A 461373-nucleotide genomic window follows, 5' to 3' on the forward strand; every position below is an offset into this window, starting at 1 on the left:
GACAAGGGCAACACGGTCATCGTCATCGAGCACAATCTCGACGTGATCGCCGCGAGCGACTACATCATCGACATGGGCCCCGAAGGCGGCCGAGGTGGCGGCACGGTTGTCGCTGCCGGCACACCTGAGGAAGTGGCTCAGGTTGAGGCAAGCCACACCGGGCGCTACCTGGCTGCCATGCCGGAGATCGCGAGCCGCATTGGCTGATCCGAGTCAGTATCGGCCGAAACCGGGTGAGATCCCCACGCTTCCGGGGGTCTACCGATTTCGCGATGACGAACGGCGGATCATCTACGTCGGCAAGGCGAAGAATCTGCGCAATCGGCTGAACTCCTATTTCGCCAATCCCGCGGGCCTGCACCCGCGGACTTTCACTATGGTCCACACGGCTTCGTCCGTTGAGTGGACGATCGTGGAAAGCGAAGTCGAGGCGCTGCGCCTGGAATGGACGTGGATCAACGAATTCAAGCCGCGGTTCAACGTAATGTTCCGCGACGACAAGTCTTACCCTTACCTGGCGGTCACTGTGAAGGACCGGTACCCGCGGGTTTTCGTCACTCGCGGCAAACGCCGCAAGGGTGTCAAGTACTTCGGCCCGTTCACTGCCGTGTGGGCGATCCGCGAATCGCTGGATCTGCTGCTGAAGGCATTCCCCGTTCGCACGTGCGCAAAAACAGTTTTTGACCGTGCCGCGCGCTCGGGCAGACCGTGCCTGTTGGGCTACATCGACAAGTGCTCCGCTCCGTGTGTTGACCGGATTACCCCAGAGGCGCATCGGGAGCTTGTCGACGGTGTTACAGAGTTCATGTCCGGCAGCACCGGGAAGATCATTTCGACGCGCAAGCGGGCAATGAAAGAGGCCGCCGGCGAACTCGACTTCGAAAGAGCCGCGCAGCTGCGTGACGAAATCGAGGCTTTAGAAAAAATCGTCGACAAATCCTCCGTCATGCTGTCGCAGAACGTCGACACCGACATCTTCGGACTGACGGTCGAAGAACTCGAAGCATCAGTCCAGGTGTTCCACGTCCGCGGCGGCCGAATCCGCGGTCAGCGCGGGTGGATCATCGAACGCATGCAGGACCTCACTGCAGCCCAGCTGACAAGTGACTACCTGCGGCAGGCATACCTGGACGTCGAAGCCGATGCCATTCCGAAGGAAATCCTCGTCGATACCCTTCCGGAAGACCACACGGTGCTGGAAGACTGGCTCGGCGAAACGCGCGGTTCGAAGGTGACGATCAGGGTTCCCGAACGCGGGGAGAAGGCCGCAGCGCTCACAACCGTCATTGCCAACGCCGAGCAGGCGCTTGAACTGCACAAGAAACGGCGGTCGTCAGACCTGACAACGCGCAGCCAGGCGCTCAATGAAATCCAAGAGAATCTGGGATTGGAAGAAGCTCCCCTGCGCATTGAGTGCATCGACAACTCGCACTTCCACGGTGAGGACGTCGTCGGTTCACTCGTGGTGTTCGAAGACGGCCTGCCGGTCAAGCGGGACTACCGCAGGTTCTCGGTGACAGGGGACGCGGCCCGGGACGACACCTCGGCAATGTACGACGTCGTGTCCCGCAGATTCAGCCGGTACCTGGAATCCCTGGCCAGTGAAGACGAGGATCCCAAGTTCGGCTACCGACCCTCGCTGCTCGTGGTCGACGGCGCCCTGCCGCAGGTGTCGGCTGCCAGACGAGCACTCGATGACCTTGGTTTGGTCGACATTACAGTCGTCGGCCTGGCCAAGCGGCTCGAAGAGGTATGGGTGTCGTGGGATGACTTCCCCGTCATCTTCCCTCGCAACTCGGAAGGCCTGTTCATGCTGCAGCGCATCCGCGACGAAGCGCACCGCTTCGCCATCACCTTCCAGCGCAGCAAACGAAAGATCACCGCCTCGGCACTCGACACCGTCGAAGGCCTTGGTGCCGCCAAACGCACTGCTCTTCTTGACCACTTCGGCTCCGTCACGAAGATCAAAAAGGCCAGCGTCGAAGAGCTGACCGAAGTCAAGGGGATCGGCCCCGCTTTGGCCGAGCGCATTGTGGCCGCGTTCAGAAAAGACTGAAAGAATCAGGCGGGGAAGCAATAAGGAGAACGCATGACCACCAATCAGCGTGACACTGTGCTCGTCGTGACGGGCATGTCCGGTGCCGGACGTTCAACCGCGGCGAAGGCCCTCGAAGACATGGGCTGGTACGTTGTGGACAATCTGCCGCCGCAGATGATCAGCGGTCTTGTCGACCTTGTAAGCCGAGTCGACGGCGACGCCCCGAAGGTCGCGGTCGTTGCCGATGTCCGAGGGCGCGGCATGTTCACAACGCTCAAAGACACGCTGCGTAACCTGCATGGCCCCGAGGGCATTCGCATTCTCTATCTTGACGCCAACGACGACGCCCTTGTGCGCCGCTACGAATCTGTTCGCCGCCCTCACCCGCTGCAGGGGGACGGCACGATTGTCGACGGGCTCCAAGCTGAGCGCAGCGAGCTTGAACCGGTGCGCTCCAGCGCTGATGTCATCATCGACACGTCCGACCTCAACGTTCACCAGCTGAGCGATGAAATCCGCCGTCTGTTCGACAAGGACGGGTCATCTGCTTTGCGCTTGACCGTTATGAGCTTTGGATTCAAATACGGCACCCCGAAAGACGCCGACTACGTGGCCGACGTGCGCTTCCTGCCGAACCCCTTCTGGGTGCCGGAACTCAAATCGCTGCGCGGAACAGATGAGCCGGTCGCCGAATACGTTCTCACACAGCCTCGCGCCCAAGACTTCATTGACCGCTACGTGTCGGCCCTGGAAATCGTCATTGACGGCTATTTGGCCGACCACCGTCCCTACGCGACGATCGCCATTGGCTGCACCGGCGGCAAACACCGCTCTGTCGCTGTGGCCGAAGCCATTCACCGTCGCTTGGCGGAACTGACGAACGCGTCCGTCACTCTGCGCCACCGTGATCTGGGGAAGGAATGACATGGAACCCCCGGTCACAACAGCGGAGCTTCCGCTGTATCTGAAGCATCCCGCCAAGCGCTCCGGCCCGAAGGTCGTGTCTTTCGGCGGCGGTCACGGCCTGTACGCAGCCCTGCGGGCGTTTCGCCTGCTGACGGAGGACCTCGTTGCGGTTGTCACAGTCGCTGACGACGGTGGTTCCTCCGGACGTCTGCGTCAGGAGTTCGGCGGTCTGCCGCCGGGGGACCTGCGCATGGCTCTGGCCGCTCTGACGGATGACAGCGAATGGGGCCGCATCTGGCGCGACGTTATTCAGCACCGCTTCGCTTCCACGGGTCCCCTCGACGGCCACTCGGTGGGCAATCTTCTCATTAGCGCCCTGTGGCAGATCCATGGGGACGAAGTCGACGGCCTCGACTGGGTGGCCCGCCTGCTGCGCGCTCACGGCCGAGTTCTGCCCATGTCGTCGCTGCCGCTGACGATCGAAGCCGACGTTGCCGACAGCCATGGCTCAGTCGGTGTTATACGCGGGCAGTCTCAGATTGCCTCGAGTCAGGGGACCGTGTCTCAAGTGCGGCTCGATCCCGCCGCGCCGCCGGCGCGGTCGGAGACAATTGCCGAGGTGGAGCAGGCCGATGTTCTCAACCTCGGCCCCGGATCGTGGTACACCTCGGTCATGCCGCACCTGTTGGTGCCGGAACTGGCCAAGGCGATCTGCACCTCGTCAGCTGTGAAGTCGCTCACCCTCAACCTGCCGGGAGCATCAGCAGAAACCCGGGGGCTGAGTCTGACTGACCACCTGGAATCGCTGAAAGAGCACGCGCCGGGATTGCACTTCGACTACATTCTGGTCGACGAAACAGCAGCCGCGGAGGAAAAAGGTCTGCGAGAGGCAGCGGAAAAGCTCTTTTCGGCAACGCTGTGGGAGCGTCCACTGGCCGCGCGTATCCGCGGCCAGCACGACACGCTGAAGCTGGCTGCCTGCTATCGCGATATGTTTGTCAACGCCGGTCTGAAGACCGATGAACAGTGGTGACTGAGGAAGGAACCCCATGTCCCTGACCGCAAAGGTCAAAGACGAACTCACCCGGGTGGAAGAACGCCGTTCGCCCGCCCGCAAAGCTGAGGTCGCGTCGACGCTGCGCTTCGCGTCGGCTCTGCACATTGTGGCCGGTTCAATCGTCATCGAAGCTGAACTCGACACTGCGGCGGCAGCCCGCCGCCTGTACGGCGAAATCGCAACCCTCTACGGTGCATCGCCCGAAGTCGCCGTCATGGGAGCCTCGGGCCTGAACAAGCGCGAACGCTACATCGTGCGCGTCACCGCCGAAGGGCCGGCACTGGCCCGCCAGACGGGCCTGATCGACAACCGCGGCCGCCCAGTCCGGGGCCTGCCGCCGGCCGTTGTCAACGGTTCCATCAACGATTCGAAGGCCGCATGGCGAGGTGCGTTCCTCGCTCACGGTTCGCTCACCGAACCGGGCCGGTCATCAGCTCTCGAAGTCACGTGCCCCGGACCGGAAGCGGCACTGGCCCTCGTCGGTGCTGCTCGCCGCCTGGGCATCATCGCGAAGGCCCGCGAAGTCCGCGGAGTCGACCGGGTGGTCATCCGTGACGGTGAAGCAATCGGCGAACTTCTTGAAGCCATGGGCGCGACCGAGGTGCGCAAAGAGTGGGAAGAAGGTCGCCAGCGCCGTGAAGTCCGCGCCACCGCCAACCGCCTGGCGAACTTCGACGATGCCAACCTGCGCCGCAGCGCCCGTGCCGCTGTCGCAGCCGGCGCCCGCGTTGAGCGAGCACTCGAGATTCTCGGTGACGATGTTCCCGATCACCTCCGCTACGCTGGGAAGCTGAGGCTCAAGCACAAGCAGGCCTCGCTGGAAGAGCTCGGCCAGCTGGCCGATCCGCCCATGACAAAAGACGCCATTGCCGGCCGTGTTCGCAGGCTGCTGGCCACCGCGGACAAAAAGGCTGAAGAAATGGGCGTTCCCGACACGAAGGCCAGCCTCACCCCCGAAATGCTCGACGACGTCTGACCACCACCTCGTACTCACGGAACCCTGCACACGCGAAAGGCAGACACCATGACAGTCCGCATCGGAATCAACGGGTTCGGCCGCATCGGCCGTTCCGTCCTGCGCCAGATCCTCGCCGGGAACACTTCGCTCGAAGTGGTTGCCGTCAACGACCTCACCGACAACGCAAGCCTCGCCCACCTGTTCCGCTACGACACCGTGTGGGGCCGCTTCGGCGGCACCGTAGAACACACCGACGACGCACTCATCATCGATGGCAAGACGATCCACGCCAGCGCCCACAAAGACCCGTCTGACATCCCGTGGGGTGAGCTCGGCGTCGACATCGTCATCGAAGCGACCGGCAAGTTCCGCAAGCGCGACCAGGCCCAGAAGCACATCGACGGAGGTGCTAAGAAGGTTCTTCTGTCAGCTCCGGGCAAAAAAGACGACGGCATGTTCGTCATGGGCGTCAACCACGAAGACTTCGACCCGCAGAAGCACCACGTGTTCTCGAATGCGTCATGCACCACCAACTGCTTGGCTCCGCTGGCGAAGGTCCTGCACGAAGAGTTCGGCATCGAATCCGGCATCATGACCACGATCCACGCCTACACGGGTGGTCAGGCTCTCGTCGACGGGCCGCACAAGGACCTGCGCCGTGCACGTGCTGCCGCTGTCAACATCGTGCCGACAACCACCGGTGCTGCAAATGCCGTCGGCAAGGTTCTGCCTGAACTCGAAGGCAAGCTGGACGGCTTCGCAGTCCGCGTGCCGGTCGTCACGGGATCGCTCGTCGACCTGACGTTCCTCCCCAGCAAGGCCGCCACGGTCGAAGAAGTCAACGCTGCGGTCAAAAAGGCCGCCGAGGGCCCGCTGAAGGGAATTCTCGGGTATACGGAAGACCCGATCGTGTCCTCGGACATCGTGATGGAAGACCGCTCCTCGATCTTCGATGCTCAGCTCACCCGCAAAGTCGGCGACCAGATCAAGGTCGTTTCCTGGTACGACAACGAGTGGGGCTACTCCGAGCGCCTGGTCGATCTGACAAACTACGTAGCCGAACGCCTCTGAACAACGGCACTGAGAAAAGGACACTATGCAGACTCTCACCAATCCGAGCGACTTCGCCGGCAAGCGCGTCATCGTTCGTTCTGACCTCAACGTGCCGATGGACGGCGACACCATCACCGACCCCGGCCGAATCGAGGCCTCCGCTCCGACCATCGCCTCGTTGGCCGAAGCGGGTGCTCGCGTCATCGTCATTGCGCACCTGGGCCGTCCAAAGGGCGAACCGAACCCCGAGTTCAGCCTTGGTCCGGTAGCCCCGGCACTGGCTGAGGCCATCGGCCGTCCGGTGCAGTTCGCCACGGACACCGTGGGTGAAGACGCAGCAGCCCGCGCTGGCGCGCTGGCCGACGGCGAAGTCCTGCTGTTGGAGAACCTGCGCTTCAACCCGGGCGAAACATCGAAGGACGATGCCGAACGCGGCGCCTTCGCGGACCAGCTGGCAGCCCTGGGGGAGGCCTTCGTCTCTGACGGTTTCGGTGTTGTTCACCGCAAGCAGGCCAGCGTGTTCGACCTTCCTGCACGCCTTCCGCACTTCGCGGGCGGTCTCGTCGCCGCTGAAGTCGAAGTGAGCGAACGCCTGCTGCACGATCCCAAGCGTCCCTACGCGGTTGTCCTCGGCGGTTCGAAGGTGTCGGACAAGCTCGGCGTTATCGATTCGCTCATTGATCGTGCTGATTCGCTGCTGATCGGTGGCGGTATGGTCTTCACCTTCCTCAAAGCCCAGGGCTTCGAGATCGGGTCTTCGCTGCTGGAAGAGGACCAGATCGACACCGTCAAGGGCTACCTCGAAAAGGCCGAAAAGGCCGGTGTTGACATCGTGCTGCCCACCGACATTGTCATGGCGGAAAAGTTCGGTGCGGACGCGCAGCATTGGGTTGCACCGGTTGACGCACTCGAGGACACCCCGGCCGGTGCGGATGCTCTTGGCCTCGACATCGGGCCGGAATCCGCGGCGCACTTCGCTGAGATCATCAAGCAGGCCAAGACCGTCTTCTGGAACGGTCCCATGGGAGTCTTTGAAATCCCGGCTTTCGCGGCCGGCACCAAGGCGGTAGCCGAGGCGCTGACCACCGTCCACGGTTCCGAGGCCGATGGCCGGCTCACAGTTGTCGGCGGGGGAGACTCCGCCGCGGCGGTGCGCTCTCTCGGCTTCTCCGATGACGACTTCGGCCACATCTCGACCGGCGGCGGTGCGAGCCTCGAATACCTCGAAGGCAAAGAACTGCCCGGACTGACAGCACTCAACTGAAAGCACAGTAATGACCCGCAAACCACTCCTGGCCGGCAACTGGAAGATGAACAACGATCATCTCGAGGCGATCGCCTCGGTCCAGAAGCTGGCATGGTCGCTGCGCGACGCGCGCTTCGACGGCTCGACCGCTGACATCGCAGTGATCCCACCGTTCACCGATATCCGTTCGGTGCAGACACTCGTCCAGGCCGACAAGGTTCCAGTGTCTTACGGGGCACAGGACCTCTCAGTTCACGACGAAGGCGCCTACACCGGCGAAATCAGCGGTCGTTTCCTCAGCCAGCTGGGCTGCGAGTACGTTGTCGTCGGCCACTCCGAGCGCCGTGCACACCACGGTGAGGACGACGCGCTCGTCGGTCAGAAGGTTCGCGCCGCGCGGCGCCACGGGCTTACGCCGATTCTCTGTGTGGGCGAACCGCAGGAAGTCCGTGCAGAGGGAAGCCACATCGAGTACACCCTGTCGCAGGTAACTGGGGCGCTTGAAGGACAGTCTGCGGACGACCTTGAAGGACTCGTCATCGCCTATGAACCCGTGTGGGCTATCGGCACGGGCGAAACCGCAACGGCTGAGGACGCCGGCACGATGGCTACGGCCGTCCGCGGGCTCTTGAGTGACTCCTACGGGGATGCATTCGCGCAGTCGGTGCGCATTCTGTACGGCGGTTCCGTCAACCAGGACAATGTCGGCGACATCATGCGCCAGGCTGATGTCGATGGTGCCCTTGTCGGAGGAGCGAGCCTCGATCCGACAGGTTTCGCCACGCTGTGCCTGAGCGCTGTACGAGCCACGGCTGACTGATAGGATATCCGGCGTGACTATTCTGACGTGGATTCTGACAGGCGTACTCGTGCTCTCGAGCTTCATTCTTGTGCTGTTCATTCTTCTGCACAAAGGCAAGGGCGGCGGCATGTCCGACATGTTCGGCGGCGGCATGAGCGCCAACCTTGGTGCGTCCGGTGTCGCTGAAGGCAACCTCAACAGGTTCACCGCGCTCACCGCGATCGTGTGGGTTGCCGCCATTGTTCTTCTGGGACTTATCGTCCGTTTCCAGTAAGAGGGCTGATCTCTGAAGCGCCGCTGCCCGTGTGGCAGCGGCGCTTTTGTGCTGTCCGGAGGCTTTCTGCTCGGGCTTAAGTCCGAGGTGCCGCCCCGGCTGGGGGCAGAACATACCTCGGCACTGGACCTCCGCCTCGTGAGTATCCCGCACATGATGAGGCAGCTGTTACTGGCACCCCGCCTCGGCAGCGTCCCGCAACAGCGGCCACCGCGGTTGGTACAGGAACCAAATCTTCACTTCCGGCACCGGCTGCCCACGCTTCAGCAACAGAAACTCCCGTCAGCAGTTGTTGCTAAGGCGCAGACTCCGGCTGCCGGGAGTTTCTGCGCGGCTAAGGAGTGGATCTGCTGCCGATGGGAGGATTCCAGGTGAGGGGAATGGCGCGGAAGGCGCACGTAGGAAGTTTTGACGAACGACTGAGGGCCCCGCAGCACATGGCTGCGGGGCCCTCAGTCGTTCAGGCGGAAAGCTCCGCCGTGCGTTTCAAGCTGTTGTTACAGCTTGGTGTGCTTGTCTTCGCGTCCTTCGCGACGATCAGCAGTGATCTTGCGGAATGCCTTGCGGACACGCGACTGTTCTTCGCGTTCTGCCTTCAGACGAGCGTATTCCTCGTCGATCTGCTGCTGTGTCGGTTCGTGGTCGCGCAGACCCACCTGCAGGTCTTCCGGGATCTCGTCGAGGGTGCCGGCCTTGACGCGGGCTCGGTAGACCCAGATTTCCTTCTTAGCCCTGCGTGCCAGGAAGTAGATGCCCAGGAGGTTCGGGAAGGCCATGATGAACAGCGTGGCGTCGGAAATGCCGACAACGCTTTCCAGGGTCATAGCCGAACCGATGACGACTGCGAGGATCCACACGATGTGGAAGGCGAGGACGGCAGCACGGCTCTTCTTGGTGAGGAACCCGATCGCAACCTCGCCGTAGTAGGCGTAGGACAGCACTGTCGAGAAGCCGAACAGAACGGCAGCAACGGTGACGAAGATCGGGAACCACGAGGTGACAGTGGCGAATGCCTCGGTGGTCAGGACGATGCCGTCGCCGCTGGCGTCACCCTGGTAGACACCGGTGACGGTGATGGCCAGACCGGTCAGGGTGCAGATGACGACGGAGTCGACGAACGGCTCCCACAGGGCGGTGAAGCCCTCAGTTGCGGGGTGGCGAGTCTTGACTGCTGCGTGGGCCATACCTGCGGTACCAACACCACCGACGTTCGAGAACAGAGCTCGCTGAATACCGACGATTGCGACACCCACGATACCGCCGGTCACACCTTCACCCGTGAATGCGCCGGTGAAGATGGCGCCGACAGCGCCCGGCAGGTACTGCACGTTGATGACGAGGATGATGAGGACACATGCTACGTACATGACACCCATGAGCGGGGTGATAGCCGAAGTCCACTGTGCGATGCGGCTGATGCCGCCGAGGATCACAATACCGGCGAGGATCGCCATGATGAGGCCGATGATCCACAGGCGACCGGCGAAGAACGATTCCTCGCCGCCGGTGGCGTTCTGTACGAGCATGGCGACCTGGTTGGCCTGGAACAGGTTGCCTGCGCCGAACACGCCGACGAGGGTTGCGATGGCGTAGAAGTAGCCGAGGAAGGAACCGAAGCCCGGCATGCCCTTTTCGCGCAGACCGTTGCGCAGGTAGTACATGGGGCCGCCGATGACTTCGCCCTTGTCATCGACTTCGCGGTATTTAACACCAAGGGTTGCTTCGACCATCTTCATAGTCATGGCGAGGAAGCCGAAGATGATGATCCACAGGACAGCGCCCGGACCGCCGATCGTAATGGCGACAGCCACACCGGCAATGTTGCCGAGCCCTACCGTACCGGAGAGTTCGGTGGCAAGAGCCTGGAACGATGACACCTGGCCGGGGTCCGTCTTTCGGGTCAGGCGGCCCTGAACCACCTTGTAGGAGTACTTCAGGCCGGTGAACGGCTGGAACCGGAAGTAGACGGTCAGGAAGATAGCGCCGGCCATAAGCCAGACGACGATGAGCGGAATCTCGACGCCGCCGACACTCGGCGCGTAGAAGACCACCTTGTTGAGCCAGTCTGAGAACGGTCCCAGAATGCTCTGAATGGTCGCGTCGACGGACTCGAGTGACGAGCCCTCTTGTGCCAGGAAATCTGGTCGTGAGCCAGAGATCATAATCTCTCCGAAGTTCGGGTACATGGTCTCAGCTGTGAATTCACAGAGTCACTGTGATCCACGCCATGAACTCACCTTAGGGGAAATGCTGAGAGAATGCACAAGTTCCGACCAGGAAGGTTCTGATTCCGTTATATTTCCAGGCCTAGAGACCGGCCGAGCTGCTCCCAGCCGTCAGTCCGCAAGTGTAGGCGAATCACGGGACGTTCGGCACGCCGGAGTGCGTCTGCGTCGCCATCGGCTTGGGCTCGGAGAAGCTGTGCAAACGTACAGTCCTTGCCCGGAACGGGAAGGTCATCTCCGACACGGTCAGCCGTGATCTGGATGAACGCACCGTTATTGCGTCCGCCCTTGTGGTACTGGCCCGTGGAATGCAGGTACGCGGGGCCGTAGCCGAATGTTGTCACAACACCGGTCAGACGGAAAACTGCTTCGCGAAGAGCGCCGATCGCAGCAAAGCGGTCCGGATCGACGAAAGCCTGGATGGCCAGATAGCCGAACTCCGGCACTGCATCGGTCAATGCGCGAACGGCACCGCTGATGCTGCGCACGCTGCCCAGTGTGTGTTCATCACCGTAGACGTCGATGTTTTCATAGCTGAAGACCAGATCCATGCTCTGCACGGATTCCGGATCGGCAAGCGCTGCGCGGGCAGAGACTTTAGCTGATTCGACGTCAGGCTGGTCGAAAGGGTCAACAGCCGTCGAGAAGGCAAGGAGGGCGGTTGTGAACTCCCACAGGTAGAGTGCGCCGCCCAGCGAACCCGAGACCGCGCCGAAATGACCAGACACGGGGGCTGGCGGTTCCGTGTATTCAGCGCCGCTCGAGGCCAGCACGACAGTGCTGACATCCGGGCCGGCATTCTGAATGAGTTCCGAGGCCGGATCTTCAACCGCGATCGGCAGCAGACCCCTGCCGTTTTTGCCGAGTGATTCGCCGATGAGCTGCTCAATCCACGCGCCCAGACCAACACCTGTCTGATCGGCAAGGACGAGCTTGTCAACATCGCGGGCATGCGCACTGGAAAGGAACGCTGCCAGTTCCATTGCCGGGTTGTCTTCGTCGCCAGCGAGGACAGCTGCGCACTTTGCGGCTGAATCCACCAGTGAACGCGGATCACCGCCGGCAAGAACCGCCGGCACAAGTCCAAAGGCCGTAAAGGCCGAATAGCGTCCCCCGACATCGGCGGGAGCCGTGAATACCGCGGCAAAGCGCGCAGCGTCATCGAGTTCCGAACCTGCGTCGGTGATTGCGACAAGGCGCTCAGCCGCATCGAGCCCAGCGTCGGCACAAGCCGCCTCAAAGGCAGCCAAGTGTGACCGGGTTTCGACGGTTGTGCCGGACTTCGAGGCGACAATGAGCCCCGTGTGCTTGAGATCATCGCCGAAAGCTCGGCGCACAGCGGCTGGTGCGGTGCTTGTCAGGAAGGTGAGCTCCACCTCGAGAGCCTTGGCGATAACAGCCGCACCCAGTGACGATCCTCCCATACCGGACAGGACGAAACGGTGCACGCCTCGCTTGGCGAGTTCGTGTCGCAGCTCTTCTGCGCGGGCGATCTCCGGGTGATCTGAAGCGGGCAGGTCAACCCAGCCCAGACGGTTCTCTGCGGTCTGTGCGCTGGAATCGCCCCATAGGTGCGCGTCACGCGCGGCGAGGCGCGACGCGGCGCGAGCTTCCGTGAGGATCGCGAGTTCGTGTTCGTAGGATTCAGCGGAGGCGGGGGAGAGGACGACCTTCATCGCAGACCCTCCTCGACCGTCTGCACGAGCTCAGCCCAGCTGTCGTCGAACTTCTGCAGGCCCTCTTCTTCCAGAACCCGCATAACGTCGGCGTAGTCAATGCCCGCAGCGGCCAAAGCGTCAAGAACGCTGCTGGCTTCGGCAGCAGTGCCGGTGACGGTGTCGCCCTTGTCCTCGCCGTGATCGGCGTAGGCGCGCAGGGTCTTCTCCGGCATAGTGTTGACCGTTCCCGGGGCCGTGAGCTCTTCAACATAGAGCGTGTCGCGGTACTCGGGGTTCTTCGTGCCGGTCGAGGCCCACAGCGGACGCTGGCGGTTGGCACCGGCTGCTTCGAGCACAGCGAACCGCTCCGAGCTGAACTGCTCTTCGGCAATGCGGTAGGCGGCACGGCAGTTGGCGATGCCGGCTTTGCCGCGCAGCGCCATAGCCGCGTCGGTCCCGATGTTCTCCAGCCGCTTGTCCACCTCGGTGTCTACGCGAGAGACGAAAATCGAGGCGACCGAGTGGATGGTGCTCAGGTCGTGGCCTGCTTCTCGCGCCCTCTCAAGGCCGTTGATGTAGGCCTCAACCACCCGGCGGTAGCGATCGAGCGAGAAGATCAGCGTGACATTGACGCTGATGCCCTCAGCCGTGACCGCGGTGATGGCCCGCAGGCCCTCGGGGGTTGCTGGGATTTTGATCATGACGCCGGGCCGGTCGATCATGCGGTGCAGCTTGCGCGCGCATTCAGCTGTGCCCTCGGCATCGTGAGCGAGCGTCGGCGGCACCTCAATCGACACGCGACCGTCACGACCACCCGTTGCGTCATAGACCGGCTCGAGGATGTCGCAGGCGAGCTGGACATCCCGAACGGTCAGGGCATCAACGGCATCCTCTGTCGAGGTGCCGCTGGCCTTGAGCTCGCTCAGCTGGTCTTCGTAGCCGCTTCCTTCCGCAAGTGCGGCTGCGAAGATCGTCGGGTTCGTGGTCACACCGACGACGGAGTCTTCCGCCACGGACTTCGCGAGCGAACCGGATTCGATTCGCGTGCGCGAAAGGTCGTCAAGCCAAATGGATACGCCGTTTGTGCTCAGTGCTTCAAGGCTCACTGTTCCCCCTTGGCCGCGCGGATGGATTCGCGGGCGGCGGCGACAACAGCGTCGGCGGTGATGCCGAATTCCTGGTAGAGGCGCTTGTAGTCGGCGGATGCGCCGAAGTGTTCGAGTGACACGGCTCGTCCGTCCGTTCCGAGGTAGCGGTGCCAGCTCATGGCCGAACCGGCTTCAACCGAAACGCGTGCGCGGATGTGTGATGGCAGAACGCTGTCGCGGTAGTCGGAAGGCTGTGCGTCGAACCATTCGTGGCTGGGCATCGAAACGACGCGCACTGCCGTGCCGTCGTGGCGCAGCTGCTGGGCTGCTTCGAGCGCCAGCTGCACTTCCGAACCGGTAGCCATCAGGATGACTTCAGCGTCAGCGTCGTCGGAAAGCACGTAGGCGCCCTTGGCGGTGTTCTCGGCACCTGCCAGTTCCGTGCGGTCGAACACCGGCAGGTTCTGCCGTGACAGCACGAGGCCGGATGGTCCGTCGGTGCGTTCGAGGATCTTCAGCCACGCGAACACTGTTTCGTTGGCGTCTGCGGGGCGGACAACGTCGAGCCCGGGGATGGCGCGCAGGGAGCTGAGGTGCTCAACCGGCTGGTGGGTTGGTCCGTCTTCGCCCAGGCCGATGGAGTCGTGCGTCCACACGAACACGTTCGGCAGGTTCTGCAGAGCTGCCAGGCGAACGGCAGCGCGCTGGTAGTCGGAGAACACGAGGAACGTGCCGGAGTAGGGGCGGGTGGGACCGTGCAGGGCAATGCCGTTGCAGATGAGGCCCGCTGCGAACTCACGAACGCCGAAGTGCAGGTTGCGGCCGTATTCATTGCCGCTGAACATGTCGGAAGAGCGGTCTTCCGGCAGGAAGGACGGGTCGGCCTTGATGAGGGTGTTGTTCGAGCCCGCGAGGTCGGAGGATCCACCCCAAAGTTCGGGCATTGCCGCACCGAGCGCCTGCAGGACCTGACCCGAGGCTGCGCGGGTGGCGATGCCCTTGTCGTCGGCGTCGAAAGTCGGCAGGGTGTCTGCAAGACCTTCGGGGAGTTCGCGAGCCTGCAGACGGTCAAACAGTTCGGCGGCTTCCGGATTGGCCGTGCGCCACTGCTGGAAGCGCTCGTCCCATTCCCGCTGTGCTTCGCGGCCGCGCTCAGCTGCCTTTCGGGTGTAGTCGAGGACCGCTGGGGCGACCGCGAACTTCTCTTCGGGGTCGAAGCCCAGCATCTTCTTAGTCTGGGCGATTTCGTCATCGCCCAGTGCGGCGCCGTGCGAAGCACCCGTGTTCTGGGCGTTCGGGGCGGGCCAGGCGATGATGGTCGACAGGCGGATGAACGACGGTCGGTCGTCTTCCTTGGCAGCTTCCACGGCGAGGTGGAGGGCGTCGAGGTCTTCGACGTAGGTGCCGTCTTCCTTGACCCAGGAGACGTGCTGAGTGTGCCAGCCGTATGCGGCGTAGCGCGCTTCGACGTCTTCTGTGAACGCAATCGAGGTGTCGTCTTCAATCGAGATGCGGTTGTCATCCCAGATGACGATGAGGTTGCTCAGGCGCTGTGTGCCGGCAAGCGACGATGCTTCGCCGGACACGCCTTCCTGTAGGTCTCCGTCACCGGCGATGACGAAGATGTTGTGGTCGAAAACGCTTTCGCCCTTCGGAGTCTCCGGGTCGAACAGGCCGCGTTCCCGGCGTGCTGCCATTGCCATGCCAACAGCACTGGCAATACCCGAGCCCAGCGGGCCGGTGGTGATTTCGACACCAGCAGTGTGCCCCACCTCGGGGTGGCCGGGAGTGAGCGAACCCAACTGACGCAGTTGCTTGATGTCGTCCAGTTCCAGCCCGTAGCCGGTGAGGAACAGCTGAACGTACTGCGTGAGGCTGGCGTGGCCGGCCGATAGAACGAAACGGTCGCGGCCCACCCAGTCCGGGTCGGCGGGGCTGTGGGTCATCGCGTATTGGTACAGGTAGTGCGCTGCCGGGGCGAGGCTCATCGCCGTGCCCGGGTGGCCATTGCCGGCGGCCTGAACGGCATCAGCGGCGAGAAGTCGAGCGGTGTTGACAGCAGCCTGATCTTCGGCAGACCAGTTCAGCGGGCTCATGCGTAGGTTCCTCCTGTTGACGTGCGTCCACACCAACTGTAACGGGCGTGCGCACCGGGTGGGAGCTGGTATTCACAGGCACAGCAGATAGAATGAGCGGACGCTGGGAAAATCCAGTGAGAATCTTCGCGTCGATTAACAGGAAGTGAATGCGTGAGCGCTCATCAGCAGCACCAAGCAGAACGTCCGCTGCAGCGTCTTCGGGATGAACAGCGACCGGCTGCTTCGGTTGAGAACCGCAGCCGCTTCATGGCGTTCGTTTCGCTCACCAAACCCCGCGTTATCGAGCTTCTGCTCGTTACGACGGCGCCGGTGATGTTCCTTGCCGAACGCGGACTGCCCAACCTGTGGCTCATCATCGCCACCCTGATCGGCGGTTCGGCGGCAGCCGCATCGGCGTCTGTTTTCAACTCGATTTTCGACCGCGATATCGATGCCCGCATGGCGCGCACCGAAACCCGTCCGCTCGTCACGGGTGAAATTTCGGTGAAGGAAGCAACGATCTTCGCCTTCACGCTGGCCATCGGCTCGATCCTGTGGATGGGCGGCTTCACCAACTGGGTTGCGGCCGGTCTGACCGCCGCCGCGATCCTCCTGTACGCCGTCTTCTACACCATGATCCTCAAGCGCCGCACCACCCAGAACATCGTCTGGGGAGGCGCCGCTGGCTGCATGCCGGTTTTCATCGGCTGGTCAGCTGTCACCGGTTCGCTCGACTGGGCTCCCGTCGCGCTGTTCCTGGTGGTGTTCTTCTGGACTCCGCCGCACTACTGGCCGCTGGCCATTAAGTACAAGGCGGACTACGAAGCTGCGGATGTTCCGATGCTTCCGAACAAGGTTCCGCCGAAGACCGTCGGCGTGCAGATGATCGGCTACACCGTGGCCATGATCGCAGCATCCCTGGCAGTTATCCCGCTGGCGCCCATGGGGCCGCTCTACGCGGTTGTCGCTCTGGGCTCCGGTGCTTGGTTCCTGTGGGAGTGCATCACCTTCCTCAAGCGCGCCAAGAAGGGTCTGAGCGGAACCCAGTTGAAGGCAATGCGCGTGTTCCACGGATCCATCACCTATCTGTCGATCCTGTTCCTGGCAGTTGCCATCGACCCGTTCCTCAACCCGTTCATCGGCTGATGTTCTGAAAGCTGAAAGAGCGGGGCCGGTGAGAATCAGTTCTCACCGGCCCCGCGTTTTTCTGTCTGCTGTTGGTGGGCTCTGTTGACGAGGATGGCGGCCGGTGTTCAGGAGACTGCTGTGAAAGCAAGGGTGCTCACGCCGCTATCCGAGTAGTGCGCTTCGCGCTGCGATCTTTGACGGACCCACTCCTGAGCCTCAGTCTTCCTCAAAACCTGCCGCGTGCAGTGATGCGTAGAGGCCGCCAGAGGCAATGAGTTCGGCATGCGATCCCTGTTCGACAATCCGACCTTTGTTCATGACGACGATGACATCGGCATTGCGGATGGTCGACAGACGGTGGGCGATGACGAAGCTCGTCCGTCCGGCCTGCAGGCGGTTCATTGCCTCCTGCACGAGCACCTCTGTTCGGGTGTCGACGTTCGAGGTCGCCTCGTCGAGGATGAGGATCGTCGGCTCGGAGGCGAAGGCGCGCGCAATCGTGATGAGCTGGCGCTCACCGGCCGATATGTTGTCCGCCGTCTCCGTGATGACAGAGTCCAGCCCGTCGGGGAGGTGCTTGGCGAAGCGATCGACATAGGCGGCCTCGGCCGCAGCCTCGATGGCCTGCCGGTCGGCGTTCTCGTTGCCGTATGCGATGTTGTCCCGAATGCTTCCCTCGAACAGCCAGGTGTCCTGCAGGACCATTCCGATCGGCCGGCGCAGATCCGTCCGGCTCATATCGCGCACATCCCGGCCGTCGATGCGGATGGCTCCGGAGTCGACGTCGTAGAAGCGCATGAGCAGGTTGACGACCGTCGTCTTGCCTGCGCCGGTGGGCCCCACGACGGCGATCGTCTGGCCCGGCTCGGCGGTGAGGGAGAGGCCCTTGATGAGCTCCGCCTCGGGATCATAGGAGAAGTCGACCTCATCGAACTCGACCCGACCGGCGGTCGGGGAGAACGGCTCGGCATCGGCGTTCGGGGTCTCCTCGGGTGCGTCGAGCAGCTCGTAGACGCGTTCGGCGCTGGCGGCCGCCGACTGCAGCCGCGAGGCCATGCCGCCCAGCTGCCCGAAGGTCTGGGAGAACTGGCGGGAGTACCAGACGAACGCCTGCACGACGCCGAGCGTGAGGGCCCCTCCGGCCACGAGGGCCGCGCCGAGGATGGCAGTGGCCACGAAGACGAGGTTCGACACGAAGAGCATCGCCGGCATCATCGAGCCCGACAGGATCTGGGCGCGCACACTGGAGGAGTAGACGTCCGCGTTCATCTTCTCGAACTCCTCGCGGGCAGTCGGAAGGCCGCCGTGGACGCGCAGCAGCGACAGGCCGGAGATCGACTCCTCGACATGCGCGTTGAGCTCGCCGGTCGTGGTCCACTGCTTCTTGAACTGCCTCTGGCTGGGCACGCCGACTAGGGCGAAGATGATCGCCGTCAGCGGGATCGCGGCAATCGCAACGAGCGCCAGCTGCCAGGACAGGGTGAACATGACGGCGAGCACGCCGACGAAGGTGATGACGCTCGTGATGATCTGCTGCAGGTTCTCATTGGCGACCTGCGTGAGATTGTCGAGGTCGTTGTTGAGCCTGGAGAGGACATCGCCGCGGCGCTGGCGGTCCGAGTACGACAGGGGCACGCGGTGGAGCTTCGCCTCGACGCGCGTGCGCATGCCGCTCATGACGGTGTTGACCACGCCGATGCTCACGCGCCCGCCGATGTAGGTGAACAGCGACGACAGCGCGTAGACGGCCACGCCCAGCATGACGAGCCGGCCGATGAGGCCGAAGTCCATGCCGGCGCCGGGCACGACGTCCATCGTGTCGAGGACGGCCGCGAGATCGGACTGCCCGCCGGCCTGGAGCTCCGCGGCGGCCTCCGCCGTCGACTGTCCGGGCGAGGTCTTCGACGACAGATAGCCGGCGAACACGGCATCGGTCGCCAGGCCGAAGACATACGGCGCGGCGATCGTGAGCACCGTTCCGATGAACAGCGTGATGACGGTGATGACCATCTGGCCGCGGTGGGCGCCGAATTCGCCGATCACGCGGCGGACGGTCTTCCAGAAGTGCGTCGACTTCTCGTTCGGCGGACGCTCATCGCTCATGGCTGACTCCCGTCTGCGATTCGACGATCTCGCGGTAGACCTCGGAGGACTCGACGAGCTCGCTGTGCGTGCCCACCGCGACTGCGCGGCCGGCGTCGAGGACGACGATCTGATCGGCCTTCTCAGCTGTGGAGCAGCGCTGTGTGACGACGACCTGCGTGCGTTCCCCGGACGCGTCGATTCTGGAGCGCACTGCGGCCTCCGTGGTCGTGTCGAGGGCGGAGAACGAATCGTCGAACATGAGGATCGGGCTTGTGCGGACGAGCGCCATGGCGATCGCCAGGCGCTGCCGCTGTCCGCCCGAGAGGTTGGTGCCGCCCTGGTTCACGGTGAACTCCGTCTGGCCGTCGAGCCGCTCGACGTACTCCCACGCCTGCGCGGTCTGCAGAGCCTCGCGGATCTCGGCGTCCGAGGCGGTCGGATTGCCCTTGCGCAGATTGCCCGCGATCGTGTCGGCGAAGACCTGCGGCTTCTGCGGCACATAGCCGAACTGGGCGCTGCGGGTATCAGCAGTGAGATCGCCAGCCGGCACGCCCCCGATGCGAACTGAGCCGCTCGTCGGCTCGAGCAGGCCGACGATGAGCTGCATGAGCACCGTCTTGCCGGAGCCCGTCGCGCCGATGACGGCGGTCGTGGTTCCCGGTGCAGCGGAGAAGGACACGTCGGAGACGACGGGCGCCTCGGCCCCGGGGAAGCAGAAGGTGACGCCGGCGAGCTCGAGGGCGCCCGGGGCGGGCAACTCGTCGACGTCGCCGGAGCGCGTCTGCGCCGGCTCCGTCTTGAGCACGTTCCAGATGCGGCCGGCCGCGACTTCGGCGCGCGGCAGCATCATGGCCAAGAACGAGGCCATCATGACGCCCATGAGGATGAGCATGAGGTACTGCGTGAACGCCATGAGCGTGCCGACCTGCGTATCGCCCGATTCGACGCCGAGGGCGCCGAACCAGATGATCGCCATCTCGCCGAGTCCGACGACGAGCATGATGAGCGGAAAGAGCGTCACGAAGTACTTGCCGACGGTCATATAGGCATCCGTCATCGACCTGTTGACCTCGGCGTAGCTCTGCTTTTCGCGGTCCTCCTTCACGAAGGCCCGGATGACGCGCAGGCCGGACAGCTGCTGAGCCAGAACCGAGCCCATGGCGTCCAGCCGCTCCTGCATGGCGCGGAAGCTCGGCACCATGCCGCGGATGGCCCACACCATGACGATGACGAGCAGCCCGACTGTCACGAGAACGGTCCAGGACAGCTTGACGTCCTGGGTCATCGCCATGATGAGTCCGCCGGCGGCCATGAACGGGGCCATGATCGTGATCGACATGGCCATGGTGAGGAACTGCTGGACCTGGCGGACGTCATTCGTCGAGCGGGTCACGAGGCTGGAGGAGCTGAACTCCGCCAGCTCCTGGAATCCGAAGGACGAGACCTTGTCGAAGAACGCCGAGCGGATCCGCTGCGCTCCCTTGAGCGAGGCGTAGGCGCCGCAGGCGATCGCGAGGACGTTGGCGATGACCTGCCCAAAGGTGACGGCGAGCATGATGCCTCCCAGGCGCCACACCTCGGCGGTGTTGCCCACGGCGATGCCGTCGTCGACGACCCGCGCGTTGAGCGCCGGCAGCGCAAGGGATGCGGCGATCTGCAGGGCCTCAAAAAAGAGCAGGCCCAACAGCGCAGGCCAAAGGGGCAGGGCAAAGCTGCGGAAAAGACGCAGAAGCATGCGTCAAGCTCGGCTGTCTGCGGGTTCGAGAATGTCGTCGGCGGGGTGCGCTGGAGCGGCCTTCCACGAATAGTTGGACATGATGGCGAAGACCGCGGCCATAATGACCAGCGTCAGCCCGAACATGTGAACGAGCACAATGCCAATCGGCAGGCCGGTGAAGTACTGCACGTAGCCGATCAGGCCCTGAAGCACTGTGACGACCAGCAGGAAGTCGATGGCGCGAGCCTGGGGGACTGCTCCTTCTTTTGCCGCGATAACGCGAGTCCACACCGCGGTGATCACCATGAGCCACACCGGGAATGCGTGGAAGCGCGCCATCCATACGGTGGGCAGACCGTTGCGGGCGGATTCGCGGTCGCCCGCGTGCGGGCCGGCTCCGGTGGTGAGAACACCGAATACAAGGACAACGACGAGCAGAGCAACAATAACCCACATGAGCTTGCGCAGCTTCTCCGGGCCAACGGGGCGACGCGGACCGGGTCCGGAATACACACGCACAATCAGGTACGCGGCGACCGCGACCGATGCGGCCGATGGAATGAAATGGCTGGCGACAACCCATGGATTGAGTTTGCTCAGCACTGACAGACCGCCGATGACAGCCTGGACCGGCACAACCATGAGGAGTGCAAATGTCGACCACGCAAGTTCGGGCCGTTCGCGCCGCCACGGCCAGACCACGATGAGCGCAGCCAGGCAGATGAGGCCCAGAACAACACCCAGGACGCGGTTGCCGAACTCAATGAAGCCGTGAATGCCCATCTCCGGGGTGTTGGTGAGCGATCCGGGTTCGCACATGGGCCAGTCGGAGCATCCCAAACCGGAGCCTGTCAGGCGCACAGCGGTCGAAGTGACGATGATGCTCACTTGAGCGATGAGAACAACCCATGCAGCCACGCGAATGCGGCGAGGGAGAGTCGTGGTGTTCTGCGGCTGGGCCGCGGAAAGATCAGAGGCGGAGGTCGACATAGGGCCTATTCTCTCACCTGTCGTCGAAGGAGAACCAACGGCGAGCCGCTGCCGCTGCAATGACCGCCCAGACAGCGAGAACGAGCAGGCTCATCCAATCGAAGCGTCCGTCGATGATTGCGCTGCGCAGAGCAGAGCCCAACGCCCCAGACGGCAGGAAGCCGACGATTGCACCCCACGCGCCCCCGTGATCGATGAGCAGTCCGCCCCCGCCTGCCATGGCGGCCCACAAAAGGTTCGCAAAGGCGAGCACCGCCTCGGGCCTCATGGTGCCCGCCATGAGCAGACCCAAGCCGACGAAGGCCGCTGTTCCCACGACAGCGCTGATGACAACGGCTGCGATGTTGATGTTGGCGTCCAGGCCGAGAAATGCCGCGCAGGCGAAGGCGAGTGCGTACTGGACGACGGTCACGCCGAGTACTGCGATGATCTTGCCGGCCACGAGTCCACTTGCGCCCAGCGGGGTGGTGGCGGTGTGGCGCAGAACCCCGTAGCGGCGCTCAAAAGCAGTTGCGATCGCCTGACCCGTGAAGGCGTTGGAGGCAATCGACACACCGAGCACGCCTGCCAGCGCGACAGCCGTGTGGTTGCTTCCGGTGTAGCCGAAGACTTCGAGTATGTCTGTCAGTGACAGGGTGAACAGGATGGCCAGAGGCAGCACGATCGACAGGATGAGCTGTTCGCCATTGCCTAGGATTGCCTTGGCTTCAAACACTGCCCGAGCTGCTATCCGGCGAAAAGCCGGTGCGGGCTGCTGGTGGAGCTCGTTGGACTGTGTACCGGGTGTGTGCGCGCTCACCGCAGGCTCCTTCCCGTCAGCTGGAGGAAGACATCCCCCAGGTCACCGGAGCTCATGGACAGGCCGGTCAGCTCTGCTCCGCTGGCTGCGATCTCCGCGGTAATCTGGCTGAGGTCGTCGGCACTGAAGGTGCCGGCTGAGTTCATAGCCGTTGCCGAGGTGGGGCTCAAGCCCCAGCGGGACCGCAGCTTTTCGCTGAGCTTGCTTGGGGGAGCGTCCGCGAAGGTCAGGCGCAGGGCAGAAGCACGACCGGCAGTGAGTTCCGATGGTGTTCCCTCGGCGATGATTCGTCCGTGGTCGACGATGTGGACGTTGTCGGCGAGCTCTTGCGCGTCGGACATGTTGTGGGTGGTCAAAACGACAGCGGTTCCACTGTCGGCGAGGCTGCTGACGATTTCCTTGACTGCCAGGGATGCCTGCGGGTCGAGTCCCGCCGTCGGTTCGTCGAGGAACACCAGGCTGGGCCTGCCGATGAGTGCTGCGGCCAGGCCCACTCGCTGTTTCTGTCCGCCGGAGAGCCGACGGATGGACCTGTCGGCGAAAGAGCGGATTCCAAGCTGATCCATGAGCTCGTTCGGGTCAGCAGGATCTGCGTACATGTGAGCCAGGTGTTTGAGGATCGCCGGCGGCTTTGCGGCCATCGGCAGCCCACCATCCTGCAGCATGACCCCGATCATGGCTCTGGCCTGAGTCTCCAGAGGGCTGAGGCCGAAGACTTTAACGGTTCCGGACTGCGGGCGAAGAAGGCCCGTGCACAGTGAGATGAGTGTGGACTTGCCGGCCCCGTTGGGGCCCAGAACCGCGGTCGTCATACCCGGTTCAACAGAAAGCGAAATTCCGTCGACGGCAGGGCTGCGGCCGTAGGAATATCGCACATTGCGGACTTGGAGAGCTGTCACAGGCGTCCACTGTAGCCGGCGCGCCGATCGATCCGGGAGGATGCCCTCGCCCAGCGGTTGTGGAACAATTTAGGGCACATTAATGTTATTGAATGGTGATGAGGCGAAAAGCCTCGCAAATCAACACTACAAGGCAGGTTATGTCTCAGCAGAGTTCGCAGGCTGTGCTGCGCACCCGTGCGCGGGTGCTGCAGGCGGTGTTGGACCACGGGCCGATCACCGCTGCCAGTATCGCCCGCCAGCTCGATCTGACCGCCGCTGCCATCAGGCGGCACCTCGACGCTCTGACAGACGAAGGGGCAATCGAGGTACGCGAACTCGCCGGTGCGAAGACCGGTCGGGGACGGCCGGCACGGCACTACGTGGTCTCGACCGCGGGGCACAGCAGGATCAGCCACTCCTATGACGAGCTGACCGTGGAAGCACTCGAATTCCTCGAAGATAAGCTGGGGGAGGGCGCGATCGAAGAGTTCGCCAGGCAGCGAATCGGCGAACTCATGGAGCGTGTCGAAGCGCGCGTCGGCCGGCGATCGGCAACCGTGGCGGGACGCTCACGCGATCTCGCCGCAGCGCTGGACGACGAAGGCTACGCGGCATCGGCCATTCCGGTGGCGGTGGGAACACCGCTGGAGGCCATGCAGCTGTGCCAAGGGCACTGCCCCATACACAAAGCTGCCGCAAGGTATCCGCAGTTCTGCGAAGCAGAGCTCGATGCCTTCTCTGAATTTCTGGGCGTAGACATCAGGCGCCTGTCGACGCTCGCGGCCGGCGGCCACGTGTGCAACACACACGTGCCGACCTCGGACGTCAACAGACCGCTGATCGATGCGCCGGATCAAAACCAAGGAGGAGCAAGGTGACTGACACCACTGAATCCAACTGGATTCTGGAAGCCAATCCCGAACTGAAGGACATCGGGAACGCCTACGAATACGGCTGGCGAGATTCTGATGAAGCAGGCGCCAATGCTCAGCGCGGGCTCAATGAGGATGTCGTCCGCAACATTTCGAAGCTGAAGGACGAGCCCGAATGGATGCTGCAGCGCCGCCTGCGCGCGCTCGAGCTCTTTGAGAAGAAGCCGCTGCCGCAGTGGGGCCCGGACCTGGGCGACATCGACTTCGACAGCATCAAGTACTTTGTGCGCTCCACCGAGGAGCAGGCGCAGACGTGGGACGACCTGCCGGAGGACATCAAGAACACCTACGATCGCCTGGGAATCCCTGAGGCTGAAAAGCAACGCCTGGTCGCAGGTGTTGCCGCCCAGTACGAATCCGAGGTCGTGTACCACAAGATCAACGAAGAGCTGGAACGCCAGGGCGTCATCTTCGTTGACACGGACACCGGTCTGCGGGACTACCCGGAGATCTTCGAAGAGTACTTCGGCACCGTCATCCCGTCTGGTGACAACAAGTTCTCCGCGCTCAACACCGCGGTGTGGTCCGGCGGTTCGTTCGTCTACGTCCCCAAGGGCGTTCACGTCGAAATTCCGCTGCAGGCCTACTTCCGCATCAACACCGAGAACATGGGCCAGTTCGAGCGCACGCTCATCATCGCCGACGAAGGTTCGTCGGTGCACTACGTCGAAGGCTGCACCGCTCCGATCTACAAGTCAGACTCGCTGCACTCGGCGGTCGTCGAAATCGTCGCCAAGAAGGGTGCGAAAGTCCGCTACACGACCGTCCAGAACTGGTCGAACAACGTGTACAACCTCGTGACCAAGCGCGCGATCGCCGAAGAGGGCGCCACCATGGAGTGGATCGACGGCAACATCGGTTCGAAGGTCACCATGAAGTACCCGGCCATCTGGCTGACCGGTGAGCACGCTCGCGGTGAAACCCTGTCGGTTGCCTTCGCCGGCTCCGGTCAGGATCAGGACACCGGTTCGAAGATGGTGCACGCCGCTCCGAACACGTCCTCGAACATCGTTGCGAAGTCCGTTGCCCGCGGCGGCGGCCGTTCCGCATACCGCGGACTCGTGCACGTCTACCCGAACGCGTCCGGTTCGGCCAACAACGTGCTGTGTGACGCCCTGCTGGTGGACAACCATTCGCGTTCGGACACGTACCCGTACATCGACATCCGCAACGACGATGTCACGCTGGGCCACGAGGCAACCGTGTCGAAGGTGTCGGCAGACCAGCTGTTCTACCTCATGAGCCGCGGCCTGGACGAAACCGAGGCCTACGCCATGATCGTCCGCGGCTTCGTCGAGCCCATTGCGCGCGAACTGCCGATGGAATACGCACTCGAACTCAACCGCCTTATCGAACTTCAGATGGAAGGCGCGGTCGGCTGATCACCTCAGCGAAGACCACGCCGACTGTCAAAGGAGAGAAATGACCCAGACCTCGAGCAGCACCGCTTCCAAGCAGGTGCCTGCCACCACTCGTTCGCAGCGTACGCGCAGCTTCGACATTGCCGATTTCCCGGCGGTAACCGGCCGGGAAGAAGAATGGCGCTTCAGCCCGGTCAAGAAGCTTGACGCGCTTCTCCAGAATCAGACCGGAAGCGGTTCGCTGGGCCGTGAAGAGACGTTGCCCGAAGGCGTCACCGTCGAGAGGATCACGCTGGAGCGTGCTCGTGAACTCGGCGCCGTGGCACCGGAAGACCTCCCGGCTGTCGTTGCCGCAAACCAGGCTGAAGCCGTCACCCACTACTCGGTGGAAGCCGGCGCTGAAATCAGAGAACCCGTCCGCATCGACCTCACGGGTGAAGGCGGCCTCGTCCACGGCCACACCCTCGTGACCGTCGGCGACAATGCCCACGTTGATTTCATCGTCACCCACAGGGGTGCTGTCGACTACAGCGAGCTCATCACGACCGTTGTGGGCGACGGCGCAAACGTCGACTTCATCGAACTGCAGCTGTGGGACGACACCGCCCTGCACGCCGCGCAGCACGATGCTGTCGTCGGCAAGGACGCGTACTTCAAGCACGTGCAGATCACGCTCGGCGGAAAGATCGTGCGTCTGAACACCAACGTCCGCTACTCCGCACCCGGCGGGGAAGCCGAAATGTACGGCCTGTACTTTGCCGATGCCGGACAGCACTTCGAACACCGCACCTACGTGGACCACAACACCCCGAAGGCCGTGTCGAACGTGCTCTACAAGGGAGCCCTCTACGGCAAGGATGCGCGCACCGTCTGGATTGGCGATGTGCTCATCCGCCCCGAGGCCCTTGGCATCGACACCTACGAAATGAACCGCAACCTGCTGCTGAGCAAGGGTGCACGCGCCGACTCGGTTCCGAACCTGGAAATCGAAACCGGCGAAATCGAAGGCGCCGGTCACGCATCGTCGACCGGCCAGTTCGACGAAGAGCACCTGTTCTACCTCATGAGCCGCGGCATTCCCGAAGACGAAGCACGCCGCCTTGTGGTGCGCGGCTTCTTCAACGAAATCATCCAAAAGATCGAAAACGAGGAAGTCGAAGACGTCCTCAACCAGAAGATCGAAGAAGAGCTCGCCCGGAGCATGGCCGAATGAGCGGCAAGCCGGCACTGAAATCGGACGAGCTCGCAGTCGGCACCGCTGTCCGCGTGGTGATCGACGACGTCGAAGTGTGCATTGCGCGCACGGAAGACGGTGCGGTCCACGCCGTCAACGACGTCTGCACGCACGGCGAAGTATCGCTTGCCGAAGGCGAAGTCTCGGGCTGTTCGATCGAATGCTGGCTGCACGGCTCGGCCTTCGACCTCACAACGGGCGAGCCGCAGTCACCGCCGGCTTTTGAACCAGTCGCCGTCTACGCCGCCGAAGAGCGCGACGGCACGATCTTCGTAGACATCAACTCGACGCACTGAAAGCAGGAAACATGTCCATTCTCTCTATCCGCGACCTCCACGTCAGCGTAGAAACCGACGAAGGCCCCAAGGAGATCCTCAAGGGCCTGTCTCTCGACATCAACTCGAAGAAGACCCACACCGTTATGGGCCCCAACGGCTCGGGTAAGTCGACCCTGGCCTACGCTCTGGCTGGCCACCCCGCCTACACCATCACCTCGGGCACGATTGAGCTCGACGGTGAAGACATCACCGAAATGGAAGCCGACGAACGCGCCAAGGCCGGCCTGTTCCTCGCAATGCAGTACCCCGTGGAAGTTCCCGGCGTGACCGTCACAAACTTCCTGCGCTCGGCCAAGACCGCCATCGACGGCGAGGCGCCGAAGCTGCGCACCTGGTCGAAGGAACTGGGCGAAGCAATGGAGAAGCTGCGCGTTGACCCGGCGTTTGCCACCCGCAACGTCAACGAAGGATTCTCCGGCGGTGAAAAGAAGCGCCATGAAATCCTCCAGATGGAGCTGCTCAAGCCGCGCTTTGCGATCCTCGACGAAACCGACTCCGGTCTGGACGTCGACGCCCTGCGCATCGTGTCCGAAGGCGTCAACCGCGCCAAGGAGAACACGGACGTCGGCATCCTGCTCATCACCCACTACACGCGCATCCTGCAGTACATCAAGCCGGACTTCGTGCATGTGATCGTCGACGGCAAGATCGTCGAAGAGGGCGGCCCGGAACTGGCCGAGCGTCTGGAGAACGAAGGCTACGACCGCTTCTTCCAGAACGCCTGATCCAACAAGGAGGACAGTGTGACCGAAGTCATCGACTCGCCGAGCAACGCCTCGGCAGAAGAAGTCACAGAAGCGCTCCTTGACGTCGTCGACCCGGAACTCGGCGTCAACGTCGTCGACCTCGGGCTCGTCTACGGGGTTGTTGTCGAAGAAGACGGCACTGCTGTCATCGACATCACCCTGACCTCGGCGGCATGCCCGCTGAGCGACGTCATCGAGGACCAGATTGCCCAGGCTCTCGACGGGATCGTCCCGGCGTTCCGCCTCAACTGGATCTGGATGCCGCCGTGGGGTCCCGAGAAGATCACGGAAGACGGCCGCATGCAGATGCGCGCTTTGGGCTTCAACATCTGATCATCTGATGTTTTGGGGGCGGGTAGAATCTACCCGCCCCCACACTTATTTCTAGGAGTTCTGTGACGATCATCGCCGCCGTTGACGGTTCCGCTCTTGGCAATCCCGGTCCCGCCGGGTGGGCCTGGTACATCAGCGAGGACCAGTGGGCCTCGGGTGGGTGGCCCAAAGCGACGAACAACCGCGGGGAGCTGCAGGCTGTCATCGAACTGCTGCGGGCCGTTGAGGATTCCGGCTCGGATGTTCACGTTCTGTGCGATTCGCAGTACGCCATCAACTCCATCACCAAGTGGATGGCCGGGTGGAAGAAGCGCGGATGGAAAAAGGCCGACGGCAAGCCCGTGCTCAACGACGATCTGATGAAGCAGCTGGACGAACTCATGTCTGCCGCTAAGTCTGCGGGCCGTTCCATTACATACGAATGGGTGAAGGGGCACGCCAATCATCGGATGAACGAACGGGCTGACGACCTCGCCCGCGCCGCTGCCGGCGCATACCAGAACGGCACGGAACCCGACAGTGGTCCCGGTTTTGCGGGAATTGTCGGAGACACCCACAAGTCCGCCGATACCCGGGCAGAAGAGAACTCCCCAGAAGGCACCTCGGAAGCCGGCACCTCGGCAGCCGGCAGCGCGGCCTCGGAAAAATCAGCCGAAGACACCGTGCGCATCTGGGCCGATGTTCCGCGGGACCTCGCCTCCGCAATTGCTGAACAGGCACGCAGCGAGGGCGTCCGGCCGCAGGACTACCTGGCGGGCCTCGTTGAGAAGGCGGTCCGTGGATGATCGCCGCTTCCGGTCTTGAAATCACCGTCGGAGCACGCGTGCTCATGTCCGATGTCACCTTCCGGGTGGAAAAGGGCGACCGGGTTGGTCTGGTCGGGCGCAATGGAGCGGGCAAGACAACCTTGACGAAAGTGCTCATGGACGAGGTGCCGCCGAGTGCCGGACAGGTGTTCCGGTCTGGTTCGGTCGGCTATCTGCCGCAGGACCCGAGGACCGGCAACCTCCGCATGACGGGCAAAGAGAGGATCCTGGCAGGACGTGAGCTCGATGTGCTCGCCAAACGCCTGCGCCGGACCGAAGAGCAGATGTCCTCGCCCGACCCGGACATTGCATCGAAGGCAATCGACAAGTACCCCCGGATTGAAGACGAGTTCATCGCGGCCGGAGGCTACGCGGCAGAGTCCGAAGCCCTTGCGATCGCAGCTAATTTGGGGCTGGACGCTGAGCTTTTGAAACAGGAGCTTGAGACTCTGTCCGGTGGTCAGCGGCGCAGAGTGGAGCTTGCCCGCATCCTGTTCGAAGCGCCGAAGACCATGATCTTGGACGAACCGACCAACCACCTGGATGCCGAAAGCGTTCTGTGGCTGCGGGACTACCTCGCCAAATACCCCGGTGGGCTGATCATCATTTCGCACGACCTCGATTTGATCGACGAGGTCGTCAACAAGGTGTTCTTCCTTGACGCCACGCGTCAGTGCATTGACATCTACTCGATGGGCTATCGCCAGTACCTCAAACAGCGCGAAGACGATGAGCGGCGCAGGAGGCGCGAACGCGCCAACGCTGAAAAGAAAGCGGCGGCCCTGCACGCCCAGGCCGACAAGATGCGCGCGAAAGCCACGAAGACCGTCGCCGCGCAGAACATGGCCAAGCGCGCCGACCGCCTGCTGGCCGGCACACAGGGGGAGAGGCAGCGCGAAAAGGTCGCAGACCTCAGGTTCCCCGAACCTGCCAAGTGCGGCCGAGTTCCGCTTGAAGCCAAGGGCTTGTCCAAGGCCTACGGTTCAACAGAGGTGTTCACGGGTGTTGACCTCGCTGTTGACCGGGGGACGCGGGTGGTCATTCTCGGCTTCAACGGCGCCGGCAAGACAACCCTTCTGAGGCTTCTGGCTGGCGTAGAAGAACCCGACAGCGGTGAAGTGGTCGCCGGACACGGTCTTAAGCTCGGCTATTTTGCGCAGGAACACGACACTCTGGACCTCGACCGGACGGTCCTGGAGAACATGCAGTCAGCCGCACCAGACTCGTTTGACGACACGAAGGTGCGCACCGTGCTCGGTTCGTTCCTGTTCTCCGGGGACGACGTCGACAAACCGGCTGGAGTCCTGTCCGGTGGTGAGAAGACTCGTCTGGCCCTCGCGTGCCTCGTGGTGTCCTCAGCAAACGTGCTTCTTCTTGACGAGCCGACGAACAACCTCGACCCCCAGTCGAGGGTCGAGATTCTCTCAGCCATCGAGCGTTACGAGGGCGCGATTCTGCTGGTGACGCACGATGCGGGCGCAGTTGAGGCTCTTAACCCCGACAGGGTGCTGCTTCTGCCGGACGCAGACGAAGATCTGTGGAGTGACGACTACCTGGAGCTTGTCGAGCTGGCCTGAGTTGCCCTTGCGCGGCTGGGTGCGTTTGGGCCTGTGTTCGGCCGAGCATCTTGCTTCAGCCCCAGCCCTGAGAATCCAATGCGGCGTCCTCGTCGTCTTCTGCCGAACGGTCGCGGCGACCTGACTTCACACGGCGTCGGCCGTCGCCGTAGCGACTTCCTGACGCCCGCACTCCGTGGGCGATAGCTGCCTTTTCCAGGACAACGTAGTCGGTGTTCTCTTCGGTCTTGCCTTCTGCAATTGCTTTTCGCTCCCGCACCAGCGCGACGATGAGAGCGCCGAGGGCCATGAGTCCGAACAGAATCCACTGCATCGTGTAGGACAGGTGGGAACCCGGGTCGACAGACGGCTTCGGCAGCGTCTGCAGGGACTGTTGCGCCTGCGGGTTTTCGGAGCCCACCTGGAGGTACAGACCCGTGTAGCCGCCCTCGTAGCCGTTCATGACCTTCGGGTCGAGCTGCTTGACGGTGCCGGGTGTGTTGTCGTCGGCATCGCCTTCTTCTGCCGGGCGGATCCAACCGTCAACCGTGACGGTGCCAGAAGGGGGAGCGGGGACGCTGCTCGGATCCGGATCGCTGGAGCTGGCGGTCCAGCCGCGCACAACCGCAACAGGACCGGCTTCGGTATTCAGGGGTGTCACGACGAAGTAGCCGGGTTGGCCGCTTAAGGGCCTGTTGCGCGCCAGTACCGTGCGCTCAGCGTCGTAGGTTCCGGTGACGGTCACGTGTTTCCAGTCGTCGTCATCCGGCAGTTGATCCGATGCCGATGGCACCGCGGCGTCCAGCTGCTGTGGTTGGGCACTGTAGTTGGCTTCGATGCGCTGGATTTCAGCGTTTCGGGCTTCCCGGCGGCTGTTCTGCCAGTTGGCCAAAAGCGCACAGGCAATGGCGAAGATGATCGCAATGGCGATGTAGCGAAGCCATTTTGCGGAGAAGATGAATCCGTAGCGCACTTATCCAGCTCCTGGGGGGATACGATCTGCGGGCACAGTTTCACGCAGAAATGATCGAAGTGTGAGGAATTCTTCGAGGGTTTCTCGATGCAGACTGCAGGCCAGCCACACTTTGCGGCGTTCGTCCGAGTGCAGTTTCGGGTTGTTCCACAGGAGCGCCCACGACGCCAATGCTGGGCAGCCTTTGGCTGAGCACTGCAGGTCAGTCATCGTCGCCCTCCACGATTTCGCCATCGATGATGATCGGAACGTCGACATCAGAGTGGTCCGGTTGGCTTCGTTCGCCGGGTGAGCCGAGTGAGGCGGCCGTCGGCACGGACGGCTCGGCGTCGGTTTGCTGGTAGCGGCTCTTGACAGCGTTGGCTATGAGAACTGCGATCCACGGCAGAACAACGGCGCCGGCGACGAGCGCCCAGCGAAACCAGCCGTGTGCAAAGACCGCCCCGACAAAGCAGACCATGCGAATGGCCATGAGAATCAGGTATTTGCGGGTGCGGGCGTTGAGATCAGCTTCGTGAGATTCGCTGGCCGAGGTGATGCTGACCGCGGGCCTGCTCTTCACGTTTCCCCACCTTTCAAACGGACTACAAAAGCATATCGCTCCTTTGTTGTGCAGCCACGCCCCACTGGGCTTTAGGCTAGGTTGGGAGAGATTGACTTCAGACTGAAAGGATCAGCGTGGCTGAACCCCGTGTTGTTCTTGTAACCGGCGGAAACCGCGGCATCGGTCGCACGATCGCCGAACGTTTCCTCGCCCAGGGCGACAAGGTCGCCGTCACCTCGCGCAACGGCGATGCTCCCGAAGGAGCTTTCGCAGTCGCCGCAGACGTCACGGACCTCGCGTCGCTCGAAGCGGCCTACGAGGCTATTGAAAAGGAACTGGGCGCGGTTGACGTTGTTGTGGCCAATGCCGGCATCACGCGCGACAACCTGCTGATGCGCATGTCGGAAGAGGACTTCGAGCAGGTCATCGACACCAACCTCACCGGCGTGTACCGCACCGTCAAGCCGGGCATCACCAACATGATCCGCTCACGGTTCGGCCGCATCATCTTCATCTCCTCCGTTTCCGGTCTTTACGGCGTGCCCGGCCAGTTCAACTATTCGGCGGCCAAGGCCGGACTCGTGGGCATGGCACGTTCACTCACCCGCGAACTCGGTGCGCGCGGCATCACCGCAAACGTCGTAGCTCCCGGCTTCATCAAGACGGACATGACGGACGAACTGCCTGAAAAGCAGCAGAAGGAATACCTCGACACCATCCCGGCTAAGCGCTTCGCCCTTCCCGAAGAGGTCGCGGGCGTCGTCGCCTGGCTCGCATCGGACGATGCCGCCTATATCTCCGGCGCCGTCATTCCGGTCGACGGCGGCCTGGGCATGGGCCACTGACAGCAGAATCCTAAGAAAGGAACACCATGGGAATTCTTGAAGGCAAGCGCATCCTCGTCACGGGTGTGCTCACCGAATCGTCTATCGCCTTTTCGGCGGCCCGCCTGGCCCAGGAACAGGGTGCCGAAGTCATCCTGTCCTCCTTCGGCCGCCAGATGAAGATCACCTCGATCATCGCTGAACGTCTGCCGAAGCCCGCCGAAGTCATCGAACTCGACGCAACCAACGAAGACGACCTCGCGGCGCTGCCCGAACGTCTGGGCGGAAACATCGACGGCATTGTCCACGCAATCGCATTCGCCCCGAAGGACGCACTCGGCGGTGTTTTCCTCGACACCCCGTGGGAGTCGGTGTCAAACGCGCTCCACGTGTCGGCGTACTCGCTCAAGGCCATTGCCGTGGCAGCTCAGCCGGTGCTCAACAAGGGAGCATCGATTGTCGGCCTGACTTTCGATGCAACTGTTGCCTGGCCCGCATACGACTGGATGGGTGTGTCCAAGGCCGCCCTTGAATCCACCAGCCGCTACCTGGCCCGCTACCTGGGTGAGCACGACATCCGCGTCAACCTCATTTCGGCAGGCCCGCTCAAGACGACCGCAGCGAAATCCATCCCCGGCTTCGAGGCTTTCGAAGACGTGTGGGGCGACCGCGCACCACTCGGCTGGGATCAGAGCGACACGGAACCGGCCGGCCGCGGCATCGTCGCCCTGCTGTCCGACTGGTTCCCCAAGACCACCGGTTCGATGATTCACGTCGACGGCGGCCTGCACTCGACCGGATCCTGAGGCTGGGGCCATGCCGATTCTGATCTTCGCCCGCCACGCGCACGCTTCGCACGAACCCGGTCCGGACTATGGACGTCCGCTGACTCAGGAGGGCCGTGATGAGGCTCGCAGGGCTGGTGAATTTCTTGCTGATCTGCCGATCGACAGTGCCATCGCTTCGAGCGCGCGGCGCATAGCGGAAACCGCGCAGCTCATCATCGAACAGCTGAACGCTGAGCCTGAGCTCCGCCTGGATGACGCTCTGTACCAGGCGCAGGTGCTGGACTGGCGGGAAGCTGTAGCGACGATTCCGGCGGAGTCACAGGCGGCGATCATCGTGGGCCACAACCCCACCGTCGCCGATGCCGTGGCTGAGTTCTCAGGCCGTCCGGTTGAGAAGTTCCGCCCCAGCTCTATCGCAGTATTCGAGTTCGACAGCTGGGATGATGCGGCAGGAATCCTCCCTCAACCGCAGATCCGCGATTTCGTCCAAAGGGCGTGATTCAGCAGGTATGACAGCGGTTTGAGATCGACTGCATATAGACAGATGAGGCGGTGAGCACTCCAAGCTAGGTGCTCACCGCCTCATCTGTGTTGGCCTCTGCTCAGCGGTGCGAAGGTCGAATCGGTTAGAGGCTCATGCCCGTAAGCCCGGGGTAGACCGCGTCAAGGCGCCGGGTGCGCAGCTGGGCATCCGCGTGCTCCACGAGTGCCGGCTTGGCACAGAAGGCGATTCCGAAGCCGGCGGTTTCAATCATGTCGATGTCGTTTGCGCCATCGCCGATCGCCACGGTGCGGGCAATGTCGAGCCCTTCGTCTTCAACGATTTCCAGAAGTCGGCGGGCTTTCGTCTGCCTGTCGACTATCGGCCCGCTGACCCTGCCGGTGAGAACACCGTCGACGATCTCCAAGCCGTTGGCGGTGACATCGTCAATGCCGAGGGGACCGGCGATCTGCTCGACGATCGCGGTGAAGCCACCAGAGACCAGCGCGATGTGGCATTCGGCATTGTGCAGGTTCGCAACGAGCTTTTCTACACCCGGGGTCAGGGTGACAGACGCGGCGACTTCGTCAAGGGCTGAGGCCGGCACGCCTTTCAGCTGTTCGACGCGGTGAATGAGAGATTCGGCGAAGTCGAGCTCACCGGCCATCGCGCGCTCCGTCACGGCTCGCACCTCGGCTTCGCGGCCGGCGTGGGCTGCGAGCTTTTCAATGACCTCTTCGTTGATGAAAGTCGAATCGACGTCCATCACGACAAGCTCCGGGCCCAGCAGGCCCAACGGCAGCGGGACGGCCCACAGATCGCCGCCGGGGTACTGCTCCAGCAGTTCGCGGGCAACGATATCGCGTTCGTCTTCGTCAAACAGATCCGAGTGTACGAAGAGACCGCCGTCGTCGGTGATGATGCTGAGTCGATCCATGCCGCGATTCTATGTGAGTGCATCCGGTCTACTGAGCTCGGGTAACAGACCACACGACGGCCGCTGCCGCAGCGTGCAGGCGGGCCAGCAGCGCTCCGAATTCCGGCGGCTGCATGGTGTGGGGAGCCAAAACCGGTGACAGCAGTGAATGGATTTCGCAGGCTGTGACGAGACTTGCCGCCCACCTCGGCTCCGGCAGAAGGTCCCCGATGTTGTCTGCCAGGCGGCCCAGCGCCATGTCCGCCTGCCAGTCTCGCCACGGCGCCTGCCGCAGGTTCTCCGGCAGTTCGTCTCCCAGCCGCTCAACAAGAGCCAGCCACTCCATCGTGCATTCGCGCAGCTCCCGCACCGCCTCGGCAGCCGAAACAGTGCCCAGAGGAGCAGAAGACACGGCAGCAGTGGGAATCACCTGGGCAGCTCCGTCGGCATTGAGCACGACGATGGCGCGCGAAACACCAGCCTGTTCAAGGACTGTGACGCTTGAGACCCGAGCCAACAGACGCCGGTGCTCCCGATCGGTCCGCGGCACCCGGTGGGGAAGCGTGGGGTGGATGAAAACGGTGTGTGCCGAGTCGATGCCCTCCCGTCGCAGCTGTGCGGCCCACAGAAGAAGCCCCTGAGGCGTGTCAGAGCCGAACACCGGGTCGTCGACGATGAGGGGAACCGGGGTGCTGGCCGAGGCGTAGGCATCGACAATCGTGTCCGGTGAACGGCGCTGGGAAAGCAGGCTCTGCAGCGCCGCGGCGAAGAACACAGCCGAAGCATCGGGAGAAAGGGGATTCATCCGCCCGAGTATAGGTGCCAGTGCGTTAGAGTCTGATACATGAGCACTGTCCTGCAGCTAGACAACGTCGGTGTCCGCCGAGGAGCCAACCACCTCCTCTCTGATTTCTCCCTCACGGTTGAAGAAGGTCAGCACTGGGCTGTTCTCGGCCCCAACGGCGCCGGAAAGACAACCCTTTTGGAGCTTGCGGCCGGACGCATGCATCCCACGGAAGGCACCGTCGACATCCTCGAGGAGCGCCTTGGACGCGTTGACGTCTTCGAGCTGCGCCCACGGATCGGCTACACGTCATCGCAGCTGGCAAAGCGCATTCCCGGCAGCGAAAAAGTTCACGATGTCGTGCTCACCGCCGCCTACGGCGTGCTGGGCCGCTGGGTCGAAGAGTACGACGAGATCGACCTCGACCGTGCTGATGACCTCCTGTCGGCCTTCGGCATTGCCGGCTTCGGCACCCGCCGCTTCGGCACACTGTCAGACGGCGAAAAGAAGCGCGTGCAGATTGCCCGTTCGCTCATGACCGACCCCGAACTCCTGCTGCTGGACGAACCGGCAACCGGTCTTGACCTGGGTGGACGCGAAGAGCTCCTGCAGGCACTGACTGAGATCATCGGCTCGAAGTACGCGCCGACCACCGTCATGGTGACCCACCACGTTGAAGAGATCCCGCAGTCGATGACGCACGCTCTGCTCATCCGCGAAGGCGGTGTCGTTGCAGCCGGCGACATCAAGGACACCATCACAGAAGCCAACCTGTCGGAGACATTCGGCCTGCCCATCCAGCTCACCGTCACCGAAGGGCGCTTCCACGCGCAGGCACGCCTGAGCTGATGGGTTCATTCACCCTCGTCGAGGCCCTGCTCATCTTCTCGGCGGGCCTCGGCGCCGGAGCAATCAACGCTGCTGTCGGCTCCGGCACGCTCATCACATTCCCGGCTCTCGTCGCCTTCGGCGTCCCACCGCAGACAGCGACTATGAGCAACGCACTGGGTCTTATCCCCGGCAATGTGGCCAGCTCCTTCGGCTACCGCAAGCAGATGGCCGGCTACGGCAAACAGGTGGCCGCTTGGCTGCCCGCGTCGATCCTCGGTTCAATCGTCGGCGCGCTGTTGCTGGTGGTTCTGCCGTCAACGACCTTTGAAGCTGTCGTTCCCGTGCTCATCGTGCTTGCGGTCATCATGGTGATCGGCCAGCCCTTCCTCAAGAGGGCGCTTGCCAAACGTGCCGCAAAAGCTGGCCGCACAGCTCCGGCCAAGCCGGAAGACGCCTCGAGCGCTATGAAGGCGGCAGTCCTTGCCGCGATCTTCTTCACCGCGATCTACGGCGGCTACTTCGCTGCCGCGCAGGGTGTTCTGCTCGTCGGTCTCCTGGGTGTGCTCACGGCGTACTCGCTGCAGCAGATCAACGGCTTCAAAAACGTTTTGGTGCTCGGTGTCAACACGGTTGCGGCGATCGTCTACATGATCGTCGGCTTTGACAAGATCAACTGGACGGCCGTGCTCTTGGTGGCAGCCGGTTCGCTCATCGGCGGATACGCGGGTGCGAAGTTCGCCCAGAAACTGCCAGACCCGCTGTTGCGCGGCATCATCGTCGTCCTCAGCATCATCGCTTTCTTCCGCATCATCCAACTGTGAACACGCCGGCCAAACGCGATATCGACGACGCGCAGATACAGCAGATCCTCCGTGCTCACGGAATCGACGAATCTCGCGTTGTTCGCTCCGCCCACGCGCCTGCGTCGCTGCTTGCGGACTATACGGATCTGACGGACGTTCAGCTGCGCAGCAAGCGGGAACCGGCCGAGGGCCTGTTCATTGCAGAGTCCTCCAAAATCGTCACGCGGGCTCTCGCGGCCGGTTACGCGGCACGTTCGTTTCTTCTGCGGCCCAACTGGCTGGAGGATCTCGCGCCGCAGCTGGCTGGATCAGACGCTCCGATCATCCTGGGGACGCCCGCAGAACTCGAGAGAATCGTCGGTTTCCACCTGCACAGGGGTGCCCTGGCCTCCATGGAACGGAAACCTCAGCCGGAGCTTAGGGAAATCCTTGGCCGGGCTGAGCGGATCGTGGTGCTGGAGGACATTGTCGACCACACCAATGTCGGTGCGATCTTCCGTTCCGCGGCGGCTCTGGGTGCCGATGCGGTTCTCATCAGCCCACGATGCGCCGACCCCCTGTACCGTCGGTCGATCCGGGTGTCGATGGGCACCGTGTTCTCGGTGCCGTGGGCGCGGATCGACCCCTGGCCGGCAGGTATCGACCTGCTGCGCGAACACGGCTTCACGACCGCGGCTCTCGCTCTGCGCGACGGAGCGAGCAGCGTTCGCGAGTTCGCCCGTGCCGGGCATGCCAAAACCGCGCTGATCATGGGCACGGAAGGCGCTGGGCTCAGCCGCCGGACGATCGAAGCCGCCGATGCCTGCGTCATCATTCCTATGTCTCACGGAATCGATTCGCTCAATGTAGCCGCGGCAGCAGCCGTGGCTGTCTTTGCACTCCAGGAGGATGCCGATGGCTGAAATCACGCGCGATGCCGCTGCCGAATCTCTGGTTGAAGGCGGGGTGACGGGAGAAGTCGCCACTCCGCGAGAGAACAACCTGTCGCACATCCACAGGTTCTTGGCGCAGGAGCGCAACTTCGACTTCGGTGTGCCGCTCATCCAAGACTGGGATTACGACTCCGTGTTTGACGTCATGGTCGCCCGCTGCGGTATCCGCCCGGAACGCGATTACACGGAGGGCGTTGACACGATCTCCACTGAACTGTGCCTTGATGGGCTGGATCGTCTGCGCGCTGCTGTATCCGAAGTCGCCGGACGCGGCGGGCGAATCCTGTTCGCCACGGGCCACCCTTCTGGTCTGCTGCCGGTTCACGAAGCCACGGCCGCCTGGGCTGAACAGTTGGGTGCTGACATTGTGTGCCTGAACCAGTTCATTCCGCTGCAGTCTGAAGGCGGTGACGTCCGCCAGATCGGCGCTGTGTGGCACTGGCACATTCACGGCGGTCTGCCGCACACCCACCTGGCAGAGCCCATGCACGCTCTGCTTGACGCACTGGAAGAAGCGGGCCAGCCCATGCCCGACCTCGTGGTTGCCGACCACGGCTGGGCGGGAGCAGCGGCCAGCAGGGGACTTCGCACCGTGGGCTATGCCGACTGCAACGACCCGGCGCTCTTCGTTGCCGAAGCTCAGGGACAGGTGGAAGTCTGTGTGCCGCTGGATGACAACATTCCTCCGTACAACTACGCGGGGCTCATTCGCTGGCTGACTCGGTGAGGCAATCCTGAAACACCATGGACCGCTGGCACGCCCGTCGCTTCGGTTCGCTTTGCAGGGGATGAGCCGGTATAGTTTCATAGGTTGACGCCTCAGCGTCGATCAATCCGAATTTGAGCAGCTGGCAGGCGACTCGGTCGCACCAGGGGCTCTGACGAATTCAAAGGAAAGACTTATGCAGAAGGACATTCACCCCGAATACCAGGCGGTTGTCTTCAACGACCTCGCTTCGGGCAAGAAGCTCCTGACCCGTTCGACGGTCAAGAGCGACAAGACCATCGAGTGGGAAGACGGCAACACCTACCCGCTCGTCGACGTTGAAATCTCGTCGGAATCGCACCCGTTCTACACCGGCAAGCAGCGCATTCTCGACTCCGCTGGCCGTGTCGAAAAGTTCAAGGACCGCTACAAGTCCTTCGGCAAGCGCAAGTAAGCAGCGCCGAAAAAGCCGCCGGATCCCTGCGTGGGACCGGCGGCTTTCTGCTTTCCGGACGCGAACCCTGGAATGCGCGCTTGCCGAACACCGCCTGCGAGGTGGATCTCACCTGATGGGCGGGACTGCTTCAGCTGACGGTGACGGCGACATCCGGGTGCGGCCAGACGCGGGCTGCCGGATGGAACATCGAGTTGACGCCCATAGCATTGGGCATGGAGCGGGCAATCCCGTGGGCAACCTTCACCTTGGCGCTGACGACCGCGTCGAGTGGTTTGTGCCCCAGCGCGAGGCCCGCAGCGATGGAGGACGCAAAGGAGCATCCGGCGCCGTTGACGAGTTCGTCATTGACCTTACGCGAGCGCAGCACGTGGACTTCCGAACCGTCGTAGAAGACATCGACGGCGTCGGATCCGGGGAAGCGGGCGCCGCCCTTGACGACGACGCTTGCAGCGCCGAGTGCGTGCAGCTGTTTGGCGGCGGCGGTCATGTCCTCAACAGAGTCAAGGGAGTCGGCCCCAACCAGCTTTGCCGCTTCGTCCAGATTGGGCGTCATGACCGAGGCGGCGGGCACGTAGGTCTCCAACATCATCTGGGACAGATCGATCACACCCTTGCCGGTGCCCTTGTAGGTCAGCACGGGATCGAAGACGTACGGGGCGTCAATGTCGCGCAGGCGCTCGGCAAGCATGGGTGCCGTGTCAACACTTCCGAGCATGCCTGATTTGACGGCGTGGAAACGGTGGATGCCGAGCGTGGAATCGAACTGTCGGATCACGCTTTCGGGCGTGGTGAAGTCAATAGTGTGATCAAAGCCCTCCGCCGGATCGAAGGTGACGATGCAGGTGAGGACAGATGCGCCGAAGACCCCGTATTCGTTGAACATCTTGAGGTCCGCGGCAATGCCGGCGCCACCGGAAACATCGGATCCGGCAACTGTCAGCGCGCGTCGATGCGTCATAGTCTGTCTCCTTCTGACGTTCAGCTGCCGCCGGGGTAGCCCAGCTGGCGCCAGGCTTCGTAGGCGGCGATGGATGCGGAGTTGGCGAGGTTGAGGGAGCGGCGACTGGGCAGCATGGGGATGCGCACGCGCTCGTCAATCCGCGGGTCGTCGGCAACGCTCTGCGGCAGGCCCGTGGATTCGCGACCGAAGAGCAGGACGTCGTCTTCGCGGTACTCAAGGCTGCCGAAGTGCTTGTCGGTGTGGGTTGTGAACGCAATGATGCGCCGGCCGGCCAGCTGTTCGAAGGCGTCGTCGATATTCGGGTGAACCGTAACGTGCGCGAGGTCGTGATAGTCCAGTCCTGCGCGGCGCAGCTTTGCGTCAGACAAATCGAAGCCCAGCGGTTCCACCAGGTGAAGATGAGCTCCCGTCACAGCGGCCAGACGGATGGCGTTGCCCGTATTGCCGGGGATTTCGGGAGTGTGGAAGACGATGCTGAGCTTCATAGGGCCACCAGTCTATTCGAAAATCCATTTGCGCTATTAGAACACACGTTCGATACTGGAGGTATGTCCGTTCACGCCGTGCCCGCTGCACTCGCGCAGCTTCGTCGTCTGCCGGGCGTGAGCACTGCTCGCGACCTGGCGGACGCTAAGCTCACGTTCCCCGTGGTCTCTGCTCTGCGCTCAGTGTTTCCTACTGGGCTTCCGCGCGGCGAGGTGACTGAGATCGTCGGTCCGCAGGCTCTGTCGCTGGCACTGGCCGCCGTGGCTCGTCTGAGCGCGGAGGACCACTGGGCGGCCGCCGTGGGGGTGGGGGAGCCCGCTGTGCAGGCGATTGCCGACTACGGGGTTTCGCTCAGCCGCTTCGCCAGCGTTGAGGTCGACGCTCGCGACTGGCTGCGGGCAGTGTCGATTCTCGTGGAGTCCTTTTCCGCGATCATCGTCCGTCCGGGCTTTTCTCTCACACCCACCGAACAGGCGCGCCTGCGAGCGAAAGTGCGTGAACGCAGCATGAGCCTCCTGGTGGTGGGCAGCAGCCGACAGCCGAAGGGAACCGCGGACCGCACGGTGTCTGTCTCTGCTCCGCGGTGGGCGGGCCTGGCCCAGGGCGCGGGAACGCTGAGCGAATGCGCCGTCACGGTCGACCACGGTCGCGAACGCGTCCACCTGCTGCTGCCCGGAGCATCCGGCCGCGCTGAGGAAAGGGGCATCCGCCTTGTCTGATGCTCACCGCAGCGGCACCGCGGGCTCAGCGGTCCAGAAGCAGCCGGCTGAGCCCGGCGGAACACTGCGCACACTCGTGCTTCACGTACCGGACTTCACCGCCGTCGCCCATGCCGAAGCCGCCGGTGTTTCGCCGAGCACCCCAGCGGTTGTTCTGCACGCCGGGCGGGTCATCAGCGCAGACGCACAGGCCAGGGCCGCGGGTATTGCCGTGGGGCTGAACCGACGAGCAGTCGGCCACCGCTGCCCGCAGGCTGCCGTACTCAACTACAGCGAAGACACCGAACAGCGGCTTTTTGCCCGCAGCGTGGGAATCCTCGAAGACCGCATGGCTCGCTTCACCCTGCTTCGACCAGGCACCATCGGCGTTCCCGTCAGCTCTTTCGCCCGCACCCACACGGAAGACACCGCTGCAGAAGAGCTGCTGACGGCGCTGACCGACGCCACCGGCTGGGAAGTGCTGGCAGGCATTGCCGATTCACCGTTTGCAGCAGTTCTTGCAGCACATCGCTCACACCGCGTTGAACCAGGGCAAACAGCAGAGTTCCTCGCACCGCTGCCGGTCAGCACACTGGCAGAAGCCCACCCGGAGCGCTACGCGGACTTCACACAGCAGCTGGGCCGTCTGGGACTTGGAACTCTGGGCGATCTCGCAGCACTGTCAGCTGACAGCGTCTACACGCGCTTCGGCTCTGTCGGTCAGACAGCCAGGCTGTTGGCGGCGGGACTGACCGAATCTCTTCCAGCCACGCACCTTCGGACAGCCGATGTGACCGTCTCCTGTCCCATTGAACCGCCCACGGGCCGAACCGACGCACTGTCCTTCTACGCGCGCAGTGCTGCCGCAGACCTCTTCCGTCGTGTTCGCAGCACCGGGCTGGTGTGCACGCAGGTGACAGTCGTCCTCCATGCTTCCGGCGCAGAGGCCGAACAGCGCACGTGGCGACTGCCGGACATGGACGAATCGCACATCGCCGACCGTGTCCGCTGGCAGGCTGACGGCTGGCTGGCCACACGAGGCGGGAGCGCAGAACCGCAGGCCTCGACGGCTGCCAGCCCACCTGATACGGGTGACGGAACAGATGACGGCATCAGCCTCATCGAACTCACAGCGGCTGAACTCGTCCGACCGCTGGAAAACACCGCGGACCTCTTCAGCACGCGTTCAGGGGACGTCAGCCGCACACTCGAGCGTCTACAGGGCCTCTTCGGCCCCGACGCTGTACGCGTACCGCACGTGCAAGGCGGCCGTGAGCCCAGCGAAACGAACCTGTGGACCCCGTGGCAGCAGACACCTCGGCCGCTCAGGGACAGCCGGGCACCCTGGCCCGGTGCTCTCCCGGCACCCCAGCCGACCCTCGTCGACACAGCTGACATCGACCTTCTTGACGCCCACGGCAGCACTGTCGTGGCCAGACCCTCGGGGCTGGACAGTCCACCGGACAGGATTGTGTGGCCGGGCGGGGAGCACAGTCGTGTCATCGCCTACTCATCGGCGTGGCCGGTCGAAGCCGAATGGTGGGACCCACCGGGACAGTACCGGGTGCGTCTGCAGGTGCTGACCGACGACGACCGCGCCCTGCTGCTGAAAAAGGAAAACGGCCAGTGGTCAATAGCCGGCAGGTACGAATGAGCGGCTTCAACCCCCGCACACCGTGGTCAGAACTCGAACGCCGCCTATCAGCCACAAAGCCCGACCCCGCGGCCAGCCGCCCCGTCGGCGCCGGCTGGCCCGCCGCCTCGTCAGCGGAGCCCGCTCAGGCCCAGGCCGCACCGGCAGTGCGCACGGCTCCACACTCCGTCCGCTATGCCGAACTGCACGCGCATTCGGTCTACAGCTTCCTCGACGGAGCATCGCAGCCAGACGAACTGATAGCTGAAGCATCCCGGGTGGGACTGAGCGCAATGGCGCTGACAGACCACAACAGTCTCGGCGGTGCCGTGCAGTTCGCTCAGGCCGCCCGCGAACACGATGTCCCCACGGTGTTCGGTGCGGAACTGTCGCTCGGACTGCAGGAAAAGATTCCCGGTCAGATCGACCCGGAGGCTCACCACCTGCAGGTGCTCGCCGTCGGAGTGGAGGGGTACCGTCAGCTCTCAGCGGCGATCACCCGAGCCAATATGCGCGGCGAAAAGAACCGGCCGGTGTTCGAACTCGAAGAACTCGCCGCTCTTGAGGCCGACTGGAAGATCCTCACCGGCTGCCGCAAAGGGCATTTGGGGCGGGCACTCAATGATCCCGACGGGGGAGCTGCGGCGCTGCGACGGCTTGTTGACCTGTTCGGCCGCGATCGGGTCGTCGTCGAGCTCACTCGCTTCGGACTGCCGGGCGACGATGCGCGCATAGCCCACCTGCAGGAGCTCGCCGCCCAGTTTCGTCTGCCCGCTGCGGCAACAAACGCAGTGCACTACGCCGACCGCACAAGATTCCACGATGCGCAGGTGCGGGCCTCCATCCGCTCGCGCCTGCCGCTGTCTGAACTGGCCGGGTGGCTGCCTCCAACAGCCTCGGCCAGGATTCACACACCCGCCGAAATGCTGGCGCGCTTCGGCCACGGCCCGGTCACGACTGCTGCAGCCATCGGCGAGGAATGCGCGTTCGAGCTGCGCGCAGCACGCGCCGGACTGCCCAGCCCACCCGTACCAGCTGGGAGAACAGACACCGAGCACCTGCGCGACCTGGTGATTCAAGGAGCCCGGCAACGATACGGCAATCCGGAACAGGCACCTCGGGCGTGGGAGCAGATCCACAGTGAACTCGACGTCATCGATTCCATGGGACTGGCCGGCTACTTCCTCATAGTCGAAGACATTGCGCGATTCTGCCGTGAGAACAACATCTTCTGCCAGGGGAGAGGGTCAGCGGCGAACTCGGCGGTGTGCTTTGTCCTCGGCGTAACCGCCGTCGACGCCGTCCAGTTCCAGCTGCTGTTCGACCGCTTCCTCAGCCCCGAGCGTGCGGGCTACCCGGACATCGACCTCGACATCGAATCCAGTCGCCGCGAAGAGGTCATCCAGTACACCTACCGCACATACGGGCGCGACCGTGCCGCACAGGTGGCCAACTACATCACCTACAGGCCCCGCTCAGCCATTCGCGATGCCGCACACGCCCTGGGCTACAGTCCCGGCCAGCAGGACGCCTTCACGAAGGGCGTCAGCCGCTGGCGAACCCTGCCTCCCGCAGACGAATCCCCGGCTCCGCCCCAAGTGCTCCAGCTTGCGGAGGGTCTGCTGGGCACACCGCGTCACCTGGGGATCCACTCCGGCGGCATGGTGCTTGCCGACCGCCCACTGGGCGAAGTCGTGCCCATCGAACAGGCTTCTATGCCCGGCCGCACCGTCCTGCAGTGGGACAAAGACGACTGCGCGGCAATGGACTTAGTGAAGTTCGATCTTCTGGGACTCGGCATGCTCGGTGCCCTGCACGAAATGGTCGACCTCGTTCAGCAGCACACGGGAACACGCATCGACAGGGCACAGATACCCCAGGAGGACGGGGTCTACGACATGCTGTGCCGGGCCGATGCCCTGGGCGTGTTCCAAGTGGAGTCACGCGCTCAGCTGGCCACACTCCCCAGACTCAAACCCCGCAACTTCTATGACCTCGCGGTACAGGTGGCGCTCATCCGCCCCGGCCCCATCCAGGGTGGATCCGTCCACCCGTATATTCGCCGCCGGCAGGGTCTGGAGGACGTTGACTACATTCACCCCAGCACGCGGCGGGCACTGGAAAAGACGCTCGGCGTTCCGCTGTTTCAGGAACAGCTCATGCAGCTGGCAATCGATGTTGCGGGTTTTTCGGGAACGGATGCCGATGAGCTGCGCCGCGCCATGGGTGCTTCCCGCAGTCAGCGGAAGATGCGCGAACTTCAGCAGCGCTTCCACACAGGGTGCAGACAGCGAGGGATTGACGAACAGACAGCGCAGGTCATCTTCGACAAGATCGCAGCGTTTGCCAACTACGGCTTTCCCGAATCCCACGCTCTGTCCTTTGCCGGCCTGGTCTATGAGTCCGCGTGGTTCAAATACCGCCACCACGCGGCCTTCACAGCTGGGCTTCTGCGCAGTCAGCCGATGGGCTTCTATTCGTCGCAGTCGCTCATTTCCGACGCCCGGCGCCACGGCATTGCCATCCGCCCGGTGCACATCAATCTTTCCGCTGCACGCACGGATCTCGAGGCGGATGCTGAGTCTTCCGGCGGGTTCGCCATCCGCTTGGGACTGGATGAGGTCAAAGGCGTTGCCGATGCTGCTTCTGCCCTAGAGCGGGAACGGCAGGTGGGGGAGTACACCTCGATCGTCGATGTCGCCGAACGCACCGGGGTGGGGGTGCGGGTCCTTGAGGCTCTTGCCACGGCCGGGGCTTTTGACTGTTTCGAGGTGGATCGCCGGCAGGCACTGTGGACGGCCGGTGCTTTGGGACGGGCGGGACCGCAGACGCTGCCGGGGACCGCACCGGCTGCACAGCCTCCCACGCTGCCGGCTATGGACGACTTCGATGTCACGCTCGCGCAGCTGTTCTCTACCGGAATCACGGTCGAGGGCTATCCGACGGAGCACCTGCGCGCGCAGCTTGCTGCTCGCGGCTGCTGGTCGACGGCGGACGTGCAGCGTGCCGCCCAGGGCCAGCGCGTGACCGTTGCCGGAATTGTGACGCACCGTCAGCGGCCGAGTACGTCCCAGGGCATCACCTTTATCAACCTGGAAGACGAATTCGGCATGCTCAACATCGTGTGCACCCGCGGGCTCATCCGCCGTTTTTCACCCCACGCGCTGACCCGCAGCGCAATTGCCGTCACGGGGCTCATCCAGCGTGCGGGAAGCGTCATCAGCCTCTACGCCCACAGCATCGTGCCGCTGGAAGTCGACGTCCCCATCCGCTCCCGCGACTTCCAGTAGAGCCGCAGCTTTGGGCAGAAACCGGTCCTTTTGGGTCGAGCAGGACAGGTTCATGACGCGAACAGACGACTCTATGACCGAATGTGACGAGCCGTGACGCAGACATGACGAGACCGCGGCCGCGGGCCAGAAGCCGAACCTAGCGTGAGCATCAGCATCCCAGACCACACCAGATCCGGGAAAAGACTTAGGAGATTCCCTTGACTGAACAGGCTTTTGAAACCCGTCAGATCCACGCCGGCCAGGTAGTGGACAGCGAAACCGGCGCACGTGCGCTGCCCATCTACCAGACCACCTCGTTCGTCTTCGACTCCACGAAGACCGCTGCAAACCGCTTTGCCCTTGCAGAGCTGGGCCCCATTTACACCCGCCTGACCAACCCGACGACCGAAGCGGTTGAAAACCGGATCGCGAGCCTCGAAGGCGGCGTCCACGCGGTTCTCGTGTCCTCGGGTCAGTCGGCAGAGTTCCTGTCGCTGATCAACATCGTCGAGGCCGGTGACCACATCGTGTCCAGCCCCAGCCTCTACGGCGGCACCTACAACCTGCTCAATGTGACCCTGCGCAAGCTCGGCATCGAAACGACCTTCGTTGACGACCCCAGCGACATCGACGCGTGGAAGCGTGCCGTGAAGCCCAACACCAAGGCCTTCTTCGGCGAAACAATCTCTAATCCTCGTTCGGACGTGCTCGACATCCGCGCCGTTTCCGATGTCGCACACGAAGCCGGTGTGCCGCTCATTGTCGACAACACCCTTGCCACCCCGTACCTGCTGCGCCCCATCGAGCACGGTGCTGACGTTGTCGTCCACTCGGCAACCAAGTTCCTCGGCGGACACGGCACCTCGATCGCCGGTGTCATCGTCGACTCCGGCAACTTCGACTACGGCAAGAACCCAGAGAAGTTCCCCGGCTTCAACGAACCGGACGACTCCTACAACGGTTTGGTGTTCGCCCGTGACCTCGGGGCTGACTCGCCATTCGGCGCGAACGTGTCCTATGGCCTGAAGATCCGCGTCCAACTGCTGCGCGACCTCGGCACTTCAGCGTCGCCGTTCAACGCGTTCCTCCTGCAGCAGGGTATTGAAACCCTGTCTTTGCGCATGGAGCGTCACGTAGAGAACGCCACGCGTGTCGCCCAGTGGCTCGAAGAGCGTGATGACGTCGAATCGGTGTCCTACGCGGGACTGGAGTCCTCGCCGTGGCACGAACTGGGCAAGAAATACCTGCCCAAGGGTGTCGGCGCGGTTCTTGGCTTCAACATCGGCGGCGGCTATGACGCAGCGGTGAAGTTCGTTGAGGCACTCGAACTGCACAGCCACGTGGCCAATATCGGCGATGTCCGCTCGCTGGTCATCCACCCGGCTTCGACTACCCACTCGCAGCTGAGTGAAGAAGAGCAGCTCGCAGCGGGCGTCAACCCCGCATTCGTTCGCCTGTCGGTGGGCATTGAGGGCATTGACGACATCATCGCCGACCTCGAGAAGGGCTTTGCCGCAGCCCGCGGCTGATCCACGATGACAGTCACCAGTGTGAACAGAGTTCTTGAGATCGACGGCTTCACCCTTGAATCCGGGGTTCTCGATCACATCAGCCTCGCATACGAAACATTCGGCACGCTCAACGCTGAAAAGTCGAATGCGGTGATTGTCGAACATGCTCTCACCGGTGACTCCCACGTGACGTCCGGCCGCACGGATTCCCGTGCGGCCGGCGCCGCGCCCGGGTGGTGGGAGGAACTCGTCGGCCCGGGGCGACCTATTGACACTGACCGCTTCTTCGTCATCTGCACCAACGCTCTCGGCGGATGCACCGGCACTACGGGTCCGCTGTCAACAGCACCTGACGGCCTGCCCTACGGCGGACGGTTCCCGCGGGTCAGCATCCGCGACATGGCGCGTTTGGAGCTTCTCCTGCTGGACCACTTGGGCATTGATCACCTGTACGCCGCGATCGGCGGTTCGATGGGCGGAGCACGTGCTCTGGAACTGGCGCTCGAAGCGCCGGAGCGGGTGCAGCGGCTGACGGTTCTTGCCGCGCCCGCCTATTCGGAGGCCGACCAGATCGCCTGGGCTCACGCGCAGGTCGCCGCCATCACTATGGATCCTGACTACGCAGGCGGTGACTACGCTGCGCTGGGCTCGGTGCCTGAAAGGGGTCTGGGCTTGGCCCGCCAGATTGCCCACCTGACCTACCGCAGCGACGCGGAGCTCAACTCGCGTTTCGGTCGGAATCTCCAGCACATGTCTGACGACCCCTATTACGCCGTGCAGTCCTATTTGGACTACCACGGGGACAAGCTCGTGGGTCGTTTTGATGCTCAGGCGTACATTCTTCTGACGGAAGCGCTGCGCGACCACGATGTGCGCCGCGGTCGTGCTGACACGCTCAATGAGGCCCTTGCGCGCTACACGGGTCCGGCATTGGTTCTGTCGCTGTCGACAGACCGGCTGTACCCGCCGAAGCAGGTGAAGCTCATCGCCGACAACCTGCCGGGGCAGGTTGAGTACGCCGAGATTCCCACGGACGTGGGCCACGACGGCTTCCTCACGGAAGCTCGCGCGGTCGGTGCGTACGTGTCGCAGTTCCTCAGCTGACGAGGCGGAGCAGCCTTTTCGGCTTCACCAGCGAGGGGTTGAGGGCCGGTTCACTTCCACATGACGAAGTCTGAGGCCTGAGGGTCCGGATCGTACTGCGGAGGCGCTGTCATATCGAGACGCCAGTCGCCGGCGTCGTCATCCCAGACGAGCCGGTAGGTGAATGCACCCTTGGTGGTGTCTTTCGTCGCGTAGAGAGTCACTTCCGCGCCAGCTTCTGTGTAGCTTTCAATCCGAAACCCCTCGGGCTGCATGAATATGCCGTTTTCGCCCTGCAGCTTTTCGGCTTCGAGCTGCTTCTTCGCTTCGGGTGAATCCGCTGCGGCCTCTATTTCCTTGCCGATGGAAAATGCGGCTGCGAGGTTGGCTGCTGCGTAGGCAGCACCTGTCGGGGAATGGGCGAAGCACCTTGGCATTGCGCCGTCGTGGTCGAGCGGTCCGAATTCGTCTGACGTAGGAAGCGTGAAAGGTGAATCGCCATACGACTCCCACGTGGTGTTCGGTGCAGCGCTGGGACTGGCCTGATCATCCGAAAGGCCCGAACAGTCGTTTCCCGTCGTCTCGGCCTGCAGCTTTCCCGTTGCCGTTATGGCAACAACGATGATCACGAGCACTGCGACAAGCCCGAGCGCACCAACACCCCACGCCCACGGTTTGATTCTGCGGGTCTGTCGGCTGCTGGTGTGCTCGGTGGCCATTGTTCTCCTCGATTCGCTTCCAAACCGGCCGTCAGTACGATGCATACGACATTAACGGCAGCGGTGGACGCTGTCAGACGCCTTGCCGCAGCTCAGCGCTCTGCTGATTTTTCTTTCAGCTGCGCTTCTCGCTGCTGTTTGCGACGATAGATGTCCTTTTCATCCTGCGGCATGTTTCCGCTGCGCTTGAGCTCGGCGTAGTAGTCCCGTGTTTCCTGCTGGCGCTGTTCTTCGGCACCGTCGGCAATCGGGCAGCGACGGTGTTCGGGGCCATAGCCGAACGCGGCAACAGCATCACCGGCGTTGGCGGCGAGTTTGCGCACCAGACGGTTGATGGTCGGCTCGATCTGGCGGGCACGGTTCATGGACAGACGTCCGTTGGCAATGTGCCATCCGGCGTGAGCGCTGATCAGCTCGAGGCCGTAGAGGTCGCGAATGCGGCGCAGGAACTTCGCTTCTGCCGGGTTGTCCTTCGGATCGACGGAGTGCATGAGGTCATTGAGTGCGCGCCACTTGTGCAGCTCAATGAATGCGCGTGCGGTTTCGATGAGGTCGTTCTGGTGGTCGTTGAAGAGTTCGGCGGCGTCGGTCGAGCTCATCTTGTTCGCCGGTCGGAGGTTCGCTGCCAGTTCAGTCAGCGTCACCTCTGCTCGGGATGCCAGAAGAGCTTCTTGCAGGCGGCCGGACCGGATGCGCTTTTCGTTCATTGCCGGGGTGAAGAGGTCCCCGATGGTCGAGCTGACATTGGCAATGCCGGAGCGGAAGAGAGTGCGCTCAGCGGCGTAGCTGCCGACGTAGCGGGCAATGCCGCCGACGTCGAGGTCGCGCATTTCGCTCGCGTAGTCCGTCAGGAGGCGCTTGCCGACCAGCTGCAGCAGGACCGTGTTGTCACCTTCGAAGGTGGCGTACACGTCGAGGTCGTGGCGCAGCCCCACGAGCCGGTTTTCGGCCATGAAGCCAGCACCACCGCAGGCTTCGCGTGCTTCCTGGATGATGTCGAGGGCTTCCCAGGTGGTTGTGGCCTTCAGTCCGGCGGCCAGCGTTTCGAGTTCCGCTCGGGCTTCTTCGGTGTCGTCCCGTCCGGAGAACACCGCGTCGAATTGGTCCAGAAGGCGCTCGTATGCGGCTTGGTTGGCCCAGATCTGTGCGAGCTTCGGCATGAGTCGGCGCTGATGACGGCGGTAGGAAAGCAGTGTGGATTCTTCCGCGGCGTCTGGTGATTGGAATTGGCGCCTGGCGCGTGCGTAGCGCACTGCGATGTCAGCGGCCAGTTTCGCCGCCGTGTTGGATGCTCCGACAAGGGAGACACGGCCCTGCACCAGGGTGCCGAGCATTGTGAAGAAGCGCCGGCCGGGGGATTCGATGGGCGAAGAGTACTCGCCGTCTTCTGAGACGCTTCCGTAGCGGTCCAGGAGGTTGGTGCGGGGGACGCGCACGTGGTCGAAGGCAAAGCGGCCGTTGTCGACACCGGGAAGTCCGCCCTTGTATCCGTCGTCTTCGATCGAGATGCCCGGCAAGGGGTTGCCGGATTCATCGCGTACGGGTACGAACAGTGCGTGTACGCCGTGATCAACCCCGGCGGTGATGAGGCGGGCGAACACGACTGCTGCCTGTGCGTGGCAGGCCGCGTTGCCGATGTATTCCTTGTAGGCCGCACGGAAGGGGGTGTTGATGACGAATTCCTGTGTTTCAGGGTCGTACTCGGCGGTTGTGGCGACCGCCGCGACGTCGGAGCCGTGGCCGATTTCCGTCATCGCGAAAGAGCCCAGAAGGCGGCCTTCTATTGCGTCGAGCAGCCAGGCATCGTGCTGTTCTTCATTGCCCAGGTGCTGAATGGCGCCGGCGAACAGTCCGATCTGCACGCCCGCTTTGATCTGTAGGGAAGGACTGACCGTGACGATCTCTTCGAACATTGTGATGTGCTGGTCGTGCTGGTTCTCGCCGCCGAGTCGCTCGGGCAGGGGAGTGCGCGCGATGCCCGTTTCAACCAGCTTCTGCAGGCTTTCGCGCGTTGCTTCGCGCTTTTCCTCCAGCGTCCAGCTGTCTTCGAGCAGAAGGCCGTCGCCTCCTGCGAATGCACGGCCGGCGGCGCGAGATTCTGCACGTGTCCCATCCAGCAGGGCTGAGAGGACTTCAACGTCGAGTGTCAGGCGGTCTTTGCTTCTCATGATTCTCCTGGAAGGGTGCGGGCTGATGCGTACAGCCAGTCGGTCAGCGTGGCGGCAAGATGATCGTGGGAGGGAAGGCTGTCAGCCGGCAGGTCAGCAGCGGGCTGTGCGGGGGCCTGGGCTAGCCAGTGCTGGGTGGCGGAGTGGATGAACCCGAGCGCGCCGTAGGACCATGCCAGTCCATCAGGTCCGGCCAAACGCAGCCGGGAGGCGATGAGCTCTGCAATGCCCTTCATAAAAGGGCTGTCAGGGCTTACCGCTATATCGCAGAAGCGGTAGACATTGGGGGATCCGGCTGCGAACTGGGCGAACGCAAAGACCATGTCGCGCAGTTCGCCTTGCGGGCTGCCCTGCCCGCCGGTGTCGAGGCTGCGCTCTATGCGGCCCAGAGCCCATTCGCCCATAGCGCGACGCAGGCCGGTGCGATCACCGAAGTAGCGGTAGAGAACAGTTTTTGACGTCCCGATCTGGGCGGCGATGTCGTCCATTGAAAGATCGCCGTGGGCATCGACCGCTTTGCGCGCCGATCGAAGCAGGTCAGCACGCCTGCGGGCGCGGTGAGCGTCCCATCGTGCTGCGCGGCCGTCGCGTCTCTGCGGTTCCATACCGCCACAGTATCAAGTACTGTTCGTATCAGATAACTCTTCAGGAGGTTCCCGTGTCACAGACTCCGGCCGCAATTCTCGGCGGCAACCGCATTCCTTTCGCCCGCGCCAACCGTGAGTACGCCGAAGCTTCCGTGCAGGACATGCTCACATCAGCCATCGACGGTCTCAGCGCCCGCTTCGGCCTTGCAGGACAGACCCTTGGGGCTGTTGCCGGTGGAGCCGTTCTTCGCCACTCACGTGATCTCAACATCACACGCGAGGCGGTGCTCGGCTCAGCTCTCGCACCTCAGACTCCCGCTTTTGACCTGGGGCAGGCCTGCGCCACGGGCCTCGAATCCGTCGTCTCGATCGCCCAGAAGATCAAGGTGGGCCAGATCGAAGCCGGCATCGCATCAGGAGTTGACTCCGCCTCGGACGCTCCGATCGCAGTCAGCGAGGGCCTGCGCAGGGCACTGCTCGAGGCTTCCCGGGCACGCACCCTGCCCGCCCGCCTCAAAGCGCTGGCGAGCATTCGCCCTGCCGACCTCGCCCCCGCGCCACCGAGCAACACCGAACCGCGCACCGGACTGTCGATGGGTGAACACCAGGCCCGCACAACCGCCGCGTGGGGCATCAGCCGCGAAGACCAGGACATCCTCGCAGCCGCCTCGCACCAGAACCTCGCCGCGGCATGGGAACGCGGTTTCTTCGACGACCTCGTCACCCCGTACTTGGGGCTCACCCGCGATGGCAACCTGCGCCCAGACTCGACCCCGGAAGCGCTGGCAAAACTCGGCACGGTCTTCGGGCACAGCCTCGACACTCCGGCAACCATGACCGCCGGCAACTCGACACCGCTGACCGACGGCGCATCGACGGTTCTTCTGGCAAGCCCGGACTGGGCTCAGGCACACGGCTTCGAGCCGCTTGCCTACCTCAAGGACGCCGAGGTCGCGGCAGTCGACTTCGTCACCGGCAACGAGGGCATGCTCATGGCACCCGCCTACGCAGTTCCGCGCCTGCTGGACCGCAACGGGCTGACCTTCGCTGATTTCGACTTCTTTGAGATCCACGAGGCGTTCGCGTCGACCGTTCTGTGTCACCTGGCCGCGTGGGAATCTGAAGAGTTCTGCCGCGAACGCCTGGGTTTGGAATCGCCACTCGGTGTGATTGAGCGCAGCAAGATCAACCCGAACGGATCGTCGCTGGCCGCCGGACATCCGTTCGCGGCAACCGGTGGACGGATCGTCGCTTCGGCGGCCAAACACCTGAAGGAAATCGGCGGTAAGCGCGCACTCATCTCCATCTGCGCGGCCGGCGGTCAGGGACTCGCAGCAATCGTGGAGGCATGACATGGCTGATAAGTACATCGAAATCGCAAATGGCCCGCTGGCCGGGATCGTCAAGAAGCTCGGCCTGCCATCGCCCGTGAAGCTGCGTCGCTTCGATTCTGGCGCGGCCTATCTGAAAGAACCGATTCTTCTGGTGGGCGCCGGCCGTGCAGCAGACACGCTGGCACAGCTGCTGGAAGACAACGGCTTCCTCGTGCATCGAAGCTTTGATCCGGCCTACCGCTACGGCGGAATCGTCGCCGACTACACGCAGATCGAAACACCAGCAGACCTCGCAGAGATCACGCTGGAAATTGGCTCTGCTCTGAAGCGGCTGGCCGCATGCGCCCGGATCATCACGATTGCGCACGCCCCTGACACCAGCGCATCTGCAGAGCTCAACTCTGCACGCCAGGCCGTCGAGGGCATCACGCGTTCGCTGGCACACGAAATGCTGCGCGGTTCAACGACAAACGGCATTCAGCTGGAAGGCGTGGGCCTCGATGCCCCGAGCGTCCGGGGCGCCCTGTGGTTCCTCCTGTCGTCGAAGTCGGCCTATGTGTCCGGTCAGTTCCTGCGCGTGAACTCGACAGCCGGTACGTCGATTGACGCCGAACAGTTCGCTGCCACCGGGCAGGCCGGCCCCCTGGCAGGGAAGACGGCTGTCGTTACGGGTGCCGCCCGGGGCATTGGCGCAGCGATTGCGAAGACCCTCGCCCGCGACGGTGCCGACGTCGTCGGCGTTGACGTCCCGCCGGCCGGCGATGCTCTCGCAAAAACCATGAACTCGATCGGCGGGCGCGCCTGCGCACTCGATGTCACTGCTGAAGACGCCGGTGTGCGCCTTGCTGAGGCTGTTGGCGCTCCCGTGGACATCCTCGTGCACAACGCCGGCATCACCCGCGACAAGCTGCTGGCGAATATGAATCAGCAGCAGTGGGATTCGGTTCTTGCGGTCAACCTTGAATCCCAATTGCGGATCAACTCCCAGCTGGCCGATGCGTGGGGGAGCGAACCACACGTGGTGAGCCTCGCCTCGACATCGGGAATTGCCGGCAACCGCGGTCAGACGAACTACTCTGCGTCCAAGGCTGGTGTCATCGGCATTGCCGCGGCGTGCGCGGAAGACTTCGCCGCTCGCGGCGGAAGCATCAACGCGGTGGCGCCGGGCTTTATTGAAACCGATATGACCGCGGCGATGCCGTTTCTCACCCGCCAGGTGGCCAGGCGCCTGTCCAGCCTGCAGCAGGGCGGCCTTCCCGTCGATGTCGCTGAGGCCATTGCATTCCTTGCAAGCCCAGCTGCCGGCGGCATCAACGGGCAGACGCTGCGCGTTTGCGGACAGAACATGGTCGGTGCGTGATGAGCGCTTCAACCTACGCGAAGGCCGCTCTGACTGCATTGCGTCGAGGGCCGCAGAAAGCAGCCGCACCCGCGCGAACAGTGACCGAGGAACATCGCATCGACCCTGCCGCGTGGGCTCGTTTCCAGCGCGTCACGTCCGGGCCCGTTGGCAACAGCGTCAGCCCCGCCTATCTGCACACGCTTGGGTTCCTGCCCTCACTTGAGCTCATGGCTGACAGCCAGTTTCCTCTGCCGGTGCTCGGCATGGTCCACGTCTATAACCGCTTTGAGCTTCTCGCACCCGTGTGGGTGGGTGACGAACTGACCGTGGAGACATCCGTTTCCGCTCCCCGCCGGCACCCCAAGGGTGCCGTTGTGGACATCAGGGTCACGGGCCGCCGAGGTGGAGCCCCGGTTTTCGAAGAAACCTCGGTTTATCTGGCTAAGGGTGCGGAACTGATCGATGCTGATGAAGGCGAAGCGATTCCGCGGATTGAATGGCAGGCGGACAGCCTGCCGACAGCTCAGTGGAAGCTCGATCCTGCTATCGGCCGCAGCTATGCCGCGGTGTCAGGGGACCGCAACCCGATTCATCTCAGCGGTGTTGCCGCAAAGGCCTTCGGCTTCCCGCGGCGCATTGCCCACGGAATGTACACGGCCGCGCGTGCGCTCAATGCGACTGATGTCGCAAGTGAAACATATGTGTGGGAGATTCAGTTCGCCAAGCCTCTTCTGCTGCCAAGCACGGTTGATTTCAGCCTGCAGCGGGCTGGAGAAAGCGTTACAACGGCTGTCACCCGCAAGTCCGATGGGGCGCCTCACGTGATCTCCAAAATCACCCCGTTGGGCGCGTGAATACACGGCGCAACCGGTGACGCACAGTCGATTTTGCAATCGTCTTACCAGGGTGTAGAGTGTCAGCTGTTGCCCAGCGCGGGTGGCGGAATTGGTAGACGCGCTAGCTTGAGGTGCTAGTGGCCATTTATACGGTCGTGGGGGTTCAAGTCCCCCTCCGCGCACAGCGAAACAAGGCCCGGAACTTAAGGTTCCGGGCCTTGTGCTTTACACGGCTGAATTGCATGAGCCCTCTTGTGCCCCGCGGTACGCTTAGAAATCAGCTGAAAGAGCGCTGGGATGAACGGAGAACGCATGACAGAAGCGCATCTCGAATCGGAGCTGACCACCGCTGCGGTTTTGGCAGCCTACGCGCGCATCCACCGGCTGCAGGCCCATGTGAGTGTCCGCGTCCTCACCCCTGAAGTGCGCGCTCTTCTCCTGAACCGCTTCGAACAGCAGGGCACCCCCACAGAGAAGATCAGCGAAGTTGAGGGCCTCATCGCAGCGGCCCAGCAGCACATCGGATCGGACGAGGCGAAGCCGCTCAGCGCTGTTTCCTACGACAAGACCCGCAGGCAGTTTGTTTCGCGTCTTGTCCGCGCCGGCAGTGCGGGAGTCCGCCTGTGGCCGCCCACCAGCCAAACCGTGCGCGCCCAGCTTGGCGGCCAGCAGTGGAACACAGCCATGCGCAGCCTTGGCATTCCCATTTCCTCGCGAGGCAAAGCTCCCGGGCCTACACGCTTCAGCAGAGATCAGTACGTGCGGGCTGTGACGGACTTTATTGCAGAATCTTCGACCGATCAGTCCTTCCGGGCATACGGTGAGTGGGTGGCTCGCCAGAACGCCGCGGGAGCGCACCGCCCCTCAGGACCGGCGCTGCGCAAATTCTTCGGCAGCTGGTCCGCCGCAAAGGAAGCACAGGCTGACGAAACACAGGAGTAACCCATGACCATCGACTTCTCCGCCGCTCAGTCCGAAGTTGTGCAGATCTGTTCGGATCTCATCAAGATTGACACGCAGAACTGGGGTGAAGGCAAAGCCAACCCGGAACGGCCCGCCGCCGACTACATCGCAGAGAAGTTCCACGAAGTCGGGCTTGACTCCGAAATCTACGAATCAGCCCCCGGCCGGGCCAATCTCGTGGCACGCATCAAAGGCAAGAATCCTGATCGCCCAGCACTCGTCATGCACGGGCATACGGATGTCGTCCCCGCTGACGCCTCGGAGTGGAGCGTTGACCCGTTCGGCGGCGAAGTCAAGGACGGTCTTCTGTGGGGCCGAGGTGCCGTCGACATGAAGAACGGCTGCGCCATGATCATTGCCGTAGTGCGCCAGATGATGCGCGAGAACATTGTCCCGGACCGTGACATCCTCGTGGTCTTCTTCGCTGACGAAGAAGCCGGCGGAACGTACGGCTCCGGCTGGATGGTCGATAACCACCCCGAGGTGTTCGCAGGCGCTGCCGAGGCGGTTTCGGAAGTCGGCGGCTACTCCGTTGATGTGCGCGGTGAGAAGATCTACTTGGTCCAGACCGCCGAAAAGGGCCTGCAGTGGCTCAAACTGGTAGCCAAGGGCTCCGCCGGACACGGCTCGCAGCGCAACGACGACAATCCGATTGTGAAACTCGCCGAAGCTGTGGCGCGGATCGGGCGCTACGAATGGCCCGTCGAGATTCCTCAGGCGACCCGTGAGCTGCTCAAGGGCGTCGCCGACCTCACCGGGATCGAATACACGGAAGACAATTTCCCAGCGCTGCTGAAAGAACTCGGCTCGGTCGAAAAGTTCGTCGGCCCCACATTCGCGACGAGCGCCAATCCGACCGCTCTCGGTGGGGGATACAAGCACAATGTCATCCCCGGTTCCGCTGAGGCGCTTATCGACTGCCGTCCGATTCCCGGCCGGACGGAGGATGCGCTTCTCACACTGAAAGAACTCGCAGGCCCTGACGTGGACATCGTTCCAGTCGTGCAGCACGTGTCATTGGAAACGCCGTTCGAAGGCGATCTGGTCGAGCAGATGAAGAAGAGCGTCCACGCCTACGACCCTGAAGCTCACGTTCTGCCCTACGCGCTGTCTGCCGGTACTGATAACAAGGCTCTGAGCTTTTTGGGGATCACCGGCTACGGTTTCATTCCGCTGCGTCTGCCGGCCGACCTTGACTTCCCCGCAATGTTCCACGGGGCTGACGAACGGGTGCCGACCGAAACGCTGGAGTTCGGCACCCAGATCCTGGGAGATTTCCTCGTCAACGCGTAACCACCACGCGTTTGCCCTTTAAGCCTGACGGACGGCGAACACAGGCTCAGCCCTCGACGTCGATTCTTGCGCGCACTGCCCGGCGGCCGCCGAAAACCGGCCTGCCGGGCAGTGTTGCAATGACAACTCCGAGTACGACCAGCGCAATCGAGGTCAGAGCGGTAATCGTGAACGCCTGTTCATTTCCGGCCAGCGCATCAATGATGAGCGAACCGCCCATATTGCCGACCAACGTGGACAGGCTCAGTATGAGCACACCCAGGCGGGGAACGATGAGAGCGGACACCAGGATGAAGGCAACGCCGAACACACCACCGGAGTACAGCAGAGGTTCGGGCGGGAAACGCAGCGGGGGAGTGCCGGAGGCGAACACCACAGCGCACGCAACGGCCAGAGCCGTAAAGCCGACAACGAAGTTCATGGTTGTCGCAGCAAGTGCGGAGCCCGAAGCGGCTGACAGCCTGCCGTTGAAAGCGTGCTGCAGTCCGGTGAGAACGCCCGAGGCAAAGGGAACGAGCGGAATCCACCACTGCAGTCCGGACGTGACGGCTCCCGCACTCATGATTGCAACACCGGCCAGAACAACAGCGACGCCTACTAGACGGCCCAGAGTGATGGGCTTCGGTCCGCCGGCCGGCAGCCGCGTGCTGTCGACGACGAGCGCACCGAGCAGCTGCCCGGATGTGAAGCTCATGGTGAATACGGCAACGCCGAAAGCGGGAACCGTGACACCCTGAGCGATGACGATCGTCGCTCCGCCGAGCCCGCCCAGGCACATCCACCAGGGGAACTCACCAGAACGCAGAAGTTTGATGGTCGTGGCAATGGCCCGGCGCCCAGCCGGCAGGGCTGCGGTGACTGCCGCAATGATGATGAGTCCGCCGCCGAAAGACACTGCCGCACTGTAGATCCAGTGACCGATTTCAACGGTGAGTTCGCCGTTGTACTTTCCCTGCAGGGAAACAGCGAGTCCGGTCGCAATCGCCGGAAGAATGTAGAGGAGATTTGCGCCGGACCTCATGCGGTGCGCACGACCGTCATAACGCGGCGACGAAGCCAAACGGTCTTCTGCCCACCCATACCGACGACCGTCCGTGCCAGCTCCCACCGACCGGTGTCGGCAGCTTCGGTCAGTGCGCGCAGAGATTCGCTGCGCGAAATCTTCGGGTGAAATGTCACCTGCCGCATTTCGTATTCGACTTCTCGCTTCACCTGGGCTTGTGCTCCTTCCCTGGGGTGGCCGTCACTGTATCATCGCGCTAGCCTGATTCTATGGTGAAGATCATCTTCGCGCGCCACGGACAATCGGAGGCAAATCTCGCTGGCGTACTCGCAGGCCGGCGGGGCGCCAATCCGCTGACTGCTGCTGGCCGTCAGCAGGCCTGTGCCGCGGCTGATCTGCTGCCTTCCAGCATCGCCCTGTGGAAGGTCTCTGAAGTAGCACGATGCGCCGAAACGGCTGATCTGCTGATGCGCACCCATGCGAAGAACCACGACTCTGCCGTACCTGCCGCCGCCGTCATGGGGGAATTCTCAGAAGTCGACTACGGGGATTGGTCCGGCCGTCCCCTTGAAGAACTGCGCAGACTGCCGGAATGGGAACGCGTCCAGAACACTCCGCAGGACATGGTGTTTCCCGGTGGGGAAGCACAGCACGACGCCTGGCTTCGCACCCGCCAAGGTGTTGAGAAAGTCCTCGACGAACTTCGCGAACGCAACAGTGAAGCCGTCGCAGTTGTCGTCACTCATGGAGACATCATCAAAATGGCCGTCGCAGACGCCTTGGGGCTGCAGCTGCAGAACTTTCAGCGAACAGCAGTCGCACCCGGTTCGCTGACGACAATCGACTATGCGAGCAGAGTTCCCGTGCTCACCGCACTGTCCGTGACACCAGCCGGAAGAACCGGCCAAGCGAGCACCCTCGGGGGAGGAGCCTGAAAAGCCGACCGGCACCTCGTGATCAGGAAGCCGCGAGAACTCCCGTGCCCAGCAAAACGTAGATGACCAGACCCAGCGCAATGCGGTACCACACGAAGATCGCAAACGACTTCGTCTGCACGAATTTCAGGAAGCCGACGATGACGGCGTAGCCGACTGCAAAAGACACGACGGTGGCCAGCAGGGTGGGTCCCCAGCCGATTGTCATCGACGCAGTCCCGTCTACTTGATCCTTGATCGCTTTGAAAAGACTGTAAACACCGGAGGCCATGACGGCCGGGATTGCCAACAGGAACGAATAGCGTGCCGCTGCAGGACGCGTGAAGCCCATGATGCGACCGGCCATGATCGTGCCGCCGGAACGCGATACACCGGGCACAAGAGCCAGTGCCTGCGCAAAGCCGAACGTGAGGCCCTGACCCCAGTGCATGGAGTCAAGCGTGTTGACCCGCTTGCCGAAGGCATCAGCAAGGCCGATGAAGATTGCGAAGACGATGAGCATCGTCGCGACAATCCACAGTGAGCGGAACGTCGAGGTGATCTGATCTTCGAACAGCAGGCCCAGCACACCAATCGGGATCGAGCCGATGATGATCAGCCAGCCGAGCCGCACCTCGGGATCACGCCGGTCGTGCTTGCCGAACAGGGCTTTGAACCACTTGGTGATGATCGTGACGATGTCATTCCAGAAGTACACGAGAACGGCCAGCTCAGTGCCGATCTGGATAATTGCGGTGAAGAATGCGCCCGGTTCACGGCCGGGCATGAGGAATTCGCCGACGATCCTCAGATGTGCAGACGAGGACACCGGCAAGAACTCGGTGAGCCCCTGCACGATTCCCAAAACGGTCGCCACTAGCCAGTCCATGCGATCCCTTCGAAAACGACAGTCGGTCCTGTCAGTCTGAGCAGGCCCTACGGGACTCTAACGGACAAGGCTGGCCAGTGCGCGGAAACGCGCCCGCGGTCGGCTTAGAGCTTGCACACAGTTGACCGGCGGCGGTCAGTCGTCGTCTTCGTCATCCTCGTCGTCGTATTCTTCGTCGTCATCGAAGTCGTCGAAGTCATCGTCGAAGTCATCAAAGGTGCCGTCTTCGCGGGCGTCCTCGATGTCGTCGAAAAGCTCAAACGGAGTCACTTCGTCGTAGGCGACGTACAGGGCGTCTTCGTAGATTTCATAGGCGTCAGCCAGCGCCATGTAGGCGGCTTCGACGCGTTCGTCGGTGTCGGAGGTCCGGTTGACTGAGGCCGCGTAGTGTTCGCGAATCGCTGCGATGAAGGCTTCGAGGGCGACTTCCGGTTCTGAGCTCATGGCTCCATCGTAACCGCGCGGGGCCGAAGCGACTACCCTGTTGACCATGGCTGAAAGCGAATATGTTTTTCCCGCCCCCGAACGGTTCATAGTCGGCACCGTCGGCCTGCCGGGAGATCGCTCTTTCTACCTTCAGGCAAAGGACGCCGACAGGGTCGTTACGGCAGCTGTCGAAAAGGAGCAGGTGGAGCTCCTTGGTGAGCGCATCAACGAGCTTCTGGACATGGTGCGGTCACGCTCCGCCGACGGCTACATGATCCCGGCCGGTCCGGATCCGGCAGATGCTGACAACGCCAACCTCGAAATGCCGGTGGAACCCGAATTTCGCGTGGGCACCATGAGCCTGGGGTGGGACACGCGTCGCCGGCATTTGGAAATCGAGTGCTCGGCCATCAGCTTCGGGCACGACGACGAGGACTCCCAATCGCCTGTCCTGCGCGTTGTTCTTTCCGCCGAAGCCGCTCGCGAGTTCGCTCGCCGTGCCGACCAGGTGGTCAACGCGGGCCGTGCTGACTGCCCCTTCTGCTCGCTTCCGCTGGATCCAGGCGGTCACCTGTGCCCGCGGGCCAACGGGGTGCCCAGGTGATCGAATCGGCGTTGGCCGAAGCACACATGACGGTGCTCGGCCGGGTGCCCGGCGCCTCGAATGCGGTTTTTCTGTGCCTGCTGGAAGGGGACTTCGGAACCGGCCCCACCGTACGCCGAGGCATCTACAAGCCGGTGCGCGGCGAAAGGCCGCTGCACGACTTTCCCGCAGGAACACTCGCACGCAGGGAAGTGGCCGCCTACCGCTTGGCTCACCACTTGGGAATTGACGAGGTGCCGCCGACGGTCTTTCTTGATGACGGCCCGCTGGGGCCAGGGTCTCTGCAGGCCTATGTGCTTTCAGACGGCGACGACGAACCGCCCGTGACGATCTGCCTGCCCTCTGAGCTTCCCGACGGCTGGCTCCCCGCTGCGGCAGGTGAAACCGAAACGGGCGAACAGGTGGTCATCGCCCACAGTCCCGATGAGCAGATCCTGCGCCTGGCAGTGTTCGACATCGTTGCCAACAACGCCGACCGCAAGGGCAGCCACATCCTTTCCGGGGCATGGGATCCGCTGGCGGAAGCTCAATTCTTCGGAATCGACAACGGCCTTACGTTCCACACGGAGCCAAAGCTGCGCACGATCCTGTGGGGGTTTGATCGAGTACCGGTGCCGGGCGACCTGTGCGAAGCGCTGGATTCTATCGCCGGCGCAGTTCCCGCTGAGCTGTCAGAGCTCCTCACTCCGGACGAAAACCGAGCTCTCGCGCTGCGTGCCGGACAGCTCGCAGGCAACGGCACCATGCCGTCGATGCCACAGGACCGAATTCCGATTCCCTGGCCCCCGGTGTAGACACATGACGGTTATGCTGGGTGGCGTGAAACCTTGGTCAGCTCCCGCAGTCCCGTCCCTGTCCGACTTCCCAGTCCTGCCGGCAGCTCCAGCCGACAGCACTGTCTACAGCACTTCGGCCAGGGGCCCCGTCAGCGGCCTCCTCGTAGATGGGACGGCCCGGCTCTACGTGTGCGGCATCACTCCCTACGATGCAACGCACCTGGGCCACGCATCGACCTACGTCACCTTCGACGTCCTGCTGCGCAGCTGGATTGATGCTGGAGCTGATGTCGTCTACGTCCAGAACACAACGGATATTGACGACCCCCTCCTTGAACGCGCTGAGGCGACCGGAGTTGACTGGCGCGAACTGGCCGACAGCCAGATTGAGCTGTTCTTTTCTGACATGGAGGCGCTGCGCGTCATCCCGCCGAAGCACTACATCGGCGCTGTCGAATCGATTCCGGACGTTGTTGAAGCCGTAGAAAAGCTGCTTGAGCGCGGCGCCGCCTACACCCTGGACAACGGCGACGTCTACTACCGCATCAGCACGGAAGTCGAACCGCCGTTCGGTTCGGAATCGCACTACAGCCGCGAACACATGCTTGAAATCTTCCCCGAACGCGGGGGAGACCCAGACACACCCGGCAAAGAAGATCCGCTCGACGCTCTTCTGTGGCGCGCTGCCCGCGAAGGCGAACCGCAGTGGCCCGGCGGCAAACTGGGACCGGGCCGCCCAGGCTGGCACATCGAATGCGCTGTCATCGCCGGCAAGTACGCGGGGTACCCGCTGACCGTGCAGGGCGGAGGATCAGACCTCATCTTCCCGCACCACGAAATGGGTGCGGCTCACGCAATCGCCCTGACGGACACACCGTTTGCCGATGCCTACATGCACACCGGCATGGTCGCCTACGAAGGCGAAAAGATGAGCAAGTCCCTGGGCAACCTGGTGCTTGTGTCGAACCTGACAGCCGCCGGAACCGACCCCATGGCCATCCGCCTGGCGATTCTCGGCAACCACTACCGGTCGGACTGGGAGTACAGCGACGGTGTGCTGGCCGCCGCTGAGAACCGCTTGGCAGCCTGGCGCGCAGCAGCCGGCTGTGGAAACTCGTCTGATCCGGCTGAGGTCGTTGCCGAGATCCGCCGCGAACTGGCGGACGACCTCGACACGCCCAACGCGCTGTGCGTCATTGACGACTGGGCGGCTGCCCGGCAGACCGAAGCAGATGCGGACGAGAACACTCAGGCTGTCGTCGCCGCAGTTGATGCTCTCCTGGGCATCAAGCTCTGACTTCTGTCCCTGAGGCCTATCAGCGGTCCTCTTCGCGCCTGCGCAGCAGTTTTTCGAACTCCCGGGCAATGTCTTCGCCGTCGTGCTCGGTCGCGAGGTCGTACTCTTCTTCCATCATCGCGATCCTCTTGGCAAGGTCCGAGTCTGATTCTGCGAACATGTCGACGCTGTCCGACCAGGCTCGGGATGCTTCGGTCAGGTCCTCGGGGTCGAACGTCATCCCGGTGATGTCTTCGAGCGCGGACAGAAGGGCCAGTGCCGCCTTCGGCGATGGTGAAAGAGCCGCGTAGTCGGGGATCTCGCATGTCAGCGAGACTGTGGGAATTCCCTTTTCGTACAGGGCCACGGCCATGACATCCTGCAGGTTCGCTGTTCCTTCGTATTCCGCCGTCTGGACTTCTGAGATGTCCACGATGTCCGGGTCCTCTGATGTCAGCCGGACTGGCAGGCTGCGCGTGTGCGGGACAGCGGCTGGCTCTGAGGCCAGGAGCATAACGACGTCGCTTTCTGGGCGCAGCGGCATCAGCAGGTCTTCGATGAGCTCTTCCCACATGTCGAGCGGCGTCGGCCCTGTGACCAGCAGGGTCTGCACAAACCTGCCGGCTCGCTCGATTGAGCCTTCGATGCCGACGACCTGCGGATGAACGACGACGGGCTCCCCTTCGGAGCGGATGATGAACGGCGGGTACTGCGTGCGGTCATAGCTTTCTGCCACGCTGACATCGATCAGGTGATAGTCGTCCAGGTGCCGTTTGAGGATGTCGATGACGACTGCCGCAGCGTCGTCGGGGCTGTTGGGCCCCTGCAGGCCGACGATCACGATCTGTCCGTCTTGACTCGGAAGAAATGCCATGTGACCAGCCTAGTCGTGTTCACCGGGGTGTTGCCCGAAAGCCGCGCAGAGCTCTTAGGGTTGAAGCATGGAATTCTCTGGAGTCCTATGGGACATGGACGGCACTATCGTCGACACCGAACCGTACTGGATCGAAGCCGAACATCGGCTGACTGCCGAATTCGGCCTCCCGTGGTCACAAGAAGACGGGCTGAAGCTGGTGGGCAATGCCCTTACGGTTTCAGCGCAGGTGTTCATCGACCTCGGCGTTCCGCTTGAGCCGCTGGAGATCATCAATCGGCTCACGCGCGATGTCATTGCCCAGGTGCAGGAGCGCGTGCCGTTCCGTCCCGGTGTGCGGGAGCTGTTTGCACAGCTGCGCGAAGCGGGGATTCCGTCCGCAATGGTCACGATGTCGTTTCGCCCCCTGGCTGATGCTGTTGTCGCCAGCCTGCCCGAGGGCACCTTTGATGCTGTCATCACCGGTGACGAGGTTCAGCACGGCAAACCGCACCCGGAACCCTACGAGGTGGGAGCGAAGGCCCTCGGTCTGCGCCCGCAGGAGTGCATAGCGATTGAGGACTCCCTCAATGGGGCACTCTCAGCTTCAAGTGCTGGGGCACACACGCTCGTCGTGCCGTGCCACGTTGACATTCCCGAAGACCCGCGCTGGTCGATTGCCCAGAGCCTGGAAGGCCTGTCGCTGGCAGAGTTTCAGCGAGCGGCTATCGCCCGGCAATCGCAGTGATTTCGGGGGTTTCCGGGGCCCGTCCGCCCCAGGCGGGGCAGATGTCTTTGAAGTGACACCACCCGCACAAGGGCGATTTCTTCGGCCGCCAGGTGTCCGTCAGGGCAGCCTGCACGATGTCATCCCAAATGTGCAGGATCTCCGCTTCCGTCCTCTCAATGTCCGACATCTGTGGGCGCATGGCTTTGATGGTGCCGGAGCCTAGGTACATCAGCTGCAGCGTGTGGGCCAAAGTGCCGTCAGTGCGGTGCTTGAGGACGCCGTAGAACCGCATCTGGAACTCCGCTTCCCGCGAATACTGGGGCTTGGGCTCCTTGCCGGTCTTGTAGTCGACGAGTCGCACTTCGCCGCCGGGAGCCACGTCGACCCTGTCAATGAATCCGCGCAGCAGCAGTCCGTTGTCCAGCTTCGTCTGCACAAACTGCTCACGTCCCGCCGGTTCCAGCCGGTCTGGAAGTTCGAGGGTGAAATAGCGGTCAACGAGTTCACCTGCCTGCGCGAACAGCCTCAGACGAGACGGTTCGTCGGGAAAGAGCTCTGCGATCTCCGCTGTGTTTTTGCTCTCAAGTTCGGCAAAGCTCGGCTCGATGAGCGATCGCCCTGCTCCAGAAGTCCTCTCTTCAGCGGGCAGGTCGAAGAGCCCCTCAAGCACCGAGTGGACGAGCGTTCCCTTGAACGCGGCTTCACTCGGCGGTTCGGGAAGCTTGTCGATTGTGCGGAATCGAAACTTCAGCGGACACGACACGAAGTCGTTGGCGCGTGACGGTGAAAGAGCATTGAGCGAGACCATGACCACAGCCTAGTAGGCACGCGGTCGAAGGTCGCGATGTTGTCGACTCCGGCAGTTAGGATGGCGCATATGTCTCAAGCGAATGCGAGTAAGGACGGCACAGCCGGCGGCCTTGTGATCGGCCGCGCCCTCGGCGCGCCCATTGTGCTGTCATGGACGTGGTTCATTGCCGCGATCCTCATCACGGCCCTTCTGGCGCCCTTCATTCGCACGCTATCGCCCAGCATGAGCGTTCCGACGTCGATGTTCGTCGCGTTCCTCTACGCGATCCTTCTGTTCACCTCGGTGTTTCTGCACGAATTCGCCCACGGTGTTGCAGGCACGCTCGGCGGACAGAAGGTGTCCGTCATCGAACTCAACGTGTGGGGCGGCTTCACCAAGTTCGAACCCAAAATCGACGACGACGCGAAGCGCACTGCGATGACGAGCTTCTACGTGTCGATCGTGGGCCCCGTCGTCAACATCATTCTTGCCGCAGGCGGCTGGATCGGCATGAATCACTCCAGTCCGGGAAGCATCCCGTGGCTGCTGTGTGCCGCCCTGACCTTTGCCAATGTGGCACTTGGCGTCATCAACCTGCTGCCCGGCATCCCGCTGGACGGCGGGTGGGCCCTGCAGGCGCTCATCTGGCGGTTCACCGGCAGCCAGTTCCGCGGCACCATGATCGCCAGCCTCATCGGCCGGATCGTGGCGGTCGGATTCGTCGTCGGCGCTGTCGCATACCCCTACACGGTGGGATCCAAACCGGACCTCGTGACCGTCATCTGGACGACAGCAATTGCGGTCATGCTGTGGGTTTCGGCAGCTGATGCCGCGGCTCACGCCAAACGCGCCCGCCGCATGGAAACCTACGATCTCGACCAGGTCATCCAACCGGCAATCGCAGCGGCCTTCGACGCTGATGTAGAAGAAACACTGCGCGCCGCAGACGCCGCGAGAACCGCTGACGGTGCAGCGCTGGTGGTGATCCTCGACCGCTCAGGTCTGCCCACCGGTCTGCTCAACAGGCAGCTTGCAGAAAGGTCGGCAACGACCGTCGGCGGCCCCGGCAGCGCTGTGGTCGGCGATTTCTCCAGTCCGCTGGGTGCGTGGATCGGCGTGCCGCGCGGAATTTCCGCACCGCATCTTCTGGAATCCCTCACCCACAGGCCCAAAGCGCAGTTCTGCCTCATCATGGAGGGTTCGACGCTTGCAGGCATCATCGATCTGCAGGAGTTCTTCCACGAGCTTCTCGAAGACTGAGACTGCACCCGAGGGGCCCTCACAGCAGAACCTGCCCGGCTAGACTGGGGAATCATGAGTCTTGAATCCGCACCCGTTCCGGCCGGCGCCGATGACCGTCGGGGTCTTCTCAAAGCAGGAGACAAGGTCCAGCTGACCGACTCCAAAGGCAGGATGAACACCATCGTCCTCAAACCCGGCGGAGAATTCCACACTCATCGCGGGATCATCGCCCACGACGACATCATCGGCGCACCCGACGGTGTGACCGTGCAGAATTCCGTCGGCGTTGAATACCAGGTTCTCAAACCCCTGTATTCGGACTTCGTTCTCTCAATGCCGCGCGGTGCCGCGATCATCTATCCGAAAGACGCCGCCCTGATCACCGGTTTCGGTGACATCTTCCCCGGTGCCCGGGTTGTCGAGGCGGGTGTGGGCTCTGGTGCTCTCACAATCGCCCTGCTTCGAGCCGTGGGCGATTCCGGAAGCGTCCACTCCTTTGAGCTGCGTGAAGAATTCGCGCAGATCGCCGAGGGCAATATCTCTGATTTCTTCGCAGGCCCGCACCCCGCGTGGAACATCACGGTGGGAGACCTCGCAGAAGAGCTTCCCAAGGCCTACGGACCGGGCGAAGTCGACCGCGTCGTGCTCGACATGCTCGCCCCCTGGGACTGCCTGGACGCTGTGACAGAAGCACTTGTGCCCGGCGGAGTGCTCGTGGTCTACGTTGCGACGGTTACGCAGATGTCCCGCACCGTGCAGGCGCTGCAGGAGTCGGGCAACTACACAAAGCCGCACGCTTTGGAGTCAACCGTCCGCGACTGGCACCTCGACGGCCTGGCAGTCAGGCCCGAGCACCGCATGATCGGCCACACCGGCTTCCTTGTCTTCGCCCGTCGCGTGGCACAGGGAACAACCCCGCTGCGCCGCACAAAACGCGGCCAGCAGGCCGAACCGGACCAGAAGGATCTCGACGTGTGGTTCGGTCCCGAAGTCACCGACGAATCCGTTGGGGTCAAGTACCCCACGCCGAAGAAGATCCGCCGTTCCGTCCGCGAGGCGGGTTCCCGGCTTGACATTCTCAACAGCAGCGAAGGAGAGCTCAATGGATGATTCGACAATGCGACAAGAACTGTCGAAGGTCCGTCAGGACGCAGCTGGCCTCCGCCAGCAGCTGTTCTCAGCTTCCCAGCGCAACGAACAGCTCAGCACAGCACTCAAAGCTGCTCGGGCTGAACTGGACAGGCTGAAGACCGAGGCCGAAAGGATTGCCGAACCGCCGAACTCCTACGCAGTAGTGCTCGGCACCGTGCGCGAAGGCGATGTCGTCTTCGCCGACGTCCACTACGCGGGCCGTCCCATGCGCCTGTCTGTAAGCACGGAAGTTCCGCTGCGCGACCTCACGCCGGGTCGACGCGTTCGCCTGACTGAAGGCCTCGTCATCGTCGAAGCACTCGGCTTTGTTGACGAAGGCTCGGTGGTCACAGTGCGTGAACTCATCGACGACACCCGCGTGCTCGCTGCGACATCCACGGACGAAGAACGGGTCGTGACACTGGCTCAGCCGCTGCGCGACAAGCCCGTTCGAGTGGGGGATTCGCTCGTCTTCGATTCCCGCAGCGGGCTGGTTGTCGAAAGGCTTGAAAGGGCCGAAACGGCATCCCTTATGCTGGAAACCGTTCCGGACATTTCGTACTCCGACATCGGCGGCCTGTCCGCACAGATCAGCGAAATCCGCGATGCTGTCGAACTGCCCTTCGAGCACCCTCAGCTGTACACCGAGCACGGACTCAAGCCGCCCAAGGGCATTCTGCTGTACGGGCCGCCCGGCAACGGCAAGACTCTCATCGCGAAGGCTGTTGCAAACTCGCTTGCCCAGCGTCGCGGCGGAGAAAACACCCGCTCGTACTTCCTCAACATCAAAGGTCCGGAGCTGCTGGACAAGTACGTCGGCGAAACCGAGCGTCAGCTGCGCACCATCTTCGCCCGCGCCCGCGAAAAGGCCACGGCCGGTTCGCCAGTCGTCGTGTTCTTCGACGAAATGGAAGCCCTGTTCCGCACGCGCGGAACAGGCAAGTCCTCCGATGTCGAAACCACGATCGTGCCGCAGCTGCTGACCGAAATCGACGGTGTTGAACAGCTGGACAACGTCATCGTGATTGGTGCGTCCAACCGCGAAGACCTCATCGACCCCGCCATCCTCCGGCCCGGACGACTCGACGTGAAGATCCGCATCGAACGTCCCGACAGGGAAGGCGCGAAGGACATCTTCAGCAAATACCTGACAGAGGACCTGCCGGTCGCAGAATCCGAGATCACGACGACAAAGGCCGCCGCCGTCGAAAGCCTCATCGAACGCTGTGTTGAGGAAATGTACGCCGAGACCGACCGCAACCGCTTCGTCGAAGTGACCTACGCCAACGGTCGGCGCGAAATGCTCTACTTTGCCGAGTTCACCTCGGGAGCCATGATCTCCAACGTCGTCGATCGGGCGAAGAAGCACGCCATCAAGGCCTACCTCGACCTGGGCGAACACGGTATTACGTGGGATCACCTGTACCGGGGCATCCGGGAAGAGTTCAGCGAACACGAAGACCTGCCGAACACGACGAACCCAGACGAATGGGCTCGCATCTCCGGGAGGAAGGGCGAAAGGATCACACACCTGGTCCTGGCAGCCGATGTCGCCGACCGGGAAAACCGTGCGGACAGCGGTGCCGGCAGCGGCACCTCGTCCGTTCAGACCGCCAGGGGAGACAGCAGCCTCATCTGAAGAACTGCCCCTGTGCTTTCTTCAGCGTTTGGCTGATCGCCCGCCGACAGCGCGGGCGATCACACGCCAGCCCACCAGCGTCAGGAAGTTCAAAGCGGAGGCCACGATGATGAACGGCCCGGCGATTCCCGCACCCACTGCAAAGCGGACGATCATGCCGAGCAGGATCGTCGTCGACCAGATCGCAACACCGGTGCGCATGGGTGCCAGGGGAGCGGTCCAAGCCGCGCTGAGAATCCACGCACACCCAAGGCCCACCAGGAAAGGCCACGAGGTCTGAACAACACCGTCGACCGTGAGAACCTGGGCGTGGGTGTAGAAGCCGACAGCCGCAAAGGCGATCACCAAGATGATGTCGGCGACGAGTGCAGTGAAAATATGAGAAGAACGCTTAGCCACAGGCCACAGTCTACGAAAGGCAGTGAGGCACAATGATCACCGTCCAGCGGATCATGGGCTCAGAAACCGAGTTCGGCATTGTCGCCGTCGGCGGTCGCCCGCAAGCGCCCATGCGCGACTCCGCGCGTGTCGTCGATGCCTACGCGGGCCCGCGCGGCCTGAAGTCCGCGCAGAGTTTCTGGGACTTCGGTTCGGAAACACCGCTGGCAGACGCACGCGGCTTTCTCATGAACCTTGCCGACGCGCACGAATCGCAGCTGACCCACCTGCCGCAGGCGCAGCCGGAAGCGCAGTACTTGGCCAATGTTGTGCTGGAAAACGGAGCGCGCCTCTATGTTGACCACGCTCATCCCGAGTATTCATCGCCGGAGGTCACCAATCCGCGCGACATCGTCACGTGGGACCGCGCGGGCGACCGAGTAGCAGAAGAGGCCGTCAAACAGCTGCTGACAACGGGGCAGCCTGTCGACCTCTACAAAAACAACACGGACTCCAAGGGAGCCTCGTACGGTACACACGAAAACTACCTCGTCGACCGCAACACCGATTTCGAGAAGATTGTCGAAGGGCTGCTGCCGTTCTTCGCCACGCGGCAGATTTTCTGCGGAGCCGGCAAGGTCGGCATCGGCAGGGAAGGCGAAGAACCCGGCTTCCAGATTTCTCAGCGGGCAGACTTCTTCGAAGAATGCGTGGGGCTTGAAACGACCCTGCGCCGGCCGATCGTCAACACGCGCGATGAGCCGCACGCTGACCCTGTCAAATACCGGCGCCTGCACGTCATCATCGGCGATGCGACCCTCGCCGAAGTCGCCACTTTCGTGCGCTTCGGCTCTACGAGTCTCGTGCTGAGCCTGATCGAACAGGGTCTGGCACCCGTCATCGAGCTGGCTGACCCGGTGGCCGCACTGCAGACGGTGTCGCACGACTTAAGCCTCAGCGCTCCGCTTGAACTGGCTGATGGGTCGACCATGACTGCACTCGAAATTCAGCGCGCGTTCTATACTGCGGCTGCCAATGCAGCAGATCCGAGTGACGAACAGACCGCGCAGGTGCTTGCGGAATGGGACCGCTTGCTCACAGGACTTGCAACCGACCCCATGAGCCTGGCCGATTCGATTGACTGGGTTGGCAAACTGGCGCTCATGAACAGCTACCGCCAGCGTGAGGGCCTCGACTGGAACAGCCCGAAGCTCGCCCTCATCGACGTGCAGTACACGGACGTCCGCCAGGAGAAGGGACTGTTCTACCGCCTGGAGCGGGCAGGACGCTTCCGCAGGCTCACGACTGACGAAGAGGTCGAGCGCGCCATGACGACACCACCGGAGGACACGCGCGCCTATCTGCGCGGCACGGTCGTCGACCGGCTGCGCGAAGACCTCGTTGCCGCCAGCTGGGAGTCAATCGTCATGCGCCGGGGCGATTCTGCAGTCAGAATCCCCATGAGCGAACCGCTCAAGGGCACACGCGAACTTCTTGAAGAGCGGCTGAGCAGGGCCGTTGACACCGACAGCCTGTTGGCTGCACTCGGTGTCACTACAATCGACAACAACAGCACAGACGACTACGGGATGTGAACAATGGCTGGTCAGGATCAGATTCACAGGCACTCAGGCGGAGCAGAAGGACCGGAAGAACCCGGCGATCTGAACGTCGGCGGAGGCCAGGCACAGATCAACACGCAGGGTCTCGACGACATCCTCGATGACATCGACTCCGTACTGGAGACCAATGCCGAAGACTTCGTGAAGAACTTCGTGCAGAAGGGCGGACAGTGACAGGTCTGTCATCCGCCTATCTGAGCACCGCCTCGAACTCCTTTGTTGAGTTCGCACGGACTGTTGCCCCGCACGTGCTGCCTTCGGGTGACCTTCCAGTGTCGGACAGCATCGCCCCGCACGCTACGACCATCGTCGCACTGACAACGGCAGATGGTGTGCTCATGGCCGGCGATCGCCGAGCGACCATCGGTTCGCTCATTGCCAGCCGCACCATGGAGAAGGTTCACCGGGCCGATGACGCCTCGGTTGTCGGCATCGCCGGAACCGCGGGGATTGCGCTTGAGCTCGTCCGGCTGTTCCAGTTGGAGCTCGAACACTACGAAAAGATCGAGGGCACGGTCCTGTCCCTTGACGGCAAAGCCAACCGTTTGGCTTCAATGCTGCGAGCCAATCTCGGCTTCGCACTGCGCGGTCTCGCCGTTGTTCCGCTGTTCGCCGGTGTCGACCAGAAGGCAGAAGGCGAAACTCCCGGCAGGATCTTCTCGTTTGACGTCACGGGCGGCAGGTACGAAGAAGAGGACTACCACTCGGTGGGCTCCGGTTCGACTTTTGCCCGCGGTTCGCTCAAAAAGCGGTGGAAGCCAGGCTTAAGCGAAGAAGCCGCTGTCGAGGTGGCAGTCGAAGCCCTTTTCGACGCCGCCGACGACGATTCGGGAACCGCCGGACCAGACCTCATCCGCCGCATCGGGCCGACCATGATGGTGGTTGACTCCGACGGTGCCAGGGAAGTCGAAACTGACGTCATTTTGGCCGCGGCAGCTGAGGTCGCAGCACGCCGAGGAGGCGGATCGGCATGAGTATGCCCTTCTACGTTTCACCCGAACAGCTCATGAAAGACCGGGCCGAGTTTGCCCGGAAGGGGATTTCGCGCGGCCGCTGCGTCCTTGTTGCCCGCTGCTCAGACGGGATTGCGCTCGTTGCCGAAAACCCGTCGACAACACTGCACAAGATTGCTGAAATCTACGATCGAATCGGGTTCGCAGCAGTCGGCAAGTACAACGAGTTCGAGTCGCTGCGCCAGGCCGGTGTGCGCTATGCGGACCTGCGCGGATACTCTTACGACAGGGCGGATGTGACTGCGCGAGGGCTGACAAATGCCTACGCCCAGACGCTGGCCTCTGTCTTCACAACCGAATCGAAGCCTTTCGAGGTTGAGATCATCGTCGCCGAGCTCGGTGCTGATGCTGACGACGACAGGATCTACAGGCTGTCCTATGACGGTTCAGTTGCGGATGAGGCCAGTGCGGTCATCATCGGCGGGGACTCGGAAGCGCACAGCCAGAAGCTGGCTGAAATCGACACGACCGCCATGACGAGTGCAGAAGTCCTGCGGTGGGCAGCCAGCGCTCTTGGTGCTGACGCTCCGATTCCCGCCCAGCACATCGAAGCGGCACTGTTGGACCGCAACGCTGAAGGGCACAGAACATTCCGCCGGCTGAACACAGAGATCGTCGAGCAGATCATCGGGGGAGAAGCATGAAGCGCATCTACGGCATCGAGACAGAGTACGGTCTGACCTACTCCGCCGGCAGCGGCAGGCACCTCGGCCCCGAAGAAACCGCACGCTACCTGTTCAAACCGGTCGTCAGCAGGTTCCGTTCGTCCAACGCCTTTTTGGCCAACGGCGGTCGCCTGTACCTGGACGTGGGATCTCACCCCGAATATGCGACTGCGGAATGCTCAACGCTCGATGAGCTCATTGCGCAAGAAGAAGCCGGCACCCTGCTGCTGACGCAGAATCTCGAGACCGCTCAGCGTGAACTGACGGCTGACGGGCTCGACGGCACGGCGCACATGCTGAAGAACAACCGCGATTCGGCGGGCAATTCCTTCGGCAGCCACGAAAACTTCCTCGTGCGCCGCACCATGGACTTCACGCGCCTGACCACCTCGTTGCTGCCGTTCCTCGTGGTCCGGCAGCTCATTGCAGGTGCCGGCTGCGTCATTCCCGCTCGCGCCAGCACCGATATGCCCGCAGCTGACTCCCAGCGGGCGTCGCTCAGCGGCCACGCGACAAAGGTCGAACCGCTGCACGGCGATATCGTCTACGGCCTATCCGGCCGTTCCGACGTCATGTGGGAGGGCGTGTCATCAGCAACCACGCGCTCCAGGCCGATCATCAACGCCCGCGATGAACCCCATGCCGATGCCGAAAAATACCGCCGACTGCACGTGATCGTCGGCGATTCCTCGATGTCGCAGACCACGACCGAACTCAAAGTCGGATCGGCAGGTCTCGTGCTTGACCTGCTGGAAACCGGTGTGCCGCTTGCAGACCACACTCTGCGCAATCCCATCCGAGATATCCGCACCGTGGCCCGCGACCTCACCGGCACTGCTCAGCTGGAGCTGCGCTCTGGCGAAACCACGACCCCACTTGAGCTGCTGGGCTTCTACTGGGAGCACGCCCAGCAGCTCGCAGACAGGGGCGACCACAGCCTCGGCAGCGACGAAACCGCACAGCGCGTACTCGACCGGTGGAAGCGCGTTCTCGAGGCAGTTGAAAGCGGTGATTTCAGCTCGGTCGACACTGAAATCGACTGGGTCATCAAGAAGAAGCTCTTTGACCGCTACCTCGAACGCGAAGGCCTAAGCCTGAAGGATCCGAAGATCACGCGTCTCGACTACGCCTACCACGATGTCACCCCCGGCATTGGCCTGTTCCCGAAACTAGAACAGGCCGGCTTGGCTCAGCGCTCGGTGTCTTTGGAAGACTCCCAGCGGGCAATGAGCACACCGCCGCAGAGCACTCGAGCCAGACTGCGCGGTGAATTCATTGCACAGGCGTTGGAACACCGCCGTGATTTCACGGTCGACTGGGTGCACCTGCGACTGAATGACCAGACTCAGAAGGCCGTGGTTCTCCGCGATCCGTTCGCAACTGAGGACGACAGGGCTCGCGCCCTGACAGAGGCTCTGGCCGAACCGGTCATCTGAGCCTGAGGACACTCAGCCGAAGCCCAGACTCGCCCCACTAGGATTGGCGTGAGCTATCGAAAGGGATGTATCTACGTGCGCAGACAGGTGATCGGTTCCGCCGCCATCGCAGCTCTTCTTCTGACAGGCTGCTCTAAGGGCGACGATCAAACGGCCGAAAGCACAGCCACCGAACAGGCACAGGATGCCAAAACAACGAGCCTCGACGGTGTCAAGGTCAGCGGTAAGCAAGACGAAAAGCCGAAGGTTGAGTTCGACGCTCCCTTTGCCGTCGAAAAGGCCGAATCAAAGGTCTACACGGAAGGCGACGGCGACGTCATCAAGGATGGCGAACAGGTCACCGCCCACATGACGACCGTCGACGGCAGCGATCCGAAGAACAAGCAGACCACCTACGACCAGGGCAAGCCCTCCGGCTTCCCCATGGACGAAGAGCAGGTTGCCAAGGAACTCGTCGATGCTCTCGTCGGCCAGAAGGTCGGCTCCCGCGTTGTTCTCGCCACCCCGGGTGAAAACGGACCGAGCATCCTGTACGTCATCGACGTTGTGAAGACCGAAGAGCTCAAGACCCGTGCCGAAGGCAAGGAGCTTCCGCAGAAGAAGGATCTCCCACAGGTCAGCCGCGATAAGAACGGCAAGCCGTCGATCAGCAAGCCCGAGGGCGATCCGCCGAAGAAGCTCGTCGTCGAACCGACAATCGAAGGTGACGGCCCCAAGGTCAGCAAGGACCAGGAAGTCACGGTTCAGTACTCCGGGTGGCTGTGGGATGACTCCTCGAAGACCTTTGACTCGTCCTGGGATCGCGGTCAGCCGGCCACTTTCCCGCTTGACGGCGTGATCAAGGGCTGGACCGAAGGTCTTGAAGGCCAGAAGGTAGGTTCGCAGGTTCTGCTCATTGCACCGCCGGACAAGGCCTACGGCGAAGCCGGCAGCCCACCGAACATCGGCCCAAACAAAACTCTCGTGTTCGTCGTCGACATTCTCGCCGCAAACTGATTGGAGATACTCGTGTCCCGCACTAAACCCGAAGTCGAATTCCCCGGCGAAAGCGCCCCAACAGAACTCGAAATCATTGACGACATTGAGGGTACCGGCCGCGAAGTCGAGGCCGGCGACACCGTCAGCGTTCATTACGTCGGCGTCGGCTTTTCCACCGGCGAACAGTTTGATGCCAGCTGGGACCGCGGTCAGCCGCTGAACTTCCGCGTCGGCGTCGGCATGGTCATTCCCGGCTGGGACCAGGGTCTGCTCGGTATGAAAGTCGGCGGCCGTCGCACCCTGCGGATTCCCTCTCACCTGGCCTATGGCAGCCAGGGCGTGCCCGGCGTCATCGCACCGGGTGAATCGCTTATCTTCGTCTGCGATCTCGAGGCCATCGCCTGACGATGTCCGATATCGACCGTCCGAAGACCGGCCGCGCGCGTCGGCAGACTGAGCGCCTGCTCAACCTGCTCATCGCGCTGCGGTCGGTTTCCGGTTGGCTCGACCGCGATGTTCTGCGCCAGACAATCGCGGACTACCGCGACAAAGACGATGAAGCCTTCGACCGGATGTTCAACCGCGACAAGAAGGCACTGCGGGATTTGGGCATTGAGATCAGCACGACCGACTGGTCCGACCCGTTCACCGGCGAGTCCGCCTACGGCTACCGGATCAGCGACGAAGACTACCTGCTGCCACCCATCGATCTGAGTCCCGAGGACATTTCGCTTCTGGCTGCCGCACTCGACGTCATGCGCAGCTCCGCTGTTTCCGGTGCGGCAGTCGCAGCCGTGAACAAGCTGCGTGGCCAAGCCGCCCCTCCGGCAGGAAGCATCGACACGGCCGCGGCTTTTGACCTGCGTGCTGTTGATAGCCGCTATGCCGAAATCATGGAGTACGTGGCTGACCGGCGCCCCATGCGCTTTCAGTATCGAAAGCCCGGCTCAGCCCCTCAGAGGCGGGAAGTCGTTGGATATTGCCTGCTGACCCGCGGTGAGAAGACCTACGTCGTCGGCTACGACCTCGAGCGCAAAGCGCAGCGCGCCTTCCGCCTGTCCCGCATTATCGGACGCATCACGCCACTGGCCGAGTCTCTTCGCGACGCAGTGCCGGAAGACTTCGCGGTCAGTCCCCGCGCGGTCGGCGAGACCGCGCACACCGGAACCCGCACGCAGAAAGCCGTGCTCCGCCTCGTGCCCGGCAAGGGCCGGCCCCTGCGTCTGAGGGGTACAAAAACCGCCGACGGGACGTACGAGGTGCCGTTTGCTGATCTGCAGTCCTTCGCCGAAGAGCTGCTCGGGTTCGGCGACAGCGTCAGCGTTGTCTCCCCGCAGGAACTGCGCGAAGCCCACGTGAAGCTAGCTCAGGCCACCCTGGCGGCACTGGAGTCGGTTGACAACGGGGGAGACGCGCATGTGTGAAGCAACTCAGAGACTGTCGCGCCTGTTGGGGCTCGTTCCTTTCATCACGGCGAATCCCGGTACTCAGCTGGAAGACCTCGCCGCCCACTTCAACGTCCCTGTTGAAACGATCGAAGACGATCTTCAGCTGCTGTTCGTCAGCGGTCGGCCCGGCCACATGCCGGACGACCTCATTGACGCTCGTTGGGGACCCGACGGCGTTTTCATTGACAACGCCGCGGAAGTCGATGCCCCTGTGCGGCTCAGCGGTGCGGAAGCCTCGAGCCTTGTTGTAGCGCTTGACTATCTGCAGGCTGCTCACCCTGACGTCGCGGGCATCGAAAACCTGCGCGCAAAGCTGCAGTCAGCCGACCGGTCGGCTGAGCCCGTTGTCGACGTGCCCGCCGTTCCGGATGACCTGCGCCGCGCCCTGCAGAGTTCTTCAGCTTCCGGCACGCCCATCGTGATTGACTACTACGTCACATCTCGGGACGAACTCACCCGCCGCGTCATCCGTCCCCACGGACTGCGGCTGGCCGGCCGCTGGTACCTCGACGCCTACTGTGAAACCTCCGGGGGAGAGCGCACGTTCAGCGTCGACAACATCGAAACAGCCGCTCTGGCAGACGGCGCCGCCGACATCGCTCCCGCACCCCAGAAAACAGAAGAACCCATTGACTACCGCTTCGGCTTCGCCTCGGCAGCGGCGTGGATACTCGACGAGTTCGCCTTTCGCGACGTTGAGTTCGACGACGCAGCAGGCATCGCCTACGGCACCATCACGGTTCTCTCTCAGGCGTGGCTGGATCGTCAGCTTCTGCAGTGGGGCCGTTGGATCCGCTCAATCGACCCGGTGCCCGATCTGGCCGACACGCTCGGCATTCTGAAGCGCGTTATCGAACAAGGCGAAGCAGGCGAGTACACTGGTGGGGCACGCTGACAACTAAGGAGCACATGTGAGACCCGGAATCTGGCAAATCGTCATCGTCGTTCTGGTGATCGTTCTGATCTTCGGCGCTTCCCGCCTGCCCGGTGTCGCCAAGAACGTCGGCAAGTCGATGAAGATCTTCCGCGACGAAATGAAGGACTTCGGCAAGGACGAACCGAGCGTCTCAGCTCCCAAGGACCCCAGTTCCATCGAATCAAAGAACGCACAGCCCGGCAGCTCTGACAGCGCCGGCGAACAGGCATCGGCGCAGACCGAAGCGGACGACGACAAGCGAAAGTGAGCCCGCGCAAGCGCCTGCCGCTCAAGGGCAATCCGCAGAAGCGGATGAAGCTCCTCGATCATTTCCGGGAGCTTCGCAACAGGGCGATAGTGGCAGCCGTTGCCCTGCTCATCGCCTCGGTTCTCGGCTGGTTCCTCTACGACGACGTTCTCGGTCTTCTGCAGAAGCCGCTGGATGACATTGCAGCAGCGGATGGTAAAACCGCCATGCTCAATTTCGCCGGCGTTGTTTCGCCCTTCGACATGAAGATCAAAATCTCGATCTTCATCGGCATCATTCTTTCTGCCCCGGTGTGGCTGTACGAAATCTGGGCGTTCATCATGCCCGGGCTGCACCGCAAGGAGAAGCTCTACACCATCGGCTTTCTCGGCACCGCGCTGCCGCTTTTCTTAGCCGGCGGCGCCCTTGCGTTCTTCGCTCTGCCCAATGCGGTGCGCACAATGGGCGGACTCGTGCCGCAGGGAACCTCGTACATCGTTCCCGCACAGGACTACCTGTCGTTCGTCACCGTCGTCATCATCGCCTTCGGTGCTGCCTTCGTGCTTCCTGTCCTCATGGTGGGGCTCAACATGCTCGACCTGCTGTCAGCCAGGACCATCCGCCGGTCCTGGCGGTGGCTGGTGGTGCTCGTCTTCGTCTTCGCCGCTATTGCCACACCCACACCGGATGCCGTATCGATGTTCTACCTGGTCATCCCGATGCTGTTCATGTTCTTCCTGGCATGGCTCATCTGCGCGATCATCGATCGGGGGCGGAAGAAGCGCCGGATCGCCGACGGCACGTGGGTCGAACCTATTGACTGAGTAGACTGGGGGACATGGAATCCAACCTGTCTCCGGCTGACGCATATTCACAGTTTCTTCAGCGCCAGAGCGAAGCGGGTTCACCACTGGAGGCTTTCCGCCGTTCCCTGGACTACGAACTCGATGACTTCCAGCTGCGCGCATGCCGCAGTCTGCAGGATGATCACTCTGTTCTTGTTGCCGCACCCACGGGTGCTGGTAAGACTGTTGTCGCTCAGTTCTCGATTGCGCTGGCTGTTGCCCGCGGAGTGCGTGTCTTCTACACCGCGCCGATTAAGGCTCTGTCCAACCAGAAGTTCAATGAGCTCGTTGAGGCGTACGGGGCTGACCGCGTTGGTCTGCTGACTGGGGATACGAGCATCAACCGCGATGCGCAGATCGTCGTCATGACGACCGAGGTTCTGCGCAACATGATCTATTCGGGCACTGATCTGTCTGAACTCGGTTTCGTGGTGCTCGATGAAGTGCACTACCTGGGGGACAGGTTCCGCGGACCGGTGTGGGAAGAGGTCATCATCCACCTGCCGGCTCACGTGTTGCTTGTCAGCTTGTCTGCAACCGTGTCGAACGCGGAAGAGTTCGGTGCCTGGCTGGCTGAGGTTCGCGGCACCACTGACATCATCGTGTCCGAACACCGTCCGGTTCCGCTGCACAACCACGTGGCCGTCGGCACTGATCTGATGCCGCTGTTCGCGCCGAACGGCAAAGACATCAACAAGGGTCTCGAGGCGGCTGTCCGCCCGTACTCCGGTTTCGGCTCCCGCCGTGACCGCCGCCGAGGCGGAGCTCGGCACCGCTTCATGCGCCCGGCTCGGGCTGCTGTCATCGCAGAACTCGACAAACTGTCGCTGCTGCCGGCCATTTTCTTCATCTTCAGTCGCAAGGGGTGCGATGAAGCGCTCGATCACTGTTTGGCCGCGGGTCTGGACCTGACCACGAAGAATGAAAAGCGCAAGATCGCTGCTGCCTTGGAAGAACTCGAAGAGTCCCTGGTCGCCGAAGACCTCGGTGTCCTCGGCTTCCGTTCTTTCGCCGCCGGTCTCATGTCCGGTTTCGGCGTCCATCACGCCGGTCTCATCCCGCAGTTCAAGGAGCTTGTCGAAAAGCTGTTCGTCGAAGGACTCATGCGGGTTGTGTTCGCAACCGAAACGCTGGCTCTGGGCATCAACATGCCGGCCCGTTCGGTGGTGCTCGACAAGCTCAAGAAGTTCAACGGCGAATCCCACGTGCAGATCACGCCGGGGGAGTACACGCAGCTGACGGGCCGTGCCGGCAGGCGCGGCATCGACATCGAGGGGCACGCGGTCACGGTGTGGCATCCCACGATCGAAGTCGCGGACATCGCCTCCCTTGCTTCTAAGCGAACCTACGCGCTCAACAGCCGCTTTGTGCCCACCTACAACATGGCTGCGAACCTGCTTGCCCGCATGACTCACGATGACGCACGGAAGGTGCTGGAAACCTCGTTCGCCCAGTACCAGGCCGACTCATCCGTTGTGGGGCTTGCCAAACGGGTGCGCAAAACGGACGAAGCGCTTGCCGGCTACAGGGAGGCCGCACAGTGCGACCGGGGTGATTTCTCGGAGTACTTCGGCTACCGCCTTTCGATTGCGCAAATGGAGAAGCAGGCGGGCAAGCAGCGCACAAAGCTCAAGCAGCGCGACGTTGTCGAATCTCTGTCGCACCTGCAGTTCGGCAGTGTCATCCTCCTGCCCTCGCGGCTGAAATTCGGCGCATGCGTTGTGCTCAATCCCATGCACAACGACCACACTGGCCTGCGTCTGCCGACCGTGCTCACGAGCGCCGGCAAGGTGTGGCACCTGCGCCCGCACGAAGTCACAGAACCTGCGGTGAGCCTCGGCAAAATCAAAAGCCCGCGAAAGTTCAATCACCGCAATCCGCGTGAACGCAACCGCCTGCTCGACATCCTGGATCAAGCCATTGAACAGGGACGCGTCAAAGATCCGGCCACTGTTCAGGTGCGCAAGACCAAGGGCCCTAAGGTCGGTTCGGAGGATGTTGACGCGCTGCGCCAGCAGATGCGCGCCCACCCGTGCCATGAATGCCCCGAACGCGAACAGCACGCCCGGTGGGCCGAAAGGGCACACCGGCTTGAACGCGACCGAGCGAAGCTCACCAGCCAGATAACATCGCGCACCTCGTCAATTGCCGAGGTGTTCGACCGAGTCTGCTCGGTTCTGCGGACCCTGGAATTCCTGCCGGATGACACCGCGATTCTGCGGCGCATCTACGGTGATCGGGACCTGCTGATCGCCATGTCGGTGCGCGCCGGACTGTGGGAGGGTCTGACAGAGCCGGAAGCTGCGGCAATGGCGTCGTGCCTCGTGTATGAAAGCAGGCGCGAGCTTTTGACCCATACGCGCATGCCCACTCAAACTCTGCGACAGTGCGTGGGCGCTTTGGAAGACCTGTGGCGCACACTCGCAAAGACCGAAAGCGATGCTCGAACGGCAATCACCCCAGAGCCTGAATCCGGGATTGCCGTGCCGATCTACAGGTGGACAGACGGCAAGAACCTTGCCGCAGCGCTCGAGGGCACAGACATCTCGGCCGGTGACTTCGTCCGCTGGGCCAAGCAGACACTCGACGTTCTGGGCCAGATTGAGAACGTGGTGGGCCCTGAATCAGCGGAGACGATTGCTCGCGCTGCGGACGCCATGCGCCGCGGCGTGGTTATGGACCACTACTAATATCAGCGGCGAATCCGCTTGACCACGGACTCGATGTCGGAGCCGAAGGTCGATTCAGCAGCAACATAGGTCCACGTTGACGACGGGCGCTTCATTCCGACGGCAGGAAGGTCGACCCCATCAGAGGTGAATTCGACTTCCTCGAGCACGTCCTCGGTGCTTGCCATGACGTCTGACCAGAACTGGCTGAACTGAGCCATGGATTCCTTGTTGAACGCTTCGTGCGGACGTTCTTTTGCCAGTGTGCGCAGGTGAATGCCTTCACGCAGATCATTCAGAAACGCCAGGTGGGCAACCCAGCGGTCGTCGATCTGGAACAGGAGAATATCGCGCAGCGCCTCACGAACAGCGCCGTCGCCTGCGGACTTGACATCGTCACGGTCTCTGACTTTCTCCAGCAGCTCATCAATGCCGTAGTCCTCCGTGAGCACAGCCTCGCGGCGGCTGAGCACCTGTTTGCGCTGCTTCGACATGAGGTCGTTGAAGCGCCTGGTGTCACGGTGGACGCCGGTGTTTTCACCTTCAGCCATGCGCTGGGCGTGTTCGACCAGTTGGGCCGCTTTGCGCGACTGGATGAAGCCGGTTTCGTCGCCGTCTTCCACAAAGCGCTGGATTTCGGGAACGCGGGTGAGCAGTTCGTCTTCCAGGCTGGTGAAGAAGACTGATGTTCCCGGGTCGCCCTGGCGGCCGGAGCGTCCGCGCAGCTGATCGTCTAGACGTGATGAGTCATAGCGGCCAGCGCCGATGACGAGCAGACCGCCCGCGTCGCGTGCCTCGTCGTCAGCTAGGCGAATATCGGTTCCGCGGCCTGCCATCTGGGTAGAGACGGTGACAGCGCCGGATTCACCGGCCCGGGCAATGATGTCTGCTTCGCGTGAATCGTCTTTGGCGTTGAGAACCCTGACCTCGACTCCGCGCTGCTTGAGCCTGTGCGCGAGGCTTTCGGATTCAGCAACCGAACGGGTGCCGATCAGGATCGGCCGACCTTCGCGGTGCTCTTCGAGAACCTGGTCGACAATAGCCCGCTCTTTGGACTCCTGGTACGTGTACAGGCGATCTGGCTCATCAATACGGATGACGTCCTCGTTGGGCTCAACAGCACTGATTTCGAGGTCGTAGAACTCTTTGAGGTCATCGCCGACGGCCAGCGCAGTACCCGTCATACCGCACACGGTGCTGTAGGTCTGGATGAGCTCTTCGACTGTCATCTGGTCGAGAATTTCACCGGATGACGACGTTGTCAGGCCTTCCTTGGCTTCAACGGCGGCCTGCAGGCCATCTGGCCAACGCTGCAGGTCAGCAACGCGGCCTCGGGAATCCGAAATCAGCTTGATGCTGCCGTCAACAACGAGGTAGTCGACATCCCGGTGGACAACGGCCAGTGCGTACAGGGCGAGGTTGACCGCGGCCAGCGTTTCCGCATCGTCACCGTATAGGTCCACGCCAAGGGCTTCTTCGACGGCGTCGATGCCGGCTTCCGTCAGGGACACAGCGGTGCGATCGTGAGACAGTTCGTAGTGCTTGCCGGCCTCCAGCCCGGCAACAAGGCGCGTGATCTCGGCATCGACCTGCTCGACGCTTGCGGTGCCGGCCAAAACCAGCGGGACCCTCGCCTCGTCAATGAGAACCGAGTCGGCCTCGTCGACGATCACGACATCACGCTGGGCAATGCGGGGCTTCTGGCCCTGAGTGAGGAAACGGTCGCGCAGAGTGTCAAAGCCGACTTCCTGCACCGAGGCGTACACGACTTCCTGCGTGTAGGACTTTCGGCGAGACTCTTCCGAATCAGATTCGCCCACCGATGCTGCGGTCACACCCAGCAGGTCGAACAGGGGACGCATCCACTCGACGTCACGGGCGGCCAGGTAGTCGTTGACGCTCACCACGTGAACGGTGCGGCCCTGAAGCGCGTAGCCGGCTGCAGCCATCGCGCCGACAAGGGTCTTGCCTTCACCCGTGAGCATCTGCACGACCATGCCGTCGAGCAAGCCGATGAGGCCTTTCAGCTGTGTGAAGTAGGGCCGTTCGCCCAGCGCCCGGTCAGCAGCTTCTCGCACAAGCGCCGCGTAGCGGGTGAGTGATTCGCGGCGGTCCTCCAGGGTGAACAGCTTCGCTGCGGTTTCTGCCAGTTCTTCATCCGGCAGATCCGCGTACTCATCGCCGTAGCGATCGAGGTCGTTCTGGGCTTTTGCGAACCAGCCGACGCGTTTGTCTGCCTGCGCTCCGGGGCGGCCCAGCAGTCGGTCGAAAAAGCCCATAGTCGTTCCTCTCAGCTTTAGATTTCCAGAGGCCAATCGGGGTTTATCGTAGCGTGGCGCCCTTTGGAACGCAGAAACTCTTCTAGATCAGCTGCCTGTGCGCGCTTCCATTCGATCTGTGCTGCGTGCAGCTCTTCGCCCGATCCAGAAGCCAGCAGCTGATGTTTGTCCGCCATGGCCCACAGAATGCAGCCGGCGGCAGTCGCATCGGCCAGAGCGTCGTGGTGGTTGTCCAGCTCGACGCCCCACACGGTACACAGGTCTGCGAGCGTCCGCTTGCCCCTGCGGAAACGGTCCACTTCCCGATCAAGGACCAGGGTGTCGAAGATCGGCGGCAGAACATCGGCAACGGGTGTGGGAAGTCCCAAGCGGCGGCGTTCAGCTTCGAGCACCGTGAGGTCGTAGACGATGTTGTGTCCGACAACGCTGCCGCCGCGGCGGCGAATGTTCTCAAGGCAGGCGATCACTTCGGCAACAACGGCGGTGCGGTCTGCTCCGTGCTTACGCGCGTAGTCACTGGTGATGCCGTGCACGCTGCTCGCGGCCTCGGGAATCTCAATTCCCGGATCGGCCAGCCACGTGCGGATCTCCAGCGGCTCGATGCCGCCTTCAACCTTGCCCAGGCGCACACAGGCGGCCGTGACGATGTGCACGGTGTGCGGGTCCAGTCCTGTGGTTTCGAGATCGAAACCCCACAGTTCGGACGTGGTCCAGGACGGGCCCGTGAAGGCGGGGAGCTGGTTCTTGCTCACCCGTCGGTCAGCAGCCGGCGAGGGGCCTGCGGGTGTCGGCGGCACCTCGCCACCCAGTGTCTTCAGAAGGCGGGCAACGGCCCGGTCTGTGCTCCACTGGGTGCCGAATGCTCGCAGTGCTTCGCGGTTCATGCGCTGCGGCACCGCCGCGGCATCCTGGGCGGCGTACAGGACGTCGAGGTCTTCTAGAACCGTCATGACCTTTTCGGCTCGGCGCACTGCGTCTTCGTTCTCTAGGAGAGCTGCAGCGCGCTTGGGGCTCAGACCGTGGTCTTTTGCTCCGCTGGCTGCCGCACGGAAGAGTTCGTCCAGGCCGCCGTAGCCGGCCAGCAGCTTTGCCGCGGTCTTTTCGCCGATACCGGGAACTCCGGGCAGACCATCGGAAGGGTCCCCGCGCAGGGCGGCCATTTCGCGGTACGGAGCCCCACCCTTAACCCCGTATTCGGTGGGTACATCCGCATATGTCAGCGGTGCCCACTGGCCCTTCGGACGGGGCCGATGCAGCTGGATTCTGCGGTCTTCGCGCAGCACTGAAATGAGGTCTCGGTCGGGGGAGACCACCACCAGTTCGTCGTCTGGACCCATCTGGGCGGCAAAGGATCCGATGATGTCATCAGCTTCGGTACCCGGAATCTCAAGAACCGGTATCCCCGCCAGTCGGAGGGCTTCGCGGATGAGGGGGATCTGCGGTTTGAGGTCGTCGGGAGTTTCCGATCCCGTCTCTTCGTCCTGTACGCGCTGAGCTTTGTACTCCGGGACGATGGCTGTCCGAAAGGCCGGTCGCCAGTCGCCGTCCATGGCTGCGACGATCCGCGTGGAGCGAAGATCGTCAGCCAGGCCCGCAATTGTGTCCAGCAGGCCGCGCAGAGCCCCGACCGGTGTGCCGTCTGCGGCTGTGATGCTCGAGGGCAGAGCGTAAAAAGACCGGTAGTACAGGGCGGGGGTATCGAGAACGACGAGTCTGCTCACGCGGCTCAGCCTACCCGAGCCGCCATCACACGCCGGGGGAACGTCTGCAAGAATCGCAGGGTGGTGAATTTCGTTCTGTACAACGGTGATGTCTACAGCAGTGCCGACCCCTTTGCGACGGCCGCGTCTGTCAGCGGTGACGTCGTGGACTGGGTGGGCGGCGATGAGGCCGCGCAGGCGATGGGCTCTGAGCTCATTGATCTGCACGATGATTTCGCTGCCCCGGCCATGATCACAACGGTCGACCTGCGCAGCGAAGAAGCGACCCCGCGTGATTTTCTTGCGGCTGGAATCGTGTCTGTCCACGCAATCGGCACCGACGAGCAGCTTAGGACCTTCGCAGAGCATGCTGGTCCGCTGCGCGTTGTCGGCTACAGCCTCGACGGCACGGGGGACCGACGTGCTCACGTTGGACTGCCGGACGACCGCCCTGACGCAGCCGTGTATGTCATCCTTGATGACCTCGAAGCCCTGAATAGCTATATCGGGTCTCTGGCAGACGCGGACTTCAAGCGCCACGCGGCCCTCAATGGCTGGCGCGTGTTCGCCAATGTGCAGATTCCCGAAGACTTCGCAGGCCCGCTCGGCCAGTCGCCCCTTCCGCTCACTGTGGACCCGCGCACTTTTGCCCAGCCGGTCGGTGCTTTGCTGCGCGAGGGCGCACAGGTGAGCTTCGCCTCGTCATGTGAACCGTGGGAGGCCATGCGGCAGGCGATTTTCGCCCCCGGTTCCACCGTCAGCGGTCGTGCAGCATTCAACTGCCTGACGCGCTTTGCCGAACGTGCGCTAGGCAACTTCGGCGGGGGAGTGATCGCGCCGGGCAGCCGTGCGGACATTGCACGGTGGAAGGTTGAGAACCTGGTTGTTCAGGCTGCTGACGAACGCGTTGCGGCGTGGAGCACAGACCCGCGTTCAGGAACGCCCGGGTTGCCGGATCTGACCCCGGGCACTCCGCTTCCGGAGCTCGTGTCGCTGTGGAGCGCAGGCAAACCGGTCGTACTGGACTCCTGATGCACGTACTCGTCTGCATCCCCACGTACAACGAACGCGAATCGCTGCCGAACACGCTGAAGGCGATATTCGAATACTCGCCTGATGTCGATGTTCTGGTCATTGACGACGGTTCCCCGGACGGAACAGCCGACTGGGCTGACGAGCTCGGCGATGACCGCGTGCACGTTATGCGCCGAACCGAAAAGGCAGGCCTGGGACCGGCCTATGTTGCCGGCTTCACGTGGGCGCTGGCCCACGACTACGACGTCATCTGCCAGATGGATGCCGACGGTTCTCACCGGGGCCGCGACCTGCCTCTGCTTCTCAAAGCCGTACGAGGCGGAGCTGAGTTGGCCATCGGATCTCGCTGGGTGCGCGGGGGAGAGGTGGTCCACTGGCCGCTGAACCGCAATGTGCTTTCCCGCGGAGCCAACCTGTACGCCAATGTGGCGATCGGGCTGCACGTGGCCGACGCGACTGCTGGCTTCCGCGCCTATTCGCGCAATTTGCTGCAGCGGATCGACTTGGCCGGTGTGCAGTCCCACGGCTACGGCTTCCAGATCGATATGACCGTCCGTGCCCGCCGTGCCGGGGCAAGGATTGTCGAGGTGCCCATCATCTTCGTTGAACGTGAGCTGGGAGCTTCGAAGATGTCAGGCAGCATCATCAGCGAGGCTTTCGTCAATGTTGCCCGCTGGGGTCTGCAGCGCCGCAGTCAGCAGGTGCGCAGCCTTCTGCGTCGCTGACTGAACAGAGCAAGCGGAAGCCCGGCGGCACCTCGTGAGAAGAGTACGGCCGGCGGGGGAGCAGACCAACAGAAGAGGGCCCGAAGCAGTATTCCTGCTTCGGGCCCTCACACGTTTAAGCGGGCGGGCGTTCAGACCTCGGGGGCCTTCTCGCCGCGGCGAATAGCCAGGCGCTCCTCCAGGATCACCTGGAGCTCTTCCATCGACCGGCGCTCCATGAGCATGTCCCAGTGAGTGCGGGCGGGCTTAGCGTCCTCTTCTTCGACTTCGGACACGCCAACGCGCATGCCGATGCCGTGAGTACCGGAATCCCACGTGTCCGGAACATCTGCGTCCGTCGAGAACGGAACTTTGAACCGGTGGCCGTCTTCGCAAACGAATTCGACAAGCTGACGAGGTGCCGGCTCGACACCGACTTCCGATTCCAGGGACCGGGAGCCAAGCTGGGTGCCCCGCAGGCTGCGTTCGCTCATGTGACTGAACCTCTCACTCGGTGGGCGGGTATTCAAGCAGACAACAAGTCTAACGCCGCCGAGTATTCCCGGCACACACGACCCGTTAAGGCCAAGGTGACACAATCACATGTATGAACGACGCCCCGCGCACGCACCGCGAACCGATCGAACCCGACGGCGTGTGGACAAAAGAAGAACAGTCCAGCTTCAAACGCGCCCACATGACCTATCTGAAAGCGCGCACACGCGCTGAGCGCACGGCACAGTCGGTGTCCAAGTTCGCCGGCCAGGCGAAAACAGCAGGGGAGAGGCTCAAGAGCGCCGGATCAGCTGCAGCGCGCACAGCAAAAACAGCCGCGGGTGCAGCAGCCGTTGACGGAGGACTCATCGACAGGGTCAGCGACAGCATTGATACGACGGTCGAACGCATAGGAAAGATGAGCGGAGCTTCAACCGACGGTGTGAAGAGCGGAATTGCCGGAGCGCGCACGAAAGCTAAGTCTGCCGCACGGCGTTTTTCCGGCACAGATCACAACGAGGACCGCGCGTAGAGCTTGCTTCGTAACCTGTTTGTTACCTAAACTTACCTCTCGTTACAGATTCGCAACGAGAGGTGACACTGTGCCGAAGGCTTCGAAGATCCTGCGCGCATCCGACATTCTGCGCGCCAGCCGCCGACGTCCGGTTCTTGCAGCCATCGCGGTTCCAACTGCCGCAGCAGCTGCGATTACGGCTGCCGGTTTCGCCGCCGCTCCCGGAGCTGCAGAAGAACCTCAGGCCTTCGAGAGCAAGGCAGCGCCCGAAGCAACGACAGACGACACTGCCGACAAGCAGCGGAAGGACGCCCAGGCAAAGGCCGAAAAGGAACAGAAGAAGGCTTCCGGTTCCATGACCCTGCCCGCACCCGAAAAGTCCGAATCGGACGCGGGGGAGAAGGCCAACAGCTCCTCTGACAAGAGCGGATCAAGCAAGAGCGCGTCCAGCAAGTCTGAACCAAAGGCCAACACCAAGGCATCCGGATCGGGTGGCACGTGCAAGGCCTCGTACTACTGGCAGGATCAGATGACCGCCACCGGTGAGCGTTTCAACACAAACGACCTCACTGCCGCGCACAAGTCACTGCCGTTCAACAGCCGCGTAAAGGTGACGAACAAGGCAAACGGCAAGTCCGTCACGGTTCGCATCAATGACCGCGGACCGTACGTTGCAGGCCGTTGCCTCGACCTTTCGACCGCGGCAATGAAGGCTGTTGGCGGAACAGGAGCCGGCGTCATCACTGTTTCCTACCAGGTGCTGTAAACCGCCCTTTCGGGAACGTGCTCAAACACACCCCAGCTCCGTTACCTTTCCGTTACGAATTGATATAGCATTGCGTTATCGTTCCGAAACTTTCATCTGCGATTGGAAGATCTGTGAGCAAACACCGCGCTGAAGGCACCAAGGCCTCCGGAAGCATTTTTGACCTCTTTCGCCGTTCGTCCAAGCGTGGGCGCTACGGGAGCGAACCGAAGTCTGCCGCTGGAGTTCTCGCCTCTGCAGGCCGCCGCCCGGTCCTGGCAGCAATTGCCGTACCGACCGCAGCTGCGGCAAGCATCGTTGCAGCCGGCTTCGCTGTAACGCCAAGCGCAGAAGACGAACAGACCCAGTTCACCCAGAATGCGGCTCCGGCAGCAGACGCACCCGACACCTCGGCTGCCGAAAAGGCTGCCAAGGACGCCGAAAAGCAGCAGAAAGACAGCGCGCGTTCTCTGTCCGTCAAGGAAGAAGAGCCGGCTGAAGACACCCAGTCGGGCAGTGCAGGCAGCTCGAACTCCGCGGGCAGCTCCGGCAAGTCCGGCAGTACCTCCAAGAAGAGCGGCAACAAGGCCGGCTCAGGTGCCGCTGCCAGCGACAGCGGCAAGCCGAAGAACACAAAGGCATCGGGCAAGGCCGGTTCGTGCCCAGCTTCGACCTACGGCCAGGGTGACGGCTTCCACGGCAGGAAGACCGCCAACGGCGAACGGTTCAATCGCAACGCAATGACCGCAGCACACAAAACGCTGCCGTTCAACAGTCGCGTCAAGGTCACGAATACAAGCAACGGAAAGTCTGTCACCGTCCGCATCAATGACCGCGGACCGTACCACGGCAATCGCTGCCTGGACCTTTCCACCGCCGCAATGAACCAGATCGGCGGCGACGGAGTTGCTACCGTCAAGTGGCAGGTTCTCTGACATAACGCATACAGAAAGCGGCGCAGCGCAGTGCGCCGCTTTCTGTATGTCACGACAGGCTAAGCGCAGTGCGCCGTGTCCCGCACAGCAAGCAGACAATCCGGTCTGAGCTCAGAGACTTCGCCAGCGAAACAGTCCTGTGACGCCACCTTTGCCATAAGCGCCGATAATATACATTATGTTAAGTAAAGATTGAGAGGCCGCTTCCCCGATGTCGACGACAGTCATCACCGTGCTTCTCGCAGGCTCTCTGGCAGCCGGGTGGATTGATGCCGTTGTCGGCGGCGGCGGACTCATTCTGCTGCCGCTCATCATGATCATGGCGCCGGGGCTGACGAACGCTCAGGCACTTGGCACCAATAAGTTCGCCGCGGTCTTCGGCACGACGAGTGCCGCGATTACGCTGGCTCGCCGCATTCCAACCGCTCTCGGCGCTCTGCGCTGGGCTCCCCTCGCTCTGGTTGGCGCAGCCATCGGCGCTTTCATCGCCGCAAGCGTTGATCAGCACATCATGAGGCCGATTATCATCGTCGTCCTCGTTGCTGTCGGATTCTTCGTTCTGCTGCGTCCATCCTTTGGCCGTGACAGCGAACCACGCATTATGTCAAAGCGCTCGTGGACAGCAGGTGCAGCGATCATTCTGGCCATCGGCATCTACGACGGCGCATTCGGGCCCGGCACCGGCCTGTTCTTCATCATGTCTCTCACGGCGCTCATGCGCGGAGATTTTATGACAAGTGCAGCCTGGGCGAAGGTCCTCAACGTCGCTACCAATCTCGGCGCGCTCATTGTGTTCGGGCTGCGCGGTGATGTCCTGTGGCTGCTGGGCCTGGGCCTCGCCGTAACGAACATCATCGGCGCCCGCATTGGCGCGCGCATGGTGCTCGGTCGCGGCGCCGGCTTCGTCCGCATCGTGATTCTCTGCGTTGTCGTCATCCTGGCGGGCAAACTCACCTACGACCAGTTCTTCGCCTGAGCCGCTCCCCTGGCTTACCTACACTCACAATAGTCGGTGCGACCATATTGCCAGTCGCCATCGGCGCACTGATCTCATCGATCCGCCCTCCAACCGCACCAAAGTCGGCTCCAAGTTCCGGCGGACACTGTAAGCGTAAGCCATCACAAACGTGGATAGTACGTGAAAGCCGAAAACCCGGTCGACCAGCACAACGATTTCGCTGACAACTACGGTCGTAAGGTCGTAACGCCCGGGCTTGAGGACCCTCGCAACTCAGAAAACTTCGGCAGGTGGTGGCATCGCTGTCCTACGGCTTCGACAAAGTCGGGGACCGAAAGCCAAACTCGTATCATCGTCGCGGATCGCTAACTGGGACCCATCCATCCTTGTTGATGCACATTTTTGGAGGCGGTAAGTATCGGAATCACAGATTCGTTTACCGCCCTACGGTCTGGGCAACGCGGATGGCAGCGCTTTCAGCAGGGTATTCCATTGCCCCGATAGCTATCGTATTCTCGAGTAACAATTCAGACGTTTAAGCGATGGGATATAGGGGCGCAGCTTGGCAAGATTAAGCAATCATAGCCCTCTACACAGCCCAGTGTGCCGTGAACATCCGGAGGCGAAGAGCTCATGATTCTGCAAAGAAGAATTGTGTGGACGTTTATGTCTGCGCTGGCAACGGGCGCGTTTCTGGCGAACATGGCCTTACCCGCGCAAGCAGAAGGTGTGCAGGTCCGAGATGCTGAGTATACTCTCGACGCATTGTCGAGTCGCGATCTTGTCATCGGTGGTATTGATTCCGTAAAGAGTTCGACACGTAACGGCACGCCAAACTTCGACATCGAGGATGGGGTGCAAATAGGCACATTTAAAGGCGATAGAACTGTGATCGTCGACGCTTCTCTCGTGGCGCATGGAGCACTCGCGGTAGTCGACACAGAGCAAGTTGATCTTTCTTGGGAGGGCGTCGACGCCACACGAAGGTATGCCGTGTTTCGCGACAACGAACTGCTTGCAGAAACGTCTGAACGGTCTTTCCGAGACTCGAACACTTCGCCAGGCGCAATTTATCACTATCGTGTGGAGACCGTTGTCCCTGAGGGGACGGCTCTTCCTACCTCGGAAGATGCGACGATTCATGGATTCGACGTCATCGTTCCTGACTCCCCGGACCTAATGGCAGAGGCAGCGGAATACAACACCAAAATTAAAGCAATGGCCGCGCGTAAGGGATCGACGGTGCGATATCGGACGTTCATTCCGCAGGCAAAGCTCAGCGCACCACTGGTAGGTTGTGGTAGCTACCGCAGTCTGAGCGGGCACAAGTTCGGTGGGGATAACCGGGGTTACAATGCCAGTTATGGGACTTCTCGCACGAGTATGACGGCGAATGTACGGTGGGACGGCCGGGGACTCGTTAGCAGTTCCAATAAAGTAGGCGCAACGAAAGTATACAATTCGAAGGGCAAGCTTGTAGCTACGAAGACGGCATCTGCCAAGGACATGTCAATTAAGCAGCTCGGAAAGACAAAGTCAGCCGTCGATCTCCGTTTCAGGCTAAAAGCAGGAAACCCATTTTGCAAGCACAACTCGATTCAGGGCGCGTTTACGATCACGATCACTAAAAATGGCTCCTACAGGATAATTTCTGGCAGCCATCGTCAAATGCCGAATCACGAGGTGTATGTATCCTCAACCACCGGAAAGTGGAAGACTGTCTACAAGCGAAAGTACGCAAGTGCTGCGTGCCTGGTTCGTTGGGCCTGCCCAGAGGCTCAGATGGTGGGTTATGGAAGCTATTGATCGACCACACAGCTCTGGGCTTGTGCTGCGACGCCGTTTCATCATGGTCAGTGCTCTCGCGGGCGGATTCACAATACAGACACTTTACAGCTTTGGGTTCGCCGCGTATCTGAACATCCCAGAGGGTCACCGATGGCCGCCTGTCGTTGCCGCCGGTCTCATGACCCTGGTCCTCGCGGTCGGCGCCTGGGGACGCGAAAGAAAAATGGCTCGCATCGCCAAAACTGCCGCCATTTCGGCCGTTGCGTTCATTCTCTCGAACGCTCTGCTCGCACAGATCGATGCCTTAGTTCAGGCCCAGATTTTCATGAGTGTGAGCCATGTGGTGAGCGATGTGCTCATGAGGATTTTCTACTTCTTCATTCTCACGGGCGAAGCATGGTCATCGTTCTTCATCTCGATGGCTGTAGCCGCCCTTATCACTACTCCAGCCGCGCCACCTTCCCACACCCGCAGGTAGACACGAGAAGGCCACAACAACAGCCCCTCCATCTGCAACCGGCCAAGCTTGCTGCGCGTGTTCCCTTCCGTCAATGAGTAGATCAGCACACAAGTATCAGTTATCGGTGCGCGGCATCCAGATCCAGCCTTCGCGCAGTGCAGTCTGTCTGTGCTCTTCCGGAGGCTCATAAGCCTTGCCCGTCACCACCGTGTGTGCTGACAAAGCGGCGAGAACAGCATCGAGCGCGTTGTCATCTGCCACACAGAGATCCTTGTGCTCGCGACTCATGACGAGGCGGAGGGACCCAAGAATCTCTTCTCTCACCTGCGCATTGGCGGCACCTTTGTAGCCACGGTGCTTAAGCCCGTGCTGGAAGAGGAAGCCTGCCGGATAGACCTCGCAGATCCGCCCTGATCCATCGCGCGCCGTGTCGATCCCCAATAGCTTCAGCTGCGCTTCAATGCCGCTCCACCGCAGTGCCGGATATGCGATCCTGTCAGTTGACACACTCAGCGGGCGCAGACCGAAATCCTCTTTGAGGACTCTGTCAGTCAGCCGCAGAACCGCCTCTGTCCGCCAGTCAGCACACTGCTGCGGCCCACCAGCGTGGTGAGCACTGACCAGGTCAACGAACCTGTCCGGCCAGCCGAGCGGCACATCGACCCCGGTCTTCACCGACCGCCGGATGGCTTCGATGATGGCGCTGTCGTGGGCACCGACCTCGAGCTGCTCAACTCGAAGCGCTGAGGAGTCAGCAGACACAACCGCAAGACCTGTCTGGGCAGTCTGTGAAGCAAGGTCGACCCCAGCAATAAACACTGTCATTGCTTCTGCGCCATGTACGTCAAACACATGTACGGAAGATCAAACGGCTCACTCACCGGATGTTCTTCGGTCAAATAGCCGCGCAGGTTGCCCTCGACACGCGCGCGGACCGTGTCATTTGAGCGCAGCCAGTACGTACGCGTTGCTGTCAGCGCAACCGTGTCGTCAATCGTCATCGGCACACTGAACTCATCAATGCGCGCTTCGACCGTACCGAAACCTGCTCCAAGTTCGGGCCGCCACTGCGGGCGATAGACATCACCGGCGTGCATGATGCGTGACAGTCGTAGAACCCAGTCAACCCGCACATCGAGCTGGTTGAGAACTATGGCCGCCACTCCCCCGGGTTTGAGGACCCTCGCGAACTCCGCTGAGGCCGCCTCGGCATCAAACCAGTGCCACGCTTGAGCAGACACTACGAGGTCGAACGATGCATCAGAAAAGGGCAGCTGTTCTGCCCGAGCGGTTGTCGACGGCAGAGGGTTGATCTCCAAGAGCGCCGAGTCCGGATCGGCTGCGTGAACGTCAAAGCCACGCTCAGCAAGCGCCCGACCGTATTTCCCGGTACCGGAACCAACGTCGAGCACCCGAAGTCCCGCAGGATCAGCGGGCACCTCTCCCCCGTCCTCGGCGGCAGCAGCCAGCGCGCGGTCAGAGACAGCGCGAACGGCCGTATCGGGATAGCTGGGTCGAATGCGCTCGTACTCGTATGCCGAAGCACCGAACAGAGTGCCGCGTCCTTTAGCATCGCGGCGAATCTTCGGGCTTGCCATCAGACCTCGGTCAGAATGAATTCCGCCCCGGCGTCCTCGACGGCTTCCCGGATCGCCTGCACCATGCCGTCCGAAATGGGAATGCCGTTGACGGAGCGGTCCTCCACCGAGCGGTGCTCAGGATCACCGGCAACCTGCACGGGTTCGTCCGGGTCAACGGGCTCCATACCGCGCAGGGTGTCCCGCAGAACGCGTGCGTACTCTTCGGCGTCGGCACCTTCACCGAACGCGCGCGGATCAATCGCCAAGAAGAAGTAGCCAATCGACTGGCGTCCGGCGACATCACCCGGCTGGTCGGAACCGGACAGGGCAGCCGAGAGCAGCTGCACCATCGTGGCAAGCGCGTAGCCCTTGTGCCCACCGGCGCTGTTGCCGCCAACCGGAAGAAGCCCAATGTCGGAGCTTTCCGGGTTCAAAAGAGCGTTGTAGACCTGCATGCCGTCCGTGACAACCTCACCGCTGCCATCCGTTGCCCATTCACCGGCGAGTGGCTCATCCGCGTAGGCGTAGACCTTGACCTTGTTGCCGGGCACAACGGTGGTGGCCATGTCAACGAAAATGGGCTCTTCGTCCTTCACCGGGTGTGCGAAGGCAATCGGATTCGTTCCCATGAGCGCATGCTTGGCGCCGGTCGGCTTCTGCATGGCCGAACGCGTCGAACACGTTGCAATGCCCACCATGCCCCTGCGAGCAGCTCGCAGGACATACTGTCCGGCAGCCCCGAAGTGATTCGCATTGCGCACCGACCCGATGCCCACTCCGAACTTCTCTGCCGCTTCGATTGCTGCGTCCATCGCGCGCACGCTCACCGGATGACCGAAGCCATGGTCGGCGTCAAAAACCGAAACCGCACCGAACTGGTGATCCAGGCGCTGTTCGGCCTTTTCATTCAGGGTGCCGTCGGAGATCTCCTGCCAGTACAGGGGAAGCATCGAAATGCCGTGCGAGTCAACACCCGACAGGTCGGTGGCAAACATGATCTCTGTGCACACCTGCGCCTGGTCTTCTGCCAGTCCAAAGGCTTTAAGCCCAGTGAAGATCTGCTCTTTGACGGATTGCGGGGTGTAACGACGCATAGGAGGCCTTCCTCAGCTGGGGTTGATTCAAGCGGCACACGTGCGGTGTGTGTCGGTTCGCTGCAACCCAGCCTATCCGGTGTCTGCGGCGTACCAATGGGAGCCTAAAATGAACCGAGAGTGTATATTTCCTGGGTTTTCTTCTTAAGAACCAGAAAGGCCATGATGGACGTTTCCCTTGAGCAGGCACAGGCTGACTACCGCGCGTTCGCCGCTCGCGGCCTCAATCTCGACATCACCCGAGGCAAGCCGGCACCCGAACAGCTTGACCTGTCGGCTGATCTGCTGACGAACGTCACGGGTGACGACTTCACCTCGCCTTCGGGAATCGACACCCGCAACTACGGCGGCCTTGACGGACTGAAGGAACTCCGCGAAATCTTCGGTGAGCTCTACAAGGTGCCCACCGAGCAGATCTTGGCGCAGGGTTCGTCATCTTTGACGCTTGAGTACATGACCCTGGACTTCGCCAAGCGCTACGGCACCCCCGCGGGTGCCCCGTGGACGAATGCCAAGATCCTCTGCCCCGTTCCCGGCTACGACCGCCATTTCCAGTTGGCAGAAGCCCTCGGCTACGAGCTCATCGCAATCCGCACGGACGATGAAGGACCCGTCATGGACGACGTCCGCCGCTATGTGGCAGACCCAGATGTCCGCGCCATGTGGCTCGTACCCATGTACTCCAACCCGACCGGCACATCGATCAGCGAAGCCAGGGCCCGCGAACTCGCTGAAATCAAGGCGGCAGCAGACGACTTCACCCTCCTGTGGGACAACGCCTACGGCCTGCACCACCTGTCAGATGACAACCAGGCACCCATGGTCGACATCCTGTCCCTGTGCGCCGAAGCAGGCCACCCCGACCGCCCCTGGATCTACGCCTCGACATCGAAGATGACCTTCGCAGGCGCGGGTGTGGCGTTCTTCGCCAGCTCCCCCGCCGTCATCGAGTGGTACCGCACCCACATGGGGGCCGCCATGATCGGCCCGGACAAGATCAACCAGCTGCGCCACCTGCGGTTCTTCCGCGATGCCGACGGCGTTCGCGAACACATGCGCCGCCACGCAGAGATCATCCGCCCGAAGTTCGAAGCCGTGCTCACCGCGCTTGAAAACGGTCTGAGTTCCGACGTCGCGTCATGGACGCAGCCGAACGGCGGCTACTTCATCACCCTGCGCGTCCCCAACGGCACCGCCTCAAAGGTTGTGAAGTACGCGGCCGAAGCCGGTGTAGCTCTCACCCCCGCAGGCTCCACCCACCCGCACGGGCTTGACCCCAACGACGCCTACATCCGGATCGCGCCCTCAATGCCGAGCCTCGAAGACGTCACCGCCGCAGCCGAAGGCCTGGTCGCCTGCGTGCGCCTGGCCGCAGCCGAACTCGGCTGAACCCTCCCCCAAGAAAGAACGAGGCGGAGCTCACTTTGGTGAGCTCCGCCTCGTTCTTCTTGTTCCCCAGTCAGCGGTAGTCGTAGAAACCGCGGCCGGTCTTCCGGCCGAGCAGTCCTCCGTCGACCATGCGCGACAGCAGGACCGGCGGCTTGTCGGCGGCAGCACCGGTTTCTTCATAGATCGACTGGCCGACGAACAGGCACGTGTCCAGCCCGATGAGGTCAGCAAGCGTGAGCGGACCCATGGGGTGGGCGGCACCGTTCATCATGCCGTTGTCGATATCTTCCTTCGTTGCGTGACCGGCTTCGTACATGCGGATGGCGGCGAAAAGGTACGGGATGAGCAGAGCGTTGACGATGAAGCCGGGGCGGTCGTCCGAGCGGATGGGCTTCTTACCCAGAACGTCAATCGAGAACTTCTCAATCGTGTTTGCAACCTCCGGATCAGTCAGCACGGAGCTGATGATCTCGACAAGCGGCTGCACCGGTGCGGGGTTGAAGAAGTGCAGACCGAGAACCCGCTCCGGACGTGAGGTCACCTGCGCGAAGCGGATGATCGGCATGGACGAGGTGTTGGACGCAAGAATCGCGTTCTTATCGGTGACGATGCCGTCGAGTTCAGAGAAGATCGACTTCTTGATCTCTTCGTTTTCACTGGCAGCTTCGATGACCAGCTGACGGTCGGCCATGGCCTGCAGATCAGTTGTGAAGGTCAGGCGGCCGAGAGCCGCGTCGGCGTCTTCCTGGCTGAGCTTGCCGCGCTCAACGCCCTTGGCGAAGGACTTCTCGATCCGGCCGCGGCCGGCTGCGACAGCTTCGTCGCTGATATCCCGGACGACGACGTCCAGACCCGAACGAGCGAGGACCTCGGCAATGCCCGAGCCCATGAGGCCGGAGCCGATGACACCTGCTTTCGTGATTTCCATTGTTCTCCTTTCGAAGACGAAAGGCGGCGACCCTTTACGGGCCGCCGCCGATTTCAGCTGCCGAACCAAGCGGAATTGCGAATCTGCTTCATCGCCTCTTTCCGCCGTGGCCCGGGCAGTGTCTGAACGTACACAACGCCGTTCAGGTGGTCTGTTTCGTGCTGGAGCATCTGCGCGAACACCCCATCACCGCGCAGTTCGACCGGGTTGCCTTCAGCGTCGAAGCCCTTCACGGCCGCATATTCCCAGCGCGGGGTGGGAAACTGCAGACCCGGGATCGACAGGCAGCCTTCGCCGATGTCGCGCTTCTCGCCCGACGTTTCGATGATCTCGGGATTGAAGATCGCACCGGTGCGGCCGTCGACGTCATAGCCGAAGGCTCGAAGGGCAACCCCAATCTGGGGCGCTGCCACGGCGGCACGGCCGTCGGGCAGCGACGAGTCGATGAGGTCTTGCGCCAGCGCCCGAGTTGCCGACCCGAATTCGGTGACGGGCCGGCACTCAGTGCGCAAGACGGGATCTCCGAAGAGCCTGATGGCTCGTTCAGCCATCGATGACCACCACGAGGTCGCCACCCTCAAGCTGCGCGACCGGTTCGATGGCCACACGCGACACGGTGCCGTCGATCGTCGCCGTGATGGAGGCTTCCATCTTCATCGCTTCGATCGTGGCGACCGTCTGGCCTGCCTTGACCTTGTCGCCTTCGGCAACCTGGAGGGTGACGACACCCGCGAACGGGCTGGCCACGTGACCCGGGTTGGATTCGTCGGCGCGTTCTGCAACCGCGATGTCAACGTCAACCGAACGGTCGCGGATCGACAGCGGGCGCAGCTGGCCGTTGAGCGTTGCCATGACGTTGCGCATACCCCGTTCATCCGGCGAGGAGATCGCCTGGATGCCGACGAGCAGAGCCTTGCCCTTTTCGATGACGACGGAGTGTTCGTGACCTTCGCGAACGCCGTACAGGAATTCGTTTGTCTCCAGCACCGACAGGTCGCCGTACTGGTCGATCATGCGGCCGTATTCCTTGGTCGGCTGCGGGAACAGCAGACGGTTGAGCGTGTCCTGGCGTGTCTTGCCGGGCTCACGCAGGAGCTCAGCTTCGTGCGCCTCAAGGTGCTCAGCAGGCTTGACGTGCTTGCGGCCTTCCAGCGCCTTGGTGCGGAACGGCTCGGGCCAGCCTGCCGGCGGGTCGCCGAGGTCACCGCTGAGGAACCCGATGACGGAGTCCGGGATGTCGAAGCTCTGGGGGTTCTCCGCGAATTCCTTGGGGTCGGCGTTGACTGCAACGAGGTGCAGTGCGAGGTCACCGACCACCTTCGAGGAGGGAGTCACCTTTACCAGGTGGCCCAGGATCTTGTCGGCTGCTTCGTACATGAGCTCGACTTCTTCGAAGCGTTCGCCCAGGCCGAGTGCAACTGCCTGCTGGCGCAGGTTCGACAGCTGGCCGCCGGGGATTTCGTGGCGGTAGACGCGACCCGTCGGTCCGGGCAGGCCGGATTCGAACGGCTTGTAGACGTTGCGCACGGCCTCCCAGTACGGTTCGAGGTCCTGCACGTTGGCCAGGTTGAGGCCGGTGTCGCGCTCGGTGTGCTCGAGGGCTGCCACGAGTGCCGACATGGGCGGCTGGCTCGTGGTGCCGGCCATCGATGCGGAGGCTGCGTCAACAGCGTCCACGCCGGCTTCCGATGCGGCCATGAGGGTGGCCAGCTGACCGCCGGCGGTGTCGTGGGTGTGCAGGTGCAGCGGCAGGTCGAACTCACTGCGCAGCGCGGTGACCAGCTTGGTGGCTGCGGCGGGGCGCAGCAGGCCTGCCATGTCCTTGATTGCGAGGACGTGGGCGCCGGCTTCGACGATCTGCTCTGCAAGGCGCAGGTAGTAGTCGAGGGTGTACACCTCTTCATTCGGGTTGAGAAGATCCGAGGTGTAGCACAGCGCGACTTCGGCCACTGCCTTGCCGGTGCCGCGGACAGCCTCAATTGCCGGGCGCATCTGTTCGACGTCATTGAGGGCATCGAAGATGCGGAACACGTCGATGCCGGTGCGGGCGGCTTCGTCGACGAAGGCGTCGGTCACTTCGGTCGGATAGGGCGTGTAGCCGACGGTGTTGCGGCCGCGCAGCAGCATCTGGAGGTTGGTGTTCGGCATGGCCGAGCGCAGCTTCTCCAGACGTTCCCACGGGTCTTCCGCGAGGAAGCGCAGCGCGACGTCGTAGGTGGCGCCGCCCCATGCTTCTACCGAGAGCAGTTCGGGCAGCATCCGGGCGATGTACGGTGCGACAGCTTCGAGGTCACGGGTGCGCACACGGGTCGCCAGAAGCGACTGGTGGGCGTCACGGAACGAGGTGTCAGTCACCTTGAGTTCCTTGGCATCACGCAGAGCCTTTGCCCAGCCCTCGGGGCCGAGTTCCCGGAGGCTGTTGCGCGACGACGCGGGTGTTTCTTCGGAAAGTTCCAGCTGCGGGAGCTTTTCAGAGGGCTTGAGGTCAACCGGTGACGGGCCGTAGGGCTGGTTGACGGTCACGTCGGCGAGGTATTCGAGGACCTTCGAACCGCGGTCAGCGCCCACGCGTGCTTCCAGCAGGTGGGGGCGCTCTTCAATGAAGTTGGTCGACAGGTCACCGCGAATGAACGCGGGGTCGTCGAGAACAGCCCGGAGGAAGCCGATGTTCGATGCGACACCGCGGATGCGGAATTCGGCAAGTGCGCGACGCTGGCGGTTGACCGCAACGTCGTAGGTGGCACCTCGTGCGGTGCACTTGACGAGCATTGAGTCGAAGTGGGCCGAAACCTCGGCACCCGCGTAGACGGTGCCGCCGTCCAGCCGGACGCCCGCACCGCCGGCCGAACGGTACGCGGTGATCGTTCCTGTGTCAGGGCGGAAGGAGTTTGCGGGGTCTTCCGTAGTGATGCGGCACTGCACGGCCGCACCCTTGTAGCTGATCTTGTCCTGAGTCAGGCCGAGTTCTTCCAGGCTTGTGCCCGCGGCAATGCGCATCTGCGCCTGCACGAGGTCGACATCGGTGATCTCTTCCGTGATCGTGTGCTCAACCTGGATGCGCGGGTTCATTTCGATGAAGGCGAACTTGCCTGCGCGCGGGCCGGCGGTTTCCAGCAGGAACTCGACGGTTCCGGCGTTCTGGTAGCCGATCGAACGGGCGAACTGCAGCGCAGCGTCGTGCATTGCGCTTGCGATTTCCGGGTCGAGGTTCGGCGCGGGGGCGATTTCGACGACCTTCTGGTGGCGACGCTGGATAGAGCAGTCGCGTTCGAACAGGTGAACTGCGTTCGAGTCGTTGTCAGCAAGAACCTGGACTTCGATGTGGCGGGGCCGCTGAACGGCCTGCTCAATGTAGACGGTCGGGTTGCCGAACGCACCTTCGCCTTCGCGCATGGCGATCTTTGCGGCCTCAACCAGTTCGGTGCGGTTGTCAACACGGCGCATACCGCGACCGCCGCCGCCGGCAACTGCCTTGACGAACAGCGGGAACTCCATGTTCTCAGCGGCTTCGAGCAGTTCGTCGAGGTCAGTCGATGCCGGGGTTGCATCGAGCGTGGGAACTCCCGCTTCGCGTGCTGCGGCGATGGCCTCAACCTTGTTGCCGGCCATCTGGAGCACATCGGCACGCGGGCCGATGAAGGTGATTCCCTCGCGGTCGCAGGCACGAGCAAGTTCCGGGTTCTCCGACAGGAACCCGTAACCGGGGTAAACGGCGTCTGCTCCGGATTCCTTGGCCACGCGAATGATCTCGTCGACGTTGAGGTACGCCCGAACCGGGTGCCCTTCGTCTCCGATCATGTACGCTTCGTCAGCCTTGAGGCGGTGCTCCGAGTTGCGGTCTTCGTAGGGGAAGACGGCGACTGTGGACGCGCCGAGTTCGTAGGCTGCGCGGAATGCGCGCACCGCGATTTCACCGCGGTTGGCTACCAGGACTTTCTTGAACATCAGGCAAGCTCTATTCCGGTTGTGCCCCTTAAAGGGCGGCCTCCAGTTTGTGTCTGAACTACTGTACCGAATGCGGTAGTGATCTCCGTCATGCGGCTTGCACAGGTCTATGTCCGTGCCACCCTCTACGCTTGTGCCCATGCGGATCCTTCACACTTCGGACTGGCACATCGGACGGACGTTCCACGGCATGAACACCGTTCCGCACTTCCTTGAGTACGCCGACTTCCTCATTGAGACCATCAAAAGCAGCTCGGTTGATGTGCTGCTTGTCTCCGGCGATGTCTTCGACCGGGCCGTTCCGCCGCTGGACGCTCTGGAGGCCTACGAAACCACGATGGCTCGGGTCTTAGACACCGGTGCAGTCGCAGTGTTGACCAGCGGCAATCACGACTCCCACCAAAGGCTGGGGGTCGGCCGCCGACTCATGGAATCCTCCGGGCTGTACATTCGCACGTCCCTTTCCGACATTGAACGACCCGTTGTGCTCGGCGACGACGGCGACCGCACAGTCGTATACGGAATCCCCTACTTGGAGCCTGCCCTCGTCAGCGGCGTCTTCGACACCTCGCGCACACACAGCGCAGTTCTCAATGCAGCAATAGGGCGCATACTCGCCCACCGTGCGCAGCACTGTCCGGACCACACGGCGATCGTCATGGCACACGGATTCATCGCCGGTGCCGAACCCAGCGAATCCGAAAGATCAATTGAGATCGGAGGTGTGGGCAGGGCAGAAGCGGACCTCTTCACGTGGGCTGACTATGCCGCCCTCGGCCACCTGCACCGCCCACAGACCGTCGCACCGAACGTGCGGTATTCGGGTTCGCCCCTCCCCTATTCCTTTTCCGAGGCCGGCACAGACAAGCTCATGTGGCTCTACGACACCCGGTCCGGAGCGATCGATTCTGTGACGATCCCGGAGATCCTGCCGATCGCTTCTCTTACGGGCAGCGTCGAGGAGCTGCTGGTAAAAGCACCCGATTACCAGGACCACGCGATCGAGGTGCGGCTGACCAACACCACGGTCCCGCAGGGCGCTTTGGACTCACTCCGGAAAGCATTTCCGCAGCTGCTCAGCGTCCAGTGGATCAACCTCGTGCAGACCACGGCGCCACGGGGCAGGAAAAAAGAGACTATTGACGACGCCGAGGTGTTCGCGCAGTTCTGCAGAGCAGCCGCCGGTCGATCCCCTTCGGAATCCGAACGTGAACTGTTCGCCAACGCGATGCAGTGGGCTCAGGAGCGGACTCGATGAAATTCCATTCGCTGTCCGTGGAAGGCTTCGGCGCCTTCAACCAGCGCCAAACAGTCAACTTCGACGCTCTCGCCGATGACGGCCTGTTCCTCATTTCCGGCCCCACGGGCTCAGGCAAGACCACCATCCTCGACGCTGTCACGTTTGCCCTTTTCGGCCGTGTTCCCGGTGTGCGCAATGATGCAGGCGAACTGCGTTCCACCTACGCCGGTCCCGACACGCCCACGACCGTCGTGCTCGATTTCACAGCGGGCGGACGCAGGTGGAAAGTTGAACGCAGCCCAAGCTACGACCGACCAAAACTGCGCGGCGAAGGCACGACGAAAGAAAAGCCGCGGGCATATCTGTTTGAACAGCGCGGTAAGGATTGGACGCCCGTGGCTTCCGGCAGCCGCCAGGTGGGCGAAGCCCTCGCACCGGTCATAGGCCTCACAGCAGAGCAGTTCACCAAAATCGTGCTGCTCCCCCAGGGAGAATTCACGGCCTTCCTCAGAGCTGACACAGCTGAGCGAGAACCCCTGCTGCGCAAGCTGTTCGGAACAGAGCGCTTCAGCTCCGTCGAAGACTGGTTCCAACAGCGGTCACAAGACGCAAGGCAGAAATTCGACGACATCATGCGGCACCGCTGCGATGTCATGAAGACCGCAGCTGAACAGTGTCTCGACCGCCTGGCAGTGCCAGACGACCAACGGCCGGGCTTCGTTGACGTCGTCGCTTTTCTGGCTGCTGCGAAAACAGCTGCAGTCGAGCACGCAGAAACAGCGACCATCGCTGCCAGAACCGCTGATGAAAGCCTTGAGCTTCACAACAACCGTGCCCAAGAACTGAAAAGCGCCGCCGTAAAATCCGAGGCTCTCGAAGAGCACCGGCGGTTGGAAGCTGAGCATGAGAACCAGCGGGAGGCTGTCGAGGCCGCCCGCTGCGAACTCGAACGCAAGAAAGCGGCGGATCGCATCATGCCGAGCCTGCGCGAACAGAGAAAAGCTCACCGAGCGCTTTCAGATGCTCAACAGCAACACGAACGGGCACAGGAAGAACTGAAAGCTTCACTAGGCCAGGTTGAGGATCTCGCACAGTGCGAATCCGTCACAAACACCGCTTACTCCGCAGCAGGCAGCCTGGCCCGCAGTCTGCGCAGGCGGGAAGCGCTCGAAGCTGAGAGCAGACGATGCCGCGAAGCGCTCGAGGCCGCGCACGAAGAGCTGAAGAAAGCCCAAGCGGCCCACACCGAAGCCGCCCAAGCCGACACGGCGGCGCAGAACGAACTCGCGGAAGCACCCGATCTCGCCAAGCTCGAAGCCGAACACCAAGACATCGCGACGCACGCCGACAGTGCGCTCAATGCCCACAGGCGACACGCTGAAATGCAGGACCTCGTCCAGAGCGCACAGGCGGTGCTGCGCGAGCGTGAAGACACCGTACGTGATGCGACAGAGCACTTTCGGAAAGTCCGGGGCCTGCGCCTGAGCGCAATAGCGTCTGAACTTGCCCGGGACCTGCGTCAAGGACACGCATGCCCAGTGTGCGGATCGGAAGAACACCCGAGTCCGGCCCGGGCGGCGGGCGCAGAGAACTCACGGGATGCAGAAGAACGGGCCGAACGAGCAGCTGATCGGGCGCAAACGGCACTCGACGAGGCACGCACTGCCGTTTCATCGGCCCAAGCGCAGCAGGCTGCCGCGGAAGAGGCCGTGCAGAATGCGAAGTTCACCGACCCCGACGAAGCTCGGGGGGCTTTGGACAAAGCCGCCGCTGAACTGCAACGCGGACGCGAAGTTCAGCAGAAACTCAAGGGGGCAGCAGAACGCGCGGCTCTGCGCTTGGCATCTGCTCACGAACGGCTGACAACCGCGCAGCAGCAGACCGATGCGGCCAGGGAGCGCTTTACGGATGCTGACTCGCAGATGGATGCCATGTCACAGACGCATGATTCGGTGTTCGCTCCCGACATCCGCGCCGCAGGGGTCGAGGTCCCGGACACTGCCGAGGCTGCATCCGCCGTTGCCGAGGCCCTCAGCAGACGAATGTCGCTCATCCGCAAGCTGCAGACTGCCGAAGACCACGTGCAGCGCGCCGAGCGCGAGTTCACCCAGCGTGCGGCTGACTACGCCGCCCAGCTCGAAGCATCCGCATTTGCGGATGACCACCAGCTTGAGAAGGCGGCGGCTTCCGACGCCGAGCAGCTCGAAAACGTGCTGACGGCGAATGAATACCGAAACACCAAACTGCACGAAAACCGCAACAGCGACTGGTTCGCGGAAGCTCAGACGCTGCCCAGCGCACAGGAATGTCATGATCGCGCCGCGGAGGCAGCCGCAGCTGCTGACACCTGGGCTCAGCAGTCACAGCGGCTGCACCAGCGCCTAGCTGTCGTCGCCGACCGTCTGAATTCCCTGGAAAGACTCCTCGAGCGCTTCACAGCCGAATCCGATCATGAGCGCCGCGCAATTGATCGGCTGAAAGAAGAAGTCCAATTGTCGGACCTTGTACGCGGCACAGCGCAGCATTCGAAGCTGCCTTTGAGCTCGTTCGCGCTTCTAGGACTGTTCGAAGCGGTCACACGCAGCGCCTCAGACCGACTCAGCGCCATGACCAGCGGGCGATACCGTCTGTCAGTGAATCCTCTTGGGCAGAGAAAGGAACGCAAAGCGGGACTCAGCCTCGTCATCCACGATGCGTTTTCCGAAAGCGAACGAGACCCCCGTTCCCTGTCGGGCGGCGAGTCATTCATGGCCGCGCTGGCTTTGGCGCTCGGCCTGGCAGACACAGTTGCCGAAACAGCAGGAGGCCTTCGTCTGGACACCCTCTTCATTGACGAAGGCTTCGGCAGCCTCGACCCCGATTCACTGGACGCGGTGCTCACCGTGCTCGACGAACTGCGCACGGGAGGTCGCTGTCTCGGGGTTATCTCCCACGTCGAATCCATGCAGCGGGCAATACCAGCAAAGATCATCGTCGACCCGGGTCCTGCCGGTTCCAGCATCCACACCTCCGGGCTGAAAGATTCCCCGGGCGCCTCCAGCATGTAAGCAGCAGAATCGGATAACGTGGAACTGTGCTTGTCCTCAGTATTTCCAGTCTCAAAGGCGGCGTCGGCAAGACGTCGGTAACTCTCGGCCTGGCTTCTGCCGCGCAGAGCCGCGGAATCCCGACCCTCGTGGTCGACATGGACCCCCAGGCTGACGCATCGACGGGTCTCGACGTCCCGATTTCCACGCCGCTGGACATCGCGGATGTCCTTGCCGCACCGAAATCAAAGCTCGCACGCGAAGCGATGGTGCCCAGCGGATGGACCGACAAGGGGTCCAGCCGGCTCGACGTCATCCCCGGCTCACCGCGTGCCGCCGAATTCGATCGCCCCAGTCTGTCAGAGCGCTATCTCAAGAGGCTGCGCGATGCACTTGACCGGGTGTCGGACGTCTACAGGCTGGTCATCATCGACTGCCCACCATCACTCAACGGACTTACGCGCACGGCCTGGACAGCCAGCAACCGGGTTCTCGTCGTCACTGAACCCGGCCTGTTCTCTGTCGCTGCGGCTGATCGTGCACTGCGCGCCTCAGATGAACTGCGCAAGCGCACAGCCAAAGACCTGCAGCCTCTGGGCATTGCGCTTAACCGCGTGCGTCCGTCGTCGCGCGAACACAGCTTCCGCATCAACGAACTCAAGGACATGTTCGGGCCGCTGGTGATCAACCCGCCGCTTCCCGAACGCACTGTTCTGCAGCAGGCACAGGGTTCTGCCCGACCGATTCACCAGTGGCCTGGGCGTCCCGCCAGCGAACTTGCTCGCGCTTTTGACAAGATTCTCGATCGTGCGCTGCGCAGCGAAAACATTCGGGGACGACGCCCCGCTGAAGAACCCCCGGCTGTGCCAGACGCACCGACTTCGAACACAGCCGCCCAGACACCACAAAGTGCTGGTGCCGGTTCTCATGCCCAGCCTGCAGACCCGAAGCTCGACAAGCCCAAGGGGACGAACACTGCACCGTCCGCCCCTGCTGCATCGCAGACGCAGAACGTAGGCACCGCGCCCGTCGGAAATTCCACCAAACCGGAAGCCCCGCAGTCCGACAAGCCGGCGCCTGCAGGCACCTCCGCCAAGCGGGAAAACCAGCCGGCCGACAAGGCCGCACCCACAGCAAAGCCCGGTACAGAAGAAAAACGCGGTCCTGCGACGAAAACTGGCCCAAGCCAGAAACCCGCCGCCGAAAAGCCTGCTGAAACCGCCAAGGCGAAAGGCCAGGCTGAACAGACCCAGCCGGCGGAACAGACAGCGCAGACAGATAAGTCCGAACCCGCGAAACTGACCGGCCCGCGCCCCGACGGCACATACCCCAGCCGTCGTGAACTTCGCCAGAGGCGCGCAGACTGACGCACACCCAGACACAGCACAACAGAGGCGGCCAGGATATGTTCTCCTGGCCGCCTCTGTGTATCAGGCCTTCAGTCCCCCAGGGCGCAAATCAGCTTGACTTGCGCGCCCTCCGAAGTGCGAGTTCGTCAATCGGCAGCTGTGCCTGTTCGGGCCTTTCGCTGGGAAGTTCAGACAGTGTTCCTTCGACTTCGCGCCATACCTGGCCGACGGCGATGCCGAACACGCCCTGACCGCCCTGGACGAGGTCAACGACTTCATCAGCGGACGTGCACTCAAACACCGACGCGCCGTCGCTCATCAGGGTGATGCGCGAGAGATCATCGATTCCGTGTTCGCGCAGGTGCCCCACGGCGGTGCGAATCTGGTTAAGGGCGACCCCGGTATCAAGAAGGCGCTTGATGACCTTGAGCACCAGAATGTCGCGGAAAGAATACAGGCGCTGCGAACCCGATCCGGTTGCAGTGCGAATAGAGGGAACGACGAGGTCCGTGCGTGCCCAGTAGTCGAGCTGACGGTACGTGATGTCAACGACACGGCACACCGTGGGACCGCGGTAGCCCGCGTCTTCGTCGAGCTCCGGAAGATCGTCGTCAAAAAGCAGCCCTTGGGCTGCGCGCGGAATCGGCTTGACCGATTCTTCTGTTGAGTGGCTCACGCCATCTCCTCCTTAGACCCCTGGGGGAAGTAAGGGCACGTTGTCGAAGTCCTCTGAGTTTACCGCATAGGACAGACACGAGCCCGGGGCTGCCTTCAAGAAGAACCTATGTGCTGGGCGGAGTCGTTTCAAACATTTAGAAGATAACGTTTCTGCGTGTCGTCGTTATCCTAGGAATCGAAACTGTGCTCAGCCTTCCCGTTCGGGCTGCTTTTCCGCAAGCAGCCTGGTTTTCACCGTGGAAGCGTACTTGTCTTCGTACTGCTGCCCGGACAGGCGCAGAATCTCGTACATCACCTCATCGGTGATCGAACGCAGCAGGAACCTGTCGTGCTCAAGATCCTGATAGCGGCTGAAGTCCATCGGCTCACCGAACACCACGCCCACACGGCGCAGCTTGGGGATGACGGTACCGGTTTTGAGCACCTTGTCCGTGCCGATGACAGCAACCGGAATGACCGGCACACCAGCCTCGAGAACCAGGCGGGCAACGCCGGTACGACCGCGGTAGAGCTTCCCGTCGGGACTGCGCGTGCCCTCCGGGTAGATGCCCAGGAGAGCCCCGCTCTTGAGAACTTTCAGACCAGCCTGCAGCGACGCCTCGGAAGCGGATCCTCCGCCTCGGTCCATGGGGAGCTGATTCGTGGCCTTGAAGAACCACTTGGTGAAGAAGCCGGTGATTCCGCGGCCCATGAAGTAGTCCTTCTTAGCCAAGTAGACAACGGGACGCGGTGCAACGAGCGGCGTGAAGATTGAATCGACAAACGAAAGGTGATTTCCGGCGATGATCGCCCCGCCCTCGGTCGGTATGTTCTCGAGGCCGCGAACCCAGGGACGAAAAAGAGCCTTGAGAAGCGGACCGACGAAGATCCGCTTAAGCAGCCAGTAGAACACTCAGAGCCTTTCGGGACGCACCGCGCTTGTTTGCGCTTCCGAGTATAGGACCTTTGCGACCCTCTGCTGTGGCATCCTGGAAACATGACCGCCCAGCACGCAACAGACTTGACGCAGCCCCTCCGCCTGAACGGCTCAGGTGACGTCGGGATTCTCGCCGTTCACGGCTTCACCGGCTCCCCCGCCGCGATGAGACCACTTGCGCAAGCACTCCACGCCAGCACCGGCGCGCCGACCTCTGTTCCGCTGCTGCCCGGACACGGCACGAATCTGAAGGACATGGCTGCCAGCACGTGGCAGCAGTGGAGTGAAGCAGTCGACCAGGCCGCTGACGAACTGCGCACCGAGTGCGATGAAATCGTCATCATCGGATTGTCAATGGGCGGGGCCCTCAGTCTGCACACTGCGGCCAAACGCTCAGACATTGCACACGTCGGTCTCATCAACCCGGCCGTCTATGTCGACAGCCCCTTCGCGCCTTTTGCCGGTGCGCTGTCCACATTCATCAAACGGGTGTCGGGGATTGAGAACGCAATCAACAAGCCCGGACAGGACGAACAGGCGTACCCGCAGGTGCCTCTGCCAAGCGTCGGTGAACTGTACCGAGGTATCCGGGTCGTGCGCTCCGAACTGTGGCGGGTGCACGCACCGATCACCTATTTCCTATCCGGGACCGACGATGTGGTGGAACCGCGTTCGTGGAACTGTGTGCGCCAAGGTGTGCGCGGACCGATGAGAACCGTTCCGCTGCCCATGAGCAATCACGTTGCAACCCTCGATTATGACGCAGGCAAGATCGAAGAAGAGCTGACCGCCGTCATCCGTCAGCTGCAGGAGGAATCCCGTGGCGCGTGACGAAGACGGACCCGAGTGGGATCGGCTGAACCAGGATGAGAAGGTCACCGATGAGCAATGGGACTCGATCATGTCCGGCTACAGCGATTTCGACGCGGTCAATTCCGAGGTCCCTGCTTCAGAAACTGCCGACTACCTCGCAGAGCAGGATGGCTGGACGGCTCCCCCAGCGCCTAAGATCGGCATTCGCGCAGCTCGGCCAGGGCTCGTCGTATCCACAGCCGCATTTCTGCTCGGGATCATCGGGCTAGTCCTGACCGCGCTGTTCTTTCGCTCGGCACCGGGACTTGTGACCGCGTTCTTCATCGTGTGTGCCGCAGGAGGCGCGGTTGCATTGATACTGTTCCTCCCCCAGTCCCGCACCGACCGCTTTGACGACGGCGCGCAGGTGTGAATCTCCGTGTCAGTGCCAAGTGAGACGATTCCGGAATGAAGGAATTTCCCGGCTTCGATCTCCCGGAACCCGCACGTTCCGGCCAGCTGAGCATCGCCGACATCGGCACTGATCTAAGCGACGTCACGTTCACGGTGCTCGATTTCGAAACCACCGGAGCAGACCGCGCCGGCGGCAACGTCACAGAGATCGGCGCCGTCCGCGTTCGCGGCGGAAGAATCGACGGAGAATTCCAGACACTCGTCAATCCAGCCGGCCAGGCCATATCGCCGTTTGTGCAGCGACTGACCGGCATCAGCAATTCCATGGTGGTCACAGCACCGGAAATGAGGGCGGTGCTGCCGTCGTTTTTGGAATTCGCACGAGGCACGGTCTTAGTTGCCCACAATGCGCCGTTCGACATCGGCATTCTCAGGCGAGCCTGCGAAGAACACGAGTATCCGTGGCCTGGCTTTCCCGTCGTCGACACACTCACACTCGCCAGGCGCCTGCTTCCCAAAACGGAAGTGCGCAATCACAAGCTCGGGACACTCGCACAGCACTTCGGCACAGCGACTGACCCCGAACACAGGGCACTCGCAGATGCTCGAGCAACGACGGAGCTCCTCCACCACCTCTTCGACCGTCTGGGCGGCTACGGTGTCACAACGCTCGAAGAACTGCTGTCGATCAAGCCCAAAGGGCTTGGCCGCAGGCGCACGAAACTGCACTTGGCAGAAAATGTTCCCTCAGCTCCCGGCGTCTACATGTTCCTCGACGGGGCGCGCCGTGTTCTCTACATCGGAAAATCACGCGACATGCGCTCGCGTGTCCGCTCGTACTTCACTGCCGGAGAAACTCGAGGGCGCATGACGGAAATGGTGACAGCCGCACAGGAAGTCACCACAATCCCCTGCGCAACAGAAATCGAGGCCGCGGTGCGCGAAGTGCGGCTCATCGGCGAACTCGCCCCTCCCTACAACCGGCGATCGAAGAGACCAGAACGCCAAACGTGGCTGAAGTTCACCGACGAGGCGTTTCCCCGGCTGTCAGCAGTACGCTCTCGACCACCCCGAAATCTACTGGTCGCCGGCCCTTTTTCGTCGCACAAGAGCGCACTCCAGGCCAAGCAGGTGTTGGAACAGCTGTATCCCCTGAAAACCTGCACTCAGAACCCCCGGTCCGAAAAGTTCAGGCCGTGCGCAGCCAGCCAGGTCGACGCGTGCGGCGGCCCATGCTCTGGTGTAACGGACGAACAGGCGTACCAGGACGCCATAAGCGGGCTTGAGCAGTTCGCAGCGGGTAATACGTCCGATTTCAGCCAACAGCTGCGTGGAAGGCTGCGGCAGCTGTCCCAGAATCAGCGCTTTGAAACTGCCGGGGAAACACTGGATGCGGCAGTGCACATGCTGCGCGTCCAAGCACGGGCAGAAGCAGCAGACCTGCTTAAGGACACCGAGCAGATAACCGCTGCGCGCCCGCAACCTGACGGAAGCTGGGAACTGGCGCTCATCCGCTGGGGACGGCTGGCCGCATCAGAAACTGCTGCAAAAACCTCTGGCGTGCTCAGCGCGGCACAGGCGATCGAAGCGACAGCCGCCCACGTTGAACCTGATCAGCACACGCTGCTGGAAGAGCACACGCTTCTGTCAGGGTGGCTGTACGCAGAGGGAACCGTACTCATCAGTTCCACGGCACCTCTGCTTTTGCCGCGAACAGGTTTCAGCTATGCCTCAGCGCAGCTGGGCTCAAGCGGACGCGGCGGCTGACTCTTCAACCAGCTGGTCGAGCTTCGCCGCGGCCTTTCCGGCATCAAGCGTTTCCTGAGCACGCTGGAACTGAGCCGACAAGCGGTCGGCAAGCGGCGCCTCGGCGTCATCAGAAGCGGCCACGAGCGCCGCCGCGGCATTGAGCAGCACAGCATCTCGCACAGGCCCGGCCTCGCCGTCCAGGGTGCGGCGGATAACGGAGGCGTTGTATGCGGGATCGCCGCCGCGCAGGTCGTCCTTGGTCACACGCGCAATGCCCAGCGACGTCGCATCGAATACCGAGTGCTCAATCTGTCCGCCGCGCACTTCCCACACGTCGTTGACTGCGGTGTTGGACAGTTCGTCAAGACCGTCCTGCGAACGGAAGACCAAAGCGGAATCGCCGCGTTCAGCAAGCACACCCGCAATAAGCGGCGCCATAGCAGGATCCGACACGCCGATGGCGGTCGAACGCGTGCCGGCCGGATTGGCGAGCGGGCCGAGGATGTTGAACGCACTGGGCACTGCAATCTGCTTGCGCACAGGGGCGATGAAGCGCATAGACGGGTGGTAGACGTTCGCAAACAAGAACGCCATGCCGACTTTCTGGGCAACCGCTGCAGTCTCCTCCGGGGTCAGGTCCAGGGCCAGCCCAAGGTGTTCAAAAACATCAGCCGACCCCGAGGCCGAGGAGGTGGCCCGGTTTCCGTGCTTTGCCACCGGCACCCCGGTTCCGGCGATGACGAACGAAGCTGTCGATGAGATGTTCACCGTCTTGGCCCGGTCGCCGCCGGTGCCGACGATGTCGACATAGCCGTCGAGACCTTCGATGGAAACGGCGTGCTCCATCATCGCCGACACAAGACCCGTGATCTCTTCGACGGTTTCGCCCTTGCCGTGGTGGGCTACCAGGAACGCGGCCATCGTGACGTCGGGGACGTCACCGGACATGATCTGGTCCATGGCCCACGCCGCGGTGCCTCGGTCCATGTGCCGGTGATCCATGAGTCCCACAATGAGGTCCGACCAGTTACGCACGTCCTTCATGACGCTGCTTTCGTTCGCGGTGAAGGGAACGGTCATAACTGTGCCTTTCTGCTGGGCAATCTGTACGGCGGGACAAACGCGGTCAGTCTATCGGCGTGAAAGGTACAGCATGTTCCCGGCCTGGCACGCACGCAATCAGATGATGAAAAGCCAAGGATTCTGAGCTCTCCATGCCGCGACTCCCATACCTCATAAAACAGGCACTTGGTCGTGGCTGGTGAACGAAACGGGTGAAACTATCGCCAAACATAAACAGAACCTAATGTGAGTGATACGCACCACAGTAGTGCGACACGCAGGCAAGGCCGGGTGCCGCATCGAGTAAATCTTCACAAACCGCGCCAACTCGCCGAAAGATGGGTATTGAAATCTCAATTAATGAGTGAATCCTGAGTGAAAGATGAAATTCACCTGCGGACTGGGTAATAATCGTGGTGTGTCAACTGCAGCTTCATCTCAAACAGCGCCGGTTCATCCCGTGATCAGCAGGCCGAACACGACAACCATCGGGTTCATCGTGTGGCTTGCGAGCGAGCTGATGTTCTTCGCCGCGCTCTTCGCCATGTACTTCACGATCCGCTCCGTGGTTCCCGACATGTGGGCAGCGGAAACGCCCAAGCTCGAAGTGCCCTTCGCGCTCGTGAACACTTCGATCCTGGTCCTGTCTTCCGTGACCTGCCAGATCGGCGTTCACCACGCTGAGCACTTCAAGCCTCGCCGCCCGGAGGGCAAGGGTCTGTTCGCCATCGGCCAGTGGGGCATGATCGAGTGGTACTTCCTCTCGTTCATCCTCGGCTCGATCTTCGTCGGCGGTCAGGTCATGGAGTACGCAACGCTCGTCTCCGAAGGCGTAGCAATCAACTCGAACGCCTACGGCTCCGTCTTCTACATGACGACCGGATTCCACGGTCTGCACGTCATCGGCGGACTCATCGCGTTCCTGTTCGTCATCGGACGCGCCTACGGGGCTAAGCGCTTCGGCCACCGCGAATCGACGTTTGCAGTTTGTGTTTCCTACTACTGGCACTTCGTCGACATCGTTTGGGTTGCGCTGTTCGCAATCATCTACCTGCTCCAGTAAGCGGACGACCCGCACACCCGCAGCGAAAATTTAGTAAAGGACAAGACTCGTGAAGTTTCTTGCAGAACGCCGCCGGCACCCCATGGCGCTCGTTGTTCTCCTGCTGGTCGGACTGCTGTTCACCGGCGGGGCATACGCGCTGTTCACCGGCGGAAGCGATGCCAACGCAGACGAATACTCCGCTGACCAGATCGACGCCGGTCAGAAGCTGTTCGTCACGAACTGCGCAACCTGCCACGGCATGAACGCCGAAGGCACTGAAAACGGACCCAGCCTCATCGGCGTGGGCGCATCAGCGGTCGACTTCCAGGTTGGCACAGGCCGCATGCCGCTCCAGATGCACGGCCCCCAGGCTCCCGTGAAAGCCCCGCAGTTCGACCAGGACGAAATCGACGACATGGCTGCATATGTCGCCTCGCTTGGTCCTGGCCCGGCAATTCCCGATGCTGAATACCTCGACGCCTCCAAGGGCGACGCTGCAGCAGGCGGCGGCCTGTTCCGCACGAACTGCGCCATGTGCCACAACGTGGTCGGCGCCGGTGGTGCTCTGACCCGAGGCAAGTACGCTCCGAACCTCAGCGAAGTTTCCGAGCGCCACCTCTACGAGGCAATGCAGACCGGCCCGCAGAACATGCCGATCTTCAACGACGCAAACCTCACCCCCGAAGACAAGCGCGACATCATCGCCTACATCGAAGACACCAAGAAGCCCTCCCCGGGAGGCTTCAAGCTCGGAGCCCTCGGCCCGGTTGCTGAAGGTCTCTTCATCTGGTTCTTCGGACTGTCCGCAGTCATCGGCATCACCGTGTGGCTCACCGCCCGGTCGAAGTAAGCCAAGCCCTTATCCGTTTCGAGTACTAGACGAGGATGCACATGACCTCGAGTCACAACACTGGCACCACCGGCCAGCTTGAGCCGGTGAACGGGTTTGAGAACCCCGGCCTGCCGCAGCACAACCCCAGGATCACCGACGCTGAACCACTGGCCGAAAAGGCGGCAGAGCGTCAGGTAGCCCTGTGGTTCCTGCTGTCGATGATCGGAACCATCTGGTTCATCGTCTCCTTCTTCCTGTTCGGACCCAAGGGAGAGGAACCCACCCACGCAGGCCTGCGCCTCCAGACCCTCATGCTGGGTCTCGGCTCGGCTGCTGCGCTGTTCGGCCTCGGCATCGGCATTGTCCACTGGGCACGCACGCTTCTGCCCGACGCCGAAGTCGTTGAAGATCGCCACTCGATTGCCGGTTCTGAAGAAGACCAGGCTATTGCTCTGGAAATCCTCAACCAGGCAAAGGAAGAGTCGGGTATTGCCCGCCGTCCGCTTCTGCGCAACATGCTCATCGCGGCCGTTGCAATCGCTCCCCTGCCTGCCGTCCTCGTGCTGCGCGACCTCGGTCCGCTGCCGGGCGACAAGCTGTTCACCACCCTGTGGAAGAAGGGCGTCCGTCTGGTGCTCGACCCGGGCGGTGTTCCCGGTGAAGGCGAAGAGCGCGCGATCAAGCTCGCTGACGTCACGATCGGCTCGGCTTACCACGTGGTGCCCGAAGGCATGCACAAGTCGGAAGAGCCGCTGAACGAAAAGGCCAAGGCTGCTGTTCTGCTTATGCGCATCAGCCCGGACGAACTCAACACTGAGCCCGGCAAGGAAGACTGGGGCGTTGACGGAGTTGTCGCATACTCCAAGATCTGCACCCACGTTGGATGCCCTGTCGCTCTGTACGAACACCAGACGCACCACCTGCTGTGCCCGTGCCACCAGTCAACCTTCGACGTGACTCAGCACTGCAAGGTCATCTTCGGCCCTGCTAAGCGTCCGCTTCCGCAGCTGCCGATCGAAGTCGACAGCGAAGGCTACCTGGTCGCCCAGAGCGACTTCCACGAGCCCGTTGGTCCGACCTTCTGGGAGATCAACACGAGGGAGACTGACGCCTGATGAGCAACACACTCACTGACAACAAAGCAATGATTGCCGGTGGCCGCTGGGTTGAATCCCGCACCGGCGCTTCCAAGGCCGTCAAGGAGTTCGGCCGGAAGATCTTCCCGAGCCACTGGTCGTTCATGCTCGGCGAGGTTGCACTCTACAGCTTCATCATTCTGGTTCTTACGGGAACCTTCCTGACGCTGTGGTTCCGCCCCACCATGGGTCACGTGATCTACGAAGGTCCGTTTGTCCCGCTCAAGGGTGTACAGATCTCCGAGGCATACGCATCGACCCTCTACATTTCGTTTGAGGTTCGCGGCGGTCTGTTCATCCGTCAGATGCACCACTGGGCAGCTCTGCTGTTCATGGCTGCTCTTTCGATCCACGCGATGCGTGTGTTCTTCACCGGCGCTTACCGCAAGCCCCGTGAGATCAACTGGATCATCGGTGTCGGACTCATCGCCATGGGCATGGCAGCCGGCTTCACCGGCTATTCGCTGCCGGACGACCTCCTGTCGGGTAACGGTCTGCGAATCATCGACGGTCTGCTGAAGTCCATTCCGCTGGTGGGAACGTACATTTCGTTCTTCCTGTTCGGCGGGGAATTCCCTGGCGAAGACATTGTGTCCCGCCTGTACTCGATGCACATCATGGTCGTGCCAGCACTGCTAATCGCAATGATCGGCGCGCACCTGATGTTCGTTGTGATCCACAAGCACACCCAGTGGCCCGGAGCCGGACACACCAACCGCAACGTTGTCGGCGAACCCGTTCTGCCCACCTTCGCGGCTAAGGGCGGCGGCTTCTTCTTCATGATCTTCGGCCTTCTGGCTCTGATCTCCGGTGTGTTCACAATCAACGCCGTGTGGAACTACGGACCGTACGACCCCTCCCCTGTTTCGGCTGGTACCCAGCCTGACTGGTACATCGGCTGGCTCGACGGATTTTTGCGAATCTTGCCCGGTTGGATGGAGTTCTACGTCTTCGGCTACCCGATCTCCGTCAACATCAACACCGCGCTTCTTGCAACCGGAGTCCTGTTTGTCGGCATGATCGTCTGGCCGTTCTTCGAGCAGTGGCTGACAAAGGACACGCGCGAACACCACGTTCTCGAACGCCCGCGCAACAACCCCACGCGCACCGCGTTCGGTGTTGCTGCCGCCATCTGGTACATCAACCTGTGGGCAGCAGCTTCCGGTGACCTTGTTGCAGTGTTCTTCCACATGTCGCTGAACGACATGATCTACATCTTCCGAGCGCTGTTCTTCCTTGGACCGATCGTCGGCTACATCGTGACGAAGCGCATCTGCCTTGCCCTTCAGCGCAAGGACCGGGAGATCGCACTGCACGGTTTCGAGTCGGGTGAAATCATCCGTCTGCCGCACGGTGAGTTCCAGGAACGCCACAAGCCGCTGTCTGAGGACCGGCTGTGGAAGCTGACCGCCTTCGAAGCTCCGGGCTACATCCCCGCGCAGCCCAACGAAGACGGAGTCATCACCAAGGCGGAGAAGCGCCGCGCACGTGTTGCACGCTTCTTCTACGAAGACCGCGTTGCTCCCGTCACGAAGGCAGAGCTTGACGCTGCACACCACGACCACGAAGAGGTCGAAGCAGCTGACAGCAAAGAGCTGAACTGACAATAGGCAACTTAAGCCCCGCAGCCATTGAGGCTGCGGGGCTTCTGCTTTGTCTGCCGGCCTCAGATCGCGCTCTCCGCGCCGGGGCGTTCGTCAATAACACATGCCCGTCGCCGGGGTGTTGGCCGCACTATCGACTGTTGGGGGTCACTTGGATTCAAGTGTCATTCTTACGACAGTTGTTACCATCAAATTCAGGTCCCTACAGGTCCATCCAGCTGACTTGCTGCCATCTGCTAGAGACGCCCGGCTAAGAGCTGATTGTGCTCAAGGTCAAGGCCCGGATCATTATTCACTCGATATCCCGGCTTTTTGTGTGTGGGCGGCTGATGTGGTGGGCTATTGTTCCCTGCTTTTCGCCCCCAATAGGTACCCTATCCCCAAGCCGGAGCATGCGCAGGTCGGGGCTCAGATGAGGCGGCTCCGTGCGTTTCTGCCTCTATATGTGCCCTAGTCTGTAGAACCAACTGAGACCTGTGGTTTGTTTCTTGCCAGCACGGTTGTTGCATGGCTGCCTATATTCCGCGCCCCACCTGTTAGCAGCAAATCCACGCTTTAGCCGCATCGAGACTCCGTTCAGCAACAGAAACTCCCGTTAGCAGTTGTTGCTAGGGCGAAGAATCCGGCTAAAGGGTGTCAGGTCGCCAGAAAGGGGCCGTGAATGGATGCCCAAAATATCAGCGGCCAAGTTCTCAGCGGCAGAAGCGACGCCGTACTCGGCCCCGCAGACGGTGTCGGCTTGGGGCGGAGAGGATCTGGTTGATAAACCCTTGCAGCATCTGACGCATCAGAACCGGGGAGGCCTGTGCCAGCAGATCGTCCAGATAGGTTGTCGGGTCGATAGAATGTGGAGCAGCGTTCATCGTTACTTGCCTTTCGGTGAGATGTGGTAGTTGAGTCGAAAGGTTACTGACGGTGGCCGCCCCTATATTTCCCAGGGCCCACCATCAGAAAGCGTTACACCACACTAAGGGACGCAACCAATATGTGCCCTAATCTGTAGAACCTACTGAGACCTGTGGTTTGTCTCTTGCCGGCACGGTTGTTGCATGGCTGCAAATACCGCGGCCCACCCGTCAGCAGCAAATCCACGCTTTAGCCGCATCGAGACACCGTTCAGCAATAGAAACTCCCATTAGAAGTTGTTGCTAAGGCAAAGAATCCGGCTAAAGGGTGTCAGGTCGCCAGAAAGGGGCCGTGAATGGATGCCCAAAATATCAGCGGGCAAGTTCTCAGCGGCTGAAGCGAACGCTGTCCTGAATTCAGACAGACGTGAAGGCATCTTAGAGCTGACACGAGCAGCAGTGACAGTCTCGAAGACTCGAGGCGGCCTTTATGTTCGCGACGTTGTTTCCGAGGCTGTTGGTGTGCTCACTGCGCTGAGGGATCGTCTGACAACAGTGAAGCTGCGCAATCACAAAGACCACACGTGGGAATTAAGAAGCACAACAAAGCGCCCCCGTGCACAATGCACGGGGGCGCTTCAGTCAGAGTTGATCAGTGCGCGTGGTTGCCGCGATCGTACTCGTATACGAGTCCGATCAGCGATACCAGGCACAGAACGCCACCGAAGGGCATGATCCACCAGCCGACTGCAACCCCGAGGAAGCAGATGCCGATGCCTGCAGCCAGGGCCAAAGGCCACCAGCTCCACGGGCTGTAGAAGCCGTACTCGTAGGATTCATCGCTGATCTCGGCAGATTCGATGTCCTGCGGGTGCTTGCCCATCTTCTTGTCCTCCAAGAAGACGAACGCACCGATCATGAGCGACATCAGACCGACAAGCAAGATAGCTGGAAAGCCGACCAGTTCCTTGAAGTCCGTCAGGTAACCGTAGACGAACGCAACAGGAATGAAGAAGAAGATTCCTGCACTGAAAATCAGGCCCGAGATCCTCACTTGGTGCTCCTTTCGGGCAGCGAGTATGCGTCACTGGGGTGACCAGCCAGTTCCAGAAGTTCTGGGTGGTTCGCGTCGAATGCCGGGCGTTCCGAACGGATGCGGGGCAGCGACGTGAAGTTGTGACGCGGGGGCGGGCAGGAGGTTGCCCATTCGAGCGAACCGCCGTAGCCCCACGGGTCGTTCACAGTGACCTTAGGCGCCTTGCGTGCGGTGATCCATACGTTCCAGAACCAGGGGATCATGGAAGCTGCAAGGATGATCGTGCCGACGGTCGAAAGCTGGTTCTGCCAGGTGAAGTTGTCCTGCGGCAGGTAGTCAGGGTAACGACGCGGCATGCCCTCAACTCCAAGCCAGTGCTGGATGAGGAAGGTGCCGTGGAAGCCGATGAACAGAATCCAGAAGTGGATCTTGCCGAGGGTTTCGTTGAGCATCTTGCCGGTGAACTTCGGCCACCAGAAGTAGAAACCTGCGAACATCGCGAAGACGACGGTACCGAAGATCACGTAGTGGAAGTGAGCCACAACGAAGTAGGTGTCTGACACCTGCTGGTCCATGATCGGGCTTGCCAGAACGACGCCGGTGAGACCACCGAAGACGAAGCTGACGAGGAAGCCGATCGACCAGAGCATCGGGGTTTCGAAAGTCAGCGAACCGCGGAACATCGTAAAGATCCAGTTGAAGATCTTCACACCTGTCGGAACCGCGATGAGCATCGTCATGAACGCGAAGAACGGAAGCATGACTGCACCGGTGACGTACATGTGGTGAGCCCAAACGGTGACCGACAGGGCTGCAATCGCGATTGTCGCGTAGACAAGCATCTTGTAGCCGAAGATCGGCTTGCGGCTGAAGGTCGGGAAGATCTCAGACACGATGCCGAAGAACGGCAGTGCGATGACGTAGACCTCAGGGTGACCGAAGAACCAGAACAGGTGCTGGTAGAGAATCGGTCCGCCGTTTTCCGGGCTGAAGATGTGCGCGCCCAGAACACGGTCTGCAGCAACAGCGAACAGAGCGGCAGCCAGCGGCGGGAACGCCATCAGAACGAGAATACCGGTGATCAGAACATTCCAGGAGAACACCGACAGACGGAACATCGTCATACCCGGAGCGCGCATGGTGATCACGGTCGTAATGAAGTTCACGGAACCGAGGATCGTGCCGAAGCCCTGGAAAGCGATGCCGAGCGTCCACAGGTGACCGCCCAGTCCGGGGGTGAATGTCGTGTTGCTCAGCGGAGCGTAAGCCGTCCAACCGAACGATGCTGCACCCTGCGGAGTCAGGAACCCGGAGCAGGCGATGAGCGAACCGAAGAGGAACACCCAGAAAGCAAATGCGTTCAGTCGCGGGAATGCGACGTCGGGAGCACCGATCTGCAGCGGCATGATGACGTTGGCAAAACCGGCAAACAGCGGCGTTGCGAACATCAGCAGCATAAGCGTGCCGTGCATGGTGAACAGCTGGTTGTACTGTTCCTTCGTTTCGATGATCTGCATACCGGGTGCAAACAGCTCAAGACGGATGAGCACGGCCATAACACCGGCGATGCAGAAGAAGAGGAACGACGCGATCAGGTACATGTACCCGATGGTCTTGTGGTCGGTGGAGGTCAGCCAGTTGACGATGACCTTGCCCTTACTCACCGGAACCTTCGGTGCAGCACCGAGGTCGACGGGGCGATCAGCTACCGCCGTCATTTGTCAGCACCTTCTTTCTGGTATGGGTTGGAGTACCAGTGTGTGCGGTCGAATTCTTCGCCGAGTACACCGGTGTTGCCCTGTTCACGGAGCTCGTTGGTGTAGGCCAGGTATTCGTCCTTGGACACAACCTTGACGTTGAAAAGCATTTCGGAGTGGAACTCACCGCAGAGTTCAGCACACTTGCCGAGGTATTCGCCTTCCTTGAGGGCCTTGAGGTGGAGTGTTTCCACACGGCCGGGGGTCATGTCGCGCTTCTCGAGGAACGCAGGGACCCAGAAGGAATGAATGACATCGCGCGAACGGAGCTGGATCTCAAGATCCGTGTTCGCCGGCAGGTACAGCGTCGGTGCTTCTTCACCGGGCTTTTCAGTACCGTCCAGGTTTACCTGAACACCTGCGTAGTGGACGTCCTGCGAGGTGTAGTTGAAGTCCCAAGCCCACTGCTTGCCGACAACCTCGATCTTCTCTTCGCCCGGCGTCTTGTCATTCGTGGTCTCGTCGAACAGCGCCATGTTGTGGAAGAAGAAGCCGACAACAAGGATGATCGGAATGACCGTGTACATGATCTCGACGGGCATGTTGTACTGCAGCTGCACCGGCAGTCCGCGATCGTTCTTACGACGGCGGTACGCGACGATGCAGAAGAGCATCAGACCCCATGTGATGGCGCCTACGGCTAGAGCAGCAATCCAGCCTCCGGTCCACAGTGCGGTGTACGCGTCTGTGTGGGACGTCGCGCCTTTCGAAGCGGCGGGCAGATAGCCCAGCTCCGGCGCACCGTTGGAGCAGCCGGCGAGGAGGGCAGAAGAAGCCAGGGCGCCTGCGACGCCCACCTTCTTCGCCCAGGCCTTCGGAGACCTGCGTGCTGACTGATTCGGAGAATCCACGTGCAGCCTTTCGGATACCTAACGGATGAATCCTGCGTGTTGGACGGCGCTCATAGGTGCGACCCCAACCGACGGAAGTCACCCAACTCTGACTTTGTCTTAACCACCCTACCGCTAACGGGGGTGAAATTTCATACTCACCTGCTCATTGCATGAGAAAATCCTGTGTGCGAAGACCGCGAAGCCGCATTTCTACGGCTTTTGCGTACTCGAGCTCAGGGATTTCCGACACGCCGAGCGATTCTAAGTGTGGCGTGGACCACTGCGCATCGATGAGCCACTGCCCTTCCTCACATCTGTCCTCCATGTGGCGAACGAGTCCGACGAGGGCCGCTTTGGAGGCATCGGTTTCCCTGTGGAACATGGACTCACCCGCAAATATGCTTCCCAGGTCAAGCCCGAACAGCCCGCCGATGAGTTCGCCATCGCGGTCCCACACATCGACGGATTTCATCCATCCTGTTCTGGCCAACTCCGTGTACACGGCTTTTATGTCGTCGGTGATCCACGCACCCGGGCGCGAGGGGTCGGCACACCCGACCAGGACGTCGTCGAACGCCTCGTTCCACGTAATGCGCATTCCCCGCATCGACTTGCGAAGGCTCTTAGAGACCTTGAGCTCGCCCGGCAGAAGCACACCGCGCGTTTTGGGCGACCACCACCCGCAGCCGTCTGAGCCCGCATCGCCGAGTTCCATCGGAAACAGTCCGGCACGATAGGCAGAAACAATTCGGCCGATCTCCAGCTGCGGTGAAACAGCTGCGAGATCGGCCGGTTGCATTCCCATTGACGAAGGTGCGTCAGTGGAAAGAATCCCCGCAGGCACACGAGCCAGCGGCATTGGGGTTGTCGATCGTAAAGCCCTGCTTTTCGATGGTGTCCGAGAAGTCGATGGTGGATCCGTCGAGGTAGGGAACGCTCATGCGGTCGACGATGACCTCGACGCCGTCGAAATTGCGCACTGCGTCCCCGTCGAGGACGCGCTCGTCAAAGTACAGCTGATAGATCAGGCCGGAGCACCCTCCAGGCTGGACAGCAACACGCAGGCGAAGGTCGTCGCGGCCTTCCTGCTCGAGGAGGCTGCGAACTTTGTCGGCTGCCGCTGAAGAAAGATCAACTCCGTGCGACGCCTGTTCCGTAACAGTCATATTCACTCCAATTCATCGGCAATGCCTACGGTACGTATGGAAACGGCTGGGGCAAGCATAGTATTCCCGGCCGACAACTCGGATCAGGCCCGTTCGCCAAGCCGCTTGAGCAGAAGAGCCTCGGACACAATAGCCCGCTTGAAATCAGGCAGGTAAAGACTTTCGTTGGCACTGTGGGCGCGAGTGTCGGGGTCTTCAATGCCGGTAACGAGGATCGAGGCGTTCGGGAAGACCTCGAGCAGGTCCGCAATGAACGGGATGGAGCCGCCCAAGCCCATCTTCACCGCTTCTTCCCCGAAGCCATCGGTCAGCGCTTCGAGTGCCTTGCCGAGAACCAGGTCAGATTCGTCCGCCTGCCAGGGGCTGCCGAACTCGGATGCGCCGAACTCGATCTGCGCGCCGAAGGGCACATGTTCTTCGAGGTGCTTGCGAAGCTTGTCGAGGGCATCTTCTGGGTCCTGCCCCGGCGCCAAACGCATCGACACTTTCGCACCGGCGCGAGCGTGCAGAGTGTTCGAGGAATCAGCCACGCTCGGCATGTCCATCCCAATGACGGTAAGTGCCGGCTGCGACCACAGACGCGAGGCGAGTGAGCCGCGCCCGATGAAGTCTGTCCCGGGCAGGACACCGGAATCGCGGCGCAGGTCTTCCTCGCTGTATTCAACAGCGGCCTCTTCAGAGGCGACGAGCCCCTCGACCGCCGGCGAACCGTCCTCGTTGTGCAGGCTGGACAGCAGGCGGATGAGGGCGAGCGGTGCATCCGGCGCCACTCCCCCGTACATGCCGGAGTGAACCGAGTGCTTCATCGTCGTAACGGTGAACTCGAGCGACGCCATGCCGCGCAGGCTCGTGGTCAGTGCGGGTTTGCCCTCCGCCCAGTTGCCGGAGTCGGCAACGATGATGACATCAGCAGCCAGCTTGTCCCGGTAGCGCTCAATGAAGTCTCGGAAGCTGGGAGAGCCGGCTTCTTCTTCACCTTCAATGAACAGAGTCACACCGACATCAAGTTCGTCCGCCAGCAATCGCAGCGCAGTCAGGTGAACCAGGATGCCAGCTTTGTCATCTGCCGAACCACGACCGTAGGCGCGGTCACCCTTCACCGTCAGCTCAAACGGTTCGGTATCCCAGTCATCGCGACTGCCAGCGGGCTGTACGTCGTGATGCGCGTACAGCAGAACCGTGGGCTGCCCTTCCGGAGCCGCACGGCGAGCCACTACCGCTGGATACCCCTCGCTGCCGTCCTGGTTGGCACCGCGCAGGATCTCAACGTTGTCAAAGCCGACTTCTTCGGCGAGCTCAGCTGTGAGCGCCGCTGAATCAGCTACGTGCTGAGGATCGACGTTCGGCCATGCGACCGACGGCACAGCGACGAGTTTGGTGAGGTTGTCAAGGACTTCCGAGTAAACGGCGTCCAGCCGCTCGTGCAGAGCCTTGGACAGGGCAGTTCCGTGCTGTGAAGATTCAGAAATGGTCATGCTCCGATACTATTAGCGCCGTACAGCCACAGGAAGCAGCGCGCACAATACACGCGCGGAAAGCATTATCAGGAGACGAACCAGGCATGTCGGACAAGCCAGAATCCAACGAGCAGCACCGGGACCCCGAGGCGAAGAAGAACCGCCCCACACCGTCCCGTCGCCAGCAGGAACAGGCTCGCCGTCGCCCTCTCGTTCCCGAAGACCGCAAAACAGCCAAGGCTGAGGCCCGCGCCGAAATGCGCCGTGAGCGCAACTACATCCGCGAACGGATGATGGAAGGCGATGAGCGCTATCTCCCCGCCCGTGACGTCGGCCCCCAGCGCCGCTACATCCGCGACTATGTCGACGCCCGCTACTCCTTCGGCGAGCTGCTCATCCCCATTGCGCTTGTCATCCTGCTGGTGAGCCTGTTCATTCAAAACGTTCAGGTGCAGGCCTATTCGACATACGTCATCTATGTGCTTCTGGGCCTCGTCGTGCTCGATGGCTTCATCATCCACTTCACCCTGAAGAAGAAGATGTCGGACAAGTTCGGAGCCGAAAACCTGCAGCGCGGCAATACCTTCTATGCGATTATGCGGAGCATTCAGCTGCGCATGCTTCGCACTCCCCGCGCACTCGTCGGCCGGCGCGAATACCCCAACTGACAACCATGCCGGCTGCAGCTGACCCGCAGCTGCAGCCGGACATTCAGCGGCCGAGAATCTTCTGTGCAAGGCGCGGACCTTCGTAGATGAGGCCCGTGTACACCTGCACCAGATCTGCACCTGCCGCAATCCTGGCGAGGTAGTCAGCACGCGACTGCACTCCCCCAACAGAGATGACGGTCATGTCCTCCGCGACCCGCGAGCGGACCAAACGCAGAACTTCAAAGGACCGCGCGGCAGCCGGGGCTCCCGAGATCCCGCCTGCTTCCGCCTCGGCAAGTTCGCGATCCGCACCGGTGAGTACCGAACGGTCCAGAACGGTGTTGGTGCAGATAATCCCATCTAGGCCGACCTCCGATGCGAGATCGCAGACAGCCAGAACATCGTCATCGGCAAGGTCCGGTGCGATCTTGACCAGCACTGGAACATGACCGAGCGTCGAACGCACATCAGATGAGTCAACCGCCCGTGTTTCTTCCAGAACCGCAGTGAGGATCGGACGAAGCGCCTCGACCGTCTGCAGATCCCGCAGTCCCGGTGTGTTGGGCGAGGAGACATTGATCACGAGGTAGTCGGCGTACTTCGCAAGACGCGACGCCGACACCCGGTAATCATCAGCCGCCTGCTCCAAGGGAACAGTTTTCGTCTTGCCGATGTTGACCCCGATGATGGGACGGCGATCTTCAGGAAGCTCAGCAATCTGCCGACGTGCACGCTGCAGATTGCGCTCCGCCTGTTCAGAACCGTCGTTGTTGAAGCCCATGCGGTTGAGAACGCCCTCCGACTGGGCCAGGCGGAACAGCCGCTTCTTCGGATTGCCGGGCTGGCCCTCAGCAGTGACAGTGCCCACCTCAATGTGGCCGAAGCCCAGCCGGGACATTGCCCGGACGCCCACGCCGTTCTTGTCGAACCCGGCGGCCAGCCCCAGACGATTGGGGAACGTCAAGCCCATGACGGTGGCCGGTTTCGGTCGCACACCGAACAGGGAGCCGATGAGATCTCCGCCCCCGGGAAGAGAATCAAGTAGGTTAAGAAGTGAGAAGCTCGCGCTGTGCGCCAGCTCCGCGTCAGAGCGGACAAGAACTGAGCGGTAGAGGGCTTTGTACATAAAGCTATCTTTACCGCCTGGCACGCGCGGGAACAAATGAAAGCAGAAGAAAGGTTTCGCATGACCCAGTCGATTCCATCCGCAGCAGGACGCACCGCGGCCGCGCACAAGGCCAAGGCCGATGTGCTTGTGGTCGGGCTGACCGCTGAGGGCACCGTTCTAGCAGAAGACCTCAAGCCCGCTCTCGCCAAGGACCTCGAGAAGGCCGCCGTCAGCGTCGACGCGTCCGGCCGACTCGACTCGACGGCGCGGGTGCCCGCACCCGCTGGAGTCGCGGCAGATTCTGTCGTGCTGGCCGGACTTGGGGAATTCTCGCCGGCTGACCTGACTGAACCGACCAAGGCAGATGCGGCCCTCGATGCTCTGCGCCGCGCTGCCGGTTCAGCTCTGCGCAGCATCACGAAGGCCCGTTCGGTCGCGCTCGCTCTGCCCAGCCCCGACGCCGCGGTTGCCGAAGCGATCGCAACCGGTGCCGTGCTCGGCGCCTACCGCTACGGTGCCTACCGTTCCGAAGACAAGGCGAAGACCCTTGCAGCCGGCATTGAAGTGCTCACGGCGAAATCCAACCTCAAGGCTGTTGAGCGCGGTGCCGTCATTGCACGCGGCACCTGCGGTGCACGCGACTTCGTCAACCAGCCGCCGCTTGACCTTTACCCGGAAACGTTCGCCGCTGAGGTCGTAAGGCAGGCGAAGGCCGAAAAGATCAAGGCAACCGTTTGGGATCCAGCGAAACTCGAAGCCGAGGGCTTCGGCGGACTCATCGGAGTTGGCCGCGGTTCAAAGCGCGGACCCCGCCTGGTGAAGCTCGAGTACGCACCCCGCCGTGCTTCCAAGCACCTGGCCCTGGTCGGCAAGGGAATCACCTTCGACAGCGGCGGCATTTCCCTGAAGCCCGCTGCAAGCATGGAGGACATGAAGTCCGACATGGGAGGCGCCGCAGCCGCAGCTCAGGCCATCATCACGATCGCCCGCCTGCAGCTGCCGGTCAAGGTCACCGCCTGGCTCGCCATGGCTGAAAACATGCCCGGTGCTGACGCACAGCGACCCAGCGACGTCATCACCATCTACGGCGGCAAGACCGTCGAGGTGACCAACACCGACGCAGAAGGCCGTCTGGTGCTGGCCGATGCCCTTGTTGCAGCAGGCAAGGAGAACCCGGACCTCATCATCGACATCGCGACCCTCACCGGCGCGCAGATCGTCGCCCTGGGCAACCGCACCTCGGGCGTCATGGGCCGGACGAATGCCCGCAACGCAGTAGTCCTCGCCTCCGAGAAGACCGGCGAGGCCATGTGGCCGATGCCCTTCCCGGAAGAGCTTCTGAGCTACTTCGATTCGGAAACCGCTGACATCAAGAACTCCGGCAAGCGCCCCGGAGGCATGCTCAGCGCCGGCGTCTTCCTGCAGGAGTTCGTCGCTGACGAACAGGATTGGGCACACATCGACATCGCCGGACCGTCGTTCAACTCGGAATCGCCGTGGGGCTACACCCCAGCCGAAGGCACCGGCGTTCCGGTTCGCACACTCGTCCAGGTGGCCGAAAACCTCGCCTGATCGCACCCGTCCCCGGTTTGACAGTGGTCACACTGCCGAGCCGGGGCGGGACTTTATCGGAATTAAGTGAAAAGATAGGACTAGCCGCCACAGCGGTCCTCAACCGACCATTTTGCTAGGAGCACATTTCGTGAGCGATTCGCAAAACAACTACGACCTCATCGTTCTCGGCGGTGGCACAGCCGGCTACGCCGCGGCACTCCGCGCGACGCAGCTTGACATGAAGGTCGCTCTCATTGAGCGCGACAAGGTCGGAGGCACCTGCCTTCACCGCGGCTGCGTCCCCACCAAGGCACTCCTCCACGTTGCCGAAGTCGCAGACTCGACACGCGAAGCCAGCGTGTTCGGCATCGATGCCACCCTCAACAACATCAACGTCGAAGACGTGCTGAAGTTCAAGAGCGGCATCACCGACAAGAACCACAAGGGCTTGCAGGGCCTCATCAAAATGGCCGGCATCGACACCGTCATCGGCGAAGGCAAACTGACCGGCAAGGACACCGTCACCGTCTCCACCGACGAAGGCGATGTCGAACTGACGGGCAAGAACATTGTTCTGGCCACCGGTTCGACTTCCCGCACACTCGGCATCGAGATCGGCGGCAACGTTCTCACCAGCACCGAAGCTCTCAACCTCGACCGCGTTCCCAAGTCCGCAATCGTGCTCGGCGGCGGCGTCATCGGCGTTGAGTTCGCAAGCATCTGGAACTCCTTCGGATCCGACGTCACAATCGTCGAAGGACTGCCGAACCTCGTGGCCAACGAAGACGCATCCGTTTCCAAGGGCCTCGAGCGCGCATTCAAGAAGCGCAAGATCAAGCAGAAGCTCGGCGTGTTCTTCAAGGAAGTCGAGCAGACCTCCGACGGCGTCAAGGTGTCCCTCGAAGACGGCACTGAACTCGAAGCCGAGGTTCTGCTCGTGGCTGTCGGCCGCGGTCCCGTGACCGAAGGCTTCGGCTTCGAAGAGCAGGGAGTGAAGCTCGACCGCGGTTTCGTCACCACGAACGAGCGCCTGCACACCGGTGTCGGCAACATCTACGCCGCCGGCGACATCGTGCCCGGCCTTCAGCTTGCACACCGCTCCTTCGCGCACGGTATCTTCATTGCCGAAGAGATCGCGGGCAAGAACCCGGCACCGCTGGATGAAACCGGCGTTCCGCGCATCACCTACTGCGACCCGGAGATCTTCTCCGTCGGCCTCACGGAAAAGAAGGCTGCTGAGAAGTACGGCGAAGACAAGATCGAAAAGGTCGAATTCCCGCTTGCCGGCAACGCCAAGTCCGCCATCCTCAACACGCAGGGATTCATCAAGATCATCCGCGAAAAGGACGGCCCGATTGTCGGCGTTCACGGACTCGGCGCTCGCCTGTCCGAGCAGGCCGGCGAAGCCCAGCTCATCGTGAACTGGGAGGCCTTCCCCGAAGAGGTCGCATCGCTCATCCACGGACACCCCACCCAGAACGAAGCCATCGGCGAAGCAGCGCTGGCGCTTGCCGGCAAGCCGCTGCACTTCCGCTGATCGAGCCATAGGGAGACTGACACAATGGCCAACACCGTAAAGATGCCCGCCCTCGGCGAATCGGTGACGGAAGGCACCGTCACCCGCTGGCTGAAGGAAGTCGGCGACACCGTCGAGGTCGACGAACCGCTTCTCGAAGTGTCGACTGACAAGGTCGACACCGAAATCCCCAGCCCGTACTCCGGCGTTCTGCAGGAGATCCTGGCTGAAGAAGACGACGACGTCGAGGTCGGCGGCGACCTCGCTGTCATCGGCGACGGAGAAGGCTCCGGCGACTCCGCTGAAGACGACTCCGCTGACGAAGAACCAGAAGCCGAAGAGCCAGAAGCCGAAGAACCAGAGACGGACGAAGACCCAGAAGACGACGCAGCCGAAGAAGAGGACGAAGCTCCCGCTGCGAAGTCGGACGACAAGCCCTCCGGCGGTTCCGGTGAATCGCAGGAAGTCACCATGCCGGCTCTCGGCGAATCGGTGACGGAGGGCACCGTCACCCGCTGGCTGAAGGAAGTCGGCGACACCGTCGAGGTCGACGAACCGCTTCTCGAAGTGTCGACTGACAAGGTCGACACCGAAATCCCCAGCCCTGTCGCAGGCACCGTGCTTGAACTGCTTGCTGAAGAAGACGACGACGTTGAAGTCGGCGCACCCCTGGCGCGCATCGGCGACGGCGACGCTTCGGCTTCGGATGACAAGCAGGACGACGCTGACGATGTCGACCAGGCTGAAGACTCGGCTGACGACGCTGACGATGCCGACCAGGCTGAAGACTCGGCTGACGAAGCTGACAACGCTGACGAAGCCGATGTCGAAGAAGAAGCCATCGAAGAGTCCGAAAAGGACCTGTCGAAGGAAGAGCCCAAGAAGGCACCTGCCTCTGAGTCGACAGCATCGGATGACGAAGCCCAGACCGCTGCTGCCAAGCAGGCTGCGGGCGAATCGAGCAGCGCACCCAGCCGCTCCGCCGAGTCCGCTTCTTCGGCCGCACAGACCGTGACGTCGGGCCAGGCCCCGTACGTCACGCCGCTGGTGCGCAAGCTTGCACGCGAAAAGGGCGTTGACCTTTCGACCGTGCGCGGAACGGGAGTCGGCGGTCGTATCCGCAAGCAGGATGTCCTTGCCGCACAGAGCACCGCCAGTGCCTCTGCCCCGGCTGCGTCTGCTCCTGCTGGCCGCGAACCGTTCGTCATCGAGGTTTCGGAAGAAGCCAAGAAGCTTCGCGGAACCACGCAGAAGGCGTCGCGCATTCGCCGGACCATTGCACAGCGCATGCGCGAATCGCTGCAGAACTCCGCTCAGCTCACCCAGGTGACCGAAGTCGACATGACTGCTGTTTCGGCTCTGCGCAAGGCAAAGAAGGAAGAATTCCAGCAGAAGCACGGCGTTAAGCTGACGTACCTGCCGTTCTTCGCCAAGGCCGTAGCAGAAGCCCTGCAGGCGTACCCGCGTGTCAACGCCACGTTCGATGTCAAGGCTGGAGAGATCTCCTACCCCGACTCTGAGAACCTCGGCATTGCGGTCGACACCGAACGCGGTCTGCTGGTTCCGGTCGTCAAGAACGCCGGTGACCTTTCGATCGCAGGCCTGGCCAAGGCAATCGACGACGTCGCGTCCAAGACTCGCGATGGCAAGATCAGCCCTGACCTGCTGTCGGGCGGCACCTTCACCATCACGAACATCGGTTCGTTCGGTGCTCTGTTCGACACGCCGATCATCAACCACCCCGAGGTCGGCATCCTGGGCACCGGTGCTATCAAGCGCCGCCCGCAGGTCGTCAAGACCGAGGACGGCACCGAGGCAATCGCTATTCGCGACATGGCCTACCTTCCGCTGACCTACAACCACGAACTGGTTGACGGTGCGGACGCCGGTCGTTTCCTCAAGGCCATCAAGAACCGCCTTGAGAACGGTTCGTTCGAGGCCGATCTCGACCTCTGATCGATCCTGATCGAACCTGAATAGAAGCGCCCGCGGAGAAGTCCGCGGGCGCTTCTGCTTGGCGGGCACCTGGCTGGCGGCTTAAGACTCAGTTCTCGTGAAGTTCCTCCGTGCGGCTGACCTTCCATTTGCCTTCGTGCTTTTCCAAACTCACCCGGATCCGCGCTTCGGGAACAGGCGCTCCGCCGACCTCGGCAGAGACAACGGCCCGGACAGTCGCGGTCTCTGTAGTGCTGTCCTCAACTTCGCACTCTGTGACGTTCATCGTGACGTTCATGGGCTGAGCGGGTTTGTCTTCTGATTCCGCATCGGCTTTCGCAGCGTTTGATCCTGGCACTGTAAGGCCTGCGAGGTCTGCTGGCTTGCCGCCGGCGAACGCAGCTGCCCGCGCCTGTGTCAGGTCTTTGAAGCCCTCACAGGGCCCACTGCTGTCTGGAGCAGCATCCGAGGTGTCTTCCGGCTCGCCGCTTTGTTCTGCCGGCACGGAGGGCTCATCCTCCGCCTTAGGGCTGCGCGGATCTTCGCCGTGCTTCCCCTGGTCAACCGCCGCTGTCGGCTCGGTCTGGTCCGGCTGCGCACCACCGATGATGAGCGCAATGCCGGCAGCCACTGTCGCCAGCGCTGCAGCACCGATAACACCGGCACGCACACCTCTGCGGATCTTTCCACCCGGTGCAGCCGCGGTGGGTTCTTTTCTTTTCGGCCCGGATCGCTTCGCTGTCTTCTCCGGTTTCCAGGCTCCACGACGAGGTGCCTGTGATCCTCGATTCTTGCGCGCGCGTTCTGTGTCCCCTCGGAGGGCTGCTATCGCGGTGTCGCCAATCCCCTGTTCAGCTTTCTCCTCAGCGCCTGTCTTCGGGCCCGTCTGCTCCGGGACGTTATTCACAGCCGCTGTGACCGGGCGCAGTCCAGCGGTCGGTGGATCATTGACTGGAACTCCAGGTTCGCCCGGATAAAAGGGCAGCCGCTCTGCCCCTCGGTATCTGCGCACTGCCTCAAGAAGATCTCCTCTGGGAAGATCACCTGTTTCGCCGTCCAGCAACAGCGCATCAATGAGATCGACAAGTTCCGTGGGCAGGTTGTTGTCGCGATTCTTCAAAGGCACAGCAGTTTCAGTGAAAGTCACGCCCTGCGCGGCAGCGTACAGAAGTTCGCCCAGCTCCCGAGCTTCTGATTCCTCCCCTGGAACCTCGATGCCCGGCAATGCGCAGACGGAACCGTCATCGGCAAGCGCCAGGCTTGCCCGCGAAATCGGGATCGAGCCATCGGTCCCGCCTGTGGCCTCAATCGTGCCGCGCAGAAGACACACGAGCTCTTCCGCTCCCAGAGGTGCCAGACCGAGAAGCGCGTCCTCGAGCATGCCGCCTCGACATCTGGGAATGAGCAGCCCCGCAACCGGCTCCATGTCAGGGCCCAGAACCGAAACCGGCCTCCCGGCACCAGCGGCCGTGTCTGCTGCACACACGAACCATTTGACCTCGTGGGCGTTGAACACGCGCCACAGTCCGGGACGGACCTCGGCATCGTAGATCCATTCGCACACCTGCATATCAGCCTCCTTAGGCAGAAATTCGACCACGTCGGCAGACGGACCGAAACCCCCAAACCGCAATCTGTGGATAACTGTTGCGGTGCTTTTGCCGCTTGGGCCCTCGTCGGCATATGGTCATGGAATGGCTTGGGACATCGAACATCTGGGTTTTGCACCCGAATTCGTTGACTACAGAGAAGCGCTGGAAGTCCAAAGGCGGACGCACGCTGATGTTGTCGACGGCAAGAAGAACTCCACCTTCCTCGTGCTGGAACACTCCCCCGTCTACACAGCGGGCAAACGCACTGAAGACCACGAACGCCCCCGCGACGGCACGGAAGTCATCGACATCGACCGAGGCGGAAAGATCACCTGGCACGGTCCGGGGCAGCTGGTCATCTACCCCATCTACCGCCTGAATGACCAAAAAGAGGTCCGCCTTTTCGTCGACCAGATCGAAAAAGCGGGAATCGAACTGCTCGCCGAGTACGGAATCACCGCGCAGCAGGTTGAGGGCCGATCCGGTGTGTGGATCACCGAGGGCCCGGGACCGGACAGGAAGATCCTCGCGATCGGCATCCGCATTCACAACGGCGTGTCGATGCACGGCCTGGCTTTGAACTGCTCGAACGAGCTCGCCGGCTTTGAAAACATCGTCCCCTGCGGCATTCCTGACGCCGCGACCACTAGCATTTCCATCGAAACCGGCACCCAAACAACTCCGGAACAGGCTGCCCAGCGCCTGCTGGAGCTGCTGGACAAGCACATCACCGCCTGATCCCCACGAAAGGCCAGGACATGACAATCGCCCCGGAAGGACGCAAGCTGCTGCGAGTGGAAGCTCGCAATTCGCAGACTCCCATTGAAGACAAGCCGAAGTGGATCAAAGCGAAAGCTAAGATCGGCCCCGAGTTCTCGGAACTGAAATCGCTTGTCCGCACGGCAGGCCTCAACACCGTGTGTGAGGAAGCGGGTTGCCCCAACATCTTTGAATGCTGGGAGGACCGCGAGGCCACGTTCCTCATCGGCGGTGAGCAGTGCACCCGCCGCTGCGACTTCTGCCAGATCGACACCGGCAAACCCGCTGACTTCGACGCTGATGAACCCCGTCGCGTCGCTGAGTCCGTGAAGACCATGGGTCTGCGCTATTCGACCATCACGGGTGTTGCTCGCGATGACCTTGATGACGGCGGCGCGTGGCTGTACGCGGAAACGGTCCGCCTCATCCACGAAATCGACCACGGTGACGTTCACGGCACTGGTGTCGAGCTGCTCATCCCCGACTTCAACTCTGACGATGACCAGCTGGCCGAGGTCTTTTCGTCACGTCCCGAAGTGCTGGCACACAACATTGAGACGGTGCCGCGCATCTTCAAGCGCATCCGCCCCGGTTTCCGCTACGAGCGCTCGCTGTCGGTCATCACGAAGGCCCGCGAGGCCGGCCTGGTCACAAAGTCCAACCTCATCTTGGGCATGGGCGAAACGAACGACGAAGTGGTCGAAGCGATGAAGGATCTCCACGAAGCCGGCTGCGACCTGCTGACGATCACGCAGTACCTGCGCCCCAGCGCCCTGCACCACCCCATCGACCGGTGGGTCAAACCGCAGGACTTCGTTGAGCTGCGCGACATCGGCGAAGAAATCGGCTTTGCCGGAGTCATGTCCGGTCCGCTGGTCCGTTCGTCCTACCGTGCCGGTCGTCTGTGGGCTCAGGCCATGCGCCGTCGCAGTCAGGAAATCCCCGCTCACCTGGCTCACCTTGACAACGAAGCTCCCGCCCGTCAGGAAGCTCAGGCGGTGGTGGATACTTTCGGCCCGGGCGACGAGGTAAAATTCTCCTGACCCATCATTGGTTGATCATTTTTCGCAAGCAAACAGAAAAGCAGAATGTCTCAGACTGAAGAACCACGCCGCCGCGGACTTTTCCGCCGGCGTCCCAAGGACCCTTCGAAGCCCGGTCGCATCGGCCAGATGCGTCAGGTCTTCAAACTTGCCCGCAAACACTTCCCCGCTGTTCCGTGGCTTATGCTCGCCGCGATCCTGGGCTTGGGCGGCATTGGCTTCCTCGTGGGCTTCTTCCTGCTGCCGCCGGTGTGGCTGTGGACCATCATCGGCCTGTTGGGCGGTCTGACGCTGGCGATCTTCATTCTCGGCCGCTACGCCGAGACCGCGGCCTTTGCAGAAATGAAGGACCAGCCCGGCGCTTACGGCGCGGTGCTCAACACGGTCCGCCGCAGCTGGCTTGCCGACGACCAGCCGGTCGCCGGTGACCCACGCACCAAAGACCTGGTGTTCCGCGCCACCGGCCGAGGTGGAGTCGTGCTGGTTTCGGAAGGTCCGGCTGGCCGTGTGTCGAAGCTGCTGGCCAAGGAGCAGAAGCGCCACGAGCGCATTCTGCCTTCCGTTCCCGTGCACGTCATCCAGGGCGGTGAGGGCAAGAACCAGGTTCCCATGAACCGACTGGTCTCGACCGTGTACAAACTGCCGAAGAAGCTGACGAAGGCCGAAGTGCTTCAGGTGCGCAAGCGTTTGGCGGCTCTGGGCACCATGTCGACAAACCAGCCGATTCCCAAGGGCATCGACCCCAACCGCGCTCGCCCCAACCGCCGCGCACTGCGGGGACGCTGATCTCAAACACAAGAAGCGCCGACCACGTTGGTCGGCGCTTCTTGTGTTCTGAAGAAATCCACACCGGCTGCCGTCGGCTTCCCAGTGGCTGCACGTTCGGCTGAACGATCATTGCTCGGCAGGCAAAGCAGTTTGTGCGACATGCCCGAGCGAGTGGTCGGCTATGTCAGTCAGAGCCGCACAACGGCGGTGTCGGCCGCGAGGTCGTGCAGGCCGCGGTTGTCGGGGTTGTACAGAAGACCGGGGATGATGAGCAGCTGCAGTGCGATTCGAACGAGCAGCCGCAGGGGGTTGGGTCGGCGTCCGTGGCGATTGATGATGCGCACTCCACAGATCCGCTGGCCGATGGTGTAGCCCAGCAGCGACTGCAGCAGCAGGGATTCGATGATGAAGATCAGGTGGGGCGCGAACATGAAATCAGGCGCCAGCCAGCGAGCAATCAGGGCGCACAGTGCCCAGTCGATGAAGAGGCTTCCGACCCTGCGGATCAAAGACGCTGTTGATCCCGGACCGGTTTCGGGAAGGCCTAGGCGCTGCCCCGCGTAGGTTCCCTCTTCGAGTTTCGGCCCCTGGAGCCACGAACCTAAACTGTCTCTGTCGAACACGGAAACGAGTGTAGCCGCTAAGATGAAAACACCGGCGGCCAGTACCGCACCGTCGCGACGACTCAATACAGGAGAAAAGTTGTTTTCCACCGCAAGCGAGCTCGTTTCGTATATTCGCGACAACGAGATCGATTTCGTCGACATCCGATTCTGCGATCTTCCCGGAGTAGTTCAGCACTTCAATCTTCCCGGCAAGGCCTACACGGAAGAAGTGATTGAAGAGGGCCTGCTCTTCGACGGTTCGTCCATCCGCGGCTTCCAGTCGATTCACGAATCCGACATGAAGCTCATCCCGGACGTGACGAGCGCTTACATCGATCCGTTCCGCAAGGCAAAAACCCTCGTGGTCATCCACTCGATTGTGGATCCGTTCACGAACGAACCGTACTCGCGTGACCCCCGCCAGGTAGCGGCAAAGGCCGAAGCGTACCTGAAGTCAACCGGCATCGCCGACACTGCCTTCATAGGTGCCGAAGCCGAGTTCTACCTCTTCGACTCAATCCGCTACGACAATTCAGCCCGCACCAGCTTCTACGAGATCGACTCCCTGGAAGCCGCGTGGAACACCGGAGCTGCTGAAGACGGCCACAACCTCGGCTACAAGACGCCCTACACCAGCGGCTACTTCCCCGTTCCCCCGCGCGATAAGTTCGCGGACATCCGCGACGAAATGTCGCTGACGCTGGAGCAGATCGGCTTCGAAATGGAGCGTGCTCACCACGAAACCTCGACGGCTGGGCAGCAGGAGATCAACTACAAGTTCGACACCCTGCAGAAGGCCGGCGACCAGCTGCTGGACTTCAAGTACGTCATCAAAAACGTTGCTGCGGCCAACAACAAGACCGCCACGTTCATGCCGCGCCCGCTTCTGGGCGATGCCGGTGCCGGTATGCACTGCCACCAGTCGCTGTGGAAGGACGGCAAGCCGCTGTTCTACGACGAAACCGGATACGCGGGCCTGTCGGACCTTGCGCGCTGGTACATCGGCGGCCTCATTGAGCACGCCGGCGCTGTTCTTGCGTTCACCAACCCGACCATGAACTCCTACCGTCGTCTGGTTCGCGGTTTCGAGGCGCCGATCAACCTGGTCTACTCGGCTCGCAACCGTTCGGCTGCCATCCGCATTCCGATCACCGGTACGTCGCCGAAGGCCAAGCGCCTGGAGTTCCGCGCACCCGACCCATCGGGCAACCCGTACCTGTCCTTCTCCGCTCAGCTCATGGCCGGCCTCGACGGAATCAAGAACCGCATCGAACCGCCGGAGCCGATCGACAAGGACCTCTACGAGCTTCCGCCGGAAGAAACCGAGAACATCAAGATGGTTCCGAACTCGCTCGAAGGTGCCCTCGAAGCTCTCGCGGAAGACCATGAGTTCCTCATGGAAGGCGATGTCTTCACTCAGGACCTCATCGAAACCTGGATCAACTACAAGTACGAAAACGAAATCGACGTTGCACGTCTGCGTCCGACGCCGACGGACTTCGAACTGTACTTTGATCTCTGATCGTCGCCTGTGATGTGAATGGCCCGGCATCTGCTGGGCCATTCGCGTTTTGTCAGTCGGAGCTGGTCCAGCTGAGCGTGTACCTCAGTCTGTGGGGTCGTCTCCGTAGAAGATGACTTCCATTGTCGAACGCGCCCAGCGGGTGACCCGCAGATAGTCGTCGACCAGCAGCTGCGCGCTTCCCTGCGGATAGCCCATGAGCCTGGCCGCGGCTTCGAGTTCGCGGATATCGCTGGGCAGACTGTCGCTGGGTTTGCCCCTGTAGAGCGTGATGGCGTTGCGTACTTCCGTTGCCATTAACCAGGCGGTCCGCAGCACCTCGTGATCGGACGCCGACACAAGCCCCTCATCACGTGCAGCGGCCAGGGCGGGCAGCGTCGAGGTTGTGCGCAGCCCGGGGTATTCGGCGGCGTGCTGCAGCTGCAGCAGCTGCACAGTCCACTCGACATCGCTCAGCCCGCCGGTTCCCAATTTCACGTGCTGACGGCGATCAGCACCGCGCGGGAGTCGTTCGTCTTCCATCCGCGCTTTGAGCCGACGCACCTGCATGATGGAGCGCACCGGGAGAATCTGCGGATAGCGCAGAGGGTTGATCATGTCGACGTAGTCGCTCATGAGGTCGTTGTCACCGGCTATCGGGCGGGCACGCAGGAGCGCTTGTGCTTCCCACGGTTCGCTCCACGCTTCGTAATAGCGCCGATAGGACTCAAGCGTTCGGACATAGGGTCCGCTGCGGCCTTCAGGACGCAGATCGGCATCGAGTTCAATGGCCGGGTCCTGCTGTGCGCTTTTCAGCGCCGAGGTCACTTCGAGAGCGACGCGACGGGCGTGTTTTGCCAAAGCCTCGCGGTCGTCATCGCCCATGGTGTGTGCGGGACGGTAGACAAAGCACACGTCGGCATCAGAGAACACCCCGATCTCGCGGCCGCCCAGGCGTCCCATCGCGATGATCGCAAAATCGTAGTCATAGATTCTATGCTCAGTGTCCAGGTCACGCCGCACTGACAGAAGCGCTGCGTCAATGGCTGTGCTCATCACGTCAGACAGGGCCTGTGGGACAGCGCTGCGGGGAATGACCTCGAGAATGTCGGCGAGGATGATCCTGAGCTTTTCGCGTCCGTAGACGGCGCGCACGCCTTCCACTCCCCTGCCTCTGCCGACCAGTTCACACATTTCCTGGCGCAGCGAGTCCAGCGGGGTCGGCTGCAGCATGTCCTGATCAGCAAGCCAGCGCACTGACCCGTGGTAGTGCATGATGTGCGATGCCGCGTACTGCGACAGTGACAGCACACGGGCAAGCGCTTCTGCGCCCTGCCCGGAGTCACGCAGCAGCTTGAGGTACCACGTTGATGAGCTCAGCTTTTCCGACAGCCTGCGGTAGGCAAGCAGACCGGCGTCGGGATCAACACCCTCCGACAGCCAGCCGAGCATGGCCGGCAGCACTTGTCGATGCACGCGCGAAGCACGGCTGACGCCGGCTGAAAGGTCGTGGATATGCCGCATGGCTGAGTGCGGGTCGACGAAGCCGAAGGCGCGCAGGCGGCTTTCCGCGGCTTTTGCCGGCAGCGAGGTCACTGCGCCGGTCCCGACGGCCGCGTCGAGGATCGGACGGTAGAAAATCTGTTCGTGAAGAGCGCGTACGCGCCGGGAATAGTCGTCGCGTTCGCGTTTGAGCCGTACTTCTGTCCGGTCGCCGGTCGGGTAGACCATGCGCGCCAGTTCGCGGAGTGCTTCTGGTTTGTCAGGCAGAACTGCAGCACGGCGCATGCGCGGAATCTGCAGGCGGTGTTCGACAACCCGCAGGAATGAGTAGGCCTCTTCCATCAGCGCGGCATCGTCCCCAGACAAATAGCCGCCCCGTTCAAGGCTGCGCAGGGCCTCGAGGGTGTTCGGTTCGCGGATGTCGTGGTCTTCCGTTCCGTGCACCAGCTGAAGCAGCTGGGCGGAGAATTCGACATCGCGGAGCCCGCCGGGCCCCAGTTTCAGCTGCCGGTCAGCTTCATCGCGGTCGATGAGATCGACAACTCTGCGTCGCATAGCCCGTACTTCCGGGATGAAATCGTCCCGGTGGGCGGCGGTCCACACCTGGGGCAGACACGCCTCGGCCCACTGCTGTCCGAGTTCTTCGGATCCGGCGACGGGACGGGCTTTGAAAAGAGCCTGGAACTCCCAGTTTTCTGCGATGTCGCTGTAATAGCCTGCAAACTCGTCGACAGTGCGCACAAGCGCTCCCGCTTTGCCCTCCGGCCGAAGAGCTGCGTCGACTTCCCACAGGGCGGGTTCTGCTCCAGCAGCCGAAATGAGGTCGATGATCTGCAGGGCCGCTGCCGAGGCGCAGCTGCGGGCGCATTCTGCCTGTTCGCCGTCCGCTGTGGTTTCCGGGCTGAAGGCGAAGACCACGTCAACATCAGATACGTAGTTGAGTTCGCGGGCGCCGCATTTGCCCATGGCGATAACAGCAAGTTCAGCGCACCCGTCGGGTATTGAATCCCCCGCGGCGAGGTCGTGTGCCGCCATGAGGGCACCCTCAGCCATTTCCGTCAGGGTCCGGCTGACAGTGTCGAAGTCTGCGGTCGGTTCGTGACTGCCGAGGTCTGCGGCTGTCAGCTGGATGAGTTCGTCCCGGTACGCTCGGCGCAGGGCGATTCGGCCGTCTTCGATTGAGAGCAGCTGACCGTCGGCGTCGTACACCGAACGGGCAATGCGCTTACGCGCCTTTCTCCTGCGCTTTGACCGCAAGAAGTCTTCGTCTTCGGCCAGCAGCCGCAGCGACTCAGGCCACCGCACAATGTGGTCAATGCAGGCCTCAGAACTCCCGGCCAACCGAACAAGTCGGTCGAGCAGATGCTGAGAATCCTGCACGAGCCCACCGAGGTCGACCTCGGCTGCCGCTGCCGCCTCGGCGACCCGCACCAAGCCCAGCGAAACAGAACCGGGGTCACCGGTGAACCGGGCGAATTCCCTAATCGCCGATTCGTGCCCTTCCAAACCGGTCAGTTCGCAGAACTGGCCAAGGAAGCGCTCAAAGCGCGAGTCGAATTTACCGCGCTGCGTGCGTGTCGGGTCCTGCCGCCGGCTGAGATCGAACCTGCGAATCATGTTTGGGTGTAGAGCCCATCGAGTTCATAGGCGGTCACCTGCGCGCGGTAGTCTCTCCATTCCCGCGCTTTGTCACGCAGGTAGAAGTCGAATACCTCTTCGCCCAGAGTGTCAGCGACGAGTTCGCTGTTCTCCATGCAGCGAAGAGCTTCCGACAGGCTCGCAGGCAGCGGTTCAATGCCCATGGCGCTGCGCTCGCGTCGGCTGAGATCCCACACGTCGTCTTCGACTTCCGGAGGCAATTCCATGCCCTCCTCAATGCCTTTCAGTCCCGCGGCCAGCAGCACCGAGTAGGCCAGGTAGGGATTGGCGCAGGAGTCCATACCGCGGTACTCGATCCGAGCAGACGATTCCTTGCCGGACTTGTACTGCGGCACCCGTACAAGTGCAGTGCCCGTGCGACCCCAGCTGATGTAGGACGGGGCTTCATGCCCGGTCCACAGGCGCTTGTAGGAGTTGACGTACTGGTTGGTCACCGCCGCGATCTCAGGGGCGTGATGCAGCAGGCCTGCCGCGAACTGCCGGCCGGTGGTCGACAGCTGGTATTCAGCGCCGGCCTCAAAGAACGCGTTGTCTTCACCTTCGAACAGCGACAGGTGCGTGTGCATCCCGTTGCCCGGATGCTCGGCCAGGGGCTTGGGCATAAACGTGGCGTGCACGCCCTGGGAAATCGCGACTTCTTTCACAACCGCTTTGAAGGTCATGACGTTGTCGGCCATAGTCATCGCGTCGGCATAGCGCAGATCGATTTCGTTCTGCCCGGGGCCGGCTTCGTGATGCGAGAACTCGACGGAAATGCCCATGGATTCCAACATCTGCACTGCACTGCGCCGGAAGTCGTTCGCGGTGCCGCCGTTGACGTGATCGAAGTATCCGGCGTCATCGACCGGCACAGGAGGTTTGCCGTCCAGTTCGGCCGAACGGAACAGGTAGAACTCCATTTCCGGGTGCACGATGAAGGTGAAGCCGCGCTCGCGCGCCTTCGCCAGGGTGCGCGCCAGAATATTGCGCGGATAAGAAGCGGCAGGTTCACCATCGGGAGTCAGCACATCGCAGAACATCCGACCGGTCGGCTCGACCTCACCTCGCCATGGCAGGAGCGAATACGTCGACGAGTCTGGGCGCAGAACCATGTCGTCTTCGATGACCCTCGAAAAGCCTTCGAGCGCCGAACCGTCGAAGCCGATGCCCTCGGTGAATGCTCCGTCAAGTTCGTCGGGAACAATCGCAACGGACTTCAAGCGGCCCATGATGTCGGGAAACCACAGACGCACAAACCGCACGTCACGGTCATCGACATCGCGCAGAACCGCTTCCTGCTGTTTGGTCAGCCCCATCAGCGCCAGTCCTCGTCGTCTTCTTCCCATTCGCGATTGCGCTCGCTGGCTGTTGCGAGTGCCGCCTGAGCTTCGGCTTCGCTGTCATAGGGGCCCAGCCGGTTCTCAAAGGAGCTCTTCCGTCCCTTTTCAACTTTGCCGGTCTTGGTGTTGAACCAGTATTTCTCTTCTTCGTACGACATAGCGCACCTCCCTGTGCTCAACTCTAGCTGTCTACAATGATGTCATCATGACGAATTCTGCTCCGCTTGGAACTCTTACAAAGGGAACCGTGGCGCCCATGCGCTCCGTTCCAGCCCACATCGAACGTCCCGAATATGTCGGCAAGGCCGAACCGAACGAAGGTCGCGGCAGCAATTTCTACACACCTGAAGAAATCGAGCTGGTCCGCGAATCGGGCCGCATCGCTGCAAACGCCATGGCCGAGGGCGGCAAGCTCGTTGAGCCCGGCCGCACGACGGACGAAATCGACGTTGTCGTCCACGAATACCTGCTGGACCACGGCGCCTATCCGTCGACTCTTGACTACCGGGGCTTCACCAAGTCGGTGTGCACATCGATCAACGAGGTCGTCTGCCACGGCATCCCCGACTCCACCGTGATTCAGGACGGTGACATCGTGAACCTCGATGTCACCGCCTACAAGAACGGCATGCATGGCGACACGAACTTCACGTTCGTGGCCGGCAACGTCGACGAAGAGTCCCGCCTGCTGGTTGAACGGACCCACGAATCGCTCATGCGCGGCATCAAGGCCGTCAAGCCGGGCCGTTCAATCAACATCATCGGCCGGGTCATCGAAAAGTACGCGAAGCGCTTCGGCTACGGAGTTGTTCGCGACTACACGGGTCACGGGGTCGGGCGCGAATTCCACTCCGGTCTCATCATCCCCCACTATGACGCCGCTCCGAACTACGCGGACGAAATCCAGCCGGGCATGATCTTCACAATCGAGCCGATGCTCAATCTGGGCACCATCAACTGGGAACAGTGGGATGACGGCTGGACGATTGTGACTGCCGACCGTCGCCGCTCCGCCCAGTTCGAGCACACTCTCGTGGTGACAGAAGACGGCGCGGACATCCTTACGCTTCCCGATGTCGAACTCGTGGCCGGCCGTGACTGATCGCGGCGAGCTGCGCGGTTCGGCAGGAGCACACTCCTGTGCTTTGGGCATTGACATCGGCGGCTCGTCTATCAAGGCCGGGCTGGTCGACCTCGAACGCGGCCGGATCATGGGCGAGCGTGTCGTTGTGCCGACGCCGCATCCCGCCACTCCCGAAACTCTCACGAATGCAGTCCGCGGTGCGGCAGCCCAGGTGCTGGCACAGCAGCCGGGCGGCACCTCGTCACCAGAATCCGGGTACGAGGCACCGCTGACTCCCCCTGTTCCCGCCGGGGTCGCATTCCCCGGGGTGGTCAAAAACGGCGTTGTCACCTTCGCGTTCAATCTTGACGATTCATGGCTTGGAGCGAATATTGAGCAGACCATTGGGGCAGCGCTTGGCCGTCCGTGTGTTTTTCTCAATGACGCTGATGCCGCCGGCATTGCCGAAATGACCTTCGGCGCTGGTCGCGACTGGCACGACAGGACCGTTCTCATGCTCACCTTGGGAACCGGCATCGGTTCGGCGCTGTTCACCCGCGGCAGGCTCGTGCCGTTCACCGAACTCGGCCACGTTGAGATAGGCGGCGAAGACGCAGAGCTCAGCGCATCCGCAAGCGCAAAGGTGCGGTTTGGCATGGACTACCCCACGTGGGCTGCGAAGCTCAGCCGGTACTGCTGGGAAATGGAAAAGCTCATCAACCCCGACGCGTTCATCTTCGGCGGGGGCATTTCGCAGGATCATGCCGACTGGCTTCACCTGCTCGACCTTCAGACGCCCGCTGTCCCGGCGGCAATGTTCAATGATTCAGGGATCATCGGCGCGGCGGTCCACGGTGCTGACGTTGCCGAAAGCATCGGTCGCAAAGCATTACAGCGCTGAGTCCCGGCGCCAGCTTGTGTAGGGACAGGCCACCGATAAGCCGGGTTCTGTTCCCAGGCGGAAGCCTGGACGACGGTCATCTGTCTAGGACCTGCATTGCTGCAGGCCTCAAGCAATCCACCCGACGGCACGACGAGCAGCCGTATAGCCGTCTGCACGATCTTGCTCCCGGTGGGGTTTACCCAGCGGCCCGCGTCACCGCGGGCCCTGGTGGTCTCTTACACCACCTTTTCACCCTTACCAGCACGCTGGCGGTTTAGCTTTCTGCGGCACTTTCCCGCGGGTTTCCCCGGGTGGCTGTTAGCCACCACCGCGCTCTGCGGAGCCCGGACTTTCCTCGGCCGGGCACGAGGCCCGAACGCGACCGTCTGGTGGCCTGTCCTCGGCCAAGTGTATATGTGCGGGCTTTTAGAATGAGCATCATGTTCATTCTTCTGCCGCCGTCCGAAGGCAAAACACCGGCGCAAGACGGAGCGCCTGTCGACCTGTCGTCTCTGTCCTTACCGGAACTCAATGAAACGAGGCGTGAGGTGCTTGCCGAGCTGCAGAAAGTCAGCGCCGCGCCGGACGCCCTTGATCAGTTGGGTGTAGGTGAGCGCATTGCCGGCGAGGTGGCGCGCAACATTGATCTAGACACGGAACCGACGGCACAGGCTCTGACGGTCTATACGGGTGTCCTGTTTGAGGCACTCGATGTTTCCGCTGTGCTGCAGGCCCCACGCGAACGAGTCGAGCGGGTGTTCATTGCCTCAGCGCTTTTCGGCATGGTCGGCGCACTTGATCACATCCCCGCCTATCGGCTGTCGATGAAGACCTCACTGGGTGATCTGGGACCACTGGCGAAACTGTGGAAGGAGGCGCTGGGGGAACCGTTGGCCGAGCACTTCGGAGATGCGCCGGTGCTCGACTGCCGGTCGGGCGACTACCGCAGGCCGTGGCCGGGCATTCCTGAAAACACCGTGGCTGTCAATGTCGTCAAAGAGGTCGCCGGCAAGCGCACAACCGTGTCCCACTGGGCTAAGCACACGCGCGGCCTGGTTGCGTCCCACCTGCTGCAGCGCAGTGAACCGATGCCGTCTTCACCGGAAGCCATTGCTGACGCTGTTGCCGAACAGTTCGAGGTCGAATACGCCCCGCCCCGCGGTAAACAGTCGGCAGTGCTGACGGTCGTACTGCCTGACGCCTGAGGTTCTGCCCGACGCCTGAAGCTGCGTGACGATAAGGATCCACGCTTTCAGGCCTGAACGATGAGGCCTTCGCAGTCCTCGCACTGAAACGCCCAGGTGCGCTCGGCATTGCGCACCGCATCAGCCTGCACTCCGGACAAAGCTGCACCACAGGCTCCACAGGCTCCTGCCGCGAGAACTCCGATACCGGATGAGCGGATGATCGACGCTGCCTCAGCCGGAAGCTCGGCGAGTTTGGCCGTGGCCTGTTCTACCAGCTGCGCGTGCTCGCCGTCCAAGCGAGCCGCTTCTTCCTGCCTGCGCTGACCTTCGGCTTTTCCTTCCGCAGCGACCTCTTCGGCACGTGCGCGCAGCTTCTGCAGCTGGGATTCGGCAGATTCGGCGCTGTCAAGAGCCTGCAGTTCTCTGTCTTCCGCGTGGCCGACAGCAGTACGCACAGACTCGATGTCCGCCTGCAGTGCAACGAGGTCCCGGCTTGTCAGGCCGACTCCGGCATTGAGCTTCACCTCCATGCTTTCGGCTTTTGACCGCCCATCGGCAGCTTGCGCAGCGGCCGTGCGCGCTTCTTTCTGATGACCCTCGATTTCGGCGCGCAGATTTGTGGCTTTCGCGGCAAGCGCTTTGTGTTCACCGGCCAGTTCCTGCAGGCGCGCCACGCGCTCTTCTTGTTTTGCCTCGGTGCGATTGCGACGAATCTGCGCGCTCAGTGATGCGTAGTCGAGCGCGGCCGCGTGCTGCTGTGTGCTCAGTTCCACTGCCACTCCTCGGAGTCGGGAAGAACGACTGCTGTCCACGGGTCAGAGCACACACCGGACACAGTCACTTCAACACTGTGTCCACCTGCCCGCAGGGCTTCGTCGAGCTGTACGGCCGCGCGCGGGATCCACGCCGATTCGGCCGAGTAGTGCGAAATGTCGATGAGGTGCTCAAGCGGGCCTCCCCGGGAACCCGTATCGAGGGCTTCCGATGCGGGGTGATGGCGAAGGTCCGAGGTGATGTACAGCTGGGCTCCCGCCTTGCGTGCCTCACCGAACATGGAGTCTCCCGCTCCTCCGAGAACGGCAACACGCGTAACTTCCGCACCGGGGTCACCCCCGATGGCGATGCCCCGGACAGACAGGTCAACTCCCTGTGCCAGGCGGACGGCAATATCCTCAACTGTCGTCGGTTCCACGGTGCCGACCCGGCCCAGGCCGACCCCCGCCTCGGCATCGGGGTTCTGCACAAGGGGTTCGACTTCCCGCAGCTGTAGGATCTCCGCGAGGACATCGGACACCCCGCCAAGAGCTGAATCGGCGTTCGTATGGGCATTGAACTGTGCGATGCCAGACCGGATCAGCGTATGTACGGCACCGCCCTTCAGCGTGTCGGCAGCGACTGATGTCACGCCGCGCAGCAGCAGCGGGTGGTGGGTGAAGAGGAAGTCCGCACCGAGCTCAACGGCTTCTGCGATGACTTCATCCGATGGGTCCAGCGCGCAGTGCACGTGCGTCACGGGGGCTTCTGGGTCTCCTACCGCCAAACCAACGGAGTCCCAGTCTTCCGCGAGGTTGTTCGGCCAGAGCTGTTCACAGACGTTCATTACATCGCGCACATTCGTCATGCCTTCAAACTAGCGCATTGAGCCGGCGAAAAAGACACCCCAAGAAAATTGAATGATCGTTTGAACTATGCCACGATTCATCTATGACACAACTCACAGAAGAGAATCGCTCCGTCATCGGAGACATCGTCAAGCGCAGCGCCGCGCGCTCCCCCAAGGACACCGCCATCGTCTTCCAGGACCGCACCTGGACGTACAGTCAGCTCGACCAGGCAGTGACAAACATCGCCCGCTTTTTTGTTGAGCACGGCCTTGAAAAAGGCGACCGCGTAGCCGCCTACAGCAAGAACTCGGACATCTTCGCCATCGTCTTCTTGGCCTGTGCACGCGCCGGACTCATCCACGTGCCGGTCAACTACCAGCTGACGAAGGACGAACTCGACTACATCCTGTCGGACTCGGACCCCAAGCTGATCCTGGCCGAAGAAGCCCTCATGCCGTTCATCGAGGAAACCGAAGCCGGACAAAAGCGTGAGCGCATGCTCATGGAAAGCCTCGTAGAACCGGCACTGAAAGTCGACGGCCCGGCTCGCGATGGCGAGTTCTCCCCTGTCGACACCGACCGCGTGCAGCTGCTCTACACCTCGGGAACCACGTCGTCGCCCAAGGGTGCTGTCATGACGCACCGCAGCCTCATGCACCAGTACCTGTCGGTTCTGACATCCCTGGACATCACCAGCTCTGACCGTTTCGTCCACGCTCTGCCGCTGTACCACTCGGCTCAGATGCACGTGCTGCTGATTCCCGCCCTCATCCGCGGCGCATACAGCATCATCGTGCCCACACCTGTTCCGCAGCAGCTGCTCGAGCTCATCGAAAAGGAGCGCATCACCGCGTTCTTCGCCGCCCCGACCGTGTGGGTTGCGCTGACCAACAACCCGGACTTCACCACGCGCGACCTTTCGTCGCTCAAGAAGGCCTACTACGGCGCATCCATCATGCCCGGCCCTATTATTGAGCGCCTGCAGAAGCAGCTGCCGGAGCTCGGCCTGTACAACTGCTTCGGCCAGTCCGAAATGGGTCCGCTGTGCACCGTTCTGCGTCCTGAAGAGCACGCCGACCGCCCGGCCTCAGCAGGCCGCCCAGCGCTGTTCGTTGAGACCCGAATTGTCGACCTCGACGGCAACGACGTCGAAGTCGGCCAGCGCGGCGAAATCCTCTACCGCTCACCCCAGCTGGCCGAAGGCTACTGGAACAAGCCGGAAAAGACCGCCGAGGCCTTCGTGGGCGGATGGTTCCACTCCGGTGACCTCGTTGTAGCTGACGAAGAGGGCTACATCACGGTTGTCGACCGCGTGAAGGACGTCATCAACACCGGTGGTGTTCTCGTGGCCAGCCGCGAAGTCGAAGACGCCATTTTCTCGATGGACGGCGTGGAAGAAGTCTCCGTTGTCGGCATGCCGGATGAAAAGTGGATCGAGGCGATCACCGCCTACGTCGTCCTCACCGACGCCGGCCGCGAAAGCCTGACGGAAGAAGCCGTGATCGAGTACGTCAAGGGCAAGCTCGCAGGCTTCAAGGTTCCCAAGGCTGTGCACTTCGTGGACGCTCTGCCGAAGAACTCGGCGGGCAAGATCCTCAAGCGCTCACTGCGCGAAGGCGCGCACTCGTGACCTGAGGCTCAAACCCAAGCGGGGATGTCCTGAAAGGGCATCCCCGCTTCTGTTGGAGGCAATGAGAAAACCCGCTCTCGACGTGTAAGTCGATGAGCGGGTTTCTGTCTGTCGGGATAGCGGGATTTGAACCCACGACCTCCTCGTCCCGAACGAGGCGCGCTACCAAACTGCGCCATATCCCGTGATTGGCAACGGGGACAACTATAGCCCACCGCGGGCTGATTGCGAAATCGCGTCTTCGACCTGCCATGATGGACCCCATGAGCTTGTCTGTTCACCGCATTGCCGATGCCGCGGTCGCCATTCTCACTGACTACGGCATGGGTGACCTATCTATGCGCAGGCTTGCTCGCGACCTCGGGGTCGGCCCTTCCGCTCTGTATTGGCACGTGAAGAACAAACAGGAGATCTTCGTCCTTGTTGCCCGGCGCATCGCCGGTGAAATTGATGAGGCCCTCGGAGACGGCACAGACCTAGCCCCGACCGAAATCCTGCTGCACATGCACGATGTTCTTCTGCGCTACCGCGATGGCGCCGACATCTTTTCTCTCGCCTACGCCCATTCGGGTAATTCTGTTCTGCCCACCGCTGTCCGAACCCAGATCGCTGACGAGGCGGAGCGCCACTCTTCTGTTGTTCTCACCTGTGGGACGGTCGCCTTTGAGCAGAACCGCTCCCTGTTCGATTCGACGGCAGGACCGGCTGACAGCCGGGCGGCTCTTGCCGCCGCTCTGACCCGAATTGGCAGGAACGCCGACTGACTGTATCCTTATCCAGGTCAGGGCCTATAGCTCAGTTGGCTAGAGCATCTCGTTTACACCGAGAGGGTCGGGGGTTCGAGTCCCTCTGGGCCCACCGCTACAAGAAAGTCGGGATCCGCGAATTCGTGCGGGTCCCGGTTTTCTTTGTGCCCGCTTCAGCTGCTAACGGGTCATTTGTGGGTCATTTCTGACCAGAACCGGCGTTCTTGATTGGAGCACGGCCAGAAGCCATGCCGTGTCGTTCAGGCAATACACAGGAAAACATCCCAGCGTCGGCTGCTTAGATCACTACCGTTGTGTTCACGGTCACTCTTTCGGGGAGCCTCCCCGGGCCGAGAGGAGTAGCCTGTGAACCCCTCTTCAACAAATACAGTAAAAAAGAAGCGCACGGGAGCGCTGTTCGGCCCCGGTCTTATGATCGCGGCTTCGTTCATCGGCCCCGGAACAATCACCACAGCAATCGTCACCGGCGCAGACTTCGGCTTCACACTCGCGTGGTCTGTCCTCTTCTCGATCATCGCCACCCTTGTTCTGCAGGAGATGTCGGTCAGACTCGGCCTCGGCGCCGGACTCGGGCTCGGCGAAGCTATGCGGCGTGCATTGGAGAACCCCGTCCTGAGAACGCTGATGATCGTGCTCGTCGTCGCTGCAATCGGAATAGGCGGGGCTGCCTACGCCGGCGGTGACACAACAGGCACATCGTTGGCCGTTTCAGCGGTTGCGCCAGTAGACCTCAGGATCATTGTCGGTGCAATCATCATCGCGATCTTCGCCCTGCTCATCACCGGCAGCTACAAGATCATCGAGCGGGTTCTCATGGTGATGGTGGTCATCCTTGCCGTCCTGTTCGTCATCACCGTCTTCGTCGTTCAACCTCCGATCGGCGACATCCTCAAAGGGATTTTCGTCCCCTCGATGCCTCCAGGGTCCGCGCTGACTGCAATTGCACTCATCGGAACCACCGTGGTTCCCTACAATGTCTTCCTCCACGCCAGCCTCGTACAGGAAAACTGGGCGAATGTTCCAAAGGAGACAGCGCTGAAAGAAGCCCGCATTGACACCGTCGCTTCGATTTCCTTCGGCGGGCTCATCACTTTGGCGGTGATGGCAACCTCCTTTGGCGCGCTGTTCATGCACGGTATGAGCGCAGAAACGGCTGAGGACCTCGCGGTATCGCTGGAGCCGCTGCTGGGAGAAGCTGCCACATGGGTGTTCGCACTCGGCCTGTTTGCGGCCGGCTTCACGTCCGCCCTCACCGGTCCGCTCGGGGCGGCTTATGCCATTACGGGGATGCTCGGCAAGAGCACAGATATGAAAAGCCCGCTGTTCCGCGCAGTGTGGATCGCGGTGCTCGCCGTCGGCGCAATCATCGCTCTGACCGGCTTTGAGCCGATTCAGCTCATCGTCATTGCGCAGGCGGCCAACGGCCTGCTCCTGCCGATCATCGCCATCTTCCTGCTGGTGACAATGAACAGCAAGAAAGTCGTCGGCGAACACGCAAACGGCGTATGGGCCAATATCTTCGGCGGTGCAGTGACTCTGATTGTCATAGGGATCGGCAGCTACCAGCTGGCTGACCTTCTGGGGCTGCTGCCCGGCTGATCGAATCTCTGTCACAGGCGAGGTTGGGTGCGGTACGGGCCGCGTCCAGCCTCGTCACTTCTGGCACTCGGGGCACCAATAGAGTTTGCGCCCCTCCATTTCTGTCATCGCGACGGGAGTTCTGCACACACGACACGGCAGCCCTGTGCGGCCATAGACAAAATGGCGGAATTCACTGTAATCCACTGCGCGCTGCCGACTAGCGCCTCGCAGTCTCGTGCGGGTGAGCATGACACCCGTTTCAACACCCACGGGCAGCAGGCGAACCCAGTCGCGCCACAGCGCAGCAACTTCGCCATCAGTCAGCTCGGTGCCGGGTTTGAACGGGCTGAGCCCAGCCCGGAACAGCATCTCAGCCCTGTACACGTTGCCGATACCGGCAACAACAGACTGGTCCATGAGCAGACTGCCGATCGGACGGCGTCTGCGCACATTCTGCGCAAACCTGCGTCCTCCTCGAGCGTTCCCGTCGACCAGCGGGTCCGGTCCGAGAGATGCCAGCTGGGCCTCCACCTCGTGAGGAGCGAGAACCTCGCACACCATCGGGCCGCGCAGATCAGCGCACACGGACTCGGTCAGCAGGCGCAGACGCACCTGGCCGACCGGCTCGGGCGGCCACACAGCGTCGAGCTCCTCCGCCCTTTCGACCTCACCGGCACGCACCCGCCGAGGTGCCCCCAGCGATCCTGCATACTCCCCTGTCTGCCCGGCACGGTCAGAGGCGCCGGCAGCGTACAGAAAATCCCAGGCACCGTAGATCCCCAGGTGGACCCGCACGGTGCGCTCACCCTCGAAAGGCAGGAACAGGTGCTTGCCAACGGCATAGCACTCCCCCAGCTCACTGCCGCTGATGAGCGCGGCACCGTCGGAAAAGCGTCCCTGGGGTGACGAAGCGGTCACCGTGCGCCCGCCGAAATCAGCGTTGAATCGGCGGGCAATGCGGTGAATCGAATGGCCCTCAGGCAAGCGCGGCCTTGATCTTCTCGGCAGCTGCCGCGATGTCTTCGGCCTCGGTCGAACCGTGCTTGTTGTCCAGGCGGAAGTCGTCGATCGAGTTCGTGGGCCACACGTGAATGTGCACGTGCGGAACTTCAAAGCCCTGGATCATCACGCCGACGCGCTCACAGGAGAACGCCTTCTTCTGCGCCTTGCCGATCTTCTGGGCAACCGCCATGAGGTGGGCTGTGAGGTCTTCCGGCATGTCGAGCCAGTGGTCAATCTCTTCGCGCGGGATGACGAGCACGTGTCCGTCAGTCATCGGTGTGATGTCCATAAAGGCAGCACAGCGGTCGTCTTCGTAGACGAACGTGCCGGGAATGTCACCGTCGAGGATTTTCGTGAAGATGGACGCCATAACCCCTCCTTGGGAAGAACGACAGGTTCGTCACCACCCTAACCGCTCAGGCGGCAGCGAAGCAGGCTCAGAAGCTCCCAGCAGGATTGAGGAAGCGACTGAAGTCGCGCTTGCTGCCAGTCAAAGAGTGCTCCGTGTCGACCACAGCACCCTCGCCATCCAGAAGAAAGGTCAGTCGGCGTGCAAAGCCGCGCTGCTCATCGAAAGCCCCGAAGGCCCTCGCGGCTGCACCGTGGGGCCAGAAGTCAGACAGAAGAACAAAGGGCAGCCCGAGGTCCTGCGCCCACGCAGCCAGCGTGTACTTGGGATCGCAGGAAACAGCGACGACCTCTGTGCCGCCGGAAAGCAGACCCTCATACATTCCGGCAAGCTCACGCATTTCGGAACTGCACACGGGCGAGAAGGCAAAGGGAAAGAACACCACGAGAACGCGATCAGCGTCGGCCCGGCGCCTGCACTCGTCCAGGGAAAGCTGCTCACCGAAATGGGAGGCCAGAGAAAGCGAAGGTGCCGCCGTACCCACCTGGGGTCCGACGGCACCGGTTTCCACAGTCATCAGTCGAAGTTCTTTTTGCTCATCAAGCACACGGCCGACCAGTCGGCCGCCGCACGGACCGTTTTCGTCACGTGCATACCGGCCACGGGAGCGGCATCGTTGATGTCGACGGGGTCAATGTGACCCGCACGACCGGCCTTCGGGGTCAAAAGCCACACAACACCGCCGTCCTTCAGTGTTGTCTGCGCGTCGACGATGCCGTCTGTCAGGTCATCGTCATCGCTGCGCCACCACATGACGATCACGTCGAAAACATCGTCAACATCGCCGTCAATCATCTCTTCGCCGGTAACTGCGGCGATGTCATCGCGCAGCTGGAAATCAACGTCATCGTCGTAGCCGATTTCCTGAACATACTGTCCGCTCGACAGAGACAGAGGGTTAGCAACCTGTGCTGCCTGAGCGGAATCGAGCGTCCTTCCTGAGGGAGTTGTACTCATGGCTTTATTCTCACCAGAAACGCCGCGTTTCGCCAATCACAGGGCCGACACCCCGACAAAATGCGCGAAATTGGCCATTTTGCACAATCTGCGTCCAGAAGGGTGGAGCATTTCACACCAAGTTCGGCACCACCCGGGCTCGATGTGCAATAGCCTAGACACATATCCGAAGTCCCTTAAACGCGAGAGGAATTGCTTTGGACAACAAGAACAAGGGCCCCATCCTCAATGGTCTCCCCGCGAATGTCCCGGACATCGACCCACAGGAGACGCAGGACTGGATCGACTCCCTTGACGCGCTTGTAGAAGAGGGCGGCACTGCCCGTGCCCGCTACATCATGCTCAACCTCATCCAGCGCGCTCGCCAGCAGCGAATCGGCGTTCCCAGCCTGACTGCCACTGACTACGTCAACACCATCGGCGCTGAAGACGAACCGTGGTTCCCGGGAGACGAAGAAGTCGAACGCCGCTTCCGCAGGTGGATTCGCTGGAACGCAGCCGTGCAGGTCCAGCGCGCACAGCGCGAGGGCATTGGCGTCGGCGGACACATTTCGACGTATGCCTCAGCCGCGACCCTCTACGAAGTGGGCCTTAACCACTTCTTCCGCGGCAAAGACCACCCCGGCGGCGGCGACCACATCTTCTACCAGGGCCACGCTTCCCCCGGTATGTATGCACGCGCCTTCCTCGAAGGCCGCCTCAGCGCCGAGCAGATGGACGGCTTCCGCCAGCAGTCATCCCACTACGTCAACGGCAAGCCCTTCGGTCTGCCCTCCTACCCGCACCCGCGGCAGATGCCGGACTTCTGGGAGCACCCCACGGTCTCCATGGGCATCGGCCCCCAGGCCGCCATTTCGCAGGCGCAGTTCGACCGCTACCTGCACAACCGCGGCATCAAGGACACCAGCCAGCAGCACACCTGGGCTTTCCTCGGCGACGGCGAAATGGACGAGCCCGAAGCACGCGGCATGCTCCAGTACGCCGCATACGAAGAGCTCGACAACCTGACCTTCGTCATCAACTGCAACCTGCAGCGCCTCGACGGCCCGGTCCGCGGCAACGGCAAGATCATCCAGGAACTCGAATCCTGGTTCCGAGGTGCCGGTTGGAACGTCATCAAGGTCATCTGGGGCCGCGAGTGGGACCCGCTGCTGGCCAAGGACCGCGACGGCGCCCTGGTCAATCTGATGAACGCCACCCCGGACGGCGACTACCAGACCTACAAGGGCGAGTCCGGTGGATTTGTCCGCGACAACTTCTTCGGTCGCGACCCCCGCACGAAGGCCATGGTCGAGGACTACACCGACCAGCAGATCTGGAACCTCAAGCGCGGCGGCCACGACTACCGCAAGGTGTACGCGGCATACAAGGCAGCGCTTGAGCACACCGGCCAGCCGACCGTCATCCTCGTCAAGACCGTCAAGGGCTACTCGCTCGGACCTCACTTCGAGGCCCGCAACGCGACCCACCAGATGAAGACGATGGCGCTCGAAGACCTCAAGGCCGCTCGCGACCACTTCTCCATCCCGATCTCCGACAAGCAGCTCGAAGAGAACCCGGAACTCCCGCCGTACTACCATCCCGGTGAGGACGCACCGGAGATCAAGTACCTCCTCGACCGCCGTCACGAACTCGGCGGCTTCACCCCCGAACGCCGCTCGAAGTACGTCGACATCAAACTGCCCGACGACAAGGTCTTCGAACCAGGCATGCGCGGCTCCGGCAAGCAGGAAATCGCCTCGACCATGGCGTTTGTCCGCATCCTCAAGGACCTCATGCGCGACAAGGAGTTCGGCAAGCGCGTCGTGCCGATCATCCCTGACGAAGCCCGCACTTTCGGCATGGACTCCTTCTTCCCCACGAAGAAGATCTACAACCCGCACGGCCAGAACTACATTTCGGTCGACCGTGACCTCTTCCTGTCCTACAAGGAAGCGACCGACGGCCAGCTGCTGCACATGGGCATCAACGAATCCGGTTCGACAACCGCTCTGACCGCCGCGGGCACCAGCTACGCCACGCACGGCGAACCCATGATTCCGTTCTACATCTTCTACTCGATGTTCGGATTCCAGCGTTCGGGCGACCAGTTCTGGGCGGCCAGCGACCAGATGGCACGCGGATTCATCCTCGGTGCCACCGCAGGACGCACCACCCTGACCGGTGAGGGTCTGCAGCACGGCGATGGACACTCCCACGTCCTGTCTTCGACCTTCCCGTCAATCGTGTCCTACGACCCGGCCTACGCCTACGAAATCGCGACCATCATCCGCGACGGTCTGCACCGGATGTACGACCCCGAAGACCCGCGCCAGGATCCGAACGTCATGTACTACATCACGATGTACAACGAACCGATGGTCCAGCCGAAGGCACCGGAAGACCTCGACACCGAGGGCATCATCAAGGGTCTGTACAAGCTCAAGGACGGCAACAAGACCGAAGGCCCGAAGGTTCAGCTCATGGCCTCCGGCGTTGGTGTGCCGTGGATCCTCGAGGCCCAGGAGATCCTGGAAAAGGACTGGGGAGTCAGCGCGGACGTGTGGTCTGTCACCTCGTGGCAGGAGCTGCGCCGTGACGGCCAGGAAGCCGACGACGCTCGCCTGCTCGATCCGGAGGCTGAACACCGGGTCCCCTTCGTCACGCAGAAGCTGCTGGGCTCGGAGGGTCCGGTCATCGCCACGAGCGACTTCACCAGGACCGTTCCGGACATGATCCGCCAGTACGTGCCGAACCACTTCACGAGCCTCGGAGCTGACGGCTACGCGATCTCCGACACGCGTCCGGCAGCCCGCCGTTACTTCCTCATCGACGCTCACTCGGTTGTCGTTCAGGCCCTCATCAGCCTGGCAGACACCGGCGAGATCGACATGTCGAAGGCTGCGGAGGCCGCTAAGAAGTATGGACTCGACGACCCGCGCAAGGGTGTATCGGGCACCACCGGCGGCGACGCCTGATGAGCACAGCCGCGCGGCAGTGATTCCGCCGCAGAAGGGGCCGGGGCCACTCCCCGGCCCCTTTTGTGTATCAAATACAAGACTTTTGTCGTTATGGCGCTATTGTTGTGCTCATGCCCGACCATGAAGCACCTGGCGCGAAGACCGCTGCTCGCGCTGACACGATTCGCCGCCTCGAGGCCGGTCAGCGCACGCTGTCGAACCTGACGCTGAAGCGCATTGAGGGACGCCTGCGCTGGTTCTCCCAGCTGTCCTCGGCTGACAAAGGCTGGGTCGTGGTGCTTGCGAACTCGGGAATTTCGTCATTCATCGAGTGGTATCGCAATCCCACCCGGCACCTGCGGGTCATCAACGACATCTTCAAATCCGCACCGAAGGAACTCGTCCGGTCGGTTTCGCTGCAGCAGACTCTGCAGCTGCTGCGCGTAGTCGTCGAAGTGGTCGAAGAGCGGGTGAGCGATCTTGCGCGCGCTGGCGAACAGGCCGAACTGCGCGAGGCGGTGCTCATCTATTCGCGCGAAATCGCCTTTGCCGCCGCCGATGTGTATGCACGCGCCGCCGAGGCGCGGGGCAGCTGGGACGCTCGACTCGAAGCGATGGTCATCGACGCTCTCGTTCGCGGCGATTCCGTTGACGAACTGGCCAGCCGCACCGCCGCTTACGGCTGGAACTCTGAGGGCTCCATTCGCGTCATCATGGGACGCGCGCCGCGCCGCAAGGACCGCGCCTCGATCGAAGAAGTGCGCGCAACGGCTAAGAAATGGGCCGAAGACGCGCTGGTCGGCGTCCATTCCGACCGACTGCTCATTGTGCTCGGCGGTGTGTCTGACATCGAAGCGGCCGCTGAGGACCTATCGCCGTTCTTCGGACCGTCGGACATCGTCATCGGCCCGGAGGTCAGTTCGTTCGCCGAAGCGGGAACGAGCGCATCAGCGGCCGTGTGGGGTCTGCGCACAGCACGCGCCCGGCCCGACACTCCCCGTCCCGTCTTTGCCGATGATCTTCTTCCCGAACGCGCCATGGCAGGTGACCGCAGCGCCGTGCGCGCCCTTGTGACTTCCTACTACGAACCCCTGGCAACAGGGTCCGGCCAGCTTCTGGCAACCGCCGCCGCCTATCTCGAATACGGCGGTGCGCTGGAAACAACCGCGCGGGCCCTGGATGTTCACCCGAACACCGTCCGCTATCGACTCAAGAAGCTCACAGAAGCTCTTGGGATCGATCCGACCGAAGCGCGGTCGGGCTTCGTCATACGGATCGCTTTGGTGTATGGCCACCTGCACAGCGCAGGGCAGTTGTACGCCCACGACAATTCACGCTGAGGTTTCAGCCAAATACACTATCGTCATTGCGCAGTCGAGAAAGTTGGAGAGCTTTGCTAGTTGTTGCCTGCCCGGGTCAGGGCGCCCAGAAGTCCGGATTCCTCACGCCTTTTATGGAGATCGACAGCTTTAAGCAGACGATCGCCAGCGCTTCCGAAGCGGTCGGCCTTGACCTTATTGCCCACGGCACCTCATCGGATGACGAAACCATCAAGGACACCGCTATTGCGCAGCCGCTCCTTGTTGCATCCGCAATCGCCTCGGCACGCGAAGTCCTCGGCGACACCGCACCCAGCTTCTACGCGGGACACTCGGTGGGTGAAATCGGCGCCGCCGCACTCGCGGGCATTCTCACCGATTCTGACGCCATGAACTTCGTCGGCGTCCGCTCCCGGGGCATGGCCCAGGCTTCCAAGGCCGTGCCCACGGGTATGGCTGCTGTCATCGGCGGAGTCCAGGATGACGTCCTCGCGGCAATTGAGGCTGCGGGCCTTCAGCCGGCCAACGTCAACGGCGGCGGACAGATCGTCGCCGCCGGCGCCCTTGAGAACATCGACAAGCTCAAGGACAACCCTCCGGAGCGCACCCGCGTCATCCCACTGCAGGTGGCCGGTGCATTCCACACCGACTTCATGGCATCGGCACAGCCTGAACTGCAGGAACTGGCCGATTCACTCAACCCAAACGACCCGACCGTGTCGATCCTGTCGAACCGCGACGGCCGTCCGGTCGAAAACGGCCGCGAGTACGTCCAGTCCCTGGTTTCGCAGGTCACCTCGCCCGTCAGATGGGACCTGTGCCAGCAGACTCTCGTGGAGGCCGGGGTCACTGGTCTGCTCGAACTCCTACCCGGTGGAACGCTGACCGGAATTGCCCGACGCGGCATGAAGGGCGTTGAGACCTTCGCTTTGACATCGGCCGATCAGCTCGACGAAGCACGCGCCTTCGTCGCCGCCCACGCCTAAGAAAGGGATCAACGTGGCAACTCTCAAGACCGCGACCCCGCAGGGATATTCCCGCATCGCCGGCATCGGAGCCGGTCGATCGAACGTCGTCGTACACAACAACGACATCGTCGGCCCCATCGATTCGTCTGACGAATGGATTCAGCAGCGCACCGGCATCGTCACGCGCCGCCGCGCCGACAAAGATACGAGCCTCATCGACATGTCCCTGGAGGCATCCAAGGAGGCAATCGCGAACGCCGGGCTTACGCCCGAAGACATCGGCGCGATCATCATCGCGACCGTAACCTTCCCCTACCCGACGCCGTCAGCGGCAGCAAAACTCGCAGCTGAACTGGGCACCGGCCCGATCCCCGCCTGGGATATTTCAGCCGCGTGCGCAGGATACTGCTACGGCATCGCCCAGGCCGACGCTGTCGTGCGCTCGGGCATGGCCGACAACGTCCTCGTGGTCGGCGCTGAGAAGCTCTCCGACTGGATCGACCCGACAGACCGGTCGATTTCCTTCATCCTCGGAGACGGTGCGGGAGCTGCCGTCGTGCAGTCTTCCGACACGCCCGGCATTTCACAGTCGGTTATCGGATCAAACCCGCAGAAGTGGGACACCATCAAAATGCACGCATCGTTCTTCGAATACCGGGACGACCGCGAAGTTGGATTCCCCACACTGCGCCAAGACGGACCGTCTGTTTTCCGCTGGGCCGTCTACGACATGGTCGAGATCGCCAAGGAGGCGCTCGATGCCGCCGGCGTTCAGGCTTCCGACCTCGCCGCATTCGTGCCACACCAGGCGAACATGCGGATCATTGACAACCTGGCAAAGCAGCTCGGCGTTCCAGACTCCGTCGTGATCGGCCGAGACATTGCAGAGAACGGCAACACATCATCGGCGTCCATTCCGCTGGCAACCCACCGCCTGCTGAAGGAAAACCCGGAGCTGTCCGGCGGCCTGTCCCTGCAGATAGGCTTCGGCGCCGGCCTGGTGTACGGAGCCCAGGTAGTGCAGCTCCCCTGATTGACTTGGAGACCGCTGAGTCACGGGACACAGCGCGCCTCCTGACGTAATATCGATTCGGGCATTCGTCGAATCAATGTCACACGACTGCAAGCAGTCAAAGAGAAAGAGGAAACTATGGCTAACACCGAAGCAGAAGTCCTTGCAGGACTCGCAGAAATCGTCAACGAAGAAACCGGCCTCGCCGTCGACGCTGTTGAACCGCAGAAGTCGTTCACCGATGACCTCGACATCGACTCGATCTCGATGATGACCATCGTCGTCAACGCTGAGAAGAAGTTCGACGTCAAGATCCCGGACGACGACGTCAAGGACCTGGAAACCGTCCAGAACGCTGTTGACTACATCGTTAAGGCTCAGCAGGCCTGATCTCCCTAAGCCGCCGGGCTCGCACGAGCTCGGCGGCTTACCCCCCAAGATTCGACGAGGTAACCACATGACTTCCACAGTTGTCGTCACCGGCATCGGCGCTGTCTCCCCTCTGGGCGGCACCGCCGAAGAAACCTGGGAATCAGCTCTCGCCGGCACGTCCGGTGTCAAAGCACTCGACAACGACTGGCAGGAAAAGTACGACATCCCTGTCAACTTTGCGGCTGCCGTCGATCCGGCAGTTGTCGAAGACAAGCTCACACGAGTCCAGGCCAAGCGCCTTGATCCCTCCAGCCAGTTCGCACTGATCTCCGCCAAAGAGGCTATGGCTGATGCCGGCTTCAGCGAAGAGGGCGCCGAAGTCGATGCTGATCGACTCGCCGTTTCGTGGGCCACGGGCATCGGAGGCGTCTGGAGCCTGCTCAACGGCTGGGACACTCTGCGCGAAGAGGGCTCCCGCCGCGTTATGCCGCTGACCGTCCCCATGCTCATGCCCAACGGCCCCGCCGCTGCCATCGGCATGGAATACCACGCCCACGCAGGTGTGCAGACGGTTGTCTCCGCGTGCGCTTCGTCCACCGAAAGCATTGGCCACGCCTTTGACGTGCTCAGGTCCGGCCGCGCTGACGTCGTGATTGCAGGCGGTTCAGAAAGCGCCATTCACCCGTTCACAATGTCGGCCTTCTCATCGATGCGCGCCCTTTCGCGCCGTACCGATTCGCCTGAAACCGCATCGCGTCCCTACGACGTCGACCGTGACGGCTTTGTCATGGGCGAAGGCGCTGGCGCTCTCGTGCTGGAAACCAAGGAGCACGCAGAAGCGCGCGGCGCGAAGATCTATGCGGAGCTCGGCGGCTGGGGCGTCACCAACGACGCGCACCACATCACCGCCAACGAACCCGAAGGCAAGTACGCCCTGCGGGCCATGCGCCAGGCGCTCGAATGCGCCGAGCTCAAGCCTGAGGACATCAAGCACATCAATGCCCACGCAACCTCGACGCCGGTCGGCGATGTGCCGGAATCCCTGGCTATCAACGCACTGCTCGGCGAGCACACACACGATGCTCTGGTGACCGGCACGAAGTCCATGACCGGCCACCTGCTCGGCGGTGCGGGCGCTGTTGAAGCGATCTTCACCGTCCTGGCTCTGCACAACCGCGTGGCCCCGCCGACGATCAACATTGAGAATGTCGATCCGAAGATCGATCTCAACATCGTCCGCGATAAGCCGGCAGAACTGCCCGACGGTCCGATCGCCGCACTGTCGAACTCGTTCGGCTTCGGCGGTCACAACGCCGTCGTACTTTTCAAGAGCGTCTGATCTTCAGCAGCTGACTGTTTCGGGGTGGGTATCACTGCGATACCCACCCCGAATTGTTTCTGCCACAGGGCCTAAGCCGACGCGCGGTCAGCGGCTCTGATGGCTGAATGAGAGTCCCCCCGGCCGGACTTGAACCGGCGACCAAGGGATTATGAGTCCCCTGCTCTAACCAGCTGAGCTACAGGGGGTCAGAACATCGACAGCATAGCAGTGCGCACACCGGGACGGTATTTCTCTTCTTAGCGTTTTGCACTATCATGGCTAGGAACCTCTTGGCGTTTCGATTCGTGGGGAAGACGTTTTCGGAACGATCAAGGAGGCAAAGTGAATAACACTCAGGGCGTACTGTTCGTCCACTCTGCACCGCGTGCGCTGTGCCCTCACATTGAATGGGCCGCAGGCGGTGCTATTGGTGCCCAAGCAAAGTTTGACTGGTCACCGCAGCCGGCAGCTCCTGGTCTGTTGCGGGCAGAAGTCTGCTGGGCAGCCCCGGCTGGGTCAGGCGCTAAGATCGCGTCTGCTCTCAAAGGCTGGGCCAATGTTCGCTACGAAGTCACCGAGGAAGCGTCTCCGGGATTCGACGGCGCACGGTGGAGCCATACACCGGACCTCGGCATTTTCCATGCGCTGACCGACGTCCACGGCAACATTGTCGTCGGCGAGGACATCATCCGCGCTGTCATGGCACGCTCCGCCGGAGACTCCGAGCGCATGCAGGCCGAACTGTCCCTCGCCCTGGGCCAGGCCTGGGATGACGAGCTCGAAGCTTTCCGTCGCGCCGGAGAAGGCGCACCGATTCGCTGGCTTTCCCGCGCAGTCTGAATTAAACGCTCCACCGAGCACCACTCCGCCCGGTTCCGTTGGCTTTGCCTCTTGGCCAACGGAACCGGGCGGTGTTTGCAACCGAAGTGTTCTTGGTCTTCAGCGCTTCTGCAGGCGAATGCGGGAAAGAACTGACCGCGCGGCGTCGACGCTGGTGTAGCGCTCGGTCGTAATGAACAGGTCGAATTCGCGGCGACCGTCCGAGCCCAGCTCGTTGCGGCGGTGCGCACTGACCATGCTCGACCAGTCCGGCCCGACAACGATGACCGCGTATTCGTCGCGCAGCGCATCGGAATGGTCAACCGGTCCAGACCGGACACTCGGCATCGGCGATTCTTCGAAACCACCCGATAGGACCGCAGCAAGCCCCGCAGTCCTGCCAACAGACCGATACACCTGTTCGACCTTGTCGGGCAGCTTCTCTTCTTCGCCGAACACACCGACGACGAGCGCTGAAGATCCCGCCGAGGACGCCCGCTGCAGCAGCTGCACCATGTGCTCGATCATGAAGTCGTAGTCGACGACCAGCGGATCAGTCTGCAGCCCCAGCGCGATTGAATAGGGCGTACCCTGAATCTGTTTGTTGCGGGTGTAGTGCCCAGACAGCGCATCTTCGGGAGGGATGGTCACCGGGTTCGGCTTTTCCGTAGGCTCGGCGTACAGTTCCCCCGTGGCGAACCGCGCACCAAGCGCATTCACCATGATGAGGTCGTCCTCGGAATCAACACCCTCGGCAACAACGACCGCCCCGGTGCGTTCAACGTGGGCTCGCAAGAGCATATTGAGCTTAGCCAGGTGTTCTTTGTCTTCTATTTTGAGCACGCCCGGGTGGAGAGCCACCACCGCGGGATTGACCAGCGGCAGATAAGCCGTTGTAGCAAGGTCGAGCCCGACGCCCGATATCCCCATCGACCAGCCCAGCTGGCGGGCGGAGCGCACAGAACGCAGCACTGACCCCGGCTGAGCGGCGATGCTCAACGGGTCGAGCTGCAGGATGATCCGAGCGTCGCGATCCGTGCGGTCTTCAAGAGTGACGAGCGATTCCGGTTCAGCGTTCACAAACAGTCGCGTGTGGGATTCAAGACCCGCGGCTTCGGCATCCCGAAGAGTCTGTTCGCGGATGGACGAATCGATGTCCCCCACCATGTGCGAATCGCGGACGGCCCGTCGCAGATCTTGGGGGCTGATCGGTGCTCCGTCGGTGTCTGCACTGTGTCTGACGCGGTACCCGGCGTCCATGCCGGTAATGACATCAACGACTGGAGAAAACAGCGAACGCACTCCCCCGGAGCGCACAAGCTCTTCGAGGTCCGGACCTCCGATGGCGTTGGCATCGTGTGTCACTGGCGCTACTCCCCTTTTCCTTTTGCGGGCGCTGCCAGTGTCTCACACACAGGCTGCCGCGGTCAGAAAACCGTCACGTGCGCGCAAACTTCGCACAGGGTTCAGCTGGAAGATACGGTCTGGCGGCCCGGAGGCTGACTGCCGCCCCGGCGGCCCGAAACGATCACATCCCAGACGGCCACCGCGGCGGCCGCACTCATGATGACGCCGATGACGGTGAAAGCAGTGATGAACGCAGCGTCCCAGCCTGCAGTCGCCTGGACCGCGAACAGGGTTCCGGTGATGGCGGCGATGCCCACTGCCGTACCGACCCTCTGCCCAGTCTGGAGCACCCCGCCGGCGGCTCCGGAATCCCGGACCGGCACCTCGAGCAGGGTGAGAGTCTGGTTGGGACTGACGATGACGCCCTGTGCCGTGCCCAGAACAGACAGCGGGAGCATAAGCCACCAGATGCTCACGAGCCCCGCCTGAGCAAGCAGAACAACACCGATCGAGCCGGCAACGCACACAATGGCGATCACCATGCCCCAGAGAACCAGGCGTCGACCGTAGGCGAAGACCCTGCGGCCGGCCCAGGCAGAGGTCCCGATGGTTCCGAGTGCTCCCGGAAGTCCAATAAGACCAGCCTGCAGCGCGGTGAAATCGTGACCGCCCTGCAGGAACACCGCAGACACAACCCAGATGCTGGTCGTGCCCATGAAATACAGGCCGATGAGCAGTGAGCCGTTTGCGAAGCTCGGGATCCGGAAGAGGCTGAGATCAACCATCGGTTCGCGCCCGCGGGCCTTGTAGCGCTTCTCCCAGGCAACCCAAACGCCGATGAGTGCAAGGCCCACAAACACGAGCGAGAACACCCAGGCACCGAGTGCGCGCTCCATGAAGGGCAGCATGATCAGCAGGATCGCCAGCGCGAAGAGCACTGTTCCAACCGGGTCCATGTCGGCGCGGGACTTTCCACGACCGTCAGTCTCGGCTGTGTCAGCAGCACTCGTCCACGCACTCGCCGGGAACAGGCGAAACGCTGCAAAAGCCCCGATGAGCGCGAAGGGAACGTTGATGAGGAAGGACGCACGCCAGCCCCAGCCGTCACCGAAAGCAGCCATGAAGACCCCGCCGAGCACAGGACCGATCGCCACCGAAATGCCGACCGTCGAACCGAAGTAGCCGAATGCGCGGCCGCGTTCAGGGCCGGAGAAATACTGCTGGATGATGCCGACGGTCTGCGGATTCAGCAGTCCGGATCCAAAGCCCATGAGGACGCGGGCAATGTTGAGCACGATGTCGTTCGGCGCCAATCCGGCAAGCAGCGACGCTGCGCCGAACAGGATCGAACCGATGACGAACAGGCGACCGCGCCCATACACGTCTCCAGCACGCCCGGCTGCAACCAGAAGCACGCCGAAAGACAGCGTGTAGCCGGACAGAACCCACTGAAGAGCCGATGACGGCGCGTCAAGATCCCGGCCTATGCCCGGTAGGACGACGTTGACGATCGACACGCTCAGCAGCGACATGAACACCGGAATGAGCACTACCAACAGAATCTGCCTCTGCTGCTGTGTCAGCTTTCCGGAACTCACCCTGTGCGCCGCCTTTCGTCATTCAGCAGGAGGATCTGCTGCCTTCGGTAGTCAGATGGAAACCGGTTCCCGAGGTGGAACTCAGTTTTTCGAGTTTCTTCAGTTCTGAAGACAACCCGAGTAGATCTCTTCAAAGGTATCGAGAGTTGCTGAGATATCGTGACGAGCCGCAATCTTCTGCGCGGCCAGGCTCATAGCCTCGCGCTCATCAAGAGGGGCCGTGGCGATTTCAGTGAACGCCTGCGCGTATCCGTCGATGTCCCTCGGTGCGATGAGTCGACCGTTGACTCCGTCCTCGCAAAGGTGCGGGAGGGCCACCGCATCTGCAAGAACCACGGGAACACCCGTAGCCAGAGCCTCGAGTGTTGCAATCGACTGCAGTTCAGCGGTTGAGGGCATGCAGAAAATGTCTGCTCGCTGGTAGGCGGCCACGAGTTCAGCATCGCTGACCTTCCCGCGCAGAACCACGCGATCAGCAACTCCAAGCTTGTCTGCAAGGTCCGCCAGTACTCTTTCCTGTTCGCCCGCGCCGATGATCTCAGCCCGCAGGTCCAGCGCCGGATCAGTCTTGGCAATTGCCTCGATGATGTCCTCGATGTGCTTCTCAGCCGACAGACGACCGACAAAGAGGATTGTCGGCGAGGTGCCGGCCCTGTCCTCTGCTGGGTCGGCAGGGTGGAAGTGGGACAGGTCGATGCCGCAGGACACTGCTCGGATCGGCTTGTCAAAGCCGTGTTGGTGGAGCAGGTCCGCGGCCAATTGGGTGGGAACCGTGATGTAGTCAGCAGACTGGTATTTCTTCTTCAAGTCCCACCATGCGGCCTTCTCGGCCGCAGCGACGATCGCCCCGGGCGCACTGACGTATGGCGCGACGTTCTGGGGCATGAAGTGGTTGGTGCCCACAATGGGGATGTGACGGCGACGCGCCGTCGTAAAAGCACGCCGTCCGATGACGAAATGTGCCTGGGTATGGATGATGTCGGGCTGAATCTGGTCGATCAGCCGGTCAAATGCCGGCGCGACGTCCCAGGGCATGCAGATCATCCACGTGGGATGCAGCGGCCAGCGCAGAGATTTGATGTAGTGGACCTCAACGCCGCAGTCGTCCGCTCGGTGGTAGGCCATGCCCGAGGGTGAAGGGCAGATGACGTGGACTCTGTGCCCGCGTCCAGCCAGACCTTGGGCGAGCTGCTGGGCGAATGTTGCAGCGCCGTTGACTTCCGGGGCGTAGGTTTCGGCGGGAATGACGATTGTGAGGGGACGGTTCATGCTCGCTGTGAGGTTGGGGACGGGGTGCTCTCGTCACGCTCTCGGCGTTCAAGCACATCGGGGTGAAAGCGAGCGAGGACGATAACTCCCAAGCACGCTACCAGTCCGGCCGCAACCATAATCACAGGAACCCACAACGGTGCGGCAGCGGCCTCATCGAGTACGACAACACCGAGGATCACCGCGACGATCGGGTCGATCACCGTCAGGCCTGCAATGACGATTTCCGGCGGTCCCGAAGCGTAGCCGGCCTGCACAAACCACGAACCTATTCCACCGCACGCGGCAACACACAAGAGGTTGCTCCAGGTCACCGCCGGCAGTCCCCCGGCAAGGAACTGAGACGCGCAGATATGCGTATTGGTTGCCACACACGCAAAGAGAATGGCCGCGCTGACCACGTTGAACAGCTGATGCGGTCGGCGCTGAACAAGGCGGCCCACAACGGTGATTGCGAGAAGTGCCGCTGAGACCCACACCATTGGGAGGGCCTCAGCACCGAATCTGACGCGAGACACGGCAAAGAGCGAAGAAACTCCTACAAAACCGGCGACACCGGCGACACAGAGAAGAACCGACGTGTAGACGCGCCTCTTGAACACCAGACCACGAGCGAATCGGGCGATGAGGACGGAAACGGCCAGCGAGATGGCACCGACGGGCTGAACAACCATGACGGGGGCAAGAGCAAGGGACAGGACACCGGCGGTGACGGCGATGACCATGATCGCGGTGCCCAGCAGCCACCTGCCCGATTTGAACAGTTGGAAGAATGAGCGAATGCCGAAGCGCTCGGAGTCGTGCGATGTCGTTACACCGGAGTGCTGCACAGCCGCACCTGCGGCAAGTCCTACCGCAGATACCAGCGCAAACCCCAAGGCTGCCCAAATGATCACTCCAGCACTGTACAGGGTTCGAGTGCAGACCCGCTGAGAGAACTGGCGGGGAGGAAAAACCGAAGACGAAAAAGCCCCGATCCTGGGATCGGGGCTGAAGCGCTCCTCCGGCTGGGCTCGAACCAGCGACCCTTCGATTAACAGTCGAATGCTCTGCCAACTGAGCTACGGAGGATTAGTGCTCTTCTTGAGCACAAGTCATAACTCTAGAACACCCTGCGCACAGATGCAAATCCATCCCACGGCAGCCAGCGAGGTCCACCTCGGGAGCGGTCAAGAGTTCGCCCTGCAGAGCAGAGTTCGCAGGAAATCCAGCACAACCACATGAGGAGCAAACCGCCCGCCACCGGCGAAAACTCGCACTATCTAGGGAATGTTCAAGCCGACGCGCCGGTCATTTCATAAATTCCTTGTGACAATGTTGCAGTTTTGTCATATTATGGCTTCTTGAAACTCAACAGCCTAGGCTTCGACCTTCTTCCTCCTTCGAGTCGGGCCGTTAGTTTTTATACGGGGAAACATGTCTCTTTTGAATAAAGTGACGGTCGCCGCAACAGCGACTGTCATGCTATTCGGCACGGGCATCGCATCCGGTTCCGCGGTCAGCGCTGCCCCCGCTACTTCCCAGGGAGACACTGGCGAGACCAGCAGCCTGGGTGGTACGCAGATTTCAACCGAATCTGAAGAAGCCGGACCGGCGCAGATGGCCTCCGCTGCCACTGAGCACGCACAGCTGCTCGGCAATGCGACCGGTGAAGTCAAGTGCGTCATCAAGGACAACGGCTGCTACCAGGCGTTCGCGCAGGGTGCGCTGTTCTTCTCACCTGTGACGGGCGCCGAACCAGTCGTTGACAAGATGTGGCAGCAGTACCGCGCCAACGGCTTTGAAAACGGCTCGTGGGGCTACCCACTCGACGCACCCGTCACCAACGAAGACGGTTCCGTCACCCAGCGCTTCCAGGGCGGCGTTAAGGAGGTTGCGGCTCCCGCACCGGAGCCTGCACCGCAGCCGGAACCTGAAACGCAGCCGGCACCGGGCGGCAACACCGACAACGGCCAGGAACAGAGCCCTGAACCTTCTTCCGAAGCTTCACAGGAGCCTTCGGAAGCACCGTCGACGCAGGCACCTGAGCCCGCACCGTCGACGCAGGCACCGCAGCCGGCGCCCAAACCCTCACCGAAGCCGGAATCGAAGAAGCCTGCTCCGAAACCAAAGCCGAAGCCGAAGCCTAAGAAGAAGGATTCGAAGCCCAAGAAGTCGAAGAAGGTTTCTGAAGACCAGCTGCGCAAGAACATCATCAAAGAAGCGCGCAAGGGAATCGGAACCCGCTACGTGTGGGGCGGCACAAGCCCCACGAAGGGCTGGGACTGCTCGGGCTTCACTCAGTACGTGTACAAGAAGAACGGAATCAACATTCCGCGAGTGTCCGGCGCACAGCGCAGCGCCGGCAAGGTGGTCAAGGCATCTGAGGCCAAGCCCGGCGACATCATCTGGGTACCCGGTCACGTCGGCATCGTGTCCGACAAGAAGGGCAAGATGATCGACGCGGGTTCACGCCGCACCGGCACATCCGAGCGCAGCTACGCCTGGATGGTCAAACGCGGAGCGAAGTTCATCCGCTACATCTGATAAGCGCAGGTCAGCTCAGCTGACACCGCGTTGAAAGACACAGAAAGAGCCGCAGACTTAACTGTCTGCGGCTCTTTCTATCTGCCTGCGCTTCCGCAGTGGTGTGTTCCGTCGGCGCTCAGCCTGCGGAGACGATCTCCGCTCCTTCTGCGCGCAGCTCGACCTTGCGGATCTTGCCCGAAACCGTCATGGGGAAAGACTCACGGACTTCGACATAGCGTGGAATCTTGTAGTGGGCCAGTTTGCCCTGAGCGAATTCGCGTACATCTTCCGCTGTCAGTGTTTCCACTCCTTCGCGGAGGATGACCCAGGCCATGAGCTCTTCGCCGTACTTGGGGTCGGGCACACCGACCACCTGCACATCGCGAATTGACGGGTGCGTGTAGAGGAACTCTTCGATTTCGCGCGGGTAGACGTTTTCGCCGCCGCGAATCACCATGTCTTTGATTCGTCCCGAAATGTCGAGGTATCCCGCTTCGTTCATGATCCCGAGGTCCCCGGTGTGCATCCAGCCATCGGCATCGAGCACCTCGGCGGTTTTGTCGGGCTGATTCCAGTAGCCCTTCATGACGCAGTAGCCGCGTGTGCACACTTCGCCCTTCTGCCCCCGGGGCAGGGTCTCCCCCGTCACGGGGTCGACGACCTTGACTTCCGTGTGCGGCATGACCGTCCCGACGGTTTCCGTGCGGGCTTCGAGTGAATCATCAACTCGGGTCATGGTCGACACGGGCGCGGTCTCCGTCATTCCGTAGCAGATGGCGACTTCGGACATGTGCATCCGTTCGATAACGGCCCGCATGACTTCGACGGGGCACGTGGATCCCGCCATGACGCCTGTGCGCAGCGTCGAAAGGCCGTAGTCGTCGAAGTTCGGCAGTTCAAGTTCGGCGATGAACATCGTCGGCACGCCGTACAGCGATGTCGCTTTCGTTTTCTCCACCGCTCTCAGGGCAGCACTCGGGTCGAATCCTGCGCTTGGAATCACAGCCGTGCTTCCGTGGCTGAACGCTGCGAGGATGCCGATGACCATGCCGAAGCAGTGGAAGAACGGCACGGGAAGGACGACCGTGTCCTCTTCTGTGTACGCTAGGGTCTCGCCGATCAGGTAGCCGTTGTTGAGGATGTTGTGGTGGGTGAGCGTCACACCTTTCGGGAAGCCGGTTGTTCCCGAGGTGTACTGCAGGTTGATCGGCTCGTCACAGCTGAGTGTGTCCGTGATCTGGCGAATGCGGGTGCGCACTTTGGCACCTTCGTCCGCCAGGAGCCTCTCCCCGGCTTCGAGAAGTGCGGAGAACTTTTCCTCCGGCGCGATCTCGTGTTGTTTCATCGGTGTTGCGGTCGGTTCGTGCGATGTGTCGACGTAGACAACCGACAGGTTCTCAAGTTTTGCGGCGACCGCCCTGCTCACTTCGGCGAAGTCGATGTGAGGAGGTGCCGATACCTGGCTGATGAGCATCGTGGCACCGGAGTGCTCGAGGATGAACTCAAGTTCGTGTTCCCGATAGGCCGGGTTGATGTTGACGATGATGACGCCGAGTTTGGCCGCCGCGTACATCGTCAGCACCCATTCGGGTATGTTCTGGGCGAAGATCCCGAGGCGGTCGCCCTTTTTCAGGCCGCGTTCCATCAGGGCGGCGGCCAGGCGGTCAGCATCTTGATCCAGTTCCGCGTAGGTCCACGACCTGCCGGTAGGAAGGTCAACGAGCGCCTGCAGGTTCGGCGTCTTTTCTGTCTGTGTGGCGAAATTGCCGGCAATCGTGTCTCCGAGAAGCCCTGCTGATGCGGGGCCGGATGAATATGACAGGGTCACGACTCTGTGCTCCTTGCTGTTGTTTTTCACACGCCTGTGTGCGATGCGCATCACTTTGCCACAAACGAGGCACTGTTTCTACAGACACCCGCGGCCACCCGGATGTTCGCACCTATCATGGGGGTATGGGCAAAGTCATAGTCCTCGGTTCGATCAACATCGACACGGTCATCCGCGCTCCCCGCTACCCCAGACTGGGTGAAACACTCATGGCGAACAGCGTGCGCACCATGCCCGGCGGAAAAGGAGCCAATCAGGCTGTTGCCGCACACCGGGCGGGCGCTGAAACGCTCCTCTTGTCCTGTGTTGGTTCGGATGCCCAGGGGGCCTTCTACCGCAAACACCTTCAAGCTTCCGGCCTGAGTACGGAGTTCGTGCGCACCACCTCGGGGCCCACCGGGTCGGCGACGATCGTCGTCGAAGATTCCGGCAACAACGCGATTCTGTTTGATCCGGGCGCGAACGCCGCGGTCGGCGAACCGGAGATTGAGGTCATTCTTGAGCACGCACAGCCCGGGGATGTCCTGACGATCGTCTTGGAAATCCAAGACCAGGTGGCTTTGCGCGCCCTCGCAGCCGCTCAAGAACGCGGCGTGACAACCCTGCTCAACCCCTCCCCCTGGACGCAGGCAGCCCAGAGCCTCGCCGACTCCGCTGACATCGTGATCGTCAACGAACAGGAATCAGCACGACTCAACCGCGTTGACGAAAGGGTGTGCATCACCTTCGGCGCTCAGGGCGCTCTGTGGCGCGGCATTCACGCACCCGCGCGCCGAATAGAGGCCGTCGACACAACGGGCGCGGGCGATACGTTCGCGGGAACACTGGCCGCAGCCGTTGCCCGGGGACTCTCGACCGAAGAGGCTTTGCAGGCTGCAACAGAAGCCGCGACCGACATCTGCGAACGCGATGGCGCGCAGGACTGGCAAACACTGAGCAACTAAAACTTTGCCCGGCGTTCATTTAGCGTTAACGTAAACCTTGTCATCCTTCGGTTCCACACCGACCCACATCCGCCTGAGCACGCTCTGCGGTGACGGGTCCTTCACCGCGCGGAGCCGATCTCGCACATAAGCGGAAGAAGACAGTGGATTTCGTCGTACTCATCGTCGTGCTCGTCATCGCCTTGGCGCTGTTCTTCGATTTCACCAACGGCTTTCACGACACGGCCAACGCAATGGCGACCCCGATTGCAACAGGGGCCCTCAAACCGAAAACAGCCGTGGGACTCGCAGCGATCCTCAACCTCATCGGTGCGCTCCTGTCGACGGAAGTCTCCAAGACAGTCTCCGGCGGCATCATCAACGAGGACCGGATAGGCGGGGATCTGTTCCCCTCCCTCATCTTTGCCGGACTGATCGGCGCCATCTGCTGGAACATGCTCACGTGGCTCTTGGGCCTTCCCTCAAGTTCGTCGCACGCCCTTTTCGGCGGACTGATCGGCGCGACGATGGTCGGTATCGGGTTCACAGCCGTCAACGTCGGCGGCGTCCTGTCCAAGATCGTTCTGCCAGCCATCCTCTCGCCGCTGACAGCCGGCATCATCGCCTTCGTCGCGACCAAGGTCGCATACGGCGTTACCCGTCGCTACGACAAAAAGCCCTCGGGCCGTGATGGCTTCCGCTGGGGGCAGATCCTCACTTCAAGCCTCGTTGCACTCGCCCACGGAACGAACGACGCGCAGAAGACGATGGGCGTGATCACCCTCGTCCTTATCGCGGTCGGCTGGCAGTCGTCTGCCGATCACGATCCGCAGATGTGGGTTGTCCTCGCCTGCGCCTTCACAATTGCCCTGGGTACGTACATGGGCGGCTGGCGAATCATCCACACGCTCGGCAAGGGCCTCACCCAGGTGCGCCCAGCCCAGGGATTCGCCGCGGAGTCCTCGACAGCAGCGACGATTCTCGCCTCGTCCGCCCTCGGCTTCGCACTGTCAACAACCCAGGTCGCATCAGGCTCTGTCATCGGTTCGGGCATGGGCAGGCGCGGTTCAACCGTGAAATGGTCCATGGCCGGAAAGATCGTGCTCGGCTGGCTGGTCACTCTGCCGGCCGCAGGCCTCATCGGGGCTCTTGCCGCGATCTTCGTTGTTCTTCTGGGCAACATCGGTCTTGTCATTGACTTCATCGCAGCCACTGCAATTGTTCTCGGCCTCTACCTGTACTCGAAGCGCGACAGCGGCGAACCCGACGAAGCACTGTCACACGATGTCGCCGATGCCGGTTTCGCGGTGGATGTTGACACGGATCTCCCGCCCACGCCGCGGCAGGCACGTGCGCAAGAGCGCCGCCGCGCCGAGCGGCTGAACCTCGACGGCGACAGCGGAAAGGAAGAATCGTGATCACAATCGACTGGGGCGCATTCCTCCTGGTGTTCATCACCGCTTTGGCGGGAGCCGTGTTCCTCGTGGGCTTCTATGCCCTCGGGCTGCGTCTGCTTGTGGCCGGCGGCAAGCCTCCGGTGGTTCACCCGGCAGAATTTCCCGATGCCATCACCGTGATGTCACCCAAGCAGATCCGCAAGGCGGAAAAGAAAGCAGCCAAAGCAGCCAAGAAGGTGCCGCTGTCGCCCGGTGCGCAGAAGCTCGTGCTGCTGTGCGCCTACTGCTGCTTTGCCCTGTGCGCAGCCGTCATCGTCTTCGGTGTGCTGCTGCTGTTGATGTTCCGCTGATACTCCCGCTCCTCCAGGATTTGTGACGGTGGAGCCGATAGGGTGAGAAGCATGGCCGAAAACTCACCTCACAGCACCAAGCAGGGGCGCAGTCGCACCGCCTACATCATCATCGCCATTATCGCGGTGGCTGCCTTCATCGCGGTTGTCGCGCTCGCACAGTTCACGTCCGGCGGCACGCCCTCCGGTGACGAGCAGGCACAGCGCAGTGCCCCCTCCGCCTCGTCCGCCGATGGGGACAATGCGCAAGAAGGCGACTCATCGGAAGGCGCGGAAGCCGCCGCAGCCGGTGCCGAGGGCGAATGGGTCCGCCGGGACGCAGACGACTCCGCCGCTGTTGGCGATGTTGACGCTCCCGTCGTCATCACCGAATGGACCGACCCGCGCTGCCCGTTCTGTGCGCACTTCCACAACAACATCCTTCCGGACCTGCAGAAGAAATACGTTGACACCGGCAAGGTGCGCTTCGAATTCATAACCGTGGCGTTCTTCGGCGAACAGTCCGCGGCAGCCGGCTCAGCTATGGAAGCTGCCGGCAAACAGGGCAAGTACAGCGAGTACTCGGATGCCCTCTATGCGGCCGCGCCCGACAAGGGCCACCCTGATCTTCCGGAAGACAAGCTGGTGGAGTTTGCCGAAACCGCTGGTGTTGGCGATATCGAGAAGTTCCGCAAAGACATGAACGACCAGGCGCTCATCGACAAGGTCAATGACGAAACTGCGAAGGCTCAGCAGTACTACGGAATCCAGGCAGTGCCCTTCTTCGCATCGTCCGATGGCGAAAGCGCCCTGCGCGGCGCCCAGCCGGTAGAGAACTTTGAAGAATTCATCGACGAGCAGCTGGAGAAGGCCGAAGCTCAATGAGCCTGGGGCTTCTTGGAGCTTTTGCCGGCGGAGTTCTCACACTCTTGAGCCCGTGCTCTGCAATGCTCCTGCCGGCATTCTTTTCCTACGCTTTCACGTCACCAAAAGAGCTGCTGGGAAGGACCTTCATTTTCTACCTGGGGCTGGTGACCACGCTCGTCCCGCTGGGAATTCTCGCCGGTTCAGTCGGCGCCTTCGTCACGATCCACCGCGAAGCTGTCGTGGCGGTGGCCGCCGTCGTGGTCGCCATCATGGGTGTTCTCACAGCTCTCAACGTGAATCTCCCGTTCATGCCCTCAGGCGTGCAGAGTGCAGGGCGTTCATCCGCATCGGTCTATCTTCTCGGTGCTGTGTACGGGGTGGCGGGTGTCTGTGCGGGGCCTATTCTCGGAGCTGTTCTGACGGTCGCCGCGGCAAGCGCATCCGCGCTGTGGGGTGGCCTGATCCTTGTGTTCTTCGCTGCCGGCATGGCTCTGCCTCTTGTACTGCTGTCGGCCCTGTGGACGCGCCTGCCCGCTGTCCAGAAAATGGTCCGCCCGCGACCGGTTTCGTTCGGACCCATCACAACCACGTGGACGAACCTGATCGGCGGTCTGCTCATGGTGGCACTTGCCGCACTGCTGTTCTTCACAAGCGGCACGGCCAAGCTGACCGGCTTCCTCGGCGCAGGAACGCAGGCGCGCATTGAAGGGTGGGTTCTGCAGAATTCATCAGCCGGCGTCGAGTTCGTCATCCTCGGTGCCATTGCCGTCATCACTGCAGTAATCGCCGTCGTTGTTCTCAAACGCCGCGGTCCGCGCAATGACTGACTTCACGGGCCGTCGATTTTGCATTGGTCCGATGCATGGTCTAAGCTAGTACCTGTTGCCCAGACGGGTTCTGGGGGATTGGCGCAGTTGGTAGCGCGTCTCCATGGCATGGAGAAGGTCAGGGGTTCGAATCCCCTATCCTCCACTCGAGAAGCTTTGAGACAGCACTCGTAAGAAAGCCTCCGGTTCACCCGGAGGCTTTTTCATTTCCCCTTCTGCCACTCTGCACTGACTGTGAGCCACTGCCCTGCATACCGGATTCCTAGGCTCACCCTCAGGCACTGGATATCACTCCCCTGCATTTCACTGCCATGGCAACATCCTGGTTCTTCCCGCAGACCCCTGGTCATATGCGCATTCATCTATAAGACTGGTGACTGCGGCCAGATCCGCCTAATCCGCAACCAACAACGACGTTCATCATCGGATGAGTTAGGAAATTGCCATGTCAACCATGAAAGCGGCGGTTGCCGAAGAGTTCGGTCACAACCTCAATGTCTCTGACTCCAATCTGCCAGAACCCGGCGAACACCAGGCGCTGGTGAAGCTCATCGCTTCCGGTGTCTGCCACACAGACCTGCACGCCATGGAGGGCGACTGGCCGGTCAAGCCCAGCCCGCCTTTCATTCCCGGCCACGAGGGTGTCGGCATCGTTGAGAAGCTCGGCCCCGGCGAACACACGGTGAAAGTCGGCGACATGGTCGGCAACGCCTGGCTGTGGAGCGCGTGTGGGCACTGCGAACACTGCCGCCAGGGATGGGAAACGCTGTGCGAGCAGCAGGAGAACGGCGGCTATTCCGTCAACGGCTCCTTCGGTGAGTACATGCTCGTCGACACCCGCTACGCCCCGGTCATTCCCGAAGGAGCTGACCCTCAAGAGGTCGCACCCGTGCTCTGTGCCGGTGTGACCGTGTACAAGGGCCTGAAGATGACCGACACTCGCCCCGGACAGTGGGTTGTCATCTCCGGCATCGGCGGTCTGGGACACATCGCTGTCCAGTACGCGGTCGCGATGGGACTGCGCGTGGTCGCCGTTGACATTGCCGAAGACAAGCTGGCTCTGGCTCAGAAGCACGGCGCTGAGGTCATCGTCAATGCTCTGACAGAAGACCCCGCTCAGGCCATTCAGGACAAGATCGGCGGAGCCCACGGTGTGCTTGTCACCGCCGTCCACGAGCAGGCCTTCAGTCAGGCGATCGGCATGTCACGCCGCGGCGGAACCATTGTGTTCAACGGTCTGCCGCCGGGCGAATTCTCCGTGTCGATCTACAACGTCGTCCTGGCTGGTCTGACGATCCGCGGTTCGATCGTCGGCACCCGTCAGGACATGGTCGAAGCTCTCGACTTCTACGCCGCCGGCAAGATCAAGCCGACGTACTCCACGCGGCGCCTTGAGGAGATCAATGACGTCTTCCAGGAGATGCGCGACGGCAAGATCGAAGGCCGCGTGGTCATCGAATACTGATCACTCCCCTGCCGCAGTCAGCGGCAGCCAAGATTCACGAGGCGGAACTCAGGTTCCGCCTCGTGTTCTGTTGGCGGGGGCTGCCGACGGAGTGCAAAGTCCAGTCGCACGGCATGAAATCCAAGAGATTTCACAGGCGCATCGAAGCCAAGACGGTAGAATTGGCGTACGTCAACGACGAAGTTGGCAGCCGCGACAGCCGATCGAATGATTCCGAGGTTCGCGGCAGACCAAGCAAAAGAAGGAGACATCATGACTAAAGCCAATATCGGCTTCTGGCTATCGTTGGCAGCCTTCATCGTACTGTTCGGCGCATTCATTGCATCAGGGACCATTTCAGGAATGGAACGCGATGCGAATATCTACGGCGGGCCGTCCGAGCTGATCTTTCCCATCTCCGGAATCGGAGCACTCATTGCCGCCGGAGTCGCCATAATGTGTGCCGTGAAAGGCCGCTTCTTCAAAAACAGAGGATAACAACAGCCAACCCTCACGAGGCGGAACTCACGTTCCGCCTCGTGATCTGTTTAGGGACTGCTGCAGAAAAGGAGACCGGAAAACTCGACTCTCTGCTCAACGCCTGGAAAGCTTAGAGCCAGCACTCATGGAAACCGCGGCTCGTCCGGAGCTTCGTACCTTTGCCCTTGCTCTCGAACGGATCTTCACAAACGCCACGGCGCTGACAAGCAGCACACCGCTGACAGCCGCCATGAGCGGAGCTGTGGGCAGGTCGAGCACATAGGCCGTCCAGAAGCCCGCCACCGCGCTGATGACAGCAATGACGAGGCTCAGTGCGATGACGACCGGCAGACGATTGCCGAACAGGACCGCAACCGCCGGCGGCACCACAACGAGCGCGACGACGAGAATAGCGCCCGCGGCATTGAACGCCACCACGACAGTTACGGCCACGAGAGCCATGAGCGTGTAGTCAACCGTTCTAACAGGCAGACCCATGGTGCGAGCCAGAACCGGATCGAAAGTCGCCAGGGACAGCACCCTGTAGGTGCAGGCGATGAAAATCGCCGTGACAGCGAAGACTCCAAGAAGCATGAGCGCCGTCTGCGGACCGAGGTTCACTCCCCGGACAAGCACGTGTTCACTCGGCAGAGCCATAAGGTTCAGATCACCCGTCAGCACGGTGTCCTCGCAGATGTGCACCGACTTCAGGCTCGTGGACAGAAGAATCACTCCACCGGCGAAAAGAGCGGGAAAAATGAGCCCCTGATCGGCGCCTCGTGCTATCAGTCCGGTCCGGCGCAGCCATTCAGAGCCGAGCACCACGATCATGCCCATGGCCGAAGCGGCTGCAATCATCCACGGCGAATGGGTTGTGCCCGACACAATCGCCCCGATGACAACACCGGGAAGAACAGCGTGAGACATCGCGTCAACGAGCATTGACTGGCGCCGCAGCACCAAGAACACCCCCGGCAGAGCACATGTCACCGCGGTGGCAACAGCCAAAAACACGGTCGCCGCTGCAATGCTCATCTGCCATTACCTCCCACAACAGCCAACCGGGCTGCATTCCGCCGGGCACGCATGGCCCTGCCGATAACCGAGCGCCGCGGGGCAAAAAGAACCGACACGAGGAAAACTGTGAAGAGCACCAACACCACAATCGGGCCTGTCGGCACTCGCCCGAAGCTGACAGCGGCATAGGACCCGACGGCGCCGGCAGCGCCGCCGATCGAACCTGCGAGCATCACCATAGATCTGAGGCTTCCCGTCCACTGGCGAGCAGATGCTGCCGGCATAATCGCAAACGCCACCATGAGGATGAGCCCCACTGACTTCACGCCGATGACGACGGCAACTGTTGTCGCCACCCCCAGTATTGGCCCGAGCACGGCTGACCGATAGCCCAGGGTGTGGGCAAAGACCGGATCGAAGGTGAACAGCCCAAAAGCACGCCAGCCGATGATGACCGTCAGCAGCGCCGCACCGCCGCACACCGCGATCACAAGCAGGTCTTCGTGCGTTGTGGTTGCGGCATTGCCGAAGATATACGTTTCAATTCCCCCACGGCCCGGCAGCGACGACAGCGACGCCGAGCGCAGCAGCACGATACCGCTGCCGTAGAACAAAGCGAGAACTCCGGCCATGGCTGCATCTGAGCCCAGGCGGGTGCCGCTGATCCAATTCACGGCAAACGCCGCAAGAGACGAGGAAATCACCGCGCCGATCGTCAGAGTCACCATCGACCTGCCTGACACGCCAAGTACGGCAACCGCGATGACAAAGGCCGCAGCAACGCCGAAGACCGCCGAGTGCCCGATGACATCGGCAATGAGAGCCTGCCGGCGGAGATACAGAAAACAGCCCATCGCACCCGAGAAGGACCCCACGAGAACAGTTCCGATGAGCATGGTACGGAACGTGTAGTTCAGCAGAAGCTCACTCGGTGCGACGAAACCCGCGGCCAGCAGATCAGCGGTCTCCACTGGGACCTCCCTCCGCTGTGATGATGGTCCCGAAACCGTAGACCGAGCTGAATTCCCGACTTACGAGCACCTCGTCAACAGGCCCGCTGAGCACACAGTGGCCCTTGTTCAAAACGGCGGCGCGAGTGCAGAAATCGCGGACTGTCGTCAGGTCGTGGTGGACAACAACGACTGTCTTGCCGGATGCGCGCAGCTGGCGAATGACCTCGAGGACGACTTTTTCGCTCGACGCGTCGATGCCCGCCAGAGGTTCGTCGAGGAGAAACAGGCCGGGGTCCTGTGCGAGGATGCGGGCCATAAAGGTTCGCTGCTTCTGCCCGCCGGACAGTTCAGAGATCTGCTGTCCTTCGAGATCCGCAATCCCCATGGTGTTCAGAGCTTCATCAACCCGCTGACGCCGGCTGGCGTTGATGCGGCCGAACAGCCCGACTTCGCCGTACAGGCCCATCGTGACGACATCGCGCACTGTTGCCGGGAAATCCCAGTCGATATCCGCAGATTGGGGCATGTAGCCCACGTGCCTGCGCATCTGCGAAAGCGACCCACCGAAGAACTGCACCGTACCCGCCAGGGGTTTGAGCAGTCCCAGTGCTGCTTTCAGAAAAGTCGACTTGCCTGCACCGTTGGGGCCCATGATGGCAAGCACTTCCCCAACGGGAGCCGCGAGATCAACGCCGTCAAGTGCGAGCTTGTCGTGATACGCGGCTGTCAGTCCGCGCGCTTCCAACGCTGGGGCTCCCGCAATGGGTTCAGCTTCCCGAGCTCTGTTTGTCATCGATGCTCCGTTCAGCTCAGGGCTTCTGCAATTGCATTTGCGTTGTGTTCAAAAACACCGAGATACGTGTCAAGCGGGGCGGATTCGCCCAGTGAGTCTGCGTAGAGCTCCTTATCGGAGATCTCGACCTCCCACCCCTTCGCTTTGACCGCCTGCTTGAGGTGTTTGATCGCCTCTGGGCTCTTCAGGTTGTCCTGGAAGATGACCGGCACCTTGTGGTCGGCAATCGTCTTTGCAAGTTCATCAATCTCAGCAGCCGACATTTCGGATTCGGATGACACGAAGTCTGTTGCGTAGATTTCCATGTCGTAGGTCTTGCCCAGGTAGTTGAACGCATCGTGTCCGGTCACAAGGACGCGATTCTCTTTGGGAATCCGCTCGAGCTTTTCTTTCGCATCCGCCGCAACTTCATCGATTTTCTTGTTGTACTCTTCCGCGTTAGTCGTGTACTGATCCGCGTTTTCGGGGTCGATCTCACCGATCTTCTCTGCCGAGGCCTGCACAACCTGCTTCCACAGGTCGGGTGAGTTCCACACGTGCGGGTCATGGCCTTCGATCTTGCCGTCCTCTTCCCACGGCAGCAGCTCAGATTCGTCAAGCTGTCCAGCCGCGGCAAGCTGCTTGTCGCCGAGCTTGTCCAGCTGATCCATCATCTGGTGCTCCATGTCGCGGCTGGTCCACAGCACGACGTCGGCTGAATCGAGCTTCTCGGTGTCGCGAGTGGTCAGAGGCTGAGTGTGCGGGTCTCCCCCGGGCTTGACGAGCACGGTGACATCGGCGTCGGGGGCGATGTTCCTTGCCGCGTCCCCCAAGTAGCCGGTGGTGGCAACGATGCTGAGCTGCCCCTCTTCACCGTTGCCCGTCGTGGAGGGGGCACAACCTACCGCACTCATTGCCAGTACCGCACCTGCGATGCCCGCCATTGCGCGCTTGAACCCGAGTCGCTTCATTTTCTGCCTTTCGTTGCCGCGAATCACGCATATATTAATTTCGCTTAACACATATTAGGATGACCTAATGCCACGAACAAATAAGTGTCCGTTTATGCAGATCCGACCTGAGTCGAGCGCTCCCAAAACTCACGAGGCGGAACTCACGTTCCGCCTCGTGTTCTGCTTTCGGAGACTACAGTTGGCATATGGCACTCGAACACACACAGGTCGCCCTCCAACTGCCCTCGGGGCGGGAACAAGCACACATCTGGACCACCGGAACACCGTCACAGCGCCAGCCGCTGCTGTTCATTCACGGTTTTCGAGGCGATCACCACGGCCTGCAGTTCATTGCCGAAAACATCAAAGGCCGACAGTCGTTCATTCCCGACCTGCCTGGCTTCGGTCAGACCCCTCCCCTGCCTGGCAAACAGACGCTTGAGACCTACACGTCATTTGTTCGCGGTCTTGCCGACTGGATTGAAAACCAGACAGGGAAGCAGCCTGTTCTGGTGGGCCATTCCTTTGGTTCGATCGTGGCGGCACACACTGCAGCTGAAGCACGAGCGCCCAGACCCCTCGTGCTCATCAACCCAATCGTCAGCCTGCCCGACCGAGGACCGGGCAGGCTGCTCACTGTGACGGTCGACAACTACTACCGCATTGCCGAAGCCGCTCCTGAAAAGATCGGCAATTTCCTGCTGAAGAACCGACCGACAGTGCGACTCATGAGCGAAGCCATGGCTACCAGCCGCGACCGCGACACCCGTCGTTTCATTCACGACCAGCACCAGCAGCACTTCAGCAGCTTCAGCGACCGCAAATCACTGGCAGATGCCTACTGGGTATCAACCCACCACACGGTCCGCGAGGTGGAAACGCAGCTAACTATGCCCGTATTGGTCATCAGCGGCAGGGCGGACGCCATCGCTGCGCCCAGGACCACCCGCGCGTTCGTCAAGCGCCTGCCGAACGTCGAACACCATGAGTTCCCTCGTGTGGGCCACCTGGTGCACTATGAAAGACCGGCCGAGACCGCCCGGTTGATAGAAAACTGGCTAGACTGAGGGCACACGCGCAGACATCAGGAGGAACCATGTCGGTAGTGAAGATCAACGTTCTGTCAGTGCCCGAAGCACAGGGCGAAGAACTCGAAGCCCGCTTCGCTAAGCGAGCCCACAGTGTCGACCAGGCCCCGGGCTTCGAAGGCTTCCAAATGCTCCGCCCCACAGCGGGAACCGAGTCCTACTACATCGTGACCCAGTGGGACTCCGAAGAGTCCTTCCAGGCGTGGGCTGCCCAGCGCACCCACCGCGGACCCAATGAGTCCCTTTCCAAACAGGAAGGCCTGCTGGAGTTCGAAATCGTCGAATTCGACTGAAGACTCGACTGACACTCCCTAAGCTCTAACAGACCAAAGCCGGCGTCCTTACGAGAACGCCGGCTTTGTCATGTGTGCGGGCTGTTCTGCGTTCGCTGTTTCTGTCGTGTGTGCTGACAGGCGTCGGGTACACGATTCCCGATGGCGCAGAGCTCAGCAGCCGGGATCAGTCGTAGGGCTTGAACTCATCGACGTCTGCGGCATCCCGCAGACGACCGGGTTCGGCCAGACGGTTGACCACAGTTTTGCGGCTGACAGGCGAACCGGACACGTAAACGGCACGCGACAGCACGTTCGAGGCGACACTCGATACGACGATCAGGGACAGGAAGCCCAGGATGGCCATGATCAGGTGCAGAATCTTAAAGCCCTCAGTGCTGAGCGTGAAGACATAAGCCGAGGCGAGGATCATCGGCATGGCCAGGCCGGTGCCCGGCGAGAACACATTGATCCGACTGAGAGCATCGCGCGCACGGAACATGGCAATAACGGTGCCCAGCAGGATGAGGCTTCCCCCAATCCCGAAGATGCCCACGAGAACGACGGCGAGGGTTTGCATCAGCGGTGCCCCCTGGTGAGAATTCGCGAAAGCGCAATTGTCGACAGAATGCCCAGCAGCGACGCCAGGAAGATCACATCTAACAGAATAGAGAGGTTCACGAGCATCGCGATGAACACCAGAATGCCGACCGCGCAGAAGTAGACGAGGTCACCGATGATCGCCCGCGAACCGCTTTCCTTAGCGGTGAGAACACGGATGAGACCCAAAACGATCGTGCAGGCGAGAATGCCGATGCAGATCCAGATGATGACAGTCACTGCTGATCGCTCCTTCGCGGAGGAACTTCGCCGCGCAGGGCTTTGAGCAGCCTGTCCTCCATGTCGTAAAGGCCGTCGAGCACTTCCTGTTCGGAGTCCCCGAACAGCGAGTGGACGAACAGCGTCGGCGGCGTCTTCGACGTGCCGGATGCCGTTGCGACCACGAGGGTGCCCGGCGTGATCGTGATCGACTGGGCCATTGACGTGATTTCAAAATCGGTGACGCAGCGCAGCGGCAGCTGAACGATCATCGGGTTGCCGTAGGGTTTGCGCGGCAGGTTTGACAGAACATCCCACGTACCCAGGAGGATCTCCTTGAAGATCCACAGGGCGTAGGCGAACAGGCGCAGAGGCTTCATCATCGTCCCAGCACCGCCTCGACGTAGGGAGCGTAATCAAGCATAGATTCGGCTGCGGCGTTTGTGACTTCGGCAAGAGCGCCGGCGCCGAAGAACAGAGCAACGGACACGACGATGAGCGACGCGCCCGGAGCCAGAAGTTTGGCGGGGATCCGCACGTCAGCGGGCAGGTCTGTCAAGGCCGCGCGACCGGTGCTCGAAGAGTCTGGACGGTAGCTGCTCATAGCGCCACCCCAGAAGGTGTTGCGCCACATGCGCTGCAGGGCCAGCACCGTAATGCAGGCGCCAAGCACGATAACCCCAATGAAGGTGAAGCCGAGCGGTCCGGGGTTCTCTGCCGCTGAGCGCACGATGCCGAGCTTGCCCCACAGGCCAGATGTCGGCGGCAGGCCGACAAGAGAAAGCAGACCCAGTACGTAGAACACCGCAGTCCAGGGATCGCGGAAAGCCAGGCCAGACAGGCGGCGGAAAGCGCCTGTACCGTAGGTCTGTTCAATCGCTCCGGTCAGCAGCAGCAGACCGGCCATCGTGATGATGTGGTGGACCATGTAGAACATACCGGCCGAAAGCGATGCAACTGTCAGCAGAGAAGCACCGATGAGGATGTGGCCGACACCGTCGGTCATCATGAACGCAAGCACATTGCGCATGCGGTTGATGCCCCATGCCGACAGGGTCGCGGTCAGAATCGTGACAACGGCGACGATCGCAAGAGGGATCTGCCACGAGTTCGTCGAACCGTAGGCCACGGTGTACACGCGGTATATGCCGTAGAGGCCGACCTTTGTGTGCAGAGCCGAGAACAGGGCCATCATGCCAGCAGACGTGTCCGGGTAGGACCGAACGAGCCATCCGTGGACGGGAACAAAGCCCGCTTTGATGCCGAGAGCAGTCACGACAATTGCCAGGCCCAGACCGCCCTGGGCAGTAATGTCACCGTTCATGCCCATCTGCGCGAGCACGGCGATGTTGACGGTGCCCAGTGCGGCATAGACAAATCCAACGCCGATGACCAGAAGCGTCGAGGTCAGCAGGTTGACCATGACGAACATACGGCCCACGCCCAAGCGCTTCCACGTACCCGTCACAGCGATGAGGGCATAGCTGGGAAGAACCATGACCTCAACCATGACGAAGAAGTTGAAGAGGTCGCCGGTGAGGAACGCTCCGGTGACGCCGGCCATCATCATGAGCACAAGTGACGGCAGGAACCTGTACTGATCTTCGCCGGTCACGACGAGGAACCAGCAGCACACCACCGCGGCAAGTGACGTGACCAGCACCATGAGAGCTGAGAACGCATCGACAACAAACGGAATGGCCAGACCGCCCTCATAGGCGCCGACGTTCTCTGCGTAGACGCTCCCGTCGATCGTCGCCATCAGCATGTACACAGCGGCTGCCGCATTGATGAGCGGAATGCCGAGCATTGCGACGATGTCGAGCCAGCGGCGACGGATGAGAACAGTCAGGGCGGTGCCGAAAAGCGGCAGCCCAACAAGAACTGTGAGAAGAGCGGCACTCATGCTTCGCCCTCCCTGAGTCCCTGCTTCACCTCGGCAAGAGCCGAGTCGCTCAGCAGTTCGTCCTCAGTGACATCGCCTTCGCGGATTTCCCCGGTTTCGGGGATCGTCTTCTGGTCGTCATCGTGGCCGAGAACAGCCAGAGCAAGCATGAAGATGGTCACCGCCAGCGTAATGACGATCGCAGTAAGCACAAAGGCCTGCGGCAGCGGGTCAGCCGCATCAGCCGGAAGGGACCGGCCGCCCAGCGGTTCGTGGCGCCACGCAGAAACGCCGGAAGCCAGGAGTGCAAAGTTGGCGGCGTGCGAAACGAGTGCCAAGCCGAAAACGGCGCGGACCATCGACCGCTGCATCATGAGGTACACCCCGCCGGCGGTCAGGATTCCGATGGTGATCGAAAGAATCACTGTCGGCCTCCGTTCTTCTGGTCTGCTTCCTGCTGATCAACAACGCCCAAGCTCCTGCCGGGCCGCAGGCGCTGCCGGGCTGTCGGCCTTTGCGCCCGGACTGCGTCGAGCGGACCGGAGAGTTCACCGTGAACCATTTCGTCTGTGCGTTCGCGCGTACGTTCGAAGTCGACGTCACGGTGCATACGACCACCGGTGAGAACGTCCGAACCGGCCGGCGTGAAGGCGGAGTCCGAGGTGCCCAGCAGGTTGAAGGACACGAGGATGAGGCCGACAACCGCGAGGTAGACACCGACATCGAAGATCATCGACGTGGTCCAGTGCTGCCCAGCGAAGTGACCGTGGGCTGGCTCGAGGAACGAACCTGTCATCACCAAGTTGAGGAAGCCGGTCATCACCGCAGTCATGACACCGCCGCCGATCAGGTACAGCGGCAGGCGCGGCGGACCGATAGCACGGTCGTTCGATGTGGCCATGTAAGCCAAGCCGATAATCGCTGAACCAACCAGAGCGGCAATAAAGCCGCCACCGGGCTCATTGTGACCGCGCATGAAGATGATGAACGAGGTCAGTGCAAGAATCGGTGCCGCAACCTTGAACGTCAGGCGCAGAGCAACGAGGTTGGGCCAGGCTTCGAAGACCGCGCGGTGCGCGACGGTGCCCTTGGGCCGCACCGCAACCCACGGCTTGCGCGGAACTTCCGCGATTTCGGAGGCCGGCGGGTCGATGTAGCGGTCCCGGACGGACGACATGACAGCGACGATCGCGATGCCGGCCATACCGAGAACAGTGAGTTCGCCGAGGGTGTCCAGGGCACGGAACTCCACGAGGATCGTGTTGACGATGTTGTCACCACCGGAGATTTCGGGAGCTTCGTGGAGGTACTTCATGGCGATCTCGGACCGCTCGCGACGACCGGACACAAGGAACGTCACAAGCGCCATGGCGCCTCCGACGACAACGGCGAAGACAGCACGGCCGAACTGCTTGCGCTTGGGGTAGCGCCAGAAGGTCTTCGGCAGCTTCTGCAGAACGAGCATGAAGACGATGATCGTCATGGCTTCGACCAGCAGCTGAGTCAGCGTGACATCCGGTGCGCCAAGAGCCATGAGCTGCACGGTGGCCAAAATGCCGACGGCGGAAAGAGAAATCGTGGCGGTCAGGCGTGAACGCGCCATACAGACCGACAGGACCGCAAAGCCGATGACGAGCATGAGCACAACGTCCATTGTGCGGTTGAGGTTCTTCTGCAGGGGCGGCACACCACCGGAGGCGAAAACGGCAATCGCTCCGCCGTAGACGACAATCGCAAGCAGCGTAAACGAAGCTGTGAGGTGCGGCAGCGCGCGTTCGGAGCCGATGAAGCGGTTGAGAACCACACCACAGCGGCGGAAGACACCCTGAATGCCGCGCAGAACCTGCGCGGTGGTGATGGGCGGGCCGGACTTGGCAAAAGCGGCAAACACCCTGCTGCGGAAGGCAATGACAACCAGACCCGCGATGATGATGACGATGCTCGCGGCAAGTTCCAGATTGAATCCGTGCCACAGGGACAGGTGCACATCTGCCGATTCACCAAGAGACGAAGCCACACCGGGTGTGAGGAACCGTTCGAGGCTGCCAAGAGTGAACACGAGCGGAACGGATGCGAGGATCGGCAGGGCAGCGAAGGTGAACATGACCGGGTCGGACGGGCTGAGCTCAGACTTGTCGACTTCCGGACCGTCAATGAACGCACCGAACACTATCCGCACGCAGTAGGCGATCGTGAAAATCGATGCCAGTGCCGCTGCGATGAGCGCAACCACACCAGCGACCGAACCCGCTGACAGCAGACCGGAGAAGATCGCCTCCTTCGACACAAAGCCCATCAGAGGCGGAATGCCAGCCATGGAGGCCGCACCGATGACGGTGACGGCAAAACTGAAGGGAGCAATACGCGCAAGCTTCGGAATGGAGCCGAAGATCCGCGTGTGCCCGATGTGGTCGATGACGCCGACCATCATGAACAGGCCCGACTTGAACATCGCGTGGGCAACAACGTGCAGAAGACCGGCGGTCAGCGCAAGCGGAGTGCCAACTCCAACAGCCGCCACAATGAGGCCCAGCTGGCTGACCGTGGAAAACGCCATGAGCTTCTTGACGTCGTCCTGTGTCAGCGCCAACCAGCCGCCCACAGCAACCGTGATGAGCCCCACCGTGGTGAGCAGAACATTCCACACGACAACGTCATGGAACGCGGGCGAAAAGCGAAACAGCAGGAAAATACCGGCCTTCACAACGGCCGCGGCATGCAGATAGGCACTCACCGGAGTGGCGGCCGCCATCGCATCAGGCAGCCACGCGTGGAACGGGAACTGAGCCGACTTCGTAAACGCCGCGACCGCCACCAAAACAGCGGCCGTCGGAGCAAGCCACGGAAGATCCGACCAGGCACTTGAAGCCAGAGCTGCGGATACCGAGGTGGTGCCCGTCGTCATCGCGATGAGCGCAACTGCGGCCAACAGCAGGACACCGCCGAAGAACGTCATAAACATGGTGCGCAGCGATGGCGCCCACGCGGCCGGGCCCGAACGGGCAATCAGCATAAACGAGGCCAACGACGTGACTTCCCAGCACACAAACAGCAGGAAGAGGTCATCAGCGAGGACGAGGCCGACCATGGCGAAGGTGAAGGTCGCCATCAGCCAGTAGAAGCTCGTCGTACGGCCCGGCGGGAAATAGCGGGTCGAATAGAACAGCACGACCGCACCGATGAGAAGCGCAATGTAGGTGAAGATGACGCCGAGCCCATCGGCTTGCAGCGCGGCACGTGCGCCCAGCGCCGGGACCCAGGCAACAGACCACGATGGCGTGCCGCCGGCAAAGACTGCGGCTGCAGCAGGAGTGAAGACAACCGCGGCTGCGATGTATGCCGCTCCGATGATCCAGCCGGAATTGCGCCCGAAGAATCGCGTAATGAGCGGTACGAGGACAACAACCGCACCCAACAGTCCAAGTGTCGATGCGAGTTCCACGTAGGCGCCTTTCATCATCGGCGAATCGGTAAAGGTCAGGGACATCTTAGCGGCGCCGAGACTCCACCACCAACCCGGGCGGGACCAAGCCCGACCTCCGGCATCAGGCAGTGCTCTGAAACCGGTCCAGGGTCCCCGTTGTGCTTAAGAGCCCTGCTGAGCCTGCCTCCTGCATTCGGCCGCGACGAGCTCAACCAGCTTGTCCACGTGAGCTGCCGGAGCAGAGTTGCTTGCCCTCTCCCCCGCTGCCCGCGCGGCGGTTTCAACCGTTGACCATTCAGCCACAACTGCTTCAAGAGTGTCTGCCAGACCCTGTGCGTCCGGCGAAGACGCGAGGATCGTCGCATCTCCGAACTCCCGCGCCAGCACGGGGTCGCTCACAACAATGCCGCGACTCGCAGCGCACGCCTCGATCATGACCATCGGCTGGTTATCGAAGCCCAATGAGGTCTGCACCGCAAGGTGACTGCGCACCAGAAGCTGCTCAACCTGCTGCGGGGAAACCGTTCCTATGCAGCGGACATTTGCCGGGTGACAGTCAAGGTCACCGCCGGCGACCTCGAGCAGCACCGGCACTTGGCGATCAAGAAGGATTTGCATGGCTTCAAGGGCAACATCGAGACGCTTTTCCGGAGCAAAGCGGCCGACCCACGCCAACCGAAGCGGAACCTGCCGAGGCAGAGGACGGGTGTGTGCTGTCCGTTTGGCGGCGTTCGACAGAACGACAACGTTGCCGGCACCGGCCTCAATCAGCTTCTGTGCCTGGTGCTTCGACGGCGAGAGGACGACATCAGCGTGCTGGGCCATGGCCAGCGTCATCGCTCGCAAGGCTGAATCTGCAGGCCGGTCAGCAAGCCTTGACTTCGGGGTCTTCTGCCGAGTGAAAAGCCGGTAGAGGCCTCGCATCGCAGGTGCTGCCGGCCCAGCCGACTTAGGTGCTTGCCAAAAGAAAGTGTGCACCGTGTGCAGTGTGATAATCCCCAAGCTCTTGGCGGTTGCGACGGCCGCAGCGGCAATCCCGAATTCCGAATGCACTATGACCACATCCGGTGCAGCTGCCATCAGCATCCGCCTCATCCAGCGCGCCAAACCGCGACCGAAGAAGTACACCGGCAGACCCGCACCGGGAATGCGGACCGTGCTCGGCGGGTTGATCACCTCGACCTCAGGGAGACCCGGTGCCTGGCGCGCACGGGGCGCCATGACGGCCACACTGTGCCCGGCATCGTGCAGAGCCCCTGCCTGCGTAAGAAAAGCCGTCTGTGCCCCGCCGACGTAGTCGAGGTCGTAATCGCACACCAACAGGAACTTCACGGAACTGCCCTGTTCAGGAAGCGAAGCCGGCCAGGTGTGCGAACACGAAGCGCTCGGTCACTGCGCGTTCTGCGATTCAAGCTCCGGGAGCTCGATGGTCGCGCAGTCGCCCCACAGTTTGTCGAGGCCGTAGTATTCCCTGTCGTCTTCGTGGAACACGTGCACAGTGATATCGCCGAAGTCGACGAGCACCCACCGGTTCTCTCCTGTGCCCTCACGGCGAATCGGCTTGATCTGGTGCCTGCGCAGCAGCTGTTCTTCGATGTTGTCAACGACAGCGTGCACCTGTCGTTCATTGGATGCTGATGCGATGACAAAGGCATCTGTGAGCACCAGATTGTCTGCGACGTCGATTGCGGTGATGTCAGTTGCGAGCCTGTCGGATGCTGCCTGAGCGGCCGTGCGGGCCAGCTCTTTTGCCGTGTCAGTTGCGGGCACTGTGACCTTTCTGTTCAGAAGAGCATGATGAGGGCGATGACGATGAGGACGATGGCAACGAGGCCGCCGACCCCCAGGACAATGTAAGGAAGCGCGGATGGACGGTCGCCGACGAGAATCTCGCCGTCGCCGTAGGTGATGTCACGGGCTTTCATGGGGCCTGCGGGAGGGTTCTCGACCTCTTCGCCTTCATCAGCCTGGAGCATCTGGCTTTCTTCAGGCGAAATAGCGACCGATTCAATCGGCATGGTCGCAGGACCGGATGCGGCACGACGGAAGTCCTGGGCCGGCTGCGATTTTTCGGGTGCGGCCTTGCTGTCTACGGCAGGCTTGACGTCGTGATCGGCGCTGCCGTTACCATCCTTGGCTTCAGCGACGCCAGGGGCGGCAGAAGGCGCAGAGACAACCGTGATGCCCTGCGTATTGGGCTTGACTACCGGTGCGCGGCGTTCCCGCGGCTTGCTCGCGGCCTGTCGGCGAGCCACCCAGTCTTCCGACTTCGGGGCCTCGGGAGCCTTCGCAGCGTCGTCTTGGCCCTTCGGGGCCTCGGGACCCTTCGGAGCGTCGTCTTGACTCTTCGGAGCGTCGACGGCTGTTTCCGCCTGGGCTTCAGAGGTTTCCGGTTCGTGGCTCTGCTGTGCGCCAGGAGCCGGCGTCACAGGTGCCTTCTTCACGACGGGAGCGGGGCTCTTGTCCGCGTGCGCTTCCTTCTGCTGAGTCTCGACTGGCTTCGTGGGCGCCGGCGAGGACTCCTGCGGCGCCTGGTCCGCGTCGACTGGGGCCGGCTCAAGTCCGTGTTCGCGCATGTAGCGTCGGCGTTCAGCCCTGGTTTGGAACTGCGGCATTTCAGGCTTTTCAGACAAACCTGCGGCCCGGGTCGCCGGTGCGCTGGGGGCCTCCGGTTCACCGGGAACCGCTTCTGGTTTTGCAGGACCCGGCGCTGGCACCGTGCCGATGGGCTGCATCTTTTCGGTGGGGCGCGGGTCAGGCTCATTCTGAACGCGAGGCGCCTGCTGGGTCTGCTGCGTGTCCTGCATCTGCTGAGCAGGGCGGGCGGGTGCAGGTTCGACTGGGCGTGCCGATGTGGCCGGTGCGGCGGGCGCCGTTGCGGGTGTCTGCGGTTTGACTGTCAGCTTGGCCGGTGCCGGCTCTTCTTTCGGAGTGTCTTCGACTGAGCCTTCTGCAGAGTCCTGAGCAGCAGCCGCGGCTTCCGCGGCGCGGCGTTCAGCTTCCCGCCGTTCGCGTCGGGTTCGGTACTGCTCAGCCAATTTCACTCCTGTAGAGGTTGTGTTTTGCGATGTATTGCACGACGCCGTCCGGTACGAGGTACCACACCGGGAGGTCGTCAAGCACCCTGTCGCGACAGTCGGTCGACGAAATCGCCAGTGCGGGGATCTGCAGGAGGCTCACGCCGTCCTGGGGAAGCCCTTCTGACGACAGTTCGTGTCCGGGTCGGCTGACTCCGACGAAATGTGCGAGCTCAAAAAGCTCGTCGACTTCTTTCCACGACAGGATCTGGGCAAGCGCGTCGGCGCCCGTGATGAAGAACATCTCGGTGCCCTCGCCGAGTTTTTCAGCGAGATCGCGCAGAGTGTCGATCGTGTATGTGTTTCCCGGTCGATCGACATCGACGCGGGAAACAGTGAAGCGCGGGTTGGACGCCGTGGCGATCACGGTCATGAGGTAGCGATGCTCGGCATCGCTGACGTTCTTGCCGGTCTTCTGCCACGGGCGCCCCGTGGGGACGAAGATGACTTCGTCCAGCCCGAACCTTGCCGCGACTTCGCTTGCGGCAACCAGGTGGCCGTTGTGGATGGGATCGAATGTTCCGCCCATCACTCCGACCCTGCGCGCTTCGTGGTTCATCATCAGTGGCGGTAGGAAATGCCCTTCCAGCTGAGAGTGACGATTCCCAGGAACAGCAGGATGCCCAGCGCGGTAGCGCCGTACCAGATCGGGTCCATGGGAAGTTCAGCGCCTTCGTGCGCGTGTTCTGCTGCTGCGAGAAGAATCTCGTTCACTGTTTCTCCTGTATGTAGGTGTGAGTGGTCTGTTTGGGAAACACTTTACCCGTTGGCAGACGGTACCGCTCGGCGTGTCGAAATCAGCTGCGGATCTGGCCTGAACCGCGCATGACCCACTTGGTGGTTGTGAGCTCTGCAAGCCCCATGGGGCCGCGCGCGTGGAGCTTCTGAGTGGAGATTCCGACTTCTGCTCCCAGCCCGAATTCGCCGCCGTCGGTGAACCTCGTCGACACATTGACCCCGACGACAGCGGAGTCGATGGCGTCGACGAAGATGTCGGCGTTGGCGATCGTGTTGGTCACGATGACATCGGTGTGGCCGGTCGAGTAGGCGCGAATGTGTTCGATCGCCTCGTCGATGTCCGACACGATCCGCACTGCGATTTCAAGGTCGTGGTACTCCTTAGCCCAGTCACGGCGCGTGACACGGCGGATACGGACGCCCTCCGGAGCGCATTCGGCAACATCAGAATCACCGTGGATGGTGACCCCCGCCTCGTGCAGTCGTTCAAGGATCCTCGGCATCACACGGCGGGCGGCCTTTTCGTGCACCAGCAGTGTTTCCAGCGCGTTGCACACGCTCGGGCGGTGAGTCTTCGCATTGAGGACAAGGTCCGAGGCCATCCGGACGTGCGCAGAAGAGTCAATGAACATGTGGGTGTTGCCGGCACCCGTTTCAATGACGGGCACGATCGAGTCTTGCACGACGCGCTGGATGAGCTCCGGACCTCCGCGCGGAATCAGCAGGTCTACGTAGTCACGTGCCTGCATCAGCACCGCGGCCCCTTCGCGGCCCCAGGCATCGATACTCGAAACGGTGTCGGCCGGCAGGCCTGCCGAGGCTACGGCCTTGCGCAGAAGCTCAACCAGCAGAGTGTTCGCCGAAATCGCCGCGGAACCGCCGCGCAGGATAACCGCGTTGCCGGCCTTGAGGGCCAGTGCCGCAATGTCAACGGTGACGTTGGGCCGTGCCTCGTAAATCGCGCCGACCACGCCCATGGGCACGCGCTTCTGCATGAGGTTGATGCCGTTGGGCAGGGTGCGGCCGCTGACGATGTCACCAACCGGGTCAGCCAGGCCGATCACGTGGCGCACAGCGGCCGCGATGCCGCGCACACGCTGCTCGTTGAGCTCCAGGCGATCCAGCAGCGAATCAGAAAAACCGCGCTTCTTTGCAGTTTCGATGTCTTCGGCACTCGCTGCCACGATGTCGTCGATGTTGTCTTCCAAGGTCTGCGCGATCGCCTCAAGAGCCGCGTTCTTGTCCTTGGTCGATGCGGTCGACACAACCGCCGAGGCCGTTTTGGCAGCCGCGGCAACGCGAGTGACCGCCCGTTCGATCTTGGGATCGATGTCAGTGGTTTCCGTCATGTCACACTGTCCCATTCTTTGTCAGAATCATGTCGTTTCGGTGAACGACTTCCCTTTGGAACGATACGCCGAAGCGGCGACCGAGTTCCCTCTTGCTCAGACCGAACATCTGCGGAAGTTCGTCCGCGCTGAAGTTCGGGAGTCCGCGCGCCAAGCGCGTTCCGCGCGGATCAACAATATCGACCGGCTCGCCCGCTTCAAAGCGGCCGGAAACATCAACAACACCGGCGGCAAGAAGCGATTTGCCGCCCTCGGTGAGGGCTTTGGCGGCACCGGCGTCAACACGAATGGAGCCTGTTGGCTCAGCAAGGTGCGCAAGCCACAGCAGACGCGTCTGGCGCCTGGAGTGCGTGGGACCGAAGTACGTGCCAACGTCCTCCCCGCGAACAGCAGAGACTGCCAGATCAAAAGACGTCAGGACGCTGGGAATCCCGGAGTCTGCCGCGATCACCGCAGCATGGACCTTTGTCGCCATGCCGCCAGTGCCGACAGCACTGCCGCTGCCGCCGATGGTGAGCGAGGCGAGATCCTCAGGACCAGCGACAAAGGGAATGTGCACCGCTGAAGGGTCTTCCGGAGGTGCCGACAGAAGAGAGGGCACGTCCGACAGCAGAACCAGCGCCTCGGCGTGTGCCATCTGCGCTACCAGCGCGGCAAGACGGTCGTTGTCGCCAAAGCGCAGTTCATCAGTTGCCACGGCGTCGTTTTCGTTGACGATCGGCAGAATATTCATCGCCAGAAGACGGTTGATGGTGTTCTGTGCGTTGCGGTACGTGGAGCGGCGCACCATGTCGTCCACCGTCAGGAGGACCTGGGCTGTCACTACCCCGTGGCCTGCGAGTTCTTCCGTGTAGGCCGTCATGAGCAGGCTCTGCCCAACAGCAGCGGCAGCCTGCAGGGTCGGAAGATCAGACGGGCGCTGCTCGATCGGCATGGGCCCAAGACCCGTTGCCACGGCCCCGGAGGTCACAAGGATGACCCTCTTGCCCGCATCGTGCAGTTTGCCGATGATGTCTGTCAGCTCGACCAGACGGGCTCGATTAAGGCCGCCTTCATCGGTGATCGACGACGACCCGACCTTGACGACGATTGTTTCGGCGCGACGCACGGAGTCGCGCACTGCTGCTGCATCAGTCAACGGCTATTCGGCCTCCCGCTGAGCCTTCTCAGCCAGGCGCTCAGCTTCGAGTTCCGCACGCGCGGCGGCCTTTGCGTCCATCCGCTCGTGGAATGCGGCCTTGCGCTCAGCCCGCGAGGCGCGACGGTTCTCTTCCAGACGCGAGTCGCTGCCGCGTTTGCCCAGGGGCTCTCCCCCACCCAGCAGTGTGGGATCCCAGTCGAAGACAACAGCGTCTTCACCCGGACCGATGACAATCGTGTCGCCGGGGTGCGCGCCCTGCTTGAACAGCTCCTCCTCGATTCCGAGCCTTTGAAGACGGTCTCCCAGGTAGCCGATGGCTTCGTCATTCGTGAAGTCGGTCTGCAGAATCCAGCGTTCGGGCTTGTCACCGCGCACTCGATACACGGCGCCTTCCGGACCGCTCTCGGGAGTGATGGTGAACGACCCGCCGCGGTCGACCGCTGCCGGCCGGATGACCTGGCGGGCAGGTTCGCCATCGAGTTCTGCTCGCCGGCTGCGCTCTTCGAGCACGATTTCAGCCATCGCGTAGGACAGTTCTTTCAGCCCTTCGTGCGACACAGCCGAAATATCGAAGGTGCGGTACCCCGCTTCATTCAATTCAGCCCGCACGATGTCGGCAAGGTCTTTGCCGTCGGGGATGTCGGTTTTGTTCAACGCGACCAGGGTTGGGCGCTGAGTGAGCGGAAGCAGGTCGCCGCTGGGGTCGACATCGACTTCGTAGGCTGCGAGTTCAGCCTCAATCGTTTTGAGGTCGCTAACGGGGTCTCGCTCGGGTTCCCACGTCGCCATGTCGATCACGTGCACGATAGCCGCACAGCGCTCAATGTGGCGCAGGAAGTCCAGCCCAAGGCCCTTGCCCTGAGCTGCACCGGGAATGAGGCCGGGAACGTCAGCAACGGTGAAGCGCGTGTTGCCGGCCTGCACCACGCCCAAGTTGGGAACGAGAGTCGTGAACGGGTAGTCCGCGATTTTCGGCTTTGCGGCCGACAGCGCTGCGATCAGGCTCGACTTGCCCGCCGACGGATACCCGACCAGCGCAATGTCAGCGACGGTCTTCAGTTCGAGGACGACATCGACTTCTTCACCCGGCGTTCCCAGCAGGTGGAACCCAGGAGCTTTGCGCTTGGTCGACGCCAGAGCCGCATTGCCCAGGCCACCGCGACCACCCGAAGCGGCAACATAGCGCGCACCTGCACCCACGAGGTCTGCCAGGATTTCGCCATCACGGCTCTTGACGACAGTGCCGTTGGGCACGGGGACGATGCGGTCGCCCGCCTTCGCTCCGTGCCGCAGGTCTCCGGAGCCGGCCGCGCCGTTGTCGGCTTTGATATGCGGTGAGCGGTGATAGCTCAGCAGCGTGGTGGTCTGCGGGTCGACTTCGAAGATGATGTCGCCGCCGTCTCCGCCGTTGCCGCCATCGGGTCCGCCCAGCGGTTTGAACTTCTCGCGACGCACAGACGTGCACCCGTCGCCCCCGTTTCCGGCAGCGAGGAAAAGAGTCACGCGATCGACGAACTCGACAGCCACGGCATTCCCTTTCTAATGAATGTGGGGCGAGCCGCTTTGCGACTCGCCCCACAATTCTAAACTCTGTTATTCAGCAATGACGCTGACCGTCTTGCGGCCGCGCTTCTGACCGAATTCCACGGTTCCCGCAGCAAGCGCGAACAGTGTGTCGTCGCCGCCGCGTCCGACGTTGACGCCGGGGTGGAATTTGGTTCCGCGCTGGCGAACGAGGATTTCGCCGTTGTTCACCAGCTGGCCGCCGAAGCGCTTGACACCCAGGCGCTTGGCGTTGGAATCACGACCGTTGCGAGTGGAGCTCGCACCCTTCTTAGTTGCCATAGTTCAGTACTCCTGGGTTCTGCTTACTTGATGCCGGTGATCTTGAGGCGCGTGAGTTCCTGGCGGTGGCCCTGACGACGCTTGTAGCCGGTCTTGTTCTTGTACTTCTGGATGACGATCTTGGGGCCGCGGAGCTCGTCGACGACTTCAGCGCTGACCTTGAGCTTGGCCACGTCTTCCGGGGCGTGGGTTACGGTGTCGCCGTCCACGTGGAGAACGACGTCAAGATCGACGGAGTCCCCGGCTTCGGCTTTGATCCGGTTGACGGTGATGACATCGCCGACAGACACCTTTTCCTGGTGACCACCGACGCGGACAATGGCGTAGACCATAAACAGTCCCCTTCTTTTCTGCTGTGAGCGGCTGTTTCCACCGCTCCCATTCGTACCGGCGACTTTCCCTTGGCCCATGGCCCATTAGGAGGAAAAGTCCGCCGTGATGCGATTGCACCGACCTACAATCTTAATCTTCACGGCCCCCGAAAGTCAAAGCGACTGGCGAGCCTCTTGTTCCGCGATCCGCTGGTGGCGGCGGATGACGTGCGCAACCGTGAAACCCAGCAGCTCCTCTGCGAATTCCGGGTCAAGTCCGCTTGCTTCGGCCAATGAGCGCAGACGTTCCAGCTGACGCTGTTCGCGTTCGGGGTCCGCCGGCGGCAGCTGTTGGGACGCTTTGAGGTGGCCGACTTTCTCAGTGAGCTTGAACCGTTCGGCCATGATGTGGATGAGCACAGCATCAAGGTTGTCGATGCTGTCGCGCAGCTGCTGCAGCTCTTCAGGAATCTCCGTCATGGAACCCAATGCTACCGGCGGATGCGGCCCACTTTCGGAGGTGTTCACCCAGCGAACGGGACGTGAGCGGATCTCTTCCGTTTTCGCACACGGGAACTCTCCACGGCAGCTCGCTTCGCGACCTTCTGTCCCCCATAAGGTCAGCGAAGTCCTCCAGCTGTCGGTCAAGAACGCGCCGTCCGCCGTACCTGCTGGCAAGAGCACCCATGGCCGTGGGAAGAACAGGTTCTGCTACTCGAATCTCTGTGTCCGCGGCCGGAACGGTCTCGAAGTCGGCTCCCGTGATCACATCGGCCCCTGCCAGCAGAAAAGCTGTGTCTTCCAGGGGCTCCAGTGACGCGTCGGCAGCGTCCGCATCCGCAATCACGCCCCGCATCCAGCAGCGCTCCCCCTCGTCAATGCTGAGCACAGTCTGGGGCAGAGCCCACGCGTCGACACGGCCTGCCTTCGGCAGCCGCACCGCAACCCGCAGGTCAAAGCCCAGCTGGGCCGGAGCCGCGACAGCCGCAGTGAACTGCTCACGGGCGATGAACTGCACCCACAGCCAGAAGTCGACGAGGTCGGATCGCTCCTCCTGAAAAATATGAACTTCACGCGCATCGGATGATTCGGGCACCGACGCATCCATCCGCATAGCCCTGTACACCGCCCATCCGCGCAGCCCGGGCCCAGCCTGCGCGCAGAAAGACGCGAACTCAGCGTGCCTGCTTGTGCGCACTGGAACTTCGTACAGCGCCAGAAGCGCGCGAAGTTTGCGTTCGCGCACCAGTTCGGGGTTCATCGGTGTGTTGCGAGAGGAGCTTTCCAGCAAGTCAACGCCCAGCGCGCGCACCGCCGTGCGTGTCGCATTCTGCGCGGTTCCGTATTCCGGGGTGTCGGTGATGCTGATGTACAGCGGATCGAGAGCACACCGGCTCTCAACATCGAATGGGTCGTATCCGGCAGACGCAGTCACCGGGGAAAGCATGATTGTTTCGGCACCGGCCGCGGCGGCCTGCACCGCAATGTCGCGCAGGTCGGCGAAGTCGCCCACACCCCACGACCGCCCCATGCGGGCTGATGCCAGGTGCAGATCGAAGCCTCGCTCACCTGGCTGCACTGCAGCTTCGCTCACGATGAGCGGTGCACGGCTGACTGCGCCGTCGACCGCGCACGTGATTTCGCCAATACCCGTCTCACGTGGAGGCATAATCGCTGTGAACTCGTGCCGGACTTCCGAGGCGCCTGCCACCGTCACGGTCTGCGTTCCGGTAATCGTCGGGGTGATGTTCGCGGGAACCGGTTCGCCGCTGAGTCCGACTGTCGACACCGATGCGGTGGCGGGGTCGGAGGTTCGCACGGGTATTGCCGCCGAATGGCCGGCTTCGGCAACGACAGCCGCCGGCAGGGCGGAGAGCCACTGCCGGCGGTTTTCGCGGTCGATGAGGATCTGCAGTTCGCTGCTGTCCTCGGCGGTGAAGCCGAGAACATGCAGCGCGGCGGCCAGCTGGTCATCAGACAGCGGCCGGCCCGCGACATCGCGTTCTCCGTCGATGCCGAGCAGGGCGGCCAGCTGGCGCATCCCGCCGGTCATGTCCGACTGCAGGATCCCCGCCACGGGTCAGTCCTGGCCGATGATGAGGATGGGCGGTTCCGGTTCAGCAGGTGCTTCGGGCTTCTTCGGATCCTGCTTCTTCGGAGCTTCCTCAGGCCTGGGCTCCGGTTTCTGAACTGCTTTTTGGATGCGCGTCTGCGAAGCGCCGCCGATCATGAGCAGACCTTCCGATTCCGGTGTCGGCATGCTGACGGGCTCAGCCTGCTTACGGGCAGCCGAGTCCGCTTCAGCCTCGCTGCCGGAGCTGCTGTCTGCATCGTTGTCGCCTGTACCGTCACCGACAGGGTGTTCGGGGTGCTCCGCCGGCTCGGCCGATTTGATGCGACGGCCGCCTCCGCGGGTTCCGCGCCGACGACGCGCGCGGCGTTCGCGCTGTTCGCCATCCTCGGACGCGGCCTCACCGGTGTGCTCAGCGCTGGCTGCCGGTGTCTTCGCCGCTTCTGTCGCGTCAGGCGAAGCATCAGGCGTGTCACCAGACGTGGCCGCTGGCTCGTCTGCTTCGGCGGGTGCTTGAGGTTCCTCGTGGTCCCGAATGGTGGCCTTGGCGATGGCCGCCATGGCCTTCTGGGACTCCCGGCTGCGCTTTTCGTCTTCTTCAGACTGCTGGCTGCCGGAGGAGTTGTTGTGCGAACCGCGCGAGTTGTCCTTGTTGTCGCGGTTCTTGCGGCGCGACTTGTACTGGCGGCCGGAGTGGTCCGGTTCGGTGCCCGGCAGCATAAGGCCGCGCCCGGAGAGGTCTTCCCCGGCTGCCGCGAGACCTTCGGCCAGGCCCGTGCCGATGCGTTTGCGGGTCATCTGGACGAGCCCGAGCGAGGTCACTTCGGCCACCTGGTGTTTGGTGCGGTCGCGGCCCAGGCATTCGACCAGGCGGCGAACCACGAGGTCGCGGTTGGATTCAAGCACCATGTCGATGAAGTCGACGACGATGATGCCGCCGATATCGCGCAGACGCAGCTGGCGGATGACTTCTTCTGCCGCTTCGAGGTTGTTCTTCGTGACGGTCTCTTCGAGGGATCCGCCGGAGCCGGTGAACTTGCCGGTGTTGACGTCGATGACGGTCATCGCCTCTGTGCGGTCGATGACGAGCGAACCGCCTGAGGGCAGGTTGACCTTGCGGTTGAGCGCCTTGTCGATCTGTTCGGACACGCGGTAGTGGTCGAAGATGTCGTCGTCACCTTCGTAGCGGGATACGCGATCCCGCAGGTCGGGTGCCACGGATTCGACGTATTCGGTGATGACGTCCCACATGCGGTTTCCGTCGATCACGAGTTCGCTGAAGTCTTCGTTGAAGACATCGCGGATGATGCGGACCATCATGTCCGGTTCGCTGTACAGGAGTTCCGGTGCACGCACCTTGGTGGACGAGGACTTGCCCTCGATCGTCTCCCAGCGCTTGTGCAGGCGTTCGATGTCCTGACGCAGGTCGTCTTCCGAGGCGCCTTCTGCGGCTGTGCGCACGATGACGCCGGAGCCGTCTGGGACGGCGTCTTTCAGGATCGACTTCAGGCGGCTGCGCTCACTGTCGGGCAGTTTGCGCGAAATGCCGGTCATCTGGTTGCCGGGGACGTACACGAGGAAGCGGCCGGGCAAAGAGATCTGCGCGGTCAGGCGCGCGCCCTTGTGCCCAACGGGGTCCTTTGTCACCTGGACGAGCACGGGGTCGCCGGGGTTAAGCGCGACTTCGATGCGGCGGGGTTTGCCGTCCATGCCGAGGGCGTCCCAGTTGACTTCACCGGCATACAGCACGGCGTTGCGTCCCTTGCCGATGTCGACAAAGGCTGCTTCCATGCTGGGCAGAACGTTCTGCACGCGGCCCAGGTACACGTTGCCGATAAGCGAGGACTGCTGGCGCTTCTCCGACAGGTAGTGTTCGACGGCAATGCCGTCTTCGGTGACAACGAGCTGCGTACGGCCGTCTTTTTCGCGCACGATCATGGCGCGTTCAACCGATTCGCGGCGGGCCAGGAATTCAGCTTCCGTGATGACGGGACGACGTCGCCCAGCGGCCCGGCCTTCCCGACGGCGCTGGCGCTTGGCCTCTACGCGTGAGGACCCGCGGATACCCGTGACTTCGCTTTCGAGCGAGGCGGTGCGGCGGCTTCCGCGCTCACGGCGGCGTGTGCGACGGCGCCTGCGACCGCTGTCGCCGTCGTTGTCATTGCCTTCGTTGTCGTCGGAATCCGCTGTGCGGCTGTCGTGATCGCTGTCTCCGCGACTGCCGTGTTCGTCACGGCCGCGTCGGCGGCTGTCGGAACCGGAGTCGTTCGAGTCGTCCGAATCATTGTGCGAATCGTCGCTGTCGTCACGGTCATCGCGCGAGCGTGAGCGCCGACCTCGACCACCGCGGCGACGGCGGCGTCGACCGCCTTCGCGGCCGCCTTCGTCGTCGTTGGAACCGCCGTCGGAATCAGTGTCGCCGGAGTCCTCGGTGTCGTCCGAATCGTCGTAGTCATCGTCTTCGGGTTTCCAGTCGGGATCCACCTGAACGCCCAGTTCGGCCTTCGGCTGCTGGAACAGCAGCGCACCGCCGGCCGGAGCGGTGACGGGGACAACCTCGGTGTCGTCGTAATCCTCAGATGCCCGTGCGGAGAAAGCGGGTGCGGTCTGCAGTTCGGCGGATGCCGCACTCACGGGCAGGCCGGCGACCTCCGGCTGGGCCGCGTTGGAGAACAGGCCGCCCGAAAACGCTGTTTTGCCAGCTTTGTCGTCAGCTTCGTTCTCAGCGCTGTCTTCTGCGTCGCGGTCGTGTTCTTCTTCGGAATCGTCGACGTCTGCGGTGTCGTCAACCCGATCTTCTGTCGGTTCGTCCTGGCTTTCGCCGCGGCTTTCAGCATTGCGCTTCTGGCCGGCTTTGTCGGCGATCGACTCCAAAAGCTCTGCGCGACGGCTGTCGTCTTCAGCCTGCGTCTGGCGCCCCTGGGACTGCTGGCGCAGCGCTTCGAGGTCGGAAAGGATTCCCTCTGTGGGATCCACTGTGTCACTCATTGAAAACTCCTGTCCCGATCGAGCGGTGCAACGTCCGCGACCGGGATCATGTCCTTGTCATAATCACAAAAGTCTGTGAGCTGCTGTGGGCTCGCGCGAATGCTCAGCGCGGTGGCCCAGGGCTTCATCTTGAACCTGGCCGAAATTCTTCGGAGAGGTGGAAGCACACCCGGCGCGGTTGCTCTGCCGGAGCTCTGATGCTCATTATGTCACAGCGCACCTGGGACGACACTGAATCCGGGCTGTCCCACCCGGCGGTGCCCACCTCGATTCGACCGGTGGGCTCAAGCGGTGGATGATGTTTCTATGACCTCAGGAACCAGTGTGCAGACAACAGAGCTTTCCGTCCCCTCCCCGTGGTTCAGCCGCAAGAGGCCCTTCGGAATCTTCCTCGTGGTGACAGCCGTCATCGGCTTGATCGCATCTTTGGACCTGTCGATTGAGAAAATCAAAAAACTCGAAAATCCCGGGCATGTCCTGTCCTGTGACTTCAATCCGTTCTTTTCATGCGGTTCCGTCATGAACTTCTGGCAGGCTCAGCTGTTCGGCTTTCCCAATCAGCTCATCGGGATTGCCGCGTTCATCTTCCCGCTGCTTCTGGGCGTCCTTCTGATCAGCCGCACGGAGATCCCCCGCTGGGTCATGATCGGTCTGCTGATCGGACTCACGGGCGGTGTCGCACTGGTCATCTTCCTGTTCATCAGCTCGATTTTCGTCATCGGGATCGGCTGCCCGTGGTGCATTGTCGTGTGGACCGTCGTCATTCCGATGTGGTTCATCACCGCGGGCCACCTGGCGCTCACGGGCGGCTTTGGGTCAGCTGTCCAGCACTCCCCCGTCATCCAGGTCTTCGCGTCTCATACGGTTCTTCTGTCCGTGGCGGCTCTCGCGCTCATCTACCTGAGCATCGTCGCGAAGTTCTGGACGTTCTTCTCAAGCCTCGTCTGAACCGGATCGGTTCGCACCCCTCCCACCGGTTCCGGTGGGGAACAAGAAAAAGCCGGCCTCCGCCTCGTGTGACGAGGTTCTCGAATCACGAGGTGGAGGCCGGCTTCTGTCTGCCTGGAAAGGTCAGTCGAGCTCGGGGAACCAGATCTTGATTTCTCGTTCTGCCGACAGCGTCGAATCCGAACCGTGGACGATGTTCTTCACAACACTTTCGCCCCAGTTGCGACCGTGGTCACCGCGGATGGAACCGGGAGCGGCGGTCGTCGGGTCGGTGGTGCCGGCCATGACGCGGAATGCTTCGATCACATCTTCGCCAGTGACGACGATCGCCACCGACGGTCCACTGCCCATGTATTCGACCAGCGGTTCGTAGAACGGCTTGCCTTCGTGCTCTTCGTAGTGCGCGCTGAGCATGGAGCGATCAGCCTGCACCATCTTCAGGGCACTGATTTCGTAGCCCTTCTTTTCAAGACGGCTGATGACTTCGCCGACCAGGCCCCGTTCAACGCCATCGGGCTTGACAAGTACGAGTGTGCGTTCCTTCATCATTCCTCTTTCTCCTGAGTGTCAGGTGAAGCGGGTGAGCCCGCCCGATATGCCTGTTTGACGTAGGCGGTGGCTTCGCGGTCAATCCGTCGGCCCCAGTAGATGCCGACGGCCCACATGGCGCCGAAGACGACGGCGACGACAACGAGTCCGCCCAAAACAATACCGCTTGCCAGTATCAGCAGCTGAATCATCCACCCCAGCGCAATGCCCAGGCCCTTCTGGCCGGCTTTCTTCGGCAGGGTTGCCGTGGCGATGATGCACAGCGCACCGAGCACAACAGCCCCGGCCACGAGCCAGCCGAACGGCAGCGGCTGCAGACCGTAGCCGACCAGCAGGGCAAAGTAGACGATGATCGCCTCGGAGATGAGAACGGTTCCACCGAGGATCGGCAGCTTCGACTTCAGCGGAAGCTGAGGAAGTTCAGCAGGGGTCTCCTGCGTCATTGAGCATCCTTTCGGCCCAGCAGGGTGCGGGCCTCGGCAACGGTTGACAGCGAACCGGTCACAACGATTCCCGTTCTGCGCTCAGGGTCTTCAAGAGCGAGGTCGACTGCGCGCATGAGCGCGTCGTTGAGGTTGTCGGTTCGGATGACGTCGTCCGGATCCCACCATTCTTCAGCGGCTTCGGCGAGTTTCTGCGAGCTCAGAGCGCGCGGACTCTGAGCCTGAGACACGACGACCCTGCCGGCGGTCCGATACAGGTGTTCCAACACTCCGTGCACGTCTTTGTCTTCGTACACCGCGACCACCGCGACGACATCCGAGAAGTCGAAGGAGTCCGCAAGCGCTTCCCGCAGCGCGATTGCCGCGTCCGGGTTGTGGGCGCCGTCGACGACGATCGTCGGGTCGGACCGCATGACCTCCATGCGGCCCGGCGAAGTGACTGTACTCAGTCCGGTGCCGATCGTGTCCGTGTTCAGAGGTTTGTCTTCCGTGCCGAGGAACTGTTCGACGATGGCAACCGCCAAAGCTGCGTTGTCGATCTGGTGGCGTCCCAGAAGCGGCAGGAACAGATCGCTGTAGACGTCGTAGGCCCCGCGCATGGAGAACAGCTGCCCGTCGACGGCCTGTTTGGCTTCGAGGACTTCGAACTCGCGGCCGAACCAGCGCCCGGTGACCCCCCGGCCGGCAAGCTGGCTTTCGAGTTCTTCTGCCGCCTCGTCGTCTTGGTTGCCTATGACCGCCACCGGTGTTGGCGCGGGAGTGTCGTCCTGTGTCCTATCGAGGATCCCGGCCTTTGTGGCTGCGATGTCGGTCAGGGTGTCTCCGAGGAACGCCTGGTGGTCCAGACTGATGTGGGTGAATCCGCACACTTCAGCGTCAGCCACATTGGTTGAGTCCCACTGACCGCCCATCCCGACTTCGAGCACGTATACGTCGACGGGGGCGTCAGCGAATACGGCGAATGCGAGCACGGTCAGCGCTTCAAAATATGTCAGCGGCGGCCGCCCGTCTCCTGCGAGTTCGGCGTCGACCATGTCGAGGAACGGGCGGATTTCCGCGAATACCCGTACGAAGTCGTCGTCTGGCACGGGTGCGCTGTCGACGGAGATGCGTTCGGTGACGGAGTGCAGGTGGGGGCTGGAGAAGCGTCCCACCCGCAAGTCGTGAGCGCTCAGCAGCACGTCCACCATGCGGGCGGTGGAGGTCTTGCCGTTGGTGCCCGCGATCATGATGACCGGTGCGGCTCGGTGGATATCGCCGAGCAGTTCACAGGCGCGCAGGGTGGCGTCCAGGCGCAGTTCGATTTCGGTTTCGCCCGCGCGGGCCTGCAGCGCGGCCTCAGCCAGCTGCAGGCCCGTCGGTTCGGTGTTCGTCATGCGTGCTTCTCCACGCGTACGGCAGCACCGTCGGCGAGTTCGGCGGCTTCGAAGACCTGCCCTTCACCAAGCGGCTCCTGCGTGATCCGCAGGGTTTCGGCCAGGGTTTCCTTGGCGATGAGGTCGCTGTAGCCGCTGAGTGCTTCGGCGCTTTCTGCCGGGACGCTGATGGCCACGTCGATGCGGTCCGACACGTGCAGGTCGAGTTCCTTGCGGGCGCTCTGGATGGCGCGGATGGTGTCGCGCGCCTGGCCTTCAGCCCGCAGTTCGTCGGTCACAACAGTGTCGAGGGCGACGAAGCCGGACTCGGTGGGAGCAAGCACGATTCCGTCCTGACCGGATTCCGCGACGTCCTCGAGGGTGTATTCGCCCTCCTGCAGTTCGATGCCGCCGGACACGACAACACCGTCTGTGACGGACCAGTCGCCGGACTTGGAGCCCTTGATGGCTGCCTGGACGTTCTTGCCCAGGCGCGGGCCTGCGGCACGTGCGTTGACGGTGAGCTTCTGTTCGAGTTTGAAGCCGGCCTCTTCGGCCTTGTCAACCGGCATGACGACGACTTCGCGCACGTTGAGTTCGTCGGCGATGATCGACGTGAACTCTTCGCCCAATTCGATGTCCGTTGCGACGGTCAGGCGTGCCAGCGGCAGGCGCACGCGAAGCTTTTCAGCCTTGCGCAGGCTCGAGCCGACCGAGCAGATGGACCGGGTGAGGTCCATTGCCTCGACGAGTTCCGGGTTGGCTTCGAACAGCGAGCTGTCCGGGTAGTCAGCCAGGTGGACGGAGCGCTCCCCCGTCAGGCCGCGGTAGATCTCTTCGATCGTGAACGGCAGCAGCGGTGCAGCGACCTTGAGGAACGCTTCGAAGCACGTGTAGAAGACGTCGAACGTTTCGTGGGTCGCTTCCGTGCCTTCCCAGAACCGGCGGCGCGAACGGCGGACGTACCAGTTGGTGAGCATGTCCAGGTGTTCACGGAACAGCCCGCACGCACTCCACAGGTCGTACTCGTCCATGTGCTTGGCGAAGCTGTCGATGAAGTCGCGCGTCTTCGCCAGCAGGTAGCGGTCGAGAACCTGCGAGGACTCGTAGCGGTGAGAAGCCTGGTAGCCCGAACCGGACTTGCCATCGGCGGGAGTTTCACCCGGAGCGTCTGCCGTGTTGGAGTACGTGGCGAAGAAATGCCACGCGTTCCACGCCGGCAGGATGATCTGGCGCACCGAATCGCGGATGCCCTGCTCGGTGACGATGAGGTTGCCGCCGCGCAGCACGGGGCTGGACATGAGGAACCAGCGCATGGCGTCGGATCCGTCGCGGTCGAAGACCTCGTTGACGTCCGGGTAGTTGCGCAGCGACTTGGACATCTTGTTGCCGTCGGAGCCCAGCACCATGCCGTGGCAGATGACGTCGCGGATTGCCGGCTTGTCGAACAGTGCGGAAGCCAGGATGTGCAGCGTGTAGAACCAGCCGCGGGTCTGCCCGATGTACTCGACGATGAAGTCTGCCGGGTAGTGGTTGTCGAACCATTCCTTGTTGTCGAACGGGTAGTGCACCTGTCCGTACGGCATGGAACCGGAGTCGAACCACACATCCAGAATGTCCTCAACGCGGCGCATGGTCGACTTGCCGGTCGGGTCGTCCGGGTTGGGGCGGGTCAGCTCGTCAACGAACGGACGGTGCAGGTCAGGCTGACCGTCGTGGTTCAGCGGCAGGCGGCCGAAGTCGCGTTCGATCTCTTCGAAGCTGCCGTAGACGTCGATGCGGGGGTATTCGGGGTTGTCCGACTTCCATACCGGAACGGGGCTGCCCCAGAAGCGGTTGCGCGTGATCGACCAGTCGCGGGCGTTTTCCAACCACTTGCCGAACTGGCCGTGCTTGACGTTGTCGGGCACCCAGTTGATGAGTTCATTGTTGGCAAGCATCCGGTCTTTGAACTCGGTGACGCTGACGAACCACGAGGACACGCCCTTGTAGATGAGCGGATTGCGGCAGCGCCAGCAGTGTGGGTACGAGTGGTTGTAGGTTTCGTGGCGAATCAGAACAGTTCCGTCAGTGACGGAACCGGTTTCGCCTTCACCGGCCGTGACGTTCTTGAGGTGGCGGATGATCTTGGGGTTCGCGTCAAAGACGAGGTCGTCGACATAGTCGACTGCCGGCGCGGTGAAGCGGCCGTCGGGGCCGACCGGCATGACGGCTTCGATCCCTGCAGCCTGGGTGACAACGTAGTCGTCCTCACCGAAGGCGCCGGCGGTGTGCACGAGTCCCGTACCGTCGCTCGTGGTGACGAAGTCGCCTTCGAGGATGCGGAAGGCGTTTTCGTGGTCGGCAAAGTAGGCGAACGGCGGAGCGTAGGTGTGGCCGAGCAGATCTGCACCCTTGAGTTCGGCAACGACGGTCGGCTCTTCGCCGAGTTCGCGGGCGTACGCAGCCAGGCGCTCCTTGGCGATGACGTAGCGTTCCGTGCTGCCGGTGGGGCCATCGGATTCGACGACGAGGTAGTCGATGTCCGCTCCGACGACGATCGCGAGGTTGGACGGAAGCGTCCACGGGGTGGTCGTCCAGATGAGGAAGCGGGCGTCTTTCAACGTGGAGTCAGCCAGCGGACCGGACGTGCAGCGCAGGCCGACGGTGACAGCCGGGTCCTGGCGGTCCTTGTAGACGTCGTCGTCCATGCGCAGTTCGTGGTTCGACAGCGGGGTTTCATCTGACCAGCAGTAGGGCAGCACGCGGAAGCCCTCGTAGATCAGCCCCTTGTCGTAGAGGGTCTTGAAGACCCACAGCACGGATTCCATGAACGTGGGGTTGAGCGTCTTGTAGTCGTTTTCAAAGTCGACCCAGCGGCCCATGCGGCCGACGTACTCTTCCCATTCGTCGGTGTACTTCAGCACCGATTCCCGTGCCGCGGCATTGAACTTGTCAATGCCCATCTCAAGGATTTCGTCCTTGGTCTTCAGCCCCAGCTGGCGCATGGCCTCAAGTTCTGCCGGCAGACCGTGGGTGTCCCAGCCGAAGCGGCGCTCGACGCGTTTGCCCCGCATGGTCTGGTAGCGCGGTACGACGTCTTTGACGTAGCTGGTCAGCAGGTGACCGTAGTGCGGCAGACCGTTTGCAAAAGGCGGGCCGTCGTAGAAGACGAACTCATTTTCGCCGTTCTTGCCGGCTTCGCGGTTGTCAATGGATTCCTGGAAGATGTTGTTGTCGTTCCAGAACTTCAGAACGTCCTTTTCCAGCGCCGGGAAGTCGGGGCTGGAGGACATGCCGAAAGCAGAAGTCGTCTGCTTGGGATAGATGTTCTCAGTCATGAGCGTCCTTTATTCGCGGGTCCGGCGGCACCGAACCCGTTTACGGTTTCATCCGTGCGAGGACGACTGCCCGAAGGCTGCCGCGGTACCACCCCGCTTATCCGCTGCCGCGGATCGCTCAAAGGCTGTGACGGGCCCACCCGTCCGGTTCTACTGGGCCTGAAGGCTGACGAGGCGGAGCTCGCCAAAGTTTCACAGGCTTTTCTTCCGGATGCTCCCCGGTGATAGCCGGATCGACGCAGGTCTGATCTTACCTCACCGCGGGAGCACCCGAAGGCTGGTCACAGCCCCGCGTTGCGCGCCACCTTGTGCTGGGCCGCCTGAGCGATGGGACGCAGCACCATCAGATCGACGTTGACGTGGTGGGGCCGGGTGAGGCTCCACACGACGGCGTCGGCGATGTCGTCTTCCGTCAGCGGGTTCTCAACACCCTCATAAACGGTGTCGGCGGCTTCCTGTGAGCCCATCCGCTTCAGCGAGAACTCCGGTGTCGCGACCATGCCCGGCGCGATCTCCATAACGCGCACCGGACGGCCCGCCAGTTCCAGGCGCAGGGTGCCGGCGATCGCGTGCACGCCGTGCTTGGAGGCCACATAGCCACCGCCGCCCTCGTACTGGATGAGCCCTGCGGTTGAGCCCATGAGCAGAATATCGCCGCGCCCACTGGCCTGGAGCGCCGGCAAGAACGCACGGATGCTGCGCAGAATGCCGAGCACGTTGATGTTGTATTCCTGCGCCCAGCTCTCCGGCGAGGCGTTCTCCACCCAGTCGTTGCCGATGGCCAGACCCGCGTTGGCCACAAGAGCGTGCACGGGACCTTCCTCGATGATCTGCTCGGCCGCCCGGGCAACCGAATCGTCGTCCGCGACATCGCACACCAGGTACTCACACCCGGTCTTCGCGGCAAGCTCCTTAAGCCGATCCTCCCGGCGAGCCAGAGCAACAACGCTCCAGCCGAGCTTCGTGAGCTTCTCCACGGTCGACGCGCCGATTCCTGAACTTGCTCCCGTAACAACAGCACGCAGTTGAGTCATAGCTTCCTCTCTCAGATCCCGGCCCATCAGGGCCCTCCGATCACTGTAGTTGAGAAAAGGTGCCCGGCACCTCCAAAGACGAGCTCCGCCTCGTGCCCCGGAAACCGGGCCGGAACACGCCCCGGCTTTCCTCCCCGCCGCAGTCTGGGACAATGACGCTATGGATTTTGGTTCTCGCACACATGACTCGGTGCATCTGCCTGACAAGCCCGCCCTCGAAGGTCTCCAGGAAAAGTGGGACGCACGCTGGACGGAAGAGCAAACATACGCCTTTGACCGCGACACAACGCGCGACGAGGTCTACTCGATCGACACTCCCCCGCCGACGGCGTCGGGATCACTGCACGTCGGCCACGTCTTCTCCTACACCCAGACGGACGTCCTGGCCCGCTACAAGCGGATGACCGGCAAAAACGTCTTCTACCCGCTGGGCTGGGACGACAACGGCCTGCCCACAGAACGCCGCGTGCAGAACTACTATGGCGTCACCTGCGACCCGTCCCTGCCGTACGAGGGCGACGACTTCGAACTGCCCACCAAGGTCCCGCGCAACCCGCGCGACTTCAAGCACGTATCGCGCCAGAAGTTCATCGAACTGTGCCTCGAACTGTCCGGCGAAGACGAAAAGATCTTCGAAGACCTCTTCCGCAAGGTCGGGCTCTCGGTCGACTGGAAGCACTCCTACCGGACGATCGACGATCATTCCCGCGAAGTCTCGCAGAGGGCGTTTCTCGATGAGCTCTCCCGCGGCCAGGCCTACTCGCAGGATGCCCCCACCATGTGGGACGTCACCTTCGGCACCGCCGTCGCCCAGGCTGAACTCGAAGACCGCGAACGCGAAGGCGCCTACCACAAGGTGACGTTCTTCCCCGCGGGATCCGACGGCCTTGCAGACACCGCGGCAGAGCCGATTGTCATTCTCACGTCACGTCCCGAACTCATCCCCGCCGTGGTCGCGCTCGTCGCCCACCCGGATGACGAGCGCTACCAGGGCAAGTTCGGCACGAAGTACGTGTCGCCCATCTTCGGTGTCGAAGTCGAAGTCCGCGCCCACGAACTCGCCCAGTCGGACAAGGGCACCGGCATTGCGATGGTGTGTACGTTCGGTGACCTCACCGACGTCACTTGGTGGCGCGAACTCGAACTGCCGCTGCGCGCCGTGGTCAACCGCGCCGGCCGCCTCGAACTGGAAACCCCCGAGTGGATTTCGGGGTCTGCCAAGGCCGACGCTGCCGAGCAGTACCAGAAGCTCGCCGGTATGACGACCTTCACGGCGCGCAAGACGATCGTCGAACTGCTCGAAGAGTCCGGCGACCTCATCGAACCTCCGCAGCCGATCACCCACCCCGTGCCGTTCTACGAGCGCGGCGAAAAGCCGCTCGAAGTCGTCACCAGCCGCCAGTGGTACATCCGCAACGGCGGTCGTTCAGCCGAGCTGCGCGACGACCTCATCGCGCGCGGCCGCGAACTTCAGTGGCTGCCGGGCTTCATGCGAGCCCGCTACGAAAACTGGGTCGAAGGCCTCAACGGCGACTGGCTGGTGTCCCGTCAGCGCTACTTCGGTGTGCCCATCCCGCTGTGGTACCGCCTCGATGCCGAGGGCAACCCCGACTACGACAACCCGATTGTCCCCAGTTCGGAGTCCCTGCCGGTCGACCCGCTGCAGGACACGCCTGACGGCTTCACCGCTGACCAGCGCAACCAGCCCGGCGGCTTCATGGGCGAACCGGACGTTCTCGACACGTGGGCCACGTCCTCGCTGACCCCGCAGATCGTCGGCGGCTGGAGCACCGACGACGACCTCTTCAGCAAGGTCTTCCCATTCGACCTGCGTCCGCAGGGCCACGACATCATCCGCACGTGGCTGTTCTCCACGGTTGTGCGCGCCAATGCGCTCAACAACTCCGTTCCGTGGTCGCACACCGCCCTGTCCGGCTGGATCCTCGACCCCGACCGCAAGAAGATGTCGAAGTCGAAGGGCAACGTTGTTGTGCCCTCGGACATCCTGGCGGAAAACAAGCCGGGATTCGGCCCTGACGCTGTTCGCTACTGGGCATCCTCTGCACGCTTGGGCGTTGACACCGCCTACGACGTGTCCCAGATGCAGATCGGTCGCCGCTTGGCCATGAAGATCCTCAACGCCTCGAAGTTCGCCCTGGCTCAGGGTGTCCACGCGGGCCACGTGGGTCAGCTCGACGCTGTCATCAACCCGCTGGACAAAGCCCTGCTGACGGCCCTGTCGACAACCGTCGAAAAGGCCGGCAAGTTCTTCGAGGACTACGACTACGCTCACGCCCTCATGGAGGCCGAGTCCTTCTTCTGGGAGTTCACGGATGACTACGTTGAGCTCATCAAGGACCGCTCCTACGGTGCGGCCGGCGAAGAACAGCAGCTGTCAGCGCACGTCACCCTGGCAACAGCTCTGGAAACATCGCTGCGCCTATTTGCGCCCTTCATGCCGTTTGTGACGGAAGAGGTGTGGAGCTGGTGGCAGGAAGGCTCCGTCCACGCGCAGGCATGGCCTGCCGCCGGCAGCATTCCGGCACAGGATGTCCCGGCTGAGTTCCTCGAAACGGTGTCACAGGCGCTCTCAGAGATCCGCCGGACCAAGACCGAGGCCAAGGTGTCCCAGCGCACCGAGGTCGTGAAAGCCACGCTGCGCGCATCGCAGGCTGATATTGACACGATCGCGGCCGCACAGAGCGACCTGCAGGCCGCCGGCAGGGTAACTGAGCTCGTTCTTGACGTCGACGCGGAGGCGGAAGGCCCGCGTGTTGCCGATGTCGAGTTCGCACCGACCGAAGACAAAAAGTAACAGCTTCTGAAAGCACAGAGCGCGCCGCTTGAAGCGGCGCGCTCTTGCATTTGCGGGCTTTAAGCCCGCGGGCGATCAGCTGCGCAGGCGATAAACGCGGTTACGCGGTCTTCTTGCGCTGTTGGCCCGTCTGCTTGTGCGGAACCAGCGTTGGTGCCGCGTTTTCCTCTACGGTTTCGCGGGTCACAAGCACCTTGGCGATGTCATCGCGGCTGGGAAGGTCGAACATGACCGGCTGCAGGACTTCTTCCATGATGGAGCGCAGTCCTCGCGCGCCCGTCCCCCGCAGAAGAGCGAGATCCGCAATGGACTCCAGAGCTTCGCGCGAGAACTCGAGTTCGACGCCGTCGTAGGCGAACATCGCCTGATACTGCTTGACGAGAGCGTTCTTCGGCTCGGAAAGGATGGTGACGAGAGATTCGCGGTCGAGGTCGCCGACAGCGGTCAGCACGGGCAGACGGCCAATGAACTCCGGGATGAGACCAAACTTCAGCAGGTCTTCCGGCTGCATTTCTGCGTACAGATCGATTTCGTCGTCCTTGGAGTGGATCGGCGCTCCAAAGCCCACCCCGTGTCGGCCCTTGCGTGCCGCCACGATTTCCTCCATCCCGGCGAAAGCACCGGCGACGATGAACAGGACGTTCGTCGTGTCGATTTGAATGAAGTCCTGCTGGGGGTGCTTGCGCCCTCCCTGCGGAGGAACAGAGGCGACAGTTCCTTCGAGGATCTTCAGCAGGGCCTGCTGGACGCCCTCACCGGAAACATCGCGGGTGATCGATGGGTTTTCTGACTTGCGCGAAATCTTGTCGATTTCGTCGATGTAGATAATGCCCTTCTGCGCCCGCTCAACATCGAAGTCAGCCGCTTGGATGAGCTTAAGAAGTATGTTTTCGACGTCCTCGCCGACATAGCCGGCTTCCGTCAGAGCCGTGGCGTCGGCAACTGCAAACGGGACGTTGAGCATGCGCGCAAGCGTCTGCGCCAGGTAGGTTTTGCCGGAACCGGTGGGCCCCACCATCAGGATGTTCGACTTGGCGATCTCCACGCCGTCGTCTTTGCCCTTGCCGTCTTCCAAAGCGTTGATCCGCTTGTAGTGGTTGTAGACGGCAACAGCCAGTGACCGCTTAGCGGCATCTTGGCCGACGACGTACTCATCCAGGTGGCTGTAGATTTCCTGCGGTTTGGGAAGTTCGAGCTTCTCCGCAGGAGCGTCGGGCTGACCGAGCTCTTCTTCGATGATCTCGTTGCACAGGCCAATGCATTCGTCGCAGATGTAGACGCCTGGCCCGGCGATGAGCTTGCGGACCTGCTTCTGCGATTTGCCGCAGAAGTTGCACTTGAGGAGCTCTGCGCCCTCACTGCTGCGAGCCATTCACACTGCCTTTCGCACCCGGGTCAGCCGGGAAGATCAGATTTCTGTACTTAGCCGAGTCTTTCACACTGGGCTGACATGCGCGTTGACTTCTGTCGCGTGTCTGCTTGAGACCCGATGCGCTGGGCCACAGACGCCCACTGCAAAGGGCCGCCGGAGTGTTCCGACGGCCCTTCGATGCACTGGGGTGCGTGCTCAGACTGACTGTGTCAGTTGACGCCCTTGCGCGAGGTGAGCACCTGGTCGACCAGGCCGTATTCCTTGGCCTCTTCGGCCGTGAGGAACAGGTCGCGTTCGATGTCGGTGTTGACCTTTGCTGCGTCCTGCCCGGTGTGCTTGGCCAGAGTGTTTTCCAGCCATGCGCGCATGCGCAGGACCTCGTTGGCCTGGATTTCGATGTCCGAGGCCTGTCCCTGTCCGCCGCCCTGCATGGCGGGCTGGTGGATGAGAACACGAGCGTTCGGCAGTGCAAGGCGCTTGCCGGGGGTGCCGGCAGCCAGCAGAACGGCGGCAGCAGAGGCCGCCTGTCCCAGGCAGACGGTCTGGATTTGCGGCTTGATGTACTGCATCGTGTCGTAGATGGCCGTCAGCGCGGTGAATGAACCGCCGGGCGAGTTGATGTACAGCGTGATGTCGCGGTCGGGGTCCTGCGCTTCCAGCACCAGGAGCTGTGCCATGACGTCATCGGCCGAGGTGTCGTCCACCTGAACGCCGAGGAAGATCACGCGGTCGTCAAACAGCTTGGTGTACGGGTCCTGCCGCTTGAAGCCGTAGGGGGTGCGCTCTTCGAACTGGGGCATGACGTACCGCGAGTTCGGCATGTTGCCGGCGGTTCCGCCGTAGTATCCGGCACCGCCGGTGTAGAGATCAGCCATTTGTCCTCCTTGGGAATGCGGTTCAGCGGCCGTCCGGCACGTCAGCGGCGTGGGTGACGACCTTGTCGATGAAGCCGTAGTCCAGGGCCTCGTCTGCGGTGAACCAGTGGTCGCGGTCGTTGTCCCTGAGGATCTGCTCGAGCGACTTGCCGGTCTGCTCGGCTGTCAGTTCGGCCATCTGCTTCTTCATGTGCAGGATGAGCTCCGCCTGGATCTTGATATCCGTGGCGGTGCCGCCGATGCCGCCGAGCGGCTGGTGCATGAGGATGCGCGCGTGCGGGGTGGCAAAGCGCTTGCCCTTAGCACCCGAGGACAGCAGGAACTGGCCCATGGAGGCGGCCATGCCCATTGCGACGGTGCCCACGTCGGGCTTGATGTACTGCATGGTGTCGTAGATGGCCATGCCCGCCGTGACGGAACCGCCCGGCGAATTGATGTACAGCCAGATGTCACGGTCGGGGTCTTCCGCGGCAAGCAGCATCATCTGGGCGCAGATGCGGTTGGCGTTGGAGTCGCGGACTTCCGAGCCGAGCCAGATGATCCGCTCTTTCAGCAGGCGGTTGAAGATGTGGTCATCCAAACCCATGCCCGCCGTGCCCTCAGAGGCGACCGGCGTGGTCAGTTCGTGTTTGCTCACAAGTTTCTCCTGTGGGTTGATTTCTCTTGACCCTAACCGGCAAAGCCCGACTTTTAATCCACCCCTGCCGGTTGTTCGCCATGAGCGTGAAAACCTGCTCGGCCAAAGGAGCGGCCCAGGGTGCTCTGCACTGAGGGTTCGGGCGGGGTCGCTGCTCTTCCGGGGTGGCCCAAAACAAAAGCAGACGAGGCGGAGGTAACCTCCGCCTCGTCTGCTCAGCCTGCTTTCGCAGGGGAAGAATCAGTCTTCCGAAGCTTCGTCTTCGGCTTCCTCTGCTTCTTCCGAACCGGTGGTGAACGCGGTCATGTCGATGACCTCACCGTTGGTGTCCTTGACGACTGCTTCGGCGAGAACAGCAGCGAGAGCCTTGCGGCGGCCGACTTCACCGGCGACAGCGCCGACCTGACCGGACTGGTCCAGTGCCTGCGCGAAGTCGTTAGGGTTCATGCCGTACTGCTGAGCGGAGGTGATGATGTACTCGATGAGTTCGGGCTGGGTGACCTCGATCTCTTCCTTCGCCTGCACCTTGTCCAGAATGAACTGCGCGCGCAGCTGCTTTTCGGTCTGCTCGCGGACCTCTGCACCGTGCTCTTCGTCGTCTTCGCGGCCTTCGCCTTCGAGGTGGCGCTTGACTTCCTCTTCAACAACGCGCGACGGGACGGGCAGGTCGAGCTTCTCAATGAGCAGTTCGAGAACCTTGTCGCGAGCCTCGACACCCTGCTGCAGTTCCTTGTTGGACTTGGCCTGGGTCTTGAGGTCTTCCTTGAGTTCGTCAATCGTGTCGAACTCGGAGGCAAGCTGGGCGAAGTCGTCGTCAGCTTCGGGCAGTTCGCGTTCCTTGACGGCGGTGAGCTTGATGGTCACCTGAGCGTCTTCGCCTTCGTGCTCCCCACCTGCGAGCTTCGTTTCGAAGGTGGTCTCTTCGTCAGCCGACAGGCCTTCGAGGGCTTCGTCCATGCCGTCGAGCATGGTGCCTGCACCCACCTGGTACGAAATGTCAGAAGCCGAGTCGATCTCTTCGTCGTCGATCTTCGCGGTCAGGTCGAGGGTGACGAAGTCGTCCTTCTTTGCAGGACGGTCAACGGACTTGAGCGAACCGAAGCGGCTGCGCAGGTCATCGAGTTCCTTTTCGACGTCTTCATCCGTGACTTCGAGCGGCTCGACTTCGACTTCGAGGCTCGAGTATTCGGGCAGTTCGAATTCCGGCACGGCGTCGACTTCAACGGTGAAGGTGAGGTCGCCTTCTTCCTTGCCGTCAAGGCCCGGCATTTCGAGGTCTTCGATTTCCGGGGTGCCCAGGGGCTGGATGTCGTTGTCGGCAATTGCCTGGCGGAAGAAACCGTCGAGGCTGTTGTTGACAGCCTCCTGGATGACAGCAGCGCGACCGACACGCTGGTCGATGATGCGCGCGGGGACTTTGCCGCGGCGGAAGCCGGGAACGGCGATCTGCTTTGCGATCTCTTTGTATGCCTCGTCGACGCTCGGCTTGAGATCGGCGTAAGGCGCTTCGATGCTGAGCTTCACCCGAGTGGGTTCAATGCGTTCGACGGAGCTCTTCACTGTCTACCTCTTCAAATTGACTAACGGGAACGTCGCCAGAGTGCCGACACGCCGAAGGGCAACTTCCTCAGACATGCGCGACTGTGCTGACGACACACAGCGCTCTATCCTAATGTGTTCGGCCTGCAGAATGCACACCGGGCCGCACCGGCGCGGCTGATCCGCGGCCAGCAGACCCTTTCCTGTGTGAACCCACAAAGGCGCAGAAGTTAACATCAGGCTATAATTGGATGTCTAACTCTGCGCCCGCTTTCCCGTGCGCGCGCTTCCTCATTCCGAAAACCGAAGAACCGACTGATTCAGAGGCGAAGACGTGAAGGGATCAAAAACCACCGCAAAGCACCGAATTCTCAAAGCGATCGGTGCCGCTTTTCTGTGGACGCTTATTTTCCTCAGCGTCGCACTGCTCATCTCCGGAATCTTCATCCGCAAGCAGTGGGGACAGATCACTGTCGACCAGATGCTGACGAACATCGCCGGCGCCGGTCAAGGCGGCGGCTTCGTGTGGATCACCGTGCTGTGGGTTGCGGTTGTCCCGCTGGCGATCACCGCCCTGCTGTTCGTCGGCCGCCAGCTGTGGATCCGCTACCGGATGTCGGCGCGACTGCGCCTTTCGGCTGCACGTCGCCGCATTCGCCGCGCCGCCCTGCGCGGAATGGCCTCCACCTTCATCGTTGCGCTCATTGCGGGAACCGTCATCACTGGTTCGACCTCGTTCTCTTCGGCAGTTCAGCTGCCCACCTACATCAAGTCGGTCAGCAGCTCCATGAACATCGGCGACTACTACCGCGAACCGGTGGTTGTGGGCAATAAGGATGCTCGCAACATCGTGGTTGTCTACGTCGAGTCAGCTGAAGACGACCTCGCCGACGATTCGCTTTTCGAAGTCAACATGCTTGAGCCCATGGAAGACGCCACCGAGGGCTGGGCCGAAGCCGAAAACTACAAGCAGTACAGCGGCGGCGGTTGGACCATGTCTGGCATCACCTCCACACAGTGCGGCATTCCGCTCAAGGGCAAGGGCTCCGCGACAGGCGACAAGGTCATGAACAACCTCGCTGTCGCCGACTTCATGCCCGGCGTGGACTGCTTTGGCGACATCTTGAAGGAAAACGGCTACAAGAACGTCTTCCTCGGCGGGGCCAACGCAGAGTTCGCATCCAAGGGCTCCTTCTTGCGCACGCACGGCTACGACGAAGTCAAGGACCTTCCCCACTGGCAGTCTCTTGGCGAAAAGGAAGAGGACATGCGTCCCGACTGGGGCCTGAGCGACCGCCGTCTGATGGAGCACGCCAAGGATGAAGTCTCCGCTCTCCACCGTGAATCCTCTGAGACTGGAAACCCGTTCAACCTGACGGTGCTCACACTGGACTCCCACGAACCCATTCACCGTTACCACGACTGCCCGCTGCGCACAGAAGACGATGAACTCGCATCTGTGTGGCTGTGCTCCTCGGAGGCTGTCGGCGATTTCGTCAAGCACATGGACGATGAGGGAATCCTCGAAGACACGTCCGTTGTCGTCATGGGCGACCATCTGAAGCACATGGCTGATTGGAACGTCTACCACGAACAGCTGGACGACAAGACCGACCGTTCGGTGTTCAACCGCATCTGGATGCCGGGCACCAAGGACGGCAAACTGCCACTCGGCGAACTGCGCTCCGGCGCTGACCAGCTCAACATGCTGCCGACGATGCTGGAGGTCGCCGGACTTGAAGTCAAGGATCGCCAGGCTGGTGTAGGAGTGTCGCTCTTCTCCCCGACTGTTCCACAGGACTCCGCGCAGGCTCTGAACGACGACGCCTATGCAGAGCTGACGCTGGCTCGTTCGGCCGACTTCTACAAGAAGGTGTGGGGCATGGACGAACCGGACGAATCGTCCAGCACCGAACCCAACGATGACTGATTGGTGACTGACTGAGGAGTCAACACCAATTGAACAAAGGCGTGGGGCCGTCAGCCAGACTGACGGCCCCACGCCTTTTCTGTTGCGGGCGCAGTCAGTTCCGTGTGGAAGCAGCGGATTGCCTTTTGCCAGCGGGGCTGCTGGATGGCTGGCGATTCCGCCTCCCCACACCCGTTAGCAGCAAATCCACGCTTTAGCCGCAGGGAGACTCCCTTTAGCAGCAGAAACTCCCGTTAGCAGTTGTTGCTAAGGCGCAGAATCCGGCTAGAGAGTGTCTGGCCGTCTGGATGTGGATTGGAACGATGGCCCTACACATCAATGGAACAAAGGCGTAAGACAATCCGCAGGCCGATTCGCAGCCGCAGGGGTGCACGATGTCCTGAAACCAGACATCTCTACAGCATGAGCACCGCTATCCCCGCGAACAGCAGCATGCCGATATTGCAGTGCAGGAACGTTGGGATGACGGTGTCGCGAATATGGTCGTGATGCCCATCGGCGGCGAGTCCGGACGTCACACCGAGGGAAATGGTCGAAGCGGGAGAGCCGGCATCACCCAGACCCGCTGAGGCTCCGAGCAGGCAGACAGCAGCCAGCGGGTCGAGACCCATTTCCAGTGCCAGCGGAATGTAGATCGGGGCGAGGATCGGCACGCTCGCGAACGAATCGCCGAAGCCGATCGTGATGAACAGGCCCACGAACAGCATGAGGAAAACACCGAGTGCCGTGTTGTCGCCGATGAACCCGCCGACTGCGGCAATCAGCGGGTCGATCTCACCAGTTGCGTTCAACAGTCCTGCAAAGCCGGAGGCAACCGTGATGATGATGGCGATGTGGCTCATCATGAGCACACCCTGGGTGAAGACATCGTCCTGTTCCCTCCACCGGAAAACTCCAGCAAGAGTCAGGATGAGGAAGCCGATCATCCCACCCACGAGCAGGGAATCGAAGGCGATCTGGAAGACGAGTGCTGCAGCTACGGCAATGAGCGTCATGATCAGCTGGAACGGGCGCAGCGACACAGCGTTCTCTGATCCAGCGCTCCCCCGCGCAGCAGAAAGCTGGTCTGTCTGCGGCAGCTGAGGGTAGTCGCGGGGTTTGCGGTAGCTGAAGAGAACAGCGGTCAGCATTCCCGCTGCCAGACCCATGACGGGCCAGAACATCGCTCTCCACGCCATATCAGGGGTTGCAGTGAGCCCGCGCGGGGCGCCGAACTCATTGACGTTGGTCAGCAGAATTTCGTTGAGGTAGATGGCGCCGAAGCCTGTGGGCAGCAGAAGGTAGCTGGCACTCATGGAGCATGCGAGGACAACAGCAACGGCGCGGCGGTCGATGCGCAGTCGGTTGAGGACGCCCAAGAGCGGCGGGAGCAGGATGGGGATGAACGCGATGTGCACGGGAACGAGGTTTTGGCTGAGCACTGCCGCGCCGGCGAACAGGCCGAACAGCCCCCACTTTGCACCCTGACTCACTGCACGCTCTTCCGCGGTGGTCTTCTTTGCCACCCACTGGGCGAAGAGCTCAAGAAGACCGGAACGGGACAGAGCTACTGCCAGGGCGCCGATCATGACGTAGGTCAGACCCACCTGAGCGCCGGAGAGCAGGTTGTCATTGAAGCCCGCAAGGGTCTCTTCCATGCTCAGCCCCGCCTGGAGGCCGCCGAGAATGGCTGAAGACACCAAAGCGATGATGACCGGAACCTTCACAAGGCACAGGGTGACCATCACGAGGATCGCGAACACGACCGCATTGATCGGGTGACCCGTCACCTGTCCCAGAATCCAGACGGCGGCCAAACCGCCAACCGCAGCCAATACCGAGGGCGGGAGGACTTCAAAGAATGTCGGCCGGGCAGCCGTTCGGGATACCGCTTTTCGTTTCACCGCGGCAGGGCCCTGCGGTTTGTTCTCAACGTGCATGACCGGCAGTGTACTGAACGGTAAACAACGTGATGAACACCACCTCGACAACTGTGTTCCCGCGTGCCTACCGTGCACACAAAAAAATCTCGGGACACTGCGCAAACAGTGTCCCGAGATTTGAACCGAGGGGATGACGGGAATCGAACCCGCACTATCAGTTTGGAAGACTGAGGCTCTACCATTGAGCTACATCCCCGCGCGAAGCGCTTCTCTACTTTAAAGCACAGTTCCCCGATCTGCAAAATCGACGGGGTCAGCGCGACATGCGCTCGGGTCGAAGTGCCTTTCTGGCGGCAAAGGGCTAGTATGAAGCAGTCCGGGATGTGGCGCAGCTTGGTAGCGCATCTGCTTTGGGAGCAGAGGGTCGCAGGTTCAAATCCTGTCATCCCGACAGCACAAGGCCCGAACCGGTTGGTTCGGGCCTTAACTGTTCATACCGTGCGGTTCACGGCGCCAGAGCAGTTGAAGCACCCGCTAGTGCCGCTTCACCGCCTGAGCATCTCAGCTTCAGCGCTTGCTGTCGAAGTCCGAGATGATGCCGATGCGGCGCACGTGGCGTTCGTCTTCCGAGAACGGTTCGTCAATGAACGCGTCGACAATCGCAATCGCCTGGTCTTGCGGGTGCTGGCGAGCGCCGATCGACACGAGCCAGGCGTCGTTGTGCTGGCGTGCCAGTCGGGCGATTTCTTCGTTCCAGGCCAAAGCGCAGCGAGCGTCCTGAACCTTGTTTGCCGCAATCTGCTCGCCGTTGCCGGAACCGCCGATGACAACGCCGAGGGAGTCTTTTCCATCGCGGCGGTCGTCAACAACGCCCTGGGCTGCATCAATGCAGAACTGGGGGTAGTCATCGAGTGCGTCGTATTCCAGTGCTCCGTGGTCGACGACGTCGAAACCCCGGTTCTGCAGGTGTGTTTTCAGGGCTTCTTTGAACTCGTAGCCGGCGTGGTCTGTTCCCAAGTGAATTCGCATGCCCTCAGCCTACCGACTTTCGCCTTGCTCTTTCAGCTCAGTGTTCTTGCCTGGCGGTCCGGTTTTCAGCCTGTGCTTCCCCACCGTGGAAGAATGAGTTCAGTTCACCTGAGAATGAGCTCAGTTCGACTACCTGAAGAGGACGCGACGTGGCACAGTACAACCTGACCGAAGCTGAAACCGCTGAACGCGCTGAGATTGTCAGCGTGGATTCCTATGAAGTCCTGCTGGGGCTGACCGGGAAGGGTGAAACGTTCCGGTCTGTCACGACTGTGCGCTTCTCTGCTCAGGCTGGTTCGTCGACTTTCATTGATGCCATTGTCGATTCTGTCCACTCCATCACTCTCAACGGCCGTGCTGTTGATCCGGATGAAGCGTGCCGTCCGGGCCGTATTGTCCTGAACGACCTTGCCGCAGACAATGTTCTGACTGTCGATGCTGAATTCTTCTACATGAACACCGGTGAAGGTCTGCACCGGTTCACGGACCCCGTGGATGACGAGGTGTATCTCTACACCCAGTTCGAGGTTCCGGATGCCCGCCGTGTCTTCGCTGTGTTTGAGCAGCCGGATCTCAAGGCGGACTTCTCTTTTGCGGTCGTTGCTCCCGAACACTGGGACGTGGTGTCGAACTCCCCCACTCCCGCACCTGCTGAGCCGGGCGCCGATGCTGAGGTTCTCGGTCTTGACGGGCAGGGCCTGAAGTCGTGGCGCTTTGCTCCCACACCGCGCATTTCGAGTTACATCACCGCGCTTGTTGCGGGCCCCTACCGCAGTGTTCACGATGAGCTGGTCAGCTCCGACGGTTCGACGGTGCCGCTTGGCGTGTATGCGCGCGCTTCCCTGTTTGATCACCTGGACCCGGAGAACATCTTCGACATCACCAAGAGGGGCTTTGTCTTCTTCGAAGAGCTCTTCGATACCCCGTACCCCTTTGCGAAATACGATCAGCTGTTTGTTCCCGAGTTCAACGCCGGAGCAATGGAGAACGCCGGTGCGGTGACGATTGTGGAGGACTACGTCTTCCGCTCCCGCCCCACCGAAGCGGCCGTGGAGCGTCGTGCGGTCACGATCCTGCACGAGCTGGCCCACATGTGGTTCGGGGACCTCGTCACGATGAAGTGGTGGGACGATCTGTGGCTGAATGAGTCCTTTGCCGAGTTCATGTCCACGCTGGCCACTGCTGAGGCCACTGAGTTCTCTGAAGCCTGGGCAACCTTCGCTGCGTCTGAGAAGTCGTGGGCGTACGCCCAGGACCAGCTGCCGAGCACTCACCCGATTGCAGCCGGTATGGGCGATCTTGTGGACATCGAAACGAACTTCGATGGAATCACCTACGCCAAGGGCGCTTCGGTGCTCAAGCAGCTGGTGGCCTATGTCGGCCGCGAGAACTTCTTCCGGGGCGTGAAGTCGTATTTCGACAAGCACGCCTGGTCGAACACCCGTCTGGCTGATCTTCTGACAGAGCTCGAGGCTGCTTCGGGCCGTGATCTTCAGCGTTGGACTCGACTGTGGATTCAGGAGAGCGGTGTCAACATCCTCCGTCCGCAGTACGAGGAGGACGGTCTGCTGACAGAACTCACTGTGGTGCAGCAGCCCTGTGTTCTGCCCGGTCACGAGGTGCCGAGCCTCCGCCCGCACCGTCTGGGGGTTGGTCTGTACTCGGTTCTCGAGGGGCGGCTTAAGCGGACTGCTCTGCACGAAATCGATGTTGATGGTGAGGCGGCCGAGGTGCCGGTCGATGAGGACACACCGGTGCCTGACCTCATCGTCGTCAATGACGGGGATCTGACCTATGCGAAGGTCCGCTTGGATGAACGCGGTTTGAAGACTGTGCGCACGCATTTCGGCGACCTCAATGATTCGCTGACGCAGCTTGTCGTGTTGGGTTCCGTATGGGACATGGCCCGCGATGCCGAGATCCCAGTGACGGACTACATTTCCCTGGTCTGCGACAACCTTGAGCACCTCGTACATTCGACTGGTCTGCAGACGCACCTGCGGCAGTTGGAAACAGCCGTGTTCTCCTACACTCCCCCGGCCCTGCGGGACACTGCCGCCGAACGCACTGCCGAGGCGCTGTGGGCTGCCGCCGGCTCCGCCCCGGAGGGAAGCGACCAACAGTTCCAGTTCCTCCGCGGTTTTGTCAGCTTCGCTAAGTCAGACGATCAGCTGCGGCTTCTCGCCCAGCTGCTCAGCGGAGAACAGCCGCTGCCGGAAGGTCAGAAGCTCGACGACGAACTGCGCTGGCACATGCTGACAGCCCTGGCCGGTCACAACCGCGCTGGCGAAGACGACATCGAGCGCACGCTCCAAGCTGATAACACCGCCGCCGGTCAGCGCAGTGCCGCACGTGCCGAAGCTTCGATTCCCACCCCGGCGGCAAAAACAGCCGCTTTCAGAGCTCTGACGGAAGACAGCGGCCTGCCCAACGCCGTACTCTCGGCAACCGCTCGCGGCTTCGCCTCCGGACTGCAGAAATCTGACGGCTCGCTCATCACGGCAGAGGCTCCATTCGACGACTTTGCGGCCGAATACTTCGCCCGGGCTGAAAGCTGGTGGGACACACAAACCCTTGAGATCGCACAGACGCTCACCCTGTGGCTTTTCCCGCCCGCGACCGAAGCGACAGTCGCCATGGCCGAACAGTGGCTGGAGGAACACCGGGAGGCCAACCGCGGACTGCAGCGAACAATGGTGGAGAACCTCGACCGAGCACGGAGGGCGTTGGCGGTCCAGCGCCGCAGCGAACATCCATGACCGCACGCGAAGCGCACGGCCAGCGTTCCTTGTGCTCCCTCTGATGTTCACTTCCTACACTTGAGGGCGTATGACTGTATTGACATCTGCTGATTCGACCCCTTCGCCGGCACCAACCGACACGATCGGCGAAATCGCTGAAACCGCATCCGATCCGGCGTGGTGGACCGCCCTTCTGGGCACTCCGCTGCGCATTGCGCTCATCGTGGTGTTTGCGGTTATTGCGTCCCTGATTCTGCGCCGCATGATCGGCAAGTTCGCACGGAAGATCGCTGACGGCACGACCGCTGCGAACAAACGCCGACACTACGACGACGGAACCCGTTCCGACCCCGTTTCACGGGCACGACGCGCACAGAGAGCCAACACAGTCGGCTCCCTGCTGTCGTCATTCGCAACCATCATCGTGGCGGCAATCGCGGGACTCATGGTCCTGCAGGAGGTCGGCATCAACCCGGCGCCGATCCTGGCCTCGGCCGGTGTGGCGGGTATCGCGCTGGGCTTCGGTGCACAGTCACTCGTGCGCGACTACCTGTCGGGATTCTTCATCGTGGTTGAAGACCAGTACGGCATCGGCGACACAGTCGACTTGGGCGAGGCAATCGGCACCGTCGAAGAGGTTGGCCTGCGCACCACCCGCATCCGCGACGTCGAGGGCACCCTGTGGCACGTGCCGAATGGAGAAATCCTGCGCGTGGGCAACCAGTCACAGGGCTGGTCGCGGGCCGTTGTCGATGTACCCGTACCCGTCGACATCAACCAGAACACTGCGACCGACATCATCACCCGCGCCATCACCCAGCTCATGAGTGACCCGAACCGCGCGTCCGTCATCATGGAAGACCCGGAGATCATCGGCATTCAGGAACTGACCGGCTCGTCGACAACCATCCGCGTGTTCATCAAAACCCTCCCCAACGAACAGTGGGCTATTGCCCGAGCCTTCCGGTCCTGCCTCAAGTCTGAGTTCGACAAGGCCGGGGTCGCCATCGCCCTGCCTGACCAGATGGTCATCAAGGAGACACCGGGTCAGGCACCACCGGCTGCGACCGGAGCCGATGCCGACGACGGTTCACACGCCTCGAGCAGCTGAACCAGGCGGCCTAAACGACGGCCTGACCCACTGCTGAAGCACATAGGAGACAATGACGGCATGACAAACGGTTATGAGCGCCCCGCCAGCGTTTTCGACATGGTCGGCGGACACGAAGCTTTCACCACCCTTGTCGACACCTTCTACGACGGCGTGGCACAGGACGACTACCTCATCGCCATGTACCCGGAGGGCCACGAACTCGAAGGAGCCAAGCACCGCCTGCAGACGTTCCTCGAACAGTACTTCGGCGGCCCCACCACCTATCAGGAAGAGCGCGGGCACCCGCGCCTGCGCATGCGCCACGCGCCCTTCCCCGTCACGCCGAAATCACGCGAACACTGGCTCAAGCACATGCGCCACGCCCTTGACCAGCTGAACCTGCCGCCCATGTACGACAGCCTCATGTGGGACTACTTTGAGCGTGCCGCCACAGCCATGCTCAACACACCGGACGAAGACTCAGACGAGCACCGAATCGATCCCAGCCGCCGGCTGCTCTGATTGCACCGGCAGGGTTTTCAGCCTGCCTCGATTGAGCGGGTGATGATGAACCCCGCAGGTGTCGCAAAGCGCAGCCACGGACCGCTGCGGTAGACCATCGCGGTTTCTCCGACGGCAAAGCCAGCCGCATCGAGGCCGAAAGCTGCCCCCAGCGGAGCAGTCTCACAGCCGGGCAGCGGACGCGACCACACCATCCGGCGAACCTTGTCCACGGCCAGCGCTCCCGCACCAGAAGGTGAGGCTTCCGCAACAGCGGCAATTCCCTCAACGGCTGCTTCCCGCAGCTGCTGAACCGGCAGCTGCGCTGCCGCCTCCCACCCCGCACGAGGTGGAGTCACGGCCGCCCACGGCATCCTCACCTCGGCAGGGGGAACACTGAGGTCCAGTCCCCCGGTGCGGCCCATACGGGCAAAGCGGTCGGTCAGCCCGGAAACCGGAACCACCGCATCGACCCCGTCGGCAGATGCCGAGCGCAGACGCAGAGCGCGCATCGCAATGACCAGCGGAAGTTCGTCGCCAAGGCCCTTGGGGTACAGAGGAGCACCGGAGACGACCAGAACATCCCCCACTCCGGTCAGCCGCAGTGCAGCACCGGAATCGACACGCTGCATACGCGCAGTGAACTGCCGCAGATCGGCAGCGTCGGCTTCCGCCTGCAGTTCAAACGCCGGCTGTTCCACGCTCACCTCCGCTTGAGCGGAAGCGGACCGACGGCGCAGTCGGCGAAAGCCGCCTGTTCGTCATCACGCAAACGGCGCGCGCGGCCGGTTTCCCCGTCTACGAAGACAAGATCAGATTCAGCGACCGAATAGACCTTCGAAGCATCCGGTTCGAGAATCACATAGCCGACCTTGATGATGACCGGCGTGATCTTGACGATGCACACATCAATTGCGATCGGACCGTCCCTGTACGGGATGGGGTCGCGGTAGTCAATCGCGTGACCGGACACCAGGATCTGCACGTCGGCAGAAGCCTCACGGAATACCGGCGGCATGACAAGACCGAAAGCATCCGTGCGCTCACCGCCGGGCAGCTCACCGGGAATGACATCGCGTGCCGCAGTCGGAGAGCCGAACGCTTTGACACGCGCCTCTTCCAACAGCTTCAGCTGAGTCACGTTGTTGACGTGCCCGTAGGCGTCCATATCACCCCAACGCAGCTCCACGAGCGTTCGCGTAAAGGGGCCGTCGATGAGTGGATTGTGAAGTTCGGTCATGCCGCCATCTTCGCATGACTGAACTCAACGCGTGTCAGATGCGGGCCACAACGAGAGTTTTCTGCGTATCCTGAGCCAAGGTACGTAAGAAGGAGCAGCATGGCCGACACCAGCGACAAGAATGTTCTCGAAAAGATCATCGAGCTCGAAAAGCTCACAGATCCTCCCGCCGGCGGTGAAGAGTTCGGATTCCGGGTGTGGAATCAGCCCAAACCGGACGGCAGGCTTTTCGGCGGGCAGGTCCTCGCTCAGTGCGTTATGGCAGCCTCGGCCACCGTCGATGACGACCGCCCCATCCACTCCTTCCACGGCTACTTCCTGCGGGCCGGTGCCGTCGACGAAGAAACGACAATCGGCGTTGAGGATCTGCGTGATGGCGGTTCTTTCTCAGCCAGGCGAGTCCAGGCCTACCAAAAGGGCATGCCGATCCTGTCGGGAATCTCCTCGTTTCAAAAAGTGCAGCCAGGCCTTGAGCACCGCGAGCCCATGCCGCAGGCTCTCCCCCACCCCGAAGCGCTGCCGAGCCTGGAGAAAATCCTCGGAAAGCTTGATATCACCCGCTTCACCCGAGCTGAGCGGATGCGGGAATGGCTCATGCAGCGGCCTTTCGACATCCGCCCCATTTCGCCCGACATTCACGCGGGCTTTCTCGGCTCACCCGAACCCATCAACCGCTTCTGGGCGCGTCTGAAGGAGCCGTTTACAGGCATAGACAGCCGTGCTGCGACCGCCGCGATCCTGGCCTATGCCAGTGACTTCGCGATGCTTGAACCGAGCTTGCGCGTTCACGGTCTCACATGGGCTGATCCGCGCCTGCGGATTGCCAGCCTCGATCACGCCATGTGGTGGCACTCGCACGTCGACGTGACCGGCTGGCTGCTGTTCGACATGTCCTCCCCGTCTTCCGATGGCGGGCGGGGCCTGGGCATTGGTCGGATCTACAACCAGAAGGGCGAACTCGCAGCCTCCGTCGCCCAGCAGGGCATGGTGCGGCTGAAGGAAAGCTGACTCATACAAACATGTGGGGCCCGCCGTATTCGGCGGGCCCCACATGTTTGTGCGCTGTGCGAGGCAGCGGCTGTGCGTCAGTCGCGCGTCAGCCTGCGGTGCGTGGTGCGGTGCGGGCGAGCTGCCTCTACACCGAGGCGTTCAACCTTGTTCTTTTCGTAGCCTTCGAAGTTGCCTTCGAACCAGTACCACTGAGCCGGGTTCTCTTCTGTGCCTTCCCACGCGAGGATGTGCGTGGCCACACGGTCGAGGAACCAGCGGTCGTGGGTGACTACCACGGCACAGCCGGGGAACTCGAGAAGAGCGTTTTCCAGCGATGCCAGGGTTTCGACGTCGAGGTCGTTGGTCGGTTCGTCAAGCAGCAGCAGGTTCCCGCCCTGCTTGAGCGTCAGCGCCAGGTTCAGGCGGTTGCGCTCACCACCGGAGAGCACACCTGCCTTCTTCTGTTGGTCTGCGCCCTTGAACCCGAAGGCGGACACATAGGCGCGCGACGGCATTTCAACCTGGCCGACCTGAATGTAGTCGAGGCCATCCGAAACAACTTCCCACAGGGACTTGTTCGGGTCGATGCCCTCACGTGACTGGTCGACGTAGGAGATCTTGACGGTCTCACCGATCTTGAGGGTGCCTCCGTCGAGTTCTTCCAGTCCGACAATCGTCTTGAACAGCGTGGACTTACCCACACCGTTGGGGCCGATCACACCGACAATGCCGTTGGGCGGAAGCGAAAACGACAGCCCGTCGATGAGTTTGCGACCGTCGAAGCCCTTCTGCAGGTTCTCTGCTTCGATCACAACGGTTCCCAGGCGCGGGCCCGGCGGAATCTGGATTTCTTCGAAGTCCAACTTGCGTGTCTTCTCGGCTTCTGCCGCCATTTCCTCGTAGCGGGCCAGACGTGCCTTCGACTTGGTCTGGCGACCCTTGGCGTTGGAGCGAACCCATTCGAGTTCATCTGCCAGGCGCTTGGCCAGCTTGGCGTCCTTCTTGCCCTGCACCTGGAGACGTTCCTTCTTCTTTTCAAGGTACGTCGTGTAATTGCCCTCGTAGGGGTACAGCTGTCCGCGGTCGACTTCGGCAATCCACTCCGCAACGTGGTCGAGGAAGTAGCGGTCGTGGGTAATCGCGATGACAGCGCCCGGGTAGGTGCTCAGGTGCTGCTCAAGCCACAGAACGGATTCGGCGTCCAGGTGGTTAGTGGGCTCGTCCAGCAGCAGGAGGTCCGGCTTTTCCAGCAGGAGCTTGCACAGTGCCACGCGGCGACGCTCACCACCGGACAGGTGGGTGACGGGTTCGTCGCCGGGAGGGCAGCGCAGCGCGTCCATGGCCTGGTCCAGCTGCGAATCAAGATCCCACGCATCGGCGTTGTCGATCTCTTCCTGCAGTTTGCCCATTTCTTCCATGAGCGCGTCGAAATCGGCGTCTGGCTGTGCCATTTCGTCGGAGATTGCGTTGAAGCGAGCGACTTTGCCCATGATGTCGCCGACTGCTTCTTCGACGTTTTCGCGGACCGTCTTGTCTTCATTCAGCGGCGGTTCCTGCTGCAGGATGCCGACCGTGTAGCCGGGCGACAGCCGAGCTTCGCCGTTCGAGGGCTGGTCGAGCCCAGCCATGATCTTGAGGATGGTTGATTTACCGGCACCGTTGGGGCCGACCATGCCGATCTTCGCACCGGGGAAGAAAGACATGGAAACGTCGTCGAGAATAACCTTGTCACCGTGCGCTTTGCGCGCTTTGTGCATGGTGTAAATGAACTCTGCCATAGCACCTAAGGGTATCGGCAGGGCTCCCGATCAGCTAATCCGAGGTATCAGAGTCCGTCGTCTTTGCGCTGATGCATGTCTTCGCCCGGAAGATGACCCGCGCCGTTGTCGTCGCTTCCTTCTTCGCGCTGTTCACCCGCGGGCATTTTCACGCCCTTGGGGCGGTCGACTTCGCCGATGAGACAGTCGTCATTGGATTTCAAGGGCGGGTACAGGGCAGCCGTGGCCCCGCCGTTGCGGATCTCCCCAATGACGCAGCCCTTCTTCACTTTGACGGCAAAGACCTTCGAGGGGACATCGTGGTCCAAAGGCGATTTGTCCAGGGTTGCGGCGATGTCCTCCGGCTTGTAACCCCCGTCTTGAAGAACCTTGAGGGTTTCTTCGCTCGTGGGGATGCCGTCTTTTTGCGTCAGCGGTTCGATGACCTTGAGAACTTTTTCGACTTCCGCAGTCTGTTTGCCGGCTGGGCCGCCCTCAGGTTCTGAGGGCGATCCGAAAAGCCCGCAGCCGGACAGCACAAGAGCGGCAAGGCCGCTGGAAGAGATAACCGCTGCTGGGCGGGCGCCGAAGAGTTTCACAGTAGACAACTGTAGTACCTTTTCGGCGCCCGCACCCGCAGGCCGGCCCGGGCACGGGGCAGAAAAATCAGAACGGCGGGCCTTCTCCCCCGGTGCCGGCGGCCGCCATCTGCGGTTCGCTGTCCGTGCTGGCAGAGGAACCGCTGTCGACAGAGACCGCGGGCTGATCCGAGTCTCCGGCATCACTTGCCGCGGGGGCGTCGACTTTGGCCCACGGACTGTCACTGTGGCGCTGTTTGATTTCTTCCATTTTCTCGTTTTCTTCGGCCGTAACTGAATTGGAGCGGAACACCGCCATGCCGAAGGACAGATCCGGACCGACCGCGTGAGCGTTGACAGTCAAACGCTCCCCGCTGGCAGTCTCGGTTTCCCACTGGTCCATCGAGACCCTGCCGATGACAATGACCCGCTGGCCCTTCTGCAGGGAGCCTGCGACATTGATGGCCCACGGCCTCCAGACCTTGACGTCGTACCAGGTGGTTGGGCGATTGACATACGTGCCGTCATCTGTGCGGTAAGCGTCGTTGACCGCAAGACGGAAGCTCGCCCAGGTGCTGCCGTTCGAAGCGGTGCCCGAACGAATATCGCTGCCGACATTGCCGACGAGGTAGGTGTAGTGCTGCATTGCTGTTCCTTTCGATCAGAAGAGGTACAGCAATGGTCACCAGCCGCAAACGTTCAGAGAAGAGTGCAAAAGGCCCTGTGGAAAGCCGGAGGACCGTCCACAGGGCCGAGCGCACAAGTCAGCGTCAGAGCACTGACGCCCAGCTGCTCAGCTCAGAGCGTCATAGGTTTCCCTGTGCTTGCGCAGAAGCCGCGTCACGGGTTCGAACACATTGTCCTTCGCGGCCGAGTGAACTGCTCGCTCAATGTCTTCTTCCACCTGGGCTCGGGCATCATCAGCGCCCTTGCGCCTGGCATTCGCGGCCAAGACGGACGTGATGATCGAGCCGATAATGCCAATCACCAGCGGTGCGGCGGCAATCAGGCCCAAGACACTGAGCCGCATGTTCGGTAGGGCCGTCCACAGAATTTCCGGGAAAAAGAAGATCAAGACAGCGGCCGCTGCAGTGGTGATGATCCCGAGGATCGTGAGGATGAAGAACAGCCACTGGAAGAAGCTGGCAACACCCCACCAGCCGGGCTGGCGATGCGAAATGTCGACACTCGAGACAGCTGATTCTAGATCTGCTGAAATGCGAGCGGCACTCTGATCTTCCGCTGCTGCCGCGGCGCGCTTCCACGCTGCGGGTAGTCTGCGCGTGGCACCGCTGATGACCTCGTGGGCCGCCAGATTGATGCGTGCGGTCTGCGGCTGTGTCAGCTCCGGCTGTGCCGCCCGCAGAAGAACTTCGCGGTCTCCCCCGTGGCGGGCGCCAAGCGGGTCGGCTTTTCCGCGGGATGCTTTGGCAAGCAGCGGATAGGCGGTCTTGGCGTATGCGCGACGGGCGTAGTCATCGTGCACGGTTTGCCCAATGGCCGATGTGCCGACGGCTTCGTTCATAGCGCCGATGAGGATGTCCGACTGGGGAATCTGCTCCGGGTCGTCAACCGGACGGCCCAGTTCGGCGCGAATGCGCCCGGCGACATCGGCAAGCTCCTGTTCGATGCGGCGTTTGCCGGCTTCGCGGCTTTCGATCATCTTGACCAGCTGACGACGGATCTCGGGCACGCCTTCGCGTGTGACGGCACTCGCGGCTGCCACTGTGGCCTTTTCCATGCCGTCGGCTTCCAAAAGGCTGCGCAGGTGGCCCAGGGTGGCCTTCTTCTGTTCGGCATCAAGGCGGTCAACCTGGTTGAGCACAACAACGGTGCTTTCGGCTGCCGCTGACATCTTCGACAGGTAGCGGTTGTGCAGCGAGAAGTCCGCATACTTCTGCGGGTCGACAACCCAGAAGACCACGTCAACCATGTCAATGAGCCGGTCCGAGACTTCCCGGTGGGCGTAGGCGGTCGAGTCGTGGTCGGGAAGATCAATGAGAATCAGACCGCGCAGCGGCTCTTCGTCATCCCCGTCGAGAGCGGATTCGCGCCACGTACGCCGGGATTTGGGAACTTCGAGCCAGTCGAGGAGGTCGTCTCCGCCCTCGCCCCACACGCATGCAATAGGTTCCGAGGTGGTTGGTCGGCGGACCCCCACCTCGGCGATTTCAAGGCCGGAGACCGCGTTGAACAGAGAAGACTTACCGGAGCCGGTGGAACCTGCAAAGGCCACCACGGTGTGCTCACTGCCGAGACCGCGGCGTGCTTCGGCCCGACGGAGCACCTCGGCGGCAGCCTGCGCGGTTGAAGCGGACAGCGCACCGCCTTCAAGGTCGAGCGCGGTGCGGATGCCCTTGGACAGTTCGTCGGAGCGGTTCACGTCAGGCCTTCCAGTCGGCGAACGGTTGCGCGCAGATCATCAGCTTGGGTTCCGCTGACGGCAACGGAGGCAAGCGCGTCTTCAAAGGGCTCACGGGCCCTCGACAGCAGACTCAGCCCTGTGTCAAGCAAGCGCCGGCGCGCACTCGCGGCGAGCTCTTCTGTGGCTTCCGGACCGAAGATCGTGTTGAGCAGACGGTGCACTGCCAGCCGGTCCTCGTGCTCTGCTGAGCCTGCACGAGACGCCCCCGTTCCCCCAGCACCGGCGCACACGGCATACATCAGCACCCCGGAAACACCTGCGACGCCAAAGGACATGATGCGGGCCTTCGCAGTCTTCGACTGACCGACGCTGCGCACGGTGTCTTCCACACTCGCGGCCCATTCGGCAGCGCGCTGACGGCACAGCTGGTCAAAGCCCGCCGGCAGCGAGCCAAGGCCGGGGTGACGCTCAACAACGGGTCGTCCATGCGGAAGCTCCTGCCACGTGTCGACTGTCGAACCCGAGGCACGAACGGCCTGTTCGCGCACCAGCACGACAATTGAGGACAGAATCGCCTGAATCAGCAGATCGGCACTGTCGCGCCGGCCAGTGACGGCTGAGGTGATGCGGTCGCGCAGACGGCTGACGGTCGGTTCGAGACCGCGGAAGAACTGGCCGGTGCCGACGAAGTCCTGCCACCTGGCCTGCACTTCACCGCGCAGCACCTTGTCGGCAACAAGAGCCTCGCCCAGCCTCCTGCCGGCCGCGCCGAAGCTGCCTTCTGCTGCTTCCTGCAGTTCGCGGTAAGCGCGCACCTGTTCTTCTGCGCAGTCGGCGAGGACTTCTGTTTGTGGGCGCACCGAGGCCAAGGCGCCCTGAAGGGTGCGCTCGAGGACCGCGGTCCGGGCACGAGGTGACCTCCCCAGGTTCTCGACCCACGACTTCAGGGGGAACACGGCTGCCTCGGGAATGAGGTCGTCTTCCAACTTCAGTTCCGGAACGGTGAAGATCGGCGCGGATCCGTGCCCCGCCTCGGCGAGCAGCTGAGCCAGGTGGTGGCGAACTTCGCGGTTGGCCTGGGGCGGCACGCGGTTCAGGACGACGGCGACTGATGTGCCACGTTCGTCGGCCTGGTGCAGCAGGTCCCACGGGACCGCGTCGGAGTAGCGAACAGCAGTCGTGACGAACAGCCACAGGTCTGCAGCCGACAGCAGCTGCCGGGACAGTTCGCGGTTGGAATCGCGCACGGAGTCAATGTCCGGCGAATCGATGATCGCAAGTCCCCGCGGCACGGCAGTGCTGGCCACCAGGCGCAGCTTCTGCTGGCTTTTAGCGCCCTCACCGCCGTCACGGGTGCGCTGGAGGTGCGGCAGGATCCGGTCGGAAGCGAAATAGGACCGATCTTCCGGATGGTGTACGAGCACCGGCCACACCGTGGTGGGCCTGATGACACCGGACTCTGTGAGCTCTTCGCCGACGATCGAATTGACGAGCGTCGACTTGCCAGAGCCGGTGGACCCGCCGACGACGACCAGCAGCGGTGCATCGGGGTCACGAAGACGCGGAAGCAGGTACTCAGAGATCTGCGTGCCCAGAGCGCGCTGAAGCTGGGAACCCTCTTCAGCCCTCTGCGTGTGCAGGGGAAAGTCGGCAGCGCGCACTCGCGCCGCAGCGTCCGAAAGGATCGGCACTGCTTTGGCACGCAGGTTCAGTCGGTGGGAAGTCACGTACTCACTTTGACGAAATTTTCAGCTTGTCTCCACTCGCCGCGCCGGACAGGGCGGGACAGCTTGCTGTGCGCGGGCTGCGGAACCGCCCGCAGAAACGACTGTGCTCGCTCTGTGCTGGGACAGCAGAACCAGCACAGAGCGAGCACGGACTGAATCAGCCGAACACGGCGCGAAGAGCCAAGACTCCGATCGCACCAATCACCGCGGCAGCCGGCACCGTAATGACCCAGGCAAGTGCGATGGGCTTCATCAGGTTCCAGTTGGCCGCCTTGTTCACAATGCCGACACCGAGAACAGCACCGATGAGGATGTGCGTCGAGGACACCGGAAGACCGAGAACAGAGGCCAACATGACCACACCGGCGGCGGCAAGCTCTGCGGCGAAGCCGGAGGCCGGGTGCATTTCGGTCAGTCCCGAGCCTACGGTCTTGATCACGAACCGGCCGATGAACCACAGACCGGAAATCAGGGCGACACCTGCAGTGAGCATGACAGCCGGGTGGACCCCCGCCTCGTCATTGATCTGGTTGGTCTTGAGCACATCGAGGATCGCCGCGAACGGTCCGATGGCATTGGCAATGTCGTTGGATCCGTGGCTGAAGGCGAACGCGGAGGCCGTGAAAACCTGCATCCAGCTGAACAGCAGGAACGTTGAGCGCGACAGATCCCGCTTCTTCAGCGAGCGCGCGAAGATGAAGACCGCCATCCACACGGTCGCTGCGATCATGCCCAGGATGAGGAAGTTGCCGACCGAGCTCAGTTCGAAGTTGAGGTTCTTCAACCCCTTGAACAGCATCATCGAGCCGATGACCACGGCGCCGAAAGCTGCCAGCAGGGGCACCCATGCCTCCAGTGCGCGGTGCGCGTTGATTTCCTTGGCCCGGGTTTCTACGCGGTGCAGGTCGCGGTAGTACTCCGATTCGAATTCTTCCGGATCGTAGTCGTCGCGCTGGTAGACCGAGGCATCGCGCGCCATGGCGTTTGTGTACGAGATCTGCTGCAGTTCGTCGAGACGTTCGAAGGCCTGCTTGTGCTTAGTGCGCAGTTCAGCGCGTTCGCGCTTGAGTTCGCGCAGCTTCACGTCCATTTCCTCGTTGTAGACGAGGATGTGTTTTTTGATCTGCCCGAACAGCACCCAGGCGACGATTCCGCCCAGCAGGGGTGAAAGCACCCACGACATGACGATCTTGCCGATTTCGCCCCACTGCACCATTTCGAGACCGCCGGTGCCGGTCGTGATGCCCAGGGTCAGGGCTGCACCGACAATGCCGCCGACAATTGAGTGGGTTGTCGATACGGGCCAGCCCATACGGGTTGCCACCAGCAGCCAGATGGCCGCGCCCAGCAGCGCTGACATCATGATGAACACGAAGTCCATGGGCTCAAGGTCGATCGCATTGAGGTCGACGATGCCCGAGCGCACGGTCTCGGTCACTTCCCCACCGGCCAGGACTGCGCCGCTGACTTCAAAGATTGCGGCGATGACGAGCGCCTGCTTCATCGACAGGGTGCCGGCGCCAACGCTCGTGCCGAAGGAGTTGGCAACGTCGTTGCCGCCGATGTTGAAGGCCATGAACAGTCCGAAGAGGACCGTCAGCACTAGGACAACCTTGTTCGCTCCGACGTCGACGTAGCCGAATGACCACACCATGAACACGACGAGCGCGATCGTCATGAGGCCGCCGAAGGAAATGTGCCACCAACGGTCCGGTCCCAGGAAACCGGGACCACCGGGTTTCACCGAGATGTTCTGCTGAGGTTTGGTTGTCTGCGACATAGAAAGCCTTTCCGTAGTGGCCTCATAGTGACGCAGACGGTTGACATACAGGATCCAATTGTGTGAATTCTGTGTGACGAATGTACGAAGAACGATTAAGCCCGGACCGTGGTTGTGACACCACGCGCCCGGGCTGAAGAAGCGCCCCCAGCAGGACTCGAACCTGCAACCTACGGATTAGAAGGCCGTTGCTCTATCCATTGAGCTATGGAGGCTTCAGCACGCCATTCTAGCGCCCGCCGCGACTTCGACGACCCCGGCTGTGCGGTCGTGCCCACACAGACAGCTGGGGTCGGCATCGGATCACCCCGATGCCGACCCCTGCGGAGGTCACTCAGACAGGATCAGGCCTGCGGCACCTCGACAATGAGAGCGTCACCCTGACCACCGCCGCCACAGAGGGCGGCGACACCCTTGCCTCCGCCTCGGCGCTGAAGTTCCAGGGCGAGGTGGAGGACAATGCGCGCTCCCGAGGCACCGATCGGGTGACCCAGGGACACGGCACCGCCGTTGACGTTCACACGCTCATCATCAATGCCGAGGTCCTTCATGGAAGCCAGCGACACCGCGGCAAAAGCCTCATTGATTTCGTACAGGTCGAACGAGTCCGCTGCCACGCCTTCGCGTTCAGCAGCGGCCTTGATGGCCTGCGAGGGCTGGTGCTGCAGCGTCGAGTCCGGGCCTGCAGTCCAGGCGTGCGACTTGATTTCCGCAAGGATCGGCAGGCCCTGCTCAACCGCCTTGTCCTTGTTCATGACGACAACGGCCGCAGCACCGTCAGAGATCTGCGAGGCGTTGCCGGCGGTGATGGTGCCGTCCTTGCGGAACGCCGGACGCAGACCGGCCATGGATTCAGCGGTCGTGCCGGCGCGGACACCTTCATCGCTGTCGACGACGACTTCGCCCTTGCGGGTCTTGATCGTGACCGGCACGACCTCGTCGGCAAACTTGCCGTCAGCCCAGGCCTTAGCGGCGCGCTGGTGTGACTGCGCGGCGAAAGCGTCCTGTTCTTCGCGTGAGAAGTGCACGCCGTCTTCATCGTTCATCGACTCGGTCAGCCCACCCATGGCCTGATCCGTGAAGGCATCCCACAGACCGTCGTAGTCCATGTGGTCGCGCATCTGAATCGTGCCGTACTTAAAGCCGGCGCGCGACTTCTCAAGCATGTGCGGCGCGTTCGTCATCGATTCCTGGCCACCGGCAACGACGACGTCGTACTCGCCGGAGCGAACCAGCATCGCGGCGTGGGTGATGGTGTTGATGCCCGACAGGCACAGCTTGTTGAGCGTGACGGCCGGAACGTTCATGGGGATGCCTGCCTTAGCTGCGGCCTGACGGCCAGCACCCTGTCCGAGACCGGCCTGCAGGACCTGCCCCATGAGGACGTATTCAACGGCGTCCGGAGCGACTCCGGCCTTGTCGAGCGCGCCCTTAATGGCGTGTGCTCCAAGATCGACTGCGGAAAGACTTGCCAGTCCACCGGACATCTTGCCCAGCGGCGTGCGGGCACCGGCGACGATGACGGCTTCTGCCATGAGAACTCCTTTGCTGAGGTTTCAGTGAGTCTCGCCTCACTTTGGGAACAATCCTAGAGCACCGACAGTGACCCACGACACTGCGGCCCGCGGGGGCTCCCTCTTTGAGGAAATGTGAAGCTGACTACGTAGAATTGCCCCTAGTGGCTCAGCACTGAGGCGCGCCTGACGGCTGCATCGCCGGGCACGCAGAGCATTCGGACGAAGGAGAATCGGAACCGTGACACAACCGGAAGAATTCCGCACAGCAATGCGGGGGTACGAAAAGAACGAAGTCGATTCGCGTTTGAGCCAGCTCAAGCAGGAAATCGAATCCCTCCGCAAGGCCCTCTCCGACGCTCGCAGCCAGGTCATCGCGGCTGACCGCGCAAAGCTGCAGATCGCAGGCGAACTCTCCGAAGCCAAGCAGCAGCTGAAAAAGGCAGCTGACGACAACGCAGCACAGGCCGGCCCTCCCGGCAGCCGCATCGACCAGCTGCTGAAGATCGCCGAATCCCAGGCACGCGAAACGCTCGCCCAGGCAACCGCGGATGCCGAAACCATCCGCAACAAAGCCCGCGCAGACGCCGCGTCGTCACGTGCTCGTATGCACACCGAAAGCAACGACACGCTCAACAGCGCCCGCGCAGAAGCAGAGGCTACTGCCAAGGCTGCAGACCTGCGCGCTTCTGAAACGATCGATGCCGCAGAAAAGCGCGCCGCGGAACTCAAGCAGACCGCTGAGCGCGAAGCCCAGCAGATCCGCGACGACTCCGCTGCAGAAAAGTCTGACTCCTACGAAGCGCTCAAGCGCGAACTGAATGAAAAGCGCGCCGCTGCAGAAAAGGAAGCTGCAGACACGATTGCCGCAGCCAAGAAGGAAGCCGACACGCTTCTGGAAAAGGCCAAGGCCGAAGCGAACACGCTGCGCACAGAAGCCGAAAAGCAGTCGGCTGAGGCCAAAAAGGCCGCCGACGCCCAGGCTGCCAGCCTCGCCAAGATCCGCGCCGACCACGAAAAGGCCGAAAACGAGCGCTTTACCAAGGCCCAAGAAGAAAACCAGAAGCTGCAGAAGGCGGCCGCTGACCGGGCAGCCAAGGCCGACGCCGATGCTAAGGAAGCGGCTGAGCGCGCCGAGAAGACCCGCAAGGAAGCTCTCGAAAAGGCCGACAAGATCATCGCTGATGGCAAGGCTCGCGCTCAGGAACTCATCAACGAAGCACGCGAAACCGCCGAGGCAACACTGGAAGAATCCGCTGCAGAAGCCAAGCGCTCGGTGTCCGCGGCACAGTCGCAGGTCGACTTGCTGACCAAGCAGCGCCGCACCATCACCGCCCAGATGGAGCAGCTGCGCTCCATGTTCAGCGCGCCCGGACTCTTCGACGACGTCGACCTCGAAGACGACCGTTCCGACCAGATCAAGGCAGCCGCCTACCCCACCGAAAAGATCGGATCGAAGGAAGAACTCGAGAAGCTCAAAGCAGCCGAAGGCTCGGCACAGAAGAAGAGCGGCACCTCGGGCAAAGACAACAAGACAGACGAACAGGGCGACAAGCCGGCGGCTTCCGGCCAGCAGGCTGCCGGACAAAGCTCGGACGCAAAGACCGCTCAGGCGAAGCCCGCAGGCCCTCAGCCCGACAATAAGAAGAACGGTCAGGTGGGCGGCCCATCCCAGGCCAAGAACCCGAACAGCTGACCAGTCAGCTTAGGAAACCTGCAGCATAGAAAACCGGCGTCGCAGCAGCGGCGCCGGTTTTTGCATCAGCGCGGAACATTCACCGACGGCTGCGGGCGTTGAAACACGAGGTGTGCCAGTGCCGACGCTCCCCCACACCGGTCCCCCAGCCGAACTCATCGCCTGAGCGCCACGCGACGGTGTGCGGTGTGGAGGCGGGGAGATCCTGATTGCAGCCCGGGCAGATGTAGACCTTGCCCGGTGTGCCGCTGCGGATCTGCTGCACAATCCACGTGCCGTCGGATTCCGTGATCGAACGGCGCACAGAGTTCATCGACGACAGGGGTCGATGCGGCTGCTGCCACTTATTGCGGCGGCGGTTCGATGGGGAGCGTGGCATAGACATCATTGTGTCACGTAGAGTGTGCGACGTGCGTTTGGTGATTGCTCAGTGCAGTGTTGACTACGTCGGTCGTCTGACCGCCCACCTGCCCATGGCTAAGCGGCTTGTCATGCTCAAAGCCGATGGTTCAGTGCTCGTCCACTCTGACGGCGGCTCTTACAAGCCGCTGAACTGGATGACCGCACCGGCACAGCTGAGGGTGGACGAACCAACGGACGAACAGGCCGAAGCCGGCATCCGGGAAGTCTGGACTGTCGCGGCCGAAAAGACCGAGGACCGGCTCATCATCTCGATTGCCGAAATCCTCGAAGACATCACCCACGAATTCGGCGTCGACCCCGGTCTCATCAAGGACGGAGTCGAGGCACACCTGCAGGAGCTGCTGGCAGACCAGATCGACACGCTCGGCGAGGGCTACACAACCGTGCGCAGGGAATACATGACGGCCATCGGACCGGTCGACATCCTCGCCCGCAGCGGCGAGGGCGCCTCGGTCGCCGTCGAAATCAAAAGACGAGGTGGAATCGACGGTGTTGAGCAGCTCACCAGATACCTGGAGCTGCTCAATCGAGACCCTCTTTTGGCACCCGTCACGGGCGTCTTCGCCGCCCAGGAAATCAAACCCCAGGCGCGCACCCTCGCAGAGGACCGCGGAATCCGCTGCATCATTCTGGACTACGATGCCATGCGCGGAGTAGACGATTCAGAATCCCGCCTGTTCTGAGCACTCGCACACGCCGCGGATGCTTTGCTGCCGGTGGCTTTGAGCCGCGAGTGCTAGGGTCATCGCGGTGGGCACGGCAGAACGCCGTATCTGCCGACGTCCGTCGACCTAAGCTGGTTACCCTCGCAAGGAGCGAGACGAACAATGAGCAATCTGGAAAAGCGGCCCCGCGTTCATGTGTGCACGGCAGCCGATGCCACTGAACTGACCGTTGTCGAACCCCGCGATATCCGCAGCGTAGACACGCACGGCGTTCCGCTGCGCCGCGCCCTGCCTCACGACGAGCTGGGCATGATCGGCCCGTGGTGCTACCTCGACCACTTCGGTCCGCAGGGCGTTGACGACGAAACCGGCAAGCTCACCTCGCCCACGCACCCTCATGCGGGTGTCGCGTGCATGCCGATGCTGTTCAGCGGCAGCCTGACAGAGACCTTCTCAACAGGCACCTCTGTCACCGTCGAACCCGGCGAAGCATCTTTGTTCATAGCCGGTCGTGGGGCTTCACACTCCGAGTTCACAACGGAAGACACAGAGATCCTCCACGGGGTGGAACTGTGGTACGCGCTTCCGGACAAGCACCGTTTTGCTCCGGCTTCCACCCAGCATTATCCCGCGGAATGCTTTTACGCCGGCGACTGCAAAGTCACGGTCTATGTGGGATCAGTGGGTGAGGTTCGCTCCCCCATCGACCCTGTCGTGAGCGTCGTCGCAGCACAGCTGGACATCTACGGCACGGCCGAGATTCCGCTGAGCGAGCATTTTGAACACGGCCTGCTCGTTGATTCCGGAGAAGCTCAGCTGACACTCGCAGACGGCACAACAGCAGTCATCGAAGCGGAACAGCTCGCCTTCATCCCCCAGGGCAACAGCACCGTTCGGCTCTCCGCCGATGTCCCCACGCGACTTGTGCTGTTCGGAGGCCAGCCCTTCGACGAGGAAATCGTCATGTGGTGGAACTTCGCTGGGCGCTCACACGAAGAAATCGAGCAGTGGTACGCGCAGTACCGCAGCGAAATCGAAGTCGATGAAGAACAGGATGACGAGGAACGTACCGTAGTCTTCGGTCCTCTTCCGGAAAACCCGACCGACACGCTTTCTCTGCCAACACTGCCAGACGAAGACTGAGCTGCGCGAAGACTTCAGCTGAAACTCAGCGCTCAGCTGAAGTCGAGCATCTCCGGGACAGCGTCCCGCTCGACGTGCGCGCCGAGAGCACGCAGCTTCTCGGCGAAGAATTCGTAGCCGCGGTCGATGTGATCGACCCCTGCGACCTCAGTAGTTCCACTGGCAACAAGACCAGCGAGAACCAGACCGGCACCAGCACGGATGTCGGAGGCTTCCACCTCGGCCCCCGTCAACTCAGCCGTACCGGTGATAAGAGCGTGATTGCCGTCAATTGCGATGTTCGCACCGAGGCGGGCAAGTTCATGCACAAACCGCCAGCGGGCCTCAAACAGGTTCTCCGTAACCACGCCAACACCGTCGGCGACCGCGTTCAAGGCAATGGCAAACGGCTGCAGATCAGTGGGGAAACCGGGGAACGGAAGAGTAGAGATGTTCACCGAACGCGGACGCTCAGGTCCGATGACACGCAGACCGCGCTCAGTGTCAGAAATCGAGGCCCCGGCCGCTTCGAGCTTGTCAAGAACATTCGGGAAGAGATCACGCGTGACGCCCACGACCTCGACATCGCCGGCCGTAATCGCGGCAGCGTAGGCCCACGTGCCACCCACAATTCTGTCGGGCACGCAGCTGTGCTCCACGGGGCGCAGACTGTCTACGCCATCGATGACAAGACGAGCTGTGCCGATGCCGTCGATCTTCGCACCCATGCTCACCAACATCGAACAGATGTCGACAATCTCCGGTTCTTTGGCAGCGTTGTCAATGACGGTGCGCCCATCTGCCAGAACCGACGCCATCACAAGGTTCTCTGTAGCTCCGACAGAAGGAAAGGCCAAGGAGATATCAGCACCGTGCAGGCCGTCCGGCGCCTCGGCAACAAAATAGCCGTGATCAAGGTGAACATCCGCACCCAGAGCCCTGAGACCTGCTGCGTGCAGATCAAGACCGCGCGATCCAATGGCATCCCCACCCGGAAGTGCGACCTTGGCGCTGCGCATACGGCCGATCAGCGGGCCCAAAACAGAAATAGAGGCGCGCATCGCACGCACAAGCTGATAATCAGCCTGAATATCCGTGCGCTCAGGGACGTCAATAGAGACGACGCCAGCCCGGGAATCGTAATCAACATCGCAGCCGAGCCGCTCAAGGAGACGGGCCATGATCGAAACGTCGAGAATCGCAGGAACGTTCGTGATGACAGAACGGCCGGGAGCAAGCAGAGCGGCGGCCATGAGTTTGAGGACACTGTTCTTGGCACCTCGGACTTCTACCGAGCCTTCCAAGCGAACAGGGCCGTGGACGCGGAGGACTTCCATCAATTGAACCTTCCGACGGCGATGTTGTCGCCGGGCGGAGACGATTCGATCCACGCAGACAGGGCAGACAGCGAATCAGCATCGAGAGCGAGCCTGCAGACGCGAGGATCAGGGTTTCCGCTGTTGATAGTCAAGGTGGCGATATAGGCATCCGACATAACCGCGAAGCGCTCATCGCCTTCAGGTTTCGTACGCTCAGCAATCTCCATGGTTGAACGCGGCAAACGCACCGCGGGGCGCGAAGAAAAGCCGAAGATCGGATACCAATCAAGAGTGCTGACGCTGAAAACCGCAACGCCCAAACGCCAGCGTGGGCGGTGACTGGAGTCACCACCCACGCTGTATGAGCAGTCAAAGGCGCCCTTAAGGCGGCCAATGGCCCGACGGCGAACGGAGACTGCTGCAACTGCAATAGCAGCCAATCCCACCAACGAGAGCAGAATAATCAGCAGGACAGATGCATTCACAGTGTCAGTCTACGTTCGCAGGCGTCGGGCTTTGGTCAGACCAGCTTCGCTGTGTCGGCGACGATGTTCACACGGTCGTTTTCAACCGACATGAACCCGCCGGCCGCGTGAGCGGTCACAAGCTGGTCGTTGGAGTCAATGATCCTCACGTCGCCGCCGGCGATCACGGCAAGCACCGGTTCGTGACCGGTCAGGATTCCGATTTCGCCTTCAACGGACTTAGCGACAACGCGCTTCGCCTGGCCGGACCACACTTCGCGGTCAGCGGCGACGACGGTGACATCGAGTGCCATGGATCAGTTCTCCTTCTGGAGCTGCTCATAGTTGCGCAGCACATCGTCGATCGGGCCGACGTTGAAGAAGGCCTGTTCGGGGATGTGGTCGAAGTCGCCGTCGCAGATGCCCTTGAAGCCTTCGATCGTATCCTTGATCGGAACGGTCGAGCCTTCAACACCGGTGAACTGCAGAGCGGTGTAGGTGTTCTGCGACAGGAACTGCTCAATACGACGTGCGCGGTGAACCGTGAGCTTGTCTTCTTCGGACAGTTCGTCAACACCGAGGATGGCGATGATGTCCTGCAGTTCCTTGTTCTTCTGGAGGATCTGCTTGACGCGCACGGCGGTGTCGTAGTGGTCCTGACCAACGTACAGCGGGTCGAGGATGCGCGACGACGAGGTCAGCGGGTCAACAGCCGGGTACAGACCGCGCGAAGCGATGTCACGCGACAGTTCCGTGGTGGCGTCGAGGTGTGCGAACGTCGTTGCCGGAGCCGGGTCGGTGTAGTCGTCAGCGGGGACGTAAATGGCCTGCATCGACGTAATCGAGTGACCGCGGGTCGAAGTAATGCGCTCCTGGAGGACACCCATTTCGTCAGCCAGGGTCGGCTGGTAGCCCACAGCCGAAGGCATGCGGCCCAGCAGCGTCGAGACTTCCGAACCTGCCTGCGTGAAGCGGAAGATGTTGTCGATGAACAGAAGCACGTCCTGCTTCTGAACGTCGCGGAAGTACTCAGCCATGGTCAGACCGGTCAGGGCGATGCGCAGACGCGTGCCCGGCGGTTCGTCCATCTGGCCGAACACCAGTGCGGTGTTGGGCAGAACTCCCGATTCGTCCATTTCGTGGATGAGGTCGTTGCCCTCACGGGTGCGCTCACCGACACCGGCGAACACAGACACACCACCGTGGTCCTGGGCGACACGGGTGATCATTTCCTGAATCAGAACGGTCTTGCCGACACCAGCACCACCGAACAGACCAATCTTTCCACCCTGCACGTAGGGGGTCAGGAGGTCGATGACCTTGATGCCCGTTTCGAACATCTGAGTCTTCGATTCCAGCTGGTCGAAGTTAGGTGCGGTGCGGTGGATGGGCCAGCGCTCGGTGATCTCGTAGGGTTCGTCGATCATCGAGTCGTTGAGGACGTCACCGGTGACGTTGAAGACCTTGCCCTTGGTGACATCGCCGACGGGCACCGAAATGGGGCCGCCGGTGTCGCGGACTTCCTGGCCGCGGACAAGACCGTCAGTCGGCTGCATCGACACGGCGCGGACGATGCCGTTGCCGAGCTGCAGCTCGACTTCGAACGTCAGTTCGCGGGTGCCCTCAGACAGTTCGACCTCAGTCTTGAGTGCGTTGTAGATTGCGGGAACCGAATCGAGCGGGAACTCGATATCGACAACGGGGCCGATAACTCGAGAGATCCGCCCGACCCCACCCTTGACCTGGGGTGTTTCAGTAACGGTTGCAGTCATGTTCTCTTTCTTTTCTGCTCTCTTAGGGCGTTAGACGCTTCAGTCAGCAGATCCTGCGCCGGCAAGTGCGTCTGCACCGCCGACGATCTCAGAGATCTCCTGGGTAATCTCAGCCTGACGCGCCGAGTTGGCGAGTCGCGTGTACGTCCGGATGAGGTCGTCTGCGTTGTCGGTTGCGGTCTTCATTGCCTGCTGGCGTGCAGCCTGCTCAGATGCTGCCGCGTTGAGCAGCGCAGCGAGGATGCGCGATTCGATGTACTTCGGCAGCAGTGCGTTGAGCACAGTTTCTGCGTCAGGTTCGAATTCGTACAGCGGCAGAGGACCGTCCGCGGTCGTCGGTGCCGGATGATCTTCATCGGCTTCAACGACCTCAAGCGGAAGCAGACGACGGTGTTCGGGCTCCTGAGTAACGGAGTTCACGAACCGTGTGTAGACGAAGTAGATTTCGTCGACACCGTCGTTGCCGAAGTCACGGTCGAAGGCTTCCAGAAGCGTGTTGCCGATCTTCTGGGCGTCTTCGACAGTCGGGTTCTCAGAGAATCCCGTCCAGGCGCCGGCCAGCTGACGCTCGCGGAACGTGTAGTACGTTTCGGGCTTGCGTCCGACCACGTAGAGCTGCTGTTCAACGTTCTTTTCGTCGAGAAGCTGAACGAGCTCTTCTGCTCGCCGGATGACATTCGATGAATATGCTCCGGCGAATCCGCGGTCGGGGCCGATGACGACAACTGCCGCGCGGCGCACGTCTTCCGGTTCCGTGGTCAGAACGTGGTCGACATTCGACTGCGTTGCGACTGCGGATACGGCGCGCGTGATCGCGTTGGCGTAGGGCGTTGCGTCCTTGACCCTGCGGATGGCCTTCTGAATACGGGAAGCCGCGATGAGCTCCATCGCCTTGAAGATCTTCCTCAAGGACGATGTCGAGTTGATCTTCGCTTTGAAGACCCTCTGTGAAGCTCCCATCAGTACTTCCTTTCCCTATACCCGATCAGCGCTGCTTGACGATCTGCTCCTGAACGACTTCTTCTTCGTTCGTGGCGTCGAAGTCTTCAGTGCCGATCGCCGAGCCCCCGTCCGAAGACTGGAACTCGCGCTTGAATTCGGTGATCGCGGTTTCAAGCTCGCCCAGGAGGTCCTTGCCGAGCTTGTCGTTGAGGTTTGCGATCGTGGTCAGAATCTCGGTCTTGCGCTCGAGGTAGTCGTGGAATTCACGTTCGAAGCGCAGGACGTCCTCGACGGGGATGTCATCGAGGTGGCCTTCGGAGCCTGCCCAGATGGACACGGTCTGCTTTTCGGAAGGCATCGGGTCGTACTGACCCTGCTTGAGCAGTTCCATCAGGCGAGCACCGCGATCCAGCTGACGCTTGGTTGCGGCGTCAAGGTCGGATGCGAACATCGCGAACGCCTCGAGCGAGCGGTACTGAGCCAGCGAGATCTTCAGGGTTCCCGAAACACCGCGCAGAGGCTTGCGCTGAGCCGAACCGCCGACGCGCGACACAGAAACACCGACGTCGACGGCCGGGCGCTGGTTGGCGTTGAAGAGGTCCGACTGCAGGAAGATCTGACCGTCGGTAATCGAAATGACGTTGGTCGGAATGAACGCACCGACGTCGTTTGCCTTGGTTTCGATGATCGGCAGACCGGTCATCGAACCGCCGCCGAGCTCGTCCGAGAGCTTGGCGCAGCGTTCAAGGAGGCGCGAGTGCAGGTAGAAGACGTCACCGGGGTATGCCTCACGGCCCGGCGGACGGCGCAGCAGAAGCGAAATCGCACGGTATGCCTCGGCCTGCTTGGAGAGGTCGTCAAAGACGATGAGGACGTGCTTGCCCTGGTACATCCAGTGCTGGCCAATAGCCGAACCCGCGTAGGGAGCAAGGTACTTGAAGCCTGCCGGGTCCGATGCTGGCGAAGCCACGATGGTCGTGTACTCGAGAGCACCGTTTTCTTCCAGCGAGCGGCGGACCGACGCAATTGTCGAGCCCTTCTGACCACAGGCCACGTAAATGCAGCGAACCTGCTTGCTCGGGTCGCCGGATTCCCAGTTGGCCTTCTGGTTGATGATGGTGTCGATCGCAAGAGCGGTCTTGCCGGTCTTGCGGTCACCGATGATCAGCTGACGCTGGCCGCGGCCGACGGGCACCATGGCGTCGATGGCCTTGAGGCCGGTCTCCATGGGCTCCTTGACTTCCTTGCGGTCCATAACGCCGGCAGCCTGAAGCTCGAGTTCACGGCGACCTTCGGCTTCGATGTCGCCGAGACCGTCGACCGGATTGCCGAGCGGGTCGACAACGCGGCCGAGGAACTTGTCTCCGACGGGCACCGAAAGAACCTCGCCCGTGCGGTAGACCTTCTGCTCTTCGGCGATGCTGGCGAATTCGCCGAGAACGACCACGCCGATTTCGCGTTCGTCGAGGTTCTGGGCCAGACCGAGCGTGCCGTCTTCGAAGCGCAGCAGTTCGTTGGCCATAACTCCGGGCAGTCCGGACACGTTGGCGATGCCGTCGCCAGCGGTCACAACGGTGCCCACTTCCGTCTTGTCAGCCGAGGTGGGCTTGTAGTTCTCTACAAACTTCCCCAGCGCGTCCCGGATCTCCTCCGGGCGAATTGTCAGATCCGCCATCGCGGTTTCCCTGCTTCCTTGGTTTGTGCGGCGCGGCCGCTGTTAGCTTGCGAGCCTGCGCTCAACTTCTGCGAGTCGGTCGGCAATCGTCGAGGTCATAACTTCGTCTCCAACCTGCACGCGGACACCGCCGACAACGTCGGGGTCGATGCGGATGTTGAGAACGAGTTTGCGACCGAAGCTGGCCGAGAGAGCTGCCTCGAGACGGGACTTCTGCTGTTCGGTCAGTTCCCGTGCGACAGTCACGTCTGCAACTGCGCGCTGCTGACGGAATGCGAGGATTTCCGAGAAGTTCTCGTAGGCTTCGGAGACTCGACGACGGCGCGGGTTGACAGCACCGTGGACGAGCAGCATGAGCGTTTCTGCCGAAACGCGGCTGCCGACGATCTGCTGCAGCAGCTGTTCCTTAGCGGCCGGCTCAGCGTCAGATTCGAGGGCCCGTTCGAGGTCGTGATCAGAGAGAACCAGACGCGTAAAGCGGAACAGCTCTTCTTCGACCTCGCCCAGGCGCTCCTGCGACTGCGCGTGTGCGGCCAGCTGCGACACAGCAGCGGTTTCGACTGCGGTCACGTAGTCCTGAACGCGCGCCCACCGACGTCCGGCGGCGCTGACGAGCAGATCGACGGCGGGAGCCGACAGCTTGCCTGCGAACAGCGAGTTCAGAAGGCCGCGCTTGGCTTCAACGTCGACTGCCGAGTCCGTGAGAACGCGTCGCAGCTGAACATCCGAAGCGAAAACGCCGACAGCTGCCAGGAGATCGGCTGCAAAGCCGGTTCCGGGCGTGACGACGGTCGCTGCCTCGTCAACGGTCTGCAGCAGTGAATTTCTGCTCGATGCCAGCATCACGCGTCCTTGCCGGCCGGAGCCTGTGCTTCGAGGTCAGCGATGAAGCGGTCGACAACACCGTTGGAACGGGCGTCGTCCTGCAGCGATTCGCCGACGATGCGGGATGCGAGGTCTGTGGCCAGCGAGCCGACTTCGCTGCGGAGCGAAATCATTGCTGCCTGGCGCTCAGCTGCGATCTGCGCCTTGGCAGTCGAGATGATGCGTTCGGCTTCTTCGTTGGCCTGCTGCTTCATGTCAGCGATGATCTGAGCGCCGTCTTCCTGAGCCTCGGCACGCAGACGGGCTGCCTCTGCGCGGCCCTCGGCAAGCTGCATCCGGTACTCTTCCAGCGCTGCATCGGCTTCGGCCTGTGCACGTTCGGCCTTTTCGATGCCGCCCTGGATAAGCCTGGATCGCTCGTCAAGGACTTCCTTGAACTTCGGAAGGATGAGCTTCCAGAAAACGAGCAGGATGATGACGAAGCAGACCAGCGACCACACAATGTCGTAGACAGCCGGGATCATGGGGTTCTGGTCAGAAGCCCCTGCGGCGATGAAAGTAGTCGGGGTCAAGAGTCAGTCCTTATTCCAGATCAGACGAAGATGAAGTGAGCTGCAATGCCGAGGAAGGCCAGGAGCTCGACGAATGCAATACCCAGGAACATGGTGGTGCGCAGCTGGCCGGAGACCTCAGGCTGGCGAGCCATGCCTTCGACGGTCTTGCCGACGAGGATGCCGATACCGATACCGGGACCGATAGCGGACAGACCGTAGCCGACCGTAGAGATGTTGCCCGAGACTTCAGCGAGAATGGTTGTATCCATGGGATGTTTTTCCTTCCGATATCTTGGCCGACTGGCTTAAGCCGACCGTGGTCCCGTGTGTTACAGGAGTTTGTGGGGTTGTACCTCAGTGGTCCTGAGCGATGCTCAGCTGAATGTACACAGCGGTCAGCAGTGCGAAGACGTATGCCTGCAGCACGGCTACCAGGATTTCGAAGAGTGTGAAGGCGAACCCGCCGATCAGCGTCAGACCGCCGAGTGCGAAGAGACCGCCGCCGGCTTCGAAGAAGAAGAAGTGGGTTGCGGCAAAGCACAGCACCAGAAGAAGGTGGCCGACGATCATGTTGAAGGTCAGACGCAGTGTGAGCGAAACCGGGCGGGCGATGAAGGTCGAGACGAACTCAATCGGGGTCACGATGATGTACATCAGCGGCGGAACACCGGCCGGGAACAGCTGGCTCTTAAGGTATGCGCCGCCGCCCTGGGCCTTGATTCCAGCGCCGATCATGACGAAGTAGGCGACGACGGCCAGCACGAGCGGCATGCCGATGTTCGAGTTCGGCGAGATGTTGAGGAACGGGATGATGCCCGTGATGTTCATGCAGAACACAGTCAGGAAGATGACGGCGATCAACGGGAAGAAGCGGTCGCCGTCTTTTTTGCCGAGGATGTCGTGGGCGATGCCCTTGCGGCAGAACTCAAGCGCCATTTCCGCAATCGACTGAGCGCGGGTGGGAACCAGTCGGCCGCCGCGAAGCATCAGCCAGAAGGCCAGCACCATGAGGAGGGAAACTGCGATCCGGATGATCATGATCCGGTTGAGTTCAAAGGGGGTCCCGGCGAAGAGCACAGCGCTGGGGAAGAACTCTTCGAGCCCTGGTGCGTGGAAGCCTCCTCCCTCTGCGACGAGGGACACCGATGAAGTCAGAGCTGACGCGTTAAACAGGGCTAACTCCCAAAGCTCAGGGCGCACGCAAGCATGCAGTGGCCATATGCGGATGGTCGATGTGTTTGCAGAGCCACAAGTGCGGGCTCCGGAAAAACACACACGATTCCCAGAGGAATCATCGCGGTTTGACTGAATCTTACCAAGCGCGACTTATGATTCAAAACTCAGTCGCGTTTCCCGAGCGTCGGATCAACCGTCGGAATCCGAGCGTTCTGCACTGCCCATGTTTCGATCGCCAGGGATGCCACCGCACCGGCGACAAGCGTGATGAACAGAACCATCGGGTGATAGAAGTCTTTGCCGGAAAGCATCGCAATGACTGCGAACAGGAGCACGATCTTCACCAGGAAGCCGCCCATCGCCGCACCTGCCGTGACAGCCGGACCAGCGTCTGCCGTGAACAGCATGATGACCGCGGTGATGCCGAAGAACACAAAGGCAACAGCCGCTCCGATGAGCGCACTGTAGACACCGCTCACACCGACTGTCAGCCCGCCGATCACCGCTGCGATCAACGCGATGGCAACACCGGCAATCGCACTGAAGAGGAGGATCCGCTGCATGAGTCTGCTGACGGCCTGTGCGCTGGTGGACTGCTGACTCATCTTGTGATTTCCCTTCGGTAGCGACGACGGGCGATCACCGGGTAGAAGGTGAACGCGAGTGTTATGAGAAGGCTGATGCCCACAACGATGATGACGATGTCTGTTGGGAACAGCAGGAAGCCGATTGCACCGAAGGCGAAGTCCGCTGTCCACAGGTACATGATGAGCACTGCGCGAGCGTGAGAATGCCCCAGGCGCAGCATGCGGTGGTGAAGGTGCTTCGCGTCCGCGCTGAACGGCGATTTGCCTGCCGCCATTCGGCGAACAACAGCCAGGAAAAGGTCGATGAGCGGCAGCGCCATAACCGCCAGGGGCAGGATGATCGGCATGTAGGCGGCGAAAACACGTTCGTTCGAAAGAAGCGCGGGATCGACCTGGCCGGTGACGCGAATAGTCGATGCGGCCAGCAGAAGGCCGATGAGCATCGATCCGGAATCTCCCATGAAGATCCGGGAGGGGTTGAAGTTATGCGGCAGGAAGCCAATGCACCCGCCTACAAGAAGCGCGATGATGAGCGAGGCCAGGTTCGCGTAGCTGGCGGGGCTCGTGTCCACGGCCAGCTGATAGCTGTAGATGAAGAAGGCCACGCCGCCGATTGTCACGACGCCGCTGGCAAGTCCGTCGAGTCCGTCGACGAAGTTGACCGCGTTGATGGTGACCAGAACAACGAACACCGTGAGAATGACCGACATACGCGGCGACCCCACGATGATGTCGACCCACGGGATCGACAGCATTGCCACGCCGTTGAGAGCCATAAAGCCCGCGGCCAGAGCCTGTCCGGCCAGCTTCGCGGCCCAGTTGATGTCCCAGATGTCGTCGATTACACCGATGAGCACCAGAAGGCCCCCGGCGCCGGCCACACCGATGATGGGCGCGGGATTGTCAAACAGGTGCCGAAGGAACGGGGTTTGGGATGCAAACAGCAGTCCGACGAGCACACCGGCGTAGATGGCCACGCCGCCGAGTCTGGGCGTGGGCACCGAGTGGACGTCGCGGTCGCGCAGCGGCGAGAAGATGAGCCCGCGTTCGGCCACGCGTCGGACCATGGGCGTCACAAGATAGGACACGATAGCCGACACGACGACGATGAACAGGTAGACGCGCATCAGCCGTCCCTATCGGCCTCTCCGGAAGCGGGCGCCTCGTCAGCAGCGGCTCCCTCAGCTGGCACCTCGGGGTCTTCGGGTTCTTGGCCGACATCCAGCAGATTCGGCACGTGCTCGGCAAGAGCGGCGTAGGAAATGGGGCCCGAGCGCACCACTCGGGGCGGCTGTGCCGTCATGTCGATGATCGTCGAAGCGCCCTTGCCGGCTGCCGGGCCGGAGTCAAGGTAGACCTCGATAGTCTCCCCCAGCATCTGCTCGGCGTCTTCAACCGTCAACGCTGCTGGCTGCCCGTGCGCGTTGGCCGACGAAACAGCCAAGGGGCCGGTACGGCGCAGCACCTCGAGTGCGGGTTCGTGGTCCGGCATCCGAACTGCCACTGTGCCGTGGGTGTCGCCGAGGTCCCAGTCGAGCATGGGCTGTGCGCGGCAGATGATGGTCAGCGCTCCAGGCCAGAACTCTGCTGTGAGTGCCATGGTCGCAGCATCGACGCCCTCGGCGATTCCCATGAGGGTTTCCGGGCGCGCGATGAGCACGGGCGGCGGCATGGTGCGGTCACGGCCCTTTGCTTCGAGCAGGCGCTCAACCGCTTCGGGTGAAAATGCGTCGGCGGCGACACCGTAGACGGTGTCGGTGGGCAGCACGATGAGTTTACCGTCTTCGATGACCCGTGCGGCTTCGGCGATCACGAGGTCGTGGACCTCTGAGCTGCGAAGGTCATAGTGCCGCGACATGGGTCTCCTCGTGTGGTGTGAAGCCGGTGGTGAAACGTTCCCTGCCAGTGTAGTCGCGGTGGACTTCCACCCGTTCAAAGCCCGCGTTCGCAAAAGCATCGCGCATCTGCTGCCCCTGATATTCAGCGTGTTCGACAGCCAGCGCGCCTCCGGGAACTATGATCCTCGCCGCGTGGGCGATGAGCGCGCGGGGAAACTCCATACCGTCCTCTCCCCCGCCGTACAAGGCGATTTCGGGGTCGGCTTCAACTTCCGGCAGCTTCGGCTGGCGCGCACGGTCGACATACGGAGGATTCGACACCACAAGGTCCACCGGACAGTTCGGAAAGAACTGCAGTGCGTCACCCTGGGTGACTGTGCACTGCGAACCGCAGCGGCTGAGTGCCCGAGCATGGTTCTCAATGTTCTTCTGAGCCCACCTGTAGGCGGTCGGGCTCAGTTCGATGCCGGTTGCCGAGGTGCCGCCCACCTCGGTTGCCAAGGACAGAGCCAAGGCCGAGGTGCCGGTGCACAGGTCAAGCACCTGCCGGCTGCCGCGGGGGCGGCTGCGCAGAAAGTCAATGCCCCACTGGGCGAGAAGCTCAGTTTCGGGGCGGGGAATGAAAACACCGGGGCCGACAGCCAGGTCGAGGTGCCGGAAAGGGGCCTGTCCGGTGATGTGCTGAAGTGGAACCCGTTCGCTCCGGCGTGTCAGCGCATCCTCAAGGCGGTGGACTACATCGGCGGGAACAGCGGGATCGGACAAGAGCGTCAGGGACAGATCCTTGACGTCACTCCCCCAGGCCCATGCAAGAAGAAGGCGAGCCTCCGCATCGGCGGCTTCTATGTCCGCGCGGTACAGCCGAGCGGCTGCAGAAGTCAGAATCTGGCGGGCACGAAGCGGATCAGCAGACAATCAGCCGATCCCCTCGAGCCGCTCAGCACGTTCAGCAGCGCGCAGGGATTCGACAACCTCGTCCAATCGCCCGTCAAGGACCTGGTCGAGGTTGTATGCCTTGTACCCGGTGCGATGATCGACGATCCGGTTTTCCGGGAAGTTGTAGGTGCGGACGCGCTCGGAACGGTCCACCGAGCGAACCTGTGAGCGGCGTGCGCTCTGGGCTTCTGCAGCGGCTTCTTCGGCCTGTTTGGCCAACAGACGCGCACGCAGAATGCGCATGGCGGCCTCACGATTCTGCAGCTGTGACTTTTCGTTCTGACAGCTGGCGACGATTCCCGTGGGCAGGTGGGTGATGCGCACAGCGGAGTCTGTCGTGTTGACCGACTGGCCGCCGGGCCCGGACGAACGGTAAACATCGATGCGCAGATCGTTGTCGTCAATGCGGATCTCGTCGGGTTCGTCGACTTCCGGAAACACCATGACACCGGCGGCCGATGTGTGGATGCGTCCCTGCGATTCCGTCACGGGAACACGCTGCACGCGGTGCACACCGCCTTCGAACTTCATCCAGCCGTACACGCCGCCTTCGCGGGATTTAACAGCCAGCGTGATGTCTTTCCAACCGCCCAAAGCGGTTTCCGTGGAGTCGAGGACTTCGACACTCCATCCGCGGTTGGACGCCCAGTGCCGGTACATGTTGACGAGGTCTGCGGCGAACAGGGCGGATTCGTCACCGCCTTCTCCGGCTTTGACCTCGAGCAGGGCATCGCGGACATCATCGGGGTCTTTGGGAACGAGCAGTTCCCGCAGCCGTTCTTCGAGATCGGCAATCACACTGTCCAAGCGGTGTGCCTCTTCGGCAAACGAGCTGTCCTCTTCGGCAAGCTCAGCGGCAGCCTCGCGGTCGCTGCGGGCGGAGTCAATCGCGTCGACGCAGGTTTTCACCTGGCCGAGTTCGGAATACCGCCTGGTCAGCTTGCGGGTCCGCCCCGCATCGGCGAGCACGTCCGGGTCGGCGAGTTCCGCCTCGATTCGGTCGTGCTCGTCGATGAGCGAGCGGACACTGGCTTCCAGCTGCGAAGAGTCAAGCGCCATCAGTCGTCAGAGGCGGCTTTCGGCAGCGGGGTGGTCTTCTGCACCTGCATGAGGAACTCAGCGTTGTTCTGGGTTTCCTTCAGCTTCGAAAGCAGAAGCTCAAGAGCCTGCTGCTGTTCAAGGCCAGCGAGCACGCGGCGCAGACGCCACATGATCTTGCGCTCTTCAGCACCCATGAGGTTCTCTTCGCGGCGCGTTCCGGAGCCGTTGACGTCAACAGCCGGGAAGATGCGCTTGTCAGCAAGGCTGCGCGACAGGCGAAGCTCCATGTTGCCGGTGCCCTTGAACTCTTCGAAGATGACTTCGTCCATCTTCGAGCCGGTCTCGACGAGGGCCGTTGCCAGAATCGTGAGCGAACCGCCGCCCTCGATGTTCCGCGCGGCACCGAAGAAGCGCTTGGGCGGGTAGAGGGCGTTGGCGTCGACACCACCGGACAGGATGCGGCCGGATGCCGGCTGCGCCAGGTTGTAGGCACGCCCCAGACGGGTGATGTTGTCCAGGAGCACAACGACATCCTGGCCCATTTCAACCAAGCGCTTGGCACGCTCAATTGCAAGTTCGGCAATTGCGGTGTGGTCGTCAGCCGGACGGTCGAAGGTCGAGGCGATGACTTCGCCGTCAACCGCGCGGGTCATGTCCGTGACTTCTTCGGGACGTTCGTCGACCAGGACGACCATGAGGTGGACGTCGGGGTTGTTCGTCTTCACAGCGTTGGCGATCTGCTGCATGATCGTGGTCTTGCCGGCCTTCGGCGGGGCGACGATCAGACCGCGCTGGCCCTTGCCGATGGGGGCAACAAGATCGATGATCCGCTGCGTGACGTTCGACGATGTCGTCTCCATCCGCAGGCGCTCCTGCGGGTAGAGCGGGGTGAGCTTCGAGAAGTTCACGCGGCGCTTGGCGTCCTCAACCGACAGACCGTTGACGGAGTCCAGGCGGACGAGGGCGTCGAACTTTTCGCGACGGTTATTGCGTTCGCCTTCGCGGTGCTGGCGAATGGCGCCGACAACGGCGTCACCCTTGCGCAGACCATTGCGCTTGACCATGTTGTTCGACACGTAGACGTCGTTCTGGCCCGGCAGGTAGCTGGAAGTGCGCAGGAACGCGTAGTTGTCGTGTACGTCGAGGATGCCGCTGACGGGAATGAGCACATCGTCGGGACGCAGGTCGTCGTCACCTCGACGACGCTTGCGGTCTCGGCCACGGCCGCGTCGACCACGATCGTTGTTGTCGTCCCGGCCCCCGTCGTCGTGACGGTTGTTGCGGTTGTCGTTGTTGCCGCGGTTGTCATTCCCACGGTTGTCGCGGTTATCGCCGTTGTTGCGATTGTCCCCGTCGTCACCGTGGTTCTTGCGACCGCGACCGTTCTTGTTGTTCTTGTGGCCCTGCTTGTCGTCGTGGCCGTTCTTGTCGCCGCGACCGCCCTTGTCGTTGTGGCCGTTGTTGTCACGGTTCTTGTCGTCGCGGCTGTTGTCACCGCGGTTCTTATCGCCGTGCTGGCCGTCGCCGGACTGGGAAGCGTCGGCAGAGCTGTTGTCGCCGAGCTTGCCGCCACGGCTGCGACGACGCGAACGGCCGCTGTCGTCGCCCTGTTCGGCACTGTCACGGCCGTCGGCCTTGTCTTCAGCCTTGGCTTCGGCCTTCTTTTCGTCGTTTTTCTTGCTGTCAGTGTTCTCGGCCTTGTCCGAGGACGCGTCCGAGCTCTTCTTCTTGTCTGCGCCAGCACCGGTGTCTGCACCGGACTGCGCGGCTCCGCCCTGCGCCTGGAGAATGGCGTCGATCAGGTCGCTCTTGCGAAGACGGCGGTAGCCTTTGATTCCCAATCCTGCTGCCATTTCCTGCAGCTGCGGCAGGCGAAGTGCGGACAGGCTTCCGGAGTGGTTGAAGTCAGTGTTTTCTGACACGAAGGTTCCTTCTCCCTCGTTCGGCTGAAGCACAAAGAGGCATTCAGCAATGGTCTGCACATGAAAGTGACTGTGAAAGCACCAGCGTGGGTGCTGAGGTGACTGTTCTTCATCGGAGACAGAACCTGTCGATCCGAACATCACAGCGAAGCGCTGCGGAAGAACAGGTCAAGCATAACGTGAAGAAATGCGGTAAAGCGAATCAGCGCGCCGACAGTCGGCGCGCTGATTCCCCTATGCGTCTGTTCGTGTAATGGTCGCCCCAAAATCTGCTATCGAGGCTGCGATGATCCTGGCATCGTCGTCGCCGAGGACCGAGGCGACTTCATCGCGCAGGTTTTCCCCGGTGCCCAGAACGAGCGCTGTCGGGCCGGCGCCCGAAACAACAGCGGCGAGCCCGTGAGCCCGCAGAGCATCGACCCGAGCCAGCGTTTCCGGCATCGCGGGTCGGCGATACTCCTGGTGAAGATGATCTTCTGTCGCCTCGAAAAGAAGCGACGGAGCGCGGCCGATCGCGTGGATGAACAGAGCCGCTGCCGCTGAGTTCGCCACTGCGTCAGCGTGGGGAATCTGCTCTGGAATGAAGGAGCGCGCGTAGTCGGTGTCCAACTTGGTGTCGGGAACGATGAGAACCGCGCGCACAGCCGGGTGGACCGGAACTGAAACAGACCGAGGGCTGCCTTCCGCATCGAGCGTGCTGATGGAGACCCCGCCGAACAGAGCCGGCGCGGCGTTGTCAGCATGCCCCTCGTAGTGAACCGCCCAGGCGAGTCTTTCCTCTTCTGTCAGTTCGCCTCGTCCCGCGAAGGCAAGAAGAGCATCGGCAATCGAGATTCCCGCAACAACAGCGGCGGCAGAAGACCCCATCCCCCTCGAATGCGGGATCGTGTTAGCACAGCGCAGAGTCAGCCGGTCAGCCAGCGTCCCGTGTCCGTGGTGATCGAGCACCTCGCGCACAACCCTGTGGATCAGATGGTCCGAGGAGGTGGGCACCTGGCCGGCCCCCTGCCCGGTGACCTCTACACAGCTGCTGAGGTCGACCGGATCGGGGTGAAGTTCGGCCACCACTTCATCGGCAATGTCGAGGGCGAGCCCGAATGTGTCGTATCCGGGACCCAGGTTAGCCGATGTCGCAGGGACCGAGACTTCGATGCTGTAGGGCATTATCAGCTCTCCAGGCCCAGTGCGCGGGCCGCGCTGACAGCGTCAACCGGCACGCTCTTGGCTTCGAATTCGCCTTCTGCCGCTTTGAGTGCCCAGTCTGCGTCTTTGAGTCCGTGACCGGTAACGGTGCACACGATGACAGCACCCTGCGGCACCTGTCCGGCTTCGTGCATCTTCAGCAGACCTGCGATCGAGGCGGCCGAGCCGGGCTCGATGAAGATGCCCTCGGTTGAGGACAGCAGACGGTGAGCGCGGATGATCTGTTCGTCTTCCACCGAATCGATAAGACCGCCCGATTCGTCACGAGCCGCGATCGCCTTGTCCCACGAAGCGGGGTTGCCGATCCGGATGGCAGTTGCAATCGTCTCCGGTTCGTCAACGGGGTGGCCGGTGACAAGCGGAGCCGCACCGGCAGCCTGGAAGCCCCACATGCGCGGGGTCGAATCAGCCAGGCCCTTCTGGGCGTACTCGGTGTAGCCCTTCCAGTAGGCGGTGATGTTTCCGGCGTTGCCCACCGGCAGCGCGTGAATGTCCGGTGCTTTGCCGAGAGCGTCGACAACTTCAAACGCGGCTGTCTTCTGGCCTTCGATGCGGTCGGGGTTGACCGAGTTGACCAGATGGACCGGGTAGGACTCCGACAGCTTGCGGCACAGGGTCAGGCAGTCGTCGAAGTTGCCGTCGACTTCCAGCAGCTGGGCGCCATGCGCGACAGCCTGGCTCATTTTGCCGGGGGCGATTTTGCCCTTCGGCACAAGAACCGCACACGTCATGCCGGCCTTTGTCGCATAGGCGGCAGCCGATGCCGAAGTGTTGCCAGTTGAAGCGCAGATGACGGCCTTTGCACCGGCGGCCTTGGCCGCGGTGATCGCGGCTGTCATACCGCGGTCCTTGAACGAACCGGTGGGGTTCATACCCTCATATTTGACGTAGACCTCTGCGCCGGTGCGCTCCGAGAGCTTTTCGGCGAAGATCAGTGGGGTGCCGCCTTCTCCGAGCGAAACAGGCTGGGCCTGCGGATCGATTGCAAGGTGTTCGCGGTATTCGGTCACGACCCCGCGCCACTGGTGTGCCATGGTCTTTCTCACTGTCCTTCGATGCGCAGAATCGACACAACGTCATCGACCACGTCGAGCGCGCGCAGCCGCTCCACGGTCGTCGCCAGCGCGGATTCGCTTGCACTGTGTGTTGCCACCACGAGCTTGGCGCGCGGGTCAGCCGCATTGTCCAGGCTGGTCTGTTCGACCAGCTTGATGGACACCTCTTGGTCGAGGAAGACCTCGGTGACGGTGTGCAGCACGCCCGGGCGGTCTTGCACGGCCAGTGTGATGTGGTAGCGGGTGGTGATGTCGTCGATCGGGACGATCGGCTGCGAATCGCCTTCGAGCTTCCGGTACTGGCCGGCGCCGCCGAGCACCTTGCGGCGCGCAACCGACACGAGGTCGCCGAGCACTGCGGACGATGTCGGGGCTCCCCCGGCTCCCTGGCCGTAGAACATGAGCTCACCGGCGGATTCAGCTTCGACGAACACGGCGTTGAACGCCCCGCCCACGCTGGCCAGAGCGTGGTCTGCCGGGATCAGCGCCGGGTAGACGCGCGCCGAGATTCCGGCGCCCGGGATGCTTTCGCAGATGGCCAGAAGCTTGATGGTGAAGCCCTGGCTGGCCGCGGTCGAGATCATGTCCGCGGTGATGTTCTCAATACCCTCAACGTGGACGTCATCGATGCTCACGGAGCTGTGGAATGCCAGCGAAGCCAGAATCGCGGCCTTGGCAGCAGCGTCATGGCCGCCGACATCTGCCGTCGGATCAGCTTCTGCATAGCCGAGTTCCTGAGCGGTCTTCAGCGCGTGTTCGTACTCCCAGCCCTTGGCTTCCATCGCGTCGAGGATGAAGTTCGTGGTGCCGTTGACGATCCCGAGCACGCGGGTGATGCGGTCACCGGCCAGCGAATCGCCTACGGGGCGGATGATGGGGATGGCGCCTGCTACGGCAGCTTCGTATTCAAGGCGCACCTTGGCCTTGTCGGCGGCGGCGAAGAGCTCGCCGGAGTGCTTGGCCAGCAGCGCTTTGTTGGCGGTGACGACCGAAGCACCGGAGTCCAGCGCCTTGATCAGCAGCTCGCGGGCGGGTTCGATGCCCCCCATGAGCTCGACGACGATGTCGGCTCCTTCAATTGTCTTGTCGAGATCGTCTGTGATGAGCTCGGCCGGAATGCCGGGACGGGACTTCGAAGTGTCGCGCACACCGACGGACATGAGCTCAAGCGGGCTTCCAATGCGCTCGGTGAAGCTGTCAGCCCGGTTGAGGATCGCGTCGGCGACTTCGCTGCCGACGGTTCCCGCTCCGAGCAGGGCTACCTTAAGAGGCTGGGCGCTCATTTTTCTCCGTTCTCATTGGCCCGGGCGAAGCCGGGATCCGATGCAAACATCTGTTCGTAGGTCTCGGGCAGCACCACCCACTCGGCTTGCCCGTCTTCGACGGCGACGACACCGGGGCGCGGTACGTGGTTGTAATTCGAGGACAGAGGCCTGCAGTAGGCACCCGTGCCGGGGACTGCGATGAGGTCTCCCCGGCTGATGTCAGCGGGCAGGTACTCATCGCGGACCACGATGTCGCCGCTCTCGCAGTGTTTGCCCACCACGCGGACAACAGTCGCCTTGGCATCGGATGACCGTGAGGCCAGTGTGCACGAATAATCGGCATCGTACAGAGCGGTCCGAATGTTGTCGCTCATTCCGCCGTCTACTGACACATAAGTACGGATGCCGGACCCGGTTTCGACTTCTTTTATGGTTCCAGCGGTGTAGAGCGAGAACACGGCCTGTCCGACAATCGCCCGTCCCGGTTCAAAGGACACTGCCGGGCGCGGGAAGTCCGCGTCGTCGCATTCTTCTGCAACCGCGGCGGCCAGCAGACCGGCCATCTGCGCAAAGGAGACGGGTTTGTCCTGCGATGTGTAGCGGATGCCAAAACCGCCGCCCAGGTCGATTTCGGGAACGACGAAACCGGTGTCTTCGCGCAGACGGGCAGAGAACTCAATGATCTTGCGGGCTGCGAGGGCAAAGCCGTCTTTTTCAAAGATCTGGGAGCCGATGTGACTGTGCAGGCCGACGAACTCGAGGTGGGGGTCGGCAATGACAGCACGGGCGGCTTGGTCTGCCGCTCCCCCGCTGATGGACAGACCGAACTTCTGGTCTTCGTGTGCTGTTGCGATGAAGCTGTGCGTGTGTGCTTCAACCCCGACGGTCAGCCGCAGCATGACGGGTGCGGTGATGCCGCGTGCCGCGGCGGCCCGCGAGACGCGTTCGATTTCGTCAAGCGAGTCGATGACGATCCGACCGATGCCCCAGTCCAGGGCCATGGCAATTTCGTCATCGGATTTGTTGTTGCCGTGCAGGCCCACTGCTTGTGCGGGAACACCGGCGGCCTGAGCTGTGCGCATTTCGCCAAGCGAGCACGTGTCTACGCCCATGCCCTCTTCGTGTGCCCAGCGGGCAACTGCGGTGCACAGAAAAGCCTTGCCGGCGTAGTAGGCACGGGCTTCCATGCCCTGGGCGGCGAAAGCCGCGCTGAACTCTTCGACAAAACTGTGGGCACGGTGGCGGAAGTCGTCTACATCGAGCACGTACAGCGGGCTGCCGAAGCGCTCGGCGAGCTGTGTCACCGGAACCCCGGCGACTTCCAGAACGCCTTCGGAGTTCTTGACGGTGTTGCGCGACCACAGCGAGGCCATGAGTTCATTGACGTCGGTGGGCACGGGCAGCCAAACCGGCGACGGTCCGGCGTGCAGAACGCCTGAAGGGTGAGCTGGCATTACATCTTCTCCGGTGCTGAGACTCCGAGCATGCGCAGTCCGTTGGCGAGCACGGTCTTGGTTGCACGGTCAAGCACCAGGCGTGTGCCGTGGACGGCAGCGAGCTCTTCGTCTGTGCGCGGCACAACGCGGCAGGCGTCATACCACTTGTGGAAGCTGCCGGCGAGCGATTCGAGGTAGCGAGCAACCCGGTGCGGTTCACGCAGCTTTGCAGAGTCGGTCACGACGCGCGGGAAGTCGGCGAGTGCCGACAGCAGGACCGCTTCGGTCGGGTCGGCCAGCGTTGCCGGATCGACAGGAGCCTGCTCTACCCCCGCCTCGACCGCCCGGCGTTCCACACTGCAGGCCCGTGCGTGGGCGTACTGCACATAGTAAACGGGGTTGTCGTTCGACGCTGAGCGCAGAACCTCGGGGTCAAGCGTGAGCGGCGAATCGGTGGGGATGCGCGCCAGCGAGTAGCGCAGCGCATCTGCGCCGAGCCATTCGATGAGGTCGCGCAGTTCGATGATGTTGCCGGCCCGCTTGGACAGGCGCGCGCCGTTGACGCTGATGAGCTGCCCAATGAGGATCTCGATGTTCTCGTTCGGGTCGTCGCCGGCGGTTGCCGCCAGGGCTTTGAGGCGACCCACATAGCCGTGGTGGTCTGCACCCAGCAGGTAGATCTTCTTGGCAAAGCCGCGGTCCTTCTTGGACAGGTAGTAGGCGGCGTCAGCGGCAAAGTAGGTGGGATTGCCGTCAGCGCGGACGAGCACCCGGTTCTTGTCGTCGCCGAAGTCCGTGGTGCGCAGCCACACTGCACCGTCCTCGTCGAAGATGTGGCCCTGTTCGCGCAGGCGGGCCACGGCATCGGCGACCTTGCCTTCGTCGTGGAGGCTCTTTTCGGAGAAGAACACGTCGAAGTCAACGCCGAATGCGGTGAGCGTGTCTTTGATGTCAGCCAACTGCAGTTCGTAGGCTTCCGAGCGCAGCTGGTCGTAGATGTCGGCATCAGCGCTGTCGGCCCATTCGGGGTGGCGCTCAAGCAGGGCATCTGCGATTGCCTGCACGTACTGGCCGGGGTAGCCGCCCTCTGGGACATCCTGTCCGCGAAGGCGCGCCAGGACGCTGCCGGCGAATGTGTCCATCTGGGAGCCGAAGTCGTTGATGTAGTACTCGGCGGTCACATCTGCCCCTGCGGCTCGCAGGACGCGCGTCAGAGCGTCGCCGACGGCGGCCCAGCGAGTGTGTCCCAGGTGGAGCGGGCCGGTCGGGTTGGCTGACACAAACTCCATGTTGACCGGATCTCCGGCCAGGGCGTCAGAGTGTCCGTAGGAGCTGCCTGCCTCGACGATGTCGAGGGCCAGCTGGCCGGCAGCCGCCTTGTTGAGGGTGATGTTGAGGAAGCCGGGGCCCGCAACGTCCACGGTGTCGACACCGGGATTTGCACGCAGCTGTTCAGCGATTTTTTCAGCAAGTTCCCGAGGTGGAACTCCCGCTTGTTTGGCAAGCTGAAGGGCCGTGTTGGCCGCCCAGTCGCCGTGGTCGCGGTTCTTGGGTCGCTCGACCGTGAGCTTGTCGGGAACCGTAAGGTTCAGGCCGTCGTCGGCCAGAGTCTGAATGGCCTGTTCAATTGCTGCTTTGAGATCTTCCGGAGTCACAGGGTCAACGATATTACGCCCGCGTCCAAAGCGGCCAACCAGGTGCCGCGGCACAGACTCAGCCGCGAGCGCGCCTCACTCTTGGGGCACCCCGGAGCGAGCCTGCTTCTGGTGGGGCCTTGCATTCGCCGGCGTCTTGGAGACCCGGGGCCGGTCGGACAATTGCCTCCTATATCGACACGCGTCAATATAGATGCGTGTCGATACAAGATCAAGGAGCTCCCGGCATGACTGCAGACACCACCACACAGCAGACAACACCCGCACGCCTGTCGACACTGGATAAGTGGCTGCCGGCCTGGATCGGCCTGGCCATGATCGCGGGCCTCCTCCTCGGCCGGCTGATCCCAGGGGTCTCTGAGCTTCTTTCCCATTTGGAAGTCGGCAGCATCTCAGTGCCGATCGCCCTTGGCTTGCTGGTCATGATGCACCCCGTCCTCGCTAAAGTCCGCTATGACAAGGTCGCCGATGTCACCGGCGATAAGAAGCTGCTGATCTCGTCATTGATCCTCAACTGGTTGGTCGGGCCCGCCGTGATGTTCGCTCTGGCCTGGTTGTTCCTACCAGACCTCCCCGAATACCGCACTGGATTGATCATCGTCGGCCTGGCCCGCTGTATTGCCATGGTCGTGATCTGGAACGACCTCGCCTGCGGTGACCGAGAGGCAACCGCTGTGCTGGTCGCGATCAACTCGATCTTCCAGGTGGTCATGTTCTCAGTCCTCGGCTGGTTCTACCTCACTGTCCTGCCCACGTGGTTGGGACTTGATACACAGGGCCTGGACGTGTCAATGGGCCAGATCGCTCTCAACGTGCTCGTCTTCCTCGGCGTCCCCCTGATCGCCGGATTCGCCTCACGGTGGATCGGCGAGAAACGTCGCGGCCGTCAGTGGTACGAAGAGAAGTTCATTCCCCGAGTGGGGCCCTGGGCGCTCTACGGCCTGTTGTTTACGATCGTGCTGCTCTTCGCGCTCCAGGGCGAGCAGATCACCAGTCAACCGTTGGACGTCGCTCGAATCGCACTGCCATTGCTGGTCTACTTCTCGCTGATGTGGTTCGCCGGTCTCCTGCTCGGCAAGAGCCTCGGTCTTGGCTACGCTCGATCCACAACACTGGCGTTTACGGCAGCGGGCAACAACTTCGAACTCGCGATTGCCGTCGCCATCGGCACCTTCGGCGCTGCCAGCGGACAGGCCCTGGCTGGAGTCGTCGGCCCCCTCATTGAGGTTCCTGTTCTGGTCGGCCTCGTCTATGTCTCACTCTGGGCCGCGAAGGCATGGTTCCGCACTGACCCCTACGCCACGGAGTCGAGCTCGTCATGACTGAAACCACTATGACCCCGACTGCCGATGAACCGTGTGCCCCCGACCCGTCCCACGCCATCGCTCTCGACGTCGCGACGACGCTTGCCGGCACACTCAAGGCACTCGCTGACCCTCTGCGGCTGCGGATGCTCTCAGCGATCAGCACTGATCCGCGTGGAGAGTCATGTGTCTGCGACCTTGCAGAGCTTGCCGATGTTTCTCAGCCAACTGTCTCTCATCATTTGAAAGTGCTGAAGACAGTGGGGCTGCTTGACTCTCAACGTCGCGGCACCTGGGTCTGGTACTCGATTGCCGCTGGTCGCCAGGCCGCTGTGAGCGCTCTGCTGGAGGGGTTCGCCCCCGCCGTCATCGCACCAAACCCGCCGCCCGAGGCAACAATGGTGGGCAGTGCCGTCGACGTCGATGCCCACATCAGCCGTTTGGCCGCAGACCTTTCGGCAACGTCGGCTGGTGTGTCGCCAGAGACCGTCACCGGCATCGTGCGCGATTCCCACACAGCGCTTGCTCGATCGGCGAAAACCACTCGCTGCCTCATCCCCTTGACCGAGCGCTTCGCGAAGCAGCGCTTGGCTGACATCACCCGGGACCGAGCCAGCGCACCTCCGCAGGTCCTCTTCATCTGTGTCGCCAATGCAGGCCGGTCCCAACTCGCCGCGGCCCTGACACGTCACTTATCCGGAGGTAAGGTCATCGCCCGCTCCGCAGGTTCGACTCCCGCGGCCGGAATCAACCCGAACGTCGCCGAACTCATCGGCAACCTGGACGGAGAGAACGTCGGGGAACTGTTCCCAAAGCCGTTGACCGATGACGCGATTCGTGCGGCTGATGTCGTGATCACGATGGGCTGCGGCGACGCCTGCCCCATCGTGTCCGGGCTGCGCTACGAGGATTGGGCAGTCGCGGACCCAGCACTGGCCTCTCCTGAAACAGCGACACTCATCCGCGACGATCTTGCGACCCGCGTCCAGGCCCTACTCGATTCCCTTACCAGCTGATCGAAAGAGAGACCGCCCCTATGACTGACCACAAACCCTCTGTCTTATTCGTGTGCGTCCACAACGCTGGCCGTTCCCAAATGGCAGCCGGCTACCTGCGCCATTATGCGGGCAGCCGCATCGAAGTCCGCTCAGCAGGATCCGTCCCGGCCGAACACATCAACCCCATCGCGGTCGAGGCGATGAGCGAAGACGGCATCGACATCTCCGCCGAGCAGCCGAAAGTTCTCACAGACGAGGCTGTGCAGGACTCAGACGCGGTCATCACCATGGGCTGTGGCGACGCATGCCCCTTCTTCCCGGGAAAGCGCTACGAGGACTGGGAACTCGATGACCCAGCAGGCCAGGGCATCGAAGCGGTTCGCCTGATCCGCGACAACATCAAGACCCGCATCGAGGCACTCGTGGCTGACTTACTCGGTCAAGATTGAGGGGGCACCGAATGACTGATGTCGTAGTCATCGGCGGTGGGCAGGCCGGCCTCGCCGCTGGATATTTTCTTCGCAGAGCAGGTCTCGAATTCGTGATTCTCGACGACCACGCCGGCCCCGGTGGAGCCTGGCAGCACGGGTGGCAGTCGTTGCGTCTGTTTTCACCCGCCGAATACAGTCCACTGCCAGGCTGGCCGATGCCTGCGCAGAAGGGCGAGTCATTTCCCACCGCCGATCATGTCGTTGACTACCTGACCCGGTACGAACACCGTTACGATTTACCCGTTCAACGCCCGGTCCACGTCAGCAATGTCTACCAGGGCCGGGGGCAGCTGTTCGTCGATACCGATACCGGCACCCTGGAGACCACGGCGGTCATCAGCGCCACCGGAACATGGCAACGCCCCTATGTCCCTCACTATCCGGGCTGTGAGGATTTCACGGGACGACAGCTGCACACCGTTGAATACGATTCGCCCGAGGACTACACCGACCAACGGGTCGTCATCGTCGGCGGTGGGAACTCCGCCGCCCAGATCGTCTCGGAAGTCTCGACCGTGGCGCAGACACTGTGGGTGACGCAGCGCCGACCACGGTTCATGCCTGATGACGTCGATGGACGAGTGCTTTTCGATGTTGCCACCGCCCGCGAGGCGGCCCAGCGGGCCGGGCGCGACCACGATGGCGTGTCGGGGCTCGGCGATATCGTCATGGTCCCGCCCGTTCGGGCTGCACGCGATCGTGGCGACCTGAGCGCCTCGCCGATGTTCGAACGATTGACCTCGACTGGGGTTTCGTGGGCCGACGGCAGTGAGTACAGCTGTGATGCCATCATCTGGTGCACCGGCTTCAAACCACACCTCAAGCATCTCAAGGGTCTCGAATTGACCTGGGAGAACGGGCATCCAGTCACCGCGGGAACTCGAAGCATCGATGTTCCTGGTCTGCACCTGTTGGGGTATGGCGATTGGACGGGGTTTTCCTCCGCGACCATCATCGGTGCCGCCCGCACAGCGAAGTCTGCGGTCGCGGACGTGAGCGAATACGTGCGAAGCACTCAAGCACAGTAGCTGCCGCGATACCAATGCGGATCGAGTACTGCTTCGGCTGGCGCTACAGTGGACGGGACAGCCCTGGAACCTGACATCAGGATCGAGTTATCAGCCCACCGGCACCAAAGAGCAATGCTGCCATCACAATTGCCATAGCAGGATATCCCCCCAGCAGACCGGCTCAAGCGGGTCCGGCCACAGCGACGAGCGACTCCTGGAAGAACTCGTCGATGCACATGAGCCCATCATCCCTTGGGCAGCCCCATGCAGCCGGCGGCCCGTTGAATATTGCGCCCCTCAGTGCACACACGCCCCCTTAGAGACAGGCATGAAGAAGGTCCCTGATCAACGTTTCCGTTAGATCAGGGACCTTATCTCGTGCCCGCGACAGGATTCGAACCTACGACCTTCTGCTCCGGAGGCAGACGCTCTATCCACTGAGCTACGCGGGCGAAAAGCTCTCCAACTGTATCACGCGTCAGAAAGCCGAAAGGATCAGTGACCCTTGATCATTTTGCGAGCCGGCACATACTCCCAGTGCCACGGCTCGTACTTGCTGGACTTAGCCCAATCGGGGTTTTCCCAGCCGTACTCGCCTGCGTGAGCGACAAGCCAGTCGTACTGCTGGCCGCTGGCAGTTTCGGCGCCACCGCCGAAGTCAACGGCAATGCCCCAGCCGTGCATCGAGGTGCCGGGCTTGGCAGCAAGTCCGGGCTTGGAAGCGGCAACTGCCTGCTGCGATCCGATGGGACGGTAGCTGTCGGTGACCTCGAGTTCTTTGCGGGTGTCCGCCTTGTAGGCGGCGTTCATCTGAGCAAAGGCGACTGCTGCGTCAGCGCGGAGCTTGTGCCCGCCCTTGCCGATCTTGCACATCCAGTCATCCGGGAGCTCTCCATTCTTGGCTTCGCCCGTCGGCGCTTCACCGGAGCAGCCTGGAAGCGCAGTGCGCTCAATGGTGCGCGAAGCCGCGTGGGCCTTGCCGCCCTCAGAGCTCAGAACACCGCCGGACAGGCTGCTGTCCTGACCTGAGGTCGAATCGCCACCCTGACCGCCGGCGCCGTCAACGGCTTCTGCGCGCAGACCGTCCGGTGCATCGCCGAACGCTTCAGCCTTCGCGTAGGCAGACGACCCCAGGCTGGAGCTCATGACAGCGAAGCCACCGCCGATCACGCCGAGTGCTGCGACTGCAGCGACAGACGAACCGGCAAGGCGGCGGCGCATGCGGTAGGCGCGAAGACGAGAACCGTCGGATCCGCGAACAGTCGCGGCGGCAACAGGAGCGGTGACAGCCGGCGCAAGGGCTGTATCGGAAGCATGCGCTTCAGCAACTGCAGGTGCGGCCTCGGGGCGGCGCATAAAGCTGAACTTGGCGCGACGTGCAGAGCGCTTCTCTGCGCGGCGAATGTCGCGTCGGCGCATAGGCTGGCCGTTCGATCCTGCGTCCACGATCCTCCCTCAGAAAAACATTCACGGATGCACCGTCATCGACGGCACTCGATGTTACAGCAGTGTAACGACCAATAACGATCTTCACAATTCTGTTACGCAACGAGCGTGTTGATCACAGGCAGATCACCGCCGAGACGCACTTCACATCCTCATCAGCTGGCCGACTCGCGCTGCATTGCATCGCGAACCTCACCCACGAGCTCCTCGAGCACATCCTCAAGGAACAGCACGCCGACCGGCTTGCCCTTTGCACTCATGACGCAGCCGACATGATTGCCGGCTTCCTGCATGCGCTGCAGAGCATCTTCGATTTCGTCATCAGCCGAAATCGTGACAAGCGAACGGAAGCGCTTCGAGGGCACGGGCTTTTCATAGTCGACTTCGTCCTCGACATAGAGGATGTCCTTGACGTGAAGGTAGCCATCGGGCGTGCCATCAGCACCGAGCACAATGAATCGCGAAAAGCCCTTCTGCCCCACCAGGCTGGAAATCCGCTCCGGAGTCACATCTGCTGCGACAGTGACGACCTTCTGAATGGGAACCATGACATCGGAGGCCTTTTTGTCCGAGAACTCCAAAGCTCCCTTGAGCAGCCCGCCTTCGTCGGCCAACAGACCTTCGCGTTTGGATTCGGCGACGATCGCCTGGACTTCTTCGACTGTGTAGGCAGCATTGACATCATCGCGCGGAGTGATTCCGCACAGCTTCAGCAGCGCATTGGAGAAAGTGTTGAGCGGATGGATGACAAAGCCGAAGATCTTCGACAACACCACCAGCGGCGGTGTCAAAAGCAGCACCGCATGCTTTGCTTCCGCCAAGGCAATGTTCTTCGGAATCATTTCGCCGACGACCACGTGCAAGAACGTCACGATGGAGAGCGCAATCGCGAAGCCGATGGCACTCGCGGCAGCCGGAGGAATCTTCATCCACTCGAGCGGACCCGCCAAGAGGTGATGAATAGCCGGCTCAGCAACGTTGCCGAGCATTAGGGAGCAGACCGTAATGCCCAGCTGGCAGATCGCCAGCATAAGAGACACGTGTTCCATCGCGTACAGCGCGGTCTTAGCCGAGCGACGCCCCTGATCAGCCAAGGGCTCAATCTGCGATCGACGTGCCGACACAACGCTGAATTCAGCAGCCACAAAGAAGGCATTGCCCAAAATGAGGACGACAAGCCACAGAAGTCCCAACCAGTCGTTCACAGCGCCGTCCTCGAATAGTCGGGGATCATGCGCAGACGCTCAATCCGGTGCCCCATCATCCGCTCGACCACAAGGTCAGCGCCGTCAATGCTGATGCGCGCACCGACCTTGGGAATTTCACCCAAGCGATAGAGAACGAGTCCGGCCATGGTCTCGTAGTCAGAGTCCGAGGGAATCTCCATACCGGTGGCCTCCACTACCTCGTCCGGACGCATCATGCCCGGCACGATCCACGAGCCGTCACGAGCGGGCCGCACCATAACGCGCAGTCGGTCGTGCTCATCCGCGACTTCGCCGACAAGCTCCTCGACCACGTCTTCCAGCGTCACAAGACCAGCAGTGCCCCCGTATTCGTCAATGACGACGGCAACCTGGTTCCCTTCCTGCCTCAGAAGCAGGAGGAGAGGCTCCAGTTCCAAAGTGTCAGGCACCTCGCGCAGCTCCGACATAAGACCACCGGCGTAGGCGTCCTCACGCTTGCTGAAGGGAACGGCGATCGCGTGCTTGACATGCACAACGCCGACGATGTCATCGCGCGAGTCCCCCGCCACCGGGAAACGCGAAAAGCCAGTCGAGCGGGCCTGCGCGATGATGTCGGCAGCAGTGGAGTCCTTATTGACAGACACCATGCGCGTGCGCGGAGTCATGATGTCCTCTGCGGTGAGTTCAGAAAAGCTCAGGGTGCGGGCCACGAGGTCGGCCGTCTGCTCATCAATTGCGCCTTCGTCAGCAGAGTGCCGAACAAGCGCGGTCAGTTCGTCAGCCGACCGACCCGCTGAAGACTCTTCCTGCGGCTCAATTCCCATAGAGAGCAGCGCCTTATTCGCCGACCCGTTGAGGAACGCAATAACCGGCTTGAAGGCAACCGAAAAGAAATACTGAAACGGAACAGCGATCTTCGCTGCCGCCATCGGAGAGGCAATGGCCATATTCTTCGGCACAAGCTCACCGATCACCATCGACAAGAACGTCGAAATGATGAGTGCAATGACAAGCGACAGAGACTGCGAGGCGGCAGCTGGAAGGTCAAACGCACCGAAAAGGCGTCGGAGAATCACGCCGACCGACGGCTCCATCAAGTAGCCCGTCAAAAGGGTCGTGAGCGTAATGCCGACCTGCGCGGCAGACAGCTGGGTAGACAGATGCTTCAGGCCAAGATCGAGGTACTTGGCGCCGCGCTGCCCTTCGGCAAGCGCTTTGTCGACATCGTGCCGATCGAGCGTCAGGAGAGAGAATTCGCCGGCCACAAAATAGCCCGTGCCGACGATCATGAGGAGGGCCAAGCCCAGATACAGCCACTCCACTACAGAACAACCCCGAACATCTCCGAGGCGCGAATGAGCCCGACGGTCAACGCCGGGCCGAAACTGGCATATTTCATGAGGCCATCGTAGCGAACAGCAAGCAGGAAATGACACGGCAACCGCACAGGGAACCAGCCCCGCAAAGGGCAAGGTGACAGATGACACAGCCGAAATTGAAACCATGCGGGATACTGCCGGTTCAATTGGCTAGACTGGTTCGCGACGTCGTTGTACCCACCGAAGCTTAGGAAGAAGGCGATCAGCGCCGTGTCTGAATCGAACCCGACCATCACGGCCGAAGACTTCGGCTCGAACGAATGGCTGGTTGAGGAGCTCTACGAGCAGTACCTGAAAGACAAGAACTCAGTAGACAAGGCTTGGTGGCCGGTCTTCGAAAAGTACGAAGCTCAGAGCAGCGATTCGGCCCCTGCCGCACAGAAGGCGGCCCCGCAGAAGAAGGCCCCCGCCGCATCTTCGCAGAGCACACAGAAGAAGAGCTCGACGTCGTCCAAGGGCGTAACCCCTTCGTCGACGGAAGCGGAAACCCCGAAGGCCGAATCCAAGACCGCCGCCTCCAAGAAGTCTGCAGCCGGCAGCGCGCAGAAGTCCGCCTCGGCACCTCAGGACGCCGAAGACAAGGTCACGAAACTGCGCGGACCGGCCAAGGCCGTTGCCGTCAACATGGACGACTCCATCAACGTCCCCACCGCAACGTCCTACCGCCAGCTTCCCGCCAAGGCGATGATCGACAACCGCATCGTCATCAACTCGCACCTCAAGCGCACCCGCGGCGGCAAGGTCTCCTTCACCCACATCATCGGCTTCGCCGTGATCAGGGCACTCAAGGCCATGCCCACCCAGAACGTCTACTACGACGAACAGGACGGCAAGCCCGCAATGGTGCAGCCGGCCCACGTGAACTTCGGTCTTGCGATCGACGTTCCCCGGCCCGACGGCACCCGCATGCTGCTCGTACCCAACGTCAAGGCTGCTGACACCCTGACATTCCGCGAATTCATGGCCGCCTACGACGACCTCGTGGAACGCGGTCGGGGCGGCAAGCTCGGTGCTGAGGACTTCGCCGGCACCACCGTGTCGCTGACCAACCCCGGCGGCATCGGCACCATGATGTCCGTCCCCCGCCTCATGCGCGGCCAGGGCGCCATCGTCGGCGTCGGCGCAATGAACTACCCGGCAGAATTCCAGGGCGCAAGCCAGGAGACCATCAACCGCCTGGCCGTCTCCAAGGTCGTCACCCTGTCCTCGACCTACGACCACCGCGTCATCCAGGGTGCGGGCTCGGGTGAGTTCCTCAAGCTCGTCCACGAGTACCTGCTGGGCGGCGACGGCTTCTACGACGAAATCTTCGAGTCCCTCCAGCTGCCCTACGAACCGGTCCGCTGGATGCCCGACCTCGACGCATCCGACACCGACGATGTCAACAAGACCGCCCGCGTCATCGAGCTCATCGACTCGTACCGCACGCGCGGTCACCTCATGGCGAACATCGACCCCCTGGTCTACCGCCAGCGCACGCACCCGGACCTCGACATCAACAACCACGACCTCACCCTGTGGGACCTCGAGCGCTCCTTCGCAACCGGCGGTTTCGGCGGCAAGCCCGTCATGCCCCTGCGCGACATCCTCGGCCTGCTGCGCGACGCCTACTGCCGCACGACCGGCTACGAATACATGCACATCGCCGACCCGGAGCAGCGCCGCTGGTTCCAGTCGAAGATCGAAATCCCCCACGAAGAGCTCACCCGCGAAGAACAGGGCCACATCCTGGGCCGTCTCAACGCGGCAGAGGCTTTTGAGACCTTCTTGCAGACCAAGTACATCGGCCAGAAGCGCTTCTCGCTCGAAGGCGGCGAATCGACCATCGTCCTGCTGGACGAAATCGCCAACGAAGCAGCTGACGCAGGTCTGGAAGAAGTCGCCATCGGCATGGCCCACCGCGGCCGCCTCAACGTGCTGACGAACATCGCGGGCAAGTCCTACGCACAGATCTTCCGCGAATTCGACGGCGTGCAGTCGCCCGAATCCTTCCAGGGCTCCGGCGACGTCAAGTACCACCTGGGCATGGACGGCTCCTTCACCTCGCCCGCCGGAAACACCACCAAGGTGTCGGTTGCTGCAAACCCCAGCCACCTCGAAACCGTCAACCCCGTCCTCGGCGGCATTGTGCGCGCCAAGCAGGACGAACTCGACCACGGCGAAGAGGGCTTCGGCGTTCTGCCGATCCTCGTCCACGGTGATGCCGCTGTCGCAGGTCAGGGTGTGGCCTTCGAAACCATTCAGCAGTCCGAACTGCGCGGCTACCGCACCGGCGGCACGATCCACGTGGTCATCAACAACCAGGTCGGCTTCACCACCCCGCCGGCATCGGCTCGCTCGTCGTTCTACTCAACCGACGTCGCCAAGTCGATTTCGGCCCCGGTCATCCACGTCAACGGCGATGACCCCGAAGCCGTCTTCCGCGCTGCCCGCCTGGCATTCGAATTCCGCCAAACGTTCCACCGCGACATCTTCATCGACCTCGTGTGCTACCGCCGCCGCGGCCACAACGAGGGCGACGACCCGTCGATGACCCAGCCGGTCATGTACTCGCTGATCGACAAGAAGGCTTCGGTGCGCAAGCTCTACACCGAATCGCTTGTCGGCCGTAAATTCATCAGCGACGAACAGGTCTCCGAAGTCGTCAAGGACTACCAGAACAAGCTCGAAGCTGCCTTCGAAGAAACGAAGGAAGCCGAGAAGTCCGCAGGCGCTGACGCCGGCTTCCCGCAGAAGATCGACATCGCACCGAGCGACTTCGGCACCGAAATCGAAACCGCAGTTTCGAAAGACATCGTCGAAAAGATCGGTGACGCACACGTTGACGTTCCCGAAGACTTCGAAGTCCACAAGAAGCTGCGCAGCCTGCTCAAGAAGCGTCAGGAAATGTCCCGCTCCGGCGGCATCGACTGGGGCTTCGCGGAGCTGCTGGCCTTCGGTTCGGTCCTCATGGAGGGCATCCCGGTCCGCCTTGCCGGTCAGGACTCCCGCCGCGGTACATTCACTCAGCGCCACGCGGTCCTGATCGACCACGACAACGGCAACGAGTGGACGCCGCTTGCCAACCTCACCGACGAGCAGGCTCGTTTCTGGGTCTATAACTCCCTGCTGAGCGAGTACGCGGCCATGGGCTTCGAATACGGCTATGCCGTAGAGAACAAGAAGGCCCTCGTGCTGTGGGAAGCCCAGTTCGGTGACTTCGCGCAGGGTGCACAGTCGATCATCGACGAATACATCACGTCCTCGGAACAGAAGTGGGAACAGCTTTCCGGTGTTGTCCTCCTGCTGCCCCACGGCTACGAAGGCCAGGGCCCGGACCACTCCTCGGCCCGCATCGAGCGCTTCCTCCAGCTGTGTGCAGAGAACAACATGACGGTTGCCTACCCGTCTAACGGCGCTTCGCACTTCCACCTGCTGCGCCGTCACGCACACACCGAGAACAAGCGCCCCCTGGTGGTCTTCACACCTAAGTCCATGCTGCGCCTCAAGGCAGCTGCCACGGACGTCGAGCAGTTCACCTCGGGCCGCTTCGAGCCGATCATCCCGGACACGACCGTCGACGCTTCCAAGGTCAACCGCGTGGTGCTTGTCGCCGGCAAGTTCTACTGGGACCTGGTTGCCGAACGCAGCAAGCGCAACGACGAGACCACGGCGATTGTCCGCATGGAGCAGCTGTACCCGCTCGACACCGACGCGGTGAAGGACGTGCTCAGCGCCTACCCGGCGGATGCCGAAATCGTGTGGGCTCAGGAAGAACCGGAGAACCAGGGTGCTTACCCGTTTATGGCCCTGCACCTGGACCCCGTGCTCGACGGCCGCACCCTGCGCCCCGTCAGCCGCGCATCCTCGGCGGCCCCGGCTACCGGTCTGAAGAAGGTTCACGACTACGAACAGGCCGAAGTCATCAAGCGGGTTTTCGATAAGTGACCCCGAAGAGGCGCACATCGATCGTCGTGGCCGGTGACCACCTGGTTGCCGGCCACGGCGACGGTCGTGCACTGGGCTGGGTTGGCCGGGTGGCTGTTCGCACTCACCCAGCGCTCGAAAACGCCAGGTTCTACACTCTGGCTGCCCCGAGCGAAGACTCCGCACAGTTTGCCGACCGCTGCATCGCAGAGGCCGAGCTCCGCTACGGCGATGACGACGACAAGCGACTGGTGCTTGCGCCAGGCTGCGGAGACATCGCCGCGGGAATTTCTACGGCACGATCCCGTCTGAACCTGGCCAATATCCTCGACCAGGCCCTCAGCCGCGGATACTCCGCATTCGTTGTCGGGCCGCCCCCCGGGCGCAGTCAGAGCGAAAACCGTCAGATCGAAGAGCTCAACCGCGGTTTTTCGGAAGTCGCGCTGCGCCGCAGCATCCCGTACGTCGACTGCTTCACTCCCCTGGCAGACCACGCTGTCTGGCAGCGAGAACTTGCCACATCGAGCGAAGGTCTGCCCGGTCAGGAAGGCTACGGGCTGTTGTCATGGCTGGTGCTCAACCGCGGCTGGTTTGAGTGGCTGGGCGTAGACGACGTCACCGGCTGACACGAGGTGCAGCTCACATTATTTGGCGTGAGCGCAACAGTGTGAAAGAATACCGTAGTTGACCAGGAGGAGATCATTATGAGCAAGCGCGGACGTAAGCGCAAGGACCGCAGGAACAAGCCCGCTAACCACGGCAAGCGCCCCAACGCAGGTCGCTGATCCTCGGTCTCGTATAGACGCAAAGGGCGTGATGGTGTTAATCACCATCACGCCCTTCTTGTTTGTCTGCTGACTTCAGCCAGCCGTGCAGTCTGTCATTCAGTACTGCCTGTCATTCGACGGTGACGACGGCTCAGCCCTGACAGCTCATCCCTGACGGCTCAGCCCTGCCAGTGGATCTGGGTGCGCTCGACCGTGATCCTGGCGCGGATGCGATCAGCGAGCCCTTCCGGTGCGACATCGCAGTTGCACGAGCGGCGCACGAGCTCCTTCAACATCGATTCGATCTGGTATTCGTCAGAGCATTCTTCGCAGTCGCGCAGATGAGCTTCGATTGCCTGACAGGCTTCGGGTCCGAGCTCACCGTCGAGGTAGCCGTAGATGCGCTCCAGGCTTTCCATGCGACACGAACTCCAACGATTTGTCTCTGTCATTTCTTCGCCTCCGTCTTCGCTGTGCCGATGCCCCGCTCCGCCGCGTAGTCAGCGAGTTTTTCTCGCAGCTGACGGCGTCCACGGTGCAGACGGGACATCACCGTGCCGATTGGTGTGTCCATGATTTCGGCGATTTCCTTGTACGGGAGACCTTCGACGTCCGCGTAGTACACCACCATCCGGAAGTCATCCTGCAGGCTGGCCAGTGCCTCTTTGACGTCGGAGTCGGGCATTTGGTCGAGAGCTTCGAGCTCGGCCGAACGCCCCTGGTTCGAGGTGTGGCTCGCCGCCCGGTGCAGCTGCCAGTCCTGAATGTCATCATCACTGGATTCCAGCGGCTGACGCTGTTTCTTCCGATAGTTGTTGATGAACGTGTTCGTCAGAATCCGGTAGAGCCACGCTTTGAGGTTGGTTCCGGGCTTGTACTGGTGGAAGGCCGCGTATGCCTTCAAATACGCCTCTTGGACGAGGTCTTCAGCGTCTGCGGGGTTGCGGGTCATGCGCATGGCGGCCGCGTACAGCTGGTTGACGTACTGCAGGGCGTCGGCTTCGAAGCGCGCTGAGCGCTCTTCGTCCGTTTCGCGTTCAAGATCAATCGGTTCACTCATCACGGTCAATGCTACGTCGCCGTGATGTGGGGCCTCTGGGAAGTCAGCTGTCCGGGTGCCTGACGCACCGGTCGCCGCAGCCTCAGCTGGCCCCTGTCGCTCTTTGCACAGAACCATGCGGTCTCCTCTCGATCTGTTCACTGAACACAACGGCTTGTCATGGGCAACTATTCCGAGGTGGCGCCGCGGAGCGACCGACTCTGCCGATTGCGCTCGTGGGCGATATGCTGGGAGTGCTCTCGAAAGAAAGGACGCAGCTTTGTCTCTTGTACGGCTTATTGCCCGCCCCATGCTTGCCTCGTCGTTCATCGCCAACGGCGTCAGCCGGGCACGCCGCCCCCAGTCCGCTTCTATCGCCCCTCTGACCCGCCTCCTGGATGAAAAGTTTGACGTCCAGGTCAGCCCCGACCTCGTTGCCCGCGGTGCCGGTGTTGCGCAGATCGCCGCCGGCAGCCTGCTTGCAATCGGCAAGATGCCGCGCCTGTCCGCCGGCCTGCTGGTGAGCACCTACCTCATCGATGTTGTTGCAGAACAGCTGGACGGTGAGGCAGAGAAGAAGAACTCGCTGGTCACCAAGACTTCGCTGCTCGGCGGTGCTCTGCTGGCAGCTGTCGACACGGCCGGCCGTCCCAGCCTGGCATGGCGTGCCCGCCACGCTGCCGAGAGCGCGTGGGACAGCATCGAAAAGCAGTCCGCTAAGGCAATGGATGCCATTACGCCGAACTCCTGATGACTGACATTCTCGCCACGTGGCCCGCACCAGCTGTTTCTCAGCCGGTGCGGGCTCGTGTTTCTGTTCCCGGTTCGAAATCGCTGACCAACCGTCTGCTTGTGCTGGCGGCACTGGCCGAGGCGCCATCAACTCTTCGGGCACCGCTCATCTCTCGCGATACTCAGCTGATGCTCGATGCGGTGGCTGCTCTTGGCGGTGCTGTTGAGCACGACGGTGACGCTGTGCGCATCACTCCTATTGAAGGCGTTCCAGATGCCCCGGCCGAGGTCGAGTGCGGTCTGGCCGGCACTGTTATGCGCTTTGTGCCATTCGCAAGTGCCGCAGCCGGGGTTTCAGCACGCTTCGACGGCGATGCGCAGGCCCGCGTTCGCCCTATGGGCACTGTTCTGTCTGCACTCCGAGAGCTCGGGGTGGATGTCAGCGCTGAAAGCGAATCCCTGCCGTTCACCATGACGGTTGACGCAGTCCCCCGCGGTGGGTCCATCGACATCGATGCCAGTCAGTCCAGCCAGTTCGTGTCCGGACTTCTGCTGGCGGCACCGCGCTTTGCCGAGGGCCTCACGGTGCGCCACACGGGCGCTTCCCTGCCCTCTGTCCCGCACATCGACATGACGGTCGAAACGCTGCGCGCTGCCGGTGTCACGGTCGATACCCCTGAACCGAATGTCTGGCGTGTGCACCCAGGCCCGATCGCACCGCTGGACATCACGGTTGAACCTGATCTGTCGAACGCTGCCACCTTCCTCGCGGCAGCGCTTGTCACCGGCGGCGAAGTCACCATCCCGAACTGGCCTGATCGCACAACGCAGGCAGGTGATGAATTCCGTTTCATCGCAGAAACCTTCGGCGGTGAAAGCGAACTCATCGACGGCGAACTCACGGTCCGCGGACCCAAGCAGCTGCAACCGGTGGACCTCGACCTGTCATCCGTCGGCGAACTCACCCCCGTGACCGCCGCAGTGGCAGCGGCAGCCGGCGGCACCTCGCGAATCACCGGGATCGGCCACCTGCGCGGGCACGAAACCGACAGGCTCAGCGCACTGGCAGCGGAATTGTCAGCCTTCGGCGTCACGGTCGATGAAGGCGAGGATTCCCTCACCATCACCGGCCCGCCCACTCCCGATGCCGGTTCCATCGCCGACCGCGGCTGGAACACCTACGCAGACCACCGCATGGTCATGGCTGGAGCCGTACTGGGCCTGGTCAGACCGGGGCTTGTCATCAACGACCCCGACACCGTCAGCAAAACACTGCCCGCATTCACCCGAATGTGGGACGAGGCTTTCGGCTGATGGCAGGCCGCTACGCGAACTTCACAGAAGAGGACTACCGCCCCCGCCCCAACCGAAAAGGCAAGAGGCGGAGGACAAAAGAGCTGCCCAGCTATGACGACGCGATCGGCGGGATGATCACATCGGTCGACCGGGGCCGCTACCGCACCCGACTCGACACGGGTGTCAGCGTCACGGGCGTCCGCGCCTCACACCTGAGACGCACTCCCCTGGTCCCCGGTGACCGAGTGCGACTGGTGGGCGATACCTCGGGAACCGAGGGAACCCTGGCCCGCATTGTCGTACTCGATGACCGCAAGACGATCCTGCGGCGCAGCGCCGACGACAATGACGACTCAGAACGGGTGATCGTCGCCAACGCCGACCAGATGGTCATCGTCACCGCCGCGGCTGATCCCGCGCCTTCGGAAGGGCTGATCGACAGGGCGATTGCTGCTGCCTTCAACGCCGAGATCGAACCGATCCTCGCTGTGACCAAGCTTGACCTCGCACCGATCGACGCTCTGCGCGAGCGCTTCGCAGACACGGGAGTGCCGATCGTCGCGTGCGGATTTGATGACTCCGGACAGCCCAGGACTGAGGAGCTCGCGGAACGTCTGCACGACAGGATCAGTGTGCTGCTCGGACATTCCGGGGTGGGCAAATCAACGCTCATGAACGCGCTCGTCCCCGAGGCCGACCGGGCCACCGGCCACGTCAACCAGGTCACCGGGCGCGGCCGGCACACCAGCTCATCCGCACTGGCGCTGCCGCTGCCTGATGGCGGATGGATCATCGACACCCCGGGTGTGCGCTCCTTCGGCCTCGCGCACGTTGACGTGGACACCGTCATCGCGGCGTTTGCCGACCTCGCACCCGCCACCGCACACTGCCCGCGCGGCTGCGAACACCAGGCAGACTCCCCCGGGTGTGCTCTCGACACGTGGGTCGCCGACGGCCGCGCAGGCCAGGGCGGGGCCGCTCGGCTGGACTCGCTGCGCCGCCTTCTGGACAGCCTCAGCACTGACTGAGCTGTTCGACTAGCCTGGTGGGCATGGACGACCTCGAACTTGCCCACTATTTGGCTGACAAAGCCGACGCTCTGTCGCTTCCTGCATTCCGCGCGCAGGACTTCAGCGTTTCGCAGAAGCCGGACATGACCCCCGTGACGGACGTTGACCGCGCAGTTGAACACGCCCTGCGCGAAATCATCGTCGACAACCGTCCCGACGATTCGCTGTACGGGGAAGAATTCGGTGCTTCCGGTGAAAGCGCCCGCCGCTGGATCATCGACCCCATCGACGGGACGAAGAACTTTGTCCGCGGTGTTCCGGTCTACGCCACCCTCATCGGACTGTACGAGGGTGCCACTCCCCTTTTGGGCATGGTGAGCGCACCGGCACTCGGCCGCCGCTGGTGGGGCACCCCGGACGGCGGCGCCTTCTTGAGGTTTGACGGTGATGATCGACAGATCTCCGTTTCTGAAGTCAGCGAACTGGCCGATGCATCACTGGCTTTCTCATCTCTGTCCGGTTGGCGTGATCTTGGCCGCCGCGACGCTTTTATTTCATTGACAGACCAGGTGTGGCGCCTGCGCGGCTATGGTGACTTCTGGTCATACATGCTCGTAGCGGAAGGTGCTGTCGACATCGCGGCAGAACCTGAGCTCGAACTGTATGACATGGCCGCCCTTGTACCCATCGTGCAGGCAGCCGGCGGCGTCTTCACCGACGTTGACGGCCGCCCGGGACCGTTTGGACCCAATGCGGTCGCATCGAACGGACACCTGCACCAAGCCGCCCTGGAGAAACTCGCATGACACTAAAGCTCAGCCCTCTGCCAGAAGAGGTCAACCGGGCCGCCGGTCTGCTGGATGCAGACGGCAAGCCCACCGAAACGATCTTCGGGGTTATGACGAAGTTCGCCGCTGAACAGGGAGCGGTCAACCTCGGCCAGGGTGCCCCCGGCATTCCTGCTCCCACACCGCTGCTCGACGCTGTCGATCGCGCTATGAAGGACGGCGAGAACCAGTACCCGCCGGGACAGGGTCGTCCCGATCTCATCGAGGCCGTGTGCACTCAGCGGGAACGCGAATACGGGCACAAGGTTGAGCCCGAGCAGGTGCTCATCACAGTGGGCGCGACCCAGGGGCTGACGAGCGCCATCATGGCGCTGCTGCCGCGCGGCGGGAAGCTTGTGACCTTTGAGCCGTTCTTCGATTCCTACCCTGCGGCTGTCGCAATGGCCGGGGGCGAGTTCGCCACAGTACCGCTCCTGCCCGCTGAGGACAGCTGGCAGCCGGATTGGGCGGCCTTCGAACGTGAAGTCGAGGGCGCATCGATGATTCTGGTCAATTCACCCCACAACCCCACCGGGACCGTGTTCTCCGCTGAGGCACTCGATCGCATCTATGACGCGGCGGAGCGCGTGGGCGCCTGGATCCTCACGGACGAGGTCTACGAACACCTGGTATTCGACGACAACGACTACCAGCCAATCGCGGCCCGGTACCCGGGTTCTGAGCGTATCGTCTCGGTTTCTTCCGCCGGCAAGGCGTTCAACATCACCGGGTGGAAAATCGGCTGGCTCATTGCTTCTCCCCGTGTGCGTGCGGCGTGCCAGGCAATCCAGCAGTACATGACGTTCTCCGTGGGCAATCCGCTCCAAGCGGCACTCGCACAGGCGATCGGCGAAGGATGGTCGTTCCCCAAGGAGAACCGCGATCTTCTGCAGCACAACCGCGAAATCATCGTGGGCGCGCTGGAAGACGTGCAGGGCATGCAGATCCATGTACCCCAGGCCGGGTACTTCCTGCTGGCCGATTTCTCGCAGCTGACAGACAAGGACGCGACGGCGGTCAATGACGTGCTCACCCGAAAAGTCGGCGTGACGGGAATTCCGGCTACAGCACTGTGCCGCGAGGGTTCAGAAACCGCGAAGCGCTTCCGCAGCTTCATTCGCTTCAGCTTCTGCAAATCGACTGAGGAAGTCGAAGACGCTGCCCAGCGCATTCGCAACAACCTCGACGTGTTCCAGAGCCTCTGAGGGTTAAGGCGGAGCCTGTGCCTGAGCTGCGTACGCCCCGCCTCACCCCAGATTCACGCGTAAATGCAGATTTGCGGTTTAATGCAGCACATTAACGCGCAAATCTGCATTAAAGCGTGAGAACGGCCCGCAGCGGCGCTGAGCAACCACGACGAGGGCCCCGACACTTCTGTGCCGGGGCCCTTTCCGTTCACACCTGGCGAGGTGCCACTCTCCCCTGCCTTCCACCTCGGGCGTTTTCGGGTGGCGGGGACCAGTGCAAGCCAGCGTGAGTCTGCGTTGACTCCCCTTCACCCCAGACTCACGCGCAAAAGCAGATTTGCGCTTTAATGCAGCACATTAACGCGTGAATCTGCATTAAAGCGTGAGAACAGCCCAGCGCCGCAGACGGCGCGCAACGGCACAGCATAAAAAATCCCGGGACATCTTTGCGATGTCCCGGGATTTCAACGTGGTGGCGGGGGAGGGATTCGAACCCTCGACCTCCGGGTTATGAGCCCGGCGAGCTACCGAACTGCTCCACCCCGCGGTGCGTGTACCACTATACGGAACCTTGCGGTGAACACCAAATTAAGTGGGTGTGATGTGTATCGCACCGCATTTCAGCAGGTGTCCCGGCAACGATTCCACCCAGCAACCACAGTGCTCAACAAACGGTCACCGCCCCCGCCAAGCCCGCTGGGCAAAACAGCTGGCCAAGCCCGCTTGACGCAGCGTCCGCCCCGGCTGCGTCAAGCGGCCGGGGCGAACGCTGCGGGCATCAGTCCTGGTCGCCCTGGTCTCCACCGGTGTCGCCACCCTGGCCTGCACCGGTGTCAACGCCGTCGGCCTTCATGGCCTTCTCCAGTGCCTTGCGCAGACGATCCTGAGCCTTGCCGTACTCGTCCCAGTTGCCTTCCTTCATGGCCTTGTCAGAGTCCTTCATTGCCTGATCGGCTTCCTTCAAAGCCTCATCAAGTCCTGCTCCCCCGGCAGCCTTGCCCTTGTCGCCGTCCTTCGAGCCGTCAGCTGTGACCGAGCCCTTTTCGTCGTCAGAAGCCTGGCCGGACTGTCCGTGGTCACCCGCGGACACACCGGAGTCACCGCCGAACACCTGGTCAAGTGCTTCGTCAAGGGTCGGAGCGAAGCCGATCTGCTCACCGAATGCCACAAGCACTCGCTGCAGAACCGGGTACGAAGTCTCACCCTGCGAACGGACGTACACCGGCTGAACGTACAGCAGTCCCCCGCCGATCGGCAGCGTAAGAAGGTTGCCGTTCTCCACCTTCGATTCACCCTGACGCAGCAGGTTGAGGTTCTGCTGAATGGCCGGCTCGGTGTTGAAGTTGTTCTGCGCCTGGCCGGGGCCGGGAACCGTCGTGTTGCGCGGCAGCTGGAGCAGGCGCAGGCGACCGTATTCGTCGGCAACCTTGCCCTTTTCATTGCCCGCGTCGCCGCTGGCTGCGAAATAGCCGGTGAGGTTGTTGCGCGTCTGTCCCTCAATGGGGCGCGGAATGAAGCTCGACGTCAGCGAGAACGTGGGCTGTTCCTGACCTGGCATCTGCAGCGTCATGTAGTAGGGAGGCTGCATGAGCTGCTTGTCACGTGCGACCGTCGGGTCAAGCGGCGTCGTCCAGAAGTCCTGTTTCGTGTAGAACGAGTTCGCATCCGGAACGTGGTACTGCGTCAGCAGCTGACGCTGCACCTTGAAGAGGTCCTCCGGGTAGCGCACGTGGCTCATGAGGTCGCCGCTGATTTCCGAGATCGGCTTGAGCGCGTTCGGGAAGATCTTCGACCATGACTGCAGGACTGGGTCTTCTTCATCCCACGCGTACATGTCGATCGAACCGTCATAGGCATCGACGGCGACCTTCACCGAGTTGCGGATGTAGTTGACCTTCTGCGGCGGAAGCGCAGCCACAGCACCCTGGCGCTGGGTGTTGGAGTCTTCCGTGACGGCCTGCAGAACCTGCGGCGTCGAATACGGGTAGTTCGAGCTTGTGGTGTAGGCGTCGACAATCCACTTGATGCGGCCGTCGACAACCGTGGGGTACGGATCGCCGTCCACTTCAAGGAACGGTGCGACCTTCTTGACTCTCTCCCGCGGCTTGCGGTTGAACAGAATCTGCGATTCCGGGTTGACCGCATCCGACAGGACGATCTGCTCGTCCTGGAACTTCACGGCGAAGGCCAAGCGATTGAACAGCTTGCCGACATTCGGTCCGCCATCGCCCTGGAATGTGGTGTAGACCTGAGCACCGCCGTCCTTGTCATCGTCCGTCGGGTAGTCGATCTCGCGCTTCTCGCCGTCCTCCGGGCCGCCGACAATCGAGTAGGTGGGCGACTGTTCGCCGAAGTAGACCCGCGGTTCGTATTCGCCGAGTTCACCCGTCGGCGGGATGTTGTGTTCGAGGAACGCCGGGCGGCCATCCGCGCCCTGCTTATTGCCGTAGGCTGCGACAACGCCGAAACCGTGCGTGTAGACAACCGACTGGTTAAGCCATGAAGCCGTCGCCTGCGATTCCGGGTTCAGTTCACGAACCGAGATCACGGTGTCCTGCTGTTTTCCGTCGATCTCGTAGCGGTCAACGTCGAGCTGTTCGGGGAACGAATAGAAGGAACGCTGCTGCTGCAGCTGACGGAACGTGTCCGACACCAGATTCGGATCCAGCAGGCGAATAGAAGCCGCAGTGTCAGCGTCAGCCCTCAGGGCACCTCGTTCGCCTTCAGTGGAAGGCTTGTACTGCTGCACTTCGACATCGTCAATGCCGTAGGCATCGCGAGTCGCGTCGATATTCCGCTGCAGGTAGTCCTTTTCCAGGCTCTGTTCACTCGGCTGGACCATGAACTGCTGCACGGCTGCCGGCAGACCGATGATGGAAACCGCACCGAGAACCAGCAGCATGACAACCGAGACCACCGAGAGCTTCCACATGTCGCGGAACGCATTTGCGGCCAGCAGAACTGCCACGACCACGGCGGCAATCGCGATGATGAGCAGAGCCGGGATCGTGATGTTCACGGCCGTGTAGCTGGCGCCGGCCATAAGACCGGATTCGTCCATCAGCCTCGTGTAGCGCTGCAGGAAAATACGTCCTGCCTGCAGCAGAACCAGAATCGCCGCGGTCACGGCCAGCTGCACCCGAGCGGCTTTTGTCAGCTGAAGGCCCTTTTCTTCACCCGGACGAATACCGCCGAACAGGTAGTGGGCCACGGCTGCTGCCACGAGGGACAACAGTGCTGCCATTGCGAGGAAGTCACCGATGACCCTGAGCATCGGCAGAGAGAAGACGTAGAAAGAAATGTCGAGCCCGAATTCCGGGTCGGCTTTGCCGAACGAGGTGGGGTTGAGGAACAGAAGCACCTCTTTCCACGCGCCACTGAGCGACACACCGCCGATGCCGCCGATCACCAGCGGCATGACAATCGTCATGAGTCGACGCAGCGGTTCAATCGCCTCGCGGTAGCGGTCGAGGTTTTCCTGCTGCGGGGTCTGCGGCACATAGACCGGTCGTTTCCGGTAGGCCAGTGACAGCGGCAGGAAGACCGCGAACCCCATAACAATCAGGCCGGCGGCGAACAGGGCAATCCGAGTGATCCACTCCGTGGTGAACACCGCGAGGTAGTCAACCTGGGAGAACCACAGGACGTCCGTGTAGATCTGCGCAAACACCACGTAGAGCGCCAGCAGTGCGATGACCGCGGCAATCGTCAGCACGAGAGGCGATGGGCCCTTGCGCTTCGCTGTTTCCTGACTGTTGGACACGGGGTTCCTTTCGAAGGCTCTCACCTGTCGGCGCTGCACGAAGGCAGGTCGGATGTTCGGTCTTCTGCAATGTCCTCCAGCGCGGTTTTCGCCGCGTGGAGATTGTCGATTCTCACAACTGTGATGTCACGGCCCTTGGCGGCGTCGACCGCTTCTGCGCAGTTGTCACGCGGGGACAGGAAGTATTCGCTGCCGGCATCGTCTGCGGCGGCGACCTTCTGTCGCGCTCCCCCAATGGGCTGCACGGTGCCGTCAGCTGTGATCGCTCCGGTTCCGGCGACGTTCTTGTCACCTGCCAGAGGCCCTTCGGTCAGCTTGTCGATGATCGTCAGCGCAAACACCGTGCCGGCTGATGGGCCGCCGATGTTGTCGAGGTTGAACTTCACGTCGACGGGGAAGTCGAAGTCCTGGTTCAGCAGAACTCCCATCCGGTGTTTGCCGTCGATCATGGTCGGCTGGACCGTTTCGGTCCGCTCCTTTCCCCCGCTTACGAGGCGGAGCTCCACCGGGCTGCCCTTCTCGACTTCCGCGTGGATTGTCTGCAGGGCGTCCGGACCTTCGACTTCTTTGCCGTTGATGGCCAGCACCGTGTCGCCCTGGGCGACTTTGCCGCGCGCCGGTCCGTCAGCGGGGTCTTCTGCCACTCGCATGCGGACTGTGTAGTCCATGCCGAGTTCGCTGAGCGCCGCGGCCGTGGCGATGTCCTGGGAGCTTGTCATCTGCGCCGTGTTGGTCTGGCTGACCTGTTCACCGGTTGTGTCCAGCGGGTACATGGATTCGGTCGGCACGACGGTTTCTGTCCCCTTGAGAACCCCCATGAATGCGCGCAGTGCGCTCATGTGGCGGTCGGGACCTCCGACCACGCCGACGGTGAGCATGTTGAGCTGCCCGTCAGTGGGATAGGTTTTCGTTCCCGTGATTTCAACGACGTCTTTGTCGGTGTCTTTGACTTTCCCCAGCGTGTTGAACACCGGGCCGGGGGTTTCGACCATGTACGGGACGGGCAGAACAACTGTGACCAGCACGAGAACGAACGCGAGAAAGCTCGAAACGGCGAATGCGGAGATCCGCCTGCGGGGCTGGTCAGAGTGCCTGGCCACAGTGTCCTTTCGGTTGGTCGGCTTGAAGCATTCTAGTCGGTGCCGTGACGACACCACCATTCGGCGTTACGTCGAGAGCGAAATGTGCAGTTGACGGCGCTGAGTGGAAATCTTTTAGCGACTCGCTTCGTTACCCTGAAAAGAACGATCAACCCGTGGGGGCCAACATGAGTGATGACAAAGACCGTCCAGATGACGACCCGAGGAACAACATGTTCGGCATGTTCTTCGGCGGCGGGCAGGGGCCGTTCAACATGGATCCAAGCCAGCTGGGATCGATGATGAGCAGCTTCCAGTCGATGATGTCCCCTCCCGACCCAGAAGAAGCCGCCCTGCGGACAGCCGAAAGCGCTGTCCCCCAGCCGGACCCGACCGTGACCAACGAGACCAGCCAAGCCACGGCAGATGCGTTCCGCCTTGCCGAACTGTGGCTCTCAAAGGTGACGGACGCCTCGTCGGGGGCTGCCGGCGTTCAGGCACTCAGCCGCCGAGGCTGGGTCAAGGAGACGATCGGCGGTTGGCTGTCGCTTGCCTCCCCCATCCAGGAACGGACCGCTTCCGGACTCACCGAGAGCATCACGGAGCAGATTCCCGAGGAGATGCGCGGCTTCCTCAGCAGCGCACAGCCGATGCTTGCCTCCATGACAACGTCGATGTTCGCCTCCCAGCTGGGGCAGGCCGCCGCTGCACTGTCCGGCTCTGTGCTCACCGGCACGGAGTACGGTCTGCCGCTGGCATCAAGCCAGCGTCCCTCCATGGTGAGCGCAAACATCACGGGCTTCGCCGCTGAAATCGATGTCGACGTGACCGAGCTGCGCATCTACCTGGCCACTCTGGAACTGGCACACTACGCGCTGTTTGCTCGCGCTCCGTGGCTGCGCAAGCACATTGAAGAGGCCGTGCGCGCATACGCTGCGACCGTCGAAGTCAACGGGGGCGCCCTCGGTGGCATCACACCGGACATGGATCCGCAGAAAATGCAGGAAGCGGCCGAACAGATGCAGAAGGACCTGTTCAAACCCGCCGATACGGCAGAACGCCGCGCCGCAGAACAGAACCTCCAGCGGCTGCTGTCAACGGTTGCAGGCTGGACCGATGTTGTTGCCTACGCCGCTGTCAAACCGCTTGAAAAGCGCGACCAGATTCGCGAAGCGCTGCGCGAACGCTACAGCACCCAGTCGGAAGCCGAAGCTGAATTCGCTTCGCTCATTGGGCTGAACATCCACCCGACCCGCATGAACGATGCGGTGCAGCTGTTCACGTTCCTCGAACAGACAGAAGGCGCTGAAGCCCGCGATGCCGTGTTCAGCCAGGTGGAGTCCCTGCCGTCGGCCGTCGACCTCGACGACCCTCTGGGCTACCTGGAGCGCCGCAGCCCCGAAGCGGCCGACGCCGATATTGAAAACATGGACGAAGCTCTCCAGCGACTGCTGGATGAGGAATCCGGCAAGGACGACTGACGCCGGCTGAAGCAAGCAGCCTCACCGACGCACAAAAGCGCCGCGGGGAGATCACCCGCGGCGCTTTTGTGTGCTGACGCAGCGCAGCGTTCGGCGGCGCCGCGGCTTATGCCTGTTCAGCTTTGTCTTCCTGCGGCTTCGGCGGCATCTTCGCCGTGCGCAAAGCCTTCGAGGAAGACTTCCGCTGCCTCTGCTTTCGGATGCCGGTTCGCCAAAGCGCGAAAAGCAGGTGAATGGTCGAGGTGCCGCAAATGGGCCAACTCGTGAACCAGGACTGCCTCGAGGACCCAGCGGGGAACGTTCCGCAGACGGTCGGACACTCTGATATCCCCCGTCAGACCGCTTGCAGAGGCGAACCTGCGTCGCTGGTTCGCAACCCAGCGCACAGAGCCCGGCTCAATGCCGTCGTCGAAATAGCGGCTGTTGAGCTCCTCGGCGAGGGCTCGGAGTTCGTCGTCGCTGCGGGGAGCCAGCGCCCGGCGGCGCTGGGCACGTTCCAAAAGCAGAGCGATGCCGTCGAGGTTTGCTGCAACATTGAAACGCTGCGGAACAGCGAGCTTCCAGCCGTCGGCGGTCGGCTGCAGCGAGTAGGTTTTCTTTCTGCGCGCAGAGCGCACCACAGTCATTTCTCCGCTGCGAAGCATCCGCTCAACATCTGCCGCCGTCATGGTGCCAATCCAAGCAGAGGGCCCCATCGAGAACAAAGTGAAGCGAACATGTCCATGATGTGACCAACACCACCTACTCAAATCCAACAGATTTCAAAAATTTATGCATCAACAGCCGAATTTCGCGGATTCTCGGGCCTGAACAGCCATCAACCACATCATCATCCACAGCTGTTTCCACAGGCACGGGAGAAGTCTCCACAGAGAATCCACACGCGTCCACACTGCCAACCGGACTCCGCTTTGACGACGCCCCGTCCGTCCTTTAACTTTGAGGGACGGACCTGCGGAAAACGCAGTGATCACGGGCAAGGGGAAGGCTCGTGAACACTGACGGCCCTGCGGGTCCGCCTACTGAGCAGGGCCTGCACAGTGGCGTCGGTTCTCACCAGCCGACAGCCGCGCAGCAGGCCCTGCTCGTGTTCTATCCACAGGTTTTCCACAGATGTAGAAAGCGTCTTCCATCCGGCCAGCCCAGCAACGTAGATTGACTGCACTACCGGAGGTGAAGATGCTCATAATTGATCCGGCCGCTGCCGTCATCAGCCGAACGCACGCCTGTGTGCAGTTCGGAATAGATGACCCGGTCATCCTTTCCGGACTCAGCGATAGCGAAGCCGCCCTCATTGACGCTCTGCGGCTGGGCATTGAAGAAGACGACTTCGAACCCGAAGCACAGACACTCGGAGTCACAGCAAGCAGGGCGCACGAACTCCGCACACTCCTGACGGAAGCCGGAATACTCGTGACCACCCGGGTTCCCGGCACCTCGGCCCCGTGGCGTCTGCGCACCTGGGCGACCCAGAACTCGGCTGATCCCCTCGAGCTCGCGGCAAAAGTGCACCGCTCCCCCGTGTATGCCATCGGACCCTTCAATGATGAGTTCGCAACGGCAGCTGCTGCCGCAGGACTGCGAGCCGCGCCGGCGGACAGCAGCATTGACCCCCGCATCCACCCGGGCAGCCTCGTGATCATCACGGCAGTGTGGATGCCTGATCTGCTGAGCTCGGATGCACTGTTTGCCCGCGATATCGACCACGTCCACGCTGTTATCGGGGACCACTTCGGAACTGTCGGCGGAGTCATTGTGCCCGGTGCTTCACCGTGTTCCCGCTGCAGCGTGCTCTGGGCCAAACAGCATGACCCCGGATGGTTGGAAGCGTGGAAAGCGGTCCACCTGAGCGGGCCTCGGGCTTCACTGGCCGACCCCGCGCTCGTGGCCATTACGGCTGCCCACGCAGCCTCCCGGCTGCGCGCCAATCGGGCGGGAATGCCCGGCGCGCACAGCAAGCTGACCGTGTCAGATTGGGGGTTCGAAGAAGATGCGGTGTCTTTCCACCCCGACTGCCAGTGCCGTCAGGGCTCCGATGCCGCTGCCGAATCTGCTGCAGTGATGTCGAGCAGTTCAGCCCCGAACTGAGCGAGTTTGACCGAGCCGAGACCAGGAATGAGAGCCAGCTGGTCCCGGCTGCGCGGAGAAGCTTCGGCAAGCGCGCTCAGCGTGGCCTGTGTCAGCACCATGTATTCAGGCACGCGCAGCTCTTCGGCTTTTGCCGCCCGCCACTGGCTGAGCTGCTGCAGCAGTCCGCTGTCAGCCGGAGCCGCACACGCGGCGCACCTGCCCATGCGCCGTTCAGCTGGCTGAGTGAGTGCCCTGCCGCACTGCCTGCAGGACTTCCCAGCCGAAGTGGCACGCGGTTCTTCTTCACGGTGAACAGGCTGCGAACCACGCATTTCACCAATAAACCGCGACACTTTGCGCTGGGTGCGAGCACCTGACTGTCGCATGCGCGCCCACGACATATCGAGTGAATCCCGGGCGCGGGTGACGGCAACATAGAACAGCCGGCGCTCTTCGGCGATATCGCGCGGAGTCAGCGCATAGGAAATGGGCATGAGCCCCTCGGTGAGGCCGATAAGGTGCACGCGGCTCCACTCCAAGCCCTTCGCTGCGTGCACACTGGCCAGCGTCACTCCGTCAACCGTGGGTGCGAACTGGTGTTCTCGCCGATCTTCCAGTTCCGCGCTGAACTGCGGCAGGGTGACCGGCAGCTCTGAGCTGCGCTGCATATCTGCGGCCAGCTGCACGAGGGAATTGAGCGATTCCCATTTTTCCCGCAGCGCTCCGGTAGCCGACGGCGGCTGAGCCTGCCAACCGATGCTGGACAGCACCTCGGCAACAGCGGTGTCGAGTCTTTCCGTGTGCCGTGCCGCGGCAGAAGAGCGTAGAAGAACCATGGCCTCTTTGACTTCGCGGCGAGCAAAGAAGCGCTCTCCCCCGCGCAGCACATAGCTGATGCCGCGGGCTTCGAGGGCCTCTTCTATCGCCCGGCTCTGCCCGTTGGTGCGAAAGAGCACCGCAATGTCGGCTGCGCGCGTGCCCTGCGCGATCTGCGCTGCAATCCGCTGGGCGACAGCGGCGGCTTCTGAAGCATCGTCTGCGTACTCCGAGGCGGACGGTGCCTGACCGCCTTCGCGCACCGCCTGCAGCTGCAGAGCTCCGCTGCCGGTGTGGGCGAGGATCCGGTTGGCGGCTTCGACAATGGGCTGCCGCGAACGGTAGTTGCGCACAAGTTCGATGGTTGTCGTGTCCGCAAAGCGCTGCGCTGTGTTCAGCAGATAGTTCGATGTGGCGCCCGCGAATGTGTAGATGGTCTGCGCGGGATCACCGACAACGCACAGGGAGTCCCTGTCGCCCAGCCAGCGCATCAGGAGGTCGTACTGCAGTGGCGAAACGTCCTGGAATTCGTCAACCACGAAGTGGCGATACTGACTGTGCACGGTGGCTGCGAGGTCGGCACGCGAACCCAGCACTCCCGACAGCGTCAGCAGGACGTCTTCAAAGTCCAGCAGCCGGCGCTCTGTTTTGAGGTCGCTGTAGCCGCGCATGATGTCGACAATCGCGGAAACGGTGAGCCCGCCCGGCAGTTCACGATTACGCGCCTGCTGCGCGTAGTCCTCAATGCCCAGGAGGCTCACGGCCGCGTATTCGATTTCTGATGCGACGTCGCGGACGAGTTCGCGTTCGACCGTCATGCCGAGATTTCCCATGACGCGGGCAACAGCCCCGGCTTTGTTGGGCATGAGCTCTGGGAACGGACCTTCGGCGAACATGGGCCAGAAATAGCGCATCTGGCGCAGGGCCGCAGCGTGGAATGTGCGGGCCTGCGCGCCGTCGACACCGAGTGAGCGCAGCCTGGAGCGCATTTCTCCCGCAGCCTTTGCGGTGAATGTCAGGGCCAGGGTCTGTTTGGGATCGCGCTTGCCGGTGAGCGCCCCATAGGCGATGCGGTGCGTCATGGCCCTGGTCTTTCCAGTGCCCGCACCGGCAAGGACGACGAGCGGGCCGCCGCTGTGTTCGGCAACTGCCCGCTGCTGGGTGTCCAGCGCTTCCAGCAGCTGTTCCGCTTTGGATGTCACAGCAGCTGTTCTCCGTCGAGCCAGGCACTGATGATCTGCCCGGCAATCGAGACTTCGCCGGGCAGAGACAGCGAACCGTTCGCTGTTCCGGCTTGTATGTCTTCGCGACTGAACCACTTGACGTCGGCGATTTCATGGCCGTCTGCCGCAATCGCAGCAGACCGCGCTCGCGCAGCAAAGCCGAGCATGAGTGAGCACGGAAACGGCCACGGTTGGGAACCGAGATAGCGAATGGTGTCGCAGTCGATGTCGGATTCTTCGTGGACTTCGCGCCTGACCGCCTGTTCCAGGGTTTCACCAGGTTCAACGAAACCGGCCAGGAGCGAGTACCGGCCTTCGGGCCACAGCGCGTTGTTGCCCAGCAGAATGCGCTCCGTGCCGGCGTCGTCAGTGTGCAGCACCGCGGTGATCACAGCCGGGTCGGTGCGGGGGAAGTGTTCCGTGCCGGCTTCCGGGTCAACCCGCACCCATCCCCCGGCTGAGGGCACCGTGGGGTCGCCCGTACGCGGTGAATGGGTGTGGGTTCTGTGCCAGTTATCGAGTGCCACAGCGGTCGTTGCCGCATCGATGTCGGTGTCGCTGAGCTGTGTTGCCAGTGCGCGCAGATCAACCCACGTGGGATCGTCCATTGTCGTGCCGACCGCCGGGGCCAACAGGAAGTCGTCAGCAGAAGCTGCGGAGTCATCGAGAACAGCGCTGTCGGCGGTTGAGCGTCCGGCGTCGTCAAGCAGCAGCGCAACGAGGTCCGCGGTGTCGCTGCGGCCGATGTAGACCCTGGTGCCGGTCAGGCCGTCCCAGTGCTCCTTGAGCTGCGCCACCCTGAACAGGTGCAGACCTCCACGAGATACCAGCAGGCTGCCGCGGTGGCAGAAGAAGACGCGTGTGCTGCTGCGGGCGAGAACGTCTGCAACACTGCCGTCAGCACCGCGGTCGGTGTGATTGCGGTCGGTTCCAACACGGGACAGCGAGCGGACTGGCAGCTGGTAGCGGTTCATGCCCACCACGATAGCCGCCGGCACTGACACAGATCTGACACGCGCCGTTGCGAAACTGAAGAGCAAGTCCAGCCCGGGTAGATTGGAGGCGTGGACACTTTCGATCTTCGTGCAGTAGCAATCAGCACCGTCATGCTGGACGGGTTCAAGGCCAAGCGCTGGAAACGGCTCGATGACGAACGCGGCCCGCGCCTGCTCGTCAGCGACGGTGAGCGCACCGTTGTCGTCGCGGCCTTTGACCAGGCCGCAGCAATTGATGCCGAGGCCGAAAAGCTCGCATCTGCTGTTCTGCGCTCCATTCTGCCCACCGAGCGCAGCTTTGCCGTGCCCCGCGTCATTGAGTCGCGGACCTTCCGCCCGGGACAGATCAGCGAAGAAGAATGCTGCATCGCGATTTCCCAGCCACTCGAGGGTGCACCCATGTCAACGGAGGATTTCCGCACCGCCCCGAGCCACGTTGATTCTCTTGCAGAGATTCTTGCGGTTCTGCACGGTGCCGAAACAGGCCCGATTGCCGATGCGGGGCTCGTGGTCCACGAACCACAGGAGGCCCGGAGCCTCCTGTGGGAACTGCTGGACCGAGGTGCCGCCACCGGCCGCGTGCCGTCGCAGCTGCTGGAGAGGTGGGAAACTGTTCTTGAAACTCCCGCCCTGTGGCACTTCTTGCCCGTGCCCCTGCACGGTGATCTCACCATTGATGCACTGCGCACCAACGGCGAATCGATTGTGACGGTTGCCGATTTCAGTTCGCTGCGTGTGGGCGATCCCGCTGTCGACCTCGAAGCTGTTTCGCACCTGCTGGAACCTGAGGACTTCGACAGATTCCTCGAGCTCTACACGGAGCGTGTCCGACACGATGATGCCGGTCTGCGCAGCCGCATTGACCTGCGCAGCGAAATGGCTGTTCTTGAGCTCCTCTTGGCCGCTGTTGATTCTGGCGACAACGCACAGATCAAGGAAGTCGAAGAAATGCTGGCGGACCTTGCCGAACTCATTGTTCCGCAGGGTGACAGTGACGCGGCGGGTGGGGAGCCGAAGCAGGGAACGCAGACGCCGGATGACTCCGACGGTCTGCGCCCGCTGTCCTTCGGCGCCCCCCGATGACGAGGGTGAAGCCACCGACGTCATCAGCCGCTGACAGCGGCCTCCAGCTGTTCCCAGCTGAGCAGGGTCCGCTCGCTGCTGTCTGCGCCGGCAGCCGCGAAGCGCACAACGGTGTCGCTGCCCAAAAAGTAGAAGGCCGCTGACACTTCCCGTCCCGCAAACTGCGGCATGCGGGCGACGGCGTGGGCATACATCGAAAGCTGAACCGCTCGGTCTGCCATTTCGCGTTCGCTGTAGGGCGCAGAGCCGGTCTTCCAATCGACAACCTCGAGTACTGTGCCGGTATCGAATACCGCATCGATTTTTCCAGAGATGACCTTCGGACCGACTTTGAGTTCAAAGGGAAGTTCGACTGCGGCCGGTGTGCGTTCGGCGAATTCTGACGCTTCGAACCGCTTCTTAAGCTGTTCCAAGCGTGCCTTGTCCCTATCTCCCAAACGCCTGGGCGCGTAGTCGGCCAGTTCAAGCAGGCTCGACTGGCCGAACCTGTTCTCGACCCACGCGTGGAACTCGGTACCGAGAGCCGCAGCCGAAGAGGGCTCCTGCGGCATGGGACGGCTGCGTTGACGGTCGAACTCTTCGCGGTCGCCCACGAAGTCAACGAGAGCTGTTGTCGACAAGCGGCTGAGCTCGGCAGGCGCACTGTGCGGCTCTGGCTCTAGGAAAGCCTGTGCGCTCCTGGCCAGCCCTCCGATATCCGGCATGCTTTCGAGGTCGCGAAGTTCAGTTCCTGAAGCCGACCTGTATTCAGCAATGAGCTCTACGCGCTGCCTGAACGTCTGCTCAGCAACCACCGGCGGCCACACCACGCTGGTCATAGGCCTGGCACTAGGGTCAGCGGCTTCGGGCAGTGCGACTTCCCGGCCAAGTGCTTCGGCGATCTCCTCCAAGAAGGGCGACAGGGTATTCGGTTTGGTGCGACTGGTCATTGCTGATGCACCGAGCCACAGGTGCGTTTCCGCACGGGTGACGGCAACATAGGCCAGACGCCGTTCTTCGGCTTCGTGGTCCGCCTTGATCTGTTCGCCGAGCGAACCTGCGAACAGCTCTTTCATGTCTTTTGCGGTGCTGAGATTCTGCCGTGTTGTGTCGAGGTCGACCAGGTGCTGCCTGTCTCCGCGCAGGGGGTAGGGAAGTTCGGCTCCCGCCAGCCATGCTTTTGTGCTCCTGGGCAGGGTAGGGAGATCGCCGACGGTGTTGTCGGGGATCGCCACAGCACTGAACTCAAGGCCCTTGGACGCGTGAATCGTCATAATCTGAACGGAGTCGGGGTCGGCTTCTTCTGCCGCAGCTTCGAGGGCTTCGCTTTCTTCAGCCACCATGAGCCAGGCAAGGAAGTCCGCCGCCACAGCAGACGGGTGCTGAGCACCGTAGTTCTGCGCCATGGCCTTAAGCGAATCGATGGCCCTGCGATGGGGTTCGGAATTGGGCAAAGCCTCGATATCAAGGTCGAGGTTGAAAACGCGGATCGCAGCACGCAGCGCGTCCACGGGTGACGATGCACTGCGACGCACTGCCCTGAGCCGTCGCGCCAAAGACTGCAGTCTGCTGATCGCGACAGCCGACAGTCCTGCTTGTTCCGCGAGATCGGCAGATGTGGCGTCGTCGGCGAATTCGTCGATGCATTCGATGAGAGTAGGCACCGCGTCTTCTTCAAGACCTTCTGAGCGCAGTCGGCAGAAGCGGTTGAGAGCTCGGATGTCTTTTGCACCCAGTGCTGCCTGCAGTCCGCTCAGCAGCCGCATCACCTCGGTCGATGCCGTGATGTCGACCGCTGAAGCGAGAACGGCGACTGCGTCGGCGGTGTAGGGGTTGTCGAGCGAACCGCGCGAACCGACAATCGCGTATGGAACGTCCGCAGCCCGCAGGGCGTCCGCAATCGGTCCGATGGATTTGCGAGCCCGCACAAGGACCGCCCGGGTGCCCGTCCGCTCCTTCAGCCACAGCGCAAGGTCACGGTACTGGTCGAGGCCGTATTGGATATCTGTGCTGCCCGATGTCGTGCAGATTGTCACAGTGCCGGAGGTCGCCTCGTCTGGTTCGGGCGCAGCCTGGGTACCCTTTGCGGCGCGCGATTTGTGTTCCAGCTGCTTCGCTGAGGTTGCCGAGATCGCTGTGAGCTTGGCTGAGACAGCGTTTGCCGCGTCCAGGATGAGCTGCGCATTGCGGAACGAAATGCTGAGCGAGTATTCCTGCGCGGGCTGGCCGTTGAACCTGAACTTTTCCGGGAAGTCGCGAAGGCTTCCTGCCGAGGCTCCACGCCAACCGTAGATGGACTGGCGGTAGTCGCCGACCGCGGTGACGGCTTTGCCCGCGAACAGGGTCTGCAGCAGTTTGAACTGGCTGTCCGAGGTGTCCTGGTATTCATCAAGCAGAATGATGTCCCAGCGGCCGCGCTCCTCACGTCTGGCTTGTTTGTCAGCGGTCATGATCTTGTAAGCAGACGCAACCTGATCGGAGAACTGCATGCGCCTGGTCTCACCTTTGTGGGCCTTCCACCGGCCAGCCAGCACAGCGTACTGTTTCTTGCGCAGCAGCGATTCGATGAGCTCCGATGTTCCCGCTTCCTGCACCGCAGCGACGGCCGAGTCAACGAATTCTGGTGACAGTGTGCGCATTCCGGCTGCTTCGGCGGCCAGTGTTTCCAAGCGCGCGGCAAGGGCTTCTTTTTCCTCTTTGGGAATGCGCTTGCGGCGTACTGCCTTAGCGTGTTCAGTCAGGTTGTCCGAACTGACCGCGTCTGCCAAAGACGCATCGAGGTACTCGACCACCTCGTCTGACTTTTTGAGGTGTTCGTCAATCTGCGAAGCCAGGTGCAGAGTGTCTTTGATGACGGTGGCTCGTGATTTTCCCGCCGGAATATCGGCATCGGCCGCTTGGTCGACGAGCGAACCGAATTCCTGGATGGCTTCCGCATCGTCAAGGATGGTGGTTCCGTCTTCGATCCCAATGCTCAGACCGTACTCACTGACGAGTGCCGAGGCGTAGGAATTGTAGGTCTGCACGGTTGGTCCGAACAGCGCGTCCAGTGGGTCTCGCTCGCTGTCCTCTCCCCTTTCGCAGGGCCTGCCTTTGGCTGCCTCGTAAGCCTCGAATGCGCTGATGAAGCCGTTGATGCGCTTGGCGAGTTCGCCGACTGCTTTGCGGGTGAAGGTCAGCGCGAGGATACGGTCCTTGGCAACGTAGCGGTTAGCCACCAGCCACAGCACACGCTGCGCAATGACAGCTGTCTTGCCGGAACCAGCGCCTGCGACCACGACAGCCGGTTCGTCGACCGGGCTTTCGATGATCTTCTTCTGTTCGTCAGTCGGCATGGGCTTGGTGCCGTCTTTGAGCGGTGTGCCGACGATCTGGGCGAGGTCTTCCGCTGAATAGAACGGAGGCTTGCAGTTCACGATTCGTCCTCTCCTGTCTGAACAGCGGGGCAAGAGCGCTTCACGGGGCAGAAGCGACACGCTTCGGCACTCGGTGTGGCAGGGAATTCTGCGGAGCGAATGCCGGCAGCTGTTGGCCGTACTTTCTGAGCCAAGAATTCCTCGCGCGTGTCCTCCGTCATGGGGTCCTGCATACGCCGATTCGATGTTCTGCTTGCCCCGGCGGCTTTGCGCGGATACATGAGCATGCCGCCTCCGGACTCAGCGCCGTACTCTGACAGCGGTATCGAATGGCCGTCCTCGCCTTCTATGCGGACCTTCGGCAGCCCCATGGCCGCTTGGTACGCCCCCAGCTGAGGGTCGTTCTGCGCGTCCTTCAGGGATTTCGGCGTTTTCGCGGTTTTGAAGTCGACGATGTGCAGGCGGCCGTCGCTGTCACGTTCCAGCCGGTCAATGCGCCCGCGTATCCGCCAGCCCACACCGCTGTCGGCAGCCAAAGTCATTTCGGAGCCGATGAATTCATAGCCCTCACTGCGCCGACTCACAAGGAAGTCGTTGAGGTTGGCCACCATGTCGAGGCCTTCGGCATACTGCCTGTCGCGTTCCCACTGGGAGGAGAATTCCAAGAAAGCAAAGCCTTCTTCAAACGCTTCTTTCAGCTCCGCATAACCGCCCTGCGGGTATTCTTCGGCCAAAGAGTGCACGAGGGTGCCTATCTTTTGGGCGTTAGTGGACGGCATCGTGCCTGCGTGGCGTGACAGCAGCCATTTGAGCGGGCACTCCAGAAATGTTTCCAGGGTCGACGGCGAAATCGTCACGGGAACATCTGGAGCGGCTGAAGGTTCAGCCGTTGAACGTTCACGCCAGGCGCTCCAGGTTTCCGGCGACGCTGATTCGATGCCGGCATTGGCAAGGCTGGCCAGCAGCTGTGCCCACGGCTTAGGGTCGGCGCTGTTTTCGAACTGACCGCGCGCATAGCCCACAAGTTGGCGCATTGATGCTGGCCCCACGGTCGCATCGTCGCTTTTTGGACCAAGAATTCGCGGCTCGGTCGCGGAGTGCGTGCCCTCACGGCCGAACTGCGCGGCGGCTTTCTGAACGTGTTCGAAAAACACCGACGGCAGGATTTCACCGTCGTTGACGGCGAGAACCACCGCGTTTGAGCGAGCCCGAGACAGTGCCGCTAGGAACATGCGGCCTTCGTCACGGACGGTGTCCCTCTGCAGTTTGCGGTAGCTGTCCCCCGTATCAGAATCGACGGGGCGAGCGCTGTCTTCGGCTGATGTCCCGTCGGCGTCGCGCCAAGCCCCAGCAGCCAGATCTTCGTCGAGCTGCTGTTGAAGGAAGACCGAGCCGCGCACCCGGGTGTTGGGCCACGTGCCGTCCTGCACATCGGCGATGATGACGTGCTCAAAGTCGCGGTGTGCGACTGCCGCCGGTGTGGTCACCGGGACTTCGCGATTCTGTCCGGAGTGTGCCAGGGAGTCCTGTGCAATTGCCTGGCTCAGCACCGTCTGGGCAAAGCTTTCGGCTTGGGCAGTTGCTCTGTCGGTGAATTTCTGTGCCAGCGTCTGCAGGCGGATGACGGCGTCGAGGTCGGTGTTGCGTTCGTCTTCGGGATCGGATTCTGCACGGCGCTGCCATTCGTCGGCAACGTCGAAAGCTTCCCAGACTTCCCACACTGCGCTTTCCGGATCGAGCTTGCGCGTACCTTCCGCCGCCGTCAGAACGCGCTGCAGCATGCGCACAATCCGGTGTCCCGCCGCGGTGTTCTCTGCTTGCAGTCCCCCGTCCGCGCCTACAGCACCATCCGCTGCATCAGCGCTATCAGCGGTTTCGGCACGCCGGTCGATAGCGCTGAGCAGAAGCGCCCCCAGGCTGGTATCGCTGGTGTCTTCCCGACTGTCAGTGCGCAGCAGTGCTCGCCGCAGGCTTCCCGCGCCGACCGCGTCGAGTTCACCGTAGGGGCCTGCCGCGATGTCTTCGCACAGGCGTTCGCGCTCACCGGGTTCTGGGTTTTCGCCAAGGGCGAGCAGGCGCAGGATGTGCGCGGTTGCCGGTTGGGAGCTGAGCGGCTGCACCTGTTTCTGCACCGGAATCCCGTGTGCTGCGAGTTCTGCCGCGAGCGTGGATGCGGTCCCGGATGAGCGCGACAACACCGCGATGTCGTCCCATTGCGTGCCTTCGTCGTGCCAGGTGCGAATGAGCGAGGCAGCCAAGCGCGCTTGCTCGGAATGAGTGCCCACGGCGGCGGTGGACACGGTCGAGGTCCCGGCTGCGAAGTCTTCCGGCGAAGCTGGGACGTGCCGACGGTGAAGATCGCGGGAAATGATGCGGGCCAGGGAATCATAGACGCGGCGAATGCCGCCGGCCCCGCGGTGCACGTGTGCGGCACCGTCGATGGTGAAGGTCTGCGTGCCCGCTGCCAGGTGCCTGAACAGCCGACCGCCGGCGCCGCGGAATCCCTGCACTGTCGTGTCCGGGGATGTCCACAGGCCGATGGTCGTGCCTTTGGCTTCGAGTGCCAGCAGGAAATCAAGCGCGGTGTCGGGGAAGTCCTGTGCAGAGTCCAGCAGAATGTGGGTCGGCACCGTTTCCGAAGAGAACGACCAGCTGTTCCCGGCTTCCGCGCTGTCGCCGGCGACTACCGAAGCTGCGTGGGCGAAGACCGCGGCTGTGTCGACGCCGCCGAAAACGGGGATCGCAAGGAGGTCTTCGTAATCCTGCAGGACGCGAGCCAGAGCCTGCCATTCCTGCAGGCCTCGCCATTTGCCCAGCCGTTTCAGCTGATCCGATTTCATGCCGTAGCCCATAACGGCGTTCAGTGCATCGCGCATCTGTCGACGAAAGCCGGAGGTGTCACGGAGTTCTCTGCTGAAGCCCGGCGGCCATTCGGGACCGGAAACCCGTCCGGATTCAAAGCCTTCGAGAATAGAGGCCAGCAGGTATTCCTGGTCTGCACCGGAAATGAAGTCAAGCGGCCGGCCGTCTACAGCCGTCGAATGCGCTGATACGAGCGAAAAAGCGTAGGAGTGGACCGACCGGGCTGCCGGTGCGGAGCGAATGGTGTCGGCACTCGGCAGGCGATCGCGCAGGGTGTCTGCGTGTTCGCGGCTGGGAGTGAGCGCAAGAACGGATTCGTGTCCCCCGCGCCCAGCCAAAACGGAGTAGGTGTTGATCAGCTGTTCGGTCTTTCCTGTACCGGGACCGCCGAACACCGCCGTCCGCTGCCCGGCAAGCAGGGATTCAACCGCCGCGTCGTCCGCACCAGCGCGCTCTGCGTCCCTGCTTTTTGCACCCGAGTTCGTCATCATGCTCCTATGAGACCACGAACCACTGACATAAGGGCCGCACGCACAGAAAAAAGATCTAGAATGGTCAGTCGTTCACCGCGGAACAGCTCCTGTCTCCGCGTCCGTCGTCAGATAAGAGTCACACAATGCCGCCGACACCTCGTATGAGACGCGCGCAGCGCCGCGCGCAGATCATCAGCATCGCCACCCGCCAGTTTGCCCAGGAGGGCTACCACGCGACGTCGATGGATGCGATTGCTGCGAGCATCGGAGTGTCCAAGCCCGTCCTGTACCAGCACTTCGAATCGAAGCTTGACCTGTTCCTCACGGTCCTTGACGAGGCGATCGACAACCTCAACCGAATGCTCGCCATTCTGCTGGACTCGGTTCATGACCGCCGCGAGCGCGTGTACTCGACCATCAAGAGCTTCTTCATGTTCGCGGTTGAGGACCGCAACGCCTTTGATGTCCTCATGCGCGCCGACAACGAAAACGACGAAAGCCGTCAGCACTGGCGGGATGCTCTGGACAGCTTCGCCGACACGGTGAGCCGTTCTATCCGCCGCGACACCGAGGTCACGGAGGCCGAAGCGAACATCCTCGGCCACGCTCTTGTCGGCATGGCGAAGCAGGCGGCGTTCGAATGGTCCCGCAACCGCGACTACGATCCTTACGAAAGTGCTCGTCTTGTCGGCATCCTCGCTTTTGACGGGCTGTCGGCGATTGAAGATCCCCAGGTTGACCTGCACCTGGGGGAATAAGCGCAGCCTCGTGTGAGGTTGCCTCTGCGAACCGCGAACCCGCCAAGGAGGCGCTATGGAAATCAAAATCGGCATCACACAGTCCACTCGTGAAATCGCCATCGAATCTGATCTTGATGCTCAGCAGCTGAAGGACCTTGTCGATTCCGCGTTGAAGGACGGCACTCCTCTCGTGCTGGAGGACGGTCAGCGTCGCGTTGTCGTGCCGGCTGATTCCATTGCCTATGTTGACTCCGGCCCTTCCACGCAGGGTCGGGTCGGCTTCGGCATCAGCTGATCGGCTAAGTCAAAAGGGGAGGCTGTTGGCCTCCCCTTTTTCTGTTCGCACGGGTTTTTCTGTTGTCACCGGCTCCTGACTCACGAGGCGCCGCTGATCTCCCGCTGCCCCGCTCAGTCAGGTGGGCGCTCGGGTCAGGCGGTGAGCCCGAGGTCCGACATGCGCTTGGAGTGCCCGGCGAGCAGCCTCTGGAGAAGAGCTTCGTCGGGCTTTTCGAATACTGTGTTCGGGATTGCGGCGAATTCGCGGATGCGGGTGAGAGATTCGGCGACGAGCTTGCGTCCCCACAGTGCCAGGCGGCTGCCGATCACCTCGTCGTCGGCAACGACTGAACGCAGGCATTCCCGGAGATAGTCGGCTGAGCGTGTATCATCGAACACGGAATCGACGACCTCTCGACTCTTGGAGTCAAGAGCTGTGAGGGTGCTTCGACAGTATTCGGTCATGATCCCGTCGTAGACGTAGACCTTCATGACGGATTCGTACCAGTCTTTGGGTCGAGTGCGTTCCCGGAAAGCGCGGAACGAACCCGCCTGGCTTTCCATGAGGCTCGTCAGATCCCCGCCCAAGTCCGCCACCCGCGACGCCAGCCGCTCGAAATGTTCGAGCGAGTGCCCCGCAAGACGCGCAAGGCCGATGGATTCGCGGATGCTCGGCGCGTGCTGTGAGTCCGTTGATGTGAGTTCAAACGTCGAAAGTGCGTGGAAGGCCAAAACGGACAGCGTTGCCGCGTGGACTTCTTCAGGCGTGTTGGAGTGGGGCATGGCCCTAGCCTAACCGCCGTGAGTGCGTTCGCCGCACCGGATAGACAATAGGAAAAATGTGACTGAACAGAAGACTTTTGCTGACTTCGGGGTTTCCGGCCCCATCGTCGCGGCTCTTGCCGATCACGGCATCACCGAGCCCTTCCCCATTCAATCGATGACTCTGCCGATCGCGCTCGGCGGCGCCGACATCATCGGTCAGGCGCAGACGGGCACCGGCAAGACCCTCGGCTTCGGCCTACCGCTGCTGCAGCGCCTCGACGCTCCCGTCCGCCCAGAGTTCGCTCCGGCCGAGGGCTCAACCCCCGAAATCCCCGAAGCCGGTCGTGCTCCCCGCGGTCTCGTGGTTGCGCCAACGCGCGAACTCGCCCAGCAGGTTGCCGGCGAACTTGCGACTGCGGCAGAAAAGCTGCAGGTCAAGGTCGTCACGATCTATGGCGGTCGGGACTACGAACCGCAGATTGAGTCGCTCAAGGCCGGCGCCGATGTCGTCGTCGGAACTCCGGGCCGCCTGCTCGACCTGTACGGCCGTCGGATTCTCAAGCTCAGCGAAATCACGACCGTCGTCCTCGACGAGGCCGACGAAATGCTCGACCTGGGCTTCCTGCCGGATGTTGAGCGCATCATCGCCGCTCTGCCTGCTGGGCGCCAGACGATGTTGTTCTCGGCAACCATGCCGGGTGCGGTTGTGACAATGGCTCGCCGCTATATGCACCAGCCCACCCACATTCGGGCTGCAAACGAACAGTCGGCGCACGAAAAGACTGCGAACATCAAGCAGTTCGCCTACCGCGCCCACGCTATGGACAAGGCCGAGCTCGTCGGTCGTGTACTGCAGTCGGAGGGTCGCGGCCGCACCATCATCTTCGCCAAGACGAAGCGCACTGCCGACCGTCTGGCCGAAGAGCTCACGGACCGTGGTTTTAATGCCCGCCCGCTGCACGGTGACCTCAACCAGCAGGCGCGCGAGCGTGCTCTGAAGAACTTCCGCACCGGCAAGACCGATGTTCTGGTCGCCACCGATGTCGCTGCCCGCGGCATCGACGTTGAGGACGTCACCCACGTCATCAACTACCAGTGCCCGGATGACGAAAGCACCTACATTCACCGCGTGGGACGCACCGGTCGTGCCGGCAGCACCGGCATTGCGATCACGCTCATCGACTGGGATGACATTCCGCGCTGGAACATGATCGCCCGCACCCTTGAGCAGGACCTCGAGGCGAAGGAAACCTACTCCACGTCTCCGCACCTGTTCGAAGAGCAGAACATCCCGAAGGGCACCAAGGGCCGGCTGCCGCGAGCACAGTCCGCAAAGTCCGAAGGCTCAGGTTCCGGCCGCGGCGAGAACCGCCGTTCCGGCCGCGGCGAGCGTCGTCGTGATGACAGCAAGCCGCGTCGCCCACGCCGCCGCACTCGCGGAGGCAAGAGCGTTGAGAAGGGCTAGGATGCGCAGAAGTCCGATTCCGCACAGCAGGCGAAGACCTCTGATGGGGATGCACCCAAGCGCCGTCGCCGTCGCCGCCGCACCCGAGGCGAAGCGCAAGAAGACTGACGGGTTCCGGCGGGTGCCGGGCGGGTCAGGCGTGAAGGACTTCGACGCCGCGGGCTCGCTCTGCTATTCGCTCCAGCTGTTCCGGCTCGGTGATGTTTTCACCGAGCCGGTTCGGCTTTCCGGCGCCGTGATAGTCGGATGATCCTGTCACAATGAGGTCGTGTTCTGCCGCCATGCGGCGCAGTCGGCGGCGCCCCTCCGGGGGATTGTCCCGGTGGTCGATCTCCAGTCCGTCGAGTCCCGCTTCGATGAGTTCGGCGATGGCAGCGTCACCGAGCACGCGGCCGCGTGCTGATGCAAGAGGGTGGGCGAACACGGCGACTCCCCCGGCATCGTGAACCATGCGCACGGCATCGATTGCGGATATTGCCGGAATCGGCACGTAGTATGGCCCGCGCGGTGACAGCAGGTGCGCAAAAGCCGCACTGCGGTCGGCGGCGAATCCGCCGGCTACGAGGGCGTCGGCAATGTGGGGCCGTCCGATTGTCGCTTCAGGGCCGACAACGGCCAGAAGGTCGTCCCACTTCAGCGGGTAGTCGCGGCTGAGCAGTTCGACCATGCGCTGGCCGCGTTCAAGGCGGGCTTTGCGCATATCGGCAACCGCGGCGGAAAGCTCGGCCCCGTCTGGATTGTGCAGGTAGCTCAGCAGGTGCACTGTCACCCCGTCGTGTTTGCACGACACTTCCATACCGCGCACCAGGCTGATGCCTTCGCGTTTGGCAGCCACGGCCGCATCGGCCCATCCGCGAACCGTGTCGTGATCTGTCAGCCCCACAGTTTCAAGCCCCACCTGCGCGGCTTCTTTCAGCAGTTCTTCGGGCGTTTGAGTGCCGTCGGAAAAGCTCGAGTGGGTGTGCAGATCGATCGACATGCCACACAGTCTACTGAGCCGGATGACACGGCGGCACTGGCGACTATGCTGGAGTCATGACTACCGATCAGGCTCTTGATGACCGTGTCAACAACCGCTCCCGCAGGCCGAATTCGAAGGCCTTCCGGGATTTCGTCGCTCAGGGCTGGGAGCGCACTCCCGTTCCCGCCGAAGCACTCGAAGCCTCCCGCTTCACCCCCGCCCGCCGTGAGGCAGTCTCCAAGGCATTCCCGGGCGAACGGGTTGTCGTTCCCGCCGGCAGCCTCAAGGTCCGCTCGAACGACACCGACTACCCCTTCCGCCCGCACTCTGCGTTCATTCACCTGACCGGGCTGCACGCTGACCTTGAACCCGACTCTGTTCTCGTGTTCGAACCCACCGAGGACGGCCACGACGTCACGTTCTACTTCAGCCCGCGCGCTGGAGCGGACACCGAGGAGTTCTTCTCGGACGCCCGCTACGGCGAATACTGGGTCGGCAAGCGCCCGGAACTGGAAACCATGGAGACCATGACCGGCATGGCGTGCCGGCCCATTTCCGAAGCCGGCGATTCCATTACGAAGGACCTCGGCAGCACCTCGGTGCGTCTGCTGCGCGGTGCCGACAGCAGCATCGAAGCGCAGGTTGATTCCGCCCGCCAGGCTGTTCAGGCCGACCTCGAGGCCAGCCAGGCCGGCGATGACGAGCTCGCCCAGTTCCTGTCCGAGCTGCGCCTGATCAAGGACGACTACGAAATCGGCGAAGTCCGCCGCGCTATCGCAATCACCCGTGAAGGCTTCGACCACATCATCGACAGCCTCGACGAAGCCGTCGGCCACCACCGCGGTGAGCGTGTCATCGAAACCGCGTTCTGGAAGGCTGCCCGCACCGAGGGCAACAACGTCGGCTACGAAACGATTGCTGCTTCCGGCAACAACGCCTGCACGCTCCACTGGACGAAGAACACCGGCAAGGTCAACCCTGGTGATCTGCTGCTGGTCGATGCCGGTGCTGAGGCCGACAGCCTGTACACGGCTGACATCACCCGCACGATTCCCATCAGCGGTACTTTCTCGGACGTGCAGGCCCGCATCTACGACGCGGTTCTGGAAGCCGCGGACGCTGCTTTTGCGGTTGCCGGTGAGCACGTCAACCGTCCCGTGAAGTTCGCAGAGATTCACGATGCCGCTATGCATGTCATTGCGCACCGCTTGGAAGAGTGGGGTCTTCTGCCGGTTTCTGCCGAAGAGGCGCTCAGCCCTGAGGGCCAGCAGCACCGTCGGTGGATGGTCCACGGAACCAGCCACCACCTCGGGCTCGATGTTCACGACTGCGCCCAGGCACGTGCCGACATGTACCTGAGTGCTGACCTCAAGCCGGGCATGATCTTCACGATTGAGCCGGGCCTGTACTTCAAGGAAGAGGATCTTCTGCTTCCCGAGGAATACCGCGGCATTGGCGTGCGGATCGAGGACGACATTCTCGTCACCGAGGACGGCGTTGAGAACCTGTCGGCCGGCTTCCCGCGGACTCGCGAAGAAATCGAAGCGTGGGTTCAGGGGCGCAGCTGAGTGGAACTCGGCCGTCTGCTTCCCGGGGTCGGCCCCGAGCACATCGGGGTGAGGGTCGGCACGTGCGCTGTGGGTTCTCTCAGCGGCGTCACGGCTCTCATTCCGCCTGCGGGAAGCACAGTCGGGGTTGACTCCCGAGGTGGAGGCCCGGCTACGCACGAAACCGACATCGCCCGCCCGGGAACCCTTCCGTTCGGGGCGGACGGGATTGTGCTGACCGGTGGCAGTGCGCTGGGACTGGCTTCAGCCCGCGGGGTGCAGGACCGGCTGGTCGAGTCCGGTGTGGGCACGCCTGTTGCCGGCACGCGGGTCCCGATTGTTCCCGCCGCCGCGATTTTCGACATCGGCCGCGGAGGCGCGCCTACTCCCCCATCTGCTGAGGATGGGTACCGGGCTGCCGAGAACGCACTCGGCCGCCGGGCAGCCAGCGGTTCCGTTCTGTATGAGTCTCGTGGCAGCACGGGTGCCGGGATCGGCGCGTGGACGGGCCGCGGTTTTTCCCGAGGCGGAATGGGCTGCGCGTCAATCTTCACCGCGGGCGGGCACTGGGTCAGTGCAGTCGTCATCGCCAATCCGATGGGCACTCTGTTTGAGCCCGGCGGCAGGCTTGCCGCCGCGGGTGTGCTCAATACCTACGGAGTGCAGCTGTCGTCTGTCGATCCGGATGAAACCGCACGGATGACTGAGTGCGCCCGACAGCGTCAGCAGCAGGCACCGACGAACACGACTATTGCCGTCATCTGCACTGATGCTTCGCTGACAGACGCGGAGACCACTCGGCTGGCGGCGTCCGCACACGCGGGAATCGCCCGTGCCGTGTGGCCCTCTCACACCATGTTCGACGGCGACACCGTGTTTGCTCTCAGCGCCGGGCAGCACGCAGACGGTGCTGCCTCGACCGGCCCCGGGAGCTCCGCCTCGTCACCGGGAACCCCCGTGGAGATGCAGACCCAGCTCAACATCGCCGCCGCCGATGCCCTATCTGCCGCAATCGTCGATGCTGTTCTCACCGCGGGTGAACCGCACCACCAACTGTCCAACGTGGATCTTCCGCCAGCGCTGAGGGATGTTTTCCCTGACCTGTGCAGTGCGTGGGAAGCGCAGGCGCGGGAACGCCTGGATGGTCCGCTGACAGGGACAGACACCGCGGTACAGCCCTGATCGGCGGCGAAGTAGAATAGCCAGTCGAATATCGTCGTCAGAGGAAGGTCGGTCAGTGACACCTCCCAACAGGGACGCGGTATATGAAGCCCTCAAAGGCGTCATAGACCCCGAAATCCGCCGCAGCATCGTCGAACTGGGAATGCTCGACGAATTCACCATCGCAGACGACGGCACCGTCGACGTGCGCGTTCTGCTGACAGTCGCGGGCTGTCCGCTCAAGGACACCATCATCAGCGACACCACGAAGTCCGTACAGGCTGTTGAAGGCGTCACCGCCGTCAACGTGGAACTGGGCACCATGACACCCGAGCAGCGCCAAGAGATGCGCGAAAAGCTCCAGGGGCCCGGCGCCTCGCGCCCCATTCCCTTCAACGAACCGAACTCGCTCACCCGCGTCTACGCGGTGGCCTCCGGCAAGGGCGGTGTCGGCAAGTCGTCTGTAACCGCCAACCTCGCTGTCGCACTCGCCGAACAGGGCCTGTCGGTCGGCGTTGTCGACGCCGACATCTACGGCTTCTCGATCCCCGGCATGCTCGGCCTGTCCGGCAACCCCACCCGCGTGGACGACATGATCATCCCGCAGGTGGCTCACAACGTGAAGGTCATGTCGATCGGCATGTTCGTCCCGCCGTCACAGCCTGTCGTGTGGCGCGGACCCATGCTGCACCGTGCGCTCCAGCAGTTCCTCACGGACGTGTTCTGGGGCGACCTCGACATCCTGCTGCTCGACCTGCCTCCGGGTACGGGTGACATCGCCATTTCAGTCGGCCAGCTGCTGCCCACCTCGGAGCTTCTGGTTGTCACAACACCGCAGCAGGCCGCCGCCCAGGTGGCCGCACGCGCCGGCACGGTCGCAACACAGACCCGCCAGCGCATCGCGGGTGTTGTCGAGAATATGTCGTGGCTCGAACTGCCCTCCGGTGAGCGCATGGAGATCTTCGGTTCAGGAGGCGGCACCGAGGTAGCCGAACAGCTGACCCGCACCACCGGTGCGAAGGTCCCGCTCCTGGGTCAGATTCCGCTGGACGAGCCCGTCCGCTCCGGCGCTGACGCCGGTGTGCCGGCTGTTCTGTCCCACCCGGACTCCCCCGCTTCGGTGACGCTGCGCTCTGTTGCCCAGCAGCTCAGCCGCCGTTCGCGCGGACTTGCCGGCCGTTCGCTGGGACTGTCACCGGCCTGAGTAAGGCAGACAGCTGAAGACTCGTCACACAGCTGAAGAAGAGGGGCGTGCGAGGTTGAACCTCGCACGCCCCTCTTTTCGATTTCACAGCATTGGGACGGCGCTTACGTGGCTTCGTCGTCAAACGGCGCCGGTTTCGATGTGTCGCGCTGGCCAGCCTGTTCTGAGTACCTCTGCAGGGGTGACAGGCGCATAGGCTCCAGCGGGCGATCATCAGCCGGTTCGGGTTCGTCGTCTTCCATGAGGGCCTCACGCACAATCCTGCGCGGGTCGTACTGGCGCGGATCGAATTTCTGCCAGTCGACGTCTTTGAAGTCGTCACCCATTTCGTCCTGCACGCTGTCGCGCAGACTGACGACCTGCTTGCGCATGGTTTTGACGAAATCACGCAGCTGCGCGGCATATTCCGGCATGCGCTGCGGGCCTACGACAATGAGAACAACAAGCATGATGATGATGAACTCAGTGCCGTTGATCCCGAACATGCACACCATTCTAAGCCGTGGCGCCCTCCGGCTTCAGCCGAGGTCGGCACACGCCGGGGCCTGTGACTATGCTTATCCCACCAGGGTCATCAGGCCCGACGGGAGCACACGCAGAACAGGAGGAGCGCTTGTCCAGAAACTGGGCGGCTGACAGCCACTATGCTTCTCGGTTCAACACCGCGACAGCCGCAGAAGAAGCGGCACGCACAATTGCGGCGGACTATCAGAGCGCCCCGTTGGGCGCGACATCCGCCAGGCTTCTGACCATGCTCGTACAGCTGACCGGTGCAAAGAACGTCGTTGAGCTGGGCACCGGCACGGGAGCGTCAACACTGGCGATACTCGCAGGATTGGGCCCCGGCGGCATGCTCACGAGTGTTGACATTGATCGCGAACGCCAGTCAGTGGCTGCTGAACTCGCTGAGGTCGCAGGTTTCCGCGCCCACCGAACCCGGTTCATCCAGGGCTTTGCCGAATCGGTCCTCAGCCGGCTCTCACCGGAAGGCTACGACTTCGTGTTCGTCGACACTGACCCGGCTGGTTTCCCCGACATCGTGCCGCAGGCCCTGACGAAGGTGCGCACCGGCGGACTGCTGGTGGTCAATGACGCCCTGGGTTCGGGGACCGTCGCAGACCCCGCGGCTCGCGATGCGAGTTCCACCGCCCTGCGTCGGGTTCTTGCTGATCTGCAGGACTCCCCCAACCGTGTGCTCCTGCCGATCGATGCGGGACTGCTGGCAGTACGCCGCTGATCGGCCAAAGAAAAATCCCGTTCTCCCAGTGGGAGAACGGGATCTGCGAAACGCCGGTCAGCCTTCGAGCGCTCCGGCCAGGACATCCTTGAGGTCCTGAGCTTCGTCCTGGCTGATTTCGATAACCAGACGGCCGCCGCCTTCAACGGGCAGGCGAAGGACATAGCCGCGTCCCTCTTTCGTCACTTCGAGAGGGCCATCACCGGTGCGAGGCTTCTGAGCTGCCATTCTTAATCCTTTCGCCGAACACAGTTATCAGCTATTATCCAACACTTTCTCGGGTTTCGCACATAACGAGACCTTCTTCGTCATATCACGGCGGGAAGCCCGTGGGCGGCACCAGACGCCACAGCAGTGATATCCACAGAAGCTGCAAAACCGTAAACCCGATAAGCGCCGAAGCCAGAGCCGTGCGGGAGCGACTGCGCGCCTGCACCATTGCCAGGCCGAACATCGGCAGCAGAAGCCGCAGGGTTGAAGTCTGCGGTGTGAAGAACAAGAGCAGGTACACGGCGTAGCCGAAAAGGAACTGCTTCTGCGTCCTGCCGATCAGCTCACCCGTCGGACCGAGCGTTCCCCACACGAACAGCAGTATGAGAACAGCGAGGGCAATCGGCCCCCACCAGCCCAGATAGCGCGTCGAGGCCGTGAGCCACTGGGTGAAGACCTCCGTGTGGCCCGTCCACGCGGCTTCGGTCTTCCGGTAAGCGTCGAATTGTCCTGTGAGCATCCATGCTCCCAGCGGCTGCAGTACGGCGAAGAAGCACGACAGCACACCTAAAGCCCACGATGCCAGGACTTCCAACAGCGGATACGGCTCTGTCTGCCTGCGCCGGATCCGGTCGAGCAGGTGAATGAGCATGAAGAACGAAAACGCCACTCCAATGGGCCTGGCGAGGTCCATGAGGAGAACTGCTGGGATGGCAAGAAGATAGCGGCGAGAGTCCACGCACAGCAGGGAAAGTGCGAGGAAGAAGATGCCGGTGGCTTCCGAATAGCCGGTCGAGAAAACCGCTGCTGCGGGAAAGAAGAACACGAGCGCGGTGCCGGCAAGAGCTCGTGCAGGATCTGCGTGCCGCCGGAACAGGTACAGGATCGCAATAGCCGCTGCCAGGGCGAAGATGTGCGACACGATGGGTGAGAGCACCTTATAGTCAATGCCCGTCATATCGCGCAGCCAGCCGACAATCGTGGGGTGCAGCGGGTAGAACGCCCACTGGTTCTGTGCAACATCCCCGCTGTCGGTCAGCGGAAGAACGCGGGGGTAGCCCTCGTCAGCTATTCGGCGGTACCAATCGGCATCCCAGAAGCCCAGAAACTCAAAGAAGGTCGGAGGTTTGTTGTCCGACCAGAACGTGGGCGCTTGGAAGCGCAGAACAATGCTGAACAGCAGCAGTGTCACCACGCGGCTGACCGCATAGACAACAGTGGCCTGCGCCCATACCGGCAGGCGAAGAAGAGACGCGGTCAGACTCCGGGCAGAGAAGGCTTCGGGGTACTCCTGCACGGCTTCACTTTTCGGTGCTGACACCGGCTTCTTCTTCAAGCTCTTCTATGCGCGCAGTGAGGATGTCAATGGCCTGATCAACCTGGTCCCTGCGGTACCCGCCGAAGGCTGGTGAGAACCGCATCCGGGCGATATCAGCAACGGATGCGTCCTTCGGCGGCAGAACGGGTTCGGGTTCGCTCATGCCGGAATCGAAGATGCCGAAAGCTCCGGCTGCAACGGCCGCGAACACGATCAGCGCCGCGCACACTCCAAGGATCATCCAGGCCATGCGTCTATGCTCTCACACGCTTTCAGCGCAGTCCTCGCTGTGCGCTGACAGGCGGTTTGAGGCCGCGTATGCCGACAACCACGTCAATCGCCTGACGTGTTTCAGCCGTGTCATGCGTGCGGATAATGGCGGCACCCGCATCGACTGCAAGCGCCGTGGCCGCAATAGTGGCGGCAAGCCGGTCATCCGGTCCTTGTGAACCGACGAGCTCTCCCACAAAGTCCTTGCGCGAAATCGCGAGCATCACGGCGCTCTCACCTGCGGTGAGCATGCCCAGGTCCCGCATAACAGCGGCCGACTGGTACGTGTTCTTCCCAAAATCGGGTGTGGGGTCGAGAATGATGGCTCGTTCGTCAACACCCGCCTCGAGGGCACGTACACGCAGCCGCTCAAGCCCCGCCATGACGGCCGGCATGACATCTGCAGAGGACAGGCCCAACCGGTTGCGATGAGCGTCCGTCCGGGGAGTCAGGCCCCCGGTGTGGGAGCAGACCAGGCCGACCTCCGCCTCGGCGGCGGCGTGTGCGACATCAGGATCCGCACCCGCCCACGTGTCGTTGATGAGCCCGGCACCGGCCTCGGCAGCAGCGCGAGCCACCGGTGCGCGGTAGGTGTCGCAGGAGATGAGCACGTCCGGGTACTCCTTGGCCAAAGCCGAGATGACCGGCGCGACCAAAGCGATTTCTTCGTCTGCCGACACAGCCGGTCCGCGCCCGGCCCTCACTCCCCCGATGTCGAGGATCCGCGCACCTTCCCGGACCGCCTCCTCGGCAGAGCAGAGTGCATCGTCCACGGTTGCCGCAGACGTGTAGAACGAGTCCGTCGACCGGTTGATGACAGCCATGATGACCGGCTGCAGGGGTCCGGCCTCAACCCCGCGAATTCTGAACGTCACGGACGGAAACGACCGGTGGGAATCGGCTGGTCGGCAGACTCCTGAATGAAGGCAATTGCCTCATCCACCGAATCCGTCAGATGGAACAGATCGACATCGCCGGGAGAAATCGTTCCCTTGTCGACGAGTGTTGTGGTGATCCAAGCAACGAGCCCCGACCAGAAGTCCGTTCCCATGAGAACCACCGGATAGCGGTTCTTCTTGCGTGTCTGCACCAGTGTGAGAGCCTCAAACAGCTCATCAAGAGTACCGAAGCCGCCGGGCAGCACAATCGCGGCCGAGGAGTACTTCATGAACATCGTCTTGCGCACGAAGAAGTAGCGGAAGTTGATGCCGATGCCCACATAGGGGTTGAGCCCCGATTCAAACGGCAGTTCGATGCCCAGGCCCACCGAGGTTCCTTCGGCTTCCGCTGCACCCTTGCTGCCGCCCTCCATGACACCGGGCCCACCGCCGGTGACAACCGCGTATCCCTCGTCCACGAGCCTGCGACCGAGCTCTTCAGCCAGGGCGTACTCTTCCGTGCCTTCGTTCAGACGGGCCGAACCGAAGATCGACACTGCCGTCGGCAGACCCGCCAGCGAACTGAAGCCCTCAATGAACTCCGCGTGGATCCGCATGGTCCGCCACGGGTCTTCGTGCACCCAGCCAGAGTCAGGGCGGTTGTCCAACAGTCGCTGGTCGGCCGTGGTTTCGGGCACGTGCTGGCTGCTCAGGTGCAGTGAGCCCTTCGTGTAGAAGAATTCGTCGTTCGGGATGTCTGAGCTGGTCATTGTGTCCTTTCACGAAAAAGACGGGGCGGGCACAGTGCCTCACCCCGCCTTCACCCAGCCGTTAGTTTGACGGGTAGGTGCGAAGCTTTTCGCCGGTGTAGATCTGGCGCGGACGGCCGATGCGGGTGGTGTCGTCGCCGCGCATTTCAATCCACTGGGCAATCCAGCCGGGCAGACGCCCCATGGCGAAGATCACCGTGAACATGTCGGTGGGGAATCCGAGCGCTTTGTAGATCAGACCCGTGTAGAAGTCGACGTTCGGGTACAGCTTGCGGCTGACGAAGTAGTCGTCGTCAAGCGCAACCTTTTCCAGAGCTGTAGCAAGGTCCAGGAGGTCGTCGTTGCCGCCCTGCTCTTCGATGATGTCGTGGGCGGTCTGCTTGATGATGGCAGCGCGCGGGTCGTAGTTCTTGTACACGCGGTGGCCGAAGCCCATGAGGCGTACACCGCGCTCCTTGTTCTTGACCCGCTCCATGTAGCTTTCAGCGCCGTCATCGGACTGCGAAATCTCTTCGAGCATTTCGAGCACCGCGGAGTTCGCGCCGCCGTGCAGAGGGCCTGCCAGAGCGTTGATGCCGGCTACAACCGACTGGTAGAGGTTTGCTTCGGACGAGCCGACCAGGCGAACCGACGATGTCGAGCAGTTCTGTTCGTGGTCTGCGTGCAGGATGAACAGAAGGTCGAGTGCCTTGCGGACGTTCTCGCTGGATGCGTATTCTTCACCGCTTACACCGAAGTTGCTGCGGAAGAAGTTGCCGACCAGGCCGTACTGCGGTTCGGGGCGCAGGACCGAGTCGACGCCGAAGCGGCGGCGGTGGGCCAGGGCCGTCAAGACGGGCATGGCGCCGAGCAGGCGAACGGCGGCTTCTTCCATCTGTGCGTCGTCGTAGACGTCGATGGTGTCCTGGTTGAAGGTGCCCAGCGCCGAAACGGCGGTCGAGAGGATCGACATGGGGTGGGCGTCTTCCGGCATTGCGGCGACGAGGTCGTAGATGCCCTGCGGGACTTCGACGTGCTGGGCGATGCGCTCCTCGAACGACTTCAGCTGTTCGGCGGTGGGCAGTTCGCCCTTGATGAGGAGGTAGGCGACTTCGACGAAGGATGCGTTCTCGGCGAGGTCTTCGATGGCGTACCCGCGGTAGCGCAGGATGCCTTCGTCACCGTCGATGAAGGTGATGGCGGAGGTCGACGAGGCGGTGTTGCCAAAGCCGGGGTCGAAGGTGACGCGGTCGGTTTCAGCCAGGAGCTTGCTGATGTTCAGCCCCTCAGTACCGGCTGTTGATTCGACGCCTTCGAGTTCGAGTTCATGGTCATCTACCCGCAGGAAGCCGTCTGCCGCCATTGATTCTCCTCTGTTCGAACTTCGCACGCTCTGTTCCGCTGTGGTTCAGAGACATGAAGAAGATTACCTAATTGTAGAAAAAACAGTAAATCACTGAGAGTTCACTCAACGTGTGGTAGCTGAGCTTCCGCGCAGCCTCTCAGCCGCCGCGCGGATCCTTTCGTCCGGTGCTGTCAGTGCCAGCCGGACGTGCTGCTGACCCTCGGGTCCGTAGATGAAGCCGGGGCCTGCCATGATGCCCAGCCCTGCCAGCCATTCGAGTGTTGCCATGCAGTCTTCGCCCCGGGTTGCCCACAGGTACAGGCCCGCTTCCGAATGGTCGATGCGCAGGCCCGCTTGTTCGACTGCCGGCCGCAGAAGCTCGCGACGACGCCGGTAGATGTCGCGCTGCCGCTGCCAGTGCGCGTCGTCATTCAGCGCGGCGATCATCGCCGCCTGCACGGGTGCGGGAACGATCATTCCCTGGTGTTTGCGGGTGGTGGTCAGTTCCCGGATGAGCACGCGGTCGCCCGTGACGAATGATGCGCGATAGCCGGCGAGGTTAGACTGCTTCGACAGCGAATAGACGCTCAGCACGCCGGAATAGTCATCGCCGACGACCTCAGTGTCGAGCACCGACGGGGTTGGGCGGTCCTCGGTCCAGTTGAGAGCTGCGTAGCATTCGTCGCCGGCGACCACGGTGCCGCAGCGACGCGCTTCTGCGATGACAGCCCGAAGCTCTTCAGCCGAATCTACGCGGCCTGTGGGATTGCCCGGCGAATTGAGCCACAGGAGGCCCACACCTTCCAGCGATGCTCCCGCAGCAATGTCTGCTGCATTGATGCGCACACATTCAACACCGGCAAGGCGCGCACCGATTTCATATGTGGGGTATGCCTGCGACGGGCATGCCACGCGCAGTCCCAGCTGAGCGAGCCCCAGCAGGCTCGGCAGGGATGCGACGAACTCTTTCGACCCGACCGTCGGCAGGATTTCGCTGGCGGCATCAAGCTCGATTCCACGAACCCGCTGTGACCAGCCCGCAATTGCTTCGCGCAGCTGCGCCGTGCCGTCAGTTGTGGGATAGCCCGGGGCATCTGATGCCGCCCGCAGGGCTTCCTGTATGAGTTCCGGTGTGGGATCGATGGGTGTGCCAATTGAGATGTCGACAACCCCATCGGGGTGAGCTTCGGCGGTCTGCCGTACGGCGGCCAGCCGATCCCACGGGTAGGCCTCCAGGTGAAGGCCGTAGCGTTCGTAGGTCACTCGTCGTGTTCCTGCTTGGGCAACGCTGCAACGATCGGGTGGTCATAGTCGACCTTGCCGACACCGGCGGCTCCTCCGGGCGAACCGAGGTCGTTGAAGAAGTCGACGTTGGCCGTGTAGTACTCGGCCCACTCTTCGGGGACGTCGTCTTCGTAGTAGATGGCCTCAACCGGGCAGACAGGTTCGCAGGCGCCGCAGTCCACGCATTCGTCGGGGTGGATGTAGAGCATCCGCTCGCCTTCGTAGATGCAGTCGACGGGACATTCGTCAACGCAGGCGAGGTCTTTGAGGTCGACGCAGGGCTGGGCAATGATGTAGGTCACTGGGACTCCTTCTGCTGAGCGTGGAGTGACACGCTCCCGGCGGCATTCGTCTGTTCCAAGGGTACTCCCCCGCTAAGGTGGTGACGTTCATGGTCTGGATACACCTCGGAGGTCACAGGAGTGTTTGAGCCGCAGCCGGGAATGCGGGTCGTCGTCCGCTACAGCGACGGCGGGCAGCTGACAGACGCTCTCGGCCACGTTCTCGCAGCCGATGCCGACTCCGTGACAGTTGACTCCAAGCGCGGTCCCGTGCGGATCGAGCGGGCCTCCATTGAGCTCGCACATGAAATCCCGCCGGCACCTCAACGACCCGGGCCTGTCCATTCAACCGTGTCAGCTGCGGATCTGCGCCGCATTTCAGCGCAGGTGTGGCTGCCGGGCGAAAGCGTGTGGCTCAACCGGGACGCGGTTGCCGAAGAGCTCACCTCGGATGAGGGCGCGATCTCCTCTGTTGAGTCCGGCTGGCTCCTGCGCGCCGCCCCCGGGGCCGGTGCTCGCGCGAACTCCGCTCTTGTGCTCACCGACCCGCAGGTCCCCGCGGAAGAGGCACTCGGAGCAGTCGAGAAGTGGTACATAGATCGGGGCCTTCCCCCGGCCCTGCAGATCTTTTCGGGTGAGGCAGAAGGAGAACTCGACTCCGCCTCGGCCCAGGTGTCCGGGCTGCTGCGACCGGCGGGGTTTTCGCCCAGCGACACGTGGCTCACGATGACCGCTCCAGCCCGCGACGTCGGGGGTGCCGCACAGCCGCCGCAGGGCCTGGAGATCGTGCAGTCCGATCAGGCTCACTCTGTGCACTTGGCCGCGTGGGGGCATGACGACACTGAGGACATGCGCGCGCTCCTGTACAGTGCACCGCAGGTGATTTTTCTCTCAGCCGTTGCAGTGCACCCGGACGGGTCGAAATCGCTCGTGGGCGTTGTCCGGCTGGCTATCGCCAGCAAGTGGGGCTGGTTGGACAATCTGGTTGTCAATCCCCAGCTGCGCCGCCGAGGTGCCGGGAAGGCTCTCGTGCAGGCCGCCGCCCGCTTGGCCTCAGTTCAGGGCATTCGCTCGATCGGCTGCGATGTTCTCGCAGCAAACGAAGAGGCAACAGCACTCCTGGCCGGATTGGGCTTTAAGGAGCACCACCGCTTCTGGTTCGCCGTCCAGGAGGCCGCTGCCGGCGGCAACACTGAGCAGCCCGCGGGGGCTTAGTCGCAGACGATCCTGTTGACCGGGCTGTAGACGGTCGTGAACTGGTCCTTGGTCACTTTGCCGGTCTCAATGTTCTTCATGGTGCGGTAAATGGTGATCGACCATCCGCCCCGAGGAGACTGCGGCTTGCAGCTTGGTCCGGATTTCTTCACGGTTGCCGGGCTCGTGTGGGCAAAGCGGCCCGAGGCGCCGGCTTCGACTTCGAGAGTCTTCTCGCCCTTGATCTCCGCATTGACCTTGCCGCCGGACACTGACATGTGCAGAACAACCGGTTTGTCCGAGGTGTTGGTGAAGGCCATGTCAATCGAATGCCAGTCAAGGGTGGATTCGCGGCCCTCCGGGTAGCGCGAAATATAGCGTGAGTGAGCCTTGTGCTCGTCCAGCTGCATACCGGAGAAGAACGCGGCGTTGAACAGCGTTGTTGACACCTGCGAAACACCGCCGCCGTAGTCTTCTTTCATTTCTCCGCCGGAGATCACACCGGCTTTGCGATAGCCGTTGGCGGCGGTGCGCTGTCCGAGTGCTTTGTTCAGGCTGAACTGTTCACCCGGTTGGACAACGGTGCCGTCAACCTTGGCGGATGCGACCTTGAGGTTGGTGTCACGGCCGGCCTGAGACGAATACGGGGTGGAGAACTTGCCCATCGTCTCCATCTTCATGTTTTTCGCATCGTCAGTCGTAAACGATGCTTTCTCCGTGGTCAACGCCAGTTCAGCCGTGCGGTTCTCTGCTTTCAGCGCGGCATCGACGGCCTTCGCCACGTCAGCGTCTTTCGCCGAGATCCCGTCCTTGGACGGCACAACCGACAGTTTCCCATCAGAGAATTCAAAGCTGGCGTTCTGCGCTTTTTCGCCCACGCCCTTGTTCTCTTTGAACAGCGAGGTCTTCAAAGCCTTGCCGTCGAGCTCGAGGGCAAGTTCAGAATCGCGCGGCGTGAAAGAAGCTGCCTTCGCAATCGCCTTGGGTGAGAGTTTGAGGCTTTCGCCGGACTTTTCGCCCGTCGACTTCAGGGTCACAGGCGATGCGACAGCCGGTTCTGCGATCTCGGTTTTCGCCTTCTGCGCTTCGGTATCCGTGATGTCCGGTTCGACGGTCTCAGCCTTAGCGCTCAGGGGTTTGCCGTTCTGTGCGGGCCACTGAGTTTCGATGGCCTCGACAATGCTGTCGGCAGTGACTTCACGGCCGTCTGCGCCTTCCGTGACTTCTGGCTTTTCACCAGAGAAAGCCAGTTCGGCGTTCTTCGGCTCCACGCTCAAGTCCTCGGCAAGAGACTTCGCCGCGGTATCAAGTGCTGATTGGTCGTATTCGAGTGCCAGCGGTTTGTCGTGCTCACTGCCGGACAGCGCGCGGAAAATGTCGACCGGGTTGAACCGCGGGCCGATGAACTCATCCACGGTGTCTTCGGCCGAAAAGCCCAGCGACACATCGTCAGGAGAAAATTCAGCTTCCGAATCCTCGTCCGCACTCAGCGCAACCGGCTCCTGGGCCCTTTCCGCAAGCCCCTCATCGAGAGCCTTCACGGCCTCGTCCCGGCTCATCGACCCGATGTCGATGCCGGCAACATGAGTTCCGGCCGGAACAGACCGACCCGTCCAAAAGGCCAGGGCCGCATAGCCGATGAGAACAACGGCAACGGCCGTCAGGGTTCCCCACAGAGCTTTTGACATATCAGTGCTTTCGGTTTGCGCGCAGACACGGCAGCGTGAACGACAGGACAGCGGCAATGATCATGGGCCCGAACAGCCAGGCCACGGACCGCAGGGTTCCGGTGACCAGAACACCTCCGCCGGGCAGCAGGCCGGGCTGAGAGCCGATGAACGACACCAGGCTCATCGTGACCGCACAGAGCACAACTGCCGCCGTCGAACGGTTGGCCTCGGCGACGTACCACAGCACACATCCGGCAAGGGCCAGCGCCAAAAGCAGTCCCCACGGCACGATGACAGCCTGCCCTGCAAGGTTGAAAAGCGATGCTCCCAGGTGCTGGAAGGTGCCGAGCACACCCGCGAGCAGCCCGAGGAAAACACTCGAGAACACCATCGCCACCGCCGAGGGCGGCTCTGGACGATCAGGTTCTTCGAGGAACTCGAGGATGTCCGCACCCTTGTGGCCATCGGGTGATGTGAAGTATTCGGTGTCCAGCAGCACGGTGCCGATGTTGTTCGACAGCGCATAGAAGTCACCGGCAACCTGCAGCTGGGTGGCGTGAGCCGCCATAGCCCGGGCTTTGTGCCCGCGGTGGGCGCTGATGTCCTGGCTGAGAACGACGGGGGCTTCAGCCGGAATCGTGGGCACTTTCTGGGCTGGTTCGAAGCCGGTGAGGGCAAAGCCCGGAAGGTCCACGTTGAACATCTGGTCGACGGCCTCCTGGGGTGTGTCGACGTAGATGACGCGCGGCCGGTGTTTGCGCTTGAGCCTCGACACTGCGCGCAGTGTTGCCTCGTGCACCCGCACGTGGTCGGGGTGCCCGTATCCCCCGCCGGCCGGATAGGTCACCACGAGGCGGGGTCGGCGGTCCTCAATGACGGCGGCAATATAGGCGGCAACGTCATCGAGTTTTGCGGCACACAGTGATTCGGCCGGGGTGTCGGCGGGAACCTGCGCGTGGCCGTCAGGTCCCCATTCCATGCCGGAGTCCTCAAAGCGGCGCTCCGGCAGCGTGCCGGCACCGCCGGCGGGTGTGCCGAGAAACGCCCAGTCGTCCACACCGAGGGCTTTCATGGCCTCGGCGAGTTCGCCCTCCCGGCGGGCGGCCAGCGCGTCGCGGTGGCCTTCCAGGGTGTCTTTCAGCGGACCGATCACCTCACCGCCCTCACCGCGGGTCGCGGTGAGGATCGTGACGGGCACCTGGGCTTCGCGCAGTCTGGCGATGGTGCCGCCGGTGAGGATCGATTCGTCGTCCGGGTGGGCGTGGACGAACAGGACTCCGGACATCAGGAGTTCCTGCGTTTGCGGGCGTTGGCGGCCTTGCGGCGCTCAGCCTGGTCGAGGATGACCTTGCGCAGGCGAATAGCGCCCGGGGTCACTTCGACGCATTCGTCTTCAGCGGCGAACTCGAGAGACTCTTCGAGTGTGAGTTTGCGCGAGGGCGCCAGGTGTTCGAAGCTGTCGGCGCTGGCCGCGCGCATGTTCGTCAGCTTCTTTTCCTTGGTGATGTTGACGTCCATGTCTTCGTTGCGGCTGTTTTCGCCGACGATCTGACCCTCGTAAACCTCCGAGGTGGGCTCGACTATGAACGAACCGCGCTCCTGCAGGGCGATCATGGCGTACGGGGTGGCAGCACCGGCACGGTCTGCAACGAGCGAACCGGTGTTGCGGAACTCGATTTCGCCGGCCCACGGCGCGTAGCCGGCACTGATGGAGTTCGCGATACCGGCCCCGTGGGTTTCCGTGAGGAATCGCGTGCGGAAGCCGATGAGGCCGCGCGCCGGAACACGGAACTCGATGCGGACCCAGCCGGTTCCGTGGTTCGACATGGATTCCATCTGGCCCTTGCGGCTGGCCATCAGCTGGGTGACTCCGCCCAGGTACTCCTCCGGCACATCGACCGTGAGCATTTCAAAGGGTTCGTGCAGGGTGCCGTCGATCGTCTTAGTGACGACCTGCGGTTTGCCGACGGTCAGTTCGAAGCCTTCGCGGCGCATCTGCTCAACGAGCACGGCCAGGGCGAGTTCACCTCGGCCCTGAACCTCCCACGCGTCGGGACGTTCCGTGGGCAGCACCTTGAGGCTGACGTTGCCGACCAGTTCCTGGTCGAGGCGGTCCTTGACCATGCGCGCGGTGACCTTGGTGTTCTTTTCGCGGCCGGCCATGGGCGAGGTGTTGGTGCCGACGGTCATGGAGATCGCCGGGTCGTCGATGTGGATGGGCGGCAGGGGGCGCGGGTCGTCGAGGTCGGTGATGGTGTCGCCGATCATGACGTCCGGGATGCCCGCGATTGCGAAGATGTCGCCGGCCCCACCTTCTTCAACCGGCACGCGCTCCAGGCCGCGGGTTTCGAGCAGTTCAGTGATTTTGACCTGCTTGAGGTCGCCTTCCTTGTTGATCCAGCCGACCTGTGCTCCCTTGCGCAGCACGCCGCCGTAGATCTTCACGAGTGCCAGACGGCCCAGGAAGGGCGAGGCGTCGAGATTCGTGACGTGTGCCTGCAGCACGCCGTCGTCCGTGACGGTCGGGGCAGGGATGTTCTCCATGATGGCCGCGAACAGCGGTTCGAGGTCGGTGCCGTCGGGAACTTCGCCGTCAGCGGGCTGTTCTGCCGAAGCGATGCCCGCGCGTGCCGACGCGAAGATGGTGGGCACGTCGAGAACCGCGTCTACGTCGATGTCGGGGTCTTCTTCCGAAAGGTCGCTTGCCAGTCCCAGCAGGAGGTCCTGAGCTTCTTCGACAACACCGTCGATGCGGGCATCCGCGCGGTCGGTCTTGTTGATCAGCAGGATCACGGGGAGTTTCGCGGCGAGTGCCTTGCGGAGCACGAAGCGGGTCTGCGGCAGCGGACCTTCCGAGGCGTCAACGAGGAGCACAACTCCGTCGACCATCGACAGGCCGCGCTCGACCTCGCCGCCGAAGTCGGCGTGGCCGGGGGTGTCGATGACGTTGATGGTGACGGGCTCACCGGGTGCCGACGGGCCGTTGTAGATGATCGAGGTGTTCTTCGCCAGGATCGTGATGCCCTTTTCACGTTCCAGGTCACCGGAGTCCATCACGCGGTCCTGGACCTCGCCGTGATCGCCGAACGCGCCGCCCTGTTTGAGCATCGCGTTGACCAGCGTGGTCTTTCCGTGGTCGACGTGCGCCACGATCGCTACGTTGCGGAGGTTGTTTTTGCGTGATGTCTCAGCTGCCATCAATCCACTTTCTTCTTAGAAGATCCGGGCACACTGCGTGGGCCCAACCGACAATTATAAGTCCGCGCCCGGTGTTTCCGGGCAGTGTTCACCAGCCGCGCTCCTGCCATTCGTCCAGGTGCGGCCTTTCGGTGCCGATCGTGGTGTGCGCACCGTGGCCCGGCAGCACGACGGTGCTGTCGGGAAGAACGTCGAAGATCCGCGTGCGCAGGTCGGCCATGAGGCTTGTGAAGTCCTCAGCGGACCAGGTTTTGCCGGGGCCGCCGGGGAACAGCGAGTCTCCGGAGATCAGCACGGTGTCATCCCCGTCGCGGATGATGAGCGCAATCGAGCCGGGCGTGTGTCCGCGAAGGTGGACGATCTCGATGGCAACGTCGCCGACGGTGATGGTCTCTCCGTGCTTCAGACGCTCAGTGATGACAGCACCGGACTCTTCTTCGATGGCATCGGCGTCGTACTCCCCCGCCGCAGACACAGCGCCGGTGTCCGCGAGCGCATCCGCCAGAGCCCGAACGTGATCCCAGTGGCGGTGGGTTGTCAGAACGCGTTCAACGGGAGCATCGCCGATGAACTGTTTGATGGCCGACCAGTCGTCTGCCGCGTCGACGAGCAGTCGCGCCCCGCTGTCGCGGTGGGTCACAAGGTAGACGTTGTTCTCCATGTCCGAGACCGCGATCCAGCGGATCTCGAGGGCCGGGGTGTTGATCGTGTTCTCAGTCATGTCAGCCTCCCTGACGCATCGGCGCGCGGGCCGATAGTGTTGTTGTCTGCTCCCAGTCCATCACAGAGAGGGTGCCGTGTTCGAGTCTTCTGCTGTCGCGTGGACGGTGCTGTTGATTTCCGGCGCGTTTGAGGCCATGTGGGCTGCCGCTCTGGGTGAGTCTTCCTGGTCGATGCGCAAGCGGATCATTGTGTTCAGCATCGGCACGATTGTGTCGATGGGCGGACTGTACCTGGGCCTGACCGTGATCCCAGTCGGTGCGGGCTATGCCGCGTGGGTTGGTGTCGGGGCTGTCGCAGCTATTGCCTATTCGGCGCTGCGGGGCCGTGAGCGGCTCACCCTTCTGCGGCTGTCCTTTGTTTTCGTCCTCATTGCCGGAATCGTGGGCCTGGGGGTGTTCTCGTGAATCGCTTAGCGCCGACCACCCGCACGGGTGCGTGGATTGTTCTGCTGATTTCGGGGGCCTGTGAGTCCCTCTGGGCGCACGCTCTGAGCAGCGGGCTGGGCAGCATCGGCTGGATTCTGCTGTTCTACGTGGGTCTTTTCGTGTCGCTTACGGGTCTGCGCATGGCGATGCGGATCATCCCGATGGGCACTGCCTACGCCATGTGGACGGGGATCGGCGCGGCAACGACCGCTGTGTGGGCGGCCGCTGCCGGTGAGCCTTTCCCCCTGCTCAAAATCGCGAGTCTGGTTCTTGTGGTGATCGGTGTGGCGGGCTTGGAGCTCACCAGCGGCCACGGACGTACTGCGGAGGGTACGGAATCTCGCGAGGATTGAGGCCGAGTTCGTGGGCGGCTCGCAGTGGCCACGACGGTTCGCGCAGGGCTGCCCGCCCGATGAGGACCGCGTCTGCCTGCCCCGTAGTGAGAATGGTCTGTGCCTGCACGGGGTCGGTGATGAGGCCGACTGCTGCCGTCGGCACGCCTGCCTCGCGGATCCTTTGTGCGAAACCGGTCTGATAGCCCGGTCCCACGGGAATGTCAGCAGGGGTGTTCCCTCCCCCGGACACGTCGACGAGGTCGCAGCCCTCTTCATGCAGAACTCGGGACAGTTCGACTGCTTCGTCAATGCCGAAGCCGCCCTCTGCCCATTCGTCGGCGGAGATGCGCACGAGCACTGGGAAGTCGTCCGGCACCTTCGAGCGCACTGCGGCAAGGATGTCGCGCAGCAGTTTCCACCTGCCGGTGCCTGAGCGGTATTCGTCGTCGCGGTTATTCGACAGCGGGCTGAGGAAGGAGTGGATGAGGTAGCCGTGTGCGCCGTGGATTTCGACGGTGTCGAATCCTGCCGTAACAGCCCTAGCTGCGGCCGCGCCGAATGCTTCGACGACGTCCCTGATCTCTTCGACACTCATAGCCGCCGGTTCGGCAAGCCCCGGGTAGGCGAGGCTGCTGGGCCCGAGTGTCGGCCAACCTCCGGCTTCCTTGGACACCGTCCCCTTTTCTTCGCCGGGGAACGGACGGTGCGTACTCGCCTTCCGACCGGCGTGTGCAAGCTGAATGCCGATGGCAGCGCCCTGGGCGCGGGCGAAGTCGACAATCGGTTTCCACGCCTGGGCTTGTTCGTCGTTCCAGATGCCGGCGTCCTGCGGTGAGATCCGACCTTCGGGAACAACGGCGGAGGCTTCCGTGATGATCAGCCCGAATCCGCCGGCTGCGCGAGCCCCGAGGTGCGTCAGGTGCCACTGGCCGGGCACGCCGTCGCGGTTTTCGCAAGAGTACTGGCACATGGGAGGCAGCCACACGCGGTTGCGCACGGTCAGTCCCCGCAGGGTCATGGGGCTGAAGAGCTGTGTCATGGGTTCCTCACAGGTGGTTTCGGAAGAACTCACCTAGGTGATCGGCTGCGAGTTCGGGGTGTTCGATCATGAAGACGTGAGCGGCATCCGGGATGGTGACGTGCGTGCCGTTCTGTGCTGTTTCGGCCAGCTGCTGCATGGACTCCGGTGTGTTGACGACGTCCTGGGCGGCAGAAATCCACAGGGTGGGCACCGCAATGTCGGCGGTGCGCTCGGAAAGGTCGTAGTCGGCGAGCGCTTCGCAGCAGGCGATGTAGGCCTCTTCAGGTGTTGTCAGCAGCTGGTGGGCGGCAATGTGGCCTGCGGCAATGTCCTCACTGAGGAAACCGGCGGCAAACCACAGGTCGAGCGTGTCCGGCACTGCCGGAGCAATGCCGTCTTCGCGCACCCCGGCGATCCTGTCGTGCCAATCCTGGGGTTCGCCGAACTTGGCCGCTGTTGCCACGGGTGCTGCTGCGCGCACCCGATCGGAGTGGTTGAGGGCGAGCTCCTGTGCCACCCCACCGGAGATAGAACAGCCGGCGTAGCCGAAGGTCTCCGCCCCGAGTTCATCGGCAATCTGGACGACACCTCGGGCCATGGAGGCAACCGTGATGGGCTCGTCAGCCGAGAAGTCCCGTCCGGCATCGGCGCCGTGTCCGGGAAGTTCCGTCAAAACCACCCGGAAGTCATCTGCCAGGCGGGCCGCAACAGAAGCCCACACAGACGCGTGCGTACCCAGGGGCGGACCGAAGATAAGCGTGGGAAGGTCAGTCGCTTCGGGGTTGAGAACGGAATAGGCGAGTTTCGTCATATCAACTCCAACGGTGAGTGGCCGGTTTTTCTTCCTGCCGGGCGGGTGTGCTCAGCCGAACGACCCGCCCGACTTTTCGAGATAGCACTGCGGACACAAGGACTCATAGGTGACGTCTGCCCCTTCGATTGCCACCTGTGAACCGGCGAACACGAAGTCACCGTCGGCTTTGCGGCCGTTGAACATGGCTTTCTTACCGCAGCGGCAGATGGTTTTGAGCTCTTCGAGGGTGTGGGCGATCTCCAGCAGTCTGCGCGATCCGGGGAACGCCTGCGTTCGGAAGTCGGTGCGCAGGCCGTAGCACATCACCGGCACGTTCTGGCCCACCGCGATCCGCATGAGTCCCTCAATCTGGGTGGGTGTGAGGAACTGGGCTTCGTCCACCAAAAGGCAGGCGACCGGCTGCACCGGCTGGTCGACGTGGGTGATGAGCGCGGACGGGTCGGCGTATTCAGCGGCTTCGCGGAAAACGGTTTCAACATCATCGTCTTCGCGCACGAGGATGTCGACGGTGCGCGAAACTCCCAGACGCGAAATGATCTTGTCCGCACCCTTCGTGTCGACGTACGGCTTGGCAAGCAGGATCCGCTGTCCGCGCTCTTCATAGTTGAACGCAGCCTGCAGCAGAGCTGTCGACTTGCCGGAGTTCATCGCTCCGTGCCGGAAATACAGTTTGGCCACCCTGTCGGTCCTTCCTACGCGACCGGAAACAGGATACCGGCACCGACGCCTGCACCCGGCTGTCGCGAGGGCGGCCGGTGCCTGGCACTCCGAGTCGATAGAATGACTTCGACAATCCCGAAGCGAGTTGGAGTGATCCCTTTAATGGCAAAGATCATCTACACCCGCACCGACGAAGCGCCTCTGCTTGCAACGTATTCGCTCAAGCCGATCGTTGAAGCCTTCGCGCACACCGCCGGTGTCGAGGTCGAAACGCGCGACATCTCACTTGCCGGTCGAATCCTGGCGCAGTTTGGCGATGTCCTCCCCGAAGACCAGCAGCACCCTGACTCCCTGGCTGAGCTCGGCGAACTGGCCAAGAAGCCCGAAGCCAACATCATCAAGCTGCCCAACATTTCGGCATCCGTTCCGCAGCTGAAGGCTGCCATTGCCGAACTGCAGGGCCAGGGCTACGACCTTCCGGAATTCCCGGAAGAGCCGAAGACCGACGAAGAGCGCGACATCCGCGAACGCTACGGCCGCGCCCTCGGTTCGGCTGTCAACCCGGTTCTGCGCGAAGGCAACTCCGACCGTCGCGCCCCGCAGGCAGTCAAGAACTTCGCGAAGGCCCACCCGCACCGGATGGGCGAATGGACGAAGGACTCCGGCACCCGCGTGGCCACCATGTCCGCTGACGACTTCCGTTCGAACGAAAAGTCCGTCGTCATGGAATCCGACGACACCCTGCAGATCCGCCTGCGCGGTGAAGACGGCGAAACCACCGTCCTCAAGGACGGCCTCAAGGTGCTCAAGGACGAAGTCATCGACTCGACGTTCATGAACGTCCGTGCCCTTGAGAAGTTCCTCAAGGAGCAGATCGCTCAGGCCAAGAAGGACGGCGTTCTGTTCTCCGTCCACCTCAAGGCCACCATGATGAAGGTGTCGGACCCCGAACTGTTCGGTCACGTCGTCCGCGCTTTCTTCCCGTCGGTCTACGAAAAGTACGGCGAAGAACTCACCGCCGCTGGCCTCACCCCGGACTACGGTCTGGCAGCCCTGCTCAACGGTCTTGACAACCTCGACCCCGAGGTCGCAAAGGGCGTGAAGGCAGAAATCGACGCCGGCTTCGAAAACGGCCCGGCACTTGCCATGGTCGATTCTTCGCGCGGCATCACCAACCTGCACGTGCCCTCGGATGTCATCGTGGACGCCTCCATGCCCGCGATGATCCGCGACGGCGGCAAGATGTGGGGTGCTGACGACGGCCAGCACGACACCCTGGCAGTCATCCCCGACTCCAGCTACGCCGGTGTATTCCAGGCCACCATTGAGGACTGCAAGGAAAACGGCACCCTCGACCCCGCCACGATGGGCACCGTGCCCAACGTGGGCCTCATGGCGCAGAAGGCCGAAGAGTACGGCAGCCACGACAAGACGTTCATCCTTGACCGTCCCGGCACGGTTGAGGTCGTCAACTCCGCGGGCGACGTCCTCATGTCCCACGAAGTGCAGACCGGTGACATCTGGCGCGCGTGCCAGACCAAGGACATTCCGATCCGTGACTGGGTCAAGCTCGCTGTTACCCGTGCTCGCCTGTCGGACACCCCGGCTGTGTTCTGGCTGGATGAGAAGCGCGCGCACGACCGCAACCTCATCGAGAAGGTCAACACCTACCTCAAGGACCATGACACTTCGGGTCTGGACATCCAGATCATGAGCCCGGTCGAGGCTGCCAAGCACTCGCTGGCCCGCATCCGCAAGGGCCAGGACACCATTTCGGTGACCGGCAACGTGCTGCGTGACTACAACACCGACCTCTTCCCGATTCTCGAACTCGGTACATCGGCGAAGATGCTCTCAGTTGTTCCGCTGCTCGCCGGCGGTGGCCTGTTCGAAACCGGTGCTGGTGGTTCTGCACCCAAGCACGTCCAGCAGGTGCAGCAGGAAAACCACCTGCGCTGGGACTCGCTCGGTGAGTTCTTCGCGATTGCCGAATCCTTCCGCCACTTCCTGCACTCGCAGGACAACCAGCGTGCCGGCGTTCTCGCTGACACGCTGGACCGTGCGACGGAGACCTTCCTCAATGAGAACCGTTCGCCTTCGCGCAAGGTCGGCGAGATCGACAACCGCGGCAGCCACTTCTACCTGACCCTGTACTGGGCAGAAGAACTGGCCAAGCAGTCTGACGATGCCGAACTCGCCAAGGCACTGGCCCCCATTGCCGAAGCGCTGCGCGAAAACGAAGCTGTGATCGCCGAAGAGCTGCTGGCTGTCCAGGGCCAGCCGGTCGACCTCAACGGCTACTACAACCCTGCTGACGAAACGCTGACCAAGCTCATGCGTCCGTCGCAGACATTCAACGCAATTATCGACAAGCTCGGCTGAGATTTGAGCTGATCGATACCAGCTGAGGGCCGGGAGCACACCGCTCCCGGCCCTCGGTGTTTCACACACAGTGACATATCCGATGCCCCGAAAGGCTGACCTCAGCGTCCGCGAATGAAAGAATGGCGGCAGAGAGAAAGGATGTCCCCATGACGCAGCCCAACGGTGACTACCCCACCGTTCCCGGCGAAAACCCGGTTCCCGAGTACACCTCGCCCGACACCGTCGAACAGGTAGGCGACACCGCACCGCAGACCGAAGCGGCACACACACCGGAAAAAGCCCAGACCCCACCGCCGGAACCTAAGTCTTCCGGCGGTCTTTCGGCGGGCATTTGGGCGTCGCTGATCATCGGCGCCCTCATTCTGGTTCTGCTGCTGATCTTCATCATCCAGAACAACGAACCGACCCAGTTCTACTACTTCGGCTGGCAGTTCACGCTGCCGCTTGGCGTGTCGATTCTGCTTGCCGCAATTGCAGGCATTGTGATCGCCGGGATCTTCGGCACGGTCCGCATGTTCATTTTGGGCCGTCAGATCAAACGCGCGCGCAAGCGCTGAGCGGCTGCGATACAGACCTCACTGATGTCAGAGAAAGGACAGGATATGTACTTCATCGTCGTCAAGTTCCGCGTCAAGGATGAGTTCGTGGCCGACTGGCCGAACATTGCCCGCGAATTCACGGAAGCCACGCGCGCAGAACCCGGCAACCTGTGGTTTGACTGGTCGAAGAGCCTGGAGCGCGATGACGAATACGTGCTCGTTGAGGGCTTCGCCGATGATGAAGCCGCAGGCGCACACGTCAATTCGGACCATTTCAAGAAGATGCAGCAGGACTTCCCTCCGCACCTGAAGGAAACCCCTCTCATCGTGTCCCGCAAGGTCGAAGGCAACGACTGGGACCGCATGGGCGAAATCTCGGTCGACTGACTTCGACTGACCTCACTGCACGCAGACGGGGCCGCGGAATCTTCCGCGGCCCCGTTTCTGCTTCTGCCCTAGTTTTCCGCGCTTTCCGCGCCCGAGGTGAAGCTCACCTCGGACTCTGCCCTCACCTCTGTCCTGCGCTCGAGGGTGCGGGCCACGGTGCACGTCTTCCCGTGAGCGTGAGCAAGCGCGCGCTCGACCGTGCGGGCGGCACGCCGTGGATCGGCTGAGTCGTCGAGTTCAACGGCCAGCTGGATGAGCACGTCCTGTAAGTAGTTTTCGTCTTCGCGCACGTAATCAGCGGAAACCTCAGCGGTGAACGACCGGGGTTCGGTGCGCCGACTGATGACCGTGTCCGGATCAATCGATGAGCACGCACCGAGTGCGGCCAGAAGCAGCTCGACGGGTGTGAAGACATCCTCGCCCGCGCCGACTTCTACCTGCACCCCAGCAGCATTGGTCGCTCGGAAACGTCCCTGCGCTGTCCGCTGGACACTGACGTGAACTCGTTCCACTGCCTCGCCTTCCTTAGGAATGCAACCAGCCTAGTTCCCCGAAACCGTGAGACACAGCTCACCCGGGCAGGCGCCTCGTAAGCCGAATCTGCGACACCTCGTCGGCTCTTTTGCAAAACACCCGAAACAATACGCGGGCAACGGCCCAGCAGACCGTACAGTGAGAAAAACCTTTGTCTTCCCCATGTAAAGGACTCACATGCGACACCTACCGGCAACACTCGGCGCCCTCGGGGTGGCCGTTGCGGTAGCCGTGCCCGCTGCCGCGGCACCCAATGCCGACAGCAGCGCAGAACCGGCGCCGCAGGAGACCGCCAAGAACGCTCCGCAGGAAACCGACAACGACGGTCAGGAACCCAAGGTCGACACCGTCAAGCAGAAGGTTGACGCTGACAGCACGGCCCTCATCGACGCCACCGGCACAAACGATGAGAACACCGTAGTCATCTTCGGAGCGACATGGGCAGGCGACGCCCAGCCGAAGGTCGAGTACCGCTCAAAGGTGACCAACAGCCTCAAATGGTCGATGTGGCAGGAACTCGAGGCCGACCCTGACGAAGGCCCCGACGACGGCTCGAACGAGGCCAACACCCCCGGCACGGGAGCCGTCAGCGCTGCCTACAACGAAAAGATCGAAGTGCGCACCAAGGGCGCACCCGTCACCGTGACCGTCACGACCACCCCGATCACGGACGCCGACCGCACCATGTTCGGCGGCGTCAACGACGAAGGCACATTCTCCTCCCCCGACCTCAACGAACCCGCATCGTCCGCGCCGGAAGCCGACTCCACCTCGGCAGCCGGCAGCGGCCCCATCGCCGGCGGCAAACTCAACGCCAAGAAAGCCGCATCCATCGGCGGCTTCAAGTACTTCTCGCGCAAGCAGTGGGGTGCGCGGAAGGCTCGCTGCTCGACTTCGACGACCAACCGCAACACCGCGACGATCATCCACCACACGGAAGGCTCGAACAGCTACTCCAAGGAGCAGGTTCCGGGCATCCTCCGCGGTATCCAGTCCTACCACCAGGGCAGCCGTCACTGGTGCGACATCGGCTACAACATGCTCGTCGACAAGTACGGCAACATCTACGAGGGTCGCCCCAAGCTCGACAAAGCCGCCATCGGTGCCCACGCATCGAGCGTCAACCGCGGCACGTTCGGCATTTCAGTGATCGGCTCCTACAAGAAGAAGGCGCCTGAGGCAGCAATCAACTCGGTTGCCCGCATCGTCGCCTGGCAGTCCTCGAAGTGGAACTGGAAGATCGACTCCAAGGTCACCCTGACCTCGGCAGGCGGCGCCACCCGCAAGTACCCCAAGGGTGCGAAGATGACCGTGCAGCGCGTATCCAGCCACAGGGACATCGGCAACACCGACTGCCCCGGCGACGGTCTGTACAGCCAGCTGGGTGACATCCGCAAGAAGGCCATCGGCTTCCAGAAGGGCAAGCCTCCGGCACCGGCTGAAAAGCCCAAGAGCCCCATCCAGAAGTTCCACGAGGCCAACAAGTCCAAGACCGGCAAGCCCACGGGCAAGGAGCACGGCGGTCTGCCCGGCGGCGGCGCGTACCGAGCCTTTGAAAAGGGCGCGGTGCACCACTCACCGAAGACCGGCACCCACTTCACCCGGTTCGGCTCCGGCATCCAGAAGGCATGGGCTGCGCAGGCCTTTGAACGCGGCGCGCTGGGCTACCCGACCGGCGAAGAATCCTGCACCATCAAGGACGGCGGCTGCTACCAGGCGTTCCAGAACGGCTCAATCCACTGGTCGCCCAAGATCGGCGCCCGCAAGCTCATGTACGACTCCGCCATCCGCAAAGAATGGGCCAAGCAGGGCTTTGAACGCGGCTCGCTCGGCTACCCCACAACGGAAGAGTTCACGTGGGGCAAGTACAAGCGCGTCAACTTCGAAGGCGGCTACCTCACCTGGACAAAGGAAGAGGGTGTGAAGCACCACAAGAAGAAGTGATCCTCTTCAGAGTTCGTCTCACCTGAGCGGGGCGGCAGTTCTGATCGAACTGCCGCCCCGCTTCTTTGTTCGGCTGCCGTGTTCGCTTCCGAGTGCTGACGAGGCGCCGCTAGAGTGAGCGGTATGACTGACCTTGCGAAGCTGGACACCGAAGGCGTTCAACGGGTGCTCGCGGTTGTGGCCCACCCGGACGACATGGAGTACGGAGCATCGGCAGCAGTTGCCAAGTGGGCGGCAGAGGGAATCGAAATTCACTATCTGCTGCTGACCGCCGGAGAAGCCGGCATCGCCTCCATCGAACCAGACCGGACCGCAGCCCTTCGCGCGGAAGAACAGCAGGCGGCCTGTGACATCGTCGGAGCTGCGTCACTGGAAATCCTTGGCTTCCCGGACGGACTGCTGGAACCCGACCACAGCGTGCGCAAGGCCATTGTCCGCAAGATCCGCGAAGTACGGCCGCAGATGGCGATCTCACTGACGTGGGAACTCGAAGTCGGCTTCGGCATCAACCACGTCGACCACCGTGCCTGCGGTATGGCACTCATGGACGCCATTCGTGACGCCGACAACCCGTGGATCTTCCAGGACCTGGGTCTTAAGCGCTGGAAGGTCGAACGGGCCCTATTCTGTGCAGCAACAAAGCCCACGCACTATGTCGATGTGTCCGGCGAACCTCTGCAGAAGGGCATCGCCTCACTGGCAGCCCACGAACAGTATCTTGCAGCGCTGCCCGACCACCCCACCCCAGAAGAGATCAACCGGGGTGTGACAGAGGAAGCCGGCAGGCGCCTCGGGATTGAGGCCGCTCTACCAGTCCGTGAGGTGCGGCTGTGACAGCTGTTCCGTGGCAGCCGGAGTCCGAGCCGAGCGTCACCGACACCGCACTCGTGTTTGAGGGCGGAGGCATGCGGGCTGCCTTTTCTGCCGGCATTGCCATCACACTCATTCGGGCCGGCATCGACTTCCCGCACACCTTCGGGGTCAGCGCGGGCACTTCGACGACGGCAAACCTGGTGTCGCGCGACATCGATCGCGCCAGGCGCAGCTTCGTGGAGTTCTCCACCGACCCGCAGTTCGGGTCGCTGAAGACTTTTGCGCGCGGGCAAGGGCTGTTCAACGCCGAATACATCTACCAGAACACCGCCCTGCCCGATCAGGCCCTGCCGCTTGACTGGGACACCTTCTGCGCGCACCCCTCAGAAGTGTCCGTTGTGGCGTTCAATGCCGAAGACGGCACGACCGTCGAATGGCGGCGTGCTGACTTCCCCACGATGGACGACTACCTGCTGCGCGTGCGAGCATCATCGACCATGCCTATCGTCATGCCCGTCACAGACGTTGACGGCACCCTCTACGTTGACGGTGCTCTTGGTGACGGCGGCGGAATCGCTCTGCCGGCCATGCTCGATGCGGGTTTTGACCGGGGCGTATTCGTGCTGACCCAAGAACGCCGGTACCGGAAATCGCCCGCGCGGTTCAAACACAGCACCCGGCAGATCTTCCGTCGGCTGCCCGCGGTCCCCGCGGCAATGGAAACCCGGGCGGCACGCTACAACAGCATCCGCGAACAGCTGTTCGACCTCGAAGCAGAAGGCAGAGCCTTCATCATCGAACCGGACATCATGCAGATCGGCAATTCGACCCGGAACCTGTCGCAGCTGGCGGCGGCACACCGGCACGGGCTGTCCGTCGGTCGCCGCAAACTGCCCGGGCTGCGAGACTTCCTGGGGCTATCATACGAATGAGCGTCGCTGCAGCTGCGCGCTGTCGGTTTGAGACGGCCGCCCACTGACGACAAAAGAAAGGGCCGGCGGGATTTCCTCCCGCCGGCCCTTCGATCAGCTGAGTGCTGACCAGTGAGCTTTACTTGAGCGCGCCCAGTGCCGCCTCGTAATCCGGTTCCTGACCGATTTCGGGAACCTGCTCGGTGTAGACGACCGAACCTTCGGCGTCCACAACGACAACCGCGCGCGACAGAAGACCCTTCAGCGGGCCTGCAGTCATCGTGACGCCGTAGTCCTCACCGAAGGAGGAACGGAACGCCGAGGCGCTCACGACATTGTCAATGCCCTCAGCCGCGCAGAAGCGCTCCTGCGCAAACGGAAGGTCCTTCGACACGTTGAGGACAACCGTGTTGTCACGGCCGCCGGCCTTTTCATTGAAAGCGCGGACACTCGCCTGGCACACGCCGGTGTCAATGCTGGGGAAGATGTTGATGACCAGCTGCTTGCCGGCGAAGTTCTTCAGTTCAACGTCGGAAAGATCCGTGCCCACCAGAGTGAAAGCGGGAGCCTGCGCGCCCTTTTCAGGGAGGTTTCCGACGGTGGTGATGGGGTCGCCCTGGAAAGTGATGTCTGCCATGAGAATTCCTTTCGTAGATTGGCCTGCCCTGCGGTGTTAGACCACCGGACGGGAGGTCACTGCTGCGCTTTTTCGCGTACCTGACGCTGGATGCGGGCCAGCATGCCGGACATTCCGTTCAGCCGCAGCGGACTGACCTGCTTTTCAATGTTGAGCTTAAGCGGGAAATCTGCGGGAACGTCGAGGACTGTCTGCACGGTTGCTCCATCCAGGCCCTCATTCAGGATCCCCGCGAAGCCGCGCGTGGTCGGAGCTTCCGCAGGTGCCGAAAAGAACAGGTGCACCGTGCTGTCCGGCTGGGTGCCGTCGACCTCCACGCGGATGAAGATCGGCGACTGGCATTCCGGAACGGGCTCAAGCAGCTTTGGATCGTCCTTCAGCCGCTGTGGAAGGTCCGGCAGTTCGTCGCTGAATTCCAGCAGCAGTTCCAGCCGCTGGCTTTCCTCCATAGCGCCGAAGTCGTCGGCGATTTCCTGCAGTGCCTGCGGAATAGTCACTTCTGCGGAGCCTCTCCCGGCTGGTCTCCCTGGGCGATCGGCACGCGCATGGCGTTGCCCCATTCGGTCCAGGAACCGTCGTAGTTCTTCACGTTCTCAAAGCCCAGAAGGTAGGACAGCACGAACCACGTGTGGCTGGAGCGTTCACCGATCCGGCAGTAGGCGTAGGCAACGTCGGTCTTGCCCAGGCCGAGGTCATCAATGTAGATCTTGCGCAACTGATCAGCCGATTTGAACGTGCCGTCCTCATTGGCCGCGGTTGCCCACGGCACCGAGTGAGCGGTGGGAATGTGTCCACCGCGCAGAGCGCCCTCTTCCGGGTAGTCCGGCATGTGGGTGCGCTCACCGGTGTATTCCTGCGGGCTGCGCACGTCGATCAGCGGGATCTGGCCGATGGCTTCCAGCACTTCGGGCAGGAGCGCGCGGATAGGTGCGTCGTTGCGTTCCACTACCGGGTAGTCGGTGCGTTCACGCTGCGGCTTTTCGCGCGTCATTTCGCGGCCTTCGGCTTCCCACTTGGCGCGGCCGCCGTCCATGAGCCGAACGTCTTCGTGGCCGAACAGTTTGAACACCCACATGGCGTATGCAGCCCACCAGTTGGACTTGTCGCCGTAGACGACGATCGTGTCGTCGCGGCTGATGCCCTTGGCGCTCATCATTTCGGCGAATTCGGGGCCCTGCACGTAGTCGCGGACCACCTGGTCGTTCAGTTCGGTGTGCCAGTCGATCTTGACCGCGCCGGGAATGTGGCCGGTTTCGTAGAGCAGGACGTCTTCGTCAGATTCGACGACGACAACACCGGGGGTGTTGAGGTTCTCAGCCACCCACGCGGTGGAGACGAGAGCTTCCGGGTGCGCGTAGTCGGCGAACTTCGGATCGGTTGTGTCTGGTGAAGCGGTCACTGGGCCTCCGTGCTGCGTAGGCAATAGGTAATGTTTTTCTAGCCTAATGGACGTGTGTACCGCCGAAGCAATTGAGGACTACCTCACTTGTCGGCGGTCTGCTTAAGGAAACCGCGAAGCACCGCCAAGAATTCCTCAGGTTTTTCTGAGTGCACCCAGTGACCTGCGTCTTTGACCATGACTTTGTGGGCGCGTGGGAAGAGAGCACGCATGGGTTCGTCGTGTTCGTCCTTGATGTAGTTCGACTTCGCTCCGCCCATCCACAGGACTGGACCGTCATAGGTGGTTTCGAACTCGGGGAACGCGTTGATGTCGCCCACCGCGTTGTTGAGCATGGCCACGTTGGCTTGGAACTCAAAGCCGCTGTCGGACCGGCGCAGGTTCTGCAGGAGGAAGCCGCGCACGGTGGGGTCGGATACGCCGGCTTCTTCGAGTTCGGCGTCAGCCTGGCTGCGGCTTGAGAGCGCTTCGAGGTCAAGACCGGCGAGCGCGCTCAGAAGCGGCACGAAGTTGGAGTCCTTCGAGCTGACCGGCGACATGTCTTCGACGATGAGTGCCGTGAACAGCTGGGGTTTGCGCAAAGCGGCGACCATAGCGGTCTTCGCACCCATCGAATGGCCCAGCAGCACGACAGAGTCTTCGCCGGTTTCTGGCAGGATCACATTTTCTATGAACTCGATGACGGCCTGGCCCATGTCTTCGTAGTCGAAGTCCTCGGTCCACGGGGAGCTTCCGTGGTTGGGCAAGTCCACGAGGAAGCACCGGTACTCGTCTTCCAGCGCTTTTGCTGCGGAGAGAAAATTGCGCCCCCGGCCCATCAGGCCGTGGAGGAAGACGACTGCCGGTCCGGTCGTGCCGTAGGCGGTATAGGACAACTGCATGGGGCCTCCCTAAACTGGTTCGGTGCTTGATCTTAGTCTGCTGCGCTGCCCGGTCTGTCAGGGGAAGCTGCATGCCGTCGGTGAGCCTGACCGCGTGCGGGCTGTTGAATGCGGAGAGCGGCACAACTTTGCGCGGGCCAGGAAGGGCTATCTTTCACTGCTGTCAGGCCCGAAGGCTCGCAGCGGTGACACTGCCGATATGGTCGCTGCTCGCCGCAGCTTCCTGGACTCAGGTCTGTACTCTCAGTTGGCCGCTGAGGTCGCCCGCTGCGCGGTCGAAGAGGCACAGTCCGGGTCCGCTCTCGCGGCACCCGCTGACGAGGTGCCCGCTGCCGAGGAGCCCGCCGCCGAGGAGCCCGCCGACTCCCCCGCTCCCCTCACCGTGCTCGATGCCGGCTGCGGGACCGGCTACTACTGTGCCGCAGTGCTGAGCGCCTGTGCTGAAGCGGGTGTGGCTGCGCGGGCCTACGCTTTTGATTCAGCTCCCGCGGCAGCAGCTGCGGCTGCAAAAGCCCACCCGAGGATCACTGCTTTTACATGGGATGTCTACCGACCCTTGCCTCTTGAGGACAGCAGCGTTGATGTGATTCTCAGCGTGTTCTCCCCCAGGGTGCCCGCTGAATTCCACCGGGTGCTCAAACCCGGTGGTGCGCTCATCACCGCCCGTCCCACACAGAAGCATTTGGCAGCGCTGCTGCAGTCTCACGACGGGACCGTGAGCATCGATGAGCACAAAGAAAGCCGACTCCAGCGGTCACTCGAGCCGTTCTTTGCAGAAGGTGAGCGGCGCCTCGTGAACCATCCCCTGCATTTGAGCGCCCGTCAGGCGCGCGAACTGATCGGCATGACGCCCTCGGCCTGGCACATTGACCCGCATGTTTTCACGGACGATGTGACGGCTGAGTTCTCCGTCGTCGTGTCCCCGTGGCACCGTCGACCAGGCGGCCAGGCCGACCGTTAGACTACGGGGCGTGACTGATGATCTTTCCCGCCTGAGCTCTTTTATTCGCGTCATTCCGGACTACCCGTCCGAGGGCATCCAGTTCCAAGACATTACGCCGTTGCTGGCTGATTCCTGGGCTCTGCGACGCGCGGCCGAGCTCATGGTCGAACCGTTTGCCGGTCAGTTCGATGTTGTCGCCGGGATCGAAGCGCGCGGATTCATCTTCGCCGGTGTTGCTGCGGCTCTGGCCGGAACGGGCTTCGTCCCGCTGCGCAAGGCCGGTAAGCTGCCAGTCCCCGCTGCACGAGTTGAGTACGACCTCGAATACGGTTCAGCGGCAATCGAAGCGAGCGACCAGCTGGCCCCTGGCGTGCGGGTGCTTCTCATTGACGACATCCTCGCCACCGGAGGCACACTTGCCGCGGGCCTGGAGCTCATCAACACACTCGGCGCGAAGACCGTCGGAACGTCCATCCTGCTGGAGCTTGAGGGCCTTAACGGCCGCGAGCGCGTCCCGAACGTGCACTCTCTTTTCGCGGTGTGAGCTGCGGGGCGGTTTCCCAGCCAGACTTGCGCTTTAATGCAGATTCACGCGTTAATGCGGCGCATTAACGCGCAAACCTGCATTAGCGCGTGAATCTGCGTTGAGACGACGCGCTGTCCGAAGCGCAGAACTGCGTCAGCGCGTGAATGCGTCAGTCAGCAAGCCACATCAAACAGTCGTCGGTGAATCCAGCTGGGCGCGGAAGGCGCGCTCGGCCTGCTCGCCGAAGGGCACAAACACCACGCGGGTGACAACGTCGCCCACTTCGGCGGCGGTTTCCTTGACGGTTTCGACAGCAATGCGGGCCGCGTCGTCCATTGGCCAGCCGTACACGCCTGCCGAAATCGCTGGGAACGCGACACTGTGTGCGCCGATCCGCTTGGCTTCGCGCAGGGATTCCCGGTAGGCCGAAGCCAGCGTTGCCGACCGGTCTTCTGTCTTGGCATACACCGGCCCGACGGTGTGAATGACCCAGCGGGCGGGCAGCTCTCCCGCGGTGGTCGCGGCAGCTTGGCCTGCCGGCAGCCCGTCGGGGTATGCGCTTTCACGCAGCTGTTTGCACTCGGCCAGAATTGCAGGTCCGCCAGCGCGGTGGATCGCCCCGTCGACGCCTCCCCCACCCATCAGCGTGGAGTTTGCCGCATTCACCGATCGCGTCGACATTCTGCTGCGTGATATCACCGGGTTCAATGCACAGTTCCATGGTTGCTGCTCCTCTGTTCCGGCCAGGAGATCCGACTATTGGGCGTTGTCCTGCAGCCAGTGGGCAAGCACTGGCACGTGGGAGTGTTCGATGTCTTTCGCGGCTGTCAGCAAAGTGACGTGCGCACTGTGGGAGAGCCTTTCGGCAAGGTCTGCCGCATCGGCGTTGTCATCAAGTTCGGCTCGGTAGCGGTTCTGAAACTCTGACCAGCGGCCTTCGCGGTCATCGTGGAACCACGATCGAAGCTCAGCACTGGGGGCGGCGTCTTTAGCCCATTCGTCAATGTCGAGGGTTTCCTTTTTGATCCCCCGCGGCCACATACGATCCACAAGCACGCGAGTGCCCTTAGTTTCCGGCGCGTCTCCGTATGTGCGGCGAAAAGTCCACTTCGAGCTCAGCTCTGCCATTGAAGCTCCTTTCTCGGTGGATTGGCACTCTCAGTGTCTCGCTTCACTTGCCCCGATGGGAAGCATCCCCCATCACTGTCCCAGGCTGGAATCGCGCTTAAATGCAGATTCACGCGCTGATGCAGCGCATTAAAGCGCAAAGCTGCATTAGCGCGTGAATCTGGTTAGAAAGGAAACCTCAGCGTTTACTGGAGCGCTTATTCATGCGCTTCGCGCGTTTGCGGGCTTCCTTTTCGATCTTGGCGCGTTCACGGCGCTGTTCCTTCGTCATGAAGTCAAGCTGGCCGTGCGGATCGAGGTATTCGCCGGTTTCGTAGTCGTACGGAACCGGGTTGCCCTCAGAGTCTGTGCGCTGATACCAGTCGGTCGCTTCTTCCGACGTGGAATCGAAACCGTAGCCCGCAGAGTACTCAGAGTTCGGTTCGGTCTGTTCGACCTTGACGGCGAAGTTATCACCGTAGTTCTCCAGACCGTAGCGAACGGCGTTGTCGAGGACCTTGCGCTGGTAGTTCTGCCGGTACGTGCGCGGGTCACTGCGCAGCGCCTTCCACAGCCCGACGCACATGAGAACGATGATGACCGAGAACGGCAGGGCCGTGATGACAATGAGGTTCTGCAGGCCCTGCAGGGCGTCGTCTCCGCCGGTCAGCAGAATCACAACGGCGATGCCGGCCATGCACAACGACCAGAACACGGTCACGCCGCGGCGAGGGAAGGGATTGCCCTTCTGTGCCAGCTGCGAGTTGACCAGTGAAGCCGAATCTGCAGTCGTGATGAAGAAGATGGCCAGCATGAACATGAGAAGCGGAGCGACGATCTGTCCGCCGGGCAGGTGGTCGAGCACAATGAAGATGGTCTCTTCCGGTGCCGGCATTTCACCGGTGCCGCCGGTGATTGCACCCGCCGTGTGCTCAAGGTAGATGGCGGTGCCGCCCAGAATGGTGAAGGCCAGAACGATAATCGACGACGGGATGAGCAGCACACCCATGACGAACTGACGGATGGTGCGTCCACGCGAGATCTTCGCGGTGAAGATGCCGACGAACGGCGACCAGCTGACCCACCAGGCCCAGTAGAAGATCGTCCAGTCGGTGAGAAACGCCTCCGTGTCCTCTCCCTCGGACATGTTGCGCGCCAACATTGTCGGCAGTTCGCCCACGTAGTCGATGACGACGCCGGGTACGACGTTGAGCAGGAACGCCGTCGGGCCGACGATCAGGAAGAAGAACGCCAAACCGACCGACAGCCACATGTTGGTGTTCGACAGAAGGCGGATGCCCTTCGAAACACCCGAAACGGCCGAGATGATGGTGCCGATTGTCAGCACCATGATGATGAGGATGGCAATCGTGTTGCCGGCGGTGTTCCAACCGGTGACCACCTGGGCACCCCGGGCAATCTGCAGAGCGCCGATGCCCAGTGAGGCGGCGGTTCCGAACAGGGTGGCGATGATGGCCAGACCGTCGATGATCCGCGAGCCCACCGTATTCGAATCACCCGTGATGAAGCTGAGGATTGACGACATGAGCGGCACGCGCCCGCGGCGGAACGAAAAGTAGGCGACTGACAGACCCACGATGGCGTAAATAGCCCAGGCGTTGAGCCCCCAGTGCAGTGCGGTCTGCACGAGTCCGCCGACGATGGCGGGATCGGTTCCGCTCTCATAGGCGTCGGGCCGCGGCTCAAGGTAGTGCAGCAGCGGTTCGTAAGGGCCGAAGAAGATCAGCGCAATGCCGATTCCCGCCGCGAACAGCATCGCTGCCCACGAACCGGTGGAGAACTCGGGTTTTTCGCCGTCGAGCCCCAGTGGGATGCGGCCGGCCCGGCTGAAAGCCAAAACCAAAAGGAAGATGAGCAGGCCCGCGGCAATCACCGTGAAGATCCAGCCGAGGTTCTGCATCGTCCACGTGAGCATCGCACCGGAAACGCTGTTCACAACTTCCGGCTGGGCAATGCCCCAGGCCACGAAGGACACGATGAGCGCACCGACGACCACGAGGATCGGCTTGTCAATCCCGTAGCGCACGCGCTGATCTTCGATCGACACGCCCGGCACAAGCGCGGGGTGCACCCCGTGAGGGTATTTGGGCGGCTGAAAGATCTTCTTACCGGCGCGCAGGGTCTTATCCAGTTTGCCCTGGGGTTTTGCCGGCGGAGTGCTTTTCTCTTCCGCAGCTGTCTGAGGCTTTTCGTTCATATCTGTATACCTTAGGAATCCCCCGACCTATTGCAAGATCATCGCTTTTCGGGGAGGAAAGCAGAACAAAAGCACGAGGCGGAAGTCGCCTTCCGCCTCGTGCCTTTGGTTTGTGTGTTGTGTCGGCTCAGACAGCTGCCGCTGTCTGGCGGGCCCGTTCCCAGGCTGGAATCACGCTCTAATGCAGATTCACGCGTTAATGCAGCGCATTACAGCGCAAAGCTGCATTAAAGCGTGAGTCTGCGTTCGGGCGGCGCGCCGAGCGAAGCGCACATCGACGACTGACCGGCGCACCCAACACCACAAACCAGCTGGCAGAAAGCAGAACAAAAGCACGAGGCGGAAGTCGCCTTCCGCCTCGTGCCTTTGGTTTGTGTGTTGTGTCGGCTCAGACAGCTGCCGCTGTCTGGCGGGCCAGGTTGTAGTTGAGGAGACCGCGCACCCAGGGTGCGTAGTCTTCGCGCGGGGTCTTTTCGGCAAAGACGTCCAGCTGCGCGTCATAGGAAAAGCTGTCGTTGAGAACGGCCAGGCGAATGAACTCTTCGCAGGCGCTCTCCGGGATGCCGAATTCTTCGGCGAACTGCTCAGAAGTGAGCGTTACGGGTGTGGTTTCGGTGAACGGGCGGATGTTTACATCTGTCTTCATCACCCCTCCATTGAAGCAAACAGCTTCAGCGAGCGTCCCAGCACCCCCGCTTTTGGGGCTGACATCCACCCCGGTGCGGCCCTAGGCTGGGGGCATGAGTGAGAACACGCAGATGCAGTACAACCGTCTGGGTCGCGCGGGCCTCAAAGTGAGCGAACTGTCGTTCGGTTCGTGGGTCACGTTCGGCGATTCCATTGACACCGGCCTTGCCAAGGAGTGCATGCAGACCGCTGCCGAAGCCGGTGTCAACTTCTTCGACAACGCCGAGGTCTACGCCGGCGGCAAGTCCGAAGAGATCATGGGCCAAGCCATCGAAGAGCTCGGCTGGAAACGCAATTCCTATGTCATTTCGACCAAGCTGTTCTGGGGAATTGAAGACAACATCAACCTCAAGAACACCCTCAACCGCAAGTACCTGATGCAGGGCATCGACGGTTCTCTCGAGCGTTTGGGCCTCGACTTCGTTGACCTTGTGTTCTGCCACCGTCCCGACCCGGATACCACTCTGGAGGAAACCGTGTGGGCGATGAGCGACATCGTCTCCAGCGGCAAGGCCCTGTACTGGGGAACCTCCGAATGGTCAGCCGAGGAGATCCGCGGCGCCTATGAGATCGCGGAGCGGCACCACCTGCACAAGCCGTATATGGAACAGCCGCAGTACAACCTGCTCAACCGCACCCGCGTGGAAGATGAATACGCTCGCCTCTACGACGACATCGGCCTGGGTCTGACCACGTGGAGCCCGCTAGCCGGAGGGATTCTCACGGGCAAGTACCTCGACGGCGTCCCCGAGGGTTCACGTGCGACGGCAAAGGGCCACAGCCACTTGGCGGAGGAATCCACCAAACCGGAAACCGCTGACCGTGTGCGCCGCGTGGTCGACATGGCGCGCGAACTTGACGTCACTCCGGCACAGCTGTCACTCGCCTGGCTTCTGAAGAACCCGCGAGTTTCAACGGTCATCACGGGTGCAAGCTCAGTTGATCAGGTCAAAGACAACATGGGCGCACTCACAGCCAAGGAGCGTCTGGACGACGAGGCGAAGGCCCAACTGGACGAGACCTTCAGCTGACGACCCACGTCTCGAATCTCTGACTGAAGTCACAAGCGGGGCGGGCTGCACAGCAGATGCTCGCCCCGCTGTTTTCTGGGCGCTTTGAGCCCTGGAAGCCTCTATGCCCCCGGTGCAGGGTCCATTTGCCAACGTGTCAGCGGCTCCGCTTGAGCCTTCAGCGCCGGCAGGTAGGCAGCTTCACCGGCGGCGTGGACTTTGATGAATGCCGTGATGCGCGAAAGGATGAGTGGGTCGTCGATGATTCCGCTGTTATGTCGACCGGCAATCCGTGTGAGCATTGCCCGCTGCCGCGACTTCTTCATGCTGGTGTAGATGGGTCGGGCGTGTTCGCTCATGGGCGCGACCGTGTCGTTGCTGCCGCCCACAATGAGCACCGGTGATGCGACTGTGCTGAAGCCGCGCTGTGCCCAGGGGTTGAGGGCAACAACTGCGGAAACGTTTTCACTCTCCGCGGCGGTAAGCGCCCCTCCGCCGCCCATGGAGTAGCCGACAAGCGCGGTTTTCGCCGGGTCGATGACGCTTGCCCATTCACCGCGACCGCGGGCGTCATCGAGTGCGGCGAGCATCTGCTTGGCCCGGTACTCCGGAAATGCCTTCGGTTCGATTGATCCTGCGGCCAGAACAGCGCAGCCGTGGGTGGCGAGTCGCTTGGCGATCGTGTGCATCTCCTCGGCTTTACCCGTGTAGCCGGGGAAAGTGACGACAACGGGGCAGCGTGCCTGCGGTTCGCGCGGCCAGAACAGGGTTGCGGCACCGTAGCCGGGGGTTCTGACCAGGCGCGACTGGAGGAGTTTGTGGGGTCCGGGAAGGCGGACGTCAGCGGCTGAAGCACTGACCGCACCGTACTGGGTGCGGGCCGCGGGCATGACGGTCAGAGCGGCGGCTGCGAGGCTGCCGAGCGCAAATGATCGTCGACTGACGAACCTGCCTGACATGGCACTCCTGGAATGTGGGGAAGACTCATTCAATGTACCGCCGCACAGCCCGTTTTCGGCTCAGGTGCCGACCGCGTGTTGGCTCCCCAGATGTGCTGGGAGGCTCAGGACTGACGAGGTGCCGCCGACTTCCGCACGGACCGCGCCTTGTCGATGAAGGTCCGGATGAGGGCGTGGTCCTTCACTCCCCGACTGGATTCCACACCGGATGACACATCAACGCCGATTGCCCCCGAGGATTCGGCGGCCTGGGCGACGTTGTCGGGGTTGAGGCCGCCGGCGAGGACAAACGGTCCTCGGTCGCGTTCGTGCAGCTGGGTTTGGTCCCACCGCTGACCTGCGCCCGGCGCGGGAGCATCAAGCAACAGGAGGTCGTCGCCGAATGCGCCGGCGTGGGCTTCAGGGTCGTGGGCCAGAGACACAGCACGCCACAGCTTCAAGCCCGGCGCCGCAGCACGTGCAGCGGAGAAATCGGAGTGCTCGTAGTGGCCGTGCAGCTGCAGGGCATCAGCACCGATCCGCTGAGCCATGGAAGCAGCATCAGCCGCGTCCATGTCGAAGACCACGAGAACAGCGAGTGCCGACCCCGCCTCGTGAATCCAGGTGACAAGCTGTTCCGCGGTGTCTGCGTCGACGTGCCGCGGCGATGGCTCGTAGTGCATGATGCCCAGCGCGTCCGCACCTGCCTCGACGGCAGCCCGCACGTCGCCGCGTGTTCGAACGCCGCAGATTTTAACGAAAAGAGAGTCAGTCACTGTACTCAGTCTGCGCTTTCGTGTTCACCGTCAACATAGAACCAGCGGCCGGCCCGGACAGCAAAAGACGAACGCTCCCGCATGGTGCCGGTCTCGCCGCCAACACGATAGTGAGCCGCGAACTCGACGATCCCAGTCTTATCCCCCGCTCCCCCATCGACCGTGTCGAGGATGTCAAGAGAAGTCCACTCCACCTCGGCATCCAGCTGTGTATCAGCCGGTCGCGTACGGGGATGCCACGTGCGGAACAGGTAGTCGGCGTTGCCTAAGGCACAAGCCGTAAACCGCGAGCGCATGAGCGCCTCAGCTGTGTCTGCCGCGCGTGTGCCTTCCAGCAGCGGCAGGCAGCAGTCACCCAAGACGGCACCGGTAGGAAGGCCGCCGCAGGGGCACGTGTCAGAGGTTCTGCGGGGAATCATCAGGTCGCTTCGATGATGCGGTCGTTTTCATCCTGCCCGGAGCCCTCCGCGGGACGGCCGCCGATCTTGTCGACGATCATGGCAATCGCGCCGTCACCGGTGACGTTGGCGGCCGTGCCGAAGCTGTCGAGCGCGATGTAGGCGGCGAACATGAGGCCCACTTCCACCTCGCCAAAGCCGAGCATCTGCGTGAGCAGACCGGCCGCGGCGGCAATCGCGCCGCCGGGAACACCCGGTGCGGCAATCATCATGACGCCGAGCATGAGGATGAACGGCAGGTACGTCAGGAACGAGGTGTCACCGCCGGTGATCATGAGGACGGCCATCGAGAAGCACGTGATCTTGATCATCGAGCCGGACAGGTGGACGGTGGCACACAGGGGAACAACGAAGCCGGCCACGGTGTCAGACACGCCGTTCTTCTTGGCTGAGCGCAGTGTCACCGGGATCGTCGCGGCAGACGATGCCGTGCCAAGTGCGGTGAAGTAGGCATCGCGCATGTTCCACAGCGACTTCACGGGGTTGCGTCCCGCAATTGCTCCGGCCGCCGTGTACTGCACGAGCAGCATGAAGAGGGTCAGCGCGAACGACACGATGACCACCAGCAGGAACTTCTGCACGACGATGACAGCTGCACCGCTGTGGGCAAGCTCTGCAAAGATCCCGAAGATGAACAGCGGCAGAGCGGGCACGATGACGTTGCGGATGAGGCTTTCGACAATCGAGCGGAACTCGATGGCGCCTCGGAAAAGAACACGGCTGCGGAACGCCGTCAGGCCCGCGCCGATGATGATGGCCAAAACGAGGGCGCTCATGACGCCGATGACGGGCTCCAGCACGATTTCGGTAGCCACATCGGCCGCGGCCAGCGGGTCGTCGGGGTCGATCTCAGTGGCCTCGCTGACCACGGTGAAGAACGGGGCGAAGCCCTCGCCCTCCGCATCGGCGATGCCCTTGATGTCGGTGCCCTCAAGTGAGGAGCGGAACAGCCAGCTGGAGGTGAAGTAAGCCAGCAGACCTGCAAGCAGGGTCGAGGTGTAGGAGATGCCCGCGGTCATGCCCAGCTGTTTGCCTCCCCCTTTGCCGAGTTCTGCAATTGCCGGTGCGACAAGACCGAAGATGATGAGCGGCACAACGAACGACAGCAGACCGGAGAACACGGAATTGTAGGTGGCGAAAACTCCGCCGAGCCAGGCCGGCAGGATCGGGCCGACGAGGATTCCGAGGACGATCGCGATGACGATCCACACCAGAAGCGGGAGTGAACGGATCAGCTTCATGAGTTGTTGTGCTTTCTGCGGTGAACAAAGAATGGCATTAAGGGAATACACAGGATTCTAGGGAAGCCCTGCGCTGCCCGTGCACGCGGCGCACGAATAGGGGCCTTCGGTTCACTCCGAAGAGTGGACCGAAGGCCCCTGTTCCGCCGAGGTGCCATGCGGCTTTACGGCCTGTGAGCTCAGGTGTCGCTGGATTCGTCTTCTTCTGCGACCCGTTCAGCCTTTTCGACCATTTCGTCGTGCGTCATGCCGCGCTGGCCGGGCTGACGACGCTCAGCCAGTGCCTTGTCCGTCGGCGACTGCGGCATGACGCGGGTGCCGACGGTGCCGGGCTGCTGGCGACCGTGAATCGAAGCACCGGCGGTTTCTGGCATAAACCACGTGGCGATCAGGCCGATGACGCAGGCGAGGATCATGTAGTACGCCGGGAACAGGAGGTCGCCTGTTGCTTTGACGCCGGCTTCGTTGATCAGTCCGGCAGTGCCGCCGAGTGCAGACACGGACAGGTTGTAGGTGACCGAGAAGCCCAGCAGGCGCACGTGCGCGGGGAACATCGCCGGGAAAGTCGCCGAAATCGTCGCGAGCATCGGCACGTAGGCGATGCCGAGCACTGCGAAGCCCACGAGGGCAAAGCCGAAGCCCAGGGACATCATCTTGAACATGGGGATCGCGAGAACACCCACGGCGATCGTGGTGAAGAACCACAGCGGACGACGCCCGAACTTGTCCGATGCCGCACCGAAGATCGGCATGAACAGCACGATGAACAACTCGCCGACGAGGATCACGATGAGCGAGGTCTGCGAATCCATGCCGATCTGCGCCTCGAAATAGGACGGCATGTAGGTCAGCAGCGTGTAGTTGACCATGTTGACGGTTGCAACGAGTGCAAACAGGATGATGACGTCGCGGCGGTACTCCTTGAACACCGCGCGGAAGCGGTCCATTGTCGAGGTGTCGTCCTCTTCCGGGTCTTCCTGGATTTCATTGAACACCGGGGTGTCTTCAAGCTTCGAGCGCAGGTACCAGCCGATGAAGCCCATGGGCAGTGCGATGAGGAACGGGATCCTCCAGCCGAAGGAGTCCATCTGCTCAGGCGTCACGTTGAACTGGATGAGCAGCATGAGGGCGGCGCCGATGACGTAGCCGGTCAGCGAGCTCGCCTCGAGGAACGAACCGAAGAAACCGCGACGACGGTTAGGGGCGTACTCAGCCATGTACGTGGCTGCTCCGCCGTATTCGCCGCCGGTGGAAAAGCCCTGCACCAGGCGCAGAATGATCAGCAGGATGGGCGCCCAGATGCCGATCGTCTGGTAGGTGGGAAGAAGGCCGATGAGGGTTGTTGCCCCGGCCATGAGCAGAATCGTGGCGGCCAGCACTCCCTTGCGGCCGATCTTGTCACCCATGGGACCCCAGAAGAACCCACCGAGGGGTCTTGCCAGGAAGGAGATGGCGTACGTCGCCATGGTGGCCATGATCTGGTATTCGCCGAGTGCATCGAAGAAGTGATGGGCGATGTACGTTGCGGCAATCGCGTATACGCCGTAGTCGTACCATTCGGTCATATTGCCGATGGCCGAGGCGGCTGTTGCCCTGCGGACAACCTTTGGATCGGCCGCGTGGTCTTCGGCTTCGCGCGCGTAGTCTGATGCGAGCAATTCTTGTGAGCTGCTGTCAGAACTCATACAAACCTTCCTAATTTGAGACATCAGTCACTGTAGCGAAGAGCAGTGCCGATGGCTAAAGCAGGAAAATCTACATGGCCGGCAAGCGGAGTGTGACCGTCGAACCCTGTCCGTACCAGGACTGCAGCGAAGCGGTGCCGCCGTGGCGTTCGATGATGGCGCGGACCATCGGCAGCCCGAGCCCGCTGCCCTCCGTCCCGCGGACTTCGCGTGAACGGCCGAGCTCTTCCCACACGGTTTCGATCTCATCCGGCGCTATCCCGCGGCCCGTGTCGGCACATTCAATGACAACCCAACCGCTCTCTTCGCGGCCGCGCACTTCAATGTGAGCCCCCGGGGGTGAGTACTTCACTGCGTTGCTCAACACGTTCGACACGGCCAAAAACAGAAGGTCTGAGTCACCCCGAACGTGAGGCAGGGGTCGCGGTGCCTGAGGCAGAGACACCTGGAACCTGCGATCCCGAGCACCCGGAACTTCAAGAACCGTCTGCACCGCCTCGTGCACAAGAGCGCCGATGTTGACCGCGGAGGGTTCGAGTTCAGCGTGTTCGACTTCGCTGATTTTGCGCAGATTGCTCAGCAGACTGCTCAGACGCACGGCCTGAGCATCGATGCTGTCGCGCTGCCGCTGGGACGGTTCGTCGGCCAGGGCTGCGCGAATGCCCTGAATGGGGTTCTTCAGTTCGTGGTCCAGACGGGCCAGCAGACGCTGGCGGCGGCGAGTCTGCTCATCGCGCACCTGCGCTGAAGCTTTGACGGCACCGCGCCGGGCAAGGACGACAGCGGCAAAACCGGCCGCGAACAGGCCGGACAGCAGCAGGCCGAAAACGAGGGGCGCCCACGCTACCCGGGCCGTGATAACCGCTTGGGTTCGCGAGTCGACGAACAGCCACCCCACCGTCACAATCAGCCCGATGAGCAGGGGCGCAAGCAGCGCTGAGGCGATGACCAGCGGTGTGCGCTGCTGTTTCTGTTCGCTCATCCGCGATCCACTGCTCCAAGAAATCGATATCCTGCACCCGACACCGTCTCAATGTAGGCGGGATCGCTGGAATCGTCACCCAGTTCCCTGCGGATTTCGGCAATTCTGTGGTCAACCGCGCGTGTGGTCACAATCGCCTCGAAGCCCCACACGGTTTCCAGCAGACGCTGGCGAGAGAACACCTCGTCGGGGTGGCTCATAAGGAATTCCAGAAGAGCAAAGGCGCGCGGAGTCAGCTGTCGCTCGCTTCCGTCGACAAAAAGTCTCCGGGCAGGCCGGTCCAGACGCAGCTCGCCCGATACAAGAGCTTGGGCTGCGCTCAGCGGCGTCTGGCCCCGCTGGGTACGGCGCAGAACGGCACGGACTCGCGCCATGAGCTCAACCGGGTCAAACGGCTTGGTCATGTAGTCGTCTGCACCGTCATCAAGGGCGGCTGCCCGTTCGAAGGTCTCCCCCACCTCGGTCAGCAGGATGACGGGCAGCCATTCGTCGTCTGCCCTGATGCGACGCAGGACCTCCCGACCGTCAAGGTTCGGCATGAGCACGTCAAGGATGACCAGGTCAGGGCGGCGAGCCTCGATGGCGTGCAGCGCCTCGACACCGTCAGCTGCGGTTTCAGTGTCGAGGCCGCTGCGGCGCAGCACGGGGGCCAAGTGCTCGCGGATCGTGGAGTCATCATCGACGAGCAGCACATGCGGTCGTGTCTGGGCGGACATTGTGTTCCTTCGCGGGCTCAGCCGTCGTAGCGGATTTCAACCCGTCGGTTCTTTTCGCGACCTTCCGGATTGTCTTTGCCGCCCTTTTCATTCGGCTCGATCGGCTTGCTGTCGCCAAAGCCCTTGACTTCAGTCTTGATGTCAGACCGGGCTTCCTTAATAGCCTTGGACACGGCTTCAGCGCGGCGCTTCGACAGAACGTCATTGCCTTCCTTGTACGGAAGGTTGTCCGTGTGGCCCTCAACCCTGACGGTCGCGTTCTGCGGCACTTTCTTGACCAGTTCGGCGATCTTCTTCTTCGCACCGTCAGACAGGTCCCATTTGCCGAGGTCGAACAGCACGTCCGAGGACAGCGTGACGACTTTTTCGCCGGCGTCTTCGCGCGTGTCATCCATCGGCTCGATGTTGTCTTTAAGCGGGATGATCTCGGCCTTGATCGGTTCGATTTCCGATTTTACTGCAGCCGCTGCGGGAACAGCGCTCAACACCATGACTCCGACCAAGCCGGCGGCTGCGAGCTTGGTTGGGGCGTTCACTGGATCTTCACGCCCTTCACCAGCGGCTCACCTTCCCACAGGAAGACGTCCATCGTGTCAACGTCTTCCGGCGGAGCACCGAAAGCAGCCTTGCTCCGAGCTTCCGTCCCGGAACTCAGTTTGACGTCAAAGTACGAATCACTGAGATCTCTGATCATCTTGTGCTTGTTGAAGTTCTTCGTATCTACCGCGTAAGGCTGAAAACCTGTGCCGCGGACACTGTACAAGTCAGTCTCCTTATCGAGCTGAGTTTCCAGGGTGAAGCCGTAGACTGCTTCTACCGTCTGCTGGTTGCGCTTGACGCTGATCAGTCGGACTTTGAGCTTGGCATCTTTATCCCCGTCCACTTTCGCCGGAACTTCGACTTCGGCCAGGACGTCACCCGAAGCAGCCGCTTCCGAACCGCTGCCGGAGTCCTCGGAGTCTGCAGTGTCTGAGTCCCCACCGCTCTGGGACGCCGCTTCGCCAGAACCGCTGCCGGAGCTGTCCGAACTGTCATTCTGCTCTGACTGTTCAGACGTTTCCTTTTTGTCGTTAGACCCGGTGTTGAAGTCAACCGAACACCCTGTCAGACCCAGGGATGCAGCCACGGCCGCCGCGGCGATGACTGTTCGTACTTTTGTCGTGCGCATGTGAAACCTTTCGGTAGCGGACCGGGTGGGCCCTGTCGTGCTTGCTGACTCAAGACTACGAACGCGCAAAGCCCTGTTCGTCGCACAGAAGTCGCAAGAGTCCGGAAACTTGTACCAGCTTCGCGACATTCTGAGACACACAGGTGAACTCAGCGTGTACGCCTCAGCGGCGGCTTGCCTCAATCACCTCACGCGCAAAGCCGTCGAACAGCGCCTGGGCATTGCGCGCGCTGTCCTCTTCAACGCGGTCGGCGTGTTCAACGAGGGTGCCCTTGTCAAAGCCCAGTTTGGCCAGGCCGTCGGCTTCCCAGCCGCGCACGGAATCAGCAGACGCTTCGGGGTGAAACTGCATACCCCACGACCGACCGATGCGGAACGCCTGGATTTCGCACAGTTCGCTGCTGCCCAGCAGCTGGGCCGATTCCGGCAGTTGAGTGATGCGATCCACGTGGCTCTCAATGAAGTGGGTTTTCGGACCCACCTTGCCGAACACGGGGTCAGCAGCGGCATCCGCGGTGAACGTGATTTCGGTTGCACCCTTTTCGGGTGCACCCGTTTTGGCTTTCACGGTGCCGCCGGCCACGTGGGCCAGCAGCTGTCCGCCCAGGCAGATGCCCAGCTGCGGTTTGTCGGCATCCCATGCGGCCCGCACGAGTTCCGCCTCGCGTTCCAGCCAGGGCGCCCGGTCGGTTTCATCCGGCATATAGCCGCCGCCCAGGTACACGAAGCCGTCGTAGTCGTCGACGACGTCCGGACCTGGGATGTCATTAAACGTGTCATCCGGTCCCGGCCCGATTCGCAGATCGAACTCGATGTGGTGGTCAATCAGGCGCGGCAGCAGTCGCCTGGGCTGTGAATCAACGTCATTGACGATGATGAGGATGCGGGCCATGGTTCTTACTCTCCTGAGCGCAGGAAACAGCGATAGCGGTCGTCGTGGGCTTCCAGCACGCGCAGCGCGTTGTCGAAGCCGAGTTTCTCAAGGTCGCCATCCGACCACGAACGCGAGCGCAGTTCGTCAATGAGAGCCGGATAGGTGCTGGCGTTGTCCAGTCCCGTGGGGAAGGAGTCCGTTCCGCAGAAGTCGGATCCGATGCCCACGTGGTCAATGCCGATGCGTTCGCGCACGTAGTCGATGTGGTCGGCAACATCGCTGATGGTGACTTCCGGGGCTGTGCCTTCTTCTCCGCTCTTGACCCAGTCATAGCGTTCCTGCGACACGAATGAGGGCACGAAGGTCAGCATGTGCACTCCCCCGTTGGCCGGCAGACGGTCGATGATGTCATCGGGCACATTGCGCGGGTGCGAGCACAGGTTCAGCGCGTTCGAGTGGGTGAAAAGCACCGGCAGGTCGGTCATGGTGAGCACCTGGTCCATAACACTCGGCGCCACGTGAGACAGGTCCGGGATCATGCCGATCCGGTTCATCTCCTTGACCACTTCCCGACCGAAGTCGCTCAGACCGCCGTGCACCGCCTCGTCAGTTGCGGAGTCAGCCCAGCTGTGGGTGGTCGACCACGTGAGCGTCATGTAGCGAGCGCCGAGCTTGGCGAACATCCGCAGCGCGCCGAGTGATTCGTTGATCTGGTTGCCGCCCTCAACACCGAGCAGACCGCCGATGCGCCCGGCAGCTCGCTCAGCACGGATCGCTTCCGCGGTTGTAGCCCAGGCGAGGTCATTCGGGTAGGTGCTGATCAGGCGGTCGACGAGGTCGATCTGTTCGAGCGTCCAACGGACAGCTTCATCGCCCTTGATCGCCGAGTCGACGAAGACCGACCAGAACTGTGCGGCCACACCGCCGTCGCGCAGCTGCGGAATGTTGGTTTCGACAACCCCGTCGGGGCGGTCGAGGTCAGCGACGGAAGAGCTGCGGGTTTCGCGCAGCAGGTAAGGGAGGTCATTGTGGCCATCGAAAATGGGGATGAGTGGAGAGGGCATCGCCGGTCCTTTCTTCAGTCCGGTTGAGGTGTGTCAGGCGTGCAGGTGTGCGCTGATCAGGCCGCCGGCTTCGCGCATGATCGGCATGACTTCGAGGACGCGGTCTTCGTCTGCGGCCCAGTTGGCGAAGACCGCGTAGGCCACGCGGCGTTCGCGTGTGAAGGCGATGCCGGTGTCGGCGCGGACGCTGGAGTCGGTGCCGGTTTTGTTCACAATCCATTCGCCGCGCGTGTAGTAGTAGTGCGCCAGAGGGTCTGGTTCGAAGTAGGAGGCCACCATCGAGGTGTCGGCTCCCGCACCGAGCCAGCGGCGCATCATTTCCGAGGTCATCGGGTCGAACAGTTCGTCGCGGGACAGCCGCGCCATGTAGTCGCTCAGTTCGTAGGCGGTGCCTGATGACAGGCGGCGGGGTGCTCCTGCTGGGCGCGGCCAGCGCAGGAAGTCGTGCAGCGCGGAGTCCTTGTAGCCCAGCGCTTCGACTTCTTTGGCTACGCGGTCCAGGCCGACACGGGAGATGAGCACGTTCGTGGCGAAGTTGTCGCTGAAGGCGCCGATCAGCATGCCGACGTCGTGGATTGTCAGATCCGGCTGGTCAAGCAGGTACCAGATGCCGGATTCGTCGACGCGCTCTGCCGCGTTGCGGGTCAGCCGCTCATCCAGGCGCAGTTCACCGTTGTTCTTCATCTTCAGCGCTGCGTGCAGCAGGAAGATCTTGGCGATCGATGCGGTGGAGAGCACGCGGTCGGGTGCGTGGCTGAACACCTCTTCGCCCGTGTCGATGTCGATTGCGCTTGCCGAGAATTCAACTCCGTCGAGACGTGTGAACAGGTCAGCTGTCATTGTTCTGCCTTTCTCCGGCGTTGTTCGCGGCCGGCTTCTGTTGCGAGATCAAATCTATGCGAAGAGGCTCATCACCTGGCCGGCGGCCAGACCGAAGAACGTACCGGCGAATGCGCCGATGAGCGCAAAGAGAACTCCCACGGGCACGAGCTCTCGGTTGAAGGCACCGGCGACGACGGGTGCGGAGGCAACACCGCCGATGTTCGCGGTCGAAGCGACAGCCAGGCTGAACAGCTCCGTTTTTGTGAGCTTGGCGTAGATGATCATGAGGACGAAGTGGATGGTGACAACCATGAGCCCGGCGAGCAGGTAGATCGGCGCTTCGACAAGCGATGTGAAGTCGGACCCTGCCGCAATGACTCCGATGATGATGTACAGCATGATGTAGGCGACATCCGATGCGCCGGCCATCTTTCCGTACTTGGTCGAACCGATGATCAGGCCCACGATGCTGACGATGAGGATGGTCCAGGTTGTCGAGTTCACGACGACCCCGATTTCCGGCAGTTTTCCGCCGATCACGGTGGCCAGTGCTGATCCGAACAGGCCGATGGCCAGAACCCGGAACAGCGCCACGAGGTCCATTTTCTCTTCATCAGCGGAGCTCTTTTCGCCGCCTTCACCAGTCGAGGCTGCACGCGAAGACAGGGCCGAAGTGTCGGCTTTTGTCCACGCGTTGAATTTGTCAGAGATGCCGACGGACGAGAACATCACCAGCAGCCACACGGAGTACACGATGGTGTCGACGATCAGCACGTGGCCGAAGATGTTCTCCGGCGGGTTGAGGATTCCCTGCACGGCCGCCATGTTCGCCGAACCGCCGGTCCACGAAGCTGCGAGCGCGGCCAGGCCCTTCCACGCTTCAGCTTCGAGAACCCCCTTGAGCACGGCGAAGGTGATGACGAATCCCAGCATGATCGAAACGGCGGTGGCCGCGTAGGTCAGCAGCAGCTTCGGGCCCAGTTTGATGATTTTTCGGACATCGCACTGGAACAGCAGGAGCATGATCATTGCCGGCAGAAGAGCGTCTTTCACTCCCCCGCCGACAGCATCGATCGAATCGGATTCGCCGAAAACTCCGACGGTGTTGAGCAGCGCCGCTATCAGGTAGAGGAAGACGAAGCCGGGAACGTACCTGAAGACTGGAAGCCCACGGGCTTTGTCCAGGTAGACGAGTATCGCGGCTATTGCGATGAGCAGGCTGATGAACAGAAAACCGTCGGTGATCATAACTGTTTAGGGGGTTCACTCCTCGTTCGGTTCGATCGTCACAGTGGGTGCGGCACCGTCTGCCGGTGCGCTCAGCTTTGCGTGCACGCCCAACGGTACCGAACCGGCATGCGGGTGGTGGCCCAGTTCAACTTCCCACACGACCGGTACCTGGGCGTCGCCGAAGTACTCGCGCAGAAGCGCCCTGCGGTCATCGTTTTCACCGCAGCTCTCCCAGGAGCCCAGGACGACGGCGCCGGCCCGTTCGAGCCAGCCGATCCGTTTGAGCTGCAGCAGCAGATTGTCCAGCCGGTACACATCCTCGTCGACGTCTTCCAAGAAGAGGATGCCCGGCTCCTCGGGTGCTCCCGGCTGGAATTCCGGCGCCCCAACACCGGCGGCGAGCAGACTGAGGTTGCCTCCATAGGTGATTCCCGTGAACTCACCGGAAGTGAGAGTCTGCGCCGGTTCACCCAGACGCACCTGTTCGTCTGACCACGGTGAGAACAGCCAGCGCTTGATGTCAGTGCGCACGCGCTCGCTGTCGCCGAAAACGGCGTTGCCGACCATGGGGCAGAACAGCGTGGGCACTCCCACGTGGTGCGCCCACGCCTGGTGCAGGGCGGTGATGTCACTCGACCCCGTCAGCAGCTTGGGACGGCCGTCAGGACGCGGCGCGTTCTCCGCCATGGAACCGAAGTCGATGCCGTCCAGCAGGCGCATGGCCCCGTAGCCGCCGCGCAGAGCAATGACAGCGGAGGCCTCGGGGTCGCACCAGGCGTTGACCAGGTCGCTGCGGCGTTCGTCATCGCTGCCGGCCAGGTACGAGGCGCGGGCATCGACTTTGCGAAGGTTCTCTCCGACCTGCACGTCAAATCCCCACTCTTCCAGCGCGGCGATTGCCGGTTCAACAGTTCCCTTGGGTGCTGGTCCCGAGGGGGCTACAAGCCACACTCGGTCGCCTGGGGCCAGTGGGGCCTGCTGTGCGTAGGGGTTGCGGTCAGTCATTGACGGCGCCTCCGGTTTCTTCTGTTGTGGTTGCCACAGGGTCGTCCGTCTTCGCGGTGACAGTCTTTGCCGTCTGCCCCTGAGCGGCCCGTTCTGAGCGGAAGCCGGGCACTGCGGCCAGCAGCTTGCGTGTGTAGTCGTGTTGAGGGTTCAGAAGAACATCCTCAACCGGACCGCGTTCAACGATTTCACCGCGGTACATGACGGCCACCGTGTCGGCGATGTTCCACGCCAGACCGAGGTCGTGGGTGATGACGAGTGCCGTGAGCCCAATGTTCTTCTTCAAAGCCAGGAACAGCGACAGGATCTCACCGCGCACCGAAGCGTCGAGGGAAGCCACGGGTTCGTCGGCAATGAGAACATCAGGTTCGAGCGCGAGCGCGCTGGCAATGACAACGCGCTGACGCTGCCCACCGGAAAGCTCCTGCGGAATCGGCTCAAAGAAGTCCTCGGCGGGAATCAGCTCCGCAGCTTCCAGGCTTTCACTCACACGCGCCCGTTCATCGCCGGTGAACTTCTGCACGCGCAGACCTTCTGCCACAGACTCATAGACCGAACGCGAAGGGTTGAGCGAACCCGACGGGTCCTGCAGGATCATCTGCACATCGCGCCGGAACTTGCGCAGGCCCCGCTTGCTGGTCGGCAGAGGCTCACCCTGGAACAGCAGTTCGGATCCGGCGTCTGGCTGCTGCAGGCCAAGCAGCGTTCGCGCAAGCGTTGTCTTGCCCGAACCGGACTGTCCGACAACCGCAAGAACCTCCGAGCGGTGCAGTTTGAGATCAACGTTGTTGACGGCCTTTGTCAGCCGTCCCCGCGCCTTAAAGGTGACGTTGAGGTTCCGTGCCTCCAGCACCACCTCGTCAGTCATGGTGTGCGGAGTATCGACATCTACCCGGGCTGGGTTGCGGGTGATCGGGTTGAGACGCGATTCAGGATCCCCGATTGTGGGGAACGCATCCGCCAGCTGCTGAGTGTAGGACTCCTCCGGCTGGGTGCAGATCTTTTCGGCCGGCCCGATTTCGACGATCTTGCCGTGCTTCATGATCGCAATCCGCTCACACGCTGTGGCCAGCACCGAAAGGTCGTGCGAAATCATCAGCAGCGAAATGCCGCGCGCCTCAACGAGCTCCCGCAGGCGGGTGAGGATCTGCTCCTGCACGATGACGTCAAGAGCCGTGGTCGGTTCGTCGGCGATGATGATGTCGGGATCACAGGCCAGGGCCATGGCGATCATGACGCGCTGCTTCTGCCCACCGGACAGTTCGTGCGGATACGCCTGCGCGATCTGCGCGTCGAGGTCCACCTGCTCCAGCAGGCTGAGAACCCGCGCTTTGCGATCAGCTTCGGAACGCCATTCGTCTTTCACGTGCAGGTTGAGCGCTTCGAGGATCTGCTTGCCCACCGGGCGCACCGGGTTGAGCGAGTGCAGAGCACCCTGGAACACGATCGCGGCTTCCGACCAGCGGACCGCGCGCATCTGGCCGAAGTTCAGTTCGGCAATGTCGGTGCCGCCCAACAGCACGCGCCCGGTCAGCGTCGCGTTGTCCGGCAGCAGGCGCAGCACAGAGAGGATGAGCGTGGACTTGCCCGAACCGGATTCACCGGCGATGCCCAGTGTGCCGCCGGCCGGCAGTTCGAGGCTGACGTTCGATACCGCTGGGATGTCGCCTCGGGAGGTTCGCGACGAGTACGTGATCGAAACGTCGTCGAAGACAAGATCTTTGCCCGCGGCAGCGGCAGCTTTTTCTGCTGTACTCATCAGCGGCTCCTGAGGGTCGGATTGGCAATTGCTTCGATAGCCCGGCCCACCAGCGTAAACGCAAGAACCACAGCGACGATCGCAAGGCCCGGGGTGAGGATGAACCACCAGTAGCCGGAGGTTGCCGCCGAAACATCCATCGAGTTCTTCAGAATGGTTCCCCAGGACTGCTGAGTTGTGTCGCCCAGGCCCAGGAACGCGAGTGTTGATTCAGCGATGATCGCACCGCCCACCGTCAGCGTCGTGTTGGCCAGCACGAGCGGCATAACGGCCGGCAACAGGTGCGAGGTGATGATGTGCCAGTGGCCGGCGCCGAGCACTTTCGCGCGCTCAATGTAGAGGCGCGATTCCGCCGACAGCGTCTGCGCGCGAACAATGCGGGCAGTACCGGCCCACGAGGTCACACCGATCGCGATGACGATTGTGAAGACTCCACGCTCAAGAACAGAGGACAGGACAATCGCCAGCAGCAGCGACGGCAGAACCAGGAAGAAGTCGATGACACGCATGATCAGTCCGCCGACCCAGCCGGTGAAGTGCCCGGCCGCGATGCCCATGATCGTTCCGATGATCATCGACATGGCCGTGGCAGCCACACCGACGATGAGCGAAACCCGTGCACCCCACACCAGGCGCGCCCACAGTTCGCGGCCGTAGTTGTCTGTGCCCAGCGGATGCTCCGCACTTGGCGACGCGTAGCGCGGATTGTCGAGGTTCTGGGTCACGTCGAGCATGGAACGGTCCGCAATGAGCGGAGCGAACACAGCTACGAGGATCACCAGGATGAGAACGATCGCACCGGCAACGCCCGCGCGGTCTTCCAGGAAGATCTTCCAGTTCTTCTTCCAGGCTTCTGCACGCCGGCTCCATGTGAGAGCGCGGGCGCTCGAGGGAACAGCCGTGCCCTGGTTTTCGCGGCCAGCAGCCGTCTGCTTTTCGGAGGAGGTGTTGTGGGAAGTCATTCAGGCCCTCCTGACGCGCGGGTCGAGCTGGCGGTACACAAGGTCAGCCAGCAGGTTCATGATGATGATGGCCGCTGAGAAGACCACGAACGTGCCCTGCAGCAGCGGGAGGTCGGGACCGGAGATCGCCTCGAAGGTCAGCTTGCCCAGACCAGGCCACGAGAACACGGTTTCGACCGTTAGGGCACCGGCAATGAGACCGCCGATGTGCATGAAGACGAGTGTCACGGTCGGCAGCAGTGCGTTGGGCACAGCGTGCTTAAGCCGGACGTCGTCTTCGCGCAGGCCCTTGGCGCGTGCGGTGGTCAGGTAGTCGGCGCTCATCTCCCCCAGCAGAGATGCGCGCATCACCATGAGGTACTGCGCGTAGATGACCGCGGTCATGGTGATGACGGGAAGAATGAGGTGCTTGGCTACATCGACCACGTATGTGAAGCTGCCCGGCTCAATTCCAGGTGAAACCATGCCGCCGGTGGGCAGCCACTGCAGCTTTCCGGCAAACACCATGAGCAGCAGAAGAGCAAGCCAGAAGGTCGGCACAGACCAGAAGACGAGGCTTGTGGAGGTTGTCAGCTTGTCGAAGAGGGAACCGCGCTTCCACGCGGCCAGCTGACCCATCCAGAGGCCCAGGGTGATGGCCAGAATCGCCGATGTGCCCGTCAGCAGCAGGGTCGGCCACGCGTATTCGGCGATGAGGCTGGCTACGGACTGCTTGTAGACGTAGCTGGTGCCGAAGTTGCCGCTGAAGATGCCCACCAGATAGTCCCAGAACTGGACGAGCACGGGCTTGTCGAGACCGTATTCGGCGCGCAGCTGAGCCATCTGCTCGGTGCTCATCTGCCTTTCGCGAGCGATCTTCTGCACCGGGTCGCCCGGCAAGACTCGGAAGGCGAAGAAGCCCAGCACGACAACCATGAACAGGCTGATGAGCGCTCCGCCCACTTTCCTCAGCAGGTAGCTGAGATAGGACTGACCCGCCGGGGGCGCATCGATTTCCTCTGAACCGCCGGAAGCCTGATGCTTGAGCTTCTTATTTGCGGCCTGTGTCTCTGCGTTCACAGACATATTTCTGCTTTCCACGTACTGCTGAGGTTCTTCGGCAGTGCGTTAAAGGTGCTCGAGGCGCCGGTCACCACTCGTGTGTCCGGCGCCTCGAATCTGTGGGCTAGGTGTTTCGTGGTCTCACGCTCGGTCGTCGGCGCTTCGGCGGCGCAGGACGAGCGGGATGGCAACAGCGGCGATCACGACGACCGCACCGATGCCGATCCACAGGCCGGCCGAGGAGCCGCCCTTGCCGCCGTCCGCCTCGTCAGCGGGAGCCGCCGTGAGGAAGCCCCAGTAGCCTGACTGGTTGCCGATCACACCGCCGTCTTCGGGCTGCGTGGTGAAGCCGGCGAAGCGGTCAGAACGGTAGGCCTCGAGCTGCTTGGGGTACCACAGGGTGATCTGCGGAGCGTCGTCGTAGTGCTGCTGCAGTGCCTGGTGGACGAGTTCCTGGCGCTTGCCTTCGTCGAGTTCGGTGTGCTGCTTCTTGTACAGTTCGTCGAACGCCTTGTTGCAGTAGCCGTCCTGCGAGGTCGGGCCGTTGCCCTCCGAGTCAGGACGCGAAGCGCAGGTGTTGATCGACAGCTGGTATTCCGGGTCGGGAGTAACCGACCAGCCGGTCACGTAGATGTCGAAGTCGCCCTTCATCGTGCGGTCGGAAATCGTGTCGGAGTCACTGGACTCGGCCTTGATTTCAACGCCGATGTCCTTCAGCCACGGGGTGATGAACTCTGCGATGGACTGTTCCGTCGGGGTCTGGGCATCGATCAGCAGACGCAGGGAGAGCTTCTTGCCGTCCTTTTCGCGGATGCCGTCGGAGCCTTCCTTCCAACCGGCCTCATCGAGCAGCTTCTTGGCGGCTTCGGGGTCGTGGGAGACGATCTTGTCGGACTTCGGCAGGTGCCACTTCTCAAAGGACTCCGGCACGAAGCTCGTTGCTTCTGTCGCGTAGTCCTGCATGACCTGTTCGCGCAGGGTCTTCATGTCGATGCCCAGGCGCAGAGCCTGGCGGACCTTGACGTCCTTCAGCGCTTCATTGCCGGTTCCGTAGGCTTCGCCCTCCGGGGTTTCAAAGCCGGGGTTGACGCCAAGGGCCGTGAAGCGGCGGGATTCACCGACATTGGTTTCGATGTTGTCGGCGTTTTCCAGTGCCTTCATCTGTTCGGGGCTCAGCCCGGTCACGAAGTCGACATCACCGGCACGCAGCGCCTGCACCATGGCGTCGCTGTTCGTGTAGTAGGTGTACTGGATGGTGTCGACCTTCGGCTTGCCCTTCCAGAAGTTCGGGTTGGCCTTCAGCGTGATCGACTGGTTGGCCTTGTAGCTGTCCAGAACGTAGGGGCCAGAGCCGACAACCTCGGAGTCGTTGTCGTCCTTGGCGGGATCCTTTTTCTTGGACCACACGTGTTCGGGAACGACCGGAATTTCAACACCGGGGTTCGGCGCCTGCGGCGATTTGAGCTTGATGACGACGGTGGTGTCGTCGGGAGCTTCAACAGATTCGAAGTTCTCCACAAGCGATCCGTTTGCGGCACCCATCGCGGGGTCTTCCATCATCTGCGTGTAGGTGTAGACGACGTCCTTGGACGAGATCGGTTCGCCGTCGGACCACTTCATGCCGTCGCGAATGGTGAACGTCCATTCGTCACCGGTGTCGTTGGCGTCCCATTTCTCTGCCAGGCCTTCGGTCGGGCCGAAGTCCTTGGAGTCGTACTGCACGAGGTTTTCGTACACGTAGCGGTTGATGGCCGTTGGTGTGAGGTAGATCGAGGTGAACGGGTTGAAGTTGTCGACAAGACCCGAGGTGGCAATCCGCATGGTCGTGTCTGACGCCGCCTGTTCGGTCGACTGGGCTGCCGCGGGCAGCGCCGCACCGGTCGCCCCGAGGATCGTCATAGCGGTGGCAGCGGCCGCTGCCGTGCACCTCTTGAGAGCTGATCTGAACATATCTTCCTTCCGCCTGGCCTCTTGCCGCACCAGCCCCGTCGCGTGGTGCGTGGGACACGTCGAACGTGTGCCGATGCGACCGCCCCGCAGAAGCTGTTTCTGTAAGTTACATCACAAGCTCTTGTGTGTTCAAAACCACACGCTGAACTGTCTCAAAAGCAGCGGAAGACGAGTTCCCCATCATGCGCTCAAAACCCCCTCACCCACCCCTTATGGCCAGCAAACACGGGGAGTAACCTGGTAGTGAGAACGGCAGAGATTAAGGAGTCACAAGCCCCGATTCTCGAAAGTTCTCGCACATATACACCAAAGTGCTTGAGGAGCAGTGGTATGAAAGCCGCACGCTTTTACGACCGTAAAGACATCCGCATCGAAGACATCCCCGAACCGGAACTGAAGCCAGGCACCGTTGCCATTGACGTCGCGTGGTGCGGCATCTGCGGCACGGACCTCCACGAATACCTCGAAGGCCCCATCTTCGTGCCGCCGAAGGGCCACCCGCACCCCATTTCCGGCGAAGAGGCGCCGGTCACCATGGGCCACGAATTCTCCGGCACCATCACCGCCCTCGGTGAAGGCGTCACCGGCCTCGAAGTCGGCCAGAACGTCATCGTTGAGCCCTACATCATCGGCGAAGACGTCGACACGAGCGAAGGCCAGAACTACCACCTCTCCGAGAACATGAACTTCATCGGTCTGGGCGGCCGAGGCGGTGGCCTGTCCGAAAAGATCGTCGTCGAACAGCGCTGGGTCCACCCCATCGGCGACGTCCCGCTGGACGAAGCCGCTCTCATTGAGCCGCTGTCCGTTGGCCACCACGCATTCGTCCGCTCCGGCGCCAAGGCCGGCGACGTCGCAATCGTCGGCGGTGCGGGCCCCATCGGCCTGCTGACCGCAGCCGTTCTCAAGGCTGAAGGCCTGACCGTCTACATTTCGGAGCTGTCGGAAGCCCGCAAGGAAATGGCCCGGAGCACCGGCGTGGCAGACGAGGTCTTCGACCCCCGCGAAGTCGATGTCGCAGCCAAGGTCAAGGAACTCACCGGCGGCAAGGGCGCAGACGTGGGCTTTGAGTGCTCGTCCGTCCCGGTCGTTCTCGACATGCTCATGGATGCTGTTCGCCCCGCCGGCGTCATCGTCAACGTGTCGATCTGGGGCTACAAGCCCGAGGTCGATCTGCCGAAGCTGGTTCTCAAGGAAATCGACCTGCGCGGAACCATCGGCTACGCCAGCGACCACCCCGCCACCATCAAGCTGGTGCAGGAAGGCAAGCTCGACCTGTCGAAGTTCATCACCGCCCGCATCAAGCTTGACGAACTGGTCGACAAGGGCTTCGAGCAGCTCATCAACAACAACGAGCAGCACGTGAAGATCCTCGTGAACCCCAACGCCTGATCAATTCAGGCCTGAGCCGAGCTCAGACAGAAGATCCGGCCCGGTGGGAACCTCTGCGGTTTCCACCGGGCCGGATCTTTGTGTCAGGACGCCTCTCAGGCCTCCGTGCGCTGTTCAAACAGCACCGGGGCCGGCCACACCAGCTAGGGGCGGTCAGCAAACTCCCGCATAGCGTCGAGCAGCCAGTTGGCGGTGTGATCGGCAAAGGATGCCCGCGGCATAATCCAGTACGAATCCTCATCCGTTCGCCACAGAGCGGCCGAGGACCCTGCGACGAGTGTGAGGATCGCACTGCCGACCGGGAAGAAGTCCGGGTGCACGTCCACCTCGACCATTCTGCAGAGAACGTCGACGGCGTTCGGACCCGTCAGCTCGAGCACGGTCCGGTTGCCTGAAAGGTCAACGGCCTGCCCGCGGTGCTCCCCTACCGCCTCGGCGAGGATCCCGGCCAGAGCGGAACACGACAGCTCCCTTTCCGCCTCGTCACCGGCAACCAGCAGGAAGTCATCCGGACCGAACCACAGCACGTACCCGGTGACTGGCGCCTCGACCTCGGAAACCTGGCCCACCTTCCGCGGAAGTGGTGCACCGAGCACTTTCTCCAGCCCGTCGGCGGCCGGCCCGCCCGGTTCGGCGCGCAGGCTGATCTGCGTGCGGAACGGAACTTCGCGCAGCCGCACCCGCGACCCGCCAGCGGCGTCGAGTTCGGCGGCGCGTTCGGCAAGCGGGCTGCGGCGCAGGCTGAGGACGTCCTGTCGCGAAACTTCGGTCTGAGAAACAGCGGTGTTGTCAGCCATCTCGGCGTTCTCCTTCCGGATCGAACAGTACGGTCGGCCCGACTTCGACTTCGGCGAAGCCGCCCTCGCACGTGGCCATGAGCTTCTGGCCGATGAGCGACGGCCCGTTTTTGATCAGCGCAAGCCCGAACGTGCGGCCCAGGGCCTGCGAATCGTAGCTGGAGGTCACGTGCCCCTGCATGGGAATCGGCGCCTTCGGCAGACCTTCGCCCGTGTAGTCGCCCAGGTCATCGGGGAATACCAGCTGGCTGCCCTCCGGCAGGCGCAGCTTGGGGTCGGTCGGCAGGACGCTCACCAGCTGTTTGCGGTTCTCATCGACGTTGGCAAGCCGTGAGTACGACCGCTTGCCGATGAAGTCCTTCTTCAGCTTCGATACGACCCAGTCCATGCCGAGGTCCTGCGGTGTGACGGTCCCGTCGGTGTCTTGGCCGACCACGATGTAGGCCTTTTCGGCTCGCAGCACGTGCATGGTTTCCGTGCCGTAGGGCGTGATGTTGAACTCCGCGCCGGCGTCGGCAACGTCTTCCCACACCTTGAGTCCGTAGTAGGTGGGCACGTTGATCTCATAGGCCAGTTCACCGGAGAAGGTGATGCGCACGACCCGGGCGTCGATGCCGGAGGCGAGTGTCGTGTTGCGGTACTCCATGAACCCGAATCCCTCTTTCGACACATCGAGGTCCGGGGCCATTTTGCGCATGACGTCGCGGGATTTCGGGCCGACGACGGCGATTGTGCTGTACTGCTCGGTCGCCGATGTGAACACCACGTCCAGTTCCGGCCATTCGGTCTGCGACCACTCTTCGAGCCATTCGAGGACATCGGCCGCTCCGCCGGTCGTGGTCGTCATGAAGAAGTGGTCGTCTGCCAGACGCAGGGTCACACCGTCGTCGAACACCATGCCGTCGGGAGTGCACATAACCCCGTAACGGGCTTTGCCGACCTTGAGCTTGAGGTAGCCGTTGGTGTAGATCCGGTTGATGAACTCCGCGGCGTCCTTGCCCTTGATTTCGATTTTGCCGAGTGTTGTGGCATCCAGGAAGCCCACGGATTCGCGTACTGCCCGGCATTCGCGGGCAACTGCTGCGTCCATGTCCTCCCCGTCCTGCGGGTAGTACCACGGGCGCTTCCACTGGCCGACGTCTTCGAACACCGCGCCGCGGGCCACGTGCCACGGGTGGATGTTCGTCTGCCGGGCGGCGTCGTAGAGTTTGCCGACGCCGCGCCCGGCAAGTGCCGCAAACGCCACCGGGGTGTAGGGGGCTCGGAAGGTTGTTGTGCCGATCTGCCCGGGGGTGATCCGCCTGTTTTCTCCCGAGGTGCCGCTCACCACAGTGTTGATCGGCTTCTGACCGGGCTGGCCGGTTGCCAGAGCGCTGATTTCAGCACCCGTGAGAGCTTCCGCGATGAGGCCAATGGTGTTGACTCCGCCGATCTTCCCCTGGTCCACACCCGTGGAGATCGAGGTGTAGCGCTTGATGTGCTCAACGGACAGCATGCCTGCGCCGGAGGCTCGGATGATGTCGCGGACGGTGTTGTCGCGCTGGAAGTCGACGAAGTATTCAGCCAGTGCGGACAGCTGTTCGGGCTCGGTGCCCAGTTGCTGTTCGGCGTCTGGGCCGGGAATGAACCACAGCTGGTCGGCCTGGCCGGTCTCAGTCACGCGCGCGGCTGCCGTTTCGGGGTCGTAGAAGGAGCTGGCCTCCCCCGCTGCGGCTGCTGCTCCGGCGGCGGTTCCTTCGGCGAGCGCACGGGCCAAGCTGTAGCTTCCGTTGAGGGCGCCGACGGTGTGCTGGCGTTCGACGGCGGCAGCCGGGATGAATCCGGCCAGCTGGTCGTCCCAGTACATGCGGCCCTGCCGCTGGGAGTGCAGGTGGACATTCGGCGACAGTCCACCGGAGACTGCGAGCAGGTCAGCTTCTACGCGTTCCGCCTGGTGTTCCTGACCGCGCGGGGCGATCCACACGGCTTCGAGGCGGTCTTCACCTTCCGCTTGGACCACGGCGCTGCCGGGGCGCACCTCGACACCGGCGGCTCGTGCCGTATCAGCCTGCGCGGAGTCGGCTCGAGAATCGACAATGGTGACCTCGGCTCCAGCGCGTGCCGCATCGACTGCGGTGCGATAGGGGGTGTCGTGGGTGGTGAACAGAACGATCTTCTGTCCCGCCAGCACCCCGTAGCGGCCCAGGTACCGCTGGACCGCGGAGGCGAGCATGATTCCGGGGAGGTCGTTGTCTGCAAAGACCAGCGGGCGGTCAAACGCTCCGGTGGCGAGCACGACTTCCCCGGCGACCACGTGCCACAGCCTTTGGCGCGACACTCCGTCATGGCGGGTTTCGCCCGCAGCCTTGTATGCCGAGTCGCGGTCTTCGAGTGCCACGAGGTAGTTGTTGTCGTAGGAGCCGACAACAGTTGTGCGCGACAGCAGGCGGACGTTGCCTGAGTCTCGCAGCTCCCGCACTGTCTGTTCAACCCACTGGGCTGCCGGCAGGCCGTCGATGACGCTGGTTTCGTCATCCGGCGCGCAGTCCAGCAGGGTTCCGCCGAAGGCGTGGTCCTGTTCGAACAGCACGACGCGCTTGCCGGAGACCGCGGCGGCCTGTGCTGCGGCAAGGCCCGCGGGTCCGGATCCGATGACTGCGACTTCGGCGAAGATTGTGCTCTTGTCGTATTCGTCTTCATCCGGCCTCGGATCCAGCTGGCCGATGCCTTCGAGCAGCTTCACGGACATGCCCTCGGAGATTTCCACTCGCGTTGCCGGGAGCATGGATTCATTGTGTTCGCCTTTGACCATCACGAAGGCGTTGGGCTCTTCCGCACCGGCTGAGAGAATGCCGCGGGGGCGGCGCCGGTAGATGGAGTCACCCACGCGGATCCGCCCGTTTGCCAGCAGGGCCGAGGCAATCGTGTCGCCTGCCTGCCCGGTGTAGGTCTGGCCGTCAACGGTGAAGGTGACGGTTCGTTCGGATGTGATTGAACCGGTGCGCACCCGGTGCGACGTGTGTGTCTGCTCAGCGTGGTTCTGCTCAGTCATTGTTCTTCCCTCCAGCTGTGTGCGGGCCGGATTCCTGCGGGGCCGCCATGGGAGTTACGGCCGGCGGCTGCGGAAGTTCGGGTTTGGGGTCCGTCAGACGGTAGGTGGTGGAAATCGTGTAGCTCTGGGTGTCGCGCAGGACGTTGAACCATTTGCGGCAGCCGGCGGTGTGCGCCCAGCGTTCGTAGAACGAGCCTTTGGGGTTGTCCCGATAGAACACGTATTCGGCCCACTGTTCGTCAGTGAGTGCCTGAGGGTCTTCCGGGTAGTTCACGTGGGCTTGGCCGCCGTAGGTGTATTCGGTTTCAGCGCGGGGCCCGCAGTACGGGCAGTCGATCATGAGCATGATGACTCCTCTCAGTGGGCGACGGCGGCAGCGCCGTGTTCGTCGATGAGCTGGCCGGTGACAAAGCGCTCAAGGCTGAAGGGGGCATTGAGCGGATGGGGTTCGTCTTCGGCGATGGTGTGTGCGTAGGTCAGGCCGGCTGCGGGGGCGCCTTTGAAGCCGCCGGTCCCCCAGCCGCAGTTGATGTAGAGCTGGTCGACCTCGGTTTTCGACACAATCGGCGAGGCGTCGAGTGTCACGTCGACGATCCCTCCCCAGGTGCGCAGCAGGTGGGCGCGGGCGAAGATGGGGAACAGTTCAACAGCTGCTGACATCTGGTTTTCGATCACGTGGAATGAGCCGCGCTGGCCGTAGCCGTTGTAGGAGTCCACACCGGCGCCCATGACGAGTTCGCCCTTGTGAGCCTGGGATACGTACACGTGCACGTGATTGCTCATCACGACATTGGGGTGGACCTGTTCGTGCAGTTCGGATACGAGCGCCTGCAGCGGATGGGACTGGATGGGCACCCGGATGCCTGCCAGTTCAGCCAGGACCGATGTGTGTCCGGCTGCGCACATGGCGACTTTGCCGGCTGCGATTGTGCCGCGGGTCGTCTGCACTCCCGTCACCCTGTTGCCGTCGAAGAGGAAGCCGGTGACTTCGCAGTTCTGGATGAGGTCCACGCCGAGTTCGGCGGCGCGCTTGGCATAGCCCCAGGCCACCCAGTCGTGTTTGGCGATGCCGCCGCGCGGCTGGTAGGTCGCGCCCATGACGGGGTAGCGAATGTCGTCGCTGATGTTGATGATGGGGCAGGCTTCTTTCACCTGCTGCGGATCGAGCCATTCGGAGTCGATTCCGTTGAGGCGGTTGGCTTCGACCCGGCGGATGGATTCGCGCACATCCCCCAGCGTGTGGGCCAGATTGAGAACTCCGCGCTGCGAAAAGAACAGGGTGCAGTCGAGCTCTTCTTCCAGCCCCTCCCACAGTTTCAGCGAGTGTTCGTAGATCGCTGCGGATTCATCCCACAGGTAGTTCGACCGGATGATGGTGGTGTTGCGGGCCATGTTGCCGCCTGCCAACCATCCTTTTTCCACGACGGCGACATTCGTGATGCCGTGGTTCTTCGCCAAGTAGTAGGCGGTGGCCAGACCGTGCCCGCCGCCTCCGATGATGACGACGTCATAGGACTTTTTGGGCTCCGGATTTCCCCACATGAAATCGGGGTGTTCCGGCAGTTCCCGCTGATTCGCAGTCAGAACACCGGTGTCGATGCGCTTAATGCTCATGGGCGGCTCCTTGCTATCGGCTCTGATGAGCAGGAATCGTTAAACGACGACTGATATATAAGTGTCATATTAGAATTGCTGAAAAGGTCAGGTCAAGAGAACCGCACACCGATTTTTGCCTGATTTCTGCCAAGCCCAGACCGATCTCAACGCCACAGCGAGAAGACTCAACCACTGAAGGAGCCACACCATGAGTTCAGCCCCAGCCGAACTCCCCCAGTGGGGGCCGACCGGCACCTCGTTAGCCCAGACTGCCTATGAGGCGATCAAAGAGAAGCTCATCCTGCTGCGCATCGGCCCCGGTGAGCCGATCAGCGAAACCGAGCTCGCAGACGAACTGGGAGCCGGCCGGACACCCATACGGGAAGCGCTCAAACGCCTGGAAGGCGATCACCTGGTGGTGAGCTACCCGCGGCGCGGAACTTTTGCAGCGGGCGTCGACATTGCCGAACTCGCAGCCGTGACAGAGCTGCGCAGAGCACTCGAACCCGTCGCGGCCAGCGCCGCCGCTGAACGCGCCAACGCGCAGCAGCGGGACGATCTGCGTGCCGCCATCGAGCGCATCCGCAGCTTTGTCGCAGAAGCCCCCGAGGATTCCGCCGGAGACGGCGGGGCCGCAGAAGCGTTTCTACGGCTGGACACCCTGGTCCACCACACCATTTATCAGGCCTGCGGCAATGCGCACATTGCCGACATCCTGGCCCGCTATCACTACCTGGCCATGCGGATCTGGGCGCTCGCCGCACACCGCCTGCCTGGAATCATTGAGCACGCCGAAGATCACATTCCGCTGCTGGAGGCCATTGTCGACGGCCAAGCCGATAAGGCTGCAACCATGACAGTTGAACACATCGACGAATTCGAGCGCAGCCTGCGCGCCATGTTCTGACGCTGACCGCCACCTTCGGGAAGCACCCAAACAGGGGCGCTGACCTGATGCAATGCCGGTACTGGTTCAATAGCTCCAGCCGATTTCACCAAACAAAGTGAGAGCCATGGAGCGCTTCATCATCACCGTCGCCTGCGCAGACGCGCCGGGCATCGTCCACGCCGTCACGGAAGTCCTCGTCCGCCTCGGTGGGAACATCGTCGAATCCCAGCAGTTCACCTCGCCGGACTCCGGGACGTTCTTCTTGCGCATCGAGGTTGATGCACCGTGCGACCGCGAACAACTGGAAGCCGCAATGGCGCCTGTCAAGGAACGCTTCACCATGGAGCTGGGCCTGCACCGCAGTGCCGACAGGGTGCGCACCCTCATCATGGGCTCAAAAGATCCGCGGACCCTCAACGAGGTGCTGTTCGACCATCACCTGGGCCAGCTCAACATCGATGTGCCGCTGGTCGTGTCCAATCACATGGACCTGAAGAAGCACGCAGACTTCTACGGCGTGGACTACGAGCACGTCCCGATCACCAAGGACACGAAAACCGAAGCAGAAGCCCGACTGCTGGAGCTCATCGAGGAACACGACATCGAACTGGTGGTGCTTGCCCGCTACATGCAGATCCTGTCGGACGAACTGGCTGAAAAGCTGGCGGGGCGGGCCATCAACATCCACCACTCGTTCCTACCGGCTTTCAAGGGCGCTCGCCCCTACCACCAGGCGCACAGTCGCGGCGTGAAGCTCATCGGCGCCACGGCTCACTACGTGACGGCTGACCTCGATGAGGGGCCGATCATCGAGCAGAACGTCGTACGGGTCGACCACACGAAGTCACCGGATGAGCTCATTGCAATCGGGCGCAATGTTGAGGGCCGGACGCTGGCCCAGGCGGTGCGCTGGCATGCCGAGCACCGCGTGCTGATGGATGGGACCCGCACCGTCGTGTTCAGCTGATTCGCCCTTCTTCAGGCCTCGTCAGGGAACTGGAACTCCAGTTTTCTGACGAGGCCTTCCTCTTGCTGGGCCCCAACTTTGGGCGCCGAGAAAAAGATCTTCGATACAGCCAGACCCGCCGAGCAAGGCATTCAGCATGATTCTTTTGCGTTATTGGATAAGGCTAACCTAACCTAATGTTTCGTCTCTTTAATCCAGATCGCAACAGAGGAATCCTGTGTCTCCTTTCCCCATCGCTCGTGCCGGGCGAGCCCTGGCAGCAGCGGCAATCGCCGGCTCACTCGCATTCACCCTCGCAGCCTGCGGCACAGAGCAGTCCGGCAGCAGCAGCCAAACGCAGGCCACTGCGGCCACTGACGAATTCCCGGTCACGGTCGAGCACGCATTCGGCAAGACCACAGTCGAGAAGAACCCCCAGCGAGTGGCGACGGTCGGCTGGGCTAACCACGAAGTTCCGTTGGCCCTTGGAATTGTGCCGGTCGGAATGTCGAAGGCCACGTGGGGCGATGACGATGGCAACGGCATCATGCCGTGGGACGAAGAAAAGCTCTCTGAGCTTGGCGGAGAAACGCCGGTCCTCTTCGATGAGACCGACGGCATCCCGTTTGAGGAAGTTGCCAACACGAAGCCGGATGTCATCCTCGCGTCCTACTCCGGGCTGACGAAGGAAGACTACGAAACCCTCAGCAAGATCGCACGGGTTGTGGCCTACCCCGACATTCCCTGGGGAACGTCGATGAAAGACATGACGGAGATGAACGCCACAGCGCTTGGCCGAAAGGCCGATGGCGAAAAGCTTGTTCAGGACGCTGAAAAGAAGGTTGCCGACGCTCTCGAGAAGCATCCAGACCTGAAGGGCAAGAAGGTGCTGTTCACGTCGTTCAGCGGTACCGAGGATTCATCTAAGGTCGGCTTCTTCTCAACAAAAGATCCCCGCATGGGCTTTTTGGCCGAACACGGCTTTGCCGCACCGGACTACGTCAAGAGCGAATCTGAGAAGAGCGATGCGTTCTGGCTCGAGGTGTCAGCGGAGAAGCCCGAGGTGTTCAAGGACGCCGACCTCGTTGTGTCGTACTCGTCAGGCAGCAAGGAAGACGACGAAAAGCAGTTGAAGAGCATGCAGTCCGATCCGCTCCTGTCGAAGATTCCCGCAATCGCCGACGGCCGTGTTGCGTTCCTCGAGAACGGACCTCTGGGAGCAGCCGCGAACCCGTCGCCGCTGTCAATTCCGTGGGGCATTGACCGCTACTTCGAGCAGCTGGATGAAGCCCTCAAGGCCTGACGCGAAGCCGCTCAGTGCGCCTGCTTCGTCGACAGGCGGCGTCAAGTCGGCAACGGCGATTGCCCTGCTTGTTGTCCTTGTCGCCGCTGCCGCGGTGTGCTCATTGATGTTCGGAGTGCGAAGCATGACGGCTTCTGACGCACTCGGCGCACTGACCGGCAGCACTTCAACTGCCGGTGAGGCAGCCGCGGCGGGCAGGATTCCGCGCACCGCGCTGGCCATGAGCGTCGGCGCGGCCCTTGCCGCGGCGGGAACCACGCTGCAGGCCGTTACCCGCAATCCACTTGCCGACCCCGGTATCTTCGGGATTCTTGCGGGCGCCGCGCTGGCGGTATCAGCTTCTATGGCGTTCACCGGGCTGTCGCGTCCCGCTCCGACAATGGTCGTCGCCGTTGTCGGAGCGTTTGCCGCGTCTGCCTTTGTCTACGCCGTCGGGTCTCTGGGGCGAGGCGGTGCTACTCCTCTGAAGCTCGCCTTGTCAGGTGCCGCGACCGCCGCGGCCCTGTCGAGTCTGACCAGCGCAGTCATACTTCCGCGCGAGGACGTCATGGACCGGTTTCGCTTCTGGCAGATCGGCTCTGTGGGAGGTGCCGAGTGGTCGACTCTTGCCGCTGCCGCTCCCCTGCTCGTAACCGGCGCTGTCATCGTGTGGCTGTCCGCTTCCGGACTGAACGCTCTGGCTTTGGGTGATGAAGCGGCGGCTGGCTTGGGCGTACCGGCGGGCAGAACCCGACTGCTTGCCGTCGTCGGTGCGGTGATCTTGTGCGGAACCGCTGTTGCGGTCGCAGGGCCGATCGGATTCATCGGGCTCATCGTTCCCCACACCCTGCGCCTGCTTCTGGGTACGGACCACAAGCTTCTCATTCCAGCCTCGTTCCTGGGAGGTGCCGTCATTCTCACCGCAGCAGACACCCTCGGGCGCGTTGTCGGCCGACCCAGTGAGATTGCGGTCGGCATCATCACGCCTCTTCTGGGGGCACCCCTGTTCATTTGGCTGGCTAGGTGTACTGATCGGGGAGGTTAGTTAATCGTGTGATTGGTGGCTGGCCTCCGCATGCGGAATGGGGTCGGTGGTGATTATAGTCGTGGAGCCATTTGCCAAGTGCGTCGTTGCGTTCGTTTTCTGATTGGTAGCACCTGGCATAAGCCCACCCATCTGTGAGCGTTCGGTGAAAGCGTTCGATCTTGCCGTTCGTCTGCGGTCGGTAGGGTCGTGTCCATTTCGGCGTGATGCCCAGCTCAGCACACGTTTGCTGCCACAGTGTTGATCGGTAACACGACCCGTTATCACTGATGACTCTCTTGACGTGAACATTGCGGTCTGCGAACCATGCAGTCGCCCGGCGCAACACCCCTGCTGCGGTGACGGCCTTTTCATCATCGTGGATCTCTGCGTACGCCACCCGGGAATGGTCATCGACCACGGTGTGGACAAAGCAGTATCCCAACGCGGAGTGTCTGGACCGATCCTGTGGCTTGCCTTCTGTCTTTGCCCGGTTGAGGAAACCCTGAGCCTTGCCGACAAACCGCCACCCACCACCATCGGGGATCTTGCCGAACTTCGTCACATCCACATGGAGTAAGTCCCCCGGCTGATCATGTTCATAACGACGCACGACCTCACCGGTGGCACGGTCAAGATACGACAGCCGGTTCAGCCGGCAGCGTGTAAGCACCTGATGCGCTGTTGACGGCGCCACACCGCACAGAACAGCCAACTGCGCAGGTCCGATGCGTTTACGCAACCGCAGCGACACGATGCGTTTGACCACCTTAGACGTGGTCTTATTCGGGCTTGTGCGGGGTCGGGAAGAACGATCCTGCATGCCTTCACCATTGCGATAGCGTTCAACCCACCGTTTGACCGTTGGCCACGAACACTGAAAACGAGCAGCTACTTCAGCAATCGGCACGCCGTGTTCAACAACGAGCTTGGCAACTTTCAAACGATGACGAGGAGTCAACGCTGCATTAGAGTGGACCATCAAGAAGACCTCTTGTGTCGAGTGAGCGGATTAGAGCACCTTCATTCCACACCAGAGGTCTTCCCTATGCCACCGCAACACACAAACTCAACCAACGTCCCCGGTTAGTACAGCTAACTGAGCTGGCGGGCGGGCTCACTCAGTCCGTGACTTCACTGATCCCGCAAACTCCGTCGCGAACGCGAGCAGTTCAGCGTCCTTAGCCGGGTGCGCCACAATCTGGATCGACTGTGGGTACCCGGCACTGTCGGTGGTGTGCCACGGAACCACAACGGCCGGCCACCCCAACACGTTAAACGGCTGGCTGTAATGCATGTATACCGGTTGGACAGGGCTCATCCCCACCTGCGTGGGGAACACGTCAGGTCTCTCGCGGAAGCGGCGACTGCTGAGGGCTCATCTCCACCTGCGTGGGGAACACGGACGCGTCCCACGCGGCTCCACCACATGCCGGGGCTCATCCCCACCTGGTTGAGGTCCTGCGAAGAGCGGTTGCCGAAGTGCTCTGACAGCAGAGTCTCGATGCCGCGGACACACCTGATGTTGACCTGGTGTTCAGGCGTGAGTTGTTTCACAATATGCTTGAACTCTGCGGAAGAAACACTGCCGCAGGCTTGGGACAATTCGACTCACGGTCGCAGCACCGCGGATGCGTGTTTCCCAACATTCCGCCAGTGCCACGCCAACACGGCGTGCACCCTGACAGTTAAGAAGACAATATGGAGAAGTACACACCCGCCGTTGACGCCGTCGCGGGTTCAGTTACTGCATCGGCACTCGTGGGACTCATCCCGCTGCTGGTGTTCTTCGCAGCGCTGGTCGTTCTCAAGCGCTCGGCTCACGTTTCGGGCCTTATCGCCCTGATCACAGCGATCGTGGTGGCTGTTGCAGGCTTCAAAATGCCAGTCGGCTACGCACTGATGTCCGCACTGCAGGGTGCTGCGTTCGGCATCATGCCGATTGCTCTCATCGTCATCTTCGCCATCTGGCTCTACCAGCTGACCGTCATCAACGGTCGCTTTGAAGATCTGCGCAACATCTTCGACCGCGTGGGCCACGGCGACATCCGCGTGCAGGCACTCCTCATCGCCTTCTGCTTCGGCGGTCTCCTTGAAGCGCTCGCCGGCTTCGGCGCACCTGTCGCCATCACCGCCACCATGGTCATGGCACTCGGCATCAAACCACTGCGCGCAGCCGCCGCGGTCCTCGTAGCCAACACCGCACCCGTCGCCTATGGCGCCATCGGCACACCCATCACCACCGCGGGCAAGCTCACCAACATCGACCCCAACGTCATCGGTGCGATCATCGGCCGCCAGTCACCCATCCTGGCTCTCGTCGTTCCGCTGATTCTGCTGTTCATCATCGACGGCCGCCGCGGTGTAAAAGATCTGTGGCCGATTGCCCTCGTCACCGGCGTCACCTTCGCCGTGTTCCAGTTCCTGTCGTCGAACTTCTTCAGCTACGAACTGACCGACATCGTCGCAGCACTCGGCGGTCTGGGCGGAACGATCCTGTTCATGAAGATCTACGAACCCCGCGGTTCGGTTGAAGCTCGTGAGCGCCTGGGCGTGGCGGAACCGCCGAAGGCCGAAAAGATCAGCGGCGAACGCACCTTCTTAGCGCTGTTCCCTTACCTTGCTCTCATCGTTGTGTTCGGCATCGCCAAGCTCGTGCCGCCGGTCACCGCGTTCCTCGCATCGACCGACGTCAAAATTCCCTGGCCTGTCATCCACGAAGCTCTCGTCGACGAAACCGGCGCGGTCCGCGACTCCACCGTGTTCACCCTCTCCTGGCTGTCCTCGCCCGGTTCGCTGCTGCTGATCACCGGCATCATCGTCGCGATCGTCTACAGCTTCTGCACCTCCGGCGGGAAATTCCCGTCACCCCTGGATGCGGCAGCCAAAGAGCTGGGCAACACGTTCTACCGCATGCGCTGGGCCGGCCTGACGATTGTGCTGGTGCTGTCGCTGGCCTACGTCATGAACTTCTCCGGACAGACCATCTCGATCGGTGTGTGGTTGGCCGGAACGGGCGCGGCCTACGCCTTCCTGTCCCCGCTGCTGGGCTGGATCGGAACCGCCGTCACAGGTTCGGACACATCGGCCAACGCGCTGTTCGCCAAACTGCAGCAGACCGCCGCCGTCGAACTCAACGTGCACCCCGAACTCACGGTCGCCGCAAACACCTCCGGTGGTGTGGTCGGCAAGCTCATCAGCCCCCAGAACCTCGCGATTGCGGCTACCGCGGCGAACATGCCCGGCCAGGAGTCGGTCATCTTCCGCAAGGTCATCGGCTGGTCCGTGGTGCTCGTCCTGTTCCTGTGTCTGCTCATCGGCCTGCAGTCCACCCCGGTCCTTGGCTGGATGCTCGCCGGTCTCGAGCTCGCTCCGCTCGGCGGCTGATCGCTGCAGCACACACCTGGGACGGCGCGGTCACCGCGCCGTCCCTTAGTGTTTGAACTGTAAATTTTGTGTGAAAGGCAGGGACGATGAGCTTCTGGACGGTCATGTGGGTGATCTGGCTCGTGGTGTCCTACACGATCAAGATCATCGCTGTGGGCGTGGTGCCGGAAAACCGCCGGCCGGGCGCCTCAATGGGGTGGCTCATGGCCATCCTGTTCATCCCGCTGATCGGCGTGCCGCTGTTCATCATGTTCGGCAGTCCCTACGTCAACGACCGCCGACAGCGCATTCAAGCTGAAGTCAACCAGCTCCTGGAGAAGGGAACAAAAGACGTTCCCGACTGGCCCGAAGGCTACGAACCCGCCAGAGACTTCGCGCAGATTGTCCAGCTCAACCGCCATCTGACAGGCCTGCCGATGGTTGATGCCCGCAAACTGAGCATGTCCACCGACTACCGCCAGGTCTTTCATGACATGGCAGACGCCATCGACGCCGCCGAATCCTATGTGCACGTTGAGATCTACATCATGTCGCGCGACGCCTACACCGAGCCGTTCTTCCAGGCCCTCGGTCGAGCTGCGCAGCGCGGTGTCAACGTCCGCGTTCTGCTGGATCACATCGGCTCGCGCAAATACGACGGCTTCCGTGACATGCAGAAGTGGTTCGACAGTGTGGGCATTGACTGGGAGCTTATGCTTCCCTTCCTGCCGCTGCAGGGCAAAATGCGCCGCATTGACCTGCGCAACCACCGCAAACTCGTCGTGATCGACGGGCGGGTGGGCTTCATGGGCTCCCAGAACCTCATCGAATCCGCCTACGGATCCCAGAAGAACCGCGAGGCGGGCCGCCACTGGAACGACCTGTGGGTCAAAATGTCCGGCGAGGTCGTCGCCGAACTCGAAGCTGTATTCGCAACCGACTGGTACTCCGAACGCGAAGAGGTCATCGACATCCGGCCCTACGACTTCGACGGACGGCCGGTGCCGGAGTTCGAAGGCAAAGATGCGGTCGTCCAGCTGGTTCCATCGGGACCGGGCTTCAAAACGGAACCGAACCTGCGCTGCTTCACATCGCTGATGTACCTCGCCGAAAAGCGGCTGTCGATTGTCAGCCCCTACTTCGTACCGGACGAAACGATCAAAGCTGCCATCATCACCGCCGCCCACCGCGGGGTCGAAGTCGAACTGTTCGTCAGCGAAAAAGCTGACCAGTTCATGGTCGAGTACGCCCAGTCGTCCTACTACGACAACCTACTGGAAGCCGGTGTGCGCATCTACCGTCTGCCCAAACCGCAGATTCTTCACACCAAGTGCTTCATCATCGACGACGACTACGCCGTCTTCGGATCATCCAACATGGATATGCGCTCCTTCAGCCTCAACTACGAAATCAGCCTCATGTGCGCTGAGGGCGATTTCGTGTCCGGCATTTCTGATGTCGTCGAGGAATATCGGGCCAGGTGCACGGAACTCACCTTGGATGAATGGCGGGAGAGGGGCCTGTTCCGCCGCTACCTGGAGTCCCTGTTCCGCCTGACATCAGCACTGCAGTAACGCCAGTCACACCGGACGCGATAGATTGAGGGCAGTTCTCATGCAAAGGAGCACAGAATCGTGAGTGAAGAAAACGGGCCCGTCATCCAGCAGCGTGGGCTGTACCTTGACGAAATGGAAGTCGGTGCGGTGTACAAGCACGCCCCCGGTCGCACCATGACAGAAGCGGACAACACGTGGTTCACAGCCGTGACCATGAACACGCAGGCCCTCCATCTGGACGCCGCGTGGTCTGAGCAGCAGCCCTTCGGCCAGCGCCTGGTGAATTCCATGTTCACACTCGCCACCCTCGTGGGCCTGTCCGTGTCCCAGCTGACCCAGGGCACCATCGTCGGCAACCTGGGATTCTCCGAAGTTTCGTTCCCCCACCCGGTGTTCCACGGTGACACCCTGTACGCCGAAACGAAGATCCTGGACAAGCGGAACTCCAAGTCCAGGCCTGGACAGGGCATCGTCACACTCGAACACATCGGCCGCAACCAAGACGGCACGGTCGTTGCCCGAGCCGTAAGGCAGACGCTCATGTTCACTTCCGACCCGAACGCCAACACGGCAGGCAGCGACGCCGCCGAGTGACCCGCCCATACTGAGGAGACAACCATGCCGACCATGAAACCCGCCTGGCTTTTTGTTCCCGGCGACCGCCCGGACCGCTACACGAAAGCCGCCGAGCGCTCCGACATCGTCATCGTCGACTTCGAAGACGCTGTGGCACCCGATGACAAAGCAGCCGCCCGCCGTGCCTTCCTCAACTTTCAGAACGGCCCTGATGCTCTGAGCCCGGAGCGGACCGTCATCCGCGTCAACCCCGCCGGCTCGCCGTCCTTTGCCGAAGACCGCAAGTTCATCGGCGAACTGTCCGGCCGCTACAGTTGCATGTTGCCCAAGGTAGAAAGCGCTGAGGACACCGAAAAGCTTGCCGGACTCAAGGTGATTGCGCTGATCGAAACCGCAAAGGGTGTTCTCAATGTCGGCGAGATCGCCGCATCGCCGAACGTGACAACCCTTATGTGGGGTGCCGAAGACCTCACCGCTGATCTCGGCGGCGGATCCTCCCGCAAAGCTGACGGCACCTATCGCGACTTCGCCCGCGTGGCGCGCGCCAACATGCTTCTGGCGGCAAAAGCCAACGGCAAGTACGCACTTGACTCGATCTGGGCGGACATCCCGAACCTTGAAGGTCTGCGTGCCGAAGCCGAAGACGCCGTGGAATCCGGCTTCGACGGCAAAGTGTCCATCCACCCCAACCACATCGAGGTGGTGCGCACAGCGTTCGCGCCGACAGCCGAGCAGATCCACTGGGCGCTTGGCGTGCTGAAAAAAGCCGAAACCTCCAACGGAGTCTTCCAGTACGAAGGGCAGATGATCGACGAACCTCTGCTGCGTCAGGCCCGCCGCATCCGCTCGCGCGCCTAAGCCCCGCACCTTTGTGCCCCATCCTCTGTCAGCGGGATGGGGCACAATTGTGCTTATGAACCCGATTGTCGAGCAGGTTGATGCTGTTCTGCGCACAGCACAGGACAACAATGGCGTGGCACCCATCGTCCAAGCCGGCGACCCCGTGCTGCGCCGCCCGGCAGCCGCCTACACCGGACAGCTGTCAGACGAACAGCTTTTCGGTCTGCTCGAAGTTATGCGGGCCACCATGCACGCGGCCCCCGGCGTAGGGCTTGCCGCCCCGCAGATAGGCATCGGCGTGCGCATCGCTGTCATAGAAGACCGGGTGCGACTGCCCGAAGACCAAGCCCGCGAAAGGGAGCGCACACCGCTTCCGTTCATGCCGCTGGTCAACCCAAGCTGGCAGCCGCTGAGCAATGAACGCGCCGCCTTCTTCGAAGGCTGCCTGTCCGTGCGCGGCTACCAGGCCGTGACAACGCGGTTTGCTCACGTGCGGCTGCGCTCAGAAGACCCTGACGGCAACGCACACAGCCGCGATTTCCGCGGCTGGCCGGCACGCATCATCCAACACGAACTCGACCACCTGGACGGCACGCTCTACCTGGACCGCGCCGACATCCGCTCATTGACAGCCGACGACAACCGAGGCCTCACCCAGGGCGATCCCGCAACTGCCGCGCAGATGCTCGGATTCAGCCTTCCACCCCACACACCACAGGAGAACTCATGAGCTCATTCTTCTCTTCACTGCGCGGTGCTGCAGATTCAGCTGCCGAGCGTTTCCTCCCACATGTGCAGAGCGCTGTTCCCGCCAGCAGCCTGCGCACCCTCGGAGCCGATGTCCTCTACAGCGTGGCCGCGGGCCTGCGCCCACGCCACGTGGGCAGCAGCCGTCTGGCTGGTGCAGCCGTTTTCGGTGGCCTCATGACGGCAGCGGCTGCTTTGGAAGTACAGCAGATCCGCGAAGACAATGCGTGGGCACTTTCCGTCGGCGACTCCGAGGCAATCGAAACCGCTGAGGACATCAGCATCGACAAGCTCGACACCTACCTCACGTGGGCGGCCCCTGTTATCGGTGTGGCTTCAGCCGCGCTGTGGCCGGTCAACGTGAAGGCCAACGACTGGCTCGATGCCCGCCTTCGCCGTTGGGGCGTTGCCTCACCCGCACTCGTTACGGGCCTAGCAACCTTCGCTGTCAGCCGGGCAGCACGCCTTGTCGAAAATGCTCTCGAAGACGCGGACTACCCCCTGCCCGACGGCGAACCGACAGTCGTGACTTTGCCGCCGGAAATCCTTGACCTTCTGCAGCGGATAGCCGACCCGGCAATCTCGCCCCTGCCGCAGGCAGCCCAGCACATCCAGAAGCAGTTGCGCACCGCCTCGTTCACGGTGTGGACTGACGATGATGAGGGCGTCGAGGACGGCGCACTCACCGGTGATGCCCTGCTGAACCGCGAACTGGACTTCGTCAGCGTGGACAACGGCAACGACGACGTGGGCCCGATCGTTCCGCGTTCGCACACCTACCCCGTGCGCGGCCGCGTAAGCGTGGACGGCACCGACTACCTGGTCGAGCTGATGATCGAAGACGGCTGGCTGCGGGAAATCATGTTCTTCATCGACTGGGACGAAGAAGGCGTCGACCTCGAAGACGTTGACGCCGATTACAGCCCGGAGGACGAACCTGACCTGTTGACCGTCGCACAGTGGGCAAGCGTCGCTGAGGACGCGCAGATCGAAGTCGAACAGTAAACCCCGCAGGGCCGCCGGTGGAATAGCCCAGGAGCGTGCGAGGTTATGTCGAATATGAAGACGCTGACGCTTGCCGCCGGATGCTTTTGGTGCCTGGAAGCCGTCTACAGCCGTACCCGCGGAGTCAGCCGCGTCGAATCCGGCTACATCGGCGGTGACATTCCCGATCCCACCTACGCACAGGTGGCGTCGGGAATGTCGGGCCACGCAGAAGCCGTGCGCGTGACGTTTGACCCGGCCGTCGTGCCGGAAGATGTCATCCTCGGCATGTTCTTCACAGGGCACGACCCTACGAGCCTCAACCGGCAGGGCAACGATGTCGGCACGCAGTACCGTTCGGCCATGTTCTACGAAGACGCGGAACAGAAACAGCACTTCCAAGACGCCATCGCACACTGGCAAGAGCTTTTCCCCAGGTCGATTGTCACCACCCTGGAGCCCATGAGCCGGTTCTACGTGGCCGAAGACATCCACCAGAACTTCTACGGGCGCAATCCGGGCAACGGCTACTGCATGTTCGTCATCGACCCCAAGCTGGCGCAGGCGCGAGCCCGGTACGCCGAATACATGTACTGACAACACGTGATCGAATGGAACCTATGACAACCCCAGAAGAACCAACAGCGGCAACACCCCGCCGCCTCGACCCCGTCGAATTCACCGACCCGGTCCTCACCGCCATGAAGAATCGCCGCTCGGTGTCCAAGGTCGGACCCGAAACGCCGACCGATGCGCAGCTGCGCGACCTGCTGGCCGCCGTCACACCGGTGGCCGACCACAAGGCGCTGCGCCCGTGGCGGCTGATGACTCTGCGCGGTGACGACCGCGTGGGCCTTGCAGAGGCACTTGACGAAGCCGACGGAACCGTCCGCCCCGCAGGGGAAATCAACCCCAAGCCGTTTCGCGCCGAACTGCTCATCGCGGTCATTGCCGACCACATTGAGCACCCCAAGGTTCCCCAGTGGGAACAGCACGCCACCGCCGCCGGTGCCGCCCATCTGCTGGAACTGGCCCTGTGGCAGGCCGGCTGGGGCGTTATGTGGCGCACCGGCCCGAACGCCAACGCCGAACCCATCCGCCGCTTCCACGGTCTGAAGGACAGCGAACTCATGATGGGCTGGCTGTACGTGGGAGACGTGGAACCTGAATTCCACGAGCGACTGACCACGTCCAGCAGGCCGCCGCTCGACCCGGATGTCTTCCTTGACACCAAACAGGGGTGGTCTTCACGTCTGTGAAGAAGAGAGCTAAGTGGCGCGGGCCGAAAGTAGCGATGCCCGCGGACATTTGGGTGCTCATCAGCGCCGCGTTCATCGTGGCGATCGGCTTCGGCATCATCGCTCCGGTGCTGCCGCAGTTCGCCCACTCCTTTGACCTGGGCGTGACCGCCACGACGATCGTGGTGAGCTCTTTTGCGTTCTTGCGCCTGCTCACCGCGCCCGCGGGCGGCCGCCTGGTCAACAAGTTCGGGGAAAGGCCCATCTACGTTGTGGGCCTGCTCATTGTCGCCGCTTCGACCTTTGCCGTGGCGTTTGCCCAGTCCTACGAACAGCTGCTGATCTTCCGTTCGCTCGGCGGCATCGGCTCGACCCTGTTCACGGTGTCAGCCATGGCGCTCATTGTGCGGATCGCCCCGTACAACGCTCGGGCTCGCGCCACCGGCATGTACGCGACCGCGTTCCTGGTGGGCAATATCGCCGGCCCCGTCGTCGGCGGTCTTATGGCCGGCCTGGGCATGCGAGTGCCGTTCCTCATCTACGGCACCGGTCTGGTCATTGCCGCTCTGGTCGTGCACATCAAGCTGACCACCGGACGGAATGACGAGGTGGAGGGCCCGGAACCGCAGGGCGCACACGAGACCGCTGGGGTCGGCAGTGATGGTGCCGCCGACGGTTCCGTTTCACCGCAGGCTGCTGAAGCGGTCACCGCGAAGGAACGCCCAGACCGGCTGCCTCCCATGCGCTTCCGTGAAGCGTGGGCCTTTAAGTCCTATCGGGCCGCGCTTGTCGGCGCGATGGCCAACGGGTGGGGTGCGATGGGTGTGCGCACCGCCATCTACCCGCTGTTTGCGATCTACGCACTCCAGGCCGATGTCGCCGCCGCAGGTTGGGCGCTCGCCCTGTTCGCCGCCGGCACCGCACTGTCAGTCAATACGCTGGGCAGGGCCGCCGATGTGTACGGCCGCAAACCGTTCATCATTGCAGGGCTGCTGGTGCTCGGCTGCTCCACGATCCTGGTTGGCCTGTGGCAGTCGTTCCCCGTCTTCCTGATCTTGTCGGTCATAGCCGGCATCGGTGCGGGCACCGTCAACGCACCCCAGCAGGCCGTCATCGCTGACATCATCGGGCCTGACAGGGCCGGCGGCAAAGTGCTGTCGCGCTATCAGATGGGCATGGACGTCGGCGCTATCTTCGGGCCGATCGTCTCCGGATGGCTGGCCGACGCCTACGGCTACGGGGTCGCCTTTGCCGCGGCCGGTGCAGTTGTTGTGCTCGCCGGTATTCAGTGGTTCTTCGCCGAGGAAACCATGCCGGGCCGCAAGAAAGCCGAGGCGTAGAACCGAAGCTGGTTCAGCCCTCCTGGACGGGGGAGACCCACACCGCTTCGGCCAGATTTGGGGCGTTTTCCAGCACCGCGCCGGGAACAATGTGCGCCCCGGGAACACATCCGTGATTGGCGGCTTGCGTAAGAATGTCGTTTTCGCTGTCATCCACGCGATCCACCCGGTGCAGCCCTTCTGCCGTGGCCTCGCCCAGCAGAACCGCGCGATCAGGGTGGTAAATGCGGCCCCCAGCATCGGGAATCGGATCGCCGTGCGGATCAGCCGTGGGGAATCCCATGAGCGCATCGATGCGGGACACGAAAAGGTCAGAAACAGCGTGTTCCAGTCGCTCCGCCTCGTCATGGACTTCCGTCCACGAATAATTGAGCATGCTGACCAAGTAGGTTTCGAGCAGGCGGTGCCTGCGGACCATCTGCACCGCGTGACGGCGGCCCACATCAGTCAGTCGAACCGGCTTGTACGGGGTGTAGGCAACAAGGTCAGCAGCGGCTAGGCGCTTGACGGTGTCAGTCACACTCGCAGACGATGTGCCGAACCTTTCGGCCAGGGCCTTCGTCGTGATGGGCCCACCACCCCACTCCTCGGCGCTCCAGATGGCCTTGAGGAAGTCCTGGGTGACCGGTGACAGATGTTCCAGTTCAGTGCTCACACCTTCACCCTATGCGTATTCGTGCATGTGCCGAAAGGGCTGCCGCTGCGGTCACAGCGGCGGTGCGGCGAAGGGTGATTACACGTCGTAGCCCAAGCAGACCAGCACAATGAGCACCGCGTTGAGCGCCACAATGAGGGCTGTTGTCACCCACGCGGCAGCCTGCAGGGGCAGCGGGTTGGCGAACCGACCCATGATGCTGCGCCGGCCGGTGTAGATGACCAGCGGAATGAGAGCCGCGGGAATGCCGATTGAGAGCAGCACCTGAGACACGACGAGCGCGAACGTCGGATCGATGCCGAGGCCCAGAATGACAAGCGCCGGAATGAGGGTGGTGAGCCTGCGCCACAGCAGGGGGATCTGCACGTGCAGCAGGCCCTTCATGATCGATGCGCCCGCATAGGAGCCCACCGAAGTTGAAGCCAGGCCGGAAGCCAACAGGCCGATGCCGAAGAGCACGCCGATGAACGGGCCCATGGCCTCTGTGATGGCCGCGTGCGCGCCCTCAATGGTCTCCGTGCCCTCAACGCCCGGCAGGGCAGCCGCCGCCAGGAGCAGCATGGCGAGGTTGACGCCGCCTGCCAGGATGAGCGACAGGAACACGTCCCACCGGCTGGCCTTGAGCAGACGGGCAACAGTGCGTTCGGGAATGCCGGTGCCGAAGCGATCGCGGATGAGGTCCGAGTGCAGGTAGATGGCGTGCGGCATGACGGTCGCACCCAGAATTGCAGCGGCCAGCATGAGTGAGCGCGTGTCCTCAAAGCGGGGAATCATGCCCTGGGCCATGCCGGCGGGGTCGAGGTCGCTGATGAGCAGGCCGGCCGTGAAGCCGATCGTGATGATCACCAGCAGGGCGGTCACCAGTGCTTCGAACCACCGCTGACCGGCCCGGTCGGCGGTTGCCAGCAAGAGCATTGAGACCGCGCCGATGATCATTCCGCCCCACACCAGGGGGATGTCGAACAGGATGTACAGGGCCACCGCGCCGCCGACGACCTCGGCGAGGTCAGTTGCTGCGGCGACGAGCTCCGCCTGCAGCCAGAAGGCTCGTCGGGCAGGTTTCCTCAGCCGCGCGCCCAGTATGCTCGGCAGGCTTTCGCCAGTGACCAGGCCGAGCTTGGCCGACAGGTACTGCACGATCATGGCGGTGAGATTGGCGGCAATGAGAACCCACACCAGCAGGTAGCCGTACTCGGCACCCGCGCTGAGGTTCGCGGCGACATTGCCGGGATCGACATAGGCGATTGCCGCAACAAAGGCCGGACCCAAAAGCCACACCAGGCGCTTGCGGTGAACGTGCTGGTGGCGAGTATCGCCGCGTGCGCCGCTGTCGTGTGCGCCGCCGCGGGAAAGGGCCCTGTTTGCCATGAAATTAAGGTAGCTTAACTTGCGGGTGCGGCCAAATTCTTGCGGAGGTTTTCCTCACCCGAAGAGTGCGGTTGTCCCGATGCGGACCGGGGGTTGACCTCAGGGTGTTCGCAGGGGCCGTCGAATAGGATGGCCGCGTGAAAACACTGACTCGCCTGAGCCTGAAGAACCGCGCCCTCATCGGACTGATCACCGTGGTTGCGGTGATGTTCGGCTTCATCGCCACAGCCCAGCTGAAGCGGGAGCTCTTCCCCGCCTTCGAACTGCCGCAGGCTGTCATCTCCGCCCAATACCCGGGTGCTTCACCCGAAGCAGTGGAGAGCGAAGTCACCGACATCATCGAAAGCGCGATCAGCGGTTCCGAATCAGTCGAATCAGTCAGCTCCACCTCGTCATCCGGTTCGTCCGAAGTGACGGCCGAAGTCGCCTACGGGACCTCGTCAGATGACATCGTCCGCGAACTTGAAGGCGCGATTGCCAAGGTCAAAGAACAGCTGCCCGACGAGGTCGACCCCGTAGTGTTCAGCGGTGCTCTTGATGAGTTCCCCGTCGTCGTCATTTCAGTCGCTTCTGACGGTGACAAAGAAAAACTGGCCGATGACCTCAATTCGGTTGTCGTCCCCGAACTGAAGAAGCTGGCCGGAGTGCGCGCAGCCGCGGTGTCCGGCGCTGACGTCAAACAGGTCAACATCACGGTTGACCAGGAGAAAGTCAAAGACAAGGGTGTCAGCGTCGATGAAATCGCCGGCGTCCTGCAGGCCAACGGCGTTGCCGCCTCGGCCGGTGAAATCGAAGGCGACAACGGGGACGCACCGGTCGAAGTCGGCGTGCGCATCACGAACCTCGACCAGATCCGCGACCTACAGGTCACGGGCAAGGACGGCCCCCTCAAACTGTCCGAGGTCGCTGAAATCAAGCAGGTGCCCGCACCGGTTGAAAGCATTTCGCGCACCAACGGCAAAGAGTCGCTCACCCTGGCGGTGACGAAGACCCCTGACGCGAACACTGTCGATGTTGCAAACGCCGTGCACGACGCCCTGCCGAAACTGCAGGACAAGGTGCGCGGCAACCCCGAATTCACCACGGTGTTCGACCAGGCCCCGTTCATTCAGCAGTCGATTGACGACCTCGTCCACGAGGGTGTGCTCGGCCTGGTGTTTGCGGTGCTGGTCATCCTGGTGTTCCTGCTGAGCGTGCGGGCGACCATCATCACGGCGATCTCGATTCCGCTGTCGCTGCTGCTGACAATGATCGGTCTGTGGCAGACGGGCTATTCCCTCAACATGCTCACGCTCTCAGCGCTGACCATCTCGATTGGTCGCGTTGTCGATGACTCGATCGTCGTCATTGAGGCCATTCGCCGGCGCCACACGATGGGCGGCACCAAGTTCAGCAACATCCTCGCCGCCGTGGGCGAAGTCGCCGGAGCCATCACCGCTTCCACACTGACGACGGTGGCGGTGTTCCTGCCGCTGGTCTTCGTATCCGGCCAGACGGGCGAGCTGTTCCGTCCCTTCGCTCTGACCACCTCGATCGCCCTGCTGGCATCGTTGCTGGTGGCGCTGACGATCGTGCCGGTTCTGGCATTCTGGTTCCTGCACGCGCGCGAATCCAAAGTTCGCCTTAACCGCGCCCAGAAGAAGGAAATCGCGGCCCGCCGCAAGGAGGGGCTGCGCGGCCTGAAAGCTGAGCGCAAGGAGCGCCGCCGTGCTGGCAAGAAGGGGGCCGCCGCTGCTGAGACCGCCGAGGTGGCGCCGGCTGCCCGGGTGACCTCCACCTCGTCGGCAACTCCGGAAGCCGAGGCGGAGTCGGCTGATGCTGTTTCACCTGATGCCGAAAGCGAGATCGACGAGCTAGAGGGGCTGCGATCACCTGTCACCCGACTGCAGAAGACCTACACGCCGGTCATCGGCTGGACAGTGCGCCACCCGGTGATCACACTCGTCGCCAGCGTCTTGGTGCTGGTGCTCACTCTGGGCCTCGTGCCGCTTCTCAAGACCGACTTCCTGGGCGACATGGGCTCGGACACGCTCAACGCCAGCCAGAAGTTCCCCGCGGGTGTTGGCCTGGAGGAAGCCGGCAAGATTGCCGAGCCGGTTGAAAAGGACATCCTCGCCACGGAAGGTGTAGAGGATCTGAGCTTCACGGTCGGCTCAAGCGAGTTCGACATGGGCGGGGCTTCCGGTTCCGGCCGACTCAACGGCACCTACCTCATCAACCTGTCCGAAGGGGCAAGCGCTGACGAGGTCTCACAGCGCCTGACTGAGAAGTTCAAGGACATGGACCCGGACAAGTCCGGCAGCTTCGAAGTCATGGACAACTCCGGTCCCGGTGGATCGACAATCGACATCACGCTGACGGCAAACGACACAGAAGCGCTGAAGAAGTCCGCCGAAAAGCTCACAAAGAAGCTTGAGAAGACCGACGGCGTGAAGAAGGTCGACAACAGCCTGCGCGCTGTCGGCGATGTCATCCACGTCGACGTGAAGCGCAAAAAGGCAGCCGAATACGGTCTGTCTGAAGCGCAGCTGGGCCAGATCGTCACCCGTGCAATCAACGGGCAGATCATCGGCCAGGTGGTCCTCGACGACGTCACCAACAGCGTCTACCTGTTCGACGGCAACGCGGAGACCATCAGCGATCTCGAAGACATTGAACTGACCGTTATGGTCATGCCCGACGGATCGCCAGTCACGGGAGGTGCCGGTGCTGCCGGTGGCGCAGGAGGTGCTGGTGGCGCTGGTCGCCCGATGGGCGGTGGGCGAGTAGCCGAGCCTGCCTCGAAACCCTCAGACGGCCCGGGTCTGGGCTCCAATCCCGGTTCGACAGACCAGCCGCAGCAGCCGAACCCCGGCGATGAGGGAGGAGAAGGCGGTCAGCAACAGGCACCTCGTGAACCTGGGCAGGAAGGCGGCCAGCAGCCGCAGGCGCCCGGTGACGGAGGGCAGGCACCCGGTGACGGCGGGCAGATGCCTGACGGGCAGATGCCGCAGCAGCCTCAGATGCCCGAAATGCCTCAGATGCCGGAGGTTCCGGAGCCTCCGCAGCCGCAGGAGAAGACGATCAAACTCAGCGAGATCGCCAACATCACGCAGGAGAAGACCGCCCCGGTCATCAGCCACTCCGACGGCCTGCGCTCGGTGACGGTCTCAGCTACTCCCGACGGCGATGACCTCGGAGCGGTGTCCGCCGCGGTGCAAAAGGCCGTCGACGACACGCAGTTGGAGCCGGGCGTCAGCCAGGACACCGGGGGCGTGTCCGCCGAACAGGAAGACGCCTTCAAGCAGCTGGGCCTGGCGATGCTCGCGGCGATCCTCATCGTGTTCATCATCCTGGTGGCCACATTCCGTTCGCTGCTGCAGCCGTTCATTCTGCTGGTGTCCATCCCGTTTGCCGCGACCGGTTCGATCCTCGCGCTGCTCATCACGAACACGCCCATGGGGCTGACGGCCATGATCGGCATGCTCATGCTGATCGGCATTGTGGTGACGAACGCGATTGTGCTCATCGACCTGATCAATCGCTTCCGCGCACACGGGGCGGACCTCAAAACCGCTGTGTTCCACGGGGCGCGCCTGCGCTATCGCCCGATCATCATGACGGCGCTGGCGACGATCTTCGCGCTCACGCCCATGGCCATGGGACTCACCGGTGGCGGCGTGTTTGTATCTAAACCGCTGGCTCTGGCCGTCATCGGCGGTCTCGTGTCCTCGACAATGCTCACACTCATCCTGGTGCCGGTGCTGTACGAACTGCTTGAGGGCTTCAAGGAGCGTCGCGCTGAGAAGCGGGCCGTCAAGGACGGTGCGCGTGCCGCTGTCATCGACAAGGCCGAGGCGGAGGCTACGGGTGAGGCTGAGGCTCAGGCTGAGGCTCAGGCGGGTGCCGATGGTCAGTCGGTGGGTGCCGATAGCCAGGTGGTGGGCGTTGCCGCTGGTCAGGCGGCGGGGGCTTCTGGGCCGGCGAACGATGACCGCCCGACCCAGCCCATGCCGGCAGCCAAACCCGAAACCGGAGGCGATGATCAGCGGTGAGGTGAGCGGCGCCTCGTACCCGGGCAGGTTGACAAGCCCCGCCCGGTGGCGGGCGGAAGTGCTGCTGGTCGCGGGAGTTTCGCTGGGGCAGTCGGCGGTGTACGCCGTCGTGCGGCTGGCGGACATGCTCACGCGCGCACCGCTGAAAGACAGCACTGCGGGGCTCAACCACAGCCAGTCCACGCGGGAAGTTTTTGACCTGGTGTACCAGCTGCTGGGTATCGGGTTCACGCTCGTGCCGGTGGCGCTCGCGCTGTACCTCATGTGGCTTGACGGGCAGGGTTCCGTGCTCGAGCGGCTGGGACTGGGGCGCGGTGTTGGTCGTGGTGCGGGGCGCGGTGCCGGCCCGGATGCGGGATGCGATGCTCGTGGTGGCGGCACTGCGTCTGATGGTGTTTTGCGCGATGGAGCTCGGCGTGCCGCTTGGGGTGATGCCTGGCGTGCCGTTGGGCTGTTTGTGCTGATCGGAGCGGGAACGCTCGTTGTTTATGCCGCTGGGCGAGCGCTCGGTGTGACTGCGCAGATTTCGACGAACAACTTAAACGCCGCGTGGTGGACCGTGCCGGTTCTGCTGCTGCAGGCGGTGAAGAACGGTGTGCTGGAAGAAGTGCTTCTGCTGGGGTTCTTCTGGGATCGGCTGGAAAGACTGCGCTGGTCGCCGTGGGCGATCATCGTGGGGCTGGCGGTTTTCCGCGGAAGCTACCACCTGTATCAGGGGTTCGGCCCCTTTGTTGGCAATGTGCTCATGGGGCTGATCTTCGGCTGGCTGTACATGCGCCGGCGGAGGGTGATGCCGTTCGTCGGTGCGCACTTCCTGCTGGACGCGGTCGGCTTTTTGGTGCCGGGCATCCTGCGCGGCTGAGTGCGCTCGGCGGCTGGGCCAGACTTGCGCGGGCGAATCCGCTCGGGCGCTGGGCCAAACTTGCGCGCTAATGCAGATTCACGCGTTAATGCGGCGCATTTGCGCGCAAAGTTGCATTAAAGCGTAAATCTGGGTTGGACCGGCGGCGTGCGTTGTCACGGTGAATTGCGTTTGGATGGGTAAAGCTCTTACCGGACGGGGTAGCCCGCCGGGGTGGCTGGGCCAAACTCACGCGCTAATGCAGATTCACGCGTTAATGCGGCGCATTTGCGCGCAAAGTTGCATTAAAGCGTAAATCTGGGTTGGACCGGCGGCGCGCGTTGTCACGGTGACTGCGTTCGGCTGGTAAAGCCCTTTCAGGACGGGGTAGCCCGCCGCGGCGGCTGGGCCAGACTTGCGCGCTAATGCAGGTTCACGCGTTAATGCGGCGCATTTGCGCGCAAAGTTGCATTAAAGCGTAAATCTGGGTTGGACCGGCGGCGTGCGTTGTCACGGTGACTGCGTTTGGATGGGTAAAGCCCTTTCAGGACGGGGTAGCCCGCCGTGGCGGCTGGGCCAGACTTGCGCGTTAATGCAGTTTCACGCGTTAATGCGGCGCTTTTACGCGCAAAGTTGCATTAAAGCGTGAAACTGGGTTGGACCGGCGGCGCGTGTTGTCACGGTGACTGCGTTTGGATGGGTAAAGCTCTTACAGGACGGGGTAGCCCGCCGGGGCGGCTGGGCCAAACTTGCGCGCTAATGCAGATTCACGCGTTAATGCGGCGCTTTTACGCGCAAAGTTGCATTAAAGCGTGAATCTGCCTTGGCACGGCGACACTGCGCATCCACGCCGCAGCCGCCGCGCCCTTACAGAACGACGCGGCCCTGCGGTGTGGTGAAGGTGACGGACATGATGCCCGGCTCGCCATGCGGAGCCACCCAGTCGATGCCGATTTCCGGGATGGGCTTGTGGGCGTCGGTGCCCAGCCAGTCGCGCACGCGGTCGCGGCTTCCGGCGATCTGCAGCGATTCAATGGCAACAGCGTCGTCGCCGGTGAGTTCGCCGCTGCCGTCCAGCTTGTTCTGCGGGCGGGCTGATGGGTGCAGTTCAGCGGGGGAGACCCAGTGGATGAAGTACGGCAGCTGGCCGTCGGCGATGACGCCCTTCACGCCGATCTGCTTCCAGTGGATTTCCTCTGAGCCTTCCGGGGTGCGGTTGCCGTCGACGGCTTTGCGCTCAAGGCGATCCTCAACCTTGGCCAGGTTGTTGACGCTGACGCACCACGCCATCCAGCCGCCGCCCCTGTCAGACCGCGCCCTTGTGGCCTGCCCGAACGGGGTTGCCAGCGCTGCCGGGTGCTCGAGGGCTTCAACGACCTCGAGGTAGTGCCCGTTTGCCAGCGGGAAGATCAGGTTCCGCGTTCCGAACCGCGGGTGGATTCCGCCGTCGTAGTAGGTGATGCCGAGTTGTTCTGCCAGACGGTCAGCCGTGGCGTGCAGACCGTCCTGCTGAGCGGCGAACGAAACATGGTCCAGATTCATACCCTGAGCGTGGCACAGATCTCATTTTCACGTGACTTAGGTATACCTAACTTTCTTGCCCTGAGTGCTGCTGGGCCGCTTCTTATCTGACGAGGCGCCGCTCGCCACCTGCCGTCATCTTCGGGTTCCGCTGGGGCCCGGGGGCATGAAAAAGCGGGTGGGAGCGGCTTGCGCTCCCGCCCGCTTTCAGCAGTCAGGTTTTAACAGCGGTCAGGCTTCGGCCTTGAAGCGGTCAATCGATTCCTGAACGATCTTTTCGGCGACTTCGCGGCCAGCCCATTCGGAGCCCTTGACGAACTTGTTCGGTTCGAGGTCCTTGTAGTGGACGAAGAAGTGCTCGATGGCGTCCAGCTGGAACTTGTCGACATCCTTGACGTCCTGGATGGCGTCGAAGCGTGGGTCGTCAGCGAGGACTGCGAGGACCTTGTCGTCGCCGCCGGCTTCGTCTTCCATGCGGAAGACGCCGATGGGGCGGGCATCCAGCTGGCAGCCGGGGAACACGGATTCGTGCAGCAGGACCAGAACGTCGAGCGGGTCGCCGTCTTCGCCGAGCGTGTCCTCAAAGAAGCCGTAGTCAGTGGGGTAGGCCATCGAGGTGAACAGGTAGCGGTCGAGCTTGACCCGTCCGGTTTCGTGGTCGACTTCGTACTTGTTGCGCGAACCCTGCGGGATTTCGATGGTGGCGAGAAGTTCCAAGAGATTTTCTCCTTACAGCTGGATGATCCTTAAGGATTCCATGATTGACAGGCGTCACAATTAGCATAGTGAAGGCCAGAAAGAGGTGAGTAATCGGTGAGCAGATCACGTGCCCGCAAGAATAAGCGCCGCAGTGGGCGCGGGCGTGCAAAGGCGATCGGCGGCACTGCCGCGATTGTCGTGGCCGCTTTGACCGGATACGCCGCTCTCGATGCCCTCGACGCAGTTCCCGGCGTTCTCACCGTTGTGCCGACCTCCGGCGGGAGCCCAGCTCCCGCACTTTCCGGAACTCCACCTCGGGCGCTTGATATTGCGGAACTCGACTCCAATGCGCCCGTGCCGAAGAAGATCGCCCCGGTCGTTGAAGACGCGTTCAAGAAAAGCGGCTTCAAGGGCAAAGCCGGCATCGACATTCGCGATGCCGCAACCGGCGAAGTCCTCTACACGAAAGACGCCGGTGCGGACCGCACCCCGGCATCCGTGACGAAGGTGCTGACCTCAGCGGCGGCTCTCGGGGCTCTGGGCGCTGATCACACGTTCACCACATCGGCCCGCCTGGATTCTGCAGAGGGAACCAGTGCTGCACTGGCTCTTGTGGGCGGCGGCGACGTCATGCTCGGGAAGGGTGAATCCAAACCGGGCGCCGTCAACGGCCGTGCAGGCCTGGGCACACTCGCTGAGGACACTGCGCACGAACTCAAAAAGCGCGGTGTGGACACGGTCGAGGTCTACGCGGACGTTTCCCGCTACACCGGCCCGCGGTTCAGCAAAGACTGGGACCGCGACGACATCGGATACGGCTTCATCACGAACATGGACCCGCTCATGGTTTCCATGGGGTCGAAGACCGGCGAATACAAAGCGCCGCGCACACCCGAACCCGCCCGGGATGCTCTTCGCGACTTTGCCGACGCTCTCACCGACAAGGGTCTCAAGGTCGACATCCGCAACCCTGATGTGCAGACCGAACCGCCAGCCGAAGAAGCCGCGCCGCTGCACGCGGACGGCACCGGCGATGACGGCAAAGACAAGAACGACGACGGCGCCGGCACGCAGCAAGGCCCGGCCGTTATCGCTGAAGTCCAGTCCGCCCCGGTGTCCAGCGTTGTGCGGCACGCACTGCAGCGTTCAGACAACATCGTGTCGGAAGCCCTCGGCCGTGAAGTCGCGCTGGCTCGCGGCGCGGAAGGCTCCGTGAGCTCAGCGGCGGCGGAAGTCCTGCAGCAGCTTAAAGACATGAACGTCGACACCGGCAGCATCCGCCTGCACGACACATCGGGCCTGTCGTACAAGAACCGCATTTCCCCGCACGATCTGACCGGCATCGTCGTGGCCGCCGCACAGTCCGATGACAGCCTGTCGCAGCTCATTCCCGGCATGCCGGTGGGTGGTCTCAACGGTACGCTCATCTACCGCTACGCAGAAGGCGGGGCGGCCGGAAAGGTGTCAGCCAAAACAGGCACGCTGGCAACTGTGGCGAGCCTGTCAGGAACCGTTCTCACGGCTGATGGCCGCCTGCTGGCGTTTTCGATGATGACCGAAGGCGGAGTCGGCAGTGCCCGCCAGGCCATCGATGAAGCCGTAACCGGTCTGTCCAAGTGCGGGTGCCGGTGACAGTGCGCATCCACGTTCCGTCCGCGCTCGCCGCTGCCCGCGAATCCACTCCCGCCGGCCCCAAGGTGACGGCTGCAGAGGGTGAGGCCCTGGTGCTGGAAATGCGCGAAGCGGCTGAAACCTCGTTCGACCTGCTTCTGGACGCCATGCGTCTAAGCCGCGAGGTCGAAGATGCCGCCCGGCAGCGCGCGGCATCCGACAGGGTGCTCGTGGTCGACCGGATGGGCTGGGTGAAGGCCAATGCGCTCATGCTCACGGAACTGCTGGAGCACCTGGACTCTCCGGAGTCCGGTACGGCTGCGGATGACAGCACCCGCTCCCGAGGTGGAATCGGCACTGCTCTCAACACGGCTCGGCAGAAGCTCAGGCTTGCGCGCTCCGGAGCCGAAGCGCGGACGAACGGCGTGCAGCTGGGTGCTGTCCTGGGAATTCTTTCGCGCCGAGTGCTGGGACAGTACGAGCCCATGCGCAGACCGGGAGCACTCATCCTGAACGCACCGACGATCCTCGAAATGGAACAGCGCATGGAGTTCGAACCGCGCGATTTCCGCCTGTGGGTTGCCTTCCACGAAACCACTCACCGCGTGCAGCTGGCGCTGGCACCGTGGATTCGCGACGAGGTGATCGACCGGATCGGCCGTCTGCTGGACACGGATGAATCACTGGGGGACCTTCTGGGCCAGCTGCCAGAAGCGCTGCGCGGCGAAGTGTCACTGGCGACCGCGGCACTCAGCCCTGAGGGGCAGCGCGCAATGGAAGACGTCACCGCAATCATGACGCTGCTGGAAGGCCACGCCGACGTCATGATGGACCGCGCCGGCAAACGAGTCATTCCCAGTGTTCGCCGCATTCGCCGCGTGTTCAATGCCAACCGCCGCTCGGACTCGGGTCTGCGCGCGGCGGCCATGCGGCTCATGGGATCGGACGACAAGCTTGCCCAGTACGAAGACGGGGCACGTTTTGTGCGCACCGTCATCCGCAAGGCGGGAATGGACGGCTTCAACCGCGTGTGGTCATCACCGGATGCCCTGCCGAGCGCGGCCGAGCTGCAGGACCCTGAAATGTGGGTGTCCAGGGTTGTGTCAGACCCTCCGGGCACACTGTAGGACCTATGGAAAGCAAAGCGGACAGCAGCGGCCAGTGTGGCGACGGCCAGCGCGGCCGCGGTCAGAACGGCGGCGAGCGCAAGGCTGGCGGCGGCCTCGCGCCGCAGCATCGCCGTCCTCGCCTGGATCCCGATTCAGCCGCCATCCGCCGTGCCATTGCCGACTGCCTGCCTGATGAACCCGGCCGGTTCATCGTCGCGGTCTCCGGCGGACCGGACTCGGTGGCGCTCGCGGCAGCGTGCGCACACTTGGATGCAACGACCGAGCACTCATTCACCGCTGTCATCGTTGACCACGGCCTGCAGCCGGGGTCAGCACACATCGCAGTGCGCACAGCCGGAATGGTCGTGAGCCTCGGGCTGCCCGCGGTTGTGCGCACAGTGAAGGTCGAACGCACAGCCAGCGGCCTGGAAGCCGATGCCCGGTCTGCCCGCTACGGGGTACTTGAGGAAGCGCGCATCGCAGTCGGTGCGCAAGCCGTTCTCACCGGCCACACCCGCGACGACCAAGCAGAAACTGTTCTGCTGGGCCTGCTGCGCGGTTCGGGCAGTCGCGCACTTGCCGGCATGCGCCCGCGAACCGGAACCGTTTGGCGGCCCCTGCTGGGCATTGAGCGCAGGCAGACTGTGGCCTCGGCCTACGCACAGCGCATCCCCGTGTGGCACGACCCCATGAACCGCGACCCCGACTACACGCGCGTGCGCCTCAGACAACAAGTGCTGCCAGCGCTGACCGACCACCTGGGGGAGGGCGTGAAGGGCAACCTGGCCCGCACGGCAGAACTCGCAGCCTTCGATGCCGACTACCTTGACCGGCGGGCGGCCCGCATGGCCGAAAGCCTGATAGAAGCCGATCATCTGAGCGCACAGACGGCACAGCTGCCGCCGGCACTCGGCACTCGCGTCATCCAGAAGTGGCTTCATCAGCAGCTGCGCACACCGGATCAGCTCAGTGCAGAACACGTCCTCGGCGCGTGGCGAGCTCTGAACGGCGGCCCACAGCCCCTGTCCATGCCGGGCGGCATGAGTCTTGAGCGGACCGACCGTGGTGACCTCCGCCTCGTGCCCGGTGACCGACCCAAGCGCAGAAGTGACAAAGGTTTCCCACACCAGACGGAGGGCCAGCGGGTATGCTGATGGGCGTCTCGGCTGGCGCGAGCAGAAAGGACACCGAGTGGACCAGAACGACCTCGGATCGGACATCGAGAAGATCCTCGTAACGGAAGAGCAGATCAACACCCGCCTGCGGGAAATGGCTGCTGAAATCGACCGCGACTACGAAGGCAAAGACCTGCTGATCGTCGGTGTCCTCAAGGGCGCTGTCATGGTCATGGCGGACCTTGCACGCGCACTGCACTCGCACGTCACGATGGACTGGATGGCAGTGTCCTCCTACGGTTCCGGCACCAAATCCTCCGGTGTTGTGCGCATCCTCAAAGACCTCGACACCGACCTTTCGGGCCGCCACGTGCTCATCGTCGAAGACATCATCGACTCCGGCCTGACCCTGTCGTGGCTGCTGTCGAACCTCAAGTCCCGCGGTGCTGCCAGCGTTGAGATCTGCACCATGCTGCGCAAGCCCGAAGCCATCAAGGTCGACATCGACGTCCGCTACACCGGCTTCGACGTGCCGAACGAATTCGTGATCGGCTACGGCCTCGACTACGCGGAGAAGTACCGCAACCTGCCGTTCGTCGCCACCCTGGCGCCGCACGTCTACAGCTGAACCGAACCACCCGCCCACCGCGACCGGAACCGCACAGAGAAGAGCCAATGGCAGATAAGAAAGTGAACACGCCCGCTGTCAAGAAGTGGGCCCGCGGCCCATTCGTCTGGGTTGTTCTTGCCCTCATCATCGTGTCGATCGGAGCTTCGCTCCTGGCCGGGGGCGGCTTCAAGCGCATTGACACCAATCAGGGTCTGCAGCTTCTCGAAGACAAAAAAGTCGAACAGGTCAAGGTCGTCGACGGCGATCAGCGCGTCGACATGGTGCTGAAGGACGACTTCAAGGTCGGCGACCGCGAATACGGCAAGCGGGTGCAGTTCTTCTACGTTGAACCCCGCGGCGAACAGGTGATCAAGGCCGTTGACTCGGCTGATGTTTCCAAGGGCTTCACGGACGAGGTGCCCAAGCGGTCGTTCCTGACGTCTCTTCTTCTGAACCTGGTTCCGTTCCTGCTGATCGGACTCGTGTTCTGGTTCCTGCTGACGCGCATGTCTGCCGGCGCGGGCGGAATCATGAACTTCGGCAAGTCCAAGGCGAAGATGATCCAGAAGGAAGAACCTGACGTCACCTTCGCCGATGTCGCCGGTGTTGACGAAGCCCTCGAGGAACTCGAAGAAATCAAGGAGTTCCTGTCCGAACCGAAGAAGTTCACCGACGTCGGGGCGAAGATCCCCAAGGGTGTTCTCCTGTACGGTTCACCCGGTACCGGTAAGACCCTGCTTGCTCGTGCCGTAGCCGGCGAGGCGGGGGTTCCGTTCTTCTCGATGTCCGGTTCGGACTTCGTCGAAATGTACGTCGGTGTTGGCGCCAGCCGTGTGCGCGACCTTTTCGAACAGGCGAAGGACAATTCGCCGTGCATCATCTTCATTGACGAAATCGACGCGGTCGGCCGTCAGCGCGGCGCCGGCATGGGCGGCGGAAACGACGAACGCGAACAGACGCTCAACCAGCTGCTGGTCGAAATGGACGGCTTCGACCCCACGAAGAACATCATCCTCATGGCGGCCACCAACCGCCCCGACGTGCTTGACCCCGCGCTGCTGCGCCCGGGCCGCTTCGACCGGCAGATCGCGGTAGAAGTACCCGACATGAAGGGCCGTGCGCACATCCTCAAGGTCCACTCAAAGGGCAAGCCCCTGGCTGATGAAGTCGACCTGAACGCCGTTGCCAAGCGCACGCCCGGTTTCTCCGGTGCTGACCTTGCAAACGTCATGAACGAAGCCGCACTTCTCACAGCGCGTTCGAACCAGACCGTCATCGACAACACGATCATGGACGAAGCCATTGACCGTGTGATCGCCGGTCCGCAGAAGCGCACCCGCCTGATGAACGACAAAGAGCGCATGGTCACCGCCTACCACGAAGGCGGACACGCGCTGGTCGCTGCGGCGATGAACCACACCGACCCGGTCACGAAAATAACCATCCTGCCGCGCGGCAAGGCTCTCGGCTACACCATGGTCATGCCGACAGAAGACAAGTACTCGGTCACCCGCAACGAACTGCTGGACCAGCTGGCCTACGCGATCGGCGGTCGTGCCGCCGAGGAAATCGTGTTCCACGATCCTTCGACCGGTGCGTCGAACGACATCGAAAAGGCCACGAGCACGGCCCGCAAGATGGTCACCCAGTACGGCATGAGCGAAAAGATCGGCATGGTCAAGCTCGGCGACGAAGGCGGCGACCCGTTTGCCGGCCGCGGAGGCACGGGCGAAGTCGGCACAGCAGAGGCCACCAAGCTCATCATCGACGAAGAAGTGCGCACACTCATCGACACAGCCCACGCCGACGCCTACTGGGCTCTCAACACCAACCGCGCGATCCTCGACCAGCTGGCCTACGAACTGCTGGAACGCGAAACCCTCGACGAAGCTGATCTCAAGCGCATTTTCGCCGACGTGCAGAAAGCACCGAAGCGCGAAGTGTGGCTGACCAGCGAAGACCGCCCGGTCTCTGACATTCCGCCCATCACACCGCCGGAGCGCCGCGAAAACGCCGGCGACTGGCGCGATGCCGTTGCTCGCCGCGCTGAAGAGCGCCGCCAGCAGGAAGAGGACGCACAGGGCTCCGGCCAACAGGGCTCCGGCGAAGAATCAGTGCAGCACCCTCAGCAGGATCCCTACGGCCAGCCGGGTCAGCAGAACCCCGGTTACCAGTACCCCGGCTACCCGGAGCACCCTGACCAGCAGCCTCCGCACGGTTCAGAGGACGACCGCTGATGGCGGATCTGCCCAAGATCGAAGCTGCCGTCCGCAGCATCCTCGAAGCGATCGGCGAAGACCCCGACCGCGACGGTCTGAAAGACACGCCCAAGCGAGTCGCGAAGTCCTATGCCGATCTGTGCCGGGGCCTGGGCCAGACAGCAGACGACCTCCTCGAAGTCAGTTTCGACATCGGGTACGACGAAATGGTGCTCGTCAAAGACATCGAAATGTTCTCGATGTGCGAACACCACCTGCTGCCGTTCCACGGCAAGGCCCACGTGGGCTACATCCCCGGCCCGGAAGGCCGGGTCACGGGACTGTCGAAGCTCGCCCGCCTGGTCGAGGTCTATGCCCGACGCCCGCAGGTGCAGGAAAGGCTCACCACTCAGATCGCGGATGCCCTGGTGGACAACCTCAACGCCCGCGGCGTGATCGTCGTAGTCGAAGCTGAGCATCTGTGCATGTCGATGCGCGGTGTGCAGAAGCCCGGCGCGAAAACCCTGACCTCGGCGGTGCGCGGACAGCTGCGCGATCCCGCAAGCCGCGCAGAGGCCATCAGTCTGATCCAGGGCGGGTGAAGCACATGCGCACCAAGATCATGGGCGTGCTCAACGTAACGGCTGACTCCTTTTCCGACGGGGGCCGCTACCTCGACTACGACAAAGCGGTTGAGCACGCGCTCAACCTTGTCGAACAGGGCGCGGACATCATCGACGTCGGCGGTGAATCAACTCGCCCCGGCTCCACCCGAGTCCCGGAAGACGAAGAGATCGCACGCGTCGTGCCGGTCGTCGAAAAGCTCGTGTCCGAAGGTGTGACGGTCAGCGTTGACACCATGCGGGCCTCCACCATGGAGCGCGCTTTGGACGTCGGCGCGCACATCATCAACGACGTTTCGGCCGGCAAAATGGACAGCCGCATGTTTGACGTTGCCGCGAAATCCGATGCTGAGCTCATTGTCATGCACTGGCGGGGTCTGCTGACGGACGCGCGTGCCACCCACACCTATGACGATGTGGTGGCCGAGGTCCGCGATGAACTTCTGGAGCGTGTTGACGCGGCTTTGGACGCTGGGGTGAAGAGTGAGCGGATCATCCTCGACCCCGGCCTGGGCTTTGCAAAAGATGCCGAGCACAACTGGCAGCTGATGGCCGGAATCGATGAATTCAACCAGCTGGGCTACCGACTGCTGGTTGCCGGATCGCGCAAGCGCTTCCTGGCTTCGCTCATCAATCCTGACAACCCGGCAGCCGCCAGCGAAGCTGACCGGGATGCCGCAACCGCAGCAATCACCGCCGTGTCCGCTCGCGCCGGAGCGTGGGCTGTGCGCGTGCACGACGCCCGCACCTCCTATGTGGCTGCCGCTGTGTGCGATGCAATCGACAAAGCCGGTCACGACTACCAGCTGAAGAAGCAGCGGCAATGACGCACGAAATCCACCTGACAGGCCTGCGCGTCTACGGCCACCACGGTGTTTTCGACTTCGAAAAGACCGACGGCCAGGAATTCAGTGTGGACGTCAGGCTCAGCGGCGACTTCAGCCGCGCCGCCAGCACCGACCGCCTGGAGGACACGGTCGACTACGGGGCAGTGGCGGACCTCGCCGCCACGATCGTCAGCACCGAGCGCTACGACCTGATAGAAGCACTCGCCGCCCGCATCGCAGACGCCATCGCGGGAACCATCACGATTCCCTGCCAGGTGGAAGTCACGGTGCACAAACCGTCGGCACCGATCGCCCATGACTTCACGGACGTCACAGTTCGGGCAGAAGCCGTCAGCAGCGGCACGGCGGGTGAGGCCGCTCAGGGGAGCGGCACCTCGTCAGACCAGCGGATAACAGCGGTCCTGTCGTTGGGAGCAAACCAAGACAACCCGCGCGGGCAGCTGGAAGACGCCCTGCGCGCCATTGACCGCCTGCCGCGGGTCCGCGTTGTGCAGACGTCCGGGTTCTATTCGACCGCGCCCGTCGGGGGAGTGGAGCAGGACGACTTCGTCAACTGTGCTGCAGTCATCGAAGCCGCCTGCAGCGCGCGTGAACTCTTGGCTTCCCTGCAGGGGATCGAGGTGGCTCAGGGCCGGGTGCGCGAGGTCCGCTGGGGGCCGCGCACGCTCGACATCGACATCGTCCGACTGGCTGAGTCAGGCCGAGATATAGACAGCCCCGAAGCGCAGATTCTCAGCGACGACCCGGTTCTAACTCTGCCCCACCCCAGGGCGCACGAACGAGCTTTCGTGATGGTTCCGTGGGCAGAAATCCGGCCGCAGGCGCGTATTGGCTTCGGCGGCGAACAGGTTCTCGTGAGCGCTGCCGGCGAACACGTTCAGACAGCCGATCCGGCGCAGACCGTTCGCCGATTGGACTGACATGCGCCCGACAAAAGCATCGAACCTTCTGGCAGGCGGAGCCATCGGGCTCATGGTCGGGGCCGCCGGATCCTGGGTCCTGGAAAGCTGGGGCAGTCCCGCTCCCGAAGTGCCGTGGCCGGCAATCGTCGGCATGCTCCTGCTGGGCGGCACGCTCCTGGTGCTCGGCATTCCGATCAAGAGGTGGAACGACGGCGAACGCAAACAGCCGATCGATCCGCTGCAGGCCGCCCGAGTCGCCATGATGGCCAAAGCCTGTTCGCTGACCGGGGCGGCACTGTCCGGCTGGTACCTGGGTTCGGGCATCTACATTCTGCTGTCTGCTGGTTTTCTCCGCACTGGCTCAGCAATGGCCATGTTCGGTACTTTTGTTGTGGCCGCGGGTCTGATGACCGTCGGAATCGTGGTCGAACGTTTCTGCCAACTGCCGCCGGACGATCCTTCAGGAGCAGCCGCATGAGCATTCCCCTGCGCGAACCCGACCTCATCCCCGTAGACAAGCGGCTTGCCCTGGTGCGGCTGCTCAACACGATCATCAGTGCGGCTATCACCAGTGCGATGGCCATCGGAGCCTACTTCACGCTTGACTTCGCCAAACCGTGGATGCTCATTCTTGCTCTGCTGTTCACACTGGGCGGCCCGCTTGTGCGGTGCATCTTCATCTTCCGTCAGGTCAGCGCCATGGGCTACAAAGTCCGGCCCACGGATCTGCTGATTGAAAGCGGCATCATGTACCGCAGAACCGCCGTCGTTCCCTATGCGCGCATGCAGTACGTCGATGTCACCGCAAGCCCGCTGGAACGGTTCTTCGGGCTTGCCACCGTAACGCTGCACACCGCATCAGCAGGGTCGGATGCAACCGTGCCCGGCCTGAAGCGCGCCGACGCTGACCGTCTGCGCGAACTGCTGTCTGAACGTGGCCAGAGCGGTCTGGCGGGCCTGTGATGGCTGCGCCTCAGAAGCGCCTCGAGCCCGGAGTCTGGCACAGGGTTCACCCGATGACTCCCGTCATGCAGATGGGAGGCTTCCTGGTTGCGGCATTCTTCGGAATCGTCATCTTCGCCGGCAATCTGCTGCCGAACCTGATCGGCACGATCTTCACGGGCGGAGGTGCTCTGCGCGAAGGGTCGGAAGCCATCGGCCGTGTGCCGGTGATGTACTTCCTGCTGCCGCTTCTGGGCATCTTCGTCATCGTCGCAGCCGGTGTCGGCCTGCTGTACCTGCAGTGGAAGAAGACCGCCTACCGCTATGACGACCGGGTGGTCGAGTTCAAACACGGCATCGTGGCCAAGGCGCATCGCCACGCGAACTTTCTGCGCATCCAGTCCGTCGATGTCCAACAGCCATTCCTGGCGCGCATTCTCGGTCTGGCAACACTCGTTTTTGATGTTGCCGGCGGAAGCGACTCCAACATCACCATCCTGTACCTGAAGAAGGCACAGGCCGAACAGCTGCGCGACATCATCCTGGCGAACGTCCGCACCGCCAAGGCCGCCGCAGCGCCGGCCGGTCCTGCAGACTCCCTCCCAGGGGCTGCACCCACCCACCCCAATCAGACCGCCCCGGCGGCCGGCTATGCAGGCGGGCAGGTGAGTGGCACCTCGTCAGATGCCGGCCAGCACGGTCATCCCGGGCTGCAGAACCAACCCGGCCAGCCGCGTCACCGGGGGCGGGATGCCAGCGGCACCCAGCACAACCCGGACGCACCCGGCATGCCGGCGGGCGCCAAGATCGTGTCAGCGCTCAGCGGGCACGCGGAGGGTGTCGGCAACGACCTTGCCGGGTCGTTCCAGGAGCTCATCGCGCCGTACACGCGCAGCGGGCGGATCAAACCCGACGGCGAACTCGTTCGCGTTCCGCTGCACCGAACCATCCTGGCAGCCTTTCTGTCCACCGGCGTTTTCATTTCACTCGCCCTGATTCTGCTGGCGATTGCGGCAATCGGCGTGTGCATCGCACTTGCTGTGGGCGGCTACATGAACATCGAAGCCCTTTTCGCAGTGCTCACCACCATGGCGCCCATGGCCTTCGGCTTCGTGATCGCCACATTCCAAATGGTCACCACCAACCTCAAACACGGGAACTTCTCAGCGAAGCTCACCGGTGATGGCGTGCAGATCAGCCAGGGAGTTTTCTCCACCGAACGGGTGCTGGTGCCGCTTGACCGTCTGCAGGCCGTTGAAATCCGCCAGCCATTCATGTGGCGGATAGCCGGCTGGTACCGGGTCATGTTCAACACGGCGGGCGATTCCGGCAAAGAAGGCAAGACTCTTCTGCCGGTGGGCTCGCTGACTGACGTCCAGACCCTCATGGGTCTGGTGCTGCCCGAAGGTGTGGGCGAACTCAACTCCGGCCACGCTGTTGCTCCCGGTGATGTCGTCCACGAGGCTCTCGCTGGCACTTTCCGCAAACCTGCCGGAGTGCCGGGGCTGTTCGCCCAGCAGCCGGGGCGAACCCGCTGGCTTGACCCGCTCAACCGCGCCCGCGCCGGATGGGCCGTCACCAAGGCGGTCATGGCTGTGCGGACTGGACGCTTCACCCGCCGGGCAATCTTTGTGCCCCACGCTCGTGTGCAGTCGCTCGGCTGGAATCAGGGGCCCATCCAGAGGTCCTTCAAGGTCGCAACCATCTACCTGCACTCCACCCGCGGTCCGGTCAGGCCGTACCTTGAACACCTGGACGAACACACCGCACGGAAGCTCCTGTTCGACTACGCGCAGCACACGCAGCGCGCGCGTGCCGCCATGGACGCCGCCTGAGAGGACACACGTGAACCTGGACGACCAAACTCGCCTAGGAGTCGGCATCATCGGCACCGGAAAAGTCGGTGCTGTCATCGGCGCAACCCTGCGAGGGGCCGGGCACGCGATCGTGGGAGTCACAGGGGGTTCTGAAACCACTCTCGACCGCGCCGAGGCGATGCTTCCGGGCATCCCCATTCTCGAGGTGGAGGAAATCCTCGAGCGGGCCGAACTGGTCATCTTCACGGTGCCGGATGATCAGCTGGGTGATCTTGTGTCCGGTCTTGCTGAGCTCGGACGGTTTTCGCCGGGGCAGATCGTCATGCACTTCTCGGGCCGGTACGGGGCGGACATTCTGGCGCCCGCTGCCGCCCGAGGAGCGATCACACTCGCGCTGCACCCGGCCCTGTCGTTCACGGGAACCTCAATGGACCTCGAGAGGCTGCGCCGCACCTCGATCGCTGTGACCGGGCCCAAGACGTTCCTGGCCATTGGGCAGGCACTCGCGGTGGAAATCGGCGGGGAACCCTTCGTTGTGGCCGAAGCTGATCGCGCGCTGTACCACGCAGCGTGTTCGCACGCGTCAAACCACGTGAGCGTCGTCATCGCCCAGGCCATGGAGATGCTCGAATCAATCGGGATCGAAGACCCGGGGCAGGTGCTGGGGGAACTGGTGGCGGCGAGCACGTCGAATGTGCTGCGCAGCGGAGTGCGCACATTGACGGGACCTGTGTCTCGCGGTGACGCATCGACGGTGCGAGCCCACCTGACAGCGCTTGATGAAACAGCGGGAGAACTGGCCGGCACGGGCGATTCTTACCGTGCTGTGGCACGTGCGACGGTCCAGCGGGCGCTTGCCAACGGAACAATCACCGACCAGCAGGCACAGAACATCCTCGACCTCCTGGTCTGAGCTCTTCCGACGTGAGCTGCGGTGCTGAACGGGCGGCCAGGAGGTACGCGCTCCTTCGCTATCCTTAGACCATGCCTGAAAATCTTGACAATGCCGCAACTGTGCCCGCTGGCGGCGCAGACGCCGAAACTCCCGAACACCTCGACCCCGAACAGCTGCGCATCCGCAAGGAAAAGCGCGCTCGGCTGCTGGAAGAAGGCCGTGAAGCCTACCCCGTGCGGGTCGGCGTCACCCACAGCCTCGGCGAAATCCGCGACAAGTACGCGCACCTCGAAGCCGGCGAAGAAACCGAGGACGTCGTCGGCGTTGCCGGCCGCGTAGTTTTTCAGCGCAACACCGGAAAACTGTGCTTCGTAACCCTCATGGCCGGCGACGGCACCCAGCTGCAGGGCATGCTGTCGCTGAAGGAAGTCGGCGAAGAAGCCCTCAGCCAGTGGAAAGCCGATGTCGACCTGGGCGACCACGTGTTCCTCCACGGCCGCGTTATTTCCTCGCGCCGCGGTGAGCTTTCCGTCATGGCCGACAGCTGGCAGATGGCCTCGAAGGCCGTCCGTCCGCTGCCGCCGATGCACACCCAGCTCGACGAAGAGGGCCGCGTACGCCAGCGCTACCTGGACCTGATCATGCGCCCGGCAGCCAGGGACATGGTGCGCACCCGCTCCAAGGTCATGTCGTCCCTGCGCCACACCTTCGAAGACGAAGGCTTCATCGAAGTCGAAACCCCCATGCTTCAGGTGATCCCGTCCGGTGCGGCCGCACGGCCCTTCAAAACCCACATCAACGCCTACGACATGGAGCTGTTCCTGCGCATTGCACCCGAACTGTTCCTCAAGAAGGCAGTTGTCGGCGGCCTTGACAAGGTCTTCGAAATCAACCGCAACTTCCGCAATGAAGGTGTCGACGCCACACATTCTCCGGAATTCGCAATGCTTGAATTCTATGAAGCGTATGGCGATTTCAAATCCGCTGCTGCTCTGACTAAAAAGCTCATTCAGAACGCAGCAATTGACGCCACCGGATCTACCACCGTCACCCTTTATGACGGAACTGAATATGACCTCGGAGGTGAATGGCCGTGGATCTCAATGTACGAATCACTGGCCGCGGAATCCGGGGAGGACATTACGCCGGAAACGCCCATTGAAGAACTCGTGCGCATTGCCGACAAGCACAATGTCGACATGGAAGGCGTATTCAAGTCCCACGGCAAGTACGTGGAAGAACTGTGGGAGCACTTCCACGAAGGCAAGCTCGACGGCCCGATCTTCGTGACCGACTTCCCCGTCGACACGTCGCCGCTTGTTCGTGAGCACCCCGAAAAGAAGGGCGTCGTCGAAAAGTGGGACCTCTACGTTCGCGGCTTTGAACTGGCAACCGGCTATTCGGAGCTCGTTGACCCGGTAATTCAGCGGGAGCGCTTCGAAGCACAGGCCAAGGACGCTGCCAAGGGCGACGACGAGGCCATGCCGCTGGACGAAGAGTTCCTGCGGGCAATGGAACACGGAATGCCCCCGACCGGCGGTGTCGGCATCGGAATCGACCGCCTGCTCATGGCGCTGACCGGCCTCGGTATTCGCGAAACCGTACTATTCCCATTCGTTAAGCCTTTGGATTACTGAGAATATAATCACTGTTCATTTCAATGGCTCTTATAGGTTTTGATCGTTAGGGATTCCTGTGGAATATTTGAGGGTGCTTCTTCCTTCCATCGTGGTTGGGCTTCTTTTCTGGTACGTTCTGCGCGCCATTATCAAGTCCGACAGCACAGAGCGGAAGGAAATGGACCGCTACTACGCAGAAATGGAAATCCACAAGGCTCAGCGCGAAAATGCGCAGCGTGAAACCACTGAGCGTGACAGCGCCGCCGAGCCGCAGGACGTTTCTGAAGATCCACGAAAGGACCAACACGATGGCTCGCAAGGTGACGACCGTCCTCATTGACGATCTGACTGGGGAAAATGCCGACGAAACCGTTGAATTCGGCATCGACGGCAAGCTCTACGAAATCGAACTGACCGCAGACAACGCCTCGCGGCTTCGCGAACTTCTGGCCGGCTACGTCAAAGTCGCCCGCCGCGCAGAGCGCCCCGCATCAACCGGCCGCAAGACCGCCAGCCCGAAGGCTTCCCGCTCAGACCTCGCGGAGATCCGCGAATGGGCCCGCAGCAAGGGCTACGAAGTGTCCGACCGCGGCCGCATCCGCGCCGACATCGTCGAGGCCTACGACAAAGCCCACTGACACAGCAGGGATTCCAGCAGAATTTCGCCCTCAGCCGAAACGCTTCGGCTGAGGGCGAAATCGCAATAAAACCGGCTCTCGCGTGGTTATGGTGCTAGACATTACGGACCGTACAGCGACCCAGGAGGGCTAATGTTCGAACGGTTTACCGACCGTGCCCGACGAGTAGTGGTCTTGGCTCAGGAAGAAGCCAAGCTGCTCAAGCACAACTACATCGGCACGGAACACATCCTGCTCGGCCTCATCCACGAAGGCGAAGGCATTGCTGCCAAGGCTCTGGAAGGCATGGACATCTCTCTCGAGCAGGTCCGCGACCAGGTCACCGAAATCATCGGCGAAGGCCAGCAGGCCCCTTCCGGGCACATTCCCTTCACACCGCGAGCAAAGAAGGTCCTCGAACTTTCGCTCCGCGAAGCCCTGCAGCTGGGCCACACCTACATCGGCACGGAACACATCCTGCTGGGCCTTATTCGCGAAGGCGAAGGCGTCGCCGCGCAGGTGCTCGTCAAGCTCGGCGCTGATCTGCCGCGTGTGCGTCAGGAAGTCATCAAGCTCATCTCCGGCTACCAGGGCAAGGAGCCCGCAACCGCCGGAGCCGGCGGCCGCGAAGAGGGCCAGCCGTCCGGTTCGCTGGTGCTCGACCAGTTCGGCCGCAACCTCACGCAGGCGGCCCGCGAAGGCAGCCTCGACCCCGTCATCGGCCGCCGCGAACAGCAGAACCGCGTCATGCAGGTGCTGTCCCGCCGCACCAAGAACAACCCGGTGCTCATCGGCGAACCCGGTGTGGGCAAGACCGCCGTTGTGGAAGGCCTCGCCCAGGCGATCGTCGCCGGCGATGTCCCCGAACCGCTGCAGGACAAGCAGCTGTACACGCTTGATCTCGGTTCGCTGGTTGCCGGTTCGCGCTACCGCGGTGACTTCGAAGAGCGCCTGAAGAAAGTGCTCAAGGAGATCCGCACCCGCGGCGACATCATCCTGTTCATCGACGAAATCCACACGCTCGTCGGTGCCGGTGCAGCTGAAGGCGCAATTGACGCAGCCTCGATCCTCAAGCCGATGCTTGCTCGCGGCGAACTGCAGACGATCGGTGCGACAACGCTGGACGAGTACCGCAAGAACATCGAAAAGGACGCAGCGCTCGAACGTCGCTTCCAGCCCATCCAGGTGCCCGAACCCACACTGTCGGACGCCATCAAGATCATGAAGGGCCTGCGCGACAAGTACGAAAACCACCACAAGGTGACCATCACCGACGGTGCGCTGGCAGCTGCTGTGAACCTTTCGGACCGCTACATCAACGACAGGTTCCTGCCGGACAAGGCAATCGACCTGATCGACGAAGCCGGCGCGAAGCTGCGCATCACCCGCATGTCGCAGCCGTCCGAGCTCAAGGAGCTCGACGACAAGATTGCCGACGCCAAGAAGCGCAAAGAAGCTGCCATCAGCAAGCAGGACTTCGAAACCGCCGCCAATGCCCGTCAGGAGGAAATGGACCTGACGGAACAGCGCGACAGCGCTGAAAAGGACTGGAAGAAGAAAAACCAGGGCGCCGGAGCAATCGTCGACGAAGAGCTCATTGCGGAAGTCCTGGCTCAGTCCACCGGAATTCCGGTCTTCAAGCTCACGGAGGAAGAGTCCTCGCGTCTGCTGCGCATGGAAGACGAACTGCACAAGCGGATCATCGGCCAGCAGGAAGCCGTCAAGTCGATCTCGCGTGCTATTCGCCGTACCCGTGCTGGCCTGAAGGACCCCCGTCGTCCCTCTGGTTCGTTCATCTTCGCCGGTCCCACCGGTGTCGGCAAGACCGAACTGGCCAAGGCTCTGGCCGAATTCCTGTTCGGCGATGAATCAGCGCTCATCACGCTGGACATGTCGGAGTTCTCCGAGAAGCACACGGTGTCGCGCCTGTTCGGTTCGCCTCCCGGCTACGTCGGCTACGACGAAGGCGGTCAGCTGACCGAAAAGGTCCGCCGCAACCCGTTCTCGGTTGTGCTGTTCGACGAAGTCGAAAAGGCTCACGCCGACATCTTCAATTCGCTCCTGCAGATCCTGGAAGACGGCCGTCTGACAGACTCGCAGGGCCGCGAAATCGACTTCAAGAACACGATCATCATCATGACCACCAACCTGGGAACCCGCGAAATCAACCGCGGCACCCCCATGGGCTTCCAGGTGGAAGGTGACTCGGACGCATCGTACGACCGCATGAAGCAGCGCGTATCTGAAGAGCTCAAGCAGCACTTCCGCCCCGAGTTCCTCAACCGCGTTGACGACACCATCGTGTTCCCGCAGCTGAACAAGGAAGACATCATCAAGATCGTCGACCTGTTCATCAACCGCCTCAGTGACCGCCTGGCCGACCAGTCCATGACGATCGAAGTGTCGCAGGACGCCCGTCAGGTGCTGGCAGACCGCGGCTTCGACCCGGTGCTCGGTGCGCGCCCGCTGCGCCGCACCATCGCCCGCGAAATCGAAGACCCGCTGTCCGAACGGATTCTGTTCAACGAAATCCGCCCCGGACAGACCATCTACGTCGATGTCGAAGGCGAAGGAGCAGACGCCGAATTCACGTTCAAGGGCGTCAGCGAAAACCGCGTACCCGTCAAGGTCGGTGCTGACGACGAAGACGAAACCGGTGCTATTGCCGAAGCCGGTCCGGCCAACGCCGCCGCTTCGCACAGCGCAGGCGACAACTCGGACGGGGGAGCCGCCCGGGAAGCCGGAGCAGAAACCTCCACCGACAGCTGATCGCCTCAGCTGAAATCCAGAAGGGCCCGCGAACGGAACACCGTTCGCGGGCCCTTCTACACTGAGAGCATGTCCGCCAACGCACCCGCAGATCCCATTGCCCAGCAGCTGTCAGCCGCCTATTCGCCCATTCGGCTTGAAAGCGGCCTGTTTCTGCGCCGGGCTCGCACTACTGACGCCGCGAAGATCAACGCACTGACCCAGCCGCTGGTCGATGAGCGCGTCCTGGTGGCAAAGGACATGGTCAGCTACTTCGAAGCGCTGCAGCAGTTCCGGGTGATTGTCGACATTGCCGAAGACGGCACGGAAACCCTCGCAGGCTGTGCTGCCCTGCACGTGTTCTGGGACGAAATCGCAGAGGTCCGCACGGTTGCAACGAGTCCGGACTACCGCCGTAGGGGAGTAGGCCGCACACTCATCACGACACTGCTGGAAGAAGCCCGCATCATGGGCATCAAAAAGGTCTTCTGCCTGACATTCGAAACCGAGTTCTTCACCAGCCTCGGCTTTGAGCAGATTTCGGGCATCCCCGTGTCTCCGACCGTGTTTCAGGAGCTCCTGCACTCAACTGACGAAGGAACCGCCGAGTTCCTCGATCTGGCCCGCGTCAAACCCAACACCCTGGGCAATAAGCGCATGATCATTGATCTGACGGAGACTGCGGAAGCGTAAGAACGCTGCCGCGCTCTCCTGACTGCTCTGCCGTCTGACGGCACAGCAGCCCATCGGCCTCAAGGTCATCTACGAGGCTTGAAATCCTTTCACCGTCAGCCAGCCGACGGACCTTCGCTATGCCGTCCTGCACTTTCTCCGGCAGCAGGGCGGCCGCATCCACATCGAAATCCACGGTGTTCGCAACAAGCAGATCCGCTCGCACCGGTGTGCCGTGGGAGATGCGCAGCAGACCCATGATTGCCCCGCGCAGCTGACGGTCCGTGCCATGCCAAGCCTGCGTTTTCGGTTTGCGTTCGGGGCTTGCGGGTTTGCCCGCATCAACCCACGCGCACGGAGCCAGCAGCGGACACTCGTCACACCGCGGATTGCGGGAAGTGCACACCAAAGCGCCGAGCTCCATGGTCCCCGCGTTCCAGCGGACCGAACGCTGCGGTGATTCCGGCAGCAGTTCGCGGGCCCACGCTGTTTCGGTTTTTGTCGCGTTGCCGGGGTGTTCGTGGCCGTCGACTGCGCGGGCAAGAACTCTGCGGATGTTGACGTCCAGAATCGCTGTGCGCGCACCGAAGGCGAATCCCGCAACGGCAGCCGCCGTGTACGCCCCGATCCCGGGCAGGCCCAGGAGCACCTCCTCATCGTGCGGCACATTCCCGCCGTGATCAGTGACGATTGCCTGAGCGCACTCCTGCAGCCGCAGAGCACGCCTTGGGTAGCCGAGCGTGTCCCAGGCGACCAGCACATCCGCGGTCGAGGCGGATGCCAGATCCGCTGGGGTGGGCCACTTCCGCATCCACTCGGTCCAACGGGGTGCCACTCGGGACATGGGGGTCTGCTGGGACATCACCTCGGACACCAGAACACCCCAGGCGGAGGTGCCCGGCTTCCGCCAGGGCAAGGGGCGTTCGTGCTGGGCGAACCAGTCGATGACAGCGGTGTGCAGAGCCTCGAGATCGGCTGGTCGGCGGTGTGTCCCACGGACGGAATCGGTGTGGCGACGTACGCTCAAAGGGATGACTCCTTCCAATGCTCCGAGGCCGGCAGCGCCTGTGCGCCGCCATCCTCCCGAAGTGTACCGACGCCGCCGAATGACGGTGCTGGGCTTGGCTGTGCTCATCCTCGCCCTGTTCATCGTCGGAATCGTTCTGCTCGTGCAGGCTCTGTCAGGTTCAGGCGAGCAGACCGCCAAACCTGCGAACCAGCAGGAAGCGGCTGCTGGGAAGGCCGAAGAGGAACAGCAGGAGCAGGCTCCCGGGCCCGAAGGCGATGAGGCCAGCGGCACGTGTCCTGTCGACCAGGTGACTCTCGCTGCGGGAATGGACAAAAAGGAGTACAAGCCCGGCGATAAAGCCACCATGACTCTCAACGTCAAGAACGAACACTCGGCCGCCTGCCAGATTGAGGTCGGTTCTGCTTCGCAGCAGTTCATCATCCAGCAGGATGACAAGACAGTGTGGGATTCAGCGTGGTGCTCCTCTGAAGGGCAGGACGAACAGCGTGTGTTCGCGCCGGGAACCGCGAAGAACACCACTCTGTCCTGGTCGCTGGTGCCCACAGACAAGAACTGCAACAAAACCGCCGACAGCTTTGAACCCGGCGAATACCAGTTGGTTGTGAAACTGGGTGAAGTCACAAGCCCACCGCACCCCTTCACCGTCATTGACGAGCCCGAAAAGGACAGCGACGAAGACGGCAAAGACGATAAAGCCGACAAAAAGGACGGCAAAGCCAGCAAGAAAGACAACAAGGCCGACAGCAAAGACAGCTGATTCTGCTGTTGCCGCTGACGCTGTCAGCTGATCTGGAAGACACGTGACCGAAAGGCACGTGTCTTTCTGCTTCTGTGCTCGCGTCTGGCTAGGATGGTGACATGGCACACATCATTCCTCTGGACAATGGCGTCCCGAAAGCTGACGACGCCGCATTTCTCGCTCCCACGGCCACCCTTTCCGGTGACGTGATCATGGCTGAAGACTCCAGCGCCTTCTACGGGGTTTCAGTCCGCGGTGATACCGCGACGATTTCGGTAGGAGAGCGCACCAACCTGCAGGACAATGTGGTTCTGCACGCTGACGAAGACTATCCCTGCACTGTGGGCAATGACGTCACGGTTGGCCACAGCGCGGTGGTTCACGGCTGCACAATCGGTGATCGCACGCTCATCGGCATGTCCGCCACCATCATGAACGGGGCAGAGATCGGCAAGGACTGCCTGGTGGCCGCCGGTGCGCTGGTTCTGGAAGGCACCAAGGTTCCCGATGGGTCGCTTATTGCGGGTGCTCCCGCCAAGGTTCGCCGTGAACTGACCCAGGAAGAGCTCGACTTCCTGCCGCAGTCAGCCGCGCACTACGTGCAGACTGCCCGCCGTCACGCGAAGGCGATCGACTGACAACACCGAAGCTGAAATGCCGGCAGGCGGTATTGACTCCTGCCGGCATCTCAGCGCAAAAGGCTCAGCGCAGCCGCACTCAGCTGTAGGCAATGTCGACGGCATCGCGTAGCGTGGTGCATTCGGCCACGCGCATGCCCTGGGGCACCGTGATGTCGGTGAGAGAGCCTTTTGCGACTATGGCGCGGCTGAAACCCAGGCGGGACGCTTCGATCAGTCTTTGCTGAATTCCGGGAACCCGCCGAATTTCACCGGATAGGCTGATTTCGCCCACTGCGACCAGTCTGTCTTTGGGCGGCTGGCCAGCGTATGCGCCTGCCAGGGCCAAACAGACCCCGAGGTCGACTGCGGGCTCAGACAGTTTGATGCCGCCGACGGTCGACACGTAGACGTCGTGGCGTCCGCTGATGCTCTGTTCTAAGCTGCGGCCGACAACAGCGATGTTCATAGCCACGCGGGAAGAATCGAGTCCGTTGACCACCCTCCTGGGTGAGCCGCCGCCCTCCTGGGGGTCGACGAGCGCTTGGATTTCGACGATCATCGCTCGCTTGCCCTCAAGCGCAACCGTCAGGCAGGTGCCCGGCGAGTTCGATGATCCGACGAACATCTGGGCCGGATCGACAACACTGCTGATGCCGGTTTCGTCCATGTCGAACAGGCCGACCTCGTCAGTTGTTCCGTAGCGGTTCTTCAGAGCGCGCAGAATTCGCATGCGCGAATGCCTGTCGCCTTCGAAGCTGCATACGACATCCACCAGGTGCTCTAAGAGCCGCGGTCCGGCAACATTGCCGTCCTTGGTTATATGGCCAACAAGGATGGTGGGCAGTCCGCGCACTTTGGCTTCGCGGATCAGGGACGCCGCGACTTCCCGAACCTGGGTGACGCCGCCGGGAACACCGGAGACTTCTGATGAACCAACCGTCTGCACGGAGTCGACGATCAGCAGGTCAGGGGAAACCGCTTCGATTTGGCCCAGCACCGTGGCCAGATCGGTTTCTGCTGCCAGCAGGAGGTGCTCCTGCACCGCACCGATTCGCTCAGCGCGACCGCGCACCTGCCCCTGCGATTCTTCGCCCGTGACGTAGAGGACCCGCTGCCCGGCCGCCGCGGCCTTGCCGGCAACATCGAGCAGCAGAGTGGACTTGCCGACGCCGGGTTCTCCGGCCAGCAGAACAACCCCGCCGGGAACAAAACCGCCGCCGAGCACACGATCGAGCTCATCTACCTGCGTGGAGCGCGCACGTGCCGAGGCGGGGTCGATTTCAGTCATGGGCTTAGCGGCTGTCAGCGCTGTGGGCTTAGCCGCTTTCGTCTTGGCAGAGGCTCCCAGCTGGACAGCCTCTTCCAAAGTTCCCCATTCCCCGCACTTGGGGCAGCGGCCCAGCCATTTGGGGCTCCGGTAGCCGCAGTCCGTGCATTCGTAAGTCATATGCACAGCGTGCCATGAGGCACTGACACAGAGGGAATCAGACCGGCCTGACCTCCACCTCGACAGCGGCCGGAAGCCTGGTTGTTGTGCCGGGATGCGTCGCTTTGCAAAGACCCTGCGAAATCCGTGTGTGTAGTGTGGATATCTGACCAGTCACCAGTTGACAGCAGAGGAGAACGAAGGATGACCGCCGACAACTCGGCCGATCCGACACCGGACGACTCCACGGCTTCGGATCGCTCAGCGGATTCCACACGGCCAGATCAGTCCGACGGCCCAGCCGGATCAGTCCGATCTCATGATCGAGTTGCGCTGGAGGACCGGCTCAGCGAATCTCAGAACGCAGCGCTGGTCGACCCGCTTGACCCTGAAGCGGGCGAAATCCGTCCCATTGACAACGAGGCCGCCGACCTGCGCATCGTGGGTCAGCTTCGCGCCCAGGGCGTGAAAATCGGCCGCGGCTTCATCACTCCGCGCGTCTTCTGGCCCTCGCTCATCATCACGGCGGTCCTTACGATCGCCGCGATCGCCCTGCCCGATGTCACCGGCACTGTTCTGACCACCGCGCAGGACTGGATCGTCAGTGCGCTCGGCTGGTGGTACATGCTCGTGGTGGCGATCTTCATCGTCTTCGCCCTGTACTTCGGGCTGAGCAAGTACGGCGGAATCAGACTGGGACGAGACAACGAAGAACCCGAGTTCGGCTTGATCCCCTGGTTCTCCATGCTCTTCGCAGCGGGCATGGGTGTGGGCCTGGTGTTCTACGGTGTGGCTGAACCGCTGATCTACGCGACATCAGACCCTAAGCCCGGCTGGGAAGGCGGGCCCGAACAGCTGGCCAAACACGGCATGGCCCAAACCTTCATCCACTGGGGCCTGCACCCGTGGTCGATCTACGCGATCATCGGCCTGGCCCTGGCCTACGGCATTCACCGCCGCGGACGCCCCGTGTCGATCCGCTGGGCTCTTGAGCCGATCCTGGGCAAGCGCGTCCACGGCTGGCTGGGCGATGCCGTTGACGTCGTCGCGGTCATGGGAACCATCTTCGGCGTCGCCACGTCGCTGGGACTGGGCGTCCAGCAGATTGCTGCCGGCGTGCAGTCGATGGGCCTGATCAGCGAAGTGAGCGAAACGCTGCTGGTCGTGCTCATCGTGGTCATCACCCTCCTTGCTACGACATCCGTGGTCAGCGGCCTGGGCAAGGGCATTAAGTGGCTCTCGACCGGAAACCTGACCCTGGCCGGAGTCCTGCTGATTTCGATCATCATTCTGGGTCCGACCGTGTTCATCTTCCGCAACCTGGTGGAATCACTCGGCTTCTACCTGGCCGATTTCTTCAACATGACGATGGACACCGCCACCTACACCGGCGATGACGGGCAGACCTGGGCTTCCTCCTGGACCCTGTTCTACTGGGGCTGGTGGATTTCGTGGGCACCCTTCGTCGGTGTGTTCATCTCCCGCATTTCTCGCGGCCGCACAATTCGCGAATTCATCATGGGCGTCATCTTCGTGCCCACAGCGGTCGGCTTCCTGTGGTTCTCGGTGATGGGTTCGACCGGCATTCTGCGCCAGCTGACGGTCGGCGACCTGTGGGATAAGGCCTCCGGCGAAGGCGTTGTGGCCGAAAGCGCGCTCTTCCAGGTGCTGAACACGCTTCCGCTGGGAAGTGTGCTGTCGGTCATCGCGATCATTCTGGTGACGATCTTCTTCATCACCTCCTCAGACTCCGGTTCGCTGGTGGTGTGCATGCTGTGCTCGGGTGGTCACCCCAATCCGAAGCTGTGGACGCGTGTCCTGTGGGCGTTCCTTGAAGGTGCGATCGCCATCGCCCTGCTGCTGTCCGGCGGTCTCGAATCGATTCAGGCGGGTGCGCTCGCCACTGCTCTGCCGTTCAGCATCATTCTGCTGCTGATGTGCTTTGCCACCCTGCGTTCGCTCAAGCTCGACCAGAAGCTGGTCGAGCGTCAGCGTCTGCTTGGCCGCGCGCAGGCACTCACCGAGCACGTGCGCGAGGCTGTTGTCGACGACCTTTCCGAAGGCGGACTGGTGCCGGACGAAGACTGGTCTGACCGTATGCGCCGCGAATGGGAAGAGAGCCTGGACAACCGGATTGACTACCGCATTGAGCGTACGGCACCTGCTCTGCTGCCCATGCGCAAAAAGAATCCGCCGCAGTCCGAGGACTGACGACAGGAGCGGAAGTCATGAGAAAAGGCACGAGGGTCAGCTCCGCCTCGTGCCTTTTCGTCACCCGGGTCTTCTCTGAAGACCCCTGTTCTTTTGAGCTCAGCTGAGTACAGTTGGAACATGAGCCTGCTCGTTGATGACCTCATTGTTCTGCTCAGCAAACCTGAAGGCCCCGTGGCCGTCGGCAAAGATGTCGATGCAATGCTCGCCGGGGCGGTGTTCTCTGATCTGCTTGTTGCCGGTGCTGTGACCGTGCCGGAACCGGACCAGAAGAAACCGCGGGTGGAAATCATAGACGGCGCGGCACCCGCGGATCCGTTTCTTACGGCTGCGCTTGCCCGATTGACGGAAGCGCAGGACAAAAGCACAAAGCCGCTGACCACGCAGAAGGCAATTGAAGCACTCACCAAGGACCTGCACGGTTCGCTCATGGAGCGGCTGCAGAGGCAGGGGACTGTGCGTTCAAAGCAGAAGAAGTTCCTGTTCATCCCAGCCGGCACCGCGTGGCGGTTGGCTGATGGGGTTACGGGTGATGAGCTGCGGCAGTCAATTGCACGTCAGCTGGACACCGGGCCCATTGCCACTGCACCGAAAGTCGATGAACACACGGGCGCACTTCTGGGGCTGCTGGCTGCAGGAAAGAAAGTGGACCACGCGATAGACGGCTCTGCCCCGAACCGCAAGGAGCTCATCAAACAGGCGCAGGAGGCCGCAGAAGCTTCGGCCGCGGACAGTGCGGTGCGCAAGGCCATCAAGAAAGCCGCAGACGAAGCCGCCATTGTGGCAGCCAGTGCCACCATTGCAGCCTCGACCACCGTGGTCACCAGCTCCTGACTCCCGCTGTCACTGCTCCTTGGTGCGGGCGTGCTTGATGAGGGTGCGTTCGGCAAGGCTTTCACCGGCGCCGTCCTGCAGGTGGACAACCACGTCGAGGCCCAGTTCGTTGAGCTCTTCTACATCTTCGATGTACATGGCCACCGATGCGATTGTGGTGTCCTCAGTGTCAACGTGAGAAGCGTGGATTTCCTTCACGGCATCGACATTGGCGTGCTGTGCGGGCATGGCGAGCATGATCATGTCGATCTGGTGGGCGGCTTTGACGCGCGCCCAGAAGTCGATGTCGGTGGCGTCACCTTCCACCACGTTGCAGCCCTTCCCCTGAAGTTCGCGCACGCGCACGGGGTCGTGCTCGACACCCAGAACCTGTTCATCGCCGAGAATCCCCGTCAGCTCCGCGTAGCAGGCCTGACCCACGCGCCCCATACCCAGGATGAGCGCCCGTGCCTGGCCCAGGTCGATGGGCCGGTCTTCAGGGTGGATGAGGTGGGGCGGACGCGTGGGCAGGTGCTGGGCCAGGTGCGTTGCAGGGGAAACCGACTGCGGGTTGAGCACAGCGGACACGATGAAGCTCAGAGAAACCGCCAAGACGAGTGAGAGCATCCAACGGGTGTCCAGCCAGCCGCTGTCGACTCCCATAGCGGCGATGATGAGCGAGAACTCCGAATAGTTCGCCAGAAGAAGCGCTGCCAGCACGGCTGTGCGGTTGCGCAGGCCCAAGTACCACAGGATTGCCCAGAACAGGATTGCCTGTACGGGGATGAGCAGCAGAAGCAGGAATGCATCGACCAGGTTCTGCATGGTGGGCAGGCCCATGAAGCCCACATTGACGAAGAACGCCACCAGCATGAGCTCTTTGAAAGTGAACAGAGCGTGTGACAGCTGTTCGGCGCCGGGGGAGCGGGCAAGGACGAGGCCCATGATGAGAGCTCCTAAGCTGCCGGACAGGCCGAAGAACTCAAACAGCGCGTAGCCGGGAATGAGGGCCATTGCGATGCCGAAGAGAGCACCAAGTTCACCGTGGCCGAGCTTGTACCAGCGGCGAGTGGCGACCATGAGAAGCGGAATGATCAGCACCAGGCTGAGCGACCACGCGCTGGGTGCTTCGCCGCGCAGAATGCTGATGAATATGACGGCGGCGATGTCCTGCATGATGAGGATGCCCACACAGATATTGCCGTAGAGGGACTGTTCGTCACCCCGGTCCTGCAGGATCTTGATGACAACGATCGTCGATGAGAAGGCCAGGACCACGCCGATGCGCACTGCGACCTGAAGGTCTGTGGGACCGAAAGCGCCGAGAATGTTCAAGGCTGTGATGAAAGCGGCGCTTATCGCGGTCATGATCACAATGTGAGCGCCGGCGGTGAACCACACGGCCTTGTCTGTGAGGGCTTTCAGGTCTAAGCGCAGGCCGATGGCGAAAAGCATGAGCGTGACGCCGATGTCGGCCAGGACCTCCATCGCCTGCATCTGCTCCACACCCTGCGCATTGAGGATGAACCCGGCCGCGAGGAAGCCGATGAGCGGAGGAAGCCGGACAGCCCAGGCGGCGAGGCCGCACAGAAACACCGTGGCTACATAGACGATAAGCAGATCCATGATTCACAGTTAACTACTTTTTGTCCCGGCATGTGCTCGGTCGGTGTCGTGTTGTGTTCCGTTTCAGAGTCAACAGCGACCCAATAGGCCAGCCGTGAGCGCAGTTTCAAGGGCGCGAAAATCTAGGCGGCTGCTGTCATGTTTATGTAACCTGACTGTGACGCCAGGTACATTTTGTCCCGGTAATTTTGTCCAGTCATTCAGCAAACTTGACGGAGGAGAACATGGCTCAGCCGCCCTACGACCCATACGGCAGCAATCCGGAAAACGCAGAAGGCAACGCTGCTTTCGGGCAGGACAGCGGTTCGCCGTACGAACAGCCGCAGGAACCGGCCGCCCCGCCGGCACCGGAAGCTGCTCCAGCGAGCCAGCCGACTGATGCTGGACAGACGGCAGCCTACGACCCGTACAGCCAGCCGGCAGCGGACAACCAGGCTCAGGGCCAGCAGTCCGCCCACAGCCAGCCGGCTGACAACGGTGCATACAGCCAGCCCGGCGCCGGCTACCCGGGTCAGGACCAGCAGGCGGCTTACAGCCAGCCCGGCCAGCCCGGCACTCACCAGGCCGGATACGGCCAGCCCGGCCCAGGTGCCGGCGCACCCGGTGCTCCCTACGGCTATGACCCGGTGTCGGGCCTGCCCTACAGCGAAAAGTCCAAGCTGGTTGCCGGTCTGCTCGGCATCCTCTTGGGCGGTTTCGGTGTCGGCCGTTTCTACACCGGCCACATCGGCTTGGGTGTTGCGCAGCTGATCGTCACGTTCGTCACCTTGGGCCTCGGTTCGCTGTGGGGTCTGATCGACGGCATCATCATGCTGGCGGGCAACGCCAAGGACTCCAACGGCCTGCCGCTGCGCCCCAACTAATGCGCAGCTGATCGTCACGCCCGGCCAGCAGCTGGGTGCAGAAAAGGTGTGAGCCGCGAACACTGTGTTCGCGGCTCACACCTTTTGCATCTGCGGGGCTGTTTTAGGCGCCGACCGAGGTGCCCAGGAACGCACCCACGAGGTAGGTGTGCTGACCGGGACGGTGATCCAGTCAAAGAAGTCATCCGAACGTTCAGCGAACCCTTACAGAGTCGAGCCCAGGGCATGACGAGATGCGGTCTATTGTCTCCACGTCAGCGGCTACGACGGTGAACGGCGCATCCCAATGCGAATCGAGCATCCAGAATCTGTCATCGGCCCACATCAAGTTAGGCCACTCGATCCAACCATCAGCTGTACACAGCGACTCCATCAGCTCAAGACCCGTACCAGTGAACTGGCACATGAGGAACCGTTCACCGCCGACAGCCACAAGTCGTTGATCAGATGCGATGATCCGACCTTCCGCGTTGCGATGCATACCGGTGTGCGGTGAGGACGGGGTAACAAGAACATCCGCGCTGAAGCCAAGGTGCACAGATGTCCGAACGGGGCACAGAATCTGCAGCAGGATCTTCGCTTGAGCATGATCCAGTTCCCCAGTAGTAGGTGAGAATCGATCCGATCCCGTTGAAAGTTCGATTGCGTCCGCGCCTCGAGACTTGTCAGCCTCTAGCCATTTGAGCGGTTGGCCGTTCTCGTCCTCAAAAGGATGGAGAATCGCCGCAGCTGACATGTTGCCGAAATCTGGTATTCGTGTGGTCAGGCTCAGTCCGAGCACATCGACCTGCAAAGGCTCTCGGCTCGTCAACCAGGCCGTACCGTCATAGGTCATCTGAAGATCTCCGATCGGCAGTCACCCGCTGCGCAGAAGCCGTCGGCTACGGCAGAACGCCGCAGTGGGCCAGCGCCAGTTTCACGATGGCGTGCTGGCCGTGGGCCATGTCTTCGGCCACAGTGTCGGCCAGTGCCTGGGCGGGCGTGTACCAGTCGACTGACAGCGCGTCTTGGCTGGGCTGGCATTCGCCGGTGACGGGAACCGTGTAGCACAGCGCAATCGCGTGCTGCCGCGGATCGTAATAGCGGGACTCACCCTCGGTCGGGAAGTACTCCGCCACGTGGAACGGGGTGAGGGACTCTGGAAGGCGGGGGAGTGCCAGCGGGCCCAGATCGCTTTCGAGGTGCCGCTGAAGGGCCGCTCGCAGGGGCTCGTGATACTTGACGCGCCCACCCACGAGTTCGCGTCCCAGACGGCCTTCCGACTGGCGCATGAGCAGGCCGATGCGTTCGACTTCGCCGGCCTGGCCCAGCAGCAGCGGCACGGCGTGCACGTAGGTGATCGGCAGGCGACGGCGAAGGTAGGCCAGTTCGTCTGCGGAGAACCAGTTGTCGTCGTAGTCCAGAGCGGTGCGCGTCATGGGGCCATCGTAGCGGCAGAAACCGCTCCGATGGGGTGGTTCAGTCGAGTGCGTCAAGTCCCAGGTCGAGGTTGACAACAGAGTGGGTGAGAGCGCCGACTGAAATGACGTCGACACCGGTGGCCGCGATGTCGGCAATCGTGTTCAGGTTGACGCCGCCGCTGGCTTCCACAACGGCGCGGCCGGCCACCTGCTCAACTCCCTTCCGCAGCTGATCGGGAGTGAAGTTGTCGAGCATGATGGTGCCGATCCCAGCTGCAACCACCGGTTCGATCTGTTCGTGCCGGTCGACTTCCACCTCGACGTGCACGGTGTGGCCCAGTTCAGCGATACCAGCGCGCAGAGCTTCCGTGAGCGCGTCTCCTTCGCCCAGCAGCGACAGGTGGTTGTCTTTCAGCATTACGGCGTCAGACAGTCCGCGGCGATGATTGTGTCCACCACCGCAGCGCACGGCGTAGCGCTCCAGGAACCGCAAGCCCGGGGTGGTCTTGCGGGTGTCCGCAACCCGAACAGAGCCCTGCCCGCTCGAGCTGCGCGCAAAGCCGCGCTGCGCCTCGTCAGTGAACTTCTTGGTGACAGCGGCAATTGCGCACATGCGCTGCAGCAGGTTCAGCCCCAGGCGCTCGCCCAACAGCACCGCGCGTGCCGGCCCTGACATTCGGATCAGGTGGTCGCCGGTTGTGAACTCCTGCCCGTCGGCAACGAGCACCTCGACCTCGACCGGCGCGGTCCTGCTTTCTTCAGCGGCAGCCGTCATGACTTCGGCGAAGACTCCGCCATCGGCCATCACACCCGGTTCGCGGGCGGACACAACACCAGTGAAGAGAGCAGACTCGGGAATGAAGGTCTGTGCCGTGATATCGCCGGCCGGTGCGTCTTCGACAAAGGAGCGCTCAATGAGGTTTCGCAGTTCGAGGCGGCTGATGGCGGGAGTGCTTGTCATTTCGGCATCCTTTCGACGCTGGCTGGTTCCTGGGCCGCGGGAGGCTGTTTCGCTGAACACACGCAGACTACGGGATCCGCGCCGCGCATGGGGTCCGGCACGTCCGGAAACTGAGACCTAGATCAAAGCGTGTGGCCGGTTGCACAGTGCGTTGTCGGTCACGCTAGACTTATCTTGATATCAAGATACTTTCGGGGTGCGCACCCCCGCGCACCTTCGCGACCATGGTCGACCCAGAGGAGAACCCATGATCAACCACGAAGTACGCACGTACAAGAGCTCGGAAAAGCTGGCACACGAAGACCAGCTCGCCTACAAGATGGCCGAAGTCGCCGTCGACCCGGTTCCGGTCGACGCTGACGTTCAGGACATGGTCATCAACCGCGTCATCGACAACGCCGCCGTTGCCGCCGCGTCGGTCCACCGCAAGGCCCCCACCTCGGCGCGCGAGCAGGCCATGCCGCACAAGCTGGCTCCCGGTGCCAACATCTTCGGTCTGGCCACCGACTACCGCGTGTCCCCCGAATGGGCAGCATGGGCAAACGGCGTTGCAGTCCGCGAACTCGACTTCCACGACACCTTCCTCGCGAAGGAGTACTCGCACCCCGGTGACAACATCCCGGCCGTTCTCGCAGTTGCCCAGCACAAGGGCATCGGCGGCAAGGACCTCATCAACGGCATCGCCACCGCATACGAAATGCAGGTCGACCTGGTCAAGGGCATCTGCCTGCACGAACACAAGATCGACCACGTGGCACACCTCGGTGTCGCTTCGGCAGCCGGCATCGGCGCCATGCTCCACCTGGACAAGGAAGTCATCTTCCAGGCCATCGGCCAGGCACTCCACGTGACCACGGCAACCCGCCAGTCGCGCAAGGGCGAAATCTCGTCCTGGAAGGCGCACGCACCGGCATTCGCCGCCAAGATGGCAATCGAATCGGTTGACCGCGCAATGCGCGGCGAGGGCGCCCCGAACCCCATCTACGAAGGCGAAGACGGCTTCATCGCCTGGATCCTGTCCGGTCCGGAAGCCCGCTACACCGTCCCGCTGCCTGGCAAGGGCGAAAGCAAGCGCGCCATCATGGACACCTACACCAAGGAGCACTCCGCCGAATACCAGGCGCAGGCTCTCATCGACCTCGCCCGCAAGATGGGCAAGCAGATCGACGACTTCTCGAAGATCAAGAAGATCACGATCCACACCTCGCACCACACCCACTACGTGATCGGAACGGGTGCAAACGACCCGCAGAAGATGGACCCGAAGGCTTCGCGCGAAACCCTCGACCACTCGATCATGTACATCTTCGCCGTCGCCATGGAAGACCAGGGCTGGCACCACAACGACTCCTACGCACCGGAGCGTGCTGGACGTCCCGAAACGGTCGAACTGTGGCACAAGATCGAAACCCGCGAAGACCCCGAGTGGACCCGCCGCTACCACTCGACCGACCCGGACGAAATGGCTTTCGGCGGTCGCGTGGAAATCGAATTCGAAGACGGCTCGACCCTCGTCGACGAACTCGCTGTCGCAGACGCTCACCCCAACGGTGCACGTCCGTTCGAGCGCGCTGACTACATCAAGAAGTTCCACACGCTTGCGGACGGCATCGTGTCGGACTCCGAACAGAAGCGCTTCATCGACCTGGCCGAAAACCTCGCCGACCTCGACGGCAAGGCAATCGGCGAACTGTCGTTCGTCGTCGACGGCCTGGACAAGACCACCACATCGGGCATCTTCTGATCTCTGACTTCAGTCACTGATCAGAAGATGACGTGCGCCTGCCGCGTCCGCGCGGACGCGGCAGGCGCACACCGAAGCCCACTGGAAACCATCAGAAGGGAAACACATGCTTGGAGCAACCACTCCGGCACACAAGCGCCGCGAAGAGTTCCGTCGGCTGCTGGCCGGAGACAAAATCGTTCAGTTCCCCGGAGCCATCAACCCGATCAACGCTCAGATCATCGAGCAGGAGGGCTTCGAAGGCGTCTACATCTCCGGCGGTGCTTTCTCCGCTGACCAGGGCCTGCCCGACATCGGCCTGACCACGCTGACGGAAGTCGCCGAGCACGGTCGCGCCATTTCCCGCGTGACCAACCTGCCCACCTTCATCGACGCCGACACCGGCTGGGGCGAAGCGATGAACGTCGCCCGCACGGTGCAGGAAATGGAAGACGCCGGAATCGCCGGTATGCACCTGGAAGACCAGGTCAACCCCAAGCGCTGCGGCCACCTGGACGGCAAAGAGATCGTCAGCACCGAGGAAATGGTCAAGCGCATTTCCGCCGCAGTGCGCGGCCGCCGCGACGAGAACTTCGTCCTGTGCGCCCGCACCGACGCTCGCGCGGGTGAAGGCCTCGATGCTGCAATCGACCGCGCGAAGGCCTACATCGACGCCGGTGCGGACCTCATCTTCCCCGAAGCTATGCGCGACCTCGGCGAATTCGAAAAGTTCGCCAAGGCCGTCGACGCCCCGATCCTTGCCAACATGACCGAGTTCGGCAAGAGCGAACTGTTCACCACGCAGCAGCTCGAATCGGCCGGCGTGAAGCTCGTCATCTACCCCGTCACCACGCTGCGCCTGGCAATGGGCGCCATCAAGCGCGGCCTGCAGGTCATCCGCAAGGAAGGCACGCAGGAAAGCCTTGTCAGCACCATGCAGACCCGTGCTGACCTCTACGAAACGATTGACTACTCGGCGTACAACGAGTTCGACGCCCACGTCTTCAACTTCTCACAGGAGGGTCACCAGTGACCGAACAGGAAATCAAGAAGGGCCTGGCCGGTGTTGTCGTCGACACCACCGAAATCTCGAAGGTCGTTCAGGAAACCAACTCGCTGACCTACCGCGGCTACCCCGTGCAGGAACTGGCCGCCAACTGCAGCTTTGAAGAAGTCGCCTACCTCATCTGGAACGGCGAACTGCCCAACGCTGAACAGCTCGCTGAATTCACCAAGCGCGAACGCAGCCAGCGCGACATCGACCCCAAGCTGGTCGACCTGATCCTGGGTCTGCCGAAGGACACCCACCCCATGCACGTCGTGCAGACCGCGGTGGCCTACCTCGGCGCCGTTGACCCGCAGGCTGAAGACAACAGCCCGGAAGCCGACCGCGCAAAGGCCGAGCGCCTCTACGCTCAGCTGCCGACCGTTGTGGCCATCGACCACCGTCGTCGCCACGGACTCGACCCGATCGCGCCGAAGGAAGACCTGACCTACGCGGAGAACTTCTTCCACATGGTCTTCGGCGAAGTTCCGGCGAAGGAAGTTGTTCGCTGCTTCGACATTTCGCTCATCCTCTACGCCGAGCACTCCTTCAACGCATCGACCTTCACCGCTCGCGTCATCACCTCGACGACCTCCGACATGCACTCCTCGGTCGCCGGTGCGATCGGCGCGCTCAAGGGCGCCCTGCACGGCGGTGCAAACGAAGCCGTCATGGCGACCCTGGCTGAAGTCGGCACGGCTGACAAGGCTAAGGAGTACATCGACAACGCGCTTGCCAACAAGCAGAAGATCATGGGCTTCGGCCACCGCGTGTACAAGAACGGCGATTCGCGCGTTCCCACCATGCGCGCAGCGTTTGAAGACATGGTCAAGGTCAAGGGTGCGAACGAACTTCTGGACCTCTACAACACGTTCGAAGAAGAGTTCGTGTCCCGCAAGGGCATCTACCCGAACCTCGACTACCCGTCGGGTCCGGCCTACCACCTGATGGGCTTTGACACTGAACAGTTCACGCCCATCTTCGTCATGGCCCGCATCACCGGCTGGACGGCGCACATCATGGAGCAGACCGCGAACAATGCTCTGATCCGCCCGCTGTCGGCCTACTCGGGCTACGACCAGCGCGAGGTTCCCACCGACCGCTGACCCAAGCAGCACACTCGAGGCGGAGTCCGGCTTTCCTGGGCTCCGCCTCGTGTGCATATCGGCACCTTCCGCACACACAGAACTTGCCAAACAGAGGAGAGAAATGACCGGTCAGCAGCCCACCCCCGCAGAAATTCCCCTGGTGGACGGCTTCGAATACGGTGTCGAAGACGGCATTGCCACACTCACGATTTCCCGCCCGGAGAAGCGCAACGCGCTGTCGCGTGAAATGTGGTTGGCGCTGCCGGAGATCCTCCCGGCAATCGACGCCGATCCGAACGTGTCGGTGCTCATCATCACCGGTGCCGGCGGCCACTTTTCGGCAGGTTCGGACATCAACGACCTCAACGTGCCGCTGCACGAATTCTGGAACACGAACGCAAACGCCGAAGCCGCGATTGAAAACGTCGACATTCCGACGATCGCCGCGATTGAGGGCAACTGCGTTGGCGGCGGTACGGAAATCGCTGCCGCGTGCGATGTGCGGATTGCCAAGCCCGGTTCGATCTACGGTGTGACCGCAGGCCGTCTGGGACTCGTCTACCCGCCCGGACCCACGCGCAGACTCGCGGCCGTTCTGGGGGAGTCTTTTGCCCGCTACATTCTGCTCACAGCAGACATCGTCGACTTCGACCGGATGAACAACCTGGGCTTCTTCCACGAAGTGTCCGACGACCCGCTGGCCACGGCAATCGAAAAGGCCAAGACAATTGCGGGGCGGTCTGCTCTGTCGCAGACGGCCGCCAAGAGGATTCTGCGCGGGGAAGACCTCACGGCTGCCGAGGGCAGCTGGCTGGCTGAAAGCTACTCCTCTGAGATCAGCAGGGGACAGGAGGCGTTCTTCGAACGCCGCCGTCCCGATTTCACCATCAGCAGGACGGATTTCCCCGACTGATTGAGGTGCCGGGCGGGGCCGAGTGCGGCCCGGTTGATGCTTTTGCCCCGACAGGTCAACGGGCTTCGACACCCGAGGTGTGGCCGGTGTCATACTGAGTGTTAACCGGCTCTCATCTGCCGGTCGCTGATGAGTTTTCGCTCGTCAGACAGGACTAGCTCACCAGCGGTTCTGCCGGTGGGCGAAGGGAGGCCCCATGGCGAAGAAAGACATTCTGGTTAGCTTCGGCATCGACATCGACGCGGTGTCCGGATGGCTCGGCTCCTACGGCGGACAGGACTCACCCAACGACATTCAGCGCGGCATCTACGCCGGTGAAATCGGTGTTCCCCGCCTGCTGAAGATGCTCACGAAGCGGGAACTTCCCGCAACCTGGTTCGTGCCGGGACACTCGGCTGAAACCTTCCCCGAACAGGTCAAGATGATCGTCGACGCCGGACACGAAATCGGCGCACACGGCTACAGCCACGAAAACCCCGTGGACATGACCGCCCAGCAGGAACGCGACGTCATGGAGCGCTCCCTGGAGGTCCTGAGCAAGCTCTCCGGAAAACAGCCGAAGGGCTACGTCGCTCCCTGGTGGGAAATGTCAGCCCGCACAGCGGACCTTCTGCTGGAATTCGGCTTTGACTACGACCACTCGCAGAGCCACGGAGACTTCGTCCCCTACTACGCGCGGACCGGCGAAAAGTGGACGAAGATCGACTACTCCAAGCAGGCCTCCGAATGGATGGTGCCGATGGAATACGGCACCACCGTCAACCTGGTGGAGATCCCTGCCAACTGGTACGTCGACGACCTCCCGCCGATGATGTTCATCAAGGGCAGCCCGAACTCGCACGGCTTCGTCAACCCCCGGTCGATCGAAGAGCTGTGGAAAGACCAGTTCGACTGGGTGTACCGGGAACTCGACTACGCGATCTTCCCGATCACTATCCACCCGGACGTCGCCGGCCGTCCGCAGGTGTTGCTCATGCTCGAGCGTCTGATCGACTACATCGGCGGTCACGACGGCGTGCGCTTTGTCGACATGCAGACCATGGCGACGGACTTCCGCGAACGCTACCCGTACGACAGTGACGAGCGCCCGCCCATGTGGTGAACTGACGCTTGCGTCAGCGCCGCCGCTCGCTGCGCTTGCGGGCCCACGCCTCGCGCAGCGAGCGGCCGGCCATGACGACGCCGGCCAAGAAGAACGCCAGTGCGGCAAGCAGGAGGAACAGCCGCAGGTCTCGCAGCTGAGGCAGTCTGGAGAACACAACAGCTGCGACGGTCATGATGAAAGTCGCCGCAATCCACGGTGCTCGGGTGTTCTGCATACCTTCGATAATAGGGCCGCGCGGTAATATGCTGACCATGCGCTTAGCCGTCCTCGATATCGGGTCCAACAGCATTCACCTTCTTGTGGTCGACGCTCACGAGGGTGCCCCGCCGCTTCCGGCGTCATCCCACAAGGAAGTTCTGCGGCTGGCCGAACACCTCAAAGACGACGGTTCGCTGTCGAAATACGGTGCCAACAGGCTGCTGCACTTCTGCCGCGAAGCCATCGTCGTAGCCGAAGAACAGGGCGCTGAGCGAATCCTGGCCTTTGCCACCTCGGCACTGCGCGAAGCCCCCAACGGGCAGAAGCTCATCGACAGAATCCACGAAGAGACCGGCTTGATCCTCAATGTCATGTCCGGTCAGGACGAAGCGCGCATCACGTTCCTTGCGGTCCGCCGCTGGTTTGGCTGGTCGGCCGGCAAGATCCTGCTGATGGACATCGGCGGGGGCTCATTTGAACTGGCTGCAGGAACTGACGAATACCCGGATGCCGCAGTTTCGGTTCCACTGGGCGCCGGCCGCATGCTCAACCACTACCTGAGCCACGAACTTCCCAACCCGGAAGAAATCGCGCAGCTGCGCAGGCACGCCCGCCACACCATCGGCAAAGTGGCCGGCCAGATCAACCGGGTCGGCAAACCTGACCACATCGTCGGTTCGTCCAAGACCTTCCGCTCCCTGGCCCGCATTGCCGGCGCCGCCTCGTCCAGTCACGGCATCTACGTGCCGCGCTACCTGTACAGAAAAGACATGCCCGGCATCATCGATGCTCTGGCCTCCCGCACCCCGGCCGAACGTGCCGAGCTGCCCGGTGTTTCCGAAAACCGCGGGGGACAGGTGCTCGCCGGCGCGATCGTCGCCGACGCGGCGTTCACCATCTTCGGCGTCGAAAAGATGGCGATCTCACCGTGGGCTCTGCGCGAGGGCATCATCATGCGCCAGCTGGACCTGCTGGACACGGCAGAGCACGTTTCGGTCCGCCACACGCTCGACGGCGACGAAACCCCCACCACCACAAACGGCAACCAGGCGGTCAGGTAAAACCACAGCGGCCTGCTCCGGTGAGAAGAGTGTGCCTAGACTGAGAGCGTGACAGACAAGACACCTCGTAAGGCGTTCACGAAGAAGAACCGCGCCCGCGCAGACTCCCTGCGCCACCGCGCCTATTTCGAGAACAACCCCGTCTACGAACACGGAGCTTCGCACAGCTCCGAAGGGCGGATCCGCGTGGGGCTGTCGTCATCATCGGTGTACCCCATGACGGTGGAGAACACGTTCAACATCGCGGCCGGACTGGGCTATGACGGTGTCGAAATCATGATCACCGACAACCCCGGTACCCAGAGCGCTTCGCACATTCTGGAGCACTCCCAGCGCACCGGCCTGCCGGTGCTGTCGCTGCACGCACCCACACTCCTGCTGCTGCCGCGCGTGATGCACAAAGACAACTGGGAAAAGCTGCGCCTGACCGCAAAGCTGGCAACCGACGTGGGGGCCGAAACCGTTGTCCTGCACCCGCCTTTTCGGTGGCAGGGCGACTACGCGCGCGGCTTCGTCGACGGGGTGCGCCGCTTGACACAGGAAACCGGTGTGCGCCTGGCCGTGGAGAACATGTACCCGTGGCGGGCGGGCGTGCGGGAACTGCAGATCTACTACCCGGACTGGAACCCGCTGGACGAAGACTACGACCACATGACGTTCGACTTTTCACACGCCGCGACAGCCGGAATGAACGCGCTGGAAACCCTGCAGGGCATCCACGACCGCGTGCGGGTGCTGCACGTGACAGACGGCGCGGGTTCCCTCATGGACGAACACCTGGTTCCGGGGCGCGGAAAAATGCCGGTCAAAGAGTGCCTGCAGTACTTGGCGAAGGTCAACTGGTCGGGTGAGGCCGTCATTGAAGTCAACACGCGCTTTGTGGCCAAGAAGTCCACGCGCATGGAAATGCTCGCGGAGTCCTTGGCGTTCACCCGGAAGCATTTGGGCCTGAACGGCTAGGGCGAGGTTGGAACACGAAGGAGCAGACATGGCTGTCACAGTTGCGATCATCGGAGCGGGAAGCATGGGGTCGTCCCTGCTCAAAGGCATGTTGAGCACGGATGCGCTCAGTAATGAGAACGTTCGCGCCACCACGCATTCGCACGCTTCGGCGCAGAAGCTGGCGCAGGAACTCGGCATCCGCGCCATTGCTGCCGAAGACAACGCGAATGCCAACGCTGAGGCCGTGCAAGGTGCGGACTTCGTGTTCCTGGGCGTGAAGCCCTGGTCGATCCGCGAAACAGCTCAGAGCTTTGCAGATGCGGTCAGCGAAGACACCGTCATTGTGTCTATGGCCGCCGGGGTGTCGCTGGAAACGCTCGCCGCCGCCTTCCCGAACAACCCGGTTGTGCGGATCATGCCGAACACGCCTTCTGCCATCGGCAAGGGGGTCATCACGGTGTCTCCTGATGGCAAGGCTCCCGAGGTTCAGGTCGAGGAGCTCACGAAGCTCCTGTCGGGTGCCGGGGAGGTCTTCACGGTTCCCGAATCGGCTATCGGCGGCATGATCGGCATTTCAGGTTCGGGTGTCGCCTACTTCTTCCTGCTGGCAGAAAAGCTCATCACCGCCGGTCAGGAACTCGGTTTGGATGAAGACACCGCCCGCCGCATGGCTGTCGCCACCGCTGAAGGTGCGGGTCTGCTGCTGGCCGGCGACCCCGACCCCGCGAAGCTGCGCGCTGCTGTCGCCCACCCCGGCGGCACTACGGCCGCTGCGGTCGACTCCTTTGAAGCCGACGGCTTCGAAGCGAGCGTCGTCCGCGCGGCACGGGCCGCAGCTGAAAAAGCCGCTGACATGGAGCGCGAAAACAGCTGACCGGAGCCCCGCTCAACCGAGCTTGCGAGCATCCGGCGCTGGCGCCTCGGGAGCCCAGTTACGGGCGGCCGGCGAAGCGGCCCAGCAGCTCCACGTGCCCGGCGACAATTAGAACATCGTGTTCGCCGATGCGCGAACTCGGTTCCGCATAGGTAAAATCGCGGCCGGGAGACTTGATGCCCACAACCGTGACCCCGTAGTCGTCGCGGATCTTCGATTCGCCGAGCGTAAAGCCCTGCACTTCTTTCGGCGGCCGCATTTTCACGACCGCAAAATGGCCGTCGTCGAACTCGATGAAGTCGAGCATGCGCGACGACACAAGGTGAGCCACACGCGCACCGGCTTCAGATTCCGGGTAGAGCACGTGTTCAGCGCCGATGCGGTGCAGAATCTTGCCGTGCGAATTCGAAATCGCCTTCGCCCACACCTGCTCAACACCGATGTCGACGAGGTTCGCGGTCGTGAGCACAGACGCCTCGATCGACGTGCCGATGCCGACAACAGCGGTCGAAAAGTCCTCGGCACCCAGCTGGCGCAGCGCTTCGAGATTGGTGGCGTCGGCTTCGACAATGTGGGTGAGCTTGCCCGTGAACTCCGCGACCTTGTTCGGGTCGCGCTCAATGGCGAGCACCTGCCGGCCGAGCTTCATCAGGTTTTCAGCGGTCGAAGCGCCGAAACGGCCCAAGCCGACGACAAGCACAGAGGAGTTGTCGGTCTTCTGTTTGCGCTTAGCCAATGATCGGCCTTTCTTCCGGGTGGCGGAAATGGGTCAGCGAGTCGCGCTGGGACAGAGCGGCTGCCAGTGAGATCGTACCCAGTCGGCCCAAGAACATGAGGAGGCTCAGAATGTACAGCGCGGGCTCCGGGGCCCTTTCAGTGAACCCGGACGACAGCCCGCACGTGCCGAAAGCGGATATGACGTCCATGAGCGCATCATCGAGATCTTCGTGCGTCATGGCCAGCATCGCCATGGTTCCGCCGATCACGATGATGAACCCGGCAATCGTCACAGAGATCGCCAGGCGAACAGCCGAAGGGTCGATACGGCGCTTGAAGGCCACAGCGTCACGGGCACCGCGCGCTTCCGCCCACGCTGCGAGCACGAGCACAGCCAGGGTGGTGACTTTGATGCCGCCGGCAGTTGACGACGAACCGCCGCCGATGAACATGAGCACATCAAGTGCCAAGTGGCTGGCGTCTGACATGGAAGAGACATCGACGGTGTTCATGCCCAAAGACCTGGCGGTCAGCGACATGAAGACAGACTGGAAGCCGTAGTTGACGAAACCGCTTCCGGCCATCGTCTTCTCATTGCCCCACTCGAAGATCGCAATGAGAACACTTCCCACGGCCAGCAGAATGAGCGAAGTCGTCAGAGTCAGCTTGGTGTGGAGGTCCCACTGGCGGGGGCGATTCCACAGGACGCCCATGATGAGCACAACCGGGAAGCCCAGCGAACCGACAAACGCCGAAAACATCACCACGGAGATGATCCAGTGGTCATCAGCGAAGGCGATCATGCCCGAATCGTGAATCGAGAAGCCGGCGTTGTTGTAGGTGGAGATGGCGTAGAAGGCCGCGTTGGCCGCAGCGTCTCCCAACTGGGCGCCGCGGCGCAGAAAGCCGATGAGCAGGCCGAAGAACACGACGGTTTCCACAATGAGGACCGTGCTGATGACGGTGCGCAGCAGGGTGCCCATCTGGCCGAGTTTGAAGGTGTTCGTCGCCTGGGCCGCAATGAGCCGCTGCCGTACCCCGAGCTTCTTGGACACGAGCATGCCCAGCATCGACGCAATAGTCAGGATGCCCATGCCGCCGACCTGCACACCGGCGGCGATGATCGTGAGCCCGAAATCTGAAAAGTACTCGTGCAGGGTCACCGGAGTCAGTCCCGTCACGCACACGGCCGAGGTGGCAACGAACAGGCTGTTGGCGAAGGAGAACTGAGACGGATCCTGATGGGCCGCTGGAAGGCAGAGGAGCGCGGTGAAGAAGCCGATGACGACAATGAACGCGACCATCGCCAAACGGGCGGGCGACTGCTCTGCGACCCTGTCGACAAAGTCGCGCGCAGCACGGGCCGGCAGTGCCGCAGCAGTGAGCAGCTCGCGCCTCTTTTCGCCGTTCTTCTTCACAGAGAGCCAGCATAGTCTCACGCGCGCACACGCGCCCAGGGACACTGGGGGAGGTCGGGAAGTGAGCCGCTGTGCGTGAAGCGGATCACGTTTGGCTACAGTACGAGTATGAGCAGAGAAGAAGTTCTGGTGATGTGGGATGAATCCCTCACCGAATACAATTTCGGTCCGCACCACCCAATGCACCCGCTGCGGCTGGACCTGACGGCCAAGCTGTCGCAGGACTTCGGACTGTTCGACGCATCCAACATCCACATTCAGTCCGTGCCGCAGGTCGACGAAGAAGCGCTCGCCCGTCTGCACACGCAGGAGTTCATCGACGCCGTCAAAGCAGCGGGGACCTCCTCCTCGATTTCGGAAGAAGACCAGCAGACCTACGGGGTGGGAACAGAAGACGTTCCCCGCTTCGATCAGATCCACGAAGCCTCCGGCAGGCTCTTCCAGGCCAGCATCGAAGCGGCCAAGGCAATCACGTCCGGTCGGTACAACCGCGCAGTCAACTTCTGCGGCGGAATGCACCACGCGATGCCCGGCAAAGCCGCCGGCTTCTGCGTCTACAACGACTGCGCGGCGGCAATCCAAGAGTTCTTGGACGCCGGATACGAGCGCGTGGTCTACCTCGACCTTGACGCCCACCACGGCGACGGAACCGAGCACTTCTTCTGGGACGACCCCCGCGTGCTCACCATCAGCCTGCACGAAAACGGCCGCTTCCTGTTCCCCGGCACCGGCTACGCATCTGAAATCGGCGGAATGAAAGCCGCCGCCAGCGCCGTCAACATCGCCCTGCCGCCGCGCACCTCAGACGCCGACTGGCTGCGCGCGCTCGATGGTGTTGTGCCCCAGGTGATCCGCGAATTCAAACCGCAGGCAATCGTCTCCCAGCACGGCTGTGACGGGCACAACCTCGACCCGCTCACGCATCTGCGCCTGTCGGTTGACGCTATGCGCCGGGCCGCAGAGTGGGTGCGCGATCTCGCAGAAGAGCACGCGGACGGCAAGTGGCTGGCCGTTGGCGGCGGCGGATACGCCATCATCGACGTTGTGCCGCGCGCATGGACGAACCTCGTGGCAATCGCCGGCGGCATCGAACTCAAGCCCGCAACAGAAATGCCCGACCGCTGGCGCGACTACGTCTACAGCCTCACCGGCCGCGATGCCCCCAAGCGGATGACCGACGGTTCCGACGCCGCTTTCTCCACGTGGGAGCGCGGCTACGATCCCGAATCCGACCTTGACCGAACCGTCATGAGCACGCGAAAGAACATCTTCCCGTTCTATGGGCTGGACGCCTACTACGACTGATTTCGCCGCCCACAGTGTGCCCGCAGTGTGGGCCCTTATACCAGACCGCGAGCCTTGAGTTCATATGACCGGTTGTTTAAGTTTGGGTTTCCACCCGGTTGCCCGTTAGGATTGAGCGGTTAAGTCAGCCCGCTGTAAGCGGGGAAATCGTCGGAATCGCGAGGGTTAAACGTGGGTTCGGTAATCAAGAAGCGTCGTAAGCGTATGTCCAAGAAGAAGCACCGCAAGCTGCTTCGCAAGACCCGCCACCAGCGCCGCAACAAGAAGTAATCAACTCCACACGTCCCCGTCGAAGCGATCCGGCGGGGTTTCGTGCTGAATGAACCGGTGCGGAATTTCTCTGCACCGCGGACGTGCCGCACCCCGTATCTGAGTGGGGCCAACGGCGCGGGAAGGCTTATATGGGCGTCGTTGTTGAGTTCCTCACGCGTGAAAACTGCGGTCTGTGTGATACGGCTCGCGAAGTTGTCGAAGATGTGCTCGCAGACCAGCCGGAAACCTTCGATGTGCGGCTGAGCGTCATCGACATTGATTCCGATGCACAGCTGCAGGCCAAATACGACTGGGATGTCCCGGTTGTTCTCATCAACGGCCGCCAGCACAGCTTCCACCGCGTGGACCCCAAGCGGTTCGCGCAGGCTCTGCGCGCAGCACACGAACGCGGCTGATCGGGAATGAAACAGCGCCTGGACGCTGTTGTGCTCACGGGAGTCCGGTGAGCGTGAAAACCGCGATCGACGGGAGTCGTTCGCAATGAGGGAGCAAGACCATTGACACTGCTGGTTCTGGGGATATCCCATCACTCAGCACCTCTTGACGTGCTTGACGCGCTCGCCTTGGACGCTGAGCGCGCAGACTTGCTGCGCCGATCGGCGGCAGAGCGCGATTTCGTCAACAGCGCCGTTGTGCTGTCCACCTGCAACAGGCTCGAGATCATCGCCGACGTCACGTCCTTCCACGGCGGACTGGCCGACCTGGGCACGGCCCTGGTCGACGTCAGCGGACTTCCGTGGTCCGAACTCTTCTCCCACACCTACGTCCACTTCGACGACAAGGCCCAGGAGCACCTGTTCCTGCTGGCGGCAGGTCTTGACTCCATGGCCCTGGGGGAGACCCAAATCCTCGGCCAGCTGCGCGCATCCCTGCACGAAGGCGAACGCGGCGGTTCAGTCGGCGGAGGTCTGAGCGAAGCACTCCAGTCGGCTCTTGAAGTCGGCAAGCGCGTGCACTCAGAAACCAAGCTGTCGTCCGTTTCGCTGTCACTGCTCGACACCGCGCTGGCAGAAGCCGAAGGCCACGTTGGTGACCTCGCCGGTGCAAACGCCCTCGTCGTCGGTGCCGGTGCGATGTCCGGGCTGACGGCCAAAACGCTGAAAGATCACGGGCTCAAGCGCATTCGGGTCATCAACCGCACCCTCGACAAGGCTCTGCGTCTGGCTCAGTCCGTCGGCGGTGAAGCCGTCGAACTGACACAGGAAAACCTGGTGCGCGAAATCGCCCAGGCCGACGTCATCGTGTCGGTCACCGGCGCCCGGGGCATTGTGCTGGACGAAGACACCGTCATCGCCTCGCTGCAGCAGGACCTCGACCAGAAGCTCAACAAGTTCTTCATCGACCTGGCGCTGCCCTATGACATCGCGGTGGAAGTCGGCGAACTTCCGCACATCCGGGTGCTCAACCTCGACGGCATCAGCCGTCTCATTGCGTCTAATGAACACGCGCAGTCTGAATCTGTGCTCAGCGTGATCGCAGAAGCCCGCGCCCTCATCGAGCAGGCCATGGTCGACGACGCCGCGCGCCGCGCAGCCCGCCGGGTCTCACCGACCGTCACAGCGCTGCGCGAACAGGCCATCATGATCGTCGATGCTGAATTCGAGCGCCTGAAGAACAAACTCGGCGCATCTGTCAGCGACGCGGCAATCGCCGAAATCAGCAAAACCCTGCACCGCACGGCCGACAAGATCATCCACACGCCGACCGTCAAGGTGAAAGAACTCGCTTCGGCGGATTCCGGTGTTGACTACGCGGCCGCGCTCAACATGCTGTTCGACCTGAGTGCGCGCACCCGCGAACCCGAAACGGACCGCCGCGCCAGCAAGGTCGGCTCTGTCGCACAGACCGAAGAGGGCGGCAGCGGCCACATCGAAGCCGACGGCACAACGCCGGTGGCCGATCACACCCTCGACGTGGTCGAACCCGAACACTTCACGGGCCGCACCATTCGCCTGGGCACCCGCCGCAGTCAGCTGGCGCGCAGCCAGTCGACCGCGATCGCTCAGCAGCTGGCCGCCCGCACCGGCTGGCGCATCGAGATCGTCGAAGTCGTCACAGAAGGCGACGTCAACATGACGCCACTGGCCCGCCTGGGCGGTTCCGGCGTCTTCGTGTCCTCGGTGCGCACCGCCCTGCTGACCGGCAAGGTCGACATTGCGGTCCATTCGCTGAAAGACCTGCCCACAGCCCCAGCCGCAGGAATCGAGATGGCGGCGGTGCCACCTCGTGTGGATCCCTCCGACGTGCTCATCGCCCGCAACGGTCTCAGCCTGGTCGAACTGCCGCCCGGTTCGGTCGTCGGCACCGGTTCACCCCGCCGCGCCTCCCAGCTGCGGGCCGCCCGCCCCGACATCACCGTCACTGGAGTCCGCGGCAATGTGGGAACCCGCATCAACCACGTGACGGAAGGCCGGCTCGACGGTGTCGTCCTGGCAGCCGCCGGTGTGCGCCGTCTGGGACGCCTGGGCGAAGTCACCGATTTCCTCGACTCCTCGGTCATGCTTCCGGCCCCAGGCCAGGGAGCCCTCGCCGTGGAATGCCGCGCACCCGATGCCGCGCACGGCGATTTCGACCAGGAGATCCGCGAAGCCCTCGAAGGCCTTCACGACCCGGCTACGAGCCTCGCCGTCTACGCCGAACGCGCCATCCTCGAACGTTCGCAGGCCGGCTGTTCGGCCCCCATCGGCGCCCTGGCCTCAATTGACGGAACCGCGCTGACACTCGCAGCGGTCATGGCCGATGACGAAGGCAAGCTCAGCCGGCTGTCCACAATCGCCACCCTGCCGGACGAAGTCACCGACAACATGGTCGAACTGTCCCGCGGAATCCAGTCGGAATCGCGCCGGATTGCCCGGGAACTCGGCTATCGGACAGCAGACGAACTTCTCAGCACCCTCGGTGCTGTACCCGGCACGGCAAGCGGTGCCAACGCCCCAGAAACGAATCTTGTTATGACTCCCGGAGGTGACCGTGACCAGCGGTGATTCTGTGCAGAACCGCCCGCAGCGGGCCGTGCCCAAGGTTTTCTTCCTGGGCGCCGGCCCCGGCGATCCCTCCCTGCTGACCATCCGCGGTGCCGAGCTCCTGGCGTCTGCGGCCGTTGTCGTCCACGAAGACGAACTCCATCGGGACATCATCGAGACCTACGTGCCGGAAGACACACTGCTGCGTCCCGTTTCGGAAATGGGCGTGCAGCCGCACACCCGCGGTCGCCGACTGGGCGAACTCGCCCAGGAGCACGGCATGGTCGTACGACTGGCAGCCGATGACGGGCTGCTGTTCACGTCGACGACCGCCGAGGCGCAGGTGCTGTCGGGCAGTGACGTCGGCTTTGAGATCGTCCCGGGTGTCGGGGCGTCGTCGTCGGCCGCCGCGTTCACGGGAACACCCCTGACGAACGCAAACGTCCGTTCGGTGCGCTACGTGTCTGCAACTGACATGACCCGCAGCGATGTTTCGCGGTTTGCCAACACCGGTCATGTCATCAGCGGCACTGTCACCGACACCATCACGGCTGTTGAGGGCATGCTCGGCGACGAATGGGAGGCCGACACTCCCACACTGGTCGTCGCCGGTGTGTCGACCGTCCACCAGCACTCAATCGAAACCACGTTGGGTCAGCTGCCGGACCGACTGCGCGAAGAGTTTGACGCCGACACGGTTGTGCAGACGATCTTCGGCGCGGTTGTTGAGCAGCGCCGCGAACTGTCGTGGTTTGAGTCCAAGCCGCTGTTCGGCTGGCAGGTTCTCGTACCCCGCACACGCGAACAGGGAGCCGAAACCGTCGAGGCGCTCGCCGAGTACGGTGCCGAGGGCACGGTGGTGCCGACCATCGCCATCCAGCCTCCCCGTTCACCTCGCCAGATGGAGCGGGCAATTCACGCTCTTGTCGACGGCGACTACCAGTGGCTGGGCCTGACCTCGGTCAACGCGGTCCGCGCGGTCAAAATGTGGCTTGCCGATCTTGGCCTGGACGTGCGCAGCCTCGCGGGCGTGAAGGTTGCCGCTGTCGGCGACAAGACCGCTGAAGCCCTGCGCGAGTGGGGCATCGAACCGGAGCTTCTGCCCAGCGGCGAACAGTCTGCCCGCGGCATGCTCGAAGACTGGCCGGTGTTTGACGACGAAGAGGGCTTCAACAGGGTCCTCCTGCCGCGTGCCGACATCGCCACGGACGTGCTCGTGGAGGGCCTGACGGAACGCGGCTGGAAGGTTGACGACGTCACCGCCTACCGCACCGTGCGCGCCGCCCCGCCGCCGAAGCCCATCCGCGAGTCCATCAAGGGAGGCAACTTCGACGCCGTGCTGTTCACGTCGTCCTCAACGGTCCGCAACCTGGTGGGCATCGCCGGAAAACCCCACCCGTCTACTGTTATCGCAGCCATCGGGCCGGCCACGGCTCAGACGGCACAGGATCACGGCCTGCACGTCGACGTCCTGGCAGACGAAGCCAGCCTCCCGGTGCTCATCGCCGGTCTGTCTGACTTCGCCCGCAAACGCCGCGATGACGCGCTGGCCGAAGGAATTGTTCCGGTCCGCCCCTCGCAGGACCGCAGGAATTCACGAAGGAGCAGAGGCTGATGTCTGACAGGTCCCTCCCAATCGGTGCGGTTCGTCCGCGTCGTCTGCGCCAGTCGGCGGCTATGCGCCGGCTGACATCGGAAACGAAGCTGCAGCCCGAGGACCTCATCGAGGTGCTGTTTGTCAAGGAGGGGCTCGAGGCTCCCGTTGAGCTGACCTCGATGCCGGGCGTGCGCCAGCACACTCTTGACTCCCTGGTTGAGGCCGCTGAACGCGCGGTCGAGGCGGGGGTCGGGGGCATCATGCTGTTCGGCATTCCGCTTGAATACGACGAGCGCGGATCTCAGGCTGATGACCCGAACGGCATTCTCAACGTTGCCGTGCGCCGGGTGAAGGACGCCGTCGGTGATCGCACCGTCGTCATGACGGACCTCTGCCTGGATGAATTCACCAGTCACGGCCACTGCGGTGTGCTCGACGAACACGGCGATGTCGACAACGACGCCACGCTGGAGCGCTACGCCTCGATCGCTGTTGCCCAGGCTCGTGCCGGCTCAGATGTTCTGGGGCTGTCGGGCATGATGGACGGCCAAGTCGGCGCTGTGCGCGAAGCTCTTGACGAAGCCGGCTTCACGAACACCGTCATCATGGCCTACACAGCCAAGTACGCCTCGGCGTTCTACGGTCCGTTCCGCGAGGCTGTTGATTCACAGCTCTCCGGTGACCGTCGCACCTACCAGCAGGATCCCGCGAATGCGCGCGAAGCACTGCACGAGCTCCAGCTCGACCTGGCCGAGGGTGCAGACATCGTCATGGTCAAGCCTGGTCTGCCCTATCTGGACATCCTGAAAGATGTCGCAGAAGCCTCGCCGGTGCCGGTGTGGAGCTACCAGATCTCCGGTGAGTACGCCATGCTGGAGTTCGCCTCGGCAGCCGGTGCGATTGACCGCAAACCCGCGGTCTTGGAATCGCTCCTCGCATTCAAACGCGCAGGGGCTGACGCAGTTATGACCTACTACGCGACACAAGCCGCTGAATGGCTTAATGAACAATGACTTCCACACGATGGCTGGATGAAACGCAGCAGCGTTTCTGGAGGGCGATGCTGCAGGGGCAATCGCTTCTGCAGACTGTCCTCGACCGCGAACTGCGCGAACTCGCCGGCATTGCGCTGGCTGATTATGAAGTCCTCGTCATCGTGTCGGAATCACCCGGCCACACCAGACGCATGGCAGAAATCGCCGAAGAAGTCGGCGTTTCCCGGTCCCGCCTGTCGCACACCGTCGCTCGGCTGGAGAAGCGCGGCATCCTCAAGCGCACCTCCACGCGCGGTGACGGCCGCGGTGTCAACTGCAGCATGACCGACGAAGGGTGGGAGCTGATGCAGAGGATCGCCCCCATTCACGTCGAAGGCGTGCGCGAGCACCTCATCGACCTCATGTCTCCCGAAGAGACCCAGGTATTGGCAGACGTCTTCACCCGGGCAGCTGAACATCTGAGAAAGGCAGTGTGATGACCCAGCCCACGCAGAAGTCCCAGGAACTCTTTGAACGCGCTCTGAAAGCCATTCCCGGAGGTGTGAACTCGCCGGTGCGCGCTTTCGGCGCTGTCGGCGGAACCCCGCGGTTCATGCACGCGGGCGAAGGCGCACTGCTGACCGATGTCGACGGCAACGAATACGTTGACCTCATCGGCTCGTGGGGGCCCATGATCGTCGGCCACGCACACCCGGAAGTCCTCAGCACGGTTCAGGAAACCGCTGCGCGCGGCTTTTCGTTCGGCACCCCCTCGGTTCCGGAAGTCGAACTGGCCCAGGAGATCTCAAACAGGGTTGCTCCGGTTGACGAGGTGCGGCTGGTCAACTCCGGTACGGAAGCCACCATGTCGGCTATCCGCCTGGCCCGCGGCTACACCGGCCGCGACAAGATCGTGAAGTTCGCCGGCTGCTACCACGGGCACGTCGATTCGCTGCTCGTCGCTGCCGGTTCCGGCCTTGCCACCTTTGGTCTGCCGGACACCCCCGGTGTTACGAAGGGCACCGCGGAAGACACCATCATCCTCGACTACAACGACCAGGACGGTCTGCGCAGGGCCTTCGAAGAGCACGGCAGCGAAATCGCCGCTGTCATCACGGAAGCCTCCCCGGGCAACATGGGTGTCGTCCCGCCGCGTGATGGCTTCACCAACCTCATCCGTTCGCTCACCAAGGAACACGGCGCACTCATGATCTCGGATGAGGTCATGACAGGCTTCCGCGTTTCCGAAGCCGGCTGGTACGGCTACGAAAGCGAAACCCTGGGCTACCCCGATGGCCCGGCTGACCTGTTCACATTCGGCAAGGTCATGGGCGGCGGCTTCCCGATCGCAGCCTTCGGAGGTCGCCAGGACGTCATGGACGCGCTGGCTCCCAAGGGCGGGGTCTACCAGGCGGGCACGCTCTCCGGCAACCCGGTGGCCTCGGCCGCGGGCCTTCGCACTCTGCAGCTGACCCGCGAACTCGACGTCTACCCGACGATCGAGGCCGCCGCCGATGTTCTGCGTCCGGCCATCACGGAAGCACTGAGCGCAGAGGGCGTTCCCCACACCATCCAGTCGGCGAACTCCATGTTCTCGGTGTTCTTCACCGACCGCGAAGTGCGCACCTTTGCCGATGCCCAGGCACAGAACACCGCTGCCTACTCGGCGTTCTTCACCTCGATGCTCGAACAGGGAGTCCACCTGCCGCCGAGCGCTTTCGAAGTGTGGTTCCTCTCAGCAGCTCACACCCCGCAGATCCTTGACCGCGTGGTCTCCGCGCTGCCTGCCGCAGCCAAGGCAGCAGCCCAGGTGACAGACGGGGAGTCCGCATGACCACCTCGCGCATCCACCTGGTCCGCCACGGCGAAGTCGACAATCCCGACGGCATCCTCTACGGGCGGCTGCCCGGCTTCGGGCTGACAGCCCGCGGACGTCAGATGGGCGAGCGGATCAGCGACTACTTCGCTGACGACCGCTTCAACGTGCGCGGCCTGGTGCGCTCGCCGCTGCTGCGCACAGCCCAGACGATTGCGCCGCTGGCACAGTCCACCGGGCTCGAACCCGTTGTCGATGAGCGCGTGATCGAAGCGGGCAACCGCTTTGAGGGTCAGAAGGTCAACCGCTCCTCGGTTTTCGCACCGGCCAATCTGCCGCTGGTGTGGAACCCGCTGCGCCCGTCGTGGGGAGAACCGTACATCAGCCAGGTGCGCCGCATGCAGGCTGCGATTTTCACTCTGCGCAACAGGGTTGAGGCCGTGGCAAAGGCGGAGGGTCTCGATGTGGTCGACGGTGTCATCGTCAGCCACCAGCTGCCCATCTGGATGTCGCGCATGGCAGCCGAGGGCAGGCCTTTGGCGCACGATCCACGCAACCGCGAATGCAACCTGGGTTCTGTGACCACTCTGAGCTTTGACGGCGCCAAGCTCGTCGGAGTTGACTACACCGACGTCAACGCCGACCTGCAGCCCAAGAAAGCGGTGGCAGGAGCATGAGGCCCGCATCGTCATCAGCAATGCGCACCGAAATTCGCAAGCACACCCGCCGCGCAGTGGGCGCTGTTTTTGCCTGTGCTCTCGCAGCAGGACTCGCAGCGTGCAGCAACACAGAAACCGGGGGAGTGGCCGAACAGGCAGGATCCCAGCAGGGCTACGTGTCCGGCAGCGGGGTTGTCACGCAGATCCCGAAGAACGAGCGCACTGAGCCGATCGATCTCGAATTCACTCTGCTGGACGGCCAGAAGACCTCGCTTGCTGACGTTCGCAAAAACGGCACCATCACGGTGATCAACCTGTGGTACGCAGCCTGCCCTCCGTGCCGCAAAGAAGCGCCCGAACTCGAAGAAGTTGCGGAAAAGTACGAGGGCAAGGCCCAGCTGATCGGCGCGAACGTACGTGACCAAGAAGCTGCCGCGCAGGCTTTTGTCGAAAACTTCAATGTGTCCTATCCCGTCATGCTCGACAGTGACGGCGAAATGGTCGGACTGCTGTCTGATGTTCTGCCGCCTCGAGCAACCCCGTCGACCGTCGTCCTCGATTCTGAGGGCCGGCCGGCCGCGCGCGTCGTCGGCGCCGTTGAGGCATCCACGCTCAGCGGCCTCATTGACGACGCGATGAAAGAAGACTGACGGTGATCCCCGGCGGGACGGTGCAGGCAGCCGAGGTGGTGCATGCCTCTGGACTCGTGCAGGCCGCTGATCTTGGTTCGGCTTTCGCGCAGACGGTTCTCAACGGACCGCTGCTGCTGGCCATGGCGGTCGCGGCGATTGCCGGGGTTGTGTCATTCCTGTCGCCCTGCGTGCTGCCGCTGGTGCCCGGTTATATCGGCTATGTCACCGGGATGACCGGGACAACGGTCGAACAGAAACGCACCTCGGCAGTACTCGGCGGGGTTGGTCTGTTCGTGCTGGGCTTTGCAGCAGTTTACGTTGCCCTGGGCGCAGCTTTTGGGGCGCTCGGCAGTCTGCTCCACGACTGGATCGACATAGTCACCCGCGTTATGGGCGTTGTCGTCATCCTGGCCGGTGTTGTCTTCTTGGGCGGTATTCGCGCTTTTCAGACCAATAAGCCGATTGCCAAAAAACCCAAGGCCGGACTGTGGGGTGCGCCGCTGCTCGGTGCGGCGTTCGCACTCAGCTGGGCGCCCTGCATCGGCCCCACCCTGGCGGCGGTGCTGGCCCTGTCAACGGGCTTCGGTGCTGACGGCGGCACCGGTCGCGGGATGCTTCTGACCTTCACCTATTGTGTGGGGCTTGGCCTGCCCTTCCTGATCGTGGCCTACCTGTTGAACAAGGGCATGGGGCGCCTGGAATTCCTCCGCAGGCACCAGCGGAGCATCGTGATCTTCGGCGGTGTCATGCTCATCCTGCTGGGCCTGCTCATGATCACCGGGGTGTGGACCATCATCATGAACAACATGCAGAACCTCATCGGCGGATTCGAAACGGTGGTGTGATGACTGACAAACCGACGACACAAGACGCGACCGCGACAAGCACTGCGGCGCGAAAGTCGTCCCAGAAAGCGCCGGACATCGGTTTTGTCGGCATGCTCCGGTGGGCGTGGCGCCAGCTGACCACCATGAAGTTCGCACTCATCCTGCTGCTTGTCCTGGCCCTGGCGGCGATCCCCGGATCACTCCTGCCGCAGCGGATCCAGGACCCGGCGAAGGTTCAGAACTTCATCATCGACAACGGCCGGACTGGTGAAATCCTCGACAAGTTCCAGATGTTCGACGTCTATTCGTCGTTCTGGTTCTCCGCCGTCTACATCCTGCTGATGATCTCTCTGGTGGGCTGTGTTCTGCCGCGAACCAAACAGCACTGGAAAGCCATGCGCTCTCAGCCGCCGAAGGCCCCGCGCAGGCTCACCCGGATGCCCGGCTACCAGACTTTCGTCAGCACCGCGCCGGCGGACGCGATCCTCGACACAGCGCAGGAATACCTGAAGAAGAACGGCTACCGCACGGTCAACCGCGGCGACCACATCGCCGCAGAGCGCGGATACCTGAGAGAAACCGGGAACCTGCTTTTCCACCTCGCCATGTTGGGCGCGACGATCGTCATGGCGATCGGTGCGATCTTCGGCTACGGCGGCCAGCGTGTGCTTGTCGAAGGGGATACGTTCACGAACTCGCTCGTGTCCTATGACTCTTTTGAGCCCGGCCGGTACTTCGATGCCGACAGCCTGACGAACTTCCGGCTGCGCCTGGAGAGCTTCGACGCGAAGTTCGACTCAACCAGCGAAGGCGCCCAGTTCGGCCAGCCGCGCGCATTCGAAGCCGTCATCACGGAAACCAAAGACGGAGTTTCAACCGAACACAACCTCAAGGTCAACGAGCCCATCCGCGTAGACGGTGCACGCGTGTACCTGACCGGCAACGGCTACGCGCCGGTCGTGACAGTGCGCGACGCACAGGGCAAGGTGACCTACTCCGGACCCGTGGTGTTCGTGCCCGAAGACGGCGTCTACACATCCCGCGGTGTCATCAAAGTTCCCGACACAGGGGCCGGCAAAGACCAGCTGGGCTTTTCCGGCATCCTGCTGCCGACAGCCGGCGTCAACGACAAGGGCGAGCTGTACTCGCAGTTCGCAGAGCTGCGCAACCCCGTACTCGTCATGAACCTCTACAAGGGCGACCTCGGCCTGGATACCGGCATTCCGCAGAACGTCTACGAACTCGACACCGCGGGCATGGAAGCCGTCAACGGTCCCGACGGTCAGCAGTGGATCACCCAGATGCAGCCGGGAGACACGGCGGAGCTGCCCGACGGGCTGGGCACAATCGAGTTTGAGCGGATCGCGAAGTTCGTCAGCCTCGATGTGCGCCACGACCCCGTGCAGGGGCTCATGCTTGTGGTGACCACGGTGATGTTCATTGGCCTTGCGCTGGCAATGTTCATTCCGCGCCGCCGCATGTGGGTGCGCGTGCGCGACGGAGAAGTCGAAGTCGGCGCTCTTGCCCGCAGCGAAGACCCACGCGTCAAGCAGGCGGCAGAACGCTGTGGCGTAGAATTGAAAGACAGACTTTCGTCTGCTGATCACCAATCCGCGGAGGGATAAGTGGAAGTCAACGTCACGCTCGCCAGCTGGTCAATGCTTCTGATCTATTCAGCTGGTGCGGTCTATGCGCTCGCCTTCATCGCCTACGCTTTTGACCTTTTCGGAGGCAAGAAGAAGCGCACTGGGAAGGCTGCTGGATCCGCTGGTTCTTCGGCTGGTGCGGCGAAGGGGTCGGTGAAAGGTGCGAAGCGCACCGCTCGCACGCGCACTTCGGCCGAAGTCGGATCTGCAGACGAGGGCGGCGCTGTTGGCACGCTCGTGCAGGAGAACCTCGACGGACCTGCTGACCGGGTGTACTCCAACCGCGTTGACGATGCGGGAGACGGCAGTGGTCACGGCGATGGTTCCGCCGCCGATGCCAAGCGTCGCGTGTTTGCCAATGTCGGCACGTCCCTGACAGTTCTGGCGCTGCTTCTGCACATTGCTTCGATTGTCACGCGCGGCATTTCGGTCATGCGCGCACCGTGGGGCAACATGATGGAGTACGCGCTGATTGCCAGCGCTGTTGCCGGTGTTGTCTATGTTGTGACGCTGCGCTACAAGGACGTTCGCTACCTGGGCACATTCGTCACCGGGTTCCTTCTGGTGTCAATCGGCCTTGCGACGACGGTCTTCTACACCCCTGCGGCTCCGCTGGTTCCGGCACTGCAGTCGTACTGGATTCTGATTCACGTTCCGATCGCCATTCTGTCGACCGGCCTGCTGACGGTTTCCGCGGCGCTGGCGACGGTGCAGCTGCTGCAGGGTGCGCGTGAAAAGCGAGTTGCCGCGGGCCGCGATGCCGGTTGGCTGTCGTTCCTTGAGCGCATGCCGCGGGCCGCATCGATCGAAGCTGTGTCCTACCGTCTGGCCGCGGTCGGCTTCATCACGTGGACCTTCACCCTGATTGCCGGAGCCATCTGGGCTGAAGTCGCCTGGGGCCGCTACTGGGGTTGGGATGCCAAAGAGATCTGGACGTTTGTCATCTGGGTTGTCTACGCCGCATACCTGCACTCGCGTGCAACCCGTGGCCTGCGCCTGACGACGATCGCCTGGCTCAACCTGATCGGCTTCATCACGATCATCTTCAACTTCACGGTCGTGAACGTGTACTTCAACGGCCTGCACTCATACTCGGGTCTGTGATCAGCAGGCTGGCTCAGCCCTTGCAGCCCTGAACTCTGCGACGGGTGCATTCGCTCATGCGGATGCACCCGTTCTGTATATGGGCGCGGGAAACTGTTGCATTCCGGCGCCCACCGGTTAGCCGCATACGCACACCGTTTAGCAACGGATCTGCGCTTTAGCAGTTGTTGCTAAAGCGCAGATCCCGGCTAAGCGGTGTGTGGGTGCTGAAATGGGGCCGAGGTGCCGGTCGGGTGCCAGGGGAGTGGCACCTCGTGATTTGGGAAAGTTCGCGAGGTGCAGGCAGGGTTGGCGAAATGCCGGTCAGCTGTCGTTGCGGGGAGAGTCTTCCTCGGGCTCAGGGCGGTCGTCTTCCGAACCGTTGCCATCACCCTTCGAGTATGTGCGCGGTTCGGGTCCGTCGCCGCGGAGTTTTTCGGCCCTGCGCTGTTCTTCCTGCTGGCGCTGCAGTTCGCGCAGGCGGCGCAGTTCAAGGTCGTCGGAGATCTTCTTGAGGTACTCCGGGTCGTTGTCAGGGGCGGCGGGCACAGCCTTGTCAGCATCGGCTTTCTGCGCAAGTCCCCCGCGTCCGAACAGGAACCACAGCACAATTCCCACAATCGGCAGGAACAGGATGATCGCAGCCCAAGCCGCCTTCGGCATCATCTTGACCCGGGAAGAGTCAAAGGAAATACAGTCGAAAAGGCTGTACAGGGCAAGAGCCGTGTAAATGACGATGATTGCGATCAGCAGGCGGGCCATGCACCCCATGGTAGTGGCACCCACCCGACTAGAATGAAGGCACCATGCGTGATTTCCTTCTGTACAACGCCGCCCGGATCGGCCTGCTGGCCGTTTCTGTCGCTGTCATCTGGTACTTCAGCGGCCCCAGCCTTCTGTCGACAATCGTTGCCGTCATTGTCGCAACCCTGCTCAGCTACCTGCTGCTCAACGGGATGAAGCAGAAAGCCATCCAGTCGATGACGGAGTGGACTGCTCAGCGCAGGAACCGCGGTCCTAAGGCCGGCAGCGACGAAGCGATCGAAGACGAAATCGACGAACAGCACCGCTGAACCCACCCGCAGGCAGCATGCTCGCTCAGAGCGCCAGCCCCAAGCTCAGCTGCACCGCGTAGACGAGTGCGGCCACACTGGTGTGCTTAATCGCCGGGACCAGCGCCTGACCGGTCTTCTGGTGGACGAGTGCGCGCACGGGTTTCACCACGAGGACGATTGAGACGATTGCCAGAAGCGCTCCCGAATAGCCGGTGAGGATCGGCACTATCAGCAGCGGGTACGGCAGGAAGACCAGTGCCAGATAGGCGATGCGCGAACGACGGTCACCCAGAAGCACAGCGAGTGTGCGTTTGCCTGCCTCGATGTCGGTGGGGATATCGCGCAGGTTGTTGACCATGAGCACAGCGCACGCATAGAGGCCCACGGCAACGGCTCCGGCCCAGGCGGCAGCACTGACACCGCCGGCCATCGTGTACGTGGTGCCGAGAGTCGCCACGAGCCCAAAGAAGATGAAAACAAAGACTTCGCCCAGGGCCATGTAGCCGTAGGGGTGTTTGCCGCCCGTGTAGTACCAGGCTGCAAGAACCGCGGCCACGCCCACCAGGAGCATCCACCAGGCGGCCGACAGGATCGTCAGCAGGAGCCCCGCAAAGCCGGCAATGCCAAAACATATGAAGGCTGCCCGTTTGACCTGTTCGGGTGGGATGAGCCCGCTGGCGGTAAGTCGCATAGGGCCCACGCGGTCGTCGTCGGTGCCGCGAATGCCGTCGGAATAGTCATTCGCGTAGTTCGAGCCGATCTGCAGAGCCAAAGCCACAATGAGGGCCAGCAGCGCCTTGAACAGAAGCATCCACCCGTTGACGTTGTCGTCGACCGTGGGGTCCACTGAGCCGATCACCAGGTGAGACAGGCCACCCAGCTGGCCGAGTGCCGCACCGGCGCCGAGGACGACGGGTGCGAAAGCCAAAGGCAGCGTCCGAAGCCGTGCTCCGGAAATCCACAGCTGCGCCTTATTCGCCACGTTCGTCCGTCCTCGTGTCCGTTGAATCCTGAATCATTCCGGGTGCTGACCCTGCCAGGTCAGCTTCTTTTGCGCCAGTCGGCCTCACCTCTGCCCGTCCCGTCGCCTCGGCCGTGACGTCAGCCAAGCCGTCCTGAGCCGCGCCGGGCTCCGCATCGCCGCGTAGCAACCGAGCCGCAAGCGCGTGTGCCGCCGCACGGTCGGGTTTTCCGATGCCCTTGGCCGGAATCGCATCGACGGGGAGCACCCATCGGGGGATTTCAGCCGGGCCCAAAAGGTGCCGGAATCTGGTCTTCAGACTTACTGCCGAGTTTCGATAGTACTCCGCGCCCGGACCGCGCACGAGGAGAGCTCCAAGTTGTCCCCATTCGCGGTCCTCAACGGGTGCCAGAAGAACCTCGTCAATCCCGTCATCGGCCAGTTCAGAAAGCAGCACCGCCTCGACAGCCAGGGGAGACACGTTAGTGCCGCCGGACTGGAAGACATCGTCGACCCGCCCGGTAATCGACAGCACTCCCGCACTGTCGAGGTGCCCCATGTCTGAGGTGAGGAACGTGCGCCTTCCGCTGGTGTCAGCAGTGAAACTGGGGTCTGGTTTGGGCGTAATCGAGTCGGGTTCCACCTCGACGTAGCCGTCGGCGACGACGGGCCCGCTCAGGGCGACCCGTCCGTCATTCTCAATGCGCACGTCAACCTGCGGGAACGCGCGGCCGTCATAGACGCACCCGCCGCCGGTCTCAGACATGCCGTAGGTGCGGACAATCCTCAGACCAGCCTGCCGTGCGGCCTGAGCCGTGTGGGGGTGCAGTGATGCCCCGCCCACGAGCAGCGCATCGAACCTTGCCGCTTGCGAGGCTGCCCGCGGGTCCCGCAGGATACGGGTCAGCTGGGTTGGAACCAACGAGGCGTAGGCGGGTTCTGACTGACCGGCACCGAAGAATTCCTCGGCTTGGTCGGCAAAGCGTTCGGCGGTGAAATGACCCCGGCCGTCAAACGGTACGGTGCCAGAGCGCAGCGAACGAAGAATCACCTGGGCTCCGGCAATGTGGTCCGGTGCCAAGCACAGAAACCAGCGGCCAGGCCCGGACAGGGCGTCCTCGGTCGCCGCTGCTGACGCCCGCAGCGCCTCAGCTGACAGCGCCACGCCCTTCGGGCGGCCGGTCGAACCGGAAGTGAATACAACCAGCGCCGGCGGTGCGCTCGCAGCACCCTCAGTCCCCCCGTTCCCAGGTGAGTCGGCGCTGTCAGCGCTCCCGGCGCCTCGCCAGCTGGAAAGCGGGTAGGCGGTCAGGTGCTTGACACCACCGCCTGGCAGCACGGCAATGTGCCGGCCTGCCAGCGCGTCAGCGAAGACGCGGCTGGCCTCAGCCGGTGTGGGGGAGGGGAATGCGGTGGGCACGAACTGTCGTCAGTAGTACCAGGGGAACGGCGTCCAGTCGGGGTCGCGCTTCTGAAGGAAGCTGTCCCGGCCCTCAACGGCTTCGTCCGTCATGTAGCCCAGGCGGGTGGCCTCGCCGGCAAACACCTGCTGGCCCATAAGTCCATCGTCCACCAGGTTGAACGCGAACTTCAGCATGCGCTGAGCGTTGGGGGACTTGCCCAAGATTTCGCGAGCCATCTGCAGGGCGGCCTCTTCGAGATCAGCGTGGTCGACGACCTCGTTGACAGCACCCATATCGGCCATATCCTGCGCCGAGTACGTGCGGCCCAGGAAGAAGATTTCGCGTGCCTTCTTCTGGCCGACCATCTTCGCCAGGTACGCAGAACCGTAGCCCGCGTCGTAGGAGCCGACATCAGCGTCGGTCTGCTTGAACTTGGCGTGTTCGCGGCTGGCGACCGTCATGTCGCACACCACGTGCAGCGAGTGACCGCCGCCGGCAGCCCAACCGGGCACAACTGCGATGACGATCTTCGGCATGGTGCGAATGAGACGCTGAACTTCAAGAATGTGCAGACGGCCTGCACGTGCCGGGTCGACCGATTCGGCGGTTTCACCGGATGCGTACTGGTAGCCGGAACGACCGCGAATGCGCTGGTCACCGCCGGAGCAGAACGCCCAACCGCCGTCCTTGGGGCTGGGGCCGTTGCCGGTCAGCAGCACCGCGCCGACGTCGGATGTCTGGCGGGCGTGGTCGAGGGCGCGGTAGAGCTCGTCGACCGTGTGGGGGCGGAAGGCGTTGCGCACTTCGGGCCTGTCGAAGGCGATGCGCACCGCGCCGATGTCTGCACCGTTTTCGTCAATGGCCCGGTGGTACGTGATGTCGGTGAAGTCAAAGCCCTGGACTTCACGCCAGCGGCTGGGGTTGAAGATTTCCGAAACGCTCATGCCCCCACTCTATTAGGCACACCTGACTCCGCCGCGCATAACGGCCGAACACCGCCGCCTGCAGCCCGCGCTCGCTACTCTGAAGTCATGTCGTATTCGCTGTCTGCCGCCCATCTGCCCGCTGATCTGCCTTCTGATTTGCCAGCTGACCCGCGCGAGTTCTTCACCGATGTTCGCGTGGTCGAACTGCCGATGACCACCCGGTTTCGCGGCATCACATCGCGTCAGGTGTGCCTGCTGCGCGGACCGAAAGGCTGGGCCGAGTTCAGCCCCTTCCCCGAATACGGGCCGCAAGAGGCTCACCGCTGGCTGGCAGCGGCCATCGAGTTCTCACTCAACCCGCACGGGCCCGCGGGTCTGCTGGAACCGGGGACCTCCACCTCGTCGGCCTCACCTGCCAAAGCTCACGAGGTGCCGCCGGCACCTGCTTATTCCGGACGGTTGTCGGGGGCCCGGGTGCCGGTCAACGGCACCGTCCCCGCGGTCAGTGCGGAAGACGTTCCTGGGGTGCTTGACCGCTTTGACGGCGTGGGCGTTTTCAAAATCAAAATCGCCGAACACGGTGCTGCCAGCAAAGACGCTGACGTGGCGCGCGTGCGGGCAGTCCTGGCAGCATCCCCGAACGCGAAGATCCGCCTGGACGCCAACGGCAAACTCAGCATTGACGAAGCCGTGGCACACCTTCGGAAACTTATTACCCTGGACGGTTTTGTGCAGCGGCTGGAGTACGTCGAACAGCCGGTTGCGAACGTCGAGGACATGGCTCGGCTGCGCGAACGACTGCAGGCCGACAGCGAACTGTGCGGCATCAGGATTGCGGCGGATGAAAACATTCGCCGCTCTGATGACCCTCTGCGGGTCGCCCAGCTGGGCGCGGCCGATCACATTGTCGTTAAGGCCCAACCGTTGGGCGGGGTTGCCGCCGCGGTCAGGATTGTTCAGTCCTGCGGTCTGCCGGCCACCGTGTCGAGCGCACTGGAGTCATCGATCGGCTTGGCTGCGGGGGCTCAGCTGGCGCTCGCCCTTGCGCGGCGCGGCGAGGGTGAGGTGTGGGCTGCCGGTCTGGGCACTGCGTCCCTGTTGGCCGCCGATGTTGTTGATCACCCGCGCAGGCCTCACGGCGGCACCATCAACACCGACCCGATGGACGTGAGCGTTCAGCTGGCCGAAGACCACCGTGCCCCGGCAGAAGCGCAAGAGTGGTGGCGTGCCCGCCTGGCCGCCTGCTGGAAGCTGCTGCGGGAAGCGTGATCAGTCGAGCTTGCTGACGATGCTGCTAATGGTCTTCGCGGCGGTTTCCGGCTTGCCGCTGTGGTTGATGACTGCCGCGACGACCGTATTGTCCTTTGCCGCGGTGATGGTGGTGATGCTGAGCTTCTGCCCGTGGAAGTCAACGTCAGCAGACGTCGATACAGCGTCGTCAGCCCCGTCGACCTCGACGTCCTCAACCGTGACACTGGTTTCAACCGTTTCGTCGGCGATTGTCACCTTCATGGTTGAGCAGTCCTGCCCGGCTTTGCGCGCGTTCTCAACGACGGATGTGAGCTTGGTGCCCTCCGCGTTGGCGGCTGCGAAGTAGGATGCCGAATCCGTTTTTGCGCTCAGTCCGGCGTCTGTGCCCAGATCTGCACCCTGAGTTGCATCGAGCAGCACACGGCACTGTTCTGGTTCGACGGATGCGCTTTCGAGAAGCTGTCCGGGATCGGCGTTTTCGGGACTGACTTCGGACGGCTCCATTCCTGCGGCTTCCATGGCCCGGCGCAGGTCTCCGGTGGAGTGCACGGCTTCATCTGCGCCCTGTTGGGAGTTGCTGGCCGTTGTCTGCTCAGCTGCCGGACCGCTCTGCTCGTTCCCGGCTTGGCCGCATCCCGTCAGTGCGAGTGCGGTGACTGCCAGACCTGCTGTGAGCCGCTTCATCCGGATCCCTTCTATTGTCAGCCGCCGCCTTTGGGCAGCTTTTTTGGTTTGCGTGAGCGTTCCATGGTTGCAGATTTGTCTGAGTCTTTTCTCTGCCCCCGGATGATGACTTCTGTCACCGCGGCCTGGCCCCACGTGCGGAAGTGCTTTGTGCGGTTGCCGGGCACAATCGGGTCGTGCAGGGCCGCCCCCATCTGCCCGGTGATCGAAATGGCTCCCGAGGCGTCGGCCCGGGTTGTGTACGGGTTGACTCCCAGCGGGCTCCTGACGGTGATGGATGCTTCCGCGCCGGGCATGAACATGGGCGGGGAGGTGACTCGGAAGGTCCCGGCGCCGTTGAGTGTGAAGCCGGAGGGGCTCACATCGCCGAAGGTGACGATTTGCGGGCGGCGGCGCGATATTTCGACTTTCCACCCGTAGATCTCAAAGACAGGCAAACCGCTGATGAAGGTGAAGGGGGCTCCGTCGGCCACACTCGTCCAGAATCGCGGCCGGGGATCGCGGCTGGGTGTGCCGGTGGGGCTGCGGTCGAGGTCCGCCTGTGTGGCGTGGGCAAGCCACGCCTTGAGTTCGCGCTGCCAGGCAAACCAGTTGTGCATCCCGGTCTCGCGGGGAGCCCACGCGTGTTTGATGCCCAGTTCGCCGAGCCTTTCGGCAAAGCGCCCGCCGTGGTTGTGCAGGTGGGCTTCCATGACGTCGGCGCTTTCACTGCTGTTTTCAGCGTCGTCGGGAGTTCCGGACCCGGCGGACAGCCAAATGTCGAGCCCACGGAGGTTTTCTGCGAGGTCATACGGCGAGTTCGCCTCCCACCGGGCATCCCCGTCTTTGAACGAACCGAACAGCGAATCCGCGGGTGCTCCGGCGCGCAGCGCGAGGATTTCAAACAGCGGGGGAGCGGCCTGTGGGATGAGCGGAGATGAAAAAGCGGCGGCGGCAGCGTAGAGGTCGGGCCGCCAGGCGGCGTACTTCATGGCTCCGTAGCCGCCCATGGAAAGCCCCGCGGCCACGCGCAGTTCGGGGCATGTCGAATAGAGGTCGCCTATCAGCATGGGCAGTTCGCGCACATGGAATTCGGGCCAGTCCTCGACTTCGCCGGGTGCTAGTTCGTGGCGCGAGTAGACGGCCGCCCCAGCGTCGGGCATGACCACGAGGAAACGGCTGCCGCGGGTGTGCAGTTCCGCCCGCCCCAAGTCGGTCCACGAACGGAAATCATCGCCCCCGCCGTGGAACAGGAAAAGCGGCACAGCGTGCTCCTGCGGGATGCCGGGCAGAAGAACTCGCACGCCGACGGTCCTGCCGAGTGCAGGCGAGTAGACGAAGAACTCCCGCAGGCGGCGTGAGAGTTTGCGCTTTTCGCGCACGTGAACGTGGGCGGCTTCGAAGCCGGTGGGCTCAGGGCCGAGAAACGATGTTGATTCGCTGTACGCCGGGTAGAGGCCGGCCGCACTGCGGCGGGCTGTGAGTGCTCGCACCGCGCGTGCTCCGACGGACATTCGCAGACTGCGCTTCACCATGGACCACCTCCGCAGCCCTCAGGCTACGGCGCATGCATGAACTGGAAGTAACGGTCACCTTGGACTGTCCTTGGAACCGCACTTGCGGCGGCAAAATCTGCGCTGCCCCGGAAGCAGTCAGCAGAGTGCCCTCAGCGCTTGGCTGCTTTTTCCCTGCGGATGACAGCTTCGCGCGGCAGGAGGGTTCCGTGCTTGCCAGCCAGAAGCAGCAGCCCAATGCCGGCCAGCAGACCGAGGACGGCCGTGATGACAGAGCCTTCCAGGCCCATTGCCCCTCCCGTCAGCCATGGCGAGCCCGACCATTCAACCTGGAACAGGCCCACCGCCTCGCCCGTCCCGGAAACCGGGGACACGAAGATGAACGCCTGCACAAAGTTCCACGCGGCGTGAATGGCGATCGCCAACCACAGGCGGCGGGTCAGGAGGTAGGCCCCACCCAGCAGAAGCCCCGCCTCGATCGCAATGAAAATCGCGCCGGACACCGTTGCATCGGGGTTGCCCAGGTGCACAAGGCCGAAGATCGCGCTCGTAATCAGCAGGGAGGGCACCCAGCCCCACCAGGCGTCGAAGATGCGCAGGAGGAAACCGCGGAACAGCAGCTCCTCCGTAAACGCCGGCCCAAGACCAACCCCCAGAGCCAGGACAAAAGCCGGCAGAAGCTCCTCACGCGGCGTCACACCAGTGATTCGGAAGCCGCCGAACAGCGCGATAACACCAACAGAAACACCGAGAACAGCAGTAGCGAGACCGGCACCCATGAGGATTTCCGTCACCTTGTTCTTACCCCGCAGGCCGTGGCCGGGAGCGCCCGCAATAAACCGCATGATCAGCAGGTACAGGACGAACATGGTGACAGCGCCGGCCATCAGCCCGAACCCGAAGCCGTACGAATCCGTGGCCTCTGGGCCCAAACCAGCGGTCAGGGAGTCCAGCCGGCCAACCCCCACAATCGCCGCGTAGACGAGAATCGTCACCACCTGTGCAATGACAAAAGCTGCGATGCCGGCAACCAGCTGCCAGATTCGGTGGGAGTCGGGACGCTTGAAATCCGGGATCTCCGGCGTCGGCGCGTCCGCATAGGGGTTGGGAGGGTAGACCATGAGGGCCATTCTAGAGTCTGGTTGAATCGGGTGTGTGAATACTTCCACCGCAGCTGCGCGCACGATCGCTCTGAACCTCATCCAGCGCGGTCTTGAGCACGTTGTCATTGCTCCCGGCTCCCGTTCGGCACCGCTGACCTACGCCTTCGCCGAACTCGCCGACGCCGGGCTGGTGAACACCCACGTGCGCATTGACGAACGCGATGCCGCGTTCTTCGGGCTGGGGCTGGCCAAGGGGCTGCGCCGGACGGCGGTGGCTGAAGCGGCTGTGGCAGAGGCGGCCGGTGAGACCGGCGGCGCCGCTGGGGACACCGCCCCGCGCACACCGGGCCTGGTCGCAGTGCTCACCACATCGGGCACCGCGGTCGCGAACCTCCACCCAGCGGTGCTGGAGGCCTCGTACTCGCAGATTCCGCTGCTCATCCTCAGCGCTGACCGGCCCGAGCGCCTGCGCCGCACGGGAGCCAACCAGACCATTGACAGGCAGTCGCACCTGCTGAGCGATGTTCGGCTGCGCTTTGATGTTCCGGTCGAAGCTGACGAGGCGTCGCTCACCTCCGCCGTGCACGCGGCGGCTGCCGCTGCGGTCGGCTCTGAGGGTGCCGGAGCGGGCATGAACGCCCCCTACGCCATGAGCTCTGGCCTGCGCGGCCTGTCCACACCGGGGCCCGTCCAGTTCAACGTGCAGTTCGACGGGGAACTTACGCCGGAGGCAGAAGACATGCCGTGGCGTCCAGAAGTCGGCGAAGTCGAGCGCCTTGAACACCGCCCGCACGTACATGCCGGCTTTGCGCAGGCACTCGAAATGCTCATCCGTCCGGGAACTGTTCTGCTGGCAGGCAACGACTGTGACTACGGCGCGCGCAGGGTCGAAGAGCTTGCCGCAGCCTTCGGGGTACCGGTTTTTGCGGAACCTTCCTCACCCTTGTTCCACTTGTCGGTGCCAGGCCACCCGGGGGTTCTTGACGGCGATCTGACCGAAACCATCACGGGTGTTGTGCGCACCGGCAGGCTCACCCAGTACCGCCAGGACCAGCGACTGCTTGCGCGCGTGCCCACAGCAGAAATCCAAGCTGACCTCGACTGGGCGCTCGCAGATGAATACGGCTCCTACCTGGCCTCGGCCGGGCTCGCCGGCCAGGCCGCAGACGCCGATACGCAGCGGTGGGCCCGCAGCGTCGCATCGGAATCTCACATCCAGCGGGCCGCCGGCGTGCGCGAAACCCTGCTGAGCCGCAGCACAGGTGAGATCGCAGATCAGCTGAGCGTCACCTCGGACATCCACTCCCAGCACCGTGCAGCAGCAGCCAAATGGCACGAGGTGCCGCCCACCTCGGCAGAACAGCCGACCGGAGCCGCAGTGGTCGGGGAGATTGTCCGCGGGGCCGCCCAGAATGCTGCCGAACACGGCACCGTGGCTCAGGTCTTCCTCGCCAGCTCGAATTCGGGCCGCTACGCTTCCGCGCTCGCCGGGGACGAGGCCCTGAAACACGTGCAGATGAGCGCAAGCCGGGGACTCGCGGGAATTGACGGGCTGATCGCGACAGCGGCCGGTATGGCGCTGACCGGGCCTGTATTCGCGGAATGCCCGCTGCGGCTGATCGTCGGGGACGTTGCCGCCCTGCACGACGTGGGCGGACTGCTGCGCGAAAGCGCGGATGAGGGTCTGCCCACCCTGCAGATTTTCGTCCTCAACGACGACGGCGGAGCGATTTTCGGCGGTCTGGAACACGGTGCCGAGCACCTCAGCGGACATTTTGCGCGGTATTTCGCCACCCGGCACGGACGGAACTTCCGCGCGCTCGCCGAAGCCTATGACTGGCCGTATCAGCAGGCGACGGTCGATGGTCTGCGCCGCCTGGCGAAGGCCGGCAGCGCTGGGCTTTGCGAAGTGCCGCTGGACTGAATCTGCTGCGGGGCGTTTGTTGAGGCTGAGCTGTCAGCCAAGGACCGTTAGGGACGGCTGAGGCCGTGCGCCTGCAACATGGGGCCAAGCTTCGCCCATGACTCTGCGAGTTCTGACTGCGGGTCTGAATCCGGCATGATTCCGCCGCCGGCCCACAGCCGAATGCGGGTGCGCGATTCCAGCTGGCCGCAGCGCAGAGCAATGCCCAGCTGGCCGTTGCCCGCGCCGTCAATCCATCCGACTGGCCCTGCGTAGCGACCGCGGTCAGCCCGTTCGATGCGTGCGATTTCTCGCATGGCCTCGTTGCGCGGCACTCCGCCTACCGCAGCGGTGGGGTGAATGCTCTTGGCCAGATCGATGATCGACGGGCGGTCCTCTGGCCGGCCGGACGGGGAATCGAGAGTGCCGTGGGCATCGCTGGCCAGGTGAATGACATTGGGCAGGGTCAACAGATACGGCTGTTCGTCAACGTGGAGGTCGCTGCTGTAGGGCCGCAGGCACTCTTCCAGGGAGCGGGTGGCGTAGACGTGTTCCTGGGAGTCTTTCGCACCGGCGAGCTGCTGGCGGGCCTGCGCAAGTTCAGCTTGGGCGTCATCGCGCACCTGATAAGTGCCGGCAAGAACGCGAGAGCGCACAACGCCGTCCTGCACGCCCACCAGAAGTTCCGGTGTCGCCCCGATCAGGCCGGCCACATTGAATGTCCACGTGGCGGGGTAGGCGGCGTTGAGTGCGCCGAGCACCGCACGCACATCGATGTCGTGCTCTGTGTCGACGACCGCGTCGCGAGCAACAACGATCTTCTTGAACTGGCTGCCGGGCGCCCGCATGAGTTTGACGGCTTCGGACACATTGCGGATGTGCTGTTCCTGGCTGATGTGCCCATCGTGCAGGGAGGCACCCGTAACCGGGGTCAGAGCTGCGGCTTCAAGCGTGAAGTCGTCGTCAGCGCTGCCTTCCTGGCTGATGGAGGTCAGCCATACGCGTTCGTGCCGGCGGCCCATGATGAAGCGCGGAATGTCAATGACGGAATCCGTGTCGGAATCATCCGTGAAGGAAATTGCCGTGAAGCCCACCAGGCCCGATCCCGGCAGATTCACCGAGTCTTCGACCAGCGCGCGCTGTGCCACCGCACGCCACTGCTGTGACAGCTGGTCGAAACGCGTGCGGCCTTCAACGGTTTCACCGCCTGTGGCGCGCAGTCGTGCAACCCGGCCGAAGCCCACCAGACCAGAGTGGCCGCGCACCCAGCAGTTGAACGTGTCTTGGGGCAGCTGT

At 62.3% G+C, this 461373-nt stretch carries 418 protein-coding genes, 11 tRNA genes, 1 other RNA gene and 4 pseudogenes (2 of these 434 only partly in view); 217 read left to right on the top strand and 217 right to left on the bottom strand.

Annotation, left to right across the window (positions count from 1 at the left end):
• The 9 genes in view from uvrA to secG are tightly spaced (at most 48 nt apart) and all read left to right on the top strand, a layout consistent with a single transcriptional unit that may run on beyond the window.
• On the top strand, positions 1–207 hold the end of the coding sequence (gene uvrA / locus Bravens_RS05805; RefSeq protein ID WP_062021250.1) for an excinuclease ABC subunit UvrA. It extends 2691 nt beyond the left edge of the window; 207 of the gene's 2898 nt are visible here — the last part of the coding sequence; its start codon lies beyond the left edge, outside the window; the stop codon is at positions 205–207.
• Positions 200–2056: an excinuclease ABC subunit UvrC gene (gene uvrC, locus Bravens_RS05810; protein ID WP_062021253.1), complete on the top strand. Its 1857-nt coding sequence runs from the start codon at positions 200–202 to the stop codon at positions 2054–2056. Before uvrA ends, uvrC begins: the two co-directional genes overlap by 8 nt.
• 33 nt (positions 2057–2089) lie before the next feature.
• Entirely contained in the window at positions 2090–2962 is an 873-nt protein-coding gene (gene rapZ, locus Bravens_RS05815; RefSeq protein ID WP_062021256.1) for an RNase adapter RapZ, read from the top strand.
• A 1-nt stretch (position 2963) separates the two neighbouring features.
• Positions 2964–3977 (top strand): gluconeogenesis factor YvcK family protein, encoded by a 1014-nt coding sequence (locus Bravens_RS05820; protein WP_062021260.1) that lies wholly within the window; start codon positions 2964–2966, stop codon positions 3975–3977.
• A gap of 16 nt (positions 3978–3993) precedes the next feature.
• Entirely contained in the window at positions 3994–4977 is a 984-nt protein-coding gene (gene whiA / locus Bravens_RS05825; RefSeq protein ID WP_019175071.1) for a DNA-binding protein WhiA, read from the top strand.
• Positions 4978–5025: 48 nt separating this feature from the next.
• Entirely contained in the window at positions 5026–6030 is a 1005-nt protein-coding gene (gene gap / locus Bravens_RS05830; protein WP_062021263.1) for a type I glyceraldehyde-3-phosphate dehydrogenase, read from the top strand.
• 25 nt (positions 6031–6055) lie between these two features.
• A complete protein-coding gene (locus Bravens_RS05835) occupies positions 6056–7276 on the top strand; it encodes a phosphoglycerate kinase (RefSeq protein WP_062021265.1) in 1221 nt (406 codons plus the stop codon).
• A 10-nt stretch (positions 7277–7286) separates the two neighbouring features.
• A complete protein-coding gene (gene tpiA, locus Bravens_RS05840; protein WP_062021268.1) occupies positions 7287–8078 on the top strand; it encodes a triose-phosphate isomerase in 792 nt (263 codons plus the stop codon).
• A gap of 13 nt (positions 8079–8091) precedes the next feature.
• On the top strand, positions 8092–8334 hold the full coding sequence (gene secG, locus Bravens_RS05845) for a preprotein translocase subunit SecG (protein WP_082784752.1): 243 nt from the start codon (positions 8092–8094) through the stop codon (positions 8332–8334).
• A gap of 497 nt (positions 8335–8831) precedes the next feature.
• Here the strand turns inward: secG and Bravens_RS05855 are convergent, their stop codons facing one another.
• From Bravens_RS05855 to tkt, 4 genes are all read right to left on the bottom strand, one after another.
• Entirely contained in the window at positions 8832–10496 is a 1665-nt protein-coding gene (locus Bravens_RS05855) for an alanine/glycine:cation symporter family protein (protein ID WP_239232493.1), read from the bottom strand.
• A gap of 131 nt (positions 10497–10627) precedes the next feature.
• Entirely contained in the window at positions 10628–12235 is a 1608-nt protein-coding gene (locus Bravens_RS05860; RefSeq protein WP_062021277.1) for a hypothetical protein, read from the bottom strand.
• Positions 12232–13323: a transaldolase gene (gene tal, locus Bravens_RS05865; RefSeq protein ID WP_082791053.1), complete on the bottom strand. Its 1092-nt coding sequence runs from the start codon at positions 13321–13323 to the stop codon at positions 12232–12234. Before tal ends, Bravens_RS05860 begins: the two co-directional genes overlap by 4 nt.
• The gene (gene tkt, locus Bravens_RS05870) at positions 13320–15401 is read right to left on the bottom strand and encodes a transketolase (protein WP_062021283.1); all 2082 of its coding nucleotides are present in this window, start codon (positions 15399–15401) and stop codon (positions 13320–13322) included. Before tkt ends, tal begins: the two co-directional genes overlap by 4 nt.
• Before the next feature lie 153 nt (positions 15402–15554).
• On the opposite strand from tkt, the gene Bravens_RS05875 reads away from it, so the two are divergent.
• The gene (locus Bravens_RS05875) at positions 15555–16529 is read left to right on the top strand and encodes a heme o synthase (RefSeq protein WP_019175062.1); all 975 of its coding nucleotides are present in this window, start codon (positions 15555–15557) and stop codon (positions 16527–16529) included.
• Between the two features lie 198 nt (positions 16530–16727).
• Here Bravens_RS05875 and Bravens_RS05880 read toward each other — a convergent pair whose 3' ends face one another.
• The 5 genes from Bravens_RS05880 to Bravens_RS05900 are packed head-to-tail and all read right to left on the bottom strand — an operon-like array spanning position 16728 to position 23001.
• Complete coding sequence (locus tag Bravens_RS05880) at positions 16728–18614, bottom strand: ABC transporter ATP-binding protein (protein ID WP_062021286.1); 1887 nt, start codon at positions 18612–18614, stop codon at positions 16728–16730.
• Positions 18604–20331: an ABC transporter ATP-binding protein gene (locus tag Bravens_RS05885; protein ID WP_062021289.1), complete on the bottom strand. Its 1728-nt coding sequence runs from the start codon at positions 20329–20331 to the stop codon at positions 18604–18606. Before Bravens_RS05885 ends, Bravens_RS05880 begins: the two co-directional genes overlap by 11 nt.
• A gap of 3 nt (positions 20332–20334) precedes the next feature.
• Positions 20335–21303, bottom strand: coding sequence for a COX15/CtaA family protein (locus tag Bravens_RS05890; protein WP_062021292.1), 969 nt, complete (start codon positions 21301–21303; stop codon positions 20335–20337).
• A gap of 13 nt (positions 21304–21316) precedes the next feature.
• On the bottom strand, positions 21317–22102 hold the full coding sequence (locus tag Bravens_RS05895; RefSeq protein ID WP_062021295.1) for an ABC-2 transporter permease: 786 nt from the start codon (positions 22100–22102) through the stop codon (positions 21317–21319).
• The gene (locus Bravens_RS05900) at positions 22099–23001 is read right to left on the bottom strand and encodes an ABC transporter ATP-binding protein (RefSeq protein WP_062021297.1); all 903 of its coding nucleotides are present in this window, start codon (positions 22999–23001) and stop codon (positions 22099–22101) included. Before Bravens_RS05900 ends, Bravens_RS05895 begins: the two co-directional genes overlap by 4 nt.
• Positions 23002–23141: 140 nt before the next feature.
• Here Bravens_RS05900 and Bravens_RS05905 point away from each other — a divergent pair, with 140 nt between their 5' ends.
• The 8 genes from Bravens_RS05905 (at position 23142) to Bravens_RS05940 (ending at position 30310) form a co-directional block, all read left to right on the top strand.
• A complete protein-coding gene (locus tag Bravens_RS05905) occupies positions 23142–23861 on the top strand; it encodes a helix-turn-helix transcriptional regulator (RefSeq protein WP_062021300.1) in 720 nt (239 codons plus the stop codon).
• Positions 23858–25297: a Fe-S cluster assembly protein SufB gene (sufB, locus tag Bravens_RS05910; protein ID WP_280512873.1), complete on the top strand. Its 1440-nt coding sequence runs from the start codon at positions 23858–23860 to the stop codon at positions 25295–25297. Before Bravens_RS05905 ends, sufB begins: the two co-directional genes overlap by 4 nt.
• A 40-nt stretch (positions 25298–25337) precedes the next feature.
• Positions 25338–26489: a Fe-S cluster assembly protein SufD gene (gene sufD / locus Bravens_RS05915; RefSeq protein WP_062021301.1), complete on the top strand. Its 1152-nt coding sequence runs from the start codon at positions 25338–25340 to the stop codon at positions 26487–26489.
• Positions 26486–26806, top strand: a complete 321-nt coding sequence (locus Bravens_RS05920; protein ID WP_019175053.1) for a Rieske (2Fe-2S) protein — start codon at positions 26486–26488, stop codon at positions 26804–26806. Before sufD ends, Bravens_RS05920 begins: the two co-directional genes overlap by 4 nt.
• Before the next feature lie 11 nt (positions 26807–26817).
• Positions 26818–27573: a Fe-S cluster assembly ATPase SufC gene (gene sufC, locus Bravens_RS05925; RefSeq protein WP_061942908.1), complete on the top strand. Its 756-nt coding sequence runs from the start codon at positions 26818–26820 to the stop codon at positions 27571–27573.
• Between the two features lie 18 nt (positions 27574–27591).
• Positions 27592–27927: a metal-sulfur cluster assembly factor gene (locus Bravens_RS05930; protein ID WP_019175051.1), complete on the top strand. Its 336-nt coding sequence runs from the start codon at positions 27592–27594 to the stop codon at positions 27925–27927.
• A gap of 62 nt (positions 27928–27989) precedes the next feature.
• On the top strand, positions 27990–28712 hold the full coding sequence (locus Bravens_RS05935) for a ribonuclease H family protein (protein ID WP_062021304.1): 723 nt from the start codon (positions 27990–27992) through the stop codon (positions 28710–28712).
• Complete coding sequence (locus Bravens_RS05940) at positions 28709–30310, top strand: ABC-F family ATP-binding cassette domain-containing protein (protein ID WP_062021307.1); 1602 nt, start codon at positions 28709–28711, stop codon at positions 30308–30310. The genes Bravens_RS05935 and Bravens_RS05940 overlap by 4 nt, the downstream gene beginning before the upstream one ends.
• Before the next feature lie 55 nt (positions 30311–30365).
• Here the strand turns inward: Bravens_RS05940 and Bravens_RS05945 are convergent, their stop codons facing one another.
• Both Bravens_RS05945 and Bravens_RS05950 read right to left on the bottom strand, forming a co-directional pair.
• Positions 30366–31262 carry an SURF1 family cytochrome oxidase biogenesis protein gene (locus Bravens_RS05945; RefSeq protein ID WP_062021310.1) on the bottom strand — a complete coding sequence of 299 codons (897 nt, stop codon included), beginning with the start codon at positions 31260–31262 and terminating at the stop codon, positions 30366–30368.
• A gap of 202 nt (positions 31263–31464) precedes the next feature.
• Complete coding sequence (locus tag Bravens_RS05950) at positions 31465–31824, bottom strand: DUF3099 domain-containing protein (RefSeq protein WP_062021313.1); 360 nt, start codon at positions 31822–31824, stop codon at positions 31465–31467.
• Positions 31825–31940: 116 nt separating this feature from the next.
• On the opposite strand from Bravens_RS05950, the gene Bravens_RS05955 reads away from it, so the two are divergent.
• The 3 genes from Bravens_RS05955 to Bravens_RS05965 are packed head-to-tail and all read left to right on the top strand — an operon-like array spanning position 31941 to position 33917.
• The gene (locus Bravens_RS05955; protein ID WP_061942901.1) at positions 31941–32651 is read left to right on the top strand and encodes a beta-ketoacyl-ACP reductase; all 711 of its coding nucleotides are present in this window, start codon (positions 31941–31943) and stop codon (positions 32649–32651) included.
• 26 nt (positions 32652–32677) lie between these two features.
• Positions 32678–33436, top strand: a complete 759-nt coding sequence (gene fabI, locus Bravens_RS05960; RefSeq protein WP_061942899.1) for an enoyl-ACP reductase FabI — start codon at positions 32678–32680, stop codon at positions 33434–33436.
• Between the two features lie 10 nt (positions 33437–33446).
• The gene (locus Bravens_RS05965) at positions 33447–33917 is read left to right on the top strand and encodes a SixA phosphatase family protein (RefSeq protein WP_062021315.1); all 471 of its coding nucleotides are present in this window, start codon (positions 33447–33449) and stop codon (positions 33915–33917) included.
• A 127-nt stretch (positions 33918–34044) separates the two neighbouring features.
• Here the strand turns inward: Bravens_RS05965 and serB are convergent, their stop codons facing one another.
• Both serB and Bravens_RS05975 read right to left on the bottom strand, forming a co-directional pair.
• Positions 34045–34836, bottom strand: coding sequence for a phosphoserine phosphatase SerB (serB, locus tag Bravens_RS05970; protein WP_062021318.1), 792 nt, complete (start codon positions 34834–34836; stop codon positions 34045–34047).
• A gap of 28 nt (positions 34837–34864) precedes the next feature.
• Complete coding sequence (locus tag Bravens_RS05975) at positions 34865–35620, bottom strand: hypothetical protein (protein WP_157452712.1); 756 nt, start codon at positions 35618–35620, stop codon at positions 34865–34867.
• A 39-nt stretch (positions 35621–35659) separates the two neighbouring features.
• Here Bravens_RS05975 and Bravens_RS05980 point away from each other — a divergent pair, with 39 nt between their 5' ends.
• The 5 genes from Bravens_RS05980 (at position 35660) to Bravens_RS06000 (ending at position 39325) form a co-directional block, all read left to right on the top strand.
• On the top strand, positions 35660–36448 hold the full coding sequence (locus Bravens_RS05980) for an ABC transporter ATP-binding protein (protein WP_019175040.1): 789 nt from the start codon (positions 35660–35662) through the stop codon (positions 36446–36448).
• Positions 36448–37251: a sulfite exporter TauE/SafE family protein gene (locus Bravens_RS05985; RefSeq protein WP_062021324.1), complete on the top strand. Its 804-nt coding sequence runs from the start codon at positions 36448–36450 to the stop codon at positions 37249–37251. The genes Bravens_RS05980 and Bravens_RS05985 overlap by 1 nt, the downstream gene beginning before the upstream one ends.
• On the top strand, positions 37248–38135 hold the full coding sequence (locus Bravens_RS05990) for a TrmH family RNA methyltransferase (protein ID WP_062021327.1): 888 nt from the start codon (positions 37248–37250) through the stop codon (positions 38133–38135). Before Bravens_RS05985 ends, Bravens_RS05990 begins: the two co-directional genes overlap by 4 nt.
• Positions 38128–38892: a phosphatase gene (locus tag Bravens_RS05995; RefSeq protein WP_062021329.1), complete on the top strand. Its 765-nt coding sequence runs from the start codon at positions 38128–38130 to the stop codon at positions 38890–38892. The genes Bravens_RS05990 and Bravens_RS05995 overlap by 8 nt, the downstream gene beginning before the upstream one ends.
• Positions 38893–39067: 175 nt before the next feature.
• Complete coding sequence (locus Bravens_RS06000) at positions 39068–39325, top strand: type B 50S ribosomal protein L31 (RefSeq protein ID WP_019175036.1); 258 nt, start codon at positions 39068–39070, stop codon at positions 39323–39325.
• Positions 39326–39455: 130 nt separating this feature from the next.
• On the opposite strand, the gene thiD is transcribed toward Bravens_RS06000, so the two are convergent.
• Positions 39456–40286, bottom strand: coding sequence for a bifunctional hydroxymethylpyrimidine kinase/phosphomethylpyrimidine kinase (gene thiD / locus Bravens_RS06005; protein WP_062021332.1), 831 nt, complete (start codon positions 40284–40286; stop codon positions 39456–39458).
• A 20-nt stretch (positions 40287–40306) separates the two neighbouring features.
• Positions 40307–40774: a tRNA (cytidine(34)-2'-O)-methyltransferase gene (locus tag Bravens_RS06010; protein WP_061942883.1), complete on the bottom strand. Its 468-nt coding sequence runs from the start codon at positions 40772–40774 to the stop codon at positions 40307–40309.
• 63 nt (positions 40775–40837) lie between these two features.
• Here Bravens_RS06010 and Bravens_RS06015 point away from each other — a divergent pair, with 63 nt between their 5' ends.
• The 5 genes from Bravens_RS06015 to metX all read left to right on the top strand — a co-directional run bounded on the left by Bravens_RS06015 (position 40838) and on the right by metX (position 48993).
• Positions 40838–41494 (top strand): hypothetical protein, encoded by a 657-nt coding sequence (locus Bravens_RS06015; RefSeq protein ID WP_062021335.1) that lies wholly within the window; start codon positions 40838–40840, stop codon positions 41492–41494.
• Positions 41487–43127, top strand: coding sequence for a Y-family DNA polymerase (locus Bravens_RS06020; protein WP_082791054.1), 1641 nt, complete (start codon positions 41487–41489; stop codon positions 43125–43127). Before Bravens_RS06015 ends, Bravens_RS06020 begins: the two co-directional genes overlap by 8 nt.
• Positions 43124–46396 carry an error-prone DNA polymerase gene (locus Bravens_RS06025; RefSeq protein WP_082791055.1) on the top strand — a complete coding sequence of 1091 codons (3273 nt, stop codon included), beginning with the start codon at positions 43124–43126 and terminating at the stop codon, positions 46394–46396. Before Bravens_RS06020 ends, Bravens_RS06025 begins: the two co-directional genes overlap by 4 nt.
• Before the next feature lie 200 nt (positions 46397–46596).
• Positions 46597–47907, top strand: coding sequence for a bifunctional o-acetylhomoserine/o-acetylserine sulfhydrylase (locus tag Bravens_RS06030; protein ID WP_062021338.1), 1311 nt, complete (start codon positions 46597–46599; stop codon positions 47905–47907).
• A 6-nt stretch (positions 47908–47913) separates the two neighbouring features.
• The gene (gene metX, locus Bravens_RS06035; protein ID WP_062021341.1) at positions 47914–48993 is read left to right on the top strand and encodes a homoserine O-acetyltransferase MetX; all 1080 of its coding nucleotides are present in this window, start codon (positions 47914–47916) and stop codon (positions 48991–48993) included.
• A gap of 50 nt (positions 48994–49043) precedes the next feature.
• On the opposite strand, the gene Bravens_RS06040 is transcribed toward metX, so the two are convergent.
• The 3 genes from Bravens_RS06040 to Bravens_RS06050 form a co-directional block, all read right to left on the bottom strand.
• Complete coding sequence (locus Bravens_RS06040; protein WP_062021345.1) at positions 49044–49691, bottom strand: DUF8175 domain-containg protein; 648 nt, start codon at positions 49689–49691, stop codon at positions 49044–49046.
• Between the two features lie 92 nt (positions 49692–49783).
• On the bottom strand, positions 49784–51859 hold the full coding sequence (locus tag Bravens_RS06045) for an acyl-CoA dehydrogenase family protein (RefSeq protein ID WP_062021348.1): 2076 nt from the start codon (positions 51857–51859) through the stop codon (positions 49784–49786).
• Entirely contained in the window at positions 51856–52464 is a 609-nt protein-coding gene (locus Bravens_RS06050; RefSeq protein WP_062021351.1) for a TetR/AcrR family transcriptional regulator, read from the bottom strand. Before Bravens_RS06050 ends, Bravens_RS06045 begins: the two co-directional genes overlap by 4 nt.
• A 53-nt stretch (positions 52465–52517) precedes the next feature.
• Here Bravens_RS06050 and Bravens_RS06055 point away from each other — a divergent pair, with 53 nt between their 5' ends.
• From Bravens_RS06055 to Bravens_RS06080, 6 genes are all read left to right on the top strand, one after another.
• Complete coding sequence (locus Bravens_RS06055; RefSeq protein WP_062021354.1) at positions 52518–53798, top strand: acetyl-CoA C-acetyltransferase; 1281 nt, start codon at positions 52518–52520, stop codon at positions 53796–53798.
• Position 53799: 1 nt separating this feature from the next.
• Positions 53800–55140: a 3-oxoacyl-ACP reductase gene (locus Bravens_RS06060; RefSeq protein ID WP_062021358.1), complete on the top strand. Its 1341-nt coding sequence runs from the start codon at positions 53800–53802 to the stop codon at positions 55138–55140.
• The gene (locus tag Bravens_RS06065; RefSeq protein WP_062021361.1) at positions 55140–55976 is read left to right on the top strand and encodes a MaoC/PaaZ C-terminal domain-containing protein; all 837 of its coding nucleotides are present in this window, start codon (positions 55140–55142) and stop codon (positions 55974–55976) included. The genes Bravens_RS06060 and Bravens_RS06065 overlap by 1 nt, the downstream gene beginning before the upstream one ends.
• Positions 55977–56052: 76 nt before the next feature.
• Positions 56053–56140 (top strand) — tRNA-Leu (locus Bravens_RS06070).
• A gap of 130 nt (positions 56141–56270) precedes the next feature.
• Positions 56271–56900 (top strand): hypothetical protein, encoded by a 630-nt coding sequence (locus Bravens_RS06075; protein WP_157452713.1) that lies wholly within the window; start codon positions 56271–56273, stop codon positions 56898–56900.
• Between the two features lie 3 nt (positions 56901–56903).
• Complete coding sequence (locus Bravens_RS06080) at positions 56904–58214, top strand: M20/M25/M40 family metallo-hydrolase (RefSeq protein WP_062021373.1); 1311 nt, start codon at positions 56904–56906, stop codon at positions 58212–58214.
• 46 nt (positions 58215–58260) lie between these two features.
• Here the strand turns inward: Bravens_RS06080 and Bravens_RS06085 are convergent, their stop codons facing one another.
• Positions 58261–59235 (bottom strand): DMT family transporter, encoded by a 975-nt coding sequence (locus Bravens_RS06085; protein WP_062021375.1) that lies wholly within the window; start codon positions 59233–59235, stop codon positions 58261–58263.
• Positions 59232–59426 carry a DUF5703 family protein gene (locus tag Bravens_RS06090; protein ID WP_062021377.1) on the bottom strand — a complete coding sequence of 65 codons (195 nt, stop codon included), beginning with the start codon at positions 59424–59426 and terminating at the stop codon, positions 59232–59234. Before Bravens_RS06090 ends, Bravens_RS06085 begins: the two co-directional genes overlap by 4 nt.
• A 60-nt stretch (positions 59427–59486) precedes the next feature.
• On the opposite strand from Bravens_RS06090, the gene Bravens_RS06095 reads away from it, so the two are divergent.
• Complete coding sequence (locus Bravens_RS06095; protein ID WP_062021380.1) at positions 59487–60152, top strand: histidine phosphatase family protein; 666 nt, start codon at positions 59487–59489, stop codon at positions 60150–60152.
• Between the two features lie 22 nt (positions 60153–60174).
• Here the strand turns inward: Bravens_RS06095 and Bravens_RS06100 are convergent, their stop codons facing one another.
• Both Bravens_RS06100 and Bravens_RS06105 read right to left on the bottom strand, forming a co-directional pair.
• Complete coding sequence (locus Bravens_RS06100; RefSeq protein WP_062021382.1) at positions 60175–61020, bottom strand: undecaprenyl-diphosphate phosphatase; 846 nt, start codon at positions 61018–61020, stop codon at positions 60175–60177.
• Between the two features lie 135 nt (positions 61021–61155).
• Complete coding sequence (locus Bravens_RS06105) at positions 61156–61464, bottom strand: hypothetical protein (protein WP_062021384.1); 309 nt, start codon at positions 61462–61464, stop codon at positions 61156–61158.
• 46 nt (positions 61465–61510) lie between these two features.
• On the opposite strand from Bravens_RS06105, the gene Bravens_RS06110 reads away from it, so the two are divergent.
• The 3 genes from Bravens_RS06110 to mshC are packed head-to-tail and all read left to right on the top strand — an operon-like array spanning position 61511 to position 64123.
• Positions 61511–62050, top strand: a complete 540-nt coding sequence (locus Bravens_RS06110; protein ID WP_062021386.1) for a DUF3090 family protein — start codon at positions 61511–61513, stop codon at positions 62048–62050.
• Entirely contained in the window at positions 62047–62844 is a 798-nt protein-coding gene (locus Bravens_RS06115) for an SCO1664 family protein (RefSeq protein ID WP_157452714.1), read from the top strand. The genes Bravens_RS06110 and Bravens_RS06115 overlap by 4 nt, the downstream gene beginning before the upstream one ends.
• Before the next feature lie 25 nt (positions 62845–62869).
• Positions 62870–64123, top strand: coding sequence for a cysteine--1-D-myo-inosityl 2-amino-2-deoxy-alpha-D-glucopyranoside ligase (gene mshC / locus Bravens_RS06120; RefSeq protein WP_425304151.1), 1254 nt, complete (start codon positions 62870–62872; stop codon positions 64121–64123).
• Between the two features lie 19 nt (positions 64124–64142).
• Here the strand turns inward: mshC and Bravens_RS06125 are convergent, their stop codons facing one another.
• On the bottom strand, positions 64143–64976 hold the full coding sequence (locus tag Bravens_RS06125; protein WP_019175012.1) for a PAC2 family protein: 834 nt from the start codon (positions 64974–64976) through the stop codon (positions 64143–64145).
• A gap of 67 nt (positions 64977–65043) precedes the next feature.
• On the opposite strand from Bravens_RS06125, the gene Bravens_RS06130 reads away from it, so the two are divergent.
• Entirely contained in the window at positions 65044–65703 is a 660-nt protein-coding gene (locus Bravens_RS06130) for an HAD family hydrolase (protein ID WP_244878126.1), read from the top strand.
• On the opposite strand, the gene Bravens_RS06135 is transcribed toward Bravens_RS06130, so the two are convergent.
• On the bottom strand, positions 65681–66493 hold the full coding sequence (locus Bravens_RS06135; RefSeq protein WP_019175010.1) for a RecB family exonuclease: 813 nt from the start codon (positions 66491–66493) through the stop codon (positions 65681–65683). The genes Bravens_RS06130 and Bravens_RS06135 overlap by 23 nt on opposite strands.
• A gap of 69 nt (positions 66494–66562) precedes the next feature.
• Between Bravens_RS06135 and Bravens_RS06140 the strand changes: the two genes are divergently transcribed.
• The 3 genes from Bravens_RS06140 to arc are packed head-to-tail and all read left to right on the top strand — an operon-like array spanning position 66563 to position 70487.
• Complete coding sequence (locus Bravens_RS06140; protein WP_062021389.1) at positions 66563–67735, top strand: site-2 protease family protein; 1173 nt, start codon at positions 66563–66565, stop codon at positions 67733–67735.
• A gap of 54 nt (positions 67736–67789) precedes the next feature.
• Positions 67790–68827, top strand: a complete 1038-nt coding sequence (locus Bravens_RS06145; protein ID WP_019175008.1) for a tRNA (adenine-N1)-methyltransferase — start codon at positions 67790–67792, stop codon at positions 68825–68827.
• The gene (arc, locus tag Bravens_RS06150) at positions 68820–70487 is read left to right on the top strand and encodes a proteasome ATPase (protein WP_062021390.1); all 1668 of its coding nucleotides are present in this window, start codon (positions 68820–68822) and stop codon (positions 70485–70487) included. Before Bravens_RS06145 ends, arc begins: the two co-directional genes overlap by 8 nt.
• 21 nt (positions 70488–70508) lie before the next feature.
• Here arc and Bravens_RS06155 read toward each other — a convergent pair whose 3' ends face one another.
• The gene (locus Bravens_RS06155) at positions 70509–70886 is read right to left on the bottom strand and encodes a DUF3054 domain-containing protein (RefSeq protein ID WP_062021392.1); all 378 of its coding nucleotides are present in this window, start codon (positions 70884–70886) and stop codon (positions 70509–70511) included.
• Positions 70887–70918: 32 nt separating this feature from the next.
• Here Bravens_RS06155 and dop point away from each other — a divergent pair, with 32 nt between their 5' ends.
• Genes dop through Bravens_RS06215 form a run of 12 tightly spaced genes read left to right on the top strand, consistent with a single transcriptional unit; the run spans position 70919 to position 82725 of the window.
• A complete protein-coding gene (gene dop, locus Bravens_RS06160) occupies positions 70919–72460 on the top strand; it encodes a depupylase/deamidase Dop (protein WP_062021395.1) in 1542 nt (513 codons plus the stop codon).
• 3 nt (positions 72461–72463) lie between these two features.
• Positions 72464–72661, top strand: a complete 198-nt coding sequence (locus tag Bravens_RS06165) for a ubiquitin-like protein Pup (RefSeq protein WP_019175004.1) — start codon at positions 72464–72466, stop codon at positions 72659–72661.
• Positions 72658–73461, top strand: a complete 804-nt coding sequence (gene prcB / locus Bravens_RS06170; protein ID WP_062021397.1) for a proteasome subunit beta — start codon at positions 72658–72660, stop codon at positions 73459–73461. Before Bravens_RS06165 ends, prcB begins: the two co-directional genes overlap by 4 nt.
• The gene (gene prcA, locus Bravens_RS06175) at positions 73458–74144 is read left to right on the top strand and encodes a proteasome subunit alpha (RefSeq protein ID WP_062021400.1); all 687 of its coding nucleotides are present in this window, start codon (positions 73458–73460) and stop codon (positions 74142–74144) included. The genes prcB and prcA overlap by 4 nt, the downstream gene beginning before the upstream one ends.
• Positions 74141–75601 (top strand): Pup--protein ligase, encoded by a 1461-nt coding sequence (gene pafA, locus Bravens_RS06180; protein WP_062021403.1) that lies wholly within the window; start codon positions 74141–74143, stop codon positions 75599–75601. Before prcA ends, pafA begins: the two co-directional genes overlap by 4 nt.
• A 48-nt stretch (positions 75602–75649) precedes the next feature.
• Positions 75650–76597, top strand: a complete 948-nt coding sequence (locus tag Bravens_RS06185) for an FKBP-type peptidyl-prolyl cis-trans isomerase (protein WP_244878127.1) — start codon at positions 75650–75652, stop codon at positions 76595–76597.
• A 12-nt stretch (positions 76598–76609) separates the two neighbouring features.
• A complete protein-coding gene (locus Bravens_RS06190) occupies positions 76610–76984 on the top strand; it encodes an FKBP-type peptidyl-prolyl cis-trans isomerase (RefSeq protein ID WP_062021408.1) in 375 nt (124 codons plus the stop codon).
• A 2-nt stretch (positions 76985–76986) separates the two neighbouring features.
• The gene (locus tag Bravens_RS06195) at positions 76987–78003 is read left to right on the top strand and encodes a helix-turn-helix transcriptional regulator (RefSeq protein ID WP_062021411.1); all 1017 of its coding nucleotides are present in this window, start codon (positions 76987–76989) and stop codon (positions 78001–78003) included.
• Entirely contained in the window at positions 77996–78922 is a 927-nt protein-coding gene (locus Bravens_RS06200; RefSeq protein ID WP_062021414.1) for a WYL domain-containing protein, read from the top strand. The genes Bravens_RS06195 and Bravens_RS06200 overlap by 8 nt, the downstream gene beginning before the upstream one ends.
• A 16-nt stretch (positions 78923–78938) precedes the next feature.
• The gene (gene tatA / locus Bravens_RS06205) at positions 78939–79211 is read left to right on the top strand and encodes a twin-arginine translocase TatA/TatE family subunit (protein WP_062021417.1); all 273 of its coding nucleotides are present in this window, start codon (positions 78939–78941) and stop codon (positions 79209–79211) included.
• Complete coding sequence (tatC, locus tag Bravens_RS06210; RefSeq protein ID WP_019174995.1) at positions 79208–80014, top strand: twin-arginine translocase subunit TatC; 807 nt, start codon at positions 79208–79210, stop codon at positions 80012–80014. The genes tatA and tatC overlap by 4 nt, the downstream gene beginning before the upstream one ends.
• A gap of 14 nt (positions 80015–80028) precedes the next feature.
• Positions 80029–82725: a DEAD/DEAH box helicase gene (locus Bravens_RS06215; RefSeq protein WP_062021420.1), complete on the top strand. Its 2697-nt coding sequence runs from the start codon at positions 80029–80031 to the stop codon at positions 82723–82725.
• A 2-nt stretch (positions 82726–82727) separates the two neighbouring features.
• On the opposite strand, the gene secA2 is transcribed toward Bravens_RS06215, so the two are convergent.
• Together secA2 and Bravens_RS06225 are read right to left on the bottom strand one after the other, a co-directional pair.
• On the bottom strand, positions 82728–84983 hold the full coding sequence (secA2, locus tag Bravens_RS06220) for an accessory Sec system translocase SecA2 (RefSeq protein WP_062021423.1): 2256 nt from the start codon (positions 84981–84983) through the stop codon (positions 82728–82730).
• Between the two features lie 17 nt (positions 84984–85000).
• The gene (locus Bravens_RS06225; RefSeq protein WP_062021426.1) at positions 85001–86704 is read right to left on the bottom strand and encodes a 5'-3' exonuclease H3TH domain-containing protein; all 1704 of its coding nucleotides are present in this window, start codon (positions 86702–86704) and stop codon (positions 85001–85003) included.
• Between the two features lie 60 nt (positions 86705–86764).
• Between Bravens_RS06225 and Bravens_RS10550 the strand changes: the two genes are divergently transcribed.
• The gene (locus Bravens_RS10550; RefSeq protein ID WP_062021429.1) at positions 86765–87715 is read left to right on the top strand and encodes an amidohydrolase family protein; all 951 of its coding nucleotides are present in this window, start codon (positions 86765–86767) and stop codon (positions 87713–87715) included.
• The gene (locus Bravens_RS06235) at positions 87715–88443 is read left to right on the top strand and encodes a polyprenol monophosphomannose synthase (protein ID WP_062021432.1); all 729 of its coding nucleotides are present in this window, start codon (positions 87715–87717) and stop codon (positions 88441–88443) included. The genes Bravens_RS10550 and Bravens_RS06235 overlap by 1 nt, the downstream gene beginning before the upstream one ends.
• 131 nt (positions 88444–88574) lie before the next feature.
• On the opposite strand, the gene Bravens_RS06240 is transcribed toward Bravens_RS06235, so the two are convergent.
• Positions 88575–88916, bottom strand: coding sequence for an RNA polymerase-binding protein RbpA (locus tag Bravens_RS06240; RefSeq protein ID WP_019174989.1), 342 nt, complete (start codon positions 88914–88916; stop codon positions 88575–88577).
• Positions 88917–89029: 113 nt separating this feature from the next.
• On the opposite strand from Bravens_RS06240, the gene Bravens_RS06245 reads away from it, so the two are divergent.
• From Bravens_RS06245 to Bravens_RS06270, 6 genes are all read left to right on the top strand, one after another.
• Positions 89030–89449: a hypothetical protein gene (locus Bravens_RS06245; protein WP_061942814.1), complete on the top strand. Its 420-nt coding sequence runs from the start codon at positions 89030–89032 to the stop codon at positions 89447–89449.
• A 70-nt stretch (positions 89450–89519) separates the two neighbouring features.
• Entirely contained in the window at positions 89520–90197 is a 678-nt protein-coding gene (locus Bravens_RS10705; RefSeq protein WP_062021435.1) for a septal ring lytic transglycosylase RlpA family protein, read from the top strand.
• A gap of 113 nt (positions 90198–90310) precedes the next feature.
• Complete coding sequence (locus tag Bravens_RS10850) at positions 90311–91111, top strand: septal ring lytic transglycosylase RlpA family protein (RefSeq protein WP_062021438.1); 801 nt, start codon at positions 90311–90313, stop codon at positions 91109–91111.
• Positions 91112–91322: 211 nt separating this feature from the next.
• On the top strand, positions 91323–92087 hold the full coding sequence (locus Bravens_RS06260; protein ID WP_062021441.1) for a TSUP family transporter: 765 nt from the start codon (positions 91323–91325) through the stop codon (positions 92085–92087).
• Between the two features lie 648 nt (positions 92088–92735).
• Positions 92736–93875: a hypothetical protein gene (locus Bravens_RS06265; protein WP_244878128.1), complete on the top strand. Its 1140-nt coding sequence runs from the start codon at positions 92736–92738 to the stop codon at positions 93873–93875.
• A complete protein-coding gene (locus Bravens_RS06270) occupies positions 93862–94335 on the top strand; it encodes a hypothetical protein (RefSeq protein ID WP_244878129.1) in 474 nt (157 codons plus the stop codon). The genes Bravens_RS06265 and Bravens_RS06270 overlap by 14 nt, the downstream gene beginning before the upstream one ends.
• 96 nt (positions 94336–94431) lie before the next feature.
• Here the strand turns inward: Bravens_RS06270 and Bravens_RS06275 are convergent, their stop codons facing one another.
• The 3 genes from Bravens_RS06275 to Bravens_RS06285 are packed head-to-tail and all read right to left on the bottom strand — an operon-like array spanning position 94432 to position 96991.
• On the bottom strand, positions 94432–95142 hold the full coding sequence (locus tag Bravens_RS06275) for a DUF429 domain-containing protein (protein ID WP_062021451.1): 711 nt from the start codon (positions 95140–95142) through the stop codon (positions 94432–94434).
• On the bottom strand, positions 95139–95915 hold the full coding sequence (locus Bravens_RS06280) for a class I SAM-dependent methyltransferase (protein WP_062021453.1): 777 nt from the start codon (positions 95913–95915) through the stop codon (positions 95139–95141). The genes Bravens_RS06275 and Bravens_RS06280 overlap by 4 nt, the downstream gene beginning before the upstream one ends.
• Positions 95915–96991: an Ldh family oxidoreductase gene (locus tag Bravens_RS06285; RefSeq protein WP_019174980.1), complete on the bottom strand. Its 1077-nt coding sequence runs from the start codon at positions 96989–96991 to the stop codon at positions 95915–95917. The genes Bravens_RS06280 and Bravens_RS06285 overlap by 1 nt, the downstream gene beginning before the upstream one ends.
• Before the next feature lie 165 nt (positions 96992–97156).
• Here Bravens_RS06285 and Bravens_RS06290 point away from each other — a divergent pair, with 165 nt between their 5' ends.
• The gene (locus Bravens_RS06290) at positions 97157–98380 is read left to right on the top strand and encodes an aspartate aminotransferase type Ic (RefSeq protein WP_244878130.1); all 1224 of its coding nucleotides are present in this window, start codon (positions 97157–97159) and stop codon (positions 98378–98380) included.
• A gap of 70 nt (positions 98381–98450) precedes the next feature.
• Here the strand turns inward: Bravens_RS06290 and Bravens_RS06295 are convergent, their stop codons facing one another.
• The 3 genes from Bravens_RS06295 to Bravens_RS06305 are packed head-to-tail and all read right to left on the bottom strand — an operon-like array spanning position 98451 to position 103253.
• Positions 98451–99308, bottom strand: coding sequence for a 3-hydroxybutyryl-CoA dehydrogenase (locus Bravens_RS06295; protein WP_062021458.1), 858 nt, complete (start codon positions 99306–99308; stop codon positions 98451–98453).
• A gap of 53 nt (positions 99309–99361) precedes the next feature.
• On the bottom strand, positions 99362–99859 hold the full coding sequence (gene def / locus Bravens_RS06300; protein ID WP_062021461.1) for a peptide deformylase: 498 nt from the start codon (positions 99857–99859) through the stop codon (positions 99362–99364).
• Positions 99852–103253, bottom strand: a complete 3402-nt coding sequence (locus Bravens_RS06305) for a pyruvate carboxylase (protein WP_062021464.1) — start codon at positions 103251–103253, stop codon at positions 99852–99854. Before Bravens_RS06305 ends, def begins: the two co-directional genes overlap by 8 nt.
• Before the next feature lie 139 nt (positions 103254–103392).
• Here Bravens_RS06305 and Bravens_RS06310 point away from each other — a divergent pair, with 139 nt between their 5' ends.
• Genes Bravens_RS06310 through Bravens_RS10875 form a run of 3 tightly spaced genes read left to right on the top strand, consistent with a single transcriptional unit; the run spans position 103393 to position 108886 of the window.
• On the top strand, positions 103393–104511 hold the full coding sequence (locus Bravens_RS06310; RefSeq protein ID WP_062021467.1) for an exonuclease SbcCD subunit D: 1119 nt from the start codon (positions 103393–103395) through the stop codon (positions 104509–104511).
• Positions 104508–107540 carry an AAA family ATPase gene (locus Bravens_RS06315; protein ID WP_062021470.1) on the top strand — a complete coding sequence of 1011 codons (3033 nt, stop codon included), beginning with the start codon at positions 104508–104510 and terminating at the stop codon, positions 107538–107540. Before Bravens_RS06310 ends, Bravens_RS06315 begins: the two co-directional genes overlap by 4 nt.
• Before the next feature lie 26 nt (positions 107541–107566).
• The gene (locus tag Bravens_RS10875; RefSeq protein WP_062021473.1) at positions 107567–108886 is read left to right on the top strand and encodes an AAA family ATPase; all 1320 of its coding nucleotides are present in this window, start codon (positions 107567–107569) and stop codon (positions 108884–108886) included.
• A 91-nt stretch (positions 108887–108977) separates the two neighbouring features.
• Here the strand turns inward: Bravens_RS10875 and Bravens_RS06325 are convergent, their stop codons facing one another.
• Both Bravens_RS06325 and Bravens_RS06330 read right to left on the bottom strand, forming a co-directional pair.
• Positions 108978–109544, bottom strand: a complete 567-nt coding sequence (locus tag Bravens_RS06325; RefSeq protein WP_019174972.1) for a MerR family transcriptional regulator — start codon at positions 109542–109544, stop codon at positions 108978–108980.
• A gap of 189 nt (positions 109545–109733) precedes the next feature.
• Positions 109734–110438, bottom strand: coding sequence for a lysophospholipid acyltransferase family protein (locus tag Bravens_RS06330; RefSeq protein WP_062021475.1), 705 nt, complete (start codon positions 110436–110438; stop codon positions 109734–109736).
• A gap of 108 nt (positions 110439–110546) precedes the next feature.
• Here Bravens_RS06330 and Bravens_RS06335 point away from each other — a divergent pair, with 108 nt between their 5' ends.
• Genes Bravens_RS06335 through Bravens_RS06345 form a run of 3 tightly spaced genes read left to right on the top strand, consistent with a single transcriptional unit; the run spans position 110547 to position 113435 of the window.
• Entirely contained in the window at positions 110547–111293 is a 747-nt protein-coding gene (locus tag Bravens_RS06335) for an alpha/beta hydrolase (protein WP_167346395.1), read from the top strand.
• Positions 111283–111687 carry a hypothetical protein gene (locus Bravens_RS06340; RefSeq protein WP_062021480.1) on the top strand — a complete coding sequence of 135 codons (405 nt, stop codon included), beginning with the start codon at positions 111283–111285 and terminating at the stop codon, positions 111685–111687. The genes Bravens_RS06335 and Bravens_RS06340 overlap by 11 nt, the downstream gene beginning before the upstream one ends.
• Positions 111688–111722: 35 nt before the next feature.
• A complete protein-coding gene (locus Bravens_RS06345) occupies positions 111723–113435 on the top strand; it encodes a DEDD exonuclease domain-containing protein (protein WP_062021483.1) in 1713 nt (570 codons plus the stop codon).
• On the opposite strand, the gene trpD is transcribed toward Bravens_RS06345, so the two are convergent.
• Complete coding sequence (gene trpD / locus Bravens_RS06350) at positions 113415–114497, bottom strand: anthranilate phosphoribosyltransferase (RefSeq protein ID WP_062021486.1); 1083 nt, start codon at positions 114495–114497, stop codon at positions 113415–113417. The genes Bravens_RS06345 and trpD overlap by 21 nt on opposite strands.
• A 364-nt stretch (positions 114498–114861) precedes the next feature.
• Here trpD and ctaE point away from each other — a divergent pair, with 364 nt between their 5' ends.
• Genes ctaE through qcrB form a run of 4 tightly spaced genes read left to right on the top strand, consistent with a single transcriptional unit; the run spans position 114862 to position 119096 of the window.
• A complete protein-coding gene (ctaE, locus tag Bravens_RS06355) occupies positions 114862–115542 on the top strand; it encodes an aa3-type cytochrome oxidase subunit III (RefSeq protein ID WP_176745671.1) in 681 nt (226 codons plus the stop codon).
• A gap of 49 nt (positions 115543–115591) precedes the next feature.
• Positions 115592–116374: a cytochrome bc1 complex diheme cytochrome c subunit gene (gene qcrC / locus Bravens_RS06360; protein WP_019174965.1), complete on the top strand. Its 783-nt coding sequence runs from the start codon at positions 115592–115594 to the stop codon at positions 116372–116374.
• Between the two features lie 41 nt (positions 116375–116415).
• The gene (gene qcrA / locus Bravens_RS06365; RefSeq protein ID WP_019174964.1) at positions 116416–117471 is read left to right on the top strand and encodes a cytochrome bc1 complex Rieske iron-sulfur subunit; all 1056 of its coding nucleotides are present in this window, start codon (positions 116416–116418) and stop codon (positions 117469–117471) included.
• A complete protein-coding gene (gene qcrB, locus Bravens_RS06370) occupies positions 117471–119096 on the top strand; it encodes a cytochrome bc1 complex cytochrome b subunit (RefSeq protein ID WP_062021489.1) in 1626 nt (541 codons plus the stop codon). Before qcrA ends, qcrB begins: the two co-directional genes overlap by 1 nt.
• A gap of 700 nt (positions 119097–119796) precedes the next feature.
• Here the strand turns inward: qcrB and Bravens_RS10560 are convergent.
• The 7 genes and pseudogenes from Bravens_RS10560 to Bravens_RS06405 form a co-directional block, all read right to left on the bottom strand.
• Positions 119797–119959: pseudogene (locus Bravens_RS10560) on the bottom strand (IS256 family transposase); the annotation flags it as partial.
• Between the two features lie 634 nt (positions 119960–120593).
• Positions 120594–120995: a cytochrome c oxidase subunit 4 gene (locus Bravens_RS06380; protein ID WP_019174961.1), complete on the bottom strand. Its 402-nt coding sequence runs from the start codon at positions 120993–120995 to the stop codon at positions 120594–120596.
• Positions 120992–122695: an aa3-type cytochrome oxidase subunit I gene (gene ctaD, locus Bravens_RS06385; protein WP_062021495.1), complete on the bottom strand. Its 1704-nt coding sequence runs from the start codon at positions 122693–122695 to the stop codon at positions 120992–120994. The genes Bravens_RS06380 and ctaD overlap by 4 nt, the downstream gene beginning before the upstream one ends.
• On the bottom strand, positions 122692–123585 hold the full coding sequence (gene ctaC, locus Bravens_RS06390; RefSeq protein ID WP_062021498.1) for an aa3-type cytochrome oxidase subunit II: 894 nt from the start codon (positions 123583–123585) through the stop codon (positions 122692–122694). Before ctaC ends, ctaD begins: the two co-directional genes overlap by 4 nt.
• A gap of 145 nt (positions 123586–123730) precedes the next feature.
• Positions 123731–124372 (bottom strand): leucyl/phenylalanyl-tRNA--protein transferase, encoded by a 642-nt coding sequence (gene aat, locus Bravens_RS06395; RefSeq protein WP_244878131.1) that lies wholly within the window; start codon positions 124370–124372, stop codon positions 123731–123733.
• Between the two features lie 13 nt (positions 124373–124385).
• Positions 124386–124733: a HesB/IscA family protein gene (locus tag Bravens_RS06400; protein ID WP_019174957.1), complete on the bottom strand. Its 348-nt coding sequence runs from the start codon at positions 124731–124733 to the stop codon at positions 124386–124388.
• 83 nt (positions 124734–124816) lie between these two features.
• The gene (locus tag Bravens_RS06405) at positions 124817–126208 is read right to left on the bottom strand and encodes a dipeptidase (RefSeq protein WP_062021501.1); all 1392 of its coding nucleotides are present in this window, start codon (positions 126206–126208) and stop codon (positions 124817–124819) included.
• Positions 126209–126294: 86 nt separating this feature from the next.
• Here Bravens_RS06405 and Bravens_RS06410 point away from each other — a divergent pair, with 86 nt between their 5' ends.
• Entirely contained in the window at positions 126295–126858 is a 564-nt protein-coding gene (locus Bravens_RS06410) for a DUF3043 domain-containing protein (protein WP_062021502.1), read from the top strand.
• Between the two features lie 43 nt (positions 126859–126901).
• On the opposite strand, the gene Bravens_RS06415 is transcribed toward Bravens_RS06410, so the two are convergent.
• Positions 126902–127966 carry a quinone-dependent dihydroorotate dehydrogenase gene (locus tag Bravens_RS06415; RefSeq protein ID WP_062021505.1) on the bottom strand — a complete coding sequence of 355 codons (1065 nt, stop codon included), beginning with the start codon at positions 127964–127966 and terminating at the stop codon, positions 126902–126904.
• 60 nt (positions 127967–128026) lie between these two features.
• Between Bravens_RS06415 and Bravens_RS06420 the strand changes: the two genes are divergently transcribed.
• From Bravens_RS06420 to sucB, 3 genes are all read left to right on the top strand, one after another.
• A complete protein-coding gene (locus Bravens_RS06420) occupies positions 128027–129520 on the top strand; it encodes a leucyl aminopeptidase (protein ID WP_062021508.1) in 1494 nt (497 codons plus the stop codon).
• A 130-nt stretch (positions 129521–129650) separates the two neighbouring features.
• On the top strand, positions 129651–131039 hold the full coding sequence (lpdA, locus tag Bravens_RS06425) for a dihydrolipoyl dehydrogenase (protein WP_062021511.1): 1389 nt from the start codon (positions 129651–129653) through the stop codon (positions 131037–131039).
• 24 nt (positions 131040–131063) lie between these two features.
• Complete coding sequence (gene sucB / locus Bravens_RS06430) at positions 131064–132974, top strand: 2-oxoglutarate dehydrogenase, E2 component, dihydrolipoamide succinyltransferase (protein ID WP_062021513.1); 1911 nt, start codon at positions 131064–131066, stop codon at positions 132972–132974.
• 88 nt (positions 132975–133062) lie between these two features.
• On the opposite strand, the gene Bravens_RS06435 is transcribed toward sucB, so the two are convergent.
• A complete protein-coding gene (locus tag Bravens_RS06435) occupies positions 133063–134523 on the bottom strand; it encodes a hypothetical protein (protein WP_062021516.1) in 1461 nt (486 codons plus the stop codon).
• 124 nt (positions 134524–134647) lie between these two features.
• Between Bravens_RS06435 and lipB the strand changes: the two genes are divergently transcribed.
• Genes lipB through Bravens_RS06450 form a run of 3 tightly spaced genes read left to right on the top strand, consistent with a single transcriptional unit; the run spans position 134648 to position 137133 of the window.
• Positions 134648–135283 carry a lipoyl(octanoyl) transferase LipB gene (lipB, locus tag Bravens_RS06440; protein ID WP_062021519.1) on the top strand — a complete coding sequence of 212 codons (636 nt, stop codon included), beginning with the start codon at positions 134648–134650 and terminating at the stop codon, positions 135281–135283.
• Between the two features lie 20 nt (positions 135284–135303).
• Positions 135304–136347: a lipoyl synthase gene (gene lipA / locus Bravens_RS06445; protein ID WP_062021522.1), complete on the top strand. Its 1044-nt coding sequence runs from the start codon at positions 135304–135306 to the stop codon at positions 136345–136347.
• A 45-nt stretch (positions 136348–136392) separates the two neighbouring features.
• The gene (locus Bravens_RS06450) at positions 136393–137133 is read left to right on the top strand and encodes a DUF4191 domain-containing protein (protein WP_062021525.1); all 741 of its coding nucleotides are present in this window, start codon (positions 136393–136395) and stop codon (positions 137131–137133) included.
• 170 nt (positions 137134–137303) lie between these two features.
• Here the strand turns inward: Bravens_RS06450 and Bravens_RS06455 are convergent, their stop codons facing one another.
• Positions 137304–137738, bottom strand: a complete 435-nt coding sequence (locus Bravens_RS06455) for an RDD family protein (RefSeq protein ID WP_082791092.1) — start codon at positions 137736–137738, stop codon at positions 137304–137306.
• Between the two features lie 79 nt (positions 137739–137817).
• Between Bravens_RS06455 and glnA the strand changes: the two genes are divergently transcribed.
• A complete protein-coding gene (gene glnA, locus Bravens_RS06460) occupies positions 137818–139242 on the top strand; it encodes a type I glutamate--ammonia ligase (RefSeq protein ID WP_062021531.1) in 1425 nt (474 codons plus the stop codon).
• An 84-nt stretch (positions 139243–139326) separates the two neighbouring features.
• Here the strand turns inward: glnA and Bravens_RS06465 are convergent, their stop codons facing one another.
• Genes Bravens_RS06465 through Bravens_RS06475 form a run of 3 tightly spaced genes read right to left on the bottom strand, consistent with a single transcriptional unit; the run spans position 139327 to position 143860 of the window.
• On the bottom strand, positions 139327–142341 hold the full coding sequence (locus Bravens_RS06465; RefSeq protein ID WP_062021534.1) for a bifunctional [glutamine synthetase] adenylyltransferase/[glutamine synthetase]-adenylyl-L-tyrosine phosphorylase: 3015 nt from the start codon (positions 142339–142341) through the stop codon (positions 139327–139329).
• Positions 142338–143672 carry a glutamine synthetase family protein gene (locus Bravens_RS06470; protein WP_062022298.1) on the bottom strand — a complete coding sequence of 445 codons (1335 nt, stop codon included), beginning with the start codon at positions 143670–143672 and terminating at the stop codon, positions 142338–142340. Before Bravens_RS06470 ends, Bravens_RS06465 begins: the two co-directional genes overlap by 4 nt.
• Positions 143673–143677: 5 nt before the next feature.
• Entirely contained in the window at positions 143678–143860 is a 183-nt protein-coding gene (locus tag Bravens_RS06475) for a hypothetical protein (protein ID WP_062021537.1), read from the bottom strand.
• A gap of 47 nt (positions 143861–143907) precedes the next feature.
• Here Bravens_RS06475 and map point away from each other — a divergent pair, with 47 nt between their 5' ends.
• Both map and ppgK read left to right on the top strand, forming a co-directional pair.
• Positions 143908–144804, top strand: coding sequence for a type I methionyl aminopeptidase (gene map / locus Bravens_RS06480; RefSeq protein WP_019174941.1), 897 nt, complete (start codon positions 143908–143910; stop codon positions 144802–144804).
• Entirely contained in the window at positions 144776–145666 is an 891-nt protein-coding gene (gene ppgK / locus Bravens_RS06485; protein WP_082791061.1) for a polyphosphate--glucose phosphotransferase, read from the top strand. The genes map and ppgK overlap by 29 nt, the downstream gene beginning before the upstream one ends.
• 20 nt (positions 145667–145686) lie before the next feature.
• Here ppgK and rnpB read toward each other — a convergent pair.
• Positions 145687–146046, bottom strand: an RNA gene (gene rnpB / locus Bravens_RS06490) — RNase P RNA component class A.
• Between the two features lie 42 nt (positions 146047–146088).
• On the opposite strand from rnpB, the gene Bravens_RS06495 reads away from it, so the two are divergent.
• Positions 146089–146853, top strand: a complete 765-nt coding sequence (locus Bravens_RS06495) for a YaaA family protein (protein ID WP_062021539.1) — start codon at positions 146089–146091, stop codon at positions 146851–146853.
• Positions 146854–146900: 47 nt separating this feature from the next.
• Here Bravens_RS06495 and Bravens_RS06500 read toward each other — a convergent pair whose 3' ends face one another.
• Both Bravens_RS06500 and Bravens_RS06505 read right to left on the bottom strand, forming a co-directional pair.
• Complete coding sequence (locus Bravens_RS06500) at positions 146901–147608, bottom strand: CT398-like coiled coil hairpin domain-containing protein (RefSeq protein WP_062021542.1); 708 nt, start codon at positions 147606–147608, stop codon at positions 146901–146903.
• Positions 147599–148456, bottom strand: coding sequence for a Nif3-like dinuclear metal center hexameric protein (locus Bravens_RS06505; protein WP_062021545.1), 858 nt, complete (start codon positions 148454–148456; stop codon positions 147599–147601). The genes Bravens_RS06500 and Bravens_RS06505 overlap by 10 nt, the downstream gene beginning before the upstream one ends.
• An 83-nt stretch (positions 148457–148539) precedes the next feature.
• On the opposite strand from Bravens_RS06505, the gene Bravens_RS06510 reads away from it, so the two are divergent.
• Positions 148540–150069, top strand: coding sequence for a fatty acyl-CoA synthetase (locus tag Bravens_RS06510; RefSeq protein ID WP_062021548.1), 1530 nt, complete (start codon positions 148540–148542; stop codon positions 150067–150069).
• A gap of 111 nt (positions 150070–150180) precedes the next feature.
• Here the strand turns inward: Bravens_RS06510 and Bravens_RS06515 are convergent.
• Positions 150181–150254 (bottom strand) — tRNA-Pro (locus Bravens_RS06515).
• Positions 150255–150332: 78 nt separating this feature from the next.
• On the opposite strand from Bravens_RS06515, the gene Bravens_RS06520 reads away from it, so the two are divergent.
• The 3 genes from Bravens_RS06520 (at position 150333) to Bravens_RS06530 (ending at position 152435) form a co-directional block, all read left to right on the top strand.
• Complete coding sequence (locus Bravens_RS06520; protein WP_062021550.1) at positions 150333–150833, top strand: TetR/AcrR family transcriptional regulator; 501 nt, start codon at positions 150333–150335, stop codon at positions 150831–150833.
• Between the two features lie 20 nt (positions 150834–150853).
• Positions 150854–150927: transfer RNA gene (locus Bravens_RS06525), tRNA-Val, on the top strand.
• A 254-nt stretch (positions 150928–151181) separates the two neighbouring features.
• Positions 151182–152435 (top strand): Nramp family divalent metal transporter, encoded by a 1254-nt coding sequence (locus Bravens_RS06530; protein WP_062021552.1) that lies wholly within the window; start codon positions 151182–151184, stop codon positions 152433–152435.
• 54 nt (positions 152436–152489) lie between these two features.
• Here Bravens_RS06530 and Bravens_RS06535 read toward each other — a convergent pair whose 3' ends face one another.
• The 4 genes from Bravens_RS06535 to Bravens_RS06550 all read right to left on the bottom strand — a co-directional run bounded on the left by Bravens_RS06535 (position 152490) and on the right by Bravens_RS06550 (position 154785).
• A complete protein-coding gene (locus tag Bravens_RS06535; protein WP_062021556.1) occupies positions 152490–153401 on the bottom strand; it encodes an Fpg/Nei family DNA glycosylase in 912 nt (303 codons plus the stop codon).
• Positions 153394–153789 carry an HIT family protein gene (locus Bravens_RS06540; protein ID WP_062021559.1) on the bottom strand — a complete coding sequence of 132 codons (396 nt, stop codon included), beginning with the start codon at positions 153787–153789 and terminating at the stop codon, positions 153394–153396. Before Bravens_RS06540 ends, Bravens_RS06535 begins: the two co-directional genes overlap by 8 nt.
• 67 nt (positions 153790–153856) lie before the next feature.
• Positions 153857–154345 (bottom strand): redoxin domain-containing protein, encoded by a 489-nt coding sequence (locus tag Bravens_RS06545; RefSeq protein WP_062021561.1) that lies wholly within the window; start codon positions 154343–154345, stop codon positions 153857–153859.
• On the bottom strand, positions 154345–154785 hold the full coding sequence (locus Bravens_RS06550) for a DUF3052 domain-containing protein (RefSeq protein ID WP_062021564.1): 441 nt from the start codon (positions 154783–154785) through the stop codon (positions 154345–154347). Before Bravens_RS06550 ends, Bravens_RS06545 begins: the two co-directional genes overlap by 1 nt.
• 197 nt (positions 154786–154982) lie before the next feature.
• On the opposite strand from Bravens_RS06550, the gene aceE reads away from it, so the two are divergent.
• From aceE to fabF, 6 genes are all read left to right on the top strand, one after another.
• Positions 154983–157742: a pyruvate dehydrogenase (acetyl-transferring), homodimeric type gene (aceE, locus tag Bravens_RS06555; RefSeq protein WP_062021566.1), complete on the top strand. Its 2760-nt coding sequence runs from the start codon at positions 154983–154985 to the stop codon at positions 157740–157742.
• 113 nt (positions 157743–157855) lie between these two features.
• Positions 157856–159064: a PucR family transcriptional regulator gene (locus Bravens_RS06560; protein WP_062022303.1), complete on the top strand. Its 1209-nt coding sequence runs from the start codon at positions 157856–157858 to the stop codon at positions 159062–159064.
• Positions 159065–159117: 53 nt separating this feature from the next.
• Positions 159118–160029, top strand: a complete 912-nt coding sequence (locus tag Bravens_RS06565) for an ACP S-malonyltransferase (protein ID WP_062021569.1) — start codon at positions 159118–159120, stop codon at positions 160027–160029.
• A 13-nt stretch (positions 160030–160042) separates the two neighbouring features.
• On the top strand, positions 160043–161044 hold the full coding sequence (locus tag Bravens_RS06570; protein WP_019175347.1) for a beta-ketoacyl-ACP synthase III: 1002 nt from the start codon (positions 160043–160045) through the stop codon (positions 161042–161044).
• 117 nt (positions 161045–161161) lie between these two features.
• Positions 161162–161413, top strand: coding sequence for an acyl carrier protein (locus Bravens_RS06575; protein WP_019175348.1), 252 nt, complete (start codon positions 161162–161164; stop codon positions 161411–161413).
• A 67-nt stretch (positions 161414–161480) separates the two neighbouring features.
• Positions 161481–162734 carry a beta-ketoacyl-ACP synthase II gene (fabF, locus tag Bravens_RS06580; protein ID WP_062021572.1) on the top strand — a complete coding sequence of 418 codons (1254 nt, stop codon included), beginning with the start codon at positions 161481–161483 and terminating at the stop codon, positions 162732–162734.
• 114 nt (positions 162735–162848) lie between these two features.
• Here the strand turns inward: fabF and Bravens_RS06585 are convergent.
• Positions 162849–162922 (bottom strand) — tRNA-Ile (locus tag Bravens_RS06585).
• Between the two features lie 136 nt (positions 162923–163058).
• On the opposite strand from Bravens_RS06585, the gene Bravens_RS06590 reads away from it, so the two are divergent.
• A complete protein-coding gene (locus tag Bravens_RS06590) occupies positions 163059–163556 on the top strand; it encodes a DUF3145 domain-containing protein (protein ID WP_062021575.1) in 498 nt (165 codons plus the stop codon).
• A 99-nt stretch (positions 163557–163655) separates the two neighbouring features.
• Here Bravens_RS06590 and Bravens_RS06595 read toward each other — a convergent pair whose 3' ends face one another.
• The 5 genes from Bravens_RS06595 to Bravens_RS06615 form a co-directional block, all read right to left on the bottom strand.
• A complete protein-coding gene (locus Bravens_RS06595; RefSeq protein ID WP_062021578.1) occupies positions 163656–164900 on the bottom strand; it encodes an EAL domain-containing protein in 1245 nt (414 codons plus the stop codon).
• Positions 164901–165001: 101 nt separating this feature from the next.
• Entirely contained in the window at positions 165002–166480 is a 1479-nt protein-coding gene (locus Bravens_RS06600; protein WP_062021579.1) for an MFS transporter, read from the bottom strand.
• Between the two features lie 99 nt (positions 166481–166579).
• The gene (locus tag Bravens_RS06605; RefSeq protein WP_062021583.1) at positions 166580–167749 is read right to left on the bottom strand and encodes a glycosyltransferase; all 1170 of its coding nucleotides are present in this window, start codon (positions 167747–167749) and stop codon (positions 166580–166582) included.
• Positions 167746–168645: a DMT family protein gene (locus tag Bravens_RS06610; protein ID WP_244878132.1), complete on the bottom strand. Its 900-nt coding sequence runs from the start codon at positions 168643–168645 to the stop codon at positions 167746–167748. Before Bravens_RS06610 ends, Bravens_RS06605 begins: the two co-directional genes overlap by 4 nt.
• Positions 168646–168747: 102 nt before the next feature.
• Positions 168748–168820: transfer RNA gene (locus Bravens_RS06615), tRNA-Asn, on the bottom strand.
• Positions 168821–169165: 345 nt separating this feature from the next.
• Between Bravens_RS06615 and Bravens_RS06620 the strand changes: the two genes are divergently transcribed.
• The gene (locus Bravens_RS06620) at positions 169166–170275 is read left to right on the top strand and encodes an NlpC/P60 family protein (protein WP_082791065.1); all 1110 of its coding nucleotides are present in this window, start codon (positions 169166–169168) and stop codon (positions 170273–170275) included.
• A gap of 118 nt (positions 170276–170393) precedes the next feature.
• Here Bravens_RS06620 and Bravens_RS06625 read toward each other — a convergent pair whose 3' ends face one another.
• A complete protein-coding gene (locus Bravens_RS06625; RefSeq protein WP_062021592.1) occupies positions 170394–172136 on the bottom strand; it encodes an AMP-binding protein in 1743 nt (580 codons plus the stop codon).
• 74 nt (positions 172137–172210) lie between these two features.
• Between Bravens_RS06625 and Bravens_RS06630 the strand changes: the two genes are divergently transcribed.
• The 8 genes from Bravens_RS06630 to Bravens_RS06665 all read left to right on the top strand — a co-directional run bounded on the left by Bravens_RS06630 (position 172211) and on the right by Bravens_RS06665 (position 178370).
• Positions 172211–173029 (top strand): ribokinase, encoded by an 819-nt coding sequence (locus Bravens_RS06630; RefSeq protein WP_019175357.1) that lies wholly within the window; start codon positions 172211–172213, stop codon positions 173027–173029.
• A gap of 143 nt (positions 173030–173172) precedes the next feature.
• Positions 173173–174426, top strand: coding sequence for an inorganic phosphate transporter (locus Bravens_RS06635; protein ID WP_062021594.1), 1254 nt, complete (start codon positions 173173–173175; stop codon positions 174424–174426).
• Positions 174423–174755 (top strand): peptidase, encoded by a 333-nt coding sequence (locus tag Bravens_RS06640; protein ID WP_425304152.1) that lies wholly within the window; start codon positions 174423–174425, stop codon positions 174753–174755. Before Bravens_RS06635 ends, Bravens_RS06640 begins: the two co-directional genes overlap by 4 nt.
• A 51-nt stretch (positions 174756–174806) precedes the next feature.
• Positions 174807–175619 carry a DsbA family protein gene (locus Bravens_RS06645; protein ID WP_062021599.1) on the top strand — a complete coding sequence of 271 codons (813 nt, stop codon included), beginning with the start codon at positions 174807–174809 and terminating at the stop codon, positions 175617–175619.
• Complete coding sequence (locus Bravens_RS06650; RefSeq protein WP_062021602.1) at positions 175616–176428, top strand: cytochrome c biogenesis CcdA family protein; 813 nt, start codon at positions 175616–175618, stop codon at positions 176426–176428. Before Bravens_RS06645 ends, Bravens_RS06650 begins: the two co-directional genes overlap by 4 nt.
• A 72-nt stretch (positions 176429–176500) precedes the next feature.
• Positions 176501–176573: transfer RNA gene (locus tag Bravens_RS06655), tRNA-Ala, on the top strand.
• Positions 176574–176873: 300 nt separating this feature from the next.
• Positions 176874–177893, top strand: a complete 1020-nt coding sequence (gene adhP, locus Bravens_RS06660) for an alcohol dehydrogenase AdhP (RefSeq protein WP_062021604.1) — start codon at positions 176874–176876, stop codon at positions 177891–177893.
• A 252-nt stretch (positions 177894–178145) separates the two neighbouring features.
• Complete coding sequence (locus Bravens_RS06665) at positions 178146–178370, top strand: hypothetical protein (protein WP_157452715.1); 225 nt, start codon at positions 178146–178148, stop codon at positions 178368–178370.
• Positions 178371–178466: 96 nt separating this feature from the next.
• Here the strand turns inward: Bravens_RS06665 and Bravens_RS06670 are convergent, their stop codons facing one another.
• The 4 genes from Bravens_RS06670 to Bravens_RS06685 are packed head-to-tail and all read right to left on the bottom strand — an operon-like array spanning position 178467 to position 182065.
• A complete protein-coding gene (locus Bravens_RS06670) occupies positions 178467–179387 on the bottom strand; it encodes a metal ABC transporter permease (protein ID WP_062021609.1) in 921 nt (306 codons plus the stop codon).
• Positions 179384–180340 carry a metal ABC transporter permease gene (locus Bravens_RS06675; protein ID WP_062021611.1) on the bottom strand — a complete coding sequence of 319 codons (957 nt, stop codon included), beginning with the start codon at positions 180338–180340 and terminating at the stop codon, positions 179384–179386. Before Bravens_RS06675 ends, Bravens_RS06670 begins: the two co-directional genes overlap by 4 nt.
• Positions 180327–181115 (bottom strand): metal ABC transporter ATP-binding protein, encoded by a 789-nt coding sequence (locus Bravens_RS06680; protein ID WP_062021614.1) that lies wholly within the window; start codon positions 181113–181115, stop codon positions 180327–180329. The genes Bravens_RS06675 and Bravens_RS06680 overlap by 14 nt, the downstream gene beginning before the upstream one ends.
• An 11-nt stretch (positions 181116–181126) precedes the next feature.
• Positions 181127–182065 (bottom strand): metal ABC transporter substrate-binding protein, encoded by a 939-nt coding sequence (locus tag Bravens_RS06685; protein WP_019175376.1) that lies wholly within the window; start codon positions 182063–182065, stop codon positions 181127–181129.
• A gap of 188 nt (positions 182066–182253) precedes the next feature.
• On the opposite strand from Bravens_RS06685, the gene Bravens_RS06690 reads away from it, so the two are divergent.
• Both Bravens_RS06690 and Bravens_RS06695 read left to right on the top strand, forming a co-directional pair.
• Positions 182254–183114: an alpha/beta fold hydrolase gene (locus Bravens_RS06690; protein WP_062021617.1), complete on the top strand. Its 861-nt coding sequence runs from the start codon at positions 182254–182256 to the stop codon at positions 183112–183114.
• A gap of 29 nt (positions 183115–183143) precedes the next feature.
• Positions 183144–183428, top strand: coding sequence for an antibiotic biosynthesis monooxygenase family protein (locus tag Bravens_RS06695; protein ID WP_062021621.1), 285 nt, complete (start codon positions 183144–183146; stop codon positions 183426–183428).
• 166 nt (positions 183429–183594) lie between these two features.
• Here the strand turns inward: Bravens_RS06695 and Bravens_RS06700 are convergent, their stop codons facing one another.
• The 19 genes and pseudogenes from Bravens_RS06700 to Bravens_RS06785 all read right to left on the bottom strand — a co-directional run bounded on the left by Bravens_RS06700 (position 183595) and on the right by Bravens_RS06785 (position 203055).
• Complete coding sequence (locus tag Bravens_RS06700; RefSeq protein WP_061942603.1) at positions 183595–183987, bottom strand: cation:proton antiporter; 393 nt, start codon at positions 183985–183987, stop codon at positions 183595–183597.
• Positions 183987–184247, bottom strand: coding sequence for a monovalent cation/H+ antiporter complex subunit F (locus Bravens_RS06705; protein WP_019175380.1), 261 nt, complete (start codon positions 184245–184247; stop codon positions 183987–183989). Before Bravens_RS06705 ends, Bravens_RS06700 begins: the two co-directional genes overlap by 1 nt.
• Positions 184244–184609 carry a Na+/H+ antiporter subunit E gene (locus tag Bravens_RS06710; RefSeq protein WP_342341616.1) on the bottom strand — a complete coding sequence of 122 codons (366 nt, stop codon included), beginning with the start codon at positions 184607–184609 and terminating at the stop codon, positions 184244–184246. Before Bravens_RS06710 ends, Bravens_RS06705 begins: the two co-directional genes overlap by 4 nt.
• Positions 184606–186132 carry a proton-conducting transporter transmembrane domain-containing protein gene (locus tag Bravens_RS06715; RefSeq protein WP_062021626.1) on the bottom strand — a complete coding sequence of 509 codons (1527 nt, stop codon included), beginning with the start codon at positions 186130–186132 and terminating at the stop codon, positions 184606–184608. The genes Bravens_RS06710 and Bravens_RS06715 overlap by 4 nt, the downstream gene beginning before the upstream one ends.
• Positions 186133–186212: 80 nt before the next feature.
• Positions 186213–186536: pseudogene (locus Bravens_RS06720) on the bottom strand (sodium:proton antiporter); the annotation flags it as partial.
• Entirely contained in the window at positions 186533–189598 is a 3066-nt protein-coding gene (locus Bravens_RS06725; RefSeq protein ID WP_062021629.1) for a DUF4040 family protein, read from the bottom strand. The gene Bravens_RS06725 and the pseudogene Bravens_RS06720, both read right to left, overlap by 4 nt.
• Before the next feature lie 99 nt (positions 189599–189697).
• A complete protein-coding gene (locus Bravens_RS06730; RefSeq protein ID WP_082791067.1) occupies positions 189698–190867 on the bottom strand; it encodes a glycosyltransferase family 4 protein in 1170 nt (389 codons plus the stop codon).
• A 57-nt stretch (positions 190868–190924) separates the two neighbouring features.
• A complete protein-coding gene (rsfS, locus tag Bravens_RS06735) occupies positions 190925–191305 on the bottom strand; it encodes a ribosome silencing factor (RefSeq protein ID WP_019175386.1) in 381 nt (126 codons plus the stop codon).
• 14 nt (positions 191306–191319) lie between these two features.
• Positions 191320–192573 carry a hypothetical protein gene (locus Bravens_RS06740; RefSeq protein WP_062021632.1) on the bottom strand — a complete coding sequence of 418 codons (1254 nt, stop codon included), beginning with the start codon at positions 192571–192573 and terminating at the stop codon, positions 191320–191322.
• Positions 192566–193174, bottom strand: a complete 609-nt coding sequence (gene nadD, locus Bravens_RS06745) for a nicotinate-nucleotide adenylyltransferase (RefSeq protein WP_370919356.1) — start codon at positions 193172–193174, stop codon at positions 192566–192568. Before nadD ends, Bravens_RS06740 begins: the two co-directional genes overlap by 8 nt.
• Positions 193174–193326 (bottom strand): hypothetical protein, encoded by a 153-nt coding sequence (locus Bravens_RS10565; RefSeq protein WP_019175388.1) that lies wholly within the window; start codon positions 193324–193326, stop codon positions 193174–193176. Before Bravens_RS10565 ends, nadD begins: the two co-directional genes overlap by 1 nt.
• An 83-nt stretch (positions 193327–193409) precedes the next feature.
• Positions 193410–194699, bottom strand: coding sequence for a glutamate-5-semialdehyde dehydrogenase (locus Bravens_RS06750; RefSeq protein WP_019175389.1), 1290 nt, complete (start codon positions 194697–194699; stop codon positions 193410–193412).
• 1 nt (position 194700) lies between these two features.
• Positions 194701–195837: a glutamate 5-kinase gene (gene proB, locus Bravens_RS06755; RefSeq protein ID WP_062021635.1), complete on the bottom strand. Its 1137-nt coding sequence runs from the start codon at positions 195835–195837 to the stop codon at positions 194701–194703.
• 3 nt (positions 195838–195840) lie between these two features.
• The gene (gene obgE / locus Bravens_RS06760) at positions 195841–197367 is read right to left on the bottom strand and encodes a GTPase ObgE (protein ID WP_062021637.1); all 1527 of its coding nucleotides are present in this window, start codon (positions 197365–197367) and stop codon (positions 195841–195843) included.
• A gap of 66 nt (positions 197368–197433) precedes the next feature.
• Complete coding sequence (gene rpmA, locus Bravens_RS06765) at positions 197434–197685, bottom strand: 50S ribosomal protein L27 (RefSeq protein WP_019175392.1); 252 nt, start codon at positions 197683–197685, stop codon at positions 197434–197436.
• 23 nt (positions 197686–197708) lie between these two features.
• The gene (rplU, locus tag Bravens_RS06770) at positions 197709–198017 is read right to left on the bottom strand and encodes a 50S ribosomal protein L21 (RefSeq protein ID WP_019175393.1); all 309 of its coding nucleotides are present in this window, start codon (positions 198015–198017) and stop codon (positions 197709–197711) included.
• A 153-nt stretch (positions 198018–198170) separates the two neighbouring features.
• Positions 198171–198476: a chorismate mutase gene (locus Bravens_RS06775; protein ID WP_019175394.1), complete on the bottom strand. Its 306-nt coding sequence runs from the start codon at positions 198474–198476 to the stop codon at positions 198171–198173.
• A complete protein-coding gene (locus Bravens_RS06780) occupies positions 198460–200073 on the bottom strand; it encodes a 4-alpha-glucanotransferase (protein ID WP_061942586.1) in 1614 nt (537 codons plus the stop codon). The genes Bravens_RS06775 and Bravens_RS06780 overlap by 17 nt, the downstream gene beginning before the upstream one ends.
• 3 nt (positions 200074–200076) lie before the next feature.
• Positions 200077–203055, bottom strand: a complete 2979-nt coding sequence (locus tag Bravens_RS06785) for an Rne/Rng family ribonuclease (RefSeq protein WP_062021639.1) — start codon at positions 203053–203055, stop codon at positions 200077–200079.
• Positions 203056–203361: 306 nt separating this feature from the next.
• On the opposite strand from Bravens_RS06785, the gene Bravens_RS06790 reads away from it, so the two are divergent.
• Complete coding sequence (locus Bravens_RS06790; protein WP_244878133.1) at positions 203362–204003, top strand: vitamin K epoxide reductase family protein; 642 nt, start codon at positions 203362–203364, stop codon at positions 204001–204003.
• A 123-nt stretch (positions 204004–204126) separates the two neighbouring features.
• On the opposite strand, the gene ndk is transcribed toward Bravens_RS06790, so the two are convergent.
• The 5 genes from ndk to Bravens_RS06815 all read right to left on the bottom strand — a co-directional run bounded on the left by ndk (position 204127) and on the right by Bravens_RS06815 (position 210704).
• Positions 204127–204549, bottom strand: a complete 423-nt coding sequence (gene ndk / locus Bravens_RS06795; protein WP_061943219.1) for a nucleoside-diphosphate kinase — start codon at positions 204547–204549, stop codon at positions 204127–204129.
• The gene (locus tag Bravens_RS06800) at positions 204549–204995 is read right to left on the bottom strand and encodes a DUF4233 domain-containing protein (RefSeq protein WP_062021645.1); all 447 of its coding nucleotides are present in this window, start codon (positions 204993–204995) and stop codon (positions 204549–204551) included. Before Bravens_RS06800 ends, ndk begins: the two co-directional genes overlap by 1 nt.
• Positions 204992–206371: a bifunctional folylpolyglutamate synthase/dihydrofolate synthase gene (locus tag Bravens_RS06805; RefSeq protein WP_062021648.1), complete on the bottom strand. Its 1380-nt coding sequence runs from the start codon at positions 206369–206371 to the stop codon at positions 204992–204994. Before Bravens_RS06805 ends, Bravens_RS06800 begins: the two co-directional genes overlap by 4 nt.
• Entirely contained in the window at positions 206368–209670 is a 3303-nt protein-coding gene (gene ileS / locus Bravens_RS06810; protein WP_062021651.1) for an isoleucine--tRNA ligase, read from the bottom strand. Before ileS ends, Bravens_RS06805 begins: the two co-directional genes overlap by 4 nt.
• A 281-nt stretch (positions 209671–209951) precedes the next feature.
• Positions 209952–210704: an SDR family oxidoreductase gene (locus tag Bravens_RS06815; RefSeq protein ID WP_062021654.1), complete on the bottom strand. Its 753-nt coding sequence runs from the start codon at positions 210702–210704 to the stop codon at positions 209952–209954.
• A 160-nt stretch (positions 210705–210864) separates the two neighbouring features.
• Between Bravens_RS06815 and valS the strand changes: the two genes are divergently transcribed.
• Positions 210865–213519 (top strand): valine--tRNA ligase, encoded by a 2655-nt coding sequence (gene valS, locus Bravens_RS06820; RefSeq protein ID WP_062021656.1) that lies wholly within the window; start codon positions 210865–210867, stop codon positions 213517–213519.
• Positions 213520–213619: 100 nt separating this feature from the next.
• On the opposite strand, the gene clpX is transcribed toward valS, so the two are convergent.
• The 4 genes from clpX to tig form a co-directional block, all read right to left on the bottom strand.
• The gene (clpX, locus tag Bravens_RS06825; protein ID WP_062021658.1) at positions 213620–214891 is read right to left on the bottom strand and encodes an ATP-dependent Clp protease ATP-binding subunit ClpX; all 1272 of its coding nucleotides are present in this window, start codon (positions 214889–214891) and stop codon (positions 213620–213622) included.
• A 209-nt stretch (positions 214892–215100) separates the two neighbouring features.
• Complete coding sequence (locus Bravens_RS06830) at positions 215101–215766, bottom strand: ATP-dependent Clp protease proteolytic subunit (protein WP_062021661.1); 666 nt, start codon at positions 215764–215766, stop codon at positions 215101–215103.
• A gap of 22 nt (positions 215767–215788) precedes the next feature.
• On the bottom strand, positions 215789–216403 hold the full coding sequence (locus Bravens_RS06835; RefSeq protein ID WP_157452716.1) for an ATP-dependent Clp protease proteolytic subunit: 615 nt from the start codon (positions 216401–216403) through the stop codon (positions 215789–215791).
• 240 nt (positions 216404–216643) lie between these two features.
• The gene (gene tig / locus Bravens_RS06840) at positions 216644–217963 is read right to left on the bottom strand and encodes a trigger factor (RefSeq protein ID WP_062021663.1); all 1320 of its coding nucleotides are present in this window, start codon (positions 217961–217963) and stop codon (positions 216644–216646) included.
• A 313-nt stretch (positions 217964–218276) separates the two neighbouring features.
• Here tig and Bravens_RS06845 point away from each other — a divergent pair, with 313 nt between their 5' ends.
• Positions 218277–219872, top strand: coding sequence for an LTA synthase family protein (locus Bravens_RS06845; RefSeq protein ID WP_062021666.1), 1596 nt, complete (start codon positions 218277–218279; stop codon positions 219870–219872).
• 395 nt (positions 219873–220267) lie between these two features.
• Here Bravens_RS06845 and Bravens_RS06850 read toward each other — a convergent pair whose 3' ends face one another.
• Positions 220268–221791: a Na+/H+ antiporter family protein gene (locus Bravens_RS06850; RefSeq protein WP_244878134.1), complete on the bottom strand. Its 1524-nt coding sequence runs from the start codon at positions 221789–221791 to the stop codon at positions 220268–220270.
• Between the two features lie 128 nt (positions 221792–221919).
• A tRNA-Gly gene (locus Bravens_RS06855) sits at positions 221920–221990 on the bottom strand.
• 121 nt (positions 221991–222111) lie between these two features.
• On the opposite strand from Bravens_RS06855, the gene Bravens_RS06860 reads away from it, so the two are divergent.
• A tRNA-Pro gene (locus Bravens_RS06860) sits at positions 222112–222185 on the top strand.
• Positions 222186–222301: 116 nt separating this feature from the next.
• Here the strand turns inward: Bravens_RS06860 and Bravens_RS06865 are convergent.
• A complete protein-coding gene (locus Bravens_RS06865) occupies positions 222302–222763 on the bottom strand; it encodes a ribose-5-phosphate isomerase (protein WP_062021672.1) in 462 nt (153 codons plus the stop codon).
• Positions 222764–222912: 149 nt separating this feature from the next.
• On the opposite strand from Bravens_RS06865, the gene pepN reads away from it, so the two are divergent.
• The 3 genes from pepN to Bravens_RS06880 all read left to right on the top strand — a co-directional run bounded on the left by pepN (position 222913) and on the right by Bravens_RS06880 (position 227119).
• Positions 222913–225522, top strand: coding sequence for an aminopeptidase N (gene pepN, locus Bravens_RS06870; protein WP_062021674.1), 2610 nt, complete (start codon positions 222913–222915; stop codon positions 225520–225522).
• A gap of 70 nt (positions 225523–225592) precedes the next feature.
• Entirely contained in the window at positions 225593–226615 is a 1023-nt protein-coding gene (locus tag Bravens_RS06875) for a mechanosensitive ion channel family protein (RefSeq protein ID WP_062021677.1), read from the top strand.
• Between the two features lie 60 nt (positions 226616–226675).
• Entirely contained in the window at positions 226676–227119 is a 444-nt protein-coding gene (locus Bravens_RS06880) for a globin (RefSeq protein ID WP_019175413.1), read from the top strand.
• A 17-nt stretch (positions 227120–227136) separates the two neighbouring features.
• On the opposite strand, the gene Bravens_RS06885 is transcribed toward Bravens_RS06880, so the two are convergent.
• Both Bravens_RS06885 and Bravens_RS06890 read right to left on the bottom strand, forming a co-directional pair.
• On the bottom strand, positions 227137–227799 hold the full coding sequence (locus Bravens_RS06885; protein ID WP_062021680.1) for a DUF8185 domain-containing protein: 663 nt from the start codon (positions 227797–227799) through the stop codon (positions 227137–227139).
• Positions 227800–227801: 2 nt separating this feature from the next.
• The gene (locus Bravens_RS06890) at positions 227802–228338 is read right to left on the bottom strand and encodes an acyl-CoA thioesterase (RefSeq protein WP_062021683.1); all 537 of its coding nucleotides are present in this window, start codon (positions 228336–228338) and stop codon (positions 227802–227804) included.
• Between the two features lie 99 nt (positions 228339–228437).
• Between Bravens_RS06890 and Bravens_RS06895 the strand changes: the two genes are divergently transcribed.
• On the top strand, positions 228438–229346 hold the full coding sequence (locus Bravens_RS06895) for an acyl-CoA thioesterase (protein ID WP_062021686.1): 909 nt from the start codon (positions 228438–228440) through the stop codon (positions 229344–229346).
• Positions 229347–229423: 77 nt separating this feature from the next.
• Here Bravens_RS06895 and ettA read toward each other — a convergent pair whose 3' ends face one another.
• From ettA to Bravens_RS06935, 8 genes are all read right to left on the bottom strand, one after another.
• Entirely contained in the window at positions 229424–231106 is a 1683-nt protein-coding gene (ettA, locus tag Bravens_RS06900) for an energy-dependent translational throttle protein EttA (protein ID WP_019175417.1), read from the bottom strand.
• Between the two features lie 47 nt (positions 231107–231153).
• A complete protein-coding gene (locus tag Bravens_RS06905) occupies positions 231154–231684 on the bottom strand; it encodes a DUF6993 domain-containing protein (protein WP_062021689.1) in 531 nt (176 codons plus the stop codon).
• Positions 231685–231751: 67 nt separating this feature from the next.
• Positions 231752–232309 carry a single-stranded DNA-binding protein gene (locus Bravens_RS06910; RefSeq protein WP_062021691.1) on the bottom strand — a complete coding sequence of 186 codons (558 nt, stop codon included), beginning with the start codon at positions 232307–232309 and terminating at the stop codon, positions 231752–231754.
• Between the two features lie 147 nt (positions 232310–232456).
• Entirely contained in the window at positions 232457–234046 is a 1590-nt protein-coding gene (locus Bravens_RS06915; RefSeq protein ID WP_062021694.1) for a GTPase, read from the bottom strand.
• Entirely contained in the window at positions 234043–235755 is a 1713-nt protein-coding gene (locus Bravens_RS06920; protein WP_062021696.1) for a GTPase domain-containing protein, read from the bottom strand. The genes Bravens_RS06915 and Bravens_RS06920 overlap by 4 nt, the downstream gene beginning before the upstream one ends.
• Before the next feature lie 157 nt (positions 235756–235912).
• A complete protein-coding gene (locus Bravens_RS06925) occupies positions 235913–237535 on the bottom strand; it encodes an inorganic phosphate transporter (protein WP_082791068.1) in 1623 nt (540 codons plus the stop codon).
• Between the two features lie 142 nt (positions 237536–237677).
• A tRNA-Arg gene (locus Bravens_RS06930) sits at positions 237678–237750 on the bottom strand.
• A gap of 129 nt (positions 237751–237879) precedes the next feature.
• Positions 237880–239070 carry an acetyl-CoA C-acetyltransferase gene (locus tag Bravens_RS06935; protein ID WP_061942543.1) on the bottom strand — a complete coding sequence of 397 codons (1191 nt, stop codon included), beginning with the start codon at positions 239068–239070 and terminating at the stop codon, positions 237880–237882.
• A gap of 220 nt (positions 239071–239290) precedes the next feature.
• On the opposite strand from Bravens_RS06935, the gene Bravens_RS06940 reads away from it, so the two are divergent.
• Entirely contained in the window at positions 239291–240745 is a 1455-nt protein-coding gene (locus Bravens_RS06940; RefSeq protein ID WP_062021699.1) for a coiled-coil domain-containing protein, read from the top strand.
• Positions 240746–240824: 79 nt separating this feature from the next.
• On the opposite strand, the gene Bravens_RS06945 is transcribed toward Bravens_RS06940, so the two are convergent.
• Complete coding sequence (locus Bravens_RS06945; RefSeq protein WP_061512418.1) at positions 240825–241124, bottom strand: hypothetical protein; 300 nt, start codon at positions 241122–241124, stop codon at positions 240825–240827.
• Between the two features lie 31 nt (positions 241125–241155).
• Here Bravens_RS06945 and nucS point away from each other — a divergent pair, with 31 nt between their 5' ends.
• Both nucS and Bravens_RS06955 read left to right on the top strand, forming a co-directional pair.
• Positions 241156–241851, top strand: a complete 696-nt coding sequence (gene nucS / locus Bravens_RS06950; protein ID WP_062021702.1) for an endonuclease NucS — start codon at positions 241156–241158, stop codon at positions 241849–241851.
• Positions 241852–241995: 144 nt separating this feature from the next.
• Positions 241996–242976 (top strand): pirin family protein, encoded by a 981-nt coding sequence (locus tag Bravens_RS06955; protein ID WP_062021706.1) that lies wholly within the window; start codon positions 241996–241998, stop codon positions 242974–242976.
• A 32-nt stretch (positions 242977–243008) separates the two neighbouring features.
• Here the strand turns inward: Bravens_RS06955 and murA are convergent, their stop codons facing one another.
• The 21 genes from murA to argS all read right to left on the bottom strand — a co-directional run bounded on the left by murA (position 243009) and on the right by argS (position 264620).
• A complete protein-coding gene (murA, locus tag Bravens_RS06960) occupies positions 243009–244292 on the bottom strand; it encodes a UDP-N-acetylglucosamine 1-carboxyvinyltransferase (RefSeq protein WP_062021709.1) in 1284 nt (427 codons plus the stop codon).
• Positions 244292–244759 (bottom strand): DUF2550 domain-containing protein, encoded by a 468-nt coding sequence (locus Bravens_RS06965; protein ID WP_062021712.1) that lies wholly within the window; start codon positions 244757–244759, stop codon positions 244292–244294. Before Bravens_RS06965 ends, murA begins: the two co-directional genes overlap by 1 nt.
• Before the next feature lie 35 nt (positions 244760–244794).
• On the bottom strand, positions 244795–245052 hold the full coding sequence (locus tag Bravens_RS06970) for a F0F1 ATP synthase subunit epsilon (RefSeq protein WP_019175430.1): 258 nt from the start codon (positions 245050–245052) through the stop codon (positions 244795–244797).
• 3 nt (positions 245053–245055) lie between these two features.
• Positions 245056–246510: a F0F1 ATP synthase subunit beta gene (gene atpD / locus Bravens_RS06975; protein WP_061942531.1), complete on the bottom strand. Its 1455-nt coding sequence runs from the start codon at positions 246508–246510 to the stop codon at positions 245056–245058.
• Between the two features lie 39 nt (positions 246511–246549).
• Positions 246550–247470: a F0F1 ATP synthase subunit gamma gene (locus Bravens_RS06980; RefSeq protein WP_062021714.1), complete on the bottom strand. Its 921-nt coding sequence runs from the start codon at positions 247468–247470 to the stop codon at positions 246550–246552.
• A gap of 25 nt (positions 247471–247495) precedes the next feature.
• Positions 247496–249127, bottom strand: a complete 1632-nt coding sequence (gene atpA, locus Bravens_RS06985) for a F0F1 ATP synthase subunit alpha (protein ID WP_062021717.1) — start codon at positions 249125–249127, stop codon at positions 247496–247498.
• A gap of 42 nt (positions 249128–249169) precedes the next feature.
• Complete coding sequence (locus Bravens_RS06990) at positions 249170–249970, bottom strand: F0F1 ATP synthase subunit delta (protein WP_061942524.1); 801 nt, start codon at positions 249968–249970, stop codon at positions 249170–249172.
• Positions 249970–250524, bottom strand: a complete 555-nt coding sequence (locus tag Bravens_RS06995) for a F0F1 ATP synthase subunit B (protein WP_019175435.1) — start codon at positions 250522–250524, stop codon at positions 249970–249972. The genes Bravens_RS06990 and Bravens_RS06995 overlap by 1 nt, the downstream gene beginning before the upstream one ends.
• 20 nt (positions 250525–250544) lie before the next feature.
• Positions 250545–250775, bottom strand: coding sequence for an ATP synthase F0 subunit C (gene atpE, locus Bravens_RS07000; protein WP_062021720.1), 231 nt, complete (start codon positions 250773–250775; stop codon positions 250545–250547).
• An 85-nt stretch (positions 250776–250860) separates the two neighbouring features.
• Positions 250861–251649 (bottom strand): F0F1 ATP synthase subunit A, encoded by a 789-nt coding sequence (atpB, locus tag Bravens_RS07005; protein ID WP_082791069.1) that lies wholly within the window; start codon positions 251647–251649, stop codon positions 250861–250863.
• Between the two features lie 197 nt (positions 251650–251846).
• Positions 251847–252287, bottom strand: a complete 441-nt coding sequence (locus Bravens_RS07010) for a Cg1360 family ATP-synthase-associated protein (protein WP_062021723.1) — start codon at positions 252285–252287, stop codon at positions 251847–251849.
• Positions 252284–253396, bottom strand: a complete 1113-nt coding sequence (locus Bravens_RS07015) for an MraY family glycosyltransferase (RefSeq protein WP_061942519.1) — start codon at positions 253394–253396, stop codon at positions 252284–252286. Before Bravens_RS07015 ends, Bravens_RS07010 begins: the two co-directional genes overlap by 4 nt.
• Positions 253396–254127: an L-threonylcarbamoyladenylate synthase gene (locus tag Bravens_RS07020; RefSeq protein ID WP_062021726.1), complete on the bottom strand. Its 732-nt coding sequence runs from the start codon at positions 254125–254127 to the stop codon at positions 253396–253398. The genes Bravens_RS07015 and Bravens_RS07020 overlap by 1 nt, the downstream gene beginning before the upstream one ends.
• Positions 254111–255022 carry a peptide chain release factor N(5)-glutamine methyltransferase gene (gene prmC / locus Bravens_RS07025; protein ID WP_062021729.1) on the bottom strand — a complete coding sequence of 304 codons (912 nt, stop codon included), beginning with the start codon at positions 255020–255022 and terminating at the stop codon, positions 254111–254113. The genes Bravens_RS07020 and prmC overlap by 17 nt, the downstream gene beginning before the upstream one ends.
• A complete protein-coding gene (gene prfA, locus Bravens_RS07030; RefSeq protein WP_062021732.1) occupies positions 255023–256102 on the bottom strand; it encodes a peptide chain release factor 1 in 1080 nt (359 codons plus the stop codon).
• On the bottom strand, positions 256102–258006 hold the full coding sequence (gene rho / locus Bravens_RS07035; protein WP_062022319.1) for a transcription termination factor Rho: 1905 nt from the start codon (positions 258004–258006) through the stop codon (positions 256102–256104). Before rho ends, prfA begins: the two co-directional genes overlap by 1 nt.
• A 234-nt stretch (positions 258007–258240) precedes the next feature.
• On the bottom strand, positions 258241–259170 hold the full coding sequence (gene thrB, locus Bravens_RS07040) for a homoserine kinase (protein WP_062021735.1): 930 nt from the start codon (positions 259168–259170) through the stop codon (positions 258241–258243).
• 2 nt (positions 259171–259172) lie between these two features.
• On the bottom strand, positions 259173–260243 hold the full coding sequence (thrC, locus tag Bravens_RS07045; protein ID WP_061942505.1) for a threonine synthase: 1071 nt from the start codon (positions 260241–260243) through the stop codon (positions 259173–259175).
• Positions 260244–260251: 8 nt separating this feature from the next.
• A complete protein-coding gene (locus Bravens_RS07050; protein ID WP_062021737.1) occupies positions 260252–261547 on the bottom strand; it encodes a homoserine dehydrogenase in 1296 nt (431 codons plus the stop codon).
• Positions 261544–262983 (bottom strand): diaminopimelate decarboxylase, encoded by a 1440-nt coding sequence (lysA, locus tag Bravens_RS07055; protein WP_062021740.1) that lies wholly within the window; start codon positions 262981–262983, stop codon positions 261544–261546. Before lysA ends, Bravens_RS07050 begins: the two co-directional genes overlap by 4 nt.
• A complete protein-coding gene (gene argS / locus Bravens_RS07060; protein ID WP_062021743.1) occupies positions 262983–264620 on the bottom strand; it encodes an arginine--tRNA ligase in 1638 nt (545 codons plus the stop codon). The genes lysA and argS overlap by 1 nt, the downstream gene beginning before the upstream one ends.
• A gap of 227 nt (positions 264621–264847) precedes the next feature.
• Between argS and arsB the strand changes: the two genes are divergently transcribed.
• The 4 genes from arsB to Bravens_RS07080 are packed head-to-tail and all read left to right on the top strand — an operon-like array spanning position 264848 to position 268441.
• The gene (arsB, locus tag Bravens_RS07065; RefSeq protein WP_062021746.1) at positions 264848–265942 is read left to right on the top strand and encodes an ACR3 family arsenite efflux transporter; all 1095 of its coding nucleotides are present in this window, start codon (positions 264848–264850) and stop codon (positions 265940–265942) included.
• Positions 265939–266940: a metalloregulator ArsR/SmtB family transcription factor gene (locus tag Bravens_RS07070; protein ID WP_062021749.1), complete on the top strand. Its 1002-nt coding sequence runs from the start codon at positions 265939–265941 to the stop codon at positions 266938–266940. Before arsB ends, Bravens_RS07070 begins: the two co-directional genes overlap by 4 nt.
• Before the next feature lie 20 nt (positions 266941–266960).
• Positions 266961–267371 carry an arsenate reductase ArsC gene (locus Bravens_RS07075; protein ID WP_062021751.1) on the top strand — a complete coding sequence of 137 codons (411 nt, stop codon included), beginning with the start codon at positions 266961–266963 and terminating at the stop codon, positions 267369–267371.
• Between the two features lie 11 nt (positions 267372–267382).
• Positions 267383–268441, top strand: a complete 1059-nt coding sequence (locus Bravens_RS07080; RefSeq protein ID WP_062021753.1) for an ArsO family NAD(P)H-dependent flavin-containing monooxygenase — start codon at positions 267383–267385, stop codon at positions 268439–268441.
• Between the two features lie 361 nt (positions 268442–268802).
• Here the strand turns inward: Bravens_RS07080 and Bravens_RS07085 are convergent.
• The 4 genes from Bravens_RS07085 to Bravens_RS07100 all read right to left on the bottom strand — a co-directional run bounded on the left by Bravens_RS07085 (position 268803) and on the right by Bravens_RS07100 (position 272378).
• Positions 268803–268875: transfer RNA gene (locus Bravens_RS07085), tRNA-Arg, on the bottom strand.
• 43 nt (positions 268876–268918) lie between these two features.
• Positions 268919–269869, bottom strand: coding sequence for a M15 family metallopeptidase (locus Bravens_RS07090; RefSeq protein WP_062021755.1), 951 nt, complete (start codon positions 269867–269869; stop codon positions 268919–268921).
• 155 nt (positions 269870–270024) lie between these two features.
• Positions 270025–271074, bottom strand: a complete 1050-nt coding sequence (locus Bravens_RS07095; protein WP_062021757.1) for a hemolysin family protein — start codon at positions 271072–271074, stop codon at positions 270025–270027.
• Positions 271071–272378: a hemolysin family protein gene (locus tag Bravens_RS07100; RefSeq protein ID WP_062021760.1), complete on the bottom strand. Its 1308-nt coding sequence runs from the start codon at positions 272376–272378 to the stop codon at positions 271071–271073. Before Bravens_RS07100 ends, Bravens_RS07095 begins: the two co-directional genes overlap by 4 nt.
• A 267-nt stretch (positions 272379–272645) precedes the next feature.
• On the opposite strand from Bravens_RS07100, the gene Bravens_RS07110 reads away from it, so the two are divergent.
• The 3 genes from Bravens_RS07110 (at position 272646) to Bravens_RS10915 (ending at position 277126) form a co-directional block, all read left to right on the top strand.
• Positions 272646–276362 (top strand): multifunctional oxoglutarate decarboxylase/oxoglutarate dehydrogenase thiamine pyrophosphate-binding subunit/dihydrolipoyllysine-residue succinyltransferase subunit, encoded by a 3717-nt coding sequence (locus tag Bravens_RS07110; protein WP_062021766.1) that lies wholly within the window; start codon positions 272646–272648, stop codon positions 276360–276362.
• On the top strand, positions 276359–276967 hold the full coding sequence (locus tag Bravens_RS07115; protein ID WP_062021769.1) for a GDSL-type esterase/lipase family protein: 609 nt from the start codon (positions 276359–276361) through the stop codon (positions 276965–276967). The genes Bravens_RS07110 and Bravens_RS07115 overlap by 4 nt, the downstream gene beginning before the upstream one ends.
• A gap of 78 nt (positions 276968–277045) precedes the next feature.
• Complete coding sequence (locus tag Bravens_RS10915; protein WP_370919328.1) at positions 277046–277126, top strand: 50S ribosomal protein bL37; 81 nt, start codon at positions 277046–277048, stop codon at positions 277124–277126.
• Positions 277127–277287: 161 nt separating this feature from the next.
• On the opposite strand, the gene rsrA is transcribed toward Bravens_RS10915, so the two are convergent.
• Together rsrA and Bravens_RS07125 are read right to left on the bottom strand one after the other, a co-directional pair.
• Positions 277288–277560 (bottom strand): mycothiol system anti-sigma-R factor, encoded by a 273-nt coding sequence (rsrA, locus tag Bravens_RS07120; protein ID WP_062021772.1) that lies wholly within the window; start codon positions 277558–277560, stop codon positions 277288–277290.
• Complete coding sequence (locus Bravens_RS07125; protein ID WP_062022322.1) at positions 277557–278168, bottom strand: sigma-70 family RNA polymerase sigma factor; 612 nt, start codon at positions 278166–278168, stop codon at positions 277557–277559. The genes rsrA and Bravens_RS07125 overlap by 4 nt, the downstream gene beginning before the upstream one ends.
• Before the next feature lie 259 nt (positions 278169–278427).
• On the opposite strand from Bravens_RS07125, the gene Bravens_RS07130 reads away from it, so the two are divergent.
• Genes Bravens_RS07130 through Bravens_RS07150 form a run of 5 tightly spaced genes read left to right on the top strand, consistent with a single transcriptional unit; the run spans position 278428 to position 283217 of the window.
• Positions 278428–278898 (top strand): DoxX family protein, encoded by a 471-nt coding sequence (locus Bravens_RS07130; RefSeq protein ID WP_082784735.1) that lies wholly within the window; start codon positions 278428–278430, stop codon positions 278896–278898.
• Positions 278898–280193 (top strand): 3-phosphoshikimate 1-carboxyvinyltransferase, encoded by a 1296-nt coding sequence (gene aroA, locus Bravens_RS07135; RefSeq protein WP_062021775.1) that lies wholly within the window; start codon positions 278898–278900, stop codon positions 280191–280193. Before Bravens_RS07130 ends, aroA begins: the two co-directional genes overlap by 1 nt.
• The gene (gene rsgA, locus Bravens_RS07140; protein ID WP_062021778.1) at positions 280193–281203 is read left to right on the top strand and encodes a ribosome small subunit-dependent GTPase A; all 1011 of its coding nucleotides are present in this window, start codon (positions 280193–280195) and stop codon (positions 281201–281203) included. Before aroA ends, rsgA begins: the two co-directional genes overlap by 1 nt.
• A 23-nt stretch (positions 281204–281226) precedes the next feature.
• Entirely contained in the window at positions 281227–281991 is a 765-nt protein-coding gene (gene hisN / locus Bravens_RS07145; RefSeq protein WP_019175465.1) for a histidinol-phosphatase, read from the top strand.
• Positions 281988–283217, top strand: a complete 1230-nt coding sequence (locus Bravens_RS07150) for an aminotransferase class I/II-fold pyridoxal phosphate-dependent enzyme (RefSeq protein WP_062021781.1) — start codon at positions 281988–281990, stop codon at positions 283215–283217. The genes hisN and Bravens_RS07150 overlap by 4 nt, the downstream gene beginning before the upstream one ends.
• Positions 283218–283669: 452 nt before the next feature.
• Here Bravens_RS07150 and Bravens_RS07155 read toward each other — a convergent pair.
• The 3 genes from Bravens_RS07155 to Bravens_RS07165 form a co-directional block, all read right to left on the bottom strand.
• Positions 283670–283746 (bottom strand) — tRNA-Met (locus Bravens_RS07155).
• 231 nt (positions 283747–283977) lie between these two features.
• Entirely contained in the window at positions 283978–286962 is a 2985-nt protein-coding gene (locus tag Bravens_RS07160; RefSeq protein WP_062021784.1) for a UPF0182 family membrane protein, read from the bottom strand.
• 20 nt (positions 286963–286982) lie between these two features.
• Complete coding sequence (locus Bravens_RS07165; protein ID WP_062021787.1) at positions 286983–288062, bottom strand: YlbL family protein; 1080 nt, start codon at positions 288060–288062, stop codon at positions 286983–286985.
• Between the two features lie 167 nt (positions 288063–288229).
• On the opposite strand from Bravens_RS07165, the gene Bravens_RS07170 reads away from it, so the two are divergent.
• Positions 288230–289522 (top strand): zinc-dependent metalloprotease, encoded by a 1293-nt coding sequence (locus tag Bravens_RS07170; protein ID WP_062021790.1) that lies wholly within the window; start codon positions 288230–288232, stop codon positions 289520–289522.
• A 116-nt stretch (positions 289523–289638) separates the two neighbouring features.
• Here Bravens_RS07170 and Bravens_RS07175 read toward each other — a convergent pair whose 3' ends face one another.
• Positions 289639–290217 carry a M48 metallopeptidase family protein gene (locus Bravens_RS07175; RefSeq protein WP_062021793.1) on the bottom strand — a complete coding sequence of 193 codons (579 nt, stop codon included), beginning with the start codon at positions 290215–290217 and terminating at the stop codon, positions 289639–289641.
• Positions 290218–290701: 484 nt separating this feature from the next.
• Here Bravens_RS07175 and Bravens_RS07180 point away from each other — a divergent pair, with 484 nt between their 5' ends.
• On the top strand, positions 290702–291610 hold the full coding sequence (locus Bravens_RS07180) for a hypothetical protein (protein WP_062021795.1): 909 nt from the start codon (positions 290702–290704) through the stop codon (positions 291608–291610).
• Here Bravens_RS07180 and Bravens_RS07185 read toward each other — a convergent pair.
• Positions 291547–293610, bottom strand: a complete 2064-nt coding sequence (locus Bravens_RS07185; protein ID WP_062021798.1) for an ATP-dependent DNA helicase UvrD2 — start codon at positions 293608–293610, stop codon at positions 291547–291549. The two genes, Bravens_RS07180 and Bravens_RS07185, sit on opposite strands and share 64 nt — an antisense overlap.
• Positions 293607–294605 (bottom strand): NAD(+) diphosphatase, encoded by a 999-nt coding sequence (gene nudC, locus Bravens_RS07190; RefSeq protein WP_062022325.1) that lies wholly within the window; start codon positions 294603–294605, stop codon positions 293607–293609. Before nudC ends, Bravens_RS07185 begins: the two co-directional genes overlap by 4 nt.
• A 90-nt stretch (positions 294606–294695) precedes the next feature.
• On the opposite strand from nudC, the gene Bravens_RS07195 reads away from it, so the two are divergent.
• Complete coding sequence (locus Bravens_RS07195) at positions 294696–295709, top strand: phosphotransferase (protein WP_062021801.1); 1014 nt, start codon at positions 294696–294698, stop codon at positions 295707–295709.
• 23 nt (positions 295710–295732) lie between these two features.
• Here the strand turns inward: Bravens_RS07195 and Bravens_RS07200 are convergent, their stop codons facing one another.
• Together Bravens_RS07200 and Bravens_RS07205 are read right to left on the bottom strand one after the other, a co-directional pair.
• Entirely contained in the window at positions 295733–299104 is a 3372-nt protein-coding gene (locus tag Bravens_RS07200; RefSeq protein ID WP_062021804.1) for an ATP-dependent helicase, read from the bottom strand.
• Positions 299101–302394, bottom strand: a complete 3294-nt coding sequence (locus Bravens_RS07205) for a PD-(D/E)XK nuclease family protein (protein WP_062021807.1) — start codon at positions 302392–302394, stop codon at positions 299101–299103. Before Bravens_RS07205 ends, Bravens_RS07200 begins: the two co-directional genes overlap by 4 nt.
• 128 nt (positions 302395–302522) lie before the next feature.
• Between Bravens_RS07205 and Bravens_RS07210 the strand changes: the two genes are divergently transcribed.
• Both Bravens_RS07210 and Bravens_RS07215 read left to right on the top strand, forming a co-directional pair.
• Entirely contained in the window at positions 302523–303137 is a 615-nt protein-coding gene (locus tag Bravens_RS07210) for a TetR/AcrR family transcriptional regulator (protein ID WP_082791075.1), read from the top strand.
• Between the two features lie 55 nt (positions 303138–303192).
• Positions 303193–303414 carry a DUF3107 domain-containing protein gene (locus tag Bravens_RS07215; RefSeq protein ID WP_019175483.1) on the top strand — a complete coding sequence of 74 codons (222 nt, stop codon included), beginning with the start codon at positions 303193–303195 and terminating at the stop codon, positions 303412–303414.
• A 134-nt stretch (positions 303415–303548) separates the two neighbouring features.
• On the opposite strand, the gene Bravens_RS07220 is transcribed toward Bravens_RS07215, so the two are convergent.
• Entirely contained in the window at positions 303549–304178 is a 630-nt protein-coding gene (locus Bravens_RS07220) for a ferritin-like fold-containing protein (RefSeq protein ID WP_019175484.1), read from the bottom strand.
• A gap of 58 nt (positions 304179–304236) precedes the next feature.
• On the opposite strand from Bravens_RS07220, the gene Bravens_RS07225 reads away from it, so the two are divergent.
• Positions 304237–305625 carry a DEAD/DEAH box helicase gene (locus tag Bravens_RS07225; protein WP_062021814.1) on the top strand — a complete coding sequence of 463 codons (1389 nt, stop codon included), beginning with the start codon at positions 304237–304239 and terminating at the stop codon, positions 305623–305625.
• A 133-nt stretch (positions 305626–305758) separates the two neighbouring features.
• Here the strand turns inward: Bravens_RS07225 and Bravens_RS07230 are convergent, their stop codons facing one another.
• Positions 305759–306604 carry a PHP domain-containing protein gene (locus Bravens_RS07230; protein ID WP_061942457.1) on the bottom strand — a complete coding sequence of 282 codons (846 nt, stop codon included), beginning with the start codon at positions 306602–306604 and terminating at the stop codon, positions 305759–305761.
• A gap of 56 nt (positions 306605–306660) precedes the next feature.
• On the opposite strand from Bravens_RS07230, the gene Bravens_RS07235 reads away from it, so the two are divergent.
• From Bravens_RS07235 to Bravens_RS07245, 3 genes are read left to right on the top strand one after another with little or no spacing between them, the layout of a single operon-like run.
• A complete protein-coding gene (locus tag Bravens_RS07235; RefSeq protein ID WP_062021816.1) occupies positions 306661–308154 on the top strand; it encodes an aminopeptidase P family protein in 1494 nt (497 codons plus the stop codon).
• The gene (locus tag Bravens_RS07240; protein WP_062021818.1) at positions 308155–309315 is read left to right on the top strand and encodes a P1 family peptidase; all 1161 of its coding nucleotides are present in this window, start codon (positions 308155–308157) and stop codon (positions 309313–309315) included.
• 55 nt (positions 309316–309370) lie between these two features.
• Positions 309371–310498: an Mrp/NBP35 family ATP-binding protein gene (locus Bravens_RS07245; RefSeq protein WP_062021820.1), complete on the top strand. Its 1128-nt coding sequence runs from the start codon at positions 309371–309373 to the stop codon at positions 310496–310498.
• Positions 310499–310602: 104 nt separating this feature from the next.
• Here Bravens_RS07245 and Bravens_RS07250 read toward each other — a convergent pair whose 3' ends face one another.
• Positions 310603–310983 carry a twin-arginine translocase TatA/TatE family subunit gene (locus Bravens_RS07250; protein ID WP_061942451.1) on the bottom strand — a complete coding sequence of 127 codons (381 nt, stop codon included), beginning with the start codon at positions 310981–310983 and terminating at the stop codon, positions 310603–310605.
• A 128-nt stretch (positions 310984–311111) separates the two neighbouring features.
• On the opposite strand from Bravens_RS07250, the gene Bravens_RS07255 reads away from it, so the two are divergent.
• Complete coding sequence (locus Bravens_RS07255) at positions 311112–311735, top strand: O-methyltransferase (protein WP_019175491.1); 624 nt, start codon at positions 311112–311114, stop codon at positions 311733–311735.
• 57 nt (positions 311736–311792) lie between these two features.
• Here Bravens_RS07255 and Bravens_RS10440 read toward each other — a convergent pair whose 3' ends face one another.
• The 8 genes from Bravens_RS10440 to fdxA all read right to left on the bottom strand — a co-directional run bounded on the left by Bravens_RS10440 (position 311793) and on the right by fdxA (position 318091).
• The gene (locus Bravens_RS10440; protein ID WP_019175492.1) at positions 311793–311963 is read right to left on the bottom strand and encodes a DUF3117 domain-containing protein; all 171 of its coding nucleotides are present in this window, start codon (positions 311961–311963) and stop codon (positions 311793–311795) included.
• An 85-nt stretch (positions 311964–312048) separates the two neighbouring features.
• The gene (locus Bravens_RS07260) at positions 312049–313266 is read right to left on the bottom strand and encodes a hypothetical protein (protein ID WP_062021822.1); all 1218 of its coding nucleotides are present in this window, start codon (positions 313264–313266) and stop codon (positions 312049–312051) included.
• A complete protein-coding gene (locus tag Bravens_RS07265) occupies positions 313247–313513 on the bottom strand; it encodes a DivIVA domain-containing protein (RefSeq protein WP_019175494.1) in 267 nt (88 codons plus the stop codon). The genes Bravens_RS07260 and Bravens_RS07265 overlap by 20 nt, the downstream gene beginning before the upstream one ends.
• A gap of 22 nt (positions 313514–313535) precedes the next feature.
• Positions 313536–314408 (bottom strand): dihydropteroate synthase, encoded by an 873-nt coding sequence (folP, locus tag Bravens_RS07270; RefSeq protein ID WP_062021825.1) that lies wholly within the window; start codon positions 314406–314408, stop codon positions 313536–313538.
• On the bottom strand, positions 314405–315181 hold the full coding sequence (locus Bravens_RS07275; protein WP_062021828.1) for an LOG family protein: 777 nt from the start codon (positions 315179–315181) through the stop codon (positions 314405–314407). The genes folP (Bravens_RS07270) and Bravens_RS07275 overlap by 4 nt, the downstream gene beginning before the upstream one ends.
• Positions 315182–315242: 61 nt before the next feature.
• Positions 315243–316523, bottom strand: a complete 1281-nt coding sequence (locus Bravens_RS07280) for a citrate synthase (protein WP_019175497.1) — start codon at positions 316521–316523, stop codon at positions 315243–315245.
• Positions 316524–316628: 105 nt separating this feature from the next.
• The gene (gene dapC, locus Bravens_RS07285) at positions 316629–317768 is read right to left on the bottom strand and encodes a succinyldiaminopimelate transaminase (protein ID WP_062021832.1); all 1140 of its coding nucleotides are present in this window, start codon (positions 317766–317768) and stop codon (positions 316629–316631) included.
• On the bottom strand, positions 317765–318091 hold the full coding sequence (gene fdxA / locus Bravens_RS07290) for a ferredoxin (protein WP_062021835.1): 327 nt from the start codon (positions 318089–318091) through the stop codon (positions 317765–317767). Before fdxA ends, dapC begins: the two co-directional genes overlap by 4 nt.
• Before the next feature lie 120 nt (positions 318092–318211).
• On the opposite strand from fdxA, the gene Bravens_RS07295 reads away from it, so the two are divergent.
• Positions 318212–319285, top strand: coding sequence for a GNAT family N-acetyltransferase (locus Bravens_RS07295; protein WP_157452718.1), 1074 nt, complete (start codon positions 318212–318214; stop codon positions 319283–319285).
• Here Bravens_RS07295 and Bravens_RS07300 read toward each other — a convergent pair.
• The 4 genes from Bravens_RS07300 to Bravens_RS07315 form a co-directional block, all read right to left on the bottom strand.
• Positions 319282–320952: a VanW family protein gene (locus Bravens_RS07300; protein ID WP_062021842.1), complete on the bottom strand. Its 1671-nt coding sequence runs from the start codon at positions 320950–320952 to the stop codon at positions 319282–319284. The two genes, Bravens_RS07295 and Bravens_RS07300, sit on opposite strands and share 4 nt — an antisense overlap.
• A 1-nt stretch (position 320953) precedes the next feature.
• Positions 320954–322219, bottom strand: coding sequence for a PIG-L family deacetylase (locus tag Bravens_RS07305; protein ID WP_062021845.1), 1266 nt, complete (start codon positions 322217–322219; stop codon positions 320954–320956).
• Positions 322219–324132 carry a translational GTPase TypA gene (gene typA, locus Bravens_RS07310; protein WP_062021848.1) on the bottom strand — a complete coding sequence of 638 codons (1914 nt, stop codon included), beginning with the start codon at positions 324130–324132 and terminating at the stop codon, positions 322219–322221. Before typA ends, Bravens_RS07305 begins: the two co-directional genes overlap by 1 nt.
• 88 nt (positions 324133–324220) lie before the next feature.
• Positions 324221–324853, bottom strand: a complete 633-nt coding sequence (locus Bravens_RS07315; protein ID WP_062021850.1) for an MBL fold metallo-hydrolase — start codon at positions 324851–324853, stop codon at positions 324221–324223.
• A gap of 76 nt (positions 324854–324929) precedes the next feature.
• On the opposite strand from Bravens_RS07315, the gene Bravens_RS07320 reads away from it, so the two are divergent.
• Positions 324930–325259: a DMT family transporter gene (locus Bravens_RS07320; RefSeq protein ID WP_062021853.1), complete on the top strand. Its 330-nt coding sequence runs from the start codon at positions 324930–324932 to the stop codon at positions 325257–325259.
• Complete coding sequence (locus Bravens_RS07325) at positions 325256–325633, top strand: DMT family transporter (RefSeq protein WP_062021856.1); 378 nt, start codon at positions 325256–325258, stop codon at positions 325631–325633. The genes Bravens_RS07320 and Bravens_RS07325 overlap by 4 nt, the downstream gene beginning before the upstream one ends.
• Here Bravens_RS07325 and Bravens_RS07330 read toward each other — a convergent pair.
• Genes Bravens_RS07330 through Bravens_RS07340 form a run of 3 tightly spaced genes read right to left on the bottom strand, consistent with a single transcriptional unit; the run spans position 325581 to position 328128 of the window.
• Positions 325581–326654: an NADH:flavin oxidoreductase/NADH oxidase gene (locus tag Bravens_RS07330; RefSeq protein ID WP_062021860.1), complete on the bottom strand. Its 1074-nt coding sequence runs from the start codon at positions 326652–326654 to the stop codon at positions 325581–325583. The two genes, Bravens_RS07325 and Bravens_RS07330, sit on opposite strands and share 53 nt — an antisense overlap.
• Positions 326655–326661: 7 nt before the next feature.
• Positions 326662–327447 carry an alpha/beta fold hydrolase gene (locus tag Bravens_RS07335; RefSeq protein WP_062021863.1) on the bottom strand — a complete coding sequence of 262 codons (786 nt, stop codon included), beginning with the start codon at positions 327445–327447 and terminating at the stop codon, positions 326662–326664.
• 51 nt (positions 327448–327498) lie between these two features.
• A complete protein-coding gene (locus Bravens_RS07340; protein ID WP_019175509.1) occupies positions 327499–328128 on the bottom strand; it encodes a thymidine kinase in 630 nt (209 codons plus the stop codon).
• A 144-nt stretch (positions 328129–328272) separates the two neighbouring features.
• On the opposite strand from Bravens_RS07340, the gene Bravens_RS07345 reads away from it, so the two are divergent.
• The 3 genes from Bravens_RS07345 to Bravens_RS07355 all read left to right on the top strand — a co-directional run bounded on the left by Bravens_RS07345 (position 328273) and on the right by Bravens_RS07355 (position 331421).
• Entirely contained in the window at positions 328273–330492 is a 2220-nt protein-coding gene (locus Bravens_RS07345; RefSeq protein ID WP_062021866.1) for an NADP-dependent isocitrate dehydrogenase, read from the top strand.
• Positions 330493–330641: 149 nt separating this feature from the next.
• Positions 330642–331052, top strand: a complete 411-nt coding sequence (locus Bravens_RS07350; RefSeq protein WP_061942416.1) for a LapA family protein — start codon at positions 330642–330644, stop codon at positions 331050–331052.
• A gap of 45 nt (positions 331053–331097) precedes the next feature.
• Positions 331098–331421: a putative quinol monooxygenase gene (locus tag Bravens_RS07355; RefSeq protein ID WP_019175512.1), complete on the top strand. Its 324-nt coding sequence runs from the start codon at positions 331098–331100 to the stop codon at positions 331419–331421.
• A gap of 68 nt (positions 331422–331489) precedes the next feature.
• On the opposite strand, the gene Bravens_RS07360 is transcribed toward Bravens_RS07355, so the two are convergent.
• On the bottom strand, positions 331490–331933 hold the full coding sequence (locus tag Bravens_RS07360; protein ID WP_062021869.1) for an OsmC family protein: 444 nt from the start codon (positions 331931–331933) through the stop codon (positions 331490–331492).
• Between the two features lie 199 nt (positions 331934–332132).
• Between Bravens_RS07360 and Bravens_RS07365 the strand changes: the two genes are divergently transcribed.
• From Bravens_RS07365 to Bravens_RS07375, 3 genes are all read left to right on the top strand, one after another.
• Entirely contained in the window at positions 332133–333899 is a 1767-nt protein-coding gene (locus Bravens_RS07365; RefSeq protein ID WP_062021872.1) for an N-acetylmuramoyl-L-alanine amidase, read from the top strand.
• Positions 333900–334022: 123 nt separating this feature from the next.
• Positions 334023–334733: a PIG-L deacetylase family protein gene (locus Bravens_RS07370; protein WP_062021875.1), complete on the top strand. Its 711-nt coding sequence runs from the start codon at positions 334023–334025 to the stop codon at positions 334731–334733.
• A complete protein-coding gene (locus Bravens_RS07375) occupies positions 334730–335644 on the top strand; it encodes a patatin-like phospholipase family protein (protein ID WP_082784729.1) in 915 nt (304 codons plus the stop codon). The genes Bravens_RS07370 and Bravens_RS07375 overlap by 4 nt, the downstream gene beginning before the upstream one ends.
• Positions 335645–335762: 118 nt before the next feature.
• Here Bravens_RS07375 and tpx read toward each other — a convergent pair whose 3' ends face one another.
• The 4 genes from tpx to Bravens_RS07395 all read right to left on the bottom strand — a co-directional run bounded on the left by tpx (position 335763) and on the right by Bravens_RS07395 (position 338540).
• On the bottom strand, positions 335763–336260 hold the full coding sequence (gene tpx / locus Bravens_RS07380; RefSeq protein ID WP_062021878.1) for a thiol peroxidase: 498 nt from the start codon (positions 336258–336260) through the stop codon (positions 335763–335765).
• 56 nt (positions 336261–336316) lie between these two features.
• A complete protein-coding gene (locus Bravens_RS07385) occupies positions 336317–336757 on the bottom strand; it encodes a SufE family protein (protein ID WP_141738896.1) in 441 nt (146 codons plus the stop codon).
• Positions 336754–337659, bottom strand: a complete 906-nt coding sequence (locus tag Bravens_RS07390) for a sulfurtransferase (protein WP_062021881.1) — start codon at positions 337657–337659, stop codon at positions 336754–336756. Before Bravens_RS07390 ends, Bravens_RS07385 begins: the two co-directional genes overlap by 4 nt.
• An 83-nt stretch (positions 337660–337742) precedes the next feature.
• Positions 337743–338540, bottom strand: coding sequence for an alpha/beta fold hydrolase (locus Bravens_RS07395; protein WP_062021884.1), 798 nt, complete (start codon positions 338538–338540; stop codon positions 337743–337745).
• A gap of 22 nt (positions 338541–338562) precedes the next feature.
• On the opposite strand from Bravens_RS07395, the pseudogene Bravens_RS10920 reads away from it, so the two are divergent.
• From Bravens_RS10920 to Bravens_RS07405, 3 genes and pseudogenes are all read left to right on the top strand, one after another.
• Positions 338563–338691 (top strand): annotated as a pseudogene (locus Bravens_RS10920) (SAM-dependent methyltransferase); the annotation flags it as partial.
• A gap of 48 nt (positions 338692–338739) precedes the next feature.
• Positions 338740–339501 carry a methyltransferase domain-containing protein gene (locus tag Bravens_RS07400; RefSeq protein WP_157452719.1) on the top strand — a complete coding sequence of 254 codons (762 nt, stop codon included), beginning with the start codon at positions 338740–338742 and terminating at the stop codon, positions 339499–339501.
• Positions 339502–339511: 10 nt separating this feature from the next.
• On the top strand, positions 339512–340027 hold the full coding sequence (locus tag Bravens_RS07405) for an adenine phosphoribosyltransferase (RefSeq protein ID WP_062021889.1): 516 nt from the start codon (positions 339512–339514) through the stop codon (positions 340025–340027).
• A 168-nt stretch (positions 340028–340195) separates the two neighbouring features.
• On the opposite strand, the pseudogene Bravens_RS07410 reads toward Bravens_RS07405, so the two are convergent.
• The 4 genes and pseudogenes from Bravens_RS07410 to Bravens_RS07425 all read right to left on the bottom strand — a co-directional run bounded on the left by Bravens_RS07410 (position 340196) and on the right by Bravens_RS07425 (position 343980).
• Positions 340196–340730: pseudogene (locus Bravens_RS07410) on the bottom strand (O-acetyl-ADP-ribose deacetylase).
• Positions 340731–340765: 35 nt separating this feature from the next.
• A complete protein-coding gene (locus tag Bravens_RS07415; protein WP_209435918.1) occupies positions 340766–341137 on the bottom strand; it encodes a DUF488 domain-containing protein in 372 nt (123 codons plus the stop codon).
• Positions 341138–341315: 178 nt separating this feature from the next.
• The gene (locus tag Bravens_RS07420) at positions 341316–343334 is read right to left on the bottom strand and encodes a BCCT family transporter (RefSeq protein WP_062021893.1); all 2019 of its coding nucleotides are present in this window, start codon (positions 343332–343334) and stop codon (positions 341316–341318) included.
• A 388-nt stretch (positions 343335–343722) separates the two neighbouring features.
• Positions 343723–343980 (bottom strand): hypothetical protein, encoded by a 258-nt coding sequence (locus Bravens_RS07425; protein WP_062021896.1) that lies wholly within the window; start codon positions 343978–343980, stop codon positions 343723–343725.
• 94 nt (positions 343981–344074) lie between these two features.
• Here Bravens_RS07425 and Bravens_RS07430 point away from each other — a divergent pair, with 94 nt between their 5' ends.
• Entirely contained in the window at positions 344075–345052 is a 978-nt protein-coding gene (locus tag Bravens_RS07430) for a potassium channel beta subunit family protein (RefSeq protein ID WP_244878135.1), read from the top strand.
• 101 nt (positions 345053–345153) lie between these two features.
• On the opposite strand, the gene Bravens_RS07435 is transcribed toward Bravens_RS07430, so the two are convergent.
• The 18 genes from Bravens_RS07435 to Bravens_RS07520 all read right to left on the bottom strand — a co-directional run bounded on the left by Bravens_RS07435 (position 345154) and on the right by Bravens_RS07520 (position 363702).
• The gene (locus Bravens_RS07435; RefSeq protein ID WP_062021902.1) at positions 345154–345990 is read right to left on the bottom strand and encodes a poly(ethylene terephthalate) hydrolase family protein; all 837 of its coding nucleotides are present in this window, start codon (positions 345988–345990) and stop codon (positions 345154–345156) included.
• Positions 345991–346094: 104 nt separating this feature from the next.
• Entirely contained in the window at positions 346095–346745 is a 651-nt protein-coding gene (locus Bravens_RS07440; RefSeq protein WP_062021905.1) for a phosphoribosylanthranilate isomerase, read from the bottom strand.
• Positions 346746–346750: 5 nt separating this feature from the next.
• Positions 346751–347164 (bottom strand): YchJ family protein, encoded by a 414-nt coding sequence (locus Bravens_RS07445; RefSeq protein ID WP_062021908.1) that lies wholly within the window; start codon positions 347162–347164, stop codon positions 346751–346753.
• Positions 347164–348444, bottom strand: a complete 1281-nt coding sequence (locus Bravens_RS07450) for a dicarboxylate/amino acid:cation symporter (protein ID WP_062021911.1) — start codon at positions 348442–348444, stop codon at positions 347164–347166. Before Bravens_RS07450 ends, Bravens_RS07445 begins: the two co-directional genes overlap by 1 nt.
• Before the next feature lie 179 nt (positions 348445–348623).
• Complete coding sequence (locus tag Bravens_RS07455; protein ID WP_062021914.1) at positions 348624–350129, bottom strand: MFS transporter; 1506 nt, start codon at positions 350127–350129, stop codon at positions 348624–348626.
• Positions 350130–350199: 70 nt separating this feature from the next.
• Positions 350200–351111, bottom strand: coding sequence for a sensor histidine kinase (locus Bravens_RS07460; RefSeq protein WP_019175533.1), 912 nt, complete (start codon positions 351109–351111; stop codon positions 350200–350202).
• Complete coding sequence (locus tag Bravens_RS07465) at positions 351108–351827, bottom strand: response regulator transcription factor (protein ID WP_062021917.1); 720 nt, start codon at positions 351825–351827, stop codon at positions 351108–351110. Before Bravens_RS07465 ends, Bravens_RS07460 begins: the two co-directional genes overlap by 4 nt.
• A 17-nt stretch (positions 351828–351844) precedes the next feature.
• The gene (locus tag Bravens_RS07470; protein ID WP_062021919.1) at positions 351845–352363 is read right to left on the bottom strand and encodes an OmpA family protein; all 519 of its coding nucleotides are present in this window, start codon (positions 352361–352363) and stop codon (positions 351845–351847) included.
• The gene (locus Bravens_RS07475) at positions 352360–352995 is read right to left on the bottom strand and encodes a hypothetical protein (protein WP_062021920.1); all 636 of its coding nucleotides are present in this window, start codon (positions 352993–352995) and stop codon (positions 352360–352362) included. The genes Bravens_RS07470 and Bravens_RS07475 overlap by 4 nt, the downstream gene beginning before the upstream one ends.
• A gap of 163 nt (positions 352996–353158) precedes the next feature.
• The gene (locus Bravens_RS07480) at positions 353159–353887 is read right to left on the bottom strand and encodes a type 1 glutamine amidotransferase (protein WP_062021923.1); all 729 of its coding nucleotides are present in this window, start codon (positions 353885–353887) and stop codon (positions 353159–353161) included.
• A 5-nt stretch (positions 353888–353892) separates the two neighbouring features.
• On the bottom strand, positions 353893–354933 hold the full coding sequence (locus Bravens_RS07485) for a dipeptidase (protein WP_062021926.1): 1041 nt from the start codon (positions 354931–354933) through the stop codon (positions 353893–353895).
• Positions 354934–354966: 33 nt separating this feature from the next.
• A complete protein-coding gene (locus tag Bravens_RS07490; protein WP_062021929.1) occupies positions 354967–355773 on the bottom strand; it encodes a serine hydrolase in 807 nt (268 codons plus the stop codon).
• A gap of 54 nt (positions 355774–355827) precedes the next feature.
• On the bottom strand, positions 355828–357003 hold the full coding sequence (locus Bravens_RS07495; protein WP_062021931.1) for a DUF819 family protein: 1176 nt from the start codon (positions 357001–357003) through the stop codon (positions 355828–355830).
• 15 nt (positions 357004–357018) lie between these two features.
• The gene (locus Bravens_RS07500; RefSeq protein WP_062021934.1) at positions 357019–357990 is read right to left on the bottom strand and encodes a S66 peptidase family protein; all 972 of its coding nucleotides are present in this window, start codon (positions 357988–357990) and stop codon (positions 357019–357021) included.
• Positions 357983–359749 carry an ABC transporter ATP-binding protein gene (locus Bravens_RS07505; RefSeq protein ID WP_062021937.1) on the bottom strand — a complete coding sequence of 589 codons (1767 nt, stop codon included), beginning with the start codon at positions 359747–359749 and terminating at the stop codon, positions 357983–357985. Before Bravens_RS07505 ends, Bravens_RS07500 begins: the two co-directional genes overlap by 8 nt.
• Entirely contained in the window at positions 359749–360711 is a 963-nt protein-coding gene (locus Bravens_RS07510) for an ABC transporter permease (RefSeq protein WP_082791077.1), read from the bottom strand. Before Bravens_RS07510 ends, Bravens_RS07505 begins: the two co-directional genes overlap by 1 nt.
• Entirely contained in the window at positions 360712–361776 is a 1065-nt protein-coding gene (locus Bravens_RS07515; protein ID WP_157452720.1) for an ABC transporter permease, read from the bottom strand.
• A gap of 117 nt (positions 361777–361893) precedes the next feature.
• A complete protein-coding gene (locus tag Bravens_RS07520) occupies positions 361894–363702 on the bottom strand; it encodes an ABC transporter substrate-binding protein (RefSeq protein WP_082784796.1) in 1809 nt (602 codons plus the stop codon).
• A 330-nt stretch (positions 363703–364032) separates the two neighbouring features.
• Between Bravens_RS07520 and Bravens_RS07525 the strand changes: the two genes are divergently transcribed.
• Positions 364033–365094: a 2,3-butanediol dehydrogenase gene (locus Bravens_RS07525; protein WP_062021940.1), complete on the top strand. Its 1062-nt coding sequence runs from the start codon at positions 364033–364035 to the stop codon at positions 365092–365094.
• 143 nt (positions 365095–365237) lie between these two features.
• Here the strand turns inward: Bravens_RS07525 and Bravens_RS07530 are convergent, their stop codons facing one another.
• Genes Bravens_RS07530 through Bravens_RS07545 form a run of 4 tightly spaced genes read right to left on the bottom strand, consistent with a single transcriptional unit; the run spans position 365238 to position 370536 of the window.
• Complete coding sequence (locus Bravens_RS07530) at positions 365238–365891, bottom strand: sarcosine oxidase subunit gamma (protein ID WP_062021943.1); 654 nt, start codon at positions 365889–365891, stop codon at positions 365238–365240.
• The gene (locus Bravens_RS07535; RefSeq protein ID WP_062021947.1) at positions 365884–368922 is read right to left on the bottom strand and encodes a 2Fe-2S iron-sulfur cluster-binding protein; all 3039 of its coding nucleotides are present in this window, start codon (positions 368920–368922) and stop codon (positions 365884–365886) included. Before Bravens_RS07535 ends, Bravens_RS07530 begins: the two co-directional genes overlap by 8 nt.
• Positions 368915–369268 carry a sarcosine oxidase subunit delta gene (locus Bravens_RS07540; RefSeq protein WP_061944200.1) on the bottom strand — a complete coding sequence of 118 codons (354 nt, stop codon included), beginning with the start codon at positions 369266–369268 and terminating at the stop codon, positions 368915–368917. Before Bravens_RS07540 ends, Bravens_RS07535 begins: the two co-directional genes overlap by 8 nt.
• Before the next feature lie 11 nt (positions 369269–369279).
• Positions 369280–370536, bottom strand: a complete 1257-nt coding sequence (locus Bravens_RS07545) for a sarcosine oxidase subunit beta family protein (RefSeq protein ID WP_061944198.1) — start codon at positions 370534–370536, stop codon at positions 369280–369282.
• A 190-nt stretch (positions 370537–370726) separates the two neighbouring features.
• Between Bravens_RS07545 and Bravens_RS07550 the strand changes: the two genes are divergently transcribed.
• The 4 genes from Bravens_RS07550 (at position 370727) to Bravens_RS07565 (ending at position 374680) form a co-directional block, all read left to right on the top strand.
• Positions 370727–371425 carry a GntR family transcriptional regulator gene (locus tag Bravens_RS07550; protein ID WP_062021950.1) on the top strand — a complete coding sequence of 233 codons (699 nt, stop codon included), beginning with the start codon at positions 370727–370729 and terminating at the stop codon, positions 371423–371425.
• 106 nt (positions 371426–371531) lie between these two features.
• Positions 371532–372374, top strand: coding sequence for a formyltetrahydrofolate deformylase (purU, locus tag Bravens_RS07555; protein ID WP_062021953.1), 843 nt, complete (start codon positions 371532–371534; stop codon positions 372372–372374).
• A gap of 217 nt (positions 372375–372591) precedes the next feature.
• On the top strand, positions 372592–373656 hold the full coding sequence (locus Bravens_RS07560; RefSeq protein ID WP_082791078.1) for an iron-siderophore ABC transporter substrate-binding protein: 1065 nt from the start codon (positions 372592–372594) through the stop codon (positions 373654–373656).
• On the top strand, positions 373637–374680 hold the full coding sequence (locus Bravens_RS07565; protein WP_157452721.1) for a FecCD family ABC transporter permease: 1044 nt from the start codon (positions 373637–373639) through the stop codon (positions 374678–374680). The genes Bravens_RS07560 and Bravens_RS07565 overlap by 20 nt, the downstream gene beginning before the upstream one ends.
• On the opposite strand, the gene Bravens_RS10445 is transcribed toward Bravens_RS07565, so the two are convergent.
• Positions 374655–375641, bottom strand: coding sequence for an IS481 family transposase (locus Bravens_RS10445; RefSeq protein WP_082791079.1), 987 nt, complete (start codon positions 375639–375641; stop codon positions 374655–374657). The two genes, Bravens_RS07565 and Bravens_RS10445, sit on opposite strands and share 26 nt — an antisense overlap.
• A gap of 719 nt (positions 375642–376360) precedes the next feature.
• On the opposite strand from Bravens_RS10445, the gene Bravens_RS07575 reads away from it, so the two are divergent.
• The 9 genes from Bravens_RS07575 to Bravens_RS07615 all read left to right on the top strand — a co-directional run bounded on the left by Bravens_RS07575 (position 376361) and on the right by Bravens_RS07615 (position 385306).
• Positions 376361–378046: an L-lactate permease gene (locus Bravens_RS07575; protein WP_062021960.1), complete on the top strand. Its 1686-nt coding sequence runs from the start codon at positions 376361–376363 to the stop codon at positions 378044–378046.
• A gap of 86 nt (positions 378047–378132) precedes the next feature.
• Positions 378133–379599 carry a cardiolipin synthase gene (gene cls / locus Bravens_RS07580; protein ID WP_062021963.1) on the top strand — a complete coding sequence of 489 codons (1467 nt, stop codon included), beginning with the start codon at positions 378133–378135 and terminating at the stop codon, positions 379597–379599.
• A gap of 60 nt (positions 379600–379659) precedes the next feature.
• Entirely contained in the window at positions 379660–380175 is a 516-nt protein-coding gene (locus tag Bravens_RS07585; RefSeq protein ID WP_209435919.1) for a MaoC family dehydratase, read from the top strand.
• Between the two features lie 24 nt (positions 380176–380199).
• The gene (locus Bravens_RS07590; RefSeq protein WP_062021966.1) at positions 380200–381015 is read left to right on the top strand and encodes an HpcH/HpaI aldolase/citrate lyase family protein; all 816 of its coding nucleotides are present in this window, start codon (positions 380200–380202) and stop codon (positions 381013–381015) included.
• Between the two features lie 55 nt (positions 381016–381070).
• Positions 381071–381727 carry a peptide deformylase gene (locus Bravens_RS07595; protein ID WP_062021969.1) on the top strand — a complete coding sequence of 219 codons (657 nt, stop codon included), beginning with the start codon at positions 381071–381073 and terminating at the stop codon, positions 381725–381727.
• Entirely contained in the window at positions 381724–382749 is a 1026-nt protein-coding gene (locus tag Bravens_RS07600; RefSeq protein ID WP_062021972.1) for a hypothetical protein, read from the top strand. Before Bravens_RS07595 ends, Bravens_RS07600 begins: the two co-directional genes overlap by 4 nt.
• Positions 382750–382803: 54 nt before the next feature.
• Positions 382804–383325 (top strand): peptide-methionine (S)-S-oxide reductase MsrA, encoded by a 522-nt coding sequence (msrA, locus tag Bravens_RS07605; RefSeq protein WP_082791080.1) that lies wholly within the window; start codon positions 382804–382806, stop codon positions 383323–383325.
• A 23-nt stretch (positions 383326–383348) separates the two neighbouring features.
• On the top strand, positions 383349–383987 hold the full coding sequence (locus tag Bravens_RS07610; RefSeq protein WP_244878136.1) for a nitroreductase family protein: 639 nt from the start codon (positions 383349–383351) through the stop codon (positions 383985–383987).
• A 35-nt stretch (positions 383988–384022) separates the two neighbouring features.
• Positions 384023–385306 (top strand): MFS transporter, encoded by a 1284-nt coding sequence (locus Bravens_RS07615; RefSeq protein ID WP_062021978.1) that lies wholly within the window; start codon positions 384023–384025, stop codon positions 385304–385306.
• A gap of 13 nt (positions 385307–385319) precedes the next feature.
• On the opposite strand, the gene Bravens_RS07620 is transcribed toward Bravens_RS07615, so the two are convergent.
• Both Bravens_RS07620 and Bravens_RS07625 read right to left on the bottom strand, forming a co-directional pair.
• Positions 385320–385961 (bottom strand): metal-dependent transcriptional regulator, encoded by a 642-nt coding sequence (locus tag Bravens_RS07620; protein ID WP_062021979.1) that lies wholly within the window; start codon positions 385959–385961, stop codon positions 385320–385322.
• Between the two features lie 78 nt (positions 385962–386039).
• A complete protein-coding gene (locus tag Bravens_RS07625; protein ID WP_082791081.1) occupies positions 386040–387329 on the bottom strand; it encodes an Nramp family divalent metal transporter in 1290 nt (429 codons plus the stop codon).
• A 137-nt stretch (positions 387330–387466) separates the two neighbouring features.
• Between Bravens_RS07625 and Bravens_RS07630 the strand changes: the two genes are divergently transcribed.
• Together Bravens_RS07630 and Bravens_RS07635 are read left to right on the top strand one after the other, a co-directional pair.
• Positions 387467–391363, top strand: a complete 3897-nt coding sequence (locus tag Bravens_RS07630) for an efflux RND transporter permease subunit (protein WP_062021980.1) — start codon at positions 387467–387469, stop codon at positions 391361–391363.
• Positions 391350–392225, top strand: coding sequence for a CPBP family intramembrane glutamic endopeptidase (locus Bravens_RS07635; protein ID WP_062021983.1), 876 nt, complete (start codon positions 391350–391352; stop codon positions 392223–392225). The genes Bravens_RS07630 and Bravens_RS07635 overlap by 14 nt, the downstream gene beginning before the upstream one ends.
• 846 nt (positions 392226–393071) lie before the next feature.
• On the opposite strand, the gene Bravens_RS07640 is transcribed toward Bravens_RS07635, so the two are convergent.
• Positions 393072–393746, bottom strand: coding sequence for a VOC family protein (locus Bravens_RS07640; RefSeq protein WP_062021986.1), 675 nt, complete (start codon positions 393744–393746; stop codon positions 393072–393074).
• 210 nt (positions 393747–393956) lie between these two features.
• A complete protein-coding gene (locus Bravens_RS07645; RefSeq protein ID WP_019174538.1) occupies positions 393957–394442 on the bottom strand; it encodes an inorganic diphosphatase in 486 nt (161 codons plus the stop codon).
• A 96-nt stretch (positions 394443–394538) separates the two neighbouring features.
• Here Bravens_RS07645 and dacB point away from each other — a divergent pair, with 96 nt between their 5' ends.
• The 17 genes from dacB (at position 394539) to Bravens_RS07730 (ending at position 412771) form a co-directional block, all read left to right on the top strand.
• Positions 394539–396056: a D-alanyl-D-alanine carboxypeptidase/D-alanyl-D-alanine endopeptidase gene (dacB, locus tag Bravens_RS07650; protein ID WP_062021989.1), complete on the top strand. Its 1518-nt coding sequence runs from the start codon at positions 394539–394541 to the stop codon at positions 396054–396056.
• On the top strand, positions 396053–397162 hold the full coding sequence (locus tag Bravens_RS07655) for a zinc-dependent metalloprotease (protein WP_167346396.1): 1110 nt from the start codon (positions 396053–396055) through the stop codon (positions 397160–397162). The genes dacB and Bravens_RS07655 overlap by 4 nt, the downstream gene beginning before the upstream one ends.
• Before the next feature lie 5 nt (positions 397163–397167).
• On the top strand, positions 397168–398298 hold the full coding sequence (tilS, locus tag Bravens_RS07660) for a tRNA lysidine(34) synthetase TilS (protein ID WP_062021995.1): 1131 nt from the start codon (positions 397168–397170) through the stop codon (positions 398296–398298).
• A 37-nt stretch (positions 398299–398335) separates the two neighbouring features.
• Positions 398336–398887 (top strand): hypoxanthine phosphoribosyltransferase, encoded by a 552-nt coding sequence (gene hpt / locus Bravens_RS07665; RefSeq protein ID WP_062021998.1) that lies wholly within the window; start codon positions 398336–398338, stop codon positions 398885–398887.
• A 47-nt stretch (positions 398888–398934) separates the two neighbouring features.
• On the top strand, positions 398935–401106 hold the full coding sequence (gene ftsH / locus Bravens_RS07670; RefSeq protein ID WP_062022000.1) for an ATP-dependent zinc metalloprotease FtsH: 2172 nt from the start codon (positions 398935–398937) through the stop codon (positions 401104–401106).
• On the top strand, positions 401106–401669 hold the full coding sequence (gene folE, locus Bravens_RS07675) for a GTP cyclohydrolase I FolE (protein WP_019174544.1): 564 nt from the start codon (positions 401106–401108) through the stop codon (positions 401667–401669). The genes ftsH and folE overlap by 1 nt, the downstream gene beginning before the upstream one ends.
• 5 nt (positions 401670–401674) lie before the next feature.
• Positions 401675–402517 (top strand): dihydropteroate synthase, encoded by an 843-nt coding sequence (folP, locus tag Bravens_RS07680; protein WP_040377169.1) that lies wholly within the window; start codon positions 401675–401677, stop codon positions 402515–402517.
• Entirely contained in the window at positions 402514–403458 is a 945-nt protein-coding gene (gene folK, locus Bravens_RS07685; RefSeq protein WP_062022003.1) for a 2-amino-4-hydroxy-6-hydroxymethyldihydropteridine diphosphokinase, read from the top strand. The genes folP (Bravens_RS07680) and folK overlap by 4 nt, the downstream gene beginning before the upstream one ends.
• A gap of 1 nt (position 403459) precedes the next feature.
• Complete coding sequence (locus tag Bravens_RS07690) at positions 403460–403918, top strand: DUF3180 domain-containing protein (protein ID WP_062022006.1); 459 nt, start codon at positions 403460–403462, stop codon at positions 403916–403918.
• The gene (locus Bravens_RS07695) at positions 403915–404403 is read left to right on the top strand and encodes a PH domain-containing protein (RefSeq protein ID WP_019174548.1); all 489 of its coding nucleotides are present in this window, start codon (positions 403915–403917) and stop codon (positions 404401–404403) included. Before Bravens_RS07690 ends, Bravens_RS07695 begins: the two co-directional genes overlap by 4 nt.
• A 53-nt stretch (positions 404404–404456) precedes the next feature.
• On the top strand, positions 404457–406217 hold the full coding sequence (locus tag Bravens_RS07700; protein WP_167346397.1) for a PH domain-containing protein: 1761 nt from the start codon (positions 404457–404459) through the stop codon (positions 406215–406217).
• Positions 406218–406227: 10 nt separating this feature from the next.
• Complete coding sequence (locus tag Bravens_RS07705) at positions 406228–407112, top strand: Rossmann-like and DUF2520 domain-containing protein (RefSeq protein ID WP_062022011.1); 885 nt, start codon at positions 406228–406230, stop codon at positions 407110–407112.
• Between the two features lie 71 nt (positions 407113–407183).
• Complete coding sequence (gene lysS / locus Bravens_RS07710) at positions 407184–408731, top strand: lysine--tRNA ligase (protein WP_061940791.1); 1548 nt, start codon at positions 407184–407186, stop codon at positions 408729–408731.
• A 73-nt stretch (positions 408732–408804) separates the two neighbouring features.
• Positions 408805–409053, top strand: a complete 249-nt coding sequence (locus Bravens_RS07715; protein WP_019174552.1) for a hypothetical protein — start codon at positions 408805–408807, stop codon at positions 409051–409053.
• Positions 409022–409351 (top strand): histone-like nucleoid-structuring protein Lsr2, encoded by a 330-nt coding sequence (locus tag Bravens_RS07720; protein WP_062022014.1) that lies wholly within the window; start codon positions 409022–409024, stop codon positions 409349–409351. The genes Bravens_RS07715 and Bravens_RS07720 overlap by 32 nt, the downstream gene beginning before the upstream one ends.
• Positions 409352–409483: 132 nt before the next feature.
• The gene (locus Bravens_RS07725) at positions 409484–412099 is read left to right on the top strand and encodes an ATP-dependent Clp protease ATP-binding subunit (RefSeq protein WP_062022017.1); all 2616 of its coding nucleotides are present in this window, start codon (positions 409484–409486) and stop codon (positions 412097–412099) included.
• 69 nt (positions 412100–412168) lie between these two features.
• The gene (locus Bravens_RS07730; RefSeq protein ID WP_082791082.1) at positions 412169–412771 is read left to right on the top strand and encodes an amino-acid N-acetyltransferase; all 603 of its coding nucleotides are present in this window, start codon (positions 412169–412171) and stop codon (positions 412769–412771) included.
• Here Bravens_RS07730 and Bravens_RS07735 read toward each other — a convergent pair.
• A complete protein-coding gene (locus Bravens_RS07735; RefSeq protein WP_062022020.1) occupies positions 412740–413777 on the bottom strand; it encodes an HhH-GPD family protein in 1038 nt (345 codons plus the stop codon). The two genes, Bravens_RS07730 and Bravens_RS07735, sit on opposite strands and share 32 nt — an antisense overlap.
• Positions 413778–413838: 61 nt before the next feature.
• Between Bravens_RS07735 and Bravens_RS07740 the strand changes: the two genes are divergently transcribed.
• Positions 413839–414537, top strand: a complete 699-nt coding sequence (locus tag Bravens_RS07740; RefSeq protein WP_157452723.1) for a hypothetical protein — start codon at positions 413839–413841, stop codon at positions 414535–414537.
• Positions 414538–414638: 101 nt separating this feature from the next.
• Positions 414639–415157 carry a gamma carbonic anhydrase family protein gene (locus Bravens_RS07745; RefSeq protein WP_061940773.1) on the top strand — a complete coding sequence of 173 codons (519 nt, stop codon included), beginning with the start codon at positions 414639–414641 and terminating at the stop codon, positions 415155–415157.
• 79 nt (positions 415158–415236) lie between these two features.
• Here the strand turns inward: Bravens_RS07745 and radA are convergent, their stop codons facing one another.
• Positions 415237–416586: a DNA repair protein RadA gene (gene radA, locus Bravens_RS07750; RefSeq protein ID WP_062022026.1), complete on the bottom strand. Its 1350-nt coding sequence runs from the start codon at positions 416584–416586 to the stop codon at positions 415237–415239.
• 183 nt (positions 416587–416769) lie between these two features.
• Between radA and Bravens_RS07755 the strand changes: the two genes are divergently transcribed.
• Both Bravens_RS07755 and Bravens_RS07760 read left to right on the top strand, forming a co-directional pair.
• A complete protein-coding gene (locus Bravens_RS07755) occupies positions 416770–418776 on the top strand; it encodes a BCCT family transporter (RefSeq protein WP_062022028.1) in 2007 nt (668 codons plus the stop codon).
• Between the two features lie 120 nt (positions 418777–418896).
• Positions 418897–419610, top strand: coding sequence for a GOLPH3/VPS74 family protein (locus tag Bravens_RS07760; protein ID WP_062022031.1), 714 nt, complete (start codon positions 418897–418899; stop codon positions 419608–419610).
• A 9-nt stretch (positions 419611–419619) separates the two neighbouring features.
• On the opposite strand, the gene Bravens_RS07765 is transcribed toward Bravens_RS07760, so the two are convergent.
• A complete protein-coding gene (locus Bravens_RS07765; protein WP_062022034.1) occupies positions 419620–421215 on the bottom strand; it encodes a cation:proton antiporter family protein in 1596 nt (531 codons plus the stop codon).
• Between the two features lie 224 nt (positions 421216–421439).
• Between Bravens_RS07765 and Bravens_RS07770 the strand changes: the two genes are divergently transcribed.
• Complete coding sequence (locus Bravens_RS07770) at positions 421440–422078, top strand: NINE protein (protein WP_062022036.1); 639 nt, start codon at positions 421440–421442, stop codon at positions 422076–422078.
• A 193-nt stretch (positions 422079–422271) separates the two neighbouring features.
• Here the strand turns inward: Bravens_RS07770 and Bravens_RS07775 are convergent, their stop codons facing one another.
• Genes Bravens_RS07775 through nadC form a run of 3 tightly spaced genes read right to left on the bottom strand, consistent with a single transcriptional unit; the run spans position 422272 to position 424439 of the window.
• On the bottom strand, positions 422272–422913 hold the full coding sequence (locus Bravens_RS07775; protein WP_062022039.1) for a hypothetical protein: 642 nt from the start codon (positions 422911–422913) through the stop codon (positions 422272–422274).
• 46 nt (positions 422914–422959) lie between these two features.
• Entirely contained in the window at positions 422960–423496 is a 537-nt protein-coding gene (locus Bravens_RS07780) for a DUF4916 domain-containing protein (protein WP_019174565.1), read from the bottom strand.
• 40 nt (positions 423497–423536) lie between these two features.
• Entirely contained in the window at positions 423537–424439 is a 903-nt protein-coding gene (gene nadC, locus Bravens_RS07785; protein WP_062022042.1) for a carboxylating nicotinate-nucleotide diphosphorylase, read from the bottom strand.
• Positions 424440–424686: 247 nt separating this feature from the next.
• Between nadC and Bravens_RS07790 the strand changes: the two genes are divergently transcribed.
• The 5 genes from Bravens_RS07790 (at position 424687) to Bravens_RS07810 (ending at position 430310) form a co-directional block, all read left to right on the top strand.
• Positions 424687–426183 carry an MmgE/PrpD family protein gene (locus tag Bravens_RS07790; protein ID WP_061940752.1) on the top strand — a complete coding sequence of 499 codons (1497 nt, stop codon included), beginning with the start codon at positions 424687–424689 and terminating at the stop codon, positions 426181–426183.
• A gap of 106 nt (positions 426184–426289) precedes the next feature.
• Positions 426290–427195, top strand: a complete 906-nt coding sequence (gene prpB, locus Bravens_RS07795; RefSeq protein WP_061940743.1) for a methylisocitrate lyase — start codon at positions 426290–426292, stop codon at positions 427193–427195.
• On the top strand, positions 427192–428313 hold the full coding sequence (locus Bravens_RS07800) for a bifunctional 2-methylcitrate synthase/citrate synthase (RefSeq protein ID WP_019174569.1): 1122 nt from the start codon (positions 427192–427194) through the stop codon (positions 428311–428313). The genes prpB and Bravens_RS07800 overlap by 4 nt, the downstream gene beginning before the upstream one ends.
• A gap of 103 nt (positions 428314–428416) precedes the next feature.
• Positions 428417–429208: an enoyl-CoA hydratase/isomerase family protein gene (locus Bravens_RS07805; protein WP_062022045.1), complete on the top strand. Its 792-nt coding sequence runs from the start codon at positions 428417–428419 to the stop codon at positions 429206–429208.
• Positions 429209–429404: 196 nt separating this feature from the next.
• Complete coding sequence (locus Bravens_RS07810; protein WP_062022048.1) at positions 429405–430310, top strand: polysaccharide deacetylase family protein; 906 nt, start codon at positions 429405–429407, stop codon at positions 430308–430310.
• Between the two features lie 13 nt (positions 430311–430323).
• Here the strand turns inward: Bravens_RS07810 and Bravens_RS07815 are convergent, their stop codons facing one another.
• Positions 430324–430527, bottom strand: coding sequence for a hypothetical protein (locus Bravens_RS07815; RefSeq protein ID WP_062022051.1), 204 nt, complete (start codon positions 430525–430527; stop codon positions 430324–430326).
• Positions 430528–430564: 37 nt separating this feature from the next.
• Here Bravens_RS07815 and Bravens_RS07820 point away from each other — a divergent pair, with 37 nt between their 5' ends.
• From Bravens_RS07820 to proC, 3 genes are read left to right on the top strand one after another with little or no spacing between them, the layout of a single operon-like run.
• The gene (locus Bravens_RS07820; RefSeq protein WP_061940999.1) at positions 430565–431572 is read left to right on the top strand and encodes a Ppx/GppA phosphatase family protein; all 1008 of its coding nucleotides are present in this window, start codon (positions 430565–430567) and stop codon (positions 431570–431572) included.
• A gap of 48 nt (positions 431573–431620) precedes the next feature.
• Positions 431621–432532, top strand: coding sequence for a sugar phosphate isomerase/epimerase family protein (locus Bravens_RS07825; protein WP_019174578.1), 912 nt, complete (start codon positions 431621–431623; stop codon positions 432530–432532).
• Positions 432533–432560: 28 nt separating this feature from the next.
• The gene (gene proC / locus Bravens_RS07830; protein ID WP_062022055.1) at positions 432561–433388 is read left to right on the top strand and encodes a pyrroline-5-carboxylate reductase; all 828 of its coding nucleotides are present in this window, start codon (positions 432561–432563) and stop codon (positions 433386–433388) included.
• 58 nt (positions 433389–433446) lie between these two features.
• Here proC and Bravens_RS07835 read toward each other — a convergent pair whose 3' ends face one another.
• Both Bravens_RS07835 and Bravens_RS07840 read right to left on the bottom strand, forming a co-directional pair.
• Entirely contained in the window at positions 433447–434124 is a 678-nt protein-coding gene (locus tag Bravens_RS07835) for a potassium channel family protein (protein WP_062022058.1), read from the bottom strand.
• Positions 434117–435523, bottom strand: a complete 1407-nt coding sequence (locus tag Bravens_RS07840; protein WP_062022061.1) for a TrkH family potassium uptake protein — start codon at positions 435521–435523, stop codon at positions 434117–434119. Before Bravens_RS07840 ends, Bravens_RS07835 begins: the two co-directional genes overlap by 8 nt.
• Positions 435524–435631: 108 nt before the next feature.
• On the opposite strand from Bravens_RS07840, the gene Bravens_RS07845 reads away from it, so the two are divergent.
• From Bravens_RS07845 to ccsB, 13 genes are all read left to right on the top strand, one after another.
• Positions 435632–436828 carry an acetoin utilization protein AcuC gene (locus tag Bravens_RS07845; protein ID WP_062022064.1) on the top strand — a complete coding sequence of 399 codons (1197 nt, stop codon included), beginning with the start codon at positions 435632–435634 and terminating at the stop codon, positions 436826–436828.
• A 171-nt stretch (positions 436829–436999) separates the two neighbouring features.
• Entirely contained in the window at positions 437000–437098 is a 99-nt protein-coding gene (locus Bravens_RS10450) for a 30S ribosomal protein bS22 (protein ID WP_005504750.1), read from the top strand.
• A 131-nt stretch (positions 437099–437229) separates the two neighbouring features.
• Complete coding sequence (locus tag Bravens_RS07850; protein WP_019174584.1) at positions 437230–437496, top strand: glutaredoxin family protein; 267 nt, start codon at positions 437230–437232, stop codon at positions 437494–437496.
• Between the two features lie 102 nt (positions 437497–437598).
• Positions 437599–440085, top strand: coding sequence for a glutamyl-tRNA reductase (hemA, locus tag Bravens_RS07855; protein ID WP_062022067.1), 2487 nt, complete (start codon positions 437599–437601; stop codon positions 440083–440085).
• Complete coding sequence (locus tag Bravens_RS07860; protein ID WP_244878137.1) at positions 440072–441679, top strand: bifunctional uroporphyrinogen-III C-methyltransferase/uroporphyrinogen-III synthase; 1608 nt, start codon at positions 440072–440074, stop codon at positions 441677–441679. The genes hemA and Bravens_RS07860 overlap by 14 nt, the downstream gene beginning before the upstream one ends.
• Positions 441679–442674: a porphobilinogen synthase gene (gene hemB / locus Bravens_RS07865; protein WP_062022073.1), complete on the top strand. Its 996-nt coding sequence runs from the start codon at positions 441679–441681 to the stop codon at positions 442672–442674. The genes Bravens_RS07860 and hemB overlap by 1 nt, the downstream gene beginning before the upstream one ends.
• Positions 442671–443132, top strand: a complete 462-nt coding sequence (locus Bravens_RS07870; RefSeq protein WP_062022076.1) for a MarR family winged helix-turn-helix transcriptional regulator — start codon at positions 442671–442673, stop codon at positions 443130–443132. Before hemB ends, Bravens_RS07870 begins: the two co-directional genes overlap by 4 nt.
• Entirely contained in the window at positions 443132–444469 is a 1338-nt protein-coding gene (hemL, locus tag Bravens_RS07875; RefSeq protein ID WP_061940688.1) for a glutamate-1-semialdehyde 2,1-aminomutase, read from the top strand. Before Bravens_RS07870 ends, hemL begins: the two co-directional genes overlap by 1 nt.
• Positions 444466–445128: a histidine phosphatase family protein gene (locus Bravens_RS07880; RefSeq protein WP_062022079.1), complete on the top strand. Its 663-nt coding sequence runs from the start codon at positions 444466–444468 to the stop codon at positions 445126–445128. Before hemL ends, Bravens_RS07880 begins: the two co-directional genes overlap by 4 nt.
• Before the next feature lie 20 nt (positions 445129–445148).
• The gene (locus Bravens_RS07885; protein WP_062022082.1) at positions 445149–445760 is read left to right on the top strand and encodes a TlpA family protein disulfide reductase; all 612 of its coding nucleotides are present in this window, start codon (positions 445149–445151) and stop codon (positions 445758–445760) included.
• Between the two features lie 2 nt (positions 445761–445762).
• Positions 445763–446587, top strand: coding sequence for a cytochrome c biogenesis CcdA family protein (locus Bravens_RS07890; RefSeq protein ID WP_082791084.1), 825 nt, complete (start codon positions 445763–445765; stop codon positions 446585–446587).
• Positions 446587–448194, top strand: a complete 1608-nt coding sequence (gene resB / locus Bravens_RS07895; RefSeq protein ID WP_062022085.1) for a cytochrome c biogenesis protein ResB — start codon at positions 446587–446589, stop codon at positions 448192–448194. Before Bravens_RS07890 ends, resB begins: the two co-directional genes overlap by 1 nt.
• On the top strand, positions 448195–449319 hold the full coding sequence (ccsB, locus tag Bravens_RS07900) for a c-type cytochrome biogenesis protein CcsB (RefSeq protein ID WP_062022088.1): 1125 nt from the start codon (positions 448195–448197) through the stop codon (positions 449317–449319). It begins immediately after the preceding gene.
• A 303-nt stretch (positions 449320–449622) separates the two neighbouring features.
• On the opposite strand, the gene Bravens_RS07905 is transcribed toward ccsB, so the two are convergent.
• Entirely contained in the window at positions 449623–450060 is a 438-nt protein-coding gene (locus tag Bravens_RS07905; RefSeq protein WP_167346398.1) for a PLD nuclease N-terminal domain-containing protein, read from the bottom strand.
• 44 nt (positions 450061–450104) lie between these two features.
• Here Bravens_RS07905 and Bravens_RS07910 point away from each other — a divergent pair, with 44 nt between their 5' ends.
• Complete coding sequence (locus tag Bravens_RS07910) at positions 450105–450371, top strand: DUF4229 domain-containing protein (RefSeq protein ID WP_062022094.1); 267 nt, start codon at positions 450105–450107, stop codon at positions 450369–450371.
• A gap of 25 nt (positions 450372–450396) precedes the next feature.
• On the opposite strand, the gene Bravens_RS07915 is transcribed toward Bravens_RS07910, so the two are convergent.
• Genes Bravens_RS07915 through Bravens_RS07925 form a run of 3 tightly spaced genes read right to left on the bottom strand, consistent with a single transcriptional unit; the run spans position 450397 to position 453661 of the window.
• On the bottom strand, positions 450397–451335 hold the full coding sequence (locus tag Bravens_RS07915) for a 1,4-dihydroxy-2-naphthoate polyprenyltransferase (protein WP_062022096.1): 939 nt from the start codon (positions 451333–451335) through the stop codon (positions 450397–450399).
• The gene (locus Bravens_RS07920) at positions 451325–452734 is read right to left on the bottom strand and encodes an AMP-binding protein (protein ID WP_062022099.1); all 1410 of its coding nucleotides are present in this window, start codon (positions 452732–452734) and stop codon (positions 451325–451327) included. Before Bravens_RS07920 ends, Bravens_RS07915 begins: the two co-directional genes overlap by 11 nt.
• Before the next feature lie 9 nt (positions 452735–452743).
• The gene (locus Bravens_RS07925; RefSeq protein WP_062022101.1) at positions 452744–453661 is read right to left on the bottom strand and encodes a 1,4-dihydroxy-2-naphthoyl-CoA synthase; all 918 of its coding nucleotides are present in this window, start codon (positions 453659–453661) and stop codon (positions 452744–452746) included.
• 87 nt (positions 453662–453748) lie between these two features.
• Here Bravens_RS07925 and Bravens_RS07930 point away from each other — a divergent pair, with 87 nt between their 5' ends.
• Positions 453749–454912 (top strand): o-succinylbenzoate synthase, encoded by a 1164-nt coding sequence (locus tag Bravens_RS07930; protein ID WP_062022104.1) that lies wholly within the window; start codon positions 453749–453751, stop codon positions 454910–454912.
• Here Bravens_RS07930 and Bravens_RS07935 read toward each other — a convergent pair whose 3' ends face one another.
• From Bravens_RS07935 to Bravens_RS07945, 3 genes are all read right to left on the bottom strand, one after another.
• The gene (locus tag Bravens_RS07935) at positions 454913–455578 is read right to left on the bottom strand and encodes a hypothetical protein (RefSeq protein WP_062022107.1); all 666 of its coding nucleotides are present in this window, start codon (positions 455576–455578) and stop codon (positions 454913–454915) included.
• 17 nt (positions 455579–455595) lie between these two features.
• A complete protein-coding gene (locus Bravens_RS07940; protein WP_062022110.1) occupies positions 455596–457092 on the bottom strand; it encodes an alpha/beta hydrolase in 1497 nt (498 codons plus the stop codon).
• 131 nt (positions 457093–457223) lie between these two features.
• The gene (locus tag Bravens_RS07945; protein ID WP_167346399.1) at positions 457224–458192 is read right to left on the bottom strand and encodes a CPBP family intramembrane glutamic endopeptidase; all 969 of its coding nucleotides are present in this window, start codon (positions 458190–458192) and stop codon (positions 457224–457226) included.
• Between the two features lie 34 nt (positions 458193–458226).
• On the opposite strand from Bravens_RS07945, the gene Bravens_RS07950 reads away from it, so the two are divergent.
• Positions 458227–460098 carry a thiamine pyrophosphate-binding protein gene (locus Bravens_RS07950; protein ID WP_062022116.1) on the top strand — a complete coding sequence of 624 codons (1872 nt, stop codon included), beginning with the start codon at positions 458227–458229 and terminating at the stop codon, positions 460096–460098.
• A 47-nt stretch (positions 460099–460145) separates the two neighbouring features.
• Here Bravens_RS07950 and Bravens_RS07955 read toward each other — a convergent pair whose 3' ends face one another.
• A protein-coding gene (locus Bravens_RS07955; RefSeq protein WP_062022118.1) for an isochorismate synthase crosses the window boundary here: on the bottom strand, positions 460146–461373 show its 3' portion. 116 nt of this gene lie beyond the right edge of the window; only the last 1228 of its 1344 coding nucleotides appear in the window; its start codon lies off the right edge, out of view — the gene reads right to left on this strand; its stop codon occupies positions 460146–460148.

Origin of the sequence: Brevibacterium ravenspurgense (genome assembly GCF_001584615.1) — a bacterium.
Lineage (GTDB): Bacteria > Actinomycetota > Actinomycetes > Actinomycetales > Brevibacteriaceae > Brevibacterium > Brevibacterium ravenspurgense.

Bases quoted from the DNA above. Each gene is read 5' to 3' on its own strand.
- Bravens_RS05820 (WP_062021260.1), top strand. From the start codon at position 2,964: ATGGAACCCCCGGTCACAACAGCGGAGCTTCCGCTGTATCTGAAGCAT.
- Bravens_RS06295 (WP_062021458.1), bottom strand. From the start codon at position 99,308: ATGGAAATCACGAAAGCAGGTGTCATCGGCTCCGGCCTCATGGGCTCG.
- Bravens_RS07760 (WP_062022031.1), top strand. From the start codon at position 418,897: ATGAGCCTGCTCGTTGATGACCTCATTGTTCTGCTCAGCAAACCTGAA.
- ileS (WP_062021651.1), bottom strand. From the start codon at position 209,670: ATGACTGAGAACATCTATCCCAAGCAGACGACTTCTGCTTTCGGCATG.
- Bravens_RS06495 (WP_062021539.1), top strand. From the start codon at position 146,089: ATGTTCATTCTTCTGCCGCCGTCCGAAGGCAAAACACCGGCGCAAGAC.
- radA (WP_062022026.1), bottom strand. From the start codon at position 416,586: ATGACTTACGAATGCACGGACTGCGGCTACCGGAGCCCCAAATGGCTG.
- Bravens_RS06270 (WP_244878129.1), top strand. From the start codon at position 93,862: ATGGAAGCTATTGATCGACCACACAGCTCTGGGCTTGTGCTGCGACGC.
- Bravens_RS07050 (WP_062021737.1), bottom strand. From the start codon at position 261,547: ATGAGCGCCCAGCCTCTTAAGGTAGCCCTGCTCGGAGCGGGAACCGTC.
- Bravens_RS05965 (WP_062021315.1), top strand. From the start codon at position 33,447: ATGCCGATTCTGATCTTCGCCCGCCACGCGCACGCTTCGCACGAACCC.
- Bravens_RS07465 (WP_062021917.1), bottom strand. From the start codon at position 351,827: ATGTCCGCCCAGACACGACCGCATGTGCTGCTCGTCGATGATGACTCC.
- Bravens_RS07695 (WP_019174548.1), top strand. From the start codon at position 403,915: ATGAGCATTCCCCTGCGCGAACCCGACCTCATCCCCGTAGACAAGCGG.
- Bravens_RS07945 (WP_167346399.1), bottom strand. From the start codon at position 458,192: ATGGTCTACCCTCCCAACCCCTATGCGGACGCGCCGACGCCGGAGATC.
- Bravens_RS07070 (WP_062021749.1), top strand. From the start codon at position 265,939: ATGACTGAAACCACTATGACCCCGACTGCCGATGAACCGTGTGCCCCC.
- Bravens_RS07745 (WP_061940773.1), top strand. From the start codon at position 414,639: ATGGCACACATCATTCCTCTGGACAATGGCGTCCCGAAAGCTGACGAC.
- Bravens_RS05920 (WP_019175053.1), top strand. From the start codon at position 26,486: ATGAGCGGCAAGCCGGCACTGAAATCGGACGAGCTCGCAGTCGGCACC.
- Bravens_RS06545 (WP_062021561.1), bottom strand. From the start codon at position 154,345: ATGACTGTGGAAACCGGTGCCGTCGGACCCCAGGTGGGTACGGCGGCA.
- Bravens_RS06475 (WP_062021537.1), bottom strand. From the start codon at position 143,860: ATGTCGTACGAAGAAGAGAAATACTGGTTCAACACCAAGACCGGCAAA.
- rapZ (WP_062021256.1), top strand. From the start codon at position 2,090: ATGACCACCAATCAGCGTGACACTGTGCTCGTCGTGACGGGCATGTCC.
- Bravens_RS06420 (WP_062021508.1), top strand. From the start codon at position 128,027: ATGACCCAGTCGATTCCATCCGCAGCAGGACGCACCGCGGCCGCGCAC.
- tilS (WP_062021995.1), top strand. From the start codon at position 397,168: ATGGAAAGCAAAGCGGACAGCAGCGGCCAGTGTGGCGACGGCCAGCGC.
- Bravens_RS07265 (WP_019175494.1), bottom strand. From the start codon at position 313,513: ATGGCCTGGATGATCCTTGGAGTGTGCGCGGCGCTGATCGTGTTCGCG.
- Bravens_RS06850 (WP_244878134.1), bottom strand. From the start codon at position 221,791: ATGCACGTTGAGAACAAACCGCAGGGCCCTGCCGCGGTGAAACGAAAA.
- Bravens_RS06260 (WP_062021441.1), top strand. From the start codon at position 91,323: ATGTCGACGACAGTCATCACCGTGCTTCTCGCAGGCTCTCTGGCAGCC.
- tpiA (WP_062021268.1), top strand. From the start codon at position 7,287: ATGACCCGCAAACCACTCCTGGCCGGCAACTGGAAGATGAACAACGAT.
- prpB (WP_061940743.1), top strand. From the start codon at position 426,290: ATGCTTGGAGCAACCACTCCGGCACACAAGCGCCGCGAAGAGTTCCGT.
- Bravens_RS06830 (WP_062021661.1), bottom strand. From the start codon at position 215,766: ATGGCTGATCTCTACACCGGCGGTGCCGGATACTACGGCGGAACCGCC.
- dop (WP_062021395.1), top strand. From the start codon at position 70,919: ATGATCACCGTCCAGCGGATCATGGGCTCAGAAACCGAGTTCGGCATT.
- sufD (WP_062021301.1), top strand. From the start codon at position 25,338: ATGACCCAGACCTCGAGCAGCACCGCTTCCAAGCAGGTGCCTGCCACC.
- Bravens_RS06670 (WP_062021609.1), bottom strand. From the start codon at position 179,387: ATGAGCATTGCAGCGGCGACCGTGTTTTTGGCTGTTGCCACCGCGGTG.
- Bravens_RS06790 (WP_244878133.1), top strand. From the start codon at position 203,362: ATGACCTCAGGAACCAGTGTGCAGACAACAGAGCTTTCCGTCCCCTCC.
- Bravens_RS10445 (WP_082791079.1), bottom strand. From the start codon at position 375,641: ATGGTCCACTCTAATGCAGCGTTGACTCCTCGTCATCGTTTGAAAGTT.
- Bravens_RS07600 (WP_062021972.1), top strand. From the start codon at position 381,724: ATGAGCTCATTCTTCTCTTCACTGCGCGGTGCTGCAGATTCAGCTGCC.
- Bravens_RS06400 (WP_019174957.1), bottom strand. From the start codon at position 124,733: ATGACTGTTACGGAACAGGCGTCGCACGGAGTTGATCTTTCTTCAGCG.
- Bravens_RS07815 (WP_062022051.1), bottom strand. From the start codon at position 430,527: ATGCAGAACACCCGAGCACCGTGGATTGCGGCGACTTTCATCATGACC.
- Bravens_RS07395 (WP_062021884.1), bottom strand. From the start codon at position 338,540: ATGCAGTTGTCCTATACCGCCTACGGCACGACCGGACCGGCAGTCGTC.
- Bravens_RS07640 (WP_062021986.1), bottom strand. From the start codon at position 393,746: ATGAATCTGGACCATGTTTCGTTCGCCGCTCAGCAGGACGGTCTGCAC.
- Bravens_RS06435 (WP_062021516.1), bottom strand. From the start codon at position 134,523: ATGCAGGTGTGCGAATGGATCTACGATGCCGAGGTCCGTCCCGGACTG.
- Bravens_RS07020 (WP_062021726.1), bottom strand. From the start codon at position 254,127: ATGTCGCGGCACTATGACCTTCGCAGCTCAGAGGTCCACGACCTCGTG.
- Bravens_RS07335 (WP_062021863.1), bottom strand. From the start codon at position 327,447: ATGACGAAACTCGCCTATTCCGTTCTCAACCCCGAAGCGACTGACCTT.
- atpA (WP_062021717.1), bottom strand. From the start codon at position 249,127: ATGGCGGATCTGACAATTCGCCCGGAGGAGATCCGGGACGCGCTGGGG.
- murA (WP_062021709.1), bottom strand. From the start codon at position 244,292: ATGGAAGTCCTCCGCGTCCACGGCCCTGTTCGCTTGGAAGGCTCGGTA.
- Bravens_RS05940 (WP_062021307.1), top strand. From the start codon at position 28,709: ATGATCGCCGCTTCCGGTCTTGAAATCACCGTCGGAGCACGCGTGCTC.
- Bravens_RS07810 (WP_062022048.1), top strand. From the start codon at position 429,405: ATGGCGAAGAAAGACATTCTGGTTAGCTTCGGCATCGACATCGACGCG.
- ppgK (WP_082791061.1), top strand. From the start codon at position 144,776: ATGTCGAACTCGTGGCCGGCCGTGACTGATCGCGGCGAGCTGCGCGGT.
- Bravens_RS06695 (WP_062021621.1), top strand. From the start codon at position 183,144: ATGTCGGTAGTGAAGATCAACGTTCTGTCAGTGCCCGAAGCACAGGGC.
- Bravens_RS06505 (WP_062021545.1), bottom strand. From the start codon at position 148,456: ATGACGAATGTGCGCGATGTAATGAACGTCTGTGAACAGCTCTGGCCG.
- Bravens_RS06955 (WP_062021706.1), top strand. From the start codon at position 241,996: ATGAGCAATCTGGAAAAGCGGCCCCGCGTTCATGTGTGCACGGCAGCC.
- Bravens_RS07350 (WP_061942416.1), top strand. From the start codon at position 330,642: ATGACGCAGCCCAACGGTGACTACCCCACCGTTCCCGGCGAAAACCCG.
- Bravens_RS07425 (WP_062021896.1), bottom strand. From the start codon at position 343,980: ATGAAGACAGATGTAAACATCCGCCCGTTCACCGAAACCACACCCGTA.
- Bravens_RS06665 (WP_157452715.1), top strand. From the start codon at position 178,146: ATGACTAAAGCCAATATCGGCTTCTGGCTATCGTTGGCAGCCTTCATC.
- Bravens_RS06235 (WP_062021432.1), top strand. From the start codon at position 87,715: ATGCACGTACTCGTCTGCATCCCCACGTACAACGAACGCGAATCGCTG.
- Bravens_RS07495 (WP_062021931.1), bottom strand. From the start codon at position 357,003: ATGATCACCGACGGTTTTCTGTTCATCAGCCTGCTCATCGCAATAGCC.
- Bravens_RS07730 (WP_082791082.1), top strand. From the start codon at position 412,169: ATGTCCGCCAACGCACCCGCAGATCCCATTGCCCAGCAGCTGTCAGCC.
- nadC (WP_062022042.1), bottom strand. From the start codon at position 424,439: ATGACAAGCACTCCCGCCATCAGCCGCCTCGAACTGCGAAACCTCATT.
- Bravens_RS06075 (WP_157452713.1), top strand. From the start codon at position 56,271: ATGACAGAAGCGCATCTCGAATCGGAGCTGACCACCGCTGCGGTTTTG.
- ettA (WP_019175417.1), bottom strand. From the start codon at position 231,106: ATGGCAGAGTTCATTTACACCATGCACAAAGCGCGCAAAGCGCACGGT.
- Bravens_RS07305 (WP_062021845.1), bottom strand. From the start codon at position 322,219: ATGTCCGGAGTCCTGTTCGTCCACGCCCACCCGGACGACGAATCGATC.
- Bravens_RS07590 (WP_062021966.1), top strand. From the start codon at position 380,200: ATGCCGACCATGAAACCCGCCTGGCTTTTTGTTCCCGGCGACCGCCCG.
- Bravens_RS06575 (WP_019175348.1), top strand. From the start codon at position 161,162: ATGGCTAACACCGAAGCAGAAGTCCTTGCAGGACTCGCAGAAATCGTC.
- Bravens_RS07415 (WP_209435918.1), bottom strand. From the start codon at position 341,137: ATGGCAGAGCTGAGCTCGAAGTGGACTTTTCGCCGCACATACGGAGAC.
- cls (WP_062021963.1), top strand. From the start codon at position 378,133: ATGAGCTTCTGGACGGTCATGTGGGTGATCTGGCTCGTGGTGTCCTAC.
- Bravens_RS07235 (WP_062021816.1), top strand. From the start codon at position 306,661: ATGACTACCGATCAGGCTCTTGATGACCGTGTCAACAACCGCTCCCGC.
- Bravens_RS06880 (WP_019175413.1), top strand. From the start codon at position 226,676: ATGACAAACGGTTATGAGCGCCCCGCCAGCGTTTTCGACATGGTCGGC.
- Bravens_RS07885 (WP_062022082.1), top strand. From the start codon at position 445,149: ATGCGCACCGAAATTCGCAAGCACACCCGCCGCGCAGTGGGCGCTGTT.
- atpD (WP_061942531.1), bottom strand. From the start codon at position 246,510: ATGACTGCAACCGTTACTGAAACACCCCAGGTCAAGGGTGGGGTCGGG.
- Bravens_RS07315 (WP_062021850.1), bottom strand. From the start codon at position 324,853: ATGACTGAGAACACGATCAACACCCCGGCCCTCGAGATCCGCTGGATC.
- Bravens_RS06315 (WP_062021470.1), top strand. From the start codon at position 104,508: ATGAAATTCCATTCGCTGTCCGTGGAAGGCTTCGGCGCCTTCAACCAG.
- ndk (WP_061943219.1), bottom strand. From the start codon at position 204,549: ATGAAGGAACGCACACTCGTACTTGTCAAGCCCGATGGCGTTGAACGG.
- Bravens_RS06165 (WP_019175004.1), top strand. From the start codon at position 72,464: ATGGCTGGTCAGGATCAGATTCACAGGCACTCAGGCGGAGCAGAAGGA.
- Bravens_RS06935 (WP_061942543.1), bottom strand. From the start codon at position 239,070: ATGGCAGAAGCCGTCATCGTCGCCGGTGCCCGCACGCCGCTGGGCAAG.
- thrC (WP_061942505.1), bottom strand. From the start codon at position 260,243: ATGGCACACCAGTGGCGCGGGGTCGTGACCGAATACCGCGAACACCTT.
- Bravens_RS07845 (WP_062022064.1), top strand. From the start codon at position 435,632: ATGAGCAGAGAAGAAGTTCTGGTGATGTGGGATGAATCCCTCACCGAA.
- Bravens_RS06875 (WP_062021677.1), top strand. From the start codon at position 225,593: ATGACTGTATTGACATCTGCTGATTCGACCCCTTCGCCGGCACCAACC.
- Bravens_RS06415 (WP_062021505.1), bottom strand. From the start codon at position 127,966: ATGTACAAAGCCCTCTACCGCTCAGTTCTTGTCCGCTCTGACGCGGAG.
- Bravens_RS07540 (WP_061944200.1), bottom strand. From the start codon at position 369,268: ATGCTCATGATCGACTGCCCGTACTGCGGGCCCCGCGCTGAAACCGAA.
- Bravens_RS06650 (WP_062021602.1), top strand. From the start codon at position 175,616: ATGAGCCTGGGGCTTCTTGGAGCTTTTGCCGGCGGAGTTCTCACACTC.
- Bravens_RS06045 (WP_062021348.1), bottom strand. From the start codon at position 51,859: ATGAGAAGCAAAGACCGCCTGACACTCGACGTTGAAGTCCTCTCAGCC.
- Bravens_RS05885 (WP_062021289.1), bottom strand. From the start codon at position 20,331: ATGCTTCTGCGTCTTTTCCGCAGCTTTGCCCTGCCCCTTTGGCCTGCG.
- Bravens_RS07725 (WP_062022017.1), top strand. From the start codon at position 409,484: ATGTTCGAACGGTTTACCGACCGTGCCCGACGAGTAGTGGTCTTGGCT.
- aroA (WP_062021775.1), top strand. From the start codon at position 278,898: ATGACTGACATTCTCGCCACGTGGCCCGCACCAGCTGTTTCTCAGCCG.
- Bravens_RS06605 (WP_062021583.1), bottom strand. From the start codon at position 167,749: ATGAACCGTCCCCTCACAATCGTCATTCCCGCCGAAACCTACGCCCCG.
- fabI (WP_061942899.1), top strand. From the start codon at position 32,678: ATGGGAATTCTTGAAGGCAAGCGCATCCTCGTCACGGGTGTGCTCACC.
- Bravens_RS06285 (WP_019174980.1), bottom strand. From the start codon at position 96,991: ATGCGTCGTTACACCCCGCAATCCGTCAAAGAGCAGATCTTCACTGGG.
- Bravens_RS07365 (WP_062021872.1), top strand. From the start codon at position 332,133: ATGCGACACCTACCGGCAACACTCGGCGCCCTCGGGGTGGCCGTTGCG.
- ftsH (WP_062022000.1), top strand. From the start codon at position 398,935: ATGGCAGATAAGAAAGTGAACACGCCCGCTGTCAAGAAGTGGGCCCGC.
- Bravens_RS07575 (WP_062021960.1), top strand. From the start codon at position 376,361: ATGGAGAAGTACACACCCGCCGTTGACGCCGTCGCGGGTTCAGTTACT.
- Bravens_RS07505 (WP_062021937.1), bottom strand. From the start codon at position 359,749: ATGAGTACAGCAGAAAAAGCTGCCGCTGCCGCGGGCAAAGATCTTGTC.
- Bravens_RS07170 (WP_062021790.1), top strand. From the start codon at position 288,230: ATGAGTGATGACAAAGACCGTCCAGATGACGACCCGAGGAACAACATG.
- Bravens_RS07525 (WP_062021940.1), top strand. From the start codon at position 364,033: ATGAAAGCCGCACGCTTTTACGACCGTAAAGACATCCGCATCGAAGAC.
- Bravens_RS06645 (WP_062021599.1), top strand. From the start codon at position 174,807: ATGGCCGAAAACTCACCTCACAGCACCAAGCAGGGGCGCAGTCGCACC.
- Bravens_RS07430 (WP_244878135.1), top strand. From the start codon at position 344,075: ATGAGTGAGAACACGCAGATGCAGTACAACCGTCTGGGTCGCGCGGGC.
- rpmA (WP_019175392.1), bottom strand. From the start codon at position 197,685: ATGGCAACTAAGAAGGGTGCGAGCTCCACTCGCAACGGTCGTGATTCC.
- Bravens_RS07215 (WP_019175483.1), top strand. From the start codon at position 303,193: ATGGAAATCAAAATCGGCATCACACAGTCCACTCGTGAAATCGCCATC.
- Bravens_RS07700 (WP_167346397.1), top strand. From the start codon at position 404,457: ATGACTCCCGTCATGCAGATGGGAGGCTTCCTGGTTGCGGCATTCTTC.
- Bravens_RS06980 (WP_062021714.1), bottom strand. From the start codon at position 247,470: ATGGGAGCTTCACAGAGGGTCTTCAAAGCGAAGATCAACTCGACATCG.
- Bravens_RS07930 (WP_062022104.1), top strand. From the start codon at position 453,749: ATGTCGTATTCGCTGTCTGCCGCCCATCTGCCCGCTGATCTGCCTTCT.
- Bravens_RS07210 (WP_082791075.1), top strand. From the start codon at position 302,523: ATGCCGCCGACACCTCGTATGAGACGCGCGCAGCGCCGCGCGCAGATC.
- Bravens_RS07770 (WP_062022036.1), top strand. From the start codon at position 421,440: ATGGCTCAGCCGCCCTACGACCCATACGGCAGCAATCCGGAAAACGCA.
- Bravens_RS07550 (WP_062021950.1), top strand. From the start codon at position 370,727: ATGAGTTCAGCCCCAGCCGAACTCCCCCAGTGGGGGCCGACCGGCACC.
- Bravens_RS06800 (WP_062021645.1), bottom strand. From the start codon at position 204,995: ATGACGCAGGAGACCCCTGCTGAACTTCCTCAGCTTCCGCTGAAGTCG.
- Bravens_RS06065 (WP_062021361.1), top strand. From the start codon at position 55,140: ATGAGCGCTTCAACCTACGCGAAGGCCGCTCTGACTGCATTGCGTCGA.
- Bravens_RS06240 (WP_019174989.1), bottom strand. From the start codon at position 88,916: ATGAGCGAACGCAGCCTGCGGGGCACCCAGCTTGGCTCCCGGTCCCTG.
- Bravens_RS07880 (WP_062022079.1), top strand. From the start codon at position 444,466: ATGACCACCTCGCGCATCCACCTGGTCCGCCACGGCGAAGTCGACAAT.
- Bravens_RS06050 (WP_062021351.1), bottom strand. From the start codon at position 52,464: ATGGAACCGCAGAGACGCGACGGCCGCGCAGCACGATGGGACGCTCAC.
- Bravens_RS06465 (WP_062021534.1), bottom strand. From the start codon at position 142,341: ATGATTCGCAGGTTCGATCTCAGCCGGCGGCAGGACCCGACACGCACG.
- qcrA (WP_019174964.1), top strand. From the start codon at position 116,416: ATGACCTCGAGTCACAACACTGGCACCACCGGCCAGCTTGAGCCGGTG.
- pafA (WP_062021403.1), top strand. From the start codon at position 74,141: ATGAAGCGCATCTACGGCATCGAGACAGAGTACGGTCTGACCTACTCC.
- Bravens_RS06085 (WP_062021375.1), bottom strand. From the start codon at position 59,235: ATGAGGTCCGGCGCAAATCTCCTCTACATTCTTCCGGCGATTGCGACC.
- metX (WP_062021341.1), top strand. From the start codon at position 47,914: ATGACAGTCACCAGTGTGAACAGAGTTCTTGAGATCGACGGCTTCACC.
- Bravens_RS05880 (WP_062021286.1), bottom strand. From the start codon at position 18,614: ATGAGCGATGAGCGTCCGCCGAACGAGAAGTCGACGCACTTCTGGAAG.
- Bravens_RS07515 (WP_157452720.1), bottom strand. From the start codon at position 361,776: ATGTCTGTGAACGCAGAGACACAGGCCGCAAATAAGAAGCTCAAGCAT.
- Bravens_RS07445 (WP_062021908.1), bottom strand. From the start codon at position 347,164: ATGATTCCCCGCAGAACCTCTGACACGTGCCCCTGCGGCGGCCTTCCT.
- valS (WP_062021656.1), top strand. From the start codon at position 210,865: ATGGATTTTGGTTCTCGCACACATGACTCGGTGCATCTGCCTGACAAG.
- Bravens_RS07520 (WP_082784796.1), bottom strand. From the start codon at position 363,702: ATGTTCAGATCAGCTCTCAAGAGGTGCACGGCAGCGGCCGCTGCCACC.
- Bravens_RS07330 (WP_062021860.1), bottom strand. From the start codon at position 326,654: ATGACACAGCTCTTCAGCCCCATGACCCTGCGGGGACTGACCGTGCGC.
- folP (WP_040377169.1), top strand. From the start codon at position 401,675: ATGCGCACCAAGATCATGGGCGTGCTCAACGTAACGGCTGACTCCTTT.
- Bravens_RS07775 (WP_062022039.1), bottom strand. From the start codon at position 422,913: ATGACCTATGACGGTACGGCCTGGTTGACGAGCCGAGAGCCTTTGCAG.
- Bravens_RS06715 (WP_062021626.1), bottom strand. From the start codon at position 186,132: ATGAGTGCCGCTCTTCTCACAGTTCTTGTTGGGCTGCCGCTTTTCGGC.
- Bravens_RS06110 (WP_062021386.1), top strand. From the start codon at position 61,511: ATGGCTGAAAGCGAATATGTTTTTCCCGCCCCCGAACGGTTCATAGTC.
- Bravens_RS07275 (WP_062021828.1), bottom strand. From the start codon at position 315,181: ATGACCAGCTCAGACATCCCGAACGACGAATTCTTCTACACGAAGGGC.
- rsgA (WP_062021778.1), top strand. From the start codon at position 280,193: ATGGCAGGCCGCTACGCGAACTTCACAGAAGAGGACTACCGCCCCCGC.
- Bravens_RS07765 (WP_062022034.1), bottom strand. From the start codon at position 421,215: ATGGATCTGCTTATCGTCTATGTAGCCACGGTGTTTCTGTGCGGCCTC.
- Bravens_RS06290 (WP_244878130.1), top strand. From the start codon at position 97,157: ATGGACGTTTCCCTTGAGCAGGCACAGGCTGACTACCGCGCGTTCGCC.
- Bravens_RS07015 (WP_061942519.1), bottom strand. From the start codon at position 253,396: ATGCGCGTCTACCTGTTCATCGTCGTCGTGTCGGCTATCGTGTCCTAT.
- Bravens_RS06015 (WP_062021335.1), top strand. From the start codon at position 40,838: ATGTCCGTTCACGCCGTGCCCGCTGCACTCGCGCAGCTTCGTCGTCTG.
- Bravens_RS07485 (WP_062021926.1), bottom strand. From the start codon at position 354,933: ATGCCCTCTCCACTCATCCCCATTTTCGATGGCCACAATGACCTCCCT.
- Bravens_RS07150 (WP_062021781.1), top strand. From the start codon at position 281,988: ATGACACTAAAGCTCAGCCCTCTGCCAGAAGAGGTCAACCGGGCCGCC.
- Bravens_RS06125 (WP_019175012.1), bottom strand. From the start codon at position 64,976: ATGGCATTTCTTCCGAGTCAAGACGGACAGATCGTGATCGTCGGCCTG.
- trpD (WP_062021486.1), bottom strand. From the start codon at position 114,497: ATGACCGTTCCCTTCACCGCGAACGAAAGCAGCGTCATGAAGGACGTG.
- Bravens_RS07925 (WP_062022101.1), bottom strand. From the start codon at position 453,661: ATGAGCGTTTCGGAAATCTTCAACCCCAGCCGCTGGCGTGAAGTCCAG.
- qcrB (WP_062021489.1), top strand. From the start codon at position 117,471: ATGAGCAACACACTCACTGACAACAAAGCAATGATTGCCGGTGGCCGC.
- Bravens_RS07475 (WP_062021920.1), bottom strand. From the start codon at position 352,995: ATGCGCACGACAAAAGTACGAACAGTCATCGCCGCGGCGGCCGTGGCT.
- gap (WP_062021263.1), top strand. From the start codon at position 5,026: ATGACAGTCCGCATCGGAATCAACGGGTTCGGCCGCATCGGCCGTTCC.
- Bravens_RS06450 (WP_062021525.1), top strand. From the start codon at position 136,393: ATGTCTCAGACTGAAGAACCACGCCGCCGCGGACTTTTCCGCCGGCGT.
- Bravens_RS06345 (WP_062021483.1), top strand. From the start codon at position 111,723: ATGAAGGAATTTCCCGGCTTCGATCTCCCGGAACCCGCACGTTCCGGC.
- Bravens_RS07940 (WP_062022110.1), bottom strand. From the start codon at position 457,092: ATGGTGAAGCGCAGTCTGCGAATGTCCGTCGGAGCACGCGCGGTGCGA.
- Bravens_RS06540 (WP_062021559.1), bottom strand. From the start codon at position 153,789: ATGGCGTCCATCTTCACGAAAATCCTCGACGGTGACATTCCCGGCACG.
- Bravens_RS06895 (WP_062021686.1), top strand. From the start codon at position 228,438: ATGGCCGACACCAGCGACAAGAATGTTCTCGAAAAGATCATCGAGCTC.
- Bravens_RS07460 (WP_019175533.1), bottom strand. From the start codon at position 351,111: ATGAGCGAACAGAAACAGCAGCGCACACCGCTGGTCATCGCCTCAGCG.
- Bravens_RS06510 (WP_062021548.1), top strand. From the start codon at position 148,540: ATGACACAACTCACAGAAGAGAATCGCTCCGTCATCGGAGACATCGTC.
- Bravens_RS06550 (WP_062021564.1), bottom strand. From the start codon at position 154,785: ATGAGTACAACTCCCTCAGGAAGGACGCTCGATTCCGCTCAGGCAGCA.
- Bravens_RS05855 (WP_239232493.1), bottom strand. From the start codon at position 10,496: ATGATCTCTGGCTCACGACCAGATTTCCTGGCACAAGAGGGCTCGTCA.
- Bravens_RS07420 (WP_062021893.1), bottom strand. From the start codon at position 343,334: ATGAACGAAAAGCCTCAGACAGCTGCGGAAGAGAAAAGCACTCCGCCG.
- Bravens_RS06700 (WP_061942603.1), bottom strand. From the start codon at position 183,987: ATGCAAACCCTCGCCGTCGTTCTCGTGGGCATCTTCGGGATTGGGGGA.
- Bravens_RS06945 (WP_061512418.1), bottom strand. From the start codon at position 241,124: ATGCCACGCTCCCCATCGAACCGCCGCCGCAATAAGTGGCAGCAGCCG.
- Bravens_RS05985 (WP_062021324.1), top strand. From the start codon at position 36,448: ATGGGTTCATTCACCCTCGTCGAGGCCCTGCTCATCTTCTCGGCGGGC.
- Bravens_RS06245 (WP_061942814.1), top strand. From the start codon at position 89,030: ATGAACGACGCCCCGCGCACGCACCGCGAACCGATCGAACCCGACGGC.
- secA2 (WP_062021423.1), bottom strand. From the start codon at position 84,983: ATGGGCTTTTTCGACCGACTGCTGGGCCGCCCCGGAGCGCAGGCAGAC.
- Bravens_RS06200 (WP_062021414.1), top strand. From the start codon at position 77,996: ATGTGTGAAGCAACTCAGAGACTGTCGCGCCTGTTGGGGCTCGTTCCT.
- Bravens_RS07400 (WP_157452719.1), top strand. From the start codon at position 338,740: ATGGTCGCTGCTCGCCGCAGCTTCCTGGACTCAGGTCTGTACTCTCAG.
- folE (WP_019174544.1), top strand. From the start codon at position 401,106: ATGGCGGATCTGCCCAAGATCGAAGCTGCCGTCCGCAGCATCCTCGAA.
- Bravens_RS07080 (WP_062021753.1), top strand. From the start codon at position 267,383: ATGACTGATGTCGTAGTCATCGGCGGTGGGCAGGCCGGCCTCGCCGCT.
- Bravens_RS07720 (WP_062022014.1), top strand. From the start codon at position 409,022: ATGGCTCGCAAGGTGACGACCGTCCTCATTGACGATCTGACTGGGGAA.
- prfA (WP_062021732.1), bottom strand. From the start codon at position 256,102: ATGGCGCTTGACTCTTCGCAGCTGGAAGCCAGTGTCCGCTCGCTCATC.
- Bravens_RS07075 (WP_062021751.1), top strand. From the start codon at position 266,961: ATGACTGACCACAAACCCTCTGTCTTATTCGTGTGCGTCCACAACGCT.
- Bravens_RS06130 (WP_244878126.1), top strand. From the start codon at position 65,044: ATGGAATTCTCTGGAGTCCTATGGGACATGGACGGCACTATCGTCGAC.
- Bravens_RS07435 (WP_062021902.1), bottom strand. From the start codon at position 345,990: ATGTCAGGCAGGTTCGTCAGTCGACGATCATTTGCGCTCGGCAGCCTC.
- Bravens_RS06140 (WP_062021389.1), top strand. From the start codon at position 66,563: ATGTCTCAAGCGAATGCGAGTAAGGACGGCACAGCCGGCGGCCTTGTG.
- sucB (WP_062021513.1), top strand. From the start codon at position 131,064: ATGGCCAACACCGTAAAGATGCCCGCCCTCGGCGAATCGGTGACGGAA.
- Bravens_RS06405 (WP_062021501.1), bottom strand. From the start codon at position 126,208: ATGACCATTTCTGAATCTTCACAGCACGGAACTGCCCTGTCCAAGGCT.
- clpX (WP_062021658.1), bottom strand. From the start codon at position 214,891: ATGGCTCGCAGCAGTGAGGGCGCAGAGCTCCTCAAGTGCAACTTCTGC.
- serB (WP_062021318.1), bottom strand. From the start codon at position 34,836: ATGGATCGACTCAGCATCATCACCGACGACGGCGGTCTCTTCGTACAC.
- Bravens_RS07345 (WP_062021866.1), top strand. From the start codon at position 328,273: ATGGCAAAGATCATCTACACCCGCACCGACGAAGCGCCTCTGCTTGCA.
- Bravens_RS06025 (WP_082791055.1), top strand. From the start codon at position 43,124: ATGAGCGGCTTCAACCCCCGCACACCGTGGTCAGAACTCGAACGCCGC.
- Bravens_RS06750 (WP_019175389.1), bottom strand. From the start codon at position 194,699: ATGACGGAAACCACTGACATCGATCCCAAGATCGAACGGGCGGTCACT.
- def (WP_062021461.1), bottom strand. From the start codon at position 99,859: ATGGCTGAACGAGCCATCAGGCTCTTCGGAGATCCCGTCTTGCGCACT.
- Bravens_RS07370 (WP_062021875.1), top strand. From the start codon at position 334,023: ATGACTGACCTTGCGAAGCTGGACACCGAAGGCGTTCAACGGGTGCTC.
- Bravens_RS05905 (WP_062021300.1), top strand. From the start codon at position 23,142: ATGTCTCAGCAGAGTTCGCAGGCTGTGCTGCGCACCCGTGCGCGGGTG.
- Bravens_RS05995 (WP_062021329.1), top strand. From the start codon at position 38,128: ATGGCTGAAATCACGCGCGATGCCGCTGCCGAATCTCTGGTTGAAGGC.
- hemB (WP_062022073.1), top strand. From the start codon at position 441,679: ATGTCTGACAGGTCCCTCCCAATCGGTGCGGTTCGTCCGCGTCGTCTG.
- Bravens_RS06560 (WP_062022303.1), top strand. From the start codon at position 157,856: ATGCCCGACCATGAAGCACCTGGCGCGAAGACCGCTGCTCGCGCTGAC.
- Bravens_RS06265 (WP_244878128.1), top strand. From the start codon at position 92,736: ATGTCTGCGCTGGCAACGGGCGCGTTTCTGGCGAACATGGCCTTACCC.
- Bravens_RS07910 (WP_062022094.1), top strand. From the start codon at position 450,105: ATGCGTGATTTCCTTCTGTACAACGCCGCCCGGATCGGCCTGCTGGCC.
- Bravens_RS07850 (WP_019174584.1), top strand. From the start codon at position 437,230: ATGGGCGTCGTTGTTGAGTTCCTCACGCGTGAAAACTGCGGTCTGTGT.
- Bravens_RS06305 (WP_062021464.1), bottom strand. From the start codon at position 103,253: ATGTTCAAGAAAGTCCTGGTAGCCAACCGCGGTGAAATCGCGGTGCGC.
- Bravens_RS07565 (WP_157452721.1), top strand. From the start codon at position 373,637: ATGAAGCCCTCAAGGCCTGACGCGAAGCCGCTCAGTGCGCCTGCTTCG.
- Bravens_RS06925 (WP_082791068.1), bottom strand. From the start codon at position 237,535: ATGTCGCAGACAACCAAACCTCAGCAGAACATCTCGGTGAAACCCGGT.
- thiD (WP_062021332.1), bottom strand. From the start codon at position 40,286: ATGACGCATCGACGCGCGCTGACAGTTGCCGGATCCGATGTTTCCGGT.
- Bravens_RS06145 (WP_019175008.1), top strand. From the start codon at position 67,790: ATGAGTCTTGAATCCGCACCCGTTCCGGCCGGCGCCGATGACCGTCGG.
- Bravens_RS06865 (WP_062021672.1), bottom strand. From the start codon at position 222,763: ATGCGAATTCACTTGGGAACAGACCACGCCGGCTACGAGTTCAAAGAA.
- Bravens_RS07610 (WP_244878136.1), top strand. From the start codon at position 383,349: ATGACAACCCCAGAAGAACCAACAGCGGCAACACCCCGCCGCCTCGAC.
- Bravens_RS06135 (WP_019175010.1), bottom strand. From the start codon at position 66,493: ATGGTCTCGCTCAATGCTCTTTCACCGTCACGCGCCAACGACTTCGTG.
- Bravens_RS06815 (WP_062021654.1), bottom strand. From the start codon at position 210,704: ATGACTCAACTGCGTGCTGTTGTTACGGGAGCAAGTTCAGGAATCGGC.
- Bravens_RS07530 (WP_062021943.1), bottom strand. From the start codon at position 365,891: ATGGCTGACAACACCGCTGTTTCTCAGACCGAAGTTTCGCGACAGGAC.
- aat (WP_244878131.1), bottom strand. From the start codon at position 124,372: ATGGGAATGCAACCGGCCGATCTCGCAGCTGTTTCACCGCAGCTGGAG.
- Bravens_RS06710 (WP_342341616.1), bottom strand. From the start codon at position 184,609: ATGATGAAGCCTCTGCGCCTGTTCGCCTACGCCCTGTGGATCTTCAAG.
- msrA (WP_082791080.1), top strand. From the start codon at position 382,804: ATGAAGACGCTGACGCTTGCCGCCGGATGCTTTTGGTGCCTGGAAGCC.
- Bravens_RS07635 (WP_062021983.1), top strand. From the start codon at position 391,350: ATGATCAGCGGTGAGGTGAGCGGCGCCTCGTACCCGGGCAGGTTGACA.
- Bravens_RS07355 (WP_019175512.1), top strand. From the start codon at position 331,098: ATGTACTTCATCGTCGTCAAGTTCCGCGTCAAGGATGAGTTCGTGGCC.
- tkt (WP_062021283.1), bottom strand. From the start codon at position 15,401: ATGAGCCCGCTGAACTGGTCTGCCGAAGATCAGGCTGCTGTCAACACC.
- Bravens_RS06620 (WP_082791065.1), top strand. From the start codon at position 169,166: ATGTCTCTTTTGAATAAAGTGACGGTCGCCGCAACAGCGACTGTCATG.
- Bravens_RS06890 (WP_062021683.1), bottom strand. From the start codon at position 228,338: ATGACCGAACTTCACAATCCACTCATCGACGGCCCCTTTACGCGAACG.
- purU (WP_062021953.1), top strand. From the start codon at position 371,532: ATGGAGCGCTTCATCATCACCGTCGCCTGCGCAGACGCGCCGGGCATC.
- typA (WP_062021848.1), bottom strand. From the start codon at position 324,132: ATGGCAGCTGAGACATCACGCAAAAACAACCTCCGCAACGTAGCGATC.
- Bravens_RS06280 (WP_062021453.1), bottom strand. From the start codon at position 95,915: ATGGCAAGCCCGAAGATTCGCCGCGATGCTAAAGGACGCGGCACTCTG.
- folK (WP_062022003.1), top strand. From the start codon at position 402,514: ATGACGCACGAAATCCACCTGACAGGCCTGCGCGTCTACGGCCACCAC.
- Bravens_RS06630 (WP_019175357.1), top strand. From the start codon at position 172,211: ATGGGCAAAGTCATAGTCCTCGGTTCGATCAACATCGACACGGTCATC.
- Bravens_RS07230 (WP_061942457.1), bottom strand. From the start codon at position 306,604: ATGTCGATCGATCTGCACACCCACTCGAGCTTTTCCGACGGCACTCAA.
- Bravens_RS07535 (WP_062021947.1), bottom strand. From the start codon at position 368,922: ATGACTGAGCAGAACCACGCTGAGCAGACACACACGTCGCACCGGGTG.
- Bravens_RS06310 (WP_062021467.1), top strand. From the start codon at position 103,393: ATGCGGATCCTTCACACTTCGGACTGGCACATCGGACGGACGTTCCAC.
- Bravens_RS05860 (WP_062021277.1), bottom strand. From the start codon at position 12,235: ATGAAGGTCGTCCTCTCCCCCGCCTCCGCTGAATCCTACGAACACGAA.
- Bravens_RS10915 (WP_370919328.1), top strand. From the start codon at position 277,046: ATGAGCAAGCGCGGACGTAAGCGCAAGGACCGCAGGAACAAGCCCGCT.
- Bravens_RS06805 (WP_062021648.1), bottom strand. From the start codon at position 206,371: ATGACGAACACCGAACCGACGGGCCTGCAGCTGGCTGAGGCCGCGCTG.
- Bravens_RS07905 (WP_167346398.1), bottom strand. From the start codon at position 450,060: ATGGCCCGCCTGCTGATCGCAATCATCGTCATTTACACGGCTCTTGCC.
- Bravens_RS06080 (WP_062021373.1), top strand. From the start codon at position 56,904: ATGACCATCGACTTCTCCGCCGCTCAGTCCGAAGTTGTGCAGATCTGT.
- Bravens_RS06000 (WP_019175036.1), top strand. From the start codon at position 39,068: ATGCAGAAGGACATTCACCCCGAATACCAGGCGGTTGTCTTCAACGAC.
- Bravens_RS07545 (WP_061944198.1), bottom strand. From the start codon at position 370,536: ATGAGCATTAAGCGCATCGACACCGGTGTTCTGACTGCGAATCAGCGG.
- Bravens_RS07280 (WP_019175497.1), bottom strand. From the start codon at position 316,523: ATGGCGGCAGACGGCTTCCTGCGGGTAGATGACCATGAACTCGAACTC.
- Bravens_RS07205 (WP_062021807.1), bottom strand. From the start codon at position 302,394: ATGACGAACTCGGGTGCAAAAAGCAGGGACGCAGAGCGCGCTGGTGCG.
- Bravens_RS07935 (WP_062022107.1), bottom strand. From the start codon at position 455,578: ATGAAGCGGCTCACAGCAGGTCTGGCAGTCACCGCACTCGCACTGACG.
- proC (WP_062022055.1), top strand. From the start codon at position 432,561: ATGGCTGTCACAGTTGCGATCATCGGAGCGGGAAGCATGGGGTCGTCC.
- adhP (WP_062021604.1), top strand. From the start codon at position 176,874: ATGTCAACCATGAAAGCGGCGGTTGCCGAAGAGTTCGGTCACAACCTC.
- Bravens_RS06725 (WP_062021629.1), bottom strand. From the start codon at position 189,598: ATGTCCCTGACCTTTACCGATTCGCCGATGATGAAAGGCGCCTACGTG.
- Bravens_RS06275 (WP_062021451.1), bottom strand. From the start codon at position 95,142: ATGACAGTGTTTATTGCTGGGGTCGACCTTGCTTCACAGACTGCCCAG.
- Bravens_RS05980 (WP_019175040.1), top strand. From the start codon at position 35,660: ATGAGCACTGTCCTGCAGCTAGACAACGTCGGTGTCCGCCGAGGAGCC.
- Bravens_RS07820 (WP_061940999.1), top strand. From the start codon at position 430,565: ATGCGCTTAGCCGTCCTCGATATCGGGTCCAACAGCATTCACCTTCTT.
- tpx (WP_062021878.1), bottom strand. From the start codon at position 336,260: ATGGCAGACATCACTTTCCAGGGCGACCCCATCACCACCGTCGGAAAC.
- Bravens_RS07805 (WP_062022045.1), top strand. From the start codon at position 428,417: ATGACCGGTCAGCAGCCCACCCCCGCAGAAATTCCCCTGGTGGACGGC.
- Bravens_RS06970 (WP_019175430.1), bottom strand. From the start codon at position 245,052: ATGGCACTCGATGTCACCGTCGTCGCCGCTGACCGCGAAGTGTGGTCC.
- Bravens_RS07125 (WP_062022322.1), bottom strand. From the start codon at position 278,168: ATGAGTGAACCGATTGATCTTGAACGCGAAACGGACGAAGAGCGCTCA.
- Bravens_RS07450 (WP_062021911.1), bottom strand. From the start codon at position 348,444: ATGAAGCTGATCCGTTCACTCCCGCTTCTGGTGTGGATCGTCATCGCG.
- Bravens_RS07490 (WP_062021929.1), bottom strand. From the start codon at position 355,773: ATGACAGCTGACCTGTTCACACGTCTCGACGGAGTTGAATTCTCGGCA.
- Bravens_RS06410 (WP_062021502.1), top strand. From the start codon at position 126,295: ATGTCGGACAAGCCAGAATCCAACGAGCAGCACCGGGACCCCGAGGCG.
- ctaE (WP_176745671.1), top strand. From the start codon at position 114,862: ATGAAATTCACCTGCGGACTGGGTAATAATCGTGGTGTGTCAACTGCA.
- lipA (WP_062021522.1), top strand. From the start codon at position 135,304: ATGACAATCGCCCCGGAAGGACGCAAGCTGCTGCGAGTGGAAGCTCGC.
- atpE (WP_062021720.1), bottom strand. From the start codon at position 250,775: ATGGATACAACCATTCTCGCTGAAGTCTCGGGCAACATCTCTACGGTC.
- Bravens_RS07455 (WP_062021914.1), bottom strand. From the start codon at position 350,129: ATGAGTTCTGACAGCAGCTCACAAGAATTGCTCGCATCAGACTACGCG.
- Bravens_RS06100 (WP_062021382.1), bottom strand. From the start codon at position 61,020: ATGGACTGGCTAGTGGCGACCGTTTTGGGAATCGTGCAGGGGCTCACC.
- Bravens_RS07175 (WP_062021793.1), bottom strand. From the start codon at position 290,217: ATGGGGCCCTCTGCTTGGATTGGCACCATGACGGCGGCAGATGTTGAG.
- hisN (WP_019175465.1), top strand. From the start codon at position 281,227: ATGGACGACCTCGAACTTGCCCACTATTTGGCTGACAAAGCCGACGCT.
- thrB (WP_062021735.1), bottom strand. From the start codon at position 259,170: ATGCCCTACAGCATCGAAGTCTCGGTCCCTGCGACATCGGCTAACCTG.
- Bravens_RS07010 (WP_062021723.1), bottom strand. From the start codon at position 252,287: ATGAGTCAGCAGTCCACCAGCGCACAGGCCGTCAGCAGACTCATGCAG.
- Bravens_RS06990 (WP_061942524.1), bottom strand. From the start codon at position 249,970: ATGCTGGCATCGAGCAGAAATTCACTGCTGCAGACCGTTGACGAGGCA.
- resB (WP_062022085.1), top strand. From the start codon at position 446,587: ATGACTGACAAACCGACGACACAAGACGCGACCGCGACAAGCACTGCG.
- ctaD (WP_062021495.1), bottom strand. From the start codon at position 122,695: ATGACGGCGGTAGCTGATCGCCCCGTCGACCTCGGTGCTGCACCGAAG.
- fabF (WP_062021572.1), top strand. From the start codon at position 161,481: ATGACTTCCACAGTTGTCGTCACCGGCATCGGCGCTGTCTCCCCTCTG.
- Bravens_RS05835 (WP_062021265.1), top strand. From the start codon at position 6,056: ATGCAGACTCTCACCAATCCGAGCGACTTCGCCGGCAAGCGCGTCATC.
- Bravens_RS07250 (WP_061942451.1), bottom strand. From the start codon at position 310,983: ATGTTCGGGATCAACGGCACTGAGTTCATCATCATCATGCTTGTTGTT.
- Bravens_RS06010 (WP_061942883.1), bottom strand. From the start codon at position 40,774: ATGAAGCTCAGCATCGTCTTCCACACTCCCGAAATCCCCGGCAATACG.
- nadD (WP_370919356.1), bottom strand. From the start codon at position 193,174: ATGATGAACCACGAAGCGCGCAGGGTCGGAGTGATGGGCGGAACATTC.
- Bravens_RS07510 (WP_082791077.1), bottom strand. From the start codon at position 360,711: ATGACTTCCCACAACACCTCCTCCGAAAAGCAGACGGCTGCTGGCCGC.
- Bravens_RS07595 (WP_062021969.1), top strand. From the start codon at position 381,071: ATGAACCCGATTGTCGAGCAGGTTGATGCTGTTCTGCGCACAGCACAG.
- Bravens_RS06625 (WP_062021592.1), bottom strand. From the start codon at position 172,136: ATGCGCATCGCACACAGGCGTGTGAAAAACAACAGCAAGGAGCACAGA.
- Bravens_RS06785 (WP_062021639.1), bottom strand. From the start codon at position 203,055: ATGAGTGACACAGTGGATCCCACAGAGGGAATCCTTTCCGACCTCGAA.
- Bravens_RS07755 (WP_062022028.1), top strand. From the start codon at position 416,770: ATGACCGCCGACAACTCGGCCGATCCGACACCGGACGACTCCACGGCT.
- rplU (WP_019175393.1), bottom strand. From the start codon at position 198,017: ATGGTCTACGCCATTGTCCGCGTCGGTGGTCACCAGGAAAAGGTGTCT.
- Bravens_RS05975 (WP_157452712.1), bottom strand. From the start codon at position 35,620: ATGAATCCCCTTTCTCCCGATGCTTCGGCTGTGTTCTTCGCCGCGGCG.
- Bravens_RS06685 (WP_019175376.1), bottom strand. From the start codon at position 182,065: ATGAAGCGACTCGGGTTCAAGCGCGCAATGGCGGGCATCGCAGGTGCG.
- hemL (WP_061940688.1), top strand. From the start codon at position 443,132: ATGACCCAGCCCACGCAGAAGTCCCAGGAACTCTTTGAACGCGCTCTG.
- Bravens_RS07615 (WP_062021978.1), top strand. From the start codon at position 384,023: ATGCCCGCGGACATTTGGGTGCTCATCAGCGCCGCGTTCATCGTGGCG.
- Bravens_RS07500 (WP_062021934.1), bottom strand. From the start codon at position 357,990: ATGACTGACCGCAACCCCTACGCACAGCAGGCCCCACTGGCCCCAGGC.
- Bravens_RS10440 (WP_019175492.1), bottom strand. From the start codon at position 311,963: ATGGCAGCTCAGAAGCCTCGCACCGGTGATGGCCCTCTCGAAGTGACG.
- sufC (WP_061942908.1), top strand. From the start codon at position 26,818: ATGTCCATTCTCTCTATCCGCGACCTCCACGTCAGCGTAGAAACCGAC.
- Bravens_RS06520 (WP_062021550.1), top strand. From the start codon at position 150,333: ATGAGCTTGTCTGTTCACCGCATTGCCGATGCCGCGGTCGCCATTCTC.
- Bravens_RS07300 (WP_062021842.1), bottom strand. From the start codon at position 320,952: ATGTCAAAAGCTCTGTGGGGAACCCTGACGGCCGTTGCCGTTGTTCTC.
- Bravens_RS05890 (WP_062021292.1), bottom strand. From the start codon at position 21,303: ATGTCGACCTCCGCCTCTGATCTTTCCGCGGCCCAGCCGCAGAACACC.
- lysS (WP_061940791.1), top strand. From the start codon at position 407,184: ATGCCTGAAAATCTTGACAATGCCGCAACTGTGCCCGCTGGCGGCGCA.
- Bravens_RS07180 (WP_062021795.1), top strand. From the start codon at position 290,702: ATGCTCATAATTGATCCGGCCGCTGCCGTCATCAGCCGAACGCACGCC.
- lipB (WP_062021519.1), top strand. From the start codon at position 134,648: ATGGCTTGGGACATCGAACATCTGGGTTTTGCACCCGAATTCGTTGAC.
- prcA (WP_062021400.1), top strand. From the start codon at position 73,458: ATGAGTATGCCCTTCTACGTTTCACCCGAACAGCTCATGAAAGACCGG.
- Bravens_RS06060 (WP_062021358.1), top strand. From the start codon at position 53,800: ATGGCTGATAAGTACATCGAAATCGCAAATGGCCCGCTGGCCGGGATC.
- Bravens_RS06040 (WP_062021345.1), bottom strand. From the start codon at position 49,691: ATGGCCACCGAGCACACCAGCAGCCGACAGACCCGCAGAATCAAACCG.
- nudC (WP_062022325.1), bottom strand. From the start codon at position 294,605: ATGAACCGCTACCAGCTGCCAGTCCGCTCGCTGTCCCGTGTTGGAACC.
- whiA (WP_019175071.1), top strand. From the start codon at position 3,994: ATGTCCCTGACCGCAAAGGTCAAAGACGAACTCACCCGGGTGGAAGAA.
- Bravens_RS06910 (WP_062021691.1), bottom strand. From the start codon at position 232,309: ATGCAGCACTACACCTACCTCGTCGGCAATGTCGGCAGCGATATTCGT.
- lysA (WP_062021740.1), bottom strand. From the start codon at position 262,983: ATGCCAGCTCACCCTTCAGGCGTTCTGCACGCCGGACCGTCGCCGGTT.
- Bravens_RS06690 (WP_062021617.1), top strand. From the start codon at position 182,254: ATGGCACTCGAACACACACAGGTCGCCCTCCAACTGCCCTCGGGGCGG.
- arsB (WP_062021746.1), top strand. From the start codon at position 264,848: ATGACTGCAGACACCACCACACAGCAGACAACACCCGCACGCCTGTCG.
- Bravens_RS07780 (WP_019174565.1), bottom strand. From the start codon at position 423,496: ATGACGCGCACCGCTCTGGACTACGACGACAACTGGTTCTCCGCAGAC.
- Bravens_RS07220 (WP_019175484.1), bottom strand. From the start codon at position 304,178: ATGCCCCACTCCAACACGCCTGAAGAAGTCCACGCGGCAACGCTGTCC.
- Bravens_RS07690 (WP_062022006.1), top strand. From the start codon at position 403,460: ATGCGCCCGACAAAAGCATCGAACCTTCTGGCAGGCGGAGCCATCGGG.
- rsrA (WP_062021772.1), bottom strand. From the start codon at position 277,560: ATGACAGAGACAAATCGTTGGAGTTCGTGTCGCATGGAAAGCCTGGAG.
- Bravens_RS06215 (WP_062021420.1), top strand. From the start codon at position 80,029: ATGGAATCCAACCTGTCTCCGGCTGACGCATATTCACAGTTTCTTCAG.
- arc (WP_062021390.1), top strand. From the start codon at position 68,820: ATGGATGATTCGACAATGCGACAAGAACTGTCGAAGGTCCGTCAGGAC.
- Bravens_RS07625 (WP_082791081.1), bottom strand. From the start codon at position 387,329: ATGGCAAACAGGGCCCTTTCCCGCGGCGGCGCACACGACAGCGGCGCA.
- Bravens_RS07870 (WP_062022076.1), top strand. From the start codon at position 442,671: ATGACTTCCACACGATGGCTGGATGAAACGCAGCAGCGTTTCTGGAGG.
- Bravens_RS06775 (WP_019175394.1), bottom strand. From the start codon at position 198,476: ATGACGGAGATTCCTGAAGAGCTGCAGCAGCTGCGCGACAGCATCGAC.
- Bravens_RS06095 (WP_062021380.1), top strand. From the start codon at position 59,487: ATGGTGAAGATCATCTTCGCGCGCCACGGACAATCGGAGGCAAATCTC.
- map (WP_019174941.1), top strand. From the start codon at position 143,908: ATGACGAATTCTGCTCCGCTTGGAACTCTTACAAAGGGAACCGTGGCG.
- Bravens_RS07790 (WP_061940752.1), top strand. From the start codon at position 424,687: ATGATCAACCACGAAGTACGCACGTACAAGAGCTCGGAAAAGCTGGCA.
- Bravens_RS06195 (WP_062021411.1), top strand. From the start codon at position 76,987: ATGTCCGATATCGACCGTCCGAAGACCGGCCGCGCGCGTCGGCAGACT.
- Bravens_RS06105 (WP_062021384.1), bottom strand. From the start codon at position 61,464: ATGAGCTCAGAACCGGAAGTCGCCCTCGAAGCCTTCATCGCAGCGATT.
- Bravens_RS07480 (WP_062021923.1), bottom strand. From the start codon at position 353,887: ATGGCCCGCATCCTCATCATCGTCAATGACGTTGATTCACAGCCCAGG.
- Bravens_RS06680 (WP_062021614.1), bottom strand. From the start codon at position 181,115: ATGACAAACAGAGCTCGGGAAGCTGAACCCATTGCGGGAGCCCCAGCG.